The sequence below is a fragment of the Agrobacterium sp. 22-3639C2 genome (assembly GCF_053522105.1).
In genome coordinates, this window is sequence record NZ_JBNWDB010000003.1 from 559,927 (window position 1) to 890,096 (window position 330,170).

Below are 330,170 nucleotides of genomic sequence, written 5' to 3' on the forward strand. Positions count from 1 at the left end.
ATGACCGAATATCAACAGCTCCATATCACGATGAAGCCTTTGACTATACCAGCGGAGATATTCGCGTTTCATGGCACCTTGAAAAACTGTCTGACCTTGTCCCTGTGGACCGCATCTTGGGATGCACTGTCAGCGTATTCGAAATGTCCCGCGTCTAGGATGAAGATTTCATTAAATTTTGAGAACGGCAGGGCATTGGCAACCGCAAACTGGCACGGCGGCGCCACCGCCGGATCGAACAGGGCGGGCGCGACCAGCATCGGCACTTTTATGCGGGAAGCCGCAGAAGCGGCATCGAACAGACGCAGCATTTCCAGCACATTGGCATGGGTCTTCTGATAGGTCTGGACCGCATCCGCGCTGCCGACGGTCGGCAGCGTCAGCCAGAACGGCCGGTGTCCGAATGTGGGTACGACCAGATGGCCCCGGTCAATGCGCGCATCATATGGTATCGCCAAAGCCCCAATCCCGCCCCCGAAGCTGATGCCGCTGTAGCCCACCTGCCCCTCCAGCCATGGATAGAGCGTGACGAGCGTGGAGACGGCGATCCACAGATCATCGACACAGCCACCGATGATGTAGTCGTCTTTTCTGTCGATGTTGTAGAGGACATGAAGGGCCGGGTCAGACGAAATCGGCGGACAGGCGCTTAGCGAAAGCCCGCGAAAACAGGGAAACAGCACGGCCGTTTCTTCAACCGGCACATCGAAATCGGGCTCTCCCCGCCCGCCATAACCATGGCCGACAACAAGTCCGCGCCGCACCTGTCCTTTGCGCGGCAGAAGCATCCATCCACCGATGCGGAAGCCGCCGGTGGATGTGTATGAGATATCGAGAACATGCCAGCGGGGATGGCTGAGTTTGCTCTTGCGCAGCACCGGTCGCGGATCCGTGGCCAGCGCGCGGCGATAACGCTTCTTCCAGAAATCATCAAAGCCCGGCGGCGCCTCAGGCGGGATAATGGCCAGCAACTGCTCGCGCCGCATGCCATAGGTCGGGTCGAAATCGAAAGGATGGGTTGTTGGAACGCTCATGCGATGCTTGTTTCGTGAAAGACCGGCCGACACAAGCTTCTTGATATCCAAATATCGGTTTTTTACGACCCTGGCCCAGGCAGGAGTGGTGAACCGCCTTTTCAAAACGGTTCAACCATATCCTTTACAATCCGATTTCATGCGCGAAGGGCGGATTTGCGCCAGCTCGCGAGACGGTCACCGCAGCAGCCTTTGCGCCGAGCGCCAAAGCCTTCCTGATTTGCTCTTCCGTCAGCGAAGCGACCTGCGCCTTCGTCAGAAGCCCCTGCATTTTCAGCGAGGCGAGAATGCCGGCGTCGAAGGTGTCGCCCGCGCCGACGGTATCGACGACCTCCACCCGCTCGGAAGCCACTTCCACCTTGAAATTGGCGGTGTAACCGACCGCACCCTTGGCGCCACGGGTCACGACGACCAGTTTCGCGCCGTGATGCAGCCAGTGGCGAGCGAGCGTGTCCTCGTCACCTTCCAGACCGAACCACTCGAGGTCTTCGTCAGAGAATTTCACGATATCAGACATGGCAGCCATACGGCGGATGCGGGCCATATGCGACTGCTTGTCCTTGATGAAACCGGGGCGGATATTCGGATCGAGGGAGATGACTCGGCTTTGATGTTCGCGCACCATAAGCGCCTCATAGGTGCTGCCGCAGGGTTCCGGAATGAGGCTGATCGCGCCGAAATGCAGCGCCTCGCAATCGGCGCCCAAGGCCGGAAGCTCGGCCTCGGTGATCATCCGGCCGGCGGTGTTTTCGTCATAAAAGGCGTAGGTGGCATGGCCATCGACGAGCTTGACAAAGGCGATGGTGGTCGGCCGCGAAAGTGTTGCGCAATAGCTGAAATCCACGTTGCTCGCCCGCAGGGTTGTCCGCAGGATATCGCCCATCATGTCATCGGAAAGACCCGTGAAGAACGCGGACGGGACGCCGAGACGCCCGAGCGCAATGGCCGTGTTGAAGACCGCTCCGCCTGCATAGGGGGCAAAACCCGCCTCACCCAGCGTCGTCTGCCGGGGCAGCATGTCGATCAGGGCTTCACCACAACACAGGATCATTACGGTCCTCCTCAAACAGCAAATCAAATGGACTTAAATCGATTTAGACGAAGATCGATCGGAAGGCCAGCCACAAGCTGGCTGGCCGCATCCGAAATTAAGATTGCGGCAATTCGCTGACGCCGCCGCGCTTTGCAGACCAAGCCAGCGGGTTATCGAGGAAGGCCTCGACCTCCGACAGGGTCTTTTCGTCGAACAGCTTTTCAGCCCGGGCAACAGCCAGAACATCGCGCCAGGTCGTGAGATAATGCAGCTTGACATTGCCATTGGCGAAGCGCGCTTCGGCCTGTTCGAAAATGCCGTAATAGAAGAGCGCAATACCGTGATCGACAATGCCGCCTGCCGCGCGGATGGCGTCGATGAAGGTGAACATCGAGCCGCCGGCCGTCGTCAGGTCCTCAATGACGAGCACGCGCGCGCCTTCCGGCATATGGCCTTCGATCTGGGCGTTGCGGCCATGGCCCTTTGGCTTCTTGCGGCAATAGATCATCGGCAGGCCAAGACGCTCAGCAAGGAAAGCCGCGAAGGGAATGCCCGCCGTTTCACCGCCCGCGACGCAGTCGAATTTCTCGAAGCCGGCCTCGCGCATCACCGCCGCTGCCGCAAAATCCATTGCCGCCGAGCGAATGCGCGGGAAGGAAATGAGCTTGCGCATGTCGATATAAACGGGACTCTTCATGCCAGAAGCGAAGGTGTACGGGCTTTCCGAATTGAAGTGGACCGCCTTGATTTCCCACAACATCTTCGCAACCAGTTCTGCAACGACAGTGCGGTCAGTGAATGTGAAATGGTTCATAGGCGTTCTCCTTTTTCGGCCTTGGTTTATCGCTCCGAAAACCGGGGCCAGTTTTCGGAAAGCACAACGTCTCGGTTCAGCATTGCAGACGTCCGCAGGCGGCACCGGAACTTATGGATGCCTGTGGACCATAACAAAACCGCCGGCATTGCCGGCGGTCATCAAAAAAATCAGCTCACGTCCCAATGAAGCGGGAACATCGGATCAAATACGGTCACCGGCCCGGCGCCCGTCTCGATCTTGGCGGGAAACGACACCGGCTCATCGCGCTTCACCAGCGTGATGGTCTCCTCATTTGGCGCCAACCCGTACCAGGCTGGGCCGTTGAGGGAAGCGAAGGCTTCCAGCTTGTCGAGAGCGTTTTCCTGCTCGAAGACATGCGCAAGACAGCTCATGGTGTTGATCGAGGTATATATGCCGGCGCAGCCGCAGGCGCATTCCTTCAGCGGATCGACATGCGGGGCGGAATCGGTGCCGAGGAAGAAGCGGGCATCACCCGAAATCGCGGCCGCACGGAGTGCCAACCGGTGCTCCTCGCGCTTTGCGACGGGCAGGCAGTAATAATGCGGCTTGATACCGCCGACCAGAATGGCGTTGCGGTTGATGATGAGATGGTGAGTGGTGATGGAACCGGCGAGATTGGCCTTGGACGACTTTATGTAGTCCACGCCATCGCGGGTGGTAATGTGCTCCATCGTCACCTTGAGCTCAGGCAGGCGCTGGCGCAGCGGCTCCAGAACCGTGTCGATGAAAGCTTTCTCGCGGTCGAAAATATCGACCTCCGGCGTCGTCACCTCGCCATGCACGCAAAGCGGCAGGCCGATCTTCGCCATGCGTTCCAGAACCGGCATCGCCTTGTTGAAGTCGCGCACGCCGCCGTGGGAATTGGTGGTCGCGCCGGCCGGATAGAGCTTCACGGCGGTGATAAGGCCACTTTTCTTGCCCTCTTCCACGTCGTCGGCCTGCGTGTCCTCGGTGAGATAAAGCGTCATCAGCGGCTCGAAACGGTCGCCCGCAGGAATGGCCTTGACGATGCGTTCTCGATAAGCTCGGGCATCGGCGCAGGTGACCACCGGTGGCACCAGGTTCGGCATGATGATTGCGCGGGCGAAATGGCGGCTCGTATCTCCGATCACGCCTTCCAGCATGGCGCCATCGCGCAGATGCAGATGCCAGTCATCAGGGCGGCGAAGGGTGAGCGACTTCATCGGGATACCTCGGAGCATGACGGAATTGGCGCCCGCTTAGCATCTTTCGTCACAGGAAAACAGCCGCCGAGAGGCATCGGGCGGCTGTAAATGTCATTTTTTTGAAGCGAGCCTCAGATGCCGCCCGCTTCGGGACCCCACACATCCGTCATGGCAAAGCCGTCCGCAAAGGGATCGAAGGGGTCAAGGCCGACCTGGTGCAGCCCGAAGGTGAAACCGCGGCCGGCAATGGTGGGAATGACCGCCGGACGACCTGCCACTTCGGTGACGGCGGAAAGGCCGACATCGAATTCCGAACCGATGATCGAACGGGATTTGTATTCGTCTCCCACCTTCACCTTGCCGCGCGCATAAAGCGTGGCGAGATTGGCGGAATTGCCGGTACCGCAGGGCGAGCGATCCGCCCGGCCCGGCCACATGGTGGTGCAGGTGCGGATGGAACCATCGGCATCCACATCGCGGAACATCACATAGGCCACGCCTGATATGGCGGGGATTTCGGGATGCACGACCGTCATTTCACTGTTGACGAGGTCCTTGAGGATCATGCCCGCAGCAACCAGTTTCGCTGCATTGGCCTTTTCGATGGTCAGGCCGATCTGGCGCACATCGACCAGCGCGTAAAAGATGCCGCCATAGGAAATATCCATCGTCACCTTGCCCCATTCGGGCGTGTCGATGGTCACATCCAGCTCATGCACGAAGGACGGCACCATGGTCAGCTTGACCTTTTCGCAGCGCCCGTCGCGGCATGTGGCGGTGGCCTTGACCAGACCGGCGGCCGTTTCCAGAATGACGACCGTTTCCGGTTCCTGCATCTCCACCATGCCGCTTTCCAGAAGTGCTGTCGTCGCGCAGATGGAATTGGAGCCGGAACTGGCATGCGCCTGATCCGGCTGGAGAATGACGAAGGCTGTATGGGCATCCGGGTGCTTCGGCGGCAGCAGAAGATTGACTGACCCCATGGGCGTGCCACGCGGCTCCAGAGTCAGAAAGCGGCGCAGGGCTTCCCCTTTTGGATCGGTATTCATCCAGTTAAGCTGCTCGGCCACGGTGTTGCCGGGAATTTTCGGCGCGCCGCCGGTGACGACACGGCCGATTTCGCCTTCGCAATGAACATCGAGAAGCTGCAGGGTGCGTTTCCAACGCATGGGATCTTACTCCGGAAGTTGAGCTGTTGACCGGACCATATAGGTAAAAATACAAGCTGTATACAAATCTGCGCGAGCTGGATGGCGAAAATCGCTTATGGTTTTCGCCATCCAGTTCTCATCATGATCTAGCGATTTCGGCACTCCGCCCGGTTACGATTGGCGGCGGCGTCGCAATTCACTCGCGAAGACTGAACTGCCTGATCGTCCACCACGGAGCCGGCCGTATCACCAACCGATCCGACGGTGTTTTCAACAGAGCGGCCGAGCCTCTCCACCTGCCTGCCGTAATTTTCACGCGTGCGCGGATCGAAAACCGCAATGGGCGCGCTGACCACGACGCTTGCCGCCGTTCCGACAGTTTGCGCGGCACCGATGCTGACCGCGCCCAGCGCCTCCCCCAGACCGACATCGGAATCCGTCACAGTCTGGCCGGCAATGAGGCGGTCGCCGATCAGGCGCACGACTTCAGGGCTTTCTGCAAATTTGCCGTGGTTCAACCGGTCACCGGATTGCAGCTTGGTCAGATCGAGAACAGTGATGCCAGCCTTTTCCAGCTGGCTGCGATAGGGTTCGACGGAAGGGTCGATCTGGCCCAGACGGTCGACATTGCCGGAAATGCGGCGCGACAGGCTGAGCGCACGGTCATCCTGCGAGACGAACAGGGTGAATTTCGGCGGCGCCTTGCCGAAGCTGGCGAACTGCCGGCTGAACACGTCCACATCGAGATCTGGTGCTGCCAGAATGACATTGCTGATCTTCGGATCGACGCGGCCGTTGCGGATGGCCATCTGGCGCAGCGCCTCCACGGCAAGCCATGTGCCCATGGAATGCGCCATGACCGTGACCTCGCCGATCGACTTGTCCTTTGCCAGACGGGTCAGCATTTCCTCAAGCGCATCGCGCGAGTAATTGGTGCTTTCCTTGTCGTAATTATAGTCGAAAATACTCGCCCGTGACGGCCATGTGAAAACCACAGGCACGACATCCGAGCCGGAATCATAGACGATCTGCGCAAAGCGATAGACCGATTCCTCGTAACGATTGTTGAAACCGTGCACGAAGACCAGAACGCGGCGGTCCTTATGGATATGTTTGCTGATCCAGCTTTTCGTCTCCGCTTCGGAACGAACAGGCTCAACCGCCACCGTGGTGAAATCCTTCAGAGGGTTAGGCGGCAGCTTCTTCGGCCACTGCACCTGCCCGACCTTGCGGTTGGCCTTGGGCGGAATGGAGATGGTGACGGCATCGACCTTCAAGCCGGTTCCGCGTTCGCCGCCGAAAAGCACGGCGGCATTGTCCGAGGGAGCTCGCGTGGTGGCGACCAGGAGATTGACGGGCGTGGTTCCCGCCACGGTCTGCCCTGTTGGCGTCATGACCCCGATGGGACGCCCCCCGCAGCCAGCGAGCAGGGCAACAATCGCGATTATGGCTACGAAGCGGATGGGCATCACATCATTCTCCTGCAACCCAAAGGCAGCCGGATAGCGGCCAGAGGACAGGAATTTCTACCGGAGGCGGAACTGCCGCGCCAGCAACCATCGCGCAAGCGCGGAGATTTCCGCACCGGTGTGTCCAAACAGACCCAATTTTCCCGCCTTGCGGAGCCGGGAGACGTGATTGTAACGTGCAGGCGAGTTCTATCGCTGCGGCAGCATTGTGCCCCTTTCGCGAAGGGCATTGTGCCAGGACAGCGCCTCTTCAATGAGGTGCGGCGTATGTCCGCCACGTGCCACTGCCCGCTGGAAATAGTCCGTCAGGGCATCGCGATAGTGGGGATGCACGCAATTTGCGATAATGACAGCAGCGCGCTCACGCGGGGCAAGGCCGCGCAGATCGGCCAGCCCGATTTCCGTGACCAGAATATCCACATCATGTTCGGTATGGTCGACATGGCTGACCATCGGCACGACGCTGGAGATGGCGCCGCCCTTGGCAATCGACTTGGTGACGAAGATGGACATATAGGCGTTGCGGGCAAAATCCCCCGAGCCGCCAATGCCGTTCATCATGTGAGTGCCACCGACATGAGTGGAATTGACGTTCCCGTAAATATCGAACTCCAGCGCGGTGTTGATGCCGATGATGCCGAGGCGGCGGATGACCTCCGGGTGATTGCTGACCTCCTGCGGACGCAGGATCAGCCTGCTCTTGTAATCGGCCAGTCGCGGCATGACCCGTTCGTTCATGGCAGAGGAGAGCGTGATCGATGAACCGGAGGCGAAAGTCAGCTTGCCCGCGTCGAAAAGCTCGAAGGTCGAATCCTGCAGAACTTCCGAATACATTTTGAGATCGTGAAACGGCGTATCGATGAAACCGTGCATGACGGCATTTGCGATGGTGCCGATACCGGCCTGCAACGGCTGGAGTTCGTGGGTCATGCGGCCATGACGGACCTCATTCAGCAGGAATTCGGTGAGATGGCCGGCAATCGCCTTGGTCTCGTCATCAGGTGGCAGCACCGTCGAAAAACTGTCGCTCTTGTCGCTCAGGACGATTGCGGCGATTTTTTCCGGCGGCACCGGAATGAACGGCAGACCGACGCGGCTGTCCGTTGCCACCACCGGAATGGGCATGCGGGTGGGGCGTTTTGCGGGGATGAAAATATCATGCAACCCCTCGAGAACGTCGGGTTGCGACAGGTTGATCTCAACGATGACCTTTTCGGCCAGAATGGCAAAGCTCGCCGAATTACCGACGGATGTGGTGGGCACGATACCGCCGTCCGCCGTAATCGCCACCGCCTCGATGATGGCAACATCGACGCCGTGGATCTGGCCGCCGCGCAATTGCTCGACCGTTTCAGAAAGGTGCTGGTCGATGAACATCACCTTGCCGTCATTGATCGCCTTGCGCAAAGCGGGGTCGGACTGAAACGGCATACGGCGCGCCAGCATGCCCGCCTCCACCATGGTCTTGTCGAGATCATTGCCAAGCGATGCACCGGTCATCAGGGTGATCTTCATCGGGTGCGTCTTCGCACGCTCGGCCAGCGCCAGCGGTACCGCCTTTGCTTCGCCGGCCCGCGTAAAGCCGCTCATGCCCACCGTCATGCCATCCTGAATGAGGCCGGCAGCCTCTTCGGCGCTGACGATCCTGTTCAAGAGGGACGCGTTGCGGATACGCTTTTCAAGCATGCACTTCTCCATGATCTGCATTCCAGATGGCGCGTCACGTGGCTGGCCACCTCACCAGTGACTATGGCGCGGAGTTTCAACGATGAAACTGACATAGATCAAGGGTGTGAACGGGACCATGGCTTTGATCCATCAAATCTGATCGACAGACCGCAAGTGGCGCATCGGCGCGACAGGCTGCGGGGCGATCGCAGCATCGCAGCCGACCGCAACCGCTGATGAGGCGTATGGATCGCCTCGTCGCATACCGGAGGGTTGCCTCAGCTATTCAGGGGCCTTCGCATGCGGAGGCCTGACCCAGCACGACCTGCCCTACCTCGACATCATAGGCACGCATGCCGAATGTACCGAGGCTGATCACCCGGTAACAGGGGTTGCCGCCGGTCCACAGGGGATCGACAACCTCGATATCTGTGATGAAGCGATGCGCGCAGGCCTGGCCGGAACTATAGGCGATGCCTTCGGCGCTGGTGCCCGCCATCGGAACGTGGATATGGCCAAAAACAATATGGCGCACGCCGGCCGGATGTCTGCCTAGACGCTGCATAACCGCGCCGTCATCATGCATGCCGATGTTTTCGAAATGCCGGATACCGCAATCCATTGGCGGGTGGTGAACGAAAACCGTCACGGGAAGGTCGCCAGCGCCTTCAAGCGCCTTGTCCAGCCATGTCAGGCGATCCGCACCGTACATGCCGCCGATGACATCGGCCTCGTGGCTGTCGAGAAACAGCAGCCGGCCGAATTCGGTATCGATAAAGGACTGGATATAGCCGTTTTCATCCCGTGGCTGTTCGGGAAAAGCCGCCACGAATTCCGGACGGCGGTCGTGATTGCCGAGCATCAGCCGCACGGGCAAGGACACGGGCGCCAAAATGTCGCGAAGGAGTTCATAGGCCTCCGGCTCGCCGTAATTGCAAAGATCGCCCGTCATCACCAGAAGGTCGGCGTCTGCGTGTTTTTCGACAATATCTGATATCGCCGCGCGCAACTGCTTCTCGGGATCCACGCCGTTTATCGCGATGCCTGGCGGCAAAAGATGGGTGTCTGTAATCTGGATGATCTTCATTGTCGGTCTCTCTGCATAAAAATGGCTGCGGGAATGTGGTTCCCGCAGCCTTTTCGATGGTATCGCTTACTTCAGCAGGGCGTTGGTCTGCTCGACGATCTGCTTGAGACCAGCTTCCGGCGACACTTCACCGCGCATGACGGTGCCGATGATATCGCGCTGGGTGCGCCAGATGCGGACGGAATCGCCACCGGGATAACCGGCCCACGGCAGAGAACGATCAGCCTGCAGCGAAGCTGTCTTCACATTCGGGTTCTCGGCGTAATAGGGAGCCAGGAAGTCAGCGCCGGTTGCCAGCTTGTTGGTCGGCAGGTAGCCGGTGATGCGCACGATGGTGTTCTGCGCCTCGGGGCCGGTGATCCACTTCAGGTACTTCCACGCAGCATCCTGCTTGGCTTTTTCCTGCGTCAGTATAACGGCAGAGTTGCCGCCGGTCGGCACGCCGCCCTTTTCCTTGTTGTCGAGCGGGAAGGTTGCAGTCTTCAGTTTGAAGCGATCGCCAACCAGACCTTGGATTGTCTGAACGTGAGCGGGCGTCGAGAAGATGAAGCCGGTAAGGCCTGCACCGAACTGCTGGCGCGACTGGTCCCAGTCGAGCAGGTTCTGGCCACCTTCGGTGACGAACTGGCGGGTCATCTTCAGGGCGTTGAGGCCGATCTCGTTGTCGAACGCAACGGTCTTGGTCTTTTCGTCAACGAGCTTGCCGCCCTGTTCGAAAACAAGCGCCTGCCACAACCAGTCATCCGGCCAGCCATTGATGTCGTAGCTCATGCCCGCAAACTTTGGGTCGAGTGCCTTGATCTTCTTGGCGAGAGCGATCAGCTCCGGGAAGGTCGTCGGCATCTTGTCCGGGTCGCCGCCAGCCTTGGTGACGAGGTCGGAGTTGATGTAGATGATCGGCGAGGAAGCGTTGACCGGCAGGCCGTACTGCTTGCCGTCGATCTGGCCGAGAGCTGCCATCTTCGGGCTGTAGTTCTTGTCGAGGAAGGCCTGACCGCCTTCAGCCTGGATGAAGGGGCTAAGATCGGTGATCTGGTTACGCGGTGCGAGCGTGTGCACCAGTTCCGCCGTCAGATTGTAACCCGAGAAATAAACATCGGGCAGATTGCCGGTGACGGCGGAGCGCAAGACCTGCTGCTGGCCTTCATTGTAGCCTGCGGCCGGAGCGAGGAAGTTGATCTTCACATCCGGGTTCTTCTTCATGAATTCATCGGCCAGCGGCTGATGAAATTTCGTGAAACCCGGCAGGTTGTAGAGAACGTTCAGCGTGATTTCGTTGGCAAGAACCGGCGTTGCGAGGCCTGCAAAGGCCACTCCGAGTGCCAGACCGCCCATCAGAGCGCGTCGGTTGATTTTCATGTCATTCTCCAAAATGGGTTGGGAGGAGGAGTTCGAACGACGTCACTTGACGCCGGTCATGGTAATACCGGCGATGAAATGCCGCCGTGCGAGGAGGAAGCACAGCACCATTGGCGCGGTAATCAGTGTTGCGCCCGCCATCAGGGCACCGTAATTGGCGCCGGATTCGACATCCGCAAAAAGCATCATGCCGAGCGGCGGCGGGGCGAGATTGGTGTCGGAGACCACGATCATCGGCCAATAAAGGTCGTTCCAGTGGGCGACGAGCGAGAAGATCGAGAAAGCCGCGAGCGAAGGCAGCGAGCCGCGCAGCACCAGTCCCCAACAAATCTCCATTTCCGAAAAACCATCCATGCGGGCCGCTTCGATGATTTCATCCGGGTAGCTGCGGAAGGACTGGTTGAACAGGAAAATGGCGAAGACCGACAGGAAGAACGGCATCATCATCGCGAAATAGGTGTTCAGCAGTTCCGTCTTCGCCAGACCGACGAAAAGCGGCAGGGCAAGTGCCTGAATTGGCACGCAGAGTGCCGCGATGATGAGACCCAGCAGCAGCTTGCGACCCGGAAACCTGAGCTTCGCCAGCGCATAGGCCGCTGGCACCGATGTCAGGACCTGTACGACGAGGATACCGACGCAGACGATGACGCCGTTCAGCATGAAACGTGCCATCGGCACCTGGCTCGCTGCGCGGGTATAGTTTTCAACGGCATCGAATTTCGCCGGGATCGGCCAGAGCGAGACGTCGAATATTTCCGCAGGCGAGCGGATCGACGTCAACATCATCCAGTAGAACGGCAGGAGCATCACGAAAGCGCCGAGTGCCAGCACGAGATGCGGGAAGTATTTGCGGAGCGCGGCCATCAGTAGTGCACCTTCCGGTCCATATGCAGCGTCTGGCCGATCGAGAGGATCAACACGATAGCGAGGAAGATCACCGTCAGCGCAGCGGCATAACCGGTGTTGGAATATTCGAACCCTTCAAGATAGAGATCGAAAAGCAGGGTTTCGGAACCGAAGCGGCCCTTGGTCAGCACGGCAACCGTCTCGAACACCTTGAAGGCCGAGATCGAGGTGGTGACCACCACGAACATCGTCGTCGGCCCCAGCATCGGCCAAGTCACCGTCAGGAACCGGTCGATCGGGTTTTTCGCGCCGTCCAGCCTCGATGCCTCGTGCAGATCCTTCGAAATGGCGGTGAGGCCGGCGAGGAACAGCACCATGTTGAAGCCCAGAACCTGCCAGACACCCATCAGCGCCATGGTGGGAATGAGCAGGACCGGGTTGGAGAGGAACGCGACGGGCTCGAAGCCGAACCACTTGATCGCCGCATTCACCGGGCCAAGCGAAGGATGCAGCAGAAATTGCCACACGGTCGCCATGGCGACGAGCGTTGCGGTGACGGGCAGGAAATAAGCGACTTCCCAGAAGGCACGGCTGCGCTTGCGATTATAAACGAGCAAAGCCACGCCGAGCGCCAGGAACACGCCGAAGGGAATGACGATGACCGCATAAATGGCGGTATTCGCCAGCGCGCGCAGGAAGACCGGGTCGTGGAAAGCCTTCACGAAATTGTCGAGACCCACAAAGCGGGTGGAGAGTGCGCCGAGCTTGTAATCTGTGAGGGAAAAACCGGCCAGAACGAATATGGGAACGATATAGATCGCCAAAAGCAGCAGACTTGCCGGTGCCGCGAACATCAAGCCACGCCAGATCATCCGCCGGTCCGCCTTCGAGAGGCGCGGGCGAGACTTTGCGCCCGTGGCCGAGGAAAAATCAACCGCCGTCATGCCGGCACCATTTCACGCACCGTCGTCTTGCGACGCAGGCCGTCTGCGGCAAAAAGATGCACGCGCTCCGGCGCAAAGCCGAGGTTCATCACGCCGTTCTCATCGGCGCCCAACACCTCGCCCGCGGCCTGACGCAGGGTAATGGCGACGGTCTCGTCGCTCAGAAGACGGCAGTTCACGAAACGGTCCGCGCCATGGGTTTCGCTGCGGGTCACCCGCACCGCGAAGCCTTCCGCACCCGGGCGCAGATCCTCGGCGCGAAGGCCAAGCGTCGCCGGGCCGGCATCACGACCAGAAGCCTCGACGCCAAGATCGCGGCCGAAAGCCGTGACCTTACCTTCAGCATGAATTTCCACCGGCAGCAGGTTGATCGACGGCGTGCCAATGAAGCGCGCAACCGTCAGTGTCGCCGGTTTCCGGTAAAGCTCGTCCGGCGTGCCCAGTTGCTCTATACGACCTTCCGACATCAGCGCGATGCGGTCCGACATTGTCATCGCTTCGATCTGGTCATGGGTGACGTAGATAAACGTCGCGCCCAACCGCCGGTGCAGCCCGGCAAGCTCCTCGCGCATGTGGGCGCGAAGCTTTGCATCTAGGTTGGAGAGTGGTTCGTCCATGAGGAATGCGGCAGGCGAGCGCACCAGTGCCCGGGCTAGCGCCACGCGCTGGCGTTGGCCACCTGAAAGCTGGGCCGGCTTGCGGTCCAGCAGATGCGCGATCTGCAGGGTCTCGGCCGCATGTTCGACGGCAGCATCGATCTGGCGCAAAGTTTCGGCAGGCGCCGCAAATCTTCCGATCAGCGGCAAGCGTGCAGCAAGCGGCAGACGTCGCATCCGAAGCGGCGTCGCGATGTTCTGGCGCACGCTCATATGCGGATAAAGCGCGTAGGATTGAAACACCATCGCCAGATTGCGGTCACTTGGATCGATCTCCGTCACATCCTGACCGCCGATCGTCACCGAACCGCGATCCGGCGTTTCCAGCCCCGCGATGATGCGCAGCAGCGTTGACTTGCCGCAGCCGGACATGCCGACGAGGGACAAAAATTCTCCGGGACGGATGGAAAGATCGATCTCTTTCAGAACATCGTCAGCTCCAAAGCCTTTTCCGATACCCGAAAGTTCAAGTGATTGTGGCGTCATTCTGCGCTCCTTTTCTGGAGCGCATATGCTTATATTGTATGACAATATGACGAAGGTTTGCAGAAAGTTCCGTGACACTGAAAAGCCCGGCAATCCCGGCTCATCGCCATGCCTTGCGATACCGACCTTCACAAAAAACCGCTAATATCAGGGGGCAGTTCGACTATCCGAGCTCGACGCTTGTTCACCGGCCCTGCGAGCCTCGCGGGCCCGGTTTCTAAACGGCTGCTAGAATCACATGAGCCTGAATTTTGGTGACGACTTCGTCGCTGCCATAGCGCGCTTCAATTGCGGATGCCGCGCAGTCCGTCGCGGCTTCAAGTTTTCCCGGCGCTCTGGCTTCGATTTCGGTCCGGAGAACGGTTCCCTGACAATAGGCGATGGCAGGAATGCGCGGTGACGATGCACGGCTTTGCGCCGCTATCGTCTCGATCACCACCCGAGAGAAGCCGGCACTTTCCAGCTCACCACGAATCAATGTCGTATCGTGGTAGCCGTGCGGGGTGCGGACCATGAAGCGCGGCGGATCGTCGGGAAACAGGCTTGCAAGGGCGTTCGTCACGTCATTCGCGAGATGATTCTCCTCGATGCGGTCCCATACGTTGAATAAATAATGGCCGCCGGGCTTCAGCACCCTCTTCGCTTCGCGATAGGCAGACGGGCGGTCGGGAAAAAACATTGCACCGAACTGGCAGATAACGAGATCGAAAGCAGCATTTTCGAACGGCAGCGCCTGAGCGTCGGCTTGGCGCCACTGTATGCGATTGTTGGGCACCTGGCGCGACGCCGCAAAGTCGAGCATCGGCTGGTTGAGGTCTGTCACGACATAGTTTGCCGCGGGCGGTAATCCTGGTGCCAGTTCACGCGTGACAACCCCGGTACCTGCGGCGATTTCCAGAACATTGATCGGCGTCAACGCCGCCGCCCGCCGTGCCAGATCGCGGGCGAATGGCTCGAAAATCAACGGCACCATATAGCGGTCGTAGTTTTCTGGGATAGAGCCGGCAAAAACCTTGTCCGTTTCCAACATGGCTTTCACCCTGCGGTCAGCTGATGACCCCGGAACTTTAGCACATATAAGGGAAATTCGGAATCTGTTCGGCCACGTGGGTTTTACGGATATGCCAACGGTGCCGATATTCTATCTGCATGACTAAAAGCCTTGAGTAAAGGCCGTGTCATAGTATTTTTGTGGGAAGAGAAATGGCGCACCCGAAGAGATTCGAACTCCTGACCCCCAGATTCGTAGTCTGGTGCTCTATCCAGCTGAGCTACGGGTGCGTGCCGTTCCGGTCATTTCCGGTGGCGTGGCGATCCTCTAAAACGTCCTCATTCCGATTGCAAGCGATTTCGTTTCGAAATTGTCATTTTTCCGCAGCAATTCATGTATCTTATTGATTATACTAGAAATTCCATCAAGGGCATTTTTGAGTGGCCATATGGGGCGAATATTCCGGGAGGTGCGGCGATTGTGCAGGACCTTCTTCAGGCGAAGTGATCAGGCGGTCCGAGCGGCGTGTACGGAGGCGGCGCGGTCGGCGATCTCAATGCGAAACTGCGTGCCGGGACCGGGTTTTTCGACAAGCGCTATCGTGCCGCCATGGGCAAGCACAAGTTCCCGCGCAATCACGAGGCCGAGACCGGTGCCGCCGGATCGGGCCGATCCCCTGAAGGCGGAAAACAGGTTCTCTTTCGCCTTGCGCGGCATTCCCGGCCCGTTGTCGTCTATCACGATGCTGACGACGTTGCCGGCCCTCTGGGCTGCAATCGACAGATGCCGAGGTGACGCGTTCGCCGTGTCGGATTGCAGTGCCTGAACGGCGTTGCGACAGAGATTGTGGATCACCCGGAAAAGCTGCTCGGCATCCGCATCGACGGTGAGATCGGGCGGCACGCTATCGTGAAACTCGATGCCGCTTTCCGGATCGAGCGCCAGAATGTCACGCACATCCCGCACCAGAAGACTTAACTGCACCGTCTTGCGTTTCGGCGCGCCCTCCGTCGCCTGCCCGTAGGCCAGAACCTCGGTTGTATAGGCCACGGCGCGGTCGATCGTGCGCAGCAGTTTCGGCGCAAAGCTCCTGACCATCGGATCCTTGGCGTCCACCAGCCGGTCCGACATAAGCTGTGCGGATGACAGGATATTGCGCATGTCGTGGTTGATCTTCGAAACCGCCAGACCGAGATCCACGAGGTTTTTCTGTTGCCGCAGGGTTTTCTGCAACTCCGTCTGCATGTCGGCCAGGTGACGGCCCGCGACGGACAGCTCGTCGCTTCCCTCCTCCGGCACGAAAATCCGCTCGGGATTGCCCGGTTCCTCGGAAAAACGCTGCATGCCGAGCGTCAGGCGACGTATGGGCCGGATCATGATGCGGTTGATGGAAACGAAGATGAGACCGGCGGTGACAAGCGACAGGACGATGGAGATCAGGAAAACATTGCGGGCATAAGCCAGCATCGCCGCCCGTAGTTTGTTTTCACCCAGCACGAGTTCAATGATGGTGTCGCTGTCTCCGACCACATCGAAAACACGGATGACGCGATTGCCGCCAAACAGCAATGTGGAGAAGGCATCCCGCACCGCTGCCAGTTGCGAGACATCGGATAGATCATATTGCTCATCGACCCCGGGTGGCGTTTCCGCCACGGCAAGCAGGCGCGATGTGCCATCCTTGCGCAGCGCAATCAGCTTCGCCCCGGTGGCCATCAGCGTGTCGTTCTGCACGCTCCGCGGCAATTCGGCCTGCAAGCCATCGATCACCGCGCCGGCTGCTGCCGCCGTGTTCAGACGGTCCCGCAGCCATGAAAGGCGCATATTGGCGACCGAAGGCACGAAGATCAGCACTTCGGCAATCATCACGAAAATAACGGTGAGCAACAGCAGGCGCCCGGAAAGCCCCCCGGTCAATCCCGGCATGCAGTGCACCGGATTGTCTTCCGTGCCGTCCAAGCTGTCTACGCCTTTAGAAAACACCGGGCCCTGATCCTGTATGCGCGCCGCCGCTTCGGTGGAACGGCTCGGTTTATATGCAAGCACGATAATAGGACCTAACAGATATTTTTCAAATGCGTCGCAAAACAAACGTTTCCATCGCCTGAAAAACAAAACGCCGCCCGGGAGGGCGGCGTTTGACTTAGAACCGGTCTCAAGCGAAACCGCAGGCGGAATGGCTTAGAACTCCTGCCAGTCCCCGTTCGCTACGGCAGCGGCTGGTTGGGCGTTGAGAGCGCGGCTGACGCTGCTCATCAATTTACGTGCCGGAGAGGCCACGGCCGCTGCCCTTCCGGACACCGCCACGGGCCGCATCGGCTGTTCTGCGCGAGAGCGGATCTGACCATCCTCTACGCCGACCTTGAAGCGCGACACCAGCGTGACGAGATGGCCCGCCTCACCGCTCAGCTTGTGGGTTGCGGCCGAGGTTTCCTCGACCATTGCGGCATTGCGCTGCGTCACCTGATCCATCTGGTTGATGGCGGTATTCACCTCATGCAAGCCGGTCGACTGTTCCCGCGCCGCCGTGGCGATCGAATGGATATGTTCGTTGATGGCCAGAACGCGGGTCTCGATCTCGCCCAGCGCGCTGCCGGTTCTCTGCACCAGCGACACACCGCGACCGACCTCTTCGCCGGACTTGGTGATCAGCGCCTTGATGTCCTTCGCAGCCGTCGCGGAGCGTTGCGCCAGTTCACGCACTTCCTGTGCGACGACAGCGAAGCCCTTGCCCGCCTCACCCGCACGCGCAGCCTCAACGCCGGCGTTCAGCGCCAGGAGGTTGGTCTGAAAGGCGATCTCGTCAATGACATTGATGATCTGGCTGATTTCCCGCGAGGCATGCTCGATCCGATCCATGGCTGAGACGGCATCGCGCACGACATTGGCGGATTCTGCCGTCTTCTGCTTGGTCTCGGCAACCATGGTGCTGGCTTCCTGAGCCCGATCCGTGGAATTGCGAACGACGGCGGTGATTTCGTCGAGGGCGGCGGAGGTTTCCTCCAGTGCCGCAGCCTGCTGTTCCGTCCGCTTCGAAAGGTCGTCGGCCGCCGAACGCAATTCGTTCGCATTGCCGCTGATGCCTTCCGTGCTGGTGCGCACTTCCCGCATCGTCTCCCGCAGCTTGGCCAGCGTCTCGTTGACATTGGTCTGGAGCTCGGCGAAGACGCCGCGGAACTCGCCATCCATCTTTTCCGTCAGATCGCCCCGCGCCAGACCTTCGATGACGCGGCTGGTCTCGGAAACACCATTGTCCACGCCGGTGAGCAGGGCATTGATCGTCGCAGCGAAACGATTGAGGTTTTCGTCGCCGTAATCCTTGTTGATGCGGCGGCTGAAATCGCCCTGGGCCGCAGCGTCGACGACAACGGCCATGCCGGCCTGCAGGTCATCGCTCTTGGCACGCATGGCGGTTTCCTGCGCATTCATGCGGCGCACTTCACGACCGTTCTTCTTGAAGACTTCGACTGCCGCTGCCATTTCGCCGATTTCGTCGGTCCGGCCGAGATAGGGAACGTCCGCGTCCAGATTTCCGTCCGCAACGGCATTCATCACTTCCGAAACCTTGCGGATGGGCGCGCTCAGCTGCCGCGCTCCGATGTAGAGGCCGAACGCCGCGCCGGCCAATATGCCGCTGCCGGTGACGATGATGACCAGCCAGAAGGTCGTCGTTACAAACCCGTCGATGCCCGCCTTGACGGCTTCAAGCCCGGCGATGTCATTCTTCACGACAGCATCGATTTCCGCCTGATAGGCTTTGCGGTTGGCCCGGTTCGCGTCGTTGTTACCCTGCTGGTTGGCGGCCTGCGGGCCGGCCTCGCGGGCAAGCCGCGCCGTTTCCAGACGGAAGGCCTTGAATTCCTTGAAGCGACTGGAGAGATTGTCGAAGGCCGCCTTCTGTTCTGCCGGAACGAGAGGGGTCCAGGTTGCGATCAGCTTCTCCATGGCGTCGAGGTTCTTGACGATGCCATCGGCAAAAGGTGCCGCCTTTTCGATATCGGGCGCAGCGTAGACCCCGCGCGCCTCCATGACGACCGCAGTCACAAGCCGGTTCAGCGCTTCACCCTTATAGGCGCGCTCCGCTGCCTTTTCGTATCCGACCGTGCGCACCTGAAACTCGCTGACCGCATATATGGACAGGCCGCCGATGGTGCAGGCCACAAGGCTCATAAGCCCGACAAGAAGATTGATACGACCGCGAATTCTCAATTTCGTTCCCCCAAAAGCCAGCCGCACGATGGAAAATGGGAAGCTGGCATAACTTTTCCCATCACAACATTTATCAATGCCGCCTTAAGAAAGAATTTCAGAATTTACCGATCGTGCGATCGGAATGCGCCCGCAGCGCCCGTGAGCGAAGCCGATTTCATGGCGCTTCCGCAAAAGGTGAAGCGCGAAAACCCCTTCGGCAATTGACTTTGCTCGGCCTATGCCCTTATAAGCCGCGCACGCTCGGCCATTAAAAGCTCGCCCAGGCGGGGTTAGCCGTGCAAAAAACGAAACGCTCTTGCAAATAGTGCAAATTCAAGAAGGGCCGCACACCGCGGTATTAAATAAATGTCGAAGCGTACATTCCAGCCATCCAAGCTTGTTCGCAAGCGTCGTCATGGTTTCCGTGCCCGTATGGCTACTGCCGGCGGTCGCAAAGTTCTCGCAGCCCGCCGTGCGCGCGGCCGCGCAAGTCTGTCGGCTTAATTGCCGTCTCTGTGGCCCGATGAAAGTCGCGGGCACATGAGCAAGACAAAAAAACTGCCCGGCCGGCTTAAAAACCGGTCGGATTTTCTTGCCGTGCAGACGGGGGAAAAGCGTCGGGGAGGCACCTTTCTTCTGGAGGTCCTCGACAGGAAAACCCCGGAAACCGAACCTCGGGTCGGTTTCACCGTAACGAAAAGACAAGGCAACGCGGTCGAGCGAAATCGCATGCGCCGCCGTCTCAAGGAAGCCGTCAGGCTTTCTGCCGGATTCGCAATGAAGCCCGGCCATGACTATGTGATTGTCGCCCGCAGGGACGTGCTCGAGACGGCCTTCCCAAAACTTCAGTCTCTCCTTACCGAGCGAATTGAAGGAACGGCGAAACCGAAACGGTCCCAGGACACCCGCTCCAGGAAAGAATGATGGAAAAGAACCGCAATTACTTCATCGCGATAGCCCTTTCGGTTGTCATCGTCCTCGCCTGGCAATTCCTTTACATGAATCCGCGCATCGAGCAGCAGCGCCGCGCCGAAGAGGCCCGCCAGGCGCAGCAGCAGACAACGCAGCAACAGCCGGCACCGGGTGCCGCACCCGGCGTGACCGTCGACGGCGCACCGCCTGCCTCCTCCACGCAGGCCGCCGCCACGGCGACGCGTGAAGAGGCGATTGCAAAAAGCCAGCGTGTGGCCATCGACACCAACGCCATCGCCGGCTCGATCAATCTGACCGGCGCCCGCTTCGATGACATCCGGCTCAAGGGCTACCATGAGACCGTCGATGACTCGAGCCCGATCATCACGCTGTTTTCGCCTTCCGACACCAAGGACGGCTATTTCACCGAACTCGGTTACGTTGGCGGTGCCGATGCCGGCAGCGTTCCCGGTCCTGCGACCGTGTGGACACTCGCAAGCGGCGACAAGCTGACGGAGACCACACCGGTTACCCTGAAGTATACCAACCAGAATGGCGTCGTTTTCTCCCGTACCGTTTCGATCGACCAGCATTACATGATCACGGTCAACGACAAGGTCGAGAACCCCGGGCAGGCGCCCGTCTCCTTTGCCACCTACGGCCGCGTGACGCGCAACAACAAGCCGGCAATACCGCCCGTTTTCGTCATCCATGAAGGCTTCCTCGGCGTCTCGGGCAAAGACGGCAGCCTGACGGAAGAAAAATACAAGGATGTCGAAGAAACCCCGGTAACGATTGCCAAGGCGACCGGCGGCTGGCTCGGCATCACCGACAAATATTGGGCCGCTGCCATTGTGCCGCCGCAGATGACGCCGTTCGAAACGCGTTACTCGCACATCAAGGGCAATCAGCCGAGCTACCAGGCCGATTTCAAGAGCGACACGATGACGGTCGAACCCGGCCAGTCCATCGAACTGAAGAGCCTTGTCTTCGCCGGTGCCAAGGAAGTGCCGCTGGTTGACCGCTATGAAACCGAATATTCCATTCCGAAGTTCGACCTGTTGATCGACTGGGGCTGGTTCTACTTCATCACCAAGCCGATGTTCAAAATGATGGATTTCTTCTTCCGTTATTTTGGCAACTTCGGTGTGGCCATCCTGCTGACCACCATCGTCGTCAAGGCTCTCTTCTTCCCGCTCGCCAGCAAGCAATATGCATCCATGGCGAACATGAAGCGCATGCAGCCGAAGATGGAAGAGCTGAAGGCCAAGCATGGCGATGACCGCATGGCCATGCAGCAGGCGATGATGCAGCTCTACAAGGAAGAGAAGATCAATCCGGTTGCCGGCTGCTGGCCGATGCTGCTGCAGATTCCGGTCTTCTTCGCGCTCTACAAGGTCATCTACGTCACCATCGAAATGCGGCATGCACCGTTCTTCGGCTGGATTCACGACCTTTCCGCGCCAGATCCGACCTCGCTGTTCAACCTGTTCGGCCTTCTGCCCTACGACGTGCCGCACTTCCTGATGATCGGCGTCTGGCCGCTCGTCATGGGCATCACGATGTTCCTGCAGATGCGCATGAACCCGACCCCACCCGATCCGACACAGGCGATGATCTTCACCTGGATGCCGCTGATCTTCACCTTCATGCTGGCTTCGTTCCCCGCCGGTCTGGTTATCTACTGGGCATGGAACAACACGCTGTCGATCTCGCAGCAGGCCCTCATCATGAAGCGTCACGGTGCCAAGATCGAACTGTTCGATAATCTCAAAGGGCTATTCAAGCGAAAGCCGGTGCAATCGAAATGAGTGAAACCGGCCCGGCAACCGAAAAGCCCCTCTTCGGGCGACCCTGGATATTCATTCGCGGCGTTCCCGCGATGAAATTCCTGCCGCCCGAAGGCCCGCCGGAGATTGCCTTCGCCGGACGTTCGAATGTCGGCAAGTCTTCGCTCATCAATGCGCTCGTGGGCCACAAAGGCCTTGCCCGCACCTCCAACACACCCGGACGCACGCAGGAACTGAACTACTTCGTTCCTGAGGGTTATTCCGGCGAGCCGGGCGACCTGCCGCCGATGGCGCTGGTCGATATGCCGGGTTACGGCTATGCGCAGGCGCCGAAGGACCATGTCGATGCGTGGACGAAGCTCGTCTTCGATTACCTGCGTGGACGTGCGACGCTGAAGCGCGTCTACGTGCTGATCGATTCCCGCCACGGAATAAAAAAGAACGACGAGGAGGTTCTTGGCCTGCTCGACAAGGCGGCCGTGTCCTATCAGGTCGTGCTGACGAAGACGGACAAGATCAAGGACGTTGGCGTTCCCCGGCTGATCAGTGAAACGCTGGAGAAAATCCGCAAGCGTCCCGCCGCCTATCCGGAAGTTCTCGCTACCTCTTCGGAAAAATCCTTCGGGCTGGATAGCCTGCGCGCCGAGATCGTACGAACGGTCTCGCTCTAAAAGACCATCGCCTTCAGGCGATGGTGAAAAGCAGGACGGCGGTCCACAGCATCGCCGTCAATGCCAGAAGCCGCCAGAAACGCACGGAATTCCACACCTCCAGAAGCATCGCGGCGAATATGCTGCCATTGCGAAGCGGCTGGCCCTTGAATGGCAGACCGGAGCGAAGCGGATCCCTGTCAAGCAGGGCTGCGACGCCCGCTCTTTCTCGATATTCGGTTTCCGCCAGATTGTCCCGCCAGCGCCTGACCATGGCCGCAAACTGGCGGTCGCGTTTGACGCGTTTTGCAAGCTCCGCCATGCTTTCCGGTGGCAAGGCACCCAGCACATATTCGCCAGCGAGTACTTCGTCCCGCAAACCGCTTTGCTTGTCTCGATCCGGTACGGTCATATGTTTTCAAACTCCTCGGTCGTTCAGGCCAGCATCGTTTTTTGCGATGCGCAACGATCCTCCGTCGCCCTGCTGAATAACCCCTCCCCTGCTCGCCACAAGGCTGGTCCGATTGGTGCTTTATGTCAATCTCATTACGCGCCGCAGGCCGCCCAAAAGCGGAATTTTACTATGCGCCGACACAATATGGCCCGGAGGTTACTTCATTCATTCACCCCGCGCATTCACCTGTCCTTGCTAACGCATCGACATGTCGAATCTGCGCATCCTGCACCGCAAAAATCGATTCCGATTTTTGCGCCGATGCTGTAGAGCGATGAAAGGCTCTCAAGGGCCGCAACCACAGACCGAGGTTTTTCCATGACTGCTTCCGAAAGCGAGACTCAGGCGCGGCTGCTCGCACAGGCTCTGCCCTTTATGCAGAAATATGAGAACAAGACCATCGTGGTGAAATATGGCGGTCATGCCATGGGCGACTCCACACTTGGAAAGGCTTTTGCGGAAGATATCGCCCTGTTGAAGCAGTCCGGTATCAACCCCATCGTCGTGCACGGCGGCGGCCCGCAGATCGGCGCGATGCTGACGAAGATGGGCATTGAATCGAAGTTCGAAAGCGGCTTGCGCGTTACCGATGCCAAGACAGTCGAGATCGTCGAAATGGTTCTGGCCGGCTCGATCAACAAGGAGATCGTCGCGCTCATCAACCAGACGGGCGAATGGGCCATTGGCCTGTGCGGCAAGGACGGCAACATGGTCTTCGCCGAAAAGGCCAAAAAGACCGTCGTCGATCCCGACAGCAATATCGAGCGCGTTCTCGATCTTGGTTTTGTCGGTGAAGTCGTCGAGGTCGACCGCACCCTGCTCGACCTGCTTGCCAAGTCGGAGATGATCCCGGTCATCGCCCCCGTCGCTCCCGGTCGCGATGGCGCCACCTACAACATCAATGCCGACACCTTTGCCGGCGCCATTGCTGGTGCGCTCAACGCCACCCGCCTGCTGTTCCTCACCGATGTGCCCGGCGTGCTCGACAAGAACAAGGAACTCATCAAGGAACTGACGGTCTCCCAGGCGCGTGCGCTGATCAAGGACGGCACGATTTCCGGCGGCATGATCCCGAAGGTCGAGACCTGCATCGAGGCCATCAAGGCCGGTGTTCAGGGCGTGGTGATCCTCAACGGCAAGACCGCCCATTCCGTTCTTCTGGAAATCTTCACGGAAGGCGCGGGCACGCTCATCGTGCCCTGATACGGTTCATGTGGCGGACGGGAATGCCTGTCCGCCACGACGACAATTTCAGCCGAATATCAGAAGCGACAGCACGCCCAGCACGATCAGCAGGCAGCCCGAGAGTTCCAGCCGGTTGATCTTTTCCTTGAAGAAGAGCACGGTCGAGGCGAAGGCGAAGAGCATCTCCACCTGCGCCAGCGCCTTGACCACGGCCGCCTGCTGCAACGTCATCGCCGTGAACCAGCCAAATGACGCCGTGGCCCCCACGAAACCGACCGCAAGCGACGGTTTCCATGCCTTCGCGATCCGCCGCAATTCGTCCCTCTCCCGCCATACGATCCACAAGAACATCGCCAAGGTCTGCGTCACGATGACAACGACGAGGGTAAAGCCGGCCTGCATCACCGCATCCGGTGCCGGCAGGCTGGGTGCTAGCGCCAGCGAGGCCGAACGGTAAGCGACAGACGACAGGCCGAAAAAAGCCCCCGAGGCGAGGCCGATGCCCGCCGTCCGGCTGAAGATGGAGGTGAGAATGGAGGCAGGGGTCACTTCCGTGCGTGCAACCGAAATCAGCATGACGCCGGCCACCGAAATAGCGATGGCCGCAAGAGTGCCGCAATTGACGCTTTCGCCAACGAAAATCAGCGCAAACAATGCCGCCTGCGCCGGCTCAGTTCGGGAATAGGCCGTGCCAACCGCGAAGTTTCGGAAGGAAAACAGGTGCACCAACAGGAAAGTGGCGGCGATCTGCGCCATGGCCCCGACCATCGCCCAGACAGCGAATGACATGTTCGGCACCGGCAGCGGCCGGCCAAGTACACCATGCAGAAAACCGAGATAGGCAAGAGCGAAGGGCATTCCAAAAACGAAGCGCACGAAAGTTGCGCCCGTGGTGCCCATCATGCCCTTCAGGTGCTTTTGCAGGGTCGAGCGCAGGTTCTGCAAGAACGCGCTTGCGAAGGTTATGCCTATCCAGAGTTCCATGATCTTGGCGGTATCATGCGCTGGAGGCCGCAGCCAAGCCCGATTTTCCCGTCTGTCGTCGTCTTTTCGATTTTCTTCGGCATTCGAAACGGGCATAAAGCTGCCCATGGACACAAAGCCGAAAAACCTGCCCGATGCCGCCGATTTCGCCCACGTCAGCGAATGGGTCTTCGACCTCGACAACACGCTCTATCCGCATCACGTCAATCTGTTTTCCCAGATCGACCGTAACATGACGGCCTATGTTGCTGAGCTTTTAAAGCTCGAGCCCGACGAGGCTCGCGCGCTTCAGAAGCGCTATTACCACGAACATGGCACCACGCTTCAGGGCCTGATGATCCACTACGGCATCAGCCCGGACGAGTTTCTGGAGCGCGCGCATGCCATCGACTATTCCGCGCTGAGCCCGCATCCGGAGCTCGGCGAGGCAATCAAGGCGTTGCCGGGCCGCAAGTTCATCCTCACCAATGGCAGCGTCAAGCATGCACAGGCGGCGGCGGGCGCGCTCGGCATTCTCGACCATTTCGAGGATATTTTCGATATTGTCGCCGCGGACTATCTGCCAAAGCCGGCCAGTGCGACCTATGAGAAGTTTGCCGCACTTGCGAAACTCGACACCAGAAAAGCCGCCATGTTCGAGGACCTGCCGCGCAATCTCGCGGCACCCAAGGCACTCGGCATGAAGACCGTGCTGCTCGTTCCTTCGAACCTCGAAGGCGTGATCATGGAGCGCTGGGAGATCCCCGCTGCGACGGATGAGCATATCGACTACATCACTGACGATCTGACCGGTTTCCTGATCAAAACGATCGCCCGCTGACAGGTAACATCGAAATCGAGCGCAGACGACATTACCGAAGCTTCATGCACCTTACGGATGTTTAAGTAGTGAACTGCCACCTGCGCCACTATCTTCCTCCTCAGGGACACCAACGGAAGGTAATGACGATGTCTACACGAAAGATCGCACTCTCTGCTCTTGGCGCAGCCCTCTTGCTCGGCTCGGCCGCTACAGCCAGCTTTGCGGCCCCGCCAGCGCACGGCAAAGGCCACGGCGAGCGCATGCCGTTCCGCCCGGAACTGGCGTTCGTTCAGCTGCTGAAGGTGGCCGACACCAACAAGGACGGCAAGATTACCAAGGAAGAGTTCGCCGCACGTCAGGACGCACTTTTTGCCGAGATCGACAAGGACAAGGACGGTTCGATCACGCCAAAGGAAATGCGTGAATACCGTCAGGCCAAAATGGAGGCGTTCCGTGCGGCTCATCCGCGCCCAGAGGCTGCTGACGCCAAAGCGGGCGAAGGCAAGGGACCTGAAGGCAAGCGCGCCGAACGCGAACATGGCGGTCGTCAGGGCTGGGGCAAGCATGGCGGCAAGGGTGGGGCGTTCGCGATGATGCGCATGGCCGACACCGATGAAAACGGCCAGGTCAGCAAGGCCGAATTCACCGCAGCCGGCGAAAAAATGTTCGAACGGCTGGACAGGAACAAGGACGGCGTCATCTCTATCGATGATATGCCAGACCGCCCGTTCCTTTAATCACATAAGAAAAAGCCCGCTCAATCGGCGGGCTTTTTTCCTTTCAATGCAGGCTGACGGTTTTCAGATCGTCTTCGGCAGCCTTGAAAAACGTGCTGGAACGATTGTCTGTCAGGAGGATCGGCGTGCCATCCGCGCCAAACAGGGCCCAGAGATCGAGTTGCGGATCGAGATCAGGCGCTTCCGGGAAACAGCGGCTTACGTCTTCCGCACGGATTTTACGGATATAGCCCACTTCTCCCTCGCCGATATGAGCGAGCTGGGACCGGGTGAGACGCGCATGCGCTTCTTTTAAAAGCATATTTCAGCCTCCTTCTTCACGCCGAGCGATTCGTGTCGGATTCCGGCGTCCACGTTCTACTCTGAGACGGAAATATTAATTTTCTTTACCACGTTTGAAATTTCGGGCTTCACCAGATCGATGGCAAGAAGGCCATTGCGCAGGCGCGCGTCCCTCACCTGCATGCCGTCTGCAAGCACGAAGATCCGCTGGAATTGCCGGGCAGCGATACCCCGGTAGAGAAAATCCCGTTTTTCCTGCTCCTGCTGGCGACCGCGAATGACGAGCTGGTTGTCGGCCGTCGTCACATCCAGATCGTCCTGCGAAAAACCGGCGACTGCAATCGTGATACGCAGGCGTTCCGGCACATCTTCAGCGCCGGGCAGACGCTCGATGTTGTATGGAGGATAGCCATCATTGGCCTTCGCCATACGCTCCAGCGTTTTTTCCATGGCATCAAAACCCAGCAGAAGCGGGTGGGTGAATGGCGTCATGCGGCTCATATCGTCTCTGTCCTTGCAACCAAGCGACGTTTCGCGGTCCCGCTTCCGGCAACCCTGCCGGTCAATCTTACCGGCTGTACGCAATATGGGAAGCAAAACCACGATGCGCAAGGCGGGGCCACAAGGCAAAGGCAGGCACGCCGAGGAATGAGACTTGACAAGTGAGCGTCCGCCGCTCGAAAAAAGCGCCTTATCTCAACGGCGGGCAAGACATGGCAGAACGCAGAAAAATCATCATAGACACGGATCCAGGTCAGGACGACGCGGCAGCGATCATGCTGGCTTTCGCAAGCCCGGAAGAAATTGAAATTCTCGGTCTGTGCGCCGTCGCCGGCAATGTTCCGCTGAAACTGACCAGCCGCAACATCCGCATCATCTGCGAATTGTGCGACCGCACCGATATTCCCGTCTATGAGGGTGCCGAGCGGCCACTGGTGCGAAAGCCCATCACTGCCGAGCATGTTCACGGCAGCACCGGCCTTGATGGCCCGGTTCTCGACGAGCCGACGATGGAGGCACAAAAGCAGCACGCCGTCGATTTCATCATCCAAACGCTGCTGCGGGAGCCTGCGGGCACCGTGACGCTCTGCACGCTCGGCGCGCTGACCAATGTGGCGCTGGCTTTGCAGAAGGCCCCCGAGATTGCAGGCCGCGTCAAGGAACTTGTGATGATGGGTGGCGGCTTCTTTGAAGGCGGCAACATCACACCGGCTGCGGAATTCAACATCTATGTCGATCCGCAGGCTGCCGATATCGTCTTCCGTTCCGGCGTGCCCATCGTCGTAATGCCGCTTGACGTAACCCACCAGTTGCTGACCACCAAGGCGCGTGTCAGCCGCATTCGCGATATAGGCACACGCCCGGCAATCGCCATGGCGGAAATGCTGGAATTCTTCGAGCGTTTCGACATCGAGAAATACGGTTCGGACGGCGGCCCCCTGCACGATCCAAGCGTCATCGCCTATCTCCTCAAGCCCGAGCTGTTTCAGGGCCGCGATTGCAATGTCGAAATCGAGGTCAATTCCGAACTGACCATGGGCATGACGGTGGTGGATTGGTGGCGGGTGACCGAGCGCCCGGTCAACGCCCGCGTGATGCGAAATGTGGATGCGGACGGCTTTTTCGAATTGCTGACGGAACGTTTCGCCCGCCTCTGATGGGAACGCAGACATGAAAAGGGCCGCTGGCATGACCAGCGGCCCTTTCATTTGGAACCACGGGATATTCTCAGAACTCGGTCCAGTCGTCCTGTGCCAGCGCGTTTGCGCCGCTGGTTCTTGGGCGCGAACGTTGGGTCGCAGCCGAGCGGCCCGATGCCTGTGACGGGGCGACAGGCGCACGCATTGCCGCCGCGGTGGCGCGCAATTGCTGGCTCGACTGGCTGGAATGACCGCCGGATACGGAGAAGCCGGCAACGAGCGATTTCAACGTTTCCGCCTCGCTGTTCAGCGTCACGCTTGCCGCCGTTGTTTCTTCCACCATGGCCGCATTCTGCTGGGTGACCTGATCCATCTGGGTGACGGCGGAATTGATTTCCTTGAGACCGACCGCCTGCTCGCTGGCGGAGGCCGAAATCTGCCGTATCAGCTGGTTGATCTGCAGAACCTGATCGGCAATCTTTCTCATCGTCTCGCCGGCCTTGCCGACCAGCTGGACGCCCTCGCCCACCTGCCTTGCGGAGGTGTTGATCAGACCTTTGATCTCCTTCGCAGCCGTCGCGGAACGTTGCGCCAGTTCACGTACTTCCTGCGCGACGACGGCAAAACCCTTGCCAGCCTCGCCCGCACGGGCAGCTTCCACACCGGCATTCAGCGCCAGAAGGTTGGTCTGGAAAGCGATTTCGTCGATTACCCCGATGATGCGGGAGATTTCCGCCGAGGATTGAGCGATGCCTTCCATGGAACTGACGGCCTGCTGCACGACCTCGCCCGACTTGCCGGCGTCATCGCAGGCATTGCTGACAGCTGTCGCCGCCTGCGCTGCGTTTTCCGCACTGGAATTGACCTGCGCAGTCAGCTGGTTGAGGGCGGCAGCGGTTTCTTCCAGGCTTGCAGCCTGCTGTTCCGTGCGGTGGGAGAGATCGCTCGCAGCGCGGGTGATCTCGCCCGTGCCGTTGCCGATGCTGGCAACGGTTCCGTTGACGGTGGAAACGGTTTCCTCGAGGCTGGCGAGCGCCGAGTTGAAGTCGTTGCGCAGCTTTGCATATTCACCGGGGAACTGGTCCTCGATACGATAGGTCAGATTGCCCTGCGAGAGCGCATTGAGACCCGCGCCGAGTACGCTCACGATGTGTTGCTGCATCCGGCTGTTCTCATTGCGCTCGGATTCGGACCTTTGGCGCTCCGTTTCCGCATTGCCACGCTGCACGGCGGCATCCGCTTCCATTTCGCGGATACCGGCAAGCTTCGCACGGAAGCCTTCCAGAGCCGTTGCCACCGCGCCCGTCTCATCCCTGCGATCCTGTCCGGAAACCGGCACATCGTAACGACCGTCGCTCAGTGTTTTCACATCGGAGACCAGGGAGGCGAGCGGATTGCGGACGAAATAGCGGACGGAGAAATAAAGCGCGGCAATAACCGCCGCAAGAATGACGATCGCCCCGAGGATCATCAGATAAGTCTGCTCCTGCACTGGCGCGTTCAACGCCTGATGCGGGATATCCACCAGAACCACCCAGGTGGCATTGAGGCCCGGAACCGCAAACGGATAGACAAGGCGGTTATAGGGCGCGTCTGTATCAAGGCCGAGATTTTCGATCAGGCCCTGCTTGCCGGATGTGATCGCCGCCTGAACGGTGCTTGCACCCTCTCCGTCATAGGCCTTCATGTTCTGCTCGGGCGTCGGCGGTACCAGCCATTGGCCGCCCTGCGAAATGAGTGTCACACGGCCGGTTTCGAAAGGATGCAGAGCCTGCAGCTTCTGCGACAGAGCTGCCAGAGAGATATCGACCCCCGCCACACCAATCATCTTACCATCAGACATGACGGGATAGGCAAGCGAGGTCATTGTGGTGGGCACTTCCGTGCCTTCGGCCAGATAGGGCTGGGTAATGGCGCCCTTGCCGGATTTGGCAGCCAGCGAATACCACTCCGCCGCATAGTCGTTCTTGAAGGTCGAAAACTGGATGTCGCCTTTCTGGGTCTTCGACCAGTAGGGGGCAAATGCACCCGTTGCATTGGTGCCGAGATCGAGCCTGTTGGCGATCTCGGTGGTCTGTCCGTCGAAAAGGCCCAGCTGCTCACAGAACCAGCTTCCGAAAGCGAAAGCATTCTGCTCGACATTGGCCTTGAGGATGTTGACGATGCCGGGGCGGTCCATCGATTTCGCCTGGTGCGCACGGCCGATGATACCGGCCATGGAGCGGGCAGCACTGCCGAGTTCACCGACATCTGCGGCGATGACGTTGGCGATGGCGCGTGCCTCGGTGTTCGCCTGATCCATGGTCAGCGAATGGACACGGTCGCTGGTCTGGGAAATGAGGAAGGAATTCGATGCGACAAGGACCGTGGTGATTGCACAGCCGGTTACAAGGATCAGCTTGGTCGCAAGCGACTTCACTTTGAAATTGAACATTTTGGCCTCGATCAAATCGCCGGCCGAAAAGGCTGGCGTCAACGGATGAGAAATCTCCGTCATGGAGGCCCGCCCGCTGGGGGCAGTGCGCTGCAACGCGACGAGGGGAAATTAGAATATCTTTGCTAATTAACCCCTAAAATTCCCCCGTCGCATCGAGCCGAAATCAGTGCTCGTAATAGGCGGATACGATGTTCCATGCATCGTCGGCGGTTTCGGCGAAATGTAGCAGCTCCATATCTTCGGGTGCAATTGTTCCGAAGTCCGCGAGGAATTCGAAATTGACGACGGAGCGCCAGAATTTCTCCCCGAAGAGAATGAGCGGGATGGGCGCCATGCGCTTCGTCTGGATCAGCGTCAGCGTCTCGAACAGTTCATCGAGCGTGCCGAAACCGCCGGGGAAGATCACCACGGCCTTGGCCCGCATCAGGAAATGCATCTTGCGGATGGCGAAATAGTGGAAGTTGAAGCTCAGCTCCGGCGTGACATAGGGGTTGGGCGCCTGCTCATGCGGCAGAACGATGTTGAGGCCGATGGACGGGCCTCCGACATCGGCTGCGCCGCGATTGCCCGCTTCCATGACGCCGGGACCACCGCCGGTGACCACGACATATTCCAGATGGTCCGATTTCGCGCCGTAGTCGGTGCAGAGCCGGGCGAACTTGCGCGCCTCCTCGTAATAAACCGAGGATTGCTCCAGATTGCGTTTCTGCGTCTCGTTGCGGGCCGCCCAAGCCTCGCCGCCGGGCTCGGGAATGCGCGCGCCGCCGAACATGACGACGGTGGACTTGATGCCCCGCTCGGTCAGCGCCATTTCCGTCTTCAGAAGTTCGAGTTGAAGCCTGACGGGGCGCAACTCCTCGCGGCAGAGAAAATCCATATCCGCGTAGGCAAGCCGGTAGGATGGGGAATCCGACTGCGGTGTTTTGGGAATGACATCGGCCTGCTGCTTGTCCGCAGAGCTACGCTTCAACGGGTCCCACACCCCATCCTTGCGCCGCAATTTGCCGTTTTTCAGTCGTGTCATTTCCAAGCCTTTCGTCTGGTGCGCCAAATCACCCAAATCACATTGACGCCTTTCCAACACTCCCTTAGATCAAATGACCAGAGCCTTCCAGCGGCGCGGGACCATCCGTGGCCACGAACACACGCGACATTCAAGGAATTTTCCATGAGCCTTCCGGATCTCACCTCTCTCGAAACCACCATCGAAACAGCCTTCGACAACCGTGACGGTGTGAACGTATCGACAAAGGGCGAGGTTCGCGACGCGGTAAACACATCTCTTCAACTTCTCGACAGCGGCAAGGTCCGCGTCGCCGAAAAGCAGGCGGACGGGAACTGGAAAGTGAACCAATGGCTGAAAAAGGCCGTGCTCCTCTCCTTCCGTCTGAACGACATGGAAATCGTCACCGGCGGCCCCGGTGAATCCACCTGGTGGGACAAGGTGCCGTCGAAGTTCGAGAACTGGGGTGAAAACCAGTTCCGCGCTGCGGGCTTCCGCGCAGTGCCTAACGCCGTCGTGCGCCGCTCGGCCTATGTGGCCAAGAACGTGGTGCTGATGCCTTCCTTCGTCAATCTCGGCGCCTATGTCGATGAAGGCACGATGGTCGACACCTGGGCGACGGTTGGCTCCTGCGCGCAGATCGGCAAGAACGTGCATCTGTCCGGCGGCGTTGGCATCGGCGGCGTTCTGGAGCCGCTTCAGGCCGGCCCGACAATCATCGAGGATAATTGCTTCATCGGTGCCCGTTCGGAAGTCGTAGAAGGCTGCATCGTGCGCGAAGGCGCCGTTCTCGGCATGGGCGTCTTCATCGGCAAGTCGACCAAGATCGTCGATCGCGCCACCGGCGAGATCACCTATGGCGAAGTGCCACCCTATTCCGTCGTCGTTGCCGGCACCATGCCGGGCAAGCCGTTCCCGAACGGCGAGCCGGGCCCAAGCCTTTATTGCGCCGTCATCGTCAAGCGCGTCGATGAAAAGACCCGCTCCAAGACCGGCATCAACGAGCTTCTGCGCGACTGATAAAAGCTGATACCATGACCACGACCGATCCCGTTGCAAATCTCGCCGCCCTCATCCGTTGCCCTTCGGTGACGCCCGCCGAAGGTGGCGCGCTATCGCTGCTAGACACCCTGCTTTCACCGCTTGGCTTTGCGGTGGAAAAGATGGTGGCGACGGAAGCGGGAACGCCTGACGTTGAAAACCTCTACGCCCGGCTTGGCACGGAAGGTCCGCACCTGATGTTTGCGGGCCATACCGATGTTGTTCCGGTGGGCGACGAGGCGGCATGGAGCCATCCGCCCTTTGCCGCTGAAATTGCCGGCGGCGAAATGTTCGGCCGTGGTGCGGTGGACATGAAGGGCGGCATTGCCTGTTTCGTTGCCGCCATTGCCCGCTACATCGAGAAACACGGAAAACCGAAAGGTTCCGTTTCTTTCCTGATCACCGGTGACGAGGAAGGCCCCTCGATCAACGGCACCTCCAAGTTGCTGGAATGGGCCGCCGCCAAAGGCGAGACATGGGATGCCTGCGTGGTTGGTGAACCGACCAACCCCGACCAGCTGGGCGACATGATCAAGATCGGCCGCCGGGGGTCGATTTCGGGCCGCATCACCGTGCATGGCGTGCAGGGTCATGCCGCATATCCGCATCTGGCCGACAACCCCATTCGCGGGCTGCTGCAACTGACCCACGCGCTGATGCATCCGCCCTTCGATCACGGTACGGATGACTTCCAGCCGTCCAATCTGGAAGTGACGACCATCGACACCGGCAACGCCGCCACAAATGTCATTCCGGCGCGGGCGACGGCGTCGTTCAACATCCGTTTCAATGACAGCTGGACGGTGGAGAGCCTGCGGGCGGAAATCATCCGCCGCCTCGATGCCGCCGCTGCCGAGGGAGAACTTCGTCCCGACCGCAGCCCGGTCAAATATGAGATCGTCTGGGCGGACCGTCCGGCCCATGTTTTCCTGACCCGGAACAATGCGCTCATCTCATCGCTTTCCGGCGCCGTGGAAGCCGTGACAGGCAAGGAGCCCAAGCTTTCGACCACCGGCGGCACGTCGGATGCGCGTTTCATCAAGGATTATTGCCCCGTCGTGGAATTCGGCCTCGTCGGGCAGACCATGCATATGGTCGATGAGCGCGTGGAAATCGCCGATCTGGAGACGCTGACACGCATCTACGAGACCTTCATCGAACGCTGGTTCTCTCATGCCGACGGCAAGTGAAGTAAGGCTCTATCTGAAAGGCCTCTGGCTGCTGCTGCTCGGCGACCATACCGGCGCGCGTTATCTGGATCTTTCCGAGCGCGGCATGTGGCGGTCCTTCTACTCCGCCCTCTGGTGCCTGCCCGCCATGCTGGTGTCCTGGCTGTGGCTGCGCGCTGCGTTCCTGGCAAGCTATCCGCCCGGAACAGGAACGGGACTAATCTACTTTTTCCGCCTTGCGATGGTCGAGGCTATCTGCTGGATCGTGCCGCTGTTGTTGATCGGCATGCTGCTGTTCGCCTTTGGCGCACGGGAAAAATTCACCGCACTGGTCACCACCATGAACTGGCTGTCGCTGCCGTTTTCCTATGCCTATGCGGTTCTGATCCTGATCGCGTTTTTTCTGCCGCCCTTGCAGGGGCTGATCGCCATCCTCTGGCTGGCACTGCTGCTGTCGCTGGTCTTCGCCTTTTCGCGGATCGTGCGCTTCTTCATCCGCGACCAGTCGTTGCTTGTCTCGGCGATCGTCATGACCCTGCTGGTGCCGGGCATGCTTCTGTCCGAGGCGCTGCAACGTTTTCTCGGCGTTTATCCGGCCTGAGAAACGAGACGGACTTCAGTCTGTGTCTTCGACCGTCTCGACCTTTGAATAGACCCGCGGCGGAATGACGTCGGGATAATCAACCTGCATGAAATAGAGACCATCCGGCGGCGCGACGGGGCCGCAAGCTTTGCGATCCCGTGCTTCCAGTGCCGCGCGCACGTCTTCCGGTGTCATGCTGCCTTCACCGGCCATTTTCAGCGTTCCGGCAAAAGAGCGTATCTGGTTGTGGAGAAAGCTCTGCGCGGTGGCGCGTATCTCGATAAGATCGCCATTGCGCGTCACATCCAGCCGGTCGAGCGTTCTGACCGGGCTGCTCGCCTGACAATGAACCGAGCGGAAAGTGGTAAAATCGTGCCGGCCGACGAGCATCTGTGCAGCTTCATGCATGCGTTCGTGGTCCAGATCTTTCGATACCCACCATGCGCGCCTGTGCTCGAGTGCCAGCTGCGCTTTCCGGCAAATGATGCGGTACAGATAATGGCGGCGAAGCGCGGAGAAGCGCGCGTCGAAATCCTCGGTCACCGCCGTTACGTCGATAACCGAGACGGCCTCTTTCGCCATGGCCAGATGGGCGTTGAGAGCATTGCGAAGCTTATATGGCGCCCAATCGCGGGAAAGATCGACATGGGCTACCTGTCCCACGGCATGCACGCCGGAATCGGTGCGGCCAGCGCCGCGAATAGAAACGGTTTCGCCGGTAAGCGACCGGACGGCAGCTTCAAGCGCGCCCTGAACTGAAGGGCCGTTATCCTGTCTCTGCCAGCCGAAGTAAGGCGTACCGTCATATTCGACGGTCATGCGGAAACGCGGCATCAGCCGAGCCTCGTTCTGGCGGGAACGGGTGTGCCACGAACGAAATCAGCAGCCGACAGCGGCTTGCCACCCGCCTTCTGCAAACGGGTAAGCCGCACCGCGCCACTGCCGCAGGCGATGGTCAGGGCGTCATCGAGCACAGCGCCCGCTTCGCCCATACCGCTCGCCAGTTCTGACGCCAGAACCTTCACGCGCTCGGCCTTACCGCCGATTTCCATTTCCAGCCAGGCGCCGGGGAAAGGCGAAAGGCCGCGGATATGGTTATGGACGTCCTGTGCCGGCCGGGAAAAATTAATCCGGGTCTCGCCCTTGTCGATTTTCGACGCATAAACGACGCCTTCTTCCGGCTGCGCAACGAGAGGAAGATCGTCTGCTTCCAGCTTGTCCATCGCCTGCCGCATCAGCCGCGCGCCTGTCAGCATCAGGCTGTCGTGCAATTCACCTGCCGTGGTATTCTCACCGATCGTGACCTTGGCGGTCAGCGCCACCGGGCCGGTATCGAGCCCCTTTTCCATTTTCATGACCATCATGCCCGTCTCGGCATCGCCAGCCATGATCGCCCGCTGAATGGGAGCAGCGCCGCGCCAGCGCGGCAGCAACGAGGCGTGGCCGTTATAGCAGCCAAGACGCGTACCGCTCAGGATTGCCTCGGGCAATAGCAGCCCATAGGCAACGACAACAGCGACATCGGCGTTGAATTCCCTGAAATGCTGCCGGTCCTCCTCGGCCTTGAAATTCACCGGCGTCAGCACGGGCAGACCCAGCAGTTCGGCGGCCTGATGCACCGGCGATTTCTGCAGATCGAGGCCACGGCGACCGCCTGGACGCGGCGGCTGCGTATAAACGGCAACGAGCTCGTGACCAGCGTCCACCAATGCACGCAGCGTGGGAACGGAAAAATCCGGCGTGCCCATGAAAATGATGCGAAGAGCCATATCGCCCCCTGCCCTCTATGCCGGTCCGTCTACATATTTAAGACGAATCAGACCTTAGCGCGGGCTGCTTTGGTGAATTTCTTGATGACCATTTCTCGCTTCAGCCGCGAAATATGGTCGATGAACAGAATGCCGTTCAGGTGGTCGATCTCATGCTGCAGACACGTCGCCAGAAGTCCGTCCGCATCGACCGTCTGCTGCTTGCCGTCACGATCGACATATCGCACTGTCAGGGATGCGGGACGCTCTACCTCGGCATAATAATCGGGAATGGAGAGACACCCTTCCTCATAGGCCGAGACGTCGTCCGACACTCTGAGGATTTCCGGATTGATGAAGACGACCGGCTTTTTCTCCTCGTCCTCGCGCGAAACGTCGATCACCAGCATGCGGCGCGGCACGCCCACCTGAATGGCGGCAAGGCCGATACCCGGCGCATCATACATGGTTTCGAGCATATCGTCGGCAAGGCGCAACACTTCGGCATCCACCTGTTCGATGGGCCTTGATTGCTGGCGCAGCACGGGATCGGGCAAAATGATAAGCGGTTTGATAGTCATGGCTTCCCATAACGTATCTCTTGCGCGGAGGAAATAAAAAATACGCGGTCGAAATGAGACCTTCGTCCGGTTTTGGCCGACTCAATTCCGCCGCATGAATGTTCTTGTTTTGATCTTACGAATCACTGGAAATCTGGTAGATTTAGCCATGAGCATCGATTTCTCTTTTCTCCTCGATCCCGCCTTGCGGGCCGGCTCCGTCGACATCAGCTTCGGCGGGCTTCTTACGGCTCTCGTTTTCGGCCTTTCCGCTTTCTGGATGGTCACGAAAAGTCGTGGGAAAAAAGCGGAAGCCGATGGTGAAATTTCCGATCTGCTGAAAACCCAGTCGGAACTGCACGGCCGGATCGCGGCGATGGCCGAGACGCTCGGCACGCGCCAGAGCGAGATGGGCCAGACGATCAACCAGCGCCTCGACGGCATGTCGCAGCGGCTGGGCGAGACGCTGACCGAGCAGACCCGATCGACGCACGAGAATCTAAGCCGCCTGCAGGAGCGGCTTGCGGTTATCGATGCCGCCCAGGGTAATATTCAGGATCTGGCAAAGGACGTGGTCGGGCTTCAGGCGATCCTCTCCAACAAGCAGACGCGCGGCGCTTTCGGGCAGGCGCGCATGGAAGCGCTGATCGCCGATGCGCTCCCCGCCGGGGCCTTTCAGCTTCAGCCCACGCTTTCGAATGGCTACCGACCGGACTGCATCATCAGGATGCCGAACAACGCCCCGTCCCTCGTCATCGATGCCAAGTTTCCGCTGGAGGCGTGGAATGCGCTGAAGGCGGATGAAACGCCCGAGGGCAAACGGGCTGCGACCCAGCAGTTCCGCCGCGATATGGAAGTGCATATTCGCGACGTGGCGGAGAAATATCTGATACGCGGAGAAACGCAGGATACGGCCTTCATCTTCGTGCCGTCGGAATCGATCTTCGCCGATATTCACCAGCATTTCGAATATCTCGTGCAGCGTGCCCATCGCGCTCGTGTCGTTATTGTCTCGCCATCGCTTTTGATGCTGTCGGTGCAGGTTATCCAGTCGGTGCTGAAGGACCAGCGCATGCGCGAGCAGGCGCACCTCATTCAGGGTGAAGTCGCGCTTCTCATGGATGACGTGCGGCGGCTGGACGACCGGACGCGCAAGCTGCAAGCCCATTTCGGGCTGGCGCAGAAAGATGTCGACATGATGCTGATCTCCTCCGACAAGGTGCTGGCGCGTGGCCAGAAGATCGAGGGACTCGATTTTTCGCCGACGGAAAAGGAGACCTCCCATAGCGAAATCGAGCAGGCGCGACGCTTTGCAGAGAACAGGGCAGGAACGGCCAAGTTGCGGGTGGTTGACGACGAGTGATCCCCTCGGGCAAAGTCGCCGCCTTGCTTTGAATTTCATACGGACATGCCCTGATGATTACTGTTTTCGGCTCCATCAACATGGATCTCGTCGCCACCGCCAAACGCCTGCCCAAACCCGGTGAAACCGTGACGGGAGAGACCTTTTCCACGGCGGCCGGCGGAAAGGGAGCCAATCAGGCGCTTGCCGCACGGCGCGCAGGTGCAACGGTCAAAATGGCGGGCGCTACGGGTGATGACACCTTTGCCGCGCCAGCGCTGACATTGCTGCGCGATGCCGGCACCGATCTGTCGCTCGTCAAGACCGCGCCCGGCCCCACGGGAACCGCCGTAATCCTGATCGGTGAAGGCGGGGAGAACATGATCTCGGTCATTCCCGCCGCCAATGGCGAAGTTTCCGCATCCGACGCCGCAAGAGCCGTGGCGGAGATGGCAGCGGGCGATATTCTGATGCTTCAGTTCGAGGTGCCCGCACCCTCAATCGAAGCAGCACTGACGGCCGCGAAGGCTAAACGTATCACCACTATCATCAATACCGCGCCGCTGACCGCGGACGGGCCGCGCCTTGCCAGCCTTGCCGATATCGTCATCGCCAATGAAACCGAGTTCGAACTGCTGATCGGCAAAAACGGACTTTCAGCCTCCGAACGGGAAAATGAACTCAAATCCCTGCATGAGCAGACCGGCCAGACATTGATCGTGACGCTTGGTGCTGATGGCGTGATCGCCATTCGCAACGGCAAGGTCTTCAAGGCGTCCGGTCTCAAGATCGAGCCGGTCGATACTGTCGGCGCTGGCGATACATTCTGCGGTTATCTCGCCGCCAGCCTCGATCAGGGTATGGATTTCGAAAAGGCGCTGAAGCGCGCCGCCGTCGCAGGCTCGCTCGCCTGCACCCGCGCCGGCGCCCAGCCTTCCATTCCGGTTGCTGCCGAAGTGGACGCGAATATCTGACGGTTCGAGCTGTTAAATGCGAATGAAAGTGAGATAGGCCGAGCTGCGGCCTTCTCTTTTCGCCTTGTTCTCATAACGCGTGCCCGGCCAGTTGGTATAGGGGGTGTGCCAGTCCTCGGCACTTGCCGCCGTCCACTCGAAACCGCCGTGGCGGGCGCAATGCTGTAGCGTCCAGTTGACGTAGGTATCGATATCGGAAGCAAAGCAGAACTTGCCACCGGGTTTCAGGACGCGATGGAAACGGGCAAGATTGACGTCGGAAACGAAACGGCGCTTCCAGTGCTTCTTCTTCGGCCAGGGATCGGGATAGAGAAGATCGATGTGATCGATCGACCCATCCGGCAGCCAATCCAGCAATTGCGTCGCGTCATCATCGTAAAGGCGGATATTCATCAACTCGCCTTCACGCACGCTTGCCAGCAGCTTGGCCATGGAATTGACGAAGGGCTCGACGCCGATAAAGCCGGTCTCAGGATTTTCAACCGCGCGGTGGGCAAGGTGCTCGCCGCCGCCGAAACCGATTTCCAGACGCACCGATTTCACATCCGCCGGAAAGAGAGCGACGAGATTTTTCGGAGGCGCGCTTTCCAGATCGATTTTCAGCAAAGGCAGCAGGTTTTCGATCGTATCGATCTGCTGATTGCGCAGGGGCTTGCCCTTGCGTCTGCCAAAAAACGCTTCCGTTGCGCGCGAACGCCGCTCTTCCGTCATGTCATACTCTCAAGAACAAATAGACTAAACCCGCACAGGGCCACTTGAATGGCACTATGCGGGTTACAAATGGTGCAACCGGTATCTCTCAATCCCCGTCGAATGACAAGGCTTAGAACAAGTCCCCGCATTTTCCGGACGTAAAATCGCTACGCAATTTTACTGGAAATGCTTCAAGCGCTCAAAGCTTCCTTGAGCGGCTTCACCAGATCGAGCTTCTCCCAGGAGAAGGAACCGTCACGGCCCGCCTTGCGACCGAAATGGCCGTAGGAAGATGTTTTGGCATAGATCGGCTTGTTGAGATCGAGATGACGGCGAATGCCCGACGGCGACAGATCCATGACCTTGCGGATGGCGCCTTCGACCTGATCTTCGCTGACCTTGCCGGTACCGTGCAGATCGACATAAATCGACAGAGGCTGGGCGATGCCGATCGCGTAGGAAATCTGAATGGTGCAGCGCTCGGCCAGACCGGCAGCCACCACGTTCTTGGCCAGATAGCGGGCAGCATAGGCCGCGGAACGGTCGACCTTGGTCGTGTCCTTGCCGGAGAATGCACCGCCGCCATGGGGGGCAGCACCGCCATAGGTGTCCACGATGATTTTGCGGCCGGTCAGACCCGCATCGCCATCGGGACCACCGATGACGAATTTGCCCGTCGGGTTGATATACCACTGGCAATCATCGGCGATCTTCAGGTCACCCAGCGCTTCGCGGATATAAGGTTCGACAACTTCGCGAACCTTCTTCGAATCCCAGCTGGCATCGAGATGCTGCGTGGACAAAACGATGGATACGGCTTCCGAAGCCTTGCCGTCGACGTAACGAACCGTCACCTGGCTCTTGGCGTCGGGACCGAGTTTCGCAGCTTCGCCTTCGCCGCTTTTACGGGCGGTCGCGAGCAGCTGCAGAATACGGTGGGAATAATAGATCGGAGCCGGCATCAGGTCCGGCGTTTCCTTGCAGGCGTAACCGAACATGATGCCCTGGTCGCCAGCACCCTCGTCGCCCTGCTTGTCGGAGGCGTTGTCCACGCCCTGCGCGATATCCGCCGACTGCGGATGCAGGAGAACGTCGATCTTCGCCGTCTTCCAGTGGAAACCATCCTGCTCATAGCCAATGTCGCGGATCGCCTTGCGGGCAGCCGACTTGAACTTCGAGGGATTGATGACCGGGTGGCCGGCAGCATCCTTGAGAACCTTGCCGTCCTTGTCCTTTTTCAGCAGGGTATCGGGAACCCGAACCTCACCGGCGATAATGACACGGTTCGTCGTCGCAAGCGTTTCGCATGCGATGCGCACGGTCCAGGGGTCGACACCCGTCTTGGATGCCTCACGATAGATGAGATCCACGATTTCATCGGAAATACGATCACAAACCTTGTCCGGATGACCTTCGGCCACGGACTCGCTGGTGAACAGGTAATTGGCACGCATGCGGGATTCCCCTCAAAGAACGGTCTTCGAGTTTGTTAGTCATTTCAGCCATGAAAGACAAGGACACAACCACATAAATATATCTTTATGTGAGAATTCCTTTCTAATTGGGCACAAAAAAACGGCCCTTGCGGACCGTTGAGTGTCCAGCGCCGTACGCTGGAAAATAAAGCAGTCGCCTGCGAGTGCTACTCAGCATCCCCTTCGGCGGCGAGCGACTTCACGAGATCAACGAGGCGGCGGCGAACCTTCGGGTCGGCGATCTTCACGAAAGCGCGGTTCAGTTGCAAGCCTTCGGCAGACGACAGGAAATCCACCACGTAATTGGAACTCGATGCTTCTGCCATGCCCGTCGTGCCGACGGCCTGATCACCCGGCGCGTCCTCGAAGAAGAAGGAAACCGGCACATTCAGAATCGCGGAGATATTCTGCAGGCGGCTGGCGCCCACGCGGTTCGTGCCCTTTTCATACTTCTGAATTTGCTGAAAGGTAATTCCGAGGCTTTCACCCAGCTTTTCCTGGCTCATGCCCAGCATGGTTCTGCGAAGACGAATTCGGCTTCCGACATGAATGTCGATGGGGTTAGGCTTTTTCTTATTTTCGGTCATCATGCGGTCCTGACACTCGGAAAGGGTTGATATCTCGTTTCATTGCTTATTCGAAGAAATGAGCTGGTATTTCGACAGCGTCTAAACTTGTTTTACGACTGACGTATTCACTATGCAATTGTAGGGGTTCCCGGTCAATTCTGGCGCCGGGCAAAACGCCAGGCAGAAAATACCGAAACGGTCAGCATGATAGAAAAAATCAACCAGAAATACGTCCGATGTATGTCGTAAGTAACAGCGTCATTTGACCCACCACTCAAGGTGGCGTCAACAATTCCGACCCGGCCGTAATCCAACCTGGCAATAATACGACCATAGGGATCTATAACGGCGGAAATTCCGGTATTAGCGCCGCGAATCACCGGCACTCCCGTTTCAACGGCCCGTACTCTTGCCTGCAGAAAATGCTGATAAGGGCCGGGTGTATCGCCGAACCAGCCATCATTCGTGACGTTCAGGATCGCTGCGGCGCCCGCCAGACCAGGGGTCATCTCTTCGGGAAAAATGATCTCGTAGCAGATCAGGGGATAGAGGGTTTTACCGGAAGGAAGCGTCAAATGCGTGCGCGAAGACGCGGCTGAAAAGCCGCCCGGCAGGCTGATGACATTATTGATGCCGAATCCCCGTAGAATATCTTCGAAAGGGACATATTCTCCAAAGGGTGTCAGATGGACCTTGTCGGTCGCGCCGATGATCTCGCCCTGACTGTCAATCGCATAGACCGAATTGTAGTAACGCGGAGGCCGGCCGGCACCGGCATCTTCCATTCTGACCGCACCGGTAAACAGGACCTGCCCGTCTTCAAGCGTCTTGGCGATTTCCGCCAGAGCGTCCGGATTTTGCGTCAGGATGAAAGGCACGGAGGTCTCCGGCCAAACAATGATATCTGGGCGTTTTTTTCCTTCGCCAGGCGGCAGGCCCGTCAAGCGCAGATGCTCGCTGAAAATCTCGGCCCTGTCTGCATTCAGCATCTTGCGGGACTGGTCGATCGACGGCTGCACGATCCTCACGGTCAGCGCGTCCGCAGGTGTCTCCAACGGTGTCTGAAGGCGGTAAAAGCCATAACCAAAATGGCCAGCCAGCAGCAGGCCCGCCGCAATGAGACCCGGCCACATGCCTTTTTTCGTGCCGATCAAGGCAGGCGAGGCGAAGATGAAGACGGCAAGCGTGGTGACACCAAAAAGACCAAGCAGATGCGCCGACTGCATCATGATCGGCACAGGCATGATGCCATAACCGATGGCGTTCCAGGGAAAGCCAGTTGCTATGAAGCTGCGGAGCCATTCCAAAAGGCCGAATGCGGCCGCAAGTGCGGCGATACGGCCGAGACCGTCCGACCAGACGATATTGGCGGCTGCGACCGCAAAACCGTAAAACACGGCGAGAACAGCCGGAAGGCCGAGGATGGCGAGCGGTAGCGCCCAGGCGAACTCGTCAGCTTCCAGCAGGAGCGCATTGCCCAGCCACCACAGGCCCGCCACGAAATAACCAAGGCCGAAACACCAACCGATGCCGAAAGCGGGCATGATGCGGCTGAAGATGCCGCCGCCCGGCTTGCCGGTGCAGCCATCGACCAACCAGACAAGCAGGGTGAAAGACAAAAAAAGCGCTGCGAAAAAGCCAACCGGAGGCAAGGCAAGCGCTCCAACCGCGCCTGCGGCAATCGCCATCACTGCGCGGCTTTTGCCGCCGGCCAGCATTACCCTGCCTGCAAGACGCTCCATGCCATCTCCGTTTAATGCCCACCCGGAAAAGCCCAACCCGGCATGGCCGCGCAAAGGAATTTCCCTTTAGACTCGACGTAAAGGAAAAAAGATTCGCAGTCCACAGAAGGGATGGTCGCCGGAGCACCGTGCGTCCTTTTGGACTCTTGATGACGCGTTCAAGGAGCGGAGGCGACGGGGAGCATCCCGTCGCCCACCTCAGTCAGCGTTTTGCTGGTGGGTGATGAGGCGAACATCCGGCGCGGGCAGCGGAATAACCTCATCGGCATCGGCATCGCCCGGCGCGCGGTCATCCTGCCCTTCCGAGCCATGATCGCGGACGATACGGACACCCTTTATACGCCTTGTATCCGCATCGAGGATCTGGAACTCGAAACCAGGTACGGCCCTGACCACTTCACCCTTGGCCGGAATGCGGCCGAGTGCGAAGAATATCAGGCCGCCGAGCGTATCGATTTCTTCAAGATGCTCGCGGACATCGAATTCCGGTCCGATTGCCTCGGCAAGCTCTGTAAGCTCTGCGCGGGCATCCGCCACCAGCACGTCGGCGGACAAACGCGAAAACATCGTCTCGTCCTTGTCGTGCTCGTCATCAATGTCACCCACGACCATCTCGACGATGTCCTCATGGCTGACGAGACCGTCCGTGCCACCATATTCGTCGATCACCAGGGCAAGCTGTGTTCTCTGTGCCTGCATGGTCTTCAAAAGATCGGAGGCCAGCATGGAGGGGGGTGCAAAAAGAATTTTACGCACCAGCCCGGCATCGGCGACCGTCTGTTCCAGATCCACCCGAGCCAGGTCAAAATTCGGTCGCGGCGAGCGCGGAGCCTTCGCCTCGCCATAGGCAACGCCACGCGATCCCACCCGGCGTTTGTTGCGCGCCTGCTTGGCGACATAGGCCAGCAGATCGCGAATGTGGATCATGCCCTTCGGATTATCCAGCGTCTCATCGTAGACCGGCATGCGGGAGCGCCCGGTTTCCTCAAAGAGGATCAGAGCTTCGCCGATGGTCATATTCTGGTCGAGACCGTCGATATCCACGCGTGGGATCATGATATCTTCGACCCGAACCTCCCGGAAACGCAGGATATTGTTCAGCATCGCCCGCTCTTCGGGCGAAAAGGCGGCACCGATTTCGGTGTCGTCCATCAGCGCGTCGGTCAAATCCTCGCGCAGGCGCTCGCCCTGTGACGGTTTCAGCAACCGTCCAATGCGTGACCAGATCGTCGATCTCGGCTTTGCATTGGAGTCGTTCCGTAAATGACTACTGCCCTCCTCCGAGGAGGACTGCTCGCCGTTTTCTCTGCCCTCATTGGCAGGTCGTGCAGAATGTTCGTTCATGGCTCCAGACAATATTCAAAGCGGTTCCTGTCCCGCGTAAGGATCAGATAGGCCAAGCACCGCCAAAATGCGAGTCTCAAGCGACTCCATTTCTTCCGCCTCCTCCTCATCCATGTGGTCATAACCGAACAGGTGCAGGAACCCATGAACAAGAAGATGGGTCAGATGATCCTCGAAACTCTTCTCAAGTTCAAGAGCCTCGCGTTCAACCGTCTCGCGCGCGATGACGATATCGCCCAGCATCGGGCCGGGCATGCCGCCCGGCTCCAGCGGAAAAGCGGGGAAAGACAAGACATTGGTTGCCTTGTCCTTGTCGCGCCATTCGGCATTGATTTCCCGGATATTTTCATCGTCGGTAAAGACCAGCGACAGTTCCACCGGCATTTTCGGGAAGGGTTGTTTCTCTTCCCGCTTCAAAAAATCAACCGCCGCATCCAGCGCCTTGGTGGCGAAGGCAAGAAGGTCCTCTTCCGAGGACCAGCCTTCGGCCTCGACGCTGATTTGAATATCCAGAGCTGTCATTGTCTTGCGTCAGTTGCCCTTCACGAGGCTTTCATCCGGCACCGCCGTGTGGGATTCGTACGCCCGCACGATGCGCGCCACCATCGGATGGCGCACGACGTCCACATCCTTGAAGCGCACGACGGATACACCTTCCACATCGGTGAGGATTTGCAGGGCCTCGACAAGGCCCGACTTCACGCCGCGCGGAAGGTCCACCTGGCTTGGGTCGCCGGTCACGATCATGCGGCCTTTCTCACCGAGACGGGTGAGGAACATTTTCATCTGCATGGTCGTGGTGTTCTGGGCTTCGTCCAGAATGACGGCGGCGTTGGCAAGCGTGCGTCCGCGCATGAAAGCCAGCGGCGCAATTTCGATGACGCCCGCCTGAATGGCGCGCTCCACCTTGTCACCCGGCATCATGTCGTAAAGCGCGTCGTAAAGCGGGCGCAGATAAGGATCGACCTTCTCCTTCATGTCGCCCGGCAGGAAGCCAAGGCGTTCGCCCGCTTCTACTGCGGGACGCGAGAGGATGATGCGGTCGACCGCACCACGCTCCAGAAGTTGCGCTGCATGCGCCACGGCAAGATAGGTCTTGCCCGTGCCGGCGGGGCCGACGCCGAAAACCAGTTCGGATTGCTCCAGCGCCCGCATGTAGACATCCTGGGTGGGCGTTCGGGCAGCGACGGTCTTCTTGCGCGTGGAAATCTGCGCCATGGAGATCTTCGCCTTGCGCTCCATCGTCGGCAAGGTCAGCTGGTCATCTGCCGCCATCGCCATTCGGATCGCACCTTCCACGTCGGAAACCTCGGCGGTTCCGCCCTTGAGCAGACGCTCGTAAAGGAAATCCAGCGCCCGGCGAGCCTGATTGGTGGCAACGACATCGCCGGTGATGGCAACGGAATTGCCGCGCGGGCGCGCATCGATGTTGAGGCGTTGTTCCAGCAATTTGAGGTTCTGATCGAACTGACCGAATAGCTCTCCCGCTATCCTGTTATTCTCGAACGTGAGGACGAAGTGATTGGCGTCGGTCGCGGCTTGGCGTGGCTGGCGCGATGAAGGTGATACCAATTCATGTGCGTTCAAGCGGTCAGGCTCCTGTCCCAATCAGTGTCGGCTCCTCACTCTAACTCTCTGCCACCTCGGCAAACAAGCTGTTTGGACCCGTTGCGGTGATTCGTACATTAACAATGTCACCGATTTTCAAAGTCTTTGCATCAAGATTCACAGATTGCAGCCAGGGAGAGCGACCTATCAACTGTTCAGGCATGCGGCCGGGCTTTTCCAGCAACACATCCATCGTCTTTCCGACCAGCGATTCCGCAAATTCCTTCTGCTGCCGCAAGAGCAGCGCCTGCAATCGTTCCAGCCGCTCGGCCTTCACCTCTTCCGCAACCTGATCCGTCAGATCGGCGCCCGGCGTTCCGGGGCGTGTGGAATATTTGAATGAAAAGGCCTGCGCATATTTCACCTGTTCGATGATCGCCATCGTGTCTTCGAAATCACGATCCGTCTCGCCGGGGAAGCCAACAATAAAATCCCCGGACATGGCGATATCAGGGCGGGCGGCCCGGATTTTTTCAATGAGCTGGATATATTCCTCACCTGTGTGGCGACGATTCATCGCCTTCAGAATGCGATCCGACCCGGACTGAACAGGCAGATGCAGATAGGGCATCAGAATGCGCAGGTCGCGATGGGCGCCAATCAAGCGGTCATCCATGTCGCGCGGATGGCTGGTGGTATAGCGAAGGCGTGCGAGACCGGGAATTTCCGCCAGCCGGTAAAGAAGCTCGGCAAGTCCCCATTTTTCGCCTTTCGAGCCTTCGCCCTGCCAGGCATTGACGTTCTGGCCGAGCAGCGTGATTTCGCGCACACCGGCATCCACCAGTTTCATCGCCTCATCGACGATCTGGCGCACGGGACGCGAAACTTCCGAACCACGCGTATAGGGCACAACACAGAAGGTGCAGAACTTGTCGCAGCCTTCCTGCACCGTCAAAAATGCCGTGACGCCGCGCGTACGCAGTGTTGCCTTTTCGGCCACCGGCAGATGTTCGAACTTGTCCTCAACGGCATATTCGGTCTCGATGACGCGCTCGCCGCCGCGCACCCGCTTCAGGGCGTCCGGCAGGCGATGATAGGTCTGTGGGCCGATGACGACATCGACGGCTGGCGCACGGCGAAGGATTTCCTCGCCTTCTGCCTGTGCCACACATCCGGCAACGCCGATCACGAATTCGCGGCCCTGTTCTTCGCGCGATTTTTTCATGTCGCGCAGGCGGCCGAGCGCCGAATAGACCTTTTCAGCGGCCTTTTCGCGGATGTGACAGGTGTTCAGAAGCACCAGATCCGCCTCGCCCATATCCTCCGTCTGAACGTAACCGTCCTTCGCCAGCGCATCGCTCATGCGGACGGAATCGTAGACGTTCATCTGACAGCCATAGGTCTTGATGAAGACCTTCCTGCTGTTAGAGCCCTCGCGGGCAATCATTTCGGGGGCATCGAGGCCAAGCGTTTCCTGGGTCATGGCGGTTATCTAGTGTTTTTCACGCCCGGATTAAACAGAAAAATACCGGAAAAGCTGGAATGCTCTATTTCCGCCAGCCACCACGCAGGCTGAAAGCCAACATGGAACGGATAGAAGCGGCGATATCGGTCGCCAGACGCTTGCGGTTATCTGTGCTGTGAAACGGAACGCTGTCGCCGAATGTAACGTCGACGTCGATGGCACCTGCCCTGATGATACCGAGCAGATGCGGCACCAGAGTTATGCTGCCCGGCCAGGCCGCAATGACCCGGTGGTAACGTCCCATGGCCATGCCCTGCACCCGCGTATAGGCGATTGCGACCGGCTGCACATAGACGAGCTTGCCCGGAACCTGCTCGGCAGCCGTGGAGGCTGCGCCAAACAGCGAGGATTTGACGGCAAGCATGCGGTTGCCGTCAGAGGTAGTGCCTTCCGGGAACAACACGACGATCTCGCCATCGGCCATGCGGGCGGCGATCTCGCCGACCTGCGCACCGGTGCTGCGCTTCTGCTCGCGCTGGACGAAGATGCTTTTCTGCAGACGGGCGAGCCAGCCGAAGACGGGCCAGTCACGCACTTCCGTCTTGGCGATGAACACCACGTCGGCAATACTGCCGAGAACGAGAATGTCCTTCCACGAGGCGTGATTGACCGCCAGCATCAGCGGTTTTGCCCGCTCCACATCCCCATGGACATGCACGCGAATGCCGAGGACATGGCAGGCGATGCGGTGCCAGATGCGTGGAATGCGGCGACGAAGCCGCCAGTCGAAGGCAAGGCCCAACAGTTGCAGCGGCAGCAATATAAGCGTGACGATCAGGAGAACGACCGCAATATAGGCTGTCCGAAGCCACATCATGATTGAACCGTGCGCTTGCTCACCAGCGTCTCAATGTTCGCCGGGCTTCAACGGTACACCGTAGAGTTCGAGCCGGTGATCAACGAGCTTGAAGCCATGTTCCCTGGCGATCTTTTCCTGAAGCGCCTCGATCTCGGGTGAATGAAACTCGATGACCACACTATTCTTCAGATCGATCAGATGATCGTGATGTTCCTCAGGCACGGTCTCGTAACGCGAGCGGCCATCGCGAAAATCATGACGCTCGATGATGCCGGCGTCCTCGAACAGCTTCACCGTTCTGTAAACGGTGGAAATCGAGATGCGCGGATCCACGGCGGAGGAACGGCGGTAAAGCTCCTCGACATCCGGATGGTCTGCCGATTCCTGCAGCACGCGGGCGATGACACGGCGCTGGTCCGTCATCCGCATGCCGCGTTCGGCACAAAGTTCCTCCAGCGTTTTCGAAAGGTCTATCACGTCTTCTGGCCTTTTGAGTATTCCGGTTGAATTTCGGGGCTGTCGCCGAAAAATGCCTGTCGCAGGGAACTAGCGAAGATCGCGGCGCATGACAAGCGCCGTCGACTTCGCGCCATCCTTGGCTGTGTAATAGGCCTTGCGCTCAGCGACCGTTTTGAAGCCGAGCTTTTTATAAAGTCCCAGGGCGGAGGCATTGTTGCTGTCCACTTCCAGGAACATCGTTTCAGCACCGCGCATCATCGCCTCACGGACGGCCGATTGCATCAGGCGCCAGCCGAGGCCGGTGCGCGCGAACTTGTCGGCTACCGCAACGGTCAGGATTTCCGCCTCGCCGGCCACTTCGCGCGCAAGCACGAAACCACCGAGCGGTTTACTGAAAAATGCGTTCGTCTGCCGCGCGACGGCACCGAAAACCGAGCCTTGCGTCAACAGCCCGGAAAACTCCCCGTCATTCCAGGGGCGCGGAAAGCGCAGCGCATGCAATTCCGCCACTCCGGCGCAATCCTCATGCTGCATCGGCACGATCTCGAAATAGGGCTTCCAGCTTAGATATTCGTCAAACATAACAAGGAATCATCCGCACGCATTTACGGGTGCCACCTATCAGGCAACGCTCTGGCGTGCCAGCGCAAAACCCGTCTGCGGCCGGGCATCCGGGCCGCGAAGGTAAAGCGGTGCGGGTTTCGGCATGCCTTTCGGCTTGCGTCCACCCGCCCGCGCGACAGTGGAAATCGGAAAATGATCGGGCCCTGACCCCGCGTCGAAACCCTGAAAAAGGGGTGCGGCGGAACCGATAATGGCGCCATCGAAACCGGAGAGAGCCGTTTTGGCATCCGCCAGAGACAAAAGCGCGGCCTCGAGGAGCGGCGATCCATCCTCTGCAAATGTCTGGAGGTAGGCTTCGCCCCGTTTGGCGTCGAGCCCGACAGCCACTGGCCGGCCGGGATTTTCCAGCAGATGATGCAAGGCGATCGTCTCAAGCGTGGTTACGCCGACTGCCTCTATGCCGAGCGACAGGGCAAAACCACGCGCGGCGGCAACGCCGACGCGAATGCCGGTAAAGGAACCCGGTCCGATCGTTACCGCGATGCGCCCGACTTTCTGAAGCGGCAGGTGTGCCTGCTGCAGGGCACCATCAATCACAGCCATCAGCCGCTCGGCATGACCTTTTCCGATGGTTTCGCACACCTCGCCAAGCACCGTGTCGGAGGCGCTGTCATAGACGCAGGCGGAACAGTCCACACCTGAGGTATCGAGTGCGAGAACAATCATGGCGCGGCCTGGCTTATAACGTCATACAGCTTCGACTTCGCGCACTTCCGGCACGAAATGACGAAGCAGGTTCTGGACGCCGTGCTTCAGCGTGGCGGTGGAGGACGGGCAACCAGAGCAGGCGCCCTTCATGTTCAGGAACACGGTGCCGTCGCGGAAACCACGGAAAGTGATATCGCCGCCATCCTGCGCCACGGCGGGGCGGACGCGGGTATCCAGCAGTTCCTTGATGGTGGCGACGATGGTTTCGTCACCCGCTTCAAAGAACTCGCCTTCCTCATCCGACACTTCAGCCGCAATGGCGGTTCCCATGATGGGGCGGCCAGACATGAAATGCTCCATGATCGAACCGAGAATGGCGGGCTTCAGATGCTGCCATTCGGCGTCATCCTTGGTGACGGTGATGAAATCGAAGCCGAAATAAACACCGGTGACACCCGGAATGGTGAAGAGGCGCTCTGCCAGCGGCGAGGCCTGCGCCTGCGCGGGGTTGAGAAACTCAGCCGTGCCGCTTTCCAGCACCACCTTGCCCGGCAGGAACTTGAGGGTCGCGGGGTTCGGCGTGGCTTCCGTCTGAATGAACATTATCTGTCTCCTTCGAGGTCGCCGTTCACGCCCCGCAATTTAGAATTCTTCCAAAAAATACGCCTGGCGAAGCCTTACTTCAAGCCCTGACATGATAATTACATTCAAGAAATCGTCAGCCCCAAATTCTTGCCCGAATCCGTTCCTGCCTTTCGGGGTCGAACAAAGTTCAGCAGAGGGCGTCGATTTCCTCATCCGTCAGCGTATCCGGTAGCACGGTGACGGGGATGGGGAAGGCCGCACCGCGTCCTGAGATGGAGGAGACGAGCGGTCCCGGCCCTTCCTTCGTTGATCCTGCCGCCAAAACCAGAATGGCAATATCGCGATCTTCCTCGATGAGCCCGTGGATCTGTTCGGTTGCGCCGCCTTCACGGATCACCGCTTCCGGCTCGATGCCGATGGTCTCACGGACCTTCTGGGCGATCTTGGCAAGCGTTGCTTCCGCCTCCTCTCGCGCCTCGGCCCGCATGATCTGCTCGACGCCCAGCCACTGCTGGAAATCGCCTTCCGGTATCATGTAAAGCAGAACCAGTCCGCCATTGGAGTTCTTGGCGCGACGACCGGCATAATGCACGGCCCTTTCGCATTCCGGTGTGTCATCGATAACAGCGAGAAATTTGCGACGATGCCCTTCCAGACGCGACAGCCGTTTTGAAACCATTCCGCACTCCCTGTGTCCGCCGCGATCCGAAAAACCGCCCGACGGTTCGGGCGGAGATTATATCAAATCACGGCAGGCGCAAACCGCCCGCCGTGATCCGCAAGGCGATACGTGGTCAGCGCAGGAACCCGATGATGTCGCGCACCTCGTTCATCGTGTTTTCGGCGATCGCGCGCGCGCGCTCACCACCCTGTTTGAGGATGGCATCGATGTGGGTGGGATCGTCGAGAAGGCGGCGCATCTCGTTGTTGACCGGAGCCAGCACATTGACGGCAAGCTCGACGAGAGCCGGCTTGAAGGCCGAGAACTGCTGTCCGCCGAATTCTAAAAGAACTTCCGCTTTCGTCTTGTCAGACAGTGCTGCATAGATACCAACTAGGTTTTCGGCCTCCGGGCGGCCCTTCAGGCCTTCCACTTCGCTCGGCAGTGCATCCGGGTCCGTCTTCGCCTTCTTGATCTTTCTCGAAATGGCGTCGACATCGTCCATGAGGTTGATGCGCGACAGATCCGACGGATCGGACTTCGACATCTTCTTGGTGCCGTCCTTCAACGACATCACCCGCGGTGCCGGACCGCCGATCAGCGGCTCCACCATCGGGAAATAGGCATGCACCGGCTCATTGCCCACGGTGATGTCGAGCCCGAGACCGGCGTTGCGGATATGGTCGCCGAAATCGATGTTGAATTTCTGGGCGATGTCGCGGGCCAGTTCCAGATGCTGCTTCTGGTCGTCGCCGACAGGAACGTGGGTCGCACGGTAGACGAGAATGTCCGCAGCCATCAGGCTCGGATAGGCAAGCAGCCCAAGCGACACCTGCTCGGCATTCTTGCCGGACTTGTCCTTGAACTGCGTCATGCGCTCCATCCAGCCGATGCGCGCCACGCAATTGAAGATCCAGGCGAGTTCGGCGTGCTGCGGCACAGCCGACTGGTTGAAGACGATATGCTTCACCGGATCAATGCCTGCGGCAATGAAGGCAGCAGCGATCGAGCGGGTTTGCGCCTTCAGGTCCGAATGAACGAGCTGGGCGGTGATGGCGTGCATGTCGACGACGCAATAGATGCAGTCGTTATCTTCCTGCAACGCCACGAATTTGCGGATGGCCCCGAGATAATTGCCGAGATGCAGATTGCCGGTCGGCTGGACGCCCGAGAAAACCAGCGGCTTGAATGCGTTCATTGTCGTCCTCGAAAAGGCTTGTGGAGGGCCCCGCCCCGTGGTTGGAATTGCACGCGCGCTTATGCACCTACAGCCCCTCGCAATCAAGCGGTTTCAGGGCGCGTCAGCCGCGCGGCTGAAGAAGATCCCAGTGATTTCCATAAGGGTCCGCAAAGACCGCGACGGAGCCATAAACCTCATGGCGCGGTTCTTCCAGAAAGCGCACGCCGCGCGCAAGCATCGTCTCGTAGTCACGACCGAAATCGTCGGTATGCAGGAAAAACCCGACACGGCCGCCGGTCTGGTTGCCGATGGCAAGACGCTGCGCTTCGCCATCCGCCTCGGCAAGCAAGAGGGCACAGCCATCGGTCCCTTGAGGCTTCACCACCAGCCAGCGTTTGCCGTCATCAAGAGGTTGGTCGGAAAGGCAGTCAAACCCCAGAACCTCGCAATAAAACGTCTTTGCCCGGTCATAATCGTCCACCAAGAGTGTGATGAGGGCGATGCGACGGTTTTCTGCAAAGGACATCAGCTTATCTCCGTCTGGGCATTCTTGTTGCGGCGCTTTTTGATGGCTCTCTTGACCATGCCGAGATCGGCACCACCCGAAACAAACGCCAGCACGAAATAAACAAGCATGGCGGAGAGTACGAGGCCCATGATGGTTCCGGCCCGGACGAAAATGGAGGAGGCGGAGGACAGCTCGAAGCTGAGATAGGTCAGCGCATAGTGAACGAAGCCCGCCATAAGGGCGGCGGCCAGCAGCAAGCGCGGAATGCGGGTAAGGAGCGGAATGTCCACATGCCAGTGACCCCGCCACAACAGCATGCCGAACAGCAGGGCGGCATTGACCCAGCCGGCGGTGATCTCGGCAATGGCGATGCCCGAACCTCCGAGACGCGGAAACAATGTCAGCGCCAGAGAGACGTTCACAACCACGGAAATCGCCGCGAAGATCATCGGGGTGCGGGTGTCCTCGCGGGCAAAGAAGCCGGGAATGAACGCCTTTATCAGCACGAAAGCCGGCAGGCCGAGGCCATAAATACCGAGGATCTGCGCGACGGTGACGGTGGCCGAAGGCGCGAAATTGCCGCGCTCGTACAGAAAGCGCACGATGGGTTCCGCCATGACGAGAAGGGCAGCGGCAGCGGGTAATGTCAAAAACAGCACGAATTCGACCGAGCGGTTTTGCAGGCTTCCCGCCTCGACCATATGTCCGCCACGCAAAGCCCGCGCCAGCTCCGGCAAAAGCACGGTGGCAACGGCGATGCCGACGACACCGAGCGGCAGCTGGTAAATCCGGTCGGCATAGGCGAGCGAGGAGATCACACCCTCACCGGCAGACGCGATATTGGTGTTGATCAGGAGATTGATCTGGGTGATGCCGCCGGTGATCGCGGCCGGCAAAGCAAGGACCAGCAGGCGCTGGACATTCTTCGTCAGCCGGGGTCTGCGGAAACCGATCCGCATGCCGGCATTGCGCACGGCGATCCAGACGATGCCAAGCTGCACCACACCCGCCGCCATCACACCCCAGGACAGGGCATAACCCACCTGAAGCGGGTCGTAATGCTTCCACCAGGCCAGCATCAGAACACCAATCAGAATGATGTTCAGGAAGACCGGCGCAATCGCGGCAGCGAAATAACGGTGCAGCGAATTCAGCATGCCGCCCATCATCGCCGCCAGCGACATGCAGGCGAGATAGGGAAACATGATGGTTGCGAGACGGACGGTGTTGTCGAATTTCACCGGGTCTTCCAGAAAGCCCGGCGCAATAACGGTGCGCACGATGAACGGCATCGACAGTTCCATCAGGATCGTCAAAGCCAGAAGCACGGTGAACAGAACGCCGAAAACTTCTTCGGAAAAGCGCCTTGCGCCCTCCATGCCGTTCGCCTCGATTTCCTTGGCAAAAAGCGGCACGAAGGCCGAGTTGAACGCGCCTTCGGCAAAAAGGCGCCGGAAGGTGTTCGGGAACCGGAAGGCAGCATTGAAGGCATCGGCGACCGGGCCGGTACCGACGGCTGCGGCCATCAGCGTCTCGCGGAGGAAACCGAAGATACGGCTTCCGAGCGTGGCCGTGCCGACCGTGGCGAACTTTCCGATCAAGCTCATGGGAATTTCAAGCCTTTGCCGTGCGCGTGGCCGGCAGCGCCGCCACATCGGGATGGGCGATGATGCCGTTTGGCATGCGATCGCGCAATTCGTCTTCCTGCTCGCTCATCACGGCCTTCAGACGCGTGGCAATGCTGGCCTGCCGGTTGTCATTGGTGACCTTCTGGCCGAAGAGATCCGTCACGTAGAATGTGTCGATGACCTTCTCGCCAAAGGTGGTGATGCGTGCGGAATGAATATCCAGCGACAGATCGGCAATGACAGCCGTCATATCCGCCAGAAGCCCCGGCCGGTCGAGGCACTCGACCTCGATAACGGTGAACTTGTTCGAAAGCCCATTGGAAATGATGACGGAGGGCGGAATGGTGAAGGCGCTTTTCTTCCTCCGGCTCTTGGTGCGGGTGGCAATCATTTCCGGCAGGCGCTGACGACCGGACAGAACCTCTTCGATCAGCTTGCCGACATTGTTGCCGCGCCGCGTCTCGTCTTCGTCGATCGGAAATTCGCGGTTGATCAGGATCGTATCGAGCGCCCGCCCATCGGATGTGGTGAAGATTTGCGCGTCGGCAATGTTGGCGCCGGCCGCAGCGCAGGCGCCGGTAATGATCGACAGCAGGCGCGGATGGTCGGGCGCCAGCACGGTGATTTCGGTGATGGCGTGGAAGGAATGTGTGCGCACCATGGTCGACAGCGCCTTTTCCTGCTTGTCGGCCTCGCGGATGAAGCGGGTGTGACGCACCTGATCTTCCAGCGCCACCGTCAGCAGATAGGGCTCATAGTGCAGCTTGGTGTATTTGCGCCGTGCCTTGTGGCCCCAGTCTTCCAGCGCGTCGTAAAGCGCCTGACGGGCAATATGCGCCCTTTCCTTGCGTGAGACTTCCGAAAAGCCACCGGAGAGAAGCAGCTCGGTCTCGTAATAAAGAGAGCGGAGCAACTGACCCTTCCAGCCGTTCCAGACACCCGGACCGACCGCGCGGATATCGCAGACCGTCAGGATAAGCAGCATCTTCAGCCGCTCCATGGATTGTACCTTGTCGGCGAAATCGGTGATGGTCTTGCGGTCGTGCAGGTCGCGCGTCTGGGCGACCATGGACATCAGAAGATGCTGCTCGATCAGCCAGACCACCATTTCGGTCTGCTTGCCGGTCAGCCGGAAACGCTGGCAAAGCTTGCGGGCCACGCGCGCACCGGCAATCGAGTGATCCTCCTGCCGGCCCTTGGCCACATCGTGCAGCAGAACGGCCACATAAAGTGCCTCACGCTCCTCGACACCCGGCATCAGCTGGTTGGCAAGCGGATGGGCATCCACAGCCGTCCCCTTGTCCACCTCCGACAGTACGCCGACCGAGCGGATCAGATGTTCGTCCACCGTATAGTGATGATACATGTTGAACTGCATCATCGCGACGATCTTGCCGAATTCGGGAATGAACTTGCCGAGGACGCCAGCCTCGTTCATGCGCCGCAAGGTGAGCGCCGGATCACGCCTCGAGGTGAGGATCGCCAGAAACAGCCGGTTCGCCTCCTCGTTCTCGCGAAGCCCGTCATTGATCAGCGACAGCGACCGGGTAACGACACGCAGCGCATCCGGGTGAAGTTCGAGATTGTTGATATCGGCGATATGAAAGAGCCGGATCAAATTGACCGGATCGTTTTTGAACACGTCCGGCTTGGCCAGCGCGATGCGGCCGCGATCCTCAACGAATTCAACAGAACCGGGAATTTTGCGGACGCGGTGGGCAAAGCGGCTGAGAACACCCGACAGGCCCGGCACGTCCTTTGCTTGCCTGTCCTCCAGTGCGGCGCAGACGATGCGGGTCAGGTCACCCACGTCCTTCGCCACCAGGAAGTAATGCTTCATGAAACGTTCGACGGCGGAAAGCCCGGGGCGTGGCTGATAGCCCAGCGCATCGGCGATCTCGCGCTGAATGTCGAAGGAAAGGCGCTCTTCCGCCTTGTTGGTGATGAAATGCATCTGGCAACGGACGGCCCAGAGAAAATCATCGGCCTTTTCGAACAGCCTGAGTTCGCGCTTAGACAGGACGCCAAGCTTGACGAGATCGGCTGTATCGCGGACATGGTAATAATATTTGGCGATCCAGAACAGCGTGTGCAGGTCGCGCAGGCCGCCCTTGCCTTCCTTGACGTTCGGCTCCACCAGATAGCGCGTATCGCCCGCCTTGCGGTGACGCTGGTCACGCTCGGCCAGCTTGGCGGCGATGAATTCCGGCCCGGTACCGGTGACAACTTCCGACTCGAAACGTTTTTCGAGATCATCGGTCAGGGATTTTTTGCCGCAGATTGCCCGCACTTCCAGAATGGCGGTGCGGATAGTCATATCGGATTTCGACAGGCGGACGCACTCATCCACCGTGCGCGTGGCGTGGCCGACCTTGAAGCCGAGATCCCAGAGCAGATAAAGCACGAACTCCACGGCCTTGTGCATATCCGGCGTGTTCTTGGCCGGCAGCAGGAACAGAAGGTCGATATCCGATCCCGGCGCCAGCGTGCCGCGACCGTACCCCCCCACCGCTGCAACGGCGATTTGCGGCGCGTCTTTCGGATAGACATATTGGCAGGCGAGATCATAGAGGATTTCGATCAGCCGGTCCTGGAGCCAGGAGATACGTCGGGCGCAATCGATGCCGCTGCCGTCGGATTTCAGCAGTTCGCGAGCCTTTTCCCGGCCTTCCGTGCTGGCCTTGCGAAAGATCGGCAGCAGGTCTGACCTGACATCGGCGATGCGCTTGCCGTCGTTCTTGAAGATGATGTCGCATTCGCGCTTCAGCGCCGAAACATCGAGAATTTCGGAAAAATCCAGGTCCTTGATGGCCATTTATGCCGTTATCCATGTCCTGTGGGAAAGCCACCGCTTGCGATGGGATTGTCCTATAGCGAGTTTCAAAGGCGATGGACAGGCAGTCTATCCTCTTAAGCCTTGCCAAGTTCTTTCTTTAACGCATAGAGCGCGTCCAATGCCTCACGCGGCGTCATTTCGTCCGGGTTGAACCCCTTCAAAGCTTCTTCCACCTTCGATGGTCCAGCCTTGCGGGTTTCCTCACGGCGAACCGCGATCTGGAACAGCGGAAGATCGTCGATCAGCTGACTGGCCGGGTTCTTTCGATCGGCATCTTCGAGCTTCGTCAGCACCTCACGGGCGCGCTCCACCACCGATGCCGGAAGTCCGGCGAGCCTTGCCACCTGAATACCGTAGGAACGATCCGCAGCACCCGGTCCGACCTCGTGCAGGAAGATGACATCACCCTCCCATTCCTTCACCCGCATCGTGGCATTGGAAAGGCGACCAAGTTTTTCCGACAGCACCGTCAGTTCGTGGAAATGCGTGGCGAAGAGGCCACGGCAACGATTGACCTCGTGCAGATGCTCGACCGCCGCCCAAGCGATCGAAAGGCCGTCGAAGGTTGCCGTGCCACGGCCGATCTCATCCAGAATGACCAGCGAGCGATCCGTCGCCTGATTGAGGATGGCGGCCGTTTCCACCATTTCCACCATGAAGGTCGAGCGGCCACGCGCCAGATCGTCGGACGCGCCGACGCGGGAAAACAGCCGGTCTACGATGCCGATATGGGCGGCTTCTGCCGGAACGAAGGAGCCGATCTGCGCGAGGATGGCGATAAGCGCATTCTGACGCAGGAAAGTCGACTTACCGCCCATATTAGGGCCGGTCAGCAGCCAGATCGCACCATTTTTGCCGCCCTCAGCAGCCGACAGATCGCAATTATTGGCGATGAATGGCCCAGCCGACTGACGCCGCAGGGCCTGTTCAACCACCGGATGGCGCCCGCCTTTGATCGCGAAGGTCATGGAGGCATCAACGATCGGGCGGCAATAGGCCTGTTCGGTAGCGAGATAAGCAAGGCTTGAGGCGACATCGATCACCGCAAGCGCCAGCGCACCCGCCTTGATCGCCTCCGCCTGCTGCACCACGGCCTCGACCATGCGCTCGAAGGCTTCCAGCTCCATGGTCAGGGCTTCTGCCGCGGCATTGGCGATGCGGCTTTCGAGATCGGCAAGCTCGGTGGTGGTGAAGCGCATGGCGCCGGCCATGGTCTGGCGGTGGATGAAGCGCGCCTTCGCCTCATCCGTCGCCATCATGACATCGGCGTTGCCCGCCGTTACCTCGATGAAATAACCAAGCACGTTGTTATGCTTGATCTTGAGCGACTTGATGCCGGTTTCCTCGGCATATTGCAGCTGCAGCCCGGCGATCACCCGGCGCGACTGGTCACGCAATGCGCGCACCTGGTCGAGTTCGGGATTGGCGCCTTCGCGCAGGAAACCACCGTCGCGTTTCAGAAGTGGCAGATCGTCGGCCAGCATCGATCCGAGCATGGCTTCCAGCCCGCCCGGCAAAGCCTTCAGATCCGCAAGTGCAGCAGCAAGCTCCTCCGGCAATAGTCCCTGATCGAGAATGGCGGCAATTCTCTCGGCCGACGCCAGGCCCTGCCTGATCGCCCCGAGATCGCGCGGGCCACCGCGCTCCAGCGCAAGACGGGAGAGCGCGCGCGGCATATCGGCAACCTGTTTCAAGGCATCGCGCAGGCCATCGCAAAGGGAGACGTCATCAATGAGATAGGCGACCGCATCGAGACGGGCATTAACCCTTTCCGGATCGGTCAAGGGAGACATCAGCCGCTCGGCCAGAAGCCGCGCACCGCCGCCCGTGACCGTGCGGTTGAGGGCATGCAGGAGCGATCCGTCCCTTTCGCCCGAGAGCGTCTTCACCAACTCCAGATTGGCGCGGGTCGCGGGATCGATGAACAGCGTGGAGGCAGCGCTTTCGCGTTCCGGCGCACCAAGCGGCGGGCGCTCGGCAATCTGGGTCTTTTCAACATAGGCAACCGCGGCAGCGGCAGCGGCCATCTCCACGCGCGAAAATGTGCCGAAACCATCGAGGGTCGAGACGTTGAAGTAACGCGCGATCCGCCCTTCCGCCGTAGCGCTGTCGAACAGAATGGCCGGCTGCGGCACGGCGACACGGCCAAGCATATCGAAAACCGGTCGCAGCTCTTCGTCATGGAACAGACTGTCGGCAACGATCAGCTCACGTGGATCGATGCGCCAGATATCAGCGAGGAGCCGCGTCAGCGTGGTTTCCGCCAAGCGGAAGACGCCGGTGGAAATATCAATCCAGGCAAGCGCAAACTGTGCCTCCGCACTGCCGCGAATACGAGCGAGCGCCATAAGATAGTTGGATTCCGTCGGCGACAGCAGCTTTTCTTCGGTGAGCGTGCCGGGCGTGACAAGCCGCACCACATCGCGTTTTACCACGGATTTCGATCCGCGCTTCTTCGCCTCGGCCGGGTCCTCCACCTGCTCGCAGACGGCGACGCGATAACCGCGCAGGATGAGCTTCTGGAGATAATCATCGGCGGCGTGAACGGGAACGCCGCACATGGGAATATCCTGCCCCATATGCTGGCCGCGTTTCGTCAGCGTGATGCCGAGCGACCGCGAGGCTTCCACCGCATCGTCAAAGAACAATTCGTAAAAATCGCCCATGCGGTAAAACAGCAGCGAACCGGGGTTGTTCGCCTTGATCTCGATATATTGCTCCATCATGGGAGTGGCCGTGGCGCGGCTCTCTTCCGAGATCAGGGAAGCGGTGGTCAAAACGTCCGTCAATGGCTTGCCGATGTCATATCGTGTTGCGGAAAGGGAGCGCCGACACTAGCGGCAATGGCCGCACCAAGACAACACACACGGCACCGCTGCCCACAGGAACATCCCGCTAGATCCGAGTTAAAACCGGTCAGCCGTTGATGCGCTCGGTCTCGCCGCCGTAATAGCTGATGTAGCGGCCGGCGATAGAGGAAACCGGCAGGACCACGAGAACATCTGTCGTGTTGAAGGCATGGTCCACCACGGCGCCGGAGCCGAACATGGCGCCGAGACGCATATAGCCCTTGATCAGCGGCGGCATGGCGTTCAGCGCCTTGCGGGCGTTCAGCGCCTCAGCCGGTACCAGGTCCATCTCGTGATAAAGCTCGGGAAGAGCGGAAGCCGCCCACTCGCCCTTTGCAACGCAATTGTGATGCAGGAAGGACAGAGCAAGCGCGTGGGCTTCCGGCTGCACGCCGGGGAACGAAGCGCAACCGATCATGGCATCCATGCGGTGTTTCACGGCATAGGCCCAGTTGCCCTGCCACAAAAGCTCAACCGTGCGCTTGGTGCGATATTCCGGCAGCACGCAGGAGCGGCCAAGCTCCATGAAGCGCTTGCCCGGATGGCGCGCTACCAGCCCGGCGATGTCGAATTCGCTTGCGGAATAAAAACCGTTATTCGCGAGTGCAGTTTCCTGACGTAACAGACGGTAGGTACCGACGATCTGGTCCTCGCTGTCGCCTTCAATCGCCTTGTCGAGCACGAGCAGATGGTCGCAGACACTGTCCCAGGCGTCGATGTCGCGCTTGCGGCGCATGGCGTCTGCGGGAAGGCGCGCCTTCATTTCATCAACGAAAACCCGGTAACGCACGGACTGCGCCGCGTCGATCTCTCGCTCGTTTCTTGCGAGCCGTGTTTCCAGCGAGCCGATACGGCCGAAAAGCCCCTCATTGTCCTGAGCGGTGTCTGGACGAGGATGAATAACAACTTTGTTTTCACAAATGTCGTGACTGTAGATTTCGGCAACCATGGGGAATCGCTCCGCCACCAAAAGATTTTTCCTGTCATAAATCACTAATTGACGACAGAATAGTGACAAAATGCAGCCATTGCGAGTCTCTCAAGTCATGATGGCAACAGGCGTTTCGCCTCCAGCAAGCGGCGGATTTCCTCCACCAGTCGTCTCGGGTCGGCAGGCTTGGTCAAAACCTTGGCCGCACCGGCATTCAGCAGGATTTCGGCGGTTTCAACGCTCGCATCGCCGCTGAGCACGATGAGCGGAATATTTCTTCCGCCCTTCAGCGTGCCGAGAAGCTCCGGCAGCACCTCAAGCCCCTCGCCGCCCGGCATATTGAGATCGGATATGATGAGGTGCGGCAGGCGGGTTGTGCCCGGCGCCACGGCTTCCTGCAGGGCCTGAAAATCGTCGACACCGCGCACGATGTAACCGCTTTTTTCCAGAACGGCCCGGATGATGCGCGCATTGACGGCGTCGTCCTCGGCCACGAGGATATCGATACCGCTTACCCCTTCCGTCACCCGTGACGAAAACCCCACATCCGGATAGTTGTCGTTGATGGCATCGCGCCGTTCTATGCCGCGCAGACGGCCGCAGAGGACGTCAATAAGAGACTTTTCGCGCAGCGGCCGGATCAACCAGGCGTCGAAGGACGCATGCATGGTCGACGCCCGCTCTTCGGGACTGACCAGCAACGTGCGGCGGACATTCTGTTGCGGCCAATCCCTTAGCGCGTCTCTGAACAGAGGCGAAATACGCCTGTCGACAATGATATCGGTGAGATCGGCAGCTGTACCGTGCAGCCTTTCCAAGTCCTCCGGTTCGTGGATAAGAGCGCATTTACCGCCGAAAGCCTCGATCGCCTCCATCGTCACCGTTGCTGCCACGCCCCTCGGCGCGACCAGCAGGACATTGGTATGCTGCAGGCAATGGTGCCGGTCCGGGTCCGGCGTGCCGGTGGACGAACTGCCCGGACGGAATGCCAGCTTGAAGGTGCTGCCCTCACCCTTGCGGCTGAAGACCGTGAGGCTGCCGCCGAATTCCCGCACGATGCGGGCGGAAATCGCGAGCCCAAGCCCTGTTCCCCCACTTTGTTGCGACATCGGGCCTGCCTGTTCGAATTCGCCAAAGATACGGGCTTGTTCCGCTTGGCTCATGCCGGGGCCGGTGTCCTCGACGGTGATATGCAATTCGCCTTCAACCATGCGCGCTCGGATGACGACCCCGCCCACCTGCGTGAATTTGACGGCATTGCCGAGGAGGTTGAACAGAACCTGACGCAGCCTTGCCGGATCGAAATCCAGATAATCAGGCACATCCGGCGTGACGAAGGAGGTGATTTCGATGCCCTTTTCGTGGGCGCGATGCGCCAGCATCTCGACAATGCTCTCGATCAGCCGGCGCAGGTTTTCCGCACGCGGATTGAGTTTGAAACGGCCCGCCTCCATGGTCGAATAATCCAGCAGGTCCTCGACCAACTGTACCAGCGACTGACCGGACTGCTTCATGCCGTCGAGATAATTACGTTGCTCTTCATTGAGCTTCGTCTGCGATAGAAGATGGTTCATGCCGAGCATGCCGGAAAGCGGCAGACGGATCTCGTGGCTAACAGTTGCCAGCAGCCTTGCCTTTTCGGCATCGGCCTTTTCCGCGCGTAACCGGGCGTTTTCCCGCTCGCCGAGTGCCAGCCGCTCCTCGGTGACATCTCTCGCGATGCTGCTGATGAGAAGACGACTGCTTGCCAGATCGCGGGTGACGACATCGTGCCAGGAGAAAATGCGCTGACCGAACGGGGTCGCGATTTCCACATCATAAGCGTGGGCCTTGTCGCCTGGCCGGAAAGCGATGCCGATTTCCTCACAGCTCAGCCCTTCGGGTGCCGAGCAGCCCGTCACTTCACGAAAAACCGCATTCGCCTCGACGATGCGCCGATCCATATTGCGGATGACGATGATATCGCCCATGGCCTCCTGGATCTCGGCAATCAGCGATCGGTTTTGAGTTTGGCGTAGCCGTACATCCAAATCATCTGCAGATAGTTTGCCGGGATACTGGAAGGATTTGCCGAACATGGCGTAGGACAGGAGACCGACCAGCACCGCACCGAAGAAGGATGCCAAGGCGACGGTGACCGCATAAGGCACCGCAAGCGCGATCAAGGCCGCGGAGAAGGCACCCACCGACAATGACGCGGCAACGTATAGCGTGATCGATCTGGCATCTATCCCGCGCCCCGCACCGCCATGGTGAGATGTCGTGTCGACGCGATCCGCCGGCTGCGCCGGGGTGGCGGCGAGGCCATCTGAAACTTTTTCCCGCAGTCTTGCCAGTTCGCTCATGCACAACCGCTACCACGGCAGCGGTTTTGATATGTTTGGCTCAAACGCTAAAATTTTACTTTTTAGCCGCCCGGGCGTGCAGAAACTCATCGAGAATGACGCAACCGGCACCGATTGTTATGAAAGTGTCGGCCAGATTGAAGACCGCGAACGACCATGTATCGGTGTGAAACAGGATGTAGTCGATGACGTGACCGTAGAAAAAGCGGTCGAGAAGATTGCCAGCCGCTCCAGCGATGATGAAGGCGAAGCCAAGATGGGCAAAAGTCCGATCCGCCGCCGTCTTGCGCCAGAGCCACAGAACGAAGACCACGATGACGAGCCGCATGCTGACGATGAACCAGCCGTGCATGTCCGCCAGCATCGAAAACGCCACACCGAGATTATAGGTGCGGTAAAGCGCCAGGAACGGAATGACCGGCACCATCTCCTGCAACGGCAGATAGGTCTCGACCAGTTGCTTGACGACCTGGTCCAGCACAAGGGCAGCAACGATAAGCGCGAAAGCCGGGCCAAATTTCGAAAACAACGCCGCTTTGGCCATTACTTCACCGGTGCCAGTTCGAGGAGATGTCGCCGCGCCTCGAAAAGCATGACAGCGGTTGCGATGGCGAGATTGAGACTATCGGCACGGCCCTGTTGGGGAATGCGCGCCAGTTGGTCGGCCCTGCCGGCCAGTTCAGGCGGCAGGCCGGATTGTTCGTTACCCATCAAAAGCACGACGGGCTTTCCGGCGTAATCGATTTTTCGATAATCCACCGACCCGGCAAGATGGGTGGCAACGACACTGACATTGGCTGATTTTTTCCATGAGAGGAATTCCTCAACCGAGGCGCGGGTAACGGGCGTAGCGAAGACCGAACCCATGGTCGCACGCACCGTTTCCAGCGAAAACGGATCGGTGCAATCGCCGACCAGAATGACACCTGAGGCACCCGCCGCATCCGCCGTGCGGATGATGGTGCCGAGATTGCCGGGATCACGCACCCGATCGAGCGCGATATAGGTCTCGCCTTTTTCCGGACGGATATCTTTCAATGGCTTCCATCTCTGGTCAAAGATGCCAACGACCATTTGCGGATTGTCGCGTCGGGTGATCGAGGCGATGACTTTTTCGCTGACTTCGAGCACCAGACCGCCCGAAGCGACCGTCTTTACGGCCGCCTGCTCCACCAGCGGCTTGCCCTTGGCCGCCTTGGCGTAAACCAGGGTGCGGATGGTCCAGCCCAGTTCGAGCGCGTCGATAACCAGCTTCAGGCCTTCCGCCATGAAGGTGCCGGTCTCTTCCCTGCCCTTTTTCTGGGTAAGCGCCTTGATATCCTTGATGATGGGATTGGCAAGGCTGGTGACTTCCTTGACCTGGCCAACCCGGCGCGTCGTGTTTTCGCGCATGTCGTTCGTCATTTCGGCTCCCAGCGGCTGAACAGCGATGTGGAAAGCACCCGGCCCGGCGTCTTGCCATCAAGCCCGGCCTCGCGAATGACGAGCTCGCCGGACGCAACGACGCCACCGGCGCCGCGCATGATTTCGCGCATCAATTCATGCATCGAATAGAAGCTGGCCCTGATAGAATAGGCCGTCAGCACCAGACCGAGCGCTTTGGGCGACAGGATTTCCCGGCAGATATCGAGCATCAACGGAAGATGGTCGAACAATTGCCAGATTTCACCATGGGTGCCGCGGCCGAATTTCGGCGGGTCGGTGAGAATGATGTCGTAGGTGCTGCCGCGACGCTCCTCGCGCTGGATGAACTTCATCGCGTCTTCGCAAATCCAGCGGATCGGCGCCTGTTCGAGCCCGGCAAGCGCCTGGTTCTCCTTTGCCCAGCCGATCGCTTTCTTGGAGGCGTCGACATGGGTTACTTCAGCGCCTGCAGCAGCGGCGACCAAAGAAGCGACGCCGGTGTAACCAAACAGGTTCAGGACTTTCAGCGGCCGGTCAGCCGTTTCAACGGCATTTTTCAGCCATTCCCAGTGGACAATCTGCTCCGGGAAGACGCCGACATGCCGGAAGGCCGTGAAACGGCCGAGAAATTCGACGCCGAGCAGCGACAGTGGCCAGGTTTCGCCAAGTGCTGCCTTTGGAAAACGCCAACGGCCCATGCCGTCTTCATCCGTGTCGCCGGTAAAAATGGCGTCGGCATTCTGCCATACGCGGTCGGGAACCGACGGCTGCCAGAGAGCCTGCGCCTCGGGACGGACGACGCGATATTCGCCGTATTGTTCAAGCTTCAGGCCATTGCCGCTGTCGATGAGATGAAAATCACCCGCGCCACTCGATTCCAGAATAACCGGAACCTGTTCTGCGGGACGTTCGCCGGTGCGATGCTTGAGGGGCCGCGCAGGCACCTGCTCAACGGCCGGTACTGGGGCTATTTTTTCCCTCGGCGCAGATTTGGGCGCGCTGCGCACCGCGTCCGGCTCGCGCTTTTTCGGTGCCGCATCCATTCGCCGTGCCGGCTTTGCGGCATGAACCTGTTTTTTCTCGCTCCCGGCACGCACGCGATTGCCCGGCCGGCTGTCTTTTTTCTTCAATGGAAATCTTTCCGCTTCTGCCCGCGTCTTATCGCGCCAGCAAATAGCATTCCAAGCGTCGCTCGACTAGAGCCGCAACGAATGTCGGCACCATCACTTTGCCGGGAGTTGGCCCGCATTCGGAAGCTGCGCGGCTGTTGCCGCTTTGTGCCGGTTCGCCTCGTCATGCCAGCGAACGGCTTCCTTCGCCTCGATACGGGCGCGCTTGCGATGCTTGCCCTGCGCAAACCATGTGGCGGAAGATCCCAGAAGCACACCGAAAATGACGGCCAGAAACAGGAACACGAAAAACGGCGCGGTGAAGGAAAGTACACCATCCTCCGGCCGGAACGGATTGAGCGCGAGCGTCACGGACTGACGATTGGCCACGCACAGGATGACGAGGATAATCGCCAGCGGAAGCAGGATGATGAGGTTGATGATTTTTTTCGACATCCGACATTACTCCATCGCGGCGTGCATTCCCTCGGCTCCGTTTCCGGGGCGGCGGTGAGAACGATCAATCGTCCTCTTCGTCACCCATACCGGGGTTCAGGCGCTCACGCAGTTCCTTGCCCGTCTTGAAGAAAGGCACCCATTTTTCCTCAACGAAAACCGATTCACCCGTGCGCGGGTTCCGACCGGATCGCGAAGGACGGTTCTTCACCGAAAATGCGCCGAAACCACGAAGCTCGACACGATTTCCCGCTGCCAAGGCATCGGTGATTTCATCCAGCACCGCATTGACGATATTTTCCACGTCACGGTGATAAAGGTGCGGGTTACGCGCAGCAACGATCTGCACCAGTTCAGACTTGATCACGGTTGCCCCCTGAAAGAATTGGATTTTTAATGCGGCTCAACCTGCCAAACGGAAACAAGACCGTCAAGAAACAACTTGTCCGCACCGAGCTGACCGGAGCCCGCAAATGGGATTAAATCGTCATATCCCAGAAGCTTCGCTATTTGCGCAACACTGAAAAGCGAAAAAGGCGAACTGGAAGACGGTGCGCGCCATTCCACGATCGGCAAATCCTTGGCAACACCGCGCGTTTCGAAATAGCCGCGAATTTCCTTTTCGCCGCCAAGCGTGTCGACCAGCTTGTTGGCGAGCGCCTGTCTGCCCGTGAAAATCGATCCGTCCGCCAGTTTCAACACATCCTCGCGCGGCAATTTGCGGCGATCGGCCACAAGATCGACGAACCAGCCGTAGCTGTCCATCACCATGGAACGGATCATCGTCTTCGCCTCTTCGGGCGCCTCGTGGAACGGCGAAGGCTCCGCCTTCATCGGAGAGGACTTTATTTCCTGCAGCGAGACGCCGAGCTTATCCATCAGCTGGCCGATCTGGGGATATTGAAAGATCACGCCGATAGAGCCGGTGATCGAGGTTTCGCCAGCGATGATGACGTCGCCTGCAGATGCGATCATATATCCAGCGGAGGCGGCAAGCGTGCGGACATCGGAGACCACCGGCTTCTTTTCCGCAACGCCGCGAATGGCCTTGAAGATGCGCTCGCCGCCATAGGTGGTGCCACCGGGCGATGAAATCGAAACGATCAGCCCTTTGACATTGTCACTCTTGGCAATCTTGTCCAGCCGCTCCAGAAGTTCGGTATTGTCCTGGATCAGCCCGGAGATCTGGACACGGGCAATATGGGGTCTCTCGCTTTGCTGCGGGGTGGCCCATAAAAACCGGTAGAGGCCGAAAATGCCGGCGACAAACAGAAAAACAGCGGCAATCCGCCAGAAAGTCAGCTTGCGGCGCAATCGTCTGCGATCCGCTATCGCCATATTATCCATCGAAAACCCCTGCCTTCCGGCATTTGAAGCGTAATGTAAGTGTCATGGCCATATGGTTCTTCTAGCGCGAAGCCGCAAGGAAACAATAAGGAAACCAGAATTACGATTAAATTCGCATTTCCCTTGCACCTTTCCAGACAAAAACCATATTGGCAGGACACAGCACTCATGCCAAAGACATCAAGATAAACATATAAGCTTCAGTTGCGCGCCAAAGTGGCGCCCAGGAAGTTTTCCGGACCCACTCTTATGCTCGAAAGACTCCGCCAACCCGCGCCAGCGTTTCCGCTGCCCAATGACCAGAACGGCGCTTACGAGCGCGCGCTGAGGCATTCCGCGCGCGTGAAGCGGCTGAAAATCATTCTGCCGCTCGGTGCGGCGATCATCTCGTTTGCCTTCGTCGCCGTTTCGCTCATTCGCACCTGGGCGCCCGAAGAGGTTTCGCTTGAAAGCGCAAGGATCGAAGACGGCAAGATCGTGATGGAAAAGCCGGCCGTTGCGGGCCGCAACGAGAAGGGGATCGACTACTCCATGAACGCAGACCGTGCGTTGCAGGATATCGCCAACCCCAACCTCATGACGCTCGAAAGGGTTCTGGCTGCGGTGCCTGTGAACGACAGCGTCGCCCAGGTGGTCGCCAAGGAAGGCATTTTCGACCGGGCCACCAACACGCTGAAGATGACCGCCCCTTTTGACATCAATCTCAGCAATGGCATACAAGCGAAGTTCCAATCTGCGGATGTCGATCTGAAGGCTGGAAAAATGAGCAGTAAAGAGCCGGTTTCGATCAAAACAAACGACGGCGCCATTGTTGCGCAATCGATTGATATCGCGGATAATGGCAAGACTATTACATTTTCGGGGCAGGTACGCGCACGTATCGCTGCATCCAATATCAAGAATGAAGGCAAGTGAGAGCCCGGTCCAGATGATGCAAATTTCCCGTCCCGTTTCCCTTGGCAAATCCGCAGGCGTTACAGCCGCAGCTTTTGCTTTTTCCTGTCTTGCAACCGTGGCTTTCGCTCAGAACACCACCAGCAACATGACAGGCGTCAAGCTCTCCGGCGACCAGCCGATCGCTATCGAAAGCGATCAGCTCGAGATTCGGGACCAGGAGCGCAAGGCCTATTTCACCGGTAACGTGAAAGTTGTGCAGGGCACCACCACCCTTCAGGCCGGCAAGATGACGGTCAATTACAAGGGTGAAGGTTCCTCGCTCACCAGCGGTGACGCCAATATCGAAAAAATCTTCGTCGACAATAACGTCTACCTGACGTCCGAGACGCAGAAGGCCACGGCCGATCACGGCGAATTCGACATGGCGGCGCAGACCTTCATTCTGACCGGCAAGCAGGTTGTGCTGTCCGAGGGCGCGAATGTCTTCACCGGCTGCAAGCTCACTGTTCTGATGAATTCGGGGCAGGCAAAGCTTGAAAGCTGCGGCGGCCCTGTCCGGATCATGCTCGATCCGAAATCGCAGCAGAAGAAACAGTAGTCTTACCTCGTGAAGATAGCCTCGATCTCAAAAATATTTGGCGGTGGGCGCGACCGACCTGTGGACGCTGCGTCGCAGGCCGACAAGGCTCGCTATGACGGCACCCTGATCGCGCATGGTCTGACGAAGACCTACAATACACGGCGCGTCGTCAACGGCGTCTCGCTGGTCGTGCGCCGCGGTGAAGCCGTGGGGCTGCTTGGCCCGAACGGCGCAGGCAAAACCACCTGTTTCTACATGATCACGGGCCTTGTACCCGTCGATAGCGGCAAGATCGCCATCAACGGCAACGACGTCACCACCATGCCGATGTACAGGCGTGCCCGCCTCGGTGTCGGCTATCTGCCACAGGAAGCCTCCATCTTCCGTGGACTGACAGTCGAGGAAAACATCCGCGCCGTGCTGGAAGTGCACGAACCTGACAGCGCCAAGCGCAGCCGCAAGCTCGATGAGTTGCTGGAAGAGTTCCACATTGCGCAGCTGCGCAAATCGCCCGCTGTCGCGCTGTCGGGCGGCGAACGTCGCCGTCTGGAAATCGCCCGTGCTCTGGCGACCGATCCGACCTTCATGCTTCTGGACGAACCTTTTGCCGGCGTCGATCCGATCTCCGTCAGCGACATTCAGAACCTTGTCAGACATTTGACCGCGCGCGGGATCGGCGTTCTCATCACTGACCACAATGTCCGCGAAACGCTCGGCCTCATTGACCGCGCCTATATCATCCATGCCGGTGAGGTTCTCACCCATGGCCGTGCAGACGATATCGTCAACAATCCGGATGTGCGCCGGCTCTATCTCGGCAATAATTTTAGCCTTTAAGCTCCCGGGCGCGAAAGATTCTTCATCGCGCCCCGCAGTGACGCTTGACCAAACATAATAAAAAAGCAATTTTTGGGCCAAGTTTCGTTGCCAGCGCAAAATTTATGAAATTTGTGGCGACGAAGAAGCTGTAAGGGGAGTTTCGCGTCCGCCATGGCATTATCTGCCAGCCTTTTGCTGCGTCAAAACCAGTCTCTCGTGATGACACCGCAACTGATGCAGTCCATCCAGCTGCTTCAGATGACGCATTTCGAACTGACGCAGTTCATCGCGCAGGAGGTGGAGCGCAATCCTTTGCTTGAAATTGCGGCAAACGACGGCGATTTGAGCAGCGATAGCCCTGTTGATGCGGAGAATTTCGGCGATGCCGACAGCGAAGGGTCCGACAAGGCCGCGCCGGTAACGGCCGACAGCGACGACTGGTACAGCGATCGCGCGGCAAATCTCGGCGAACAGCTCGACACCAGCTTCGAAAATGTCTTTCCCGACGATACCGAACCCAGAAAGCCCGACGCACCCGAACTTGCGGGGCAGTGGAAATCCATGCCCGGGCAGGAGTCAGGCGAGAGTTACGATCTCGACGACTTCGTTGCCGCGAAACAGACCCTCAGCGACCATCTCAATCAGCAATTGCCTCTCGCCATATCCTCTGTGGAAGATAGGATGATTGCCGATGCGCTGATCGGCCAGCTCGACGAGACCGGATATATCGCCGTAGATGCCGTCGAAGACGTCGCTGAACGGCTGGGGGCGGCGCCTTCGGCAGTAGAGCGCATTCTGGAGACGCTTCAGGGCTTTGATCCTCCCGGCGTGTTTTCCCGCTCGCTGAGCGAATGTCTGGCGATCCAGCTTGCCCAGAAGGACAGGCTTGATCCGGCAATGCGGGCTTTTATCGACAATCTGGATCTTCTGGCGAAACGGGATTTCGCTTCTCTAAAAAAACTCTGCGGCGTGGATGAGGAAGACCTTCTCGACATGCTGGCGGAAATCCGCACGCTCAATCCGCGTCCGGGCGCTGGTTACGATTCGACCGTTTCCGAGACAATCGTTCCTGATATCATCATTCGCCCCTCCTCTGCCGGCGGCTGGCTTGTGGAAATCAACCCCGAGACCCTGCCGCGCGTGCTCATCAACCAGACCTATTTCGCAGAGGTTTCAAGGCACAAGTCGCGCGAGGGAGAGGATCAGGATTTCCTTTCCGAATGCATGCAGACGGCCCATTGGCTGACCCGCAGCCTCGACCAGCGCGCCAGAACGATCATGAAGGTGGCGACCGAAATCGTGCGCCAGCAGGACGCCTTTCTCGTCAATGGCGTGGACCACCTTCGCCCGCTGAACCTCAAGACGGTGGCCGACGCCATCAAGATGCACGAATCCACCGTCAGCCGGGTGACGTCGAAAAAATACATGCTGACGCCGCGCGGCCTGTTCGAGCTGAAATATTTCTTCAGTGTTTCCATCAGCTCGGTGGAAGGCGGTGACAGCCATTCGGCAGAAGCGGTGCGTCATCGCATCAAGGCGATGATCGCGCAGGAGGCCGCCGACGCAGTGCTTTCCGACGACGATATCGTCGATAATCTGAAAAAGAGTGGTATCGATCTTGCCCGCCGGACCGTGGCCAAATATCGCGAGGCGATGAACATCCCATCCTCCGTTCAGAGACGGCGCGAGAAGAAGGCCCTGGCCAGACTGTCGGCGTTCTGAGCGGTGGCGCTGGTCACGTTTTCAGGGCTTTCCAGCCGCACCATTGACTCTTGCTACGGCAAGGGCTAGAAGCCCGCCGCACACGTAAGCAAGGTCATTTGTAACGGATTCATCTCCACCGTCCATGGGCGTAAAATTCGAATGGGGGCTTTTAAAGGCCTTCGAAACGCTTGGATGCGCGCGCGGCTTGACGTAAGCTGGTACTCGCAAATCACTACAAAAAGGAAATTTTCCATGAGTGTGCGTGTATCTGGTAAACATATGGAGATCGGCGAATCTTTCCGGCAGCGGATTGAGGACAATATAGGTCTGGCAGTTACCAAATACTTCGATGGGGGGTATTCAGGCCAAGTGACCGTAGAGAAGTCCGGATCGCGTTTTGCAGCCGATTGCAAACTGCATCTCGATACGGGCGTTGTATTGCATGCGGCGGGTCAGGCAAATGATCCGCAAGCGAGTTTCGATGCCGCCGCCGAGCGTATCGAGAAGCGCCTGCGTCGCTACAAACGGAAGCTGAAGGACCATCACCACAATGGTTCCGCGGCGAACGGCGCGATGTCGGAAATCGCCTATACGGTAATGGATGCTGTCCCCGATGAGGACCACGAGGTTCCGGAAGACTACGCACCCACGATCGTTGCGGAAAGTTCGAAACAGATAAAGACGATGTCCGTCGCCAGCGCCGTGATGGCGCTCGACATGACGGACGAACCGGTTCTGCTGTTCCGCAGCCCCGGCAAGGAATATCTCAACATCGTCTACCGACGACATGACGGCAATATTGGCTGGATCGACGCGGAAACGATCAAGAGCTGAACAGTCTGACAAGACATGGGAGGCAGAGCGCGAAAGCGTATCTGCCTCCTGCATCGTCTCGATGGCATGAAGGAAAAAGAGAATGGCGTTGGCAGATTTGCTGCAACAAGATGCGATTATTCCCGCCCTCAAGGTGAATTCCAAAAAGCAATTGCTTCAGGAGCTGGCCGCAAAGGCAGCCAGAATTACCGGAGTCTCGGAACGGGAAGTTTTCGACGTCATCCTCCAGCGTGAGAAACTCGGCTCCACCGGTGTGGGGCACGGCATTGCCATTCCGCATGGCAAGCTGAGCAGCATCCATCAGATCACCGGCGTCTTCGCACGTCTTGAAACACCTGTTGATTTCGAGGCGCTGGATGACCAGCCGGTCGATCTGGTTTTCCTGCTGCTTGCACCCGAAGGCGCCGGCGCGGATCATCTGAAGGCGCTGTCGAGAATTGCCCGTGCTTTACGCGACCCCGAGCTGGTGGCCAAGCTGCGCGCCACCGATTCCGACACGGCAATTTACGCCTTCCTCAATCAGGAGCAGGCGACCGCTGCCTGATCAAAGGCTGCCGACGGTCCTTTCCATGGACAAAAAAACGCGCCCTTGAGGCGCGTTTTTTATTGGAGCATTTCAAACAAAAGCGCGTCCCGGTTTTATATCCGGACGCGCTTTAGATGAGGGAATGCCTCACGCATCCTTCTCGTTGACGGAGGCGGTGCCCGGCTCGGGCGCTGCGGCGGTCTCCACCTTCGGGCCACCCTTTGAGACGCCAACCATGGCGGGGCGCAGCACCCGGTCACCGATGGTGAAACCGGCCTGAACCACCTGCAGTACCGTGTTGTTCGGAACTGCCGTGTTCGGAATTTCGAACATCGCCTGGTGGAAATTCGGATCGAATTTCTGGCCTTCCGCATCGATCTTTTTGACGCCATGGCGCTCCAGCGTCGAGAGCATCGAGCGCTCCGTCATCTCGACACCTTCGATCAGGCCGTTGAGACCGGCTTCGCCATTGGTCTTGAGTTCGTCCGGAATGGCTTCAAGAGCGCGGCGAAGATTGTCGGAAACGGCAAGCATGTCGCGCGCGAAAGCGGCGAGAGAATAGGCCTTCGCATCCTTGACTTCGCGTTCGGTGCGGCGACGAAGATTGTCCATTTCTGCTGCAAGACGCAGGAACTTGTCGCGCAGATCGGCATTTTCGGCCCTGAGCAGTTCGATCGGATCGGGCTCGGCAGCTTCCGCCGTCTCTTCCCCTGTAAATGCGGGTTCGACAAACTCTTCGGCGACGTCCGCGTCAGGTCCGGGCTTTTTCGTATCGTCGGTCATGACGTTCTCCAGATTTGAATATTGTTGGTTGCGCCCGATATCGAGGTTTGAAGGGCAAAAATCAAGGCTTGCGGCGAAAAGCTTGCCGCATTCTCTAACCTTGCGGGCTTGTCCTATCTCTGCTTTCGGGAAAGGCGGGCCATAATTTGTGCGGTGTAGTCCACCATAGGCACGATACGGGCGTAATTGAGCCTCGTGGGACCGATGACGCCGACGGCACCCACAACGCGATTTTCCTCATCCCGATAAGGTGCCACGATCAGTGACGAGCCGGACAGCGAGAAGAGCTTGTTTTCCGAGCCGATGAAAATCCTGACGCCTGAGCCACTTTCTGCAAGGTTGAGGATCTCGATGAGGTTTTCCTTGCGTTCCAGATCGTCGAACAGCAGGCGCACACGATCGATATCTTCCTCACCGGCCAGACCTTCCAGCAGGTTGGAGCGTCCGCGTACGATGAGGCGGCCGAGCTTGCCCTCTTCATTGTCGCCCGCCCATATGGCGAGACCACGTTCGATGAGGTCCTGCGCGAGCGTGCCGAGTTCCGACTGCAATTCGGCACGCTGCGTCTGAAACTGGCCCCGCAGTTCCTGCAGCGTCTGCCCGGAAAGATGGGCATTGATGAAATTTGCCGCCTCTGTCAATTGCGATGACGAAATGCCGACCGGCAATTCGATGATACGGTTTTCGACCTGATTGTGGTCCCCCACCAGCACGGCAAGCGCCTTGGTGGGCTCCAGCCGGATGAATTCAACATGCTTGAGAATGACGTCGCTCTTGGCCGTCAGCACCAGGCCAGCACCGCGCGACATGCCTGAAAGCATGCGGCTTGCCTCCGTCAGCAACCCTTCCAGCGATTGCTCGTGGCCGGCGACCGGACCGATCTGACGGTCGATACTGGCTCTCTCATCGGCGGGCAGATCGCCCACCTGCATGAATGCGTCCACGAAGAAGCGCAGCCCCGTCTGGGTGGGCAGTCGCCCGGCGCTGATATGCGGCGAATAGATGAGACCCAGTTCCTCGAGGTCGCTCATGACGTTGCGAACGGAGGCCGGTGAAAGCGACATCGGCAACAGCCGCGACAGGCTGCGCGACCCCAAGGGTTCGCCGGTGTCGAGATAGCCTTCGACGATGCGCCGGAAAATCTCCCGCGACCGTTCATCCAGCAACGATGCCTGATCTTTTGAAAGCGGTGCGGAAAAGCCCATATCATCCGTTCTTTATCGTCAAAACTCTGTCCGTACCAATATAATGCGTTGCACCGCTGCGGCAAAATGGAAATTGGCTTTGCAAAACCCCGGGGCGCGCCTTAGAAGGCAGGAACCAACATGGAGAGTGGATCATATGCGGCCTTCAGGCAGAAAAACCGATCAGATGCGCAAGGTTTCCTTCGAGCGCAATTTCTCGAAACATGCCGAAGGTTCCTGTCTGGTCAAATTCGGTGATACGCATGTGCTCGTCACCGCAAGCCTTGAGGAAAAGACGCCGCCGTGGCTGCGCAACAGCGGCAAGGGCTGGGTCACCGCCGAATACGGCATGCTGCCGCGTTCCACTCATGAGCGGATGAAACGCGAGGCCTCGGCCGGCAAGCAGGGCGGACGCACGCAGGAAATCCAGCGCCTCATTGGCCGCTCGCTGCGTGCAGTGGTCGACCTGCAGGCGCTTGGCGAGCGCCAGATCAGCATCGACTGCGACGTCATTCAGGCCGATGGCGGCACGCGCACGGCCTCCATCACCGGCGCATGGATCGCCCTGCATGATTGCCTGAAGTGGATGGAAACTCGCAACATGATCAAGGTCGAGAAGGTCCTGAAAGACCATATCGCCGCGATCTCCTGCGGCATCTTTGCAAAACAGCCGGTCATCGATCTCGATTATCTCGAGGATTCCTCCGCCGAGACCGATGCGAATTTCGTCATCACCGGCTCCGGCGGCATCGTCGAAGTGCAGGGAACCGCGGAAGGTGCCCCCTTCTCCGAAGAGGAATTCCTGACGCTGCTCGGTCTTGCAAAGGCCGGATGCAGCGAACTGGTCGCCCTTCAGAAACAGGCAATAGCCTGAGCCGACAGGAAAACGTCATGCGCAAGCTCGATACCAGAACGATCGTCGTCGCCAGCCACAACAAGGGCAAGATCGCCGAAATCGCCGACCTGATCGGGCCTTTCGGCTTTTCAGCGAAATCGGCTGCGGAGCTGAACTTCGTGGAGCCGGACGAGACAGGCACCACCTTTGAGGAAAATGCTGCCATCAAGGCGCTTGCGTCTGCGAAGGCGTCCGGCCTGCCGGCTCTTTCTGACGATTCCGGTCTGGTCATCGATGCGCTGGATGGCGCGCCGGGCGTTTACACCGCCAATTGGGCGGAAACGGCTGACGGTACGCGCGACTTCGCCATGGCCATGCAGAAGGTCGAGGATGCGCTTGCCGAACGCGGTGCAACGAAGCCGGAAGACCGCACGGGCCGCTTCGTCAGCGTGCTGTGCCTTGCCTGGCCGGACGGGCATGTCGAATATTTTCGCGGCGAGGTGGAAGGCACGGTGGCGTGGCCACCGCGTGGAACGAGCGGTTTCGGCTATGACCCGATCTTCAAACCGGAAGGTTACGACACCACATTCGGTGAAATGACCGCAGACGAAAAACACGGCTGGAAGCACGGCGATGCGTTTGCGCTCTCCCACCGTGCCCGCGCGTTCAAAAAATTCGTCGAAACCTGTCTGGAGGCATGAACCCGATGACCGGGGAGCACCAACTTTCTGCCCCCGGCGCGTCGCTTCTGCCGGATACGGGCGATCCCGGTTTCGGGATCTATCTGCACTGGCCCTTCTGTGCGGCCAAATGCCCCTATTGCGATTTCAACAGCCATGTCCGCCACCGCCCGGTGGATCAGGACCGGTTCACTGCGGCGTTCCTCAGCGAAATGGCAAAGATGCGGGCGCTCAGCGGTCCGCGTGTCGTTACCAGCATTTTCATGGGCGGCGGCACACCTTCGCTGATGGACCCGCAGACCGTAGGCGCGCTTCTTGATGGCGTTTCGCGCTTCTGGCATGTGCCTGATGGTATCGAGATCACCATGGAGGCCAATCCTTCAAGCGTCGAGGCGGAGCGGTTTCGCGGTTACCGGGCAGCCGGCGTCAATCGCGTCTCGCTCGGCGTCCAGGCGCTGAACGACCGGGACCTGAAGTTCCTTGGCCGTCTGCATGATGTTGCCGATGCGCTTAAAGCCATCCGTCTGGCGCGGGAAATTTTTCCGCGCATGTCCTTCGATCTGATTTACGCCCGCCCGAACCAGACGGTGGCCGAATGGGACGCTGAGCTGAAGGAAGCCGTCTCCTACGCCGTCGACCATCTGTCGCTCTATCAGCTCACTATCGAGGAAGGCACGCCGTTCTACGGGCTGCACAAGGCTGGCAAGCTGATCGTACCGGATGGCGAGCATTCGGCGGTGCTTTATGAAGCGACGCAGGAAATCACCGAGCGTTACGGCATGCCGGCGTACGAGGTTTCCAATCACGCCCGCCCCGGTGCGGAAAGCCGCCATAACCTGACCTATTGGCGTTATGGCGATTATGCCGGTATTGGACCCGGTGCGCATGGACGCCTGACCAATGGCGCCTCCAAGCTCGCCACCGTCACCGAGCGCCATCCCGAAACCTGGCTCGATACCGTCGAGCGTGAAGGCCACGGCATGGTCGATCAGGAGCTTCTCGGCGTCGACGAACAGGCAGACGAACTGCTATTGATGGGTCTTCGCCTGCGCGAAGGCATTGATCTTGCTCGCTGGAGCGATCTCTCCGGCCGCGAACTCGACCCGGAGAAAGAGGAATTCCTCCTGCAACACGGCTTCGTGGAACGGATCGGCAATTCCCGCCTGCGCTGCACCCCTTCCGGCATGCTTATTCTGGATGCCGTGGTCGCCGATCTCGCCTGCTGACCGGCAGCCTGCCTGGTCCTGAGCCAATCAACAACCGAGAAACCAATAAAAAAGCGGCCCGAAGGCCGCTTTTTTCATGCGTTGTTTTCGTTGATCAGGCGCTTCAGCAGCTCAACCTCGTGGCCGAGCTTGGTGTCGCCGGAAATCAGATCCTCGATCTTGCGCACCGCGTGAAGAACCGTGGTGTGGTCGCGACCGCCGAAACGGCGACCGATCTCGGGAAATGAGCGCGGTGTCAGCATCTTTGCCAGATACATGGCGATCTGGCGCGGCTTGACGATGACGCGGGTGCGACGGTTGGAAACCAGCTCCTGCCGCGACACATTATAATGCCTGGCGACGATGCGCTGAATATCCTCGATACGGACGCGCTTGGCCTCCCCACTGCCGACGAGGTGCGACAGCAGCTCATCGACACGGTCAACCGAGAGGTTCGGCTCGAAAGAGCGTCTGAACATCAGCTGGTTGAAGGCGCCTTCAAGCTCGCGTCCGCTCGCCGTCACGCTTTTGGCCACATGGGTCAGTATTTCGTCCGAAATCTCGAAAGACGGATCGTCCTGACGTGCAGAACCCATGCGACGGTTGAGCATTTCGTAGCGCATGTCGTAATCGGGACCTTCGATCTCGATGGCCATGCCACCCTGAAGGCGCGAACGGACACGCGGATCAAGCGATTCCAGCTCCCACGGCGCGCGGTCAGCGGCCACGACAACCTGCTTGGCGCTGTCGAGCAGCATGTTCAACAGGTGGCAGAATTCGTGCTGGATCATCTTGCCCTGCAGGAACTGCATGTCGTCGATGACGAGAAGGTCGATATTGCGCAGGGTGTCTTTCAGCGTCAGCGCATCATTGTCGCGGATCGCGGTCGCAAAACGCCACATGAAATATTCGGCCGTCAGATAGACCACACGCGGGTTGCGCGGGCTGTCGATGGCGGCATTGGCAATCGCCTGCAGAAGGTGTGTCTTGCCAAGCCCGACACCCGCATGAATGAACAGCGGATTGAAGCGCACAGCACCGGCACCCGCTTCAGCGATCGTCTTTGCCGCCGCAAGCGCGACGCGGTTGGACGAGCCCTCGACAAAAGTGTCAAAGGTGAAACGTGTATCGAGCGGCGAACCGAACAGCGGCCCGGAGCTACCCTGCCGCAGCGTCGCCTGCGCCGCCGCAGGCTGTGCAGAAGGTGCTGTCGCCGGCTGCGACGGAATGAAGGACTTGTTGCGCGCAACCGCGCCCATGTCCTGAACGGGCTGCACCCGTTCCTCGACCTGCGCGGGGCGGGCCGGGCGGCTGGCGGAGCGGACAAGAATTTCCACCTTCAGCACGTCCGGATCCTCGCTTTGGACGAGACTGGTGATCAGATCCATATAACGGTTGTTGATCCAGGACTTCAGAAAGGTCGTCGGAACGGTAAAACGGACGACGCTTTTCGAAACGGTGTGGAGTTTGAGCCGTGCAAACCAGCTTGCATAGACCTCGGGACCAACCTGTGCCTTCAGCCGCGCGCTAAAACGTTCAAACAGCGCATCGTGCTTCATTGCCGATTTATCCCCTGCCGCTTCTGAGCAAGCTGCATCACGAGCCTGTGGTGCGCGGTCCCCATCGGCCACCGCACCCATCGCCAAATTCAATTGCATATTGCCGCCTTTCAAATTGCCAATCATAGCCTGACGATCAAAAAACGATCGCCAGAGATCCCCCTCGTATTATTTCCCGCCTCCAGCACTCCCCTCGAAAGAGCGTCAAAGACTACTACTTGTTTGCGAGCCGGTTATCCCATTTCCCTCCCCTTCATGGAGAGGCCTGCGACACGCTAAAAACGCTCCTTTCGCTACAACTGTAAGGCGCATTCTTAAGGACAAAAAGCTCCAGCCCGTTCCGAGACCGAAACGGCACAAAAAGCTCAATGACCTGAGAAAACGGACCTCGAAAGGCCCGCCAGCAAGAAGGTGAATATCGTCGATACGATCATCGAGATAATCTGTGGACTGAGATCCGCACCCCTTGTTGAAATGCATTTAGGCAGGATCGTGGGGAGAGATCAATGGCGTTTTTTCTGCAAAAACTCAGATCGACCATTGACTCGCAATGGTCGTTTTGCATCACCGGCAAGGTCCGAAGCAGAATCGCTTATGAATCAATGAGATTCAATTTTGGCATTTTTCGATAGCCCGTTTTGGCAAAAAAATAAAAATCTTCTTGACTCAAAACTGGCTGCGACTTCCGTAGAGAAAGCTTCCCATTTTTCGGGAGACCTCCGGCAATCCATTGTTTTTATTCAGTTTTTCTTGTCGCTCATCTGACACGCGTTTGTCACGTTACGGCAGGAATGATTAACGTAGGGTTAGAATCACAAAAAGCCCGGTCAAAAGACCAGGCTTTTTGAATAGTTAATTGTGATTAGCCGGATTAGGCGGAAAGAGCCTTAACGCGCTGGGCAAGACGCGACACCTTACGGGATGCCGTGTTGCCATGCAGAACGCCACGCGTCGCTGCGCGCTGGATCTCAGGCTGAGCTGCCTTCAGAGCTTCGGTGGCTACTGCCAGATCGCCCGAAGCGATAGCTTCCTCGACCTTGCGGATGAAGCCGCGAACGCGCGAACGGCGAGCCTTGTTGACTGCGGTACGGCGAGCGATCTTGCGGGTCGCCTTTTTCGCCGAAGTTGTATTGGCCATGTATGCCTCTCTTCGAATTCAAACCAAATTCCGCAACCAGAGGATCGGGTCGTTCGAAGACCTCACTTAACCCAAGAATGCGGGAGTAATTTCGGACAAGCCGGATGGCTTTCCTTAACCGTGGGCGGGCATATACCGCTAAAGCGTACGCCCGTCAACGCGCAAATGGCGGAAAACGCCGATATTCCGAATCCTTAGCGATTCCGGAAAGCGGGTTTGCGCTTTTCAACGAAGGCCGCCATGCCCTCCTTCTGATCCGCTGTTGCAAAGAGCGACTGAAAGGATCGCCTTTCATATCTCAGCCCTTCCGAAAGAGGAACCTCGAAGGAGCGATTGACGCTTTCCTTGGCCATGAGAACGGAAGCGCGAGACAGCGAGGCGATGCGCGTGGCGGCATCCACCGCCTCATCCATGAGATTTGCCGCGGGGACGATCCGCGAAACGAGGCCGGCGCGCTCTGCCTCGGCCGCATCCATCATGCGGCCGGTCAGAACCAGATCCATCGCCTTCGCCTTGCCCACCGCCCGCGTCAGCCGCTGCGAGCCGCCCATGCCGGGAATGACGCCAAGCGTGATTTCCGGCTGGCCGAATTTCGCCGTGTCCGAAGCGATGATGAAATCGCACATCATTGCCAGCTCACACCCGCCGCCCAGCGCAAAGCCGGAGACTGCGGCAATGACCGGCTTGCGGGTCGATGCGACCTCGTCCCAGCCGCCGAGAAAGTCGCCGACATAGGCATCGACAAAATCCAGCCCCTGCATTTCCTTGATGTCCGCGCCAGCGGCAAATGCCTTTTCCGACCCCGTTATAATGATCGCGCCGATGGAATCGTCAGCAGAGAACGAGGAGAGAATGTGCCGCAGCTCCTTCAGAAGCACCGAATTGAGGGCGTTGAGCGCCTTGGGCCGGTTTAGCGTGATGACGCCCACCTCGTCGCGTTTCTCGACCAGTATCGTTTCATAATCCACGGCAGTCTCCCTCGCCATTATTCCGCCTCAGCTACTTCTGGCAGGCCGCGCAATAAAAGGTCGAACGACCGGCCTGCACTATCCTTTCAACCGTACCCCCGCAGCCGGGTGTACGGCAAGGCTGGCCTTCCTGATCGTAGACTGAAAAGGAATGCTGGAAATAACCGAGCGTTCCGTCCGTCTGTATATGGTCGCGCAGGGAAGAGCCGCCGGCGGCGATTGCGTCCGCGATCACGTCCCGGATCTTCTCCGTGAGATTGATGAGCTGCGGCTTCGGCTCTCCGGTTTTGGTCACCAGCGTTCCCGCCGCCCGCAAAGGCGAGAGATGGGCACGCCACAGCGCCTCACAGACATAGATATTGCCAAGGCCCGCAATGACCTTCTGGTCCAGCAGCGTGCTTTTTAACGGCTGGCTTTTACCCTGGAACCGGCTCGCGAGATAATCCGCGCTCAGCGCGTTGCCGGTCGGTTCCGGTCCCAGCCCCGCAAAAGCGGGGTAGAGGTCGAGCTTGTTGCGCTCCACCAGATGCATGAAGCCGAAGCGGCGCGGGTCATTATAGATGACGCAGATGCGCTCTTCGCCCTTATCCAGATGAAAGACGACATGATCGTGCTTGCCGTCCTTCGAGCGGGCATAATGAAACGCGCCGGGCGCGTTCCTATTCCCTGCCTCATCTGCCGCCGCCTCGATACGGAACGAGCCGGACATTCCAAGATGGGCAACGATCGTCAGCCCGTCTTCCAGCTCTATCAAGAGATACTTCGCCCTGCGCCCGAGCGATATGATCGTCCTGCCCTCGATCAGGCCCGCGAAGTCCTCCGGGAACGGAAAGCGCAGATCGGGACGGCCAAGGTGGAGCTTGCGGATTCTTGCCCCTTCCATGGTGGGCGCGAGGCCGCGTCTAACGGTTTCGACTTCTGGCAATTCTGGCATCTGGCTTATCCGGCAGTTTATCGTTAGGACCATGTGGTCTATACAATGCACGCGAAATGTCGCGCCCAGGCGATGCGGCAACAGATAGCGTCGCCATGGCGTTTCCGCTATGGTCCGCCACGCAATTAATATGGAGACAGACGATGACCGACGCCCGTACCACTGCCCAAGGCGGCATGGAAACGTCCTATGGCTTCCACAAAGTGGACGAAGGCAAAAAGCAGGGGCTGGTCAACGATGTCTTCCACAAGGTGGCCAAGCGCTACGACATTATGAACGACGTGATGTCGGCCGGCCTGCACCGGCTGTGGAAGGACGCCATGGTGTCCTCGCTTTCACCGCGCAAGGACGCCTCTTATAAGGTGCTTGACGTAGCTGGTGGCACCGGCGATATCGCTTTCCGCATCGTGGAAGCCTCCAACCGTCTGGCGCATGCCACCGTTCTCGATATCAACGGCTCGATGCTTGCCGTTGGCGAGGAGCGCGCGGCAAAACGAAAGCTCTCCGACAATCTGACCTTCGTTGAAGCCAATGCCGAGGAGCTGCCCTTCGAGGCGAATACCTTCGACGCCTATACGGTCGCCTTCGGCATTCGCAACGTACCGCGCATCGACGTCGCGCTGAAAGAAGCCTACCGCGTACTGAAACGTGGCGGGCGACTGTTGGTGCTGGAATTTTCCGAAGTGGAAATGCCGCTACTCGACCGCGTCTATGATGCATGGTCGTTCAACGCCATTCCGCAATTCGGCAAGATGATCACCGGGGATGCCGAGCCCTATCAATATCTGGTCGAGTCTATCCGCAAATTCCCCAATCAGGAGGATTTCGCGACGATGATCCGCTCCGCCGGCTTTTCGCGCGTGACCTATACAAATTACACCGGCGGTATCGCCGCCCTGCATTCCGGCTGGAAGCTTTAAGACCATGCCCGGCAAAAGCAGGAGACAAGCATAAGCATGAGCACTTTGGGCGCATATTTCCGCCTCGCAAGGGTTGGCTGGGTTCTCGTGCGCGAAGGCGTCGTGCTGGCCTTGCCATCCGATGACCTTCCTGCCTCCGCGCAAGTGATGAAGGCATTGCTGAAGCCATTCGCCCGCAGCAAGGCCAAGCGGGCGCAACGTAGCGACCGGCTGGCGGTAGCTGTCGAGCGGCTTGGCCCGTCCTATGTGAAGATGGGACAGTTTCTGGCCACAAGGCCGGATGTGGTCGGCGCCGACTTCGCCGACGATCTTGCGAGCCTGCAGGACCGCATGGCATTTTTCCCCGCAGCCGCGGCCAAGGCCAATATTGAAGGTTCGCTCGGGCGTTCTGTTTCGGAACTCTACAGGGAATTTGGCGATCCGATCGCCGCCGCTTCCATCGCCCAGGTTCACCCGGCGATAGTGGATACGCCGAAAGGGCCGCGCAAGGTCGCCGTCAAGGTCATTCGCCCCGGCGTTCGCCAGCGCTTCCAGAACGATCTGGAGGCGATGTATCTGATCGCCGACCTGCAACAGCGTTTCGTCCGCTCTGCCCGCCGCCTGCGGCCGGTGGAAGTCACTCGCACGCTGGAACAGACAACCAAGATCGAGATGGATCTGCGGCTTGAGGCCGCCGCCCTTTCCGAACTTGCCGAAAATACCAAAGAAGACCCCGGATTCCGCGTTCCGGAGGTAGATTGGGAACGCACCGGCCGCGATGTCGTCACCATGGAATGGATCGACGGCGTCAAGATGTCGGATATTGAGGGACTGAAGGCTGCCGGCCACGATCTGAACAAGCTGGCTGATACTCTCATCCAGTCCTTCCTGCGGCACACGTTGCGCGACGGCTTTTTCCATGCCGACATGCACCCCGGCAATCTCTTTGTCGATCCGCCGGGCATGATCGTAGCCGTGGATATGGGCATTGCCGGGCGGCTGGGCAAAAAAGAACGCAGGTTCCTTGCCGAAATCCTCTACGGCTTCATCACCCGCGATTACATGCGCGTCGCGGAGGTGCATTTCGAGGCCGGTTATGTGCCGGGCCATCACGATAAAGCCAGCTTTGCGCAGGCGATCCGCGCCATCGGCGAACCAATCCACGGCCAGCCGGCCGAGACGATCTCCATGGGCAAGTTGCTGACGCTGCTGTTCGAAGTTACCGAGCTCTTCGACATGGAAACGCGCCCGGAACTGGTGATGCTGCAAAAGACCATGGTGGTGGTGGAAGGCGTATCCCGCATGCTCAATCCGCGTTTCAACATGTGGAAAGCGGCCGATCCGGTCGTCAGCGGCTGGATAAGGGACAATCTTGGCCCGAAACGCATTGTCACCGATCTGAAGGACGGCGTGAAGGCGGCTCTCAAGCTTGCGGAAGCGGCACCCGAGATCGCTGCCAAGACGGAGAAGCTGCATTCCGACCTGGTGTATATGAGCGAGAACGGCCTGCGTTTCGACGCCCAGACCGCGGAAGCGATCGGCAAGGCGGAAGCGCGCCACACCAAATGGGGCCGGGCGGCGCTCTGGGTGATTGCGCTCACGCTTCTCTATATCGCGATCAGGATCAGCTAAACGATACTCAAACTCGACGCTCACGCCGGTGCGGCACACTTTCGAACCGAAAATCGCCGGTCTTCCAGTTTGATAGATGCGTACCATGCTGCTGCAACATATCGAGGATAATGACCTGATCTTGGTTGAAAGTTAAATGATTGCCGGACGGGAATTGAGATTGATGGCAAAAAATGAAGCCGTAAAACGGGTCCTTACCTATTGCTCGTGGCCCATGGTGTTTTTTCTCGGTCTTACCGGGGCTTATTTCGCTTTTTCGAGTGAGCATCCGATCACCACATTCCTCGCCGTCTACGCGGGCGCGGTGGCCAGCCTGTTTCTTCTTGAGCGTTACATTCCCTATGAGACGGAATGGCTTCAATCTGATGGTGAAACCGTCAACAATATCGCCCACACGCTCTTGACCAAGGGGCTTGTTCAGCTTGCCGCCATGGCAGCGGTGCTCTTTCCAATGCTGACCGCCATTTTTCTGCAACCTTTGGCGGCCATGAAATTCGACCTGTGGCCTTCTCAGTTGCCGATGGTTGTTCAGGTCACGCTCGCCCTGATGATCGCTGAATTCGGTCTCTACTGGGCGCACCGTATCGCCCATGAAACGGTGTTCTTCTGGCGTTTCCACGCGCTTCATCACAGCGTTGTCCGTCTTTGGGTCGTCAATACGGGCCGTTTTCATGTGGCCGACTCGCTGTTCAAGATCGCGCTCAGCCAGATTCCGCTTTATCTCATGGGCGCACCGTTGCAGGTGTTCTGGTGGCTCGCGGCTGTGACCGCCTTCATCGGCATTCTGACCCATTGCAATGTGGATATGAAAACCGGGCCGCTGGACTACGTGTTCAGCACGCCCCGGCTGCACCGATGGCACCACTCCAAAGAGCTGCCTGAGGGAAATACCAATTATGGCGAGAACCTTGTCATTTTCGACCAGTTGTTCGGCAGCTATTTCAATCCCGATCGCCCTTCCTCGACCAACATCGGCATCAAGGGAGAAATTGCAAAGGGCTTTCTGCCACAGCTTTTTCAGCCTTTCACTAAAGAAGGGGTTCGCCAGATCATCGGGCGAAACACGAAAGAAAATTGAAGGGATTGGCGACAATGCCGCCTTCAGGCCGGGAGAATTCCCAGTTCGACCCGCAGCTTCTTCGTCAGCCCGGCGGCAACGAGTTCATAGGAGCGGCGGACATAGTGTTCCAGCTCCTCTTGCTCCAGCGGTGAATGATCGGAGATCGATATCCATTTGCGCTTGGCGAAATAAGGTGCCTGGTGGATGCCTTCCAGCGAGGTGAGGATTTCGAAGCTTTCCTCCGAACATTTCACCACAAGCCGCCAGTCGTCACGTTCACCCAAAACGGAAAAGACCTTGTCTCCGACCTTGGCAACGTGGGAGTCCCATTGATCGACGAAACGGACGCCCGGCCATTCTCCGAGCACCCTGTCGAATGTCTTGCGATCGAAAAGGCTCATGCGAGTTTCTCCGCGATGAGGGCCGCCAGACGTTTGGCGACTTCGGCCTTGTCCATATCAGGCCAGGCCTCGATACCCTCATTCGAAATGATCTTCACGCTGTTGCGGTCTCCGCCCATGATGCCGGTTTCCGCCGACACATCATTGGCAACGATATAATCGGCGCCCTTGCGCTCCAGTTTGGCTCGGCCGTTTTTCTCCACATCCTGCGTCTCGGCGGCGAAACCCACCACCAGCTTCGGGCGCTTTTCGTGGTGGCCGACGGTTTTGAGAATATCGGGGTTTTCCATAAGTTGCAGCGCAGGCGGGGCATCGCCCGGCTGCTTTTTGATCTTTTGCTCCGAAGAACCCGCCACCCGCCAGTCGGCGACAGCGGCAACCATGACGGCGATATCCACCGGCAGCCTTGAAATCACCGCATCGCGCATCTCCTCGGCACGCTCGACATGGACCGTTGCAACGCCCGCCAAATCGGCAATCGTGACGGGACCCGAGACCAGCGTTACCTCCGCACCCAACTCCGCAAGCGCAGCTGCGATGGCATGGCCCTGCTTGCCGGAGGAGCGGTTGGCGATGTAACGCACCGGATCGATCGGCTCATGGGTGGGGCCGGAGGTAACGATCGCCGTTCTGCCTCTTAAAGGCTTCAGCCCGCCATCCAGCAAAGCCTCAACGCCTTGAACGATCTGCAAAGGCTCCGCCATACGACCAAGACCGGCCTCGGCCTTTTCCGCCATTTCGCCTGCCATAGGGCCGATGAAAAACACGCCGTCTTTTTTCAGCGTTTCGACATTGCGCACCGTTGGCTTTGCCGACCACATTTTCGGGTTCATGGCAGGTGCGACCAGCACCTTCCGATCGGTCGCCAGAAGGATCGTGGAGGCAAGATCATCAGTCAGACCATTCGCCATCTTCGCCATCAGATCAGCGGTGGCGGGCGCGACCAGCACGAGGTCGCATTCGCGCGCGAGCCGGATATGCCCGACATCCTGCTCGTCCTGCCTCGAAAAAAGCTCGGTGAAGACGTGGGTGGCGGACAGTGCGCCAACAGCAAGCGGAGTGACGAATTCCTGTGCGCCCTTCGTCATGACTGGCGTCACCTTGGCGCCGCGCTCTTTCAGACGGCGGATGAGGTCGAGGCTCTTATAGGCCGCGATGCCGCCGGAGATGATGAGGAGAATATGTTTGCCTGAAAGCGTCATGATGCCGGACCAGTTTCCCGTTTAACCGGGAAACTAAGCCCTTGGCATTCAAAGTGCAATCCGGCTGATATCACGCCGCCTTGGCGACGTGATATTCCTTGATCGCGACCATCTTGATCGCCGGAAACCGCTCGGATTCATACCGCAGCGAGAAGGCATCCTGCGCCAGAAACACCGGATCGCCATCCAGATCGCGAGCGATATCGCCGCGCTTGACGTTGAGGAACTTGTCCATTTCCGCCGGCTGATCGGACGAGATCCAGCGGCAGACGGAAAAGCGAGACATTTCAAACGAGACCGGCAGGCCATATTCGCCCATCAGCCGTTCCTTCAACACATCGAGCTGCAGCGCGCCGACAACGCCGACGATGGCGGGCGAGCCGTCTTCTGGCGAAAAGAGCTGCACGACACCTTCTTCCGCCATCTGCTGCAAAGCTTCCTTCAGCTTCTTCGCCTTCATCGCGTCTTCCAAGCGCACGCGGCGCAGGATTTCCGGCGAGAAGTTCGGCACGCCCTGGAATACGAGGTTTTCACCTTCGGTCAGCGTATCACCGATGCGCAGCGTGCCGTGGTTGGGAATGCCGACCACATCGCCCGCAAAGGCGGTATCGGCCAGCTGGCGCTGTGACGCGAAGAAGAATTGCGGTGCTGTCAGCCCCATGAGCTTGCCGGTGCGCGACAGCCGCGCCTTCATGCCGCGCTCCAGCTTGCCGGAGCAGATGCGGGCAAACGCGATGCGGTCGCGATGGTTGGGATCCATATTGGCCTGAATCTTGAACACGAAGGCCGTCATCTTGTCTTCCGCCGCATGCACGGTGCGGGTATCCGCCACCTGATCGCGCGGCGGCGGGGCGAAATCACCCAGCGCATTGATGAGGTCGCGCACACCGAAATTGCGCAGCGCCGAACCGAAGAATACCGGCGTCATGTGACCTTCCAGGAACGCCTGACGGTCGAAGGGGCGGCAGGCTTCCAGAGCCAGTTCCGTTTCCTCGATAAAGACCTTGCGCTCATTTTCCGGCAGACGATCGGCGACAGCCTGAGGGCCGTTGACCGAAAGGCCATCCACCTGCGTGTCGTTGCCACGAAAGGTGTTTTCAGCAAGATTGTAAGCGCCACAGAAGCTCTTCGCCCGGCCGACCGGCCAGGTGATCGGCGCGGTATCGAGCGCCAGCTTTTCCTCGACCTCATCCAGAATCTCGAAGGGATCGCGGCTTTCGCGGTCCATCTTGTTGATGAAGGTGATGATCGGAATATCGCGCATGCGGCAAACTTCGAAAAGCTTCAGCGTGCGCGGCTCGATACCCTTGGCGGCATCGATGACCATGATCGCCGCATCCACCGCCGTCAGCGTGCGGTAGGTGTCATCGGCAAAGTCTTCGTGGCCGGGCGTATCGAGGATGTTGAAGACGCGGTCGTTATATTCGAAGGTCATGACCGAAGTGACGACCGAAATGCCGCGCTCGCGCTCGATCTTCATCCAGTCCGAACGGGTCTGGATGCGATCCTTCTTCGCCTTCACCTCGCCGGCAAGCTGGATCGCTCCGCCGAACAGCAGCAGTTTTTCCGTAAGCGTGGTCTTACCCGCGTCCGGGTGCGCAATAATAGCAAAGGTGCGGCGGCGGGAGACCGCCTCGGCAAGTGTTTCGGCCATCTGACAAATCCTGTGGAATTGCGGGGTATCTAGCGTTTCAGGCCCGCATTTGCAATTGACCTTGCCGCGATCTCGGCAAACTAATGCCGCATGACCGTTCAAAATGATAATCGACCCCTCCTCCGGCTTGTGCGTCTTGCCAATGGCGCAGACCTCGAATTGCCTTCCTATGAAACCCGTGGCGCCGCCGGAATGGACCTGCGCGCCGCAGTGCCGGCCGATGAACCGCTGACTTTGCAGCCGGGCGAACGGGCGCTGGTGCCGACCGGCTTCGTCTTCGAGGTTCCGCAAGGCTATGAGGCGCAAATCCGTCCGCGCTCCGGCCTCGCCATCAAGAACGGCATCACCTGCCTCAATTCCCCCGGCACGGTGGACAGCGACTATCGCGGCGAAGTGAAGGTCATTCTCGCCAATCTGGGGCAGGCCGATTTTGTCATCGAGCGCGGCATGCGCATCGCACAGATGGTGATTGCACCAGTTACGCAGGTGGCAGTCAGCGAAGTGGCCGAAACATCCGAGACGGCACGCGGTGCCGGTGGTTTCGGCTCCACGGGGCTTTGACCAGCCCCCTTATGGGCGATTGTTTTCACCCCTGATTTTCGCTATTGATCTGGCGGATTTTCGGGGAAAATGACCATGACGCTGACGACCCTTCTTGCCTATGCCACCGCACTCTTCATCGCCGCTGCCATTCCCGGCCCCGGCATGACGGCGATCGTGGCGCGGGCGCTTGGATCGGGGTTTCGGGAAACCTTCTTCATGGGCCTCGGGCTGGTGCTGGGCGACATGATCTACCTGACCGGCGTGATCCTCGGCCTCGCCTTCGTGGCGCAGACTTTTCAGGAGGCCTTCATGGTCCTGAAGTTTGCCGGCGCAGCCTATCTTCTCTATATCGCATGGAAGCTCTGGACCGCCGGCCTCTTGCCGCAGGACCTGAAGGCGAAAAAAAGCACCAGCATTCCCATGTCGTTTCTGTCCGGCCTGCTGATCACGCTGGGTAATCCAAAAACCATGCTGTTTTATGTGGCGCTAGTGCCGACGCTGATCGACATCCGCATGATCGGCCCATCGGAATATGCGACACTTCTGGCGCTGACCTTCGTCGTGTTGATGGCCGTTCTCCTGCCTTACATCCTGCTTGCTGCCAAGGCGCGCAACCTCCTGAAACGGCCAAGTGCGTTGACGATCCTCAACCGCACCGCGGCGGGAATTCTGGCGGGAACGGCGACCATGATCGCGATCCGCAGCACCTGAAACGATTTCGTGCATTTGCCTGATTTATCGTGAATTTTTTCCGGTAATCAGACGATATTAGGACGAACGTTCGCTGGCCTGACAAGACTATTGCTCCTATTCTGCCGCTGAAATCTTGCGGCCACACATCGTGTGGCCTTCATACAGGAGAGCATCATGCCCGAAGCCAGAAAGCCCGGACGCGGACGCGTCTATTCCTCCATCACCGAAACAATCGGCGATACGCCGATCGTGCGGCTGGACAAGCTGGCGAGGGAAAAGGGCGTGAAGGCCAATCTTCTCGCCAAGCTGGAGTTCTTCAACCCCATCGCCTCCGTGAAAGACCGCATTGGCGTTGCCATGATCGAAGCGCTGGAAGCCCAAGGCAAGATCACCCCCGGCAAAACGACGCTGGTTGAACCGACCTCTGGCAACACGGGCATTGCGCTAGCCTTTGCCGCCGCCGCCAAGGGTTACAAGCTGATCTTGACCATGCCGGAAACGATGTCGGTCGAACGCCGGAAAATGCTCGCCTTGCTGGGCGCGGAACTGGTGTTGACCGAAGGCCCGAAGGGCATGAAGGGCGCCATCGCCAAGGCACAGGAACTGGCCGAAACCCTGCCAGACGCGATTATTCCCCAGCAGTTCGAAAACCCCGCAAACCCGGATATTCATCGCAAGACGACGGCGGAAGAAATCTGGAACGATACCGAGGGTGCTGTCGATATTTTTGTTTCGGGCATCGGCACGGGTGGCACTATCACCGGTACGGGCCAGGTGCTGAAATCCCGCAAGCCGGAGGTGAAGGTCATTGCCGTCGAGCCAGCCGACAGCCCGGTTCTTTCCGGTGGCAACCCCGGTCCGCACAAGATCCAGGGCATCGGCGCCGGTTTTGCACCCGCGATCCTCGACACTGGAATCTATGACGAAATCGTCACCGTGACCAATGACGACGCTTTTGAAATCGCCCGTCTGGTGGCGAGGCTGGAAGGCGTACCCGTCGGCATCTCCTCGGGCGCGGCACTCGCAGCGGCAATCAAGGTCGGCGCACGTGAGGAAAATGCCGGCAAGAATATCGTCGTCATCATTCCCTCCTTCGCGGAACGTTACCTTTCGACCGCTCTTTTCGAAGGGCTTGGGCTTTAAGCCGTTCCTCTTCGGTCAGGCCGCAAACGCGCGCCTGACCGCAATGACAAACTGTGCCGCTGGCCATCCGCCAGCGGCACAATTGTTTTAGCCGGTAAAGGGCGAAAGAACGCCTCTTATGCCGCCGCCGTCAGTCCTTCACCGGCAATGCGGTATGAAATGGCTTCGGCCACATGTATACGTCCGACAGTTTGTTTGCCGTCCAAATCAGCCAATGTGCGGGCGACCTTGAGAATGCGATGATAACCGCGTGCGGAGAACTTCAACCGTTCGGCAGCATCGCGCAGCAATTGCAGCCCGGACACATCGGGCTCCGCATATTTTTCGATCAGCGTTGTCGTGCAGCGAGCGTTGGTGCGAATGCCTGAAAAGCCCGCCGCCGCATAACGCTCCTGCTGCGCAAGGCGGGCGCGAGCGACACGGGCGGCCACCACCGAACTCGGTTCGGCAGTCATAGGACGGATGAGGTCCGTGGCGGAGACGGCGGGAACGTCGATGCGGATATCGATGCGATCCATCAGCGGGCCGGAAATGCGGGCCTGATAATCTGTCATGCAACGTGGCCCTCTGGCGCAGGTGAAACCCGGCTCCCCCGCTCTGCCGCACCGGCAGGGGTTCATCGCAGCGACAAGCTGGATTTCCGCCGGATAGGTGACGCGGTGATTGGCACGGGCGATGATGCATTCGCCCGTTTCCAGCGGCTGGCGCAGCGCATCCAACACCTGTGGCGCAAATTCCGGGAACTCATCGAGGAAAAGAACGCCGTGGTGGGCAAGTGAAGCCTCACCCGGCTTGGCACGCAGCCCTCCGCCGATCAGCGCGGCCATGGTGGCGGAATGGTGTGGCGTGCGAAACGGTCTGCGGTCCGACAGCTTGCCGCCGGACAATTGGCCGGCGATGGAATGGACCATGGACACTTCCAGCAATTCCGCAGCCTCGAGCGGTGGAAGAATTGAGGGCAAGCGCGCGGCGAGCATGGATTTACCGGAGCCGGGCGGGCCAACCATCAGCAGATTATGGCCACCGGCAGCTGCCACCTCCAACGCGCGCCGGGCCGTCTCCTGCCCCTTGATATCGGCCAGATCCGGCAAATTGACCGGATTGGCGCGGATGGCGGGCATCGGGCGGGAGAGAAGCTGGGTGCCGCGAAAATGGTTGGCAAGCGCAATAAGGCTGCGTGGGGCGAGAATATCGATGCCAGCCCCCGCCCAGGCTGCTTCCGGCCCGCTATCAGCCGGGCAAATCAAACCCTTCCCGAGCGCATTGGCACCGATGGCCGCGGGCAGAGCGCCCGAAACCGTGCCGATGGTGCCATCGAGATTGAGTTCGCCGAGAACCACATATTGCCCGAGCGCTTCCGCCGGGATCGCTCCCAACGCGGCCATGAGACCCAAAGCGATCGGAAGATCGAAATGCGATCCTTCCTTGGGCAAATCCGCAGGCGCCAGATTGACCGTGACTTTTTTTGCCGGCAGCGCCAGACCGGAGGCGTGGAGCGCGGCCTGCACCCGCTCCCGGCTTTCCGCCACCGCCTTGTCCGGCAGGCCGACGATCTGGATGCCGACCTTTCCGGGTGCGACCATCACCTGCACCTCGACCGGCACACCCTCTATTCCCTGAAATGCAACCGTATTGACCCGCGCCACCATGGCCTGCCCCCGCAAACCGGCCACAACATCAAAGCACTATGCCCCGATGGCGGCCACTCTCAAGTAACCTGCCACAGAGCAAAGAATAAAACAAGAACATTAAGCGAACAATTTCGCGCGCACGGTGTATTTCAGTTGTATAGAGTTGTGCACGCGGAACAAACGCAGGTGGCGAGGAAATTGCCTCAGAAATCCTGTGCTTCGCGCTTTTTCTCGATCGCATCCCACAACAGGCTTGCCACATCGGCACCGCCGAATTTCTGCACTTCACGAATGCCTGTCGGTGAGGTGACGTTGATTTCCGTGAGGTAATCGCCGATCACATCGATGCCAACGAACAGGAAACCGCGCTCGCGCAGGGCGGGGCCGATGCGGCGGCAGATTTCCTTCTCACGCGCGGTGAGTTCCGTTGGCTCCGGGCGGCCGCCGGCATGCATGTTGGAGCGAGCATCATTTTCCGCTGGCACGCGATTGATCGCGCCCACGGGCTCGCCATCCACCAGAAGGATACGCTTGTCGCCCTTGCGAACATCCGGCAAGTATTCCTGGGCGATATAGGGTTCGCGGAACATCTGGCCGAACATTTCCAGCAGCGATGAGAAATTGCGGTCGTCCCGCGCGGAATGGAAGACGCCTGCACCACCATTGCCATAAAGCGGCTTGAGGATGATATCGCCCATTTCATTGCGGAAGCGGGCGATTTCAGAGACATCCTTGGTGATCAGCGTCTTCGGCATCAGATCGGCGAATTCGGTGACGAAAATCTTTTCCGGCGAGTTGCGGACCCAGGCGGGATCGTTGACAACAAGCGTTTTGGGATGAATGCGCTCGAGCAAATGGGTCGAGGTGATGTAGGCCATGTCGAATGGCGGATCTTGGCGCAGATGAATGACATCCATGGTCGAGAGATCGACCCGCTCCGGCTCCGAGAGCGAAAAATGGTCGCCCTTGATATCGCGCAGTTCCATCTGTTCGACGGTCGCGTAGATCTTGCCATCGCGCATGGAGAGGCGTTCGGGCGTATAGTGAAACAGCCGGTATCCACGTGCCTGCGCCTCAAGGCTCATGGCGAAGGTGGAGTCGCCGGCGATATTTATGCCGGAGACATGATCCATCTGGATCGCGACGTTCTTGATCTTCGCCATGCGCATCTTCCTCTTGCAGCATGCGGACGCTTCGCGGTTCCGCCGTGCCCATTGCCTCGTCTGTTCGCGATTCCCCGCAGGACCGGAAGAGACCCGGAAATGCTTCAGAAAACCCTGAAGATGTAGGGCAGCGACCATTCAAACGCAACTGCTGCGAGGGGTGCTTTTTGTGAGTTTTATTGAACCTTCACAATTCCGCAGGTGGCGCTGCGCAGAGCCCCACCTGACGGAGTGTTTTACCAGTTCAGGCCGCCAGCTTGTAGGAACGACCGGCAAACAGCTTGTTCTTGACCCGGTAGGCCAGAGCCAGCGCCGTGGGGAAAGGGCGGCGCATGAAGGCAACCTTGCGGACATACTCATCCACCCGCCAGGTGGCCCATGTTCCCGCGCGGAAATAAGCGACGTCACCCACCCGCAGGATACTGACTGTGCCGTCTTCCGCCGTCACATGCACCTCACCCTCAAGGATATAGACCGTCTCGTCCCAACCGAAGAACCAGCGGAACTCGCCCGCCGTACAATCCCACATGGCTGTGCTGGAGGCGCGGTCTCCGCTTCTGGAATGATCCGCCGCACGCGCCTGAGGATCGCCGGAAATGATCCAGTCGGGGTTGATGGGGGCCGGCTGCAGCCGCAAATCGGTGCAGGACGCGCTAACCACGCCCTCGTCTTTTGCCCGGCGCAAAGAGGCGGGAAATATCGGCACCGTGCGGATCGCCATGGTGGCAGCCGCCGCGAACATCATCTTTAAAGGCATATTAGAAAACCCCCGTGAAATATTGGAGATCTTCTATCATCGGGATCGTAACGAAGCGGTTTTGACAATCGGCGCAATTTTAGTCATCGCGCCGATTTCTTATCGTCCACTCAGGCCGTTGCCAACTGCACGGGCTGCGCCACAGCCTGTTCCGCCTTGCCCGCTATGCGCTTGCCGGTCTCGCTGGAGAAGAAGTGCAGCTTGTCCGGAGATATGGCGACCGACAAGGTAGCCGGAATCTCGACCTCCGGCGAAAACGCCACAGTCAGGTTCTGGTCGCCGATCATGCCGTGGATAAGACGCTGCGAGCCGAGTTCCTCGATATACTCGACGCGTAGCGAAAAACCGGGCTCACTTGCCGCCGCCAGGCGGAAATCTTCCGCCCGCATGCCCACAGTAACCGGGCCGGAGGTGGGGGCGAAACCGTTGAGCGCGATCAGCGACGGCCCGACCGCAAGGCTATCCCCATGCAACTCGCCGCTCAGCAGGTTCATGGCGGGAGAACCGATGAAGCTTGCGACAAAGGTGGAAGCGGGGGTGTGATAGACCTCAAGCGGTGCGCCGATCTGTTCGATGCGGCCGCCGTTCAGCACCACCAGACGATCTGCCAGCGTCATGGCTTCCAGCTGATCGTGCGTGACGTAGATCGAAGTGGTGCCGAGGCGCTTTTGCAGGCGCTTGATCTCCCCGCGCATGGAAACGCGCAGTTTGGCATCAAGGTTGGACAGGGGCTCATCAAACAGGAAGGCCGCCGGTTTGCGCACGATGGCGCGGCCCATGGCGACTCGCTGACGCTGGCCGCCGGAAAGGGCGCGCGGCTTGCGCTCCAGATAGGGTTCGAGCTGGAGCATGCGGGCGGCCTCGGCCACGCGCGCATCGATCTCCGCCTTCGGCGTCTTGCGGTTCTTCAACCCGTATTCCAGGTTCTGGCGCACCGACATATGCGGATAGAGCGCATAGTTCTGGAACACCATAGCGATATCCCGGTCAGCAGGATCTACCTGGTTGACCACCCGGTCTCCGATCTTCACCGTGCCTTCGGAAATATCCTCAAGTCCGGCCACCATACGCAGGAGCGTGGACTTGCCGCAGCCGGAAGGACCGACGAGAACAATGAACTCGCCGTCCCTGATGTCGATATCGACGTGATGCACGGCACGCACGCCGCCGTGATAATCCTTGCAGACCTGACTGATTTCTATCGCGGCCATTTTCGGTTTCCTTATTTGTCGCTTTCCGTCAGGCCCTTGATGAACCAGCGCTGGAAGATCACGACGATCATCACAGGCGGCAGCATGGCCAGAACGGCAAGCGCGAAAGCTTCGTTGTAATCGGGGATTTGCGAACCGACCCAGACTTGCAGGATCGACTTGATGCCGCGCATCAGGGTGAAGAAACTCTCGTCCGTGGTCATCAGCATGGGCCAGAGGTACTGGTTCCAGCCGTAAACGAACATGATGATGAAGATCGCCGCCATCATGGTACGGGAAAGCGGGATGATCACATCAATGAAGAACTTGACCGGGCCCGCACCGTCTATGCGAGCGGCTTCCAGCAATTCTTCAGGAATGGATTTGAAGAACTGCCGGAAATAGAAGGTGCCCGTCGCAGACGCCAGAAGCGGCACGATCAGACCGGTGTAGGAGTTCAAGAGGCCGAGTTTGCTCATCACCTCATAGGACGGCATGATGCGTACTTCGAGCGGCAGAAGCAGGGTGGTGAAGATGATCCAGAAGGCAAGCGTTGCAAACCGGAACCGGAAATAGACGATCGCATAGGCTGCCATCATCGACAGGACGATCTTGCCGACGGCAAAACCGATGCCGAGGATCAGCGAGTTGAGCACCATGTTGAGACCGGTGATCTGCCCGGTGAAGCCGCCCTTCTGCGTCAGGACCTTTTCATAGGTTCCGACGAAATTGTCGCCCGGAATGAGTGTCAGGCCGCTGCGGTGGATTTCCGCTGCCGTATGGGTGGACGTCATGAATGCCACGACGACAGGCAATATCAGGAAGAGTGCGCCGATGATCAGCACCAGATGGTCGAGGGGTTTTGTCTTGTACATTGTCTTTTCCCTCAATTGTAATGGATGCGTTTTTCGATGAAGCGGAACTGGATGATGGTCAGAACGAAGACGACCAGCATCAGGATGACGGACTGAGCAGAGGAACCGCCGATGTCATTGCCGCGGAAACCGTCGAGAAAGACCTTGTAGACTAGCGTAATCGGATTGTTGGCGGCCTTGTCCTTCACCATCACGTCGATAATGCCGAACGTATCGAACAGTGAATAGGTGATGTTGATGATCAGCAGGAAGAAGGCAGTCGGTGCCAGAAGCGGCATGATGACCGTCCAGAACCGGCGCACGCTCGATCGGCAATCGATGGCGGCAGCCTCGCGCACGGCGACGGATACGCCCTGCAATCCGGACAGGAAGAAGATGAAATTATAAGGGATCTGCTTCCAGACCGCGACGGCAATCATGGCGAAGGCTGTATCGAAGTAGTTGAGGCCAACCTTCATATCCCAGCCCAAAAACGCAGCCATCTTGACGAAAGGCCCGATATGCTGGTCGAAAAACATCATGCCGATGAGACCCGCAACCGGCGGCGCGATGGCGTAAACGGAGATCAGCAACGTCTTGTAGGCGGAACTGCCGCGAACGACCGCATCGGCCTTGACCGCAAGCAAAAGACCGAGCGCCAGCGAAAAGAAAGTGACCAGCACGGTGAAGACAACCGTGAATTTGGCGATGTTTAGATATTCCGGATTGAAGATGGCATCGGAATAATTGGCGAATCCCACGAACGTTGCACCGAACCCGAAAGGGTCTTCGATAAAGAACGACGATTGCACGGCCTGAACGGAGGGCCAGTAGAAGAAGATGAAAATCACCGCCAGTTGCGGCGCCAGAAACAGATAGGGCACGTAGGACGAGGAGAACTGCACGCGCTTCATGCTGGCTTCTGCGGCCTTCGCCGTTTTTCCGGTTTTTGCAGACCGGCCGGATAGAAACCGGGCCAGACGCGGTTGAGACGATGTATAGGCCACGCTTGCGCCTCCTTAATCCAAGAGCGAGCCTCCTTTCCGGCGGAAAGGAGGCTCGACAACTATCGTTGGTTTCAAAAAGGGAGATCAGCCAGCCGTTTTAGCGAAACGGGCGAGAAGATCATTGCCTTCTTTTTCGATGATGTCGAAGGCGTCCTTCGGCGTTACTTCGCCGGAGAAGATGCGGTTGTATTCGCGTTCCATGATGGAGCGGATCTGCGGGTAGAAACCGAGGCGGTAGCCCTTGGACCATTCGCCTGAAGGCAGCGACAGCTGCTGGATACCGACTTCGGCGGCAGGCTTTTCCTTGTAGAAGCCTTCAGCCTTGGCCTTTTCGTAAGCAGCCGTGGTGATAGCGACGTAACCGGTTGCCTTGTGGTAGAAGACCTGGATTTCCGGCGAAGTCAGGAACTGGAAGAAGTCAGCCACGCACTTGTTTTCGGCTTCAGACTTGCCCGACATTGCAAAGAGGGCAGCGCCGCCGATGAAGGAGTTGGTGCCAGCGCCCTTGATGGAGCCCCAGTAGGGAAGGAAGGTTGCCGAGAACGGCATGGACGCCGTCTTCTGCAGGCCACCGAACGAACCCGAGGAACCGATCCAGAGGGCAACCTTGCCTTCTTCGAAGGGCTTCTGGTTGTCGTTCCAGCCGGCGCCGTAGTAGGCGAACAGACCCTTGTCTTTCCAGTCCTTCAGCTTGTCGAACATCATGACAAGGTTCGGATCGGTGACCTTCAGCTTGGTGTCGGTGACGCTGTCATAACCATTGTTGTTGGTTGCGAACTGGATGTTGTTGCGGGAGAAGAAGTTCTCCGTGAACTGCCAGGTGAGCTGCGACTGGACGAGCGGGATGTAACCGGCTTCCTTCAGCTTCGGTGCGACCTTTTCAAAATCTTCCCAGGTCTTCGGAGCTTCGACGCCGGCCTTCTTCAGGGCTTCGTCGTTGACATACATGATCGGCGCGGAAGTGTTGAAAGGCATGCCGACGAACTTGCCGTCAGCGGCAGCGTAGAAATAGCGGACGCCGTTGATGAAGGCTTCGCGGTCGAACTTGTAACCGGCCTTGTTGATGAGGTCTTCTGCAGGAATGACAGCGCCCTTGGCGTTGATGATGGTGGCAGCGCCAGCATCGAAAACCTGAAGAATGTTCGGCTGTTCGCCCGAACGGAAAGCAGCGATGCCGCTTGCAAGCGCTTCTTCGTATGAGCCCTTGGAAACCGGCGTCAGAGCGCATTCCTTCTGGGCTTCGTTGAACTTCTGCGAAACTTCGTTGATGACTTCGCCGTTACGGCCGCCCATGCCGTGCCACCAGGTGATGTTGGTCGCAGCCATGGAAGACGTTGCCGAAATGCTGACCGCCACTGCGGCCATGGAAATCTTCTTCAACATTACTAAATCCTCTCCACCATTTATTGGGATGAGGATGCGAATAGAGACGTTCCATGACGCCTCTTTAACGGTTTTATGTCAGATTTATTACAGTCCCTGCGATAGGGACTCCATTCTTCCAGAAACGGATGTCTCAAGCGTCCTTGCGCTTTATGGGGCGAGCCGGATTTCCGACCACCGTCGTCCCGGCCAAGACATCCCGCGTCACCACCGAACCGGCCCCGACGATCGCGCCATCGCCAATGGTGATGCCGGCCAGAAGGATCGCGCCGCCGCCGATCCAGACATCGCGACCGATCGTGACCGGCTTTGCGATTTCAATGCCTTGCGAACGCGGAACCGGGTCCAGGTGATGTTCGGCGCAATAGATCTGCACGGCCGGCCCCAACATCGCGCCATCGCCAATCCGCACGGGCGCAGAATCAAGAATGACGCAGCCGGTATTGAGATAGACGTTCGCACCCAACGTAATGTTGAAGCCGTAAGCGCAATGAAACGGTGCTTCGATAAAGGCTCCTTCCGCAACGGAGGCAAAGAGCGCCCGCAGCAAAGGCGACATGGCCTCACGCTCATCCGGCGGCGCGGTGTTGTGCTGGTGAACGGCACGGCGGGCGCGGACGCGCAGCACGTCCAGTTCGGCATCCATGCAACAGTACCATTCGCCCGCAGCCATTTTTTCCCGCTCAGTGGACATTGCCTCCCCCCTCAAAAAGCGTCGATGAAATGCTGCGGCAGGCGTCGTGGCAGGACTGCGACGATATCGAAACGCAACGAAAACCGCGCGGCATCCTTGCGGCGGGAGAGCCAAATATCGGCAGCCGCCCGAATGCGCTGTTGCGAACGGCAGCCGACCGCATCGACAGCCCCGGCACCGGAAGGCCGCGCCTTGACCTCGACGATGGCGACGACATCCTTCTTGCGGGCAATGAGATCGATTTCCCCCAGTCGGGTTCGATAACGAATGGCGAGGATGCGGTATCCCCGAAACAGCAGATAGAGTGCTGCCCAGTATTCCGCAGTGTGGCCGCGTCGCTCGGCCTTTCGTCTCTTGTTCGTTTGCCCGTCAGCGGCCATCCGCATCCTTCATATCCAGCAGCCGTTGATAAAGCTCCTTGCGCGGCAGGCCCGTCAGCTTTGCCGCCTCGGCTGCGGCCCTTGCGGCAGGCATGGTTGTGACGAGATCCTTCAGGAGTCTCTCGACATCCTCGATATCGGGAATTTCGTCATAGGAGGGCGGCTCTATCAGGAGCACGATCTCGCCCTTCACCACACGGTCCTCGTCGTAATATTCCGCAAGCTCGCCCAGCGTGCCACGCCGGAACTCCTCGAAAGTCTTGGTCAGCTCGCGGCACACCACAGCACGGCGATCGCGGCCAAGGACTTCCGATGCCACCTTTACGGAGGTGCCAATGCGGCGTGGCGATTCAAAAAACATGAGGGTGGCCGGAATTTTCGCAAGTTCGGCAAAACGGTCGCGCTTGCCGCGATCCTTTACGGGCAGAAAGCCCGCAAACAGAAAGGCGTCACTCGGCATGCCAGAACCGACAAGGGCAGCAAGCGGCGCAGATGCTCCCGGCACCGGCACGACGCGATGACCGGCCTCAAGCGCGAGCTGACCAAGGCGATAACCGGGATCGGAGACGAGTGGCGTTCCGGCATCCGACACCAGCGCCACGGATTTTCCGGCCTCCAAAGCGGCTATGAGTTTTGGCCCCGCTTCCTGCGCATTATGCTCGTGATAGGAGAGCGGACGTGTGCGGATACCGTAACGTTCGAGCAAAATGCGGGTGACGCGGGTATCCTCGCAGGCAAGGACGTCAGCCGAAGCCAGCGTTTCCAGCGCCCGGATGGTGATGTCGCCGAGATTGCCGATGGGAGTGGCCACGAGATAGAGCGCCGGCTCCAACGGCCGCGCCGGAATAGTGGCCGTGCCGATCCTGAAGCTCTTGGTCGCCTGTCCGGCGTCGCTGTTCGATATTTCTTCCGTCACACGGCTTCCAATCATTCTGGCCGATCATTCCCGGCCGGTCGCTCCAGTTTTACCCCTTTATGGGCAATAGAAAACCGGCGAACAAGGTCCACGGGCGGTCACAGGCTGTGGATCATGCTGTATAGCAGCAAAATGACCGGCGGCAGATGCACTCGGCTCTTGCATTTTCTGCAATAACTCTGCCATTTTGCCCGTCCACATTATCCGGCGTTCCGGCCGGTCAAGACTCTTCTTACCGATCCGGCGGTGGCCGGGTCGCAACGGTTGAAAGCGGTAGCGTCCATGCGTATTACTCTTGAGCGGTCGAACCTTCTTAAATCGCTGAACCACGTCCACAGGGTCGTAGAGCGTCGTAACACGATCCCGATCCTGTCCAACGTTCTGCTGCGCGCATCCGGCGCCAATCTGGATATGAAGGCGACCGACCTCGACCTCGAAATCACCGAAGCGACGCCGGCCATGGTGGAGCAGGCGGGCGCGACCACCGTGCCGGCGCATCTGCTTTATGAAATCGTGCGCAAGCTGCCGGATGGTTCCGAAGTGCTTCTGGCCACCAATCCGGATGGCTCCACAATGACGGTTGCTTCCGGCCGTTCGAAATTCTCGCTGCAATGCCTTCCAGAAACCGATTTCCCGGATCTGACCGCCGGTACTTTCAGCCACACCTTCAAACTGAAGGCGACCGACCTGAAGATGCTGATCGACCGGACGCAATTTGCGATTTCGACCGAAGAGACACGCTATTATCTGAACGGCATCTTCTTCCACACCATCGAAAGCAACGGCGACCTCAAGCTGCGCGCAGTCGCGACGGACGGTCACCGCCTTGCGCGCGCCGATGTGGATGCGCCTTCCGGCTCCGAAGGCATGCCGGGCATCATCATTCCGCGCAAGACCGTCGGCGAATTGCAGAAGCTGATGGACAATCCCGAACTTGATGTCACTGTCGAGGTATCGGACGCGAAAATCCGCCTGACCATCGGCTCGGTCGTTTTGACCTCGAAGCTGATCGACGGCACCTTCCCGGATTACCAGCGCGTCATCCCCACCGGCAACGACAAGGAAATGCGCGTCGATTGCCAGACCTTCGCCCGTGCGGTCGATCGCGTGTCGACCATCTCTTCCGAGCGTGGCCGCGCCGTGAAGCTGGCGTTGACCAACGGCCAGCTGACGCTGACCGTCAACAATCCGGATTCCGGCAGTGCGACGGAAGAAGTGGCTGTCGGTTACGACAATGATTCGATGGAAATCGGCTTCAATGCCAAATATCTCCTCGACATCACCTCGCAGCTTTCCGGTGAAGACGCGATTTTCCTTCTGGCGGATGCGGGCTCGCCAACGCTCGTTCGCGACACCGCCGGCGACGATGCGCTTTATGTTCTGATGCCGATGCGCGTTTAAAGTGGACTTTTTGTCCTCAAATCAATCAAAAAACGCCGGTGGATCGCTCCACCGGCGTTTTTTGATTCGGCGCAGACAGATTTCTAACGCTAAACGAATTTTTCCAATTACGACATTTTGCCTTGTTTTAGCGCCAAATGAGATCAACAGTGCGTAACATTTTTTTGACAATGACCAAAATACATCCGAGGGGAATTATGGCACTCAACCTGAAGCAACGCTTTGAAAGAAAATTTGAGGAAGAAATCCGCTTTTTCAAAGGCATGGTCAGCCAGCCGAAAAAGGTCGGAGCCATCGTCCCGACATCCTCCATCACGGCAAGAAAAATGGCGAGTGTCATCGACCCGCATTCGGACTTGCCAGTTCTCGAACTCGGCCCCGGTACCGGTGTCATCACCAAGGCCATTCTGGCACGCGGCATCAAGCCGGAGCGCCTGACGGCCATCGAATATTCGACCGATTTCTACAACCAGCTTCTCAGAAGTTATCCGGGCGTCAACTTCATCAATGGCGATGCCTTCGATCTGAATGCGACACTTGGCGAGCACCAGGGCCAGATGTTCGACAGCGTCATTTCCGCCGTACCGATGCTGAATTTTCCGATGGCCGCCCGCATCAAGCTTCTCGACGAATTGCTGAAACGCGTGCCGCACGGTCGCCCCGTCATACAGATATCCTACGGTCCGATTTCCCCGATCGTTGCGCAGCCGCATCTCTACCACATCCGCCATTTCGATTTCATCGTGCGCAACATTCCTCCGGCGCAATTGTGGACCTATACGCGGGCCTGATCACACGGCAGAGTGGGCAAAGGCCGTCATTTCCCGGTCGTGACAGATGGTTAGGGTCCTGATTTTCCCTTTCCATCGCCATTGAGGACCGTTCCCATGCATGCCCTTTACATTACCCATCCCCAGGTCCGGATCGATCCGGCGGTTCCGGTTCCGGAATGGGGACTTTCGGACTTGGGTGCACGGCGGGCGTGTGAGGCAAGCCGCCTGCCATGGGCACGCGCATTGCGCCGGATCGTGTCGAGCGCGGAAACCAAAGCCATCGAAACCGCCCGAATCCTTGCTGAAACATCCGGCGCGGATATTGAGATCATCGAGGTGATGCATGAGAACGACCGGTCGGCAACAGGCTTCCTGACGCCGCCGGAATTCGAAAAGGCTGCCGACTGGTTTTTTGCCCATCCGCGAGAGAGCTTTCACGGCTGGGAACGGGCAATCGATGCGCAGGCGCGAATTGTTAACGCCGTCAGGGCCGTTCTAGACCGGCACGACCCGCAACAGCCGATTGCCTTTGTCGGCCATGGCGGCGTCGGCACGCTTTTGAAATGCCATATCGAAGGCGTCGGCATCAGTCGTAGCAAGGACCAGCCACCCGGCGGCGGCAATCTTTTCCGGTTCCCAATCGCCGAATTTTCACTTGCAGCTCAGCGCCCCACATGCGACTGGACGGCAATGGAAACATGGCAGGGATAAGACAATGACCGCGCGCGAAAAACTGATCGTCGGGCTCGATGTTCCGACTGTGCAACAAGCTGAAGACATCGTATCGAAGATTGGCGATGAGGTTCTGTTCTACAAGATCGGCTATCAGCTGGTATTTGCCGGTGGTCTCGAATTCGCCCGCGACCTTGCCCAGAGCGGCAAGAAAGTCTTTCTCGACATGAAACTGCTCGACATCGACAACACCGTCGCCTCTGGTGTCGAAAACATCGCCCGCATGGGCATGTCGATGCTGACCCTGCATGCCTACCCGAAAGCCATGCGCGCCGCAGTCAAGGCAGCCGAAGGCTCTGGCCTCTGCTTGCTTGGTGTCACCGTGCTAACCTCGATGGATGATGCCGATCTTGCGGAAGCCGGCTATGCATCGGATGCCCGTTCGCTGGTGCTGCGCCGTGCGGAACAGGCGCGCGAGGCGGGCATGGGCGGCATCGTCTGTTCGGCAGAGGAATCGACGGCGGTGCGTGAAATCTTGGGCCCCGAACTTGCCGTCGTCACCCCTGGTATTCGCCCGGCCGGTGCCGAGGCGGGAGACCAGAAGCGCGTGATGACGCCTTTTGACGCCATCAAAGCCGGTTCGAGCCATCTGGTTGTCGGCCGCCCCATCGTCAGAGCAGAAGATCCGAAAGCAGCAGCCCGCGCCATTCTTGACGACATGCTGCGCGCCAGCTTTCCGGCAAATCAATAAGGACCATCGGAGGAGACGAAATGGCAAAGGGTTACTGGATCGCGCGCGTGGATGTACGCGACAACGAACGCTACAAGGACTACGTGTCGACTGCGAAGCCCGCTTTCGAGCGGTTCGGCGCCAACTTTCTCGCCCGCGGCGGTGCGTTGACCGAACTTGAGGGCAAGGCACGCGCACGCAACGTCATCATCGAATTCCCTTCGGTGCAGCACGCGATCGATTGCTACAACTCGCCCGAATACCAGGCGGCGGCCAAAATCCGTCAGGAAGTCGCCGACGCGGAGATGATGATCGTCGAAGGAATTTGACGGTCGTCAACCGCATTTCCAAAACTAGTCCCGGGCCTTGTGACAACGTCTCTTCACGCGCGCACGGCTTTGGGCTAAGAGACTGAAAAACGCTTTATCGACAGCTTCTGAGGAGCCTCCCATGACCTTGGCCAACCTTCCACCCCTCGTCACCGTTTTCGGCGGTTCGGGTTTCGTCGGGCGGCATGTCGTGCGGATGCTCGCCAAGCGCGGTTACCGCATCCGCGTTGCCGTGCGCCGTCCCGATCTTGCTGGTTTCCTGCAGCCGCTCGGCAATGTCGGCCAGATCTCGTTTGCCCAGGCGAACCTGCGGTATCGCGACTCCATCGTCAAAGCCATCGAAGACGCCGACCACGTGGTCAATTGCGTTGGCATTCTGGCCGAAAGCGGCCGCAACACCTTTGACGCCGTGCAGGAATTCGGCGCGAAAGCCATTGCCGAGGCAGCCCGCAACGCCGGTGCAACGCTGACGCACATCTCCGCCATCGGTGCCGATGCCAATTCGTCGACCGGCTACGGCCGCACAAAGGGCCGCGCCGAGGCAGCAATCCATTCCGTTCTGCCCGGCGCCGTGATCCTGCGCCCTTCGATCATCTTTGGACCGGAAGACGACTTCTTCAATAAATTCGCCAAGATGGCCCGCAGCCTGCCGTTCCTGCCGCTGATCGGCGGCGGAAAAACCAAGTTCCAGCCGGTCTATGTGGAGGATGTAGCGGAAGCCGTTGCCCGCAGCGTGGATGGCAAGCTGAAGCCCGGCGCCATCTATGAACTGGGTGGCCAGGACGTCATGACGTTCCGCGACTGTCTTGAGGCGGTTCTTGCCGCAACCTACCGTCAGCGTCCTTTCGTCAACCTGCCTTTCGGCGTCGCCTCAATGATCGGCAAGATCGCTTCGCTGGTGCCGCTGATTACGCCGCCGCTGACTGTCGATCAGGTGACCATGCTGAAAAAGGATAATGTCGTTTCCGCTGACGCGGAAAAGAACGGCCTGACCCTGGAAGGCATCGGCATTACGCCCGTTCGCGTTGCTTCCGTCCTGCCGTCCTACATGGTGCACTATCGCCCGCACGGACAGTTCTCGAACGCCGGAAAAGCAGCATAAACCTACCGTCGCGCATTAACGATCTGAACGAAAGCGGGAACCATTCCCGCTTTTTGTTTTTGCGCAATTCAATCGCAACCAAACCGCTATTGGCGCATTTCCCCCTCAACTGCAGGGGAGGTGCACCATCGACTGAAGCTGTTTTGAACAGCCGGGTAAAAGTTAACGGCCAAGTGGCCTTCACAGCCAAGCGTGGCACAAGCGCAACTGTGGAAAAGACTTCGCATTAACCCGGTATTCAGCAAGCCGCTTTATTGATAATGGCCACATTCCTAACATATCCAGAACCCTCACTTCACACACGGCGGCGTAATCCGCGCGAACGAACGTCTGAAAGGCAATAATAAAATGGGCAGATCTATCGCACTCTTTTTTGCGTGTGCGGCTTTGGTGGTTCTGGCGGGTTCTTTCATGGCGCCGGGCACGGTTGCAGCGGGTAAGAGCGGTTGCGCTCCCGCCTACGGTGTCGACCCTTGCGCAACGGCTTCGATCAGCACGAACTGATCAGCTTTCACAAGTCTCAAATAAAAAGCGCCTCCGGATTCTCCGGGGCGCTTTTTGTTTTGTCCGTGCATTGGAAACGAACGGCTATTTTAAAGCTCGGCTCAACGGTAGAGCAGAAGTGCCGCCAGACCCAGCGAGCCGATGACGATGCGCCACCAGGCAAAGGGTGCAAAACCGCGCCGCGATACGAAGTCCAGCAGCGAGCGCACGACGAACAGGCCGGAGACGAAAGCGGCGATGAAGCCGACGACAATCAGCGCACTGTCATCGAAGCTCAGGGCATCTCGGTTCTTGTAGAGATCGAGCACAAACGCGCCGAGCATGGTCGGCATCGCCAGGAAAAACGAGAATTCGGCGGCGGAGCGCTTGTCCGTGCCCATCAACAGCGCGCCAACAATGGTAGCGCCGGACCGGGAGGTGCCCGGAACCATCGCAAGGCACTGGAACAGACCGATCTTGAAGGCAAGCGACGGCGGATAATCCATGATGTCGGTATATCTGGGCTTCAGCGGCATCCGGTCGACGGCCAGCAATATGACGCCGCCGATAACCAGTACGATACAGATGAGGATGGGTGTTTCGAACAGCACCGTCTTGATGAAGTCATGCGCCAGAGCGCCGATCACCGCCGCCGGCAGGAAGGCGACAGCGACAGCCAGCACGAAGCGGCGCGCCTTGGCACTTGTTGGCATCGCCATGGCGATCGACACAAGCTTCTGAAAATAAACAAGAAGGATAGCAATGATCGCGCCGAGCTGAATGAGAACGGCAAAGGTGTTGCCCGGCGATTTGAAGCCGAGAAAATGCCCGGCCAGCAGCACATGCGCCGTTGAGGAAACGGGAATGAACTCCGTAAGACCCTCGATAATGCCCAGCAAAAGCGCGCTGATGATCGATTGGTCACCCATGAGGTATCCTTTTTTCAGGGGGAAGCGGGAATGGAAAGCAATTGCGTTAAACTTGTTTTAAAGTAGCCAAGCTCTTATAGCGTCTTGATGAAGCGAAACTGAAAAAGTTTTCCGGCAATTGTCGATCATGACAACCAATCGTAAAAATTGAGTACCGATGCCAACTCTCTATCACTCTCCCATGTCGACCGCATCGCGGTTCGTTCGTCTGATCCTTTCGGAATACGGGTTCCAGACCGATCTCGTGGAGGAGCAGCCGTGGGAAAGAAGGCGGGAGTTTCTGGCGCTGAATCCGGCGGGCACCCTGCCGGTCTATCTCGATGACAATATGCGCTCTCTCAGCGGTCCCTACGTGCTCGCCGAGTTTCTCGACGAAACGCACGGGGTTTTGAAGCGTGACCGGCGATTGCTGGCGGAAGACCCGTTTCAGCGGGCGGAAATCCGCCGCTTGACCGAGTGGTTCCTGCAGAAGATGGAAAACGATGTGACCCGACCGCTGGTGCGGGAGCGGGTTTATAAATTGCAGATGACGGCGGCGCAGGGTGGTGGCCCCCCGGACTCCAAGCTTCTGCGCACCGCGCGTAACAATGTTCGTCAGCACATCAAATATCTGGAATGGCTGGCGGGTTCGCGCACTTGGCTCGCCGGCGACCGATTGAGTTATGCCGATCTGGCCGCGGCTGCTTCTGTTTCGGTGCTGGATTATCTCGGCGAAATCAACTGGCTTGAAGCGCCAATTGCCAAGGAGTGGTATCAGCGGCTGAAATCGCGCCCGTCCTTCCGGCCTTTCCTCAGCGAGCGCATTCCGCGCCTTGCCCCCTCCTCCCACTACGCCGATCTGGATTTCTAAGTTCCGGCCTCCCGGTTATTTGCTGCGGCGTGTAGCTACGCATATATATGTCGCAGAGTAACCCGCAGGAGAAACGACCATCGACGTTGCCAGCGACAAGCAGCGGATACGCGCTCGCAAACTGACGGACTTCGTTCGTCAGGAGGCGCTTTCGCTCGGCTTCGATCTCTGTCGTATCACCGCGCCGGACAGCATTCCGCTGGCACCGGGACGGTTGAGGCAGTTTCTCGATAAGGGCTATCATGGCACGATGGCGTGGATGGAGGAGACCGAAGCCCGTCGCGCCGAGCCGAAAACGCTGTGGGGTGACGTGCGCTCCATTGTCATGTTCGGGCTGAATTACGGGCCTGAGGAAGATCCTCGCGGCGTTCTTTCCAAAGCCGACAAGGCAGCCATTTCGGTCTATGCCCGCAACCGCGACTATCACGACGTCATAAAAGGGCGACTGAAAGAAATCGCCACCCGTTTTGCCGCGCGCGCCGGCGAGGACGTGAAGGTCTTCGTTGACACTGCGCCGGTGATGGAAAAACCGCTTGCCGCAGCCGCGGGTCTCGGCTGGCAGGGCAAACACACCAATCTGGTCAGCCGCACCCATGGTTCCTGGCTGTTTCTCGGCAGCATGTTCACCACCGCCGAGCTTTTTCTTGATGAGGCCGAGAAGGACCATTGCGGCTCCTGTCGCGCCTGTCTCGATGCCTGTCCGACGGCCGCCTTCCCCGCCCCCTACCAGCTGGACGCCCGCCGCTGCATCTCCTACCTCACCATTGAGCACAAAGGCGTCATCCCGCACGAGTTCCGGCCGATGATAGGCAACCGCATCTATGGCTGCGACGATTGCCTTGCTGCCTGTCCCTGGAACAAATTCGCGGCCAGCGCCTCCGAGATGAAGCTGCAGGCGCGCGAGGATTTGAAGGAACCTTCCATCGCCTTCCTGCTGACGCTGGACGACGCTGCCTTCCGCAGCTTCTTCAGCGGCTCACCAGTCAAGCGCATCGGGCGTAACCGCTTCATCCGCAATGTGCTGATAGCGGCTGGAAACTCGCGCGACCAGCAATTCGTGCAGCAATGCAAGTCTCTCGCCGAAAAAGACCAGGCACCGGAGGTGCGCGGCATGGCCGCATGGGCTTTGTCGCAGCTTATGGACAGCGAGGAATTCAGTGCATACTCTGCCGGCCGCGCCCCGGAGCCTGATCCAGAGGCGGAAATGGAATGGCAACTGGCAGAGGCATGACCCATGCATGTGATGATTTTCGGCGCAGGATATTCGGGCAAGGCCATCGCAAACGCGCTGAAAACCGAAGCTGCAACGATATCGGGCACCACGCGCAGCACTGACAAGTTCGCAAGCCTTGCTGCAACTGGCATGACACCCTTCCTGTTCGACGGTGCCCATCTTAATGACGATCTCATCGCCACAATGGCCAATGTCACGCATCTCGTGCAGTCCATCGCGCCGGGCAAGGATGGAGATCCACTGCTTGCGCTTTTGGGCGACGACGTGAATCGGCTTCTGCCCAAGCTTGAATGGATCGCTTATCTTTCCACCGTTGGCGTCTATGGCGACCATGACGGCGCATGGGTGGATGAGGAAACCCCGTGCCGCCCGGTTTCCGCCCGGTCCGTGGAACGCGTTGCTGCCGAAACCGCCTGGGCTGCGGCTGCTGAAAAAGCGGGGGTGCCGCTTGCCATCTTGCGCCTTTCGGGAATTTACGGCCCCGGACGCAATAGTTTCATGAATTTCAAAAAGGGAACGGCGCGCAGGCTGGTGAAGAAAGACCAGGTGTTCAACCGCATCCGGGTTGAGGATATTGGTGCGGCCCACGCCTTTCTGGCGCGGAGAAATGAACGCGGCGTCTTCAATGTGACGGATGATGAACCCGCCCCGCCGCAGGATGTGGTGAGCTTCGCCGCCACGTTGATGGGCCTCGAGCCGCCGCCCGAACAGGCATTCGAGACCGCGGATCTGACGCCGATGGCACGCTCCTTCTACGGCGAGAACAAGCGCGTTTCCAACGCCAGGATACGTGGCCTCGGTTTCGATTTCAGCTTCCCGGAGTACAAAATCTCCCTGACACAATTGTGGGAAAGCGGCCTCTGGCGGGGCTAAAAATCCCCCATTTAAAAGCGATGAAAAATCCTTCCAAACCCGTTTTTGAGGATGGTTTTGGTGGTTTTTCAGTCAATTAGGCTTTTATTAACCATGCAAAAATCGCTAAAATCATAGCCATTAGAAAAATATTTCACTCACATTTCGTGAACTCGATTCACGAAGGCGTGACTTGTAACAGCATTTCCATTGAGCATTGATTCTGCGTCATTTTTTCCACTTTTCAACAATAAGGCACCGACAACACCTTTCCGGCTAACGATCACGAATGTTACGGTCTGTAACACTTCGTGATTTGAGATCAGCTTTTTTTCGCCATTTTTCCCTCGCCCTACAATCTCGCATTCAAACGCGTTCAGGCCAGACAATGGCCGTTTAGCAAGGGCACAATCAATCGGCGCGGGGCCGATTTTCAGGGAAGCACAGTTTGTTGAATATCCGTCGTATAACTTTCACCGTCGCAACTATAGCCGCCTGTTCCATCATTGCGCCTCTTCAGGCGAATGCGGCAAATGGTTGTGGAGGGGCATCGTGGTATGCGTTGAGCTCCAAGACTGCTTCGGGCGAGCGTATGAACGCCGCAAACATGACCGCCGCTCACCGCTCGCTGCGGTTCGGCACCAAGGTCAAGGTTACCAATGCCCGTAACGGCAAGGCCGTTGTGGTACGCATCAATGACCGCGGTCCGTTCATCAAGGGTCGCGTTCTCGATCTTTCCAAGGCCGCTGCCAAAAACATCGGCATGATCAGTTCCGGCACCGCCAAGGTCTGCTACGAGGTCGTCAGCGCCGATTGAGCCTTGCCCTTGCCGCCATTCGCGTCTACCAACCGGGCTAATCAGCAAAATGAGGTAGACAATGCGTTTGGGCGGGCGTTTGGCCGGAGCAATCGAAGTATTGGCGGATATTGAGGGACGCAGGCGTCCCGTTGCCGATGCTCTGAAGGACTGGGGACTTGCCCATCGTTTCGCAGGTTCGGGTGATAGGGCCGCGATCGGCAACATCGTCTATGACGCGTTGCGCATGAAACTGTCACACGCCTGGCTGATGGATGACGACAGCGCCGCCTCGCTTGGTTATGCAGTTCTGCTGCGCCAATGGGGCAAGAGCTTTTCGGAACTTGCGGCGGAATTCGACGGCGACAAATTTGCCCCTGCCGCGCCTGATGAAGAAAAGCAGAAAGCCTTTCTCTCCCGTTCTCTCGCCGATGCACCAGCCCATATTCAGGGCGACATTCCCGAATGGGTTCAAGCATCCTTCGAGACGGCGTTCGGAGAGGGCTGGCTTGCCGAGGCGCAGGCGCTGAACCAGCGCCCGACACTTGATCTGCGGGCCAACACGCTGAAGGCCACTCGCGACAAGGTGCTGAAGGCGCTGGAAGAGAGCGGTGCGGAAGCAACGCATATCGCCCGTCAGGGTGTCCGCATCCCCGCCGGCGAAGGCCCTTCCCGCCTGCCGAATGTGACCGCCGAACTGTCCTTCCAGAAAGGCTGGTTCGAAGTGCAGGACGAGGGATCGCAGATCGTTGCCGATCTTGCCGGCGCGCATGAAGGCGAACAGATACTCGATTATTGCGCCGGTGGCGGCGGCAAGACGCTGGCCATGGCCGCCAGCATGAACAACAAGGGTCAGGTTCACGCCTTCGACGCCGATCGCAAGCGCCTCGCGCCGATCATCGAGCGGCTGAAACGAGCCGGCACGCGCAATGTGCAGGTTCATGACCGCGCAGCCGGACTTGTCCCGTTTCATGAAAAATTCGATCGCGTTCTGGTGGACGCCCCCTGCACTGGCACCGGAACATGGCGCCGGCGGCCTGACACCAAATGGCGGCTGACGACACGCAATCTGGAAGAACGGGTACAGCAGCAGGGCGAGGCCCTTTCGCAGGCCAAGGGTTTTGTGCGCCCCGGCGGCGAGCTGCTTTATGTCACCTGCTCGGTTCTGCCCGAGGAAAACGAGCAGCAGGTCAAGCGCTTCTGCGAAGAAAATCCGCAATTCTATATCGGTTCGGCACTGGAACGCTGGCAGACGACTTTTGGCGGCAATGCAAACAAACCGCATTCCTCTGACGGCAAGACAGTGACGCTGACGCCTGCAACTACAGATACGGACGGTTTCTTCTTCTGCGTAATGAAACGCAAAGCCTGAAACAGGTTTTGCACGCGCTGATTTTACTTCGAAAAATACCGAGTAGCTTGTTTCAAAGCATTCTAAACTAGAATATTTGACACAAGTTTGCGATTGGGTCAGAACTCGCTTGCCGCAGCGTGAAGTTATTTCACGCCTGCCCAAGGAGAGGGATCATGATCCGCAAAACCATTCTCAGCGCGTCTTTCGCGCTTCTGGCCGCATCCGCGACCTTCACCGCGCTTCCCGCCCGCGCTGCGACCGACGCCGCCGCTGTCGTCAAGCATTACGCCGACGTCGCGCATGCGAAATACGAGGATTCGCTGACCACGGCGAAGGCGCTGGACAAGGCAATCGACGCGCTGATCGCAACACCGAGCGAAGGAACGCTGAAAGCTGCACGTGAAGCGTGGATCAAGGCGCGCGTTCCCTACCAGCAATCGGAAGTCTATCGTTTCGGCAACCCTGTGGTCGACGCCTGGGAAGGCAAGGTAAACGCCTGGCCGCTGGATGAAGGCCTGATCGACTATGTCGACGGTTCCTACGGCACCGAGAGCGACGAGAACGAGCTTTACGTCGCGAACATCATCGCCAATCCGAAGATCAAGATCAGTGGCGAAGATGTCGATACCTCGAAGATCACCCCCGAACTGATCGAAAGCCTGCACGAGGCGGGCGATGTCGAAGCCAATGTGACGACCGGTTACCACGCCATCGAATTCCTGCTATGGGGCCAGGACCTGAACGGCACCGGACCGGGTGCGGGCAACCGCCCCTATACCGACTACGACAAGAAGAATTGCACGAACGGCAATTGCGACCGCCGCGCCGATTACCTGAAGTCCGCCTCCACCCTGCTGATCAAGGATCTTCAGGAAATGGTGGACGCCTGGGCGCCGGAAGGCGAAGCCACCAAGACAGTGGAAGCCGACCCGAAAGCCGGCCTGACCGCCATTCTCACCGGCATGGGCTCTCTTTCCTATGGCGAGCTGGCAGGGGAGCGCATGAAGCTCGGCCTTCTGCTGCACGATCCGGAAGAGGAGCATGATTGCTTCTCAGACAATACCTATAATTCGCATCTTAACGACGCCATCGGCATCGCATCTGCCTATACCGGCGAATATACCCGTGTGGATGGAACGAAGATGACCGGCGCCTCGCTGTCGGAGCTGGTCGGCGCCAAGGACAAGGCGCTGAACGACGAGATGACGGCGAAGCTGAACAAGACGCTCGACGCCATGCATGCCATGGAAAAGCGTGCCCAGACGGTCGAGGCCTACGACCAGATGATCGGCGAAGGCAACAAGGAAGGCAACGCCGTGGTTCAGGCGGCCATCGACGGCCTTCTCGACCAGACGAAAACCGTCGAACGCGTGATTGCGGCACTCGATCTCGGCAAGATCGAACTTGAGGGTTCCGCCAGCCTCGATAATCCGAACGCCGTCTTCAAATAAGAGCCAATGCGGGCCGCAGATCGCTGCGGCCCGCCATTCCCATGCTTTCCATGAACTCATCGCTGCCGCGGATCCGCAAGCCGTTCTTCTTCGCCGGGGCAGCCTGCCTTGTGGCATCGATAGTGCTTGCCGCGCCGCTTCGTGACGATCTGACGGAAAAAGACCAAAGCCGCGTTCAGGCTGTCACCGCGCCGACGATGGATTTTACCATGCCGGAGCCCTTCGAGGCCATGTCCGGCGGGGCAACGACCAGTACCAATAAAGCCGATAGCGGCGCGTTTTCGCATCCATCCGCAACAATGCCGTTTGAGCGAAAACAGGATTTCAAGCTCGGCAATGCGCTGTTCCAGAAGCTCTGGGTGTCTTCCCCCTCCTCCACGCAAGCCTCGGACGGGTTGGGGCCGCTCTATAACGCCCGATCCTGCCAGGCCTGCCATGTGAAGGACGGCAGAGGCCGACCGCCACTTGCCGGCGAAGATGCCGTCTCCCTGTTTCTGCGGCTGGCCCGGTCTGCCCGCAACGAGGCGGAACGGGCAGCGATTGCGCGCCACGAGGTGTTGAATTTTCCCGACGAGACCTATGGCCGGCAGCTTCAGAACGTTGCCATTCCCGGCCTCGCCGCAGAGGGCAAACCTGTCGTCACCTATATCGAGAAACCCGTGCGGCTGGCCGACGGCGAGGTGGTGATGCTGCGCAAGCCAGACTATGCCGTGGCAGGCCTGCACTATGGCCCCCTGGGCGTCGATACGACTTTGTCGGCGCGGATTGCAATGCCAACCCTTGGGCTTGGGCTGATCGAGGCCATTGCCGATGCCGATATTCTGGCCGGCGCCGATCCGGATGACAAAAATAGCGACGGCATTTCCGGGCGCCCTGCTTTTGTACGGGATCACCGGACCGGCGAAGTGAAGCTCGGCCGATTTGGCTGGAAAGCCCAGAACGCCAGCGTCCGCGACCAGAGCGCCAGCGCCTTCTCCCACGATATCGGCATTTCCACGCCGGATGCGCAAAACGCCTATGGTGATTGCACCGACGTTCAAAAAGACTGTCTTGCCATGCCGACCGGCGTGCAGCCCCGGCTTGGGCCAGTGGAGGCGCCGGACCCCATTCTCGATCTCGTGACCTTTTACACCGAGAACCTTGCAGTGCCGCAGCGCCGCGATGTGGGTGATCCCACCGTGTTGCGGGGAAAGCAGCTTTTTTACGCATCTGGCTGCACATCCTGCCATACACCGAAATTCGTCACCCGCCGTGACGCTGCCGACCCCATGCAGTCTTTCCAGCTGATCTGGCCCTATTCGGATTTTCTGCTGCACGACATGGGAGAGGAGCTTGCCGATGGCCAGCAGGTGGGCGAAGCAAGCGGGCAGGAATGGCGAACCCAGCCGCTCTGGGGTATCGGTCTGACGCGAAGCGTGAATGGCAACGGCTTTTACCTGCATGACGGGCGGGCGCGCAGCCTGACAGAAGCGATACTATGGCACGGCGGCGAAGCGCAAAAAGCGCGCGATGCCTTTGCCGACTTGCAAAAATCCGACCGGCAGGCTTTGCTGGCTTTTCTGGAGTCCCTTTGATGAAAAATGCCATGCGAAAAATACCCGGTCTCATCTCCGTGCTGCTGCTTTTGGGTATGCGGCCCGCAATGGCGCAGGATGTGGAGCTGATGCCGCCGCCACCGCTCGACCCCGTACAGGTGCGGGGCGTGATGGAAAAAGCGGTGAACGGTTTCATCCGTCCCGGCTATGACCACTTCCGGCAATCGGCAGAGAAGCTGGAAGGCAGCATGAAGGCTTTCTGCGCCGCCCCTTCCAAAACGACGGATGAGGCGGCCAAAGCGGCCTTTGCTGATACGGTCTCCAGCTGGTCAACCATCGAGATCGTTCGGGTCGGTCCGGTGATCGAGCACAACCGCTTCGAACGTGTGCTCTATTACCCAGACAAGAAGGGTCTTGGCCTGAAACAGGTACAGCGTTACCTTGCGGAAAAGGACGAAAGCGTCACCAGCGCCGAGAGCCTGAAGGGCAAGAGTGTCGCAGCGCAGGGCCTCGGCGCGCTGGAATTCGTGCTCTATGGCACCGACGCGGGTGACCTGTTCGACAAGAAGGGCGATTTCCGTTGCCGCTATGGCGCGGCGATTGCCGGCAACGTTGCCAATGTGGCGGCGGAGCTTTCCGACAGCTGGAACGCACCTGATGGAGCGCAGAAAAACTGGACGCAGCCCGGCGCGAATAATCCCGTTTTTCGCGATGAGCGTGAGGCGCTGGTTGCCCTGCTTGGCATTCTCGTGCACGGCGCCGAAGCAATCCGCGACCAGCGCATAGAGACGTTCTACAAGGGGCCGGACAAGGCGAAGTTTCCCCGCACGGCGATCTACTGGCGGTCCGGCCTGACGTGGAAAAGCATTGCCGCAAACATCAAGGCCGTTCAGACCCTCCTGCACACGGCCGATATGGTCGAACTCGTGCCACCCGACCAGCGCTCCATCGTCAACTCCATCGATTTCATCGCCAAATCGATGATCCGCATTGCGGGAACGATTGATACCAACGTGGAAAAGGCGCTTGATGACGACCAGCAACGCGCCAAGGTGGATTACCTGCTGCTGAACGGCAAAGACCTGATCTACCGCCTCAACGACCAGTATGGCGGCGCAATCGGTCTCAGCTCCGGCTTTTCCTTCGCCGACGGAGACTGAGGCGGTGATATCATGCAAAAAGCCGACGCTGATAGACAGGCGCAGCTTCATCAAGGCGGCGGGCATTCCGTTCCTTGCGACGCTCGCTCCCGGCTCGCTGCATGCGCTTGAACGCGCCGACGCTGTCTTCGCTTCCGCTTTTCGCGCCCATGACGGTTCCTACGGCATTGCGACTGTGAGCGAACGCGGCGAGATCATCGACCGTGTTGCGCTCCCAGCCCGCGCCCATGGAATGGCAACGAGCCATGCGACCGGCATGACAGTGGCCTTTGCGCGCCGGCCCGGCACCTTCTTCATGGCCTTTGACCCCGCGCGACGCCGCGAGCCTGTCGTGATGCACACGCCGGAAAACCGCCACTTCTACGGCCACGGACAATTTTCTCCCGACGGTGCGATCCTCTACGCCAGCGAAAACGACTTCGATGGCAATCGCGGTGTTATCGGGCTTTACGATGCCCGCAACGGATTTGCACGCATCGGTGAATACGACGCCCACGGCATTGGCACCCATGACATGACCGTGAGCGACGATGGCAGGCTGATCGTGATCGCCAATGGCGGCATCGAGACCCACCCGGATTTCGGCCGAACCAAACTCAATGTCGACAGCATGCAGCCGTCACTCGTGCTTCTGGACGCCGCCAGCGGCCAGTTGATCCAGAAACATACGATGCCAGACCAGTTACGACAGCTTTCCACCCGCCATGTCGATCTCGGCGATGACGGGCGTGTCTGGTTCGCCTGCCAATATGAGGGACCGCGCAACGATCTTCCGCCGCTTGTTGGCCATTTCTCGAAGGGCGAGGACCTTGCCTTCGTCGATCTACCAGAGCAAACGACGGTGCGCCTTGCCAATTATGTCGGTGCCATCGCGGTCAACCGGCGCGATGGCCTGGTGGGCCTGACCTCACCCAATGGCAACGCGGCCGTGACGCTGGATGCGAAAACCGGGCGTGTTGTATCCGAGACGACCGTGCGGGAGGCTGCGGGCGTTGCACCCGCCATAAAGGGAATTGCGGTTTCTTCCTATGACGGATTTTTCGAGGCTATTCGCAGCGACGTGGCGTGGGACCAGCATATCGTGCGTATTTCAGGCTAAAATACTGAAAATGCACCGGAACAAAAAAGACCAAAAAGCATTTGAGGCGTCATGAAAAACCTGTCCGTGTATATCATTTTCGTGGTTGTGGTTGTTGCGCTGGGTGCGCTCATCGGCATCAACAACGTGCCGGGCGAATGGTACCAGTCGCTTCAGAAGCCGCCCTTCAACCCGCCCAACTGGATATTCGGCCCCGTTTGGACAACGCTCTACGTGATGATCGGCATTACAGGCGCGCGAACATGGATCGTGAGACCGGCGGGCGCGCGCATGCGTCTGTGGTTCACGCAGCTGGTGCTGAATTTCCTGTGGTCGCCCATCTTTTTCGGCATGCAAAGCCCGACAGGCGCGCTCGTTATCATCGTGCCTATGCTGATCTGCATTCTGGCTTTCATTGCGCTCACCTATAGTCGCGACCGCATCTCCATGTGGCTTTTCGTGCCCTACGCCCTTTGGGTCGCCTTTGCCACGCTGCTGAATGCCAGCATCGCCGTGCTGAACTAATTGCTCCTGCGGCACTTGCCTTGCCCGCCGCCACACGCCATGTCAGTTTGCGGTGAGGACAAAAGCAGGCAGGTAAGCCAATGGAGATCACGGATCCCGGCGATTTTCGTCAGCGGATAGAAAGAAGCTTTGCGCGGCAGGGTGTGGTGCAGGCAATCGGTGCGCAGATAAGCCGCATCGAACACCGTCTGGTGGAAATCGAGCTGCCGTTTCATGAAAAGCTGACACAGCAGCACGGCATATTGCATGCCGGTGTCATTGCCGCCGGCCTGGATACCGCCTGCACCTATGCCGCCTATACGATCATAGAGCCGGAAGCCTCGCTGCTGACAATCGAGTTCAAGGTCAACCTCATGTCGCCCGGGCGCGGCGAGCGGTTCCTGTTTCGTGGCGAAATCATCAAGCCGGGCAACAACCTGATCGTTGCCGATGGCCGCGCTTACGCCCTTTCCGACGGGCCGGCGAAGCTCATCGCCTCCATGACAGGCACTATGATGGTGGTGAAGGGCCGCGAGGATATTACCGGATGAGCTACCGGCTTTTGCATGTTGCGGACAAATCCATTCTTTTCGTCATGGCGGCTTCCGCCGAATACGGCCCCCACCTGCAGGCGCGCATCGCGCCCTTGATGACCGGCGTCGGCCCGGTCGAGGCAGCGATTTCGGTCACGGCAATTCTTGCTGGTCTCGATGCGGCGGGTCATCTGCCTGACCTTGTCGTTTCGCTCGGCTCCGCCGGCTCGCGGACGCTCGACCAGACTGGCATCTATCAGGCTATTTCTGTTGCCTATCGCGACATGGATGCCTCAGCCTTCGGTTTTGAAAAGGGTCGCACGCCGTTTCTCGATCTGCCGGCCGAGGTGGCCTTGCCCCTGCGCATACCCGATATTGCCGAGGCGCGGCTTTCCACGGGTGCCAATGTCGTCTCTGGTGCCGCCTATGGGTCGATCGATGCCGATATGGTGGAAATGGAAACCTATGCCGTGCTCCGGGCCTGCCAGCGCTTCGGCGTGCCGCTCATCGGCCTGCGCGGTATTTCCGATGGCAGGGAAGATGTGAACCATGTGGACGACTGGACGGAATACTTGCATATCATCGATGAAAAGCTCGCAGACGCCGTCGACAGGCTTTGCCGCGCTATCGAAGATGGTGCGATCACCCTTTGAACCTCGCGATTTTAGTAAATTTCCGCTGTTAGATGCCCGCTTCCGGGTTGCCTAAAGCCGCCATTTTCTTTAAAGGCTCGCCATGACCCAGATAGCCCATCCCGACAGCATTCTCATCATCGATTTCGGCAGCCAGGTGACGCAGCTGATTGCGCGCCGCATTCGCGAAGCCGGGGTCTATTGCGAAATCCACCCGTTTCAGAATGCCGCAGAGGCGTTTGAGAAGCTCCAGCCCAAGGGCGTGATCTTCTCCGGCGGCCCCGCATCTGTCACGGCGGAAGGCAGCCCGCGTGCGCCGCAGGCGGTGTTCGACAGCAAGGTTCCGATCCTCGGCATCTGCTACGGCCAGCAGACGCTCTGCACCCAGCTCGGCGGCGTTGTCGAGGGCGGTCACGCGGCGGAATTCGGGCGCGCCGATATCGACATCAAAAAGGCAAGCCCTCTGTTCGACGGTTTCTGGGAACAGGGCAAGAGCTATCCCGTCTGGATGAGCCACGGCGACCGCGTGACGAAACTGCCGGAAGGTTTCGAGGTTATCGCAACCTCCGAGAACGCACCCTTCGCCATAGCTGCCGACGAGACACGCCACTATTACACCACCATGTTCCACCCGGAAGTGGTGCATACGCCAGATGGCGGCAAGCTGCTCTCCAACTTCGTGCACAAGATCGTCGGTCTCAAATCCGATTGGACGATGGCAGCCTATCGCGCCGAGATGATCCGCAAGATCCGCGATCAGGTCGGCACCGGGCGCGTGCTCTGCGCACTCTCCGGCGGCGTCGATTCCTCGGTTGCGGCGATCCTCATCCATGAGGCGATCGGTGACCAGCTGACCTGCGTTTACGTCGACCACGGTCTGATGCGGCTTGGCGAAAGCGAGCAGGTCGTCGGCATGTTCCGCGACCATTACAATATTCCGCTGGTACATGTGGATGCCGCAGACATGTTCCTGGGCCAGCTTTCTGGCGTCTCCGACCCGGAAGTGAAGCGCAAGACTATCGGCCGTTTGTTCATCGAGGTCTTCGAGGCGGAAGCTGCCAAGATCGCAGCAGACGGCAAGGGTGCTCCGAATTTCCTCGCGCAGGGCACGCTTTACCCTGACGTCATCGAGAGCGTTTCCTTCTCCGGCGGTCCTTCCGTCACCATCAAGAGCCACCACAATGTCGGTGGCCTTCCCGAGCGCATGAACATGCAGCTGGTGGAGCCGCTGCGCGAGCTCTTCAAGGACGAGGTGCGTGCGCTTGGCCGTGAACTTGGCCTGCCGGAGAGCTTCATCGGGCGCCATCCCTTCCCCGGCCCGGGTCTGGCGATCCGTTGCCCCGGTGCGGTCACCCGCGAGAAGCTCGATATTCTGCGCAAGGCAGATGCGATCTATCTCGACGAAATCCGCAAGGCGGGTCTTTACGACACCATCTGGCAGGCCTTCGCAGTGCTCCTGCCGGTGCAGACCGTGGGCGTCATGGGTGACTACCGCACCTATGACTTCGTCTGTGCGCTCCGCGCCGTGACCTCCGTGGATGGCATGACGGCGGATTTCTACCCCTACGACATGAATTTCCTCGGCCGCGCCGCGACCCGCATCATCAACGAAGTCCGCGGCATCAACCGTGTCGTCTATGACGTGACGAGCAAGCCGCCCGGCACGATCGAATGGGAGTAAAACGAAGGCGGAGCAATTCCGCCTTTTGTTCCTCTTTTGTTCTTTATTTTATCACCGCGCAATGATAGGTTTCCGGCCTTGGCATAAGGCTGTGGAGCATCGTCATGGAGTGCGAGTTGGCGGACGAAAGAGCCTTAAGGCAGCTTTGTTTTGATGGGCTGGAGCCGCAGAAAATACGGCGCATTAATCCGCGCTTTCGAAACAAGCTCCTGCTACTGCTGAAGCCACCACGGCAATTGGCGGAAAGAATTTTTGTCGATGCGTCGCATCATGCCAAGGGGCGGACAACCCGCGAGGCATATCCCGCCGAGCTTCTGCACATAACCCTGCTGTGTTTGGGATGTTTCGAGACAATCCCTCACGGACTGACAAGCAGGCTGAAGGCAGCAATGGGTGCTGTAAACGCGCGGCCTGTTCCGGTCACCCTGGACGCAAGCGCGCTTTTCGGCAGTCGCAATAGTCTGGTGCTGCGAAACGGTGGTGATCTGCCGGAGATCAACGCTCTGGTGAAGCTGCTGCAACGCGCGCTTCGACAGGCAAACCTTCCCTATATCGCGGCACCATCTTACACGCCGCATATCACGATGATTTATGGCTGCGGGAAGATAGAGCCGATGCCGGCAGGAAAACCCTATAGCTGGCTTGCGGGTAATTTCGAGCTTGTTTTCAGCCATAATGGCGAAACGCGACATGAATCCCTTGGACGCTTCGCACTCTCCGCAAAAGCAGATCGTTACGAGCCGCTCGAAAGCCAGCTGCATTTACCGGATAAACTGATCGGTCCGAGAAAACGGCCGAACCGAAAGCAGGCGGAACGCTAAGGCCCGCCAACATATACGCACGAGCGAGGCGATGTCGCCTCGCTGCAAACGATAATCAGCTTAGAGCTGAACCTTGTCGAAAGCCTTGCCGTCGATGCCAAGCGCTTCGAGGTCGGCGCGGGCCGGCTTGCGATGCGCGCGGACAGCGGCCGAAACCGAAAGTGCGGCACCGAGAACGGCGAAAGTTTCGCCAAAGAAGTTACGCGATGTCTTTGCAACCTGACGCATTTTTCTCTCCATCTTTGATGCCCAGATAATGGGCATTTTTGTCCTCTGCTACAACTCATGATGTAGCAGGGAAGCCATGCAGCTTTGCTCGCGCTCGTTTGGATGTCAGACACTGCATTTTTGCATGGCTCGAATTCCGTGCTTCAGGCTGCGGGTTGAATACGGCGCATTATTTGTTATGCCGGAAGTTCAAGACAAAGAGGCAGGCAACATGACGGTCACCATTTACGGCATCAAGAACTGCGACACGATGAAAAAGGCCAGAAGCTGGCTGGAAGCCAACGGTGTCGACTATTCTTTCCATGACTACAAGACGGCAGGTATCGACCAGGCCCATCTCGAAACATGGTGCGATGCCGCGGGCTGGGAAACGGTTCTGAACCGGGCCGGCACTACCTTCAAAAAACTGGACGATAGCCAGAAAGCCGATCTTACCCGCGAAAAGGCCATTGGCCTGATGCTGGAGCAGCCCTCCATGATCAAGCGACCGGTGCTGGAGGCCAAGGAGGCGATAACCGTCGGTTTCAAGCCGGAAACCTATCAGTCCCTCTTTGCGTGAGCGCAGGCCACCATGTCCAAGACAACCCGCGCTACGCAGATGCTGACCAAGGCCGGTGTGAACTTCACCACAGTTACCTATGACTACGACCCGAATGCCGACCGGATCGGCCTGCAGGCGGCCGAAGCTATCGGCGAACCGCCACATCTGGTTCTGAAAACATTGATGGCTGAGCTGGATGGCAAGCCGGTCTGCGTCGTCGTCCCGTCCGACCGGGAAGTGAGCATGAAGAAGCTCGCCGCCGCCTTCGGGGGGAAATCTGCCAGCATGATGAAGCCCGCCGATGCGGAGCGGGCAACCGGTTATCATGTGGGCGGCATCAGCCCTTTTGGACAGAAAAAACAGGTTCCGACCGCCATAGAGACTGGAGCCATGACCCATTCCTATGTCTACATGAATGGTGGCCAGCGCGGTTTGCAGGTAAGGCTTTCCCCCGGCGACGCGCAGGCCGCGCTGAAAGCCGTTGTCGCACCTTTGGTGGCCGATTGACGTCTCGACACAGCTTTGAAAGCATTTGGCTTTCGAAGCGAATGGGCTATGGTCGGCGCCTCCGATTGAAATATACGAAGGCAGATCATGACTGTTTCCCCCATCGATCCCGTCAAACTCGAGAAACTGGCTGAAGTCGCCGTCAAGGTCGGCCTGCAATTGCAGAAGGATCAGGATCTGGTGATCACCGCTCCGCTGGCGGCGTTGCCGCTGGTGCGGTTTTTGACCAAACACGCCTATCTTGCCGGCGGCGGGCTGGTCACCACCTTCTACTCCGACGAAGAAACCACGCTTTCCCGCTACCGCCACGCCAGTGACGCCAATTTCGACCGGGCTTCCGGCTGGCTCTATGACGGCATGGCCAAGGCCTATGCCAATGGCGCGGCGCGGCTTGCGATTGCCGGCGACAACCCCATGCTGCTGGCCGAACAGGATCCCGCCAAGGTGGCGCGCGCCAACAAGGCCAATTCCACGGCCTATAAGCCGGCGCTTGAGAAGATTTCCAACTTCGATATCAACTGGAACATCATCTCCTATCCAAACCCGTCCTGGGCAAAACAGGTCTTTCCCGGTTTGACGGAAGACGAAGCGGTTCGCAAGCTCGCGGACGCCATCTTCGCCGCTTCGCGTGTAGATCTCGCCGATCCGGTCGCGGCATGGGCGGAGCATAACGCCAATCTCGCCAAGCGTTCGGCATGGCTGAACGGTGAACGTTTCTCGTCGCTGCATTTCACCGGTCCCGGCACGGACGTGAAAATCGGCCTGGCGGACGGCCACGAATGGCATGGGGGCGCCTCCACCGCCAAGAACGGCGTCACCTGCAACCCGAACATTCCGACGGAAGAAGTGTTCACCACACCGCATGCGCTGCGCGTGGATGGTTACGTGTCCAGCACCAAGCCGCTTTCACATCAGGGAACGCTGATCGACGATATCCAGGTGAAGTTCGAAGGCGGCCGCATCGTGGAAGCCAAGGCTTCGAAGGGCGAAGCCGTGCTGAACAAGGTACTCGATACCGACGAGGGTGCGCGGCGTCTGGGTGAAGTGGCACTGGTGCCGCATTCCTCGCCGATTTCGGCAAGTGGCATCCTGTTCTACAACACGCTGTTCGACGAAAACGCTTCCTGCCACATTGCGCTCGGCCAATGCTATTCGAAATGCTTCGTTGATGGTGCTTCGTTGTCGCAGGACCAGATCAAGGCGCAAGGCGGCAATTCCAGCCTGATCCACATCGACTGGATGATCGGTTCCGATAAGGTGGATATCGATGGCGTGAAGCCGGATGGCTCCACAGTTCCGGTGATGCGCAAGGGCGAATGGGCCTGAGCTATTTCGGCAGCTGGCTCCGCTGACTGAGCCAGATGCTGAAAAGCACTGCAACGAAGCCGACGATTTGCGCTGGCGTGAGGCTTTGGCCGAGCGCCAGCCAGCCGAGCAGGGTCGCAACGACAGGGCTTAGGAAACCGAGCGAGGCTGCAGCCGAGGGTTCGATGCGGGCGAGACCCCGGAACCACAGAAAATAGGTCAAGGCGGCGCCAATAATGCCGAGATAGGCCATGCCGAGAATATTGGCCGCGGTAGGTGCAGGCAGGGCCGGTTCCAGGAAATATGCGACCGGCAGAAGCAGAATGCCTCCAGCCGTCAATTGCCAGGCCGTAAAGGTGAGGTTCGACACCGGCGGTCGCCATTTGCGGGTGAGCACGGTTCCAAAGGCCATGGATACGGCGCCTGCAAGACCCGCAGCCACGCCGACGGCATCCAACGCGGCAGCACCCGGCGCCAAAACCAGAAGTGCGACGCCTAACATACCCAGAAGACCAGCGACAATGGCCAGCGGCCGGACCGGCGCGGCGAGAAACAGCCGCGAAAGGCCGATCACGATCAGGGGTTGGATCGCACCCACAGTCGCGGCTACACCACCCGGCAGCCGGTAAGCCGAAACGAAAAGCATCGCCCAGAAAAACGAGAAATTCAGCGCACCTAGAATAAGGCTGCGTGGCCACCAGATGCCCTCCGGTAGTTTTCTGACGAGAAGCAACAGCAATATGCCGGCCGGCAAGGCGCGCAGCATCGCAACATGGAATGGATATCCATGCGGCAGGAATTCGGTGGTGACGAAGTAGGTCGTCCCCCAGATGGCGGGGGCAAGTGCCGTCACCAGCACATCGGCGGCATAGGTGGTGTTTTTCTTCATTTCAAGAATCTCTACATCAAGATAAATACAACTTAGCCAATTTTATCTTGACGTCAAGATATCAGTTGTTATACCTTGGTGATGAGCAAAGAACCGATTGATCACGTCGATCACATTCTGGCGCAATGGCGCAAGGAGAGGCCCGATCTTGATGTCGAGCCAATGGGGCTGCTTGGGCGCTTGAAACGGCTAACCACGCATCTCGGTCGCGAGGTGGAGGCGGTGCTGCTGAAACACGGCCTCTCCTCTTCCGCTTTTGATGTGCTGGCGACATTACGGCGCGCGGGCGCGCCCTACCGGCTTTCGCCCGGTGATCTGCTGGCCATGACAATGGTAAGCTCCGGCACGATGACCAACCGGATCGACCAGCTGGAAAAAGCGGGTCTGGTGGAGCGCATCCACAACCCGCAGGATCGGCGCAGCGTGTTGATATCATTGACGGAGCGGGGATTTGCCATTGTCGAGGACGCGGTCAGCGCCCATGTCGAGAACCAGCAACGGCTGGTCGCACAGCTCAGCGAAGAAGAACGCACGGCGCTGAACAAGCTTGTGAAGCGGTTTCTACAGGGGTTTGAAGCTTAGTTCCCTAAAAAGCGGACAGGAACCAGCAATCGCGCAGGTGATGGCGCTTGTTTTGGCGCTAAGAATCCTATAAGCAATTTTCCGTTAACCTGTCCTACAGGTTGGAGGAACGATTGTATAAGCCCATTTCGCAGGAAACCGATCTCGTCAGCAGCGCGATTGGCGCAATCACGCGCCACATTCGCGAAAACGAACTTGCCCCCGGAGCGAAGCTGCCCAGCGAGCTTTCGCTTTCGCAGCAGCTCGGTGTCTCGCGCACCGTGGTTCGCGAGGCTTTCCGGTCCTTGTCGGCCATGCGGCTGATCGATGTCAGCGTCGGCAAGCGCGCCACGGTGGCGACGCTGGATCATGGCGCGATGTCGCTGATGTTCGAACATGGCATTCACACCGAGCAGATCAACATCCAGCAGATTTACGACGTGCGCCGCACCATCGAAGTCAGAACCGTGACATTGGCGGCGCTGCGGCGAACGGATGCGGAGGCACTCACCATTCTCGACCACGCCAACAATATGGAGCGGGACTTCGGTAATAGTGACAGGGTCATGGAACACGACCTTGCCTTTCACCTTGCCGTTGCCAGAGCCTCCAAGAACCCGGTTTTCGAACTCATTCTCGGCGCCTTTCAGAATGTGACGCGCCAGACATGGCCGATCGGCTGGAAGAGCCGCAAATCCGACGCGCAGCGTCATGCCGCGACTGAACTTCATATGGCCATCGGACAGGCCATTGCCGCGGGCGACCCGCAAACGGCCTCGACACTTATGGCGCGGCATTTCGATGAAAGCGTGCATGCGCTTCTGGCCGCCGGCATCGCCTGATTTTTCAAACGCAGTTCCAGACCGAAAACTGCCTGCCTCTGGAGGAGACACTTCATGAAAATTACGAAACTCGAAACCGTCCGCGTGGCGGAACGGGCAAACCTGCTCTGGGTTCTGGTCCACACGGATGAGGGCATTACCGGACTTGGTGAAACCTTCTACGGCGCCGAGACGGTTGAAACCTATGTGCACGAATATATCGCACCCCGCGTGATCGGCCGCGATCCGCTGCAGATCGACCTTCTGGCACAGGACCTCGTCGGTTATCTCGGCTTCCGTTCATCGGGGGCGGAAGTACGCGGCAATTCGGCCTTCGATATCGCGCTTTGGGATATTTTCGGCAAGGCCACCAACCAGCCTATTGCGCAATTGCTTGGCGGCTTCAGCCGCAGGGAAATCCGCACCTACAATACCTGCGCGGGCACGGAATATATCAAGAAGGCGACCGGCCAGCAGACGGCCAATTACGGCCTGTCCGGCGGCAAGGATTATGACGATCTGAACGGCTTCCTGCACCGGGCGGACGAGCTTGCCCATTCGCTGCTGGAAGACGGCATCACGGCCATGAAGATCTGGCCTTTCGATGCGGCGGCGGAAAAGACGCGCGGCCAATATATCTCGATGCCTGACCTGAAAAGCGCGCTCGAGCCGTTCGAGAAAATTCGCAAGGCAGTCGGCGACAAGATGGATATCATGGTGGAGTTTCACTCCATGTGGCAGCTTCTGCCAGCCATGCAGATCGCCAAGGCGCTCACCCCTTACCAGACCTTCTGGCACGAAGATCCGATCAAGATGGACAGCCTTTCCAGCCTGACGCGTTATGCCGCCGTTTCACCCGCGCCGATTTCCGCATCGGAGACGCTCGGCTCGCGCTGGGCTTTCCGAGATCTTCTGGAAACTGGCGCTGCCGGCGTGGTGATGCTTGACATCAGCTGGTGTGGTGGACTTTCCGAAGCGCGCAAGATCGCTTCCATGGCCGAAGCCTGGCATCTGCCGGTTGCGCCGCATGATTGCACCGGCCCGGTGGTACTCTGCGCCTCCACGCATCTGTCGCTCAACGCACCGAACGCGCTGGTTCAGGAAAGCGTGCGCGCCTTCTACAAGACCTGGTACCGCGATCTCGTTACCGCATTGCCGGAAGTTAAAAACGGCATGATCACCGTGCCGCCGGGTGCCGGCCTTGGCATGGAGCTGCATCCCTATATTGAAAAGACCTTCACCGTCAGCCGTCGTTTTTCAGATGCGGCGTCGATCTGATCAGAACAGACTGCCCTGATTTCCCGGGTCGGAAGAGGCCGGTTTCACCGGCTTCTTTTTGGGAGCAGCAGGCGTGGGAACGTCAGATGATGGAGTAGCCTCGCCTGTCGTCAGGGCGGCCACGCGACCGTCGGCGAACTCCATTGACACCACAGCGCCGGACGCGATGGCAGCAGCCCGGGTCAGGGGCCGGTTCTCCTCGTCGCGGATGACAGCATAACCGCGGTTCAGCACATTCTTGTAGGACAGCGACTGCAGGATGCGGTCATGGGCGGCAAGGCCCGAGCGGTTCTGCGCCATGCGGTGAAGCACGGCGGTATCGGCACGTCGCGTTGCGGTGACGACCCGTTCCTTCTGCCGCTCCAACTGGCCGAGCAAGCGGGCGGGCAGCGAACGCAGCGCGGAATCGGTCGAGGAAATTCTCGACTGCGCCTGCAACAGGCGGCGCTCCACAAGCGCCTCGGCCCTCTGCATGCGTTCCGTAACACGCTGGCGATGCTGCCGCAGACCATTCAGCAGGATTTCCGGCCTCAGACCCGAAGCAGAGCGTTCGAACGCGCGGCGCTTGTTCAGCGTCGTCATTTCAAGCCCGCGACCCAAACCGCTTGCGGCCTCGTCGAAACGACGGCGCGGCAGAGCCAGAAGCTGGTCAAGCGATGGCAGCGCACGCACCAGAGCACGCACGCCCTGTCGGCGATTGTCCATTTGGCGTGATACCGAGCCGGAAAGGCGCGCTGCAAGTCCGGAGAGCTGCGCCTCCAGTTCCGCACGCACCGGCACGGCCATTTCGGCGGCACCCGTCGGTGTCGGTGCGCGCACGTCGGCGGCGTAGTCGATCAGGGTCGTATCCGTCTCATGCCCCACAGCGGAAATCAGCGGGATTTCGCTCTCGGCAGCGGCGCGCACGACGATTTCGTCGTTGAAGCTCCAGAGATCTTCCAGACTGCCGCCTCCACGGGCGACGATCAGCACGTCGGGGCGTGCAATCTCACCGCCGGGCTGAAGCGCATTGAAACCGCGAATGGCGTTCGCCACTTCCTCACCCGAGCCTTCCCCCTGCACCTTGACCGGCCAGACGACGACATGGACCGGAAAGCGATCCGAAATCCGGTGGAGAATATCGCGAATGACTGCGCCCGTGGGCGATGTGACAACACCGATGACACGCGGCATGAACGGCAGGCGGCGTTTGCGTTCCGCATCGAACAGCCCCTCCGCCGCCAGACGCCGGCGGCGGTCCTCCAGCAAAGCCATCAGCGCGCCCGCGCCGGCCGGCTCCAGGCTTTCTATGACGATCTGATATTTCGAGGAGCCGGGAAAGGTGGTGACCTTGCCGGTGGCGATGACCTCCATGCCCTCTTCCGGGCGGAACTTCAGCCGCGAGAAAGTACCCTTCCAGATAACCGCATCGATGCGGGCGCGATCGTCCTTCAGGGAGAAATAGGCGTGACCCGAAGAATGCGGACCCCGGTAGCCGGAAATCTCGCCGCGCACCCTCACCTGATCGAAAGCCGTCTCCACCGTTCGCTTGATGGAACCCGACAGTTCGGAAACCGAGAACTCGGCAAGATTGCTCAATGCGGCATTGGAGAAAATATCGCTCATGCCCGTTTGTAACCAAAACCCGTCGATTCGGAAATGCCGGTACTGGCCGGGTCTATTTTAACGGCGGTGAAACCATATCCTCAACTAACGAGTTAGGAAAATGGGTGAGGGAGGAGAAAACAAGGGTTCGTTAGGGAAGAGGACGCTACGTCTTATCCCAGACCCGGCAACCAAAGAGGAGGCGGCATTCATGATTTTTCTTACCGCCACATTGCTCGGCGTAACCGCAGTTGCGTTGCGTTCGGTATTCAGCATCATTTTCATCTGCCTGATGGTTATCGGCGCCTATGGTGTCGCACTGGCGATTTCTGCAACCGCCGTGCCGCTGATGTCGCTGCTCCTGGCGCTTGCGGGTTATAATTTCGGCGTTGTGAGTGTGGTCATCGGCCTTCTCGTGCTGCAACGTCCGCGCTCCACCCAGCCGACGCTTTAAAGCACACGGCCTTGCGGCTTCGCCACTTCGCCCTGACCGAGGTTTACGGACTGGCTGTAGACCTTTCCATCTCTTTTCTGCTGATTTTTTATATCGGCATCGACCCGCTTGCCGCCCGTCTTCCGGGCGCTTTGGCAGGGCTTGCGACGAGTTGGAGGCTAAACCATTCGAATGGCGATGGCCGCAATGAGCTGAACGGCTTTCTGTTGAACGCCGTCACGCTTATCTCCCGCATGGTTGGCGTCGGGCTGTTCGCCCTGCTGCAATGGCGCAATCCACTCGTGCAGCCGCTGGTCCCGCTTGCTTTTTCGGCACTCGCGGCATTGGTGCTGGCGCTTTACGGCTATAGGCGGCTTCAAAAGCAGCGTGCGGATCAGGATTAAACCGTCTCCCAACCGTCCTTTTCCGCCGCACGGTAGATGGCATCGATGAAAAGCTGGTTCTTCCTCGAGCTTTCCAGGGTGACGACCTCGCCCTCACCTTTCACCGCGCGGGCAAAGGCCTCCGCCTCCAGCTTGTACTGGCGACTATCCTGAAACCGGAAGACTTGCGACTGGTTATGGCCCTGGTTGGTCAACTCGATTTCCTCCGCGCCCCAGCGATTTGCATTGAAGGGAGATTTGATCTCGATGTACCCGTCCGTGCCATGGAAAACCATCAGCTGGCGGGCGGCAAGCTGGGTTGCCAGATAAAAGCTCAGTTCGAAGCCGCCGAAATCGGCCCTGACGCTGGAATAGATATCGGTGCCGAATTCCTTATCACGCTCGACGCTCGCCTGTACGCGCTTCGGCTCGGCACCCGTGGCAAAACGGGTGACGATGGTCGGGTAGACGCCGATATCCGGCAAGGCCCCGCCGCCCAGTTCGGGAATATTGCGCATATTGCCGGGATCGCGATTGAAGTAGCTGAAAGCGCCCTGCACATGCTTCAGCGTTCCGATTGCACCTGATGCCAGCAATTCCTTCACCTTGGCCCAAACAGGAGAATAGGTGACCATGAAAGCCTCCGACACGACGACGCCATTGTCATCCCGCGCCGCGATGATGGCGTCGATCTGTTCAGCCTTGAGTGCGATCGGCTTTTCACACAGCACGTGTTTGCCGGCATTGGCAGCTTTTATGGTCCATTCCACATGTTGCGAGGTGGGAAGCGGAATATAGACGGCATCGATCACATCGGATGCAAGCATTTCCTCATAGGAGCCGAAGGCATGCGGGACGGAAAAACGATCTGCAACCGCACGCGCCTTGGCATGATCGCGGCTGGCGATGGCGCTCACCACACAGTTCCGCGCATCCTGAATCGCCGGAATGACGTGATCCTGAGCGATTTTCGCCGTTGAAATTATTCCGAAGCGCAGCATCTCATTCTCCCACTCTGTAATTCCGGGAAACTTACCATTGTCGCGACGCCTGGCAAGTCGCACGAAACGTAACTGCAAACGCTATGGCTGGATTCGTCCTTCCTTTGTCGGTTTCCATGCTTTTATCCAGCCTTTCAAAGGTGAATTATGCTATACATGAACCCAATGGAGAATCATGAAATGTCCTCTTCTCACACAGCACTCCTTGTCATCGACGTTCAGGAATCCTTCCGGCATACCCCCTATTTCGAGGAAAGCGAACTTCCCGCCTATCTGGAAAAACAGCAGGCACTGATCGACGGCGCCAAGGCATCGGGCATTCCCGTCGTGCAAATCTTTCATGTCGATGGCGACCGGGCCTTTGCAGAGGAGAGCGGCTATATTCGCGCGCTGGAAGGTGTGCGCATTACCCCTGACGTCACCTTTCGCAAGAACCGCCACTCTGCTTTCGCCGGCACCGGCCTCGATATCTGGCTGACGCAAAAGGGTATCAGCCGGCTGATCGTATCCGGCATCCGCACCGAACAGTGCTGCGAAACGACCACACGGCATGCATCGGACCTCGGTTACACCGTCGATTACGTCACCGAGGCGACGCTTACCTTTCCAATGACGCACGCCTCGGGCACCGTGTTCAGCCCTGATGATATTCGCACCCGAACCGAGCTGGTGCTGGCCGGTCGCTTTGCGCGCATCGCAACCGTCGGCGACGTTCTCGAAACGGTAAGAAAGGCCGCCTGATGGACAATGGCGGCACGCGGACCATTCCCTTTTATACGCTTGTGCCGCCACACGCGCTGTTGCTCGATATTGCCGGCCCGCTGGAGGTGATCCGTTATGCCAACGCGGAACAGCGGGACATCCATTTCGACTGCCGTTACATCGCGGAACATGACCAGCAGCAATCCTCCATCGGCCTTGGGCTTTGCGGGCTGGAGGCCTTGCCCGAGAGCCTGCCGGACAATGCTTTCCTGCTGATTTCCGGCAGCATCTCCCGATTCGACAACGCGCCGGAGATGCGACGGGAGCGGCAGGCCCTGGTGGCATGGTTGCGCCGCGCAGTGCGCGCGGACACCACAGTCATTTCCATTTGCTCCGGCGCACTGCTGGCGGGCGAAGCAGGACTTTTCGACGGGCGGAGCTGTACGACACATGCGGATTGCATCGAAGCGCTGCGCCGCACCGCACCGCTGTCGCAGGTGGCCGAAAACCGTCTTTTCGTGGAGGATGGCAACCGCTTCTCCAGCGCCGGTATTTCCACTGGCACCGACCTCATGCTGCATGTCGTTTCCCGACTGACATCGCCTGCGGTCGCGGCGCGCATTGCCAAAAACATGGTCGTTTATCTCAGGCGCAGCGGCAATGATCCGCAAATCTCCCCCTGGCTTACCGGCCGCAACCACATTCACCCCGCCATTCACCGGGTGCAGGACCGGGTGATGACTGAACCGGCTCAGGACTGGTCGCTGGAACGGCTGGCCGATATTGCCGCACTGAGCGAGAGGCACCTGTCCCGCCTGTTTCGCGAGCATACCGGCATCAGCGTCATCGACTACGTCAACCTGATGCGTGTCAATCTTGCCCGCGACATCCTTGCAAACAGCCGTCTGGATATGGAAGCCATTGCCGAGCGGGCGGGCTTTGCCTCCGCCCGGCATTTGCGGCGCGTGTGGCAACAGCACAATCACCTCCCGCCCAGCCACTATCGCGGCTTTCAGGCCTGATCTCACCCGCTTTTGCCCGTTGCCTGATGAATGCCATCAAAGGAATTGAATGGTTATGCCGGCAAGCAGTTGATAACCTTGCCGCCAAAGACAGCAACAGGAGCATTCCCCGTGGAAAAACGAAGCCTTGGCCGCACCGGCCTCTCCATCGCCCCGATCGTCTTCGGCGGCAACGTGTTCGGCTGGACAGCGGACGAGAAGACTTCCTTTGCCCTGCTCGATGCATTTTTCGACGCCGGGTTCAACGCCATCGACACGGCAGACGTCTATTCCGCCTGGGTGGACGGGCATGAGGGCGGCGAGTCGGAAGCAATCATCGGAAAATGGCTGAAACAGTCGAGCGTCAAGCGTGAGGACGCGGTGATCGTTACCAAGGTCGGTTTCGACAATCGCGGTCAGAAGACAGGCCTTAGCGCCAAATGGATCGCAGAGGCTGTCGACGCCTCGCTGAAGCGCCTGCAAACCGACTATATCGATCTCTACCTCGCCCATAAGCCGGACGCGGATGTGCCGCTGGAGGAAACGCTTGCAGCCTTTGCAAAGCTGAAGGAACAGGGAAAGATACGCGCCATCGGGTGCTCCAACTATTCGGTGAGCCAGCTTCAGGAAGCGCTGGACACGGCCGCGAAGAACGATCTGCCCCGTTACGATGTGCTGCAGCCGGAATATAATCTCTACAACCGTGCGGATTTCGAAGGCCCGCTTGCCGATCTTTGCGTCGCCCAGGAAATTGGTGTCATCAATTATTATAGCCTCGCGGCAGGGTTCCTCACCGGGAAATATCGCGCCAAGGCGGATACCGAGGGCGTCGCCCGCAGCTACCGGGTGGGTGAATATGTCAACGCCCGCGGCCTTGCCGTTCTGGGCGCCATGGATGCGGTTGCCGTGGAAACCGGAGCCAAGCTTGCCGATATCGCGCTGGCGTGGCTATTGCGGAAGAAGGCCGTAACGGCACCGATTGCCAGCGCCACCAGCCTGCCGCAACTCGAAAGCTTCAAACGCGCCGTCAATCTCAAGCTGACGGATGAGATGATGACGCTGCTCGACAAGGCGGGCGCGTGACATGGACCTTGTAATTCGCGACGCGGAGCCGGAAGACCGGGCGGAATGGCTGCGCCTGTGGCACGACTATCTCGCCTTCTATAACGTACACCTTGCCGAGGAAGTTACGGACCATACATGGGCGCGTGTCCTCGATCCGGCATCACGCGTTTCAATGCGCGTGGCTCTTCTGGGCGACAGGATGGCCGGTTTCGCCATCCATCACTTCCATGATTCCACCTGGGTGAAAACGCCCGACTGCTATCTGGAAGACCTGTTCGTTGACGGCGCGATCCGCGGCAAGGGAACAGGCCGGGCGCTGATGGATGACCTCATTGCCATATGCAAGGAAAACGGCTGGTCCCGGCTTTACTGGAACACGGACGAGCACAATCACCGTGCCCAGAAGCTTTACGACAGCTACGTCAAAAGCGACGGCCATATCCGCTATCGCATCAAGTTCTGATCACCCTCTGAAGCGGAAGAAATCCACGAAAGCCCTTAGCGCCGGGCGCATCTGCCGGCGCGAGGGGTAATAGATATAAAAACCATCGAAGGGCGCACACCAGTCCTCCAGCACCCGGACCAGCCTGCCTTCCTTGATGTCGTCTTCTACGCGCTGTTCGAAAACGAAAGCCAGACCCGCGCCGTCGATCGCCGCCCGGCGAATAAGGCTCTGGTCCGACAGGATGAGCGGCCCCTGCACATCGACCACCAAAGGTCTGCCGTCCTTTTCCAGCTCCCAGCGGTAGAGCAGACCACTGGAGAAGCGACGGAGAATACAGCGATGCCGCATCAAATCCCTCGGCTCACGGGGCGGCAGATTTTCTTCGAAATAGGTGGGCGCGCCGACAATCGCGCCACGCCATGGGCCGCTCGCCTTCACGGCAATCATATCCGCTTCAAGATTCTCGCCGAGCCGCAGGCCGGCATCGAAACCTTTCGCGACAATATCCTCGAAGCGGTCATCGGTCGAAATCTCCAGCGAGATATCTGGATATAGCCGCAGGAACTCGCCAAGCCGGGGCATGATCAGGTCCTCCGCCGCAAGTCTTGGCAGGGTTATCCGCAACGGTCCGGCCGGCCTTCCGCCATGCTCGGCAAGCGTATCGATGACGGCATCGATTTCAGCAAGGGCCGGCCCAAGCGTCTCGAGAAGCCGCCTGCCCTCCTCTGTCGGCGAAACGCTGCGGGTGGTACGATGCAGCAGGCGCAGGCCAAGGCTCGCTTCGAGCGACGATACTGCATGGCTGACGGCGGAAGGCGCAATGGCAAGTTCGGCGGCAGCTTTACGAAAGCTGCGGCCTTCGGCAACGGCAGCGAGGACAGCGAGTTGAGAGAGTTGCACACGGTTCATTGTTCTAAATAATAGAACAACCCGCAACGATTTGCAGCGATTATTTTTGCCGTCTTAGGGCGCTATCTTCTCACCACGCCCCTGACAACGGGCGGTTCCTCATGGAAGGACGAACAGATGAAAAAAAGAACTCTCGGAAACAACCTTTCCGTTTCGGCGCTTGGCCTCGGCTGCATGGGCATGACCCATGCCTATAGCCCGACCGGCGACGAAAATAGTGCAATAGCGACGCTGCACCGCGCCGTCGAACTCGGTGTCACTTTTTTTGACACGGCAGAGGTCTATGGGCCCTACAACAATGAAATCCTCGTCGGCAAGGGTTTGAAGCCCTATCGCGACAAGGTGGTCATTGCTACCAAGTTCGGTTTCAAAATCGACGCCAGCAAACCCGCAGGCCAGATGATGGTGGGTACCGACAGCCGCCCGGAAAATGTGCGCGCCGTCGCCGAAGCCTCTCTCAAACGCCTAGGCGTCGACACCATCGACTTGTTCTATCAGCATCGCGTCGATCCGGATGTTCCAATCGAAGATACGGTCGGCGCCATGGCGGAACTGGTCCGGCAGGGCAAGGTGAAACATCTGGGCCTTTCGGAAGCGAGTGCCGAAACACTTCGCAAGGCGCACTCCACTCACCCGATCGCTGCCATACAGAGCGAATATTCGTTGTGGACCCGCGATGTGGAGGAAAACGGCGTGCTGGAAACATGCCGCGAACTCGGTATCGGTTTCGTCCCCTTCAGCCCGCTCGGGCGTGGTGCCCTGACGGGCGCGCTGAAGTCGCTCGACGGACTTGCATCCGACGATTTCCGCCGCGGCCTGCCGCGCTTCCAAAGTGAAAACTTCGATGCCAATCTGGCGCTCATCAAGCTTCTGGAAGACATGGCTGCCGAAAAGGGTGTTACCGCCGGGCAACTGGCGCTGGCCTGGGTTCTGGCGCAGGGTGACTTTATCGTTCCGATCCCCGGTACGACAAAAATCGCCAATCTTGAGACAAACGTGGCGGCAGCGGATGTATCGCTGACGGCAGAAGAAGTCGCCAGCCTTGGCGCGTTGCTTTCTCCAGCAAAGGTTGCCGGCCAACGATATCCCGAGCGTATGTCCCAGATGGCGAACCGCTAAAAACAAAAAAAGCCGAGGCGACTGCCTCGGCTTTTTCAATTCATGGAAACAGAGCTTTACGCTCTCAGCACGCCGCCCGTCGATTTCTCGACATTACCGACGATCTTTGCGGTCAGCGCCTCGAAATCCTCGTCCGTCAGCGTCTTGTCGACCGGCTGGATCTGAACTTCAATGGCGATGGACTTTCGGCTTTCACCAAGCGATGCACCTTCGAAGACGTCAAAGACATTGACGCCGGTGATCAGCTTCCGATCAGCGCTTGTTGCAGCCTTGATGATGGCGCCTGCCTCGACCGACTTGTCGACCACGAAGGCGAAGTCGCGCTTGACCGCCTGGAAGGGCGAAAGCTCAAGGGCCGGCTTTGTGCGGGTCGCCTTCTTCTTCGGCTCCGGCATGGCGTCGAGATAGATCTCGAAACCGCTATAGACACCGGAAACATCCAGCTCTGACAGAGTCTTCGGGTGGAATTCACCGAAATAGCCGAGCACGACCTTCGGACCCATCTTGATGGTGCCGGAGCGGCCAGGGTGATACCAGCCGGGAGCGCCGGCCTCGATCTGCACATTGGCCATCGGCAGGCCGCAGGCTTCAAGCACCGAAAGCGCATCGGCCTTGGCGTCATAGACATCCACCGGCTTGCCGCCGCCCTTTGTGGCATTGGACCACATGCGGCCGCTGCCTGCGAGCGAGGCCGTGCCACGGCGTACACCGCCGGCAACACGGCGCTGGGTGTCTGGCGTGTCACCCTCATAGGTGCCGGAGACCTCGAAGATTGCCACATCGCCATGGCCCTTGTCGGCATTGCGCTGTGCTGCGGTCAGAAGGCCCGGCAGAAGCGAAGGACGCATATCCGACATATCGGCCGCGATGGGGTTGGCCAGTTTCAGAGCGGGCGAACCGCCACCGAAAAGCTTCGCGTGAGCTTCCGGGATGAAGGACCACGTGACGGCCTCCAGCATGCCACGGCTGGCAAGCGCACGGCGCGCGGTGCGGGTGCGCACCTGCAGCGTCGTCAAGATGCGGCCGTTGACGGCACCGAAGCTCTCCAGCGGTTCCGGCTTGATGTTGTCGACGCCATGAATGCGCATGACCTCTTCCACCAGATCGGCCTTGCCGTCGACATCCGGGCGCCAGGACGGCACGGTGACGGAAACACGCTCGCCCGTTCCCTCGATGCCGAAACCGAGACCCTTGAGAATGGCCAGGTTTTTTTCCGCCGAAACTTCTAGGCCGGTCAGACGCTTCACTTCCGAGAGCGGAAAATCAACGACCTTGGGCTGATGCCCCTTGTAACCGACGACCTTGGCTTCGCCGGCAACGCCGCCGCAGAGTTCCAGAACCAGTTCGGTGGTGCGTTCCAGACCCGGAACCATATATTCCGGATCGACGCCGCGCTCGAAGCGATAACGCGCATCGGTAATGATGCCGAGCGAGCGACCGGTCTTGGCAATGTTAATCGGATCCCAGAGAGCGGATTCGATCAGCACATCGACCGTGTTTTCGTCGCAGCCGGAATGTTCGCCACCCATGACGCCACCGATCGACTCAAGGCCTTTTTCATCGGCGATGACGACATTGTTCGGGCCGAGCTTGTATTCGCGCTGATCAAGCGCGAGGATCGTCTCACCCTCCTTCGCACGGCGGACCGTCAGATCACCTTTGACCTTGGCGGCATCGAAGACGTGCATCGGCCGGCCCTGATCGAAGGTCATGTAGTTGGTGATGTCCACGAGCGCATTGATGGGACGCAGGCCGATCGCCATCAGACGCTGCTGCATCCACTTCGGGCTCGGGCCGTTCTTCACACCGCGCACGATGCGCAGCGAAAAGCCGGGGCAGAGCGCCGCGTCATCCAGCTCCAGCTTCACGTCGACCGGGGTTGAGCCTTCGACCTTGAAGGACGGCGCTGGCTTGGTCTTGAGCTTGCCGAGACCGGAAGCGGCGAGATCGCGGGCGATGCCATAGATCGAGGTGCAATCCGGGCGGTTTGGCGTCAGATTGATCTCGATGACCGGATCGTCAAGTCCGGCATAGGTCGCGAAAGAAGTGCCGACCGGCGCGTCTTCCGGCAGATCGATGATGCCGTCGTGATCGTCGGAAATGTTCAGCTCTTTTTCGGAGCACATCATGCCGTGGCTTTCGACACCGCGTATCTTGCCGACGGCAAGCGTGACATCGATGCCCGGAACGTAAACGCCAGGACGCGCCAGCGCACCGACGAGGCCGGCGCGCGCATTCGGTGCGCCGCAGACGATCTGCACCGGCTTGCCGTCACCGGCATCCACCATCAACACCTTGAGGCGGTCGGCCTCGGGATGTTTTTCGGCGGAGACGACCTTGGCAATGACGAAAGGCTTATAGGCCGCCTTGTCGTCGACGTCCTCGACCTCAAGCCCGATCGCCGTCAACCGTTCGCAAATCTCGTCCAGCGTCGCATCCGTTTCGAGATGCTCTTTCAGCCAGGAAAGAGTGAATTTCATGTCTTTGCTCCTTGGCTAACCGGATTAAACGCTCAAACCGCCGAACAGCGTCGGCATGTCGAGCGGGCGGAAGCCGTAGTGGTTCATCCAGCGGACATCGGCGTTGAAGAAGTCACGCAGGTCCGGCATGCCGTATTTCAGCATGGCGATGCGGTCGAGGCCCATGCCCCAGGCAAAGCCCTGATATTCATCCGGGTCCAGACCGCCGGCGCGCAGCACATTCGGGTGCACCATGCCGCAGCCAAGGATTTCCATCCAGTCGTTGCCTTCGCCGAACTTGACGATCGGGCCGGAGCGGTCGCACTGAATATCCACCTCGAAGCTCGGCTCCGTGAAGGGGAAGAACGACGGGCGGAAGCGCATGACAACGCTATCCACCTCAAAGAAGGTCTTGCAGAACTCTTCAAGTACCCAGCGCAGATTGCCAACATGGGCCTTCTTGTCGATCACCAGACCTTCCACCTGATGGAACATCGGCGAATGGGTGGCATCGGAATCCTGACGATAGGTCTTGCCCGGAATGACGATGCGGATCGGCGGCTTCTGGCTTTCCATGGTGCGGATCTGCACCGGCGAGGTGTGCGTGCGCAGCACCTTGCGCTCGCCGTTTTCATCCGGCTGGAAGAAGAAGGTGTCATGCATTTCGCGGGCCGGATGGCCTTCAGGGAAATTCAGCGCCGTGAAGTTGTAATAGTCCGTTTCGATATCCGGACCTTCGGCGATCGAGAAGCCCATATCCGCAAAGATCGCGGTGATTTCATCGACGATCTGGCTGATCGGATGAATGCGGCCGCGCTCGGTCGGAGACTGGCGGACCGGCAGGCTGACATCAAGCGTTTCCGCCTTCAGGCGGGCGGCAATCGCGGCATCTTTCAGGCCACTCTTGCGTTCACCGATCAGGTCGGTGATTTCGGTCTTGAGCTGGTTGATGGCAGCGCCCCGGGTCTGGCGCTCTTCCGGCGTCATCGACCCCAGCGTCTTCAGAAGCTCCGAAACCGAGCCCTTCTTGCCAAGCGCGGAGACGCGCACGGCTTCGATGGCCGGCTCATCAGCGGCGGCGGCGATCTCCGACATCAGTTGCGATTTCAAGGTATCAAGTTCAGTCATCTTTTCCTGCCTTGCCGGTATTTTTAACAGCGGCTTCGGGGTTCACAGCATTCATCAGATAGTCGGTCGCCATGATAAAGCGTCGCAGATCACTACCCATCCGCACGCGCCCGATCAACCGGGCAAGCGGTAAAAATCGCCCCAGAATGCCGATCAGACGGCACAATTCTTCAAGCGCCCGCGGCGGGGCGTTTTCACGCCAGCGGGCAAAGGCGGCGTCGCAGGTTTTAGGCGCATCGCAGGCGCGGGTCGCGACCTGCAAAAACAGCAGCCAGATATCGCGCGCCTGCGCCGTCTCCAGCGGCATGGCCTCCTGAGGGCGCTCCTCGAAATCCATGAAACCGATACGGTCGTCTTTTATAAAGAAGTCACGCACATGCGGGCGGCCGTGGCAGAGGCCCGCCGCATGCAGCTCGCCAAGCGCTTCTGCGGATTTCACAAGCAAGGCGTCATGTTGCACCGGATCGGACGCCTTTAGCGCATCCATCCGCTCCATGAGCGTCGGACCGACATCTCCCAACACCATTGCTGTGCGCGACGAGTAGATCAGCGGCGGAACCGGGAAACCGCCTTGCTGGAACTGCTGCAACGTTTCCAGCTCTCGCTGCATGAGGCCGGCGCCGTCCAGCGGTTCAGAAGGGCGAAGAAAAGCATAAGGCAGAAGTTTTGACAGCAGCTTCTGCATTTTCATCCACCAGGTCACACGTTCCGTGCCCTGCCGTTTGATCCACACCGTCAATTGCGAGAGCTCGACCTTTTGAATGCGCCGGTCACTTTTCAGGAGGACGCGCATCAGGGTTGCGATGTCGTCATCGTCGAGATGAACGCGAAAGCCTTCTGCTTCCACAACCTCAATTTTATTGACCAGCATTTCCGTCCACCAAGGATTTCGCTTCAAACGGCGTGAATACTCCAACTCTTCTAAATTTCTAAATTAAAAAACGCCGATAGAGCTGTATCAGAAACTGAAAACGAAAAACCCGCGCCGGAGGACCGGCGCGGGTTTCAAATGAACAACAGATTGTCCGCGCCGTAATTACTTTACAGCGGTTTCAAACTCGTTGGTCGTACCAGCTTCCTTGAGGTACTCAAGAGCCTTCTTCGCGGTCTCGACGAGCACGCCGAATGCTGCCGGCTCATGGATAGCCATGTCGGACAGAACCTTGCGGTCAACTTCGATGCCAGCCTTGTTCAGGCCGTCGATGAAGCGGCCGTAGGTCAGGCCGAATTCGCGAACAGCAGCGTTGATACGCTGGATCCACAGAGCGCGGAAGTTGCGCTTGTTGACCTTGCGGTCGCGGTAAGCGTACTGCTTGGAACGATCCACGGCAGCCTTAGCTGCGCGGATGGTGTTCTTGCGGCGGCCGTAGAAGCCCTTGGCTGCCTTGAGTGTCTTGGTGTGCTTGGCGCGGGAAGTTACGCCACGTTTTACGCGTGCCATGTCATGATCTCCTTAAAGTGTCCAAAAGTGCGGAAAAGTCTCAGAGACCGTTCGGCAGGTAGTTCTTGACGACTTTTTTGCCGTCAGCTTCGGCGAGAACCATGGTTCCACGCGCGTCGCGAATGAACTTGTTGGTACGCTTGATCATGCCGTGGCGCTTACCGGCGGCGGCTGCAACAACCTTGCCGGTGGCGGTGATCTTGAACCGCTTTTTTGCAGCGGACTTCGTCTTCATCTTGGGCATTTTGCTACTCCGTGTTTTTGTATCGAAACAGGCAGACGAGGCCTATTTCAAGCTATTCAGGAACGGCCTCGGCATGCCCTGCCGGACCGTTCGGACGCGCGCTTATAACCGCAGTCGGTTAAAAGCGCAACGGGGAATACGAACTTCCCCTTGCGGTGGTGCTTCATGCCGCCCGGGCGGCGTGCGCGAAAGAGTTATTTCGGCGCGAGAACCATCATCATCTGACGGCCTTCCAGCTTCGGCTCGGCTTCAACCTTGGCAATCGCCTGGGTATCTTCCTTCACCTGGAGGAGAAGCTTCATGCCGAGTTCCTGGTGGGCCATTTCGCGGCCGCGGAACTTCAGCGTCACCTTCACCTTGTCACCTTCGTCAAAGAAACGGTTCATCGCCTTCATCTTCACGTCATAGTCATGCGTGTCGATGTTGGGGCGCATCTTGATTTCCTTGACCTCGACGATCTTCTGTTTCTTGCGCGCTTCAGCGGCTTTTTTCTGGGTCGAGTATTTAAGCTTGCCGAGATCGAGGATCTTGCATACCGGCGGTTCAGCGTTCGGCGAAATCTCAACGAGATCGAGACCGGCATCCTCCGCCATTTTCAAAGCCTGGTCCGTCGGCATGCTACCGAGGTTCTGGCCCTCTTCATCAATAAGCTGAACTCTGGGAACCCGGATTTCCCGGTTGGAGCGCGGGCCCTCCTTGACGGGGGCATCGGCTTTGAAAGGTCTGCGAATGGTCGTATTCTCCTGATCTGTTTCTGGATCACATCGGCAAAAAACAGCTTGTTTGGTACAAGCGGCGGAAATGTCGTTATTGCCGTGGCGAAGTCAATAGCATATCTGCCCGAAAAGATCACCTGTTGTCACGGTTTTTGCAAATACGCCGCCTTTGTTGCGCGAAATTCAGGAGAATTGCATATACATGACAGAACAAGCCGCTGAATTCCTGCGTGTAGGCATGGGCGACGACGCCCGCGACATCGCCGTCCTTCACCGCCCGTCAACTTCACGAGAAGATGCACCCACGCTTGTCTGGCTCGGCGGTTACCGTTCCGACATGACGGGAACCAAGGCGGTGGAACTCGACCGCTTTGCGGCGGAAAACGGCATTGCGTGCCTGCGGCTCGATTATTCCGGGCACGGCGCTTCCGGCGGTGACTTCAAAAAGGGCACGATTTCAAGATGGCTGGAAGAGGCACTTGCCGTCGTGCGCGAAAAGGCGCCATCGCGCGTCGTCCTTATTGGTTCGTCGATGGGTGGATGGATTGCGCTGCGCATGGTTGAGGAACTGCGCAAGGCCGGCGGCACGCCGTCCGTCGCTGGTCTGGTCCTCATTGCGCCAGCCCCCGATTTCACGGCGGACCTGATAGAGCCGAGCCTCACGGATGCGGAAAAACGGTCGCTTGAAGAAAAAGGTTATTTCGAGGAACATTCGGAATACAGCCCCGAGCCAAACATCTTTACGCGCGCGCTGATGGAAGACGGGCAGCAGAACCGCGTCCTCACCGGCATCATTACCACGGGCTGCCCGGTTCACATCCTGCAGGGAATGCGCGATCCCGATGTTCCCTATCAGCATGCGCTGAAGCTCCTCGAACATCTTCCTGCCGACGACGTCGTCTTGACGCTGATCCGCGATGGCGACCACCGGCTGTCCCGGCCGCAGGATATCGACAGGATGCTGGCTGCCGTCAAAGCCCTTGCAACATAGGCATTTGCGCAACGATCTTAACCATATTTAACGAGTCTTGCGCGCCGCCGATGGCTAGTGATTGACTCCTGACCCCCAACCCTCTTAACTTTTCGTTAAGAATTAAGGGACGGGTTTCATGATGAACGCACCGCTGGCGCGTGCGCTGCTGTTTGCAGTTGCCGCCGGGCTATTGACTGCTGCCTCCGCCGTGGCGGAAACCAAGGGAAGCCCTTCCATGGTGACGGGTGGGATCACATCCCAGCCGATCGGCCATTATGAGTTCTGTCAGAAATACGCGAGCGAGTGCAACATTCGAAGCAAGCTGACGCCGCCGCCACGCGTCACCGAGTATGGCTGGGGTGTGGTTCGCGAGATCAACACATCCGTCAACACCTCGATCGTCGCCATGACCGACATGGAAATCTACGGCAAGGAAGAAGTCTGGGAATATCCCACGACCGCTGGCGATTGTGAGGACTTCGTGCTGCTGAAGCGCAAGAAGCTGATCGAGCGTGGGTTTTCCGTTGCTGACCTGCTAATTACTGTCGTGCGCAAGCCTGATGGCGAGGGCCACGCCGTGCTGACGCTCCGCACCACCGATGGCGATTATATTCTCGACAATCTCACCGACGACGTGAAGCTCTGGACCGACACCAACTACACTTATCTGAAGCGGCAGGCGTCCTTCAATTCGGGCCGCTGGGTTTCCATCGAGGATGGCCGCGACGTTCTGGTCGGCGCATTGCGCTGATCGGCAGATATTATAGGCTCAATGCAGAAAGCCCGCAGCAAACGCTGCGGGCTTTATTATTCACTAGGCGTTGCCGATGATGATACCGGCGGCCAGCACCAGCGAACCGCCGAGCACTACCTGAAACACTGCCCGCAGGAACGGCGTTTCCATGAAGCGGTTCTGAATAAAGGCGATGGCCCAGAGTTCCACGAAGACGACGACCGCGGCGATGGCCGTTGCTGTCCAGAAATGCGGAATGAGATAGGGCAGCGCATGGCCAAGGCCGCCAACGGCCGTCATGATGCCTGAGGCGAGACCGCGCTTTACCGGAGAGCCACGACCGGAAAGCTTGCCATCATCATGGGCCGCCTCGGTGAAGCCCATGGAAATACCCGCGCCAACGGAGGCCGAAAGGCCGATCAGGAAGGTTTGCCACGTATCTTGCGTGGCGAAGGCGGCTGCGAAGATCGGTGCCAGCGTCGATACGGAACCATCCATCAGTCCCGCAAGACCCGGCTGCACAAAGGTCAGAAGAAATTGCCGCTTTGCGGTTTCCGCCTCTTCTGTCTTGCCGTTTTCGTCGAGATGTTTCTCTTCCAGCATCTGCGCGATGTCTTCGTGACCACGCTCCGCCTCGGCCAGATCGCCGAGCAGCTTGCGGGTCGAGGCATCGCTGGTGCGCTTGACAGCCTCATCGTAAAAACGGATCGCCTGGGCCTCCATCAATTCCGCCTGCGCACGAATTTTGTCAAGCGACAGGTTCTTCACCAGCCAGTCCGGCGTGCGCTCGTAAAAGCCACGCACATGCTCACGGCGGATCAGGGGGATCGTTTCCCCAAATCGCCTGCGGTGCATGTCGATCAGCACGTTTCGATGCTGCTGCTCCACCTCGGCCATATCATCGAAGATTTTTGCGGATTGCGGATATTGCGCGCGCAGATGATCGGCATAGGAGCGGTAGATGCGGGAATCGTCTTCTTCGGACGAGATGGCAAGTGCGAGGATTTCCTGTTCGCCAAGCGAGGAGAACGGGCGTTTGGACAGGGAAAAAAGACTGCGGAACATGACTGGAACCTCTTTAGAATAATTCTAAATACATCCTGATCACGTCACAATCAAGCCTTTTAGAATTATTCTAATATGCCAAAGGGTCGCATTGCGGAGTGTCGAAGAGCCACGTAGGTTCTGCCGCAAAAGGAAGCACAATGCAGGACCAGATCGCGGCAAAGGCCGCCCACAACGCGGAAATTCAGAACAGGGCGGAAAAGGCCATGGCGGCTATCGGCATCGACGCCGGTTTCGTCGACCTGCTGGTCGAGACATTTTACGCCCGCGTTCTGGAACATCCCACGCTGGGCCCTGTCTTCGATGCGCGGCTTTCCGGGCGCTGGCCGGAGCATATGGCCAGGATGAAACAGTTCTGGGCCGCCGTCGCCTTCAAGAATGGCGGCTACGGCGGCAAGCCGGTGCAGGCGCATCTTGGCGTAAAAGGCATGTCGGCGGAACTGTTCCCGCAATGGCTGGCGCTTTTTTCGGCCACCCTTGACGATATCGCGCCGAGCCCACAAGCCCATAGCTGGTTCATGGAAACTGCGGAACGTATCGCAAAAAGCCTGACGCTTTCGCTGTTTTATAATCCTGCAATGGATGATCCGGCGTTAAAACGCATGCATCCGTAGCCCCATCCGGGCGATGATAGCAGGCCCGGCAAGTTCAAATATTCCCCTTGATGGCCGCGAGGATAAATGTTTAGTAGCCAGTGGGAGGCGTACCGTACGGTTCGCCTGTAATATGCAGACATATCAGGGCTTATCGACATGGATCGCAGATCATTTATTCGCAAGGCGGGCGCTGTTGGTGCCGGTGTTACCGCAACCGTGCTGGCCGCTCCGGCCATTGCGCAGGAAAACCCCAAAATCACCTGGCGCATGACGTCGTCATTCACCAAGGGCCTCGACATTCTATTCGGTGCCGGCCAGATCGTCGCCGATCATGTCAAGGAAGCATCCGGCGGCAACTTCGTCATCCAGCATTTCGCCGGTGGCGAAATCGTGCCGGCGCTGCAGGCAGCGGATGCGGTGACGGCCGGAACCGTCGAAATGGCGCATACCTGCTCATACTACTATGTCGGCAAGGACCCGACCTTCGCGCTCGGGACCTCGGTTCCCTTCGGTCTCAATGCACGCCAGACGAATGCATGGTTCAACCAGGCGGGCGGCAACGAGTTGCTCAATGAGTTTCTTGCCCAGCACAATATCTACTCGATCCTGCTCGGCAATACCGGCGCCCAGATGGGCGGCTGGTTCCGCAAGGAAATCAACACCATCGATGACCTGAAGGGCTTGAAAATGCGCATTGCGGGCCTGACCGGCCAGGTGATGCAGAAGGTTGGCGTGACACCGCAGCAGATCGCCGGCGGCGATGTTTACGCTGCACTGGAAAAGGGCACCATCGATGCAACCGAATTCGTCGGTCCCTATGACGACCAGAAGCTCGGCTTCTACAAGGTTGCGAAATATTACTACTACCCCGCATGGTGGGAAGGTGGCCCAGCCGTTCATGCTTTCGTGAACCTGCAGAAGTTCAACGAGTTGCCGGAGAACTACAAGCGTATTCTGAAAGACGCCTGCGCCGCCGGCAGCGCCAGCATGCTGGAGCGTTATGACGCGCGCAATCCGAAGGCTCTGAAGGAACTCGTGGCGCAGGGCGCCATCCTGCGGCCGTTCAGCCAGGAAATCCTCGATGTCTGCCACAAGGCGGCGCAGGACACCTATGCCGAGATTTCGGCCAAGAACGAGAGCTTCAAGAAGATCTACGAAAGCCAGCAGGCGTTCAAGAAGGACGCCTATCTCTGGGCACAGATCGCCGAATATACCTATGACACCTATATGATGATCCAGCAGCGCAACGGCACGCTCTGATCCTCATTTCAGGATCTTCAAACGGCCATCCGGCATCTGCCGGGTGGCCGTTTTTGTATTCGACACCAGCTTCCACACCTCGCGTTCACGCCAGTCCATCGGGCTCATGCCGGTGACGCGGCGAAATTCCCGGTTGAAGTTGGATTTGGTCTGAAAGCCGGAAGACAGCATGATCGCAGTGACCGACTGATCCGTCTCCTCCAGCAGCCGGCAGGCTTCGCGGATGCGCAGCTGGTTGACATATTGCGAGACGTTAACGCCGAGCGAGCGATTGATCGCGCCCGAGATTTGCCGGCTCGGCAGACCGAGACGTTTTGCGAGCCGTGACAGGTTTAGGTTCTCATCGCGGTAGAGCGTGTGGGTCTCCATCAAGCGATCAAGCCTTTCGACAACGTCCCGGTCCTGTTGTGAAGGCGCCGGTGAAGACAACTCCGCAGCAGGCTGGGCAGCCGTTTGCGGCGCTTTGCTTTTGCCGGCAAGTGCAGCCATGAGACCGATCAGCAGAAGCCCGAGAAGATTGGCATTGCTAACAAGTGCGGCGACATTTTCTCCATGCGCCCACTCGAAATCGAAAAACACCAGAAGATCGAAGAACGCGGAAACGCAGAGAGCGACCGCGGCGACAATGAGCGCCTTATGCGCAGATGCGACGCTGGCAAATTGCGCTTCGTCCAGCCCATCCGGCCCTTTTCTTGCCAAGAGAAGCAAGGCAATGGCGTGCCCGACAAAAATCACGATCAGCGCAAAATCGATCGCAACAGGAAGGACGAACTCCAGAAAGACGACGAAGAAAGGTGAAAGCACAAGACTGGCAAACATCGCCCTCCTGCTTTCAACTCCAACGCCCATCAGTCCGCGAAAGGCGATGTAGACGAGAGGCGGCAGGCAGGCAGCCAGAACAGGCAAAACATAACGCGCTTCGCTCACACCATATCCCCAGCGCAAGCCGACAAGAACGGACTGCACGGCGCAAAGCGCGATGAGCGCCAGAAACGCCCGGTTGGTTCGCATATCCTCTGCGCCTCGAAAGAAGACGATGAACATGACGACCAGCAGAAGTGCGACGACAAAAGGCAATGGAATGAAAAGCACGGATAACGATCCCGAAGCGATGAATTACCACCCATTCATGGACCAGATCGCGTTTCGGCACGACCTTTAACGCGATCAAGGACGCATTTATTCACCCTAGAAGGAAAACGGGAGCATCCACCTTGTCAAACGGAGAGGCTCTCATGACACTGAAAAACACCCTTGTCGCACTTCTGATGTGCGCGGCTTTTTCCCCGCAGGCATTTGCCGCAGAGGATGTCGGGCTTACCAGCATCCCAGTTTCTTCCAAGGCTCGCGACACAAACCTTGACGTTACGATCTGGTATCCGGCCAAAGGCGGAGACGGCATACCGGCGCTTTCCTCCGAGAACCGTATCTTTCAGGGAACGGCGGTTCGGAAGGACGCGACCATCAAGGACGGCCATTTCCCCCTCGTGTTGATTTCGCACGGGTCCGGCTCGCGCGCTGAAGGCATGGCCTGGATCGCCGCGAAACTCGCCAGCGAAGGTTTCATCGTCGCCGGAACCAATCATCCCGGCACGACCAGTGGTGACTCGACGCCTGCCGACACGCCGAAAATCTGGGAGCGGACCAACGATCTATCCACAATCGTCACGGCCTTGACGACGGACGCCACGTGGTCGGGTGCGATCGATGCGCAACGCATCGGTGTTCTCGGCTTTTCGCTGGGCGGTAGCGCGGCGATGGAGATTGCAGGTGCACGCGCCGATCTTGACGCCTATGTGCGCTATTGTGAAGAGAATGCAGCAATGATGGATTGCCAGTGGTTTGCCGGCGGCCGGGCCTATGTCAATAACGAGCCGGTCAGCGTACCGAAGGTCGATCTCAGAACCATCGACAAGACCCGTTTCGAGCAGCAGAACCGCGATCCACGCATCCGTTCCGCCGTGTTGGTCGATCCGGGTCTGGCGCTGGCGTTCCAGCCGGACAGCCTTAGACAAATCGATATTCCGCTGACCTTCATCAATCTTGGCAGCGAAGGTAAAATACCGCCCGCTGTCCTTGCCGACGAGCTTGCAGCACAAGTGCCTGCCTCTACTTACCAACAGGTTGACGAGGCCAACCATTTTATCTTCCTGCCCCTTTGCAAGCCGGATGCCGACGCGTTTCTCAAATCCGTTGGCGAGCGCGATCCGATCTGCGAACCGGCCGGGCCCCGCGACCGTAAAGATATTCATGCACAGCTGGAAATGATGATCGTCACCGCCTTCAACCGCACGCTGAAGCCGGGTCAATAACCAGAAGAACCTAGCCGATCCTTTTGTAAAACAGGGTCGTGCCGCAATAACGCCCGTCGGGAAAAAGCGCATAGTCGGGGATGACGCCGACGCGTTCCCAGCCAAGACGGGGATAAATTGCCTCCGCATCGCTACCCGTGGCCGTATCCAGCACCAAAAGGGTACGGCCACGTTTTGCCGCTTCCTGCTCCACCTTTTCCATGAGCTTTCGTGCAAGTCCCAGCCCGCGTGCCGACCGATGCACAAGAAGCTTCATCAGATCACCGCGATGTGGCTGGTTGGGCTTGGAGGCCAGACCGACCTGCACCGTGCCCACCACTTTATCGTTTACTTCCGCCACCACATGAATGGTGCCGCCTGCTTCCACGGCATCGGCTACATCCTGCCAGAACGGCTCGGCATCTTTTGGGGAGAAAGGCAGCATGAAACCGACAGACGCGCCGCCATTAACGCAGTCGGCGATAACGTCACAAAGTTCGGTCAAGGCATTGATCGTCTCTGCCCGGTTCAATACGCGGATGGTGGCCATTAATAACTCCTGTCGGGGAAAATCAGCGCTGTCTTTGATCCAGCACGACGGCATAACGGGCAGGTTTTTCTGAGGGATTGTGGAAGACATGTCCCTCACCCACCGGCATGAAAAGGCAATCGCCGGGTTCCAGCCGGTGCACGTCTCCACCGCTCGTCATCTCCAGCACACCTTCGAAAAGCCAGACATATTGCGTCATTCCGCGGCTTGCCGCATGCGGCGGGAAACCGACCCGTGCGCCCGCCGGGAACTCGACCTCGACAATATCGACATCGGAACCGACGCGTGGCGGGGAGATGGCACGGCGCACATAACCGGTCTCCGGGTCTTTCCAGAGCTGCTGGTCACGCTTTTTCACCAGCGGTGAAACAGCCTCTTCGTCTTCGGCGAAAAAGCCGGAGAGCGACAGGCCTAGCGCTGCGCAGATGCGGGCAAGAAGCGAGGCCGTGGGGCTCGCCTCGCCACGTTCGATGCGGGAAATCATGGCGCGGCTGACGCCGGATTCGGCGGCGAGCCGGTCCAGGGTCAAACCATTTTCAGCGCGCAACGTCTTGATGCGGTCGCCGATAGAGCGTTCGAGAATATGATCTTCGTTTTCCATCATGCCAGAATACATTCTCACATGATGGAGTCAATATCTACTATAATGGAAATTGCGATCGCTTGTTACCGCGGATTCTGCGCGCGGCAAAGATGCATCAGGCACCGACCTGGGCGATCCAATCGTTCAGGTTATAGTAGTTCGTTACTCGACTAACTTTTCCATCCTTCAGGTCAAAGAATGCACCAGCCGGCAGGACGTATGTCTGGCCATCGGCTTCCGGCAGGCCTTCATCGGTTGCGAGATATTCGCCGTTCACGATGAATTCCGCAGAGGCGCGCTTACCGTCCTCGCTCGCCATGATGACCATGTCGGTGAGGTTTTCCTTATAGCAGCGGTTCATGTGCTGCATGAAGGACGCAAAAGCCGGCTTTCCGGTCTGACGCTCGCCCTGATTGATGTCATGTACCACCTCGTCGTGAAGAAGCGCCAGAAAGGCATCCATGTCCTGACGGTTGAAGGCATCGTAATAGGCGCGGATGGTCTCAGTGGCGGTCATTGTCTTCTCCGTTCAATGCTTGCGCAGGGTTTCCATGACGGTATAACCAGTGCAACCGAAAGTGAAAATGCCCATGACCGTCGAAATCAAGTCTCTTTCCGGCATCGAGGCCGCGCCCTATTTCGATGACCTTGCGCGCCTGCGGATCGAAGTGTTTCGCGCCTTTCCCTATCTCTATGACGGATCGCTGGATTACGAGCGCAAATATCTCGCCACCTATGCCGACACGAAAGGCGCGGTTTTCGTGCTGGCGCTGGATGGCGCACACGTGGTGGGCATGTCCACCGGCATGCCGATGGCGGCCGAGACCGACGAGGTGAAGGCGCCCTTCCTGAAGGCGGGTTACGATCCGGACCGGATATTTTACTTCGGCGAAAGCGTGCTTCTGCCCAGCTATCGCGGGCATGGCATCGGGGTGCGGTTCTTTGTGGAGCGGGAGGCGCATGCGAGCAAGCTCGGCTTCAACTGCTGCACCTTCTGCGCGGTCGAGCGCCCCGCCGACCACCCGCGCCGGCCGTTGGATTACGTGCCGCTGAATACCTTCTGGGAAAATCGCGGCTATCGCCATCACCCGGAATTGCACACCAGCTTCACCTGGCGGGATCTAGACGAGAGCACCGAAAGCCCAAAGCCCCTGTCCTTCTGGATGAAGACCATTGCTGCCGGAGAGGAAAACAGATGACGAAACTCGCCGCCAGCCAATATGCCATCGAACTCATCGAGACATGGGAAGGCTATGCCGCCCATCTTTCCGCCGTCGTGCGCGAGGCGAAAGAAAAAGGCGCCGAGCTGCTGCTGTTGCCGGAATATTCGGCCATGACGCTGACCGGGCAGTTGCCGCCGGATGCGCGCTCGGACCTGCACCGCTCCATCGAAGAGATACAGCCGCTCATCCCCTCATGGGTCGAGCTTTGCGAAGAGCTGGCGCGGCAACATCAAATCCTGTTTCAGCCGGGCAGCGCGCCAGTGAAAGACAAGGACGGCAAGTTCCGCAACCGCGCATGGCTGTTCGGCCCCAACGGACTGATCGGGTATCAGGACAAGCAGATCATGACGCGCTTCGAGCGGGAGCAATGGAACATACATGCCGGCATCGAGGGCCTGAAAGCCTTCGAGACGCCGATCGGCAGGCTCGGCATCCTCATCTGTTACGACAACGAGTTCCCGATGCTTGGCCGGAAGCTGGCCGAGCTTGGCGTCGAACTGGTTCTCGCTCCCAGTTGCACCGATACGCTGGCCGGCGCCTACCGGGTGCGTATCGGCGCGCAGGCGCGGGCGCTGGAAAACCAATATGCCGTCCTTTCCTCCCCCACGGCGGGTGAGGCTCCATGGTCTCCCGCCGTCGATGAAAATCGTGGCCGCGCAGCACTTTACGTGCCATCCGACTATGGCATGCCGGCATCGGGTATCGTCGCGGAAAGCGAAAGCGATGCGGTGACACACAGCAAGTTGCTGATCGCCGATATCGACCTTGCTGCCGTGGCCAAGCTTAGAACCGAAGGACAAGTGGCCACCCGCCGCGACTGGCCGGAGCAGTTTGCGATCTGAAAAGCCCATTTTAAAGGGCTTTTAACCAAATTCCCGCTTTGCGGCATGAGAAGCCCCTGCTATAGCGCGGGGCATGAGCACAAATTCGACCCGCACGCCCCTGGACCATATCCGCAACTTCTCGATCGTTGCCCACATCGATCACGGCAAATCGACGCTGGCCGACCGGTTGATCCAGTCGACAGGCGGCCTTGCCGAGCGCGATATGTCGGAACAGGTTCTCGATTCGATGGATATCGAACGCGAGCGCGGCATCACCATCAAGGCCCAGACCGTGCGCCTGCACTACAAGGCGAATAACGGCGAAACCTATGTGCTGAACCTCATCGACACGCCCGGTCACGTCGACTTTGCCTATGAAGTGTCCCGCTCGCTTTCGGCCTGCGAAGGTTCGCTGCTGGTGGTGGACGCATCTCAGGGTGTGGAAGCCCAGACGCTGGCCAACGTTTATCAGGCAATCGACAATAATCACGAGCTGGTGACGGTCTTGAACAAGATCGACCTGCCGGCCGCGGAGCCCGACCGCATCAAGGAACAGATCGAGGAAGTAATCGGCATCGATGCTTCCGAAGCTGTGTTGATTTCGGCCAAGACCGGGCTTGGCATCCCCGATGTTCTCGAAGCCATCGTCAACCGCCTGCCACCGCCGAAGAGCGAAGTCGGCGAGAACGGGCCGCTCAAGGCGCTGCTCGTCGACAGCTGGTACGACACCTATTTGGGCGTCATGGTTCTGGTGCGCGTCATCGACGGCGTGCTGACCAAGGGCCAGCAGATCCGCATGATGGGTTCCGGCGCGAAATACGGCGTCGAGCGCGTTGGCGTACTTACCCCGAAGATGGTCAATGTCGACAGCCTCGGCCCCGGCGAGATCGGTTTCATCACCGCCTCGATCAAGGAAGTCGCCGATACGCGTGTTGGCGATACCATTACCGACGACAAGCGCCCGACGGCGCAGGCCCTGCCCGGCTTCAAGCCAGCGCAGCCCGTGGTTTTCTGCGGCCTCTTCCCTGTTGATGCAGCCGACTTCGAAGATCTGCGCGCGGCGGTGGGCAAGCTTCGCCTCAACGACGCCTCCTTCTCCTTCGAAATGGAATCGTCTGCCGCTCTCGGCTTTGGTTTCCGTTGCGGCTTCCTCGGTCTGCTGCATCTTGAAATCATTCAGGAACGCCTCGAGCGTGAGTTCAATCTCGATCTCGTCGCCACAGCACCTTCGGTCGTCTATGAAATGACGCTGACGGATGGCACCGAGAAAGAGCTGCACAACCCGGCTGATATGCCTGATGTCGTGAAGATCAAGGAAATCCGCGAACCGTGGATCAAGGCGACGATCCTGACGCCCGACGAATATCTCGGTGGTATCCTGAAACTCTGTCAGGACCGGCGCGGCCTGCAGACGGAGCTGACCTATGTCGGCAACCGCGCGATGATCACCTATGAATTGCCGCTCAACGAAGTGGTGTTCGATTTCTACGACCGCCTGAAATCCATCTCGAAGGGTTACGCCTCGTTCGACTACAACATCATCGACTATCGCGAAGGCGATCTCGTCAAGATGTCGATCCTCGTGAACGGCGACCCGGTGGACGCACTCTCCATGCTGGTCCACCGCTCGGCGGCTGACCGGCGCGGACGCGGCATGTGCGAAAAGCTGAAGGAACTCATTCCGCCGCACATGTTCCAGATCCCGATCCAGGCGGCCATTGGCGGCAAGGTCATCGCCCGCGAAACCGTGCGCGCGCTGCGCAAGGACGTGACGGCGAAGTGCTACGGTGGCGATGCGACGCGTAAACGCAAACTTCTGGACAAGCAGAAGGAAGGCAAAAAGCGCATGCGCCAGTTCGGCAAGGTGGAGATTCCGCAGGAAGCTTTCATCGCTGCGCTGAAGATGAACGACGAATAAGCGGCCGCTAAATCGTCGCTGATTTGACAAGGGAGGCTTACGGCCTCCCTTTTTACATTCACGGCAGCTGCTCAGGCATGCAGCTTCGCGCCCTTGGTAATCTTGTCGACGATTTTCTTGTCCGCCCTCAGCGCCATGCCGACGACCTTTGCATTGTCGGGAGAAAATTCCGAAAACACCTGGCGGTTGGCAACATCATGACCGGTTGCGAACATTTCCTCGATATAGAGCGATGTCGTGACCTCGCGTTCCAGGGATCGCTGATGGATTTTGCGCAGTGCCTCCTGATCCGTGGCCATGACGACTATCGGCTGGACGGACAGGGGATTGTAGACGTTACCCGCCCCGTCGCGGTATGGTTCCCCGATGATCTCTCTGGTCTGGGCGACGATGCCGGACATGAGAAATGCGGTGACGTTCAGTTTTTGCCACACGGCAAGGTCATCACGAAGGATGACGGCGATCTTGGTATCAAACATGCGAACTCAATCTGGCTGTGGTTACGAAAGAGAAGCGACCCTAGCCCCTCAGGGTACGAGCGATCTTGAACGTTCGTGCAAATTCGAGGGGATCGTGCAGGCCCCTTCCAGCGAAGGGATCGAGCGCATTGAAGCGCGCTTTCACGGCAACGCCTATGCACCCCATCGCCATGACACCTATGCGCTCGGTGTGACGCTTTCCGGCGTCCAGACCTTTTCCTATCGTGGCACATCGCATTTCAGCACGCCCGGAAAGGTTATCGTGCTGCATCCGGACGAAGTTCACGATGGTGGTGCCGGCACCGACGAAGGTCTGCGCTACCGTATGCTCTATCTTCCGCCGGAAAAAACCATGGAGGTGGCGACCGGATTTCACGCGCTGCCATTTGCAAAAAATCCCGTCATCGAAGACGATGAGTTCCGTCAATGCCTGATAGAGGCTCTCGGCAATCTCGAAGGCGAGCCGGACAATCTGCTCCTGACCGACTGGCAATCGAGACTGTCGGATCTGCTCTGGAAGCATTCGAACGGAAACCAGAGAACAATCAAGCGGCTTGACCGAATCGCCGTTTTCCGTTGCCGGGATTACCTGCTGGAGAACAGCGCGCTTGCCGTCAGCTCAGAGAAGCTGGAGCAAATAAGCGGGTTAGATCGCTTCACGCTCTTTCGGCACTTCCGCTCCCTGTTTGGCACGAGCCCGCACCGTTATCTCATCATGCGGCGTCTGCAAAAATGCAAGGACATGATGCGGGCTGGTGCGGGTCTTGCGGAAACGGCGTTTGCCTGCGGCTTTGCGGATCAGGCGCATTTTACCCGCCACTTCAAGAATGCCTTCGGAATGCCTCCGGGGCGCTGGCTGAGCCTTGTTTCGCACTGATCATTCCGGAAACATGATCGACCTGTGAGCCGCAGTCCCTGCCATGGCGCCATCCCCCACGGAAAGAGCGACCGAGCCGGCGGGCCTTGCCACATCACCGCAGGCGAAGATTCCGCGCACTGTCGTCTGTTTCACGGCATCTGTCACGATGCTTGAACCCATCGGCCCCTCTTCCACGGTGCAACCGAGCTTTTCGATCCAATCCGAGGCAATCCGCAATTTCGGTTGCGTGAAAAGACCGACCAAAGCAATGCTGCACCCATCCGCAAGAACGACATCCGCATGCCCTGCGATCTCTCTGATACGCTCTTTTTCCACCCGAACGCCCCGGGCTGACAAAAGCGCACTCTGTTCGGCATCCGGCACGAATATACCGTTGGTAAAAAAGGTCGTTTCACCCCAGTCCGGAAGCATCAGTGCATGGTGGATGGCCAGCGGTGAGGCCGCGATGACGCCGATCCTGCGCTGATCCAGTTCGTATCCGTGGCAATAGGGGCAATGGAAAACGGCGCTGCCCCAGCGTTCCTTCAGCCCGGCTATATCAGGCAGTTCATCCGTAACGCCTGTGGCAAGGATTAGTCTGGCCGCCCTTTCGCGGCGATTGCCATCGATCTCGATGACGAAGTCATCGAATGATCCTTCGGCATTCGTTACCCTGCCCTTTGCCCAGTGTATCGTCGGGTAGCGCTCGATCTGGCGGCGTGCCTCGGCGATGATGTCGCCCGGCGCCTTGCCGTCCTGTCCGAGAAAACCGTGGGAATGGCTGGCGAAGCGATTTCTCCGCTCACCCGCATCCACCACCAAGATGTTTTTTCTCGCGCGCCCGAGCTGCAGGGCGGCGGACAGGCCCGCATAGCTGCCGCCGATGATGATGACTTCGTATTTCATGATGCACCTATCGTTCACCGAGCCGGAAGCGCCCGTTCGTTTCACGACACTTATATTGTTACATGAATTTTAGAGTCAATAGTCACGCAACTTATATTGTTACGTCATATGCTAACTGGTAATGTCGCGAAAAACAGGCGGATTTCACCGATGAGACACGACACGCGCCTTTCACGGGTGCTGCATATTCTGATCCATATGGAGAAACACGAGGGGGCGGCGACCTCGGAAAGCATCGCGGCGATGTTGCAGACGAACCCGGTGGTGGTGCGCAGAACCATGGCGGGCTTGCGGGAGCACGGTTACGTGTCGTCGGAAAAAGGCCATGGCGGTGGCTGGGTTCTGGCGCGACCGCTCAGCGAAATCACGCTGCTCGATATTTACCGGGCGCTTGGCGCGCCGGAATTGTTCTCGATTGGGCTGGCAGGAGATAATCCTAACTGCGTCATAGAGCAGGCCGTCAATGCTGCCCTTTTCGACGCCATGAACGAGGCGGAGACCATTCTCCTGTCCCGCTTCGGAAACATTACGCTTTCGGTGCTGGCGGAGGAATCGATGAGCCGCTGGTCCAGATTGTCCAACCATCCCTCCGCGATGGATCAGCTCTAACGCCGCAGAGTTGGCGCAATAAAAAACCGCCTGCCGTAAGGCAGGCGGTTTTGTCAGATGATCTAACCCATTACGGCTGCGTCTGCGTGCCGCCAGTATTCGGGCTTGCCGGTGCTGCATTGTTTGCAGGCGGTGTTGCCGGGACGGTCGGAGTCGCGGGCGCAGGTGCCTGTTGCGTTGCCGCAGGCGGCATGGTCGAGGATGTCGCGGCCGGATCGGTGTTCGGACCGCTCATCTGCGACCAGGCGAATACGCCTACCAATGCGACAACGAGAATCGCCAGCCATGGCATCCAGGACGGAGACTTGCGGGCAAGCGGTTCATTGCTGATATTCAGTTCCGGACGAAGATCACGGTCCGGGCGCGGATTGTTTGGATCGAATGTCATGGTATTTCCTCCTCTTCATTCTGAGAAGAAAACGGCGTTCACGGGATTTTGTTCCGATTCTCCTCGGCCAGCACGATATGGGCGACAATTACGCGCTCTGCCTGAGGGCATCTGCCAGCACCGCCATGACCTGAGGAGCGGCCATTTGCGACACATTGAAACGCATGAAAGCGGATGCGTTCTGCGCGGAGCTGAAAACATTGCCGGGTGCCAGCACCACCTGTTGCGCCAGTGCCCGACGTGCAACATCGGCGGCGTCGACCCCCTCCGGCAGGCGGCACCATAAGAACATGCCCGCCTGCGGTTCGATCCACGGCACACATCCAAGCGCTTTCAAACGCGCCGCCGCCTCAGGCACCGCCGCCGCGAGACGCTGTCGAAGAGCCTCGACATGCTTGCGATAACTACCGTCAGTCAAAAGCGACAGGATCAATGCAGCCGAAAAATTTGCTCCACCAAACGCAGTGGCAATCTTGAGATCGGTCAGGGCTTCCACCCATGCCGGAGGCGCTGCGATGAAACCGCACCGCACGGAAGCAGACAGGGTTTTTGAAAAACTGCCGATCTGGACGACCCGGTTCAGACCATCGAAAGCAGCCAGCCGTGGTGCCGCCTGCGTTTCAAAATCGGCAAAAATATCATCCTCGATGATGGTGAGGCCCGCCTGTTCGGCCAGCATCAGCAGGCGATGGGCGGAAACGGCGGAAAGCCTTGCGCCTGTCGGATTATGGATCGCGGAATTAGTGATATAAAGGCGCGGCTGATGCTCTTTCAGTGCCTGCTCGAAAAGCGGCAGGTCCGGTCCAGCCGGCGTATAGGGCACACCAACGGTTTTCACCCGATGCGCCCGCAAGAGAGCGCGGAAGTTAAAATAGCAGGGATCATCGACAATCACCGTATCCCCTGGCTGCAGCAGGAAACGACACAGGAGATCGATCGCCTGCGTGCCGGAATCGGTGAGCATGATCTGGCTGGCGCCCGCCTGGACGCCATGTTCGGCAAGTCTGCGGGACAAAAGCTGGCGTAGCGGCAACAGCCCCATTGGGCTCGCATAATCCGTCAGCAAGGAAGCATCCGCGCGGGCAAGCCCCCTCATCGCCCGCCGTAGCGCTTGCTCCGGCATCCATGACGCTGGAAGCCAGCCGCAGCCGGGCTTGGCAAGCGCCGCCCCCTCGTCCAGCGCCTGGCGCGACACCCAGAGCGGATCCACCGCCCTGTCCAGCCGAGGCTCGATATCGGCCAGAGACAGAGGCGCTAGTGGACCCGCCACATAAAATCCCGAACCCGGTCGCGAGCTTATGGTGCCATCGGCAACCAGCCGGTCATAGGCCTCGACGACGGTTGAAGTGGAGACCTGCATGGCCTTCGCAAGCGCTCGAACGGATGGCAATCTGGCGCCGGGAACGAGGCTTCGCGAAGCGATGCGTTGCCGCATGCTGGCCATCACCTGTTCTATGCGCGTTCCCGTCGCGAGGTGTCCGTCCACATTTCTCTCCAACCGTACCGTCCAAACAACCATAACAGTTTCTTGAAATTGTATATGATTGTCGCTGTTTTCACCAGCCGTTCCGGATCAAGAAAGGGAAATTGCAGGAGACGGTCATGGACAAGACGACAAGCGGTTGGCTGAGCGGCCTTATCGGCGTGGTGATATTCAGCGGCTCGCTGCCCGCCACGCGGGTTGCGGTAACGGGTTTCGATCCGGTGTTCCTGACCCTCGCCCGCGCCAGCATAGCCGGCCTTCTGGCGCTCGCTTTGCTTTTTGTGTTCCGGCAAAAACGCCCAGCGCGCGATGATATGGCATCCCTTTTCATCGTGTCCTTCGGCGTGGTGGTTGGCTTCCCGCTGTTGACTGCCCTCGCCTTGCGGCACATCACCTCGGCCCACTCCATCGTCTTTGTCGGGCTTTTGCCGCTCGCAACCGCGGTTTTTGCCGTGCTGCGTGGGGGAGAACGCCCGCGGCCCGCCTTCTGGTTCTTTTCCTGCCTGGGCAGCGTCCTCGTTGCCGGCTTTTCATTGTCGAATTCGCTGGCCTCCGGGCTCGGAGCCTCACTTGCCGGCGATCTCTTGATGCTGGGCGCGATTATCGTCTGTGGGCTGGGATATGCTGAGGGTGCTGCCCTTTCCCGCAAACTGGGGGGCTGGCAGGTCATCTCATGGGCATTGGTCCTCTCCCTGCCTCTGCTGCCGCCGCTTGCCTTTTTCACAGGGCCGCAAACCCTCGCAGGCATCGACCCGCAGGCCTGGGGCGGCCTTGCCTATGTCTCGCTGTTCAGCATGCTGATCGGCTTCATCTTCTGGTATCGCGGGCTGGCGCTTGGCGGCATTGCCGCAGTGGGCCAGCTGCAATTGCTGCAGCCGTTCTTCGGGCTGGTGCTTGCAGCAACCCTGCTTCACGAGGAGGTCAGCCCTGCGATGATCGGCATCACGCTCGTGGTGGTGCTCTGCGTTGCCGGCGCGCGAAAATTTTCGCGCTGACGCCCGCCCCGTCAACTCGAGCGGCGGTCTACCCAGCGATGCCAGGCATCCTCATTGCCGTTGAAGACATTGAGATCGATGCGGCCATCGACACCATGCGACAGGCCGGAGCCGGAATATTGCCAGAACAACCACTTGCGGCCGGGATAGACCACGGACGGATGCTGGGCAACGGCGCGCAGCCAGAAGGGATAGTCCTGGAACTCGCCGGTCAGATTGTCCTTATAAAAATCGGGCGCCGTATAGATAATCGGACGCTGGCCGTAATGGCGCTCCAGCTTATCCATGAACACGCGCATCTTTTCCAGAATACGCTCACGGGAATGGCGCATCTTGCAGCTCGATTCGCCGTTATATTCCACGTCGATCACCGGCGGCAGCGCATCCGGATCGCGCGGTACGTTGCGAATGAACCAATCCGCCTGCTCGCCGGCCGACCGGCACCAGTAGAAGAAATGGTAGGCGCCACGACGGATGCCCGCTTCCTTCGCACGCTGCCAGTTGGTGCGGAACATCGGGTCAAGATGATCGCCGCCATCCGTAGCCTTGATGAAGGCGAAGTTGGCACCGCGTGTGCGCAGCTGCGGCCAGTCTATATTGGCCTGCCAGCGCGAGACATCCACCCCGTGGACCTGAAAATGGCGCGGCTGGACCCTGCCGAAATTGATGGGTTTGGCATCGCTGAAGCTGGAGCGGAAAATGCGCGAACGGATCTGCGCACCGGCACTGGCCGCCGGGGCTGCAGCCATGGCCAATTGTACCGGACGCTCCATCGGACGCTCTGCCGGTCGTACAATTCCTGCCTGTGACGGTGAGGGCAAACGGGTTTCAAGCGCGTTCTGCGGCACGGGCGCCCGTGGGGTAACGGCTGAAAAGGCCTTTGGCTCTTCGGGCACCGGCCCGCCCCATGCCAGAACTTCCTGTCGCGGCTGGGCCGTGATGGGTTGGCTGCCCACGCTTGCCTGCGGCACCGGCGCGGATGGCGTAACCGAGCTCGTGGTTTCCTTCGACGGCAGGCCGGCCATCAGGCTTTCCGGCCCGGAACTGGACGTACAGCCACCAAGCAGAAGGCAACCGAAGAGAAGTGCTGGCACAGCCGATGAACGCATGAGAACCCGTACGCAAAACAATCCAGGGGCACTCTGACGCCGCCCGGGAACCTCGAAATACAATTGCTAACGGAAGATTATCAAAAAAGACTGAATCTTATCTTTACGCCGACACCTTCCAACGCGCCCGTCATTTCTGGCAGGAGAATGCCTCGAGGTTTCGCGAAACGGAGAGCTTCAGGCGGTCATCGTGCTCAGATCGACCGTATCGGCGCCGGGGGAATTTTTCTTGATCGATTCGATGGCGTGGATGGCCGATGCCTTGGCCTTATATCCTTCGGAGGAAAACATCGTTTCCCCGTTGGATGCTTTGAAGCGGAAGCGATATTCCCCGGCCCTGTCCTGATAGATTTCGAATTTATACATGATCTTGGTGCCTCCTTGGCAAACGTCGGTGAAACACACTCAATTCTGAGCGGCCTTGGCCATATTCGCAACCGATAATTGCCAGATCAGACAAGCCGTACCCAGGCACGGGCAATTTCCAGACCGGTCGCATCGGCCACATCGGCACGCCCGCCACGGTGATCGCGGTAATTGTTCATCCAGCCGGGCGCCATTTTTTCTACGGAAGCAGGGAATGCCTCACACCATCCGTCGACCACGGCCGTGGATGCCTCAAAATGAAATTGCGTGCCATAGGCAGCGCGGCCAACGCGAAAAGCCTGATTTCGCGTTGCACCATTGGTCGCAAGTCTCGTTGCCTCGGGCGGAAGCGTGAATGTGTCGCAATGCCACTGAAAAATGGGAAATGTCTTGTCGAGCCCCGCCAAGAGCGGATCGGACACGCCCTCTTCCGTGAGGGATACGTCTTCCCAGCCGAATTCGGGCGGGCCGGCCAGAATATTTTCTCCGCCATAGGCGCGCGCCAGCAACTGGCTGCCGAGACAGACGCCCATCACGGCCTTGTCCGCATCGCCAAACGCTTTCATCAAAAGTGCGAGGTCTGGAAGATAGGGATAAAGCACGTCGTCAAGAGCGTTCTGCTCCCCGCCCAAAACGACGAGCGCATCGTGTGCAGCTGCATCGAGAGGAAGAGGCTCACCCGAATAGGCGCAGATGACATGCACGTCAGCCCCTGCCTCTTCCAGAGCGACGCCGATCTGTCCATGCGGCGTGCCCGCCATGTTTTCGATAATTGCAACGCGCATGGGGCCTCTTGCCGACAACGGGGAATTCGATCGGCCGGTATCGCCGATCGAATTCAGCTTCACCACGAGAAAAACGGATTTTCAAGAGGCGCGATATCGTTAGCGAGGCAATAAGGGGACAAGCCGGCCTGTGGCATCTTAAAATTCCCGCGACAGCTTCGCGTCGACGGAATGCCGGTTGCCGCCACGGACAGCGAAGAACAGGAAAATGGCTGCCCAGAGAACTGATTTTTCCGCGCCACCCAGACCTTCCGCCTTTACGATACCGTGAAAATAGACCGTTACTAAAAGCACGATCATTGCGGCAAAGGATGCCGGCCGCGTGAACAGCCCAATGGCCACGAGAATTCCACCGAAAAATTCGGTGGCGGCCAGGAGAGGTGACCAGAATACACCCGGATAAAAGCCGAGGCTCTCCACCATGCCGACAGCCCCGAACGGATTGGCGATCTTGCCGAAGCCGTGGGTGACAAGAAGAAGCCCGGCCACGACGCGCAGAACGGTCTCCACCAGATCATGTGTCGAATTATAAAGAGGTGCGACCGCCGGAACGAAAAGACGCTGACGATTATTGTCGAACTGGGCCATGGGATCTCCGCGTTTTAGCCTTCGATGGCTTATCTGTTCGCAAAGCAGCATGATAAGAACAAGCATGCCGCAGGTAAAAACATGAGTGTCATAGTTGACATTATCGTGAGCATTATTGTCATCGGGCGCTGAAGGAGACGTGATCATGGCCGAGACCAAGCCCCGCATAACCATCCGCTACTGCACACAATGCAACTGGCTGCTTCGTGCGGGATGGATGGCGCAGGAGATTTTGCAAACCTTCGCTTCTGACATCGGCGAAGTCAGCCTCATTCCCTCAACGGGTGGCCTGTTCGAGATCACCGTTGATGGTGAAACCATATGGGAGCGCAAGCGCGATGGCGGTTTCCCCGGTCCAAAAGAGCTCAAACAGAGAATCCGCGATGTCATCGACCCGGAACGGGACCTAGGTCACGTCGACAGGACGAAGCATGAAGGGCTCGACAATTGACGCGGCAACATGTTTCAACAGCGTCTAACCAAGTTTTTTCCCTTTAAAATCAATGATCGTCATAAAAGTTCAAAAAGTCTGTTGACACCGGGCGGCTGCCCTCGTACATCGCTCTCCGTCGCCCAGATGGCGGAATTGGTAGACGCGCCAGCTTCAGGTGCTGGTACTCGCAAGGGTGTGGAGGTTCGAGTCCTCTTCTGGGCACCATTCCATTTTTGATCTTAGCCAGATCAAACACTTAGACGAAAAAACAGCAACATTCAGTCCTCCTGCAAAACGCAGGGGAACATGTTGCGGTTTTTCGTTTTGCTGGCGATCAACCCCGATTTTTCCCATAAAAATACTGCCCAGGACGAGCACTAAGCCTTTGTCACTTTGACAAAATGCCAGCCATTCTCGCGCGCGGAATTCCGATATATTCAGACCTGGTATTGGGTTGTAGTTCGCTTAAGGCTGGGCGTCTTTGTCGCCACTGTTTTGCGAATGCTGTTCGCAATTCGGCGTACAGGAAAGCACGGTCCGTTCCGTTTGTCGAAAAACGCGAACCGTATTGCCCTCATCGATGGAGACGAGAATGCGCTCATCGACGATTGGATTGCCCTCGGCATCGAGAAGAACAAGATTCGTCGTGCCGAAACTGCGCCCGGTCAGCACGATCGTGGTGGCATCGGCCACCGTCGCATCGGCGACTTTCGAGTTGCCGACAATAACCTTGCTTACCGGGCGGTCGAGGCGAAGGACACGGGCGTGGTTCATCGAAACGCGCAATATATCTTCCTGAGCAAAAACAGGCTGTAACGAACCCGATAGGATGACGGACAAGCCGACCACGATTTTCGCCAGTTTTCCGGATGACACGCGTTTCGCCCCTGCTCACTACCCGCACTTACTGTGCAGCAGAATGCGTGTTTTTAGTGAATGAAGCGTTAAATGATAGAGGCCCCTAATGTGAACGGTAACCATGCCTGACATGGCAATATTTTCGAGGCTCTCGCTGTCCCGCACCAAAACTGAACATCTATGTCTCACCGGGAGGACACTTTGCCGGAAATAAGAAACTGACAGTCTCTGGAATATATTTGTTTATCAGCAACTATAAAAATAGAGACAATACTTTTTTGTTTTGTTTACCAAGAGAAACTCATCCTGTCGTTTACTTTGGATTAATCCTCTTCTTTAAGCGCTTGGAAATCGCTCACCTGTAATTTGAACGCAACCGAACAACGGAAAACAGTTGTCGGCGTGCTGAACACAACACAAGAGTTAGGAGAGACCCATGACCAAGATTTTCGCTCGCTTCCTGAAGGATGAGTCCGGCGCAACGGCAATTGAATACGGCCTGATTGCTGCGCTTATTTCTGTCGCTATCGTTGGCGGCGCCACAACCGTTGGCAGCAAACTCAAGACGACCTTTGATTACATCAGTACTCAGTTTACGAATTCCAAGGCTTCTACCGGCGGCGTTTGATTTTACTGACAGTACAATACAGGTGATGATCCGCTGGGACATCACCTGTATTTTCTTGGATTGAACCAAAACCGAATCGCAAGGGAATTCTACTTATGGTTATCGCAGCGATTTTCCTCATCGTTCCGCTTTGCCTGAGTTTTGCTGCCCTTAACGATCTCTTCAGCATGACGATTCCCAACGTGATAGCTGTCGTGCTTTTGCTTTCTTTCGCTTTCGTCGCGCCACTGGCGGGAATGAATTTACACACTTTCGGCTTGAGTCTTGCTGCCGGATTGGCCGTTTTTCTTGGCTGTTTCACCCTATTCGCTGCAAATGTTATGGGCGGGGGCGACGCCAAGCTGTTGACGGGAGCGGCAGTGTGGTACGGCTTCAACATTTCTCTCGTAGACTTTCTACTTGCAGTGACATTGATCGGCGGTGTCTTGACGCTTGGAATCCTGCTTCTGCGATCGCGCTCGCAGGAAATCATGGCGGCCGGCATTCCCATTCCGGATTCCCTGCTGGTTGCGAAGAAAATCCCCTATGGCATAGGCATCGCCATTGCCGGGCTTTTGACCTATGGCGAAACACCAATTGTGAAAGCCGCCATCGCAAGTCTTTCCTGAGAAATCTGCGTTCACTGCAGGTTAAAGGCTTGTTAACCAGAAATCCAAGCATAATATTAACCATAATTATACCAATGACGGGCCATCCTGACGGGAGAAGAATCTGATTCCCTCAAGGATCGAGCATGAAACCGTCGCGTATCGTCATTCTCTCCGTTGCCCTGGTCGCCGCCGGTCTTGCCGGCATCGTTGCCATGCAGATTTCCGGCGCGAAGCAGGTCATCGAAAAAGCGGAAACGATCATAGAGAAGGAACCGACGGTTAACGTTCTCGTTTCCTCGGTCAACCTACCCGTTGGCAGCCGCCTGAACGATAGTTCGGTACACTGGACGCCCTGGCCCACTGGTAACGTCATCGACAGCTTCATAACGGAAGCGAAAAACCCGAACGCCATAACCGAACTATCCGGCGCTGTCGTGCGGCTGCCTTTGTTTCAGGGCGAGCCGGTACGGCCTGAAAAAGTGGTCGATTCCAGCACCCGCATCATGTCCTCGCTTTTGCCGGCCGGCAAACGCGCCGTCGCCACGGAAATTTCCGTCTCGACAGGTGCTGGCGGTTTCGTGCTGCCGAATGACCGAGTCGATGTCATCATGGTCCGCAAGGGCGATTCAGGTCATTTTTTAACTGAAAATGTTTTGAACAATGTCCGTGTTCTGGCGATCGACCAGCAGATCAAGGAAGGCGAGGACGGCACCTCAGCCGTTGTGGGTGCAACCGCAACGCTCGAACTCACACCCGAACAGGCCAAAATCATCACCGTGGCGCAACAGATGGCGGATCGCCTTACGCTGGCTTTGCGCTCAGTCGCCGATGCGCAGGAAAACGACACGCTTTCAGCAGGTTACCTTCTCAACGGCGGCTCCGGGCAGCCGGAGATTCAGGTGATCAAATCCGGTTCGATCGTCAAAGCCGGACAGGGAGCATCGCAATGACCGGGGGTTCCATGGCAAAGCGCATTAAACAACACCTGCGTTCCTCGATGGCGGGCAGCCTTGCATTTTGCCTGGCTTTTTCAGGTATTCCGGGTCAGCACTCACCCGCGTTTTTGCGTATCAGCGAAGCCGAGGCTCAAAGCGCGAGCATCGTGCGGATCACCGAAAGCGGTAGTGGCATTCGCAAGCGCCTGAAGCTCGGTCTCAACAAGGCACTGGTCATCGATCTGCCGGAGGATGCCCATGATATTCTCGTCGCCGATCCGAGCCTTGCCGATGCCGTAACCCGTACGTCCAAGCGCATCTATCTGTTCGGAAAAACGGTGGGCCAGACCAATATCTTCATTTTCGGAGATGGCGGGCGCGAAATCGTCAGTCTTGATCTTGAGGTCGAGCGCGATATCTCCGGGCTTGAGGCCAATATCCGTCGTTTCATTCCCGAATCGGACATCAAGGTAGAGATCGTTTCGGACAACATCGTTCTCACGGGATCAGTGCGCACACCTCAGGATTCGGCACGCGCTGTCCAGCTTGCCGAAGCATTCCTGAAAGGCGGCGAAGCCACTACCCGCAACATATCGCTGACGGGCGGCAATAACGGCGGTGACGCTGCGATTTTTGCCGAAAACCGCCAGACATCGCAGATCGTCAATATGCTGACGATTGAGGGCGAAGATCAGGTGACGCTGAAAGTCACCGTAGCTGAAGTTAGCCGGCAGGTGCTGAAACAGCTTGGCTTCAATGGTTCCATCAGCAGCTCGACAAGCAATAACGGTTTCGAATTTTCAAATCCGTCCAATCTCGGAAATGCAATTAGCGGTGCGTCGCGAATAGCCAGTGGCGCGATTGGCTCCGGCTCGCTCAACTTTGCTTCCTATCTCAACGCCATGGAACAGGCGGGTGTCGTGCGCACTCTGGCCGAACCAAGTCTTACCGCCATCTCCGGCGAACAGGCCAAGTTCTACGTGGGGGGCGATTTCCGTCTGCCTGCAGAGCAGGAGGTTACCATCGACAAGGAAACGGGCCAGCCAACCATAACGCGTACCACCAACACGGTCGACTACGGCATCACGTTGAACTTCAGGCCCGTCGTGCTTTCACCGGGACGGATCAGCCTTAAAATCGAGACCAATGTTTCCGAGCCGACATATGAAGGCAACGTTGTAACCGGAAATGCGGGCCGCACGATCCCAGGCTCCACCTACATGTCGATCCGCAAACGCGAGACATCGACAACAGTCGAACTTCCGTCCGGTGGCTCGATTGTGATCGCAGGTCTTGTCCAGGACAATATTCGCCAGGCCATGTCAGGACTTCCCGGCATTTCCAAAGTCCCGATCTTCGGCACGCTTTTCCGCAGCAAGGATTTCATCCGCAACGAGACAGAGCTTGTCATTATAGCAACGCCCTATCTGGTACGTCCTGTTGCGCGCAACCAGATCGCCCGGCCGGATGACAACTTCAACCCGGAAAACGATGCCGCCATGTATTTCATGAACCGTGTCAACAAGGTCTATGGCCGCAAGGACCAGGTTCAGGCGGCTCCCTATCAGGGATCAGTGGGGTTCATCTACAAATGACGACACACGCACGAAATCTCGTCCTCAGAGCAAGCCCGGTCCGGGCAGGAAACGTCATGCAGGAAAACCCTTCTTCCTTTTCCTCAAGCCTGCCGGGCAGACGGGCAGGTCTCGTCGCCATGGTGGCGCTTGCCGCCGGCCTGTTGCAGGGTTGCGCACGCGACCCGATGACGACCAACGCCATTCCTGACGACTACCGCACGCGCCATCCGATCACCCTCTCGGAAGCCGAGCATTCGCTGGATATTCCGGTTTCAGCAGGCGATAGCCGGCTGACCACGGCAATGGCGGATAATGTCCGTGGTTTCGCCCAGAATTACGCCTCGATGTCGACCGGTATCGTCAACATCCAGATGCCATCGGGATCAGCCAACTCGGCAGCGGCTTCAAAAATGGCGAGACAAATCCGCTCCGCGCTTTCCGGCGCTGGTGTGCCTTCTGGCAAGATCATGGAAACACGTTACGCTGCATCCCCGAATGGCGACGCCGCCCCCATTCGACTGAGTTATGTGGCCGTTACCGCCATGACCGGGCAATGCGGTCAATGGCCCGAAGACCTTTCCGACAATACCTTTGCCAACAAGAACTGGTACAATTTCGGATGTGCCTCCCAGAGCAATCTCGCGGCACAGGTTGCCAACCCCATGGATCTGGTTGGCCCGCGTGGCATGAGTCCGATCGACGCGGAGCGCCGAGCGGTGGTGATTGACGCCTATCGCAGCGGCAAAAACACGGCGACGCCAAATTGACGCGGTTCCAACAATTGTCAGGGCAGGAAAGACAATGAGCGCTGTAGAATACGATATCAAGTCAAGCGGCGACGCGGAAGCCGAACAGCCGGCGCCGCGTGCCTCGGATATGGATCGCCTGCGGCCCTTGCCCCGCATATCCGTCCATGCCTTCTGCGTCAGCGAAAACATGCAGCGCGTGATGGATGCCTTGTCCAGTGACAGGCGGATGAGCAAGGTCACCCTGCGGGTAACCAAGGGCGACATCAACGCGGCGGCGACGATGTTTTCCGCCTCACCAACGCCCAACCTCATCGTTCTCGAAACAGCAAGCTCACCGTCTTCTCTGCTGGATGATCTCGCTCCTCTGGCAGAGGTCTGCGACCCCACCACCCGTGTCATCATCGTTGGCCGGCACAACGACATAACGCTTTATCGCGATCTCATCCGTAACGGCATTTCCGAATATCTCGTCGCACCGATCAACATGGCCGATCTATTGGCCTCGATCGCGACGATCTTCGTTGATCCGGAAGCGGAGCCGCTCGGTCGCAACATTGCCTTCATCGGTGCCAAAGGCGGGGTGGGCTCGTCGACGATCGCGCATAATTGCGCCTTCGGCATCTCCACCCTCTTCTCCACCGAAACCATTCTGGCGGATATGGATCTTGCCTATGGCACGGCCAACATCGATTTCGATCAGGATCCCGCTCAGGGCATGGCGGAAGCGGTGTTTTCGCCGGAACGGCTGGACGAGGTGTTCCTCGACCGTCTGCTGACGAAATGTTCCGACCACCTCTCACTTTTGGCCGCACCCTCTCTCCTCGACAGGACCTATGATTTCGATCGTCAGGCGTTTCTGCCGATTCTTGAGGTCCTGCAGCGCAGTGCGCCCGTCGCGGTTCTCGACCTTCCCCATCAATGGTGTGACTGGACGCGAGCGGTGCTTGCGGAAGCCGACGAGGTGGTCATTACGGCGGTTCCGGATCTCGCAAACCTGCGCAATACGAAGAACCTGTTCGACGCGCTGATAAAACTGAGACCCAACGACAAGTTACCGCATCTCGTTCTCAATCAGGTCGGCATGCCGAAACGCCCGGAGATCGCCCCTGCGGATTTTCTCGACCCACTGGAAATCGAGCCGGTCGCCATCATTCCGTTCGACACCCAGCTGTTCGGAAATGCCGCCAACAGCGGTCGCATGATCAGCGAGATGGACGAAAAATCCCAGATCGCGGAAACGTTCTCGCAAATTGCCCATACCATTACAGGCCGTACCATTCTGCGCAAAAACAAGCGCGGCGGTCTGGACAAGCTCAAGAATATTCTCAAGCGCAAATAGGCTCCCTTTCTGGGCCTTTAGACGGAAACGCCGATGTTCGGAAAACGCGGGCCAGAAGGCCCAGCCAGAACCATAAAGCCGGATTTTGTCGCGCCTGCCATACAGCAGGTGAAGGCAACACCTGAGCCGCGATCTCTGGCGATCGACACTTTGGAGCCCGGCCAATCGCCTGCAACGCGGCAGGCACAATCTCCCATGCAATCGCCGCAGAAAAAGCGTGCCCGCACGGAAGATTATTACAATACCAAGGGCCAGGTCTTTTCCGCGCTCATCGATACGATCGACCTTTCGCAGCTCGCCAAGCTCGACGCGGAGAGCGCACGCGAGGAAATTCGTGATATCGTCAACGACATCATCACGATCAAGAATTTCGCCATGTCCATCGCCGAGCAGGAAGAGCTGCTCGAAGACATTTGCAACGACGTTCTTGGTTATGGCCCTCTGGAGCCGCTTCTCGCACGCGATGATATTGCCGATATCATGGTCAACGGTTCCGGCCAGACCTTCATCGAAGTCGGCGGCAAGACCATCGAATCCGACATACGGTTCCGTGACAATGGTCAATTGCTTTCCATCTGCCAGCGCATCGTCAGCCAGGTCGGCCGACGCGTGGACGAATCGAGCCCGATATGCGACGCCCGCTTACCCGATGGATCGCGTGTCAACGTCATCGCACCACCGCTCGCCATCGATGGTCCGGCGCTTACGATCCGAAAATTCAAGAAGGACAAGCTCACGCTAGACCAGCTGGTGCGTTTCGGCGCGATCACGCCTGAAGGCGCGACCCTGCTCAAGATCATCGGCCGCGTCCGCTGCAATGTCGTCATCTCTGGTGGTACCGGCTCGGGCAAGACCACGCTTCTCAATTGCCTGACGAGCTTCATCGACAAGGATGAACGCGTCATCACCTGTGAGGACACCGCCGAACTGCAACTGCAGCAACCGCATGTGGTGAGGCTGGAAACGCGCCCGCCGAATATCGAAGGTGAAGGCGAGATCACCATGCGTGATCTGATCAAGAACTGCCTTCGTATGCGGCCTGAACGTATCATCGTCGGCGAAGTGCGTGGACCGGAGGTTTTCGACCTTCTTCAGGCGATGAACACCGGCCATGACGGATCGATGGGAACGCTCCACGCCAATACGCCGCGGGAATGCCTCAGCCGTATCGAATCGATGATTGCCATGGGCGGGTTTACCCTGCCGGCAAAGACGGTACGCGAAATCATCTCGGGCTCTATCGATATCGTCATTCAGGCCCAGCGCCTTCGCGACGGCTCACGCCGCATAACGCAGATCACCGAAGTGATCGGCATGGAAGGCGACGTCATCGTGACCCAGGATCTGATGCGATACGAAATTGACGGCGAAGACGCGCATGGCAAGCTGATCGGCAAGCACGTCTCCACGGGCATCAGCAAACCCCATTTCTGGGATCGCGCGCGCTATTATGGCGAGGAAAAACGCCTGGCCACCGCGCTCGACGAGATGGAAAAGACATCCTAGAGCAAGTCTTGTTTAAACGGAATCGTCTGACGTGCTCTAACTCTTTGTTTCTACGCATTTTCCGGACGGAAAACCACTACGCAATTTTACTGGAAATGCTCTAAGGAAGGCGACTGCCATGGACCCCACAATCCTGTTACTGGCCGCACTTGTCGCTATTTCGGCAGGGGCGCTTGCTTATGCCTTCCTCTTCCAGCAGATCGAGGTCGAGAAAAAGACCACCAGTCGCGTCAAGCGGGTCAAGGCCGCCGAAACGGATCACGCAAACATCAAGGCCGCGCGGGACCGGGTCCAGGAACTTGGCAAACGCCGCAAGTCCATGCAGGACAGCCTGCGGGAAATGGAAAAGAAACAAAGCGAAAAGGCAAAGAAAGCAAAGAATGTCGGTTTGCGCGAAAAGCTGGTTCAGGCGGGACTGCAACTTTCTGTCCGGCAGTTCCACCTTCTGAGCGCAGGCGCGGCTGCATTCTCCGTCGTCATTGCGCTTCTTTATGGCCTGTCGATGCTTATCGCTCTGCTCATAGGAGCCGTCGTGGCCTTGGGACTGCCGCGATGGGTATTGGCATTTATACTCAAGCGCCGGCAGAAAAAATTCCTCGAGGAATTCCCAAATGCGCTGGATGTCATGTGCCGGTCGATCAAATCCGGATTGCCGCTCAACGACGCCGTGCGACTGATCGCGTCGGACGGACAGGAACCGGTGAAGACGGAGTTCCAGCGCGTCGTCGATGCGCAGCAGGTCGGCATCGGCATTCCGCAGGGGATCGAGCGCATGATGCTGACTGTGCCGCTTTTCGAAGTGAGCTTCTTCAGCACCGTCATCAACATTCAGGCGCAGGCGGGCGGCAATCTTTCGGAGGCTCTTTCCAACCTTTCGAAAGTTCTGCGTGAACGCAGGAAAATGCGTGCCAAAGTCAACGCGTTATCGATGGAGGCGAAGGCCTCTGCAGTTATTATTGGCGCGCTGCCTTTCATCGTCATGCTGCTGGTGCACTTCACCTCGCCCGACTATCTGTCGGTGCTCTTCACCGACATGCGTGGGCACATCATTCTGGGGGTGTCGGGATTATGGATGCTGATCGGGATTTTCATCATGCGCCAAATGATCAATTTCGACATATGAGGGCACGACCATGACAGGAAGCCTCTTTTCCAGCCTGACGGACCCGCAAACGATCATTGCCATTCTCGTCACCCTTGCGGTTTTCGCAACCCTCTATACGCTCATCATGCCGCTCTTCGAGCGAAAAGACTTCGCCAAGCGCATGAAAGCCGTGTCATCGGAGCGCGATCTCATTCGCAGCCGCGAGCGTGAGCGCCTCGCCGCCGCCACCAGGGACGGGAAGGCCTCCCTGCGTGGCAATAATAATAAATCGGCGCGCCGCATCGTCGAAAAATTCAACCTTCAGGAAGCGCTTGCCGACAAGAACACGATGAACAAGCTGCGCGCTGCGGGTTTTCGTTCACAGAATGCGCTCAACACATTTCTTGCCGCCCGGTTCGTGCTGCCATTCGTTTTTCTGGCCCTGGCCTTTACCTGGGTTTTCGTTCTCGGAAACCTCGCCGATAAGGCTTTCGTCGTCCGGCTGATGGCAGTGCTCATTTTCGGTTATCTGGGTTTTTACGCACCCAATATCTATGTTTCCAACGCCATGAACAAGCGGCAGGCCTCGATCAGGCGCGCTTGGCCGGATGCGCTGGATCTGATGCTGATCTGCATCGAATCCGGTGTGTCCATGGAGGCCGCCATGCGTCGTGTTGCGGAAGAAATGGGTGAGCAGTCGCCCGAACTGGCGGAGGAAATGATGCTGACGACAGCGGAGCTTTCCTTCCTTCAGGACCGGCGCATCGCACTTGAGAATTTTGGCATGCGCACGCAGCTGGACGGCGTCAAAAGCGTGGTGCAAGCACTTATCCAGGCGGAACGATACGGCACGCCATTGGCTCAGGCGTTGCGCGTTCTGGCCCAGGAAGGCCGCGACGAGCGGATGAACGAAGCCGAAAAGAAGGCCGCCGCCCTGCCGCCAAAGCTGACCGTGCCGATGATCATATTTTTCCTGCCGGTGCTCATCGCAGTCATTCTCGGACCAGCCGGCATTCGCGTCGCCGATACGTTCTGACACGCTAAACGCGACCGCACTGTAGGCGGTAGCGAGTGATGAGACGGAGCTGTGAATATTATCTGCGATCTGGTATTGATGGACGTGCCTGAACCCGCATCAGCCTGCTGGCTTGTTGTCCTTCTTCGCCAGTTGCTGCCAGGAATTCTGCTGCGACAGCATTGCACGCAGATAACCGAGATTTGCCTGTGCCTGCTGTGGCGAAAGTTCCTGAACCGCGATGCGCTCAGCCTCGGCAAACCGTCCCTGAAGACCCACCACGAGCGCGAGGTTCTGGCGAACGCGGCTGTCGGCGCCCGGCTGGGCGATGGCCGATTGCAGATACGTCTCGGCGGTACGGGGATCGCTCGACAGGACATAGGACATGCCAAGGTTCGAGAGCACACTTGGATCGTTCGGTTTGAGATCGAGTGCCTGTCGGTATTTTGTGCGGGCCTCGTTCGACCTGCCAAGCTGGTCGAGCACGGCACCTTCGGCAGAATACAGCCGCCAGTCTGGACGATCAGGCGTCTGTGCTCTCTGGATGGTTGAAAGGGCCTGTTCGAGCTGGCCTGATGCTGCCTGCGCCTTGCCATAGGCGGCAAGCACCTCGCGGTCGGCCGGATTGGCGATGGCGATCTGCTGCATGACCGCGAGCGCCTGCGTGTTCTTGCCGGTCATCATCAGCACGTTGGCATAATTCATGCCGACGGACCTGTCCTTGGGGCTGCGTTCATAGGCCTTGCCGGCCGTCTCTTCCGCCTGCCGGAGCTGGTCCATGTTCATGTGGTCATAGGAGCGTGTTGCCGCAGGAATGGAGCCGGTGGACATGCGATCCGGCTTGTTGGTGCTCGCGCATCCGGAAACGGCGAAAACCAGCGCTGCGAGACATGCTCCCCGCAGTAAGCCTGTCCGACCTGTCTCGCTCAAAGAAAAAGCAGTCATGGCAGTGCTCCCGCCCAAGAATTATCGATCTTGCGCCCGACATACGACAGACTCACATGACGCAACTTTCGCTTAAGCAATAATCTGTTAACCCTAACAGAGCGTTAATCGCACCGATTCTCGACAGTTACGAAAGCAGACCATGGCGCCCTATCAGTTCATCGAACGCCCGACACCTTTCAGCTCCAAGGCTGGCAGCACCCTGCCGGTTTTCGCCGTGACGCCAGCCCATATCGAACAGGGTGCCATAGATCCTGTTGCTCTGGACTGGGCGAAAAAAGCGGGTTTCAAGGCCGAAGCAGGCGCCGTATTGCTTGTTCCCTCTTCCGATGGTTCGCTGGGTGGCGTTCTTCTCGGCCTTGGAGGCAATCCCTCAGAAATCCCGTTCATAACCGGAAAACTGGCCCGCGAGCTGCCCGAAGGCGAGTGGCATATTGAAACCGCGCCATTGACGGCCAATCGGCTGGCTCTCGGTTTCGGCCTCGGCAGCTACCGCTTCGACAAATACAAGACAACCAAAACCAGCGGGGCCAAGCTTCTCATTCCGCAGGATGCCGAAGATGGCGAGATCAAGCGCGTTCTGGCCGGCGTCTTCCTCGCCCGCGATCTCATCAATGTTCCGGCCAACGATATGGGACCGGACGAGCTTGAGATCGCCTTCCGCAGCCTTGCCGCACACTACAAGGCAAAGGTGGGCGTCATAACCGGCGACGATCTGCTGAAGGAAAACTTCCCGCTCATCCATGCCGTCGGCCGCGCCAGCGAAAGCGCACCGCGCCTTCTGGAAATGAACTGGGGCAAGAAGGGAAATCCCCGCCTGACCCTCGTTGGCAAGGGTGTCTGCTTCGATACTGGTGGTCTCGATATCAAGCCAGCCGCCTCCATGGCGCTGATGAAGAAGGACATGGGTGGTGCGGCCAATGTTCTCGGTCTCGCGCTGATGATCATGGACGCGAAACTGCCGGTCAATCTTCGCGTCCTCGTGCCCGCCGTCGAAAACTCCATTTCCGCCAACGCCTTCCGTCCCGGTGACATCTACAGGAGCCGCAAGGGCCTGACGGTACAGATCGACAATACGGATGCGGAAGGCCGTCTCGTTCTAGCCGATGCGCTGGCCTATGCAGACGAGGATGCGCCGGACCTGATGATTGACATGGCAACGCTCACGGGTGCCGCCCGCGTTGCTCTCGGCCCGGATCTGCCGCCCTTCTATACCGATGACGACGATCTGGCCCACGATATCGCGGAAGCCAGCATCGATACCGACGATCCCCTGTGGCGCATGCCGCTCTACATGGGGTACGACAAGGATATCCGCTCACGCGCGGCCGATATCACCAACGCGCCATCAGGCGGCATGGCAGGATCGATCACCGCCGCCCTGTTCCTGAAGCGTTTCGTCACCAATACGAAAAAATGGGCACATTTCGATATTTACGGCTGGTCCTTGAGCGAAAGGCACCATTCATCGATCGGCGGCGAGGCTCAAGGTATCAGAGCACTCTTCCATTACATCACACACCAGTTTGCGAAGTAAATCGGTACCACGGTTGATCTGACTTGCCCACGGGCGCTTCGTTAAGCGGAGCGCCCGGCCTTAATCAAACCAGAACCTTCTGTTCCTTGAGATCTTCCTCACCAAAGAACTTCAGATAACGCTCCACCTCGGATCGTTCGCCTGTCGCTTTTTGCGGATTATCGGAGAGTTTCACGGCTGGCCGACCATTGGCGTCGCTGACCTTGCAGACAATGGAAATCGGCTTCAAACTGGCGATGGTCTTCGGCGCGCAACCGGCGAAATCATTGGTCAGATTGGTGCCCCAGCCGAAGCTCATGCGCACCCGGCCTTCGAAATGCCTGTATGTATCGACGATGGCATCGACATCGAGACCATCTGAGAAAATCAGCATCTTCTTGCGGGGGTCACGGCCCATCTTCTGCCACCACTCGATGATCTTTTCCCCGCCTTCGATCGGCGGCGCGCTGTCGGGACGGAAGCCCGTCCAGTCCGCCACCCATTCCGGCGCGTTGCGCAGAAAGGCCGCCGTGCCAAAAGCATCGGGCAGCACGATCAGCAGGTTGCCGCCGTAAAGCCGGTTCCAGTCCTTCAGAACCTGATAGGGTGCTGCGGCCAGTTCCTCGTTGGTTTGCGCCAGCGCCGCAACCACCATCGGCAATTCATGCGCGTTGGTGCCGACCGCCTCAAGGTCTGAATCCATGGCGAGAAGGACGTTGCTCGTGCCGGTGAAGGCAGGGCCGATGCCTTCCTTCAGCGCCTCGACGCACCAGCGCTGCCACAGAAAACTGTGGCGGCGACGGGTGCCGAAATCGGAAATTCGCAGGCCCGGCAGTTCCCGCAACCGTTCGACCTTTTCCCACATCTTGGCCTTTGCGCGGGCGTAGAGAACATCCAGCGTGAAATAACCAAGCGAGCGCATTGCGCTGCGCGAGCGTAGCTCATTGATGATCGCCAGTGCCGGGATTTCCCAGAGTGTCGTATCCATCCAGCGGCCGTGGAAATTCAGCTCATATTGCCCGTCGCGCTTGAAAAGCTCGTATTCGGGCAGTTGGTAGCTCGAAAGCCAGGAGAGGAATTCAGGCTCGAAGATTTGCGAGCGGCCGTAGAAGGTGTTACCCGCAAGCCAGATGTTTTCCTTCTTGGAGAGGCGCAGGGTACGCGCGTGATCGAGCTGCTCGCGCAGTTCCATCTCGTCGATCTCTTCCGCCAGCCGCACCGTCTTCGTGCGGTTGATGAGCGAAAACGTCGCGTCGACTTCCGGATAGAGTTTCCAGATCATCTGCAACATCAGCAGCTTGTAGAAATCCGTATCGATCAGGCTGCGGACGATCGGATCGAGTTTCCAGGTGTGATTGTGGACACGGGTTGCTATATCGGTCTTCGTCATGCTTGCATTCCCCAGCATCGGCCCAGAACATCGGCAGGGCCGACGTCACCCCGCACCTCGGCAGGTATTATCAACCTGTCATGTCAAAGATTTATCTGAAAAAGCAACAACAAGTCCAGAGTGCGGGCGGCGCAAACGCCGCTTTAAGTCATATTACTTCAGAAGGTCGGGTCGACTGGATTGATGCCGGGATACCAGTCCTTGGAGATGGGATTTCTGCCACCGAAGCTGGAGATGCCGTTCTCATCGGTGCAGCGATAGCCCTGAACCGGCAGACCGCGACTACCGAAAACATCCCGGTATGGGCCGCGGGCATATCCAGTTACACCAAGTTCGCTATGGCAATTGTAACGCACCTTGGGCTGTAGCGTTCGCGGGTCCTTGACACCCGGCAGGTTCGCATAGGCATCTGGAGCCGGAGCAAAACCATTCTGAAAAACGGTCTGCGCCTGCGCGGAAGCGCTCATTAAAAGCGCTGCCAGCATCGTTGCCAATCGTGTTGCCATTTTTGTGTTCATCGATGCCGGTCCCGTACCATCATTCAACCGATGTAGGCTTTCGGCTGTGGTCGCACAAAGGGCGAGGCAGGCACAATTTCGTGAAGCCGCCGCCTCAGCCTTCCAAACGCCGGAAAGCCGTCGGCTTTTCGTAAAGCCAGCCGATGCGCTCGATGGCCTCATTGAGATTTTCGCGTGCAACATTCATCGTGTGGCCATTGGCATGCAGCAGCGTCTCTTCGTTTTCCATGAGCCCGACATGGCCCTTCCAGAAAACCAGATCGCCGCGGCGCAATTCATCGCGTTCTATTTCCACGCCGAGCGATTTCACCTGCATGTCGGTATCGCGCAGAACCCGTCGGCCCGTCATCGCCATGGACAATTGCACGAGGCCCGAGCAATCGATGCCAAAGCCGGAGCGGCCGCCCCAGAGATAAGGTGTCTCGATAAAGCGCAAGGCCACCGCAACATAGTCCTCTTCAAGAGCGGCATCGGCTGGTCGGCAATGGGCGGCGATAATGCCTTCGCCTTTTTCGGTCAGCAGATAGCGGGTGCCGCGTGTCTCGGCCTCACCAACGATCCGGACCATGCTGCCCATGGAAATGGCTGCGACCGGCGGTTTGCGCAATTCGGCGGAAGGATAGAGGAAAGTGCGTGGCGCAACCACCTGGTGGGTAACGGCAACGACATCGCCGATTGCCGTCTCCGGCACGTAACCGGCATAACCATCCGCATCCGCCTGCACCCAGGCGAAGCCATTCGCCCGGTCGAAAATGCGCACGGTTTCACCAAACAGCAGCTCCGTATCGATGCCGGCGGCAAGGTCAGGCGTTGGCCGCAGGCCAATAACCGGCACCGCGATCTGGGCGGGCGAACCGCTGACGAAACGCTCGGCCTGAACCACGCCTTGCAGTTTCTCATCGGCCAGATCGGAGCGGAAGACATTCAGGCGGCGGTCGAGCATCATGGTTTCACATCCAGAGGTTAGATCTTGCGTGCCTGATCAATAATCAGATCGCCGAATTTTTCCAGATAGAGCGCACCTGCCACGGTGCGTTTTATCACGACATTGCGCTTGTCCCGTTCGTCCCGCACCCTGTCAACCAGCCCGAGCGCTCCCAGACTGTCGAGTGCGCGGGTGATGACCGGTTTGGTCACGCCCAGCAAGGCGGCGAGGCCCCGGACTGTATGTGGCGGCGGCACGAGGTATATCTGCAGCAGGATTGTAGTCTGGCGCAAGGTCAAATCCGGCGCATCGGCCGTGACCTGCGCAGCAGATACGCGATGCCAAAGCCCCAAGGCCTCCGTAGGCGAAAGTTCTGCAGGCAAACCGGTAACCTTCCAGTCGTTATCCCACCGTTTTCATTCAACGGAGCGGAAAACTCAAGAAGCATACCGCACAAACAGAACCGCCGCGCCTTCGCAGATCATAAAAGATCGCGCGGCGCGGCGGTGTTGTTTAAACCCGTTTTTCGGGCCTCTAATGTCCCCTCTGGACTTGCAAGATGAGATGCAGGAAGCGTGCCAGTTTTACTGCAGCGCACAAATACGAGCAAAAACAGGTGCTTGGGGTATAACTTCGATGTTATGTTCAAATTTTCCGCAAGGCGGAAATAGCAACAAAAACAGGCAATCAGCAATTCAGTGCTTAAAAACTGCCTTCCGCCGTAACAGCGGAAGGCTGGGATCGGGATGGATCAGATTTCCGCACCGCGTGCGGCATCGGTCGCATCTGCATTGTGCCGCCGGTTATGTCGGATCGACGACCAGAGCGAAATGCCGATCAGGGTCGCGCCACCAAGGCCGGTGATGACCTCCGGAATGTGGAACATCGTCTGCACGTACATGATGACGGACAGGATGAGGATCGCGTAGAAAGCGCCGTGTTCCAGATAGCGGTATTCGGCGAGCGTTCCCTTTTCCACCAGCATGATCGTCATCGAGCGCACGTACATGGCGCCGATACCGAGGCCGATGGCGATGATGAACAGGTTCTGCGTCAGCGCAAAAGCACCGATGACGCCATCGAAGGAGAAGCTTGCATCGAGCACCTCGAGATAGAGAAACGCACCGAAGCCGCCTTTTGCAGCGCCTTCGAGCACTTCCTGGCTACGATCGAGAATACCGCCGACGACTTCCACCAGCAGGAAGGTCAAAAGACCCCAGATTGCCGCATGGAAAAAGGTGTTGGCCGCAACCGGACCAAGCTCCGGATTGTCGCTGGCGCCGATGATACGAGAGAAGGCCAGCATGACGACCAGCACGAAGGCGATCTCGATACCCTTGACGGAGGAATAGACCGCAGCCTTTTCCTCGATCCAGCGCACCCAGTGCACGTCCTTCTCATGGTCGAAGAAGAAGTTGAGACCGACCATCATCAGGAAGGTACCGCCGAAAGCAGCGATCGGCAGATGGGCGTCACGCATGATTTCTGCATAACGTTCCGGCTGCGTGGCCGCCATGACGAGCGCCGTCCAGGGGCCGACATTGGCGGCAACGACCACGATCAGCAGCGGGAAGACGATACGCATGCCGAAAACGGCTATCAGAATACCCCAGGTCAGGAAGCGATGCTGCCAGACTGGCGTCATCTCTTTCAGCTTGTTGGCGTTGACGATGGCGTTGTCGAAGGAAAGCGAAATTTCCAGCACGGCAAGCACCGCACAAATGAAGAAGATCGTCGCTGTTCCACTGACAGTTCCGGTCATTTCCCAGCCGAGATAGCCGCCAAGGATCAGACCGACGATGGTGACGATAAAAGCCCACTTGAAGTAGGAAAGTGTGGTTTTCTGGGCGGCGCTCATGTCCGGTTACCTCCGGTAACGAGAGCGATTGCGGAACGACGCAGGACGTCGGGCCGCACGCAGAAAGCACGCGCGCGAAGCACATTCAGGTTTTTCATAGTTTTTAATCCGCCGGCCAATTTTTGCAGGCGGTACCGACATCACGAGAGCGCCGTAAAACTCTCGCCAGAGGGGCCCGGCACCTTTGTTTCCTCTGCCCTTGCGAGACATATGATCGCAGGACCTTCTCTTACTCCTCGAAGATCACCTCTTCGTCAAGTCCCGTGATGATTTCGGCGGCGCCATCACGGGTAAACAGAGGAAATGTCTAGTCCGCAGCCAGTATATCCACCTTTTCGCGACCGCGTTTGAGCGTATTTTCACGGAAGAAAATATAAAGGCCGGAAAGAACGATCAGGCCCGCACCGACGACGATACTGGTCTGCGGCACATCACCAAAGAACAGCCAACCAAAGACCACCGCCCAGAGCAGCAATGTGTATTGCAGCGGCGCGACGGTCGCGGCGTCCGCGAGCTTCAGAGCGCGGTTGACCAGCACATGCGCTGCCATGGCGACCACGCCGAGCAGGCCGAGGAAAGCGAGATCGAAACCGGACTGGACCGGCAACCAGCCCGACGGCGTGACGAACACCGCAACGAGGCCCGCAAGCCCCGCACCGATGATCTGCCAGAAAGCGAGCACCGTATCGGGCGTGTTGCGTAGCTGGCGTCCGGACAACATCATGAAGGCGAAGGCGGCGCTGCCGAGAATGGAAAACAGTGCGGCCGAGGTGAGGCTTGCCGAGCTTGGCTGCAAGGCAATGAGAACACCGACGAAACCAATGGCGATGGCCGTCCAGCGACGCCAGCCGACCTTTTCTCCCAGGAGAAACGGCGATAGAGCCGCAACATAAATGGGGGCGGCGAGCCAATAGGTCATCACGTCTGCCAGCGGCAGGGCAGCGACTGCGAAATAGAAACAGAAAAGCTCGGCGGTGGAGAAGAATACGCGCGCCACCTGAAGAGACGGTCGCTCGATTTTCATGAGGCCGGAAAGACCGCCTTTCCACACGATCGGAACCAGGATGACAAGGGCAGCGACGCTGCGGATGAGGATCACCTGCCCCTGGCTGTAGGTCGAAACCAGCCATTTTCCCATAGCGTCGTTCAACGCGAAAAGCAGCATTCCAAGCAGCATGACGGCCACGCCGAGGCCAGTCGGCGAAAGCTTTCGTAATATATTCGGCATGTCAGGTTCCGTTCTCTCCCAATGGCTGCATTGGTCGTTCAGCCAGCCCTCGTTTGTCAAGCCCGAAGCGGGAGGACTCGCGTATTAATAGTACTAATAAATCGGCAATTTCGATGTCACGCGAACATGCGCTTCTCTTCGGCAACGAGTTCCTGGAGAAAATCGACCACCGTGCGCACGCGGACCAACTGACGGGCGGATTCGTGATAGGCCGTCCAATAGGACCGGCTTATGCTCATATGCGGCATGATCCGCAGAAGTTCGGGATATTGTCCGGCAATGTAATTGTGCAGGATGCCGATACCGGCGCCCGAGCGCACCGCCTCGGTCTGACCGGTGGCGCTGGATATTTCAAAGGCGGCGTCCCAGTCGCGCATGATCTCGCCGGTATAGTTCAGAGAAGGCGAGAAGATCAGATCCTCGACGTAGCCGATGCGCCGATGGCGCTTGAGTGTTTCCACATCCGCAGGCGTTCCATATTCGGAGAGATAGGACTTCGATGCGTAAAGCCCCAGCGAATAGTCGGTGAGCTTGGAAAACATCAGCCTACCCTGTTCCGGCCGCTCGATGGTGATGGCGATATCGGCCTCTCGCTGCGACAGGGAAAAGGAGCGCGGCACCGGCACGAGCTGGATTTTCAGGTCGGGATAACGCGCGGTCAGCCGGCCAAGCCGTGGCGCAAGAAAAGAAACCCCGAGACCATCGGGCGCGCCGATGCGCACCGTTCCCGCCACTGCCGTATCGACACGACCGAGATTTGCCTGCGCATTCAGCATTTCGGTTTCCATGCGCTCGGCGGCGCCCAAAAACAGCTGACCTTCTTCGGTCAGTTCGCAACCGTTCGTCCGGCGGATAAATAATTGGGTCTTCAGTGCCTGCTCCAGCGACGTCAATCGTCGCGAAAGCGTTGCGTGGTTGAGTCCGAGCCGTTTCGATGCGGCAAGGATCTGCCCGGAGCGGGCAACGGCGAGGAAGATGCGGACGTCATCCCAATTCATGGTTTGCTGCGCAGCATTATGGGTTCGACATCAAGCAAGGTCAGCGACGTCACCATTCCTGCCACACCCTCTTTGTATTTCAGAAAATGCGGCGTTTGCAGATGCGCTTCATATGCCGCCCGGTCCGCGTAGACTTCGAGGATGCGAATCTTTTCCGGACTGCCTTTAATTGCCACCGCATTTAATGCAAGCACACCAATTTCCAGGCTGACCGAAGCTTCGATCTCTTCTGCAAGCAGTCTGCGATAGGCATCCAGCTGGGTTGGATCGATTTGGATTTCAGCCATCCGCACGACCGGTTCATCGCTCATCAAGCTTCTGACCTTCTGTTGACCGGCGAACGTGTCGGTGTCGGAAATCCACCGCCACCCTCAAAATACTCGCCTTGCTTCAATTTACGCACAACGGTTTCTTATCTGAGTTCATTGATTTGTACAAATTCAAGTGCAATGCTGCACCCATCAAAAAATCGCGGAGGAAAGCCCCATGAGGGAAATCGGCCATTTCATCAACGGCAAGCATGTGTCCGGCACCAGTGGCCGCACATCTAACGTCTACAACCCGGCAACCGGCGAAGTGCAGGCGACTGTCGCGCTTGCCAGCGACGCCGAGCTGCGCGCTGCCGTGGAAAGCGCAAAAGCGGCACAGCCGAAGTGGGCCGCCACCAACCCGCAGCGCCGCGCCCGCGTTTTCTTCAAGTTCGTCGAACTTCTGAACCGCGACATGAATGAACTGGCGGTGCTGCTCTCCAGCGAGCACGGAAAGACCGTCGAAGATTCCAAGGGCGATATCGTGCGCGGCCTCGAAGTCTGCGAATTCGTCTGCGGCATTCCGCATCTGCAGAAGGGTGAGTTCACCGAGGGCGCAGGTCCCGCCATCGACATGTATTCGATCCGCCAGCCGGTCGGCATCGGTGCGGGCATCACGCCGTTCAACTTCCCCGGCATGATCCCAATGTGGATGTTTGCGCCGGCAATCGCCTGCGGCAACGCCTTTATCCTCAAGCCTTCCGAGCGCGATCCGTCCCTGCCGATCCGCCTTGCCGAACTGATGATCGAGGCAGGTCTTCCGGCTGGCATCCTCAACGTCGTCAATGGTGACAAGGGCGCTGTCGACGCCATCCTGACCGATCCGGATATCGGCGCGGTTTCCTTCGTCGGTTCCACGCCGATTGCCCGCTACGTCTACGGTACTGCCGCCATGAACGGCAAGCGCGCACAGTGCTTCGGCGGCGCGAAGAACCACATGATCATCATGCCTGATGCCGATCTCGATCAGGCCGTGAACGCCCTGATGGGCGCCGGTTACGGTTCGGCCGGCGAACGCTGCATGGCCGTGTCGGTTGCGGTTCCGGTTGGCGAAGAAACGGCCAACCGTCTCGTTGAAAAGCTCATCCCGCAGATCGAAGCACTGAAGATCGGCCCCTACACCGACGACAAGGCCGATATGGGCCCGCTCGTTACCAAGGAAGCGCAAACGCGCGTCAAGGGTCTGATCGACAGCGGTGTCGAGCAGGGCGCAAAGCTGCTGGTCGATGGCCGCGACTTCAAGCTCCAGGGTTATGAAGACGGCTATTTCGTCGGTGGCTGCCTGTTCGACCACGTCACCCCTGACATGGACATCTACAAGACGGAAATCTTCGGACCGGTTCTCTCCGTCGTTCGCGCCAAGAACTACGAAGACGCGCTGGAACTGCCGATGAAGCATGAATATGGCAACGGTGTTGCGATCTACACCCGCGACGGCGACGCTGCGCGTGACTTCGCCAGCCGCATCAATATCGGCATGATCGGCATCAACGTTCCGATCCCTGTTCCGCTCGCCTACCACTCCTTCGGCGGCTGGAAGGCCTCGAGCTTCGGCGATCTCAACCAGCACGGAACAGATTCGATCAAGTTCTGGACGAAGACCAAGACGATCACCTCGCGTTGGCCGTCCGGCATCAAATCGGGTGCCGAATTCGTCATGCCGACGATGAAGTAAGCAATGCGTCTCTAAACAATGACCCGGCGGGCGATTGACCCGCCGGTATCCTAACCGGTCACAGGCGTGTAAACGACGTCAATTGGTCGGGCCGTCGTTGAAACCCACTTCGTCCACCAGCTCGGATGCCTGTTTGCGGTGGGCGGCAATATCCGTCAGTGGCAGCTTGTCCGGATTGATGGGGCCGAAGCCCTTCACGACATCGGAAGGCTCCGCGCCGGGCAGCACCGGGTATTCGAAGACCTGCTTGGCATAGATTTCCTGCGCCTCGCGCGATGCCAGGAATTCCATCAGCTTCAGCGCATTGTCCTTGTTGGGTGCGTATTTCGTCAGCGCCATGCCGGAAATATTCACATGCGTTCCGCGATCGCCCGCATTGGGAAAGATCACCCGCACCGATCCCGCCCAAACCTTTTCCTCCGGCTCGCGGTCGTTGGTCAGCATCAGGCCGACATAATAGGTATTGCCTAGCGCGATATCGCATTCGCCGGAAAAGATCGATTTGGCCTGGCTGCGGTCTGTTCCATCAGGCTTGCGGGCAAGATTGTTCTTAAGGCCGGTCAGCCATGTCCGGGTATAATCGACACCATGATGGGCGATCATCGAGGCGATCAGCGCGATATTGTAGGAATGCTGGCCGTCGCGAATGCAGATCTTGCCCTTCCATTTCGGATCGGCAAGCTCTTCATAGGTGATGTCTTTCTGGGTGACCCGCTCCTTTGAGGCATATACCACGCGGCCACGCGTCGTCAGGCCGAACCACTCGCCTTGCGGATCGCGCAGATTGGCCGGGATATCCTTTTCAATGACGGGATCGTTCAGCACCGGCTGTGTGACGCCGCCTTCTTTCGCCTCGACAAGCCGGGCGATATCGACCGTCAACAGCACGTCGGCCGGCGAATTGACGCCTTCTGCCTGAATGCGCTCCACCAGACCCTTGTCGAGGAAGAGAACGTTGGCCTCTATGCCCGTTTCTTTCGTGAAGGCATCGAGCAGCGGCTGGATCAACTCGGGCTGCCGGTAGGAATAGACGTTCACCTCGCCGCCCGCAAAAGCAGCGGGCGCGGCCCAGAGGATCGTCAGACCCGAAAAAACGGCAGCGGAAAAACACGATTTCAAGCTTGCCATTAAGAATGCCTCCATTACATTCAGATTCTTGACTTGTTTGTTCATGAATCATCAAAGCGGTCAACAAGGCTGTCCGAGAAATATCGGATGGCTGCCAGTTTTTTCAGTTTCTGGAATTGTTCTAAACTGAAAAAGAGACTATATAACTCCACATTGAGAGTTAGGAGACCAGCATGCGTTTGACCAAACAGACCAACTATGCCGTTCGCATGTTGATGTATTGCGCCGCAAATGAAGGCAAGTTGAGCCGCATTCCGGAGATCGCCAGGGCTTATGGCGTATCTGAGCTGTTCCTTTTCAAAATTCTGCAGCCGCTCAACAAGGCCGGTCTGGTGGAAACCGTGCGCGGCCGTAACGGCGGCGTGCGTCTTGGTAAACCCGCTGAGAAAATCAGCCTGTTTGACGTGGTGAAGGTGACCGAAGACAGTTTTGCCATGGCGGAATGCTTCGAGGACGGTGCTGTCGAATGTCCGCTTGTGGATAGCTGCGGCCTCAACTCGGCGCTTCGCAAGGCGCTCAATGCCTTCTTCGATGTGCTGGCGGAATATTCCATCGACGATCTCGTCAAGGCGCGGCCGCAGATCAACTTCCTGCTCGGCATCGACACGGAAATGCCAAAGATCGCCGCCTTGCCGGCCGCCTGATCATCCCATTGCCCAAGCAACAATTGCGCTAGCCCGTGTCCGCAGGTCACGGGCTTTTCTTTTATAGAATACTTCGGAAATGCAATATTTTTGGTCGAGCGTGTTGACGCCAGGAGACGAAGCGGCGCATTTGGTCGCGAGCTTTTTTGAAGCAATCAGCCAGCGTCGCAATGATCATCAAGCCTGAATTCCATACATTTGCACTTACCGCGCTCGTCGGCAGCATGGGTGCGCTGCTTGCCAGTCTCCTTAACGTTCCAGCGCCGTTTCTGTCCGGTCCGGCGCTCGCCGTGACGATTACGGGACTGGCGGGCGTGAAGCTTGGGATTCCCGCCTTCATCCGCAATGCCTGTTTCGTTGTGGTCGGCATTTCGATGGGAACGAGCGTAACGCCGTCGGTGATCGATGCCGCGAAGACATGGCCACTGAGCTTCGTCATCGTGCTCGTTGCAGTCGTCATCATGCTGTATGTCGCCTATTGGATCCTGCATTACGGCTTCGGATACGACAGGACGACGGCAATGCTGGGCGCTTCGCCCGGGCACCTCAGCTATATCATCAGCCTCGGCGCCGAGACGAAAAGCGACCTTGCGACCGTCAGCATCGTGCAAAGCGTGCGGGTGCTGGCGCTGACGCTTTCCGTGCCGCTGATTGTTGAATATTTCGATCTCGTCAGCACGGAACCGCTCATCGCCAATCCACCGATGGGCCTGTTCACACTGGCCCTGACCATTGGCGCGTCGCTTGCGATGGGATGGCTGTTCCTTCGCTGGAGATTTCCCGCAGCCCTGCTGCTGGGCGGCGTCGCGGTTTCCATCGGCACCCATATTACCAGCCTTACCGAGGGCGGCGTTCCGAGCTGGCTCAGCCTGCCGGTCTATGTGCTGATCGGCTGTCTCATCGGCACGCGCTTTTCGAATGTGTCGCTGATGGATGTGCGAAAAGGCTTTCTGGCAGGTTTCGTCGTCACCATCGCCGTGATGGTGATCGCCGGAAGTATCGCCTGGATGATTTCCAACATTACAGGCGTTCCGCTCAATGCGGTGATGATCGCCTATTCGCCGGGCGGGCTTGAAACCATGGCGGCGATGGCCGTGATGATGCATGCCGATACCGCCTATGTCGGGTCACATCACGTCTTACGGCTCCTGTTCCTGTCGGTTCTCATGCCGCTGGTCATGGGCAAGGATGCACGCAAGCGGGACGGCGAAATCTAAGCCGGGCCAGCGCCCTCGCCATTCAGGTAAAAAACGCCAATGGCGTTGCAACCATTTGTTCCTCTGGCCGTTCATGTTTCTCCGCAATTGCGGCGGCGATTTTTCGCGTGTTCGACAGGCTGACCCACCGGAGGACTATTCATGAACCGCTTGATGATGTTGACAGGCGCCGGATTTGCGCTTGCCCTTTCTGTTTCCTTCGCTCAGGCGCAGGTGGTGGTGTCGTCTAAGATCGACACGGAGGGTGGCGTTCTCGGCAACATCATCCTTGCCGTGCTGAACAAGAACAATATCGAGACGACGGATCGCATCCAGCTCGGCGCTACCCCGGTCGTCAGAAAAGCGATCACTGCTGGCGAGATCGACATTTATCCGGAATACACAGGCAACGCCGCCTTCTTCTTCTCCAAGGCGGACGACCCGCTCTGGAAAGATGCCGCCAAGGCTTACCAGGAAGCCAAGACACTCGACTATGACGCCAACAAGATCGTCTGGCTGACACCATCGCCCGCAAACAACACCTGGGCGATCGCGCTGCGCAAGGATGTTGCCGACAAGAACAATCTGAAGACGCTTTCAGATTTCGGCAAATACATTGCCGGTGGCGGTGAGGTCGTTCTTGCCGCCTCCTCGGAATTCGTCAATTCCGCAGCCGCCCTGCCAGCATTTCAGACCACCTACGGCTTCACCATGAAGCCGGATCAGCTGATCACGCTTTCCGGTGGCGACACGGCTGCCACTATCGCTGCCGCCGCAAACCAGACGAACAATGCCAATGCTGCCATGGTCTATGGCACCGATGGTGGCATAGCGCCGTCCGGCCTTGTCGTGCTTGAGGACGACAAGCATGTGCAGCCCGTCTACCAGCCCGCGCCGATCATTCGCGAGGAAGTTCTGAAAAAGAACCCCAATATCGAGACATTGCTGAAACCTGTTTTCGAAAAGCTGGATCTGGCAACCTTGCAGGAGCTGAACGCCCGCGTGCAGGTGGGGGGCGAACAGGCCAAGGCAGTTGCGACCGACTTCCTGACAAAGAACGGTTTCCTCAAGTAATTTCCAGAGAACCGTTGGGGCGGGATATCGGAAACGATGTGAGGTTCACCATCCCGTCCGAACCTATGACCCGGGGGAGCGGAATTTGACGAAATGGCCTGACAAGGTAGGCGTGCTGATTTCGTGCCTGCTTCTCTACGCGCTTGCAGCGGCCCCCTTCATGACATTCCGAGCTAACCGGATCATTCAGGGTAAAACGCGCACGATCTTCGAAGCGCTTCCGGTTGCTGCTGCTACCCTCCTCGTCGCCATCATTATTGTCGCCGCCTTCATCGCCTTTTTCCGGTTTCCGGCGCACCTGAAACTCGCCGCTGCGCTGGTCGGTCTCGCGGCACTGGCGATCTTCGTCGGGCAGGCGGCGTCTGCGCTGACACCTGAGGGCAACAGTTTTGCCCGCGTTTCGCCCGCCAGCGGTTTCTGGTTGATGTTTGCAGGGCTTGCATTGCTTGCCGCCGATTGCATTGCACGTCTCCAGCCGAAACCCACTTTGCGGATTTTGCTGTTGCTGGTGGCAACCGGGACGCTTGCGGCGGTACTGACAAGCGGCCTCTGGGACGATCTCTCCATCATCAAGGAATATACCGGCCGGGCAGATATCTTCTGGACCGAAGCACTGCGGCATGTGGAACTTGCCATCGGGTCGCTGGTTGCAGCCACCCTCGCCGGTATCCCGCTCGGCATTCTCTGTTACAAGGTCGAGCGTTTGCGCTCCGGTCTACTGAACGCTCTCAATATCGTCCAGACCATTCCCTCCATCGCGCTTTTCGGCCTTTTGATCGCGCCACTCGGATGGATGGCAGCCAATGTGCCGGGTGCGGCGAAGATCGGCATCGCCGGCATCGGCATGGCGCCGGCCTTCGTGGCGCTATTTCTCTATTCGCTGCTGCCCGTTGTCTCCAATACGGTGGTCGGCCTGTCCGGCGTTTCGCAGGCAGTGCGGGAAGCCGCGCGCGGGCTTGGCATGACGCCTCTGCAAAGGCTGCTGCGGGTGGAGTTTCCACTCGCCATGCCCGTCATCCTCACCGGCATCCGTATCGTGCTGGTGCAGAATATCGGTCTTGCGACCATCGCAGCGCTGATCGGCGGCGGTGGATTTGGCGTTTTCGTGTTTCAGGGCATAGGGCAGACCGCGATGGACCTCGTACTGCTCGGCACCGTGCCGACCGTTCTGCTCGGCTTCGCCGCCGCGATTACGCTCGACGCCCTTATCGACAGCAATCTCTTCAGCGCAGGCGGAAGGCAAAAGGCATGATCGAGATCGACACCATCACGAAACGATATGGCGATACGGTCGTGGTCGACCAGGTCTCCCTGACTGTGGCGCCGCGCACCGTCACCGTCATCGTCGGCACTTCCGGGTCGGGAAAAACCACGCTGCTGCGCATGATAAACCGGCTGGTGGAGCCGACCTCCGGCACTATCCGCATCGACGGAGACGATGTGAGCACCATGCCGGGCTACAAGCTGCGCCGTCAGATCGGCTATGCCATTCAGGGCCATGGGTTGTTTCCGCATCGCACCGTGGCGGAGAATATCGCGACGGTTCCGCAGCTCATCGGCTGGGACCGCAAGCGAATCGATGCGAAAATAGACGCGCTGATGCAGCTCTTCCAGCTGGACCCGGCGCTTTATGCCAACCGCTTTCCGCATGAGCTTTCAGGCGGCCAGCAACAGCGTGTCGGCGTGGCGCGCGCGCTTGCAGCAGAACCGAACATTCTTCTGATGGACGAACCTTTCGGTGCACTGGACCCGGTTATCCGCGCAAAGGCCCAGAACGATCTTCTCGATATCCAGAAGAAGCTCGGTGTCACCATCGTTCTTGTCACGCATGATATGGACGAGGCCTTTCACCTGGCGGATCGTATTGCCGTCATGGACAAGGGCCGTATCGTTCAGGACTGCCCGCCGGCCGAGCTGGTGCTGAAACCGGCAACGAATTTCGTCCGCACCATGATCGGCGAAAACGAGCGCGCCCTGAAACTGTTATCCGTCCTGTCGGTTGCAGACGTCGTGGAGCCGGGAAGCGCTGAAGGCGAACCATTGAATGAACATACCAGCCAGCGCGACGCCCTGTCTGCAATGTTGTGGGCGGGCTGCGATACCTTGCCGGTGCTGAAAGACGATGGCAAACCCGCAGGTATCGTGCGGCGCGATGTTCTGCTCCAGCGGGCTGCCGGAACCCCATGAAAAATGCCGCTTCGTTTTTCGCCCCCGGGCTTCTGGTGCTGGCGCTGATGGCCTTTCTCGCGGCGCCGCAGGTTTTCGCACCGATATTCCGCCCTCTTGTGCAGACCAACGCGCCGGCGATCTACACGCAGGCCAATCTGCTTTCCCTGACACTGTCGCATCTGACCATTGTCGCAATCGCAACGGGGCTGGCCACGCTGGTGGCGGGAGCCCTTGCGGTTCTCGTCACCCGCCCTTTCGGCGCGGATTTTCTGCCGCTATCGCGCAGCATCGTCAATATCGGCCAGACCTTTCCGCCGGTGGCGGTGCTGGCGCTTGCCGTGCCGATGATCGGCTTTGGCGAGAAACCGACGCTCATTGCGCTGTTTCTCTATGCGCTTCTACCGGTTTTCGAAAATACGCTGACAGGGCTGACCACGCTGCCGCCAACTGTAATGGATGCCGCAAAGGGCGCCGGCATGACCGGCTGGCAAAGACTTGTTAAAGTGGAGCTGCCACTTGCCCTTCCGGCGATCCTCGCAGGCATCAGGCTTTCGGCGGTGATCAGCCTTTCGACAGCAACCATCGGTTCTACGGTCGCGGCCCGCACGCTCGGAGAGGTGATCATCGCCGGCCTGCAATCCAACAATCTCGCCTTCATCCTTCAGGGCGGATTGATCGTCGCTGTGCTGGCAATCCTGATCCACGCCAGCTTTTCTGCACTCGAAAAGGCAGCGGCCCGCAAAACCGGGCACTGACAAATGCAAGCTCCTCATTTTTATGTTCCCGACATCCGCCGCGCATGTTAGGGGCTGACCGTCGAAACAGAAACATTCGAGGTTCGGGTGACAAAGGCAATCGTCGTGATGGGAGTGAGCGGCTCTGGCAAGTCCACGGTCGCAGAGGAACTGGCGGAAAAACTGGGCATTGCCTTTATTGAGGGCGACAAGCTTCACCCGAAATCCAATGTCGACAAGATGTCAGAGGGCATTCCGCTGACCGACGAAGATCGCTGGCCCTGGCTCGATCTGATTGGCGCAGAACTGCGCAAGGGAAACGAAAATAACGGTGTCGTCGTTTCCTGCTCGGCGCTGAAGAAAATCTATCGCGACCGCCTTCGCGAGGCTACCGGTGGCCCGCTCGCTTTCGTCTATCTGGACGGCAGCCTGGAACTTCTCAGCAGGCGTATGGGCGAACGCAAGGGCCACTTCATGCCGCTCTCGCTGCTCCAGACCCAGCTTGCCACGCTGGAAGTGCCGACGGGCGAACCCGGCGTCGTAACCGTCAGCATCGACGCCACGCCGGAGGAAATTACCGCAAACGCACTTTCGGGCCTGAAAGCGGTGATTTTTTAAAATCCGAGCCTGTCGCGCAGGCCGTACCACCATGCACCAAGCACGGTCAGCGGCACGCGGAACGTCTTACCGCCTGGGAACGGATAATTCGGCAGGGAACTCCAGACATCGAAACGCTCGGCGTGGCCTGCAACGGCCTCGCCCAATATCTTGCCGAGCAGATGCGTGGTGGTGACACCGTGGCCGCTGTCGCCATGCGAAAAATAGACATTGTCCGACAGTTTGCCCATATGCGGGATGCGCGTCAGCGTCAGCGCGAAATTGCCGCTCCAGGCAAAATCGATCTTCGTCTTTTCCAGTTGCGGGAAAGTCTTCAGCATATTCGGACGGATTACCCCGGTCAGATCCGCCGGATCGCTGCCGCCATAACCGATACCACCGCCATAAAGCAGGCGGTTGTCGGAGGTGCGGCGATAATAATCGAGAATATAATTGGCATCCTCGACGCAATAATTGGCTGGCAGGAGTTGCTCGATCAGATCGGCATCAAGCGGCTCTGTCGCCATGACCTGGCTTGAGACCGGCATCATCCGGTCGCCGATTTCCGGCAGCAGCTTGCCGAGATAGGCATTGCCGCAGACGAGAACATATTTCGCCTTCACGCTGCCCGTCGCCGTGCGCACGACAGGGTTTACGCCCTGCTCCAGCGAAATGACCCTCGAATTTTCGAATATGCGCGCACCGAGACTTTCGGCCGCCGCGGCTTCCCCCTGCACCAGATTGAGCGGATGGATGTGGCCGCCGAAACGGTCGATCATGCCGCCGGCATAACGATCGGTCCGCACGTATTTTCCGACATCGGCTTTGGAGACCATCTCAAGCCCGCCATGGCCGTGTTTTTCCCAATGGGCCTTGTGGGCCTCCATCTCGCGAATCTGTTTCGTCGTGAAGGCCGCAAAGAAACCGCCATCGACGAGATCGCAATCGATAGCGTATTTCGAAATGCGGCTGCGGATGATCTCCCCGCCTTCCAGCGACATTTCGCCGAGTTTCACCGCCTTGTCGTGGCCGTAACGACTGGCGATTGTTTCGAGGTCGCGGCTATAGCCATTGACGATCTGGCCGCCATTGCGCCCCGAGGCGCCGAAGCCAACCCGCACGCCTTCCAGCACGATAACGGAATAGCCGCGTTCGGAAAGTTCGAGTGCTGCGGAAATGCCGGTAAACCCGCCACCGATGACGCAGACATCCGCTTCCATTGCGCCTTCAAGCGTTGGCCGCACGGATTTGACATTGGCGGAGGCCGCATACCAGGAGGATGTGTGGCCGGGATTGGGAATAGTCGTCACCTCAGCCATCTCACACCGTCCTGATATAGGCGTCATATTCGACGTCGGTTACACGCAGGGAAAATTCGGAAAGTTCCTGCTGTTTGCAGGCAGAAAACAGCGTGCGATAACGCTGGCCAAGCGTCGCATAGGCGAAACTCGAACGCGTGAAACGCTGCAATGCATAATCCCAGTTAGTGGGCAGAGGTTCGTGATTGATGGCGTGGCTGTCGCCGGAAATCGCGCCGCCCGGCTGGCGTTTTTCCTTCATGCCGGCAAGGGCAGCACTCAGGATCATCGCCACAACGAGATAGGGATTGGTATCGGCGCCGGCGACACGATGTTCGATGCGGGTTGCGGCCTTGCTGGCAGTGATAACGCGCACCGCCGCCGAGCGGTTGTCTATGCCCCAGGAGGCATAGGTGGGCGCATGTTCGCTGGGCGTCAGGCGGCGATAGGAATTGGCATGGGGAGCGAAGATCGCCATGCTCTCCCCCATGTTTTCCAGAAGGCCGCCGACCGAATGCATCAGCGCGTCCGATGGGCCGTTTTCCCCGGCGTAGATATTCCTGCCGTCACTATCGAGAACGGAAAAATGCACATGCATGCCATTGCCGGCCTGTAACCCGTACGGCTTCGCCATGAAGGTGGCGTCGAGATCGTGCCGCCGCGCCACACCCTTGACGATGCGTTTCAGGAAGACAGCGAAATCGGCGGCCCGCAACGCGTCCGGCACATGATTGAGGTTGATTTCATATTGGCCGGGCCCGTTTTCCCGCAGCGTCGTATCGGCAAGAACACCCTGCGCCCTGCATGCGGTTGCGATATCATGGAAGACATCCTCGAAATCCTGCAATTCGGAAATCGACAGAACCTGTGTCTGGCCCGTGTGCCACCGGCCTTCGCGGCTATGCGGCGGACGCACCGGATCGAGCGCAGAGCGAACCGGGTCGATCAGGTAAAATTCAAGTTCGGTCGCCACGACCGGCGTGAGGCCGGCCTTTTTGTAGGCTTCCAGCACCCTTGCCAGAACATTGCGCGGATCGCCATAAAACCCGGTTCCATCAGGATTTTTCATCGCGAGCAGGACTTGTGCGGTCGGCCGGCCAAGCCATGTCACCCGAGACAGCGTGCCGGGAACAGGAAAGCAGAACCCGTCCGGATCGCCCGTCCCTTCGGCGAGGCCTGCGGCATGCACATCGCGGCCCCAGATATCCAGCGCATAGACCGAGCGTGGGATCGCCATTCCCTTTTCAAGGACATCGATCGCCCTTTCGCGCGGAATCCATTTGCCGCGCGGCACGCCGTTCGCATCTATGACGAAGGCTTCGAGAATTTCGATATCGGGGTTATCGTCGAAAAATTTCTTTGCTTTTTCAATATCATCCATCATGCACCAGCAGGCCGTTTCTCTTCTGTTTCGCGCGCAGAAGCGCTTCGCTAACGAAAATCGTCCTGCTGTTGATAGATGAGAAACCTCGCCGTCATGATGACGCTTGCCCCTTTTCCCTTTTCATAAGCCCATGTTACGTGGCCCGCCGCGCGAAGGCCAGCGGATTCGGCCATCAGAGCGGGATGGCGAAAAGTGTACACGGTTTTCGCCAGAGATGACTTCAGTTCATCAGGATCTAGGGATTGAACCTTTCGGGTCGATAGGCATCGATGGCGATGACCGGCGTTTCTCCCAGCATGGTTTCCGCCAGCACACGGCCAGTGATGGGCCCAAGTGTGAGGCCGTGATGGGCGTGACCGAACGAGAACCACAATGTCCTGTGGCGCGGCGCCTTGCCGATGATCGGCATCATATCCGGTGTGCAGGGACGCGCGCCCATCCAGGGTTCCGCATCCAGCCTGCCGCCCAGAGGAAAGACGGTGCGGGCGACCCGTTCCGCCCGCTCGATCTGCACGGGGGATTTCGGCGCATCGCGTTCGGCAAATTCCGCGCCGGTCGTCAGGCGGATGCCTTTGCGCATTGGCGCGAGGAAATAACCGCGCTCGGCGTCGATTAGCCAGTTGTTGAGCTTGGTGCCCTCCTGCGGCGCATAGTGCATGTGATAGCCGCGTTTCACGCCGAGCGGAAAGCGGTAACCGAGCCGTTCCGTCACCGTATCCGCCCAGGGGCCTAGTGCGACAACGGCTTGTTCAGCTTCCACCGCCCCGGTCTCGGTGCGTACCGTCCAACCACTTGTCGTCTGGCTGAGCGTGGATGCATCACCCCGGACAAAGGTTCCGCCAAGGCTCTCGAACAGTTTGACATAGGCGAGCGTCAGCGCATGTGGATCGCGCACCGACCATGGATCATTCCATTTCAAACCGCCGACGAACTCGCGGCTGAGATGCGGCTCCGCCGCGGCGAGTTCCGCCCCATCGAGTTTCGTGTGGGAGATGCCGTGGTCGCGCGCCAGACGTTCGGCGAAAGCAAAGTCTGCATCCCGCCTTTCGGCGGTCCTGTAGGCCTCCATCCAACCGTTTTTCACGATTAGATCGCCGGCCTTGGCTTCATCGATCAGGATGCTGTGTTCGGAGACCGAGTGCTCGATCAGCGGCGCGTAGGCGCGGGCAATTGCTGCGTGGCGCGTGGCTGCGGAATTATACCAGTAGCGGCCAAGAAAAGGCGCGATCTTCGGCAGGGCCGAGAGATGATAACGGGCATCGATGCTGTTGTTCAGGGAATAGCGGAGAAGCCGGCTAACTTCCTGCGGGAAGGCGTAGGGAACGACACCCTCTCTCTGGATCAGTCCGGCATTGCCGAAGGACGTTTCCTCACCCGGTCCCCGCCGGTCCACCAGCACCACCGATTTGCCCCTGCGGGCCAGTTGCAAAGCGACGGAGACCCCGATGATCCCCGCCCCCAAAACGATCACATCCGCTGCCATGGCATTCAATCCGTTTGCGTATCTCGTCCGCGCAACATGGGTCGGCATTTTGCGCAAAGCAACAGAAAAATCATCGTCTTAATAGAAACAGCAATGCGCCTGCTACTGGCTCACCGCTTTAGTTTCGACCGCCTCGATATTGAAAGCAGCAGCCAGCAGGGCCTTGGTATATTCCTGTTGCGGATCAGCGAATATCCCCGCTGCCGGGCCGCTCTCCACCACCTTGCCGTTGCGCATGACGATTACGTCGTTGGCAAGCGCTTTAACTACCTTCAGGTCATGACTGATGAAGAGATAGGCGAGTTCGTGGCGGGCCTGAAGATCGCGCAAGAGATCGACCACCTGTGCCTGCACGCTCATGTCGAGCGCCGATGTGGGCTCGTCCAACATGACGAAGCGAGGTTTCAACACCATGGCGCGGGCAATGGCGATACGCTGACGCTGACCACCGGAAAATTCATGCGGATAGCGCCAGCGCGTCTCCGGGTCGAGCCCGACTTCTTCCAGCGCCTGGGCGACGCGGGTATCCCGCTCATCGGCGGAAAGCTGTCGCTCGTGCACCTTCAGACCCTCGGCAACGATTTCGCCCACCGACATGCGTGGGCTGAGCGAACCGTAAGGATCCTGAAACACCACCTGAAGCCGATTTCTGAGCGGCTTCATCATTTCATAGGAATAGCTGTCGATCGACTGACCGATGAAACTGATACGCCCCTCAGACGCTATAAGACGCGATAGGGCGAGACCGAGTGTCGTTTTGCCGGAGCCGGATTCGCCCACGACGCCAACCGTCTGTCCTGCGCGCAGGGTAATATCGATACCGTCAACCGCCTTCACGTGGTCGACCACCTTGCGCATCAGCCCCGCCTTTATCGGGAACCAGACTTTTATGTCGTCGCCCTGCATGACGACAGGTTTGCTGGCATCGGAAAGCGGCGGCTCGCCCTTGGGTTCGGCAGCCAGAAGATGGCGGGTATAGGCATGCTGCGGATCGGTAAACACCTGCTCAACCGTGCCGGTCTCGACGATCTTTCCCTTGGTCATCACGCAGACACGATTGGCAAACTTACGGACAATGCCGAGATCGTGGGTGATGAACAGCATGGACATGCCGTGCCGGTTTTTGAGGTCGCTCAGCAGTTCAAGGATCTGCGCCTGAACGGTTACATCGAGTGCGGTCGTGGGTTCATCGGCGATCAGCAGTTTCGGCCGGTTGGCAAGCGCCATAGCGATCATCACGCGCTGCCGCTGGCCGCCGGACAATTCATGCGGATAGGCCTTCAGGCGCTTTTCCGGCTCGCGGATGCCCACCTGCAATAACAGTTCCAGCGTGCGCGCCCGCGCTTCAGCGCCGGTGATTGCCTGATGCAGTTCCAGAATCTCGCCGATCTGCCGCTCGATGGTATGGAGCGGGTTGAGCGAGGTCATCGGCTCCTGGAAAATCATGGTGATGTCGTTGCCGCGAACAGCGCGCAACGCGCGTTCCGGCAGGGTCAGCATATCCTTGCCGTCGAACAGGATTTTGCCCGAAGGATGGCTCGCCGCCGGATAGGGCAGCAATTTGAGAATGGAGTTCGCCGTGACCGATTTTCCCGAGCCGGATTCCCCGACCAGGGCGACAACTTCGCCCGGCATCAGGTCGAAGGAGACATGATCTACGGCGATGCTGGTCGCTCCACCCTGATGAAAGGCAACGGAGAGATCACGGACGGAGAGAAGCGGCTGGGTCTTTGTTTCCATCATGGCAATCACCGGAACGTCTTGCGTGGGTCGAAGGCGTCTCGCACCGCCTCGCCGACGAAGATCAGCAGCGACAGCATGATGGACATGGTGAAGAAGGCCGTGAGGCCAAGCCAGGGCGCCTGAAGATTGTTCTTGCCCTGCGCGATCATCTCGCCCAGCGACGGCGATCCCGGCGGCATGCCGAAGCCGAGGAAATCGAGCGAGGTCAAAGTGGTGATCGAGCCGGAGAGGATGAACGGCAGGAAGGTCAGTGTTGCCACCATGGCGTTTGGCAGAAGATGCCGGAACATGATTGTCCAGTTGCCGACGCCAAGGGCGCGGGCGGCGCGGACATATTCGAAGTTTCTGGCACGCAGGAATTCCGCGCGCACGATGCCGACGAAGCCGACCCATGAAAACAGCAGCATGATGCCAAGCAGCACGAAGAAACCCGGCGGCAGAATAGCCGCGATGATCAGCAGGATGTAAAGCACCGGCATGGATGACCAGATTTCAATGAAACGCTGCAACAGCAGGTCCGTCCAGCCGCCGAAATAACCCTGGATGGCGCCGGCAGTCACCCCAACGAGGGCGGATGCGATCGTCAGCGTCAGGCCGAAAAGCACGGAAATACGGAAGCCATAGATCATCCGCGCCGTGACGTCGCGCGCTTGATTGTCGGTTCCGAGCCAATTGAGATTGCCGAGCGTACAGCCGGGATCGGCATTACCCTGCGGATAGGCCGAGCAGCGGTCCTTTTCATCCATCAGCCAGAAGGGTGCCGTGGGGGCCGAATGCGGAATGTTGGAATTGACCGTCTGATAGGAATAGCGGATCGGCGGCCAGATCATCCAGCCATTGGCGTTGATCTCGTCCTGAATGAAGGAGGATTTGTAGTCAGTCTGGGCAAGGAACCCGCCAAACTTTTCCTCCGGATAATCGACCATGACCGGCACCAGAAATTCGCCCTTGTAAGAAGCGAAAATGGGTTTGTCATTGGCGATGAATTCCGCAATCAGGCTCAGGAAAAACAGGATCAGGAACAGCCAGAAGGACCAGTAACCGCGCCGGTTTGCTTTGAAATTCTGCCAGCGGCGCTTGGTGGTTGGTGAAAACCAGGGGCGCTTCGGCTTTACCAACGTTTCCGTTGCGGCGGTATGGGCAAGCGTCATCACACGTCCCTCCGCTCGAAATCGATTCGCGGATCGATCCATGTGTAGATAAGGTCGGATAGGAGGCTGACCACGAGGCCCATCAGCGAAAAGATGAAAAGCGTGCCGAACACGATCGGGTAGTCGCGATTGACGACCGAGAGATAACCGAGGCGGCCTAGGCCATCCAGCGAGAAGATATTCTCGATCAGCAGCGAACCGGTGAAGAATGCCGAGATGAAGGCGCCCGGAAAACCGGCGATCACGATCAGCATCGCATTGCGGAAGACGTGGCCATAAAGAACCTTGCGTTCGCTGAGCCCCTTGGCGCGGGCGGTCACGACATATTGCTTCTTGATCTCGTCGATGAAGGAATTTTTCGTCAGAAGCGTCGTCGTCGCGAAAGCCGAAAGCGATAGCGCGATCAGCGGCAGGGTCAGGTGCCAGAAATAGTCGATGATCTTCTGCCACCAGTTCAGCTGGTCAAAATTGTCCGATACCAGACCGCGCAGCGGGAACCAGTCGAAGAACGATCCTCCGGCGAAAAGCACGATGAGAAGAATGCCGAACAGGAAGCTTGGAACGGCATAACCGATGATGATGATGCCTGATGTCCAAATATCAAAGGTCGAGCCGTCGGAAACGGCTTTCTTGATGCCGAGTGGAATGGAGATCATGTAGGAGATGATCAGAATCCAGAAGCCGAGCGACATCGAGACCGGCAGCTTGTCGATGATGAGATCGATGACCGAGGAATTGCGGAAGAAGCTGTCGCCGAAATCGAAGCGTATGTAATTCCACATCATTTCGAGAAAACGGGTGAGCGGCGGCTTGTCGAAACCGAACTGTTTCTCGAGCTTGGCGATCAGCTCCGGATCAAGGCCCTGCGCACCGCGATATTTCGAGCCGCTTTCATCGAAACCGCCGGACTGGCCCATAAGATCGCCGCCGCCGGAGAGGCGGTCGGAGGCGCTGTCGCCCTGCCCAGTCAGTTGCGCGACGACCTGTTCCACCGGCCCGCCCGGCGCGAACTGGATGACAAGAAACGAAATGCCCATAATGCCGATAATGGTCGGGATCATCAGCGCCAGACGTCTGAGAATATAGGCGCCCATCAGCCTTTGCTCCCGGCTGATACGTCAGCGGTTTTCGTTTCTGTCAAACCCGGTCCCCTCCTGAAAGCGCTGCCTTGCGCGATCCAAGCGATTCGTCTCGCCCTATGTGAATCAAGCCTTCGGCGCGAAAGCAAGCGCGGCGTCAGTTCGCGGCCTGGCTGGACCACCATGCTTCCGGAAAACCGACGCCATATTGCGGCAGGTTTTCCGGACGGATGAGCGTGTTCCAGTAAGCGATGAACATCTCGCCGCGATAAAATTGCGGTATGACGTAGCTGTTTGCCAGAAGCACCCGGTCAAGCGCCCGCGCGGCGGCCACCTGCTCATCCCGGTTGGGCGCAAATATGACCTTCCTGACCAAAGCGTCGACGGCAGGGTTCTTGATGCCGGCGAGATTGTTGGAGCCCTGCCGGTCGGCCGCCGCCGAACCCCAGAAATCCGCCTGTTCGTTTCCAGGATTTGCCGACGTCGCCCAGAGCTTGACCGCAACGTCGAAATCGAAGCTGCGGGTACGGTTGGTATATTGCGAGGCATCGACGGTGCGGATGGTCGCATTGACGCCGATCTTCTTCAGGTTCTGGACATAGGGCAGGATGGTTCTTTCCATGCCGGAGGAATCGATCAGAAACTCCATATCCAGCGGCTGCCCGCTCGCCGCGTTGACCATGCGGTTGCCGCGAAGCTCATAACCGGCCTCCTTCATCAGCTTGACCGCCTCGCGCAGATTGTCACGCTGTTTGGCGGGTTCACCCGCGACGGGATTGCTATATTCGGTGGTGAAGACCTCCGGCGGCACCTGATCCTTCAACTCCTGAAGAATTTCGAGTTCACGACCCGTCGGCAAGCCTGAAGAGGCGAGCTCGCTGCCCATGAAAAAGCTGTTGATGCGCTGAAACTGACCGTAAGCCAGCGTCCTGTTCAGCTCTTCGAAGTCGAAAGCATAGTTAAGCGCCTTGCGCAGTTTCGGGTTCTGGAACTTCTCCCGCCGCATGTTCGGCACGAAGGCCTGCATGATGCCGACGGCGCGATAGATGTTCGGCAATTCCTCCTTTGTGACGCGGCCTTCCTTGACGGCCGGAAAATCATAACCAGTGACCCAGCGGCTGGAAGAAGCTTCCTGCCGGAAATCGACTGTGCCTGATTTGAAAGCCTGGAACTCGACGTCCTGATCGGCAAAGAAGGTATAGGTGATTGTTTTGAAATTGTGCTGGCCGACATTCACATTGATGTCCTTGCCCCAATAGTCGTCACGTCGCTCATAGGTCATCGTCGATCCGGGAGACAGCGACGCTATTTTATAGGGGCCAGACCCCATCACCGGCTCCAGCGTGCCACGCGATATGTCGCGCGGCTTGCCATCCGGACCAACACCCTCCCACCAGTGTTTGGGAACAATCAGCAACTGCCCGACGATCTGCGGCAATTCGCGATTATTCTTTTCATCGAAGGTAAAGGTGATGTCCCTTTCACCCGTCACCTCTGCCTTGGTGACATGGGTGTAATAGGTCGCAAGCTGCGGGCTGAGATCTTTGGCTTTTTCAAAGCTGAAGACGACATCTTCCGGCGTCACCGGCTTGCCGTCGGCCCATTTCGCTTCCGCGCGCAGCCGGAAGGTGGCCTTGGAGATATCGTCGGGATAGCTCACGCCCTCTGCCAGGAGACCGTAGGAGGCCGAGAGTTCCTCTTCCGTCGATTTCATCAGAGTGTCGAAAACCAGCGAAAGACCTGTAGCCGCCTCACCCTTGGCGAGCAGCGGATTGAGCGTATCGAAGGTTCCCGATGTCGACAGGCGTAGTGTGCCGCCTTTCGGCGCCTTGGTGTTCACATAGTCAAAATGATCAAAACCATCGGGATGCTTCAATTCGCCGACCGTCGAGATTCCCTTTCGCCACACATCCGCAGACTGTGCGGAGGCGGCCGCCGGCATCAGCATGGCGGAGGCCGCAAGAGCGACGAGGAGCCGGGATTTCAACGGTGCCAATTTCATTCGGGACGTTCCCTGTTTTCGTGTTTGTTGAAGAGAGCATAAAACAAACATTGGCAAAAAACAGATGCTCCGGCTCACAAGCTCTTTATTGAGGCCTTTATTCGCATGCCTTGGTGCGGGCGGCTTGAAACATGGTTTCAACAAAATCCCGATCCAGTTTATCCTGAGGGGCGAGAGAATCATTTAGTCGGAACGGGCACGAATATATGACGGCGGGATCATCCAGAATTTTCAAGGCGGCCATGCTGGCGATTTCGGTCGTTTCGGCGCTCCAGTTGCAGACGCAAATCGCATCGGCCGAGGACAGGCCCGCGAAAGAAGTATTCGGCCACATCGACCTGCCATCTGCGAATAGCTCCCAGCCGATCGGCTCCTATGCAAAGGGATGTCAGTCCGGCGCCATCGCCATGCCCGCAGATGGCCCGACGTGGCAAGCCATGCGCCTTTCCCGCAATCGCAACTGGGGCCAACCGCAGCTGATTTCCTTCCTCGAGCGGTTTTCGCAGGATGCACAGAAAATCGGCTGGCCGGGCCTGTTGCTCGGAGATATCTCACAGCCGCGCGGTGGACCGATGCTGACAGGCCATGCCTCGCACCAGATCGGCCTCGATGTCGATGTGTGGTGGCGGCCCATGCCGAACCCAAGGCTGACGGTGCAGCAGCGCGAGACGCTGCCTTTCATTTCCATGCTTGATAAGTCCAAGTTCCTGACGGTCGATGACCGCAAATGGTCGCCGCTCAATGCACGGCTGGTAATGATGGCAGCGAGCTATCCGCAGGTGGAGCGGGTCTTCGTTAACCCGGCAATCAAGCAGAAACTCTGCCAGACATGGACCGGCGACCGCACCTTCATGGGCAAGATCAGGCCAATCTACGGTCACGACGAACATTTCCACATCCGGCTGGAATGCCCGCCTGGCGCGCCCAACTGCAAACCTCAGGCCGAAGTTGGCAAAGGTGACGGTTGCGACAAGTCGCTGGCCTGGTGGTTCACCAAGGAACCATGGGCGCCGCCGAAAAAAGACCCCAATGCCAAGCCTGTGAAACCCCGTCAGGTCATGGTCTCCGATCTGCCCGCAGCCTGTGCCGCCGTGGCCGCCGCCCCATCCGCCAATACGGAAGGTTTTGCTGCCCAGGCATATTCCCCGGCCCAGGCCGTGCGCCAGCAAGGCGTGGAACAGATCATCCAGAACGCTCCGGCCATTCAGCCACCTGCGGATATTCCGCTTCCGACCCAGCGCCCGACATTGAACTGAAACAGAAATGCGGCATTAAACAGCTTCCCTTTTCAAATGGGGACAAGCTGTTATAGAAGGCTTCAAATCGATTTAATTCTTTATGGGAACAGGCTGGGGACATGGCAGGACAACGCTGTATCGCACTCATCGCTCACGACGAGAAAAAAGACGATATGGCGGATTTTGCGCGTCATCACCAAAAGGTGCTTTCCGGCTTCAAGATCGTCGCCACCGGCACCACCGGCGGGCGCGTTCAGGAAGCCTGCCCCGACCTCAGCGTCATTCGCCTCAAAAGCGGCCCGCTTGGCGGTGACCAGCAGATCGGTGCGATGATCGCCACCGGTGAGGTCGATATGCTTATCTTCTTCACCGACCCGCTGACGGCGATGCCGCATGATGTGGATGTGAAGGCGCTGACGCGGCTTGCCACGGTTTACGACATTCCCATGGCGCTCAATCGCGCCACCGCAGAAAACCTGATCGACTTCAACCTCGCCAAATGACGCGCCAACATGGAACAGGTAATGCCGAAGACGTCCGATACCGAATATCTTTCCTTTCCGATCCTTCTTGGCGACATCGGCGGCACCAATGCCCGCTTTTCCATTCTGATCGATTCCTTTGCGGAACCGGTGCACCTCACCACCGTGAAAACAGCGGAATATCCGACAATTGACGACGCCATCCAGCAGGCGGTTCTGGACAAGACCTCGCTTCAGCCCGTGTCGACCATCCTTGCAATCGCCGGCCCCATCGAAGGCGACGAAATTCCGCTGACCAACTGCCATTGGGTTGTGAAGCCGAAAGATATGCTGGCCAAACTCGGCCTGAAAGACGTCATCGTCATCAACGATTTCGAGGCGCAGGCACTGGCTATTGCCGCGCTCGACGACGACAACCGCGATTCTATCGGCTCCGGCAAAAAAGACATGCTGGCATCGCGCGTCGTTCTCGGACCAGGCACGGGCCTTGGCGTTGCCGGTCTGGTTTACGCCCGACATATGTGGTTTCCCGTACCCGGCGAAGGCGGCCACATCGATATCGGCCCCAGAAGCGCGCGTGACTATGCGGTCTTTCCGCATATCGAGACCATCGAGGGCCGTGTCGCCGGCGAACAGATCCTTTGCGGGCGCGGGCTGGTCAATCTTTACCGGGCCATCTGCACCGCCGATGGCATCGAGCCGATCTTTTCCGATCCGGCCGACATAACCTCGCAGGGGCTTTCGGGCCAGAACCCGCAGGCGAAAGAGACGCTTTCGCTTTTCAGCACCTATCTCGGCCGTGTGGCGGGTGACCTTGCCCTGATCTTCATGGCCAAGGGCGGTGTCTATCTCGCAGGTGGCATTTCGCAGAAAATCGTTCCCGCGCTGAAAAGCCCTGAATTCCGGGCGGCGTTCGAAGACAAGGCGCCGCACAGTGCCCTGATGCGCAGCATTCCCACCTTCGTCGTTACCCATCCACAGGCGGCCCTTTCCGGTCTCGCCACCTACGCGCGCACCCCTTCGGATTTCGGCCTTTCACTCGACGGGCGGCGCTGGAGAGCCTGATCTGCGCTTGGGACAGGCTTGCGAAGCGGGCGGGCGGTCTTTAACGTCGGTGAGGTATGGGTCAGTCAATTGAATGGCGACCTTGAACGGCAGGACGTGAAAAGTGAGTGAAGGCATGAGCGGCAGCGATATGAAACTGGTGGTGGTTGGTGCGGCGGGCCGCATGGGACAGGCGCTGATCCGCCTTATTCACCAGACACCGGGTGTAACGCTGCATGCCGCCGTCGCACGCGAAGGGTCTGCTTTTGTTGGCCGCGATGCCGGCGAGATTGCCGGTCTCGGACCAATCGGCATCGAGATCACCAGCGATCCCTTGCAGGCATTCCTGCATGCGGAAGGGGTGATCGACTTCACCTCGCCTGCAACCAGCGTCACTTTCGCCGGTCTCGCCGCGCAGGCCCGCATCGTACACGTCATCGGCACCACCGGTTGCTCACTGGGCGACGAGGAAAAATTCAAGGCAGCGTCACGCCATGCCCGCATCGTCAAATCGGGCAATATGAGCCTCGGCGTCAATCTGCTCAGCGTTTTGACGCAGCAGGCCGCCAAGGCATTGGATGCGCAGAACTGGGATATCGAAATCCTTGAAATGCACCACAAACACAAGGTGGACGCGCCCTCCGGAACAGCGCTGCTGCTCGGCGAAGCGGCGGCAGCGGGCCGCAAGGTCGATCTCGCCACCTCCTCCGTTCGCGTGCGTGACGGGCATACGGGTGCGCGCGAAGCGGGCACAATCGGTTTTGCGACCCTGCGCGGCGGCTCGGTGATCGGCGAACATTCGGTGATCTTCGCTGGCGAGGGAGAGCGCGTCGAGCTTTCCCACTACGCCGGCGACCGCTCCATCTTCGCACGCGGCGCGATTGCGGCGGCGGTCTGGGCCTTCGACAAGAAGCCGGGCTTCTATTCGATGCTGGATGTTCTCGGCATTTCGCAGGCAGAATAACGCTTCAGTCTACGTCTGCGCCTTAATTTTCCACGGTAAACTCAACCGTATCTGCCGAGAACCGGCTGATGGCATATTGCACGGGAATGCCGTCCATATCCGCGTTCAGCGCCTGGGTGACGAGCAGGATTGCGCCCGGCGCCAATTCGAGATCGGCCAGATCCTGCGTATCAGCGTGGCTCGCGGAAATGACGGTAGAGATGCGCACATAATCCGCGACGCCCAGCATTTCGAAGGCGGCGGTGATCGACCCACTTTTTTGATAGGCATCCCCTATCCCTGAAAAACGGTCCGCCGGAAACCACGTGGTCGAGCGCGAAACCGGCCGGCTGTCGGCCTTTCGCAGGGTTTCCAGACGCACAAGCGGTGCACCCGGCTGCAATTGCAGCCGTGCCGCCAGGTCGGCATTTGCCGGCTCGGTGGTGTGGGAAAGAAGCAGCGCCTGCATATCCTTCACCTGATCGCTGATACCGGCCGTGAACCGTGTGCGCAGTGAAATCGGAAAGCTCAGTCGTTCCTTGCGCGCAATCATCGTGCCGCGCCCCTGCCTCGCCTCGAGAATGCCTTCGCTTGCCAGCGCGGCAATGGCGCTCCTGACGGTATGGCGGTTGACGCCGAATTTTTCGGCCAGCGTCATTTCTGGCGGCAACATGCCGGTTTCGTCGTGATCGCCCGCTGCGATCTCGCCCCTGATCCTGTCGGCGATCTGTCGCCAGAGCGCCACGCCGTTCTTTCTTTTCATCGCTGCCGAAGGGCTCATGTCACACGCTTGTCATTCATCGACGTTAATTGTAACTTATATTGTATAGTTGTCTATATCAATAGACATTAGAGGTCAAGCGATGAATAACGAAGCTGCGAATTCACATGCGGAAAGGAAACGGGTGGCAGCACTTCTTGCCCGCGCCACCGTTCAGGAACTTGAGGCCGTCTGGAGCCGGCAGGATGCCAGCCCGCAGACGGAAAACGTGCGGGGGCCTGAAACCGGCCTCGTGATGGTCAAGGGCCGTATCGGCGGCGGCGGTGCGCCCTTTAATCTGGGCGAAACCACCGTGACCCGGGCAACCGTGAAGCTCGCATCCGGCACCGTCGGCCATGCGCATGTGCTCGGCACCGGTCGCAAGAAGGCCTGGTACGCTGCGGTTTTCGATGCGCTCTGGCAGGAAAACCCGACACGCGGCTTCATCGAGACCGAGCTTCTTTCACCGGTCGAAAAAAGACTGGCCGAGGAGAAAGATCGGAAAACGAAAGAAACAGCCGCAACTCGTGTGGATTTCTTCACCATGGTTCGAGGAGAGGATTGATGGGCGTGAAAGCCGAAGCATTGACGGGCGGTTTTTCCGACGCCGTTTTCGATTCACAGCGAATCTTCAAGAAGCTCATGGACGGCATGGCCCGGCCAGGCACAGCGCAAACCATTGAAACAACAGTTGCCCCGCCGCTGCCGCTTGGTGCGGCCAGCGGCGCCGTTCTTCTTGCACTTTGCGACCATGACACGCCGGTCTGGCTGAGCGGCGCGCTACGCAAAACCACGGTGCCGGGATGGATCGGGTTTCACACCGGGGCGGTTACAACAGAGGAAAAAAGCGCGGCGCATTTCGCCGTCATTGAGGCGGGAAGCGCAATTGCCTCCTTCGGTCTCTTTTCCCAGGGCAGTCAGGAATACCCCGACCGTTCCACGACGGTCATCATTGAATTGCCCGATCTTGACGGCGGACGGGAACTGCTGCTGTCCGGCCCCGGCATCCGCCATATCAACATCATTAGCCCATCCGGCCTGCCGGACATATTCCCGAGGCTATGGGCGGAAAACAACGCCATCTTCCCGCGCGGCATCGACGTCATCCTGACCGCTGGCGACAAATTCGTCTGCCTGCCGCGCACGACGCGCATTCAACCCGTGGAGGCATAAGATGTATGTTGCTGTCAAAGGCGGGGAAACCGCCATCGCCAACGCCCACCGGCTTCTGGCAGACAAGCGGCGCGGAGACCGCGACCTGCCCGCCATGACGGTGGCGCAGATCGTTTCGCAGCTTTCGCTCGCCGTTGACCGGGTCATGGCGGAGGCTTCGCTTTACGACCAGTCGCTGGCCGCCCTTGCCGTCAAGCAGTCTCGCGGCGACATGATAGAAGCGATTTTCCTGCTGCGCGCCTACCGCACGACCCTGCCCCGTTTCGGCTACTCTGTTCCCGTGGATACTGCGAAGATGACGGTCCAACGGCGCGTTTCGGCGACCTACAAGGATTTGCCGGGCGGGCAATTGCTGGGACCGACCTTCGATTACACCCACCGCCTGCTCGATCCCTCGCTGCTGGAGAACGGAGCTGTCGAGATCCCTGCCATCCGTGAGGGCGAGACAGAATACGTCATGCGCGTATCCGACATTCTCGCCGAAGAAGGCTTGATCGAAAGTGACGGCGACATGCCGGATGACCACGTTGCCGGCGATCTGACACGCGAACCAATAGAGTTTCCGATGGCGCGCGACCTGCGCCTGCAATCGCTTGCACGCGGCGACGAGGGCTTTCTTCTGGCGCTCGCCTATTCGACGCAGCGCGGTTACGGACGCACACACCCGTTCGTCGGTGAAATCCGCATCGGCGAGGTGGAGGTCGAACTGGATGTGCCGGAGCTCGGTTTTGCTGTCTCGCTCGGCGACATCAAGGTCACCGAATGTCAGATGGTCAACCAGTTCAAGGGTTCTGCCAAGGCACCTCCGCAATTCACCCGCGGTTACGGTCTGGTGTTCGGCCAGAGCGAGCGCAAGGCGATGGCCATGTCACTGGTCGACCGTGCGCTACGCGCCGCTGAATTCGGTGAGGATGTGGTTGCCCCCGCGCAGGACGAGGAATTCGTCATCTCGCACGCCGACAATGTGCAGGCGACGGGCTTTGTCGAACATCTGAAATTGCCGCACTACGTGGATTTTCAGGCCGAACTGGGCTTGGTGCGCAAAATGCGCGCCGATTTCGACGCGACCGACACCGATGCCGGGGAATGGATGAGCGATGCAGCCGAATAAATCAGCGACTGTGCTGCTCGCCGAACCAATAGGCGCAAAAGACGGTCAATGCTGCAAAAGCGGCAAAGAACACGGCTGCAAGAATTCCAATCTCCATGAGCTTGTACTCCTTTTTTCGCAAGGTTAACGCGCAATGCTTAAAGAAGTTTCATTCGACGACGGGCTGGCTGCCTACAACTTCGCCTATCTGGACGAACAGACCAAGCGGATGATCCGCCGGGCGATCCTGAAGGCAATTGCCATTCCCGGTTATCAGGTTCCCTTCGCTTCCCGTGAAATGCCCATGCCTTACGGCTGGGGCACCGGCGGCGTGCAGGTGACCGCCGCCATCCTCGGTCCAGACGATGTCCTGAAGGTTATCGACCAGGGCGCCGACGACACCACCAACGCCGTTTCCATCCGCGCCTTCTTCCAGAAAGTCGCTGATGTCGCCGTCACCACACGCACCAAGGATGCAACCATCATCCAGACGCGGCACCGCATTCCCGAAGAAGAACTGCATTCGGGGCAGGTGCTTGTCTATCAGGTTCCCATTCCTGAACCCTTGCGGTTCCTCGAGCCGCGCGAGACCGAAACCCGCGTCATGCATGCGCTGGAGGAATACGGTCTGATGCACGTCAAGCTTTATGAGGACATCGCCCGCAACGGCCGTATCTCCACCACCTATGCCTATCCGGTGAAGGTTGCGGGGCGCTATGTGATGGACCCCTCGCCAACCCCGAAGTTCGACAATCCGAAAATGCACCTGTCGGACGCCCTGCAATTGTTCGGGGCCGGGCGCGAAAAGCGCATCTATGCCGTGCCACCCTACACGGATGTCGTCAGCCTGGATTTCGAGGACCATCCGTTTGAAATCCAGAGCTTCGACAAGCCCTGCGCGATGTGCGGCGGGGAGAATGTCTATCTGGACGAGGTGGTGCTGGACGACAAGGGCGGGCGGATGTTCGTCTGCTCCGATACCGACCATTGCGAAGACCGCCGCGCCCATGGCCACAAGGGCCATTTGCTGGCGGATGTGAAGGAGGCCGCAGAATGAGCGACGCACCGCTTCTGAAAGTCAGGGACGTTTCGAAATATTACGGCGACCGCGCCGGTTGCCGCAACGTCTCCTTCGAGCTTTATCCGGGCGAAGTTCTGGCAATCGTCGGTGAATCCGGCTCCGGCAAGACCACGCTTCTCAACTGCATTTCCACACGGCTCGTGCCGACGGCTGGCAGCGTGGAATATCGCATGCGCGATGGCTCGGTGCGAGACCTCTATCATATGGGCGAGGCCGAACGGCGTTTCCTGATGCGGACAGACTGGGGTTTCGTGCACCAGAACCCAGCGGATGGACTGCGCATGGCGGTTTCGGCCGGCGCCAATGTCGGCGAGCGGCTTATGGCTGTCGGTAACCGGCATTACGGCAATATCCGGCAATCAGCCAGCGAGTGGCTGGAGCGGGTAGAAATCGGCACAGACCGCATTGACGACCAGCCACGCGCCTTTTCCGGCGGCATGCGTCAGCGTCTGCAGATTGCCCGTAACCTGGTGACCTCACCGCGCCTCGTCTTCATGGACGAACCGACCGGCGGCCTCGATGTTTCGGTGCAGGCACGCCTGCTCGATCTCGTGCGTGGTCTCGTCAACGATCTCGGCCTCGCCGTTATCGTCGTCACCCATGATCTGGCGGTCGCGCGGCTGCTTTCCCATCGCATGATGGTGATGAAGGGTGGTGACGTCATCGAACACGGTCTGACAGACCGGGTGCTGGATGATCCGCGCGAACCCTACACGCAATTGCTTGTTTCCTCCATTTTGCAGGTTTGACGCCATGCCGACACCCCTTATCGTTTCGGAAGTCTTCAAAAGCTTCACCATGCATCTTCGCGATGGCATCGAACTGCCTGTTGTCCGCGATGTCAGTTTCTCCGTGTCCGGCGGAGAATGTGTCGTGCTCGGCGGCCCATCCGGCATCGGCAAAAGCTCGATCCTGAAAATGCTCTATGGCAATTATGCCATCGACAGCGGCCAGATCCTCATCCGCCACGAGGATCAGGTCATTGACATGGGCAGCGCCTCGCCGCGCACCATCCTCGAGATTCGCCATCGCACCATCGGGTATGTCAGCCAGTTTCTGCGCACCGTGCCGCGCGTTCCGGCGATCGACGTCGTCGCCGAGCCGCTTTTTGCGCGCAAGGTTGCCGCGGAAGAGGCCCGCGAGCAGGCAGCCGTTCTGCTTTCGAAACTCAACCTGCCGCGGGAACTGTGGTCGCTGCCGCCAGCAACCTTTTCCGGCGGCGAGCAGCAGCGCGTCAACATCGCACGCGGTTTCATCACCGATCACGCGATCCTGCTTCTCGATGAACCGACCGCATCCCTGGATGCCGCCAACCGACGGGTGGTCGTGGAGATGATCGCGGAAAAGAAGCGCAAAGGGACGGCCTTGCTCGGTATTTTCCATGACGAGGAAGTGCGGGAAGCCGTGGCCGATCGCGTTCTGGATGTCTCGCAATTCTCCCCCCGGAAGGCAGCGGCATGAGTGTAAAGGTCGGTCTCGAACCTGTTGTCCACGAAAGTGCCCGCGTCACCAATTCATCGATCGGCCGCTATACCGAAATCTCGGAACGCTGCCGCATCGAGGAAGTGGAGATGGGCGACTATTCCTATGTCATGCAGGACGGTGCGATCTGGTGCGCCACCATCGGCAAATTCGTCAACATCGCCGCATCCGTCCGCATCAACGCGACCAATCATCCGATGTCGCGCGCCACACTTCACCATTTCACCTACCGTGCCCGCAGTTATTGGGACGACGCCGATGATGAAAATGACTTCTTCGCCGCCCGCCGCGCCAAGCGCGTGGTGATCGGCCACGATGTCTGGATCGGCCATGGCGCGACCATCCTGCCTGGCGTCACAATCGGAAACGGTGCGGTAATCGGGGCCGGTGCGGTCGTGTCGAAAGACGTTGCGCCCTATACCATCGTCGGCGGCGTACCCGCCCGGCTGATCAGGAACCGCTTCCCGGCGGACCTTGGCCAGCGCATGGACGATCTCAAATGGTGGGACTGGGACCACGCAACGCTGCGCGGCGCACTGGACGATTTCCGCACCCTCGCCGCCGAGGATTTCGTGGCGAAATACGCCGGGTAAAATCGCCCCACACCGAAGAAACTGCAGATTCCGGGGTCATGCTCCGGGGTCTCCCTAACCATGTCTGCGAGACATAGTGCGGGCTTCAAGCCCTTGGCACGACTACTAAAAGGTTCGCAGGCGACCACGCGGACGCCTTATCTGCGCATTCTGTAATATTTTCTTCATCAAACTGACATTCACGCTTCACGCACCGCTGTTAGGTCGAACCCCATCAGAAGAAGATTGGACGGGGAAATGAGCTTTCACCTGAAGCAAGTCACGCGCCGTTTCGGCAACCACACTGCGGTCGATTCCGTGAATGTGGAAATTCCGCAAGGCCAGATGGTTGGCGTGATTGGACGTTCTGGCGCAGGAAAGTCAACGCTGCTGCGCATGATCAACCGCCTCGTCGATCCCTCCTCGGGTTCCATTCATTTCAACGACACGGAAGTCTCTTCGCTGAAGGGTGCCGCCCTGCGCAACTGGCAGCGCGACTGCGCGATGATCTTCCAGCAGTTCAATCTGGTGCCGCGTCTCGACGTGCTCACCAATGTCATGCTCGGCCGCCTGAACCACCGTTCGACCGTGCTCAGCCTGTTCAACATCTTCACGGATGAAGAGCGCCTGATGGCGATTGCCGCCCTCGAGCGGCTCGGCATCGAGCACGTAGCCATGCAGGCGGCGGGCACGCTTTCCGGCGGCCAGCAGCAGCGCGTCGCTATCGCCCGGGCACTAATGCAGTCTCCGAAGATGGTTCTCGCCGACGAGCCGATCGCCTCTCTCGATCCCCTGAACGCCAAGATCGTCATGGACGCCCTGCGCGACATCAACGAGCGTGAAGGCATCACCGTCATAACGAATCTGCATACGCTGGATACGGCGCGCAATTATTGCGAACGCATCATCGGCATGTCGCAGGGTCGAGTCGTTTTCGACGGAACACCCGCCGAACTGACGGCGGCGGCGGTCACGGAGATTTACGGCACGGATTCACACGGCGCCGGCATCGACGAGACCATGACCTCGACCAGCATCAATATTCCCGGCGCGCAGCTTGCCGCGCGTCCGGTTCAGCAATCTGCCGGTCCCGAACCGCTGGCTCTCGCCGGGCTCTGAGGAACCGCTCAGCATCGTTTGCGCCCGCGTCAAGGGCCGATACTTCACAACAAACTCCGGCTCGCCGGGAAACAGGAGAAAGTCCATGTTGAAGAAAATCCTTCTTTCGGCAGTCGCCCTTGGCGTTCTGGCCGGTTCGGCCATGGCTCAGGACGTCAAGGTCCTGCGTATCGGCCTCGACGGTTCGGAAAATGAAGCCGACCAGATCCGCAACACGAAGTGCGTTGCCGATGGCCTCAAGACTGCAACCGGCGTTTCCGAAGTTCAGGTTTTCCCGTCGCCGGACTATAACGGCGTTATCCAGGGCCTGCTCGGCGGCACCATCGACATTGCATCCATGGGCGCTTCTTCCTACGCCAAGATCGCCATTGCCGATCCCAAGGCCGTCGATCCGATCCTGACCTATACCGGCTCTGACGGTTCCAGCGGCTACTACACGATCATGGTTGCCCGCAAGGACAGCGGCATCAAGTCTCTGGCTGACGCCAAGGGCAAGAAGATCGGCTTCGCCGACCCTGACTCCACCTCGGGCTTCCTCGTCCCGAACGTATCGATCCCGAAGGAAACCGGCGTTCCGGTCAAGGAATATTTCTCCGAAACCGGCTTCGGCGGCGGCCATGAGAACCTCGTTCTCGCCGTTCTCGACAAAAAGTTCGACGTCGGCACGACATTCGGTTCGGGCGTCGGCAAGTGGGAAGAAGGCTACTCCGGCGGCAACCTTCACCAGATGGTCAAGAAGGGCAACCTCGACATGGACGATATCGTTCAGGTCTGGAAATCCCCGCTGATCCCGAACGGTCCGCTTCTCGTTGCCAACAAGATCGGTGACAGCATGAAGCAGAAGGTCGAAGACTTCTTCATGGAACTGCCGAAGAAGGATCTCGCCTGCTTCCAGGGTTACACCCAGGGCAAGAACACTGCCTACATCAAGGTCGACCCGGCTTTCTACCAGACGATCATCGACGCCCGTAAGTCCGTTATCGGCGGCTGATCCTCAGATCATATCCGGAAGCGGCGGTGCCTTGCGGCACCGCCGCTTTTGCCAATAAAGGAAAGCGGCATGGCGACCACACTGCAACATGGTACCCTCACGCCCGAGGGATTGAGCGCATCGTCCCGAACGGTGATGCGTCATTATCAACAGCAGCTTAGGACACGGCGGATTTATACCGTTATGTCGCTCGTTATCTTCCTCATCGTCCTTGCCGCCTCACTGAATTTCGCCAATGAGGCCAATTCGGGCAAGTTCTTCGAGCGCCTGCCATATTTTTTCGACTTCATGAAAACATTCGTGCCGGATAGCCCGCTCGAGGTCTTCCGGGCGATGTTCGACCTGCCGTCGCCCTATGACAACGGTTCGCTGAAATACAACTATGTCGCGGATCGCGTTTACATCACCAACGGTTTCTACATACCGCATTTCATCTATCAGCTGATCATCACGCTCAACATCGCGCTGGTCTCGACGATAATAGGCACGACCTTCGCATTTGTGCTGTGCTTCTTTGCCTCCACCAACCTTATCGGTGCCGGCCTCGTGCGCTGGGTTGTACGCCGGGTAATGGAGATCCTGCGCGCTTTTCCGGAGATCGTCGTCGCGGGATTGCTGACTGCCATCTTATCGATCGGGCCGATCGCGGCGATCATCGCGATTTCCGTGCACACCATCGGGGCTCTGGGGAAGCTATTCTTCGAAGTCGTGGAAAATGCCGACATGAAGGCGGATGAAGGCCTGCGTGCCGCGGGTGCCAACTGGCTGGAGCGGGTTCGCTTTGCCATCGTGCCGCAGGTCCTGCCCAATTTCGTGTCCTATGCATTGCTGCGTGCCGAAATCAACGTACGCGCCTCGACCATCATCGGCGCCGTTGGTGGTGGCGGCATTGGCGAGGTCTTCCGGCTGTCGATCGGTAACGATCACGCTTCCAAGACCTATGCCATCATCATCCTGCTGCTGATCACCATCATCGCCGTAGACCAGTTTTCAAGCTGGTTGCGCCGCAGGCTGATCGGCCATCAATCCTTCGAATTCGGACGGGGAGCGGCCTGATGTCGTCCAGCTTCATTCTCAATACCGCAGACCGCGAGAGGCTGACGGCCGCACATCCCGCAATTTTCAATCGCGGCTTCATGCAGCGATACGGCTTGCTGACCGGTATTGTCGCCGTCCTCGTCTATCTCACCGCCTGCTTTTTCTTCTTCAATGTCGGCCCCGCTTTCATGCAGGGTCGATGGGATCGCGCTTCGAGCTACATTCAGGACTGGTATTCCTGGCGGGCCCAGCCACGCCTTCGTTTCGAAGACGGGAAGGTGAACCCGCAGTGGTCAAGCCGGATGCAATATCCCGCCGATGCGCCGATCGACTGGCTGCAACCCTTGCCGGATGGCGGCTACAGCGTCGTTTACGCGGGCACGCAAAACCGTCTCGACGTAACGCCGACCCGGGTGGACGTCTATGTGGACGGCAAGAACTATCCCGTCATCATCAATGGCGACAAGGCTCTGGCGCCTGAGGTCCTGCCGCAAGAGATCACGCAGGACGGCAACAAGGTTCTCGTGCATTACGGTTTTGCCGGACAGGCGGAAATCCGCACCAGCCAGGTTTACGTGCAGCGGCGGTTCCTCGGGTGGGCGAACTTCCTGTTCGATACCAAATCGGAATTCTGGGGCAAGAGCTACGGCGACCTTGCCGCACTGGCGCTGTGGGGGGAAAGGCTCGATCCCACGCGCTCAAACATCAGCCACATGGTCGATGATTTCCTCGACAATGGTGTCTGGCAGCACGCCGATATTCTTTCCAAGCTGATGCAGACGCTGGTGATGGCCTTTGTGGGCACGTTGTTCGGCACGCTCGTTGCCCTGCCGCTCGCTTTTCTCGCCGCACGCAATATCACCGCTAACAGGGCCGCCAACTGGGGCATGAAGCGTCTGTTCGACTTCCTGCGCTCGATCGACATGCTGATCTGGGCGCTGTTCTTTACGCGCAGCTTCGGTCCGGGGCCGATCCCCGGCATTGCCGCGATCTTCTTCACCGATACCGGCGCGCTCGGCAAGGTCTATGCCGAGGCGCTGGAGAATGTTGACGACAAGCAGCGCGAGGGCGTCAAATCGGTTGGCGCTTCTCCCATTGCCGTCAATCGTTTCGGCGTGCTTCCGCAGGTCCTGCCGGTCTTCATTTCCCAGTCGCTTTATTTCTGGGAAAGCAACACCCGTTCCGCCACGATCATCGGTGCGGTTGGCGCTGGCGGCATCGGTTTGAAACTGCTGGAAGCGATGGGTACCAATGCCGACTGGGACAAGGTCGCTTATATGGTGCTGCTCATTCTCTTCGTGGTTTTCCTGTTCGACCACATCTCGAATTCCCTGCGGTCGCGCCTGATCGGGAAAACCCAGCATTAATTCATAAAGCGGGAGCGGGGTTTGGTTATCCCGCTTCCCGAGACGTGCGCAAAACCGGAACCTCTTTGCAAAGTCAGATACATCCCCTCAATGCGCCAGCATCCGTCTTCCGGACATTCGAGAGACACGCGGCGTTTCAAGCGCTTTTTTTCCTGGGGCATCATCATTCTGTCACGGAAAGCGATTACCTCGCACTCCTGACCTTGCGGGAAGCGGGCGAGTCACGCCAAATAGCTTTTCATCCAGGTTTTCCATGACACCGAAGAGTGCTTGCCGTGCGCTACGCCATCTATTTTTCTCCGGCTAAAGATCATCCACTGACTGAAGCGGCGTCGCGCTGGCTGGGACGCAATGCCTTTTCCGGCGCGCAACATGATGACCATGCCGCTTATGCGGAGATGACGGAGGAGCCGCGCCGTTACGGTTTCCACGCGACGCTGAAAGCCCCCTTCGAGCTTTCCGAAAAATACAGCGAAGCGGAACTCGTCGCCGCCCTCGAACAGTTTGCGGCCAGCCAGTCCGTCTTCGATATTCCGCGTGTTGTCATCGGCGCACTCGGGCCGTTTTTCGCGCTCGTTCCGGATCGCACCTACCAGCCGCTGCAGGATTTTGCCGCTGAGATCGTTGACCATTTCGACCGGTTTCGCGCGCCCTTGTCCGAGACCGACATTGCCCGCCGGCGCCCGCAAAACCTGACCGAAAGCCAGCGGCAAAATCTGTCGCTCTGGGGTTATCCGCATGTCATGGACGACTTCCGCTTTCATATGACGCTGACGGGCCGCATCGACGAAAGCGACGCGCCCGCTATCCAGGATGTGCTTTCGACCAAGTTTTCCGAGTTCGTCGACCGGCCTCTCACCATTTCCGGCCTCGCTTTGTTCGTTGAGGAAACGCGCGGCGCACCATTTACCGTTCATCGCTGGCACCCGCTTGGCCAGCCGCCAAAGAAAGATGCTGACCCATGACCGAGCATGCCCTTTCCAACGCCCGTATCGTTCTGGAAGACGATATTATTCTGGGATCCGTTCTGATCCGTGACGGCAAGATCGCCGATATCAGCGAAGGCGCCTCCAAGACCGGTGAAGATCTCGAAGGCGATTTCCTCATCCCGGGTCTGGTGGAACTGCACACCGACCATCTGGAACAGCACTATTCGCCGCGTCCCGGGGTTATCTGGGATAAGATCGCCGCAATTCAGGCTCACGATGCGCAGGTCGCGTCATCAGGCATTACCACTGTTTTCGACTGCCTGCGGCTGGGCTCCGACGAAGATGGCGGGTTCAAGAAGGGCGAGATGCGGGAAATGGCAGATGCCATTGAAACCGCTGCCGATCAGAACCGCCTGCGGGCAGATCACCTGCTGCACCTGCGCTGTGAAGTCGCCTCCGCCGATGTGCTCGAGCATTTCGAAGATTTTGAGACCGATCCGCGTGTGCGGCTGATTTCGATGATGGACCACTCCCCGGGACAGCGCCAGTTCCAGTCGATGGACCAATATATCTTCTATTACCAGAAGAAGCGCGGACTGAGCGACGAGGCTTTCGCCGAGTTCGTCAGACGCCGGCAGACGGCATCGGCGGAGTTTTCCGCCAAGCACCGGGATTACCTGGCGGCCCGTTGCGCCGAGCGCGGCATAACCGTTGCAAGCCATGACGACGCTACAGAAGCGCATGTGGGCGAAGCGATCGGACACGGCGTGAAACTCGCGGAGTTCCCCACCAGCGTCGAGGCGGCAAAGGCTTCGCACAGCGCCGGCATGAGCGTGCTGATGGGCGCACCGAACATCGTTCGCGGCAAGTCCCATTCCGGCAACATCGCCGCCCGTGATCTTGCCGAACTTGGCGTGCTGGATGTTCTCTCTTCCGACTATGTGCCGTTCAGCCTGCTTTACGCACCGTTCCTGCTCGCCGACCAGGTGGAAGCCATCACTCTGCCGGAAGCGTTGCGCATGGTTACCTCCACGCCGGCACGAACGGTGGGCCTTCGCGATCGCGGCAGCATCGCAACGGGATTGCGGGCCGATCTGGTCCGAGTTCACCGTGAGGACGGCGTTCCCGTCGCCCGCTCGGTCTGGCGTCAGGGCAAACGTGTGGCATGACCGGCAACGGACAGGATAGCCGGCTTGACGGCCAGACGCTGGGTACGGTGCCCGGAACCATGATCGTAATTGTCGGCCCGAGTGGGGCCGGCAAGGACACGCTGATGGATTATGCCGCAGCGCAGCTGTTCGGGCGGCCGGGCTTCCATTTCACACGCCGGGTCATTACCCGCAGCGGCGATGCCGGCGGCGAAAATCACGATGCGGTTTCCATGCACGAGTTCAACCGGCTGGAAGAGGAAGGTGCTTTTGCCGTTTCCTGGCAGGCGCACGGGCTGAAATATGGCATTCCGGCCGCCGTCTATCGTCATCTTAATGCGGGAGACGTGGTCATCGCCAACGGCTCCCGCTCGGCCCTGCCCCAGTTCGGCACCGCCTTTGCGCGCCTCAAGGTCGTGAACATCGTTGCACGGCCGGACGTGCTGGCGAAGCGGCTGGAGCAGCGCGGGCGGGAAAGCCGGGAGGATATTCTCCGGCGGCTGGAACGCAGTTCGCTCACGGTCGTCGGGGATTTTGATGTGACGACCGTGGACAATAGCGGTGCCATGGAAGATGCGGGCAAAACCATCATGCAGGTGCTGGAGCAGAGCGCCTGCCGTCGCCACATTTAAACTCCACAGGCCGAACTGCTCGACAAATGGCTTCCCAACGCTTACCATCAGGCGACAATTTCCAAACATGGTACGCCAAGGCGAGGGATGCCTGAAAAGAGGGTCAGCGACGAGATAACAGTGGTGGCCGGTCTGGCCGCCGGCGTCGCCAATTATGCGCGGTCGCGGGGCATCGACATTGCCCCCATCTGCAAGGCTCTCGATATCGATCCCGCCACTTTCGGCAGCGTGACGGAGCGCATCAGCCTCGACCGATTTTGCCGCCTGCTCGAGACATGTGCGTTGATTTCCGGCGACGACGCCTTTGGTTTGCAATGCGCGTCCACCTTTCCCGCCGGCGCATCCGGCGCGTTCGGATATGGCCTGATGAGCGCGCCGACAGTGCGGGCTTTCCTGCGTTTTCTTCAGGATCACGTTTATTACGCGACCAATAACAGCAATTTCACCATGGTCACGGATGCCGCGCACGTAACCCTGTCATGGTCCTTTGCGCCCGTCATCGTCAAACGCGATCAATATGTGGATTTGTCGCTGACAGCTCTGATCCAGCGCCTTCGCGATATTCTGGGGGAGCGGGAGCGCGTGAACCTGATCGAGATCGGTCTGGAACGGCCGAAACCGGTTAATATTCAGCTATTTAAAGAAAGAATGACCAAGCGCGTCAGCTTTTCGCAACCCATCCATACCATGCGTCTTCCCACATCACTTCTGGACGTGGTCAACCCAAATGCAGATGAGCGGCTGTTCGAGCTGATGAACTTGCAATGCCGGATGCTGCGGCCGGAGACATCGGCAGACGCCACGCATTTCATCGATCAGGTGAAGCGTTACATGCAGGTGCGGCTGTCGGATGCCGAGCTTTCGCTGAGCGAGATCGCCCCCTATTTCAACCTGTCGGAACGCAGTTTTCAAAGACGGCTTGCCGAGCTTGGGACTAATCTCAACGAGATAAAGGACGCCATTCGCAAGAATGCCGGCTTCAAGCTCCTCGTGGAAAGCGATCTTCCGGTTTCCGATATCAGCTACAGGCTCGGCTATTCTACGCCGGGTGCGTTTTCGCGTTCCGTTTCCCGCTGGTTCGGGGCAACGCCCACGGATATTCGCAAGAAACACGCGCATCATTCCGCCGTATAGGACGCATTCCCAGCATCAATATTCCATATATCCAAAATAAAATTGGGAAATATGTCGGCGTTCATTGGATTATGTATCGAAACATAACAATAAAAACGCAAAACTTGGCGTGAGATGTTATTCTCTTGAGATGGCAGACCGCCTAATAGAACGCCGCAATATGCCTTCGGGCATGACGGAAAACATTCCAAAGCTTTGAATTTTACATTGTTCTGGACAAGAACCGATTTCAGGTTTTTGGGAAGGACGATGCAGTCATTCTTTCATCGCCGAGGATATGCCCATGCCGGGACCGGCTGGCTGCGAGATCAGCTGCTTACTGCCTGGTTCCTGAGGCCACATCCGGCTTTGGGAAGGTCAATCTCTTTTGAGGCTGAAAGACTATGTCGTCAAAAACGCAGCATGAACGTCATCAGGCGCGTGAAATCGTCCTTTCGGATCGTGAGCGGCAATATCTGGGGCTCGTTGCGCGAGGCCGACATCCTTCTCACATTGCCTTGATAACGGGAGCGGACGAAGCGGATGTTAAAGATACTCTGGAACGGGTCCGCCTAAGGCTAGGTGCGGCCAATCTGCTGAATGCCGTCAGCATCGCCCTGCTGCGTGGACTGATCGAACAGGATATTTAGAGCTTCCCTCTCGCTCCAAAAGCTTACGCGAAATCGTCCCCTTCCCGTAAGCCAAAACCGGATGTGTTGCTTTCTGCGCCAAAAACCCACCATTTCGATGGCGGGACGGCGGACCAAAAGGCGGGTCGGAAATGATTTCCGGCCTATCGGCGCAACTGCAAGGCAGCCATACACGGTTTACCCGGCGGACTTTCCGGTCCGCCGGGTTTTCATTTTCAGTTCCTCACAGCGACTGAATCTCGGCAAGAATATCGCTTTCGACGATGATACCGCTTTCCAGCGCCTGCCTTCGAATGCCCTGGCTTCGCCGACCGGGCAAACGCACGTTTTCCTGCTTCTCTATCTCTCCGGCGATAAGCGCCAGTCGCTCGGTAAAGGCCGCACCGCCCGACGATACGGGGTCTATGGCGATGATCGTGTGGCCGAGAGAGGGTGGCGCACCCTTGTCGTCCAGAAGGGAAGAGGCCTCGAAGGCGAAGCTTCCACCGGTGAGCGCGGCGGCCATGATCTCCACCATAAGCGCCAGGGCAGCCCCCTTGGCCTCGCCCGCAGGCACCATCGTTCCGGCTAGGGCTTCTTCGGGATCGGTCGTGGGCCGGCCATTCGTATCAAGCGCCCAGTCGCCCGGAATGGTTTCGCCCTTCTGGCGGGCCGCCATGATCTTTCCGCGCGCAACCTTGGAAAGCGCCAGATCGATCACCAGCGGATCTGCCTCGCCAACAGGGCTGGCGAAAGCAATCGGATTGGTGCCATAGAGCGGTTTGGTGCCACCCCAAGGCGCCATGGATGCAGGCGCATTGGCGAACATCAGCGCCACGAGGCCCATTTCCGCGAAACGCTCGACTGTAAGTGCCATGACGCCTGCATGATGGGAGCGATGGATCGCGGCGAGCGCGATGCCCTGCTGCCGGGCCATGTCCGGCAACTCGCCTACGGCGCAGTCGATCGCGGGATAGGCGTAACCGTTGTTAGCGTCGATTGAAAGCACACCCGGTTTGACACGACTTGCCACCGGCCGCGCATTGCCATCGACCTTGCCAACCCGCGCCTGACGGACATAAACGGGGATACGCCGAAAACCGTGGCCGCCCTGGCCTGCAGCCTCGGATGCCACGAGCGCCTTCGCCACGGAGCGGGCGTTTTGCGGCAGAACGCCGTTACGCTCAAAGATAGAGGATACGAGATCCTCCGCCTCTGCGATTGAGAATTTCATTCCGGAATGCCTCTGCGTGTTAAGTCGACAAGACCTACACCATCGAAAACATTCGCGAAATGCAATTCAGGCCCAAATGGATATCTTATCGAGAATACCGGTCGGGCACGCATTCGCCCTTCGGGAGGGCGTCATACCAGGCAAGAGCTTATTCCAGCAGAACCGCGACATGGCCTTGGAATCGATCTAGCGGATGCTGATCGGCAAGGTGATTGTCTTGTTTGCGTCCGGTGGCGGCGCGGGCACGGGTGATGCGCTCTGGATCCAGGCCGCAATCTGCTGGTCGATGGAGGAATCACCGGTGGACTGCACCACACTGACACCGCTGATGGCGCCTGTATCGTTAACCCGGAACCGCACGGTCGCTGTCATCGCATCGCTGCGAAGCGAGCGGGGCTTACGCCTCTGGATATGCGAGCGAACCTTCGATCCCCATTTTGCCGGCGAGGCGGAGGATGAAGAGAAGAAACCGGCATTGTTGCGCGATGCCGCCGTCCGGTCGGATTGCTGTGTCTCGGCCTTGGCCGTTTCGCGCAGTTCCGATGCCTGTTGCGGTTTGGGGCGCTGGCGCTCGACCTTCTTCTTGTCGTCCGGTTCTTTCTTCTCCACCTTCTTTTCGACCGGCGGCGGCGGCGGCCGGATGACGGGCAAGGGAACCTCGACATTTTCGAGTTCCGCCATCATCTGTTCCTGCACGGGATCGATCGGCTCCACCGGTTCGGGAATTTCCTGCGGCTCGACGATCTCCTCGACCGGCGGTTCCGGCGGCTGCACGGGTTCCGGCGGCGGCGTTTCCACAACCGGCTCAGGCGGCGGCGGCTCCTCCGGGGTGACTTCCTCTACCGGCTGGCTGTTGTCGCTCTGTACCTCTTCGGCATCTTCAACGTCCTGCGCAGGCGTCGTTTCCTCGGTGTTGACGGCTTCCGGTATGGCTGCCATTTCGATCATGATCGCGGCAGGCGGCGGCCCGCCGGCATCCAGTTCCTCTGGTTCCTGCATCAGGTAATAGGCAAAACCCGCATGAACGCCCAGCATGAGCAGTGCTGCGGCGGACCACAACGCCGCTTCCCCGAGGCGGGAATGTCGGGACTGCGGGTAGCCGTTTTCAGTCATGGCGCGGTTCCTGGCACTGCGGGCGCGGCGGGCGGAACGGCACCGGCTGGCTGCGTTGCCGCAGCGGCATTTTCCAGCCCTACCAGAGCGATTTTCAGATATCCGGCATCGCGAAGCAGGTTCATGATTTCCATGAAGTGGCCATAGTCGACGGCTTTGTCGGCGCGCAGGAAAATTCGCGTATCTTTCTTGCCGCCCGTCTGCCGGTCGATCGCCGCTGCCAGGGCTTCGCGGGCAACCGCATCATTGCCGAGATTGAGCGACAGATCATCCTTGACGGTCAGATAAAGCGGCTCTTCCGGGCGCTCCGCCGGCTTGGCGGTGGATGCGGGCAGATCGACATTCACATCCACGGTCGCCAGCGGTGCGGCAACCATGAAGATGATGAGCAGAACCAGCATCACGTCGATGAAAGGCGTGACATTGATTTCGTGGTTTTCGGAGAGATCGTCTCCGCTATTTTCGCGAATACCGCCAGCCATGACCGATCACCGCCCAACCAACGACACAGCGGGCTTGCTGCTGCCCGGCGGAATGCGGCGGAAATCGAGGTCGCGGCTGACGAGGCGTTCCACGCCGGCTGCGGCATCCGCCAGCAAATGCCGGTATCCCGTGATCGAGCGGGCGAAGACGTTGTAGATCACCACCGCTGGAATAGCAGCAACAAGGCCGATTGCCGTGGCAAGCAGCGCCTCGGCAATGCCGGGTGCCACGACGGCAAGATTGGTGGTCTGCGATTCCGAGATGCTGATGAAGGAATTCATGATGCCCCAGACGGTACCGAACAGACCGACAAAGGGAGCGGTGGAGCCGATGGTCGCCAAGGCGCCCGTTCCGCGCGACATGCGGCGACCGGCGTGGGTTTCAATGCGTGACAGGGCCGAGGATACACGCTCCTTGATGCCGCCGCCGTCGGTGTGTTCGACCACCGCGTCGGAAAGCTGCATTTCGTGAGTTGCCATGCGCAACATCAGCGCTGCCGGCCCGCCCTTCTTTTCGACGGCCTCAGTCGCCTCGTTCAGGGTTTTCGCCCTGCGAATAACCTTGAGCGTCGCACCGGCGCGCACCCGTGCACCGGCCAGCTCGATAGACTTCGCCACCCAGACCGTCCAGGTGACGAGCGATGCGAAAGCGAGACCGATCATCACGCCCTTCACGACCCAGTCCGCCGCCATGAACATGCCCCAGGGAGACAGGTTGTGCGGAATGTCCGCACGATGTCCGGCACTTGCGGGTTCGGCGACTACCGGTTCAACCGGGGTGGAGACCTCGTTCGGCGCTGCCGTACCGTTCGTCGGAGCGGGTTGCTCCGTCTGTGTCGGCTGCGGTGAAACACCTTCGGCTGCCGGCGTGGGATTACTTGCGGCGGGCGCAGGCTGGGCCGGCGCGGGCTGTGTGGGCGCGGCAGCGGAAGGCGGCACAGGCTGGACTGCCGGAGCGCTCGGCGTCTCAGCCGGCGACTGCGCGGGCTGCATCGTTTCCGTTGCCGGTGCAGGTGCTGGTTGGATCTGGGTTTCGGATGCCGACTGAGCAAAAACCGCTCCGGCACTCAAGCCGGCCAGCAAAGTGACCGTCATGGCAAGTGAGATATGCCGTGTTTTGTTTGCTCTGGTGAAGCACGCGGAAGAAGTTGAGGTCTCAGCTGACATAATTTTTATCCCGGATTTCCGTCGATGAACTCATCCGCAGATTGACCGGTTCATTAAAACCGGGGCCATGAACGGATGCCGTCGTGAAAGCTTTACGTTCCGATAATAAACCTGAGTTCTTTTGACAACTATTATATTGCCAAAAGACGACCCGTAAACTCTTCTTTACAAAAAATTGACCGACCTGCGGTCTTCAGGTGTTTTGCGAAGGCGAAAACTGCGCCACCAGCGCGTGTCGGTCGCCGGGATAGGTGACCCGAACACTGGTGACATAATCCGCTCCGTGCCAGGTGCGGCGGTGGATGACCAGACACGCCGCACCGGAAGCAATGCCGAGCGCGGTCGCATTTTTGCGATCAGCGGAAACTGCGCTGATGCGATGTTCCGCGGCACTCCAGGGAACCATTTTCAGCAGCCAAGTGCCCGGCCCGATCTGTGAAAAATCCGCTGCCTCAGCCTCCGGAACGGCGGTGACATTGATGATGCGTTCCTCGAGGCAAAAGGGAACGCCGCCGGCAAAATGCGTGCAGGTGAGTTCCAGAACCGGGGCATCCACGGCAAGCGCCATGGCCGCGCCGTCTTCTTCCCCCGCAGGGCGCAGTCGCCGTCTGTCGAGACGGTAACCGTAAACGAGGCCGAGGGCCTGCACCTCCCGCTCGATATCGTGGATTTCCAGCACGGCCGATTGCGCATGGGGCTGGCGAACGAAAGTGCCAAGACGACGGCGTCTTTCAATCAGGCCACGCTGCACCAGTTCGCCGAGCGCCTTGTTCACCGTCATGCGCGAGCAGGCATATTGCCGGGTCATCTCGTGTTCGTAGGGAATACGGTACCCCGGCGGCCACTCGCCCGACATGATGTGGCGCTCGACATCGTTGCGGATGCGCTCGTGCAGTGATTTTTCCTGAAGATCGGCGCCTATACTCCTCATACCGATGCTTCCTTCCTCCCGGTTCTATGGATCAACTATCCATGGGCAGCGGCGGCAATCGCCTCGCTGCGAATTTCCTCCGTCAACTTGGCGCGTAGCTGCGAAAACTCCGGGCTGGCCTTGACGGTGTAGTGACGCGGATGCGGCAGGTCGACCGGCATGATCGACTTGATGCGCCCCGGCCGCGCTGACATCGTCACAACCCGCGACGCCATGAATACCGCCTCCTCGATGTCATGCGTCACAAAAATGACGGTCTTCTGCTCGCGCTCCCATATGCCGAGCAGCAATTCCTGCATCAGTCCGCGCGTCTGGTTGTCGAGTGCGCCGAAAGGCTCGTCCAGCAGCAGGATTTTCGGGCCGTTTGCCAGAGCGCGAGCGATGGCTGTTCTCTGCTGCATGCCGCCGGACAGCTGTTTCGGCCAATGGTTCTCGAAACCGCGCAGGCCAACCTTGTCGATATAGCTGTCGACGATCTCCCATTTTTCCTTCTCGGCCACACCACGCTCGCGCAGACCGAAGGCGACGTTTTCCCGGATCGTTAGCCACGGAAACAGCGTGTAGGACTGGAACACCATGCCGCGATCCGCCCCCGGCCCTGTCACTGCCCGGCCGGACAAAAGGACTTCACCCGTCGTTGGACGGTCAAGACCGGCGATGATGCGCAGCAAGGTCGACTTTCCGCATCCGGACGGGCCGAGAATGGTGACGAAATCGTTGCGGGAGATTTCCAGATCCGTGGGCTGCAAGGCCAGCGTTGGCTGGCCGCCCTGAACGCCGGGGAAAGTGCGGCTGACGCCCTTGATAACGAGTTCGCTCATCAGGCAAGCCTCCAGGCGAAAAGCTTCCGGTTCAGCGATTTGAACGCGAAGTCAGAAATAAGTCCGATGACACCGATGACGATGATGCCGAAGATGATCTGCCCGGTCGCCATCAGCGCCTGGCTGTTGATTATCATATAGCCGATGCCCGACGACGCGCCGATCAACTCGGCAACAATGACATAGGTCCAGGCCCAGCCGAGGACGAGACGGAGAATTTCCGCAATATCGGGCGCATTGGCGGGAATGAGAACGCGGCGGACCACGCCCCGGTCTTTTGCGCCAAGTGTATAGGCAGCCTCCACCAGATCGCGTCTTGTGCCGGCAACCGCCACGGCAACCATGAGAATGATCTGGAAAACTGCGCCGATGAAGATCACCAGCAGTTTCTGCATCTCGCCGATGCCGGCCCAGAGAATAAGCAGCGGCACGAAGGCGGAAGCCGGAAGATAGCGCGCGAAGGAGACGAAGGGTTCAAGCAGCGCCTCGACCGGCTTGTAAGCGCCCATGGCGATGCCGACCGGTACGGCAACGAGCGAGGCCAGCACGAAGCCGCCGACAACACGCCAGATCGTCATGCCGATATCGCTGGCAAATCCCTGATCGGTCAGCAGATAGATGCCGTCCTTCAGCATGGTGATCGGGTCAGCCAGAAAGGTCGGCGATACGAAGCCGCCGAGCGTGGCAAAGCCCCAGGCGGAGAAAAAAAGCACGAAGAACAGAATGCCGAGAAAAATCCGCGTGCTGTTCTTTATGGGTTGAAGAGGTTGCATTCTGTCGCCTGTCCGGAAAACGGGCGCGGCACTCTATCGCCGCACCATCTAGGCGCCGTACGTCGTCCGTGACGCACAGGCGCTGTAAGGCTTCTCACTGGCTGCAATAATCCCCGAAGGAAAAGCAGCAGTTTGCTTCTGTTACTTGATGAAGGACGTCTCCGCGAGTGTCGAAAGATCGGGTTTCGATTTTATCACGCCGATTTCCAGAAGCAGATCAGCCGATTTTTCGGAGAATGTCTTGAATTCACCGTCGAAGAACTTCTGGTTGGCGGCCTTGTCCTGCCATTCCAGGAATTTCGCCGAAGCTGCGAATGCCTCGCCCGCCTGTTTTACGTCCGCTCCCATGGTCTCATAGGATTTTGCAGGGTCCGTCTTGATGAGCTCGAGCGCCTGGAAATAGCTGTCCGCAAGGGCTTTTGCCGCCTGCGGATTGGCCTTCAAGAAATCCGGCGTGCAGCCGAACGTGTCCATGACGGCGGGATAATCCAGCGTCGTCGCAAGGATTTTCCCCTTGTCCGGTGCGGCGCGCACTGTGGACAGATAAGGCTCATAGGTCATGGCGGCTTCATTCTGGCCGGCGACGAATGCCTGCGCGGCCGGTCCCGGCTCAAGGTTGACGACCTTCACGTCCTTCAGGGTCAGGCCGTTTTCCTTCAGTATCCAGGCAAGGAAGAAATAGGGGGATGTGCCCGGTGCAGAAGCGGCAACCGTCTTGCCTTTGAGGTCCGACACCTTTGCAACATCACTGCGCACCGCAATGCCGTCGGCTCCGTGCGACTTGTCCATCTGGAAAATCTGGGTGGACTTCACGCCGTTGGCATTCCACGCGATCCATGTTTCGACCGTGGTGGCGGCGCACTGGATGTCACCGGAAGCAAGCGCCAGATGCCGGCTTGCCTGCGGAATCTTCTTGATATCGACCTTGAGGCCATTCTTTTCGAAAATGCCGGCCTGCTTGGCAAGCGTCAGTGGCGCAAAGCCGGTCCAGCCGGACATGCCTATTGTAACCGATGTTTCGGCATAGGCGGAAGCAGATGAAACAAGCGTCGCGATTGCGGCGATAACCCATGTCTTTTTCATGATCGGAACCCCTTTTGATTTATTTTTGTGCGATATTTTTTTCGCTTTATTTGAGGCATGCTAGGCAGGGATTTTACATTTGTCTAGACAAAATAGAGGCGCTCAAACGCTTCCAGAAAGATTGCAAACAAGCCGCCCGGCATTCTAGACATAGGATAGCACAGCCCGGCGCATCGGCCCGCTGTTTTCCATATCGAGCTTTTCCATGACCAGACAGAGACGCCGTAACATCATCAGGGCAAGGCGCACCGGCACCGGCATTGCGCTCGTCGCCGCCATTTCATTCATCGCCGGAATGACAGATGCGGTGGGTCTTCATCTTTCCGGCGATTTCGTTTCCTTCATGACCGGCAACACCACCCGCGCGGCCATTTCGGTGGAAGCTGGCGTTTATTCCCATGCGGCGAAACTACTCTTCGCGATCATCGCTTTCGTGGCGGGCAATGCTGGCGGTATCGTGGTCGCGCATAAATTCGACCGGAGCATCTTTGCCGTTCTCGTGGCCGTCGGGTCGCTGGTGGCGATTGCCGCATTGCTGCGTGGCGATGGTTCCGCCCTGTCGCAGTTTTATCTTGTCGTTTTCGCCATGGGGATGGTCAACGCTGCCGTCGAACATATTGAGGGGCTGCCTATTGGCCTCACCTACGTGACCGGCGCCCTTTCCCGTTTTGGCCGTGGCATCGGTCGCTATCTTCTGGGGGAGCGGAGCCTCGATTGGGGCATCCAGATCGTGCCCTGGCTCGGTATGATAAGCGGCGCAATCTGCGGGGCGGTGTTGGGCGCCACGCTGCAGTACGATGCCCTGTGGGTGGTTGCGGCAACCGTTTTTGCGGTCGCCATCGCCACACTCGTCATTCCGCGTTCGCTTCGCCACCGCTATAATCAAAGGGTCCGGATCAGGCGCATCGCGCCCTGACGGACTGCGTCGTCACTTGCGTGAGATGGTGACGAATTTCGTGCCGCGCACCCGCACCGTCATCAGGCAGGCTTCCTTGTCGGTTCGATCGCAATAACGCGGGTGCATCTTCAGTACGAAGACCATGTTGCCGAAACGTTTGATGAAATCGTAGCCGTAAATCCGGGCCGTCGCGATCATCAGATATCCGCCCTCTTTGACCTGGACGTAAAAATTGTAAGGGCAACCTTCGTCATCGCAGCTGCGGCCTTTTTCGCCATCGCAATCCAGCACGCCGTGATTGACGACGGCATCCATCAGGCCATCATTGTTGATATCCAGTCTGGTGATGAAATCATCGCCGAAGCCAGCCGTCTTGCACTCCTTGCGAAAATGATCCTTCTCATAGATCTCAGGATCGTTCACCAGCTGCTGCTGTGCCGCCAGCGCGACCGGAAACATCAAGAGGACCAGCGCCTGAAGAGCGGCAACGATAGCGATTCGCACGGCATTTTCCTTTGCATCCGTTTCGTTTATGGATGTTGCGATCATCCGGGCGGCCAGCCTAGAGTTCCGTGCTTGCGCGACACTGACGCAAACGCATCCAAATTTCCGGGGGGACCTTTTCCATGACACTGCTGGGTTTTCTCGATTATGCCGGCGTTGCCGTGTTTGCCGCAACCGGCGCATTGGCCGCCTCACGCAAGCAGCTCGACCTGATCGGCTTCCTGTTTTTCGCCGCCGCGACCGGGATCGGCGGCGGCACGGTACGCGATCTCGTGCTGGGCAGGGCGCCCGTCTTCTGGGTGTTGAACCCGACCTATATTCTGGTCTGCGTATCGGTTGCGGTCCTGCTTTTCTTCACCGCCTACCTGTTCGAATCCCGGTATCGGGTGCTCATCTGGCTCGATGCCGTCGGCCTCTCAGCCTATTGCGTCATGGGAGCCGCCAAGGGTCTGGCTGCAAGCGGCTCCGCAACCGTGGCGATCGTGACAGGCGTTTTGACAGCGACGTTCGGCGGCGTATTGCGCGATGTTCTCGCGGGAGAACCCTCCGTGCTGCTGCGCCCGGAAATCTACATCACTTGCGCGCTTTTGGGGGCCTCCATCTTCACCGGCGCTTATTTCCTCGGCGCGCCGCTTTATGTCGCGTCGGGCATCGGCGTATTGACGGCTTTCGGTGTCCGGTCCGGAGCGTTGATCTTCGGATGGACCTTTCCGCCCTATAAGGGCAAGCCCGGCAGACGGCCTGAAGATATATTGAAGTGAGGCGGCGAAGGCTGCCTGAAACAAAAATGGCGCCCACAGGCGCCATGTTTTTTTGTTTATCAAGCCGAAGCTTCAACCGCGCTTGCGACGCAGGCGAATGACCACGTCCACATGGGCGATTTCCATGCCTTCGGGCGCCTCTGGCAGATTGTCGATCTGGAGATTGTTGACGGGGATGTCGAGAACCTCGTTCTCTCCTTCCACGAAGAAGTGATGGTGATCGGACACGTTGGTGTCGAAATAGGTGCGCGCACCTTCGACGGCCAGAACGCGGATCAGGCCGGCTTCGGTAAACTGATGCAGCGTGTTGTATACCGTCGCGAGAGAAACGGGCACGCCGGCGGTCACCGCCTCGTCATGCAGCTCCTCGACCGTCAGGTGGCGATCACCCTTTGCAAAAAGAAGATCGCCCAAAGCAACGCGTTGGCGCGTGGGGCGCAGCCCCGAGCGCCGCAGCCTCGTCCCGATATCCAATGTGGCGTCAAATGCCATGCAATCCCATTCCAAACACAGGGGTGAAACCCATCAATTGCAATAGCATATATCTTTTGCGGTGAATGCTTTCAATAGTTTCAGCGTCGCCGAGTGTCGCAAATGGCTGCAAACCGGCCATTCTTGCAAATTTCCTCTGGTTCCTGCCGGATGGTTCCTGTATGCGGACGGCATATTGAGGTAATGACTTCTCTAAAGAAGGTTCGAAGACAAAGAATGGGGGCATAATGGCCTCTGCCCTTGCAGCGCTTCATTTTGAACCTAACTTGCTCTAGTGAAGTCGATAAACACCAGTGATTGAGGAAGTGAAAGCGGTATGGCAACGAGGCAATCAAGTTACAATTACGAGGAGATCCTTTCCTGCGGACGCGGCGAATTGTTCGGTCCGGGAAATGCCCAGCTTCCGTTGCCTCCCATGCTCATGGTTCACCGCATCACCGAAATTTCCGAAACCGGCGGCGCGTTCGACAAGGGTTTCATCCGCGCTGAATACGATGTCAGCCCAGACGACTGGTATTTCCCCTGCCATTTCCAGGGCAACCCTATCATGCCGGGTTGCCTCGGCCTTGACGGCATGTGGCAGCTGACCGGCTTCTTCCTCGGCTGGCTGGGCGAAGAAGGCCGCGGCATGGCGCTCTCCACCGGCGAAGTCAAGTTTAAGGGCATGGTTCGCCCGGAGACGAAGCTCCTCCAGTACGGCATAGACTTCAAGCGTGTGATGCGCGGACGTCTCGTCCTGGGTACCGCAGACGGATGGCTGAAGGCAGACGGCGAAACCATTTATCAAGCGACGGACCTTCGTGTGGGGCTGTCGAAGGAAAAGACCGCCTGAAGCGGACGGAATAGTCCTGGCAAACGCCGGGCGGCTTCGGTCGTCCAGCCGAAATCTTAAGAAAAGGTCCATTTCATGAGACGAGTTGTTGTCACCGGCCTCGGCATTGTTTCTTCCATCGGTGGTGATGCCGCCGAAGTCACCGCATCACTGCGCGACGCCAAATCCGGCATTTCATTTTCACCGGATTTTGCTGAACACGGTTTCAAGTGCCAGGTATGGGGCAAGCCGTCTCTCGATCCGACCGAGCTGGTCGACCGTCGCGCCATGCGATTCCTTTCGCAGGGCGGCGCATGGAACCACGTTGCCATGAAGCAGGCGATTGCCGATTCCGGCCTCGAGGAAAGCGACATCAGCGGCAACGAGCGCACCGGCATCATCATGGGTTCGGGCGGTCCTTCCACCCGCACCATCGTCGAAGCCGCCGATATCACGCTGAAGAACAACAGCCCGAAGCGTATTGGCCCGTTTGCCGTGCCGAAGGCCATGTCCTCGACCGCATCGGCCACACTTGCGACCTGGTTCAAGATCCACGGCGTCAACTATTCGATCTCTTCGGCCTGCTCCACATCGGCGCATTGCATCGGCAACGCCGCCGAGATGATCCAGTGGGGCAAGCAGGACGTGATGTTTGCTGGCGGCCATGAAGACCTCGATTGGTCCATGTCCAACCTCTTCGACGCCATGGGCGCGATGTCGTCCAAATATAATGAGACGCCAAACCTCGCTTCCCGCGCCTATGACGTCAACCGCGACGGTTTCGTGATCGCCGGCGGTGCTGGCGTACTGGTTCTTGAAGAGCTGGAACATGCAAAGGCGCGCGGCGCCAAGATTTACGCCGAGATCGTCGGTTATGGCGCAACCTCGGATGGTTACGACATGGTGGCTCCTTCCGGCGAGGGCGCGATCCGCTGCATGCGTCAGGCCCTTTCCACCGTCAAGGGCGATATCGACTACATCAACACCCACGGCACCTCGACGCCGGTTGGCGACAGCAAGGAAATCGGCGCGATCCGGGAAGTCTTCGGCGACAAGATCCCGCATATCCAGTCGACCAAGTCCCTCACCGGCCACTCGCTGGGCGCTGCAGGCGTTCAGGAATCGATCTACGGCCTGTTGATGATGCAGGAACGCTTCATCGGCGAGAGCGCGCATATTTCCGAACTCGATCCGGAATTTGCGGGCGTCCCGATTGTTCGCAGCCGCATCGACAATGCCAAGATCGACACGATCCTTTCCAATTCCTTCGGCTTCGGCGGCACCAACGCCACGCTGGTCTTCCAGCGTCATAACGGATAATTGCCATGAACGGCATCATGCAGGGTAAACGCGGCCTCATCATGGGCGTCGCAAACAATCACTCTATCGCCTGGGGTATCTCCAAGGCTCTTGCGGCGCAGGGCGCAGAGCTCGCCTTCACCTATCAGGGTGAGGCGCTCGGCAAGCGGGTAAAGCCGCTCGCCGCCGAGCTCGGATCCGACTTTATCGTGCCTTGCGATGTCGAGGATATCGCCTCGGTTGACGCGCTTTTTGCGGCAATCCGAGAAAAATGGGGTACGCTGGATTTCGTCGTGCACGCGATCGGCTTTTCCGACAAGAACGAGCTGAAGGGTCTTTACGCGGATACGACCCGCGAGAATTTCAGCCGCACTATGGTCATCTCCTGTTTCTCGTTCACGGAAATCGCCAAGCGTGCCGCCGAACTGATGACGAATGGCGGATCCATGCTGACGCTGACCTATAACGGTTCGCAGCGGGTCATCCCCAACTACAACGTCATGGGCGTTGCCAAGGCAGCTCTCGAAGCGTCCGTGCGTTATCTCGCTGCCGACTATGGCCCGCGCGATATTCGCGTCAACGCCATCTCGGCCGGACCGGTCCGCACACTGGCGGGCGCCGGCATTTCCGATGCGCGCGCAATTTATGCGTGGAACCAGAAAAACGCACCGCTGCGGCGGACAGCGGATATCGACGATATCGGCGGATCGGCACTTTATCTGCTGTCCAACATGTCGCGCGGCGTTACCGGCGAGTGCCACTATGTGGATTGCGGCTACAATATCACCTCCACACCCACCCTTGAGGTTCTCTCAAAAGCGGATGCGGAATAAGCTATCGTTTTTCCAGTAAGTAAAAGCCCGGCGATATGCCGGGCTTTTTGCGTTTATAGCCTGTGCCATTTTTGCGAACTGATAAAGTATAACTCGTTGGGGTAACTGAATTTAAACACCGGCTGGTTATGGTCCGCAACAAATTCAACGGTTGCGCTTGCCGCATATTCTAAAGATCGACACCGACATATGCGACTGGCCAAATTGAAGCCATTGCTGGAAAAATTCGGGCTCTCGCGTGACGGGACAGCAGCCATCGAATTCGCGATCCTGGCGCTTCCCTATTTCCTCGTCGTCTTTGCGATCATCGAAACTTTCATCGCCTTGATGGCGGAGCAAGTGGTCGTCAATGCTACCGACACGATGGCGAGGCGTCTGCGCACCGGGCAGATCAGCAGTTCGATTTCCAAAGAGGATTTTCGCAAGAGTTTCTGCAACGAAGTTTCGGTGATTATCACCTGCTCGGCTGATGAGATCAAAAAAGAACAGAAGCTTTACATAGACCTTCGCTCCTTCACCGCCTTCAAAGATATTCCAACTACGATACCTTTGAAAGCTAACGGCGAATATTACGATCTCGACACGGCGCAATTCGGCTTCAAGCCGGGTGGGCCGGACACGATCAACATGCTGCGCGTCTATTATCGCTGGCGTGTAGTCGCAGATATCATCCGACCATATCTTACCAAAATACGCCCAGCCGACGGGTCGATGCCGTCGCATTTCCTCATTGTCGCGACCGACGCTTTCATGAATGAGAAATACACCACGAGCGGGGGCTCATGATGGCAGGTCTTGTTTCCACCATCACGAACGGCCGACTTCGTTTCATCGCGCTCGTTGCACGCTTCGCAAGGGATCGCCGTGGCGTGGGTGCGGTAGAATTTGCAATCGTCTTCCCGATATTGCTTGCGCTTTATCTGACGTCCTTCGAACTCACAATCGGCTATAATACCTACAAGCGGGCAAGCAGCGCCTCCGCAACGATCAACGACCTGATCTCCAAAACAAATTCCGTCGACAAGGCTTATCTGACAAGCATGCAGGACGTAACGGCTGCCGTCTTTGCGCCTTACAGCACCAAGGGTCTGCAGCTGAAGATCAGCGGCATCAAGATCGACAAGCAGAAACAGGCGACTATCGCCTGGTCCTGGAACGAGAAAAACGCGCGGCCCTATGTGGTGGGATCACCAGTCTCCGTTCCCACACGTTTGCTTGTAGCGGACAGTTTCCTCATCCACGTCGAGCTTTCCGTGCCGCATGAATTGTTGATGTTCATGCCAGATATTTCTTCGTCCGGCGTACGATCGATCACGATCGCACGCGATTATTTCTTCAAGCAGCGCGACGCTGAGATAACCTGCTCCAATTGCTGATGCGCCTCAGCGCTTTGCTCTAATAAACATCGCGCAGATACCGTTTTTCGCGCTTCAGCCGGTTTACATAGTCGCTTGCCGCTTCCGCAGAGATGCCCGCCTCGTCAATAACGATCCGGTACAGGGCATCGTCAACATCCTTCGCCATGCGGGTCGCGTCGCCGCAAACATAGAAATGGCCGCCCTCTTCGAGCCATTGATAGAGTGCCTTGCCGTTTTGGCGCATACGGGTCTGAACATAGATCTTTTCGGCCTGATCCCTCGAGAAAGCGAGATCGAGACGGGTCAGCACGCCATCGCGACTCATCTTTCCAAGTTCGTCTTCGTAGATGAAATCCGACTGCCGGTGTTGATCGCCGAAAAACAGCCAGTTCCGGCCCTTTGCGCCCCGCGCCTGCCGTTCCTGCAAAAAAGCCCGGAATGGCGCAATGCCCGTGCCGGGTCCCACCATGATAACAGGTGCGTCATTATCCTGAGGCACGCGAAACGCCTTGTTCGGAGAGACGAAAATCCCGGCACTCTGCCCCGCTTCTACCCGGTCCGCGAGATAGGTGGAGCACACGCCGCCACGCTCGCGACCTTCGGCGCGATAACGCACGCTGGCGACTGTCAGATGCACGCTGTTGTGCGCGGCCAGAGGGCTGGAAGAGATAGAATAGGCGCGATGCTGTAACGGCTTCAGGAAAGTCACGAATTCAGCAAGCTCGAATACGGGTTTTTCACCGAGACTAAGCAGGTCGAGAATATCCTTGCTCCAGAGAAAGGCGGCAAGCTGTTCCCTGTCTCCATTCGCAAGGATGTGGCTGAGTTCATCGTGCCCTGCGCGCTTGCCGATCTCCGCGACCAGTTCACGCGACGGTGTCGATATCTCGAACATATTGAGAAGCGCATCGCCGACCGGACGGTCGAGTCCGGCGACTTCGCCATCCGCGCTCACTCCGAAGCGTTCGAGCAGCGCGCCCACTAGTTTCGGGTCGTTTAGGGGAACGACGCCCAGAGCATCCCCCGCCTCATAATCGAGACCACTTTCGCCAAGATCAAATTCGTAGTGGCGAATTTCCTTGGACGAAGCATGCCCGGAAAGAAGGCGATTGACGCTCACCTGCGCAGCATAGGGGTTCTTGCGGCTCCAGCCCTGTTTTGCCCGCGCGGGCGCCTCGGCGATCGCCGGCACAACCGCCACCTTATTGCCACCATCGATGGCGAGCGCGAGTGGCAGGGTCTCGCCGATCCAGTTGGCGGCGACATCTTCGAAATCGATATCGCAATCGATACGCGTCTTCATGCGTTTGCCGCCAAGCTGCTCGAAGCGGGTATCGATGAGCTTGCCCGCCTGGCAGAAGCCATCGTAACCGGTGTCGCCAAGCGCAAGCACGGCAAAGTTCATCTCATCCAGCCGGGGTGCGGCCTCCGTGGAAAGTGCCTCCCAGAAAAGCTGGGCATTGTCAGGCATTTCACCTTCGCCGTAGGTGGAGGTGACGACAATGACGCGCTTCATGACGCCCAGACTATCCATGGAAACATCGTCCAAGGCTGTCACCACAGGCTGCATGCCCTGGGCACGGGCGGCGTCGGCTATATCCATCGCCAGCGCCTCGGCATTGCCGGTCTGGGTGCCAAAGAGAATGTTCAGCACGCTGGCCGCCGCCTTGGGAGCGGCAGCGGCAACCGATGTGTCCATACCCATTGCTGCGCGGGAATGAAGCCCGGCCAGGAAGCCGGATAGCCAAGCGCGCTGGTCGCCATTGAAAGGGGCATCTTGAGGAATGTAAGGTATGTTCATCATGTTGCCCTGTTCTGGCTGGATGCGGTGGCAAGGTCGGGAATGGCACGCGCCGCGAAAAGCTCCTCAAAGCCCGGCAGACGACCGATCTTCTCGATGTTTTTGCGGTTCTGCTGAATGATCCAGCCATAGGTGCCGGGACTATCCACCGACCAGATGTTGCGGCGCGCAAGCGCCTGCTTGTAATCGTCAAGCCGCTTGGCGGCGATCATCACCGCAAGCTGCTCGTCATCATGATCGGAAAGCGCCTCGCGCGCATATTTCAGCAGCCGCTGCATCAGCGCATAGTCCTCCGTGAGGACGAGATTGCGCACGGCTTTTTCGATGGCGGGATCGGAAGGACCGGATGCCATCGGCAACCGTTGGAGAGCAATGGCCTGCGCCATACTCAAAACCGTGTAGTTGTTGATGAGCGCATACATGTCTTCCGTATCCGTCTCACCATAACCAGGGACGGTTCCGTTCAACACGGCCTTGCGGTCGCGATAGGCCAGCTTGAACTTCCGCACCTGATGGGCGGCAAGCGCGGATGCCAGTTCCTCCAGCAGCTCCTTGCGGGGCTTGGCTTTCAGAATTTCGTCGCTGTCCTGATAAAGCAACAGGGCGCGCGGCATGCCGTAAACGAAATTGTGCTGTTCGCTTTCCCAGTTTTCCAGAATCCATGCGGCCTTGGCCGACCCTGTTTCGTCGACATGCCAGGTCAAAAGCTGGTGAACGGCCTGATTGTGGATAGATGCCTGTTCGTCCTCGCCGGTGATGGAGCCGAGCATGATGGAATCATGGCTCACCTTCTTCGGCAGATCGCCGTAAGGGTCATATTGATAGACGAAGCCGCCGCTCATGCCGTTGCCGAAACCCTTGCCGAAACTGCCGAGGTTAAGCACAGCGCCATTGGTCATATATTCGCAGGCGAAGTCGCCCACACCTTCGACAACGGCTGTCGCACCCGAATTGCGCACCGCGAAACGGTCGCCCGCCTGCCCTTCCACGAAAGTGCGACCGCCGGTGGCGCCGAACAATGCAAAATTGCCGACCAGCACATTGCCATCAGCATCTTGCGAACCGCCACCGGGGGAGCGCACTACAATGGTGCCGCCGCAGGCGCTTTTGCCGACGCCATCATTGCAGGTACCGGTATGGACCATGACCATGCCGTCATTGCAGAAAGCGCCGAAGGACTGCCCTGCTGAACCTGATGTTTCGATGCGCACCGAACCCGCCTCCAGAAAACGGCGTCCACGGCTATCCCGCTTCACAGCCGGAAGCGCATCCGCCTCTTCGTCGGAAAGTTCGTGGTTCAGCATGCGCTCGATATCGACGGCGAGCTGGCCGCCAACACTCTTGTTGCAATTGTTGAGGAAGCGGTTGCCGCCAAGCTCGATGTTCTCCCGCTTGCTGTCGATCAGAGCCGAGCGCACGAGTTCGATGAAGGCATCGTCCAGCGCGAAGTCCTTTTCCATATAGACCGGGCTGTCGATCTTCACTTCCTCCACCACCGAAAGCATCGCCCGCAGGTCAAGCTGGCCGACACTCGCCGGATGATCGAGGAGGTGAAGAAGATCGGAACGGCCCCGAGCTTCGCGCAGCGAGCGCAGCCCGAGTGCGGCCAATATCTCACGGGTTTCATGGGCGATGTTCATGAGATATTGCGCCAGCGCGCGCGGATCGCCGTTGAAGGCTTCCTGATTGGTGGTGAGACCGGCGGGGCACTTGATGTTGCAGTTCTTCGCCATGACGCATTTCAACATCATCAGCGCCGTGGTGCCGAATTCGAAGCTGTCGCCGCCGAGAAGGGCCGATTTCACCACGTCGCTCGCCGTCTGGTGCGCGCCGGAGCAGCGCAGCAGCACCTTGGCACGAAGGCCCGTGGCGCAAAGCGCCTGATGCACCTCGGCGATGCCGATTTCCGCCGCGCGGCCGGTATATTTGAGGCTGGTGACAGCGGCCGCACCCGTGCCACCGGTATTGCCGGCAACATTGATGACGTCCGCACCCGCTTTCGCAACACCGACTGCAATCGTGCCGATGCCTTCCGACGAAACGAGCTTGACGATGACGCGCACGCGCGCCGCCTTGGCGTCGTGGATTAGCTGGGCCAGATCCTCGATCGAATAGGTATCATGGTGCGGCGGCGGCGAAACCAGCTCGACGCCTGGGGTGCCGCCACGAGCCGCGGCTATTTCCACCGTTACCTTGGGGGACGGCAATTGCCCGCCCTCGCCGGGCTTTGCACCCTGGCCGATCTTGATCTCTATTTCCTCCAGCATCGGGTCGGCAAGATAACCCGCCCAGACACCAAAACGGCCAGACGCGAACTGCTTGATGCGCGAGGCGCGGATGGTGCCGTAACGGGAAATATGCTCGCCGCCCTCCCCCGAATTCGACATGCCGCCAACCATATTGGTGCCATGCGCCACCGCCTCATGGGCGGCTGCGACCAGCGCGCCATGGCTCATCGCACCCGAAGCGAGGGTCTTGGTGATCTCACTCGCCTTTTGCACAGCGTCGAGCGCAATGCTGTCAGGTGCGGTGCGGATCAGCGACAGATAGGTGAATGCTTCACCCTTCGCCTGAACCAGAAGCGCGCCGCCTTCCAGCCAATGGCCGGCAATATCCTCACCGAAACGATCGAGCAGCGACTGTCTGAGTGCGGCAAGCCGGGCAAGCTCATGACCGTGCGGGCCGGTCAATTGCAGCCGGAACGCGCCTTCGCCCGCACTTTCGCAGAGCAATCCGCGCACCATGAAGCTGTTGTTGCCACGTCTGGAAAAGCGCCCCATCTCGCGGCGGAATTCTTCGGCCGAACCGGCAAAGGTCACATCAGCCGGCAATTCCAGAACATCACGCAGGGCTGCCGGACGGCGGGCCCTTTCTTCGGCCATCATGCGGGCGAAGGCGCGGTAACCCGGCGTTACCTCGAAAGCGTCGATTGCTTCGGGCGTCAACCGGTCGAAGCTGTTGTGATAATAGGCCGCATCGTTGAGGCCGAAAGCATCCTCCAGCCGGTTGAGCGGCAGGAGACGCAGCGCCTCCTCGTTGTCGGTTCCCTTGTCGAAACCGATTTTTTCCTCCGTCATATCGACGAAACCGCGAACCGCCGTCGTGCCATAGGAATGGCCAGCACCTTCGGCGCGCTCCTTGAAGAGACCGAGCAGCGGAATGTCGTTTTCACCCTTTACCGACAGCGCCTTTCGATGCCAGTCCGACACCGCCTGCGCGATGACAGCGAAGGTAACGCCACCGACCGGGGTCCTAACATTGGGGAAATAACGCTTCAGCACAGGATCGTTGGTGTCGAGGAAGTTCGGTTCGAAGAACTCGCCGCCAATATAGCTTTCCGCCGTGCACAGCCCGACCTTGCCCATGGTCTTCATCAGCGACTTTTCAGCCGCCTTGGCAAAACGCTTGAAGGCCTTATCAGCATCGGCGCCGAATTTCTCCTCGGCACGGAACTGCACGCCGAGTGGGTAGACAGCCGAAGCCCCGAAACCAAGGCCCGCTGCGATGTGATGCGAGGAGGAAAATTGCCCACTTTCAACGATCAGGGACACGCGTAGCCGCAGACCCTCCTCGATCAGCCGCTGGTTGATGGCGGAGACGACCATGATCATAGGCAAGGCCGCACGACCTGCCGAAACGTGCCGGTCAGTGACGACGGCAATACCGCCCTCCTCAGCCGCGAAAGCCACAACCTCACCGCAGAGGCCATCTATCGCCTGACGCAAGGCCGCTTCGTTGGCAATCGCAGCATCAAAGATCGGCGTATAAAGCATCTCGAAACGACGAACTGGCGTCTCCGACTGCTCGCGAATGCGCAGCATGTCGAGATGGGTCAGGATCGGGGAGCGCACGACAATCTGGCGGGCCGCTTTCGCACCGCTATTCGGCTTTGCGCCAAGCGCCACGCGCAGCGTCATGCCATCGGCCTCACGAATGCTGTCGAGCGGGGGGTTGGTGACCTGCGCAAAGCGTTGCGAGAAATATTTGGCAACCCCGCCTTCCTGATCGGAGAGCGCGTTGATGGCATTGCCATAACCCATGGCCGAGATTTTTTCAGCACCCGACGCCAGCATCGGATCCATCAGGAACTTGAAGCTTTCCTGATTGTGCGAATAGGCGACATAACGCTGATGCCGTTCCAGATCGCCATTGTATCGAAGCGGCGATCCCTGCTTTTCGGCGGGCACCTCCGGCAAATCCGCAAGCATGACGCGCGCTTCAGACAATAGCGACGGGTAGTCCCGCCGCGCCGCCAGAAGCTCCAGCGCCTCGACGGTGGAAAAGGCGCGCCGTTCGGCGTGGTCGTAATAAAGCATGCCGCCGGCCTCGATGCGGCCGCGACGAATGACGCTTTCGGCCGGAAAGGCTATCTGCCCCGCCTCCGACATGACGCAGAGATAATCGTCTGTCTCGACGGTCCGCAGCGGGCGCAGGCCGAGGCGATCAAGCCGCGCGCCGATGATGGTGCCGTCGCCGAAAATCAGCGCAGCCGGGCCGTCATTCTTCTCCTCGTAGAGCGAGAAATATTCCAGCATCGCCTTGACGCCAGGCGAGAGCGTGTCGTCGTTTTCCCAGGCGGGCGGCATCATCGAGACGACGGCGGTGACGAGGTCGAGACCGTCTTCCATCACCCGCGCCTGCAATGTCTGGTCCAGACGGCAGCTATCAGACTGGCCCTTCGGCCGGATGATGCTGGCATTTTTCGCCAGCGCCACGGCCGCTTCCGACAGCCGGTTCTTCTTGTCTGTGTTGAGTTCGCCATTATGCGCCATCAGCCGAAAGGGCTGCGCCATGGAGGGGTGCGGATCCGTATTGGTGGAAAACCGCGTGTGGAAATACATCGTATGCACTTCATGGCGCGGATCGGTCAGGTCGCAGAAATAGGGCATGACCTCATGCGAGTTCAAACGCCCTTTCAGAACCTGCGTGCGCGCGCTGAGCGACAGCGGATAAAAACCGGCAAGTTCCGGCGCAGTATAGGCAAGCGCCTCGATAGCGAGCAATGCCTTGTGAATACGCCAGTCGAACTCGGCAAGGGTTGCGCATTCCGCTGGGGCCGAAAAGACCCATTGCCGGATCGGCAATTGGTAGGAAATGGCGGCCGCGCGGATGGCCGCGTCATTCACCGGTACATTGCGGACGAGCAGGATCGAGAAGCCCTGTTCCTCCAGAGCACTGCCGATGATGCCGATCGCCTGGTCATAAAAAGCAGGGTTCTGCGGCAGGAAAAAATTGCCGACGCCGAACCGGCCGGCTTGCAAGGAACCGTTGCCCGTCAGCTTCCGGAAAAATGAGAGTGAAAGATCGAGCGACACGCCAGCACCATCACCCACGCCCTCCGCCGACATGCCGCCGCGATGCGGCACGGCACAGAGCGCCTCGTGACCGCGCTTCAGCACATCATGCGTCTGCACGCCGTCCTTGCGGGTGATGAAACCGACGCCACAGCTGCTTTTCTCAAAAGCCGCATCGTAAAGGCCGAATTTTTGCTCCGTCACGCTCAAGGTTCTCTCCTCTCGTTGCGCATTCCGCGCGGCATCGCCCTTTTCCCGAAACCCGGCGCGTCAGCCGGCACTCTGCGGGCGGAGCCGCAGGCGACCTGGCTGCTCCTCTTCTTTTCTGCTTATCGGCGTTTAATGGCGCGAACGGTCGTTTTGCGGCCGCCAAACGGCGTGGCGGCATTGGCCGCTTTCTCGCAAATAATGATCGTCATCGTTCGCATTGCGTTCCCTGATGGCCGGCATTTCCGGCAGTGAGACACATTGAATTACGTCAGTATTGCTTACATAATATTTCATGATGGTCAGAGTCAAGATTAAAATCTGTCCCACGCAATAAAAAAACAAAAACGCCGCGAAATCCGACAGGATTCCGCGGCGCGATGGCTGCAGAGGTGTTTATATTGCCCTGTTCAATCCGAGGGCATGTCCAGTGTTCGGCTGAACCACAGTGCGACCAGTGTACAGACTGCACCCGACATCAGGTAAATCCCGACCGCAAACAGTCCGAATTTGGACGAAAATCCGAGCGCCACGAGCGGTGCAAAACCAGCGCCGATCAGCCAGGAAATATCCGAGGTGAGCGAAGCGCCGGTATAACGGTATTCGCGGCTGAAGCGGGAGGCGAGCGCACCGCCCGCCTGGCCGAAGGACAGGCCAAGCAATGCAAAGCCGACCAAGACGAAAAGATAACGCCCTATATCGCCCGAACTCAGCAGAAGCGGCGCCACGAGGCTGAAAAGACCGATCAGCACTGCGGCGAAAGCCAGCAGCTTCCGCCGGCCGATTTTGTCGGCGAGAATACCAGACACGACGATCATGCCGCCGGCGATGATGGCGCTGACGAATTGCACGAACAGAAAGTCCGAAACCCGCTGGGTGGTATTGAGGGAAACCCAGCTCAGCGGGAAGACCGTGACGAGATGGAAGAGCGCGAAGCTTGCCAGCGGCACGAAAGCGCCCGTCAGCACGACCGGAAACTGCGAGCGCAGCATCTTGAACACGGGGCGCGGCTCCAGCTCATGCTGTGCAAGCATGGACTGGAATTCCGGCGTGACAATCATGCGCAGGCGGGCAAAGAGCGCGAGAACATTGAGCGCGAGCGCAACGAAGAACGGGAAACGCCAGCCCCAGGCCAGGAATTCCGCGCTGGAGAGCTGCGTCACGAACACGATGAAGAATGCGCTGGCAAGACCAAAGCCCATCGCCGCACCAATTTGCGGCATCATGGCGTACCAGCCGCGCTGCTTCGGCGGTGCATTCATGGCGAGGAGCGAGACAAGACCATCCCAGGCACCGCCGAGACCAAGTCCCTGACCGATACGGAATACCGCCAGAAGACAGGGGGCAAGCATGCCGGCCTCCGCATAAGACGGAAGAAAGCTGATCGCCATCGTGGAACCGCAAAGCGTGAACAGGGCCGCCATCAGCTTGACGGCACGGCCGAACTTTCGGTCGATCTGGAGGAAGATCAATGAACCGATCGGCCTTGCGATGAAGGCCAGCGAGAAGACCGCAAAGGAATAAAGCGTCGCCGTCAGCGGATCGACGAAGGAAAAGAAGACATGCGGAAAAACGAGCGCGGAGGCGATGGCGTAGATGAAAAAGTCGAAAAACTCCGTCATTCTCGCAAGAATGACAGCAATTGTAATGCGATCCGGATCGACCTTGACCGGATCGGTCCCATGTCCCTTCGCTTCCGGCGCCTGCCCAAAAGATGGAGCAGCATCAGTATAACTCATAATATCCCTCCTGCGTCATGGACGAACCATTTCCTGTAACGCGCCGGCTCCTCTTCCTTAGCGTTACGATGCGACGGATTGTCACACGCACCCTACGTAACGTCAATTGAAGTTTGATAAGAAAGGCTTGCCCCGCAAGCTCCCTATGCGATAATGCAGCCGCTCCGCCTTCAAACGCGGCTCCGCTAAGCCTATGGTGCATCGCGAAGGTTTCGCTGCACCGCGACAATATACCTCATTTCAAAAATGATGTTCGGCAATTAATCGCGGCATAATCCAAACTGTACGAGTTCAAAGAACGTGCGCATGATCAAGAAAATCACATCTGCCCTTCTGGCAATCCCCGCACTGCTGCTGCTTAGCGGCTGTAACCTCGTGGTGATGAACCCTTCGGGCGACGTCGCCATCCAGCAGCGCGACCTCATCATCACGTCCACGGTTCTGATGCTGCTCATCATCGTCCCGGTTATCGCCCTGACGCTGTTCTTCGCATGGAAGTATCGCGAATCGGCGAAGGCCGAGGATTACGATCCCGAATGGCATCACTCGACGCGCCTTGAAATGGTGATCTGGTCCGCCCCGGTCGCCATCATCCTGATGCTAGGCACTGTGACCTGGATTTCCACCCACCGTCTCGACCCCTACCGCCCGCTGGAGCGTATCGACGAAAACCGTCAGGTTACCGCCGAAACCAAGCCGCTTACGGTGGAAGTGGTGGCCATGGACTGGAAGTGGCTGTTCTTCTACCCCGAGCTCGGCATTGGCAGCGTCAATGAATTCGCAGCTCCGGTCGATGTTCCGATCAACTTCAAGATCACCGGCACGACCGCGATGAATTCGTTCTTCGTTCCCGCACTCGCCGGCCAGATCTACGCCATGGGTGGCATGCAGACCAAGCTGCACGCGGTCATCAACAAGGAAGGCGTTTATGACGGCTTCTCGGCCAACTTCTCCGGCCCTGGCTTCTCGCATATGCGCTTCAAGTTCCATGGTCTCAGCCAACAGGGCTTCGATCAGTGGGTTGCGAAGATCAAGGATGGCGGCAAAGGCTTCGGCCGCCAGGAATATCTCGACTTTGCCAAGCCTTCGGAACGTGAGCCGGTGCAATATTTCGCCTCCGTCGATCCGCAGCTTTACGATGCCATCCTCAACCGCTGCGTCGAGCCCAACAAGCTCTGCATGCGTGACATGATGCATATCGACGCCAAGGGCGGCGGCGGCAAGGAAGGCATCGATATCGCCAAGGCGCTGAACTCCGTCGTCTGTACACCGCTTTCACCTTACGGTGTCGCCAGCGGACCCCAATCCACTCCGGCTGCGATCGAAGGACAGACTTTCGAACCCGCGGCGCTGCCGGAAACGAAACAAGTCGCTGGCTGACGGATAAGTCCCGGCATTATGCGGCGCGGCCAATGGCTGCGCCGATCTTATGTCTTAGAATCGCAAGAGGCTAAAAATGATCGTCAATTCCGATCAAACGTCATTCCTGTTCGGGAAGCTGACATGGGAGTCCATCCCGCTTCACGAGCCCATTCTCGTCGCGACCTTCGCGGCAGTGGCTCTGGGCGGCATCGCCGTCGTCGGCGCCCTCACATATTTCCGGCTGTGGGGTTATCTCTGGAATGAATGGTTCACGAGCATCGATCACAAGAAGATCGGTATCATGTACATCATTCTGGCACTCGTCATGCTGCTGCGCGGTTTCGCAGATGCCATCATGATGCGCGTCCAGCAGGCGATCGCCTCCGGCGGATCGGAAGGCTATCTTCCGCCGCACCATTACGACCAGATTTTCACGGCCCATGGCGTCATCATGATCTTCTTCATGGCCATGCCGATGATCACCGGTCTCATGAACTTCGTCGTGCCGCTGCAAATCGGCGCCCGCGACGTTTCGTTCCCCTTCCTCAACAACTTCTCGTTCTGGATGACCACGGCCGGCGCCGTCATCACCATGATCTCGCTGTTCATCGGTGAATATGCGCAGACTGGCTGGCTTGCCTATCCGCCGCTTTCCGGCATCGACGGAAGTCCGGGCGTGGGTGTGGATTATTACATCTGGGGTCTGCAGATCGCCGGTGTGGGCACGACGCTCTCGGGTATCAACCTGATCGTCACGATCATCAAGATGCGCGCACCTGGCATGACCATGATGCGCCTGCCGATCTTCGTCTGGACGTCGCTGTGTTCGAACATCCTGATCGTGGCATCCTTCCCGATCCTGACCGGCACGCTCGCCCTTCTGACCCTTGACCGTTACGTTGGCACGAATTTCTTCACCAACGATCTCGGCGGCAACCCGATGATGTATGTCAACCTCATCTGGATCTGGGGCCATCCCGAAGTTTACATCCTGGTGCTGCCGGCCTTCGGCGTCTTCTCGGAAATCGTCTCGACCTTCTCCAACAAGCGTCTTTTCGGTTATGCCTCGATGGTCTATGCGACGGGTGTCATCACCATCCTCGCCTACATCGTTTGGCTGCACCACTTCTTCACCATGGGTTCCGGCGCAAGCGTCAACGCTTTCTTCGGCATCACCACGATGATCATATCGATCCCGACCGGTGCGAAGATCTTCAACTGGCTCTTCACCATGTACAAGGGCCGCATCAAGTTCGACGTTCCGATGCTGTGGACGATCGGTTTCATGATCACCTTCGTCATCGGCGGCATGACCGGCGTTCTTCTCGCTGTTCCGCCGGCGGACTTCGTGCTCCACAACTCGCTGTTCCTCATCGCCCACTTCCACAACACCATCATCGGTGGCGTGGTGTTCGGTGTGCTTGCGGGTATCGTTTACTGGTTCCCGAAGGCCTTCGGCTACCGCCTCGATCCGTTCTGGGGCAAGCTGTCCTTCTGGTTCTGGTTCATCGGCTTCTACTTCGCCTTCATGCCGCTCTACATTCTCGGCCTGATGGGTGTGACCCGCCGTATCAGCCAGTTCGAAGACAATTCGCTACAGATCTGGTTCCTGATCGCAGCCTTCGGCGCCTTCCTGATCGCGCTCGGCATCGCTTCCTTCGTCATCCAGCTCATCGTCAGCTTCTTGAAGCGCGATCAGCTCCGTGACGTGACCGGCGATCCCTATCATGGGCGTACGCTGGAGTGGTCGACCTCGTCGCCTCCGCCTGCCTACAACTTCGCTTTCACGCCGGTTGTGCATGACGTCGACGCCTGGGCGGATATGAAGAAGCGCGGTTACGACCGTCCCAAGGAAGGCTTCATCCCGATCCATATGCCGAAGAACACCGGTGCGGGCGTAATCATCAGCGCCATCAGCGTCGTGCTTGGCTTTGCCTTGGTGTGGCACATCTGGTGGCTGGCGGCTCTGTCCATGCTCGCCATCATCGCGGTCTCGATCGCCCATACCTTCAACTACAACCGCGAATACTACATTCCTGCCTCCGATGTTTCGACAGTCGAGGCGGAACGTACGAAGCTGCTTGCGGAACAGGCGTAACGAATATGGCTCATACACCTGCACAAAGCGCCGCGGGCGCGGAAACACCGGTCTTCTACCTGAAAGAAGACCACCATCCGGAGAACGGCACCTCGCTGGGCTTCTGGCTCTATCTGATGAGCGACTGCCTCATCTTCGCAACGCTGTTTGCCACCTATGCCGTTGTCGGCCGCAACTACGCGGCCGGCCCTTCGGGCGCAGATCTGTTCGATCTGAAGCTTGTGGCGATCAACACCGCCTTCCTGCTTTTCTCTTCCATCACCTATGGCTTCGCCATGCTGGAAATGGAAAAGCAGAAGGTGAAGACAACGCTGATCTGGCTCGGCATCACCGGTCTCTTCGGTCTCGCCTTCCTCGCCGTGGAACTTTACGAGTTCCATCACCTGATCGAAGAAGGTGCAGGTCCACAGCGTTCAGCGTTCCTTTCCGCCTTCTTCGCGCTGGTTGGTACGCACGGTCTGCACGTCACCTTCGGCGTAATCTGGCTCGTCACACTGATGTTCCAGGTCGCAAAACATGGTCTGATCGCCGCAAACAAGCGTCGCCTGATGTGCCTGTCGATGTTCTGGCACTTCCTTGACGTCATCTGGATCGGCGTCTTCTCCTTCGTTTATCTCATGGGAGTTCTTTGATGAGTTCCGAAGCACACGCACACCACGACGCGCATGGCGACGACCATCATCACCATGATGGCGCCAGCCACGGCACGTTCAAAAGCTACATGATCGGCTTCGTCCTGTCGGTCATCCTGACGGCGATCCCGTTCTGGCTGGTCATGGGCGACGTTCTTGAAAACAAGACGCTGCTGGTCATCGCGATCATGGGTCTCGGCGTCATCCAGATCTTCGTGCACATGATCTACTTCCTGCACATGGACACCAAGTCCGAAGGCGGCTGGACCTTCATGGCGCTGATCTTCACCGTCGTGGTGCTGCTGATCACGCTCTCCGGCTCACTCTGGGTCATGTACAACATGAACAAGAACATGATGCCGCTGCACATCGAGGATGTGAAAAACCTGCCCTGAGCAGCCATAGATTAACGGCCTGCCGGATTTCCGGCGGGCCGCTTTCTGCGCCAGCACACGACCCCCGCAGCGCATAACCCCATGAATCGTCGGCGCGATTTATGGGGTTATTTGCTGGAAGACCCGGCTGCCGACAGCCGACAGCCGACAGCCGACAGTGTTGCCGCAGCAAACCGCATGGCCTTGCAAGGACTGTGAAACCATGACCGATCCGTCGACAACCGCCCCGCACACGCGACGCATCCGCCCCGCAGCAATCGTCGTCCTGCTTCTGACTATTGTACTGACAGGCTTCCTGCTGGCGCTTGGAACATGGCAGGTTCAACGCCTCTTCTGGAAGCTCGATCTCATCGAACGCGTCGAAGCTCGCGCCCATGCCGCACCTGTGGATGCACCGGCAGCCCGCGAATGGCCGGCCCTTGCAGACCCCGCGCACTATGAATATCGCCGCGTGAAACTGTCCGGCACCTTCCTCAACGATAAGGAGGTCCAGGTCTATACGGTCAGCGATCTCGGGCCCGGCTACTGGGTGATGACGCCGCTGAGACGCGATGACGGATCGAATATCATCGTCAATCGCGGCTTCGTGCCTTCCGACAAACGCGATCCATCCTCGCGCCGGGAAGGGGAGCCAAGCGGGCAGGTCGAGATCGTCGGGCTGATGCGCGCGTCAGAAACCGGCGGGCTTTTCCTTCGAACCAACGATCCGGCAAATCGGCGCTGGTACTCCCGCAATATCCGGCAGATATCGCAGGCATCCGGCCTTTCCGGCGTGGCGCCCTTTTATGTCGATGCCGATGCGACGCCCAATCCGGGTGGCCTACCGGTCGGCGGCAAGACCATGCTCACCTTCCCCAACAACCACCTGTCCTACGCCATCACATGGTATATTCTGGCGGCCATGGTAATTGCCGCTGGATGGTACGTGCTGCGCAATCTCAACGCGCCGAAATCGAAACGGAAAGAGGATTGAACAGCCGGTTTTACCGGATGGTTCATAAAATCACTTCCTTCTTCACGTTTTGCTGATCTATAACGACAGTTCGGCCTGACATTGCCCGTCGGCGCATTTTCGTTTCGGTGAGTTATGGCAAGAGCATTTCTTCTCGTTCTGGATTCCTTCGGTGTCGGCGGTGCGCCTGACGCGGAGCATTATGGCGACCTCGGCGCCAATACGCTCGGTCATATCGCCGAATTCTGCGCGGCAGGTGCTGCCGACAGGCCGGGCCTTCGGGCGGGTCCGCTGAAGCTGCCCAACATGTCTTCGCTTGGTCTTCTGGAGATTGCACGACAAGCAAGCGGCGACATTCCCGCCGGCATGGAGCCGCCGGAGCGTATTTTCGGCCTGCATGGCTCCGCCAGCGAAATATCGAAGGGCAAGGATACGCCCTCAGGCCATTGGGAGATCGCGGGCACGCCCGTCACCTTCGACTGGGGCTACTTCCCGACAGAAGGCGACGCCTTTTCTCCCGAACTGGTGGAAGCCATCTACACGCAAGCGGATATTCCAGGCATTCTCGGCAACTGCCACGCTTCCGGCACCGAGATCATCGCGACGTTTGGCGAAGAGCATATCAGGAGCGGCAAGCCGATCTGCTACACCTCATCCGATTCCGTGTTCCAGATCGCCGCGCACGAGACCCATTTCGGATTGCAGCGGCTCGTCACGCTCTGCGAGACGGTGCGCAAGCTGCTCGATCCGCTGAATATCGGCCGTGTCATTGCCCGTCCCTTCATCGGCGAGACGGTCGCAACCTTCGAACGCACCGGCAACCGCCGCGATTTCTCCGTTCCGCCGCCCGAACCGACGTTGCTCGACCGCCTTGTGGAGGCTGGCAGGAAAGTGCACGCGATCGGCAAGATCGGCGATATCTATGCCCACAAGGGTGTCTCGCGCGTCATCAAGGCAAATGGCAACAGCGCCCTGATGGATGCAACGCTGCACGCTATTGACGAAGCCGAAAACGGCGATCTTGTCTTCACCAATTTCGTCGATTTCGATATGCTCTACGGCCATCGACGCGATGTTGCCGGTTATGCAGCGGCGCTTGAAGCCTTCGATGCGCGCATTCCGGAAATCCATCGCAAAATGGCGCCGGGCGACATCGCCATTCTTACCGCTGACCATGGTTGCGATCCCACATGGCGGGGCACGGACCATACACGGGAAAGAGTGCCGATCATGGCATTCGGGCCGGGCATCCGCTCCCGCGATGTCGGCATTCGTTCAAGCTACGCCGACATCGGCGAAAGCATCGCCCACCATCTAGGAATCGAGGCCGGTTCGCACGGCAGGAGCTTCATTTGACATCGCATTTGCTGAAAGCGGAAATTCACTGCCACCTGGAAGGTGCGGCACCCCCTGCCCTCGTCGCAAAACAGGCCGAGAAATACGGCATAGACACCAGTAGCTTTCTGCGCGACGGCCAGTACGTCTGGTCGGATTTTGCGCAATTCATCCAGTGCTACGATGCGGTGGCGCAGGTGTTCAAGACCGATGAGGACTATGCGGTTCTGACGCAAACCTATCTGACCGAACTTGCCGAGGCCAATACGATCTATAGCGAGCTCATCATCTCGCCCGATCATGGCGACCGCATCGGGCTCGGCGCTGACGCCTATCTCTCCGGTATCGCCGAGGGCATCCGGATCGCGAAAGAAAAGACCGGTATCGAAACCCGCATCATCGTGACCGGCGAGCGGCATTTCGGTCCTGAACGGGTCATCGCGGCGGCTGAATATGCAGCACGGACGAAACACCCGCTGGTGACCGGTTTCAACATGGCGGGCGAGGAGCGCATGGGCCGCGTCGCCGATTACGCACGCGCCTTCGACATTGCCCGCGATGCCGGCCTTGGGCTGACCATCCATGCGGGTGAGGTCTGCGGACCGGAAAGCGTCGTCGATGCGCTCGACCTCGTAAAGCCGTCGCGCATCGGGCATGGCGTGCGCGCCATCGAAGACGCCGCTCTCGTCGCCCGGCTGGTTGAGGCGGGAACAGTGCTTGAGGTCTGCCCCGGATCAAATATCGCGCTCAACGTTTATCCCGATTTCGGCAGCCATCCGCTGAGGGCGTTGCGCGATGCCGGGGTGCGCGTCTGCATCAGTTCCGACGATCCGCCATTCTTCTTTACCTCGCTTGCCCGGGAATATGCGCTGGCTGCGGATGCTTTCGGTTTCAGCGATGCCGAGATTAACCGCATGACCCGAACCGCACTGGAAAGCGCCTTTGTGGATGAAGTCACACGCGCCCGGCTGCTTGCGAAACTCGATAGCCACTAGGCATCGGTTGGCGGGGTAAAACCGCGAAGAAGGCTTGCGAAAAGCCTGCTTTCGGTGAATTACAGGGGCACAGGATAAAAAAGGAAGGCCAGTTTCATGGACGGCGTCACAGTCATCGAACATCCGCTGGTGCGGCACAAACTTACCATCATGCGCAAGAAGGAAACCTCGACAGCCGGCTTCCGCCGCCTGCTCAGGGAAATCTCGACGCTGCTCTGCTATGAAGTGACGCGCGACCTTGAAATGACGATGGAAACCATCGATACGCCGCTCGAAACCATCGAGGCTCCGGTGCTGGAGGGCAAGAAGCTGGTTTTCGCCTCCATCCTGCGTGCCGGCAACGGCCTTCTGGAAGGCATGCTCGAGCTCGTGCCTTCGGCGCGTGTTGCGCATATCGGCGTGTATCGCGATCACGATACGCTGGAGGCGGTCGAATATTACTTCAAGGCTCCTGAAAGCCTCGATGCCCGCCTTATCATCGTCGTCGATCCAATGCTGGCGACCGGCAATTCCTCCATCGCTGCGGTTGAAAAGCTGAAAGAGCGGGGCGCGAAGAACATCCGCTTCCTGTGTCTGCTGGCTGCACCCGAAGGCATCAAGAATTTCCGTGAAGCGCATCCCGATGTGCCGATCTATACTGCCGCAATCGACAAGCAGCTGAATGAAAAGGGTTATATCGTTCCCGGCCTCGGCGATGCCGGCGACCGCATGTACGGCACGAAATAACACCGTTCATCATCGCTTAACCGTTTGAGCCATTCGCCGACCAACAAGCGGCGAATGGCTTTTTCTTTTAAGATTTCAGCACGTTTTGCGTCTATTCTGCATAGGGATAACCCTGCCTTCTCAGGAGCGACGACTTGCTGGCGCGTACGATTTTTCTGCTTATCGGTCTTTCGGTCAGCGCCACGCAGATTCCGGCGCTGGTGGAAAAATTTCAGCCGCGCCCGGAAGCCAAGGTGGAAAAAGCCGAAGTCAAATCGGAAGCCGTCAAACCGGAGCCCGTTTCGCTTGGTGGCGTCAATCTGAAAGCGGACGCACGCGGCCACTTCAACGCCGCTTTCCGTATCAACGGCAAATCTTTCGACGGGCTTGTCGATACCGGCGCCTCCATGGTTGCCATCAATGAGACGATCGCCCGGCGGCTCGGTTTCGGCGTCAACAGCCTCGATTTCAAATATCCGATCTCAACCGCCAACGGCCAGACCATGGCGGCCTATCTGAAGCTCGACCGGGTGGAAATCGGCACGATCCGCGTTCAGAATGTCGACGCCATGGTGCTGAAAGATAATGCGTTGAGCAACATGCTTGTTGGCATGAGCTTCCTGAAACAACTATCGTCATTCAAGGTATCGGGTGGCGAAATGAGGCTGGTCAGGTAATTCGCTCGAGGACCACAGTGCTGGTTTCCATCGCAGTGTCAGCAACCCCATAGCAGGCCGTAATCCTTTTGACGGCAAGTTCCGCTTCTTGCTTAGAGGCCGCATGGACGCAGGCGATTGGTTCGCCTTTTTCCACTTTTGTGCCGAGCGGCAGGATATCGGAGATCCCGACCGAAGGGTCAATCTTGTCTGACGGCATTCTTCTGCCGCCGCCAAGCTCGACAACGACCATGCCGAGATCGCGCGTCGCACAGGATGCCAGCCAGCCGCTGCGCTCAGCCGAAACCGGGAGAACGACCGGCGCCGATGGCAGGTAACGCGATGGATGATCGACAAAGTCCGCAGGCCCGCCAAGTGCTGCGACCATTTTCGCAAAGACTCCCATGGCACGCCCGGAGGAAAGGGCGGCCTCAGCCAGCGCCTCGCCTTCATCCAGAGTGGCCGCGCTGCCCGCTTGCACCAGCATTTCCGCAGCAAAGGCAAGAACCACCTTTTCGAGACGTGTTCCCGCCTTACGGCCAGCCAGAAAGTCCAGGCAATTGACGATTTCTACCGCATTGCCTGCGGCATCGCCAAGCGGCTGGTTCATGTCGGTTATAAGAGCCGTCGTCGGCAAGCCCGCGCCATTTGCCACATCGACCAGCGCGAGGGCGAGATTACGGGCATCCTCCACACTCTGCATGAAAGCGCCGTTGCCGACCTTCACATCCAGAACCAGCGTCTGAAGCCCGGCCGCAAGCTTCTTAGACAGAATGGAGGCGGTGATCAACGGGATGGAATCCACCGTCGCGGTCACGTCCCTGATAGCATAGAGGCGCTTGTCTGCGGGGGCGAGATCGCCCGTCTGGCCGATGATGGCACAGCCGACCGTCTTGACCGTCCGGCGGAACAGGGCTTCGTCCGGCATCACATCGTAACCGGGGATCGCTTCCAGCTTGTCGAGCGTGCCGCCGGTATGGCCAAGACCCCTGCCGGAAATCATCGGCACCGCAAGACCGCAGGCGGCAACGATCGGGGCGAGCATCAGGGAGACGTTGTCGCCGACGCCGCCGGTCGAGTGCTTGTCCGCCACCGGCCTGCCAATATCGTTCCAGGACAGGACATCACCGCTGTCGCGCATGGCGAGTGTCAGCGCCACCATCTCGTCGCGGTTCATACCCCGGAAAAACACCGCCATGGCAAAGGCAGCGGCCTGGCCTTCCGATATGCCGTCCTTGGACAGCGCCTCGATGAAAGCGGCAATCTCCTGCGGCGCAAGAGACAGGCCATCACGTTTGCGGCGGATGATTTCCTGCGGGATCAAGCTCAATACCCGCTGGCGGCCTTGGCCGGTTCGCCGCCGGCCAGCACGTTCAGGACATCATCGAGAACGCCGGAAGCGCCGAAGCGGAACGTGGACGGCATGGCCCAGTCCGGCGCCATGATTGTTTCCGCCAGCCGCAGATAAAGCGTGGCGTCTTCCACCGTGCCGACACCGCCGGCAGGCTTGAAGCCCACCTTCTGCCTGCTGTCGCGGATCGCCTGCAACATGATATCGGCGGCTTCCAGCGTGGCGTTGATGGCGACCTTACCTGTTGAGGTCTTGATGAAATCGGCACCTTCGGCAATGGCGAGTTCGGAAGCACGACGAATGAGAGCCTTGTCCTTCAGCTCGCCGGTTTCAAGAATGACCTTGAGAAGAACGGGTGCGACACAGACCTTGCGTACGGCAGCCACCATCTCGGAAACAGCCGTTTCATCGCCTGCTATGAACTTACGATAGGGGATGACCAGATCGATTTCGTCGGCACCGTCGCGGATAGCCGCCTCGGTCTCCGCCACCACGGTCGCAACATCCAGATCGCCCGAAGGAAAATTGACGACCGTGGCGATACGGATCGCATGGTCTTTTCCGAAAGCGGCACGTGCCTGGGCGACGAAACGCGGCCAGATGCAGATCGCGGCGGTATTGCCGTATTCGGTATGAGCCCTCTGGCACAAAGCAGCAATCTGCTCGGGCGTGCAGTCTTCCTTGAGGTTGGTCAGGTCCAGCAAGGATAGTGTCAGGGCAGCCGCTTCGCGCGGACGCTGGAGTTCCATGGTCACGCTCCTCCTGCGATCATTTCTTTCAAGATGGCGGCAAGCCTCTTGCCGCCCACCGGGGCCATGTCCTTGGTTTCCTCATGGCTCAGTTCAGCGCCAGTCATACCGGCACCGTAATTGGTAATAACCGATGCGGCGGCAACGCGCATCCCGAAAAAGCGGGCGAGGATGACTTCCGGCACGGTGGACATGCCGACGGCATCCGCACCCAGCAGCCGCGCCATGCGGATTTCCGCCGGCGTTTCGAAGCTCGGGCCGGAAAACCACATGTAGACGCCGCCGAACAAGGGCACCGTCGCGCGGATCGCGGCATTACGCATGGCGAGCATCAGGTCCGGATCATAAGCCGTTGTCATGCCGACGAAGCGGTTGTCGCTCTCTTCGCCAATCAGCGGGTTCATGCCGGAATAATTAATATGATCGGTGATCTGCATGACCGAGCCGGGCGGTATGTCCTGCCTGACCGAGCCTGCGGAATTGGTGAGGATGAGCGACTGCACGCCAAGACCGGCGAGCGCCTCAATGACCGCGCGCATGGCGGCCGGATCGCCTTTTTCGTAATAGTGCACCCGGCCGGACAGTATCATTACCGGCTCGCCACCGAGATATCCGGCCACCAACTCGCCCGCATGGCCAGAAACGCCGCTTGCAGGGAAACCGGGAAGTTCGGCATAAGGCACGCGGATCGCATCGCTGACCTCGTCCACCAGCGACCCCAGGCCTGAGCCCAGCACGATGGCGATGCGCGGCATCAGGCCATTCAGACGCTCCACCAGAATATCGATCAGCGTATCCGGCATCAGGGCAGCTCGGTCTTGAAGCTGAAGGGCAAAAGTTCATCCATGGTCATGACCTTCTGAACACCGGTTTCGTCACAGAGATAGACCTTGGTGTCTGGCGAGGCGAATTCGGCGATCTTCTGCCGGCAGCCGCCGCAGGGCGGGCAAAGAGCAAGCTTTTCCGCGATGACGGCGATCTCGCTTATCTTCTTTGCTCCACCCATGATCATGGCGCTGATGGCCGAAGGCTCGGCGCACCAGCCTTGAGGGAAGGAGAGGTTCTCGATATTGGCGCCCTTGTAGATTTTGCCGTCTTCAGCGCGGATTGCCGCACCGACAGGGAATTTCGAATAGGGCGCATGGGCAAAGGCCATGGCCTCCACCGCTGCCTCGAACAACTGATGGGACATTGGTTCACGGGACATGGATTTAACGCTCCTTCGCATAGGCAACGCCACCGGCCTTGGGGGGCTTGGCGACGCCGATGAAACCGGCAAGCAGGATGCAGGTCAGAATATAGGGCATTGCCTGGAAAATCTGCACCGGCACTTCACCGATACCCGGCACGGATTTGCCCTGCATGAAGTTGGCGAAAGCATCCAGGAAACCGAAGAGGAGGCATGCGAACATGACCGGCACCGGCTTCCATTTCGCGAAGATCAGCGCGGCGAGTGCGATATAGCCCTTACCGGCCGACATGTTGGCGATGAAGGCCGCCGATTGCGCAACGGCTAGATAGGCGCCCGAAAAACCGCAGAGGAAGCCGGCAACGATGACGGCGCGGTAACGCATCCATGTCACCGAAATGCCCGCCGTATCGACCGCGCCCGGATTTTCACCCACCGCGCGCAGGCGAAGGCCGAAACGGGTGCGGTAAAGCACCCACCAGGACAGCGGCACCGCCAGAAAGGCGAGATAGGTCAGGATGTTGTTGCCGGAAATGACATTGGCGTAGAGCGGGCCGATGAAAGGCACTTCGCGCATCGCATCCGCACCAGGCAGGATGATCGGTGCGAAACGGCCTTCGCCAGGCAATTGCGGCGTGCGCCCGCCCTGCCCGAACCACGCCTGCCCCAGAACCACCGTCAGACCGGCGGCAATGAAGTTGAGCGCCACGCCCGACACGATCTGGTTGCCGCGATTTGTGATGACGGCAAAGCCGTGGATCAGCGAAAACAAGATGGAGACGGCAATGCCCGCAAGCAGGCCGGCCCAGGGATTTGCGGTGAGATAGGCGACACAAGCCGAAGCAAAGGCTGCCGCCAGCATCTTGCCTTCAAGTCCGATATCGAACACGCCCGCGCGTTCGGAAAACAGCCCGGCAAGCGCCGTAAACAGAAGCGGGATGGTGAGACGGACGGTCGAGCCGAGAATGCTGACCAGCATATCGAAGAAATCCATATCAGCTCACCCCTTTGCCAAGCGCTGGTAGATGCGGACGATCGCCGGCCGGTACATATATTCGAGCGCGCCGGCAAACAGGATAACCAGACCCTGGATGACGACGATCATCTCACGGGTAATATTCGGCATCTCGAAAGAGAGGTCTGCACCACCCTGATAGAGAATGCCGAACAGCAGCGCCGAAAACAGGATGCCGAGCGGGTGGCTTCGCCCCATCAGCGACACGGCGATGCCGACGAAACCCGCACCGCCGACAAATTCCACCTGCAAGCGGGCGGAAGCTCCCATGACCGGGTTCAGCGCCATCATACCTGCCAGACCGCCGGAAATGAGCATGGCGATGATAACGGTGCGCGCATAGGGAATGCCGGCATAGACGGCGGCCGAGGGGCTGACGCCGAGCGTGCGCATCTCATAACCGAGCTTGGTGCGCCAGATCAGCACCCAGACGAGAAAACACATGACCAGTGCGATGATGAAGGAGACGTTGAACGGCGCCGGCCCGAGCTTCAGGCCGAACAGCGCCATCAGCCAGTCGAGCTTCGGCAATTGCCCACCTGGCAGAAAGGTGCGCGTTTCCGGCGCCATCTTGCCCGGCACGATCAGCACGTTCACCAGCAGATAGACCATCAACGCCGCAGCGATGAAGTTGAACATGATGGTGGTTATGACGACGTGGCTACCGCGTTTTGCCTGCAGCCATGCCGGAATAAACGCCCAGGCCGCGCCGAAAACCGCAGCGCCGATGATGGCGAAGGGCATCGTCACATACCACGGCACATAACGGTCGAGCGCCAGCGCCACCAACGCCGCGCCCAATCCACCAATATAGGCCTGGCCTTCAGAACCGATGTTGAACAGACCGGCATGGAAGGCGACCGCCACAGATAGGCCGGTGAAGATGAAACTCGTCGTATAAAACAGCGTGAAGCCGATGGCATCGCCACGGCCTAGCGCCCCTTCGATGAGCAGGCGAAGCGCCGCGAGCGGATTTTCACCGATCGACCAGACGACGAGGCCGGAAATCAGAAATGCGGTAACTACATTTAAAAACGGCAGGAGGCCGTAGGTGATCCAGTTTGGCAGGGGTACGGAAGCGGTGCTCATTCATGCCTCATGCGGCGATGCCGGCCATCATCAGGCCCAGCGTCTGTTCTTCGGCTTCCGCCGTTTTTTCTCCAACGACACGCCCGGCGAACATGACCATGATCCGGTCCGAAAGGGAACGGATTTCATCGAGTTCAACCGAAACCAGCAAGATCGCCTTGCCGGCATCGCGCATTTCGATGATGCGGCGATGGATGAATTCGATGGCGCCGATATCCACACCGCGGGTCGGCTGGCCGATGATCAGCATCTTGGGGTCACGCTCGATTTCGCGGGCGACGACGATCTTCTGCTGGTTGCCGCCGGAAAAATTGGCGGTCTTCAGCTGCGGGTTCGGCGGGCGGATATCGTATTTCTCGATCTTTTCGACCGCATCCTTGCGGATGGCCTCGGGGTTGAGGAAAGGGCCTTTGCCGTATCGCTCGTCATGGTGATAGCCGAGGATGGAATTTTCATATTCCTCGAATTTCAGCACCAGCCCCATATGGTGCCGGTCTTCCGGAATATGTGCGAGACCGAGTTCGCGCAGAATGGACGGATCGGGCCGATCAACCTTCTGCCCGGCCACCCATATCTCGCCCGAGTAAGGCTTGCGGATGCCTGCGATCGCTTCGAGGAGCTCAGACTGGCCATTGCCGGCCACACCGGCGATGCCGACGATTTCGCCGGCGCGGACATCCAGCGAGACATCGTCCACCATGGTGACGCCGCGGCTGTCCTTGACGGTCAGATTACGGATGGAAAGGAGAACCTCGCCCGGCGTCGTCTCGCCTTTTTCCACCCGCAGCAGCACGCGACGGCCGACCATCAGTTCGGCCAGTTCCTCAACGCTGGTTTCGGAGGTTTTGCGGGTCGCCACCATTTCGCCGCGGCGCATGACGGAGACGGAATCCGTGATCGCCATGATCTCGCGCAGCTTGTGGGTGATGAGGATGACGGTTTTGCCCTGCTCACGCAGGACACCGAGGATCTTGAAAAGATGATCGGCTTCCGCAGGCGTGAGAACGCCGGTCGGCTCGTCGAGGATCAGGATTTCGGCGCCACGATACATGGCTTTCAGGATTTCGACGCGCTGTTGCAGGCCGACCGGCAGTTCTTCGATCACAGCATCCGGATCGACTTCCAGCCCGTAGTCGTCTTCAAGGCGCTTCAACTCCTTGCGCGCAGCCGCCCTGCCCTTGGCAAGCGATGCGCCGCCTTCCGCGCCCAGCATGACGTTTTCCAGCACGGTGAAATTTTCCACCAGCATGAAATGCTGATGGACCATGCCGATGCCAGCACTGATCGCAGCCTGGCTGTCGCGGATCGATACCGGCGCGCCGTTTACCCGGATTTCACCGGCATCAGCCTGGTAAAAACCGTAGAGGATCGACATCAGGGTCGATTTTCCGGCACCGTTTTCCCCGATGATGCCGTGGATCGTACCCTTGGCAACGGTCAGGTTGATATTCTTATTGGCGTGAACGGCACCGAATTTTTTATCGATGCCCACGAGTTCGATTGCTGGGTCCATACTCAAACCGAAACCTCTCCGAAGGCTGGATATGAAAAGGGCGCAAGGTGAAAAATCACCATGCGCCCCAGACACATATCATATCATTTCGGGCAGGAATTGTCCGCCATATAGTCATGAACCTTGATGGTGCCGGCAATGATGTCGGCCTTCGCCTTGTCCACGGCGGCGGTCATTTCCGGCGTGATCAGGGCCTTGTTGTTGTCGTCGAGAGCATAGGCAACGCCGTCTTCCTTGACGCCGAGAGCAACGATGCCAGGGGTGAACTTGTCGTCCTTGGCATCCTTGTAGGCGTTGTAGACGGCCAGATCGACGCGCTTGACCATCGAGGTCAGAACCGAGCCGGGGTGCAGGTGGTTCTGGTTGGAATCGACGCCGATCGAGAATTTCTTGTTGTCGGCAGCGGTCTGCAACACGCCGATACCGGTCGCACCGGCTGCCGCGTAGATCACGTCAGCGCCCTGGTCGATCTGGTTCTTGGTCAGTTCGCCACCGCGCACCGGATCATTCCAGGCCGCACCCGTGGTGCCGGTCATGTTCTGGAAGACTTCGATCTTGTCGTTGGCAGCCTTGGCGCCCTGCGCATAACCACAGGCGAATTTACGGATCAGCGGAATATCCATGCCGCCGATGAAGCCGACCTTACCGGTCTTGGAGGCCATGCCTGCCAGAAGACCGACGAGATAAGAGCCTTCGTGCTCCTTGTAGACGACCGAGCGGACATTCGGCAGCTCGACGACGGAATCGACGATGACGAACTTGGTGTCAGGGAATTCGGCTGCAACCTTTTCCATGGCCGACGTCCAGGCGAAGGACACGGCAACAACCGGGTTAAAGCCCTTGCTGGCGAAGTTGCGGATAGCCTGCTCGCCCTGCGTATCGCTGGTCGGTTCAAAATCGCGGAACTCGATGCCCGTTTCTGCCTTGAACTTCTCAGCGCCAGCCGCGGCGGCTTCGTTGAACGACTTGTCGAACTTGCCGCCCGTACCATAAACCAATGCCGGCTTGATATCGGCAGCAAGCGCGGAAGCCGACATGGCGGCGAGCGCAAAAAGCGTCAGAAGGGATTTTTTCATTGTGCAGCCCTGTTGTTGCAATTGATATTTTAAGGGTCCTCCCGCAAACCCGTTGACCGGGAATGTCTGCGGAACCGCCAGCCGTTATCCCGGCTGTGCTTGGCTCATATCCTTGCATGGCTCAATGAAAAATTCATCCGGTTTTTTTGACCCGGTGGAAAAACTTTATTCTGGCGTTTTTTTGGTCTTTCCACCTGGGCAACGTGCAAAAAATCTAGTCGATATTGCAGCTTACGCCGGTTCCCCTGAGCCCGCAGTAGCCGCCCGGATTCTTGGCAAGATATTGCTGGTGATAGTCTTCCGCGTAATAAAATGTTTCAAGCGGTCCAATTTCGGTGGTGATGGCGCGGCCATGCCCCGCCTCGTCCAAAGCCTGCTGAAAAGCGTCGTGCGCCTTCTGCGCCTGCTGCAACTGGCCTTCGGTATTGGCATAGATGGCGGAACGATAGGTCGTGCCGACATCGTTTCCCTGCCGCATCCCTTGAGTCGGATCATGCTCCTCGAAGAATATCTTAAGCAGGCCTGACAGCGATATGACGGCCGGATCGTAGACGACCTTGACCACTTCGGCGTGGCCCGTCTGGCCCGTCGTCGTCTCCTGATAGGTGGGATTGCGGGTAAAACCGCCGGCATAACCCACCGCCGTCACCCACACACCCGGCGTCTGCCAGAACAGGCGCTCCGCACCCCAGAAGCAACCCATACCCAGATAGATGATTTCCAAACCATCGGGATAAGGCCCCTTCAAGGGCCGACCATTGACGAAATGGGTCTCGGGCACGGCAAGCGCCTCTTCACGGCCGGGCAAAGCCGTCTCTTCGGTCGGCATCGTCGTCTTTTTTGAAAGCGTATCGAACAGGAACATTCGGTCCTCCGTGCGGCCGATTATGCCGCTTCTCAGGGTTCACATCTGCGGGGCGCGCGCGCCGTCAGTTGATAAATTCATACTGACGAACGCCTCATCACTTTGCGCTTCCTGTAACCGGCCATCCAGCAAAGCAGGGATAGCGCGAGGAAAAAAGCAAATGCCGGCAGTCCCGACAGGGCATTTTCAATGAAGCGCCACGCTTCAGGGTGAATATAGTGAGCCAAGGCCGTTTCCACCATGGTGCGCGAGGCAGGAAGAAGATAGTTCCAGACGGACAGGATGCCGGTGATATTGACCGAGGATGTGGAAACCGAGCGGATCGAATCGAGTACGCCAAGAAAAACAGCTGCAATGAGAAGAAGAAAGCTCAAAAACCGCAAAAAAGCTTTCATCAAGATACCTCGGTTGCGGCCCGTCGTTTCGACAGCCATGTTTTGAAAGATATATTGCATCGATAAAGGCGGGAAAACCGGTTTGCAATCGCATCGGAAGGCAGGAAATTGCCGACAATTCAAAAAACTGTCAGATTCGTGTTGATCCCAGCGAATTCATCGGTATATATCGCGCCGTTCCAGTGATTTGCATTCCTCAAAACATGCAGATTTGAAAAAAGGACAGGTGGCCGAGTGGTTTAAGGCGCACGCCTGGAACGCGTGTGTGCGTGAAAGCGTACCGTGGGTTCGAATCCCACCCTGTCCGCCATTTCACCTCACCTCAATGACTTTATAAACGCGCCTCCGCATCGCCATGACCGTGGCAGTCAAAGTCACGTTTTTGCCCTTCTGCATGCCTTGATGGCTATGCTTCTGCACAGACAGGGGTTTCATCCGCTTTTTTGCAGCGCTTCACCCTCTCTTGCGCCTTGCAGCAGGAAAAATCGCTCCTTATATACGCCGCATAACAGCAGCGAATACTGCAAATCCAAGTCAAGGAGTTGTCCATGGAATGCCTCACGGGGTTCCGACAGCTCGCTTCAAGGAGAGAAGAGCATGGCAAAAGTAATCGGTATCGACCTTGGCACAACCAATTCCTGCGTTGCAGTGATGGACGGCAAGGACACGAAAGTTATTGAAAACGCGGAAGGCGCGCGCACTACGCCATCCATGGTGGCATTTTCCGACGATGGCGAACGCCTTGTCGGCCAGCCGGCCAAGCGCCAGGCGGTCACCAACCCGACCAACACCCTGTTTGCGGTCAAGCGCCTCATCGGTCGCCGTTATGAAGACCCGACCGTCGAAAAGGACAAGGCTCTCGTTCCCTTTGAAATCGTCAAGGGCGACAATGGCGACGCATGGGTGAAGGCTCAGGACAAGAACTATTCCCCTTCGCAGATTTCCGCGATGATCCTTCAGAAGATGAAGGAAACGGCTGAATCCTACCTCGGCGAAAAGGTCGAGAAGGCCGTCATCACCGTTCCGGCATACTTCAACGACGCCCAGCGCCAGGCAACCAAGGATGCCGGCCGCATCGCCGGTCTGGACGTCCTGCGCATCATCAACGAGCCGACCGCGGCAGCCCTCGCTTACGGCCTCGACAAGAAGGACGGCAAGACCATCGCCGTTTACGACCTTGGCGGCGGCACCTTCGATATTTCCGTTCTGGAAATCGGCGACGGCGTTTTCGAAGTGAAGTCCACCAACGGCGACACCTTCCTCGGCGGTGAAGACTTCGACATGCGTCTGGTCGAATATCTGGCCGGCGAGTTCAAGAAGGATCAGGGCATCGACCTGAAGAACGACAAGCTCGCTCTGCAGCGCCTCAAGGAAGCTGCCGAAAAGGCCAAGATCGAACTTTCGTCCTCGCAGCAGACCGAAATCAACCTGCCGTTCATCACGGCTGATGCTTCCGGTCCGAAGCACCTGACGCTGAAGCTGACCCGCGCCAAGTTCGAAAGCCTGGTGGACGATCTGGTGCAGCGCACCGTCGCCCCTTGCAAGGCTGCCCTCAAGGATGCCGGCGTTACCGCTGCCGAGATCGATGAAGTCGTTCTCGTTGGTGGCATGAGCCGCATGCCGAAGGTACAGGAAGTCGTCAAGCAGCTGTTCGGCAAGGAGCCGCACAAGGGCGTGAACCCTGATGAAGTGGTTGCCATGGGCGCCGCCATTCAGGCCGGCGTTCTGCAGGGTGACGTCAAGGACGTTCTGCTTCTCGACGTGACGCCGCTGTCGCTCGGCATCGAAACGCTGGGTGGCGTCTTCACTCGTCTGATCGATCGCAACACGACGATCCCGACGAAGAAGAGCCAGACCTTCTCGACCGCCGAAGACAGCCAGTCGGCCGTGACGATCCGTGTCTCGCAGGGCGAGCGCGAAATGGCACAGGATAACAAGCTGCTCGGCCAGTTCGACCTCGTCGGCCTGCCGCCGGCACCCCGCGGCGTTCCGCAGATCGAAGTGACCTTCGATATCGACGCCAACGGCATCGTGCAGGTTTCGGCGAAAGACAAGGGCACCGGCAAGGAACAGCAGATCCGTATCCAGGCTTCCGGTGGTCTTTCCGACGCCGACATCGAGAAGATGGTCAAGGACGCTGAAGCCAATGCCGAAGCCGACAAGAAGCGTCGTGCGGGTGTCGAAGCCAAGAACCAGGCCGAAAGCCTCGTTCACTCCACCGAGAAATCGGTGAAGGAATATGGCGACAAGGTTTCCGAAACCGACCGCAAGGCCATCGAAGACGCCATTGCCAGCCTGAAGACGGCCGTTGAGGCTTCCGAACCGGATGCCGACGACATTCAGGCAAAGACCCAGACCCTCATGGAAGTTTCCATGAAGCTCGGTCAGGCCATCTACGAAGCGCAGCAGGCTGAAGCCGGCGCTAACGGAGAAGGCGGCAAGGACGACGTCGTCGACGCCGACTATGAGGAAATCAAGGACGACAAGAAGTCCGCGTAATAGCGTGGCTTCCCGTCTCCTGTCGATACATGCAAGACATCCGGCTGCCGAAGTGCAGCCGGAAATCCATTTGCGAGGCTTGTTATCTTAATGGCGAAAGCAGACTTTTACGAAACACTCGGCGTCAGCAAGACCGCGGACGAAAAAGAGCTGAAAAGCGCCTTCCGCAAACTCGCGATGAAATACCATCCGGACAAGAACCCGGATGATGCTGATTCCGAACGGAAGTTCAAGGAAATCAACGAAGCCTATGAAACGCTGAAGGACCCGCAAAAACGCGCGGCCTATGACCGTTTTGGCCACGCCGCCTTTGAAAATGGCGGCATGGGCGGCGGTGGTATGGGCGGCGGCGGTTTCGCCAATGGCGGCTTCTCGGATATCTTCGAAGACATCTTCGGCGAGATGATGGGCGGCGGACGCGCACGCCGCTCTTCCGGCGGTCGCGAGCGCGGCGCCGACCTTCGCTACAACATGGAAATCACGCTGGAAGAAGCCTTTGCCGGCAAGACGGCGCAGATCAGGGTTCCAACCTCGATAACCTGCGATGTCTGTTCCGGTTCCGGCGCAAAACCCGGCACGCAACCCAAAACCTGCGGCACCTGTCAGGGTTCCGGCCGCGTGCGCGCAGCCCAGGGCTTCTTCTCGGTAGAACGCACCTGCCCCACCTGCCACGGGCGTGGACAGACGATTTCCGATCCGTGCAGCAAGTGCCACGGCCAGGGCCGCGTGACGGAAGAGCGTTCGCTTTCGGTCAACATTCCCTCGGGTATCGAGGATGGCACCCGCATTCGCCTGCAGGGCGAAGGCGAAGCCGGCATGCGTGGTGGCCCGGCGGGCGATCTCTACATCTTCCTGTCCGTGCGTCCGCATGAGTTCTTCCAGCGGGACGGTGCCGATCTCTATTGCACCGTGCCGATCTCCATGACGACGGCCGCTCTTGGCGGCACCTTCGATGTGACGACGCTCGACGGCACGAAGTCTCGCGTCACGGTTCCGGAAGGCACCCAGCCAGGCAAGCAGTTCCGCCTGAAGGGTAAGGGCATGCCGGTGCTGCGTTCGGCGCAGACTGGCGATCTCTACATCCAGATCCAGATCGAGACACCGCAAAAGCTCAGCAAGCGCCAGCGCGAGCTGTTGCAGGAGTTCGAGCAACTCTCGTCCCAGGAGAATAATCCGGAATCGACCGGCTTCTTTGCCCGGATGAAGGAATTCTTCGACGGCTGATCTGCGGCCGTTACCTACGAAAAAAAGCGCCGCCGTCTTTCGGGACTGGCGGCGTTTTTCTTTCATATCAGCCAGTAAAACCGCCCGCATCAAGATATTGCCGTTCCTCGGGCGTCGTTTCCCGCAGCAATATGTCGTTGCGATGCGGAAAGCGACCAAAACGCGCGACGATATCGCGATGCTCTTCGGCATGGTGGAGATAAAGCCCGCCAAGCGGCCGGTTGAGCGTGCAGGCACGCTCCTGATCCTCGATGCTTTCCGAATGGGAAAAGGGCAGATAGAAAAAGACCCGCAAATCCTCGGTCACCGCCTGATCGTGGCCGCGATGGATGGCCTCGCTGGCGAACATGCGTGCCAGCGGATCGGTGGCATACATATGCGCTGTCTCGCGAAAGCAGTTACGCGGGAACTGATCCAGCAGAAGCATCAGCGCGAGGCTGCTTTCCGCACCGTCCAGCCAGCCATCCAATTCGCGCCTTGCAGCGGCAAAATGGGCATCGCGGAAACGGTCATGAAAGTGATCGTCGAAGGCGGCGTCCTTGTCGAACCATTTGTCCGGTCCTGCCTTCTTCCAGAAATCCACAATTTCGGCGGCAAGTGCGGCTGTATCGCTCGTCATGGGGTCTCCCTCATCAATAATGCGGCGGCCGGGTGATTGCGGGCGCGTCCAGCGACTGCTCCTCGAGGCTCAGGAACCTTTCCGTCAACCGGTCGAGCTTGGCGCGGGTCTGTTCCACCACCTTCCACTGTTCCGTCAGCTGGTCGGACAGTTCCTCTATAGTCTTGGCCTGATGCGCGATCGTTTCCTCAAGCGCAATGATCCGTTTTTCGGTTTCCGACGTCATATCGACCTCTCTTTCCCGCCCTTCCTTGGCCCTAAAAAGCTTCAAGTCAACCATATGCCGCTTCGGTGAACCGGATTCCTCACAGCGATCCCATCAACGCAGAAACGCCGGCGACATTTCCATCACCGGCGTTCCGAATATTTCGAGACCTGCTCAGTCTTCTTCTACGAAAACCTCTTCGCGCTTTTTCTTCACGCTGGGCAGGAAGACAATGATCAGCACGGCCAGAGCAATAAACAGCAGGGTAGCGCTGATCGGTCGGGTGACGAAGGTCGTCGGATCGCCACGTGACAGGATCATGGCGCGTCGCAGGTTTTCCTCCAGCAGCGGCCCAAGCACGAAGCCCAGCAGCAGCGGCGCCGGCTCGCAGCGCAGCTTCACGAGCACATAACCAATGAAGCCGAAGAAGGCGACGGCGTAGAGATCGAAGACGTTGGAATTAACGCTGTAAACCCCGATGGCGCAGAAGGCCATGATGATGGGGAAAAGCACGTAATAAGGCACCGTCAGCAGCTTCACCCAAAGCCCGATCAGGGGCAGGTTGAGGATGACGAGCATCAGATTGCCAATCCACATCGAGGCGATGATGCCCCAGAAAAGCGCCGGCTGCTCGGTCGCAACGTTCGGGCCGGGCACGATGCCCTGAATGATCATCGCACCGATCATCAGCGCCATCACCGGGTTTGCAGGAATACCGAGCGTCAGAAGCGGGATGAACGATGTCTGGGCACCGGCATTATTGGCGGATTCCGGACCGGCAACACCGGCGACCGCACCGTGTCCAAACTCCTCAGGATGCTTGGAGACGCGTTTTTCGACGGTGTAGGATGCGAAGGCAGCGAGAATTGCACCGCCGCCGGGCAGGATGCCCAGTGCCGAACCGATGACCGTACCGCGCAGCACCGGGCCGACCATGGCCTTGAAGTCTTCCTTCGACGGCATCAGGCTGCTGACCTTGGCGATCAGCACCGAGCGCGTGCGCTCGTTTTCGAGATTGCGCAGGATTTCGGCGATACCGAATACACCCACGGCCACCGCAACGAAATTCAGCCCATCGGCATATTCACGGATGCCGAGAGTGAAGCGCGGCGCGCCGCTGTAGATATCCGTACCGACCAGACCAAGCAGCAGGCCAAGCACGACCATGGCCAGCGCCTTGACGATGGAACCATGGGCAAGCGCGATGGATGAGACAAGGCCGACGACCATCAGCGAGAAATATTCCGCCGCGCCGAATTCCAGCGCAATCGCCGTCAAAGGCGGTGCAAAGACTGCCACGAGAAAGGTGGAAACCGTGCCGGCGAAAAACGAGCCGATGGCGGCAATCGCAAGTGCGGCACCCGCCTTGCCCTTGCGCGCCATCTGGTAGCCGTCAATGGCGGTAACGGCGGATGAGGATTCCCCCGGCATGTTGATGAGGATCGCCGTGGTGGAGCCGCCATATTGCGCGCCGTAATAGATGCCTGCGAGCATGATGAGCGATGAGACGGGCTCAAGCTGAAAGGTGATCGGCAACAGCATGGCGATGGTTGCGGTTGCGCCGATGCCCGGCAGCACGCCAATCAGCGTGCCGAGCAGCACGCCAATCAGGCAGAAAAACAGGTTTGCCAGCGACGTGGCCGTGACGAAACCGAGAGCAAGATTATCAAGCAATTCCATTACGGCACCTCAAAATTTAAGCCAGGGGCCGAAGCGCTGGAATGGCAGGCCGAGACCATAATTGAACACAGCAACGGAAAAGACCGTGATGGCGGCGGAAATAATGACGGCCATGAGCGGGCTCATCTTGTGCGAGGCGAAGGCTGCGATAAGGGCGCTGAAAAAAAGCGCCGGTACGAAACCAAGCCCCCGGACCGTGAAACCGAAAAAGATCGGCGCGGGCAGGATGAAAAAAATCCCCCGCCAGGCGATTGCACCGAGGGCATCGCCCTGCACACGGGTGGCGCGAATGAATATTACCGCGCCAAGCAGGATCAGCACGATTGCCAGAACAAGCGGAAAATAACCCGGCCCCATGCGGAAGGCGGTTCCGATATCCAGCCCGAAAGACTGCAACGCGAAAAAAGCGCCAAAACCGATGAAAATTGCCCCACAGGCTGCCTCGGCAGGGTCAATGAAAAACGACTTCATGAAAGATGCCCCTCCACTGCGGCCGGCTACACACCGTTCCGCGCGTTAAATTGACGGCAAGAAGCCGGCGGCAGGGTGCCGCCGGCAATTGCTTCAACCATCAGTCGGCATATTGGCCGGCGCCCTCGATCACAGGCTTCCAGCGGGCGATTTCGCTTTCAAGCTTGGTCTTGAGCGCTGCGGGCGTCGCATCGGCTTCCGGGGAAGGCGTGGTGCCGAGTTCGGCAAAACGGGCCGCCACGTTCTTGTCCTTCAGCGCGACCTGCAGCGACTTGGAGAGCTTTTCGTTGATCTCGGCCGGTGTACCCTTCGGCGTGTAGATACCGTGCCAGATACCCACCTCAAGCTTCGGCAGGCCCGATTCGGCAACTGTCGGTACGTCCGGCAGCACGTCGAGCCGTTTGGCCGAGGTTACGGCATAGGCTTTAACGGTCCCGCCCTGGATTTGCTTGGTGGTGTTTGTGGTCTGGTCGCACATGATATCGACCTGTCCGCCGAGCAGGTCGGTCATGGCCGGGCCTGTGCCCTTGTAGGGAACAGTGACCAGCGGTGTCTCGATCGCGCTCATGAACAACATGCCGCACAGATGCGAAGCAGCACCGATGCCGGCATTGGCAACGGTGACCTTGTCCTTGTTCGCCTTGGCGTAGTCGATCAAACCCTTGAGATCCTTGGTTTCGAGCGTCTTGCGCGACAGAATGGTCATCGGCACTTCCGTGACCAGACCGACATATTCGAAAGCGTTCAGGGTATCATAGGCGAGCTTGCGATAAAGCGTAGCGCTCGTCGCCATGCCGATGTGATGCAGCAGAACGGTGTAACCGTCCGGATCCGACGCCGCCACGCGGCCAGCGCCCAGCGTGCCACCAGCGCCGCCGACATTTTCGACGATGATCTGCTGGCCGAGATCCTTCGACATGGATTCAGCGACAAGACGCGCGACCGTATCTGTCGGGCCACCGGCGGCAAAGGGCACGACCATGGTGATGTTGCGCTCGGGGTAGTTCTGAGCGGATGCAGAAAGCGCAAAAAGGGAAACGGCAGCGGCGGCAGCAAGGCCGGTAACTGTCTTCAGTATTTTCATCGATTCCTCCCGGATGAAAATGTTCGCCACTTCAGCCGCGCATGCTCCTCCATGGCGACCGGGGTGAAGCCATTTGCGATCCGGGATTGCCGTTCAGCAACGGCGGTCTTGCGGCAAGGCGCGCTTTTATCGCCATCATGGGCAGCAATGGGTGGATTTCTACCCATACGGGCTCATCCATGGGTGGAAATCCACCCATCACACCTCTGTCATGTGCCGGTGGAGCTCGTATTTCTGCATTTTTTCGTAAAGCGTTTTGCGTGAAATGCCGAGGCTCTCATAGACGGATTTCAGATTTCCGCCGTGGGCAGCGATCGCGCGCGCAATAAGGCTTTTTTCATAAGCGGCGACCCTTGCGGCAAGCGCCGCCTTGCCATCGCCCTCAAATGGCAGCGAGGTTTCGGAGACATCGCTTTCCAGACCGAGAACGAAACGGTCCGCCGCATTGCGCAATTCCCGGACATTGCCCGGCCATTCACGCAGGGAAATGACTGAGAGCAGATGCTGCGGAACGTCCATATCTTCCCGACCGTAACGGGCAGCAGCCTCCCGCACCAGATGGAGGAAAAGCAGCGGTATGTCGGCACTGCGCTGCGAGAGGGACGGCACGAGAATCGTCGCCACGTTCAGGCGGTAAAGAAGATCGGCACGGAACCGCCCTGCCGCGACTTCCTGCTCCAGATCGACCTTGCTGGTGGCGATGAAGCGGACGTCGAGCTCGACTGTTTCATTGGAGCCAAGACGGGTGATCACCCGTTCCTGCAACACGCGCAGGAACCGGCCCTGCAATTCAAAGGGCATGGAGCCGATCTCGTCCAGCAATATGGTGCCGCCGCGGGCATGCTCGAACTTGCCGTAGCGCGGGCGCAGCGCGCCGGGAAAAGCACCAGCCTCGTGGCCGAACAGCTCGCTTTCGATCAGCGTTTGCGGAAGGGCGGCACAATTGATGGCGACAAAGGGCCGGTTGGCTCTGGCGCTGATATCGTGAAGTGCGCGCGCCACCACTTCCTTGCCCGCACCGGTATCGCCGACAATGAGCGTATCGGCATCGGTCGCACCGATGGCGCGAATGCGGTATCGCAGATCGACCATGACCTGGGTTCTGCCGGGCAGACGCGTTTCGAGATCGTCATGCTTGCCCGCCACCGCCTTCAGGCGGCGATTTTCCAGCACCAGCGCCCGCCGGTCGTTGGCTCTTTTTATGATGCCGGCGAGATATTGCGGGGTGAAGGGCTTTTCGATGAAATCATAAGCACCGTTGCGCATGGCATTGACGGCAAGCTGCACATCGCCATGGCCCGTCATCAGGATGACAGGTATTTCCGGGTCAAGTTCCCGCACCTTCTGCAGCAGTGTCATGCCATCCATGCCGGGCATCCTGATATCGCTGACCACGACGCCATCGAAGCTGTAGCCGATGAGTTCAAGCGCATGTTCGGCGCTTGCCAGCATGGTGACCGCAAAACCGGAAAGTTCCAGCGCCTGCGCGGTGGAAAAACGCAGTTCCTCCTCGTCATCAATCAACAGAACCCGCGACATGGTCATTCCGCCGCCACCTCCACACGATAGGCTGCTGCCGGTAATTCGATCTCGAATTCCGCGCCGCCGTCTTCATGGTTTCTGACACGCAGTTGGCCGCCAAAATCCTTGATGATGTTGTAGGTGATGGAAAGGCCGAGACCGAGGCCACGGCCCACGCCCTTGGTGGTGAAGAAGGGATCGAAGATGCGCTCCGAAATCGCCGGAGGAACGCCCGGACCTCGGTCACGAATGAAAATCGAAACCGTCTGACCGTGCAGCACGGCCTTCAGAGCGATGCGACGATCCTCGCGCCCTTCCACCGCATCGGCGGCATTGGAGATGATGTTGACCAGCACCTGCTGCAGCCGCACCGGCCCGGCCTTCACCGCAAGCGGCACCGGACCAAGATCAACATCCAGCACCGCATCGGCGGCCTTCAGCCGTGCTCCAACAATTTCCAGCGTATCGCGAAGGACAGCATCGAGCGCGACCGCAGCCATTTTCTCATTGGGTTTGCGGGCAAAATTTCTCAGATGCCTGCTGATAGAAGCCATGCGATCGATAAGGCCCGAAATACGCCTGAGGTTTTCCGTCACCTCTTCCAGACGTCCACGTTCCACGAGAAGAGAGGCGTTTTCCGCATAATTCTTGGCGGCTGCGAGCGGCTGGTTGAACTCGTGCGAAAGTGCTGCCGACATTTGTCCGAGCGCTGCAAGCTTGCCCGCCTGAACCAGGTCATTCTGCATCTTGCGCAATTGTTTCTCCGTCTGGCGGCGCTCGGCGATTTCGTGTTCGATCTCACGGTTCACCCGCGCGAGATCGGCTGTGCGCTCCTCCACCCGCCGCTCCAGCTCCGCCTGAGCTTCGGCCTGGTGGGTCAGGCGTTCACGCAGGCGCCGCCGTCTTTGCAGCATGGCGGCGACCACGGCAGCGGCAAGACACAGGCAGAGGATGATCGCGATCATCGCCGTCTTGACCTGCGTCCTGAGTGAGCCGGTATCCATCAGCACGCTGACCGTCCAGCCCGCGTCGGGCATCGGCTGCGACAGGACGAGATATTCCCGGTCACCGTCGTTCTGGCTGATCGTCATCAACTGATGAGAGCCGAAATTGCCGTTTTTCAGCGGCAGTTCCTTCAGGTCGGCATTGGCGTAACGCCGGGATGCCGCCGTGCGCGCAAGCCTTTCCGGTGTCAGCGGCATCAGGCCGGAATAAAGCCACTGCGGCGTTCCGGTCATGAAGATGATGCCTTCCGGGTCCGATACGAGAATGCGGTTTTCACCATCGCCGAACGACGCCTCTATGCCTTCAATATCGACCTTGAAGACGATGACGCCCTTGATCTCCTCGTTGAAGAGAATAGGCGCGGAAAAATAATAACCGCGCTTGTGGGAGGTGGTGCCTAGCGCAAAGAAACGCGACGGGAAGCCCTTGGCGGCATCCTGAAAATAGGGACGGTAGCTGAAATTCTCACCGACGAAGCTCGTGGGTCCATCATAGTTACTGGCGGCGATGGTCACTCCGTCCAGCGTGATGATGTAGATGTCGGAGGATTCCAGCAATGTATTGATGGATTTGAGATAGATATTGGCGCGCTGGCGCATCGCCTCATCCTGCGGATGCGCGACAAGCTCCTCAATGTCGTCGTGATCGGCGATCAGGGCGGGCAGCGGCTCGAAACGGCTCAAAAGCCCGCCAAGAGCCGAGACGGCCAGCCTGAGGGTGGTGCGGCCCTGATCGGAGACTTCGCCGAAATAGCTTTCCGCAATGATGCCGCTGCCCTTGGTCACGGCGCCGTAACCGAGGCCGAGGCTGAGCAGCGTCAATAAAATCCAGCGATATTTCACCGAAGCGCCCCTCCCCGTTGCAGGCATCAGACCTGCTCTCCCGAACAGAGTGTAGGAGGAGTGATCGGATTTTCCAAGTAACCGAAAAAAGCAGCTAAACGACCTGAAAACAAAAAACCGGCCACGAGGGCCGGTTTTCCGTAAAGATTATTTCAGAAAGCTTATGCGCTTTCCTTCGGCGTCAGAACCTGACGACCGCGATACATACCGGTCTTCAGATCGATATGGTGCGGACGGCGCAGTTCGCCGGAGTTCTTGTCTTCAACGTAGGTCGAAGCCTTGAGACCGTCAGCCGAGCGGCGCATGCCGCGCTTGGACGGGCTTGTTTTTCTTTTTGGTACAGCCATTTTTGTTACTCCACTTTAGCGGCGAAACAACGTAACCGGCCATAACCAAAGGCCGAATGTCGGGTGTCTCGATATCGGAAATTTGGCGCGCTTATACATGCCCAAACGGGCTTTGACCAGCCCTGACGCGCATTTTTTCCGATTAAGCCGGTTTGCTGCGACGGACGGGCGGCAGGCCTTTGCAAATCATGCTTCACTTCCTATCAAAAACCACGAGTTCCCTAAAGTGGTTCATGTCCCTGAATTCACAGAAAGCTGGAGCGCGCATCTCGATTATCGGCGCTGCCGCACGCAGTTTTTCCAGCTCTTCATCCAGCATCGCCTGCCATCGCGGCAGGCACTCCGGATCGAACCAGCGCGTGACATAAGCCAGCGTAATATGGAATTGATAGGTGTCGTGATCGGGATGCCGATAACCGAAAGCTTCGGCAAATGTATCCCGCCACAGCGCAATGATCCGGTCGTCTTCGGCGGTGGCCCCCTTCAGCACCAGCCCCGTCGGCTTGAGACCAGTCACCTGCATATTGAAACCAGGCAGGCCCGGAAAATCCGCCAGACGATCGCAATAATACTCCGTCATCGTGTCGATCGGAGTATCGAGTCGCATGTCTTCCGGCCAGTAGGGAAATGCACGGCGATATTCGATAATGCCCTGAAATACCGTCATATGCAGGCTGGAAACCGGTGTGAAGGCCAGCTGCAATGCCTCGGGCATATCCAGAAGACGCTGGCGTGTCCCGATGATCGCGCTTTCGGTTTTCGACCCTTCAACGAGATGGCAAACCACGGTATTGCCCGGCTCGAGCAGGAATTCACCATCCGTATTATAGCGGCGACCCAAATGGCGCGGCGGCTGATCGTGGCTGGCAGCGGAAAAAGATTCCAGATCTTTTGAAACGAGCGGGGCGTGCATGGGGAACTCCTTTTGAGACGTTTCCCCTAATCTGCGCACGCAACAAACCAATGACACCAATCGGTCAATGGCCGGTCAATTCCCGTCAATGCGCCTCGTCCCAGTTGTCGGCCGCGCGGGCATCCACCTTGAGCGGAACCCTCATGGAAATAGCCGGCATGGCTGCATTTTCCATCACCGAGACGACGATGGGCAGTGTCTTTTCGATTTCCCCTTCCTCGACTTCGAAGATGAGTTCGTCATGTACCTGCAGCAGCATGCGGGCGGAAAGCTTTTCCGCCTCCAGCACCGGCTCGATACGGACCATCGCACGGCGAATGATATCGGCTGCAGACCCCTGGATTGGTGCGTTGATGGCTGCACGCTCGTTGAAGGCCTTCATGGAAGGGTTGGAGGAGCGGATTTCCGGATAATGCGCACGGCGGCCGAAAATCGTCTCGACATAGCCGTTCTCGCGGGCGAAAGCCTTGGTCGCTTCCATGTAATCGCGAATGCCAGGAAAACGCTCGAAATATTTCTTGATATATTCGCCCGCTTCGGAGCGCGCGATGCTGAGCTGGTTGGCAAGGCCGAAAGCGGAAATACCGTAGATGATGCCGAAGTTGATGGCCTTGGCACGTCGGCGCACTTCAGACGGCATGCCTTCCACCGGCACCCCGAACATTTCCGATGCGGTCATCGCATGAATGTCGATGCCGTTTTCGAATGCGCTGCGAAGCTGCGGAATGTCGGCGACATGGGCAAGCACACGTAGCTCGATCTGGCTGTAATCGGCGGAAAGAAGCTTGTGTCCAGGGGTGGAGATGAAGGCCGTGCGGATCTTGCGGCCTTCCGCCGTGCGCACCGGAATGTTCTGAAGGTTCGGCTCCGAGGACGACAGGCGCCCCGTGGTGGTGGAGGCCAGCGCGTAGGACGTGTGTACCCGTTTCGTCTGCGGATGGACATATCCGGGAAGCGCATCCGTATAGGTCGATTTCAGCTTGGTCAGCTGCCGCCAGTCGACGATCTTTCGCGGTAATTCGGCACCTTCCGCCGCCAGATCTTCGAGAACCTGCGCCGATGTGGACCATTGGCCCGTCTTGGTCTTGGAGCCGCCAGGCAGACCCATCCGGCCGAACAGGATATCGCCGAGCTGCTTTGGCGATCCGATGTTGAAACGCTCGCCTGCCAGTTGGTAAACTTCCTCTTCGAAAGCAGCCGCCTTCTGGGCGAGTTCACCGGAGAGACGCGACAGGATCTGTCGGTCCACGGTGATGCCACGCTCCTCCATATGCGCCAGTACAGGCACCAGAGGGCGCTCCAGCCGCTCATACACACTGGTCAGCCGCTCTGCGGCAAGCCGGGGCTTCAGCACCATCCACAGCCGCAGGGTGACATCCGCGTCTTCGGCGGCGTAAGCGGTCGCCTTGTCAATATCGACGAAATCGAAGGTGATGCTCGACTTGCCCGATCCCGCCACGTCCTTGTAGGCGATCGGCGTGTGGCCGAGCCAGCGTTCGGAAAGCGTATCCATGCCATGCGTGGTTTTTCCCGCCTCAAGAACGTAGGAAATCAGCATGGTATCGTCGAAACTCTGCATGACGACGCCGTGGCGCTTCATCAGCAGGTAGTCATATTTGACGTTCTGCGCGATTTTCAGAACGGCTTCGTCCTCAAGAAGATCCTTTAAACGTGCCAGCGCCTCGGCAAACGGCACCTGTCCTTCAGCAAGCTTGATGCCATCGCTGAAAAGATCGCCACCGGAGCCGGTCTTGTGCGTCAATGGCACATAGGCAGCGCGGATATCGGTGCCTGAGGCATCCTTGCCGTTATCGGCAATCGCCAGCGAAAAACCGACGAGTTCCGCCTGCATGGGGTCGAGCGAGGTCGTTTCCGTGTCGAAGGCGACGACACCTGTTTCGCGGGCAGCGGCAACCCAACGATCCAGCTCCGCCAGATCCCTGATCGTCGTATAGGCGGTCGTGTCGATCTTGGCGGTGGAGAAAACCGTCTGCCGTGCCGTGGCGAGATCGGTGGGCGCACTGCCCTCCCCTGTCACCTTCCGTGCCGGAGCGGTGGTTGACGCTGGCGCAGCGGTCTTGTCATCAGCTGCGGTAACTGCAGGCGTGGCATCGAGGTCTGGTCCATGGGCATCAGTGCCCCATTGCACCGGCACATTGGCGGCTTCGATGGCCGAGGCATCGCTATCGGTGGCTTCAGCTACCCGGCGCGTCAGCGTCGTGAACTCCATCGCCTTGAGGAAAGCGATGAGTTTCGGCCCGTTCTGCGGTTCGAGCACCAGTTCTTCCAGAGACTGCTCCAGCGGCACATCGGTTCTGAGCGCCACAAGCTGTCTGGAAAGGCGGGCAAGCTCCGCATTGGCGATGATGTTTTCGCGGCGTTTCTGCTGCTTGATTTCTCCTGCCCGCGCCAGCAGCGTGTCGAGATCGCCGTATTCTTCCAGCAATTGCGCGGCCGTTTTCGGCCCGATACCAGGAATACCCGGAACATTATCGGTGGAATCGCCGGTCATCGCCTGAAGGTCGATCATCTTTTCCGGGGCTACGCCCCATTTTTCGACGACATCGGGAACGCCGATCTGCTTGTCCTTCATGGCGTCGTACATATGCACATTGGCCGTGACGAGCTGCATCAGATCTTTGTCGGAAGAAATGATGGTGACATCGGCGCCAATCGCCTCCGCCTGACGGGCGTAAGTGGCGATGATGTCATCCGCCTCGAAGCCTTCCGTCTCAATGCAGGGAAGGTTGAAGGCCCGTGTCGCCTCGCGGATCAGGCCAAACTGCGGCACCAGATCTTCCGGCGGTGCGGTGCGGTTGGCCTTGTATAGATCGTACAGCTCGTTGCGGAAGGTTTTCGACGAATAGTCGAAAATCACGGCGAAATGCGTGGGCGTGACGCCGACATCGGTATTGCGCGCATCCTTCAGGAGCTTCCACAACATGTTGCAGAAGCCGGAAACGGCGTTGACCGGCAGCCCATCCGACTTGCGGTTCAGCGGGGGAATGGCATGGAACGCCCGGAAAATGAAACCGGAGCCGTCAACGAGGAAGAGATGATCGCCTTTTTTCATGGCGATATGGATAGCGCGGGGCCGTTTTGACGTCCACAGAAAGTTCAAACAACGCACCGCAAAGCGCACGGGGCTAAGCCGCTGGAGGCACCGGCAAAATTCGCGTGAACCTTACGAATTTGTAATAGATTTTCCCTTGAAAAGCCGCATTTGCACACACATTTCTTAGGGGACGGCGCCTGATCACGCCGTAGTCTGATTGTAGGCTCGTCCCCCGCCGCATCAGACCGGACAAAGGCCTTCCCCCCCTCTCCGGGCCTTTGTCCTCTTATATGACCGCCATGGCCGTCCCCTCCCGGCCATGGCGGTTTTTATTTGTGCCGGGTTTCTGACTGGCATAAACATATCATGCGATATATATCCCACTATCGAAATTGCGCGATTGCGCCGACCATATGCCAGACGGATTGATGAATGGGTTTTTCCCGGGACGAATCGGCGATCTATCTCGCCGCAAAAATGGCGAGGGAATTCACCATGGCGCTCCAGAAGAGAGCTGCCGCGCTGGGGTTTTCTCCTGGACAATTCCCCATACTCATCGAACTGTGGCATGAGGAGGGACTGACGCAACGGCAATTGCTGGATAGAATCGACGTGGAGCAGGCGACGCTTGCCAATACGCTGTCCCGCATGGAGCGCGACGGGCTGATCGTGCGCAAATCCCACCCAAGCGACCGCCGCGCGCAGATCATCGAACTGACCCAGCGCGGCAGGGATCTCGAGGCGAACGCCATTGCCGCTTCCGAAGCCACGGAAGATACGCTGCTGGCGGATTTCCGCCGTTTCGAAAAGCAGCTTCTGCTGGAATATATGCGCCGGGCGATCGACCGCGCCAAAAAAGCGAAATAGCATTTACAACTCGAACGCTTTCTTTGCTCCTGGCCTTCTATCGCCTGCAGCCTCCAAGGTTTTGTTTCCGCGCAGTTTAGGACGGAAAACCACTTCGCACTTTTCCTGAACTGCTCTATCGTTCCGGCGGCTGCGCGCTTGCCGATTCAACGACACGTCAGCCCCTTGTTCCTACGCGATGCGCGATACCAGGATGTTTCGTCCATCGCCGGGTTACGACAGACATGACAGGATCAGCGATGACAGACGTTTCCCCCATTCTTTCCACGGCCGACGACAACCTCACCTCCAGCCTCGAGCGATTGTTCGAACTGGTGCGCATCCCGTCCATTTCCACGGACCCCGCCTACAAGGCGGAGTGCCGCAAGGCGGCGGAATGGCTGGTCAGAACGCTTGAATCACTGGGCTTTGCGGCTTCCGTTCGCGACACGGCCGGTCATCCAATGGTGGTGGCGCATCACGACGCCGCGACAAAAGACGCGCCGCATGTGCTTTTCTACGGCCATTACGATGTGCAGCCGGTCGATCCGCTCAATCTCTGGGAAAACGATCCGTTCGAACCGGCCGTGAAAGATATCGGCGGCGGCCGGCAGGTGATCACCGGGCGTGGAACGGCTGATGACAAGGGTCAGCTGATGACCTTCGTGGAAGCCTGCCGGGCCTATAAGGCAGTCAATGGCAGTCTGCCCGTGCGCGTCACCATTCTTTTCGAGGGCGAGGAAGAATCCGGTTCGCCCTCGCTGAAGCCGTTCCTTGATGCCAATGCCGATGAGCTGAAAGCCGATTATGCACTGGTATGCGATACCAGCATGTGGGACCGCGATACGCCCGCCATCGCCGCCGCCCTTCGCGGCCTGGTCGGCGAGGAAATCACAATCACGGCGGCCGACCGCGACCTGCATTCGGGCCTTTTCGGTGGTGCGGCCGCAAATCCCATTCACATCCTGACCGATATTCTCGCCGGCCTGCATGATGAGACCGGCCGGGTGACACTTGCCGGCTTCTATGACGGCGTGGAAGAAACCCCCGCCAACATCAAGGCTTCCTGGGAAACGTTGGGCCGCACCGCCGAAGCCTTCCTCGGCGAAGTCGGCCTTTCGATTCCATCGGGCGAAAAGGGACGCTCCGTGCTGGAGCAGACCTGGGCGCGGCCAACGGCGGAAGTCAACGGCATCATCGGCGGCTATACCGGCGACGGCTTCAAGACGGTTATCGCCGCAAAAGCCTCTGCTAAAGTGTCCTTCCGTCTCGTCGGAGAGCAAGACCCGAAAGCGGTTCGCGAGAGCTTCCGGAACTATGTCCGCTCCAAAATTCCAGCCGATTGCTCGGTGGAATTTCACGAGCATGGTGCATCGCCGGCTATCCAGCTTTCCTATGATTCGCCAGTGCTAACGAAGGCGAAAAACGCGCTTTCGGAAGAGTGGCCCAAACCTGCGGTCGTGATCGGCATGGGGGGCTCGATCCCCATCGTCGGCGATTTCCAGAAGATGCTGGGCATGGATTCGCTGCTCGTCGGTTTCGGCCTTACCGATGACCGCATTCATTCGCCGAATGAAAAATATGACCTGCAGTCGTTCCACAAGGGCATCCGCTCCTGGATCCGCATTCTAGACGCCCTGGCCGCGAAGTAGTCAAAAAGAAAGGAGGCGCCGGTTACCCGATGCCTCCCCGTTCTCTTATATTTTGGTGGTTCAAAACAAAAAGGCCGGGCAAGCCCGACCTTTCCATCCGTTTTTCGTCAGTGCCAGTACATCCGTGGTCAAAGCGTTCAAACGGTCCGATGCTCCAGAGCGCGCCAACAAAGTCGACGCTGCTTTTCACGATCAGGATCGGCTGCTTTGGTTAATCTTTGGTTAACGCAACAACAGCGGCACTTTAAAAGCACCAGCCTGACAATTCCGTGCGGAGCACTGTTGAACCCTATATTGTTATGCACTCCAGCTTTTTCAAGAGCGGCCGGACCCGGTACACCTTCCAAAAGAAAAAAGGCCGGAAAACTCCGGCCTTTCATATTCATACGAATGACCCGTTCAGGCCAAGCCGCTTATCAGGAAGCGACGAGCTCGCCTGCAGACATCTTGCCCGAGCGGCGGTCCTGCGTCAGCTCGTAGGAGAGCTTCTGACCGTCGTTGAGGGAGGTCATACCAGCGCGCTCAACGGCGGAGATGTGAACGAATACGTCCTGCGAACCGTCGTCAGGCTGAATGAAGCCGTAGCCCTTGGTTGCGTTGAACCACTTTACTGTACCAGTCGCCATAACGATTTCCTTCCGTTGGCAAATTGTATTTGCACTGCGCGCAGTGCGGTCTTGGGTCGAATTTGAAGGAAAGATCGTCGTGTGCACCTTAGAAAAGGCGCCGAAGCTCTGGTCGTCAAACAAATATCGATGCGCGAACACCTAGGTTGGAAGGGCCTGAAAGTCAAGTTTCTTTGAAAAAGCCCGGCGATTTTTGTGAAGCGTCGGCAAATGAAAGTCGCGGGAAACAAGGCCTTAAACAGCAAAAACCCGGCGCGGGAGGAGGTGCGCCGGGTTCTTGAAACTGACTGACAATTGGGAGGAGGAGTATTGTCAGTCCAATCGGGCGACGCTGGGAGGAGGAGTGCGTCGCTTCGATGATTTGAAGATACAGGATTTCCGCTCAAAAAACAGACGTTTCATCGCAGCGCAGCATTGCATAAAATGCATAGCTATTTCGCACACCTTGAAGCCTCTTGGCATACCGCCTAATAAATACGCATGACCATCGAATCCGTCAGAGCGTTTTTCACCGAGAATTCCCCCGAAGTGACCGTTATCGAAACGGAAACGAGTTCGGCGACAGTCGCTTTGGCTGCCGAAGCGCACGGCGTCGATCCTGACCAGATTGCCAAAACGATCTGCCTGAAGGCGGGCGACACAATTCTCCTCGTCGTTGCCGCCGGCACGAAGCGGCTAGACAATCGTAAATTCCGCGATCATTTCGGCGCCAAGCCGCGCATGCTGGGGGCGGAAGAAGTCGTTGCGGTGACCAGCCATCCCATCGGTGGCGTGTGTCCTTTCGGATTGCCTTCTCCCCTTCCGGTGTTTTGCGACATATCCCTGAAAAACTATCCCGAGGTGGTTCCGGCAGCGGGTGCCACCAATGCGGCGGTAAGGATTTCGCCTGACATGATGGCGCGACTGACGGGAGCGGAATGGGTCGACGTCTGCCAATGACGCCGATTTGATCCGGCAAGGACTTAACCCCGCCTTAAATTGCCGCATTTAAACTCTTCATCCTGGATTAAGGATCGCGCAGGCATAGAGGCTTGAAGTGCGAACGGTTTCGCGAATATAAGGAGCGACTTCGGCTGGATGGCAGGCAAGGGTAAATCACGCGATCGGGTAGAGCCTTCCTTCGGGGATTTCCACGAATCCGGTGACGATCTGCGTCTTGATGCCAGCGAGCGCATTGGCGGAACCGCAAAGCAGCCCGCCAGAAAACCGAAGTCCACATCCGGCCGCGCCAAACCGCAAAAAAAGGAAAAGCGCACACGCAGTTCCGGCGGTGGCGCAACAGGCTTTATCCGGTCCCTCGTTTACTGGTGCATCGTGCTCGGCATCTGGGGCGGTATCGGCGTTGCCGGTCTTGTCCTTTATTACGGCGCGCGCATGCCGAGTGCCAGCAGCTGGACCATTCCCGAACGCCCTCCGAATGTGAAGATCGTTTCGGTGAACGGCGGCGTGCTTGCCAATCGCGGCACCACGGGTGGCGAGGCTCTCGCGCTTGAAGACATGTCGCCCTACCTTCCACAAGCGGTCATGGCGATCGAAGACCGGCGGTTCTATTCCCATTTCGGTGTGGATCCGCTCGGCCTGGCCCGCGCCATCGTGACCAATGTGATGACGGGACGAACAGTGCAGGGCGGCTCGACGCTGACGCAGCAGCTGGCAAAAAACCTGTTCCTCTCACAGGACCGGACGCTGGAGCGCAAGGTACAGGAAGTGCTGCTGGCCTTCTGGCTGGAGCATAAATACACCAAGGACCAGATCCTCGCGATGTATCTCAACCGCGTTTATTTCGGTTCCAACGCCTTTGGCGTCGAAGCCGCTTCCAGACGCTACTTCAACAAATCCGCGCGCGACGTCAATCTTGGCGAGGCGGCAACGCTTGCCGGACTTCTCAAGGCCCCCTCGCGCCTTTCACCGGCGCGCGACCCGCAGGCAGCGGAGGAGCGGGCGCAGGTCGTTCTGAGATCCATGCGCGATGTCGGGTTCATCACCGATGACGAGATCAAGACCGCGATGTCGCAGCCGCCGACCAAGGCCAAACGTTTCTGGTCCGGTGCCGAACATTACGCTGCCGATATGGTGATGGAGGAAGTTCGTGGCCTGATTGGCGACGTCAAGCAGGACATCGTCGTCGATACGACCATCGACCCCAATCTTGAACGCGACGCCGAAAAAGCACTGACCCATGTTCTGCAGGGTGATGGTAAAAAGCAGGGCGCTTCGCAAGCGGCTCTCGTTTCCATCGATGGCACAGGCGCAATCCGGGCCGTGGTCGGCGGGGCGGATTATGCCGAAAGCCAGTTCAACCGGGCCGCCAAGGCGAAACGGCAACCCGGATCGGCGTTCAAACCCTTCGTATACGTCGCCGCGCTCGAATCGGGTCTGACCCCCAGTACCATTCGCAATGACGGGCCGGTCCGCATCGGAAACTGGACACCGGAAAATTACGAGAAGAAATATCGTGGCGAAGTGACGCTTGCCACTGCGCTTGCCAATTCTCTGAACACGATCGCCGCGCAGCTGGTGATGGAAGTCGGTCCTGAGCGGGTGACGCAGGTGGCGCATCGCATGGGTATCGAATCGGAGCTTCAGAACAACGCCTCCATCGCACTCGGCACCTCGGAAGTGTCACTGATGGAGCTGACCGCCTCCTACGCTCCCTTCATGAATGGCGGCTACAAGGCGACGCCGCATATCGTCAAACGCATCTCCGATGCTGACGGCAAGGTGCTTTATGAAAACAGATACGACAACCCGCCGCGCGTGCTGAGCGAGGAGATCGCCGCGACGATGAACGGCATGTTGTCGCGCGTCATCACCGAAGGAACAGGGAAAGCCGCTCGCCTTCAGGGTTGGCAGGCAGCGGGAAAATCCGGTACGACACAGTCTTTCCGCGACGCGCTTTTTGTCGGCTACACAAGCAATCTGACAACGGGCGTCTGGTTCGGCAATGACGACGGCACATCGATGAAAAAGGTCACCGGCGGTGGCTTGCCTGCGAAGGCCTGGAAAGATTTCATGACCGCCGCCCATTCCGGGCTCTCGCCCTCGCCGCTCTTCGGTCTCGGCGCAGGCGGCGTGCCGCCGCTTGGGGAAATACAGCAACCGGCGCCCGAGAGCGCGCCTTCCTCCATCGGCGACATCATTTCCAATGCTCTCGGCGGCGGCGGAACGACAAACACTCGAGCCTATCCCGAAGCGCCCGTTTCGCCAAACGCTGGTCAGCCGGGCGTTCCCATGCCGCCTGGAAACATCCCTTCCCGCGATATCGAACCCGGCTATTCAGCCGACAATGGACCTGTGCCGCCAGCCGATATCGGCGGCCGGGCGCCGGCAACTTCCGGGCCGAAGCAGACGACCCTTCTTGATATTCTGATGGGAAATTAATTGCCTTTTGGGTAATCGGCTCGCCGGTTACCCGGCAAGCGATGGGCAGGCAACGATCCTGTCGCCTTTCCCGCAAATACTCAATTTTCCAAAGACTTGATTACACCGAATGGGCAACCAACGCAGCCAAAAGCGGAGATCGCGCTTGTGTTTGCAACATATGCGTGCATCCACGTTAACCGTAGATTGCTATTTGCGCAAAAACGATTACATTTCGGATGACTTTTTACGGTAAATGAATTATTAATCGTTCATATAAATTAATTTTCTTGTTTCAAAATAACTTTTCAGGGCTTCATATTATGCTGGGTACTAAAAGCTCATCGCATGCCGTGTTTTACGGCGCCCCTTATCCTGCGGCTGTCACTTTCGACGCGGCGGAAACACAACCTTCCATTTCAGAAACCAACACGTCGGTGTTCCTGCGCAGCCAGTTTGTGCTTAAAAGAACGATCGACATTGCAGGGGCGTCCATCGCCCTTGTCGCACTCGCGCCCGTGTTGCTGACCGTCGCGGCGCTGGTCAAACTCGATAGCAAAGGGCCGGTCCTGTTCTCACAAGTCCGTTGGGGCATGAACGGGCGAAAGATAAGGGTCTATAAATTTCGCTCGATGCGGACCGAACTGGGCGATGCCACCGGCGTGGCGCAAACGGTAAAGAACGATCCGAGGATAACCCGGATCGGCGCCGTGCTTCGCCGCACAAATGTCGACGAGCTGCCACAGCTCATCAACGTCTTGAAAGGCGACATGTCGCTGGTGGGTCCGCGCTGCCATGCGATCGGCATGCTGGCCGCCGGCCGTCTTTATGAGGAACTTGTTCCCCACTACCACCTGCGGCACCGGATGCGGCCAGGCATTACCGGTCTTGCCCAGATGCGGGGTTTGCGCGGCCCGACGGATCGCAGTGACAAGGCGCGTGCCCGCATCGTGTCCGATCTTTATTACGTCGACAATTTTTCCGTCTGGCTGGATATCAAGATCATGATCGGAACGGTCATTTCCGAATTGCGCGGCGGCAAGGGTTTCTGATCTTTCAGAAATCAGACAGATAGAATCAAAAAAGCCCGGCAGCGATGCCGGGCTTTTCTTATGAAATCACCATATTCCGTCAGTTTATCGGCACGGGAGCCGCAGCCGGATCCGGCAGCGGCGCCGGGTTTGCCGACAGCGTGCGCAGATAAGCGATGAGATCGGCGCGTTCCGTCTCCTTCTTCACACCCGCAAAGCCCATGGCCGTGCCGGGAACGTGTTTCTTGGGAGCTTCGATGAAGTAGCTGAGATGATCGTAATCCCAGTGCACGGAACCGCCCTTGGAGAAATCCTTCATTGCTGCGGAGTAGCTGAAACCCGCATGGCTGGCGATCGGCCGGTTGACGATATCGAAGAGATTGGGGCCGACCTTGTTTGCACCACCACTCTCTCCGGTATGACAGCTCGTACACTTCTTGAAGACCGCCTCACCCTTGGCAGCATCCGCGCTGGCGAGCAATTTCGCGATCGGGGTTGCCGCTGCAGCGGGTTCGCCTGCAGCCTCACCGCCGCTCGCTTCCGCGACGATGGCGTAACCTTCCTTTTCCGGGGTGGGCGCATGAAAAATGCCCTCAGACGCAATTGACACCGACATCAGAACGAAAACCGTGCCCAGCAACGCCCCAACGCCCATATTTACATAAGAATTCATCTATATGCGCTCCCTCGCATCCGCTCCATATAACCGGGCATCTTGAAATTATTCAAAAGCTATGGCTTTTGCACAGCCTGCGCAACTTGAATAATATTCCCCACTCCGTGACGTTTTGACACTTTTCGGTTGGGATTTGAAGGGTGTCGGATGAAGAATCGGGAATTCGAGAAAGCTGTCGTCCTTATACCGGCGCGGATGGCATCGACACGGCTTCCGGGCAAGCCTCTCGCGGATATTGGCGGCAAACCGATGATTGTGCAGGTTGCACTCAGGGCGCGTGAAGCTGGCGCGACGCGCATCGTCGTTGCAGTCGATGACGAACAGGTATTTTCAGCCGTAAAAAATGCCGGTTTCGACGTAATGATGACGCGAGATGATCACCAATCCGGTTCGGACCGCATTTTCGAGGCGCTGCAGAAGGCCGACCCCTATGGCAACGCCGAATATGTCATCAATGTTCAGGGCGACCTTCCGACCATCGAAGCGGAAACGATCCGCGCCTCGTTGCGCCCGTTGGAAAATGCCGCCGTCGACATTGCCACGCTGACGGTTGAGATCACCGACGAGGAAGAAAAGACCAATCCGAACGTGGTGAAAGTGGTTGGCAGCCCGCTTTCCGAGACGCGATTGCGCGCGCTTTATTTTACCCGCGCGACTGCGCCCTATGGCGACGGACCGCTTTATCATCACATCGGCCTTTATACCTATCGCCGCGCCGCCCTTGAAACGTTCGTGAGGCTTCAGCCTTCGCCACTCGAGAAGCGCGAAAGGCTGGAACAATTGCGCGCGCTGGAAGCGGGCATGCGTATTGATGCCGAAATGGTTCACTCCGTGCCGCTTGGCGTTGATACGCCGCACGATCTCGAAAAAGCCCGCACTATTCTCGCAAACCGAACCCTCTGATGGATAATTCCATGACCTTGAGCACAAACCGCATTGCCTTTCAGGGCGAATTTGGCGCGAATTCCGACATGGCATGCCGCGACATGTTCCCGGATATGGAGCCTTTGCCGTGCCCGACATTCGAGGATGCTTTCAATGCCGTCGAAAACGGCGAAGCCGATCTCGGCATGATCCCGATCGAGAACACGCTGGCCGGTCGCGTTGCAGATATCCATCATCTGCTGCCGGAATCACGCCTTCACATCATCGGTGAATATTTCATGCCGATCCGCTTCCAGCTGATGGTTATACCGGGCGTGAAGAAAGACGAGATCCGCACCGTTCACAGCCACATCCACGCGCTTGGCCAGTGCCGCAAGATCATCCGTTCCAACGGCTGGAAGCCAGTCGTTGCCGGCGATACGGCCGGAGCGGCGAGACTGGTTTCTGAAAAGGGTGATCGCAGCATGGCAGCGCTTGCACCGCGTCTTGCCGCCGGTCTCTACGGCCTTGATATCATGGCTGAAAATGTCGAGGATTCAGAAAACAACATCACCCGTTTCGTAATTCTTTCGCGCGATGAGAACTGGGCCAAACGCCAGTCCCAAGGCGAAGCACCAGATGAAACCATCGTCACGACCTTCGTGTTCAATGTCCGCAACATTCCGGCGGCGCTTTATAAGGCAATGGGCGGTTTCGCGACGAATGGCATCAACATGACGAAGCTGGAAAGCTACCAGCTCGGCGGAAGGTTCGTGGCAACGCAGTTCTATGCCGATATCGAAGGCCATCCGGATGACGAGCCGGTGCGGCACGCGCTGGACGAGCTGCGCTTCTTTTCCGAGAAGGTCCGAATTCTCGGCGTCTACAAGGGCCATGCGATGCGCGGCAAGCTCAACCAGAGCTGAGCCTGCCGCAAATCTTCATTTCGTCCATTCCACCCAGTCGCGCATCAGCCGGTGCGCGATGGCACCGCCCGGAGGCGCGGAAAAGCCCTCGCCCGCAGCAGCCTCCAGCATCGTGGCAACCTCCGCCCGCGTGAACCAGCGGCAATCCTCCAGCTCGATCTCATCGCGGGAAATATCGAACGAGAGAGCCTCGGCATAACAGCCGATCATCAGCGTGTGCGGCATCGGCCAGGGCTGGGAAGCGTGATAGCGCACGCGGCCGATTTCGACGCCGGATTCTTCATGCGTCTCGCGGCGCACGGCCTGCTCGATCGTTTCGCCCGGCTCCACGAAACCGGCGAGGCAGGAATACATGCCCGGCGCAAAATGCGCGCCGCGTCCGAGCAGGCAAAGATCGCGCTCGATATCGATCGTCATCATGATGACAACGGGATCGGTTCGGGGAAAAATGGTGTGATTGCAGGCGGCGCAGATGCGCTTGTAGCCGCCGATACGCAATTCCATCGTGCCGCCGCACCGTCCGCAGAAGCGGTTATCCGCATTCCAGTGCGTAAGGCTGACGGCCTGGGCAACCTCGCTCAGCAATTCCTCATCGAGAAGATGGTCGCGATAAAGGGTGCGGGCATCGGCCAGCTTATAGTGGCTCGCTAGCGTGTCTTCCGTGACGGCCACCGGCACCGCAATTCTCGGTTCGCCGGTTTCGCGGTATCCAAGCAGAACGGCATTGTCGAAATCCGGCTGCAATTCCGCCAGCTCATAGGCGGAAAACAGGGGATCTATGACCTGTTCGTCATGTTTCAGGACAAGCCGGTTGCCGGAGAAGGCAAAAATATGGGTGCCATCGACTTTCAGCGCATCGGCAACGCAGTCTTCCGTCCGCTTCTCGGCGAATCGGTTGAGGGCGTTCTTGGAAAAGGCTGTCAGCAGGCTTGCTTCGGGATGGGGAGCAGTGGTTTCGAAAATAGTCATTGATATCATCAGAGCGCGCCGGATATTTTTTTCATCAAGGATTCCTTTTCGCCCGGGCCATAGGGCACTGGCGTCCCGTGACCCCAGATTGGGCCGGGCCAGCAGGTGTCGCCTTCGTTGCGGGCGATAATATGGACGTGAAGTTGCCGAACGATATTGCCCAGCGCGCCGACATTGATCTTGGTGGCCCCGGTAACGTCCTTCAGCGCGGAGGCGACGAGATTGGTCTCGAACGTCAGCACGGCCTGATCGAGCGGAGTAAGATCGAACAGCTCGCTGGCGCCGCCTCTCTGTGGCACCAGCACCAGCCAGGGCCAGCGGCTGTCGTTCTGCAAACGCAGCTCGCATAGTCCCAAACGCATTACAAGCGCACTGTCGCGCGCCAGCCTGTCGTCCAGCCGGAATGTCTCCAAGGCGTCCTCCATGTTTGTTTTCATTGTGATAGCAGTTTTTTGAAGGCTTGGCTTGCATTTGCTTTCGATATTGCCGATATGTGGCCCCGGGAGGTTGGTGGTGGACGAGCCACTCGCCAACCGGGTCAGGTCCGGAAGGAAGCAGCCCTAACGAGCCAGGCACGGGTCGCCGTGCCAGCCTCCCACCCTTTTTAAATTCCGCTCAGCTTTCGCCGGGCCGGTTCAGCCTGAAAGCGGCCCCTGCGTATCGGCATGATGTGCAGACTTTAGAGGAATAGAGCGTGCCTGATGCGTCCAATGGGACGCACGGCGCTCTAGGACAAACTGGCAAAATAAACTGGCGAGGCGATGAGCGACACCTTACCCACCACATCAAGCGAATCCCAGGGCGGGACCGGCTACCGGGTACTGGCACGCAAATATCGTCCGAAGGATTTTTCCGATCTGATGGTCGGCCAGGAGCCGATGGTCCGCACGCTGACGAATGCGTTCGAGACCGGCCGCATCGCGCAGGCCTATATGCTGACCGGCGTTCGCGGTGTGGGGAAGACGACCACCGCGCGTATTCTTGCCCGTGCGCTGAACTACAAGACCGACACCATCGACAAACCGACCATCGACCTGCGTATCCCCGGCGAACATTGTCAGGCGATCATGGAAGGCCGTCATGTCGACGTGATCGAGATGGACGCCGCCTCCCATACCGGTATTGACGACATTCGCGAGATCATCGAGCAGGTGCGTTACCGCCCGGTTTCGGCGCGCTATAAAGTCTATATCATCGACGAAGTGCACATGCTCTCGACGCAGGCCTTCAACGGTCTTCTGAAGACGTTGGAAGAGCCGCCGGAGCATGTGAAATTCATCTTCGCAACCACTGAAATCCGCAAGGTTCCGATCACCGTGCTGTCGCGGTGCCAGCGCTTCGACCTGCGCCGCATCAGCGCCGCCGATCTCGTCGGCCTGTTCACTGCCATTGCCGGCAAGGAAGGTTTCGAGGCCGAACCGCAGGCGCTCTCAATGATTGCCCGCGCGGCTGAGGGTTCCGCCCGTGACGGTCTTTCCCTGCTCGATCAGGCGATCGCCCATGGCGGCGGACGCGTGGAAGCCGAGGCGGTGCGCGGCATGCTGGGTCTTGCCGACCGGGCGCGCATCGTCGATCTTTTCCAGCACATCATCAAAGGCGATGTCGCGGCGGCACTTTCGGAATTCAACGGTCAATACGAGGCAGGCGCCAACCCCGTCGTCGTGCTGAACGACCTTGCCGATTTCACTCACCTCGTCACCCGCATGAAATATGTGCCGGATGCGGCGGAAGATCCCTCGCTGTCCGAGATCGAACGCGTGCGTGGCGCGGAATTTGCCGAGACAATCGCCGTGACTGCGCTGTCGCGTATCTGGCAGATGCTGCTCAAGGGTATTCCGGAAACTGAAAATGCCTCACGTCCTGCGGGTGCGGCCGAAATGGTGTTGATCCGCCTTTCGCACGCCGCCAATCTTCCGGCACCGGAAGACGCGGCGCGACGCCTGCTCGAACTTTCCAACAGCGATGGCGGCTATTCCAATGGCGCGCCTTCGGGTGGCGGCAATGGCGGAGGTGCGCGCGCCTATTCCTCAGGACAGACAGTGGCCGCAGGAAGACCTGTGGAGCTTTCCGCCCAGAGGCCGGCAAGCTCGCAGCCTTCGACCATGCTGCGCGCCGTGCCTGACAGCCGCCCGCAGGAAATGCAGGTCGCGGCACCGAAAACCGAAGAACGGCCGGAGCCGAAGGTTCCCGTCAACTCTCTTCAGGACATTGCCGACCTGTGCCAGAAAAATCGCGATCCCGTCATGCGGGCGAAGGTTCGCAACTTCGTGCGGCTGGTGCGGCTGGAGCCGGGCCGGCTCGACATGCGCCTCGGCGATGGCGCACCCGGATCGCTCCCCGGCGAGCTTGGTGTGAAGCTGAAAGAGTGGACCGGTATCCACTGGATCGTCAGCCTTAGCAAGGAACAGGGTCAGCCGACGCTGGTTGAAGCCGAGGGGAGTGCGCGCGACGCCCGCCTCGTGGATGCGAGGCAGGACCCTGACGTGGCAGCCATTCTTCAACAGTTTCCAGGTGCAAAAATCACCGACGTGCGCATTCGCATCACCCAGCAGGACGAGCCGGACGAGATCGCCCCGCCGCCTTCGGTTGCCGAATCGAGCGAGGGCGACATCCTTCCCGGCGACGATATCGAATTTTAATACATAACAAAAACAGGAGTTTGGCACATGCGCGACATCATGGGCATGATGGGCAAGGTCAAGGAAATGCAGGCCAAGATGGAAAAGATGCAGGCGGATATCGCCGCGCTTGAAGTCGAAGGCAAGTCCGGCGGCGGTCTCGTCACCGTGAAGCTGAATGGCAAGGGCAGCCTGCTGGGCCTGAAGATCGATCCGTCTCTCTTCAAGGAAGACGACGTCGAAATTCTCGAAGACCTGATCGTCGCCGCCCACAATGACGCCAAGGAGCGCGCCGAGGCCATCACCGCTGAAAAGACCAAGGAAATCACGGCTGGCCTGCCGATCCCGCCTGGCATGAAGCTGCCGTTCTGATATTCTTACGAATTCAGACTTCCAGCATGGCGCGGAACCGGCTCGCAAGCGGGGTGCCGAGATATGCGGCACGTTCGTCCCTGGTAAGCTGCATGGGGCGGAAGCGCTTGAGAATGACCGGTATGGGCAGCTTCGTTCCCTTATAGGGCTCGAAAGCAATGCCTTCACCGGCGCTGAGCATTCCACCTTTCAGAACCCGGCAATAAAAGCCCGGCTGACCCGCCTGCCGAAAACGCGGCGCGAAGCCGGGATCGCCGAGCCGGGTTGACAGGGTGGCGCAGGGAATGCGGGCGGCGGTCACTTCCAGCACCACTTCCTCGGCTGAAAACCTGTCGCCGACATGCAGTTTTGCGCTGTCGACACCTTCCAGAACCAGATTTTCGCCGAAAAATCCTGGCTCAACCGCAAAACCCAGCGTACGCGACCAGAAATCGAGATCGACGGAGCCCATGGCGTAGATCGCCTGATCCGGCCCGCCGTGATGTTTACGATTGCAGACAGCGTCGCTGACGATGCCTTGCGCATCCACCATCACCGCGCCCTGCACGGCATGTTTGAAAATACCCGTCTTCGCCGTCTTTCCCGGCAAGGCCTTCGCCTCGCCCCGGCACACTGCCCGTATTTTCATGGACTGCCCTTCGCGCTTCATGATTCCCGTTTCCCGATTTATGCAGTAGAAAGCGCTCATGGCAAAACGAGTCACCGGTCCCGAAATCGAAAAACTGATCCAGCTGCTTGCAAAAGTGCCGGGGCTTGGGCCTCGCTCGGCGCGGCGGGCGGCGCTGCATCTCATCAAGAAGAAGGAACAGCTTCTTGGACCGCTGGGCCACGCGATGGGTGAAGCCTATGACAAGGTGAAGATCTGCTCGTGCTGCGGCAATGTCGATACCATCGATCCCTGCACGGTCTGCGCCGATGATAGACGCGACCAGTCGGTCATCATCGTGGTGGAAGACGTATCGGATCTGTGGGCGCTGGAGCGAGCAGGCGCCATGAATACCGCCTATCATGTGCTTGGAGGCACGCTGTCGCCGCTCGATGGCGTCGGGCCGGAAGATCTGAACATCAAGGGACTGATCGATCGCGTCAGCGCCGGCGGTATTCGCGAGCTCATCATCGCCGTCAATGCGACGGTGGAGGGACAGGCAACAGCCCATTACATCACCGACCGCCTGGCCGATCTCGGCATCAAGATCACCCGGCTTGCGCATGGCGTGCCTGTTGGCGGCGAGCTGGACTATCTCGACGAGGGCACATTGACGGCGGCGCTGCGCGCTCGCACAACGATCTGACGCCTTCTTTCCCTGTCCGTCACTCGAAGAGGAGACCGAATGCGAAACCGATTTGATTCTTTGTTTTGGCGCATTTCCAGACGGAAAACCGGCCTCCACTTTTCCTGGAAAAGCCTCAAGGCATTGGCCGCCATTCTTTCCGTTTTTTCAGCAACGGACGCTCTGGCGCAATCCACGCCGACAGGTGCCGCTGCTGCCCGGTACGATGCCGATTTCAATGCATGGCTGAAAAAGGAAATCTGGCCGGAAGCGCGCAAGGCGGGAATTTCGCAAAAGACGCTGGAGGCTGCGCTGAGCGGCCTTTCCATCAACTGGAGTCTGCCTGATCTCGTCATCCCCGGCCAGAAGCCGCCGAAGGAACAGAGCCAGAGCCAGGCCGAATTTTCATCGCCCGGCGCTTATTTCTCCGAAAAACGATTGCAGGGGCTTGCCGCCACCGGCCGCTCTCTGGCCGCGACGCATGCCGCCACCCTTCGCAGGATCGAAGCCAAATATGGCGTGCCCGGCGATGTCGTCGTGGCGATCTGGGGCCGCGAATCCGGTTTCGGCCGTGCGAAACTGCCGCATTCGGTTGTCGATGTGCTGGCGACGAAAGCCTATATGTCGACCCGCAAGGAGATGTTCCGCACTGAGCTGATCGATGCGCTGAAGATCGTCGAAAGCGGCGATATTGCGGCCTCGCGCATGATGGGGTCCTGGGCAGGCGCGCTCGGTCAGCCGCAATTCATGCCGTCGAGCTATCTCAAATATGCCGTTGATTTCGATGGCGACGGCCACCGCGATATCTGGAACTCCGTGCCGGACGCATTGGCATCCATAGCGAACTATCTTTCTCAGCGCGGCTGGCAGAGGGATCGCGACTGGGGCTTCGAAGTGTCTATACCCGGCAACGTCTCCTGCGCCCAAGAAGGCCCGGATCTTGCCCGGCCGATGAGTGCGTGGGCGAAGATGGGGATCACCCGCATTTCCGGAAAGGCCTTTCCATCCAATGACCTCTCCGCCGACGGCATGATGCTTGTGCCGGCCGGGCGGCACGGGCCGGAATTCGTGGTGACGCCGAATTTCTACGTCATCAAGGAATACAATAATTCCGATCTCTACGCGCTGTTCATCGGCAATCTCGCCGACCGCATCTCCCATGGGGCTGGGCCGTTCAAGGGCGAATGGGGCAATGTCGGATCGATGTTGCGCTCCGACGTTCTTGCCATGCAGAAGGCACTGGTCGCCAAGGGCTATGATGTCGGCAAGGCGGACGGGCTGGCCGGCTTCAAGACACGCCGGTCACTGGGCGACTGGCAGGCGAAAAACGGTCTGTCACCGACCTGCTTTCCCGATGCTACGCTGAAAGCGAAGCTGAAATAGCAGCTTACTGGCGACGTGTGAAAACCTCTCCTCCGTCATGCACGGGCTTGTCCCGAGCATGACATCGCCACTACTTAGCCTTATCGTCTCTCAATGCTGGTCCGTATGCGGCTTGTGGAAGATATCGTCGGTCGGCGGAATGGTCTGCCGCTCGATCATCCGGTGCACGCGGGGCCGTGTCTTGCCGCGATGAAGGGCCAGCAGCCGGTCCCAGGCTTCCGCATCCGCCTGGGTGCGGCGGTGGTTGTGGCGGACATATTCCACCCAGGTCAGTACATGGTAGCTTTCCGTCCAGATATCTGGATTTTCCAGATCACGCATCAGGTTCCAGTTGCGCGCGCCGTCGCGCAGACGGATGCGGCGACGCTCGGCCATCAACGGCAGGAATTCGCCGAGATCCTCGTCATGAATTTCATAGTCTATGAGAATGGCAATCGGCCCGCTGCGCGGCTTGATATCGAGCCTTAGCGGCGGCTCGACGAAACGGTTGAGCGGATCGAGATTGAGTGAAGCAAAAGCGGGCATGGCGAGTTTGAGGCCGACGACGACGCCCAGCAGCATCAGCACGCACGAACCGAGAAGCGAATAGGAAATACCGTAATCTTCCGCCAGCTCGCCCCACAGCCAACTGCCGACGGCAATGCCGCCGAAGGTCAGCGTCTGGTAAAGCGACAGCGCCCGGCCCACCACCCAGCGCGGGGCAGAAAGCTGGACGATGGTGTTGAACAGGGAAAGCGCCAGAACCCAGCAGGCACCGGCAATAGTCAAAACAAGCGAGGTTACGATCGCGTTCGTGCTGACCGCCGTCACGCCGGAACTGAAAGCGAAGCCCAAAAAGGCGACACGCACGATCCATTCGCTGGACAGAACCTCGCGAAGTCTGGCGCTGACGAGCGCGCCGCCGATAGCGCCGACACCGAACGCACCCAGCATGACGCCGTAGGTCAGCGGGCCACCCTCGACCAGATCGCGGGCAACGATCGGCATCAGCGCCAGGATGGCGCTGGCGGAAAGGCCGAAGAGAAAGCCACGCACCAGAACCTTGCCGATATTCGGCGACATCGCCACATAACGCATCCCGGCCGATATGGCGGCAAGAAGCTGCTCACGCGGCAAGGTCGAGGCATATTTGGGCGGCTGCCAGCGAACCAGCGCGTAGATGAGGGCAAAATAGCTGAGCGCGTTCACGAAAAACGCGGCCGCGGCGCCGGCGGCAGCGACGATGATGCCGCCGATGGCAGGACCGACGCTGCGGGTGATGTTGAAGCCCACGCTGTTCAGCGTCACGGCGGCGGGCAAATCCTCACGCGGCACCATTTCGCCGACGGACGCCTGCCAGGACGGATTGTTGAGCGCCGTGCCACAGCCGATCATGAAGGTGAAGAAGAGCAGCAACCACGGAGTGAGCCAGCCGGACCAGGCAAAAACCGTCAGCAGCACGGAAGCCGTCAGCATCAGGATCTGAGCGGAAATCATGATGCGGCGGCGGTCGAAACTATCGGCCAATGCGCCTGAAATCAGCGAAAACATCATGATCGGCAGCGAGGTGGAGGCCTGTACCAGCGCGATCATGTTTTCGGAACTCGACAGCGAGGTCATCATCCACGCGGCGCCAACCGCCTGGATCAGACCGCCGAAATTCGAGGCAAGGCTCGCGATCCAGATTCGTCTGTAAGTCAAATGCCTTAAAGGCGCGAGTGGCGATTTACGGTCAGGCACGATCAGTCCACTTGATGCAACTGCGATTTGTCAAACGGCAACTATAGACAGTGCCGGAAATCATGCCACCCTTTCCGACACGGTGAAGGTGAAAATGTGGCCGCAGCCGTGACTGAAGCGCCCTGCCCGCGAAAACCTTGCAATCCTGCCCTGATGGGTCTATATGACCTTTGAAATTCTTGATCGCTTGATGAAGAGTGGGGCCGCAAGGCTCCGCTCTTTTTCGTTAGGCGAACCGGAAACCACGGGCTGAGCGCCCGGTGAAAATCTAAAGACCGGAAGGCCAGATGGCAGACACCGTACATGAACCGCGACTGATAACCGAAACGGGAATCGACCAGCGCATCGCCGAAATCATCGAGCCTGTTTTGACGGGCATGGGATATCTTCTGGTGCGCGTGCGGCTCTCCAACCAGAACGGCATGACCCTGCAGGTGATGGCCGAGCGGGAAGACGGCACCATGACCGTCGAGGGCTGCGAAGCCGTGTCAATGGCGATTTCACCGGTTCTTGATGTGGAAGATCCGGTCGATAAGGCGTATCATCTCGAAGTTTCCTCGCCCGGCATCGACCGGCCGATGGTTCGCAAGTCGGATTTCACCCGTTGGCAGGGCCATCTGGTGAAGGCCGAAACCTCCATTCTGGTCGAAAACCGCAAGCGGTTTCGCGGCAAGATCGTCGAGGTGGATGCGGACGGCTTCAAGCTGGAACGCGACCAGATCGCCTATGGCGACGAACCGACAGTCACCATTCCGTTCAGCGCGCTTTCCGATGCGAAGCTCATTCTGACGGACGACCTTATTCGTGATGCGCTGCGGGCAGACAAGGCGGCAAAGGCCGCCGCCGCAAACCAGAACGACGAAAACGAAGCAGACGAAGACTAATTCCAACGTAAAAGCCCGGAAAACGGGTGATCCCCGCAATTATGCGACTTACGGAGACAAAAAAATGGCAGTGAGTGCTAACCGGCTTGAGCTTCTGCAGATCGCCGATGCTGTGGCGCGCGAAAAGGTCATCGACCGCGAAATCGTGCTTGCCGCAATGGCCGACGCTATCCAGAAAGCCGCCCGCTCGCGCTATGGTTCGGAAACCAACATTCGCGCCGACATCAACTCCAAGACCGGCGAAATCCGCCTGCAGCGTCTTCTGGAAGTGGTAGAGACGGCCGAAGACTATTCGACCCAGATTCCGCTCGAACTTGCCCGCGACCGCAACCCGGACGCCAAGCTCGGCGATTTCATCGCCGATCCGCTGCCGCCGATGGATTTCGGCCGTATCGCTGCACAGTCCGCCAAGCAGGTCATCGTTCAGAAGGTGCGCGAAGCAGAACGCGACCGTCAGTATGACGAGTTCAAGGATCGCATCGGCGAAATCGTCAACGGCACCGTCAAGCGCGTCGAATACGGCAATGTCATCGTCGATCTGGGCCGTGGCGAAGGCATCATCCGTCGCGACGAGATGATTCCGCGGGAAAACATGCGTTATGGCGACCGTGTACGCGCTTACGTCTACGACGTTCGCCGCGAGCAGCGTGGCCCGCAGATTTTCCTGTCGCGTACACATCCGCAGTTCATGGTGAAGCTGTTCACCATGGAAGTTCCTGAAATCTACGACGGCATCATCCAGATCAAGTCGGTTGCCCGTGACCCCGGTTCCCGCGCCAAGATCGCCGTCATCTCGAACGACTCGTCGATCGATCCGGTCGGCGCCTGCGTCGGTATGCGCGGTTCGCGCGTTCAGGCCGTTGTCGGCGAATTGCAGGGCGAAAAGATCGACATCATTCCGTGGAGCCAGGAGCCGGCATCCTTCATCGTCAATGCCCTGCAGCCCGCTGAAGTGGCCAAGGTCGTTCTGGACGAAGAATCCGAGCGCATCGAGGTTGTGGTTCCCGACGAGCAGCTTTCGCTCGCCATCGGCCGCCGCGGCCAGAACGTACGTCTGGCATCGCAGCTGACCGGCTGGGATATCGACATCATGACCGAGCAGGAAGAATCCGAGCGTCGCCAGAAGGAATTCAACGAGCGCACGGCACTCTTCATGGACGCCCTCGACGTTGACGAGATGGTTGGTCAGGTTCTGGCTTCCGAAGGCTTCGCGCAGGTTGAAGAACTTGCGTATGTCGATCTCGGAGAAATTTCCTCGATCGACGGCTTCGACGATGACACCGCCGATGAAATCCAGACCCGCGCCCGCGAATATCTGGAACGCCTGGAAGCCGAAATGGACGCCAAGCGCAAGGAACTCGGCGTTGCCGACGAGCTGCGCCAGATCGAAGGCCTGACCTCGCAGATGATGGTCGCCCTTGGTGAAGACGGTATCAAGACCATCGAGGACTTTGCCGGTTGCGCCGCAGACGATCTGGTCGGCTGGAGCGAACGCAAGGACGGCGAGACGAAGAAGTTCGAAGGCATCTTCTCCAAGCTCGACGTATCGCGCGTCGAAGCTGAGAACATGGTTGTGCAGGCCCGTCTTCTGGCAGGCTGGATCACGGCCGAGGATCTGGCTTCCGAAGAAGAAGTCGATGCGGAAGCTACTGAGGAGGCGGATACCGCCGAACAGGAATGACATCGCAGGTGCATGAGCCGGACGAGCTGCCCGAAACCGATGAGGACGGGCGGCTGGAAGGCAACGTCAATGGACGTATGTGCATTGTGACAAGGCAGAGCGGATCTCCAGACGAGTTGATCCGCTTCGTCGCAGGGCCGGACGGCAACGTCGTTCCGGACCTGAAACGCCAATTGCCGGGGCGCGGATGCTGGGTAAAACCGGAGCGCGCCCTGATAGAGAAAGCCATCGCGAAGAAGATCTTCGCACGGGCACTCAAACGCGACGTCAAGGCCGGGCCGGAGCTTCTCGCTCTTCTCGACCGGCTGATGTCGCAGCAGCTTGCCGGAATGATGAACATGGCGCGCAAGGCGGGTCAGTTCATCAGCGGCGCGACGAAAGTCGATGCCGCCGTCCGTTCGGGGAATGCGATTGCCGTGTTCCACGCAACCGATGCCGCGGCAGACGGCGTGCGAAAACTGGACCAGGCCCGCAAGGCCTGGGAGCTCGGCAGCGATGCCGGCAATGAAATTCCGTCCTTCCGGCTCTTTAGCGAAGCCGAAATGGACGAGTTGATGGGCCAGAATGCTTTTATCCATGCTTGCGCGCTTGCGGGGCAGGCGGGTGAGGGTGTAGTGAAGCGCGCAAAGATGCTTAAGCAGTACCGCCTTGGCGGTCAGCCTGAGGCGGAACGCGACGCTGCCCGGACAGTACAATGACGCGGTTGCCAAACATGAACGGCCGCCGCGTTCCGATGCAGCAATTGAACGACGAGACCTGATGGATGTCATCCGGTTCTCGTCCGTAGGAACGGGAACGGAATGACCGACAACAACGACGACAAGACACTCAATGCGCCGGCCAAGAAGACTCTTACCCTGAAACCGGGCGGGATGAATCAGGGCACCGTGCGGCAGGACATGGGTCGAGGTCGCACCAACGCGGTTGTCGTGGAAACACGCAAGCGCCGCCCCCTGCGTCCCGAAGACGAGAAGCCGGTTCAGCCTGTCGTGGCGGCAGCTCCGGCGCCGAAGCCGGCAGCGCCTGCCCCTTCGGCACCGCGTCCGCAGGCCCCACAGCAACGCATTCAACAGCCGAGCAACCAACAGCAGCGTCCGGGTTCTTCCCATTCGCAGCAGCGCCCCGGCTCGTCCGCACCGCAGCAGCGCCAGCCTGACCGTCCGCGTGGCAACGTTCTGCACGACCTGTCCGCAGGCGAGATGGAAGCCCGCCGCCGTGCGCTGATAGAAGCGCAGGCTCGCGATGTTATCGAAGCCAAGCAGCGCGCCGAAGACGAAGCCCGCCGCAAGGTGGAAGAAGAACAACGCATCGCCGCTGAAAAGATCGAAGCCGAAAACCGCGCTGCCGAAGAGGCTGCTGCGGCAAAGATCGCTGCGAGCCAGCCTGTTACGGAAGCGAAATCCGATCTGTCCGGCGAAAAGCCGGCTGCGGCCGCTGCGCCGGCGCCACGCGCTGACGCCCGTCCCCAGCCTGTTGCTCCCCGTTCCGCTCCCGCCACGCCCGATGCCGCCGCTCCCCGTGGACGCCGCACCGGTGGCGACGACGAGGACGATCGCGGCGCAGTCCGTCGTGGCAGCAGCCTTCCGGCTCGTGGCAAGGTCGTGGCTCCGGTTCCGGCCAAGCCTGCAGCCCGCCTGAAGACCGAAGAAGAGCGCCGTCGTGGCAAGCTGACCGTGACCGCCGCCAATCTGGAAGAAGATGGTACGCCGCGTGGCCGCTCCATGGCATCCATGCGCCGCCGCCAGGAGAAATTCCGTCGCAGCCAGATGCAGGAAACCCGCGAAAAGGTTCTGCGCGAAGTCATCCTGCCGGAAACCATCACCATTCAGGAACTGTCGCAGCGTATGTCCGAGCGCGCCGTTGACGTCATCAAGTTCCTGATGAGGGAAGGCCAGATGCTGAAGCCGGGCGACGTGATCGACGCCGATCTGGCGGAACTGATCGCGGTCGAATTCGGCCATACGGTCAAGCGCGTTTCCGAATCCGACGTTGAAGAGGGTCTCTTCAACAAGGCTGACGATGAAGGCGAGATGGTTTCCCGTCCGCCGGTCGTGACCATCATGGGCCACGTCGACCACGGCAAGACCTCGCTGCTCGACGCTATCCGTCAGGCGAATGTCGTTGCTGGCGAGGCCGGTGGCATCACCCAGCATATCGGCGCCTATCAGGTCGAAAAGAACGGTCAGAAGATCACCTTCATCGACACCCCCGGCCACGCCGCCTTTACGGCAATGCGTGCCCGTGGTGCGCAGGCAACCGACATCGCCGTGCTGGTTGTTGCAGCCGACGACAGCGTGATGCCGCAGACGATCGAGTCAATCAACCATGCGAAGGCGGCCGGTGTTCCGATCGTCGTTGCGATCAACAAGATCGACAAGCACGAGGCAAACCCTGAAAAGGTTCGCCAGCAGCTGCTGCAGCACGAAGTGTTCGTGGAATCGATGGGTGGTGAAGTTCTTGATGTCGAAGTGTCGGCCAAGAACAAGCTCAACCTCGACAAGCTGCTCGAAGCGATCCTGCTTCAGGCAGAAATCCTCGATCTCAAGGCGGATCCAAGCCGCACTGCGGAAGGCACGGTCATCGAAGCCGAGCTGGACCGTGGACGTGGTGCCGTCGCGACCGTTCTCGTGCAGAAGGGTACACTGAAGCCCGGCCAGATCATCGTTGCCGGCGATCAGTGGGGCCGTGTGCGCGCGCTCGTCAACGACAAGGGCGACCATGTCAAGGAAGCCGGTCCGGCCATGCCGGTCGAAATCCTCGGCCTTTCCGGTACGCCGTCGGCCGGTGACCGTTTTGCGGTTGTCGAAAACGAAGGTCGTGCTCGCGAGATCTCCGAATACCGCCAGCGTCTGGCTCGCGACAAGGCTGTCGCCCGTCAAACCGGTCAGCGCGGCTCGCTGGAACAGATGATGAGCCAGTTGCAGACTTCGGGATTGAAGGAATTCCCGCTGGTCATCAAGGCGGACGTGCAAGGTTCGGTCGAAGCCATTATCGCTTCGCTCGACAAGCTCGGCACAGACGAAGTCCGCGCTCGTGTCGTTCACTCTGGTGCTGGTGCCATCACGGAATCGGATATCTCGCTTGCCGAGGCATCGAACGCCGCGATCATCGGCTTCAACGTTCGCGCCAACGCACAGGCACGTACGGCGTCCGAACGCGCCGGTATCGAAATCCGCTACTACAACATCATCTACGATCTGGTGGATGACGTGAAGGCGGCGATGTCGGGTCTGCTTTCGCCGGAACGTCGCGAGACCTTCCTCGGCAATGCCGAAATCCTCGAGGTGTTCAACATCACCAAGGTCGGTAAGGTCGCGGGTTGCCGCGTCGTCGAGGGCAAGGTGGAACGTGGTGCGGGTGTGCGTCTGGTGCGCGACAACGTCGTTATCCACGAAGGCAAGCTCAAGACCCTCAAGCGCTTCAAGGACGAAGTCAACGAAGTGCCTGTTGGTCAGGAGTGCGGTATGGCCTTCGAGAATTACGAAGACATTCGCGCCGGCGACACCATCGAGTGCTTCCGCGTCGAACACATCACGAGAACGCTCTAAGCGTCTCGCCGCAAAACAGGACTTTTCTGTCGGGCGCCGGCTTCACCGGCGCTCGCTCCGTTTGAGGCATTACCCATGGCAAAAGCAACATCATCGGCCCCTTCGCAACGCATGCTGCGTGTTGGCGAACAGGTGCGCGCCGCACTGACCCAAATTCTCCAGCGCGGTGAAGTCCGCGACGATCTGATCGAAGGCACCGTCATTTCCATTTCGGAAGTGCGCATGTCACCCGATCTCAAGATCGCGACCGCCTATGTGACGCCGCTTGGCGTTGCGGATCATACCGACATCATCACGGCGCTCAACCGCCATGCCAAGTTCATGCGCGGCCGCCTCGGCCCGCAGCTGCGGCAGATGAAGTACATGCCGGAACTGCGTTTCCGCGACGATACGAGTTTCGACAACTATCAGAAGATCGACGCACTCCTGCGGTCACCGGAGGTGCAGCGCGATCTGGGACCTTCGAACGAAAAAGACGACGAACAGAACTGAAGCATGTCCAAACCACGCAAACAGCAGAACCGCAAACCCAAGGGCCGCCCGATTTCGGGCTGGCTCATTCTCGACAAGCCGCTCGATTTCGGCTCAACCGAAGCCGTTTCCAAGATCAAATGGCTGTTCAACGCCCAGAAGGCAGGTCACGCCGGAACACTCGACCCCTTGGCGTCCGGCATGCTGCCGATTGCCCTCGGTGACGCCACAAAGACCGTTCCTTACGTCATGGACGGCCGGAAAATCTACGAGTTTACCGTCACCTGGGGTGAAGAACGCGCAACCGACGATCTGGAAGGCGAGGTAGTCAACTCCTCCGACCAGCGCCCGGACGAACAGGCGATCCGCGATATTCTGCCCAATTATACCGGCGTGATCATGCAGACGCCGCCGCAGTTTTCCGCCATCAAGATTGCCGGTGAGCGGGCCTATGATCTGGCGCGTGAAGGCGAAACGGTGGAGATTCCCGCGCGCGAGGTGGAAATTCACCGCCTGACGCTGCTCGCCTGCCCCGACGCTGACACCGCTCATTTCGAAGTGGAATGTGGCAAGGGTACCTATGTGCGGGCGCTTGCGCGCGACATGGGCCGGGATCTCGGTTGTTTCGGTCATATTTCGCAATTGCGCCGTACCATGGTCGCGCCATTCGGCGAGGACATGATGGTACCGCTCGAAACCTTGACGGCGCTCGAAGCCATCGAAGACCGCGACGAGCGGCTTGAAGCGCTCGATGCTTTTCTGATCAACACGGCGGAAGCGCTTTCATCCCTTCCCCACCTCATCATCAATGATGATCAGGCACACCGGCTGAAGATGGGCAATCCGATCCTGCTGCGCGGGCGTGATGCGCCGGCCAATCACCCGGAGGCCTATGCCACTGCGCATGGCAAGCTCATTGCCATCGGCGAGATCGGCGAGGGCGAATTCCGGCCGAAGCGCGTTTTCGGTTGAGACGAGCCTTGAGGGGCGGCGTCAATCGCCTCTTTCAATTGTACCCGGAATAGTTTATAGGCAGCGCCAGCTTGGGCTTTGCCTATGCTGCCGAATGGCCAGAGCTGGACGACATCCCGGCTCTAGGCGTCCCATTTTTCCTTAAAATAGAAAGGATCGTCCGATGTCGATTACTGCAGAGCGCAAAGCCGCCCTCATCAAGGAATATGCAACGAACGAAGGCGACACCGGTTCTCCGGAAGTTCAGGTCGCTATTCTGACCGAGCGGATCAACAACCTGACCGGTCACTTCAAGGACCACAAGAAGGACAACCACTCCCGTCGTGGCCTTCTGACGCTGGTTTCGAGCCGCCGTTCGCTTCTCGACTATCTGAAGAAGAAGGACGAAGCCCGTTACAGCAAGCTGATCGGTGCTCTCGGCATTCGCCGCTAAAACCTTATCCGGCGGGTTTCGCAACGATACCCGCCGGTTTTTATATCTGGCCTTTTGAAGGTCATCTTCAATTTCCGGGCGTTCGCCATAGATGTGGCCCCCGGACGATAAGGCAGCCCCGGATGGGCCGGTGCAGCCTTTTCAACCGCAGACCTGTCATGGGGCAGGATTGCCGGATGCTTGCACCTTGAAAGCCTCCGGCTGTCTTGCCCGTGATTGCGTCGTTCGTTGCCCCCTCGCAAGGCGGGCATACACAAACAAGGACAAGATATGTTCAATAAACACTCCGTGGAAATCGAATGGGCTGGCCGCCCGCTGAAGCTCGAGACAGGCAAGGTTGCCCGTCAGGCTGACGGCGCCGTCATCGCAACCTACGGCGAGACGATGGTTCTTGCGACGGTGGTTTCCGCAAAGTCTCCGAAGCCTGGACAGGACTTCTTCCCGCTCACCGTGAACTACCAGGAAAAGACCTACGCAGCCGGCAAGATCCCCGGCGGCTATTTCAAGCGCGAAGGCCGTCCGTCGGAAAAGGAAACGCTGGTTTCCCGCCTGATCGACCGTCCGATCCGCCCGCTGTTTCCTGAAGGCTACAAGAACGACACGCAGGTTGTCGTAACGGTCATTCAGCACGACCTCGAAAATGACCCGGACGTTCTGTCGATGGTTGCCGCATCCGCTGCGCTCACACTGTCTGGCATTCCTTTCATGGGCCCGGTCGGCGGCGCGCGCGTTGGTTACATCAACGGCGAATATGTTCTGAACCCGCATCTTGATGAGATGGATGAATCGGTTCTGGATCTGGTTGTTGCCGGCACGCAGGACGCCGTCCTGATGGTGGAGTCGGAAGCCAAGGAACTCAACGAAGACGTCATGCTCGGCGCCGTCATGTTCGGCCATCGCGGCTTCCAGCCGGTTATCGACGCGATCATCAAGCTCGCTGAAGTTGCCGCCAAGGAACCGCGCGAATTCGAACCGGAAGATTTCTCCGCACTCGAAAACGAAATGCTCGGCCTTGCCGAAACCGAACTGCGCACCGCCTACAAGATCACCGAAAAGGCTGCCCGTTACGCCGCCGTCGACGCCGTAAAGGCGAAGGTCAAGGCTCACTTCCTGCCGGAAGAAGGCGAAGCGAAGTATAGCCCTGAAGAAATCGGCGCTGTCTTCAAGCACCTTCAGGCGAAGATCGTTCGCTGGAACGTTCTCGACACCAAGAGCCGCATCGATGGCCGCGACCTGTCGACCGTTCGTCCGATCGTTTCGGAAGTTGGCATCCTGCCGCGTACGCACGGCTCGGCGCTGTTCACCCGTGGTGAAACCCAGGCGATCGTTGTTGCGACGCTCGGCACCGGCGAAGACGAACAGTATGTCGACAGCCTGACCGGCATGTACAAGGAACGTTTCCTTCTGCATTACAACTTCCCGCCCTACTCGGTCGGTGAAACGGGCCGTATGGGTTCCCCGGGCCGTCGCGAAATCGGTCACGGCAAGCTCGCATGGCGCGCTATCCGTCCGATGCTGCCGACTGCGGAACAGTTCCCCTACACGCTGCGCGTCGTTTCCGAAATCACCGAGTCCAACGGCTCTTCGTCGATGGCAACGGTTTGCGGCACCTCGCTTGCACTGATGGACGCTGGCGTACCGCTGGCCAAGCCAGTTGCCGGTATCGCCATGGGCCTTATCCTTGAAGGCGAGCGCTTTGCGGTTCTCTCCGACATTCTGGGTGACGAAGATCACCTCGGCGATATGGACTTCAAGGTTGCAGGTACTGCCGACGGCATCACCTCGCTGCAGATGGACATCAAGATCGCCGGTATCACCGAAGAGATCATGAAGATCGCTCTGGAGCAGGCACAGGGTGGCCGCAAGCACATCCTCGGCGAGATGGCGAATGCCATCACCGAGAGCCGCGGCCAGCTTGGCGAATTCGCACCGCGCATCGAAGTGATGAACATTCCGGTCGACAAGATCCGTGAAGTCATCGGTTCGGGCGGCAAGGTCATCCGCGAAATCGTCGAAAAGACCGGCGCCAAGATCAACATCGAAGACGATGGCACCGTCAAGATCGCTTCTGCTTCCGGCAAGGAAATCGAAGCGGCCCGCAAGTGGATCCATTCGATCGTTGCAGAACCGGAAGTCGGCCAGATCTACGAAGGTACGGTCGTCAAAACCGCTGACTTCGGCGCTTTCGTCAACTTCTTCGGCGCCCGCGACGGCCTCGTTCACATCTCGCAGCTCGCTTCCGAGCGTGTCGCCAAGACCTCCGACGTCGTCAAGGAAGGCGACAAGGTCTGGGTCAAGCTGATGGGCTTCGACGAGCGTGGCAAGGTTCGCCTGTCCATGAAGGTTGTCGACCAGGCAACCGGCAAGGAAGTTGCCGCAGACAAGAAGAAGGAAGATGGCGAAGCCGCTGCCGAATAAGGCAGCCTCGCCAGACCCTATCGAGGCGCGGGTTTTGCCCGCGCCTTTTTTCTATTCCATCTTGAGGACGCTCCAATGAGCCGTGATGCTGTTAAAACCCTTTTCCATCCCTTTGCCGCAGAGATGCTCGACTTGCCGAAAGAGGGCGAGCGCGTTCTGTTTCTGGGAGCGGAAGCCGGCCCGCGGCTAGACGGTTTTAACGCTGACATCGTCTCGGTTCAGAATTTTCGACCGCTTTACCGGGCTCTTCAGGCGCAGAACGCAGAGGTCACGCCGGATATTTCCGGCGAGGACTACGATGCGGCGTTGCTGCTTTGCGGCAAACATCGCGGCGAGAACGAAAACCGCGTCGCTGAAGCGCTCTCTCGCGTCAAGGCGGGTGGGTTGATCGTGGCGGCGGGATCGAAAGAAGACGGCATTCTGACGCTGCGCAAGACGCTGGCAAAGCTTGGCATCGAGGCGGAATCGACGCCGAAGTACCACGGCGTCGCCCTCTGGTTCAAACGGCCGGAAGACGTTGCATCTGCCGTGTCGAAACTCGCGCAACATTCCGTTACGGTTGCTGGCCGTTTCACCGCCATGCCCGGGATGTTCTCGCATGACCGCGTGGACGATGGTTCGGAGCTGCTCGCGTCGCGCCTGCCGACCGACTTCGACGGCAACGCCGCCGATTTCGGCGCAGGCTGGGGTTATCTCTCGGTCATGCTGGCGGAAAAATCGCCGCGCACGGCGCGTATCGATCTTTTCGAAGCGGACTGGAACGCGCTCGAATTCGCCAAGACCAATCTTCTTGAAAACAATCCGCGACTGACGGCGCGCTTCTTCTGGCAGGACCTTGCAAACGAGCCGCCGAAAGAAAAATACGACCTCATCATCATGAACCCGCCTTTCCACGCGGCAGGACAGGCGGCAGAACCCGCTCTCGGTCAGGCCTTTATCAAGACGGCTGCCGGCGCGCTTCGCAACGGTGGAAAGCTGCTGATGGTCGCCAATCGCGGCATGCCCTATGAGCCGGTTCTGGCGGCGGAATTCCGCACCAGCGCCGAGGTATGCCGCAACGCGCGCTTCAAGATCCTGAGCGCCCAGAAGTAAGCAATTCGAGCATCATCAGCTCAACAGCCATGCCCACAGCGACACGGAAAGAACACCGGTCGCCGTGGAAATGCTGATGGTGGAGGCCGCAACGCTGTGGCCGATGCCGAAGCGGTTGGCGATCAGCCATGCATTCACCCCTGTCGGCACCGACGAGGTGAGCACGAGGGCAGCGGTCCATTCCCGGCTGAGGTCGAGAGCATGGCCCATGGCCCACACGCAGGCGGGCAGAAGCAGCAGTTTGAAAACCGTCATGGTGACGGCAATCCCCAGATTACCGCGAATGGTGTATTTCGTCAGCGCCATACCGAGCGAGATGAGCGCTGCCGGTCCCGCCATGGACGCGATCTGATCAACCACGGTCTTGAGGATGGGCGTGAGCGTCACGCCTGAAACATTGGTCGAAAGCCCGATGAAAAGTCCGATCACCAGCGGATTTGTGATGAGGTTGCGGCCGACCTGCCTGAAGACAGAAGCCATGCTGCGCTTTTCGCCGCCCACCGCCTTATGCGTGGCGTTCTCCATCAGGATGGTACCGGCAATCATCATGACCGGCAGATGGATGGCCAGCAGAATGGAGAGGGCGACCAGCCCCTCATCCCCGATGGACCGCCCTACGAGCGGCAGGCCGATGAAGATATTGTTGGCAAAGGCCGAGGATATGCCGGCTATGACGGCGATGCGACTATCCTGCTTGAAGATGTACCGCGTGACGATATGCCCAACCGTCCAGGTTACGGCCACGCCGGCGAAATAGGTCAGCCACAGCCGGAAGGGCGATGCGCCATGAAAATTCGCCTCCGCAAGAGTGCGGAAGATCAAAGTCGGCACGGCGATCTTGAACACGAAATCGCTGAGAATCTCACCGGCATCAGCTCTGAACAAGCCGGCCTTGACGGTGAGCCAGCCGATCAGGATAAGAATGAAAATCGGAGCGACGTTCGCGGCAACGGCAGACATGGAGGGAGAGCTTTCGCGGCTTTTGCGGGAGATACTCCGCTTTAGAGCCTTTTCCAAGGGAATGGAATCGCGAAAACGCTGCACCCAGATGTTTCATTCAATACGCGACGTAGCTCCGTCAGGTATTTTTGCAGAAAGCCCCTCAAAACCGGTCACTGGATCAAGTGGCGCTGCGGTCGGTTTTTCGAGTACAGTCTATAATGAAAACCCGCTTGCGGCACTCTAGAAAGGGGCGCACCAAAGGTGGACCAAAAGAAAAAGCGGGGTTTCCCCCGCCTTTTGTCATATCCGTTATACGCCGTCAGTACATCCGTGACGGAGATAACGGGTGAGCCAGAAGACCTCATGTCTTCTATTCTGGTCCGTATTCACGCACCGTTTGCTCTGATCGGAGTGATAGCTTAACCACATTACAGGCACATGACGCGTTTCTGTCTCTGGTGGAGAACCGCATATTTTCCCTTTGGGCTTTTCTTGCCGCCAGAATTGTTTAAGACCGTTCAAAAATGTGCACCCTGCAAACCGGATAGGGCCTATGACGAAATTCGACGTACTGACTGTCGGCAATGCCATCGTCGACATCATTTCCCGTTGTGATGATCGCTTCCTCAATGATAACGCCATCACCAAGGGCGCGATGAACCTCATCGACGCGGAGCGGGCCGAACTGCTCTATTCGCTGATGGGACCCGCGCTCGAGGCCTCCGGCGGAAGTGCGGGCAACACGGCGGCGGGCGTGGCGAATTTCGGTGGCAGGGCGGCTTATTTCGGCAAGGTGGCAGAAGATCAGCTCGGCGAAATCTTCCAACACGATATCCGCGCGCAGGGCGTCTATTTCGAAACGAAGCCGGAAGGCACGTTTCCGCCGACTGCCCGCTCGATGATCTTCGTCACGGAAGACGGTGAGCGCTCTATGAACACCTATCTCGGCGCCTGCGTCGATCTCGGTCCGGAAGATGTAGAAGAAGACGTCGTGGCGAACACGAAGGTCACCTATTTCGAAGGTTACCTGTGGGATCCACCGCGCGCCAAGGATGCCATTCGCGATTGCGCCCGCATTGCGCATGAGAACGGCCGTGAAGTCTCCATGACGCTTTCAGACAGTTTCTGCGTTGGCCGATACCGCGAAGAATTTCTCGACCTGATGCGTTCCGGCACCGTGGACATCGTTTTCGCCAACAAGCAGGAAGCTCTCTCGCTTTATGAAACCGACGATTTCGAGCTGGCGCTGACGAAAATCGCTGCCGATTGCAAGATCGCAGCGGTGACGATGAGCGAAGAAGGTGCCGTTATCCTGCGCGGCACGGAACGCGTGAAGGTAGAAGCCTATCCGGTGTATGACGTGGTCGACACAACGGGTGCCGGCGATCTTTTCGCCGCCGGCTTCCTGTTCGGTTACACGCAGGATCGGTCTCTGGAAGATTGCGGCAAACTCGGCTGCCTTGCTGCTGCCGCCGTCATTCAGCAGGTCGGGCCGCGTCCGATGTCATCGCTCAAGGCGCTGGGCGAGAAAAACGGCCTTATTTAAAGGCCTCGCCGGGATAAGCACCCCAGATTTCACCCTGCGACACCCAGCCTGAGGCCTGACCGGCCTCGGCGCGGCACCAGTCTCCGTTGCATTCACCGATCCTGAAGACGACACCCGGCTCCAGCCGGGCGATGACGGAGGCGCCCGACTGTGCGTCGCGGCGCATGTTCACGTAGACATCCTTGCCCTTGCCGCGCATCCACGGCGCGGCGACGGCCGTGCGCTCGCCGGAGAGCAGCGCCTGGTTAACCCAGCCTTCCGTGCCATCGGCATCGCGGATACGCCGCCAGTTCTCATATTCCTGAATGATTTCAACCGGCATTCCCGATTTCATATACATCCAGGAAACGGCATAATCCGTGCTGGGTCCGATGCGCATGTTGACGCGCTTGGATTTCAGGCTGACAAAACGCGGCAAAGGCAGGCCGCTTGCGCCTTTGGCAGCGCCTTGCGCCATGGCCTCGTTCCCCACACCAAAGAGGCCCAGAGACAATGCAATGCAAACCATAGAAACCACACTGCGCATGCCCATTTCCGTTTCCTGCCTTCTGCAAACCGGATTAAATTCGAGGAGGCTCGTTTCCACACGCCTCAAGCTTCGGCGAGTTTTATTTGTCTTCGCCGGTGGGTCTGGTAGAAACGCCCTGATTGAAAGAAATTATCGCTCTTTCTGGTTAATGACTTCTGAACAAGGCAGCGGCAAACGATGACCCACAAGAAGAGACCGACAGTCTATATCACCCGCAAATTGCCTGACGTCGTCGAAACCAGAATGCGGGAACTCTTCGATGCCGAACTGAATATCGACGATACGCAGCGCCGCGAGGAAGAGCTTGTGGCCGCCATGCAGCGGGTCGACGTTCTGGTGCCGACGGTCACGGACCGCATCACCGCTGCCATGATCGAGAAAGCAGGGCCGCAACTGAAGCTGATCGCCAGCTTCTCAAACGGCATAGACCATGTGGATGTGGACGCGGCCGCCCGAAAGGGCATCACCGTGACCAACACGCCCAATGTGCTGACCGAAGACAGCGCCGATATCACCATGGCGCTGGTGCTGGCCGTGCCGCGCCGTCTGATCGAAGGCACGCGTGTGCTTGCCAATGGCGCCGACGAATGGCTGGGCTGGTCGCCGACCTGGATGCTGGGACGGCGCATTTCCGGCAAACGCATCGGCATTGTCGGCATGGGCCGCATCGGTACGGCAGTTGCGCGGCGCGCCAAGGCTTTCGGCCTCTCCATACACTATCACAACCGCAAGCGCGTCAACCCGGCGACGGAAGCGGAGCTTGAGGCAACCTATTGGGATAGCCTCGACCAGATGCTGGCGCGGGTGGATATTGTTTCCGTCAATTGCCCCTCCACACCTGCGACCTATCACCTGATCTCGGCACGACGGCTCGCGCTGATGCAGCCGACAAGCTACATCGTCAACACGGCGCGCGGCGATATCATCGATGAGGCGGCAATGATCCAGTGCCTGCGCGACGGAAAGATCGCCGGAGCCGGTCTTGATGTCTACGAGAACGAGCCGGCAATCAATCCCAAGCTCATCAAGCTCGCGAGAGAAGGGAAGGTCGTGCTGCTTCCCCATATGGGCTCGGCAACGATCGAGGGACGCATCGAGATGGGTGACAAGGTTATCATCAACATCCGCACGCTTTTCGACGGACACCGACCGCCGAACCGGGTGCTGCCGGGGCGGAACTGAACCGGTTCAGACAAGCCGTGTCTGCTCGTGACGTGGGAGGGAGAAGCAGGCTTTTAAGCGGATCAAAAATTGAGCCGTCTCAGCCGAGGAATTTCGTCATTTCAATCGAAGTCGTGCGGTCGTAACCCGGATGGGCGTTTTCAGCGGTTTTGATGAAACCCCAGGCGGCGAATTTCGCGTGATTGCCGACAAGCTCGATGCGCGTTTCCAGCCGCAGCGCCGGTAACGCCGATTCGCGGGCCAATGCTTCGGCCCGTTCCAGAAGCATTTTGCCGATGCCTTTGCCCTGCGCTTTCAGGGAGACGCACAGCTTGCCGACGTAAAGGCAGGCCGGTGGTTCCTGCCGGCAAAACAGGCAGCCAACAATCTCATCACCATCCAGCGCCACGAAAGCGGTCTCCGCTCTCGCCTTCTCCGCGAGATTTTCGAGCGTCAAACGGTGAGCGGACGATGGTGGGTCGATGACACCGTCCATATAGGCGAAGGACGACATGATAAGGGCAAGCAGCTCCTGCCAGCGCTCGAATTCTTCGCCAATCCTTGTGATCTCGGTCATGTTTTTTTTCCAGCAGGGCGGCGCTTGTAACGCACGGTTTCGAAGCGGGCCGACAGGGCGTCATAGAGAAGCAGGCGGCCGACCAATGGCTCGCCGGCAGCGGTGATCACCTTGATGGCCTCCATGGCCATGATCGTGCCGATCACGCCGGTCAAAGCGCCGACGATGCCCGTTTCCGCGCAATTCGGAATAAGCCCCTGCGGCGGTGGCTCGGGAAACAGATCGCGATACCCCGGCAGCAGATTACCATCGGCACCCGCCTCATAGGGTTTGAGCACCGTTACCGAACCATCGAAACGGCCGACAGCGCCCGTTACCAGCGGCCTTTTAGCAGCCTCTGCGGCATCGGCAGCGGCATAACGTGTGTCGAAATTATCAGAACCGTCGATAAGGAGATCGAAGGATGGCAGATGGGTGTGCGCCCAGACCTGCGAAAAACGCTCCTCAAAAACAAGGGTACGCACATGCGGGTTGAGCCGGGCGATGGCTGCGCGGGCGCTTGCCGTTTTCAGCTCACCGATCGTGCCGGTATCGTGGATCACCTGCCGCTGGAGATTGGAAAGGGAGACCACGTCGTCATCGATCAGGCCAAGCGTGCCAACACCGGCTGCAGCAAGATAATGAAGGACAGGCGCGCCGAGGCCACCAGCCCCGATTACCAGCACCCGCGCGGCCTTCAGACGCTGCTGCCCGGCACCGCCGATTTCCGGCAAGAGAATATGGCGCTTGTAGCGTTCGATTTCGTCCGGGCTCAGCGGGTCCATGTCGCACTCCATTTTTTCGCCGTCATGCCGTGATGCCCCCGTGGGAGACATTGAAGAATTGCGCCCTGTCGCCAAGGGCGGAGAACATTGCCGCATCCGTTCCGGTCATGAAACTCTGACCACCGAGCGCGTGAATGAGATCGAACAGAGCCGCCCGCCTGCCCTCATCCAGATGCGCGGCAATTTCGTCGAGCAGCAGAACCGGCGCATGGCCGGTCATGTTGGCGGTGAGCTGGGCATGCGCAAGCACCAATCCCACCAGCAGCGCCTTCTGTTCTCCAGTCGAGCAACGCTCTGCCTCCATGTTCTTTTCCGCATGGCGCACGAACAGATCGACACGGTGCGGTCCATCAAGCGTGCGGCCTGCCGCCGCGTCTCGATACCGGCCTTCGCGCAGCGTAAGCCTATACTCGTCTTCCAGATCGACAGCCGGCCGGTTGAGCGTGTCGTCCATGAAACCCGAGAGCGCCAGCGCTGCAGAGGGGAAGGCAGCATTGCCGGAACGGCCTTCGATGAGGCTCTTCAAAAGACCCAACATTTCATAGCGCGCGAGCGCCATCGAAATGCCGAGTTCCGCCATCTGCTTCTCAATACCGTCCAGCCAGACCGGATCGAAACGGCCTTCCGAAAGCAGACGGTTGCGGCCGCGCATGGCCTTTTCGAAGTCGCTTGCCCGCCGCCCATGCGCGGGATCGAGCGAGAGCACCAACCGATCGAGAAAACGCCGGCGATCCGAGGATGAACCGGTAAAAAGCCCATCCATGGCAGGCGTCAGCCACAGCACCCGCAGATGATCCGTCAATTCATCGACAGACTTCACCGATGTCCCGTTCAGCCTCAGGCGGCGCGACACTACCTCGCCGTCACCCTCGATCCCGGTTCCGATGGCGACCTCGCCGTCCATGCCGTCGACATCCGCAAAAATCGAAAAACCGGCGGCCTCCGCCCCCACTCGCGTGACATCGGACAGGGTGGCGCGGCGCAGGCCCCTTCCGGGCGACAAAAACGAAACGGCCTCCAGGAGATTGGTCTTGCCGGAACCGTTGTCACCCGTCAGCACCACGTGGCGGTCATCCAGCGCAAGCGACGCCGCCGCATAGTTGCGGAAGTCCGTGAGTTTCAGCCGTAAAAGCGACACCTTATTCGTCATCTGTACGGCCTAAAACGAACATAGCTGGATAGCAAGGTGGGGAATGCGTCGTCCGCATTGAACATAATGCAACCACACCGCAATCCAGTCTCCAGTAGCAACTTTTTGAGCGGCCGGTTATTTATGCGTGGTCCCTCATTATCGGTAACCCCATCCATGCGCCTGATTTTTTCGCTCCTCCTCGCTCTCAGCCTTCTTTCATCCTGCGCGGGCAGGCCGGGGGCGGATGTGTTGCAGGCCATAAACACCAAGACCACCGATACGAAAATCGTGACAGCCTATGTGGCGAGCACGCGGGAGAAAAACAACGAGGCCAAAAAGGGCTTTAGCGCTGGGCGGGCGGCTGAGCTGAATTATGCGCGCTTCGACATTTCCATTCCTCCCAGCCATAAAAGCGGAAATATCGAATGGTCCAAAGGTAAGCCGAACCCGAGCAAGGATTTTGTCGTCACCAAAGCCGATATGCTGACGAAAACGCGTTTCAATTCCGATCTTGGCGACGTCACCCGCTCCGGCAAGCAGATTGCGCTTTTTGTGCATGGCTATAATTACAGCTATCAGGAAGCCTTGTTCCGTGCGGCACAAATGGCAGCCGATGCCAATATGGATGGTGTGCCGCTGGTCTTTTCCTGGCCGTCCCAGGCGAGCGTCACCGGTTACGTGGCCGACAAGGAATCAGCGACCTATTCGCGAGACGCGCTGGCCACGGTGCTGACCGACCTTACCAGGCAAACACCGAAAAAAAGCATTGTCGTGTTCGGTCACAGCATGGGCGGCTGGCTGGTCATGGAAGCGCTGCGACAATTGCGCTTCGAAGGCAGGAACGATGTGCTCTCCAAACTACAGGTAGTGCTGGCCGCGCCGGATATCGACGCCGATGTTTTCCGCAAGCAGATCGAGGTGGTGGGAAGGCTCAATCCGCCGCTCACCATTCTCGTCTCCAAGGACGACCGCGCCCTGAAGGCTTCCTCCATCCTGGGGGCCGACGTCACCCGCATAGGCGCGCTGGATGTGACCGATCCTCAAGTGCAGGAAGCCGCCCTGAAAGAGGGCGTTCAGTTCGTTGACATCTCCAAGCTCAAGGCATCGGATCCGCTCAACCACGACCGCTATGCGGCACTCGCGTCGCTGGTGCCACAACTGGAGGCGAGCCGGAACGGCAACGGCGAAAACGGCATAGGCCGCGCGGGTGCCTTTGTGTTCGATGCTATCGGGGCAACAGTATCCAGCCCCTTCCGGCTTGCGAGCCAGGTCGTGAACCCGCAATAACTTTTGCGGGTTCTTGGCGACAACCGGTTCAGAAATCCCAGTCTTCGTCTTCTGTGGCGACCGCCTTGCCGATGACATAAGAAGAGCCGGAGCCGGAGAAGAAGTCGTGGTTCTCGTCGGCATTGGGAGACAGCGCCGAGAGGATCGCAGGATTGACCCGGCAAGCCTCGGGCGGAAACAGCGCCTCGTAACCCAGATTCATCAAGGCCTTGTTGGCGTTGTAATGCAGGAACTGCTTGACGTCCTCCGTCAGGCCAACGCCGTCATAGAGGTCTTGGGTATATTTGGCCTCGTTGTCGTAAAGCTCGAGCAAAAGATCGAAGGCGAAATCCTTGATCTCCTGTTTTTCCGCTTCGCCCAGACGTTCGAGCGCGCGCTGGAACTTGTAGCCGATGTAATAGCCATGCACGGCCTCATCGCGAATGATGAGACGGATCAAATCGGCCGTGTTGGTAAGCTTGGCGCGACTTGACCAGAACATTGGCAGGTAGAAGCCGGAATAGAACAGGAAGCTCTCCAGAAACACGCTGGCGACCTTCATTTTCAACGGATTTCCGCTATCATATTCGCGCATGATGAGCGCGGATTTGCGTTGCAGGAATTCGTTCTCCTCCGACCAGCGATAGGCGTCATCGACGTCAGGCGTGGAGCAGAGCGTCGAGAAGATCGAGGAATAGGAGCGGGCGTGGACCGCCTCCATGAAGGAGATGTTGGAAAGCACCGCCTCCTCGTGCGGCGTCGCCGAATCCGCCATCAGGCGCACGGAACCGACGCCGTTCTGGATCGTGTCCAGCAATGTCAGCCCGGTGAAGACGCGGATCGTCAGGGTCTGCTCTTCCGGCTTCAGCGTTCCCCAGGACGGGATATCGTTGGAGAGCGGCACCTTTTCCGGTAGCCAGAAATTCGATGTCAGGCGATTCCAGACTTCGAGATCCTTGTCATCCTCGATGCGGTTCCAGTTGACCGCGCGAATACGGGACGCGGGTTTTACGGCAATGTTCATTGTCTTGTCCCTCAATTCAGAGCGTGCAGGATACGCAGCCCTGAACCTGCGTGCCTTCCAGCGCCATCTGGCGCAAACGGATGTAGTAGATGGTCTTGATGCCTTTTTTCCAGGCGTAGATCTGCGCCCGGTTGATATCGCGCGTCGTTGCCGTATCGCGGAAGAACAGTGTCAGCGACAGGCCCTGATCGACATGCTGGGTGGCCGCCGCATAGGTATCTATGATCTTTTCCGGACCGATTTCGTAGGCATCCTGATAATATTCGAGATTGTCGTTCGAAAGGTAGGAAGCTGGATAATAAACACGGCCGATCTTGCCTTCCTTGCGAATTTCAATCTTCGAGACGATGGGATGGATCGAGGAGGTCGAGTGGTTGATATAGGAGATCGAGCCTGTGGGCGGCACGGCCTGAAGGTTCTGGTTATAGAGGCCGGTCTCCATGACGGCCTGCTTCAACGCTTTCCAGTCCTCCTGTGTCGGAATGGAAATGCCAGCTTTCTCAAAAAGGTCGCGGACCTTTTCCGTCGCGGGCAGCCATTCCCGGTCGGTATATTTATCGAAGTAGTCGCCCGAGGCATATTTGGAGTTTTCAAAGCCCTTGAAGCTCTGGCCCCTTTCAGTGGCAAGGCGATTGCTGGCGCGGATGGCGTGATAGGTCACCGTGTAGAAATAGATATTGGTGAAATCGATGCCCTCTTCGGAGCCGTAGAAGATGCGCTCGCGCGCCAGATAGCCATGCAGGTTCATCTGACCAAGCCCGATGGCGTGGCTCGCATCATTGCCCTTTTCCACGGAAGGGACAGACGAGATGTGGCTCATGTCAGAAACGGCCGTCAGCGCCCGGATGGAGGTTTCGATCGTCTTGCCGAAATCAGCCGAATCCATTGCTGAAGCAATGTTGAGCGAGCCGAGATTGCAGGAAATATCCTTGCCCATATGGCTGTAAGAGAGATCGTCGTTGAACTCGCTCGCCTCGCTGACCTGTAGGATTTCCGAGCAAAGATTGCTCATGCTGATACGGCCGGCGATCGGATTGGCGCGGTTCACCGTATCCTCGAACATGATATAGGGATAACCGCTTTCGAACTGGATTTCTGCGATGACTTGGAAGAACTCGCGTGCCTTTATCTTCTTCTTGCGGATGCGGCTGTCGGCGACCATTTCCTGATATTTTTCGCTGACGGAAATCTCGGTAAACGGCACGCCATAGACCCGCTCAACATCATACGGCGAGAACAGGTACATATCCTCGTTGTTTCTCGCGAGTTCGAAGGTGATATCAGGGATCACCACGCCGAGCGAAAGGGTTTTGATGCGGATTTTTTCGTCGGCGTTTTCGCGCTTGGTATCGAGGAAACGCATGATGTCCGGGTGATGGGCATGCAGATAGACCGCGCCAGCGCCCTGGCGCGCGCCAAGCTGGTTGGCGTAGGAGAACGAATCTTCCAGCAGCTTCATGACAGGAATGACGCCAGAGGACTGGTTTTCGATCTGTTTGATCGGCGCGCCGGCTTCGCGAATATTGGTCAGGGACAGTGCTACGCCACCGCCACGCTTGGAAAGCTGCAATGCTGAATTGATGGACCGGCCGATGCTTTCCATATTGTCTTCCACACGCAGCAGAAAACACGAAACCAGCTCACCGCGGCTTTTCTTGCCAGCGTTGAGAAAGGTCGGGGTTGCCGGCTGGAAGCGGCCGGAAATGATTTCATCCATCAGATCGCGGGCAAGCTGCTCGTCGCCACGCGCCAGAGCCAACGCCACCATGCAGACGCGGTCCTCATAACGCTCCAGGTAACGCTTTCCGTCGAAGGTCTTCAGCGTATAGGACGTATAATATTTGAAGGCGCCGAGAAATGTCGGAAAACGGAACTTTCTGGCATAGGCCTCGTCGTAGAGGTCACGGACGAAATTGAAGGAATACTGGTCCAGCACCTCCTGTTCGTAATATCCCTCGGTCACGAGATAATCGAGCTTTTCCCTGAGATTATGGAAAAACACCGTGTTCTGGTTGACGTGCTGAAGGAAATATTGCCGTGCCGCAAGGCGGTCCTTGTCGAGCTGAATCTTCCCGTTTTCATCGTAGAGGTTCAGCATCGCGTTCAGCGCGTGATAGTCCAGTCCCGCGTCCAGGTGTTTCTGCGCAGCGGTTACTTGTTGTTTGGCATCCGTGTTGCGCACCGCGCTCGAGGTCAGCGTGTCCAAAATCGTTCCAATCCATGATTGACGTTGGCGACATCTTCCTCCGTGCCGAGAAGCTCGAAGCGGTAGAGAAACGGCACCGCGCATTTACGCGACACGATATCTCCGGCGGATGCGAAAGCTGCGCCAAAATTCGTATTTCCCGCCGCGATGACGCCGCGAATGAGATTTCGGTTTGAGGGCTCGTTCAAAAACCGGATAACCGGTTTCGGTACCGCTCCTTTCATGCCGCCGCCCCCATAGGTGGGGGTGACGAGAACATAGGGCTCCGACACGTGAGGAACGTCTTCCTCGGCGCCGAGCGGCAGGCGAAGCAATCGTCGCCCCAGTTTTTGAAGGAAGCGATGAGTGTTCTCAGACCGGCTGGAATAATAGACGATCAGCCCCATCGCATCGCCTCCTCAGCTGATCGAGCCAATCATGTCCGGACGGAAACCCGCCCAATGGCGTTCGCCGGCAACGACCACGGGAACCTGCATGTAACCAAGGCCGCGAACGCGATCGAGGGCATCCGCGTCTTCTGAGATATCGACGATCTCGTAGCTGACACCGATGCGGTCAAGCGCACGATAGGTGGCAGTGCACTGAACGCAGGCGGGTTTGCTGTAAACGGTGACGGTCATTGTTTCCTCTTTCGAAGCCGCCTTTACGCACGGCTCAACATTGCCCGCCTGCAATCACAAGCGGGTGGCGATGGTTCTGTCATTCTGGCGAGGCGCGGCTCAGGCCGCGTAAGATCGCTGTCTACGCCGACGAGCGTAGAAACTCATAAAAATGCACTGGCATGACTTCACCCCGAAGCTTGTTCTGGAGGGGGCAGAAAAGGGCGCACGCAATTCATTTGCGTCATACACCTTCCTTCCGGACACCCCGCCCGTGGACGTTTTCGCTCAAGGCAGGTCTCCTGACTTGCGGGTCAAAACATCCATTCCCACCTTCCCGGAGCTTTTAGCGCCAGTGGCTCAAATCGGAACGATGCTCACCGCTTACAGTTGCGGGGGCAGTTTCGGCATTGCTTCACCATAATGGTGTTGCGCACCGAATTCCCGTCTTAGCTCCCGACGCTTGCGAATCGAAAGAACCTTGAACACCACATATAGTATATGATGAATTTTTTTCGTCAATAATTAGACATGCGAAAGCCCCACCCTGTGGATCAAAAAGATTCAACACATGGTCAACAAAGGCTTAACGGTGAATGCTCGATGCCGCCTACGGACGGAAGCGGCGGGTTATTCCCAGATATCGATGCGAATATCGGCGGGGCGGGAGTTCTCAATCACCCGCTTTCCGTTGGGAAGATCATTTTCGAACAGTTTGGCGTGAATCTCGGTCGCATCGAGACCATAGCCCTGCCATCTATCCCGCAGGCGTTCCTCGAGCACCGCAACGGATGGGCCTACGAAGACGGTAAGATCGAAGCTGCCGGAAAGCTTCGTCCACGGCGCCTCGTTCAACAGCAGATAGTTGCCTTCGGCAAGAATGAAGCGTGTTTCTGGCGCGATGGCGCGAGCGGAGGCAATGGCAATTTCGCGGGAGCGGTCAAAAACCGGGACAAGAACTTCCTGCCCGCCCTGACGAACTGCGGAGACGATATCAAGAAAGCCGCGCACGTCGAAGGTCTCCGGTGCGCCTTTTCGCGGCAAGAGCCCCCGTTCTTCGAGAATACCGTTATCCATATGGAAGCCGTCCATGGGCAGGACAGCCGCAGCCTCGCCGCGCGCCACGAGGGCACCGCACAGGGCATCCGCCAGCGTGGATTTGCCGGCCCCAGGGGGACCGGCAATGGCAATGATAAAACGAGATTTATCCTCAGCCCGCCGAAGAACGTCTTCGACGATCGTTTCAAGCTTCAACGTCATGCGGCCAGCGTTTCCTTTGGCGCTTCCTTGGCGCCCGTCATGAAGGCGACGGCGTCGGACATGGTATAGTCCTTCGGATTGATGACGCACAAACGCTTGCCCAGCCGATGAATATGAATCCGGTCAGCAACCTCGAAAACATGCGGCATGTTGTGCGAGATGAGAACGATCGGTAGCCCTCGCGCGCGTACATCCAGAATAAGCTCGAGAACGCGGCGGCTTTCCTTGACGCCGAGCGCCGCTGTCGGTTCGTCAAGGATGACGACCTTGGAGCCGAAGGCGGCTGCACGCGCCACCGCAACACCCTGGCGCTGGCCGCCGGAGAGGGTTTCCACCGCCTGATTGATGTTCTGGATCGTCATCAGGCCGAGTTCAGAGAGTTTCTCACGGGCAAACTTTTCCATCGCCGGACGGTCCAGTGCCCTGAACAGGCTTCCCTGAATACCGGGTTTGCGGATTTCACGGCCGAGAAACATATTGTCGGCTATGGACAATGCGGGAGACAGCGCAAGGTTCTGATAAACGGTTTCGATACCAGCCTTGCGCGCCTCGATCGGCGAGCGGAACTGTACCGGCTTGCCTTCAAGCCTGATCTCCCCTTCATCGGGTGTCACCGCACCGGAAATCGCCTTGATGAGAGAGGATTTTCCAGCACCGTTATCACCGATGACGGCGAGGATTTCGCCCGGATAAAGGTCAAAATCGGCATTGTCGAGCGCAGTCACACGACCGTAGCGTTTAACGAGATTGCGTGCTGTGAGGATAGGTTCTTTTGCCATCAGCCTGCTACCTTTCTGATCCACTGGTCGATTGCGACAGCCAAGATGATAAGGACGCCGATCAACAGATAGGTCCATTGTGGGTCTGTTCCGATAAGTCGCAGGCCGAGAGAGAAGACACCGACGATCAGCGCGCCGAAGATCATGCCCATGATCGAGCCGCGTCCGCCAAACAGCGATATGCCGCCGATGACCACTGCGGTGATGGATTCGATGTTGGCGAACTGACCGGCGGTCGGCGATACCGAGCCGATGCGGCCGATGAGAGCCCAGCCCGCGAAGGCGCAGATAAGCCCGGAAAGTGTGTAGACGGTCGTCAGCATGCGCTTGACGTTAACGCCGGCAAGTTCGGCTGCGTCAGGATCATCACCCACTGCATAGAGATGTCGACCCCAGGCGGTGCGGTTCAGCACATACCAGAGCAGGGCAACCAGCAGAACCATCGCAATGACGCCATAGGTGAAGACGGCGCTGCCGATGCGGATATTGTTGCCGAAAAACTGGAGAATGGGCGCCTGTTGGACGATATCCTGTGAGCGGATCGTTTCGTTGGCCGAATAGAGGAAATTGGTGGCCAGCACGATCTGCCACATGCCCAGTGTAACGATGAAGGGCGGAAGCCGCATGCGCGAAACCAGCACGCCATTGATAAAGCCACAAAATGCGCCGACTGCGAGACCGCAGACAATCGAGAGTTCGGCAGGCAAACCATAGCGGAACGTAAACTGTCCCATGACGACGGAGGACAGAACCATGATCGCACCGACCGAAAGATCGATACCTGCTGTCAGAATGACCAGCGACTGTGCCGCGCCGACGATGCCGACGATTGCCACCTGCTGAAGGATAAGGGTCAGCGAAAAGGCCGAGAAAAACTTACCGCCCAGGGTCATGCCGAAGACAGCCAGCGACAACACCAGAACGATCAGCGGTACGGCCGCCGGGCTGGAATGCAGAAAGTGCTGGAATTTTTCAAGCAAACTCTTGTTGTGCGTATCGAAAGCAGCGACCTGGGTCGAACTTCCCGACAGCACTTTTTCAAATTCATTATGCGGTTGAGCCCGCACTGGCTGATCGCTCATGGATTTTCCTCCCGATCGCTCCATCGCATCAGCCCCGAACCCGGGATTATTTTCCAGAGGGGACAATGCGTAGATTCAAACTGTTGAGAAGCGTGCCTCAGTTACGTCCACGGACGTCGAGCGCGCTCGTTTGTTCCTGTCCGATCACCCAGATCGTTCTTTTTAACCATTCCGGTTCAAGGGCGGGGGCAAATTGCCCCCGCTGATTTCAACGGTAAAGTATTAGCCCCAGCACTTCTTCAGGCCTTCCTTGGTGTCGATCGAATCGAGACCCTTGACCGGCTTGTCGGTTACCAGCGTTACGCCGGTGTCGAAGAAGTTCTTGCCTGCGGTCGGCTTCGGCTTTTCACCGGTGTCGGCAAACTTCTTGACGGCTTCCACGCCGAGTGCCGCCATCAGCAGCGGGTATTGCTGAGACGTTGCGCCGATCACGCCTTCCGCAACGTTCTTGACACCAGGGCAACCGCCGTCGACGGAAACGATCAGAACATCCTTTTCGCGGCCAACGGCTTTCAGCGCTTCGTAAGCACCGGCAGCTGCAGGTTCGTTGATGGTGTGAACGACGTTGATGGTCGGATCCTTCTGCAGCAGATTTTCCATCGCAGAGCGGCCGCCTTCTTCGTTACCGTTGGTAACATCATGACCAACGATACGCTTGTCGTCTTCATCACCAATCTTGTTGATGTCCTTCACGTCGATGCCGAAGCCCTTCATGAAGCCTTGGTTGCGCAAAACATCAACGGTTGGCTGGGAAGGCGTGAGGTTGAGGAAGGCGATTTTCGCGTCCTTGGCCTTGTCGCCGAGGGTGCCGGCAGCCCATTTGCCGATCAGCTCGCCGGCCAGAAGATTGTCGGTAGCGAAAGTGGAGTCAGCGGCATCAACGGGTTCGAGAGGTGTATCGAGGGCAATGACCAGAAGACCGGCATCGCGCGCCTTCTGCACGGCCGGAACGATGCCCTTGGTGTCCGATGCGGTAATCAGGATACCCTTGGAGCCATCGGCAATGCATGTCTCGATCGCGGCAACCTGGCTTTCGGAATCGCCATCGATCTTGCCGGCATAGGACTTCAGCGTCACGCCAAGTTCTTTAGCCTTGGCGGTTGCGCCTTCCTTCATCTTGACGAAAAAGGGATTGGTGTCGGTTTTGGTAATCAGGCAAACCGAAGTATCGGCGGCGGACGCGACGGACGCGAAAGAAACGCCGAGCGCAAGCGCGCCCAGAAGAGCGGAAACAGTCGTCTTCATTGTAATCCTCCCATTGAATGTTTGAGTACCGTGACGGTTACCCGACGATCTCGTCTCCTCCGAGAACAGCGACCGTTGACACAGATGGAACCACCAAAGGAAACGGCTGTCAATAAATAAATCCGATTGAATTATTAATTCCGTATGGCATTCTAACAAGCGGCAGGGAGGAATATCGCGGCGTCGTTTAACGTTGCGATAGCAAGATTGCCATAAAGCCTGCATGTATTGGTCGCGGCGGATATGGCGGGCGGGAGGATGAAACTATGAGACAATCTGTCGAGACGGCGCCGCCCGCGCCGTCCACCAACATGGATATGAGCGGCGGCGCCAACCAGATCGGGGTGCGTGCCTATAACGAGCGGCTTGTGCTGTCGCTGGTTCGCCGCCACGGCGGCTTGTCGAAAGCCGAAATATCCAGGCTTTGCGGTCTCTCGGCGCAGACCGTCTCGGTCATCATGCGCTCGCTCGAAAGTGACGGTCTTCTTATTCGTGGCGAAAGACTGCGCGGCAAAGTCGGGCAGCCTTCGACGCCGATGCGCCTCAATCCCGATGCCGTCTTCTCGTTTGGCGTGAAAATCGGCCGTCGCAGCGTCGATCTGGTGCTGATGGATTTCGTCGGCCGGATCAAGCTGAAGCTCCGCAGAACTTACCCTTATCCTATGCCGGAATGGATTTTGCCATTCGTCATCGAGGGTATCACGGAACTCGAGTCCAAGCTCTCTCCGGCCGAACGGCAAAAAATTGCCGGTGTCGGCATTGCCGCACCGTTCGAATTGTGGAACTGGGCGCAGGAGGTGGGCGCCCCGCAGAATGAGATGGAGCGCTGGCGCGACGTCGATATCCGTGCCGAAATTGCGGATGGCGTCAGCTATCCGGTTTTCCTGCAGAACGATGCGACCAGTGCCTGCGGTGCAGAACTGGTTTTTGGTGCAGGCCAGAACTACCCCGATTTTCTCTATATCTTCATCGGATCCTTCATCGGTGGCGGTGTCGTTTTAAATTCCGCACTGTTTTCCGGAAAGACGGGCACCGCCGGTGCAATCGGGCCCCTTCCGGTTCAGGGGCAGGACGGCAACACGGTCCAGCTTCTGAAAATCGCCTCCATCTTCGTTCTGGAAAACATGTTGCGCGAACGCGGCATCGATCCACGTCCCCTGTGGTTCTCGCCGGATGAATGGATCGATTTCGGCGAGCCGCTGGAAAGCTGGATCGGAAAAACGGCCGCGGCCCTTGCGCAAGCCGTCATCGCTGCAGCCTCCATCATCGATTTTTCCAGCGTCATCATCGATGGCGGTTTTCCGGATTGGGTCAGAGCAAGAATAGTCTCCGCCACCCGCCTTGCCCTCAAACATCACGATCTTCAGGGTGTTACGCTGCCGGAGATCATCGAGGGAGCGGTCGGCAGCCAGGCCCGGGCTATCGGGGGAGCGAGCCTGCCCCTGTTTTCCCGTTATCTCATCGACCAGAATGTTCTGTTCAAGGACACCACAGGCTGAGGTTTCAGGCCCTGCCGAAATTTCCTGGTGGGACTCTTTGCCGGATTCAAATGGTCACTCGCTGGCGGCATGTTCCACGATCGCTGCCAGAAAAGCAGGGCCGTATCGTTCCAGCTTTGTGTCTCCCACTCCAGGTATCTGCGCCATTTCTCCCACAGAGGCCGGTCTTGCTGCCGCAAGCTCAATGAGTGTCTTGTCTTGGAAAATCACATAGGGCGGAACGTTCTGCGCGCGGGCAATTTCCATGCGCTTCGCACGCAGCGCCTCAAAGAGACTGCGATCGGCATCCGGTAGAACAATGGCGGTGGGCTTGCGATTCGTCTGTTGTCGCGCCGAACGGGGAGCGGACGGTATCCTCAACATCAGGGACGGCTTTTCGCGCAGGAACCGCCTCCCTTCTTCGGAAATGGACAATCCCCCGTGACCGGCCAGATCAACCTCGATCAGGCGCAGCGCAACCATCTGGCGCAGGATGGCCCGCCAGGTGCGATTGTCGTGCTCTTTGCCGATGCCGTAGGTGGTGATCCGATCGTGACCAAAGCTCGATATCCGTTCATCTTCCATGCCCAGCAATACGCGGATGACATAGGCCTGGCCGAAACGTTCTCCCGTGCGGTAAATGCAGGACAGCAACTTCTGCGCGGCAATGGCACCATCAAACAGGTCCGGCGGTTCCGCACAGGTGTCGCAATTGCCGCAGGGCTCGCAATGATCGCCGAAATAAGACAAAAGCACCCGCCGACGGCAACCGGCTGTTTCCGCGAGGCCAAGCAACGCATCGAGCTTCCGGCGCTCCATGTTTTTGCGCTGGTCGCCCGCATCCGACTCTTCGATAAAGCGGTTGCGCAATGCGATGTCTTCATAACCGTAAAGCATAAGCACGTCGGACGGCAGACCATCACGGCCAGCACGGCCGGTTTCCTGATAATAGGCTTCGATGCTGCTGGGCAGATCGATATGCACGACGAAGCGCAAATCCGGTTTGTCGATGCCCATGCCGAAAGCCACGGTTGCAACCATGATGACCGCTTCACCATGCTGGAAGTGGGTCTGGTTCGCCTCGCGGGCGCCCTTGTCCATGCCGGCGTGATAGGGCAGCGCATCGCGCCCCTCCTCACGCAGCCAGGCTGCCGTCTCATCGACCTTGCGTTTGGAAAGGCAATAGACGATGCCGCTTTCGTCTTCGCGACCCGTCAGGAAGCGCTTCAGCTGCGTACGTGGATTATCCTTTTCCATGATCGCATAGCGGATATTTGGCCGATCGAATCCGGCTATGAAGGCGTCGCTTCCGTTGATCCCGAGATGACCCAGAATTTCGGCGCGGGTTGGCTCGTCAGCAGTCGCCGTCAGCGCCATACGTGGCGTCTCCGGAAAGCGCTCGATCAACGTGTCTAGCTGGCGGTAAGGGGGACGGAAATCGTGCCCCCACTGCGACAGGCAATGAGCTTCGTCGATCGCGATCAGCGACAGGCTGATAGGTTGAAGCGCATCCAGAACATCCGGCTTAAGAAGGGTCTCCGGCGCGGCATAGAGAATATCGACCTTGCCAGCCCGCATATCCTGCCAGAGTAGCCGCCGCTCTTCTGGGGAAAGATCGGAGTTGAGAGCTTCTGCCCGCACACCTGCCTGACGCAAGGCGGCGACCTGATCAACCATCAGCGCGATCAGGGGCGAAACAACCAGCCCCATTCCCTTACGGGCGAGCGCCGGAATCTGGTAACAAAGCGACTTACCGCCCCCTGTTGGCATCAATACAAAAGCATTGTTGCCTGCCATCACATGCCGGATGATTTCGGCCTGCTGTCCACGAAACGTATCGTAGCCATAGACGGTCTTGAGAATCTGCAAGGGGTCGGTGATCACGTTGGCTTTCTTATGAGCTGGACGGTTTACGCATCATGGCAAAATCAGGGGCTATCGCAACGCAGAAAAGCTGAATCAGTCGCAAAGAAAAGAGCGCCAATTGTGGACGATGCGAACTTATATAGGTTTGGATGTTATTTGAGGTATTTCGCAAAAGAAAACCCCGCAGCTTAAGCTACGGGGTTTTTGGAATATTGGTTGCGGGGGCAGGATTTGAACCTGCGGCCTTCAGGTTATGAGCCTGACGAGCTACCGGGCTGCTCCACCCCGCGTTACCAGCGTAAATCCCT

Annotated in this window: 322 protein-coding genes, 4 tRNA genes, 1 other RNA gene and 1 riboswitch (1 of these 328 running past the window's edge); of the genes, 156 read left to right on the plus strand and 171 right to left on the minus strand. The window is 58.6% G+C overall.

Annotated elements, in window-relative coordinates; translation table 11 throughout:
* The 17 genes from ACQZ6D_RS15710 to ACQZ6D_RS15790 form a co-directional block, all read right to left on the minus strand.
* Nucleotides 1–72: the 5' portion of an esterase family protein gene (locus ACQZ6D_RS15710; protein ID WP_448729820.1), read on the minus strand. The gene continues 657 nt to the left of window position 1, outside the view; the window shows 72 of its 729 coding nt (coding positions 1–72); the start codon lies at nucleotides 70–72; its stop codon lies off the left edge, out of view.
* Complete coding sequence (locus ACQZ6D_RS15715; protein ID WP_065661600.1) at nucleotides 69–1,034, minus strand: acetylxylan esterase; 966 nt, start codon at nucleotides 1,032–1,034, stop codon at nucleotides 69–71. The genes ACQZ6D_RS15710 and ACQZ6D_RS15715 overlap by 4 nt, the downstream gene beginning before the upstream one ends.
* 124 nt (nucleotides 1,035–1,158) lie before the next feature.
* On the minus strand, nucleotides 1,159–2,085 hold the full coding sequence (locus ACQZ6D_RS15720) for a carbohydrate kinase family protein (RefSeq protein WP_003514875.1): 927 nt from the start codon (nucleotides 2,083–2,085) through the stop codon (nucleotides 1,159–1,161).
* A 97-nt stretch (nucleotides 2,086–2,182) separates the two neighbouring features.
* Entirely contained in the window at nucleotides 2,183–2,881 is a 699-nt protein-coding gene (locus ACQZ6D_RS15725; RefSeq protein ID WP_111790138.1) for an orotate phosphoribosyltransferase, read from the minus strand.
* Between the two features lie 170 nt (nucleotides 2,882–3,051).
* On the minus strand, nucleotides 3,052–4,089 hold the full coding sequence (pyrC, locus tag ACQZ6D_RS15730; RefSeq protein ID WP_013635404.1) for a dihydroorotase: 1,038 nt from the start codon (nucleotides 4,087–4,089) through the stop codon (nucleotides 3,052–3,054).
* Nucleotides 4,090–4,202: 113 nt separating this feature from the next.
* Entirely contained in the window at nucleotides 4,203–5,240 is a 1,038-nt protein-coding gene (locus ACQZ6D_RS15735; RefSeq protein WP_038489725.1) for a 4-hydroxyproline epimerase, read from the minus strand.
* A 128-nt stretch (nucleotides 5,241–5,368) separates the two neighbouring features.
* Nucleotides 5,369–6,691, minus strand: coding sequence for an alpha/beta hydrolase (locus tag ACQZ6D_RS15740; protein WP_013635402.1), 1,323 nt, complete (start codon nucleotides 6,689–6,691; stop codon nucleotides 5,369–5,371).
* A 189-nt stretch (nucleotides 6,692–6,880) separates the two neighbouring features.
* On the minus strand, nucleotides 6,881–8,377 hold the full coding sequence (locus ACQZ6D_RS15745; protein ID WP_003514866.1) for an acetyl-CoA hydrolase/transferase family protein: 1,497 nt from the start codon (nucleotides 8,375–8,377) through the stop codon (nucleotides 6,881–6,883).
* 268 nt (nucleotides 8,378–8,645) lie between these two features.
* Nucleotides 8,646–9,446 (minus strand): phosphodiesterase, encoded by an 801-nt coding sequence (locus ACQZ6D_RS15750; RefSeq protein WP_065703764.1) that lies wholly within the window; start codon nucleotides 9,444–9,446, stop codon nucleotides 8,646–8,648.
* A 66-nt stretch (nucleotides 9,447–9,512) separates the two neighbouring features.
* Complete coding sequence (locus ACQZ6D_RS15755; RefSeq protein ID WP_025592292.1) at nucleotides 9,513–10,805, minus strand: ABC transporter substrate-binding protein; 1,293 nt, start codon at nucleotides 10,803–10,805, stop codon at nucleotides 9,513–9,515.
* A gap of 42 nt (nucleotides 10,806–10,847) precedes the next feature.
* The gene (locus ACQZ6D_RS15760; protein ID WP_003514860.1) at nucleotides 10,848–11,669 is read right to left on the minus strand and encodes a carbohydrate ABC transporter permease; all 822 of its coding nucleotides are present in this window, start codon (nucleotides 11,667–11,669) and stop codon (nucleotides 10,848–10,850) included.
* Nucleotides 11,669–12,595 (minus strand): carbohydrate ABC transporter permease, encoded by a 927-nt coding sequence (locus ACQZ6D_RS15765; RefSeq protein WP_121556373.1) that lies wholly within the window; start codon nucleotides 12,593–12,595, stop codon nucleotides 11,669–11,671. The genes ACQZ6D_RS15760 and ACQZ6D_RS15765 overlap by 1 nt, the downstream gene beginning before the upstream one ends.
* Nucleotides 12,592–13,737 carry an ABC transporter ATP-binding protein gene (locus tag ACQZ6D_RS15770; protein ID WP_448729821.1) on the minus strand — a complete coding sequence of 382 codons (1,146 nt, stop codon included), beginning with the start codon at nucleotides 13,735–13,737 and terminating at the stop codon, nucleotides 12,592–12,594. The genes ACQZ6D_RS15765 and ACQZ6D_RS15770 overlap by 4 nt, the downstream gene beginning before the upstream one ends.
* Nucleotides 13,738–13,954: 217 nt before the next feature.
* Entirely contained in the window at nucleotides 13,955–14,767 is an 813-nt protein-coding gene (locus ACQZ6D_RS15775; RefSeq protein ID WP_306624797.1) for a class I SAM-dependent methyltransferase, read from the minus strand.
* 174 nt (nucleotides 14,768–14,941) lie between these two features.
* Nucleotides 14,942–15,018: transfer RNA gene (locus ACQZ6D_RS15780), tRNA-Arg, on the minus strand.
* Nucleotides 15,019–15,235: 217 nt separating this feature from the next.
* Nucleotides 15,236–16,654 (minus strand): sensor histidine kinase, encoded by a 1,419-nt coding sequence (locus ACQZ6D_RS15785; protein ID WP_034501842.1) that lies wholly within the window; start codon nucleotides 16,652–16,654, stop codon nucleotides 15,236–15,238.
* 255 nt (nucleotides 16,655–16,909) lie between these two features.
* Nucleotides 16,910–18,937, minus strand: a complete 2,028-nt coding sequence (locus ACQZ6D_RS15790) for a methyl-accepting chemotaxis protein (protein ID WP_448729822.1) — start codon at nucleotides 18,935–18,937, stop codon at nucleotides 16,910–16,912.
* 348 nt (nucleotides 18,938–19,285) lie between these two features.
* On the opposite strand from ACQZ6D_RS15790, the gene rpmH reads away from it, so the two are divergent.
* Genes rpmH through yihA form a run of 4 tightly spaced genes read left to right on the plus strand, consistent with a single transcriptional unit; the run spans nucleotide 19,286 to nucleotide 22,292 of the window.
* The gene (gene rpmH, locus ACQZ6D_RS15795) at nucleotides 19,286–19,423 is read left to right on the plus strand and encodes a 50S ribosomal protein L34 (protein ID WP_013635393.1); all 138 of its coding nucleotides are present in this window, start codon (nucleotides 19,286–19,288) and stop codon (nucleotides 19,421–19,423) included.
* 36 nt (nucleotides 19,424–19,459) lie between these two features.
* Nucleotides 19,460–19,843: a ribonuclease P protein component gene (rnpA, locus tag ACQZ6D_RS15800; RefSeq protein ID WP_003514841.1), complete on the plus strand. Its 384-nt coding sequence runs from the start codon at nucleotides 19,460–19,462 to the stop codon at nucleotides 19,841–19,843.
* Nucleotides 19,843–21,642 carry a membrane protein insertase YidC gene (gene yidC / locus ACQZ6D_RS15805; protein WP_003514840.1) on the plus strand — a complete coding sequence of 600 codons (1,800 nt, stop codon included), beginning with the start codon at nucleotides 19,843–19,845 and terminating at the stop codon, nucleotides 21,640–21,642. Before rnpA ends, yidC begins: the two co-directional genes overlap by 1 nt.
* The gene (gene yihA, locus ACQZ6D_RS15810) at nucleotides 21,639–22,292 is read left to right on the plus strand and encodes a ribosome biogenesis GTP-binding protein YihA/YsxC (RefSeq protein WP_003514838.1); all 654 of its coding nucleotides are present in this window, start codon (nucleotides 21,639–21,641) and stop codon (nucleotides 22,290–22,292) included. Before yidC ends, yihA begins: the two co-directional genes overlap by 4 nt.
* A 13-nt stretch (nucleotides 22,293–22,305) precedes the next feature.
* Here yihA and ACQZ6D_RS15815 read toward each other — a convergent pair whose 3' ends face one another.
* Complete coding sequence (locus tag ACQZ6D_RS15815) at nucleotides 22,306–22,683, minus strand: hypothetical protein (protein WP_003514836.1); 378 nt, start codon at nucleotides 22,681–22,683, stop codon at nucleotides 22,306–22,308.
* A 360-nt stretch (nucleotides 22,684–23,043) separates the two neighbouring features.
* Between ACQZ6D_RS15815 and argB the strand changes: the two genes are divergently transcribed.
* Nucleotides 23,044–23,928 (plus strand): acetylglutamate kinase, encoded by an 885-nt coding sequence (gene argB / locus ACQZ6D_RS15820; protein ID WP_003514834.1) that lies wholly within the window; start codon nucleotides 23,044–23,046, stop codon nucleotides 23,926–23,928.
* 48 nt (nucleotides 23,929–23,976) lie between these two features.
* Here argB and ACQZ6D_RS15825 read toward each other — a convergent pair whose 3' ends face one another.
* Entirely contained in the window at nucleotides 23,977–24,894 is a 918-nt protein-coding gene (locus ACQZ6D_RS15825; protein WP_448729823.1) for an EamA family transporter, read from the minus strand.
* Nucleotides 24,895–25,000: 106 nt separating this feature from the next.
* On the opposite strand from ACQZ6D_RS15825, the gene ACQZ6D_RS15830 reads away from it, so the two are divergent.
* Together ACQZ6D_RS15830 and ACQZ6D_RS15835 are read left to right on the plus strand one after the other, a co-directional pair.
* The gene (locus ACQZ6D_RS15830) at nucleotides 25,001–25,714 is read left to right on the plus strand and encodes a pyrimidine 5'-nucleotidase (protein WP_013635389.1); all 714 of its coding nucleotides are present in this window, start codon (nucleotides 25,001–25,003) and stop codon (nucleotides 25,712–25,714) included.
* A gap of 122 nt (nucleotides 25,715–25,836) precedes the next feature.
* Nucleotides 25,837–26,433: an EF-hand domain-containing protein gene (locus ACQZ6D_RS15835; protein WP_025592284.1), complete on the plus strand. Its 597-nt coding sequence runs from the start codon at nucleotides 25,837–25,839 to the stop codon at nucleotides 26,431–26,433.
* Between the two features lie 43 nt (nucleotides 26,434–26,476).
* Here the strand turns inward: ACQZ6D_RS15835 and ACQZ6D_RS15840 are convergent, their stop codons facing one another.
* Together ACQZ6D_RS15840 and ACQZ6D_RS15845 are read right to left on the minus strand one after the other, a co-directional pair.
* Nucleotides 26,477–26,734, minus strand: coding sequence for a BQ00720 family protein (locus ACQZ6D_RS15840; protein ID WP_003493591.1), 258 nt, complete (start codon nucleotides 26,732–26,734; stop codon nucleotides 26,477–26,479).
* A gap of 56 nt (nucleotides 26,735–26,790) precedes the next feature.
* Complete coding sequence (locus tag ACQZ6D_RS15845; RefSeq protein WP_448729824.1) at nucleotides 26,791–27,216, minus strand: Hsp20 family protein; 426 nt, start codon at nucleotides 27,214–27,216, stop codon at nucleotides 26,791–26,793.
* A gap of 212 nt (nucleotides 27,217–27,428) precedes the next feature.
* Between ACQZ6D_RS15845 and ACQZ6D_RS15850 the strand changes: the two genes are divergently transcribed.
* Nucleotides 27,429–28,373 carry a nucleoside hydrolase gene (locus ACQZ6D_RS15850; protein ID WP_065703904.1) on the plus strand — a complete coding sequence of 315 codons (945 nt, stop codon included), beginning with the start codon at nucleotides 27,429–27,431 and terminating at the stop codon, nucleotides 28,371–28,373.
* 70 nt (nucleotides 28,374–28,443) lie between these two features.
* On the opposite strand, the gene ACQZ6D_RS15855 is transcribed toward ACQZ6D_RS15850, so the two are convergent.
* Together ACQZ6D_RS15855 and ACQZ6D_RS15860 are read right to left on the minus strand one after the other, a co-directional pair.
* Nucleotides 28,444–30,789 carry a methyl-accepting chemotaxis protein gene (locus ACQZ6D_RS15855; protein ID WP_026330650.1) on the minus strand — a complete coding sequence of 782 codons (2,346 nt, stop codon included), beginning with the start codon at nucleotides 30,787–30,789 and terminating at the stop codon, nucleotides 28,444–28,446.
* Nucleotides 30,790–30,955: 166 nt separating this feature from the next.
* A complete protein-coding gene (locus ACQZ6D_RS15860; protein ID WP_034501844.1) occupies nucleotides 30,956–31,816 on the minus strand; it encodes an LOG family protein in 861 nt (286 codons plus the stop codon).
* A 144-nt stretch (nucleotides 31,817–31,960) separates the two neighbouring features.
* Here ACQZ6D_RS15860 and dapD point away from each other — a divergent pair, with 144 nt between their 5' ends.
* Genes dapD through ACQZ6D_RS15875 form a run of 3 tightly spaced genes read left to right on the plus strand, consistent with a single transcriptional unit; the run spans nucleotide 31,961 to nucleotide 34,606 of the window.
* Nucleotides 31,961–32,815, plus strand: coding sequence for a 2,3,4,5-tetrahydropyridine-2,6-dicarboxylate N-succinyltransferase (dapD, locus tag ACQZ6D_RS15865; protein ID WP_003514821.1), 855 nt, complete (start codon nucleotides 31,961–31,963; stop codon nucleotides 32,813–32,815).
* Nucleotides 32,816–32,829: 14 nt separating this feature from the next.
* Nucleotides 32,830–34,026, plus strand: a complete 1,197-nt coding sequence (gene dapE, locus ACQZ6D_RS15870) for a succinyl-diaminopimelate desuccinylase (RefSeq protein ID WP_111782845.1) — start codon at nucleotides 32,830–32,832, stop codon at nucleotides 34,024–34,026.
* Complete coding sequence (locus tag ACQZ6D_RS15875) at nucleotides 34,010–34,606, plus strand: hypothetical protein (protein WP_003514818.1); 597 nt, start codon at nucleotides 34,010–34,012, stop codon at nucleotides 34,604–34,606. The genes dapE and ACQZ6D_RS15875 overlap by 17 nt, the downstream gene beginning before the upstream one ends.
* Nucleotides 34,607–34,621: 15 nt before the next feature.
* On the opposite strand, the gene truA is transcribed toward ACQZ6D_RS15875, so the two are convergent.
* The 3 genes from truA to def are packed head-to-tail and all read right to left on the minus strand — an operon-like array spanning nucleotide 34,622 to nucleotide 36,917.
* Complete coding sequence (truA, locus tag ACQZ6D_RS15880) at nucleotides 34,622–35,422, minus strand: tRNA pseudouridine(38-40) synthase TruA (protein ID WP_448729825.1); 801 nt, start codon at nucleotides 35,420–35,422, stop codon at nucleotides 34,622–34,624.
* On the minus strand, nucleotides 35,422–36,357 hold the full coding sequence (fmt, locus tag ACQZ6D_RS15885; protein ID WP_111782847.1) for a methionyl-tRNA formyltransferase: 936 nt from the start codon (nucleotides 36,355–36,357) through the stop codon (nucleotides 35,422–35,424). Before fmt ends, truA begins: the two co-directional genes overlap by 1 nt.
* Before the next feature lie 47 nt (nucleotides 36,358–36,404).
* Nucleotides 36,405–36,917: a peptide deformylase gene (def, locus tag ACQZ6D_RS15890; RefSeq protein WP_065703749.1), complete on the minus strand. Its 513-nt coding sequence runs from the start codon at nucleotides 36,915–36,917 to the stop codon at nucleotides 36,405–36,407.
* Nucleotides 36,918–37,065: 148 nt separating this feature from the next.
* On the opposite strand from def, the gene ACQZ6D_RS15895 reads away from it, so the two are divergent.
* Together ACQZ6D_RS15895 and ACQZ6D_RS15900 are read left to right on the plus strand one after the other, a co-directional pair.
* Complete coding sequence (locus ACQZ6D_RS15895) at nucleotides 37,066–38,259, plus strand: DNA recombination protein RmuC (protein WP_065703748.1); 1,194 nt, start codon at nucleotides 37,066–37,068, stop codon at nucleotides 38,257–38,259.
* Nucleotides 38,260–38,312: 53 nt separating this feature from the next.
* On the plus strand, nucleotides 38,313–39,212 hold the full coding sequence (locus ACQZ6D_RS15900) for a ribokinase (protein WP_013635377.1): 900 nt from the start codon (nucleotides 38,313–38,315) through the stop codon (nucleotides 39,210–39,212).
* 12 nt (nucleotides 39,213–39,224) lie between these two features.
* Here ACQZ6D_RS15900 and trmB read toward each other — a convergent pair whose 3' ends face one another.
* The 27 genes from trmB to sppA form a co-directional block, all read right to left on the minus strand.
* A complete protein-coding gene (gene trmB / locus ACQZ6D_RS15905) occupies nucleotides 39,225–39,923 on the minus strand; it encodes a tRNA (guanosine(46)-N7)-methyltransferase TrmB (protein WP_065703742.1) in 699 nt (232 codons plus the stop codon).
* Nucleotides 39,924–40,096: 173 nt separating this feature from the next.
* Complete coding sequence (gene metK / locus ACQZ6D_RS15910; protein ID WP_003514808.1) at nucleotides 40,097–41,359, minus strand: methionine adenosyltransferase; 1,263 nt, start codon at nucleotides 41,357–41,359, stop codon at nucleotides 40,097–40,099.
* Between the two features lie 188 nt (nucleotides 41,360–41,547).
* Entirely contained in the window at nucleotides 41,548–41,967 is a 420-nt protein-coding gene (locus tag ACQZ6D_RS15915) for a helix-turn-helix domain-containing protein (RefSeq protein WP_003514807.1), read from the minus strand.
* 134 nt (nucleotides 41,968–42,101) lie between these two features.
* Nucleotides 42,102–43,691, minus strand: coding sequence for an apolipoprotein N-acyltransferase (gene lnt / locus ACQZ6D_RS15920; protein ID WP_065703740.1), 1,590 nt, complete (start codon nucleotides 43,689–43,691; stop codon nucleotides 42,102–42,104).
* 198 nt (nucleotides 43,692–43,889) lie between these two features.
* Entirely contained in the window at nucleotides 43,890–45,035 is a 1,146-nt protein-coding gene (locus tag ACQZ6D_RS15925) for a hemolysin family protein (RefSeq protein ID WP_003514803.1), read from the minus strand.
* A gap of 15 nt (nucleotides 45,036–45,050) precedes the next feature.
* On the minus strand, nucleotides 45,051–45,557 hold the full coding sequence (gene ybeY, locus ACQZ6D_RS15930; RefSeq protein WP_019564421.1) for an rRNA maturation RNase YbeY: 507 nt from the start codon (nucleotides 45,555–45,557) through the stop codon (nucleotides 45,051–45,053).
* A gap of 9 nt (nucleotides 45,558–45,566) precedes the next feature.
* Nucleotides 45,567–46,622, minus strand: coding sequence for a PhoH family protein (locus ACQZ6D_RS15935; RefSeq protein WP_003514799.1), 1,056 nt, complete (start codon nucleotides 46,620–46,622; stop codon nucleotides 45,567–45,569).
* 40 nt (nucleotides 46,623–46,662) lie between these two features.
* Complete coding sequence (miaB, locus tag ACQZ6D_RS15940) at nucleotides 46,663–48,066, minus strand: tRNA (N6-isopentenyl adenosine(37)-C2)-methylthiotransferase MiaB (RefSeq protein WP_003514798.1); 1,404 nt, start codon at nucleotides 48,064–48,066, stop codon at nucleotides 46,663–46,665.
* Nucleotides 48,067–48,130: 64 nt separating this feature from the next.
* Nucleotides 48,131–48,925, minus strand: a complete 795-nt coding sequence (gene olsA, locus ACQZ6D_RS15945; RefSeq protein WP_019564424.1) for a lyso-ornithine lipid O-acyltransferase — start codon at nucleotides 48,923–48,925, stop codon at nucleotides 48,131–48,133.
* A 30-nt stretch (nucleotides 48,926–48,955) separates the two neighbouring features.
* Nucleotides 48,956–49,384 carry a Fur family transcriptional regulator gene (locus ACQZ6D_RS15950; protein WP_003514787.1) on the minus strand — a complete coding sequence of 143 codons (429 nt, stop codon included), beginning with the start codon at nucleotides 49,382–49,384 and terminating at the stop codon, nucleotides 48,956–48,958.
* Between the two features lie 69 nt (nucleotides 49,385–49,453).
* On the minus strand, nucleotides 49,454–49,948 hold the full coding sequence (locus tag ACQZ6D_RS15955; RefSeq protein WP_003514785.1) for a GNAT family N-acetyltransferase: 495 nt from the start codon (nucleotides 49,946–49,948) through the stop codon (nucleotides 49,454–49,456).
* Nucleotides 49,949–49,987: 39 nt separating this feature from the next.
* Nucleotides 49,988–50,656 carry a tRNA (adenosine(37)-N6)-threonylcarbamoyltransferase complex dimerization subunit type 1 TsaB gene (gene tsaB, locus ACQZ6D_RS15960; RefSeq protein WP_065661442.1) on the minus strand — a complete coding sequence of 223 codons (669 nt, stop codon included), beginning with the start codon at nucleotides 50,654–50,656 and terminating at the stop codon, nucleotides 49,988–49,990.
* 21 nt (nucleotides 50,657–50,677) lie between these two features.
* Entirely contained in the window at nucleotides 50,678–51,241 is a 564-nt protein-coding gene (locus tag ACQZ6D_RS15965) for a NifU family protein (protein WP_003514783.1), read from the minus strand.
* Between the two features lie 169 nt (nucleotides 51,242–51,410).
* Nucleotides 51,411–51,902, minus strand: coding sequence for a universal stress protein (locus tag ACQZ6D_RS15970; protein WP_003514782.1), 492 nt, complete (start codon nucleotides 51,900–51,902; stop codon nucleotides 51,411–51,413).
* Between the two features lie 115 nt (nucleotides 51,903–52,017).
* Nucleotides 52,018–53,082: a tryptophan--tRNA ligase gene (gene trpS / locus ACQZ6D_RS15975; protein WP_003514781.1), complete on the minus strand. Its 1,065-nt coding sequence runs from the start codon at nucleotides 53,080–53,082 to the stop codon at nucleotides 52,018–52,020.
* A gap of 103 nt (nucleotides 53,083–53,185) precedes the next feature.
* Complete coding sequence (locus ACQZ6D_RS15980) at nucleotides 53,186–53,590, minus strand: VOC family protein (protein WP_003514780.1); 405 nt, start codon at nucleotides 53,588–53,590, stop codon at nucleotides 53,186–53,188.
* The gene (gene murJ, locus ACQZ6D_RS15985) at nucleotides 53,590–55,179 is read right to left on the minus strand and encodes a murein biosynthesis integral membrane protein MurJ (protein WP_111782850.1); all 1,590 of its coding nucleotides are present in this window, start codon (nucleotides 55,177–55,179) and stop codon (nucleotides 53,590–53,592) included. The genes ACQZ6D_RS15980 and murJ overlap by 1 nt, the downstream gene beginning before the upstream one ends.
* Nucleotides 55,180–55,186: 7 nt before the next feature.
* A complete protein-coding gene (locus tag ACQZ6D_RS15990; RefSeq protein WP_111782851.1) occupies nucleotides 55,187–58,015 on the minus strand; it encodes a [protein-PII] uridylyltransferase in 2,829 nt (942 codons plus the stop codon).
* A 95-nt stretch (nucleotides 58,016–58,110) separates the two neighbouring features.
* Nucleotides 58,111–60,762, minus strand: coding sequence for a DNA mismatch repair protein MutS (gene mutS / locus ACQZ6D_RS15995; protein WP_083211593.1), 2,652 nt, complete (start codon nucleotides 60,760–60,762; stop codon nucleotides 58,111–58,113).
* Between the two features lie 190 nt (nucleotides 60,763–60,952).
* Nucleotides 60,953–61,834: a l-ornithine N(alpha)-acyltransferase gene (gene olsB / locus ACQZ6D_RS16000; RefSeq protein WP_003514771.1), complete on the minus strand. Its 882-nt coding sequence runs from the start codon at nucleotides 61,832–61,834 to the stop codon at nucleotides 60,953–60,955.
* A 95-nt stretch (nucleotides 61,835–61,929) separates the two neighbouring features.
* Nucleotides 61,930–64,161, minus strand: a complete 2,232-nt coding sequence (locus ACQZ6D_RS16005) for a hybrid sensor histidine kinase/response regulator (protein WP_065703732.1) — start codon at nucleotides 64,159–64,161, stop codon at nucleotides 61,930–61,932.
* 55 nt (nucleotides 64,162–64,216) lie between these two features.
* Nucleotides 64,217–64,705, minus strand: coding sequence for a signal peptidase II (lspA, locus tag ACQZ6D_RS16010; protein ID WP_003514769.1), 489 nt, complete (start codon nucleotides 64,703–64,705; stop codon nucleotides 64,217–64,219).
* Nucleotides 64,705–65,565, minus strand: a complete 861-nt coding sequence (locus tag ACQZ6D_RS16015) for a TrmH family RNA methyltransferase (RefSeq protein WP_065703730.1) — start codon at nucleotides 65,563–65,565, stop codon at nucleotides 64,705–64,707. The genes lspA and ACQZ6D_RS16015 overlap by 1 nt, the downstream gene beginning before the upstream one ends.
* Nucleotides 65,562–66,695, minus strand: coding sequence for a class I SAM-dependent methyltransferase (locus ACQZ6D_RS16020; RefSeq protein ID WP_038489658.1), 1,134 nt, complete (start codon nucleotides 66,693–66,695; stop codon nucleotides 65,562–65,564). The genes ACQZ6D_RS16015 and ACQZ6D_RS16020 overlap by 4 nt, the downstream gene beginning before the upstream one ends.
* Before the next feature lie 93 nt (nucleotides 66,696–66,788).
* Nucleotides 66,789–67,130, minus strand: coding sequence for a LapA family protein (locus ACQZ6D_RS16025; protein ID WP_003514766.1), 342 nt, complete (start codon nucleotides 67,128–67,130; stop codon nucleotides 66,789–66,791).
* A 64-nt stretch (nucleotides 67,131–67,194) separates the two neighbouring features.
* Nucleotides 67,195–67,521, minus strand: coding sequence for an integration host factor subunit beta (locus tag ACQZ6D_RS16030; RefSeq protein ID WP_219256707.1), 327 nt, complete (start codon nucleotides 67,519–67,521; stop codon nucleotides 67,195–67,197).
* Nucleotides 67,522–67,523: 2 nt separating this feature from the next.
* The gene (gene sppA / locus ACQZ6D_RS16035) at nucleotides 67,524–68,477 is read right to left on the minus strand and encodes a signal peptide peptidase SppA (protein ID WP_038489656.1); all 954 of its coding nucleotides are present in this window, start codon (nucleotides 68,475–68,477) and stop codon (nucleotides 67,524–67,526) included.
* A gap of 249 nt (nucleotides 68,478–68,726) precedes the next feature.
* On the opposite strand from sppA, the gene lptC reads away from it, so the two are divergent.
* The 6 genes from lptC to ptsN all read left to right on the plus strand — a co-directional run bounded on the left by lptC (nucleotide 68,727) and on the right by ptsN (nucleotide 73,855).
* Nucleotides 68,727–69,392 (plus strand): LPS export ABC transporter periplasmic protein LptC, encoded by a 666-nt coding sequence (gene lptC / locus ACQZ6D_RS16040; RefSeq protein WP_038489653.1) that lies wholly within the window; start codon nucleotides 68,727–68,729, stop codon nucleotides 69,390–69,392.
* A gap of 13 nt (nucleotides 69,393–69,405) precedes the next feature.
* Entirely contained in the window at nucleotides 69,406–69,972 is a 567-nt protein-coding gene (locus ACQZ6D_RS16045; RefSeq protein WP_003514763.1) for an LptA/OstA family protein, read from the plus strand.
* 9 nt (nucleotides 69,973–69,981) lie between these two features.
* Complete coding sequence (gene lptB, locus ACQZ6D_RS16050; protein ID WP_003514762.1) at nucleotides 69,982–70,791, plus strand: LPS export ABC transporter ATP-binding protein; 810 nt, start codon at nucleotides 69,982–69,984, stop codon at nucleotides 70,789–70,791.
* A gap of 153 nt (nucleotides 70,792–70,944) precedes the next feature.
* On the plus strand, nucleotides 70,945–72,495 hold the full coding sequence (rpoN, locus tag ACQZ6D_RS16055; protein ID WP_065703727.1) for an RNA polymerase factor sigma-54: 1,551 nt from the start codon (nucleotides 70,945–70,947) through the stop codon (nucleotides 72,493–72,495).
* Nucleotides 72,496–72,729: 234 nt separating this feature from the next.
* Nucleotides 72,730–73,311: a ribosome hibernation-promoting factor, HPF/YfiA family gene (hpf, locus tag ACQZ6D_RS16060; protein ID WP_003514759.1), complete on the plus strand. Its 582-nt coding sequence runs from the start codon at nucleotides 72,730–72,732 to the stop codon at nucleotides 73,309–73,311.
* An 82-nt stretch (nucleotides 73,312–73,393) separates the two neighbouring features.
* Complete coding sequence (ptsN, locus tag ACQZ6D_RS16065) at nucleotides 73,394–73,855, plus strand: PTS IIA-like nitrogen regulatory protein PtsN (RefSeq protein WP_003493488.1); 462 nt, start codon at nucleotides 73,394–73,396, stop codon at nucleotides 73,853–73,855.
* A 129-nt stretch (nucleotides 73,856–73,984) separates the two neighbouring features.
* Here ptsN and grpE read toward each other — a convergent pair whose 3' ends face one another.
* Nucleotides 73,985–74,620: a nucleotide exchange factor GrpE gene (grpE, locus tag ACQZ6D_RS16070; RefSeq protein WP_003514756.1), complete on the minus strand. Its 636-nt coding sequence runs from the start codon at nucleotides 74,618–74,620 to the stop codon at nucleotides 73,985–73,987.
* Nucleotides 74,621–74,733: 113 nt separating this feature from the next.
* Nucleotides 74,734–75,825 carry a heat-inducible transcriptional repressor HrcA gene (gene hrcA / locus ACQZ6D_RS16075; protein ID WP_003514754.1) on the minus strand — a complete coding sequence of 364 codons (1,092 nt, stop codon included), beginning with the start codon at nucleotides 75,823–75,825 and terminating at the stop codon, nucleotides 74,734–74,736.
* Nucleotides 75,826–75,961: 136 nt separating this feature from the next.
* On the opposite strand from hrcA, the gene rph reads away from it, so the two are divergent.
* From rph to hemW, 3 genes are read left to right on the plus strand one after another with little or no spacing between them, the layout of a single operon-like run.
* On the plus strand, nucleotides 75,962–76,678 hold the full coding sequence (gene rph, locus ACQZ6D_RS16080) for a ribonuclease PH (protein ID WP_003514752.1): 717 nt from the start codon (nucleotides 75,962–75,964) through the stop codon (nucleotides 76,676–76,678).
* Between the two features lie 17 nt (nucleotides 76,679–76,695).
* On the plus strand, nucleotides 76,696–77,340 hold the full coding sequence (rdgB, locus tag ACQZ6D_RS16085; RefSeq protein WP_003514751.1) for an RdgB/HAM1 family non-canonical purine NTP pyrophosphatase: 645 nt from the start codon (nucleotides 76,696–76,698) through the stop codon (nucleotides 77,338–77,340).
* 5 nt (nucleotides 77,341–77,345) lie between these two features.
* On the plus strand, nucleotides 77,346–78,545 hold the full coding sequence (gene hemW, locus ACQZ6D_RS16090; protein WP_065703902.1) for a radical SAM family heme chaperone HemW: 1,200 nt from the start codon (nucleotides 77,346–77,348) through the stop codon (nucleotides 78,543–78,545).
* 74 nt (nucleotides 78,546–78,619) lie between these two features.
* On the opposite strand, the gene dnaA is transcribed toward hemW, so the two are convergent.
* The 4 genes from dnaA to mutM all read right to left on the minus strand — a co-directional run bounded on the left by dnaA (nucleotide 78,620) and on the right by mutM (nucleotide 83,123).
* Complete coding sequence (gene dnaA / locus ACQZ6D_RS16095; RefSeq protein ID WP_003514748.1) at nucleotides 78,620–80,083, minus strand: chromosomal replication initiator protein DnaA; 1,464 nt, start codon at nucleotides 80,081–80,083, stop codon at nucleotides 78,620–78,622.
* Between the two features lie 871 nt (nucleotides 80,084–80,954).
* Nucleotides 80,955–81,221, minus strand: a complete 267-nt coding sequence (gene rpsT, locus ACQZ6D_RS16100; protein WP_003493474.1) for a 30S ribosomal protein S20 — start codon at nucleotides 81,219–81,221, stop codon at nucleotides 80,955–80,957.
* Between the two features lie 194 nt (nucleotides 81,222–81,415).
* Nucleotides 81,416–82,189, minus strand: a complete 774-nt coding sequence (locus ACQZ6D_RS16105; RefSeq protein ID WP_003514743.1) for an enoyl-CoA hydratase — start codon at nucleotides 82,187–82,189, stop codon at nucleotides 81,416–81,418.
* Nucleotides 82,190–82,220: 31 nt separating this feature from the next.
* A complete protein-coding gene (mutM, locus tag ACQZ6D_RS16110) occupies nucleotides 82,221–83,123 on the minus strand; it encodes a bifunctional DNA-formamidopyrimidine glycosylase/DNA-(apurinic or apyrimidinic site) lyase (RefSeq protein ID WP_003514741.1) in 903 nt (300 codons plus the stop codon).
* Nucleotides 83,124–83,266: 143 nt separating this feature from the next.
* On the opposite strand from mutM, the gene ubiE reads away from it, so the two are divergent.
* The 3 genes from ubiE (at nucleotide 83,267) to olsE (ending at nucleotide 86,732) form a co-directional block, all read left to right on the plus strand.
* A complete protein-coding gene (ubiE, locus tag ACQZ6D_RS16115) occupies nucleotides 83,267–84,043 on the plus strand; it encodes a bifunctional demethylmenaquinone methyltransferase/2-methoxy-6-polyprenyl-1,4-benzoquinol methylase UbiE (RefSeq protein WP_003514739.1) in 777 nt (258 codons plus the stop codon).
* A gap of 36 nt (nucleotides 84,044–84,079) precedes the next feature.
* Complete coding sequence (gene ubiB / locus ACQZ6D_RS16120) at nucleotides 84,080–85,654, plus strand: 2-polyprenylphenol 6-hydroxylase (RefSeq protein WP_448729826.1); 1,575 nt, start codon at nucleotides 84,080–84,082, stop codon at nucleotides 85,652–85,654.
* Nucleotides 85,655–85,817: 163 nt separating this feature from the next.
* Entirely contained in the window at nucleotides 85,818–86,732 is a 915-nt protein-coding gene (olsE, locus tag ACQZ6D_RS16125) for an ornithine lipid hydroxylase OlsE (RefSeq protein ID WP_003514735.1), read from the plus strand.
* Between the two features lie 23 nt (nucleotides 86,733–86,755).
* On the opposite strand, the gene ACQZ6D_RS16130 is transcribed toward olsE, so the two are convergent.
* From ACQZ6D_RS16130 to ACQZ6D_RS16140, 3 genes are all read right to left on the minus strand, one after another.
* The gene (locus ACQZ6D_RS16130) at nucleotides 86,756–87,115 is read right to left on the minus strand and encodes an MmcQ/YjbR family DNA-binding protein (protein ID WP_003514733.1); all 360 of its coding nucleotides are present in this window, start codon (nucleotides 87,113–87,115) and stop codon (nucleotides 86,756–86,758) included.
* The gene (gene coaBC, locus ACQZ6D_RS16135) at nucleotides 87,112–88,317 is read right to left on the minus strand and encodes a bifunctional phosphopantothenoylcysteine decarboxylase/phosphopantothenate--cysteine ligase CoaBC (protein WP_065703725.1); all 1,206 of its coding nucleotides are present in this window, start codon (nucleotides 88,315–88,317) and stop codon (nucleotides 87,112–87,114) included. Before coaBC ends, ACQZ6D_RS16130 begins: the two co-directional genes overlap by 4 nt.
* Nucleotides 88,318–88,387: 70 nt before the next feature.
* Nucleotides 88,388–89,971, minus strand: coding sequence for a peptide chain release factor 3 (locus tag ACQZ6D_RS16140; RefSeq protein WP_003514729.1), 1,584 nt, complete (start codon nucleotides 89,969–89,971; stop codon nucleotides 88,388–88,390).
* 90 nt (nucleotides 89,972–90,061) lie between these two features.
* On the opposite strand from ACQZ6D_RS16140, the gene dut reads away from it, so the two are divergent.
* The 3 genes from dut (at nucleotide 90,062) to cysK (ending at nucleotide 92,350) form a co-directional block, all read left to right on the plus strand.
* Nucleotides 90,062–90,532, plus strand: coding sequence for a dUTP diphosphatase (gene dut, locus ACQZ6D_RS16145; protein ID WP_025592237.1), 471 nt, complete (start codon nucleotides 90,062–90,064; stop codon nucleotides 90,530–90,532).
* Nucleotides 90,533–90,607: 75 nt separating this feature from the next.
* Nucleotides 90,608–91,225: a LysE family translocator gene (locus ACQZ6D_RS16150; RefSeq protein ID WP_019564444.1), complete on the plus strand. Its 618-nt coding sequence runs from the start codon at nucleotides 90,608–90,610 to the stop codon at nucleotides 91,223–91,225.
* A 156-nt stretch (nucleotides 91,226–91,381) separates the two neighbouring features.
* Nucleotides 91,382–92,350 carry a cysteine synthase A gene (gene cysK, locus ACQZ6D_RS16155; RefSeq protein WP_038489629.1) on the plus strand — a complete coding sequence of 323 codons (969 nt, stop codon included), beginning with the start codon at nucleotides 91,382–91,384 and terminating at the stop codon, nucleotides 92,348–92,350.
* A gap of 116 nt (nucleotides 92,351–92,466) precedes the next feature.
* Here the strand turns inward: cysK and ACQZ6D_RS16160 are convergent, their stop codons facing one another.
* The 10 genes from ACQZ6D_RS16160 to rsmI form a co-directional block, all read right to left on the minus strand.
* Entirely contained in the window at nucleotides 92,467–93,999 is a 1,533-nt protein-coding gene (locus ACQZ6D_RS16160) for a YifB family Mg chelatase-like AAA ATPase (protein WP_065703900.1), read from the minus strand.
* Nucleotides 94,000–94,184: 185 nt separating this feature from the next.
* The gene (gshB, locus tag ACQZ6D_RS16165) at nucleotides 94,185–95,144 is read right to left on the minus strand and encodes a glutathione synthase (RefSeq protein WP_003514721.1); all 960 of its coding nucleotides are present in this window, start codon (nucleotides 95,142–95,144) and stop codon (nucleotides 94,185–94,187) included.
* Between the two features lie 244 nt (nucleotides 95,145–95,388).
* Nucleotides 95,389–95,901: a cupin domain-containing protein gene (locus ACQZ6D_RS16170; protein ID WP_065703723.1), complete on the minus strand. Its 513-nt coding sequence runs from the start codon at nucleotides 95,899–95,901 to the stop codon at nucleotides 95,389–95,391.
* 110 nt (nucleotides 95,902–96,011) lie between these two features.
* A complete protein-coding gene (locus ACQZ6D_RS16175; protein ID WP_065703721.1) occupies nucleotides 96,012–97,112 on the minus strand; it encodes a sn-glycerol-3-phosphate import ATP-binding protein UgpC in 1,101 nt (366 codons plus the stop codon).
* A gap of 11 nt (nucleotides 97,113–97,123) precedes the next feature.
* On the minus strand, nucleotides 97,124–97,966 hold the full coding sequence (ugpE, locus tag ACQZ6D_RS16180) for a sn-glycerol-3-phosphate ABC transporter permease UgpE (protein ID WP_025592232.1): 843 nt from the start codon (nucleotides 97,964–97,966) through the stop codon (nucleotides 97,124–97,126).
* Nucleotides 97,967–97,977: 11 nt separating this feature from the next.
* Nucleotides 97,978–98,952, minus strand: coding sequence for an ABC transporter permease (locus ACQZ6D_RS16185; RefSeq protein WP_025592231.1), 975 nt, complete (start codon nucleotides 98,950–98,952; stop codon nucleotides 97,978–97,980).
* An 84-nt stretch (nucleotides 98,953–99,036) separates the two neighbouring features.
* On the minus strand, nucleotides 99,037–100,335 hold the full coding sequence (locus ACQZ6D_RS16190; RefSeq protein WP_003514712.1) for an extracellular solute-binding protein: 1,299 nt from the start codon (nucleotides 100,333–100,335) through the stop codon (nucleotides 99,037–99,039).
* A gap of 133 nt (nucleotides 100,336–100,468) precedes the next feature.
* Nucleotides 100,469–101,029 carry a sugar O-acetyltransferase gene (locus tag ACQZ6D_RS16195; protein WP_065703719.1) on the minus strand — a complete coding sequence of 187 codons (561 nt, stop codon included), beginning with the start codon at nucleotides 101,027–101,029 and terminating at the stop codon, nucleotides 100,469–100,471.
* 11 nt (nucleotides 101,030–101,040) lie between these two features.
* Nucleotides 101,041–101,409 (minus strand): YraN family protein, encoded by a 369-nt coding sequence (locus ACQZ6D_RS16200; RefSeq protein ID WP_111828555.1) that lies wholly within the window; start codon nucleotides 101,407–101,409, stop codon nucleotides 101,041–101,043.
* Nucleotides 101,399–102,340, minus strand: a complete 942-nt coding sequence (gene rsmI / locus ACQZ6D_RS16205; protein ID WP_003514706.1) for a 16S rRNA (cytidine(1402)-2'-O)-methyltransferase — start codon at nucleotides 102,338–102,340, stop codon at nucleotides 101,399–101,401. Before rsmI ends, ACQZ6D_RS16200 begins: the two co-directional genes overlap by 11 nt.
* 267 nt (nucleotides 102,341–102,607) lie before the next feature.
* On the opposite strand from rsmI, the gene dnaN reads away from it, so the two are divergent.
* The 6 genes from dnaN (at nucleotide 102,608) to ACQZ6D_RS16235 (ending at nucleotide 107,332) form a co-directional block, all read left to right on the plus strand.
* Nucleotides 102,608–103,726: a DNA polymerase III subunit beta gene (gene dnaN / locus ACQZ6D_RS16210; RefSeq protein WP_003514704.1), complete on the plus strand. Its 1,119-nt coding sequence runs from the start codon at nucleotides 102,608–102,610 to the stop codon at nucleotides 103,724–103,726.
* Nucleotides 103,727–103,923: 197 nt separating this feature from the next.
* Nucleotides 103,924–104,517: a phospholipid N-methyltransferase PmtA gene (gene pmtA / locus ACQZ6D_RS16215; protein WP_003514702.1), complete on the plus strand. Its 594-nt coding sequence runs from the start codon at nucleotides 103,924–103,926 to the stop codon at nucleotides 104,515–104,517.
* Between the two features lie 96 nt (nucleotides 104,518–104,613).
* Nucleotides 104,614–105,210, plus strand: a complete 597-nt coding sequence (locus ACQZ6D_RS16220; RefSeq protein ID WP_065703717.1) for a histidine phosphatase family protein — start codon at nucleotides 104,614–104,616, stop codon at nucleotides 105,208–105,210.
* A 4-nt stretch (nucleotides 105,211–105,214) separates the two neighbouring features.
* Nucleotides 105,215–105,922, plus strand: a complete 708-nt coding sequence (pyrF, locus tag ACQZ6D_RS16225) for an orotidine-5'-phosphate decarboxylase (protein ID WP_065659807.1) — start codon at nucleotides 105,215–105,217, stop codon at nucleotides 105,920–105,922.
* Between the two features lie 20 nt (nucleotides 105,923–105,942).
* Nucleotides 105,943–106,230: a DUF1330 domain-containing protein gene (locus tag ACQZ6D_RS16230; protein WP_003514697.1), complete on the plus strand. Its 288-nt coding sequence runs from the start codon at nucleotides 105,943–105,945 to the stop codon at nucleotides 106,228–106,230.
* Between the two features lie 121 nt (nucleotides 106,231–106,351).
* Nucleotides 106,352–107,332, plus strand: a complete 981-nt coding sequence (locus ACQZ6D_RS16235) for a complex I NDUFA9 subunit family protein (RefSeq protein ID WP_003514695.1) — start codon at nucleotides 106,352–106,354, stop codon at nucleotides 107,330–107,332.
* A 605-nt stretch (nucleotides 107,333–107,937) separates the two neighbouring features.
* On the opposite strand, the gene ACQZ6D_RS16240 is transcribed toward ACQZ6D_RS16235, so the two are convergent.
* Complete coding sequence (locus tag ACQZ6D_RS16240; RefSeq protein WP_065703716.1) at nucleotides 107,938–108,744, minus strand: undecaprenyl-diphosphate phosphatase; 807 nt, start codon at nucleotides 108,742–108,744, stop codon at nucleotides 107,938–107,940.
* 157 nt (nucleotides 108,745–108,901) lie between these two features.
* On the opposite strand from ACQZ6D_RS16240, the gene ACQZ6D_RS16245 reads away from it, so the two are divergent.
* The 14 genes from ACQZ6D_RS16245 (at nucleotide 108,902) to ACQZ6D_RS16310 (ending at nucleotide 123,225) form a co-directional block, all read left to right on the plus strand.
* Nucleotides 108,902–109,594: a glutathione S-transferase family protein gene (locus ACQZ6D_RS16245; protein ID WP_003514689.1), complete on the plus strand. Its 693-nt coding sequence runs from the start codon at nucleotides 108,902–108,904 to the stop codon at nucleotides 109,592–109,594.
* 79 nt (nucleotides 109,595–109,673) lie between these two features.
* Entirely contained in the window at nucleotides 109,674–110,825 is a 1,152-nt protein-coding gene (queG, locus tag ACQZ6D_RS16250; protein WP_065703714.1) for a tRNA epoxyqueuosine(34) reductase QueG, read from the plus strand.
* Between the two features lie 3 nt (nucleotides 110,826–110,828).
* Entirely contained in the window at nucleotides 110,829–111,701 is an 873-nt protein-coding gene (locus ACQZ6D_RS16255) for an SDR family oxidoreductase (protein WP_065703712.1), read from the plus strand.
* A gap of 427 nt (nucleotides 111,702–112,128) precedes the next feature.
* Nucleotides 112,129–112,497 (plus strand): septal ring lytic transglycosylase RlpA family protein, encoded by a 369-nt coding sequence (locus ACQZ6D_RS16260; RefSeq protein WP_013635343.1) that lies wholly within the window; start codon nucleotides 112,129–112,131, stop codon nucleotides 112,495–112,497.
* A gap of 61 nt (nucleotides 112,498–112,558) precedes the next feature.
* A complete protein-coding gene (locus tag ACQZ6D_RS16265; protein ID WP_065703710.1) occupies nucleotides 112,559–113,848 on the plus strand; it encodes an RsmB/NOP family class I SAM-dependent RNA methyltransferase in 1,290 nt (429 codons plus the stop codon).
* A 155-nt stretch (nucleotides 113,849–114,003) separates the two neighbouring features.
* The gene (locus ACQZ6D_RS16270; RefSeq protein WP_003514680.1) at nucleotides 114,004–115,281 is read left to right on the plus strand and encodes an imelysin family protein; all 1,278 of its coding nucleotides are present in this window, start codon (nucleotides 114,004–114,006) and stop codon (nucleotides 115,279–115,281) included.
* A 41-nt stretch (nucleotides 115,282–115,322) separates the two neighbouring features.
* A complete protein-coding gene (locus ACQZ6D_RS16275) occupies nucleotides 115,323–116,855 on the plus strand; it encodes a di-heme oxidoreductase family protein (RefSeq protein WP_306624740.1) in 1,533 nt (510 codons plus the stop codon).
* Entirely contained in the window at nucleotides 116,855–117,976 is a 1,122-nt protein-coding gene (locus ACQZ6D_RS16280) for an imelysin family protein (protein WP_448729827.1), read from the plus strand. Before ACQZ6D_RS16275 ends, ACQZ6D_RS16280 begins: the two co-directional genes overlap by 1 nt.
* Before the next feature lie 4 nt (nucleotides 117,977–117,980).
* Nucleotides 117,981–119,075: a DUF1513 domain-containing protein gene (locus ACQZ6D_RS16285; protein WP_038492651.1), complete on the plus strand. Its 1,095-nt coding sequence runs from the start codon at nucleotides 117,981–117,983 to the stop codon at nucleotides 119,073–119,075.
* 51 nt (nucleotides 119,076–119,126) lie between these two features.
* Nucleotides 119,127–119,579 carry a TspO/MBR family protein gene (locus tag ACQZ6D_RS16290; protein ID WP_448729828.1) on the plus strand — a complete coding sequence of 151 codons (453 nt, stop codon included), beginning with the start codon at nucleotides 119,127–119,129 and terminating at the stop codon, nucleotides 119,577–119,579.
* A gap of 80 nt (nucleotides 119,580–119,659) precedes the next feature.
* On the plus strand, nucleotides 119,660–120,109 hold the full coding sequence (locus ACQZ6D_RS16295; protein WP_003514669.1) for a PaaI family thioesterase: 450 nt from the start codon (nucleotides 119,660–119,662) through the stop codon (nucleotides 120,107–120,109).
* Complete coding sequence (locus ACQZ6D_RS16300) at nucleotides 120,106–120,744, plus strand: 5'-methylthioadenosine/S-adenosylhomocysteine nucleosidase (protein ID WP_141193498.1); 639 nt, start codon at nucleotides 120,106–120,108, stop codon at nucleotides 120,742–120,744. The genes ACQZ6D_RS16295 and ACQZ6D_RS16300 overlap by 4 nt, the downstream gene beginning before the upstream one ends.
* An 82-nt stretch (nucleotides 120,745–120,826) precedes the next feature.
* Nucleotides 120,827–122,404 carry a glutamine-hydrolyzing GMP synthase gene (guaA, locus tag ACQZ6D_RS16305; protein ID WP_003514664.1) on the plus strand — a complete coding sequence of 526 codons (1,578 nt, stop codon included), beginning with the start codon at nucleotides 120,827–120,829 and terminating at the stop codon, nucleotides 122,402–122,404.
* 104 nt (nucleotides 122,405–122,508) lie between these two features.
* Nucleotides 122,509–123,225, plus strand: a complete 717-nt coding sequence (locus ACQZ6D_RS16310) for a 2'-5' RNA ligase family protein (RefSeq protein ID WP_065703704.1) — start codon at nucleotides 122,509–122,511, stop codon at nucleotides 123,223–123,225.
* A 60-nt stretch (nucleotides 123,226–123,285) separates the two neighbouring features.
* Here ACQZ6D_RS16310 and ACQZ6D_RS16315 read toward each other — a convergent pair whose 3' ends face one another.
* Nucleotides 123,286–123,453: a hypothetical protein gene (locus tag ACQZ6D_RS16315; RefSeq protein ID WP_003503889.1), complete on the minus strand. Its 168-nt coding sequence runs from the start codon at nucleotides 123,451–123,453 to the stop codon at nucleotides 123,286–123,288.
* 211 nt (nucleotides 123,454–123,664) lie between these two features.
* On the opposite strand from ACQZ6D_RS16315, the gene ACQZ6D_RS16320 reads away from it, so the two are divergent.
* From ACQZ6D_RS16320 to ACQZ6D_RS16330, 3 genes are all read left to right on the plus strand, one after another.
* Nucleotides 123,665–124,012, plus strand: coding sequence for an ArsC family reductase (locus tag ACQZ6D_RS16320; protein ID WP_038492648.1), 348 nt, complete (start codon nucleotides 123,665–123,667; stop codon nucleotides 124,010–124,012).
* A 12-nt stretch (nucleotides 124,013–124,024) separates the two neighbouring features.
* Nucleotides 124,025–124,501, plus strand: a complete 477-nt coding sequence (ybaK, locus tag ACQZ6D_RS16325) for a Cys-tRNA(Pro) deacylase (RefSeq protein ID WP_065688399.1) — start codon at nucleotides 124,025–124,027, stop codon at nucleotides 124,499–124,501.
* Between the two features lie 87 nt (nucleotides 124,502–124,588).
* Nucleotides 124,589–125,827 carry an aminopeptidase gene (locus ACQZ6D_RS16330; RefSeq protein ID WP_065703703.1) on the plus strand — a complete coding sequence of 413 codons (1,239 nt, stop codon included), beginning with the start codon at nucleotides 124,589–124,591 and terminating at the stop codon, nucleotides 125,825–125,827.
* A gap of 1 nt (nucleotide 125,828) precedes the next feature.
* On the opposite strand, the gene pecM is transcribed toward ACQZ6D_RS16330, so the two are convergent.
* A complete protein-coding gene (gene pecM, locus ACQZ6D_RS16335; RefSeq protein WP_065703701.1) occupies nucleotides 125,829–126,695 on the minus strand; it encodes a 4-hydroxybenzaldehyde efflux transporter PecM in 867 nt (288 codons plus the stop codon).
* Nucleotides 126,696–126,776: 81 nt separating this feature from the next.
* Between pecM and ACQZ6D_RS16340 the strand changes: the two genes are divergently transcribed.
* The 3 genes from ACQZ6D_RS16340 (at nucleotide 126,777) to ACQZ6D_RS16350 (ending at nucleotide 129,355) form a co-directional block, all read left to right on the plus strand.
* Entirely contained in the window at nucleotides 126,777–127,277 is a 501-nt protein-coding gene (locus tag ACQZ6D_RS16340; protein WP_013635330.1) for a MarR family winged helix-turn-helix transcriptional regulator, read from the plus strand.
* A gap of 113 nt (nucleotides 127,278–127,390) precedes the next feature.
* Complete coding sequence (locus ACQZ6D_RS16345; RefSeq protein WP_065703699.1) at nucleotides 127,391–128,098, plus strand: FadR/GntR family transcriptional regulator; 708 nt, start codon at nucleotides 127,391–127,393, stop codon at nucleotides 128,096–128,098.
* A 54-nt stretch (nucleotides 128,099–128,152) separates the two neighbouring features.
* A complete protein-coding gene (locus tag ACQZ6D_RS16350) occupies nucleotides 128,153–129,355 on the plus strand; it encodes a mandelate racemase/muconate lactonizing enzyme family protein (protein ID WP_065703697.1) in 1,203 nt (400 codons plus the stop codon).
* On the opposite strand, the gene xseA is transcribed toward ACQZ6D_RS16350, so the two are convergent.
* On the minus strand, nucleotides 129,356–130,960 hold the full coding sequence (gene xseA, locus ACQZ6D_RS16355) for an exodeoxyribonuclease VII large subunit (protein ID WP_025592194.1): 1,605 nt from the start codon (nucleotides 130,958–130,960) through the stop codon (nucleotides 129,356–129,358).
* Between the two features lie 190 nt (nucleotides 130,961–131,150).
* On the opposite strand from xseA, the gene ACQZ6D_RS16360 reads away from it, so the two are divergent.
* Nucleotides 131,151–131,393: a hypothetical protein gene (locus ACQZ6D_RS16360; protein ID WP_038489554.1), complete on the plus strand. Its 243-nt coding sequence runs from the start codon at nucleotides 131,151–131,153 to the stop codon at nucleotides 131,391–131,393.
* Between the two features lie 11 nt (nucleotides 131,394–131,404).
* Nucleotides 131,405–131,776: a hypothetical protein gene (locus ACQZ6D_RS16365; protein ID WP_013635327.1), complete on the plus strand. Its 372-nt coding sequence runs from the start codon at nucleotides 131,405–131,407 to the stop codon at nucleotides 131,774–131,776.
* Here ACQZ6D_RS16365 and ACQZ6D_RS16370 read toward each other — a convergent pair.
* Nucleotides 131,773–132,756, minus strand: a complete 984-nt coding sequence (locus tag ACQZ6D_RS16370; RefSeq protein WP_065703695.1) for a Gfo/Idh/MocA family protein — start codon at nucleotides 132,754–132,756, stop codon at nucleotides 131,773–131,775. The genes ACQZ6D_RS16365 and ACQZ6D_RS16370 overlap by 4 nt on opposite strands.
* 180 nt (nucleotides 132,757–132,936) lie before the next feature.
* Here ACQZ6D_RS16370 and ACQZ6D_RS16375 point away from each other — a divergent pair, with 180 nt between their 5' ends.
* From ACQZ6D_RS16375 to ACQZ6D_RS16390, 4 genes are all read left to right on the plus strand, one after another.
* On the plus strand, nucleotides 132,937–133,497 hold the full coding sequence (locus ACQZ6D_RS16375) for an isochorismatase family protein (protein WP_065703693.1): 561 nt from the start codon (nucleotides 132,937–132,939) through the stop codon (nucleotides 133,495–133,497).
* Nucleotides 133,497–134,480: a GlxA family transcriptional regulator gene (locus tag ACQZ6D_RS16380; protein WP_065703692.1), complete on the plus strand. Its 984-nt coding sequence runs from the start codon at nucleotides 133,497–133,499 to the stop codon at nucleotides 134,478–134,480. The genes ACQZ6D_RS16375 and ACQZ6D_RS16380 overlap by 1 nt, the downstream gene beginning before the upstream one ends.
* Before the next feature lie 111 nt (nucleotides 134,481–134,591).
* On the plus strand, nucleotides 134,592–135,542 hold the full coding sequence (locus tag ACQZ6D_RS16385) for an aldo/keto reductase (protein WP_065703896.1): 951 nt from the start codon (nucleotides 134,592–134,594) through the stop codon (nucleotides 135,540–135,542).
* A gap of 1 nt (nucleotide 135,543) precedes the next feature.
* Nucleotides 135,544–135,987, plus strand: coding sequence for a GNAT family N-acetyltransferase (locus tag ACQZ6D_RS16390; protein ID WP_065703690.1), 444 nt, complete (start codon nucleotides 135,544–135,546; stop codon nucleotides 135,985–135,987).
* On the opposite strand, the gene ACQZ6D_RS16395 is transcribed toward ACQZ6D_RS16390, so the two are convergent.
* Nucleotides 135,988–136,878, minus strand: coding sequence for a LysR family transcriptional regulator (locus tag ACQZ6D_RS16395; protein ID WP_025592183.1), 891 nt, complete (start codon nucleotides 136,876–136,878; stop codon nucleotides 135,988–135,990).
* Nucleotides 136,879–136,995: 117 nt separating this feature from the next.
* Between ACQZ6D_RS16395 and ACQZ6D_RS16400 the strand changes: the two genes are divergently transcribed.
* Complete coding sequence (locus ACQZ6D_RS16400) at nucleotides 136,996–137,997, plus strand: aldo/keto reductase (protein ID WP_013635323.1); 1,002 nt, start codon at nucleotides 136,996–136,998, stop codon at nucleotides 137,995–137,997.
* Between the two features lie 56 nt (nucleotides 137,998–138,053).
* Here ACQZ6D_RS16400 and pheT read toward each other — a convergent pair whose 3' ends face one another.
* The 6 genes from pheT to infC all read right to left on the minus strand — a co-directional run bounded on the left by pheT (nucleotide 138,054) and on the right by infC (nucleotide 144,000).
* Nucleotides 138,054–140,477, minus strand: a complete 2,424-nt coding sequence (gene pheT / locus ACQZ6D_RS16405; RefSeq protein ID WP_065703688.1) for a phenylalanine--tRNA ligase subunit beta — start codon at nucleotides 140,475–140,477, stop codon at nucleotides 138,054–138,056.
* A gap of 24 nt (nucleotides 140,478–140,501) precedes the next feature.
* Nucleotides 140,502–141,584, minus strand: coding sequence for a phenylalanine--tRNA ligase subunit alpha (gene pheS / locus ACQZ6D_RS16410; RefSeq protein WP_003514626.1), 1,083 nt, complete (start codon nucleotides 141,582–141,584; stop codon nucleotides 140,502–140,504).
* The gene (locus tag ACQZ6D_RS16415; protein WP_065703687.1) at nucleotides 141,577–142,455 is read right to left on the minus strand and encodes a lipopolysaccharide kinase InaA family protein; all 879 of its coding nucleotides are present in this window, start codon (nucleotides 142,453–142,455) and stop codon (nucleotides 141,577–141,579) included. The genes pheS and ACQZ6D_RS16415 overlap by 8 nt, the downstream gene beginning before the upstream one ends.
* A 165-nt stretch (nucleotides 142,456–142,620) precedes the next feature.
* Nucleotides 142,621–143,025: a 50S ribosomal protein L20 gene (gene rplT / locus ACQZ6D_RS16420; RefSeq protein ID WP_003514622.1), complete on the minus strand. Its 405-nt coding sequence runs from the start codon at nucleotides 143,023–143,025 to the stop codon at nucleotides 142,621–142,623.
* Nucleotides 143,026–143,065: 40 nt separating this feature from the next.
* Nucleotides 143,066–143,269, minus strand: a complete 204-nt coding sequence (gene rpmI / locus ACQZ6D_RS16425; RefSeq protein WP_003493355.1) for a 50S ribosomal protein L35 — start codon at nucleotides 143,267–143,269, stop codon at nucleotides 143,066–143,068.
* Nucleotides 143,270–143,463: 194 nt separating this feature from the next.
* The gene (infC, locus tag ACQZ6D_RS16430) at nucleotides 143,464–144,000 is read right to left on the minus strand and encodes a translation initiation factor IF-3 (RefSeq protein WP_060641871.1); all 537 of its coding nucleotides are present in this window, start codon (nucleotides 143,998–144,000) and stop codon (nucleotides 143,464–143,466) included.
* Between the two features lie 187 nt (nucleotides 144,001–144,187).
* Between infC and ACQZ6D_RS16435 the strand changes: the two genes are divergently transcribed.
* Nucleotides 144,188–144,976 carry an alpha/beta hydrolase gene (locus ACQZ6D_RS16435; RefSeq protein WP_065703684.1) on the plus strand — a complete coding sequence of 263 codons (789 nt, stop codon included), beginning with the start codon at nucleotides 144,188–144,190 and terminating at the stop codon, nucleotides 144,974–144,976.
* 118 nt (nucleotides 144,977–145,094) lie between these two features.
* On the plus strand, nucleotides 145,095–145,709 hold the full coding sequence (locus ACQZ6D_RS16440) for a transglutaminase-like cysteine peptidase (protein WP_003514617.1): 615 nt from the start codon (nucleotides 145,095–145,097) through the stop codon (nucleotides 145,707–145,709).
* 63 nt (nucleotides 145,710–145,772) lie between these two features.
* Here the strand turns inward: ACQZ6D_RS16440 and mbfA are convergent, their stop codons facing one another.
* Nucleotides 145,773–146,756 (minus strand): iron exporter MbfA, encoded by a 984-nt coding sequence (gene mbfA, locus ACQZ6D_RS16445; RefSeq protein ID WP_003514615.1) that lies wholly within the window; start codon nucleotides 146,754–146,756, stop codon nucleotides 145,773–145,775.
* A 140-nt stretch (nucleotides 146,757–146,896) separates the two neighbouring features.
* Between mbfA and ACQZ6D_RS16450 the strand changes: the two genes are divergently transcribed.
* Nucleotides 146,897–147,370, plus strand: coding sequence for a group III truncated hemoglobin (locus ACQZ6D_RS16450; RefSeq protein WP_065703680.1), 474 nt, complete (start codon nucleotides 146,897–146,899; stop codon nucleotides 147,368–147,370).
* A 138-nt stretch (nucleotides 147,371–147,508) separates the two neighbouring features.
* Nucleotides 147,509–148,612, plus strand: coding sequence for a TRAP transporter substrate-binding protein (locus tag ACQZ6D_RS16455; protein ID WP_003514611.1), 1,104 nt, complete (start codon nucleotides 147,509–147,511; stop codon nucleotides 148,610–148,612).
* Nucleotides 148,613–148,615: 3 nt separating this feature from the next.
* On the opposite strand, the gene ACQZ6D_RS16460 is transcribed toward ACQZ6D_RS16455, so the two are convergent.
* Nucleotides 148,616–149,704: a helix-turn-helix transcriptional regulator gene (locus tag ACQZ6D_RS16460; RefSeq protein WP_065703678.1), complete on the minus strand. Its 1,089-nt coding sequence runs from the start codon at nucleotides 149,702–149,704 to the stop codon at nucleotides 148,616–148,618.
* A 143-nt stretch (nucleotides 149,705–149,847) separates the two neighbouring features.
* On the opposite strand from ACQZ6D_RS16460, the gene ACQZ6D_RS16465 reads away from it, so the two are divergent.
* The gene (locus tag ACQZ6D_RS16465) at nucleotides 149,848–150,924 is read left to right on the plus strand and encodes an alpha/beta hydrolase family protein (RefSeq protein WP_448729829.1); all 1,077 of its coding nucleotides are present in this window, start codon (nucleotides 149,848–149,850) and stop codon (nucleotides 150,922–150,924) included.
* Between the two features lie 10 nt (nucleotides 150,925–150,934).
* Here ACQZ6D_RS16465 and ACQZ6D_RS16470 read toward each other — a convergent pair whose 3' ends face one another.
* The 3 genes from ACQZ6D_RS16470 to ACQZ6D_RS16480 all read right to left on the minus strand — a co-directional run bounded on the left by ACQZ6D_RS16470 (nucleotide 150,935) and on the right by ACQZ6D_RS16480 (nucleotide 152,553).
* Nucleotides 150,935–151,453, minus strand: a complete 519-nt coding sequence (locus ACQZ6D_RS16470; protein WP_065703674.1) for a GNAT family N-acetyltransferase — start codon at nucleotides 151,451–151,453, stop codon at nucleotides 150,935–150,937.
* Nucleotides 151,454–151,475: 22 nt separating this feature from the next.
* Nucleotides 151,476–152,057 carry a helix-turn-helix domain-containing protein gene (locus tag ACQZ6D_RS16475; protein ID WP_065703672.1) on the minus strand — a complete coding sequence of 194 codons (582 nt, stop codon included), beginning with the start codon at nucleotides 152,055–152,057 and terminating at the stop codon, nucleotides 151,476–151,478.
* Nucleotides 152,058–152,151: 94 nt separating this feature from the next.
* The gene (locus tag ACQZ6D_RS16480) at nucleotides 152,152–152,553 is read right to left on the minus strand and encodes a ketosteroid isomerase-related protein (RefSeq protein WP_003514602.1); all 402 of its coding nucleotides are present in this window, start codon (nucleotides 152,551–152,553) and stop codon (nucleotides 152,152–152,154) included.
* A 73-nt stretch (nucleotides 152,554–152,626) separates the two neighbouring features.
* On the opposite strand from ACQZ6D_RS16480, the gene ACQZ6D_RS16485 reads away from it, so the two are divergent.
* From ACQZ6D_RS16485 to lepA, 3 genes are all read left to right on the plus strand, one after another.
* Nucleotides 152,627–153,235, plus strand: coding sequence for an acetyltransferase (locus ACQZ6D_RS16485; protein WP_065703670.1), 609 nt, complete (start codon nucleotides 152,627–152,629; stop codon nucleotides 153,233–153,235).
* Nucleotides 153,232–154,101, plus strand: coding sequence for a carbon-nitrogen hydrolase family protein (locus ACQZ6D_RS16490; RefSeq protein ID WP_065703668.1), 870 nt, complete (start codon nucleotides 153,232–153,234; stop codon nucleotides 154,099–154,101). The genes ACQZ6D_RS16485 and ACQZ6D_RS16490 overlap by 4 nt, the downstream gene beginning before the upstream one ends.
* A 61-nt stretch (nucleotides 154,102–154,162) precedes the next feature.
* On the plus strand, nucleotides 154,163–156,001 hold the full coding sequence (lepA, locus tag ACQZ6D_RS16495) for a translation elongation factor 4 (RefSeq protein ID WP_025592156.1): 1,839 nt from the start codon (nucleotides 154,163–154,165) through the stop codon (nucleotides 155,999–156,001).
* A 71-nt stretch (nucleotides 156,002–156,072) separates the two neighbouring features.
* Here the strand turns inward: lepA and ACQZ6D_RS16500 are convergent, their stop codons facing one another.
* A complete protein-coding gene (locus tag ACQZ6D_RS16500; protein WP_003514594.1) occupies nucleotides 156,073–156,480 on the minus strand; it encodes a DUF2000 family protein in 408 nt (135 codons plus the stop codon).
* Nucleotides 156,481–156,574: 94 nt separating this feature from the next.
* Between ACQZ6D_RS16500 and ACQZ6D_RS16505 the strand changes: the two genes are divergently transcribed.
* A complete protein-coding gene (locus ACQZ6D_RS16505) occupies nucleotides 156,575–157,357 on the plus strand; it encodes an AraC family transcriptional regulator (RefSeq protein ID WP_065703665.1) in 783 nt (260 codons plus the stop codon).
* Here ACQZ6D_RS16505 and ACQZ6D_RS16510 read toward each other — a convergent pair whose 3' ends face one another.
* Nucleotides 157,358–158,245, minus strand: a complete 888-nt coding sequence (locus ACQZ6D_RS16510) for an NAD(P)/FAD-dependent oxidoreductase (RefSeq protein ID WP_448729830.1) — start codon at nucleotides 158,243–158,245, stop codon at nucleotides 157,358–157,360.
* Between the two features lie 150 nt (nucleotides 158,246–158,395).
* Here ACQZ6D_RS16510 and ACQZ6D_RS16515 point away from each other — a divergent pair, with 150 nt between their 5' ends.
* The gene (locus tag ACQZ6D_RS16515) at nucleotides 158,396–158,854 is read left to right on the plus strand and encodes an Rrf2 family transcriptional regulator (RefSeq protein ID WP_013635305.1); all 459 of its coding nucleotides are present in this window, start codon (nucleotides 158,396–158,398) and stop codon (nucleotides 158,852–158,854) included.
* Nucleotides 158,855–158,924: 70 nt separating this feature from the next.
* Here ACQZ6D_RS16515 and ACQZ6D_RS16520 read toward each other — a convergent pair whose 3' ends face one another.
* Entirely contained in the window at nucleotides 158,925–159,242 is a 318-nt protein-coding gene (locus ACQZ6D_RS16520) for a hypothetical protein (RefSeq protein WP_448729831.1), read from the minus strand.
* 88 nt (nucleotides 159,243–159,330) lie between these two features.
* Nucleotides 159,331–160,728, minus strand: a complete 1,398-nt coding sequence (locus ACQZ6D_RS16525) for an aminotransferase-like domain-containing protein (RefSeq protein WP_065703659.1) — start codon at nucleotides 160,726–160,728, stop codon at nucleotides 159,331–159,333.
* Between the two features lie 116 nt (nucleotides 160,729–160,844).
* On the opposite strand from ACQZ6D_RS16525, the gene ACQZ6D_RS16530 reads away from it, so the two are divergent.
* Nucleotides 160,845–161,720, plus strand: a complete 876-nt coding sequence (locus ACQZ6D_RS16530; RefSeq protein WP_448729832.1) for a DMT family transporter — start codon at nucleotides 160,845–160,847, stop codon at nucleotides 161,718–161,720.
* Nucleotides 161,721–161,731: 11 nt separating this feature from the next.
* On the opposite strand, the gene ACQZ6D_RS16535 is transcribed toward ACQZ6D_RS16530, so the two are convergent.
* The 4 genes from ACQZ6D_RS16535 to ACQZ6D_RS16550 all read right to left on the minus strand — a co-directional run bounded on the left by ACQZ6D_RS16535 (nucleotide 161,732) and on the right by ACQZ6D_RS16550 (nucleotide 164,568).
* Nucleotides 161,732–162,829: a glycoside hydrolase family 25 protein gene (locus ACQZ6D_RS16535; protein WP_065703657.1), complete on the minus strand. Its 1,098-nt coding sequence runs from the start codon at nucleotides 162,827–162,829 to the stop codon at nucleotides 161,732–161,734.
* Nucleotides 162,830–163,006: 177 nt separating this feature from the next.
* On the minus strand, nucleotides 163,007–163,195 hold the full coding sequence (locus ACQZ6D_RS16540; RefSeq protein WP_003514584.1) for a YegP family protein: 189 nt from the start codon (nucleotides 163,193–163,195) through the stop codon (nucleotides 163,007–163,009).
* A gap of 86 nt (nucleotides 163,196–163,281) precedes the next feature.
* Nucleotides 163,282–163,980, minus strand: a complete 699-nt coding sequence (locus ACQZ6D_RS16545; protein WP_065703894.1) for a type 1 glutamine amidotransferase — start codon at nucleotides 163,978–163,980, stop codon at nucleotides 163,282–163,284.
* A 138-nt stretch (nucleotides 163,981–164,118) separates the two neighbouring features.
* Nucleotides 164,119–164,568: a DoxX family protein gene (locus tag ACQZ6D_RS16550; protein ID WP_003514571.1), complete on the minus strand. Its 450-nt coding sequence runs from the start codon at nucleotides 164,566–164,568 to the stop codon at nucleotides 164,119–164,121.
* A 145-nt stretch (nucleotides 164,569–164,713) separates the two neighbouring features.
* Between ACQZ6D_RS16550 and ACQZ6D_RS16555 the strand changes: the two genes are divergently transcribed.
* A complete protein-coding gene (locus ACQZ6D_RS16555) occupies nucleotides 164,714–165,019 on the plus strand; it encodes an Rdx family protein (RefSeq protein WP_003514570.1) in 306 nt (101 codons plus the stop codon).
* 120 nt (nucleotides 165,020–165,139) lie between these two features.
* Nucleotides 165,140–165,226 (plus strand) — tRNA-Leu (locus ACQZ6D_RS16560).
* 240 nt (nucleotides 165,227–165,466) lie between these two features.
* On the opposite strand, the gene ACQZ6D_RS16565 is transcribed toward ACQZ6D_RS16560, so the two are convergent.
* Nucleotides 165,467–165,850 (minus strand): pilus assembly protein N-terminal domain-containing protein, encoded by a 384-nt coding sequence (locus tag ACQZ6D_RS16565; protein ID WP_046205577.1) that lies wholly within the window; start codon nucleotides 165,848–165,850, stop codon nucleotides 165,467–165,469.
* Nucleotides 165,851–166,295: 445 nt separating this feature from the next.
* On the opposite strand from ACQZ6D_RS16565, the gene ACQZ6D_RS16570 reads away from it, so the two are divergent.
* From ACQZ6D_RS16570 to ACQZ6D_RS16610, 9 genes are all read left to right on the plus strand, one after another.
* A complete protein-coding gene (locus tag ACQZ6D_RS16570) occupies nucleotides 166,296–166,487 on the plus strand; it encodes a Flp family type IVb pilin (RefSeq protein WP_065703655.1) in 192 nt (63 codons plus the stop codon).
* 95 nt (nucleotides 166,488–166,582) lie between these two features.
* The gene (locus ACQZ6D_RS16575; protein ID WP_065703653.1) at nucleotides 166,583–167,095 is read left to right on the plus strand and encodes an A24 family peptidase; all 513 of its coding nucleotides are present in this window, start codon (nucleotides 166,583–166,585) and stop codon (nucleotides 167,093–167,095) included.
* A 125-nt stretch (nucleotides 167,096–167,220) separates the two neighbouring features.
* Entirely contained in the window at nucleotides 167,221–168,027 is an 807-nt protein-coding gene (gene cpaB / locus ACQZ6D_RS16580) for a Flp pilus assembly protein CpaB (RefSeq protein ID WP_003514566.1), read from the plus strand.
* Nucleotides 168,024–169,607, plus strand: coding sequence for a type II and III secretion system protein family protein (locus tag ACQZ6D_RS16585; protein WP_065703651.1), 1,584 nt, complete (start codon nucleotides 168,024–168,026; stop codon nucleotides 169,605–169,607). The genes cpaB and ACQZ6D_RS16585 overlap by 4 nt, the downstream gene beginning before the upstream one ends.
* 56 nt (nucleotides 169,608–169,663) lie before the next feature.
* On the plus strand, nucleotides 169,664–170,356 hold the full coding sequence (locus ACQZ6D_RS16590) for a CpaD family pilus assembly protein (protein ID WP_003514564.1): 693 nt from the start codon (nucleotides 169,664–169,666) through the stop codon (nucleotides 170,354–170,356).
* A gap of 34 nt (nucleotides 170,357–170,390) precedes the next feature.
* Nucleotides 170,391–171,677, plus strand: coding sequence for an AAA family ATPase (locus tag ACQZ6D_RS16595; protein ID WP_003514563.1), 1,287 nt, complete (start codon nucleotides 170,391–170,393; stop codon nucleotides 171,675–171,677).
* A 33-nt stretch (nucleotides 171,678–171,710) separates the two neighbouring features.
* Entirely contained in the window at nucleotides 171,711–173,183 is a 1,473-nt protein-coding gene (locus ACQZ6D_RS16600; protein WP_003514561.1) for a CpaF family protein, read from the plus strand.
* Between the two features lie 118 nt (nucleotides 173,184–173,301).
* Entirely contained in the window at nucleotides 173,302–174,306 is a 1,005-nt protein-coding gene (locus tag ACQZ6D_RS16605; RefSeq protein WP_065703649.1) for a type II secretion system F family protein, read from the plus strand.
* 10 nt (nucleotides 174,307–174,316) lie between these two features.
* On the plus strand, nucleotides 174,317–175,303 hold the full coding sequence (locus ACQZ6D_RS16610) for a type II secretion system F family protein (protein ID WP_013635294.1): 987 nt from the start codon (nucleotides 174,317–174,319) through the stop codon (nucleotides 175,301–175,303).
* Between the two features lie 99 nt (nucleotides 175,304–175,402).
* Here the strand turns inward: ACQZ6D_RS16610 and ACQZ6D_RS16615 are convergent, their stop codons facing one another.
* Nucleotides 175,403–176,227 carry a tetratricopeptide repeat protein gene (locus ACQZ6D_RS16615; protein WP_065659772.1) on the minus strand — a complete coding sequence of 275 codons (825 nt, stop codon included), beginning with the start codon at nucleotides 176,225–176,227 and terminating at the stop codon, nucleotides 175,403–175,405.
* Nucleotides 176,228–176,369: 142 nt separating this feature from the next.
* Here ACQZ6D_RS16615 and ACQZ6D_RS16620 point away from each other — a divergent pair, with 142 nt between their 5' ends.
* Nucleotides 176,370–177,764: a leucyl aminopeptidase gene (locus tag ACQZ6D_RS16620; RefSeq protein ID WP_013635292.1), complete on the plus strand. Its 1,395-nt coding sequence runs from the start codon at nucleotides 176,370–176,372 to the stop codon at nucleotides 177,762–177,764.
* A 64-nt stretch (nucleotides 177,765–177,828) separates the two neighbouring features.
* Here ACQZ6D_RS16620 and pncB read toward each other — a convergent pair whose 3' ends face one another.
* The 8 genes from pncB to ACQZ6D_RS16660 form a co-directional block, all read right to left on the minus strand.
* Nucleotides 177,829–179,133, minus strand: coding sequence for a nicotinate phosphoribosyltransferase (gene pncB / locus ACQZ6D_RS16625; protein WP_003514549.1), 1,305 nt, complete (start codon nucleotides 179,131–179,133; stop codon nucleotides 177,829–177,831).
* A gap of 158 nt (nucleotides 179,134–179,291) precedes the next feature.
* Nucleotides 179,292–179,651: a hypothetical protein gene (locus tag ACQZ6D_RS16630; RefSeq protein ID WP_065703647.1), complete on the minus strand. Its 360-nt coding sequence runs from the start codon at nucleotides 179,649–179,651 to the stop codon at nucleotides 179,292–179,294.
* 94 nt (nucleotides 179,652–179,745) lie between these two features.
* Nucleotides 179,746–180,597: a C40 family peptidase gene (locus tag ACQZ6D_RS16635; RefSeq protein WP_065703646.1), complete on the minus strand. Its 852-nt coding sequence runs from the start codon at nucleotides 180,595–180,597 to the stop codon at nucleotides 179,746–179,748.
* A gap of 17 nt (nucleotides 180,598–180,614) precedes the next feature.
* On the minus strand, nucleotides 180,615–180,959 hold the full coding sequence (locus tag ACQZ6D_RS16640; protein ID WP_003514544.1) for a MarR family winged helix-turn-helix transcriptional regulator: 345 nt from the start codon (nucleotides 180,957–180,959) through the stop codon (nucleotides 180,615–180,617).
* A gap of 368 nt (nucleotides 180,960–181,327) precedes the next feature.
* On the minus strand, nucleotides 181,328–182,434 hold the full coding sequence (locus tag ACQZ6D_RS16645) for a DUF475 domain-containing protein (RefSeq protein WP_003514542.1): 1,107 nt from the start codon (nucleotides 182,432–182,434) through the stop codon (nucleotides 181,328–181,330).
* A gap of 307 nt (nucleotides 182,435–182,741) precedes the next feature.
* Entirely contained in the window at nucleotides 182,742–183,662 is a 921-nt protein-coding gene (locus ACQZ6D_RS16650) for a DMT family transporter (RefSeq protein ID WP_003514540.1), read from the minus strand.
* Nucleotides 183,663–183,778: 116 nt separating this feature from the next.
* Entirely contained in the window at nucleotides 183,779–184,660 is an 882-nt protein-coding gene (locus tag ACQZ6D_RS16655; RefSeq protein WP_003514539.1) for a LysR family transcriptional regulator, read from the minus strand.
* A complete protein-coding gene (locus tag ACQZ6D_RS16660; RefSeq protein ID WP_065661492.1) occupies nucleotides 184,657–184,971 on the minus strand; it encodes a putative quinol monooxygenase in 315 nt (104 codons plus the stop codon). The genes ACQZ6D_RS16655 and ACQZ6D_RS16660 overlap by 4 nt, the downstream gene beginning before the upstream one ends.
* A 175-nt stretch (nucleotides 184,972–185,146) precedes the next feature.
* Between ACQZ6D_RS16660 and ACQZ6D_RS16665 the strand changes: the two genes are divergently transcribed.
* Nucleotides 185,147–186,643 carry a CoA-acylating methylmalonate-semialdehyde dehydrogenase gene (locus ACQZ6D_RS16665; protein WP_003514535.1) on the plus strand — a complete coding sequence of 499 codons (1,497 nt, stop codon included), beginning with the start codon at nucleotides 185,147–185,149 and terminating at the stop codon, nucleotides 186,641–186,643.
* Between the two features lie 78 nt (nucleotides 186,644–186,721).
* Here ACQZ6D_RS16665 and ACQZ6D_RS16670 read toward each other — a convergent pair whose 3' ends face one another.
* Nucleotides 186,722–187,771, minus strand: a complete 1,050-nt coding sequence (locus tag ACQZ6D_RS16670) for a Fe(3+) ABC transporter substrate-binding protein (RefSeq protein WP_236768911.1) — start codon at nucleotides 187,769–187,771, stop codon at nucleotides 186,722–186,724.
* A 173-nt stretch (nucleotides 187,772–187,944) separates the two neighbouring features.
* Here ACQZ6D_RS16670 and rirA point away from each other — a divergent pair, with 173 nt between their 5' ends.
* The 7 genes from rirA (at nucleotide 187,945) to ACQZ6D_RS16705 (ending at nucleotide 194,206) form a co-directional block, all read left to right on the plus strand.
* Nucleotides 187,945–188,415: an iron-responsive transcriptional regulator RirA gene (gene rirA, locus ACQZ6D_RS16675; RefSeq protein WP_003514531.1), complete on the plus strand. Its 471-nt coding sequence runs from the start codon at nucleotides 187,945–187,947 to the stop codon at nucleotides 188,413–188,415.
* 170 nt (nucleotides 188,416–188,585) lie between these two features.
* Nucleotides 188,586–189,632: an AbrB family transcriptional regulator gene (locus tag ACQZ6D_RS16680; RefSeq protein ID WP_065703644.1), complete on the plus strand. Its 1,047-nt coding sequence runs from the start codon at nucleotides 188,586–188,588 to the stop codon at nucleotides 189,630–189,632.
* Between the two features lie 141 nt (nucleotides 189,633–189,773).
* Nucleotides 189,774–190,685, plus strand: coding sequence for a glycine betaine ABC transporter substrate-binding protein OsmF (osmF, locus tag ACQZ6D_RS16685; protein ID WP_013635286.1), 912 nt, complete (start codon nucleotides 189,774–189,776; stop codon nucleotides 190,683–190,685).
* Nucleotides 190,686–190,770: 85 nt separating this feature from the next.
* Nucleotides 190,771–191,937 (plus strand): ABC transporter permease, encoded by a 1,167-nt coding sequence (locus ACQZ6D_RS16690; protein WP_448729833.1) that lies wholly within the window; start codon nucleotides 190,771–190,773, stop codon nucleotides 191,935–191,937.
* Nucleotides 191,934–192,872 (plus strand): ABC transporter ATP-binding protein, encoded by a 939-nt coding sequence (locus ACQZ6D_RS16695; RefSeq protein ID WP_003514521.1) that lies wholly within the window; start codon nucleotides 191,934–191,936, stop codon nucleotides 192,870–192,872. The genes ACQZ6D_RS16690 and ACQZ6D_RS16695 overlap by 4 nt, the downstream gene beginning before the upstream one ends.
* Nucleotides 192,869–193,609: an ABC transporter permease gene (locus ACQZ6D_RS16700; RefSeq protein ID WP_003514520.1), complete on the plus strand. Its 741-nt coding sequence runs from the start codon at nucleotides 192,869–192,871 to the stop codon at nucleotides 193,607–193,609. Before ACQZ6D_RS16695 ends, ACQZ6D_RS16700 begins: the two co-directional genes overlap by 4 nt.
* A 108-nt stretch (nucleotides 193,610–193,717) precedes the next feature.
* Nucleotides 193,718–194,206 carry a gluconokinase gene (locus ACQZ6D_RS16705; protein ID WP_003514519.1) on the plus strand — a complete coding sequence of 163 codons (489 nt, stop codon included), beginning with the start codon at nucleotides 193,718–193,720 and terminating at the stop codon, nucleotides 194,204–194,206.
* On the opposite strand, the gene ACQZ6D_RS16710 is transcribed toward ACQZ6D_RS16705, so the two are convergent.
* The 7 genes from ACQZ6D_RS16710 to ACQZ6D_RS16740 form a co-directional block, all read right to left on the minus strand.
* The gene (locus tag ACQZ6D_RS16710) at nucleotides 194,203–195,504 is read right to left on the minus strand and encodes an NAD(P)/FAD-dependent oxidoreductase (protein ID WP_003514518.1); all 1,302 of its coding nucleotides are present in this window, start codon (nucleotides 195,502–195,504) and stop codon (nucleotides 194,203–194,205) included. The genes ACQZ6D_RS16705 and ACQZ6D_RS16710 overlap by 4 nt on opposite strands.
* A 1-nt stretch (nucleotide 195,505) precedes the next feature.
* Nucleotides 195,506–196,867, minus strand: coding sequence for a glutamine synthetase family protein (locus ACQZ6D_RS16715; RefSeq protein ID WP_003514517.1), 1,362 nt, complete (start codon nucleotides 196,865–196,867; stop codon nucleotides 195,506–195,508).
* A 235-nt stretch (nucleotides 196,868–197,102) separates the two neighbouring features.
* Nucleotides 197,103–198,350 carry an NAD(P)/FAD-dependent oxidoreductase gene (locus ACQZ6D_RS16720; RefSeq protein ID WP_065703640.1) on the minus strand — a complete coding sequence of 416 codons (1,248 nt, stop codon included), beginning with the start codon at nucleotides 198,348–198,350 and terminating at the stop codon, nucleotides 197,103–197,105.
* A gap of 102 nt (nucleotides 198,351–198,452) precedes the next feature.
* Nucleotides 198,453–200,093: an ABC transporter ATP-binding protein gene (locus ACQZ6D_RS16725; RefSeq protein ID WP_083211604.1), complete on the minus strand. Its 1,641-nt coding sequence runs from the start codon at nucleotides 200,091–200,093 to the stop codon at nucleotides 198,453–198,455.
* Nucleotides 200,094–200,098: 5 nt separating this feature from the next.
* Complete coding sequence (locus ACQZ6D_RS16730; RefSeq protein WP_003514514.1) at nucleotides 200,099–201,244, minus strand: ABC transporter permease; 1,146 nt, start codon at nucleotides 201,242–201,244, stop codon at nucleotides 200,099–200,101.
* Entirely contained in the window at nucleotides 201,244–202,338 is a 1,095-nt protein-coding gene (locus tag ACQZ6D_RS16735; protein ID WP_003514512.1) for a microcin C ABC transporter permease YejB, read from the minus strand. The genes ACQZ6D_RS16730 and ACQZ6D_RS16735 overlap by 1 nt, the downstream gene beginning before the upstream one ends.
* A 142-nt stretch (nucleotides 202,339–202,480) precedes the next feature.
* A complete protein-coding gene (locus tag ACQZ6D_RS16740; protein WP_111795079.1) occupies nucleotides 202,481–204,325 on the minus strand; it encodes an extracellular solute-binding protein in 1,845 nt (614 codons plus the stop codon).
* A gap of 206 nt (nucleotides 204,326–204,531) precedes the next feature.
* Here ACQZ6D_RS16740 and mepA point away from each other — a divergent pair, with 206 nt between their 5' ends.
* The 4 genes from mepA to dapB all read left to right on the plus strand — a co-directional run bounded on the left by mepA (nucleotide 204,532) and on the right by dapB (nucleotide 208,053).
* Complete coding sequence (gene mepA, locus ACQZ6D_RS16745; protein WP_065703634.1) at nucleotides 204,532–205,581, plus strand: penicillin-insensitive murein endopeptidase; 1,050 nt, start codon at nucleotides 204,532–204,534, stop codon at nucleotides 205,579–205,581.
* A 101-nt stretch (nucleotides 205,582–205,682) separates the two neighbouring features.
* Nucleotides 205,683–206,066 (plus strand): methylglyoxal synthase, encoded by a 384-nt coding sequence (locus tag ACQZ6D_RS16750; protein WP_065703632.1) that lies wholly within the window; start codon nucleotides 205,683–205,685, stop codon nucleotides 206,064–206,066.
* Nucleotides 206,067–206,087: 21 nt separating this feature from the next.
* Complete coding sequence (locus ACQZ6D_RS16755) at nucleotides 206,088–207,110, plus strand: glucokinase (RefSeq protein WP_065703630.1); 1,023 nt, start codon at nucleotides 206,088–206,090, stop codon at nucleotides 207,108–207,110.
* Between the two features lie 115 nt (nucleotides 207,111–207,225).
* Complete coding sequence (gene dapB, locus ACQZ6D_RS16760) at nucleotides 207,226–208,053, plus strand: 4-hydroxy-tetrahydrodipicolinate reductase (RefSeq protein ID WP_065703629.1); 828 nt, start codon at nucleotides 207,226–207,228, stop codon at nucleotides 208,051–208,053.
* Nucleotides 208,054–208,075: 22 nt separating this feature from the next.
* Here the strand turns inward: dapB and phnF are convergent, their stop codons facing one another.
* Nucleotides 208,076–208,813 carry a phosphonate metabolism transcriptional regulator PhnF gene (gene phnF / locus ACQZ6D_RS16765; protein ID WP_065703627.1) on the minus strand — a complete coding sequence of 246 codons (738 nt, stop codon included), beginning with the start codon at nucleotides 208,811–208,813 and terminating at the stop codon, nucleotides 208,076–208,078.
* Nucleotides 208,814–208,895: 82 nt separating this feature from the next.
* On the opposite strand from phnF, the gene phnG reads away from it, so the two are divergent.
* The 16 genes from phnG (at nucleotide 208,896) to ACQZ6D_RS16845 (ending at nucleotide 223,177) form a co-directional block, all read left to right on the plus strand.
* Complete coding sequence (phnG, locus tag ACQZ6D_RS16770) at nucleotides 208,896–209,357, plus strand: phosphonate C-P lyase system protein PhnG (protein ID WP_003514497.1); 462 nt, start codon at nucleotides 208,896–208,898, stop codon at nucleotides 209,355–209,357.
* Nucleotides 209,357–209,965 (plus strand): phosphonate C-P lyase system protein PhnH, encoded by a 609-nt coding sequence (gene phnH / locus ACQZ6D_RS16775; protein ID WP_065703625.1) that lies wholly within the window; start codon nucleotides 209,357–209,359, stop codon nucleotides 209,963–209,965. Before phnG ends, phnH begins: the two co-directional genes overlap by 1 nt.
* Nucleotide 209,966: 1 nt before the next feature.
* On the plus strand, nucleotides 209,967–211,076 hold the full coding sequence (locus tag ACQZ6D_RS16780; protein ID WP_065703624.1) for a carbon-phosphorus lyase complex subunit PhnI: 1,110 nt from the start codon (nucleotides 209,967–209,969) through the stop codon (nucleotides 211,074–211,076).
* A 133-nt stretch (nucleotides 211,077–211,209) separates the two neighbouring features.
* On the plus strand, nucleotides 211,210–212,112 hold the full coding sequence (locus ACQZ6D_RS16785) for an alpha-D-ribose 1-methylphosphonate 5-phosphate C-P-lyase PhnJ (protein WP_065703622.1): 903 nt from the start codon (nucleotides 211,210–211,212) through the stop codon (nucleotides 212,110–212,112).
* Nucleotides 212,109–212,885: a phosphonate C-P lyase system protein PhnK gene (phnK, locus tag ACQZ6D_RS16790; RefSeq protein WP_003514488.1), complete on the plus strand. Its 777-nt coding sequence runs from the start codon at nucleotides 212,109–212,111 to the stop codon at nucleotides 212,883–212,885. The genes ACQZ6D_RS16785 and phnK overlap by 4 nt, the downstream gene beginning before the upstream one ends.
* A 4-nt stretch (nucleotides 212,886–212,889) precedes the next feature.
* On the plus strand, nucleotides 212,890–213,597 hold the full coding sequence (gene phnL, locus ACQZ6D_RS16795) for a phosphonate C-P lyase system protein PhnL (RefSeq protein ID WP_003514486.1): 708 nt from the start codon (nucleotides 212,890–212,892) through the stop codon (nucleotides 213,595–213,597).
* Nucleotides 213,594–214,211 carry a transferase hexapeptide repeat family protein gene (locus ACQZ6D_RS16800; protein WP_080799818.1) on the plus strand — a complete coding sequence of 206 codons (618 nt, stop codon included), beginning with the start codon at nucleotides 213,594–213,596 and terminating at the stop codon, nucleotides 214,209–214,211. Before phnL ends, ACQZ6D_RS16800 begins: the two co-directional genes overlap by 4 nt.
* 237 nt (nucleotides 214,212–214,448) lie before the next feature.
* Nucleotides 214,449–215,309, plus strand: coding sequence for a phosphonate ABC transporter ATP-binding protein (gene phnC, locus ACQZ6D_RS16805; RefSeq protein WP_003514481.1), 861 nt, complete (start codon nucleotides 214,449–214,451; stop codon nucleotides 215,307–215,309).
* Nucleotides 215,310–215,394: 85 nt separating this feature from the next.
* Nucleotides 215,395–216,300: a phosphonate ABC transporter substrate-binding protein gene (phnD, locus tag ACQZ6D_RS16810; protein WP_448729834.1), complete on the plus strand. Its 906-nt coding sequence runs from the start codon at nucleotides 215,395–215,397 to the stop codon at nucleotides 216,298–216,300.
* 69 nt (nucleotides 216,301–216,369) lie between these two features.
* On the plus strand, nucleotides 216,370–217,356 hold the full coding sequence (gene phnE / locus ACQZ6D_RS16815; protein WP_013635271.1) for a phosphonate ABC transporter, permease protein PhnE: 987 nt from the start codon (nucleotides 216,370–216,372) through the stop codon (nucleotides 217,354–217,356).
* On the plus strand, nucleotides 217,356–218,705 hold the full coding sequence (gene phnE, locus ACQZ6D_RS16820) for a phosphonate ABC transporter, permease protein PhnE (RefSeq protein WP_038489427.1): 1,350 nt from the start codon (nucleotides 217,356–217,358) through the stop codon (nucleotides 218,703–218,705). The genes phnE (ACQZ6D_RS16815) and phnE (ACQZ6D_RS16820) overlap by 1 nt, the downstream gene beginning before the upstream one ends.
* A 266-nt stretch (nucleotides 218,706–218,971) precedes the next feature.
* Nucleotides 218,972–219,670: a DUF1045 domain-containing protein gene (locus ACQZ6D_RS16825; protein ID WP_065703616.1), complete on the plus strand. Its 699-nt coding sequence runs from the start codon at nucleotides 218,972–218,974 to the stop codon at nucleotides 219,668–219,670.
* Nucleotides 219,667–220,803: an alpha-D-ribose 1-methylphosphonate 5-triphosphate diphosphatase gene (locus ACQZ6D_RS16830; RefSeq protein WP_003514474.1), complete on the plus strand. Its 1,137-nt coding sequence runs from the start codon at nucleotides 219,667–219,669 to the stop codon at nucleotides 220,801–220,803. The genes ACQZ6D_RS16825 and ACQZ6D_RS16830 overlap by 4 nt, the downstream gene beginning before the upstream one ends.
* The gene (gene phnN / locus ACQZ6D_RS16835; RefSeq protein ID WP_065703614.1) at nucleotides 220,800–221,414 is read left to right on the plus strand and encodes a phosphonate metabolism protein/1,5-bisphosphokinase (PRPP-forming) PhnN; all 615 of its coding nucleotides are present in this window, start codon (nucleotides 220,800–220,802) and stop codon (nucleotides 221,412–221,414) included. The genes ACQZ6D_RS16830 and phnN overlap by 4 nt, the downstream gene beginning before the upstream one ends.
* A gap of 87 nt (nucleotides 221,415–221,501) precedes the next feature.
* On the plus strand, nucleotides 221,502–222,548 hold the full coding sequence (locus ACQZ6D_RS16840; protein ID WP_065703613.1) for an AraC family transcriptional regulator: 1,047 nt from the start codon (nucleotides 221,502–221,504) through the stop codon (nucleotides 222,546–222,548).
* A gap of 383 nt (nucleotides 222,549–222,931) precedes the next feature.
* Nucleotides 222,932–223,177, plus strand: a complete 246-nt coding sequence (locus ACQZ6D_RS16845) for a helix-turn-helix domain-containing protein (protein ID WP_003514469.1) — start codon at nucleotides 222,932–222,934, stop codon at nucleotides 223,175–223,177.
* A gap of 223 nt (nucleotides 223,178–223,400) precedes the next feature.
* Here ACQZ6D_RS16845 and ACQZ6D_RS16850 read toward each other — a convergent pair whose 3' ends face one another.
* The 8 genes from ACQZ6D_RS16850 to ACQZ6D_RS16885 all read right to left on the minus strand — a co-directional run bounded on the left by ACQZ6D_RS16850 (nucleotide 223,401) and on the right by ACQZ6D_RS16885 (nucleotide 230,760).
* On the minus strand, nucleotides 223,401–224,390 hold the full coding sequence (locus ACQZ6D_RS16850; RefSeq protein ID WP_065703612.1) for an Ldh family oxidoreductase: 990 nt from the start codon (nucleotides 224,388–224,390) through the stop codon (nucleotides 223,401–223,403).
* Nucleotides 224,391–224,576: 186 nt separating this feature from the next.
* Nucleotides 224,577–225,503: a TonB family protein gene (locus tag ACQZ6D_RS16855; protein WP_065703611.1), complete on the minus strand. Its 927-nt coding sequence runs from the start codon at nucleotides 225,501–225,503 to the stop codon at nucleotides 224,577–224,579.
* Nucleotides 225,500–225,985 (minus strand): TonB system transport protein ExbD, encoded by a 486-nt coding sequence (gene exbD, locus ACQZ6D_RS16860; protein WP_013635265.1) that lies wholly within the window; start codon nucleotides 225,983–225,985, stop codon nucleotides 225,500–225,502. The genes ACQZ6D_RS16855 and exbD overlap by 4 nt, the downstream gene beginning before the upstream one ends.
* Before the next feature lie 6 nt (nucleotides 225,986–225,991).
* Nucleotides 225,992–227,152: a tonB-system energizer ExbB gene (gene exbB, locus ACQZ6D_RS16865; RefSeq protein WP_065703610.1), complete on the minus strand. Its 1,161-nt coding sequence runs from the start codon at nucleotides 227,150–227,152 to the stop codon at nucleotides 225,992–225,994.
* 193 nt (nucleotides 227,153–227,345) lie between these two features.
* Complete coding sequence (gene hutC / locus ACQZ6D_RS16870; RefSeq protein ID WP_065703608.1) at nucleotides 227,346–228,083, minus strand: histidine utilization repressor; 738 nt, start codon at nucleotides 228,081–228,083, stop codon at nucleotides 227,346–227,348.
* Between the two features lie 35 nt (nucleotides 228,084–228,118).
* On the minus strand, nucleotides 228,119–228,904 hold the full coding sequence (locus ACQZ6D_RS16875) for an ABC transporter ATP-binding protein (protein WP_013635262.1): 786 nt from the start codon (nucleotides 228,902–228,904) through the stop codon (nucleotides 228,119–228,121).
* A complete protein-coding gene (locus ACQZ6D_RS16880) occupies nucleotides 228,904–229,677 on the minus strand; it encodes an ABC transporter permease (RefSeq protein ID WP_003514452.1) in 774 nt (257 codons plus the stop codon). The genes ACQZ6D_RS16875 and ACQZ6D_RS16880 overlap by 1 nt, the downstream gene beginning before the upstream one ends.
* 141 nt (nucleotides 229,678–229,818) lie before the next feature.
* Entirely contained in the window at nucleotides 229,819–230,760 is a 942-nt protein-coding gene (locus ACQZ6D_RS16885; protein WP_065703606.1) for an ABC transporter substrate-binding protein, read from the minus strand.
* Between the two features lie 205 nt (nucleotides 230,761–230,965).
* Here ACQZ6D_RS16885 and ACQZ6D_RS16890 point away from each other — a divergent pair, with 205 nt between their 5' ends.
* Complete coding sequence (locus tag ACQZ6D_RS16890) at nucleotides 230,966–231,676, plus strand: YoaK family protein (RefSeq protein WP_065703604.1); 711 nt, start codon at nucleotides 230,966–230,968, stop codon at nucleotides 231,674–231,676.
* Between the two features lie 12 nt (nucleotides 231,677–231,688).
* On the opposite strand, the gene ACQZ6D_RS16895 is transcribed toward ACQZ6D_RS16890, so the two are convergent.
* A complete protein-coding gene (locus ACQZ6D_RS16895) occupies nucleotides 231,689–232,207 on the minus strand; it encodes a hypothetical protein (protein WP_019564536.1) in 519 nt (172 codons plus the stop codon).
* Between the two features lie 77 nt (nucleotides 232,208–232,284).
* On the opposite strand from ACQZ6D_RS16895, the gene ACQZ6D_RS16900 reads away from it, so the two are divergent.
* Nucleotides 232,285–232,923 carry a trimeric intracellular cation channel family protein gene (locus ACQZ6D_RS16900; RefSeq protein WP_003514444.1) on the plus strand — a complete coding sequence of 213 codons (639 nt, stop codon included), beginning with the start codon at nucleotides 232,285–232,287 and terminating at the stop codon, nucleotides 232,921–232,923.
* Nucleotides 232,924–232,995: 72 nt separating this feature from the next.
* On the opposite strand, the gene irrA is transcribed toward ACQZ6D_RS16900, so the two are convergent.
* Together irrA and ACQZ6D_RS16910 are read right to left on the minus strand one after the other, a co-directional pair.
* Nucleotides 232,996–233,415: an iron response transcriptional regulator IrrA gene (gene irrA, locus ACQZ6D_RS16905; protein WP_003507276.1), complete on the minus strand. Its 420-nt coding sequence runs from the start codon at nucleotides 233,413–233,415 to the stop codon at nucleotides 232,996–232,998.
* Nucleotides 233,405–233,536 carry a hypothetical protein gene (locus tag ACQZ6D_RS16910; protein WP_003514443.1) on the minus strand — a complete coding sequence of 44 codons (132 nt, stop codon included), beginning with the start codon at nucleotides 233,534–233,536 and terminating at the stop codon, nucleotides 233,405–233,407. The genes irrA and ACQZ6D_RS16910 overlap by 11 nt, the downstream gene beginning before the upstream one ends.
* A 195-nt stretch (nucleotides 233,537–233,731) precedes the next feature.
* Between ACQZ6D_RS16910 and fabA the strand changes: the two genes are divergently transcribed.
* The 5 genes from fabA (at nucleotide 233,732) to ACQZ6D_RS16935 (ending at nucleotide 237,734) form a co-directional block, all read left to right on the plus strand.
* Nucleotides 233,732–234,247: a 3-hydroxyacyl-[acyl-carrier-protein] dehydratase FabA gene (fabA, locus tag ACQZ6D_RS16915; RefSeq protein ID WP_003514441.1), complete on the plus strand. Its 516-nt coding sequence runs from the start codon at nucleotides 233,732–233,734 to the stop codon at nucleotides 234,245–234,247.
* 75 nt (nucleotides 234,248–234,322) lie between these two features.
* Nucleotides 234,323–235,546, plus strand: a complete 1,224-nt coding sequence (gene fabB, locus ACQZ6D_RS16920) for a beta-ketoacyl-ACP synthase I (RefSeq protein ID WP_003514438.1) — start codon at nucleotides 234,323–234,325, stop codon at nucleotides 235,544–235,546.
* A gap of 5 nt (nucleotides 235,547–235,551) precedes the next feature.
* On the plus strand, nucleotides 235,552–236,358 hold the full coding sequence (gene fabI / locus ACQZ6D_RS16925; RefSeq protein WP_003514436.1) for an enoyl-ACP reductase FabI: 807 nt from the start codon (nucleotides 235,552–235,554) through the stop codon (nucleotides 236,356–236,358).
* Nucleotides 236,359–236,547: 189 nt separating this feature from the next.
* A complete protein-coding gene (locus ACQZ6D_RS16930) occupies nucleotides 236,548–237,144 on the plus strand; it encodes a TadE/TadG family type IV pilus assembly protein (protein ID WP_003514434.1) in 597 nt (198 codons plus the stop codon).
* Nucleotides 237,141–237,734 carry a TadE/TadG family type IV pilus assembly protein gene (locus ACQZ6D_RS16935; protein ID WP_003514432.1) on the plus strand — a complete coding sequence of 198 codons (594 nt, stop codon included), beginning with the start codon at nucleotides 237,141–237,143 and terminating at the stop codon, nucleotides 237,732–237,734. Before ACQZ6D_RS16930 ends, ACQZ6D_RS16935 begins: the two co-directional genes overlap by 4 nt.
* 19 nt (nucleotides 237,735–237,753) lie before the next feature.
* Here the strand turns inward: ACQZ6D_RS16935 and ACQZ6D_RS16940 are convergent, their stop codons facing one another.
* The 3 genes from ACQZ6D_RS16940 to ACQZ6D_RS16950 all read right to left on the minus strand — a co-directional run bounded on the left by ACQZ6D_RS16940 (nucleotide 237,754) and on the right by ACQZ6D_RS16950 (nucleotide 246,757).
* Nucleotides 237,754–239,520, minus strand: a complete 1,767-nt coding sequence (locus ACQZ6D_RS16940; RefSeq protein WP_448729835.1) for a sulfite reductase subunit alpha — start codon at nucleotides 239,518–239,520, stop codon at nucleotides 237,754–237,756.
* Nucleotides 239,517–245,021, minus strand: coding sequence for a glutamate synthase-related protein (locus ACQZ6D_RS16945; RefSeq protein ID WP_448729836.1), 5,505 nt, complete (start codon nucleotides 245,019–245,021; stop codon nucleotides 239,517–239,519). The genes ACQZ6D_RS16940 and ACQZ6D_RS16945 overlap by 4 nt, the downstream gene beginning before the upstream one ends.
* Nucleotides 245,022–245,428: 407 nt before the next feature.
* Nucleotides 245,429–246,757, minus strand: a complete 1,329-nt coding sequence (locus tag ACQZ6D_RS16950) for an MFS transporter (protein ID WP_448729837.1) — start codon at nucleotides 246,755–246,757, stop codon at nucleotides 245,429–245,431.
* Between the two features lie 306 nt (nucleotides 246,758–247,063).
* Here ACQZ6D_RS16950 and cyoA point away from each other — a divergent pair, with 306 nt between their 5' ends.
* From cyoA to ACQZ6D_RS16995, 9 genes are all read left to right on the plus strand, one after another.
* Nucleotides 247,064–248,137, plus strand: coding sequence for a ubiquinol oxidase subunit II (gene cyoA, locus ACQZ6D_RS16955; RefSeq protein WP_003514421.1), 1,074 nt, complete (start codon nucleotides 247,064–247,066; stop codon nucleotides 248,135–248,137).
* A gap of 76 nt (nucleotides 248,138–248,213) precedes the next feature.
* Nucleotides 248,214–250,217: a cytochrome o ubiquinol oxidase subunit I gene (gene cyoB / locus ACQZ6D_RS16960; protein ID WP_003514419.1), complete on the plus strand. Its 2,004-nt coding sequence runs from the start codon at nucleotides 248,214–248,216 to the stop codon at nucleotides 250,215–250,217.
* 5 nt (nucleotides 250,218–250,222) lie between these two features.
* Nucleotides 250,223–250,849, plus strand: a complete 627-nt coding sequence (gene cyoC, locus ACQZ6D_RS16965; RefSeq protein ID WP_003514417.1) for a cytochrome o ubiquinol oxidase subunit III — start codon at nucleotides 250,223–250,225, stop codon at nucleotides 250,847–250,849.
* The gene (gene cyoD / locus ACQZ6D_RS16970) at nucleotides 250,849–251,244 is read left to right on the plus strand and encodes a cytochrome o ubiquinol oxidase subunit IV (RefSeq protein ID WP_003514416.1); all 396 of its coding nucleotides are present in this window, start codon (nucleotides 250,849–250,851) and stop codon (nucleotides 251,242–251,244) included. The genes cyoC and cyoD overlap by 1 nt, the downstream gene beginning before the upstream one ends.
* 202 nt (nucleotides 251,245–251,446) lie before the next feature.
* Nucleotides 251,447–252,217: an SURF1 family protein gene (locus ACQZ6D_RS16975; RefSeq protein WP_448729838.1), complete on the plus strand. Its 771-nt coding sequence runs from the start codon at nucleotides 251,447–251,449 to the stop codon at nucleotides 252,215–252,217.
* 114 nt (nucleotides 252,218–252,331) lie between these two features.
* On the plus strand, nucleotides 252,332–253,552 hold the full coding sequence (locus tag ACQZ6D_RS16980; protein WP_448729839.1) for a phosphopentomutase: 1,221 nt from the start codon (nucleotides 252,332–252,334) through the stop codon (nucleotides 253,550–253,552).
* Nucleotides 253,549–254,526 (plus strand): adenosine deaminase, encoded by a 978-nt coding sequence (locus ACQZ6D_RS16985; RefSeq protein WP_013635251.1) that lies wholly within the window; start codon nucleotides 253,549–253,551, stop codon nucleotides 254,524–254,526. The genes ACQZ6D_RS16980 and ACQZ6D_RS16985 overlap by 4 nt, the downstream gene beginning before the upstream one ends.
* 96 nt (nucleotides 254,527–254,622) lie before the next feature.
* On the plus strand, nucleotides 254,623–255,252 hold the full coding sequence (gene upp / locus ACQZ6D_RS16990) for a uracil phosphoribosyltransferase (protein WP_003493096.1): 630 nt from the start codon (nucleotides 254,623–254,625) through the stop codon (nucleotides 255,250–255,252).
* Nucleotides 255,253–255,386: 134 nt separating this feature from the next.
* The gene (locus ACQZ6D_RS16995) at nucleotides 255,387–255,908 is read left to right on the plus strand and encodes a TIGR02281 family clan AA aspartic protease (protein WP_013635250.1); all 522 of its coding nucleotides are present in this window, start codon (nucleotides 255,387–255,389) and stop codon (nucleotides 255,906–255,908) included.
* Here ACQZ6D_RS16995 and deoA read toward each other — a convergent pair.
* From deoA to ACQZ6D_RS17045, 10 genes are all read right to left on the minus strand, one after another.
* Nucleotides 255,901–257,217 carry a thymidine phosphorylase gene (deoA, locus tag ACQZ6D_RS17000; protein WP_083211588.1) on the minus strand — a complete coding sequence of 439 codons (1,317 nt, stop codon included), beginning with the start codon at nucleotides 257,215–257,217 and terminating at the stop codon, nucleotides 255,901–255,903. The two genes, ACQZ6D_RS16995 and deoA, sit on opposite strands and share 8 nt — an antisense overlap.
* Nucleotides 257,214–257,987: a deoxyribose-phosphate aldolase gene (deoC, locus tag ACQZ6D_RS17005; RefSeq protein ID WP_003514408.1), complete on the minus strand. Its 774-nt coding sequence runs from the start codon at nucleotides 257,985–257,987 to the stop codon at nucleotides 257,214–257,216. Before deoC ends, deoA begins: the two co-directional genes overlap by 4 nt.
* A 2-nt stretch (nucleotides 257,988–257,989) precedes the next feature.
* Nucleotides 257,990–258,790: a purine-nucleoside phosphorylase gene (locus tag ACQZ6D_RS17010; RefSeq protein ID WP_448729840.1), complete on the minus strand. Its 801-nt coding sequence runs from the start codon at nucleotides 258,788–258,790 to the stop codon at nucleotides 257,990–257,992.
* Nucleotides 258,790–259,179 carry a cytidine deaminase gene (locus tag ACQZ6D_RS17015; protein WP_019564546.1) on the minus strand — a complete coding sequence of 130 codons (390 nt, stop codon included), beginning with the start codon at nucleotides 259,177–259,179 and terminating at the stop codon, nucleotides 258,790–258,792. Before ACQZ6D_RS17015 ends, ACQZ6D_RS17010 begins: the two co-directional genes overlap by 1 nt.
* A 19-nt stretch (nucleotides 259,180–259,198) precedes the next feature.
* Entirely contained in the window at nucleotides 259,199–260,170 is a 972-nt protein-coding gene (locus ACQZ6D_RS17020) for an ABC transporter permease (protein ID WP_003514401.1), read from the minus strand.
* 6 nt (nucleotides 260,171–260,176) lie between these two features.
* Nucleotides 260,177–261,280 (minus strand): ABC transporter permease, encoded by a 1,104-nt coding sequence (locus ACQZ6D_RS17025; protein WP_003514397.1) that lies wholly within the window; start codon nucleotides 261,278–261,280, stop codon nucleotides 260,177–260,179.
* Nucleotides 261,281–261,287: 7 nt separating this feature from the next.
* Entirely contained in the window at nucleotides 261,288–262,793 is a 1,506-nt protein-coding gene (locus ACQZ6D_RS17030) for an ABC transporter ATP-binding protein (RefSeq protein ID WP_003514394.1), read from the minus strand.
* Between the two features lie 83 nt (nucleotides 262,794–262,876).
* Nucleotides 262,877–263,869 carry a BMP family lipoprotein gene (locus tag ACQZ6D_RS17035; protein WP_003514392.1) on the minus strand — a complete coding sequence of 331 codons (993 nt, stop codon included), beginning with the start codon at nucleotides 263,867–263,869 and terminating at the stop codon, nucleotides 262,877–262,879.
* A gap of 214 nt (nucleotides 263,870–264,083) precedes the next feature.
* The gene (gene msrA / locus ACQZ6D_RS17040; RefSeq protein ID WP_019564547.1) at nucleotides 264,084–264,734 is read right to left on the minus strand and encodes a peptide-methionine (S)-S-oxide reductase MsrA; all 651 of its coding nucleotides are present in this window, start codon (nucleotides 264,732–264,734) and stop codon (nucleotides 264,084–264,086) included.
* A gap of 77 nt (nucleotides 264,735–264,811) precedes the next feature.
* Nucleotides 264,812–265,129 carry a hypothetical protein gene (locus tag ACQZ6D_RS17045; RefSeq protein ID WP_013635245.1) on the minus strand — a complete coding sequence of 106 codons (318 nt, stop codon included), beginning with the start codon at nucleotides 265,127–265,129 and terminating at the stop codon, nucleotides 264,812–264,814.
* A 220-nt stretch (nucleotides 265,130–265,349) separates the two neighbouring features.
* Here ACQZ6D_RS17045 and ACQZ6D_RS17050 point away from each other — a divergent pair.
* From ACQZ6D_RS17050 to dnaJ, 3 genes are all read left to right on the plus strand, one after another.
* Nucleotides 265,350–265,439, plus strand: a tRNA-Ser gene (locus tag ACQZ6D_RS17050).
* A 287-nt stretch (nucleotides 265,440–265,726) separates the two neighbouring features.
* Nucleotides 265,727–267,628, plus strand: coding sequence for a molecular chaperone DnaK (gene dnaK, locus ACQZ6D_RS17055; RefSeq protein WP_003514373.1), 1,902 nt, complete (start codon nucleotides 265,727–265,729; stop codon nucleotides 267,626–267,628).
* Nucleotides 267,629–267,718: 90 nt separating this feature from the next.
* Entirely contained in the window at nucleotides 267,719–268,852 is a 1,134-nt protein-coding gene (gene dnaJ / locus ACQZ6D_RS17060) for a molecular chaperone DnaJ (RefSeq protein WP_003514371.1), read from the plus strand.
* 67 nt (nucleotides 268,853–268,919) lie between these two features.
* Here dnaJ and ACQZ6D_RS17065 read toward each other — a convergent pair whose 3' ends face one another.
* The 10 genes from ACQZ6D_RS17065 to polA all read right to left on the minus strand — a co-directional run bounded on the left by ACQZ6D_RS17065 (nucleotide 268,920) and on the right by polA (nucleotide 280,612).
* The gene (locus ACQZ6D_RS17065; RefSeq protein WP_113555622.1) at nucleotides 268,920–269,471 is read right to left on the minus strand and encodes a DUF924 family protein; all 552 of its coding nucleotides are present in this window, start codon (nucleotides 269,469–269,471) and stop codon (nucleotides 268,920–268,922) included.
* A gap of 13 nt (nucleotides 269,472–269,484) precedes the next feature.
* Complete coding sequence (locus tag ACQZ6D_RS17070) at nucleotides 269,485–269,697, minus strand: SlyX family protein (RefSeq protein WP_013635242.1); 213 nt, start codon at nucleotides 269,695–269,697, stop codon at nucleotides 269,485–269,487.
* 153 nt (nucleotides 269,698–269,850) lie between these two features.
* Nucleotides 269,851–271,356 carry a tripartite tricarboxylate transporter permease gene (locus ACQZ6D_RS17075; protein WP_013635241.1) on the minus strand — a complete coding sequence of 502 codons (1,506 nt, stop codon included), beginning with the start codon at nucleotides 271,354–271,356 and terminating at the stop codon, nucleotides 269,851–269,853.
* 9 nt (nucleotides 271,357–271,365) lie between these two features.
* Nucleotides 271,366–271,827 (minus strand): tripartite tricarboxylate transporter TctB family protein, encoded by a 462-nt coding sequence (locus tag ACQZ6D_RS17080; protein WP_013635240.1) that lies wholly within the window; start codon nucleotides 271,825–271,827, stop codon nucleotides 271,366–271,368.
* 100 nt (nucleotides 271,828–271,927) lie between these two features.
* Nucleotides 271,928–272,911 carry a tripartite tricarboxylate transporter substrate-binding protein gene (locus ACQZ6D_RS17085; RefSeq protein WP_026330668.1) on the minus strand — a complete coding sequence of 328 codons (984 nt, stop codon included), beginning with the start codon at nucleotides 272,909–272,911 and terminating at the stop codon, nucleotides 271,928–271,930.
* 198 nt (nucleotides 272,912–273,109) lie between these two features.
* A complete protein-coding gene (locus ACQZ6D_RS17090) occupies nucleotides 273,110–274,456 on the minus strand; it encodes a sigma-54-dependent transcriptional regulator (RefSeq protein ID WP_003514350.1) in 1,347 nt (448 codons plus the stop codon).
* Nucleotides 274,453–276,306, minus strand: coding sequence for a sensor histidine kinase (locus ACQZ6D_RS17095; RefSeq protein WP_083211587.1), 1,854 nt, complete (start codon nucleotides 276,304–276,306; stop codon nucleotides 274,453–274,455). The genes ACQZ6D_RS17090 and ACQZ6D_RS17095 overlap by 4 nt, the downstream gene beginning before the upstream one ends.
* A 134-nt stretch (nucleotides 276,307–276,440) precedes the next feature.
* On the minus strand, nucleotides 276,441–276,626 hold the full coding sequence (gene rpmF / locus ACQZ6D_RS17100; RefSeq protein ID WP_003514347.1) for a 50S ribosomal protein L32: 186 nt from the start codon (nucleotides 276,624–276,626) through the stop codon (nucleotides 276,441–276,443).
* Nucleotides 276,627–276,819: 193 nt separating this feature from the next.
* Complete coding sequence (locus ACQZ6D_RS17105; protein ID WP_065703593.1) at nucleotides 276,820–277,539, minus strand: DUF1868 domain-containing protein; 720 nt, start codon at nucleotides 277,537–277,539, stop codon at nucleotides 276,820–276,822.
* Between the two features lie 85 nt (nucleotides 277,540–277,624).
* Nucleotides 277,625–280,612 carry a DNA polymerase I gene (gene polA, locus ACQZ6D_RS17110; RefSeq protein ID WP_065703591.1) on the minus strand — a complete coding sequence of 996 codons (2,988 nt, stop codon included), beginning with the start codon at nucleotides 280,610–280,612 and terminating at the stop codon, nucleotides 277,625–277,627.
* A gap of 414 nt (nucleotides 280,613–281,026) precedes the next feature.
* Here polA and ACQZ6D_RS17115 point away from each other — a divergent pair, with 414 nt between their 5' ends.
* Nucleotides 281,027–281,461, plus strand: coding sequence for a MarR family winged helix-turn-helix transcriptional regulator (locus ACQZ6D_RS17115; protein ID WP_003514340.1), 435 nt, complete (start codon nucleotides 281,027–281,029; stop codon nucleotides 281,459–281,461).
* Between the two features lie 239 nt (nucleotides 281,462–281,700).
* Nucleotides 281,701–283,092, plus strand: a complete 1,392-nt coding sequence (locus ACQZ6D_RS17120; protein WP_003514337.1) for a dipeptidase — start codon at nucleotides 281,701–281,703, stop codon at nucleotides 283,090–283,092.
* Nucleotides 283,093–283,508: 416 nt separating this feature from the next.
* On the opposite strand, the gene ACQZ6D_RS17125 is transcribed toward ACQZ6D_RS17120, so the two are convergent.
* On the minus strand, nucleotides 283,509–283,718 hold the full coding sequence (locus ACQZ6D_RS17125) for a cold-shock protein (RefSeq protein WP_003514335.1): 210 nt from the start codon (nucleotides 283,716–283,718) through the stop codon (nucleotides 283,509–283,511).
* A 480-nt stretch (nucleotides 283,719–284,198) separates the two neighbouring features.
* On the opposite strand from ACQZ6D_RS17125, the gene ACQZ6D_RS17130 reads away from it, so the two are divergent.
* The 3 genes from ACQZ6D_RS17130 (at nucleotide 284,199) to ACQZ6D_RS17140 (ending at nucleotide 288,130) form a co-directional block, all read left to right on the plus strand.
* Entirely contained in the window at nucleotides 284,199–284,657 is a 459-nt protein-coding gene (locus ACQZ6D_RS17130; protein WP_038489357.1) for a YbaK/EbsC family protein, read from the plus strand.
* 138 nt (nucleotides 284,658–284,795) lie between these two features.
* Entirely contained in the window at nucleotides 284,796–287,099 is a 2,304-nt protein-coding gene (locus ACQZ6D_RS17135; RefSeq protein WP_065703587.1) for a transglycosylase domain-containing protein, read from the plus strand.
* Nucleotides 287,100–287,401: 302 nt separating this feature from the next.
* On the plus strand, nucleotides 287,402–288,130 hold the full coding sequence (locus ACQZ6D_RS17140) for a sugar transferase (RefSeq protein WP_003514330.1): 729 nt from the start codon (nucleotides 287,402–287,404) through the stop codon (nucleotides 288,128–288,130).
* Between the two features lie 79 nt (nucleotides 288,131–288,209).
* On the opposite strand, the gene ACQZ6D_RS17145 is transcribed toward ACQZ6D_RS17140, so the two are convergent.
* Nucleotides 288,210–288,782 (minus strand): c-type cytochrome, encoded by a 573-nt coding sequence (locus tag ACQZ6D_RS17145; protein WP_003514328.1) that lies wholly within the window; start codon nucleotides 288,780–288,782, stop codon nucleotides 288,210–288,212.
* 150 nt (nucleotides 288,783–288,932) lie between these two features.
* Between ACQZ6D_RS17145 and ACQZ6D_RS17150 the strand changes: the two genes are divergently transcribed.
* Together ACQZ6D_RS17150 and ACQZ6D_RS17155 are read left to right on the plus strand one after the other, a co-directional pair.
* Nucleotides 288,933–289,688 carry a 3-deoxy-manno-octulosonate cytidylyltransferase gene (locus ACQZ6D_RS17150; RefSeq protein WP_065703584.1) on the plus strand — a complete coding sequence of 252 codons (756 nt, stop codon included), beginning with the start codon at nucleotides 288,933–288,935 and terminating at the stop codon, nucleotides 289,686–289,688.
* A gap of 11 nt (nucleotides 289,689–289,699) precedes the next feature.
* Complete coding sequence (locus ACQZ6D_RS17155) at nucleotides 289,700–290,575, plus strand: prephenate dehydratase (RefSeq protein WP_025592029.1); 876 nt, start codon at nucleotides 289,700–289,702, stop codon at nucleotides 290,573–290,575.
* 15 nt (nucleotides 290,576–290,590) lie between these two features.
* Here the strand turns inward: ACQZ6D_RS17155 and nudC are convergent, their stop codons facing one another.
* Together nudC and ACQZ6D_RS17165 are read right to left on the minus strand one after the other, a co-directional pair.
* Nucleotides 290,591–291,553: an NAD(+) diphosphatase gene (nudC, locus tag ACQZ6D_RS17160; protein WP_003514323.1), complete on the minus strand. Its 963-nt coding sequence runs from the start codon at nucleotides 291,551–291,553 to the stop codon at nucleotides 290,591–290,593.
* Nucleotides 291,553–291,981 (minus strand): HIT domain-containing protein, encoded by a 429-nt coding sequence (locus ACQZ6D_RS17165; protein WP_161986907.1) that lies wholly within the window; start codon nucleotides 291,979–291,981, stop codon nucleotides 291,553–291,555. Before ACQZ6D_RS17165 ends, nudC begins: the two co-directional genes overlap by 1 nt.
* 65 nt (nucleotides 291,982–292,046) lie before the next feature.
* Here ACQZ6D_RS17165 and ffs point away from each other — a divergent pair.
* The 3 genes from ffs to ACQZ6D_RS17180 all read left to right on the plus strand — a co-directional run bounded on the left by ffs (nucleotide 292,047) and on the right by ACQZ6D_RS17180 (nucleotide 294,534).
* Nucleotides 292,047–292,143, plus strand: an RNA gene (gene ffs / locus ACQZ6D_RS17170) — signal recognition particle sRNA small type.
* 162 nt (nucleotides 292,144–292,305) lie between these two features.
* Nucleotides 292,306–294,183, plus strand: coding sequence for a DNA polymerase III subunit gamma/tau (locus ACQZ6D_RS17175; protein ID WP_065703582.1), 1,878 nt, complete (start codon nucleotides 292,306–292,308; stop codon nucleotides 294,181–294,183).
* A gap of 27 nt (nucleotides 294,184–294,210) precedes the next feature.
* Nucleotides 294,211–294,534: a YbaB/EbfC family nucleoid-associated protein gene (locus ACQZ6D_RS17180; protein WP_003514318.1), complete on the plus strand. Its 324-nt coding sequence runs from the start codon at nucleotides 294,211–294,213 to the stop codon at nucleotides 294,532–294,534.
* 13 nt (nucleotides 294,535–294,547) lie between these two features.
* On the opposite strand, the gene ACQZ6D_RS17185 is transcribed toward ACQZ6D_RS17180, so the two are convergent.
* The gene (locus ACQZ6D_RS17185; protein ID WP_065703580.1) at nucleotides 294,548–295,183 is read right to left on the minus strand and encodes an MOSC domain-containing protein; all 636 of its coding nucleotides are present in this window, start codon (nucleotides 295,181–295,183) and stop codon (nucleotides 294,548–294,550) included.
* Between the two features lie 37 nt (nucleotides 295,184–295,220).
* Here ACQZ6D_RS17185 and recR point away from each other — a divergent pair, with 37 nt between their 5' ends.
* Both recR and ACQZ6D_RS17195 read left to right on the plus strand, forming a co-directional pair.
* Nucleotides 295,221–295,826 carry a recombination mediator RecR gene (gene recR, locus ACQZ6D_RS17190; protein ID WP_003514308.1) on the plus strand — a complete coding sequence of 202 codons (606 nt, stop codon included), beginning with the start codon at nucleotides 295,221–295,223 and terminating at the stop codon, nucleotides 295,824–295,826.
* Nucleotides 295,827–295,949: 123 nt separating this feature from the next.
* Nucleotides 295,950–297,188: a lytic murein transglycosylase gene (locus ACQZ6D_RS17195; RefSeq protein ID WP_376908882.1), complete on the plus strand. Its 1,239-nt coding sequence runs from the start codon at nucleotides 295,950–295,952 to the stop codon at nucleotides 297,186–297,188.
* A gap of 90 nt (nucleotides 297,189–297,278) precedes the next feature.
* On the opposite strand, the gene ACQZ6D_RS17200 is transcribed toward ACQZ6D_RS17195, so the two are convergent.
* A complete protein-coding gene (locus ACQZ6D_RS17200; RefSeq protein WP_076843882.1) occupies nucleotides 297,279–298,907 on the minus strand; it encodes an MFS transporter in 1,629 nt (542 codons plus the stop codon).
* 287 nt (nucleotides 298,908–299,194) lie between these two features.
* On the opposite strand from ACQZ6D_RS17200, the gene rimP reads away from it, so the two are divergent.
* The 9 genes from rimP (at nucleotide 299,195) to ACQZ6D_RS17245 (ending at nucleotide 310,406) form a co-directional block, all read left to right on the plus strand.
* Nucleotides 299,195–299,791, plus strand: coding sequence for a ribosome maturation factor RimP (gene rimP / locus ACQZ6D_RS17205; protein WP_003514299.1), 597 nt, complete (start codon nucleotides 299,195–299,197; stop codon nucleotides 299,789–299,791).
* Between the two features lie 64 nt (nucleotides 299,792–299,855).
* Nucleotides 299,856–301,472 carry a transcription termination factor NusA gene (nusA, locus tag ACQZ6D_RS17210; RefSeq protein ID WP_003514298.1) on the plus strand — a complete coding sequence of 539 codons (1,617 nt, stop codon included), beginning with the start codon at nucleotides 299,856–299,858 and terminating at the stop codon, nucleotides 301,470–301,472.
* The gene (locus ACQZ6D_RS17215) at nucleotides 301,469–302,170 is read left to right on the plus strand and encodes an RNA-binding protein (RefSeq protein ID WP_003514297.1); all 702 of its coding nucleotides are present in this window, start codon (nucleotides 301,469–301,471) and stop codon (nucleotides 302,168–302,170) included. The genes nusA and ACQZ6D_RS17215 overlap by 4 nt, the downstream gene beginning before the upstream one ends.
* Nucleotides 302,171–302,272: 102 nt before the next feature.
* A complete protein-coding gene (infB, locus tag ACQZ6D_RS17220) occupies nucleotides 302,273–305,020 on the plus strand; it encodes a translation initiation factor IF-2 (RefSeq protein ID WP_448729841.1) in 2,748 nt (915 codons plus the stop codon).
* A gap of 75 nt (nucleotides 305,021–305,095) precedes the next feature.
* Nucleotides 305,096–305,512 (plus strand): 30S ribosome-binding factor RbfA, encoded by a 417-nt coding sequence (gene rbfA, locus ACQZ6D_RS17225; RefSeq protein ID WP_003507167.1) that lies wholly within the window; start codon nucleotides 305,096–305,098, stop codon nucleotides 305,510–305,512.
* Between the two features lie 3 nt (nucleotides 305,513–305,515).
* A complete protein-coding gene (gene truB / locus ACQZ6D_RS17230) occupies nucleotides 305,516–306,463 on the plus strand; it encodes a tRNA pseudouridine(55) synthase TruB (protein WP_065703578.1) in 948 nt (315 codons plus the stop codon).
* 163 nt (nucleotides 306,464–306,626) lie between these two features.
* Entirely contained in the window at nucleotides 306,627–306,896 is a 270-nt protein-coding gene (gene rpsO / locus ACQZ6D_RS17235; protein ID WP_003514294.1) for a 30S ribosomal protein S15, read from the plus strand.
* A gap of 270 nt (nucleotides 306,897–307,166) precedes the next feature.
* Nucleotides 307,167–309,314 carry a polyribonucleotide nucleotidyltransferase gene (gene pnp, locus ACQZ6D_RS17240; protein WP_003514278.1) on the plus strand — a complete coding sequence of 716 codons (2,148 nt, stop codon included), beginning with the start codon at nucleotides 307,167–307,169 and terminating at the stop codon, nucleotides 309,312–309,314.
* Nucleotides 309,315–309,389: 75 nt separating this feature from the next.
* Nucleotides 309,390–310,406, plus strand: a complete 1,017-nt coding sequence (locus ACQZ6D_RS17245; protein ID WP_003514275.1) for a class I SAM-dependent methyltransferase — start codon at nucleotides 309,390–309,392, stop codon at nucleotides 310,404–310,406.
* Nucleotides 310,407–310,421: 15 nt separating this feature from the next.
* Here the strand turns inward: ACQZ6D_RS17245 and ACQZ6D_RS17250 are convergent, their stop codons facing one another.
* On the minus strand, nucleotides 310,422–311,366 hold the full coding sequence (locus ACQZ6D_RS17250) for an AEC family transporter (protein WP_323572105.1): 945 nt from the start codon (nucleotides 311,364–311,366) through the stop codon (nucleotides 310,422–310,424).
* Nucleotides 311,367–311,901: 535 nt separating this feature from the next.
* Between ACQZ6D_RS17250 and ACQZ6D_RS17255 the strand changes: the two genes are divergently transcribed.
* Nucleotides 311,902–312,894, plus strand: a complete 993-nt coding sequence (locus tag ACQZ6D_RS17255) for an adenosine kinase (RefSeq protein ID WP_003514270.1) — start codon at nucleotides 311,902–311,904, stop codon at nucleotides 312,892–312,894.
* Here the strand turns inward: ACQZ6D_RS17255 and ACQZ6D_RS17260 are convergent.
* On the minus strand, nucleotides 312,887–313,420 hold the full coding sequence (locus ACQZ6D_RS17260) for an SH3 domain-containing protein (RefSeq protein ID WP_448729842.1): 534 nt from the start codon (nucleotides 313,418–313,420) through the stop codon (nucleotides 312,887–312,889). The genes ACQZ6D_RS17255 and ACQZ6D_RS17260 overlap by 8 nt on opposite strands.
* A 180-nt stretch (nucleotides 313,421–313,600) precedes the next feature.
* Between ACQZ6D_RS17260 and ACQZ6D_RS17265 the strand changes: the two genes are divergently transcribed.
* Entirely contained in the window at nucleotides 313,601–314,605 is a 1,005-nt protein-coding gene (locus tag ACQZ6D_RS17265; RefSeq protein WP_003514267.1) for a 2-hydroxyacid dehydrogenase, read from the plus strand.
* A gap of 79 nt (nucleotides 314,606–314,684) precedes the next feature.
* Here the strand turns inward: ACQZ6D_RS17265 and ACQZ6D_RS17270 are convergent, their stop codons facing one another.
* Genes ACQZ6D_RS17270 through recF form a run of 3 tightly spaced genes read right to left on the minus strand, consistent with a single transcriptional unit; the run spans nucleotide 314,685 to nucleotide 317,075 of the window.
* A complete protein-coding gene (locus tag ACQZ6D_RS17270; protein ID WP_025592009.1) occupies nucleotides 314,685–315,161 on the minus strand; it encodes a GNAT family N-acetyltransferase in 477 nt (158 codons plus the stop codon).
* On the minus strand, nucleotides 315,158–315,925 hold the full coding sequence (locus tag ACQZ6D_RS17275; RefSeq protein ID WP_019564570.1) for a molybdopterin-synthase adenylyltransferase MoeB: 768 nt from the start codon (nucleotides 315,923–315,925) through the stop codon (nucleotides 315,158–315,160). Before ACQZ6D_RS17275 ends, ACQZ6D_RS17270 begins: the two co-directional genes overlap by 4 nt.
* Before the next feature lie 22 nt (nucleotides 315,926–315,947).
* On the minus strand, nucleotides 315,948–317,075 hold the full coding sequence (gene recF, locus ACQZ6D_RS17280; RefSeq protein ID WP_013635217.1) for a DNA replication/repair protein RecF: 1,128 nt from the start codon (nucleotides 317,073–317,075) through the stop codon (nucleotides 315,948–315,950).
* Nucleotides 317,076–317,231: 156 nt separating this feature from the next.
* Here recF and ACQZ6D_RS17285 point away from each other — a divergent pair, with 156 nt between their 5' ends.
* Nucleotides 317,232–318,344 (plus strand): alpha/beta hydrolase, encoded by a 1,113-nt coding sequence (locus ACQZ6D_RS17285; protein WP_003514263.1) that lies wholly within the window; start codon nucleotides 317,232–317,234, stop codon nucleotides 318,342–318,344.
* Between the two features lie 28 nt (nucleotides 318,345–318,372).
* Here ACQZ6D_RS17285 and nrdF read toward each other — a convergent pair whose 3' ends face one another.
* The 8 genes from nrdF to ACQZ6D_RS17325 all read right to left on the minus strand — a co-directional run bounded on the left by nrdF (nucleotide 318,373) and on the right by ACQZ6D_RS17325 (nucleotide 326,518).
* On the minus strand, nucleotides 318,373–319,347 hold the full coding sequence (gene nrdF, locus ACQZ6D_RS17290) for a class 1b ribonucleoside-diphosphate reductase subunit beta (protein ID WP_003514262.1): 975 nt from the start codon (nucleotides 319,345–319,347) through the stop codon (nucleotides 318,373–318,375).
* A gap of 16 nt (nucleotides 319,348–319,363) precedes the next feature.
* Nucleotides 319,364–321,553: a class 1b ribonucleoside-diphosphate reductase subunit alpha gene (nrdE, locus tag ACQZ6D_RS17295; RefSeq protein WP_075807520.1), complete on the minus strand. Its 2,190-nt coding sequence runs from the start codon at nucleotides 321,551–321,553 to the stop codon at nucleotides 319,364–319,366.
* Nucleotides 321,541–321,939, minus strand: coding sequence for a class Ib ribonucleoside-diphosphate reductase assembly flavoprotein NrdI (gene nrdI / locus ACQZ6D_RS17300; RefSeq protein ID WP_003514252.1), 399 nt, complete (start codon nucleotides 321,937–321,939; stop codon nucleotides 321,541–321,543). The genes nrdE and nrdI overlap by 13 nt, the downstream gene beginning before the upstream one ends.
* A gap of 12 nt (nucleotides 321,940–321,951) precedes the next feature.
* Nucleotides 321,952–322,173, minus strand: a complete 222-nt coding sequence (gene nrdH, locus ACQZ6D_RS17305; RefSeq protein WP_013635213.1) for a glutaredoxin-like protein NrdH — start codon at nucleotides 322,171–322,173, stop codon at nucleotides 321,952–321,954.
* 254 nt (nucleotides 322,174–322,427) lie between these two features.
* Nucleotides 322,428–322,651, minus strand: a riboswitch (cobalamin riboswitch).
* 131 nt (nucleotides 322,652–322,782) lie between these two features.
* Nucleotides 322,783–323,412, minus strand: a complete 630-nt coding sequence (locus ACQZ6D_RS17310) for a nucleoside triphosphate hydrolase (RefSeq protein ID WP_065659734.1) — start codon at nucleotides 323,410–323,412, stop codon at nucleotides 322,783–322,785.
* A complete protein-coding gene (locus tag ACQZ6D_RS17315; protein ID WP_013635211.1) occupies nucleotides 323,409–324,191 on the minus strand; it encodes an ATP-binding cassette domain-containing protein in 783 nt (260 codons plus the stop codon). Before ACQZ6D_RS17315 ends, ACQZ6D_RS17310 begins: the two co-directional genes overlap by 4 nt.
* Nucleotides 324,191–325,273 (minus strand): ABC transporter permease, encoded by a 1,083-nt coding sequence (locus ACQZ6D_RS17320; RefSeq protein ID WP_065703576.1) that lies wholly within the window; start codon nucleotides 325,271–325,273, stop codon nucleotides 324,191–324,193. The genes ACQZ6D_RS17315 and ACQZ6D_RS17320 overlap by 1 nt, the downstream gene beginning before the upstream one ends.
* A gap of 222 nt (nucleotides 325,274–325,495) precedes the next feature.
* Nucleotides 325,496–326,518: a sugar ABC transporter substrate-binding protein gene (locus ACQZ6D_RS17325; RefSeq protein ID WP_003514241.1), complete on the minus strand. Its 1,023-nt coding sequence runs from the start codon at nucleotides 326,516–326,518 to the stop codon at nucleotides 325,496–325,498.
* Nucleotides 326,519–326,784: 266 nt separating this feature from the next.
* Here ACQZ6D_RS17325 and ACQZ6D_RS17330 point away from each other — a divergent pair, with 266 nt between their 5' ends.
* Complete coding sequence (locus tag ACQZ6D_RS17330) at nucleotides 326,785–328,017, plus strand: ROK family transcriptional regulator (RefSeq protein ID WP_013635209.1); 1,233 nt, start codon at nucleotides 326,785–326,787, stop codon at nucleotides 328,015–328,017.
* A 54-nt stretch (nucleotides 328,018–328,071) separates the two neighbouring features.
* On the opposite strand, the gene recQ is transcribed toward ACQZ6D_RS17330, so the two are convergent.
* Nucleotides 328,072–329,880, minus strand: coding sequence for a DNA helicase RecQ (gene recQ / locus ACQZ6D_RS17335; protein ID WP_448729843.1), 1,809 nt, complete (start codon nucleotides 329,878–329,880; stop codon nucleotides 328,072–328,074).
* A gap of 195 nt (nucleotides 329,881–330,075) precedes the next feature.
* A tRNA-Met gene (locus tag ACQZ6D_RS17340) sits at nucleotides 330,076–330,152 on the minus strand.
* Nucleotides 330,153–330,170: the final 18 nt, after the last annotated feature.

Coding starts and splice junctions, on each gene's coding strand:
- ACQZ6D_RS15715 (WP_065661600.1), bottom strand. CDS start 1,034: ATGAGCGTTCCAACAACCCATCCTTTCGATTTCGACCCGACCTATGGC.
- ACQZ6D_RS15720 (WP_003514875.1), bottom strand. CDS start 2,085: ATGATCCTGTGTTGTGGTGAAGCCCTGATCGACATGCTGCCCCGGCAG.
- ACQZ6D_RS15725 (WP_111790138.1), bottom strand. CDS start 2,881: ATGAACCATTTCACATTCACTGACCGCACTGTCGTTGCAGAACTGGTT.
- pyrC (WP_013635404.1), bottom strand. CDS start 4,089: ATGAAGTCGCTCACCCTTCGCCGCCCTGATGACTGGCATCTGCATCTG.
- ACQZ6D_RS15735 (WP_038489725.1), bottom strand. CDS start 5,240: ATGCGTTGGAAACGCACCCTGCAGCTTCTCGATGTTCATTGCGAAGGC.
- ACQZ6D_RS15740 (WP_013635402.1), bottom strand. CDS start 6,691: ATGCCCATCCGCTTCGTAGCCATAATCGCGATTGTTGCCCTGCTCGCT.
- ACQZ6D_RS15745 (WP_003514866.1), bottom strand. CDS start 8,377: ATGCTTGAAAAGCGTATCCGCAACGCGTCCCTCTTGAACAGGATCGTC.
- ACQZ6D_RS15750 (WP_065703764.1), bottom strand. CDS start 9,446: ATGAAGATCATCCAGATTACAGACACCCATCTTTTGCCGCCAGGCATC.
- ACQZ6D_RS15755 (WP_025592292.1), bottom strand. CDS start 10,805: ATGAAAATCAACCGACGCGCTCTGATGGGCGGTCTGGCACTCGGAGTG.
- ACQZ6D_RS15760 (WP_003514860.1), bottom strand. CDS start 11,669: ATGGCCGCGCTCCGCAAATACTTCCCGCATCTCGTGCTGGCACTCGGC.
- ACQZ6D_RS15765 (WP_121556373.1), bottom strand. CDS start 12,595: ATGACGGCGGTTGATTTTTCCTCGGCCACGGGCGCAAAGTCTCGCCCG.
- ACQZ6D_RS15770 (WP_448729821.1), bottom strand. CDS start 13,737: ATGACGCCACAATCACTTGAACTTTCGGGTATCGGAAAAGGCTTTGGA.
- ACQZ6D_RS15775 (WP_306624797.1), bottom strand. CDS start 14,767: ATGTTGGAAACGGACAAGGTTTTTGCCGGCTCTATCCCAGAAAACTAC.
- ACQZ6D_RS15785 (WP_034501842.1), bottom strand. CDS start 16,654: ATGCCGGGATTGACCGGGGGGCTTTCCGGGCGCCTGCTGTTGCTCACC.
- rpmH (WP_013635393.1), top strand. CDS start 19,286: ATGTCGAAGCGTACATTCCAGCCATCCAAGCTTGTTCGCAAGCGTCGT.
- rnpA (WP_003514841.1), top strand. CDS start 19,460: ATGAGCAAGACAAAAAAACTGCCCGGCCGGCTTAAAAACCGGTCGGAT.
- yidC (WP_003514840.1), top strand. CDS start 19,843: ATGGAAAAGAACCGCAATTACTTCATCGCGATAGCCCTTTCGGTTGTC.
- yihA (WP_003514838.1), top strand. CDS start 21,639: ATGAGTGAAACCGGCCCGGCAACCGAAAAGCCCCTCTTCGGGCGACCC.
- ACQZ6D_RS15815 (WP_003514836.1), bottom strand. CDS start 22,683: ATGACCGTACCGGATCGAGACAAGCAAAGCGGTTTGCGGGACGAAGTA.
- argB (WP_003514834.1), top strand. CDS start 23,044: ATGACTGCTTCCGAAAGCGAGACTCAGGCGCGGCTGCTCGCACAGGCT.
- ACQZ6D_RS15825 (WP_448729823.1), bottom strand. CDS start 24,894: ATGGAACTCTGGATAGGCATAACCTTCGCAAGCGCGTTCTTGCAGAAC.
- ACQZ6D_RS15830 (WP_013635389.1), top strand. CDS start 25,001: ATGGACACAAAGCCGAAAAACCTGCCCGATGCCGCCGATTTCGCCCAC.
- ACQZ6D_RS15835 (WP_025592284.1), top strand. CDS start 25,837: ATGACGATGTCTACACGAAAGATCGCACTCTCTGCTCTTGGCGCAGCC.
- ACQZ6D_RS15840 (WP_003493591.1), bottom strand. CDS start 26,734: ATGCTTTTAAAAGAAGCGCATGCGCGTCTCACCCGGTCCCAGCTCGCT.
- ACQZ6D_RS15845 (WP_448729824.1), bottom strand. CDS start 27,216: ATGAGCCGCATGACGCCATTCACCCACCCGCTTCTGCTGGGTTTTGAT.
- ACQZ6D_RS15850 (WP_065703904.1), top strand. CDS start 27,429: ATGGCAGAACGCAGAAAAATCATCATAGACACGGATCCAGGTCAGGAC.
- ACQZ6D_RS15855 (WP_026330650.1), bottom strand. CDS start 30,789: ATGTTCAATTTCAAAGTGAAGTCGCTTGCGACCAAGCTGATCCTTGTA.
- ACQZ6D_RS15860 (WP_034501844.1), bottom strand. CDS start 31,816: ATGACACGACTGAAAAACGGCAAATTGCGGCGCAAGGATGGGGTGTGG.
- dapD (WP_003514821.1), top strand. CDS start 31,961: ATGAGCCTTCCGGATCTCACCTCTCTCGAAACCACCATCGAAACAGCC.
- dapE (WP_111782845.1), top strand. CDS start 32,830: ATGACCACGACCGATCCCGTTGCAAATCTCGCCGCCCTCATCCGTTGC.
- ACQZ6D_RS15875 (WP_003514818.1), top strand. CDS start 34,010: ATGCCGACGGCAAGTGAAGTAAGGCTCTATCTGAAAGGCCTCTGGCTG.
- truA (WP_448729825.1), bottom strand. CDS start 35,422: ATGCCGCGTTTCCGCATGACCGTCGAATATGACGGTACGCCTTACTTC.
- fmt (WP_111782847.1), bottom strand. CDS start 36,357: ATGGCTCTTCGCATCATTTTCATGGGCACGCCGGATTTTTCCGTTCCC.
- def (WP_065703749.1), bottom strand. CDS start 36,917: ATGACTATCAAACCGCTTATCATTTTGCCCGATCCCGTGCTGCGCCAG.
- ACQZ6D_RS15895 (WP_065703748.1), top strand. CDS start 37,066: ATGAGCATCGATTTCTCTTTTCTCCTCGATCCCGCCTTGCGGGCCGGC.
- ACQZ6D_RS15900 (WP_013635377.1), top strand. CDS start 38,313: ATGATTACTGTTTTCGGCTCCATCAACATGGATCTCGTCGCCACCGCC.
- trmB (WP_065703742.1), bottom strand. CDS start 39,923: ATGACGGAAGAGCGGCGTTCGCGCGCAACGGAAGCGTTTTTTGGCAGA.
- metK (WP_003514808.1), bottom strand. CDS start 41,359: ATGCGTGCCAATTACCTGTTCACCAGCGAGTCCGTGGCCGAAGGTCAT.
- ACQZ6D_RS15915 (WP_003514807.1), bottom strand. CDS start 41,967: ATGACCGAAAATAAGAAAAAGCCTAACCCCATCGACATTCATGTCGGA.
- lnt (WP_065703740.1), bottom strand. CDS start 43,691: ATGGAGCGTCTTGCAGGCAGGGTAATGCTGGCCGGCGGCAAAAGCCGC.
- ACQZ6D_RS15925 (WP_003514803.1), bottom strand. CDS start 45,035: ATGAACGAACATTCTGCACGACCTGCCAATGAGGGCAGAGAAAACGGC.
- ybeY (WP_019564421.1), bottom strand. CDS start 45,557: ATGACAGCTCTGGATATTCAAATCAGCGTCGAGGCCGAAGGCTGGTCC.
- miaB (WP_003514798.1), bottom strand. CDS start 48,066: ATGACCCAGGAAACGCTTGGCCTCGATGCCCCCGAAATGATTGCCCGC.
- olsA (WP_019564424.1), bottom strand. CDS start 48,925: ATGATGTGGCTTCGGACAGCCTATATTGCGGTCGTTCTCCTGATCGTC.
- ACQZ6D_RS15955 (WP_003514785.1), bottom strand. CDS start 49,948: ATGTTTGACGAATATCTAAGCTGGAAGCCCTATTTCGAGATCGTGCCG.
- tsaB (WP_065661442.1), bottom strand. CDS start 50,656: ATGATTGTTCTCGCACTCGATACCTCAGGTGTGGACTGTTCCGCCTGC.
- ACQZ6D_RS15965 (WP_003514783.1), bottom strand. CDS start 51,241: ATGTTCATTCAGACGGAAGCCACGCCGAACCCCGCGACCCTCAAGTTC.
- ACQZ6D_RS15970 (WP_003514782.1), bottom strand. CDS start 51,902: ATGGTTTCAAAACGGCTGTCGCGTCTGGAAGGGCATCGTCGCAAATTT.
- trpS (WP_003514781.1), bottom strand. CDS start 53,082: ATGAACGCATTCAAGCCGCTGGTTTTCTCGGGCGTCCAGCCGACCGGC.
- ACQZ6D_RS15980 (WP_003514780.1), bottom strand. CDS start 53,590: ATGTCCTTTGCAGAAAACCGTCGCATCGCCCTCATCACACTCTTGGTG.
- murJ (WP_111782850.1), bottom strand. CDS start 55,179: ATGAGCTTGATCGGAAAGTTCGCCACGGTCGGCACGGCCACGCTCGGA.
- ACQZ6D_RS15990 (WP_111782851.1), bottom strand. CDS start 58,015: ATGGCCATCAAGGACCTGGATTTTTCCGAAATTCTCGATGTTTCGGCG.
- mutS (WP_083211593.1), bottom strand. CDS start 60,762: ATGATGGAGCAATATATCGAGATCAAGGCGAACAACCCCGGTTCGCTG.
- olsB (WP_003514771.1), bottom strand. CDS start 61,834: ATGGTTGCCGAAATCTACAGTCACGACATTTGTGAAAACAAAGTTGTT.
- ACQZ6D_RS16005 (WP_065703732.1), bottom strand. CDS start 64,161: ATGAGCGAACTGGCAAGACTGCGGGAAAAAGTTTCAGATGGCCTCGCC.
- lspA (WP_003514769.1), bottom strand. CDS start 64,705: ATGGCCAAAGCGGCGTTGTTTTCGAAATTTGGCCCGGCTTTCGCGCTT.
- ACQZ6D_RS16015 (WP_065703730.1), bottom strand. CDS start 65,565: ATGACGAACGACATGCGCGAAAACACGACGCGCCGGGTTGGCCAGGTC.
- ACQZ6D_RS16025 (WP_003514766.1), bottom strand. CDS start 67,130: ATGTCGAAAAAAATCATCAACCTCATCATCCTGCTTCCGCTGGCGATT.
- sppA (WP_038489656.1), bottom strand. CDS start 68,477: ATGGATAATATGGCGATAGCGGATCGCAGACGATTGCGCCGCAAGCTG.
- lptC (WP_038489653.1), top strand. CDS start 68,727: ATGCTCGAAAGACTCCGCCAACCCGCGCCAGCGTTTCCGCTGCCCAAT.
- ACQZ6D_RS16045 (WP_003514763.1), top strand. CDS start 69,406: ATGATGCAAATTTCCCGTCCCGTTTCCCTTGGCAAATCCGCAGGCGTT.
- rpoN (WP_065703727.1), top strand. CDS start 70,945: ATGGCATTATCTGCCAGCCTTTTGCTGCGTCAAAACCAGTCTCTCGTG.
- hpf (WP_003514759.1), top strand. CDS start 72,730: ATGAGTGTGCGTGTATCTGGTAAACATATGGAGATCGGCGAATCTTTC.
- ptsN (WP_003493488.1), top strand. CDS start 73,394: ATGGCGTTGGCAGATTTGCTGCAACAAGATGCGATTATTCCCGCCCTC.
- grpE (WP_003514756.1), bottom strand. CDS start 74,620: ATGACCGACGATACGAAAAAGCCCGGACCTGACGCGGACGTCGCCGAA.
- hrcA (WP_003514754.1), bottom strand. CDS start 75,825: ATGGGCTTTTCCGCACCGCTTTCAAAAGATCAGGCATCGTTGCTGGAT.
- rph (WP_003514752.1), top strand. CDS start 75,962: ATGCGGCCTTCAGGCAGAAAAACCGATCAGATGCGCAAGGTTTCCTTC.
- rdgB (WP_003514751.1), top strand. CDS start 76,696: ATGCGCAAGCTCGATACCAGAACGATCGTCGTCGCCAGCCACAACAAG.
- hemW (WP_065703902.1), top strand. CDS start 77,346: ATGACCGGGGAGCACCAACTTTCTGCCCCCGGCGCGTCGCTTCTGCCG.
- dnaA (WP_003514748.1), bottom strand. CDS start 80,083: ATGAAGCACGATGCGCTGTTTGAACGTTTTAGCGCGCGGCTGAAGGCA.
- rpsT (WP_003493474.1), bottom strand. CDS start 81,221: ATGGCCAATACAACTTCGGCGAAAAAGGCGACCCGCAAGATCGCTCGC.
- mutM (WP_003514741.1), bottom strand. CDS start 83,123: ATGCCAGAATTGCCAGAAGTCGAAACCGTTAGACGCGGCCTCGCGCCC.
- ubiE (WP_003514739.1), top strand. CDS start 83,267: ATGACCGACGCCCGTACCACTGCCCAAGGCGGCATGGAAACGTCCTAT.
- ubiB (WP_448729826.1), top strand. CDS start 84,080: ATGAGCACTTTGGGCGCATATTTCCGCCTCGCAAGGGTTGGCTGGGTT.
- olsE (WP_003514735.1), top strand. CDS start 85,818: ATGGCAAAAAATGAAGCCGTAAAACGGGTCCTTACCTATTGCTCGTGG.
- ACQZ6D_RS16130 (WP_003514733.1), bottom strand. CDS start 87,115: ATGAGCCTTTTCGATCGCAAGACATTCGACAGGGTGCTCGGAGAATGG.
- coaBC (WP_065703725.1), bottom strand. CDS start 88,317: ATGACGCTTTCAGGCAAACATATTCTCCTCATCATCTCCGGCGGCATC.
- ACQZ6D_RS16140 (WP_003514729.1), bottom strand. CDS start 89,971: ATGGCCGAAACACTTGCCGAGGCGGTCTCCCGCCGCCGCACCTTTGCT.
- dut (WP_025592237.1), top strand. CDS start 90,062: ATGACCGTTCAAAATGATAATCGACCCCTCCTCCGGCTTGTGCGTCTT.
- ACQZ6D_RS16150 (WP_019564444.1), top strand. CDS start 90,608: ATGACGCTGACGACCCTTCTTGCCTATGCCACCGCACTCTTCATCGCC.
- cysK (WP_038489629.1), top strand. CDS start 91,382: ATGCCCGAAGCCAGAAAGCCCGGACGCGGACGCGTCTATTCCTCCATC.
- ACQZ6D_RS16160 (WP_065703900.1), bottom strand. CDS start 93,999: ATGGTGGCGCGGGTCAATACGGTTGCATTTCAGGGAATAGAGGGTGTG.
- gshB (WP_003514721.1), bottom strand. CDS start 95,144: ATGGCGAAGATCAAGAACGTCGCGATCCAGATGGATCATGTCTCCGGC.
- ACQZ6D_RS16170 (WP_065703723.1), bottom strand. CDS start 95,901: ATGCCTTTAAAGATGATGTTCGCGGCGGCTGCCACCATGGCGATCCGC.
- ACQZ6D_RS16175 (WP_065703721.1), bottom strand. CDS start 97,112: ATGGCCGCGATAGAAATCAGTCAGGTCTGCAAGGATTATCACGGCGGC.
- ugpE (WP_025592232.1), bottom strand. CDS start 97,966: ATGTACAAGACAAAACCCCTCGACCATCTGGTGCTGATCATCGGCGCA.
- ACQZ6D_RS16190 (WP_003514712.1), bottom strand. CDS start 100,335: ATGTTGAAGAAGATTTCCATGGCCGCAGTGGCGGTCAGCATTTCGGCA.
- ACQZ6D_RS16195 (WP_065703719.1), bottom strand. CDS start 101,029: ATGTCCACTGAGCGGGAAAAAATGGCTGCGGGCGAATGGTACTGTTGC.
- ACQZ6D_RS16200 (WP_111828555.1), bottom strand. CDS start 101,409: ATGGCCGCTGACGGGCAAACGAACAAGAGACGAAAGGCCGAGCGACGC.
- rsmI (WP_003514706.1), bottom strand. CDS start 102,340: ATGATTGGAAGCCGTGTGACGGAAGAAATATCGAACAGCGACGCCGGA.
- dnaN (WP_003514704.1), top strand. CDS start 102,608: ATGCGTATTACTCTTGAGCGGTCGAACCTTCTTAAATCGCTGAACCAC.
- pmtA (WP_003514702.1), top strand. CDS start 103,924: ATGGCACTCAACCTGAAGCAACGCTTTGAAAGAAAATTTGAGGAAGAA.
- ACQZ6D_RS16220 (WP_065703717.1), top strand. CDS start 104,614: ATGCATGCCCTTTACATTACCCATCCCCAGGTCCGGATCGATCCGGCG.
- pyrF (WP_065659807.1), top strand. CDS start 105,215: ATGACCGCGCGCGAAAAACTGATCGTCGGGCTCGATGTTCCGACTGTG.
- ACQZ6D_RS16230 (WP_003514697.1), top strand. CDS start 105,943: ATGGCAAAGGGTTACTGGATCGCGCGCGTGGATGTACGCGACAACGAA.
- ACQZ6D_RS16235 (WP_003514695.1), top strand. CDS start 106,352: ATGACCTTGGCCAACCTTCCACCCCTCGTCACCGTTTTCGGCGGTTCG.
- ACQZ6D_RS16240 (WP_065703716.1), bottom strand. CDS start 108,744: ATGGGTGACCAATCGATCATCAGCGCGCTTTTGCTGGGCATTATCGAG.
- ACQZ6D_RS16245 (WP_003514689.1), top strand. CDS start 108,902: ATGCCAACTCTCTATCACTCTCCCATGTCGACCGCATCGCGGTTCGTT.
- ACQZ6D_RS16255 (WP_065703712.1), top strand. CDS start 110,829: ATGCATGTGATGATTTTCGGCGCAGGATATTCGGGCAAGGCCATCGCA.
- ACQZ6D_RS16265 (WP_065703710.1), top strand. CDS start 112,559: ATGCGTTTGGGCGGGCGTTTGGCCGGAGCAATCGAAGTATTGGCGGAT.
- ACQZ6D_RS16270 (WP_003514680.1), top strand. CDS start 114,004: ATGATCCGCAAAACCATTCTCAGCGCGTCTTTCGCGCTTCTGGCCGCA.
- ACQZ6D_RS16275 (WP_306624740.1), top strand. CDS start 115,323: ATGCTTTCCATGAACTCATCGCTGCCGCGGATCCGCAAGCCGTTCTTC.
- ACQZ6D_RS16280 (WP_448729827.1), top strand. CDS start 116,855: ATGAAAAATGCCATGCGAAAAATACCCGGTCTCATCTCCGTGCTGCTG.
- ACQZ6D_RS16290 (WP_448729828.1), top strand. CDS start 119,127: ATGAAAAACCTGTCCGTGTATATCATTTTCGTGGTTGTGGTTGTTGCG.
- ACQZ6D_RS16295 (WP_003514669.1), top strand. CDS start 119,660: ATGGAGATCACGGATCCCGGCGATTTTCGTCAGCGGATAGAAAGAAGC.
- ACQZ6D_RS16300 (WP_141193498.1), top strand. CDS start 120,106: ATGAGCTACCGGCTTTTGCATGTTGCGGACAAATCCATTCTTTTCGTC.
- guaA (WP_003514664.1), top strand. CDS start 120,827: ATGACCCAGATAGCCCATCCCGACAGCATTCTCATCATCGATTTCGGC.
- ACQZ6D_RS16310 (WP_065703704.1), top strand. CDS start 122,509: ATGGAGTGCGAGTTGGCGGACGAAAGAGCCTTAAGGCAGCTTTGTTTT.
- ACQZ6D_RS16315 (WP_003503889.1), bottom strand. CDS start 123,453: ATGCGTCAGGTTGCAAAGACATCGCGTAACTTCTTTGGCGAAACTTTC.
- ACQZ6D_RS16320 (WP_038492648.1), top strand. CDS start 123,665: ATGACGGTCACCATTTACGGCATCAAGAACTGCGACACGATGAAAAAG.
- ybaK (WP_065688399.1), top strand. CDS start 124,025: ATGTCCAAGACAACCCGCGCTACGCAGATGCTGACCAAGGCCGGTGTG.
- ACQZ6D_RS16330 (WP_065703703.1), top strand. CDS start 124,589: ATGACTGTTTCCCCCATCGATCCCGTCAAACTCGAGAAACTGGCTGAA.
- pecM (WP_065703701.1), bottom strand. CDS start 126,695: ATGAAGAAAAACACCACCTATGCCGCCGATGTGCTGGTGACGGCACTT.
- ACQZ6D_RS16340 (WP_013635330.1), top strand. CDS start 126,777: ATGAGCAAAGAACCGATTGATCACGTCGATCACATTCTGGCGCAATGG.
- ACQZ6D_RS16350 (WP_065703697.1), top strand. CDS start 128,153: ATGAAAATTACGAAACTCGAAACCGTCCGCGTGGCGGAACGGGCAAAC.
- xseA (WP_025592194.1), bottom strand. CDS start 130,960: ATGAGCGATATTTTCTCCAATGCCGCATTGAGCAATCTTGCCGAGTTC.
- ACQZ6D_RS16360 (WP_038489554.1), top strand. CDS start 131,151: ATGATTTTTCTTACCGCCACATTGCTCGGCGTAACCGCAGTTGCGTTG.
- ACQZ6D_RS16370 (WP_065703695.1), bottom strand. CDS start 132,756: ATGCTGCGCTTCGGAATAATTTCAACGGCGAAAATCGCTCAGGATCAC.
- ACQZ6D_RS16375 (WP_065703693.1), top strand. CDS start 132,937: ATGTCCTCTTCTCACACAGCACTCCTTGTCATCGACGTTCAGGAATCC.
- ACQZ6D_RS16380 (WP_065703692.1), top strand. CDS start 133,497: ATGGACAATGGCGGCACGCGGACCATTCCCTTTTATACGCTTGTGCCG.
- ACQZ6D_RS16390 (WP_065703690.1), top strand. CDS start 135,544: ATGGACCTTGTAATTCGCGACGCGGAGCCGGAAGACCGGGCGGAATGG.
- ACQZ6D_RS16395 (WP_025592183.1), bottom strand. CDS start 136,878: ATGAACCGTGTGCAACTCTCTCAACTCGCTGTCCTCGCTGCCGTTGCC.
- ACQZ6D_RS16400 (WP_013635323.1), top strand. CDS start 136,996: ATGAAAAAAAGAACTCTCGGAAACAACCTTTCCGTTTCGGCGCTTGGC.
- pheT (WP_065703688.1), bottom strand. CDS start 140,477: ATGAAATTCACTCTTTCCTGGCTGAAAGAGCATCTCGAAACGGATGCG.
- pheS (WP_003514626.1), bottom strand. CDS start 141,584: ATGACTGAACTTGATACCTTGAAATCGCAACTGATGTCGGAGATCGCC.
- ACQZ6D_RS16415 (WP_065703687.1), bottom strand. CDS start 142,455: ATGCTGGTCAATAAAATTGAGGTTGTGGAAGCAGAAGGCTTTCGCGTT.
- rplT (WP_003514622.1), bottom strand. CDS start 143,025: ATGGCACGCGTAAAACGTGGCGTAACTTCCCGCGCCAAGCACACCAAG.
- rpmI (WP_003493355.1), bottom strand. CDS start 143,269: ATGCCCAAGATGAAGACGAAGTCCGCTGCAAAAAAGCGGTTCAAGATC.
- ACQZ6D_RS16435 (WP_065703684.1), top strand. CDS start 144,188: ATGACAGAACAAGCCGCTGAATTCCTGCGTGTAGGCATGGGCGACGAC.
- ACQZ6D_RS16440 (WP_003514617.1), top strand. CDS start 145,095: ATGATGAACGCACCGCTGGCGCGTGCGCTGCTGTTTGCAGTTGCCGCC.
- mbfA (WP_003514615.1), bottom strand. CDS start 146,756: ATGTTCCGCAGTCTTTTTTCCCTGTCCAAACGCCCGTTCTCCTCGCTT.
- ACQZ6D_RS16450 (WP_065703680.1), top strand. CDS start 146,897: ATGCAGGACCAGATCGCGGCAAAGGCCGCCCACAACGCGGAAATTCAG.
- ACQZ6D_RS16455 (WP_003514611.1), top strand. CDS start 147,509: ATGGATCGCAGATCATTTATTCGCAAGGCGGGCGCTGTTGGTGCCGGT.
- ACQZ6D_RS16465 (WP_448729829.1), top strand. CDS start 149,848: ATGACACTGAAAAACACCCTTGTCGCACTTCTGATGTGCGCGGCTTTT.
- ACQZ6D_RS16470 (WP_065703674.1), bottom strand. CDS start 151,453: ATGGCCACCATCCGCGTATTGAACCGGGCAGAGACGATCAATGCCTTG.
- ACQZ6D_RS16475 (WP_065703672.1), bottom strand. CDS start 152,057: ATGATGGAAAACGAAGATCATATTCTCGAACGCTCTATCGGCGACCGC.
- ACQZ6D_RS16480 (WP_003514602.1), bottom strand. CDS start 152,553: ATGACCGCCACTGAGACCATCCGCGCCTATTACGATGCCTTCAACCGT.
- ACQZ6D_RS16485 (WP_065703670.1), top strand. CDS start 152,627: ATGACCGTCGAAATCAAGTCTCTTTCCGGCATCGAGGCCGCGCCCTAT.
- ACQZ6D_RS16490 (WP_065703668.1), top strand. CDS start 153,232: ATGACGAAACTCGCCGCCAGCCAATATGCCATCGAACTCATCGAGACA.
- ACQZ6D_RS16500 (WP_003514594.1), bottom strand. CDS start 156,480: ATGTTTGATACCAAGATCGCCGTCATCCTTCGTGATGACCTTGCCGTG.
- ACQZ6D_RS16510 (WP_448729830.1), bottom strand. CDS start 158,245: ATGAAATACGAAGTCATCATCATCGGCGGCAGCTATGCGGGCCTGTCC.
- ACQZ6D_RS16515 (WP_013635305.1), top strand. CDS start 158,396: ATGAGACACGACACGCGCCTTTCACGGGTGCTGCATATTCTGATCCAT.
- ACQZ6D_RS16520 (WP_448729831.1), bottom strand. CDS start 159,242: ATGACATTCGATCCAAACAATCCGCGCCCGGACCGTGATCTTCGTCCG.
- ACQZ6D_RS16530 (WP_448729832.1), top strand. CDS start 160,845: ATGGACAAGACGACAAGCGGTTGGCTGAGCGGCCTTATCGGCGTGGTG.
- ACQZ6D_RS16535 (WP_065703657.1), bottom strand. CDS start 162,829: ATGCGTTCATCGGCTGTGCCAGCACTTCTCTTCGGTTGCCTTCTGCTT.
- ACQZ6D_RS16540 (WP_003514584.1), bottom strand. CDS start 163,195: ATGTATAAATTCGAAATCTATCAGGACAGGGCCGGGGAATATCGCTTC.
- ACQZ6D_RS16545 (WP_065703894.1), bottom strand. CDS start 163,980: ATGCGCGTTGCAATTATCGAAAACATGGCGGGCACGCCGCATGGACAG.
- ACQZ6D_RS16550 (WP_003514571.1), bottom strand. CDS start 164,568: ATGGCCCAGTTCGACAATAATCGTCAGCGTCTTTTCGTTCCGGCGGTC.
- ACQZ6D_RS16555 (WP_003514570.1), top strand. CDS start 164,714: ATGGCCGAGACCAAGCCCCGCATAACCATCCGCTACTGCACACAATGC.
- ACQZ6D_RS16570 (WP_065703655.1), top strand. CDS start 166,296: ATGACCAAGATTTTCGCTCGCTTCCTGAAGGATGAGTCCGGCGCAACG.
- ACQZ6D_RS16575 (WP_065703653.1), top strand. CDS start 166,583: ATGGTTATCGCAGCGATTTTCCTCATCGTTCCGCTTTGCCTGAGTTTT.
- cpaB (WP_003514566.1), top strand. CDS start 167,221: ATGAAACCGTCGCGTATCGTCATTCTCTCCGTTGCCCTGGTCGCCGCC.
- ACQZ6D_RS16585 (WP_065703651.1), top strand. CDS start 168,024: ATGACCGGGGGTTCCATGGCAAAGCGCATTAAACAACACCTGCGTTCC.
- ACQZ6D_RS16590 (WP_003514564.1), top strand. CDS start 169,664: ATGCAGGAAAACCCTTCTTCCTTTTCCTCAAGCCTGCCGGGCAGACGG.
- ACQZ6D_RS16595 (WP_003514563.1), top strand. CDS start 170,391: ATGAGCGCTGTAGAATACGATATCAAGTCAAGCGGCGACGCGGAAGCC.
- ACQZ6D_RS16600 (WP_003514561.1), top strand. CDS start 171,711: ATGTTCGGAAAACGCGGGCCAGAAGGCCCAGCCAGAACCATAAAGCCG.
- ACQZ6D_RS16605 (WP_065703649.1), top strand. CDS start 173,302: ATGGACCCCACAATCCTGTTACTGGCCGCACTTGTCGCTATTTCGGCA.
- ACQZ6D_RS16610 (WP_013635294.1), top strand. CDS start 174,317: ATGACAGGAAGCCTCTTTTCCAGCCTGACGGACCCGCAAACGATCATT.
- ACQZ6D_RS16615 (WP_065659772.1), bottom strand. CDS start 176,227: ATGACTGCTTTTTCTTTGAGCGAGACAGGTCGGACAGGCTTACTGCGG.
- ACQZ6D_RS16620 (WP_013635292.1), top strand. CDS start 176,370: ATGGCGCCCTATCAGTTCATCGAACGCCCGACACCTTTCAGCTCCAAG.
- pncB (WP_003514549.1), bottom strand. CDS start 179,133: ATGACGAAGACCGATATAGCAACCCGTGTCCACAATCACACCTGGAAA.
- ACQZ6D_RS16630 (WP_065703647.1), bottom strand. CDS start 179,651: ATGAACACAAAAATGGCAACACGATTGGCAACGATGCTGGCAGCGCTT.
- ACQZ6D_RS16635 (WP_065703646.1), bottom strand. CDS start 180,597: ATGATGCTCGACCGCCGCCTGAATGTCTTCCGCTCCGATCTGGCCGAT.
- ACQZ6D_RS16645 (WP_003514542.1), bottom strand. CDS start 182,434: ATGAGCGCCGCCCAGAAAACCACACTTTCCTACTTCAAGTGGGCTTTT.
- ACQZ6D_RS16650 (WP_003514540.1), bottom strand. CDS start 183,662: ATGCCGAATATATTACGAAAGCTTTCGCCGACTGGCCTCGGCGTGGCC.
- ACQZ6D_RS16655 (WP_003514539.1), bottom strand. CDS start 184,660: ATGAATTGGGATGACGTCCGCATCTTCCTCGCCGTTGCCCGCTCCGGG.
- ACQZ6D_RS16660 (WP_065661492.1), bottom strand. CDS start 184,971: ATGAGCGATGAACCGGTCGTGCGGATGGCTGAAATCCAAATCGATCCA.
- ACQZ6D_RS16665 (WP_003514535.1), top strand. CDS start 185,147: ATGAGGGAAATCGGCCATTTCATCAACGGCAAGCATGTGTCCGGCACC.
- ACQZ6D_RS16670 (WP_236768911.1), bottom strand. CDS start 187,771: ATGGCAAGCTTGAAATCGTGTTTTTCCGCTGCCGTTTTTTCGGGTCTG.
- rirA (WP_003514531.1), top strand. CDS start 187,945: ATGCGTTTGACCAAACAGACCAACTATGCCGTTCGCATGTTGATGTAT.
- ACQZ6D_RS16680 (WP_065703644.1), top strand. CDS start 188,586: ATGATCATCAAGCCTGAATTCCATACATTTGCACTTACCGCGCTCGTC.
- osmF (WP_013635286.1), top strand. CDS start 189,774: ATGAACCGCTTGATGATGTTGACAGGCGCCGGATTTGCGCTTGCCCTT.
- ACQZ6D_RS16695 (WP_003514521.1), top strand. CDS start 191,934: ATGATCGAGATCGACACCATCACGAAACGATATGGCGATACGGTCGTG.
- ACQZ6D_RS16700 (WP_003514520.1), top strand. CDS start 192,869: ATGAAAAATGCCGCTTCGTTTTTCGCCCCCGGGCTTCTGGTGCTGGCG.
- ACQZ6D_RS16705 (WP_003514519.1), top strand. CDS start 193,718: ATGGGAGTGAGCGGCTCTGGCAAGTCCACGGTCGCAGAGGAACTGGCG.
- ACQZ6D_RS16710 (WP_003514518.1), bottom strand. CDS start 195,504: ATGGCTGAGGTGACGACTATTCCCAATCCCGGCCACACATCCTCCTGG.
- ACQZ6D_RS16715 (WP_003514517.1), bottom strand. CDS start 196,867: ATGATGGATGATATTGAAAAAGCAAAGAAATTTTTCGACGATAACCCC.
- ACQZ6D_RS16720 (WP_065703640.1), bottom strand. CDS start 198,350: ATGGCAGCGGATGTGATCGTTTTGGGGGCGGGGATCATCGGGGTCTCC.
- ACQZ6D_RS16725 (WP_083211604.1), bottom strand. CDS start 200,093: ATGATGGAAACAAAGACCCAGCCGCTTCTCTCCGTCCGTGATCTCTCC.
- ACQZ6D_RS16730 (WP_003514514.1), bottom strand. CDS start 201,244: ATGACGCTTGCCCATACCGCCGCAACGGAAACGTTGGTAAAGCCGAAG.
- ACQZ6D_RS16735 (WP_003514512.1), bottom strand. CDS start 202,338: ATGGGCGCCTATATTCTCAGACGTCTGGCGCTGATGATCCCGACCATT.
- ACQZ6D_RS16740 (WP_111795079.1), bottom strand. CDS start 204,325: ATGAAATTGGCACCGTTGAAATCCCGGCTCCTCGTCGCTCTTGCGGCC.
- mepA (WP_065703634.1), top strand. CDS start 204,532: ATGACGGCGGGATCATCCAGAATTTTCAAGGCGGCCATGCTGGCGATT.
- ACQZ6D_RS16750 (WP_065703632.1), top strand. CDS start 205,683: ATGGCAGGACAACGCTGTATCGCACTCATCGCTCACGACGAGAAAAAA.
- ACQZ6D_RS16755 (WP_065703630.1), top strand. CDS start 206,088: ATGCCGAAGACGTCCGATACCGAATATCTTTCCTTTCCGATCCTTCTT.
- dapB (WP_065703629.1), top strand. CDS start 207,226: ATGAGCGGCAGCGATATGAAACTGGTGGTGGTTGGTGCGGCGGGCCGC.
- phnF (WP_065703627.1), bottom strand. CDS start 208,813: ATGAGCCCTTCGGCAGCGATGAAAAGAAAGAACGGCGTGGCGCTCTGG.
- phnG (WP_003514497.1), top strand. CDS start 208,896: ATGAATAACGAAGCTGCGAATTCACATGCGGAAAGGAAACGGGTGGCA.
- phnH (WP_065703625.1), top strand. CDS start 209,357: ATGGGCGTGAAAGCCGAAGCATTGACGGGCGGTTTTTCCGACGCCGTT.
- ACQZ6D_RS16780 (WP_065703624.1), top strand. CDS start 209,967: ATGTATGTTGCTGTCAAAGGCGGGGAAACCGCCATCGCCAACGCCCAC.
- ACQZ6D_RS16785 (WP_065703622.1), top strand. CDS start 211,210: ATGCTTAAAGAAGTTTCATTCGACGACGGGCTGGCTGCCTACAACTTC.
- phnK (WP_003514488.1), top strand. CDS start 212,109: ATGAGCGACGCACCGCTTCTGAAAGTCAGGGACGTTTCGAAATATTAC.
- phnL (WP_003514486.1), top strand. CDS start 212,890: ATGCCGACACCCCTTATCGTTTCGGAAGTCTTCAAAAGCTTCACCATG.
- ACQZ6D_RS16800 (WP_080799818.1), top strand. CDS start 213,594: ATGAGTGTAAAGGTCGGTCTCGAACCTGTTGTCCACGAAAGTGCCCGC.
- phnC (WP_003514481.1), top strand. CDS start 214,449: ATGAGCTTTCACCTGAAGCAAGTCACGCGCCGTTTCGGCAACCACACT.
- phnD (WP_448729834.1), top strand. CDS start 215,395: ATGTTGAAGAAAATCCTTCTTTCGGCAGTCGCCCTTGGCGTTCTGGCC.
- phnE (WP_013635271.1), top strand. CDS start 216,370: ATGGCGACCACACTGCAACATGGTACCCTCACGCCCGAGGGATTGAGC.
- phnE (WP_038489427.1), top strand. CDS start 217,356: ATGTCGTCCAGCTTCATTCTCAATACCGCAGACCGCGAGAGGCTGACG.
- ACQZ6D_RS16830 (WP_003514474.1), top strand. CDS start 219,667: ATGACCGAGCATGCCCTTTCCAACGCCCGTATCGTTCTGGAAGACGAT.
- phnN (WP_065703614.1), top strand. CDS start 220,800: ATGACCGGCAACGGACAGGATAGCCGGCTTGACGGCCAGACGCTGGGT.
- ACQZ6D_RS16840 (WP_065703613.1), top strand. CDS start 221,502: ATGCCTGAAAAGAGGGTCAGCGACGAGATAACAGTGGTGGCCGGTCTG.
- ACQZ6D_RS16845 (WP_003514469.1), top strand. CDS start 222,932: ATGTCGTCAAAAACGCAGCATGAACGTCATCAGGCGCGTGAAATCGTC.
- ACQZ6D_RS16850 (WP_065703612.1), bottom strand. CDS start 224,390: ATGAAATTCTCAATCGCAGAGGCGGAGGATCTCGTATCCTCTATCTTT.
- ACQZ6D_RS16855 (WP_065703611.1), bottom strand. CDS start 225,503: ATGACTGAAAACGGCTACCCGCAGTCCCGACATTCCCGCCTCGGGGAA.
- exbD (WP_013635265.1), bottom strand. CDS start 225,985: ATGGCTGGCGGTATTCGCGAAAATAGCGGAGACGATCTCTCCGAAAAC.
- exbB (WP_065703610.1), bottom strand. CDS start 227,152: ATGTCAGCTGAGACCTCAACTTCTTCCGCGTGCTTCACCAGAGCAAAC.
- hutC (WP_065703608.1), bottom strand. CDS start 228,083: ATGAGGAGTATAGGCGCCGATCTTCAGGAAAAATCACTGCACGAGCGC.
- ACQZ6D_RS16875 (WP_013635262.1), bottom strand. CDS start 228,904: ATGAGCGAACTCGTTATCAAGGGCGTCAGCCGCACTTTCCCCGGCGTT.
- ACQZ6D_RS16880 (WP_003514452.1), bottom strand. CDS start 229,677: ATGCAACCTCTTCAACCCATAAAGAACAGCACGCGGATTTTTCTCGGC.
- ACQZ6D_RS16885 (WP_065703606.1), bottom strand. CDS start 230,760: ATGAAAAAGACATGGGTTATCGCCGCAATCGCGACGCTTGTTTCATCT.
- ACQZ6D_RS16890 (WP_065703604.1), top strand. CDS start 230,966: ATGACCAGACAGAGACGCCGTAACATCATCAGGGCAAGGCGCACCGGC.
- ACQZ6D_RS16895 (WP_019564536.1), bottom strand. CDS start 232,207: ATGATCGCAACATCCATAAACGAAACGGATGCAAAGGAAAATGCCGTG.
- ACQZ6D_RS16900 (WP_003514444.1), top strand. CDS start 232,285: ATGACACTGCTGGGTTTTCTCGATTATGCCGGCGTTGCCGTGTTTGCC.
- irrA (WP_003507276.1), bottom strand. CDS start 233,415: ATGGCATTTGACGCCACATTGGATATCGGGACGAGGCTGCGGCGCTCG.
- ACQZ6D_RS16910 (WP_003514443.1), bottom strand. CDS start 233,536: ATGGCCGGTTTGCAGCCATTTGCGACACTCGGCGACGCTGAAACTATT.
- fabA (WP_003514441.1), top strand. CDS start 233,732: ATGGCAACGAGGCAATCAAGTTACAATTACGAGGAGATCCTTTCCTGC.
- fabB (WP_003514438.1), top strand. CDS start 234,323: ATGAGACGAGTTGTTGTCACCGGCCTCGGCATTGTTTCTTCCATCGGT.
- fabI (WP_003514436.1), top strand. CDS start 235,552: ATGAACGGCATCATGCAGGGTAAACGCGGCCTCATCATGGGCGTCGCA.
- ACQZ6D_RS16930 (WP_003514434.1), top strand. CDS start 236,548: ATGCGACTGGCCAAATTGAAGCCATTGCTGGAAAAATTCGGGCTCTCG.
- ACQZ6D_RS16935 (WP_003514432.1), top strand. CDS start 237,141: ATGATGGCAGGTCTTGTTTCCACCATCACGAACGGCCGACTTCGTTTC.
- ACQZ6D_RS16940 (WP_448729835.1), bottom strand. CDS start 239,520: ATGATGAACATACCTTACATTCCTCAAGATGCCCCTTTCAATGGCGAC.
- ACQZ6D_RS16950 (WP_448729837.1), bottom strand. CDS start 246,757: ATGAGTTATACTGATGCTGCTCCATCTTTTGGGCAGGCGCCGGAAGCG.
- cyoA (WP_003514421.1), top strand. CDS start 247,064: ATGATCAAGAAAATCACATCTGCCCTTCTGGCAATCCCCGCACTGCTG.
- cyoB (WP_003514419.1), top strand. CDS start 248,214: ATGATCGTCAATTCCGATCAAACGTCATTCCTGTTCGGGAAGCTGACA.
- cyoC (WP_003514417.1), top strand. CDS start 250,223: ATGGCTCATACACCTGCACAAAGCGCCGCGGGCGCGGAAACACCGGTC.
- cyoD (WP_003514416.1), top strand. CDS start 250,849: ATGAGTTCCGAAGCACACGCACACCACGACGCGCATGGCGACGACCAT.
- ACQZ6D_RS16975 (WP_448729838.1), top strand. CDS start 251,447: ATGACCGATCCGTCGACAACCGCCCCGCACACGCGACGCATCCGCCCC.
- ACQZ6D_RS16980 (WP_448729839.1), top strand. CDS start 252,332: ATGGCAAGAGCATTTCTTCTCGTTCTGGATTCCTTCGGTGTCGGCGGT.
- upp (WP_003493096.1), top strand. CDS start 254,623: ATGGACGGCGTCACAGTCATCGAACATCCGCTGGTGCGGCACAAACTT.
- deoC (WP_003514408.1), bottom strand. CDS start 257,987: ATGGAACTCCAGCGTCCGCGCGAAGCGGCTGCCCTGACACTATCCTTG.
- ACQZ6D_RS17010 (WP_448729840.1), bottom strand. CDS start 258,790: ATGCCGGATACGCTGATCGATATTCTGGTGGAGCGTCTGAATGGCCTG.
- ACQZ6D_RS17015 (WP_019564546.1), bottom strand. CDS start 259,179: ATGTCCCATCAGTTGTTCGAGGCAGCGGTGGAGGCCATGGCCTTTGCC.
- ACQZ6D_RS17020 (WP_003514401.1), bottom strand. CDS start 260,170: ATGGATTTCTTCGATATGCTGGTCAGCATTCTCGGCTCGACCGTCCGT.
- ACQZ6D_RS17025 (WP_003514397.1), bottom strand. CDS start 261,280: ATGAGCACCGCTTCCGTACCCCTGCCAAACTGGATCACCTACGGCCTC.
- ACQZ6D_RS17030 (WP_003514394.1), bottom strand. CDS start 262,793: ATGGACCCAGCAATCGAACTCGTGGGCATCGATAAAAAATTCGGTGCC.
- ACQZ6D_RS17035 (WP_003514392.1), bottom strand. CDS start 263,869: ATGAAAAAATCCCTTCTGACGCTTTTTGCGCTCGCCGCCATGTCGGCT.
- msrA (WP_019564547.1), bottom strand. CDS start 264,734: ATGTTCCTGTTCGATACGCTTTCAAAAAAGACGACGATGCCGACCGAA.
- ACQZ6D_RS17045 (WP_013635245.1), bottom strand. CDS start 265,129: ATGAAAGCTTTTTTGCGGTTTTTGAGCTTTCTTCTTCTCATTGCAGCT.
- dnaK (WP_003514373.1), top strand. CDS start 265,727: ATGGCAAAAGTAATCGGTATCGACCTTGGCACAACCAATTCCTGCGTT.
- dnaJ (WP_003514371.1), top strand. CDS start 267,719: ATGGCGAAAGCAGACTTTTACGAAACACTCGGCGTCAGCAAGACCGCG.
- ACQZ6D_RS17065 (WP_113555622.1), bottom strand. CDS start 269,471: ATGACGAGCGATACAGCCGCACTTGCCGCCGAAATTGTGGATTTCTGG.
- ACQZ6D_RS17070 (WP_013635242.1), bottom strand. CDS start 269,697: ATGACGTCGGAAACCGAAAAACGGATCATTGCGCTTGAGGAAACGATC.
- ACQZ6D_RS17075 (WP_013635241.1), bottom strand. CDS start 271,356: ATGGAATTGCTTGATAATCTTGCTCTCGGTTTCGTCACGGCCACGTCG.
- ACQZ6D_RS17080 (WP_013635240.1), bottom strand. CDS start 271,827: ATGAAGTCGTTTTTCATTGACCCTGCCGAGGCAGCCTGTGGGGCAATT.
- ACQZ6D_RS17085 (WP_026330668.1), bottom strand. CDS start 272,911: ATGAAAATACTGAAGACAGTTACCGGCCTTGCTGCCGCCGCTGCCGTT.
- ACQZ6D_RS17090 (WP_003514350.1), bottom strand. CDS start 274,456: ATGACCATGTCGCGGGTTCTGTTGATTGATGACGAGGAGGAACTGCGT.
- ACQZ6D_RS17095 (WP_083211587.1), bottom strand. CDS start 276,306: ATGCCTGCAACGGGGAGGGGCGCTTCGGTGAAATATCGCTGGATTTTA.
- rpmF (WP_003514347.1), bottom strand. CDS start 276,626: ATGGCTGTACCAAAAAGAAAAACAAGCCCGTCCAAGCGCGGCATGCGC.
- ACQZ6D_RS17105 (WP_065703593.1), bottom strand. CDS start 277,539: ATGCACGCCCCGCTCGTTTCAAAAGATCTGGAATCTTTTTCCGCTGCC.
- polA (WP_065703591.1), bottom strand. CDS start 280,612: ATGAAAAAAGGCGATCATCTCTTCCTCGTTGACGGCTCCGGTTTCATT.
- ACQZ6D_RS17115 (WP_003514340.1), top strand. CDS start 281,027: ATGGGTTTTTCCCGGGACGAATCGGCGATCTATCTCGCCGCAAAAATG.
- ACQZ6D_RS17120 (WP_003514337.1), top strand. CDS start 281,701: ATGACAGACGTTTCCCCCATTCTTTCCACGGCCGACGACAACCTCACC.
- ACQZ6D_RS17125 (WP_003514335.1), bottom strand. CDS start 283,718: ATGGCGACTGGTACAGTAAAGTGGTTCAACGCAACCAAGGGCTACGGC.
- ACQZ6D_RS17130 (WP_038489357.1), top strand. CDS start 284,199: ATGACCATCGAATCCGTCAGAGCGTTTTTCACCGAGAATTCCCCCGAA.
- ACQZ6D_RS17135 (WP_065703587.1), top strand. CDS start 284,796: ATGGCAGGCAAGGGTAAATCACGCGATCGGGTAGAGCCTTCCTTCGGG.
- ACQZ6D_RS17140 (WP_003514330.1), top strand. CDS start 287,402: ATGCTGGGTACTAAAAGCTCATCGCATGCCGTGTTTTACGGCGCCCCT.
- ACQZ6D_RS17145 (WP_003514328.1), bottom strand. CDS start 288,782: ATGAATTCTTATGTAAATATGGGCGTTGGGGCGTTGCTGGGCACGGTT.
- ACQZ6D_RS17150 (WP_065703584.1), top strand. CDS start 288,933: ATGAAGAATCGGGAATTCGAGAAAGCTGTCGTCCTTATACCGGCGCGG.
- ACQZ6D_RS17155 (WP_025592029.1), top strand. CDS start 289,700: ATGACCTTGAGCACAAACCGCATTGCCTTTCAGGGCGAATTTGGCGCG.
- nudC (WP_003514323.1), bottom strand. CDS start 291,553: ATGATATCAATGACTATTTTCGAAACCACTGCTCCCCATCCCGAAGCA.
- ACQZ6D_RS17165 (WP_161986907.1), bottom strand. CDS start 291,981: ATGAAAACAAACATGGAGGACGCCTTGGAGACATTCCGGCTGGACGAC.
- ACQZ6D_RS17175 (WP_065703582.1), top strand. CDS start 292,306: ATGAGCGACACCTTACCCACCACATCAAGCGAATCCCAGGGCGGGACC.
- ACQZ6D_RS17180 (WP_003514318.1), top strand. CDS start 294,211: ATGCGCGACATCATGGGCATGATGGGCAAGGTCAAGGAAATGCAGGCC.
- ACQZ6D_RS17185 (WP_065703580.1), bottom strand. CDS start 295,183: ATGAAGCGCGAAGGGCAGTCCATGAAAATACGGGCAGTGTGCCGGGGC.
- recR (WP_003514308.1), top strand. CDS start 295,221: ATGGCAAAACGAGTCACCGGTCCCGAAATCGAAAAACTGATCCAGCTG.
- rimP (WP_003514299.1), top strand. CDS start 299,195: ATGGCAGACACCGTACATGAACCGCGACTGATAACCGAAACGGGAATC.
- nusA (WP_003514298.1), top strand. CDS start 299,856: ATGGCAGTGAGTGCTAACCGGCTTGAGCTTCTGCAGATCGCCGATGCT.
- ACQZ6D_RS17215 (WP_003514297.1), top strand. CDS start 301,469: ATGACATCGCAGGTGCATGAGCCGGACGAGCTGCCCGAAACCGATGAG.
- infB (WP_448729841.1), top strand. CDS start 302,273: ATGACCGACAACAACGACGACAAGACACTCAATGCGCCGGCCAAGAAG.
- rbfA (WP_003507167.1), top strand. CDS start 305,096: ATGGCAAAAGCAACATCATCGGCCCCTTCGCAACGCATGCTGCGTGTT.
- truB (WP_065703578.1), top strand. CDS start 305,516: ATGTCCAAACCACGCAAACAGCAGAACCGCAAACCCAAGGGCCGCCCG.
- rpsO (WP_003514294.1), top strand. CDS start 306,627: ATGTCGATTACTGCAGAGCGCAAAGCCGCCCTCATCAAGGAATATGCA.
- pnp (WP_003514278.1), top strand. CDS start 307,167: ATGTTCAATAAACACTCCGTGGAAATCGAATGGGCTGGCCGCCCGCTG.
- ACQZ6D_RS17245 (WP_003514275.1), top strand. CDS start 309,390: ATGAGCCGTGATGCTGTTAAAACCCTTTTCCATCCCTTTGCCGCAGAG.
- ACQZ6D_RS17250 (WP_323572105.1), bottom strand. CDS start 311,366: ATGTCTGCCGTTGCCGCGAACGTCGCTCCGATTTTCATTCTTATCCTG.
- ACQZ6D_RS17255 (WP_003514270.1), top strand. CDS start 311,902: ATGACGAAATTCGACGTACTGACTGTCGGCAATGCCATCGTCGACATC.
- ACQZ6D_RS17260 (WP_448729842.1), bottom strand. CDS start 313,420: ATGCGCAGTGTGGTTTCTATGGTTTGCATTGCATTGTCTCTGGGCCTC.
- ACQZ6D_RS17265 (WP_003514267.1), top strand. CDS start 313,601: ATGACCCACAAGAAGAGACCGACAGTCTATATCACCCGCAAATTGCCT.
- ACQZ6D_RS17270 (WP_025592009.1), bottom strand. CDS start 315,161: ATGACCGAGATCACAAGGATTGGCGAAGAATTCGAGCGCTGGCAGGAG.
- ACQZ6D_RS17275 (WP_019564570.1), bottom strand. CDS start 315,925: ATGGACCCGCTGAGCCCGGACGAAATCGAACGCTACAAGCGCCATATT.
- recF (WP_013635217.1), bottom strand. CDS start 317,075: ATGACGAATAAGGTGTCGCTTTTACGGCTGAAACTCACGGACTTCCGC.
- ACQZ6D_RS17285 (WP_003514263.1), top strand. CDS start 317,232: ATGCGCCTGATTTTTTCGCTCCTCCTCGCTCTCAGCCTTCTTTCATCC.
- nrdF (WP_003514262.1), bottom strand. CDS start 319,347: ATGAACATTGCCGTAAAACCCGCGTCCCGTATTCGCGCGGTCAACTGG.
- nrdI (WP_003514252.1), bottom strand. CDS start 321,939: ATGGGGCTGATCGTCTATTATTCCAGCCGGTCTGAGAACACTCATCGC.
- nrdH (WP_013635213.1), bottom strand. CDS start 322,173: ATGACCGTCACCGTTTACAGCAAACCCGCCTGCGTTCAGTGCACTGCC.
- ACQZ6D_RS17310 (WP_065659734.1), bottom strand. CDS start 323,412: ATGACGTTGAAGCTTGAAACGATCGTCGAAGACGTTCTTCGGCGGGCT.
- ACQZ6D_RS17315 (WP_013635211.1), bottom strand. CDS start 324,191: ATGGCAAAAGAACCTATCCTCACAGCACGCAATCTCGTTAAACGCTAC.
- ACQZ6D_RS17320 (WP_065703576.1), bottom strand. CDS start 325,273: ATGAGCGATCAGCCAGTGCGGGCTCAACCGCATAATGAATTTGAAAAA.
- ACQZ6D_RS17325 (WP_003514241.1), bottom strand. CDS start 326,518: ATGAAGACGACTGTTTCCGCTCTTCTGGGCGCGCTTGCGCTCGGCGTT.
- ACQZ6D_RS17330 (WP_013635209.1), top strand. CDS start 326,785: ATGAGACAATCTGTCGAGACGGCGCCGCCCGCGCCGTCCACCAACATG.